The organism is Streptomyces sp. MJM8645, from assembly GCF_001625365.1.
In the GTDB taxonomy this organism is placed as follows: domain Bacteria; phylum Actinomycetota; class Actinomycetes; order Streptomycetales; family Streptomycetaceae; genus Kitasatospora.
Genome location: NZ_LJJF01000002.1, coordinates 1027501 through 1488873, shown reverse-complemented (window position 1 = coordinate 1488873; position 461373 = coordinate 1027501). Strand labels below are relative to the sequence as shown.

The window sequence follows — 461373 nt, the reverse complement described above, 5'->3', positions numbered from 1 at the left end:
GTCATCAACCGCCCCGCCGACCCAACCACCTGGGGAGGCATCCACGCCGCCCAGCAGCAGGCCCACGAGGAACTTGCCCGCTGGCAGAAGGCCAGTGACGACATCGCGGCCAGCCGCGAGAGCGACATGCGCCCGGGCACCGTCGTGCTCGGCCTGGCCGAAGCCCGCGACACGGTGGCGCTCGCCGAACTCGCCCGGGACTTCGCCGAAACGACCGCCCTGCGGGCCCGAATCCTCCTGAGCCACGCGGCCACCGACGGCTACCGCGTCGACTCCAGGGGCGTGGCCATCGCCGATGCCTCCCGCGCGGTCCTGACAACCCTGGTGGACACGGCGACCGACCGCACCAGCGGCTACATCGCGGGCCCGGCCCTGCGCACCTCCTCGGTCGTGCTCGCCCCGCTGCTGGACCGTGCGGCGGCAATCCGCCCGCTGGAGTACGACGGCCAGCACGACCCGGACCAGGCGGTCAGCAGCTGGAGCGCCCGTCTGGACGATGTCCTGCTCGCCCTCGGAAGCCGCCACCATCACACCGGCGACCTGCCCGTGAAGGAGGTCACCGCCTGGATGGAGGCCAACCGCAATCCGCCCGCCATCCTCACAAGTGGCTTGATCGCCCATCAGATCTCCCGGCCGATCGCGGCGGTGTGGCTGGCCCTGGAGCAGCTCGCCCAGGACGACGCCGTCGCCCACGGCCCCGTCGGATGGGCACTGCTCACCAGGTGACCTGGCTGGACCGGCTGGCGGTTCAGGGGCGTGGTGTCCAGCCCGGTGGGGTGAGCTCGGTGTCGGTCAGGATCCGGGCGACAGTGTCGTCCAAGGTGCTGTCCTCTCCGACGACGTGTTCGAGGCCGCCGGACAGGAGGTCCCGTGGCCGGTACCAGCCGGCCATCTGCTCGGCGCCTACCTCGGCGGACAGCGGCCGGGTGGCGTGGCGCCGCACCGTCTCGGCGAAGCTGACGTCCAGGTAGTAGAGGAAGCTGCGCCCGCGGTGGCCGGCCACCAGATCGGTGAGCATCGCGCCGTACCGGCCGGCGTCCAGAATTCCCTCGACGACGACGTGGAAGCCGTTGTCGAGGGCGTGCCGGGCGATCAGGCTGATCAGGGCGATGTTCGCGCCGCCGGCAACGTCCCGCTCGCGCAGCACTTCACGGCGCAGGAGGTCCTGCCCGACGATCGCCAGGCCGCGGCCGTACGCGGAGCGGATCCGGGTGGCGGTGCTCGACTTCCCGGCGCCACTGGGTCCGCGTACCACCATCAGCACCGTACCCGGCGTGCCCGGCCGGGCACCGGCGCCCACTGCGGCGGGCTTCTCCACGCTGCCGTCCATACCGCCGACCGTACCCATGGCCAGAACTGGCAAAGCGCGCAAGGGCTGCAGGCCGGAGATGGTGCCGAAGCGGGTCTGGGGCGGTCGGCCTGGCGGCGGACTCGGTCGTTGGCCGGCACTGCTCCAGGAGGGTGGTTGATGGTGGTGAGGGTCACCCGGGCGGCTGATCTGGCTGCGGACGACGTGGTGGGGCCTGCGGTCCGGGTGGGAGGGTGGCGCGGTTCCGGAGGCGGATACGAGGGGAAGCGATCAGTGTCGCGGGAGAAGCAGCGTCGCAGGAGTGCCCAGCCGGCCGAGGAGCGGTGGGTCAGCTGGACGCAGACCGCGCCGCCGGGTGAGTCGGCCCGGGCGCGGATCATCACCAACTGCGCTATCTGTTCCACGGAGCCTGGGTTCGAGAAGCACGTACGAGGGGCCTTCCTCGCTCCAGTTGGCACGGGCCGACGGCGACTGTCCCTCGCCCGCGGCCTGCGCGGGGCGTACGAGCAGTTGAAGCAGGAGAACCCTGACCGAGGTGAGCGGGCAGTCGCCTTCGTGACGGCGTTCGCCGCTGAGCACGGCCACCAGCCGTCCCGCCTCGATGTCGCCGCCCACTTCGGCTGGTGCGAGCCTCGTCCTGGCCGTGTGGCGGACAAGAGGGTCTGGGCCTTCGCGGTGGAACGGCTGATCATCAACGGGTGGCTGGTCACTGACGGACGGCCGTGGGGGATCAGCGCCGGGCCGGGACCCCAGGTTGAGCCGGGGAGCGCCTGCGAGGGGCTGGTGGGGGATGTTCGTGCGGGCAGTGCGGCCGACGGTGTCCGGGTTCCCCAGCCGGCGGCCCTGTCGGGGGGCACCCGCCCAGGGCTCGTACCCGGTGCAGGGTGGGGCGGTAGGTCCGTGAACGCAGCGGAATGCACGTGCGAGCGGCCGATCTGCACCGGGCCGGGCGGACTGGCCGCGATGCACTTGCACCAAAGGCAGATCCGTGCGGAGCGGACAGCGGACGGCAGGCGGTTTCGCTCGCGGCGCTCGGACTTCCAGATCTCCCGGACCGTGTTCTACCTGGTCGGCCACCTTGAGGGTGATGCACCAGTGCGGCTGAACTTGGGGGAGATGGCCGCGCTGTACGACCGGAGCGAGGCGCTGATGCTGGCGGAGCTGGACTGGTTTGCCGAGCACCGCTTCGTTCACCTGGACGGGCGGGCCGACGGCATCGTCCGGCTGTGGGTGAACCCGGCCGTTGCCGTCTTGAGCTTCCCCCGGTGTGTGGGAGGTGCTGATTAGCTGGTCAGGGCGGGTGTGGGTGGCTCGATGGCCACTGGTTCGGCCGTCGCCTGGTCGGCGTAGTGCTTGGCTTCGTACTCGTCGGGGCTGAGCCAGCCGAGACGCTTCTGGATGCGCCGGGTGTTGTACCACCCGTCGATATAGACGAACAGTGCCAGGTCGGCGTCGGTGCGGGTCGCGAAGGTCGTGCGGCGCACGCACTCGGTCTTCAGCACGCTCCAGAAGTTCTCGGCCAGGGCATTGTCGAACGAGTCGCCGACGGTGCCCATGCTTGCCTCAATTCCTGCCTTGAGCAATCGGGTTGTGAGCTTGATGGATGTGTATTGACAGCCGTGGTCGCTGTGATGGATCAGCTTGCCCGGCTCCACCGGGCGGCCGTGGAGGGCGTACTCCAGTGCCGTGAGAACCAGGTCGGCGTCCGCTCGTTCGGAGGTGTGCCAGCCCACGATCCGGCGGGAGAACGCGTCGCGGATCGTGGCCAGCCACCACGGTCCCTCACCGGTCGGGACCAGCGAGATGTCCGCGACCCACAGCCGGTTGGGTGCGTTCGCGGTGAAGTCGCGCTGGACCAGGTCCGGGGCGAGGTCGGCCGCCGGGTCGCGGCGGGTGAAGGAGCGGGGCCGGCGCGGGCTGACGCCCTGAAGCCCGGCCTCGCGCATCAGACGCTCGACCCTTTTACGGCCGACGTGGGTGCCCTCGCGTCGCAGGACGGCGTGGACGCGCGGGGAACCGTAGGTGGCATCCGAGTCCGAGTGGACGCGGCGGATCTGCTCGGTCAGTTCGGTGTCTTGGCGCCTGCGCTCGCACGGCGCGTGAACGTCGCGGCGCCAGCGGTAGTAGGTGGAGGCGGGGATGTGCAGTTCCCGGAGGACGGGCTCGGCCCCGAAGCGGTCCTGGTGCTCGTCGATGAGCTTCAGTACCGTCGCCGGGTCGGGTCGAGCTCCTGGGCGAAAAAAGCCGAGGCGGCCTTGAGGATCTCGCAGGACCGGCGAAGCTCGGCGTTCTCCTTGCGCAGAGCGGCCAGTTCCTCCTTCTCGACGGTGGTCAGCCGGTCGTCGCGCTCGCCCCGGTCCGCCTCGTCCTGGCGGATCCAGTTGCGCAGAGCCTCGTGATGCACCCCGAGGTCACGGGCCATCTGACGGATCACAGGCTTCGGATCGGCAGCCCGGTACGCGGCAACGGCCCGCTGCCGCAACTCGGGCGGGTACTTCATCGGTGCAGCCATGACAGAGGCTCCCTTCTCACGGCCCATCAGGCCATCTCCGGCAACCTTCCGCACCTCGGGGGAACCTCATCTGCGGCGCCGACCCCCGTATCGCCGCCGCCCGGCACAGCTTCCCCTATTTCACTGTCGAGGACGCCTCCTCGGAGGATCGGGTGTGCGTGCACGAGTACAGCGAGGACCTGTGGGAGGCCATCTACGCCGGCAACTTTGAGGCGTTCACCCGGGAGACGTTCCTCAGTCCGGACTGCCGGGTCTGCTGTTCACCGCGCCTGACCGTGGTGTGATTTGTCGGCTTCCCGCCCGTGGTCAACAGCGCCACGGCGAGGCGACATGTGCGAATGCAACCGCGCAGGCTATGGCGATGTCGGGCCGTTGCTGGGGCCGCAGGTCAGTCATCTTGGCCCCGGGCGGGGACACCGTGCGGCGTGAAAACAATAGGCTGGCGCTGGCGCCTGGCGTGGTGCCCTGGTCATTCGGCCGGGGGCATCCACGTCCGGGCGAGTTCCGCGACCCAGGTGATGGCCGCGTCAGGGGTCGGCGGGGGCGCTCCGACGACGACGACCTCGGTGATGCCGGCTGCGGCGAGTTCTGGAAGATGCTCCGGGTGGCCGTCACTCAGTGCGACAGCGATGGTGAGTTCACCGGGAGTGCGGCCGCGTCGGGCGCACTCGTCGACGAGGACGGCGATGCGTTCGGGGACGTCGGCGACGGGGATGTTGAAGCCGTACCAGCCGTCGCCGAGTGTGGCCGCGCGACGCAGGGCGGTGTTGCTGTTGCCGCCGACCACGACCGGGAGTTGGGCGCCGCGCAGCGGCTTTGGGTTGACCCGGATCGCGTCGAAGCGGGTGAACTCCCCGGTGAAGGAGGCGGGGTCCTTGGCCCAGAGGGTGCGCATCGCGGTGAGGTACTCGTCGGTGCGGCGTCCGCGTCCGGTGAAGGGGACGCCGAGGGCGGTGAACTCCTCGGCTGACCAGCCCGCTCCGATGCCGAGGCTGAACCGTCCGGCGGAAAGCCTGTCGAGGGTGGCGGCCTGCTTGGCGACCACCACCGGGTTGTGCTCGGGCAGCAGGAGCACGCCGGTGGCGAGCTCGATCCGGCTGGTGACTGCCGCGGCGAAGCTCAGGGCGAGCAGCGGGTCCAGCCAGTCCGCGTCCGCGGGCACGGCGATCTGGCCGTCCGCGGAGTAGGGGTAACGGGACGCGGGCGTGTCCACGAGCACCACATGCTCACCGCACCACAGCCTGGCGAAGCCATGCGACTCCGCTGCGGTGGCGACGGCCGCGATCACTTCAGGGCGGGCACCGTTACCGATGCCGAGCGCGTGCAGTCCTACCCGCATTCCCTACCTCCTGAGGCCACCCTAAGCACCAGGCGCGGACGCACGGTGGCATGGCGCGCCACGGGCGTAGGGACAAGGCATGCCGCGTAGGCGAGCAAGGCCACCGCATCTCCCGGGCTGCGCTGCCAGCCTCGGGCGGGGATGCCGTGCGGCGTGAAAACATGTGAGGCTGGTGCCCGGCCGGTCGACTCCGCTTGTCTCTTGGGATCTTGAGCCCGTAGGTCAGTCTGGTGCGGGGGCTGTTGAGGGGCCACGCACTGTTGCCTTCGAGCACGCCGGTCAGATTCTGCTTTCCCCTCGGCCCCTGCGGGCGGGCACCGCCTTGGCGGTTCCGGTTCGAGAGTGGGGAGGCTTCCGGGCAGCGTTTGGCCAGTCAGGAATCCAACGGGGCTGGGTTCACTGGGCTGCGGTTGGGTTGCTCAGGCGGTCACGCCTGGCCCTCGGCTGGGGCAGTTCGGCGTGGCGCACCGCGTTGGAGGCCAGGGCGATGGCCACGCCCAGGCTGGCGAAGATGCCGCAGGCTCCGAATACCGGGGCGGCGTCCCAGGCCCCGATGGCGGCACCGACCAGCGGGTAGCCGAGGGGGGCGATACCGACCATGGTGAGCATGACGACGGAGGTGACCCGGCCGGGACAGGCCGGGTCCGCCGCGGTCTGTATGAGGGCGTTGTTCAGACTGTCGAAGACGCCCGCACACAGTCCGATGACCGCAGCCAGCACCGCGGCGAGCCACAGGGCCGGCACCAGCGCGCGATGGTGGCCGCGCCCGCGCAGCCCACGAGCAGTGTCCCGGCCAGCATCAGGCCGGCACGGGGCAGCCATCCCGCGACAGCAAGCAGTGAGGCGCTGGCCACAGCTGGCCGCAGCTCCTGCACTGAAGCTGCTGGCGATCCAGCCGTAGCCGATCAGATCTGCCGGTCCGGGTCGGAGAAGGTCAGACCGCCGACGGCGCGCAGGCGCCGGGCCGGGGAGGGGACGGGCGTGGTCTCGCCGGGCGGCTGACGGAAGTTCGCGCCCTGCTCCACCGGCAACAGCCGGCGCCCACCGGACTGGGCGGGCACGGGAGCGTCGGTGGCGGGCTCGGAGAAGGCAGGCAGGCCAAGGTTGCGACGGTCAGGGGTCATGATCACAGTCTCGCAGCCCGAACAGAGGCGGGGAACGCCGCCCGGTAGCGCGAGAGCGAGAGAGAGGCGGGTCAGCGCCGTCTGGACGCCCGGCGGGCCCAGATCCGCGGCCTGGACGAGGTCAGCCGGGAGCAGCACCGGTTCCAGGCGATGAAGGCCGAGGCCGCGGTACGCGGCACCGCGGCGGCGACCGCGGCCCGGGAGGAGGCCGTGGGCCGTCCGCGGGTGGCACGGGCGATCGCCCACCTCGCGCAGGCACACGGCATCACGGCGACGGCCGGGTGGAGCCTGGACGATCCGCGCCGGGCGGGCAAGGTGGCGCTGCTGGGCGGGGAGGGCGCGCCGGTCGCGGTCCTCAACCCGCAGCGCTCGCTGACCCGCGGCCAGGCGCACCTGCTGCCGGCCGGGCTGACCGAATGGGCCGGCCCCCACCGGTAGCGAAATCCGCGTACGGGGTGGGGGAGGCTCGATGGGGGTTTGGTGGAGTTCGTCAGGAGGTGTGCACTCGGCGTGACTTGGCGCTCCCGGCGGCGCCGCCGCCCGGGGCTTGGCGGGAGAGCGACAGTGCGGGCAGCAGGGCGAGCGCGAGCAGGGCGACGGCCCAGCCGTAGGTGTCCCGGAAGGCGTCCGCGAGGCCGGGGGCGAGCGCGGCCCGCGCGGCGCCGTCCAGGCCCTGCACGGTGGCCAGTGCGCCGCCGGCTTCCCCGCCGGCAACCGTGGTCGGCAGCCGGTCGGCCATGGCCCCGGTGAGCAGGACGGACATCAGGGCGGTACCGACCGAACCGGAGACCTGCTGGACGATGGTGACCAGGGTGGTGGCGGCCGGGACCTCGGTCGGGGCGACGCTGCGGGTGGCGGCCGCCATGGCCGGCATCAGCGTCATGCCGATGCCGGTCCCCATCACCGCCAGGGCGGCGATCAGGTGAGGGTACGGGGTGTCGGCGGCGACCTGGACGGTGAAGCCGAGGAAGCCGGTGGCGGCCAGGACGGTGCCGGTGACCACGATCCGGCCGGGGGCGAAGCGGTCGGACAGCCGGCCGGAGAACTGCATGGTGATGCCGGTGGCGAGCGCCTGCGGGATGCCGAGCAGGCCAACGTCGGTGGCGCTTTGACCGCGCACCAGCTGGTAGTAGAGCGGGAGCAGCAGCATCGAACCGAAGTAGCCGCAGCCGAACAGGGCGATGGTGGCGGCGGGCCCGGCGAAGGCGCGCCGGGCCAGCAGCCGCAGGTCGATCAGCGGCTCCCCGACGGTCAGCGCCCGGACGACGAAGCCCGCGACCAGGGTCGCGCCGGCCAGGATGGGCAGCAGGCTGCCGGCCGCGGCGAGGTGTCCGTGCCCGGCGCCCAGCCCGTAGATCAGTGCGGCCAGGCCCGGGGAGAGCATCAGCAGGCCGGGCAGGTCCAGCCTGCGGCGGGTGCCGCCGCCGTCGCGGGGCAGCAGCCGGGCGGCGAGGATGAGGGCGAGCGCGCCGAGCGGCAGGTTGACCAGGAAGACCCAGCGCCAGGAGGCCTCGTCGACCAGCCAGCCGCCGAGCACCGGCCCGGCCAGCGGGCCGATCAGGACGGGGATGCCGAGCACGCTCATGGTGCGGCCGGTGCGGGCCGGATCGCAGGCGCGGACCAGGACGGTCATCCCGACCGGCATCACCATGCCTCCGCCCAGGCCCTGAAGGACGCGGAAGGCGATCAGCGAGGGGGCGTCCCAGGCGGCGCCGGCCAGCGCCGAGCCGAGCACGAACAGGGTGAGCGCCATCAGGTACAGGCGGCGGGTGCCGAACCGTCCGATCGCCCAGGCGGTGACCGGCGTGACGGTGGCGAGCGCCAGGGTATAGCCGGTGGTGACCCATTGGATGGTGGCCAGCGGGGCACCGAAGTCCCCGGCGAGGCGGTTGAGGGCGACGTTGACGATCGTGGTGTCGAGGACGGTCATCAGCGAGCCGAGGACCACAACGGCGGCGACGGCCGCAGTGCGCGGGCCGGGTGCGGCCGCAGTGGCCGTGTCGGTGGTTGTCCCGGCCGTGACCGGCTCGGTGGCGGTGCTCATCTTCGTTCCCCCCGGTCGCGGTTCAGACGCCGTACGGGCGGACGGTGCGGGCGTCCCGAAGCGCGTGCGCCCACCAGGTGAGCTGGTCGAGCATGCCCTTGGCGGCGCCGCTCTGGACGGTCGGGTCGACCGGCTCGCCGTCCTCGCCGAAGAGGCCCCAGACGTTGTGGAAGCTGACGGTGTCCCGGACGGTGACGGCGTGCAGTTCGGCGAAGACCAGCCGGAGCTGCTCGACCGCGCGCAGCCCGCCGCCGAGCCCGCCGTAGGAGACGAATCCGACCGGCTTGGCCCGCCACTCGGCGCCGTGCAGGTCGATGGCGTTCTTGAGGGCGGCCGGGAAGCTGTGGTTGTACTCCGGGGTGATCACCACGAAGGCGTCGGCGGCGGCCAGTCGGGGCGAGAGGGCCGCGTGCCGTTCGGCCTGCTCGGCGGTGGGCTCCTCGCCCACGTGAGCCAGCGGGTGCTCGGCCAGGTCGACGACGTCGATGTCGAGGTCCGCGCGCTGCCCGGCGGTGCGGACGAACCAGTCGGCGACGGTGGGCGCGAAGCGGCCCTGCCGGGTGCTGGCGATGATGACGGCGAGGCGGAACGGGGTCTCGGACATGGCTGTCTCCAGGGGTGCGCTGCTGTTCTGTCACCGCCCGTTCGGACGGCACGTCAGGTAAAGTACAACGTGTATGGCAACAAGTACAACGATGACTGCAACTTTTCGAGGCAGCGGCAATGAAGGAGACCCCATGACCAGCCGGCAGGAAACACCGGACCGGCCCCGCCGGGGGCTGGCCGAGAAGCGCCAGGCCATCACCCGGGCCGCCCGCACGATCTTCGGCCGGGACGGCTACACCCGCGCCAGCATCGACGCCATCGCGGCGGAGGCCGGGGTGTCCACCCGCACCATCTACAACCACTTCACCGGCAAGGAGCTGCTCTTCCAGACCGTCGTCCGGGAGAGCGCGGCACAGGTCGCCGACGCCCAGCTGGACATCATCGAGCGCAGGCTCGGAAAGGTCACCGACCTGGAGGCGGACCTCACCGCGTTCGCCCTGGCCTGGGTGACACCGCTGACCGAGTTCGCCGACCACTTCGGGCTGGTACGCCAGATCAACGCCGAGGCCCGGCACCTGCCGAAGGCCGCCCTGGACGCCTGGCAGGAGGCCGGACCGCGACGGGTGTTCACCGCCCTCGGGCAGCGGTTCGGGGAACTGGCCGAGGACGGGTGGCTGGAGACACCGGACCCGGGGCGGGCGGCCGCACACTTCGTGCTGCTGACCGCGACGGAGGTCACCCAGCGTTCGTACTGGGGCGCATACCCGCTGGACCGGGCGGAGACCGAGGAGATCATCGTCGTCGGCGTCCGGGCCTTCCTGCGCGCCTACGCGGCACCCCACCGGTGACACTGCCGCACGCCTCGAACGCGAGGCGCCGCCCCCGGCCACGCCGGGGGCGGCCTGCGGTCCCGGACCTTGGCCACCACTCCCCTGACTTGATCTCTACCGACTTCGGCCCGTCAGGGTGATGTCGGGGTGATGTCGGGGTGTCGAGGGTCAGGCCGGTGCCGGTTATGAATCCGTCGAGGGTGTCGGTTCGGTACCGGAGTCGCTCGAGTCGGTTGCGGACGAGGGCTTCGAGTCGGTTACGGCCGAGGGCTTCCAGTCGGTTACGGCCGCATAGCGATCACCCCTGCCACCGACAGACGTCCCGAGCGACGGCCCAGAACCTAAGGAGGGCGCAGGGCCGTCGAGTTGGAGCCCTGGCGGTCAGCCGGCCCTCGCCGGTTCCCCCGGCTCGCGCACGGTGCCGCGGTAGGGCTAGCCCCAGGACGGATACGCCCGCTGGCCGGACTGTGGCACGAGGGCGACGTACGTAGGCGTCGGCGACATGAAATCCACCCACTTAGCAGGCACGCTACGGCCCGTGCTTCGCCGGCTGAACATCGGGACAGTCCTGGCCGTCCTGGCCACCGCGACTGCGACTGCGACTGCGACTGCGGGAGCCGCCTCGGCGGACACGGTGCACCGAAGCGATCGCGGACGGCTGGTCTCCGTCCAGCAGACGACCACCCTGGCCGCGAAGGAGGATGCCGCCGCGGCACTGGCCGCCGCCGGGTATGACGCGGGTACGGTCCGGTTCGGAGTGGACGCCTACCGGCTGGTGTACCGCACCGTGGACCCCGGTGGTCGGCCGATCACCGCCAGCGGACTGCTGGTGCTGCCCCGCGGCGGCGAACACGAGCTGCGGACGGTGTCATTCACCCACGGCACGGCCAGTCACCGCTCCGATGCCCCGTCCTCCATGGTCAAGGCCGGATTCGTGTCCTCACCCGCCATCACGTACGCGTCCGCCGGGTTCGCCGCCGTCGCCCCGGACTACATCGGCCTGGGCGCCGGCCCGGGACTCCACCCCTGGATGGACGTGCCGTCGGAGACCACCGCCTCCCTGGACATGCTCCGGGCAGCCCGCGCCTTTGTCCCGCGTACGGGCCGGACACTGGGACACGACGTGCTGGTCACCGGGTTTTCCCAGGGCGCCTCGGCGGCGATGGGGCTCGCACGGGCACTCCAGGCCGGCGACGACCCGTGGTTCCGACTCCGAGCCGTCGCACCGGTCAGCGGCGCCTACGACTTCCAGCACGCCGAACTGCCGGCACTGCTCGACGGCACTCTCGACCCGAAATCAAGCGTGCTGTACACGGCATACCTCCTTGTCGCCTGGAACCGGCTGCACCACCTCTACGACTCCCCCGACGAGGTCTTCCAAGCCCCGTACGACAGCACGGTCGAGACACTGTTCGACGGTTCGCACACCGGCCCGCAACTCTTCGCCGGCACACCCGACACCATCGACGCACTGCTCACCCCACACGGCTTCGACATGCTGCGCCGCCCAACCGGCCCGCTGGCCAAAGCACTTCGGGTGGCCGACAGCACCTGCGACTGGGCACCACACGTCCCGGTCCGCCTGTACGCGGCCGACGCGGACGAACAGGCGGCCAACACCAACACCGACCACTGCGAGGCCACACTGCGATCGCACGGCGTGAACACGACGGTCATCGACCTCGGCACCCCCGACTTCGCGGGCTCCAGACACCTCGGCTCCAACATCGCCGGCACGACGGCCATCGTGCACTGGTTCAGCCAACTGCGCTGACAATCCGCTGACCCACCCCCGCCCGCAGGGCAGACCAGCCACCCGCGTGCCGGCCACGACCCCGGGACGCACCCACCGGGAACACCCCACCGTGGAACCCGGGTCAGCCCGACCGCGGTCCGGGACGCCCCCCACCCCCCGTGAACAACCGGCGCCACGACTCGACGACTCGTGGATAAAGCCAGGGGCGCTCCAGCCAGCCCATGACCTGGCATAGTGCGGCGGGCCCGAGGCTGCGGGTGAGGCCGCGGACGCTCTGACGGTCGCCGTCGGTGAGGTGGTAAAGGCCAACACATTCCAGGACGGCGCAGAAGGGGCCGACCTGTGGCAGCGGCCAGATCTCGGTGGACGGCGAGACCACCCCGAACGAATCATCCGGAGAGCCCGAGGCCGAACACCGACGGCCGGCGGCTGGCGGCTGGCGGCGCGTCACGGTGACCGTGACCGGCTTCGGCGAGGAACCCGACACGGTGGTGGTCAGCCGGGACGTCGCAGCCGGGCGCGTCACACTACGCCTGACCGGCGAGCATCTGGAACTCCATCCGGACACACGAACCGCTTCCACCGCGCCCTGGCATGCCGGGACGCGGACGGGACGACACCGGCCCAGATCGACCAGTCAGCGGCCAAGGCGCTGGAACAGCTCCACTGTTGTCGGCCCGGCCCTGGGCAGCGGGGCCGGCGGGGGCGGGGACCAGCAGGGCGCGCAGTTGCTCGGCGGCCTGGGCCTGTTCGGCCGGTTCCAGCCCTTCCAGGAAGTCGGCCAGCCGGGTCTGCCAGGTGTGTTCCTGTCGCTGTGCAAGGGCTGCCCGTTCCTGCGGGGCCACGGCTTCCAGTTCCTGCCCGGTCCGGTCGAGGCGTGCCTGGGCGAGGCGTTCGTCCTCGGTCCGCCCGCGGCCTAGCAGGCGGGCGACCCGTTCCCGGACGGCCGCCCACACGTCCGTTCCGGCGGCCTGGACGATCCCGGCACCCCCGGCCGCAGCCAGCGCGCTCAACGTCTCCGACAGCATTCCCGGCTATCCCCCTGCCCCCCCGGTGGTCGACCGGACGATGCGGTCGGCGGGTCGGGCGCGGTGGTCCCGGTGCCGGACGCCCGAGACCCCGTCGAGCGGGTGGTGCCGCGCGAGCAGCCGACCGGGGCCGTGGCGACGATCACGGCGACGGCACCGAAGGACGCTGGACCGATGCCTTCGAGGCGGCCCGCGGCCTGGCGACCGCCTTCTGCGCGTTGGGGCGGCCTGCACCGTGCCCCAGGCCGGGCGAGTCCAGGGAAAACAGACCGGGAATATGACCTGGACCACATATGTCACGACACATGTGTCGTGTAATGTGTCCGATATGAGCACTTCAGCGAAGAATCCGACCCTCGTCTTCATCCCCTGCCTCTCCGGCGCCCCGTGGAGCGCCGAGCAACTGGCCCCCTACAGCGAGGCACCCAAACGGACGCTGCGCCTACCCGAGGGCGTCGACGACATCGAGCACTACGCCGACCACCTCGAGAGCGCGATCGCGGACCTCGACGACTACGTGCTGGTCGGCGACTCCTTCGGCGCGAACATCGCCCTCGCACTGGCGACCCGCCGCCCGCCGGGCCTGCGCGCCCTCGTCATGTCCGGCGGCTTCGCGGCCAACCCGGTCGACTCGAAGCCGTGGAAGGCCCTGATGCAAGCGATCGGCAGGGCCCGCGGACCGCTCTACCAGCAGCTGACGCTGCGCGCCCACGCCCACCGCCTCACCTCCCCGTACGACGGCGAGGGCCAGACGCCCTGGAGCCAGGCGCGCAGCCGCGAACTGTTCCTCGCCAACACCCCCGCCGCCTCCTTCGGCGCCCGCCTGCGGGCCGTCCTCACCGCCGACTACACCGACGCGCTGGACCGGGTCCAGGTCCCGACCCTGATCCTGACCCCCTCCCACGACGTACTGATCGGCGAGAACGCCTCCAACGTCATGCTCGCGGGCATCCCCGACGCCCGGGAGGTCGTGCTGCCGCGCACCGGCCACATGTTCCGCTTCTCCCACCCGGTCACCTACGCCGCCGCGGTCAACGACTTCCTCGCCACCCTGCCGACCATCCGACAGGACGCCGATGCGTAAGGCCGAACACCTGCGGTTCGCGATCCTGGCGGCCCAGCGCGAAGGCAACCGACTGCTGATCCAGGCCCTCAAACCGCACGGCATCACCCCGTCACAGGCCGAGGTGCTGCGCCTGCTCCAGCAGCACGGCACCTTGAGCCTCAACGGGCTCGGGCAGCTCCTGGTGTGCGAAAGCGGCACCAACCCCAGCCGGCTCGTCGAACGCGTCGTCGCGGCCGGACTGGTCGAACGCCGCACCGACACCGCGGACCGCCGCTACCTCCAGCTCAGCCTCACCCCCGAAGGCGAACGCCTGGCCACCGCCGTCGCCGGGATCGAGGAATCCCTCTACACCGCGATGGACACCGCCTGCCAGGACCTGGACACCGACGCGATGCTCACGTTCCTGCACAACTTCATCGACCCCCTGCCCTCGGGCGAGGCCCTCAACAAACGCCTCACCCTCGGCTGACACCCCGCCCCCACCCGACACCACGGCCCGCACGGGCCCGCACAGGACCGGCCGACCACGCACCGGAAAAGGAACGACCGGCCCGATCACGGCGGCAGCTATATGGTCGGTGACCCACTGTGCACAAAGCGTCGTCGCCGAGCCCGTTGGGGGCGTTAATCTTCCGCGGTACGGCTCCGGCTGGACGAAGTGGCGCCGCCGGCACGCCACCGAGGCCGTGATCACCTGCATCACCGCGGCCGCCGACCCCGGTCGGCAGGCCACCGTCCTCGCCTGGCCCGACGCCAACGGCCGACTGCGCCCGGTCGGGGTGAGCCTGCCGCTACCGTCCGGGCTGCGGTGTGAGCTCGCGCCGCTGCTCGGCCTTCTTGTCGGCACCACCAAGAAGTGGCGGCGCCGCGCAGCCAGCGACTGGACCGCCTACCTCGAAGCACGCGCCGCTGACTGGTCGCGGACCCGCGTCAGGCCCGGCCGCCCCTGCGGCCGGGCCGGGCAGGCACCACCTGGATCCACGGCTGGTGGGTGCCGTCGGTGCTCCAGGTGAACTTCATCCAGTACTGGTGACCAAGGGAATTCTCCAGCATGCCGATGAGCATCGGGTCGGCCCCGTACGCGGCGAGGGATCTGAGGATGTCGTAGTCGACATAAAACTCCGTGTCCCTGTCATTCGCGAGGTGGTCGTTGAGGAACTGGAGCTGTTCGTTGGAGATGTCGCCGATCTTGCTGTCGTTGTCGAAGCGGTGCAGCTGAGGCATGGTTCGGGAGTTTTCCAATCCAGTCGGGTTGAGGTGATTCCGTTCGCCAAGGTTCGTCAGCAATGCTGGCGGCCCCCACCCTGGACCTCTACGAGTCGGAGACTCGCTGCCCGTTCAACCTCTCCACCGCGGCCGTCTCCTCGCGAGGCAGCATGGCGTTGAGTTCTGGACCGAGCCACCTGAACCACTCACGCCACGCCTCCACCGTCCCACAGCCGCTGTCGTCCCGTCAGCGGGCCGCCCCCAGGCGGGCAGGCCTGCAGCCGCGACCAGGCCCGGCCGCCTTTCGAGTCCGCGCCGCCAGACCTGTGTCCATCCCCTCGCCACACCGGCACAGATCGTCTGGTGAGGACCCGCTTCCCGTAGACCGGCGCCCCACTAATGGGGTACTGGCGCATACAGGAAGGGAATTGACTTGTTCCAACTCGCCCGGCCTGGACAGTGTGTTACCAGATGGTGCGGACCCACGAAATCGGCTGGCCCCGTCCCGGAAGAGTCCGGGACGGGGACGGGGACGGGGACGGGGACGGCGGTCAAGACCCGCAGATGCGGCAGGCTGCCGAAGGCCTGTTCGGCGTCACGCTTGTGGGGCCAGTCACGGCAGTGGAGGCGGACACCGGCCTTGGTCCACAGACGCTCCACCAAGTCGCTGTCGTCCGGGTCCGCGCCAGTGGTGTCGACGCCGCGGCAGTGGGCCAGGGCGAGGGTGGTGGTGCGCACGGAGCGCTTGCTGCCACAGAACACCAGGACACTGCAGCTGTCGGCGGTGTGGTGGCGGGCCGGGTCGGCCGTGCGGCGGATGCGGATGTGGTTGCGGATGGGCCCAGTCCGGCACGTCCGCGTCGATCGGTATCGCCGGCAGTTGCCAAGTCGTCTGCGCTCCACGGCTCTTGACCTGACCGGAAATTCGTCGGGGCGGCAGCTGGAGGGGTCTGCCATGACCGTTGAGGAGGAAACGTCATCGAACCGTAATGGTCAGGTGTCGCCCCTCTCATCTTCTCATTCATCCTTAATGTCCATATTCAGAATGTCAGATTCTGGGTCGTTCAGTCATGTTTTCCCGTACGGTGCTTGACTGCAGGTCAGCGGCTAACCAGGTGCCGGCAAATGCTTTGACGTGCCGGTTTTCCGGCCGATAACGTCAACTTGATCTCTTCTTTGCCAGCTCGGGGGTGCTGGTCGCTCCCGGGCGCACCTATCTTTCTGGAGCACCTGTGCGTACCGTTCGCAGACTGGCCTGGCCTCTTGGCGCGGCCCTGGCAATACCCGTGCTGGCCGCCCCGATACCCGCGACAGCCGCCGATGCCGCACCGCCGAGCACCGTGGAGGGCTTCGCCTACCCGGACGCGGCGAAGGTCTATGCCGACCGGAACATCACCCTGAAGTCCGGTGACGGGCACATCGTCCTCGCCGACTGCGCGTCGGGTCCCGGTCTGGTGCACGTGCTCAGCCGAGCGGCCAACCCGAGCGAGGTCTGCTTCCGGATCATCGGGCCGACCGGCTACCTGGCGGTGGAGATCCCGAAGGTCTACGACATCCGGGGCGACGACCACAGTGTCAAGGCCACGCTGAACACCGCAGGCAACGTCACCAGCTTCGACGTCCCCAAGAACGTCTGGACGCCGGTCGGCGAGAGCGTCGGGGAAGCCACCACCCTGCTGGAGCTCACCTCGGTCGACGGACCGGCCGCGCCCGCCGCCTCCGGCGACTTCCCTGCCGTCGGCACGGTGACGTTCGGGCAGTCCGGTCGTGCCGACGCGCGTTCCTGCACGGCGACCCTGGTCGACCGCAACTGGGTGCTCACCGCGGCGGGCTGCTTCGGCGACGATTCTTCCGGTGCCCCCAAGACCGCGAGCACGGCCACCATCGGCGGCCAGAGCGTCGGCATCACCGAACTCGTGGCGCGCGGCGACCGTGACCTGGTGATGGCCCGCCTGGCCAACCCGATCGACGGCGTCACCCCCGTGGCCCTGGCCACCGGTGCCCCGGCGGCCGGGGAGAGCCTGCGCGTGCCCGGCTACGGCCGCACCGCCACCGAGTGGGCGCCCTTCAAGGTCCACACCACCACCCACACCGTCGGCGCCGTGGCCACCACCACTGCCGAAACGGCCCCGGCCGCCGGCCAGGCGCCGGTCTGCCAGGGCGACGCCGGAGCGCCGCTGCTGCGCGAGGCGAACGGCACGGCGGAGATCGCCGCCGTCGCCTCCCTCTCCTGGCAGGGCGGCTGCCTGGGCACCCCCGCCACCGAGACCCGCACCGGAGCCACCTCCACCCGCGTCGACGACGTCGGTGGGTGGGTGAAGGAGCTGCGGTTCCGTACCGCGGACGTGCAGGCCGGTACGCACGTGCAGATCATCGGTTCCGACAACACGCTGTCGGAGTCGATCGCCGACTACAACGTCGGCCGTTGGACCCGTACCTGGACCCCGATGGGCAACAGCCAGCTCCTCAAGGTCGACAGCGTGGCGATCGGGGACACTGTCCACGTCTACGCGGTCGCGGGCGACGGTCACGTCTACGGCCGGGACGGCAAGGTCGGCGGCAGCTGGGGCAAGTGGAGCGAGGTCCCCGGCGGTGCCGCCGATGTCAAGGACATCTCGGCCACCGCCCGCGGCAACCTCGTCGACCTCGTGATCGTCGGCGGCGACGGCTCGCTCTACGCCACCACCGGCGACTACAACGCCGGCACCTGGCGGCCGCAGTGGGACAAGATCGGCGACAACCACCTCAAGGCCGTCACCAGCGCCTTCTACGACAACACCACCTACATCTTCGCCATCAACGAGGACGACAAGGTCTACACACGCTCCGCCGACTACACCGCCGGCCACTGGACCGACTGGGTCGACCTGCCCGGCAGCCTGCCCAATGTGAAGGCCATCAGCGCCAGCACCCACGGCCACACCATCGACCTCGCGATCGCCGGCGCCGATGCGTTCTACAGCACCAGCGGGCACTACGACACCGGCTTCTGGGACCCCCAGTGGACCAAGATCAGTGACAACCGTCTGAAGGCCATCACCAGCACCACCTCCAACGACGTCGTCCACGTCTACGCGGTCAACGAGGACGACAAGGTCTACGGCATCGACGCCGACTACAACGTCGGCCGCTGGACCACCTGGGGCGACGTCCCCGGCGGGGCGGTGGGCGTCACGGCGATCACCGCCACCAGCACCAGCTGACTCCGCCCTCCGTCCCGGTCACGCCGCGCTGTTCCGGCGGGACCGCCGGGCGCGGGACACACCGCACACGACACGACCCACCGCCCTGTCTGCCTCTGCGGGGCGGCGGGTCGTGTCGTGTGCGCGCCGTGCCTCGGCGTGTGGTCGTGAGTGATTTTCAGAGCTGTCGGCGGATCGTCGGCGGTCGTACGGCACTTCGGTGCCCGACAACAGAATGGGATTGCGAATTCCGATGAGGGTGTCATTGACCCCACGGGCCACAAGGTCGCGCCTCGCGGCCGGGCTCGTGGTCGGAGGCCTGCTGACAGGCCTGCTCACCGTCCCCGCTGCGGCGGCGGACATACCGCCGGCGACCGGGCCGAACGCGGACCGGGTCGCGGCGGTAGCCGCTTGGCAGGCCGGCGGGCCCGTCGTGCGCCACGCCGCCGAGACCGCGCTGACCGGCTCCGCCGACGACCTGAAGGCGTTCCTGGCGACCGGTCAGGCCGCAGCGGCCGACCAGGACATGCGGGCGCAGATCGAAACGCTCATCGCGAAGTCCGGCCCCGGACTGCGCGAAGCGGGAACGGCCGCGCTCAAGGGCTCGGCGGCCGATCTGAAAGCCTTCCTCGACGAGGGCGCCCAGAAGAACTTCGATGACGACCAGCGGGTCCGGCTGTCGCAGATCATGGCCACCGGCGGCCCCGGGGTGAAGGACGCCGCCGGCAAGGCGCTGGACGGCACCATCGCCGACGTCAACCGGTTCCTCAACGAGGGTCAGTTCAAGGCCCGCGACGACGACGACCGCGTCCACCTCTCCCAGCTGATGGCCGCTGGCGGCCCCGAGGTGAAGAAGGCCGCCGGCGCCGCGCTGGACGGCTCGATGGACGACGTCCAGCTGTTCCTCCAGTACGGCTACCAGACGGCCGCCGCCCACGACCAGGAGACCCTGACGGTCTCCCAGCTCGCCGACCTGACGAAGAACGCCTCCGACCAGGCCGGGCAGCAGGCCCAGACCGCCCAGGACGCGGCGGGCAAGGCGCTGGACGCCACCAAGCTGGCAAAGGAGGCCTCCGAACGGGCCGCCAACGAGACCAAGGCCGCCCAGGGCTCCGCCGGACAGGCGTCCAACGCCGCCGGCCGCGCCGCGGACGCGGCGACCCGGGCCGCGAACGCCGCCCAGACCGCCTCGAAGGCGGCGAAGGCCGCCAACGAGGCCTCCCGGCAGGCCGCCAACGCCGCGGCCGGTGCCGCGTCGGCCGCGACGAAGGCCGGCAACGCGGCGGCCAGGGCGCTGGCCGCCGCTGCCGGCGCCGCCGGTGACGCTGGCCAGGCGGACACGGCTCGCAACGCCGCCGTCACCGCCCGCAACGCGGCCGTCGACGCCCGCACCGCGGGTGAGGCCAGCGCGTGGGCCGGCCGGGCCGCATCACAGGCCGGACTCGCCGCGCTGGCCGCTGCCGCCTCGGGTGTCAACGCCCAGGCCGCCGCCGACGCCGCCGCAGAGGCCGCCGGCTACTCCGGCGTGGCCAGCGCGGACGCCGCCCGGGCCCGTCAGGCCGCCGCCCGCGCCAGGAGCGCCGCCGCCGAGGCCACCCGCGCGGCGAAGGCCACCGTCGCGATCGCGAACCAGGCCGCCGCCGCAGCCGGCGACGCCCAGCGGGCCGCCAACGACGCAGCCGCGCACGCCGAAGCGGCGGCCACGGCAGCCGAGGAGGCGGCCAAGCACGCCGGCGACGCGTCGAACGCGGCCGACGTCGCGAAGTCGGCCGCCGACTCGGCCGACTCCTACGCCAACTCGGCGGCGAACTCCGCCAAGCAGGCCCACAACGTCACCGGCATCGCCCGCGCCAGCGACCAGGAACGCCTCGACGCCCAGCAGGCCGAGGAGATGGGCAAGGCCGACGAGGCCTCCCGCGCCGCCGACCTCAAGGCGAAGACCGCAGCCTGGGAGTCCGGGAAGGCAACCCAGCTCGCCGCCGACACCGAGCAGCTCATCAAGGACGCCACCGCAGCCGGGGCCGATACGAAGACCGCCGTGCTGAAGGGCCGCCAGGCCGCGCTGCGGCTGCTGGACTCCGCCGGCCCGTGGACGAAGGCCGCCGCCCAGAGCGCGCTGGAGGGCGACGACAACGCCGTCCAGGAATTCCTGAGCAGCGGTCTGACGACCGCCCGCGACTACGACGACCGCACCAGCGTCATGGCGATCGCCAAGTCCCCCGGCAAGCTGGAGAAGCGCCTCGCCGCCGAGACCGCGACCGTCGGAACCTCCGACCAGGTCCGGGCGTTCCTGGCCACCGGCCAGTACCCGGGCAAGGACGACGACGACCGCGTCCGGCTGTCCCAGATCATGGCTGCCGGCGGACCGGGTGTGAAGGAAGCCGCCGGCAAGGCCCTCGACGGCACCATCGACGACGTCCGCGCCTTCCTGGCCACCGGCCAGTACAAGGCCCGCGACGACGACAACCGCGTCCTCGTCAGCCAGGCCCTCGCCAACGGCGGCCCTGAGGTCAAGGCAGCCGCCCAGGCCGTCCTGTCAGGCCCGGCCGACCGCCTGGTGCCGTTCCTGCAGTCGGGCCTGTTCACGGCCCAGCAGCGCGACGCGATGACCGCCACCCACGTGGCCACCGTCGCGTCCTACCTCGCCACCATCGACGGTTCCGTCGCCCAGGCCCGCCAGTACGCCGCCCAGGCCGCCCAGTCCTACGCCGACGCCCGCGGCGCCTCCGACGAGGCGAAGAGGTACGCCAACCAGGCCAGCCAGTCCGCCCAGCAGGCCCAGGGCTTCGCCACCCAGGCCGCCCAGTCCGCCCAGGCCGCCCAGGCCTCGGCGGCGCAGGCCGCCCAGTCCGCCAAGCAGGCCCAGGCATCGGCGGCCACCGCCAACACGGCGGCCCGCAACGCCGGCGTCTCCGCGGCCATGGCCACCGGCTACGCCGCCCAGGCGAGCAAGTACGCGGCCGACGCCAAGACCGCCTCCGACCAGGCGAAGGCCTCCGCCGCCGCCGCTGCCAAGAGCAGGGACGAGGCGAAGACGGCAGCCGACGAGGCCCTGGCCGCCGTCTTCACGAAGCAGCAGGACGAAAGCACCGACGGGAAGCTGCAGAACGCAACCGCCTCCGTCGACGACCAGGGCCGGATCTCCTTCATCGACGCCGTTCCTCAGGGTGATCCGAACACGGAGATCGTCAAGGACAACCTGGACCGCTGCGAAGCGGGTGACATGATGCTGTCGGCCTACGGCCATGTGCTGAAACCCCTGGACACCACGGTCTGGCGCAACGATGCGGCAGGAAAGCCGGTCTGTACCGTCACCCTCACGGTCAAGGCCACCGGCACCACCGACTACATCCTGAAGACCTGCCCCGAACCGAACCTCACGATCGCCGCCTGCCGCGGCAAGTACACCGTCTGGAACACGGTCCTCCTCAACAGCTCCCCGCTGGAGGTCCAGTACCCGCAGACCGTCGATGTGACCTACGCCGAGTACGTCAAGAAGTACCGGCCGACGGTGGACACCGGCAAAATCCTGTACGACATGTTCGTCGACGACTTCGTCAAGTGCTACAACGACCCCGACTTCAACAAGTCCTGCGCCCTCGCCGCAGCCAACGCCGCCCCGTTCATCCCCGTCCTGGCCAAGAGCGTCAAGGCCGTCGTCGCGTTCCGCTACGCGCTCACCACCGGCATCGGTATCGAAGACGCCAAACTCGCCGTTCAGGCCTCACTCGACGGCTACAGCAAGGCGGCCCTCGCCAAGGTGACCGCCACCGCCGACGCCGTCGCCAGATTCCGCAACTCGCTCAAGACCGGAATCGGCACTGACACCGCGCTCGAAGCACTCCGGAGCGACATCAACGTCGACCGAACACTGATTCAACGATTCGAGGCCCTGGCGTCGGCGGTACTCGGAATCTGCAAGCGGAACAGCTTCCCTGCCGGCACCCATGTGCTCATGGCCGACGGCACGAGCCGTCCGATCGACCAGATCCGCACCGGCGACTCGGTGCTGGCGACCGACCCGACCACCGGCACCACCGGGCCGGAGAACGTCGGGGCCGCCTTCTACACCCCCGACGACCATGACTTCACCCAACTCACGGTCACGGGGCCGAACGACGTCACCGGAACCATCACCTCCACCGACCACCATCTGTACTGGTCGGAAGGCAAACAGAGCTGGCTCAACGCCTCCGACCTCGTCGCCGGCGACACCGTCCGGACCACGGACGGACAGGCCGTCCGGATCACCGGCACGCGGCACTGGACGTCCCCGCAGCCCGCGTACAACCTCACCGTCAACGACATCCACACCTACTACGTTCTCGCGGGCGCAGTCCCCGTTCTGGTGCACAATGCGGGCTGCTGGGAGGTGTCTGAGGACGTCCTGGACGAGATCTTCGACGCCCACGGGCCGGCTGTCACCGACGGCGTCGAGTACAACATCAGGCGGTACAACGACGGCGATGTGTCCCACGCGCCGAACGGCATCGGTACGAACCCCAAGGCGCTGGCCGAGTACCTCGCGCTGCCCCGGATCTTCAAGTACAAGGACATCGAAACCGGGAACGAGATCTTCTTCGACGAGGCCAGGCAAATCATCGTGATCAAGACCCGAACCAACATCCACGCCTACAACTACACTACGAAGTCCTGGAAAAGCGCCGTGGGAACGAAGTACATGGAGAAGTAGGCGAAATGAAGACCGAATACATCGACGGAGAATACGTCCTGAAGCTGAACCGGAGTGAGCTGGTGGTCGTCATCTCCGCGATGCTGACCGCGGACAACCTCACCGCGTCGGACGAAGCCCTCTGGGACTACATCGGCCGCACGCGGGAGGACTTCCAGGAGATGACGACGCAAATCGCCGACTTCTGCCGGTCGGTTCCGTATACGCCCGACGGGGATTCCTTGCCCTAGCGGAGGAAACCCGTAAGGACCTGATACCAGAACACTAGTGAGGCCTGGCAGGCGAACCGGCGAAATCGCCGCCGCCTGCCAGGCCTCGCCGTTGCATCCCGGACGGCTGCGAGCCGACATACCCCAGCCGCGGCTCATTCCGAACCCTCCAGCGGCGGCCCGACCCACTGCCAGCCGCCCCGACGCCGACCTCGCCCTGTTCGCCTACATCGACGGCTGGTACAACACCCGCCGTATCCAAAAGCGCCTCGACTGGCTCAGCCCCGACGAGTACGAAGCCAAGCACTACACCGACCAGGCGACCACCGAACCAGTGACCATCCAACCATCCACACCCATCCTGACCAGATAATCACCACCGCCCGCACAGCGGGCGAAGCTCACAGCGCCGCCACACCGGTGGCATGTATGGCTGGAACTCATCTGGGGCGTACGCGCAGCCTGCTCGTAGCGTCGAACCCAGGACAGCCCCGCCACGGGGCTTGATTCATGGGGGAATCATGCACATACGCAAGACCATCGCGGCCGCGGTGATCGCGGGTGCCACCGCGCTTTCGGGCCTGGCTATCGCGCCCGCCGCCCACGCAGATGGCGACTGTGGGGCACCGTGGAACAACGTCGGCTCGCCCGGCAACCTGTACATCAACTCATACCGGACCTACGTTGGTCAGGTTGAGCAGCAGTACCAGCACTGCAGTTCAACCGTCACCAACGTTCGGGCCCACTTCCAGTGGTCCGGCACATTCCAGCAGACCAACGCAGGCGCCACGATTCATGTCTCGGTGTTCTCGCCGTACTACGGGCAGGCAGGCGACCAGTACCTCGACACCAACACCAAGGACGTCTACTCCTGGCCCGGGATCGAAATCCACCACGCCAACCCCGATCGCTGGGAAGCCCAAGCCATCCTGGTTCCGTGCCGTCTGGTCAACTCGGCGGCGGAAAGCACTTACTGGGACTACGGCACCGGATCCCCGTACGGGATCCCCGTGCAAAGCAGCTGCTGACGCTACACCCTGGAACCAGGGCCCGGACAGGCCAAGTCCCGACCATCGTGACCTCGATCTTGCATGAGGGTCCGTCGGCTTGCCGACGGACCCTCTCCGCTCCCCCGGGCTGTGCCTCGACAGCGGGGCAGCTGGCGGCCTGCGCCCGGCTGTGGGAGCGGGCGGGCCCGGACGACCGGGTCAGGGCGTGGGAACGGCGCTGGCGGGCGTTCCCACGGCTGCTGGTGGCCCTGGTCGGCACGGAGGCTGCTGGGGTGCACGGCGCGGTGGCGGACCTGCGCCTCGCCGCCGAGGAGAACCCGGCCACCGCCGACATGCTGGCCGCTGTCCCGGCCGGCGCCGCCCGCATCGAGGACCTCATCCAGCGCGGACCGTCCGCGCCCGTCTGGCACTCACTCGGCGCCCGGGGCGGGCGGGCGTACCGATGGACTGCGCCGTAGGCAGCGGGGCCGGTTGTCATCACAGGGTTGATCACTTTGTTCTGCGCTGACAGAACGAACGAGCGGGGCGGGGCCGGCATCAAGGTGCCCGGCCCGCCCTTACCAATGCTTTGACCTGCGGCGCTATCGCGCTGTGACCGGGCCCCCACGGTATCCGGCCCATACCTTGACGACCCAGTTCCTGGCGGGCAAGGCTGACAGTACCCCCCAGTGGTGCACGGGGCGCCGGGCGGCCTTGTCCCAGTTCGCGTCGGCCGTCGCGTACTTCCCGGTGAGCAGAGCCAACGGGCGGGGGGATCGACTCCACCCATGGCCGGCGCCGTCAACGCGGCGGCTGGCCGACGCGTTCCAGGGAGGTATACAGCGGTTCGGCTACGGTGCTGGCGAGACGGCGGTGGGCCACGTCGGTGGTCTGGCGCGCGGGCAGGTGACCTACCCTCCGGCCATCGGGGAGTGGACTCCACGTCTCGCATTCCCCGGCCGTCCGAGGACTTCCAGCAGCGCCCCGACCTGGCCGTGCCAGCGCGGTGCTCGACGACGACCGCCTCCGTGGGCGGAGCGGACACCATCGGCGCCGTCATCGTGGCCAGCGTCACCGGGGGCACCTTCCCGCGGGCGGAGCGGACACTTCCTGACCTGCGGCGCAGCGAACCTCCACCGCAGACAGAGCGGATGCTGGCGCCACCATGGCGATGGCACTCGACGAGAGCGCCGAACAGCAGATGAGTATCAGCGTCAATGTCAGCGGTGATCGCCATCATGGGGACATGAGCAACCCGAATCTGGCCACCGGCAGGGTCTGGCGGCTCCACCGCGGCGACCTTGAGGTTGCCCAGCTGGCGGTGACCGGCGCCGATTGGCCCTGGATGCACGCCGACGTCGAGACACTTTCCGGCTTTGAAGAGTTCCGTCCACTCTTCGCGGAGCGGGAGCGGGCCATCGACGAAGAGGACTGGGAGCAGCTCGACGAGTGCTACTTCCGGATCCGCAGTGCGCTCACCATGACGTTTCCCGGCGGAAGTCCCGTCGCTGAGTTCATGCTGCACATCCACGACGACGGCACCGCCGGCTGGCGATGGCACGACGAGCCCTTCGGCACGGTGAACCAGTGACGCGCTGGGTTCGCTGCTTCTGGGGTGAGGAGGCCGTCTGCTTCTACTTCGAGCTGGACACCGATGGGCACGTGATCCGGCAAGTCGAGTTGCAGGAGCCCGGAAGCAAGGTGCTGGCCGCCGCGTCGCTGGCCGAGTGGCAAGAAGCCCAAAGTGCCGGTCAGCTGGCTGAATACGAGAGTGTTTACGGTCTGACTGCGGAACTGCCCATCTCCCAGTGGGAGGGGCACGACCCGCAGTGGCTGTTGGCCGATGAGTTCGAGATCGTTTGGTCGACTGCCCGTCGGCAGCTTCAGCGGCGTCAGCGGCGTCAGCGGCGACATCCTTCCTGAGCACCTCCGCTGCTGCGGGCTCTGATCAGGAAACTGCCATCTTCAGTGCGAGACCGGGCGTCAAGCGTCTCGCCATCCTGACAACGCCCTGCTCAAGCGGCATCACCTCTGCCGTGATCGATGAGACACGTCATCAGCACCACCTTCGGGTCTTCCACAACGCCTTGTTACTCCATCAGGAAGTCGCCGGTCAGCCTGTCACCCCGCAGGTCAACGGCCCCGCCCCTGCAAGATCTAATGAGACTGGACAAGAGCTCGCACCGAGTCATCCAGGTGATGGAAGGCCCCTTCGAACTCTCCCGAAGCAAGCAGCTCGGTGATCACGGTCACCATCTCCCGGATGCCGGGATCTCGAACGATCAGCCCGTCCGAGCACCAGAAGCTCCGTCCACCTGCCGCTTCTCCTGTCTCCTCCCATCTCTTCATCAACCGGCTGACCTCGGCGACGGTGAAGATCGTTGCGCTCCAGCGTGAGCCGTCGGGGAGGCGGACCTCGGTATCGACGTTGCAGACCTCGTCGAGTGCCTCATCGGGGTTCGGGAGGAAGGAAGCCTCGAAGCCATCGGTTCGGACGCGGTAGTAGGGGCCGTCCCATCCGGCCTCGGATCGCAGTTCCGTGCTCGTGTTGGTCACTTGGGGAGGGTCCCAGCGCATGACGCCGGGCACAACTGGCTTACGGGCAGCTGATCACACTGGTGACATCTCTGCCGGTGAGCAGGTAGTTTGCGGGAGGACAGAGAGAAGAGTTCGCATGGACTCCCGGATCGCCCGCATCCGACGCAAGCTGGCCAAGGCGCCCTATGCCGCGCTGCGAAGCCATTCCTTCGGTGAAGAGAAGCACGGGTTCCGTCTCGAACCCCCGTTGCCGGACGCGAAGGTCGACGAGTTCGAGGCCGATCACCACATCGAACTGCCTGATCCCTACCGAGGCTTCCTGACCACACTGAACGGGGGCGGAGCATCGCCTTTCTACGGCCTGCTGCCGTTGCCGTCATGTCGGCTGTTCACGATGGACCCGCAAGGTGAGCCCGGCCGCCCTCGGGGGTTCACGTTCGCCGACGGTCCGTCTCACCGAAGTGACCTTTTCCTGCACATCATCGAGGCAGGGTGCACCGACCTGGTGCTTCTCGGTATCACCGGTCCCCTGGCCGGCCGCGTCGTCACCGGAAACGCCGACGGCTTCTGGGGCCCCAACGTCTCATCGGCCACCGACTTCCTGGCCTGGTACGAACGCTGGCTCGACCACATGCTCGACGGCCGAGACAACCGTGACCTGGAACTGACCTCGCCCGCCCTGCGAGCGCCTCTCGACCGGGCCCTGAGGAAGCGCTGCGACCGAGAGGATCTGTCACGCAACCGAGAGTCCGGAGCCATGTCATCCGATTGAGAACGAGCCGGAGTCGCCGGCCGCCCCGCCGGTCCACCTCCGCATGGGCGGAGCGGACCTACTGGCCGATCCGTGGTATCCGGCACAGGCGAGCTGGATTCATGACGAGTGGATTCCTCACCAGGTGGCGAGCCACTGGGCGTTGCCGCAGATCCTCACCGGGCTGGGGCGGCCGTCAGTCGAGCGGCCGTGGAAGTCCGTGGCGCACCAGCTCGCGCAGATCCTCGGCGGCCACCACGGGGTGTTCGGTGAGGCGCTGTCCCCCGCTGCGATGGCCGATCCGCTGAAGGCGCTGCGCGGGCTGGGCGCGGACGGCTGGGCCGAGCAGCGGGAGGAGCCCGTCCGGGCGGTGTTCGGGATCTGTGTATCGCCGGCGGCGCCGGAGCGGCTGCTGCCCGCGGGTGCGGCGGTGGTAACCGGAGTGGTGGTGCCGGCGTGGAAGCCGCTCGGATCGACTGCTGCGGACGGCGCTGTGGAAGCGTGCGCCGTCCCCATGCCCACCCCGAGCGCGGCCACCGAAGCCGTCGCGACGGCCAAGGCTTTGAATTTCGCCTGCACGCGAAGAACACTTCCCGATTCCGGGGCCTCGCGATTCAAGCGATCCCCTGAACGACAGTATCGGGCCCGCCTGCCCGAGGCTGCGATGAAGTGACAAGTGGACAGCGGCGCTCCGCCCACGCTCGCGGTTTCCCTCTCGCCGGCGCGCACGGGACGCAGGCCGGACGCGCTGTCCGGTGCGCATCTCGGGCGCCGCGGCGGCACGTGTCGAAGTGATGGAATATCAGTCGTCCTGGCCGCCCGCCGACCGGCGCCTCTACGCCCCGCCGAGCAGCCAAGTGGCCTGGTATCCATGGGACATGAAAGATTGGAAAGAAGATCGGATCGCTGCGGCCGAGCATGCTGAGAACCCCACGGTGCTGGCCCGGATGCGGACCGGCTGGGCTGTGATCGGCGACACGCAGCACCTTCCCGGGTACTGCCTGCTGCTGTACGCGGGCGCTGCGAACCACCTGACGGATCTGCCCCGGGACGAGCGGTCCCGCTTCCTGCTCGACCTTTCTCTCCTGGGGGAGGCTGTCGAGGCTTCGTGTGGCAGGCGGGACCAGGCCTTCCGTCGGCTGAACTACGAGGTGCTCGGGAACTCGTGGGAGCACCTCCACGGTCACATTCACCCGCGCTACGAGTGGGAGCCGCCGCACCTTCTCCACAGCCCGGTGTGGTGTTACGGAGATGAGCGGACTGCCCCGAAACACCGTTTGGGTCCGCAGCACGAGGAACTGCGTGCGGAGATCGCCCACGCCTTGACGGGCATTCTTTCCGAGGCCTACGAGCAGGCGTAGCCCAAGCAGGCCGAATGGCCGGAGACAAGTCCGCCGCCGAGACTCTGATCCGCACGGTTCGGCCGAGCACTGCCGGCTGAACGCCGACCCATGAGGAGCCGGCACGACTCTGAGACTGGGATCGCCTGACACGGAGTGGGACAACCGGAGGTGTGCAGGTCAGGGCCTCGCCGGCTGACACCGGGGCCGACGAGGTGTAGCGGCGAGTGCGCGAGCACGCCCGTCCCGCCCGGCCGGTAGCCGCGCTGACCGGCGAGGACGGGGAGCTCCTCAACACCTGGTGCGACCGGTTCGGAAAGGCTGCCTGATGACACGCCCACGACCAGCGGCGTCGACCCGGCCCGCACCGCCCTGCGCGCGGCTCGCCCCACCGCCCGCACGAACGGCGACGCCACAGGCTGCGTGCACGGCCAACCTTCTTTTTGTACGAGGGAGTTGGGAGTTGTGAGTGTGCGGTGGAGGCGATCGGGGCATGATCTGACAAATGCATGCCAGGTGTCGGCGGTGTGACCGCCTGGCGCCTCCCCTCCCCGAGGAGTCCTCTTGGCGAACACCTTCCTGCGGCGGCTGTCCTTACCCGCCGCGCTCGCCGTCCTGACCGTGGCGGCTTCGGCCTTCGGCGCCGGCACGGCCCACGCGGCCGAACCGGGCGGCCCGTGCGACCCCCGCGTGGACCGGTACGGGCTGTACGAGGTCTCGACCGCCGTCGTCGACCCGGTGCTCACGCACTGGAAGGGCATCACCATCGCCCCCGGCACCACCGGCTCCATCGAGACCACCGTGACCGAGGTCCAGAACGTCAGCACCACGTTCAACGCCTCGACCGAGATCAACTCGGAGGTGGGCGCGTTCTTCGCCAAGGTCTCCATCAAGGTCGGGTTCTCCGTCCAGAACACCAAGTCCAGCACCAGCACGTGGTCCCAGAAGGTCACGCTGAACTTCTCCCGCCCCGGCGACTACGCGGTGTTCAAGGGCACAAACCGCGTCCAGGGCAAAGCCGACGCGTACGTCTGCCTCCCCCGCTACCCCCCGAGCAGCGACCCCGGCGACGGGTACTGGGCCTACGCCTTCGGCTCCCACCCCACCTACAGCACCTTCGACGCCGAGATCGAGGGCACCGTCTCCTGCGACACGCCGGTCTCCCCCGGCACCGTCCAGGAGCTCGCACGCAACAAGCTCGTCTGCCACTGAGCGCCCCGGGGCCGGCCACACCCCTGGCCGGCCCCGGGCTGCGGCGGCGCGCGTGATCGCGAGGTCGGCCATGCGGTGCAGGACGACGGAACACTCGGAGGCCGGCCGGCGGCTGGAACCCGCCTCCGCCCAGCCCCGTGAATCCGATGGGGCAACTGCCGTTGTGCACGAGCACTGGTGTGCTGCCCGCCAGTACGTAGCAGGCGTGGACGGTTTCGACGGGTGATGTCGTACGCGGGCTGGGAGGTCTTCCCGCCCGCCTGTTGCCCAAGCTCGATGCCCGCCGCCGTCGCCTGCTGCGCCGATCCCATGGCGATCTTCTGACGGTCAGTCATAACGTTTTGGTCGCAAGGGGAACAGGGCGCGCCCTGCTGCCGTCCTATAAGGATGCGGAGCACTCGCGCCGGTTCGATCCTAGGGGGAATCGCTGTGGTGGAATCCTGGTTTGCGGTGGAAGCAGGAGGCCCCGATGCTGTCCTCGACCTGCGCGACTGGCTGGCCGACGAGCCGGCGTTCCGCGGCCGGGTTCGCGTCGCGGCGGCGACGCCCGGTCCGGGCGAGCTCGGGTCCTGGTCCGACACCCTCGTCGTGGCGTTGGGGGCGGGCGGCACGCTCACCACTCTCGCCGCCTCGCTCAAGGTGTACCTGAGCCAGCCCCGCACCAGCAGCATCAAGCTCAAGACCGTGAATCCGGACGGTACCCGCACCGAGGTGACGGCCGAGCACGTCGCGCGTGCCGATGTGGAATCGGTGCTCAAGGCCGCCCTGCACTCCGGCCGGCGGACCGACGACGTCTCGGACTGACCGTGTTCCGGCTTCCCGACGCCTCTCGCTCGTGGGCCGTGCTGATCGGCACCGCGCACTACTCGCACCAGGGCGGGCCTGCGGACGTACCGTCGATCACGAACAACGTGCTGGACTTCCGGGATGTCCTGATCGAAGGACAACCGGGCGCGTTCGCACCCGAGCGCAGCATCACCGTGCTGGACCCGCGACAGCCGAGGGACCTCGGGCTGCCGCTGCTGAACGCGGCGGCAGCCGCCGAGGACGTGCTCCTGGTCTACTACTCCGGCCACGGCCTGATCGGGTCCAAGAAGGGGGAGCTCTACCTCGCACTCACCGAGACCGACCAGAGCATGCCGTCCCTGACGGCCTGCCCGCTCGATGTCATCCGGGAAGCCTTCCAGGCCAGTCCGGCACGCGTGCGGGTACTCATCCTCGACTGCTGCTTCTCCGGCCGCGCGGTCGCGGGCGGGCTGTCCGGGGGCACCCCGCCGGTGGCCGAACAGTTGGAGATCGCCGGCGCGTACACGCTGGTCTCGTCGCCGCCCAACTCGCCCTCCCGCTTCGAGGAGGGCAAACGGCACACCGCCTTCACCGGCGAGTTGCTGCGCGCGCTGCGCAACGGGGTCGACGACGCCGGTCCCGAGGGAGTGTCGCTGGGCGCGCTCTTTCCCCACCTGAGACTCGCGCTGCGCTCGCGGGGGTGGCCGGAACCGGAGCAGTGCGGCACCGACACCGCCGCCAATCTGATCCTCAGCCGCCCGCGGACCAGACGCCCCACTCGGGTGGGCCCGGGCGAAGCCGCCGACAGCCGCCGCGGACCGGTCACGGAAGGCCAAGGGCCGGTCACCGAAAGGCAGCGCTTCCAATCCCTCGTGCAGGCCGGGCGGCGACTCGGCCAGGGCGGCCACGCGCGGTCCGCCGCCTCGGAGCTGGGCAACGTCCTCGACGAGATGACACAGATCCTGGGCTCCGACGATCCGGACACCCTGGCCGGGCGAATCGAGTACGCCCAGTGGCTGGGCGCCGCCGGCCAGGTCCGCGAGGCGCTGGACCTGTCCACGGCGGCGGTGGGCGCGTTGACCCGGGTGCTCGGCGTCGACAACCGGGTGACGCTCGTCGGCCGTGCCCAGCTCGCCCACTGGACCGGGGAGGCCGGGCAGCCGGTGGAGGCGGCGCGCCTCGCCGGCGAGGTGGTCACCGATCTGGTCCGCGCCCTCGGCCCGGACGACCGCGAGACACTACTGGGCCGGGGCCGGCTGGCCCATTGGATAGGGGTCTCCGGCGACACCGGCTCCGCCGCTCGGCTCACCGACCTCCTGGTGACGGACCTGCACCGGGTCTTCGGAGCGGAGGATCGCGACACGCTGGTCGGGCGGATCAACCAAGCCCAGTGGACGGGACGGACCGGCCAGACCCGGCAGGCCGTCCGCCTGCTCGACTCCCTCGTCCCCGACCTCTACTGGCTGCTCGGCGCCGACGACCTGCACACACTGATCGGCCGGGCCCGGCTCGGCCAGTGGACCGGCCTGTCGGGTTCGCCCAAGGGCGCCCGCGGGCTGTTCGCGGCGGTGGTGCCGGACCTGAGCCGGGTCGCCGGGCGGGACGCCCGCGAGACGCTCCTCGCACGCAGCCAGCACGCACACTGGACCGGCGAGGCCGGCGACCCGCGCACGGCGATCGCCCTCTTCCGGCAGCTGCTCGACGACCTGGACTGGATCCTGGGAGAACAGGACGAGGTGGCCCTGGTGAACCGCGCCCGGCTCGCCCACTGGACCGGTGCGGACGGAGACGTCCGCACCGCGCTCCGCATCTTCCACGAGGTGCTGCCGGACCTGCGCCGGACGCTCGGCCCCGACCACCCCGAGGTCCGTGCGAACGAGGCTCTGCTGGCCCGCTGGCGCCGCCGGGCGGACCGGCGGCTCAGGTCGGAGATCCTCTTCGGTCGCGGACACCGGAGCACCGACCGACGCGGTTTCGGGAAGTGGAGCGATGGCTGAACCCGACGACCGGACCGGCATGCCCGACGGGCTGGCGCCGCTCTCCTCCAGGGACCGCCGAGAGCTGGGTGCCTACCGGCTGCTGGGCCGCCTCGGTGCGGGCGGCATGGGGATCGTGTACCTCGCGCGCTCGGCCACGGGCCGGGCCGCGGCGGTCAAAGTCCTGCGCCCGGAACTGCTGAGCGAGCCGGAGGCGCAAGAACGCTTCCGGCGCGAGATCGCCGTGGTGTCACGGATCCCCGAAGACTTCACGGCGCCGCTCCTGGACGCGGAGGCCGACGAGAACGGCGTCTGGATGGCCACGGCCTTCATCCCCGGGCTCTCCCTCCAGCAGAGCGTCAACGCCTTCGGCCCGTTCCCGGCCGACTCGCTGTACGCGCTGTGGTACGGACTCCTCAGGGCCCTGCACTCCGTGCACGAGGCCGGCGTGGTGCACCGGGATCTCAAACCGTCGAACGTCCTGCTCACTGCGCAGGGCCCGCGACTGATCGACTTCGGGGTCTCGATCACGGCCGACTCGACCAGGCAGACATCGACCGGAGTGATCATCGGAACCCCGGGCTACCTGGCCCCGGAACAGGTCACGGGACGGCCCGTGCGGCCCGAGACCGACGTCTTCGCCCTCGGAATCGTGATGGCCTTCGCAGCGACCGGATCGTCGCCCTTCGACGGGGACAACCTCGTCAACGTGATCTACAACGTGCTCCACGGCGAGCCCCGGCTGTCCTCGCTGCCCGCGGACCTCGACGGCTGGGTCCGTACCTGCCTGAGCAAGGACCCCGCCCACCGGCCAACAGCCGAGGGCCTGCTCAGATCGCTCTCCGACCGCCGAATCACCACCGCACAGCGGCAGCTCGCCCGCGGAGACTGGCTACCCGACACCATCTCCCGCGCCACGCTGCGGCGCGCACAGCTCGTCCTCGACCTCGACCGCCCATACCAGCTCTCACCGGACCGGGCCCTGGAACCGCCGCCGAATCTCGCCACGGCCGAGACACTCCTGCGACCCGCTCCAGGAGGGCCGACCGTACGACTCCGACCACTCGGCATGCCGACCGGGGCGGTCCTGCCCGTGCCACCTCGGGACACGACGACCGTGCGCCTCGGCACACGCGGGTACCCGCAGCCCGCACCGCAGCCCGCACCGCGACCCGAGCAGCCGCCCGCGTTGCCGGACCCCCCACCGAACCCCCCACCGATTCCCCCCTCTGCCTACCTGCCCGTATTGCTGCCGCCGCCGCCCGCGGAGCCGCCGGGTGGACCAGGCTCAGCCCCCGAGGTCCTGCTGCGCACCTTCGCCTCCCCCATGGAGGCCGAACTTCCGCCGCCTCCCCGCACCGGCCTGCGCCGCCGCTGGTTCCGCCGCCTGTCTGCCTGGCGCGCCCGAGGATGACCGCCCGTCCCGTCCCGCTCGACATCCCGCTCGACATCCCGGTCGACGTCCCGCTCGACGTCCATGCCGACAGCCCATGAACCGGCACGACCAGGTCTGAGCATGACGAACGCCCCGTACCAGAGCGGTACGGGGCGTCGCGCTGCGAACGTCAGGCGGGGCGGATGTGCTCGGCCTGGGGGCCCTTCTGGCCCTGGGTGACGTCGAAGGTCACCTTCTGGCCCTCCTGGAGCTCACGGAAGCCCTGCGAGTCGATGTTGGAGTAGTGGGCGAAGACGTCCGGGCCGCCGCCGTCCTGCTCGATGAAACCGAAGCCCTTCTCGGCGTTGAACCACTTCACGATGCCGGTGGCCATGTGCTGCTCCCTGGTCGGGGACGGGATACGCGCTGGTGCGTACCCCTGGGGTTGAGGTGATCGCCCTGGTCCTCCGACTGCCGATGCTGCGGTACTTCGGATCCACGACTGCTGACTCAAACGATACCCACGACAGCAAGGATCATGCAGCCGCTCGGCCCGCGAGATCGCCGGGGCAGTGGTGCTACTTCTGCCAGCCGATGGTCTCGGGCAGCGGGCTGTAGAAGATGGTGGCGCCGACGTTGGCGAGGCCCTTCCTGATGCCGTAGGTGGAGGGGCCGCTGTAGAGCGGCAGGAAGGCGTACTGCTGGAGGGCCTTCTGCTCGACCTTGTTGACGGCCGCGATCTGCTGGCCGAGGTCGGCGATCTCGCCGGTGGCGCGGATCTCCTTGTCCAGCTCGGGAGTGCCGGTTCCGGTGATGTTGGAGTCGCGGTCCGAGCAGTAGAAGTCGCACAGGTAGCGCGCGCCGAAGGGGTCCGTCGAGCGGTTGCCGGAGATGAACAGGTCGAAGCGGCGGTCGCTGAGCACCTTGGAGAAGTCGTTCTCGGAGACCTTGTTGACGTTCACCTTCACGCCGACGGCCTTGAGCATCGCGGTGAACGCTCCGGCGGTGGCCTTCTCGATGGGGTCGTCGCCGAGCAGGGTGTAGCCGAGTTCGAGTTGCTTGCCGTCCTTGGCGCGGATGCCGTCGGCTCCGGGCTTCCAGCCGGCCGCGTCCAGGGTCTTCCGCGCCTCCTGCGGGTCGTACTTCAGGACAGCGGCGACGTTGTCCTGGTAGCCCTGTTGGAAGCTGTAGAGCACCGCCGAGCCGGGCAGCGGCTCCGTGTAGTCGAGGCCCTGGAACCGGATCTTCGTTATCTGCGGACGGTCGATGCTCTCCTGCACCGCCTTGCGGACCTGGACGTCGCCGAGGAACGGGGACTTGGCGTTGAGGTACAGCGCGTACTCGAAGGGGCTGCCGCCGCTGCGGATCTCGGCGTCCTTGACCGTCTTCACCTGCTTGAGGTTCTCTGCGGTCCCGACGGGGGCGTAGTCGAGTTCGCCGTTCTTGAAGGCGTTGATCGAGGCGGCGCTCTCCAGGTTGACGTAGACGCGCTTGTCGAGCTTGCCCGGCCGGCCCCACCAGTTGGGGTTGCGCACGAAGGTGATGTTGCCGGAGTGGTCGTCCCAGGTGCCCACGGTGTACGGTCCGGTGCCCCATTCGGGGTGGGCCGTCTTGACGTACGCCTTGTTGAAGTTGTCGACGGTGGCGGCCTGGGGGTGCAGGAAGGTGGTGAACAGCGCGGACCAGGAGGCGTTGACGCCCTTGAAGGCGATGACCGCCTGCTTGTCGTCGGCGCCCCGGGTGACGGAGGTGATGCGGTCGTAGCCGTCGGTGGAGGAGGCCGCGTAGTCCTTGTCCGAGCCGTTGTCGGCCTTCCAGGTGGCCTCGATGGCCCGCCAGTCGATGGGGGTGCCGTCGTTGAAGACGGCCTTGGGGTTGAGGGTGATGACGACCTTCTGGTCGCCGCCCTCGACGGAGACCTTCACGTCGCTGTAGTAGTCCGGGTTGTACTGGACCTCGCCGGTTGGCGAGTAGGTGATGGCGCGGGCATTGTACCAGGCCCAGATCCGCGAGGCGTTCAGGGTGCCGTTGACGTTGAAGGGGTTGCCCTGCTCGTCGAAGGTGCCCGCGGTGGTGTAGGTGCCGCCGTCCCTGATGTTCTCGTACGGCTGGGGGTTGTAGTCGGTGACCGAGGACGCGGCCTTGGCGGCGTTCGTGGCGTTCGTGGCGTTCGGCCCGGAGGATCCGCCGGAGGGTCCGCCGGCGGGGGACGAGGAGGAGCACGCGGTGGCGGCGACCGCGACGGCCGCGGCGAGCGCGAGGGGCAGGGCGAGCTTCCGGCGCATGGGATGTCCTTGGTTGGAATCGGTGAGAAGGGGGCGGGGCGGGGCAGGGCGGGTGTCAGACCGCGTGGCAGGCGTACTGGTGGTCGGAGCCGTCCGGGGCGCCGACGGTCGCCGGCCGCTCGGTGCGGCAGCGGGTCCGTACGCTCTCGTCGGCCTCCCGGTACAGCGGGCAGCGGTCGACGAACACACAGCCCTCCGGCAGCCGGGTGGCACTGGGCTGCTCGCCCGCGAGGACGATGCGCTCGCGGTGGCGCTCGCGCTCCGGGTCGGGCACCGGGATCGCCGACAGCAGGGCCTGGGTGTACGGGTGCCGGGGCCGGGCGAAGATCTCCTCGGTGGCACCGGACTCGACGATGTGTCCGAGGTACATCACCGCGATGCGGTCGGAGACGTAGCGCACCACGGCCAGGTCGTGGGCCACCAGCAGGTACGCCAGGCCCAGTTCGCGCTTCAGCCGGGCGAGCAGGTTGATGATCTCGGCCTGCACGGAGACGTCCAGCGCGGACAGCGGCTCGTCCAGGGCCAGGATCTTCGGCTCGCGGGCCAGGGCCCGGGCGATGCCGACGCGCTGGCGCTGGCCGCCGGACAGGGCGGCGGGGAAGCGGTCGCCCATGGTGCGGTCCAGGCCCACCAGGTCCAGGAGACGGGTGACCCGGGACCGGATGGCCGTCCGGTCGGCACCGGCGGCCTGGAGCGGTTCGGCCAGCAGGTCGAAGACGGTCAGGCGGGGGTCCAGGGCGTCCGTCGGGTCCTGGAGGACGATCTGGACGTCGCGCCGCAGCTCGCGCACCTGGGCCGCCGACCGCAGCGTGGCGACGTCGGTGCCGGCCACTTCGATGCGGCCGCCCTCGGGGGCGCGCAGCCGCAGCACCTCGCGCAGCGTGGTGGTCTTGCCGCTGCCGGACTCCCCCACCAGGCCCAGGGTCTCGCCCGCGCGCAGTTCGAAGCTGACGTGGTTGACCGCGTGCAGGGTTCCCACCCGGCGCTTGAGGAGGGCCCCCTTGGTGACGGGGAAGGTCTTGACCAGGTCCTCCACGCGCAGGACCACCTCGCCCGCGGTCCGCTCTCCGGCGCGGGCCGGCGGCACGGCAGCGGCGCGCCCGGCCGGGTCGAGGGTTCCGTCGGCGATCTCCTGCGCACGGTGGCAGGCGACGTGTCCGACGTGTCCGACGTGTCCGTGCTGCCCGCCCGGTGCGGTCAAGGCCGGTGCGGTCAGGGCCGGTTCGGTCAGGGCCGGTTCGGTGGTCCGGCACACGTCCAGGGCCACCGCGCAGCGGGGCGCGAAGGGGCAGCCGCCGGGCAGGCCGACCAGGGAGGGCGGCTCGCCGCCGACCGGGATCAGGGGCCGTTCGACGCCGCTGTCCACGGTGGGGATGCTGGCCAGCAGCCGGGCGGTGTAGGGCATCGTGGGACGGCGGAAGAGCTCGTCGACGCTCGCGTGCTCGACGATCCGTCCGGCGTACATGACGGCGACGTCGTCGGCGTGGCCCGCCACCACGCCCAGGTCGTGGGTGATCAGGACGAGGCCGGCGCCGGTCTCGCGCTGGGCCAGGCGCAGCACGTCGAGGATCTGCGCCTGGACGGTGACGTCGAGCGCCGTGGTGGGCTCGTCGGCGACGAGGACCGAGGGCTTGTTGGCGATGGCCAGGGCGATGACGACACGTTGGCGCATGCCGCCGGAGAACTCGTGCGGGAACGACTTGGCGCGTTCGCGCGGGTCGGGGATGCCGACCAGGTCGAGCAGTTCCACCGCCTGCTCCCACGCGTCCTTCTTCGACAGTTCCCGGTGCACGCGCAGGGCCTGGGAGAGCAGCCGGCCGACGCTGAAGATGGGCGTGAGCGCGGACATCGGGTCCTGGAAGACCATGCCGATGTCCTTGCCGCGCACCCGGGAGAGGCCCTTGTCGTCCATCGCCGCCAGGTCGCGGCCGCCCAGCAGGATCCGGCCGCCGAGGCGCGCGGTGGGCGGCAGCAGGCCCATGACGGCGAGGGCGGTGGCGGACTTGCCCGAGCCGGACTCGCCGACGATGCCCAGGGTGCGCCCGGGCAGCAGATCGAAGCCGATGCCGCGCACGGCCTCCACCGGTCCGGCCTCGGAGGGGAAGGAGACGCTCAGGTCGCGTACGGACAGGACGGGTGCGGGCTCGGTGGGCCCGGCCGGGGAGCCGGCCACGGGCCCGGTGCGGCGGTCGGGTGCGAGGGTCATCGTCGGCCTCCTGCCGCGGCGGTGGTGGACGTGGGGTCGAGGGCGTCGCGCAGGCCGTCGCCGACGAAGGTCATCGAGACGGTGAGCAGGACGGTCAGCCCGGCGGGGAAGGCGAAGAGCCAGGGGGCGCTGGTGATGGTGCCCGCGCCGTCGGCGAGCATCGTGCCCAGCGACACGTCCGGGGTCTGCACGCCGAAGCCCAGGAAGGACAGCGCGGTCTCGCTGAGCACGGTGGAGACCACGCCCAGGGTGAGGTTGACGATGAGCAGGGAGCCCAGGTTCGGGATGATGTGGCGCACCACGATGCGCAGGGGGCGCACGCCCATGAACTCCGCGGCGCGCACGTAGTCGCGCTCGCGCAGGGACGTCGACACCGACCAGACCACGCGCGCGGTGGACATCCAGCCGAACACCGTCAGCACGAGGATGAGGACCCGCCAGTCGCCCGCCAGCCGGTGCGAGACCAGGGCGAGGATGAGGAAGGAGGGCACGATCAGCAGGAAGTGGACGACGGCGAGGGTGGCCTTCTCCACCCGGCCCCCGAAGTAGGCCGCGCCCGCGCCCACGACCGCGGCGATGGCGACGGTCAGCACGGACACGCTCACCGCGATCACCAGCGAGCGCTGGAGGCCGTGCACGGCGGCGGCGTAGACGTCGTTGCCGCCCTGGTTGGTGCCGAACCAGTGCTCGGCGCCGGGGGCCTGGGTCAGTGCCGAGAAGTCGGCGTCCGCGTAGCCGTACGGGGTGAACAGGTCGCCGAGCGCGCTGAACAGCACGAGCAGCAGGAAGATCACCACGCCGGCGACGGCGATCCGGTTGCGCAGGAAGCGCCGCAGGTAGAGACGGCGCCGGCCCAGGTAGTGCCCGTCGTGCCCGGTGGGCGGCGGATCGGTGGCTCGCGCGGGTGCGGTGGCGAGTACGTCTTCGGAGGTCGCGTCGGGACTCACAGGGGTGCCCATCTCAGCTCACCCGCACTCTCGGGTCGAGGAGAACGGTGGCGATGTCCGCGAGGATCGCGCCGATCGCGGTCAGGGCGGCGGCGAAGGCGGCGGTCGCCACGGTGCCGTGCACGTCGTTCTTGCTGATGGTCTGGATGAAGTACTGGCCCATGCCGTTCCAGCCGAAGATCGTCTCGGTGAGGACCGCGCCGGTGAAGACGGCCGGGATGCTGAAGGCCACGGACTGTGCGGTGGGGATCAGGGCGGTGCGCAGGGCGTGCCGGCGGATCGCCTGGGCCCGGGTGAGCCCGGTGGCCCGGGCGGTGCGCACGAAGTCGGAGCCGATGACGTCCAGCAGCAGGGAGCGCTGGGTGAGGTGGTAGCCCACGTACCCCGTCAGGGTGAGCGTCAGCGTCGGCAGGATCAGGTGCAGCAGCCGGTCACCGGCCGTCGCCCAGAACCCTTCCACGCCGGGCGAGTTCTCCCCCGCGACGTACAGGAAGTGCCAACCGGCCTGCTCGTTCAGCTGGATGGCCAGCAGCACCAGGGCGAGGGCGGCGATGGACACCGGGACGTTGAACAGCGCCATGGAGAGGGCCTGGGCGGCCCGGTCCCTCCAGCCGTACTGGTGCGAGGCGGTGTGGACCGCGAGGGCGACACCGACGACGACCGACAGGACCGTCGCGCCGATCACCAGTTCGGCGCTGACGAGGGAGCGGTAGCCGATCTCCCCGTTCACCTGGACCCCGACCGGGGAGCGGCCCCAGTCGAAGTGCAGGACCACGCTGGTCAGCCAGTCCCACCAGCGGTGGAGCAGCGGCTCGTGCGGGTCGAGGTTGTAGGGGGCCAGGGCCCGGGATATCTGCTCCTCGGTGCGGACCGGGCGCAGTTCCTTGAAGTTCGAGCGCGGGTCGAGGAACCAACTGGCGAGGAAGTACGTGGCGTTGGTGGCCATGGCGATCACCAGGAACCAGCCCGCCGCCCTGCGTGTCACGTACCGGAGCACGGACGGCACCTCCCCACCAGGTGCGGCGGGTGCGCCTGGGGAACGCCGGGTCTGGGGGGGGTACGCATGCCCGTAGAACTTCCTGGGGTGAGAGTCGAGTGCACGATCGTGCAGATGTGAGTCTGTGCACGACTGGTGCGCGACGCCAGTGATCTGGGCATATGGACATGGGAACGAAACACCCCCGCAGCAAAGAGGCGTTGAACCCGCTCCCCCGTTCACATTCGCGGGGGGGTGCCCTCGCGGAGGCGTGTCAGGGGGCGGGCCGGGTACGCAGGGTGCGGTCGGCGAGGGTCGTCAGGACCAGGACGACGCCGACGCCGACCATGATCCAGGCGATGAGGTGCATGCCGGGGTCGGAGACGCGGATGCGGAAGACGATGCCGGTGGTTGCGGAAGCGGCGATCGAGCCGAGGTAGCCGAAGGTGCGCAGCAGGCCGGAGGCGGTGCCGAGTTGTTCGGCGGGGGCGTGGTCGTAGAGGGCGATCTGGTTGCCCGCGCCGGACGTGCCCATGGCGACGCCGAAGACGAGAGTGACCACCACGACCCATCCGATCCAGCCCGAGGCGCTGAGCAGCAGTACGCCGGCGGAGCCGATGAGGCAGGCCAGGGCCGCTGCTACGACCGGTCCGCGCACCCGGTTGCGCCGGGAGACGAGCGAGATCACCAGACCGGACACGAGCGTCATGGGCAACAGGAGCAGTCCGGCTTCGGTCTCGGACAGGCCCCGGACGCTCTGGGCCCACTGAGTGACGCCGTAGAGCACGACGTACGCGCAGAACAGGACCAGGCCGTAGCGAAGATAAGTACTGGTCAGGGCCCGGTTGCCGGCGAGCAGGCGCAAGTCGAGGAACGGGGTCCTGGCCCGCAGCTCCCACAGCACCAGGGCGATCCACAGCACGGCGGAGATCGCCAGCAAGTACCAGCGGGCGTCGGGCAGGGCGAACAGGAACAGCAGCAGCGCGATCATCGCGGCGGCGAACCCGGCGATGCCGATGACATCCAGGCCGGCCGCGACGTCACGGGCGCGTCGGCTGCGGTCCGGTGGGCTGTCCGGTCGGCTGTCGGATGGGCTGTCGGGTCGGCTGTCGGGTCGGCTGTCGGGTGGGACCCAGGCCAATGTCGTGACCAGCGCGACGAGTGCGACCGGAACGTTGATGAAGAACACGGAACGCCAGCCCAGCACGGCCACCAGGACACCGCCCAGGGGCAGCCCGAGGGAGGCGGTCGCGATGCCGGCGATCTGCAGGCCGCCCAGCACTCCGCCCGGCGGCTTGTCCAGACCGGCGTCCTCGGCGCGGCGGCGGATCAGCAGCATGGCCGTCGGATAGGCGCACGAGGTGCCCAACCCGAGCAGTACTCGACTGATCAGGAGGGTCGGAAGGCTGTGGGCGGCGCCGCCCATGAGTCCTCCGACGATGACGAGTCCGATTCCGGCCAGGAACACCCGTCGTGGGCCGAACACCTCGGCGGCCTTGCCTGCGGTGGGCTGGGCGATCGCGCTGGCCAGGTACAGGGCCGTGACCAGGGCGGCGGTCCGCCCGATCGACACGCCGAGTCCGTGGGCGATCGGTACGAGGGCCGTGGCGATCAGCGAGCTGTTGATCGGGTTGAGCGCCGAACCGACGAACAACGGGGTGACGAATCGCCACGAGAACGGACGCCCGGGCGGTATCCCGTTCACCGGCGGGGCGTTGGTCGTCGGCCCGGGGGCAGGCATCAGCATCTCCAGTACGTGGTGGTCGCAGAAGTGCGCGGCCGTCCTCGACCGCCTCACCTTCAACGGCACCATCATGGCGGGGCGGCCGCCGAGGCCGGTCGGTTTGCCGGGACCGGCGTCGCGGTGGTGCAGCTCGGCGTGGATGGCGGCTGCCGGAGGACCGCGCTACCGGGGTCGGTTCGTCGGGCCCGGACCTGGCAGCGGTGTGGTCCACCAGCGGGCCTTGTACAGCTCGGTTCCGGTCAGGGCGAGCGTCCCGTCGGGATGGTGGAAGGTGACGGCGGAGGTGCACCAGGAGCAGGGCCCCGCGTGATCGGGCGTGATGGTGAGCAGGCGACCGGTAGCGGGCTCACTGCCCACGCTCTTGATCCCGCGGGCTGAGTCCTCCGCGCCCAGCCCGACGGCTTCGAAGCGGTCGAGGTGTGAGTCGTAGCGCCACAGGCGGTCGCCGGTGCTGAGCCAGAACGTCCCCGGCGCGGAGCGCACAGGTGCGAGGTCGTGTCCCCCGACTTCCGGAAGGGGGATGCTGCGTTCGGGGGTGAGGGACGGGATGTCGGGCGTGCCACCGACCCGAAGGGCCAGCAGGGTGTCGTCCCCGAGCACCCAGAGCAGGTCCGCGCCCTCGTCCCACTGCACGGCGTGGGCCCCGTCGAGTTCCTGCTCGGTATAGGTGGTGCTGCGAGGCCCCTCCGAGGCCGCGTACAGCCGCACCCATCCGGCGGTGCTGGCGACCACGGCGACGTTGCCGTCCGGTAGGAGCTCCGCGCTGTGGGGGTTGACGGAAGTGCCGAGGTCCGTGGCCCAGATCGGCGTGCCGGTCGCCGTGTCGACCAGGGCTGCCAAGCCGCCCGAGGCGGTGACCAGGAGGGATCCTTCACCGTCGAGCACCACGTCCCTGGCCTCGGTGGGCCTGGCCCAGCTGCGGGCCGGCTCCAGGTCGGCCAGCCGATCGTCGCCGTCAGCGGTCCACGACCACACCACCGGCAACCGGTCGGCCTCGGGTCCGGCCTCGGGTCCGGCCTCCCGCGCCGTCTCGCCGTCCAGGACGAGAACCTGCCGGGACGCCTGATCGACCGCGACGATCAACGCACTGCCCCGAACGCCGGCCGGCCCGGACCCCGGATCGGCCGCATCACCCGACGCATCACCCGGCACGGCTGCCTGCCCGGGCGCCTGGTCAGCCGCGATGACCACCGCACTGCCGCGAGGCTCCCCGCCGCTGCCGTCCACGGCATGCGGGGCGGGGGTCGAACACGCCGTCAGCATCAGGCTGCCCAGGACGGATCCCAGTCTGAGGCCCGCTCCGGCTCTTGCGCACACTGCCACGTCCCCTTTGCGCCATGATTATCGGACTATCTACTCTGCGTCCCGGCGCCCCGGCCCGGCGCCATCCTCGTCGCAGCGTCCGGGTGAACTCGTCCGCACGGGGCCGTGGGAGGGCTCGCCCCTGCGGGCCGGGGAAGCAGCCGCACGCCCCACTCGGCGAGCTCCCGTACCCGTAGTCAGCACCCGCGCCCGCGCGCCGGCGCTGACACCGCGCGCCCGACGTGCCGCCCACTGCTGGAGCCCGCCACCTGGGGAGGGTGGCGGGCTCCTTCGCGTTCGGCTTCCCCGTGCGCGCTCAGGCCCGGCGCAGCACCCGGCGCAGCCAGAGGGCGCCGGCCCCGGCGGCCGCCAGGGCAAGGCCGCCGAAGGCGAGGCCCGCGGTGTGGTCGGCCCCGGTGGAGGCGAGCTGGACGGACGACGGCGCGGCAGGCTGCGCGGCGTCGGCGACGCGGGCCTGCGGGGCGGACGGCGCGGTGGAGGTGGTGGACGGGTCCGCCGGGGCCGGGGCGCTCGGGGAGGACGCGGAGACCGGCACGGCGGCGCCGGCCGGGGCCGAGGACAGCGGGGCCGACGGGGCCGAGGAGGCCGATGGGGCCGAGGAAGAGGACGGGGCCGAGGAGGAGGACGGGCTCGGCCCGGGCGTCTTCGTGGCGGCGGGCAGGACCTGAATCGTCGAGTGGGCAGCGCACTTCGTGGTCCCCCGGAACGGCAGGCCCTCGTTGACGAACACGCACGAGCCGAGCGTGGTGGTGCCCGCCGGAGTCTTCGCGTCGTACGACACCCGCACCCGGGCGACGACCTTGCCACCCGACCGGAGGCCGGAGTCACGGCCCTGGAGGTACACGCCGTAGGGGTCGTCGGGCGCGATTCCGGCCACCTTGTCCAGCGTCCGCCAGGCCCCGTCCGCCGTACGCACCTGCACGGTCGCGGACCGGTCCACGAACAGGACGTTGCCGAGGTTGGTGTAGTCGGACGGCGTGGGGTTGTCGAGGGTGACGTCGAACTCGACCGGCGCGCCGCCCGCGACGGCGGTGGCGGGAACGTGGTCGAGCGAGCTCGTGATCGAGGTGACCTTGATCGTGCTGGTCACCTCGGCCTGCGCCGGCTCGTGGGGGTCGACGACGACGGCGGAATGCAGGGCGATGGACCGGAAGCCGCCGTTGGTGGCGCCGTCGTGGGGCAGGCCCATCGGCGCGCCGATCCGCAGGTCGACCTTGAGGGTCCGCCCGGCCGGGACGGTGAGCCCGAGCACCGTCCCGTCGTACACGACGCCTCCGGAGGTACGGGTCATCCCCAGCGGCACCGACTTCCACGTACCGTCGGCCGGGTCCCTGTAGTCGATGACGATCGCGTCCGGCGGCGTTCCGACGTCGGTGACGGTCCGCAGCTCCAGGTGGTAACCGGTGCTCTCCTGGCCCGAGTTGGTGATGTCCTCGGTGAACTCGACCGGCCCACCGGCGAATCCGACCGAGGCCGGGGCCTGGACGGAGAGCGAGGTGTGCGACGGCTCCCCCGCGAAGGCCACCGGGGCGGCGGCCACGACCGATCCGCAGACTGCGGCTACGCCGAGGGCAGCGGCGACGACGATCGCACGACGGGTACGACGAACATGAACGATGGTGGACACAGTTCTCCCCTGAAACCGTTCTGCGGGCAGGCCGCAGCAGCGCGCTGATGACTGATGGCTGAATGACTGAATGACTGATGGCGAGCGGGCCGCAGCAGATTTGTGTGCGGCCGGGGGGCGACCACGGCCCCGCTTCTCACTGTCATAGACGTGGAGCCCGGCCAGGGGTTGCAGGCGATCGGAAAGAAATTTCTCCCCGTCTCCGGACACCTGCCGACGGCGGACGCCGGGCCGTCAGTCCCAGCGGGCGGATCCCGACAGGCCCCTGACGTATCCTCAAGTTACTATCAGGTATTTTTAAGGGGCCTTTCAGGTGAACATTGCCACTTCTTGAAGGATTACCCGTGCTCCGTCACCCGTCCCGCCACCTCGGCCGCGCCGCCCGCACCACGCTCACCGCCGCTCTCACCCTCGGCACGGCGCTGGCAGCACTGCCCGCCGCCCCCGCCTTCGCCTCCGCCTCCGCCGACACGCAGATACCTGCCCCGGCGGCGCCCGCGGCCACCGACACCCCGCACCTGGACGCCGTCGAGCAGACGCTGCGTCAGGTCTCGCCCGGCCTGGAGGGAACGGTCTGGCAGCGCACCGGCGGCAACAACCTGGACGCCCCCGCCGGTGACCCGGCCGGCTGGCTGCTGCAGACCCCGAACTGCTGGGGCGACCCGAACTGCACCGACCGGACCGGCAGCGAGAAGCTGCTGGCCAAGATGACGGCGAACATCGCCGGCGCGACCCGCACCGTCGACATCTCCACCCTCGCGCCGTTCCCCAACGGCGCGTTCCAGGACGCGATCGTCGCGGGCCTCAAGGCCTCGGTGGCGGCGGGCAACAAGCTGACCGTACGGGTCCTGGTGGGAGCCGCCCCGCTCTACAACATCACCGCGCTGCCGACCAGTTACCGGGACGACCTGCTGGCCCGGCTCGGCCCGGCCGCCGCCGGCGTCACGCTCAACGTCGCCTCGATGACCACCTCGAAGACCGCCCTGTCCTGGAACCACTCCAAGCTGCTGGTGGTGGACGGCCGCAGCGTGATCACCGGCGGCATCAACAACTGGAAGGACGACTACATCGACACCACCCACCCGGTGTCCGACGTCGACCTCGCGTTGACCGGCCCCGCCGCCGCCTCGGCCGGCTCCTACCTCGACACCCTGTGGGGCTGGACCTGCAAGAACACCGGAGTGCTGTCGAGTGCCTGGTTCGCCTCCAGCAACGGCGCGCCCTGCCTGCCGAACCTGGAGAAGGACGCCAACCCCGGCCCGGTGCCGGCCACCGGCAACCTGCCGGTGATCGCGATCGGCGGCCTGGGCGTCGGCATCCGGCACGTGGACCCGGCCTCCACCTACCAGCCGGACCTGCCGGCCGCCGCCGACGCCAAGTGCGGCCTGGTCGCCCTGCACGACAACACCAACGGCGACCGCGACTACGAGACGGTCAACCCCGAGGAGAGCGCGCTCCGGGCCCTGGTGGCCGGCGCCACCAGCCACATCGAGATCTCCCAGCAGGACCTGAACGGCACCTGCCCGCCGCTGCCGCGCTACGACCTGCGCCTCTACGACCTGCTCGCCGCCAAACTCGCCGCCAACGTGAAGGTGCGCATCGTGGTGAGCGACCCGGCCAACCGCGGCACGGTCGGCAGCGGCGGCTACTCGCAGATCAAATCCCTCGCGGAGATCAGCGACGCGCTCCAGGCCCGGCTGGCGGCCCGGACCGGCGACGCGTCCGGCGCGAAGGCCACCATGTGCCGGAACCTCCAGCTCGCCTCCTTCCGCGCGGCGCCGACCGCGAACTGGGCCGACGGCCACCCGTTCGCGCTGCACCACAAGGTCGTCGCGGTCGACGGCTCGGCGTTCTTCGTCGGATCGAAGAACCTCTACCCCGCCTGGCTGCAGGACTTCGGCTACCTGGTGGAGAACCCGAACGCGGCCGCCCAACTCGACGCGAACCTGCTGGCACCCGAGTGGCACTACTCGCAGGCCGCCGCCACGGTCGACTACACCCGCGGCATCTGCCCGAACTGAGCGCGTTCTCCATCCGCCAGGACCTTCCGGGCCCGCCCATGGACTCGCGGGCCTCGGGGCACTGGACGGCCCTGCCGACGTCGTAGCGGGGTGCCCGGTGTCCGTTCTCGGCACCGGGTGGCCGTTCTTGCAGGCAGGCGCCTTCCCACATCGTCTCGGGGCCTCGGTGCTCCAGCTCGGCGATCGGTCGGCGGCCGGCCGCCGGGGGTGGGCGGTGGCGACCGTGTCCTCGGCGGCCATGTCCACGAGGTCCTGCGGTGGGTGGGTGCTGCTCCTCCTGTCGTCCTGGGACGGTACCCGGACTCGCGCGCCGAGGTGCCGTGAGCAGCCGAAGCCTCGACGGGGCTCAGCCCCGGCCGCCGGTCAGATGGGCAGGTTCCAGGTGGGGCCTTCTTCGGTGCCGATCCATACGCGCTGGCCGTCGCCGTCGACCGTGATGCCGAAACCCTCCTGGTGGGGGGCGCCGTGTTGCTGCCAGGCCTGGATGGCGGCCTCGGCCTGATCCCACAGGCGCAGGGGCCCGCGCTGGGTGACGGTCCAGCCGCCGTCGGGGTTCGGCGTGGTGCGGGCGTGGGAGCCGGTGGCGAAGTCCACGAGGATCTGCTGGTCTCCGGCGCCGATGATCTCGGCAGAGGGGGCGGCGAGTTGGGCGACCCACTTGCCGGTCCAGTCACCCAGGATCGCCGGGTCGATCTCGCTGGGCCGTGCGTCGCCGGAGAGCAGGGTGACGGGCTGGCGCGGGGGCCGGTCGTGCGGCCGGGCGACCATGAAGTTGACGTAGCCCGGCAGGAAGCGGCCGCTCGCGCAGCCGGGCCCGGTGACGGTGAGGAGTGCGAGGCCGAAGGCGAAGCTCCACCCGGTGAAGGTGGCGAGGATCCTTCCGCCGGGCCTGACCTGGTGAAGCCACGGGAGGGGGAGGTGGCGGACCGAGCAGGTCGCGATCAGCCGGTCGTACGGTCCGCCGTCGGCGTACCCGGCGAGGCCGTCGCCGATGACGAGGGTAGGAGAGTAGCCCGCGGCTTTGACCGCCTCCGCCGCCCGCGCCCCGATTTCCGGGTCGACTTCGACACTCACGACGTTCTGTTCCCCGAGGCGGTGGGCGCCGAGGGCGGTGGAGTAGCCGGTGCCGGTGCCGATCTCCAGCACACGGTGGCCGGCCTCGACATCGAGCTGCTGCCACATCCCCAGCACGAGGGAGGGGAGGGTGGAGGAGGACGAGGGGGCACCGGCCACCGGCCCCTGGACGTCGGAGGGGCTCAGATGGCCGTCGAGCTGGGTGACCAGCGTCTGGTCGCGGTAGACCCCCTCCAGGCGGCCGGGGTTGTCGCACAGGACTGGAACGTAGGCCGTGGGCGCGCTGGCGGGCACGGGCAGGAAGTACTCGGGGACGAAGGTCTCGCGCGGCACAGCGGCCGCGGCCGCGCGCCAGGCCGGATCGGTGAGGGCGCCGTCGGCGGTGAGCCGGTCGACGAGGGCGGCGCGCAGTTCGGCGGGGGTGCTCACGGGTTGGTGCCTCTCTGGAGTCGGTCGGCCAGGGCCTCGGCGATCAGATCGGTCATCGGCGGCGGGAACCACGCCCACTGACCGTTCGGGTTGCACTCGAAGAAGTTCCAGCACCCGGCGGTGTCGACGGCGAAGTCGAAGGCGCCGAAGACCAGGCCGAAGGCGCCGAGGTAGCGGGCCACGGCAGCGGCGACATCGTCGGGCACCGCGACCTGGGTGTAGGTCAGGAGGTTCTGCCGGCGGCGCCAGTCGAGGTCGGGGCTGTCGATGGCGATCGGGTCATCCCGGTGTACCTCCTTCACGGGCCGCGGCCGTACGGCCGTCAGCACAAGCAGGTTCCCACAGTACGTAGTTGAGAGAATGCTTACCGTAGCGCGCATGCCGTTCGCCAGGGGTTCCGGCCAACTCGCGCGGGCCTGGCCGTGTTGCGCTCAGCGGGCGGGCGCCGGTCGAGGACTCCCGACGAGAACCGGTGCGACGACGCATCGCGCCCCGCGCCGACCTGCTGGACACCCGGGCGGCGGTGACCGGTGCCGAGCACCTGTGGCCGCATCACGCCCTGGGCACCGTCGCCCGGGCGCTGGGCACCGTCGCCGGGCGCTGACCGCCCGCCTCGACGCTGCCGCCCGCGCGTACGAGGGCTGAGCCAGGGACGGGGGCGCCGGGTAGCTCTCCCGGCTGGTGTGACCAGGCGGTGCGCGAGGAAGCCGGGGTGTGGGACGTGACGGAAATGTGTTCGCCAGCGGGGGGTGTCGTTGCTATACGATCACTCGGCCGACCGTCGTGAAGCCGCGGCGGGCCCATCCGTGTTTCAGATCCCGAGGGACCGTTGAAGATCCGTCATTCGCTCGCTGCCGTCCTCCTTGCCGCAGCCGCCGCACCCGTCGCCCTGGGCGCCGCCCCGGCGTTCGCCGACACCGTCCCGGCGGGGCAGGGGCAGACCGACCCGGCCGAGACCAAGGCGGACGAGGAGAACCGGGCAGCGATCGAGAGGCTGCTCGTCTACCCGAACGACTACCTGCTCACGGCTCCGAGCGACTACCTGCGCGAGCACGCGGGCCAGGCCCTCGCCGGCACCCCCGCGGACCGGGCGCGCTTCCTCGCGGTGGAGGCGGACAGGATTCGCCGGGACGACGCGCGGATCGCGATCCTGTGGACCATGAACGCCGCCGGCCCTGCCGTCAAGAAGGCCGCCAACACCGCGTTCGGCTCGAACGACCTCGACGTGTTCCGCGCCTACCTGAACGTCGGCCAGTACACGGCCCGGGCCGAGGACGAGAACCGCGCCAAGGTGCAGCAGCTCCTCGACGACCCGAACAGCGGACCGGGTGTGCGCGAGGGCGCTCAGCAGGCACTGGCGGGAACCGCCGCGGATGTCGAGCGCTTCCTCAACACGGGGCTGAAGACGGCCGCCGAGCACGACGACCGGGTCCTGCTCAGCCAGATCATGTCCCACGGCGGCCCGGCGGTGAAGAAGGCCGCCAACGCCGCGATGTCCGGCACCATCGAGGACGTCCGCGCCTTCCTGAAGACCGGCCAGTACGTCGCCCGGGCGGAGGACGAGAACCGCGCCAAGGTGCAGGACATCCTCGCCGACGCGGGCACCGGCCGCCACGTCCGGGAGGCGGCCGAGAAGGCGCTCGCCGGCAGCGCGGCGGACGTCGAGCACTTCCTGAAGGAGCAGTTGGAGCCGCTGCGGGCGGGCGACGACCGGATCCACGTCTCGCAGCTCATCGCGGCCGGGGGGCCCGAGGTCCGCAAGGCCGGCCTCGCCGCGCTCGACGGCGACATCGCGGACGTCCGGGCCTTCCTGAAGGAGGGCCAGTTCACCGCCCGGGCCAAGGACCAGGCCGCCGCGAAGACCACTGCCGAGACCACTGCCGAGACCGCTACGGAGACCTCGCGGGGCGGCTCCGGCACCACCCAGGCGGTCACCGCCGTGACCCCCGACGCCGCTGTCGCGCCCGTCTCGGCCACCACCGGGACGACGACCACCGGCACGACGACCGCCGCCACCACCACCACGGACGGCCGGAGCACCGCCGGTGGCTCGCTGGCCGCCACCGGCACGACCGCCCCGCTCGGGCAGCTCGGCGCCGCCGCCGGCGCGGCCGTCGTGCTGGGCGCCGGCGCGGTCGTCGCCTCGCGCCGCCGCTCGCAGGCCTGATCACCCTCCTCCGCCGGCCGGCCCGCACCTCACACCGGCCGGCGGAGCGTTTCCCCCACACCCACACCCACCGCCGCAGCCACGCCCACGCCCCCAGCCGGGCCGACGGCGGCTGGTCGCCCCGACCGGGCCGCCGGCGTTGAGGCGCGGCGTGTCCGTGAGGCGGAGCAGCGGCGGTACCGGGGGCGCCGTGATGCCTTTGGTTGCCGGGGAGTTGGCGGCTTGGGCAGGCTCGGGCGCCCAGTGCGCGCCTCGGGACGCTCGTGAACGCGACGGTCCCTGCCGGCTGGCCATCGTCCGGCCGGTGTGGGTACGCCGGTCGGCCTGCCTGCATTGCCGACTCCCGGAGTCCTGCGGTGACTTGCGTTCCGGCGGCAGCCGAGGCCTTCCTCACCGAGGCGAGCCTTCGCGGCACTTCGTCTGTACTCGGCCGCGGCCGTCGGTGGGGACGGTCAGGGGCGGGCTGTGGGGACGGTCGTCTCGGGGCTGCGGCGTTGGGGAAGGGTGATGCCCTGGTCTTGGGCGGTCAGGCCCGGGCGGAGGGTCCATGGCACCTGGTCGGTGCTGGTGAGCCATCCGTTCGCCACGAGACGGTGCACGATGAAGAGGTTCACCTCGCGCAGGTCGGGGCGCGAGCCCAGCCCCTTGCAGAGCTGCCTGAACGACGGACCGTGTCCGTGCTCGGCGCGGAAGGCCACCGTGAACTGCGCGGCCTGCGGCCCGCGGTCCGGGTGCGCGTCCTTCCACCGCTTGTACGCGGTCTGGCTCCTGCCGTCCAGGGAAGGCTGCTGTGACGGTCGGGGCGGGGGCAGCGTGAAGGCCATCGCGACCCGTTCCGGGCCCAGCGCGCACAGGGCGCAGTACTCGACGCTCTCCGCGTGCCGCCGCAGGGCGGGCGTGGCCGCGTCCTTCCACTGCGTCCACGCGGCGGCGTTGAAGTCGAAGCCCGGAGTCGAGGTCGTGCTGGTGCCGGTGTCGGCTTCGGGGTCTGCCGCCTTCTCCTGGGCGGTGGGCGGACGCATGCCCGCGAGGTGGCCCACCTGGGGATCCAGGCGGTAGCGCCCGTCGGCGAGTTCGGCGAGGAAGCCCTTGGCCAGAAGGTCCGGCAGAGCGGCCCGGCAGGCTTCGGGAAGGTCGGGCGGGATCTGTCCGAGGAGCGTGGAGGTGCTGTGTGCGGCGGCGAACAGGGCCGCCAGCCGGGCGGCCGGCGGAAGTTTGCGGACCGGCTTGGCCGACAAGGCCCGTGTGGTCCACCCGGATACGCGCGAGCGCACGGCTTTTCCGAACGGCAGCGGGTGGTCAGTCTCACGGGCCAGATCCGGGACGGTGACCGGCGTCGCAGGTGCGACCGGGTCGCTGCTGAAAATCGTGTCGCCCATCAGCCAGCCCAGGCCGCGGAGGGCATCGACCACTTCGCGGGGATCACCCAGCCGCAGGGCGGACAGGTCAGTACCGGTGAGGTTGCCGGTGCCGCCGCGTGCGGCCCGGATCGCCACCACGACGGCCAGGAGCTGCTGGCCGGGATCCGGCAGTGGCAAGGCGGCCACGTAGCTCAGCAGCGTGCGCGCCGCCGCGCCTTGCTGGGGTGTCAGGAGGAAGGGCAGCGCCTGGGGTTTGCCGGCCGGAACGGCGGTGGCGTTGCTGAAGCTGGGGGTGGATGCAGACTGTGGCACACCTCCCCCAACGCGCCGCACCGGCTGAGGTTACTGCCCGGGTCCCGTCCGGAGCAGCCCGCCGCCCGCCGGGCCGCGCAGACGCCGACATGGTGGGAGCCGGCTGCGGCTGCGGCCGCGGCCGCGGCCGCGGCCGAACGGAAGGGGTCGGCGGTTCCGTGCGCGGACTGCCGAGCCGAGTGCCGCGATCTTCCCGGGACACATGGGAGTCCGTTTCGCCGAAGGCCGCCGAGAGCCGCCCCTGCGGACGTCCAACACCAGCCACCCCAAGCCACCTTGTCCTGTCCGCGGCCAAACCGGGTTGTCCGCCGCCCACCTGGCCTTCGGCCGGGTTCTTGTAGATGGACAATCAAACAGGCTGCACTGTGGAGTCTCCACCGGCGCCAGGGCCGTCAAGGGCTAGTGGTGAGCATGTCGATGCTGATGGCGGCCTTGTAGGCAGCTCGGTCGATGGCGGGTCCGCGAGTTTTGCATCCAGAGATCGCTCGTTCAACGACGCGCTCTTCTGCGCGGACCCGCCATTCGGCCAGGAGCCTCCAAGGAGGTCTCCCGACTGTCGATCGATGGATCAACGGCCCGTCAAGCAAAGGAAACCCGCACCACAAACCCCGTAGCAGCCGTCACTGGGTCTCTGAACAGAAATCACACGAGAAGGAGCATCGAATGATCAAGCGACTCGCAGGAACAGTGGTACCCGTCCTCGCAGCAACAGCACTCCTGACCGCCAGCCCGGCCAGCGCCGCCGGGACCGGCTGGTCGAGCTGTGACCGAGGCCTGTGCGACTACGCCTACGTGGAAGGCGCGATCGGAACGATCACGGACGACAGCGACGACGGAATCGGAGCTGCCCTGGACCTCTATCTTTCCAGCGGCGAACACACCGGCATCTTCATGATCGCTATGGGACCCAAGGCGAAAACCTTCAAGTACCCCATCAAGCAGGCCCGGATCTGCAACTGGAACGGCAGCCTCTCGTCGTGCGGTGCCTGGAAGTACTTCCAATAAGCTCGCCAGCCGCGAGCAGCCGGTCCAGTCGGCGGCGAGAGCGTGGTCAGCCTCGGGGCCGAACCGGCGCCAGATGGAGTTCGCGTGGCGAGATCCCGCCGGGCCGGGGCCCGCAGCCCGATCGGTGATTCGCCCCCGACCGGTTCGTCGCCGGATCAACGCGAACTCGCGGACAGAACACGGATGTTGCGGCACCGGAGCGCGGCTTGCGGCCGGATCCTGGGGGACGAAGGACAGGTGTCCCGCTATGGTCGGCTGGGCACTCAGGATCCGGGGTGCCGGTCATCGACGGAAGCGGGGCTGGAATCGGCATGGTCAGGTCTGTGGTGCGGTTGATCACCGGGGCGCCGGGGGCGGGCAAGTCGACACTTCTGGGCCGGCTGCGGGAACGGCCCGTCACGGTGGTCGACTTCGACGAACTGCCCGACGAGGACGGTCGGTTGCTCGGTATCGACATCACCTCCCCGGACGCGTCCGGGGTCTGGCCCGACTACAACCGCCTGTGGGTACGGATCGCGGGCATGCTCGCGCGAGGAGGCGGGCCCGTCCTGGTGTCCTGCCCCCTCACCCCGGCCGAGTGGGAGGCCGCCGCGGCCGAGGTGCCGGACGCTCCGGAGGTCGTCTGGGCGCGGCTGGACTGCGCGGACCACGACCGCCGCGTCCGTTTGGCCGCCCGCGGCTGGAGCGCGGAGCAGGTCGAGGAAGCCCTCCAGGACGCCGACGAACTGCGCGAACTCGTCCCCACGGCCTTCACCAGCTCCGGCCGTACCCCGGTGGAGGTCGCCGAGGACGTCCTGCGGTGGATCACCGACTCCCCCGACGCCTGACCCGGCGACGGTCGGAACCGACTCCCCTCCCCCGGACGGGTCGACCACGGCGACCGCTGCCGGCGGCCACACGACCGGCGCCGGTGACCCCGTCAGGGGGCCGTCGGGTGTCGGGTTGACGAGATCGTTCGCACTCGGGAGCATGTGTCGCCGCGTGTGTGCGCGGGTGTGTGTAGACCGGATTCGTGGGGTGTGGAGTCATGAAGTTCGTGGTGTCCGGGCGGTGCGTGGGAAGGGTCGGGCTGGCCGTCGGCGCGGTGCTGGTGTCGGCGGCCTGCGCGGCAGGCGGGGGCGATGGGGCGACGGCACGCGGCCCGGCACCCACCGAGGCGGTCGACTCCGTCGGCTCCGTCAGGGCCGTCAGCGCCGTCAGGGCCGCGTTCGGCAAGGCTGTCGGGACCGAGGACCTCACCGGGCTCGGCACTGTGTCCGGCCCGGTAGCCGGGGTCCAGCAGGCCGGTGCGCCCGCGACCGCCCTCTCGATCACGGAGGGCGAGGTCGGCGAGGTGGGTCCGCACGGGACGATCACCTATCCGTCGGTGACCAGTTGCCTGGTCGTCACCGTCTACCTGCGGGACGGCGGCAAGGTCGGCGGCCATGTCAGCCTGTTCCAGGTCCCGGGGAAGTACTACTCGGACGAGGTCCTGCCGGCCATCAGGCGTGCCGTCGGTGGCCGACGGGTGGCGGCCGTCGACGTCAGCGGGGCCGTCGGGGCCTGGAACCCCTCGTACCTTCGGAAGGCCATCGAGCGGTACACCGACGGGTCGGTCCCCGAGCCGACGGGCGACGCGAAGGGGATCGGTGACGTGGTGGCCAAGATCCTGGGCCGACAGGGCAAGGAGGTCACCGTCCGGGACGTGCCGGACGGCGACATCACCAGGTGAGCACCACGTCGACGGCCCGGCTCCGCTCAGAGCGCCAGTTCGACGAGGCCCGCGAGCAAGCCGACGACGATGCCCAGGACCGCCACGGCCGCAAGCCCGATGAAGAGGCCGACCACCAGGGTCATGACCTCCGGGGCCTCACCACGCCGGACTCCGACCAGCAGCCAGCCGGCCGGCACGGCGCCCAGTACGAGGACCGCGCCCGCGCCGGCGCCGTACTTCACGGCGGGCGACGACGACGGCTCGTAGGCCACGCCCCGCACCAGCCGCACCGGGAGCCGGGTGCCGGCCCGGTGCTTGCCGGTCGTGCCGTTCACCACGATCGGGCGGGCGTCGCCCGCGGAGGCGCCGGCCGGCGTGAACCGCCCCTGGCAGTTGGTGCCGTCGCTGTTGCCCTCGCTGTCGGACACCTCGTAACAACGGTCCACCAGCACCACGCCGTCCGGCGGGCCCAGCCCCATGGCCGCTCCCATCCGCTCCGCGCTCAGCCACCAGGCCAGCCACACCGCCCCGGTCAGGAACGCCACCGCCAGCATCCCCGCCACCGCTCGCACCGCCACACCCCACACGCCGCCTCCCCGCGTACGCACCACGACCGCCGCCCCCCGTTGTTGCTGCTGCGCTCGCCGCCCCCGCCACGAAGCCGCGCCCGCCGCGCAGAGCCTGCCCGACCGACCGCCGGGACCGATACGGCCAACCGAGGATGACAGCAAGGAAGTTGGCGTGCAATGCCCCACCCGGGCCCGGCAGCACCCGATGCCGGTGAGCGGCGTGGCGGCGGACGGACGCGCCAGTGCGCACGTGGAGGCGGTGCCGGCGTGGCGGAGGCCGCAGTCCGGTCCGCTCTTCTCCTCAGCTCGGCGCGGGCGCCGCACCGTCGAGGACGAGGTCGATGACCTGGAACCTCACCACCAAACTCGTCTCGGTCCTGCGCGGCCACGCCGACCCGCGGCTGCTGGACGACTACGAAACCGAGCGCCGCGCGGTGGGCCGGATCACCGTGGACCAGGCACTCCTACGCGCCCGCGACCGCGCCCGGGCCCCGATCGAGGACCGCCCGCTGCTCAGCGAGGCGGCAGTGGCCATCGGCTACCGCTACCCCATGCCCGGCGACGGCCCGGCCGCCGCCCACCCGGCGGCCGACGAGCCGGAACGCTGGCACGGCGAGCCCGGCACCCGGCTGCCGCACCTGCCCCTGCCCCTGCCCGGCACGGACCGGCCCCGCTCCACGCTCGACCTGGTCCGCGCCGGCCGCTACCTGGTCCTCGCCGGACCCGAAGGACACCCCTGGATCCGGGCCGCACGCGAGCTGGATCCGCACAACGCCTTCCTCGACACGGCACTCCTGCCCCGCCGGATCGCCCCGGCAACGGAACGGCCCACCGACACCTGCGGCATCGGCGACCACGGCGCCCTGCTGGTCCGTCCCGACCACGTGATCGCCTGGCGCACCGCCCACGCCGCCCCGGACCCCCTCACAGCCCTCGGCGCCGCCACGCGACAGGCGTTGGGTGGCTCTGTCCACGAGAACCGACAGCGCCTGTACACGAGTTCGGGCAGCACTCGAAGCTCTGCAGAAATCGAACAGTTCTGACTTCAGGCAGCACGGGCCCCTGCCGAGAGTTCGGCAGGGGCCCACGGTGCAGAGATCTGTTGACGGCCGGGACCTGCCGTCGACGAGTGGCAGGCCGGCCGACATCAGTTACCGTCTGCCGCCGGTCTGACGGCCCGGCCTCACTTCAGGTGTCGGGTGAAGAACTGGGCCGCGGCGTCCCCGGCGAACTGCGGGACACCGGTGTGCCCGCCCATGTTGGCGTGCAGGGACTTCTCCTTCGAGCCGAAGGCGTCGAACAGGTCCAGGGCCGCCTGCCGGTCGTTCCCTTCGTCGTCCCACTGCAACAGGACATGCAGCGGAATGGTGACCTGCCGGGCCTCCTCGAACATGGAGCGGGGCACGAAACTTCCGGCGAACAGAACGGCGGCCGAGATGCGCGGCTCGACCACCGCCAGCCGGACGCCGATGGAGATCACTCCCCCCGAGTACGCGACCGGGCCGCCGATGTCGGGCAGCGTGAGGAGGGCGTCCAGGGCGGCCTGCCATTCCGGGACCGCCTTGTCGACCAGCGGGAGGACGAGGGCGTCGACGATCTCGTCGCCGACCGGCTCGCCGGCCTCCATCGCCCGGCGCAGGTCAGCGCGGGCCTGCTCCACGGCGGGCCAACGAGGCCGGTCGCCGCTTCCGGGGAGCTCGATGGTGGCCGTGGCGAAGCCATCCGCCGCGGCGTGCCGGGCCCGGGCCACCAGTCGGGGGTACATCCTGCGCAGTCCGAGGGGAGGGTGGCCGAGCAGGATCAGCGGCGCCGGCGCGGATACGGATCCGGGCGTCCACAGGATGCCGGGGATCTCGCCGAGGGTGAACTCACGCTCGAGGACACCGTCGTCGAAACGCTGTTCAGAAGTGAAGTGCATGGTCGTGCCTTTCGGGAGGGCTCAGATACGGCGCTCCCGGACGACCTATCGCCCGACCGTGACCCCGGAGGAGAGCACCCATGTGAATACTGCGTTCACGGGTACCACCTCCTCGTTCTCTCGCACGGCCTCCGAAAACATAGCAGCGGTCACCTCGCCCACCAAACGGGTTTTTGCGGAGCGCTCTACCGGTCGCGCCGAAAGCCGGGCCTCGTCGGACGGCTGAGCTCCACGGCGGCCTGGACGGTGTTCGCCTGGTGCTCTGCCTGGCGGGCGACGGGCAGCCAGAGCGGCTGGAAGCGCTGCTGGTACTGGGCGCACCAGTCCTGGAGGAGGTGGTCGAGTCGGGCGGTGGCCGGTGTGGTGGGTGCCTTGGCCGCCTCGGCGGCGCGGCGGAGCAGCGCGGCCGCGCGGACCGGGATCCGGTGGGCCCACAGTTCGATGCCGGCGAGTCTCGCCTCGGTCATGGGCCTCGGGTGGAGGAGGCGCTGTCCGGCGGCCTGCGGGTCCCATTCGTGGGCCAGTTGCCGCGATGCCGTCAGCGGCGTGCGCGCGGCCCGGAGCAGGGCGGTGTCGTCCAGGTGGGGCAGAACTTCGTCCATCAGGTCGGTGACCAGGCGTCCGCGCTCCCGGACCTGGCCGGCGCAGGCGGTCAGGCGCGCGTAGGGGTCGTCGGCCGGGCGGGTGTCCCCGAGGTGGGCGCTGGCCCAGACCGGCGTCTCGACGATGACCGTCTCGCCGCCGTAGCGCTGGGGGGCGAACCAGGTGGTGGCGCGGACGCCTCCTGTCTCCTGCTGCTGGCCGGGGTGAGGTTGGCCGGTGTCGGGTTGGCCGGCGTGAGGCTGGTCGGCGTGAGGTGGCGCCAGCATTCCGGTGCTGCTTTCCTGCTGGTCGATGTGGTGCGGCGCCATCATGAAGACGCCCGGGCCCGCTTCGCGCAGCCAGAAGGCGTCGTAGGGGCCGGTCTCGACCGGGATCCCGAGTCCGGCGGCGGATTTTGCGAACGGCTCGGCGAGGCCGGCCAGATCGCAGGTCGACTGGAGGAAGGTCCCGCCGACGTCGGCGCTGTGGAGGGAGAACTGGAGGGACGGCCGGAGGTCGTCGATCAGGTCGAGGAGGATCCGGCTCTCGGGCAGTCTCCCGCCGGTCGCCGGCGCCCACTCGGGCTGTTCCTCGGCGGCGGGGCGGAAGTAGTGCTCGAAGTACTCGGGCAGGCTTCGGGTGCCGGCGCCGGCCTCTGCGAGGCGTGCCCCGTCGGGGTCGAGGCAGAGCAGAAAGTTCCAGGTCACCGCCTCGTGCAGAGACGGCTGCGCGAGGACCCGGTGGGCCAGTTCCACGATGCCGGCGCGGCCGGAGAACTCGTCGGCGTGCGCACCCGTCACGATCAGCACGCTGTCGGTGGCGGTGGCGCGGCCGATCGTCAGGAGCACCAGCGGCTGGCCGGCGCGGGAGGTTCCGGCGGTGCGCACGCGGCAGAGTTCCGGGTGCCTGGCGGCCAACAGGTGTGCTGTGTCGGCGAGTTCTTCCAGCGTGGGGTGCCGGTCGTGAAGCAGGATCGCCCTGCCGGCGCTGGTCGACGTATCGGTCAACATCGGTGCCCTCCCTTGTCTGCCCGCCAGTCTCGCGCCAACGGCGGCGGCCTGCACCTCATGGTGCAGGCCGCCGCCCGGTGTGCGCGGTGTTGGCTGGCCGCGGTCCTCAAGGCCCGCCGCCGGCCCCGGTTCGCGTCCGGGTGAGCTGGTCGGTGAGCGGTTACCAGCTTCCCTTGATGAGCGGTTACCAGCTTCCCTTGAGGGGGATCCAGCCGGGGTTGCCGAACTTCGTCGTCACGGCGGCGGTGCTGTTGTCGTTGCTGAGGTAGAACGTCGCGGTGGCCGGGTCGTAGCCGCCGACGCTGTCCTTGCCGGAGCCGTTCCAGTCGCCGACGAGGGGCTTCCAGCCGGGGTTGCCGAACTTCGCGGTCACGGCGGTGGTGCTGTTGTCGTTGCTGAGGTAGAAGGTCTGGGTGTTCGGGTCGTAGGCGCCGATGCTGGTGACGCCGTCGCCGTTCCAGTCGCCGACCAGCGGGGTCCAACCGGGGTTGCCGAACTTCGCCGAGCCCGCAACGGTGCTGTTGTCGTTGCTCTCGTAGAAGGTGGCGGTGGCCGGGTCGTACGCGCCGATGCTGTCCTTGCCGTCCTTGTTCCAGTCGCCGACCAGCGGGATCCAGCCCGGGTTGCCGAACGTCGTGGTCACGGCAACCGTGCTGTTGTCGTTGCTGAGGTAGAACGTCGCGGTGGCCGGGTCGTACGCGCCGACGCTGCTGACACCGTCGCCGTTCCAGTCGCCGACCAACGGGGTCCAACCGGGGTTGCCGAACTTCGCCGAGCCCGCAACGGTGCTGTTGTCGTTGCTCTCGTAGAAGGTGGCGGTGGCCGGGTCGTACGCGCCGATCCGGTCCGAGTACGGCTTGGCGTGGTCGGTGCTCAGGCCCGCGTTGCAGTTGGGCCAGGCGCCGGGGCCCTGGCCGGCGAGGATCTTCTCCCCTACGAGGATCTGCTGCTTCTTGGTAGCGAGATCGGGCCGGGAGGCGTAGGCCAGGCCGCCGTAGGCCTTCCAGGTGGGCAGCGTGATCTGCAGGCCGCCGTAGTTGCCGTTGTTGGTGTTGATGCTCCAGTTTCCGGTGCTCTCGCACTGGGCGACCCTGTCCCAGGTGCCCACCGAGGCGGCTTGGGCCGGTGCCTGGGAGGCGGCGGACAGGACGGCCGCCCCCAGGGCGACAGCGGCGAGCGAGCGGGTGCGACGGGTGTGACCGGTGTGACGGGTGGTCGACTTGTTCTCGGGCATGCTCGACTGACTTCCTTTCGTGTCGGTTGGGGGGCGGACTACCAGCGGCCGGCGATCGGGACGTCGCCGGGGCTGCCGTAGACGAAGCTGGCGGCGGTGGTGCTGTTGTCGTTGCTGAGGTAGAAGGTCTGGGTGCTCGGGTCGTACGCGCCGATGCTGGTGACGCCGTCGTTGTTCCAGTCACCGACCAGCGGGGTCCAGCCCGCGTTGCCGAACTTCACCGAACCCGCGACCGTGCTGTTGTCGTTGCTCTCGTAGAAGGTCTGGGTCGTCGGGTCGTACGCGCCGATGCTGTCCTTGCCGTCCTTGTTCCAGTCGCCGACCAGCGGGATCCAGCCCGGGTTGCCGAACGTCGTGGTCACGGCGGCGGTGCTGTTGTCGTTGCTGAGGTAGAACGTGGCAGTGGCGGGGTCGTACGCGCCGACGCTGGTGACACCGTCACCGTTCCAGTCGCCGACCAGCGGGATCCAACCGGGGTTGCCGAACTTCGCGGTCCCGGCGGCGGTGCTGTTGTCGTTGCTGAGGTAGAACGTCGCGGTGGCCGGGTCGTACGCGCCGACGCTGGCGACGCCGTCACCGTTCCAGTCGCCGACCAACGGGGTCCAGCCCGCGTTGCCGAACTTCGCCGAGCCCAGCGTGGAACCCGTGTTGTCGCCTTCGTAGAAGGTCTGGGTGGACGGGTGGTACACGCCGGCCTTCGTGGCCCGGGTCTGGACGTCGTCGACGATGTTCTTGTAGCGCAGGGCCTTGTACTCGCTGTTGGGGTGCGAGTCGAGGGTGCCGTTGATGGAGGCGCCGGTGACGTGCTTCACCGGGGTGGAGCCGAAGGAGTAGTACGAGAAGGTCGTGTGGGCGGCGTCGTCCCACTTCTCGAAGAGCAGGACGTGGTTGTAGTAGCTGTTGAGGACGTCGCCGGCCTTGAGCTCGCTGCGCGGGATCTCGTAGGTGTAGGAGTCCGCGATGCCCTGGGTGTTGGGGCTGGCGCCCAGGTGCCAGGCCATGGAGACGTAACCCGAGCAGTCCGTACGGTAGTTGCGGCCGCTGGAGTCCGGGTACCAGCCCTCCCAGCTGTAGGCGATCTGCTTGCCCAGCCAGTACTGCGCCCGCTGGATGACCTCACTGCGGGTCACCTTGCCGTCGATCGAGGACGAGGCCGAGACGGCGGCGGCGGTGGCCGTGGCCGTGGCCGCGTGGGCCGCCGTGGTGGTGACGGCGGTCGCAACTATCGCACCGGAAGCGGCGAGGGAGGCCGCGAGGGCGACGTGGGCAAGCCTGGACAGCGTGGACGAAGGCATGGCGGAGCTCCTCTTGCGGGTTACGGGCTGCGGATTGCGGGTTGCGAGTTCGAGACGGCATCGGATGCCGGACAGCGTCGTGCGGGTGCGGCGGCGGCGCAGCGGCCGCGGTGCGGGTTCAGCGGCGGCGCGGGTTCAGCGGCCGGGGGGCGCCGGTGGCTGGTAGCGCCGGCGCATCAGGGGTGAGGCCTGGTGGCCTCGGGCGATCAGGACGTGGGCCCGGCTCAGGGTGTCCTCCGCGACGGCGGGGTCACGGCTGGCGAGGTAGACGAGCAGGTCGACGCGGTCGGCCTCGCTTCGGACGGTGATGTGCTGGAGGCCGTCGTCGGGGCGGGCGTGGGCCCACAGGACGGCGCGGACCTCGGCCGCCTCACCTGCCTTGTCCACCTCGGTCACCTCGGCCGCCTCGCCGGCTGGAACCGGCCCGGCGCTCTGCCTGCGGTGCAGGGCGGCGTAGATGACGTCCATCCGCGGGTCAGCCGCCCCAGCCGAAGCTGGCGTTGACGGCGGTGTCCTGGGCGCTCACCGACAGGACGGCGGGGGCGGCGAGCAGCGCGCCCAGCGAGATGGCGATGGCCGCGGCGGCCTTGGCGATACGGGCCTGGATCACGATCGGTTGTCCTCAACTGTTGCTGACACGAAGGGATTTCTCCGATCGGTGCGTCCCGCGGTCGACGCGCCGTCCGGCTGCCGTCCGGGCTGTCTTCCTGGCTGACTCCCTGGCGGCGATCACTAGCTTTGCCGGTCGGGGGGCGGCTCGGAAGGCCTTGCGGGTGTCGCCAACCGGCCTGTCCGACTCCGGACATACTGTCACGCGCATGACAAAAACTGGATGGCGCGGCCTGCCGTCGAGGCCGGATATCCGACCTTGAGGGCGGTGTCGCCCCATGAAAGGATCATGAAGCTTCGTGTGCTGTCATAGCCACGAGAGCTCACGGATCATCACACAAGGGGGACACCATGTTGCAGGCGCTTGGACTATCGGCCCGAGCCGAGCAGGTCTACCAAGCCCTGCTCGACCACCCCGCCGCCGACGTCGAAGCGATAGCCGGGCGCTGCGCGACCACCGCCACCCAGGTCCACGACTGCCTCGACGAACTCGGCGCCCTCATGCTCGTACGCGCCTCCGCCGACCACCCCGGCCGGATGCGCGCCGTCGACCCGGCCGTCGGCCTCGCCGAGATGCTCGCCCGCCAGGAAGCCGACCTCGCCGCCCGCCAGGCCGCCCTCGCCGCGTCCCGCGCCGCCGTCACCCGCATGGTCGCCGAACGCGCCGAACACCACGCCGCCCACGGCGAACGCCTGCTGGGCATGGACGCCGTCCACCACTGCCTGGAGCAGATGAGCCGCACCACCACCACGGAAGCCCTCAGCAGCCAGCCCGGAAACCAGCGGCCCGAAGACCTCGACTCCTCCCGCCCCGGAGACGCCGGCGCCCTCGCCCGCGGCATCACCATCCGCACCCTCTACCAGGACTCCACCCGCCACCAGCCGCACGTCACCGGGTACGCCCACTGGCTGCTCAGCCAGGGCGGCGAAGTCCGCACCGCCCCCACCATCCCCCAGCGCATCGTCATCGCCGACCGTCGCGAGGCCCTCGTCCCCATCGACCCCGAGGACCACCGCAAGGGCGCACTGCACGTCACCGAACCCGGCATCCTCACCGCCCTGCTCGACCTCTACGAACAGGCCTGGAACACCGCCGTCCCGCTCGGCGCCACCGCCCCCGGCGACCCCACCACCGGACTCACCGCCACCGAACGCGAACTGCTGCGCCTGCTCGGCACCGGCCTCACCGACGACACCGCCGGCCAGCGCCTGGGCATCTCCTCCCGCACCGTCGGCCGCCACATGGCCTCCATCATGGAGCGGCTCAACGCCAGCAGCCGCTTCGAGGCCGGCATCAAGGCCGCCCAGAACGGCTGGCTCTGACCTGCTGGCTCTGACCGGCCCGAAGTACGCCGTGTCAACCCGCAGCTCCCCGATGGATTGTCACAGTCCGGTCCTCGCGATGTCCTGGTGATTGTGACGCCACGCGTGCCACCGAAATGCACTGACCAACCGTCATGGTGGGTGTCCAGCAAGCCAGCACACATCGCCATCGGGGAGCCACCATGTCCGTCCGCCGCCGTCGCCCGCTGCTCGTCACCGCCGTCCTCGCCGTCGGGGCCGGACTCGTCCTGACCGCCTGCGGGCCCGACAACGCCGACCCGGCCGCCGGCCCGAAGGCCTCCCCCACCACCGCGGCCGTCGCACCCGCCCCCACCGGCGCTGCTCCCACCGGCGCTGCTCCCGCAGCGGGGTCACCGACCGCACCGGCCACGGGCGCGGCGTCGCACGCCCCCACGGGCGCACCGCACACCCCGTCCGGCACCAGCCCCTCCACCAGCGCCCGGCCCGGCGGCGGCAACGCCCCCGCCCCCGCCGACGCCACCCCCTGCGACATCGGCAACCTCTCCATCCACGTCACCGCACGCCCCGGAGCACCCAGCCAGCGGGTCATCGAAGTCCACAACACCGGCACCAGCGCCTGCAGCCTCAGCTCCTCCCCCGGCGTCAACCTCGGCAACTCCACCGCCCGCGACCAGAGCAACAACATCCGGCCCGTACTCGCCAGCGGCACCCTGCGCTTCCCCGTCCCCGCAGGCCAGAACGCCTACGTCGTCATCGACCTCAACCCCGGCGGCGCCACCACCGGCACCACCCCCGACATCAACGAGATCAACGTCCTCGCCGACCAGGACGACACCAACATGCCCCTCGCCGCCACCCACAACTTCCCACTCACCCCCGACACCCGCGTCCTCAACCCCCACATGGGCAACTACCGCGCCACCATCGCCGACGCCGTCACCTCTATGGCAGCCGCCGGCAAGTAGCCCTGGCCACACCACCATGGAGGGTGCCCGTCGGTCACGGGCCCGGTCGGTGTTCCGGTGCGACGGTGATCAGCGGATGGAAGTGGGCGAGTTCGGCGGGTTCGTCGACTATCAAATAGCCCCGCCGGAACGGTCAAGCGTCTCGATGCACCACATCGCACCGCGCGACCCAGCGGATCGACCCCAGCGAATCGGCTCAGCGGATCGGGCAGGCAGGCCGGCCCGGGCCGGCGGACAGGCAACCCGGCACACGTCCCGTCAGGGGCGGAGGGCAGGGGCGGAGGGCAGGGAGGGGAATTCGCCCACGTCAGGCCCCGTACCGGTCGGCGAGTGCGCGGGCGGTCGCGGCCAGCCGGGCGCGCAGCTCCGGTGGTTCGAGGACCTCCACGTCGGTGCCCAGTCTCAGGAACTCGTCGTGGGCGTGGCCGAGGGACTCGATGGGCACGGACGCCCTGGTCCAGCCGTCCGCCTCGGCCACCCCCGAATCCGCGACCGCCCGGTCGAACGCGCGGCCGAGCTGCTCGCGGCCCCGGGCGACACCGCTCGGCGACAGTCGCACCGTCGCCTCCCCGGTGTGCAGTCGGGCATGGAAGTCGGCGAGCCCGTCCCGCCAGTGTGCAGCCAGGTCGAAGCTTGCGGGTATCTCGAACTCCTCTTCCAGCTCTCGCAGTTCGAGGATCTGGTCGACCCGGTAGGTACGCGGGGTGGCACCGCCCGCGGCGGCGACCAGATACCAGCGGCCGGCCTTGAGGACCAGTCCGTACGGCTCCAGTCGCCGTTCCACCTCGGTGGGCGCCTTCCACCGCCGGTAGCGGACCCACACCCTGCGCCGGTCCCAGAGCGCGGCCGCGACGGCCGCCAGGTGCGGCGTCTCGTCCACGTCCCCGTACCAGCCGGGCGCATCGAGGTGGAAGCGCTCCTGGATCAGCCCGGCCCGCTCGCGGAGCTCCGCCGGCAGGGCGGCCCGCAGCTTGAGCTGGGCGGCCGCCAGTACCTCGCCCAGGCCCAACTCGGCCGCCGGGCCCGGCAACCCGGCTAGGAACAGGGCCTGCGACTCATCGGCGGTCAGGCCCGTCAGCCGGGTGCGGTACCCGTCGAGCAGCTGGTAGCCGCCGCCGTGACCGGCCTCGCCGAACAGCGGGATCCCGGCGGCGCCGAGCGCTTCGAGGTCCCGGTAGACCGTGCGGACCGACACCTCCAGCTCGTCGGCGAGCTGCTGGGCCGTCATCCTTCCCCGGTTCTGGAGGAGCAGGAGCAGTGAGATCAGTCGGCTGGCGCGCACGACTGTCAGTATCCACTGACAGGAGGTGTCAGTGGACCGGTTCTAGCCTGCGGCCATGATCGATTCCGACTTCCTCCACGGTTCCCGGGGCATGGCCGTCCGCAGACTCACCGGGGTTCCGGCCGGCGGTGACAGCCGGGGGCAGGAGTTCTCCGTGAACGGCGGACACAGCCGGGTGCTCGACCGGGTCGCGGAGCTCAGCCGTGTCCAGTTGCAGGACGCCTCGTGAGCATCGTCGAACTGCGCCAGTACACCCTGCACCCAGGTGCCCGCGACACTCTGATCACCCTCTTCGAGCGGGAGTTCGTGACCGGACAGCAGGCGGTGGGCATCACCGTCGGCGGCCGGTTCCGGGACCTGGACGACCCGGACCGCTTCGTCTGGCTGCGCAGCTTCCCTGACATGGCGTCGCGGGCACGGGCACTGCACGCCTTCTACTACGGGCCGGTCTGGCAGGAGCACCGGGACGCCGCCAACGCGACGATGGTGGACTCGGACGACGTCCTGCTGCTGCGCGGCCCGGGCTTCACCACCCCGGCCGACGCCGGACCGGTCGTCGCGACCATCTGCCACCCCCTGGACCCCGCCGCCTTCGCCGACCACTTCGAGCGGCACCTGCGCCCGGAACTGGCCGCCCGGACCCCGCCGTTGGCGGTTCACCGCACCGAACACGCGGAGAACGACTTCCCCGCCCTGCCCGTACGGGCCGGCGAGGACGTCCTCGTGTGGTTCACCACCGGTGACACCGCCCCCCTGCCGGACCTCTCGACACACCTGCACTCCGCCCCGCAGCAACTGCACCTCTCGCCCGTGCCGCAACACTCCCGCTGAAGCCCGTCGCAGAGGGCCGTGGGTGGGCAGGTCGATGGCTGGCCCGACCTGCTGCTCCACCCGCCGGGAACGGGGTTGTGCGAGGTGGCGACGGCCCGCACCGCGCTGGTGCGGACCGTCGCTCCCCGCTTTCGGGCCTTCGGGCCTTTCAGAGCTTTCGGGCCCTTCGGACCGGTGGCCGGCGGGAACGGAGCAGTCCGGCTGGAGCACTACGAAGCGGCCGGTGGTTCCACCCGGGCGTGCGTCTCCGGCGGCACCGGGAAGCGCCTCAACAACTCCTCCATCCAGGCGGCCGGATGGGTGGCCGTCGCCGCGCCGCCGGGGAGGGCCCGCGCTTGGCGGATGCCCTCGGTCAGCGCCTCGACGGCGGCCTGGGTGGTATACCGGTCGGCAACCCACTGACGGCCCGCCCGCCGCACCTCCTCCTGGCCGGGCAGGTCGAGCAGCTCAAGGGCCTTGTCCGCCAGCCGGTCCGTTTCGAGCTCCGGGATCCGCCACGCGGACGGCGAGTCGAACAGTTCCGCTCCGCCGCCAGCGGCGTAACCGGTCACCAGGCAGCCGCTGGCCATCGCCTCGGCCAGCGGCAATCCGAAGCCCTCGCCCTCGGGCGCTCCCAACGCGATGAACACCGACGTGTCGGACAGGACGCGAGCGACCTCCTCGTGGGGGACCGCGTGGATGTCGTACAGGTCCACACCCTCGGACCGCGGGTCGGCGTGCAGCAGACGGCGGAGCAGCGTGGTTTCGATCGGGCGCTTGCGGGACATCCACGCGATGCGCCGAACCCGCTCGGTCGATGCCGGCCGGAACAACTCGGTGTCAATGACGTTCGGCACCAGGTGCGGTTCGAACTCGGGCAGGGCGCGGCGGAACATGTCGACGCCCGCCTTCGAGATCGTCCACAGAGCCGGCCGGTCCGACCAGCCCGGATACGGGCCGGGGTCGGGGCAGGTCAGGAAGTTGACGTAGTGCCCCTGCGAGTAGATCACCTTGTGGCCGCCGGGCGCCGGGTCGTGCCCCGGGACGACGCTGACCTCGTGCAGCACGAGCACGTCCTCGGGCCCGAGGTCCAAGGTCATGCCGGACAGCGTCGGCACGTCGTCGTCGAACCACGTGTAGCGGAATCCCGGCGTGGGCGTCCAGCGAAACGCCTCGACGCCGACGGCCCGCAGCAGCGCGACCTGCTGGTTCAGCACCCGAATGCCGCCCAGCGGGAACTGGAACTCGAACGACGCGTAGATGACTCGGCCGGTCACCGTACCTCCCGGAGAAACAACGATCGGTGGGACCAGAGCATGGGGGTTACGGGCGTGGGTGGTTGGGCCAGGGAGGCGGCGTCACCCTCCCGGGGCCGTGGAGCAACGTCCGTGCGCAGCGGCTGGCCCTGGCCCGTACTCATACGCTCAGGGTGGCAGCAATGCCCCCGCGTGTCACCGCCCCGACGCGGTCGGGGGACGTCGCACCGCTACCGGGTTGTCGGCCCGATGTTGTTCCCTGATGGGTCTGGAGCGGTGGTTGTAAGTCCTGGTGTGTGAGATATGCGGATGGGGCGGGCTGACCGCCGCGGGACGTGAGCGCCGGCAACTGGCGCCGGCTCCCGGTCCCCGACGGACGCGGCCTGGTCGAATGCGTCGCGGAATGCCCCGGCCATCGCCCGCCATGCGCTCGTTGATCAGTGCCGCGAGCAGCATGGAAAGAGCGCCCCAGACCGAACGGGTCCGGGGCGCTCGGGCGCCGGGCGTCAGCTACTGATCACGGGTAGACGGTCTTCGTGAGGTTCCGAGCGTACCCGCCCCACAGCGCAGTTGCCCCACCAAATGACACTGTCGCCTTCGCGACCACGCTCGGCTCACCCCACGAGAGAATCCCGAGGCGCAGCTCGTTGTCGATGATGTAAACCGCGAACTTGATGTACCTGTTCTCCCCTTCCGGATGACCCTTCAGGGACTTGAGAATGTAGTAGTTCGAGCCGATTTCTGTAACCTGCACCGGGGCATTCCCCGGCATGAGCGAGCACGTCTGGTTCACCTTCAGCACGTCTCCGCACCCACTGAAAGGGAAGTAGTCGGAGAAGTGGGTGACGGCGAGCTGGAAGACTCCGTTCTTGACGGCCCCGCCAGCGGGAGTGTCAGCCAGAGGGAAGATCCCGAACTCGCATCGGTACTGATAGTTCGAGCTGGTGTCGACCTCCGCCGAGCACCGCTCTGAAGCCGGTGACGCAACGGAGGGCGTGGCAGCTGCGGTCAAGCCGAGCACGACCGTGACGAGAAGTGCGAAAAGCCTTAGAGCCAGGCGCTTCACATCATCCCCCTTCAAGTCAGTAAGTCAGTCGATGATTTCGATTGATCCTTGCCGGATAGACCGGTCAGCGAACCATACAACTCTCAACATGGACAGGTCACTTCATATTCAGTCACACATGCAGAATCTTTGAAGAGTTGAAAGTTTGCAGGTCAAGCCATCTTCATGTGAAACCAAAGAATCAGTAACGCCCCATACATCACGATTGTCGACAGATGATTCCGGCCAACATTGAGGCCGCCTGGCACGATCTGCTTCGGCGGGTCAAAATACGACGCCATTCTCCGCATCAACCCCACCGCACCCCGCGGTACGCAGCGCCAACCTGACCAGTCAACGGGCCCCGTCTATCACTCGGGCTCGCCTTCGCACGAACCGTGGGGAATCGCATCTGATGCACGTGCGACCCTCCTCGACCTGTGCGCACAGACGCATCCGGCCGTCCTTCAACGCCTCCTCTGCGTCCGATCGTTCGCGGCCGAGCGTTACTGACCTCGGCTTGTCAGGGTGATGTTGAGGCGTCGAGGGTCAGGCCGGTGCCGGCTATGAAGCCGTCGAGGGTGTCGGGCCGGTATTGGAGGCGCTTGAGCCGGTTGCGGACAATGGCCTCCAGGTGGTCGAGGGCCATGACGGCGAGGTTGGCGAGGCTGCGCTTGACGTGTGCCCAGACCCACTCCACGGGGTTGGGATCGGGCGAGTAGGCGGGAGGCAGGAGGCAGGAGGCAGGAGGCAGGAGGCAGGAGGCAGGAGGCAGGAGGCAGGAACACCGTCAGCCAGGCACGCTCGGCGATCAACTCGCGCATGGCGGAGGAGACGTGAGTGTTCAGGCGATCCCAGACCAGCCCCGCCCTCCCGCCACAGCTGGTACCACTGGTAGGCCGACTTCGGGCTCACCCGCAGTCGTCGCACGACTCCGACGGCTCGGCGATGGCTGGACCACCGAGCGCTGCCGCGCACCGAGGCGCACCGCCACCGGCCCCCGAGGCCTGACCACGACCGTCACCGAGAACGTCATCGCCCTGCGCCGGACGGCCTGAACCCCCGGCCGCCTCCACCCCGCTCGGAGCGTTGCTCGGGCCCGGGGCGGTACGGGGGGCGCAACAGAAAGGGGGAAGGGAGACGGCGGAGGCCCTGTCACCGGGGGCCGTACGCCGTGCAGCGACCGCGGATAATGGCCGTGGCCGCGGGCCGGCGGCGCCGGCGGCCTCGATCGATGGAGAGGCAGAGGACGGATGACCCTGAAGGAAGGCCGGCGCGTCAGGTTGGCCGAGGATCTCGGGATCGGTGAGGCGGTCGCCGGGGAGCCCGGGGCCGTCGTCGGGTTCCTCTCGCTGGGATCCGGGATGGAGGGCACCGTCGAGCGGGTGGACGGGGAACTCCCGGAGAGCCATGAGGTCCGCGAGTACCAGCGGCTCAAAGCGCTGTTCGAGGACTACGGGCACACCATGCCGGTGGCGAGCCGCGAGCGCCTGGAGGCGGAGATCGCCGTGCTGGAGCCGCAGTGGACCGCGCACCGGGAACGGGGGAGCCGGGTGACGGTCCGGGTCCGGCTGGACAACGGCTTCGTCCTCGACGGGGCGGACCAGGACATCCTCACTCCACTGTGAGGGAGGACGTCCCGCAGCGGCGACAGTCCCGGCACTCGACTCCCGGGCCTTCGGCGGGACGGGCGGCCGCCCGGGTGCTCGTACACCACGCCAACTGACAAACGATGGACGGGCGTTGCGAACGGCGCGGTGAACGGCGCGGGCCGCACCGTCCATCGTTTGTCTGTCGGCGCGGCGCATCGTTCATCACGGCGCGGGACACAGCCCGCGCCACCCACCGAAGGCACACGGAATCGAGGGAACCATGCGTACCTCCGCACGCTTCGCGGCGTTGGCTGCGGTAAGCGCCATCGGGCTCGGCACCATCGCCACCGGCACCGCCCAGGCCGCCCCGGCCACCTCCCAGGCCACCGTCCAGGCGGCCCGGAGCACCACGGTCCACCTGCACAACGGAACCGGCTGCTCGCTCTACCGGACCAGCTACGCTCTGGCCCACGGCATCTGGACGCAGGGCCAGGAGCCGCCGCAGATCCTGGGGAACACCGGCGACGCCACCTTCCAGTCGGAGAGCAACGGGTTCCTGACCGGCACCGAGGGCTGGGCGACGTTCAGCACCTACGGCTGCGAGGAAGGCTGGCGCAACAACAACACCGTCCAGCTGCACTGGGCCAACCCCTACGCCGGCTCCAACAGCTACGACGAGAACGGCACCAGCAGCGTCTTCCGCACCACCCGTGAGAGCGGCTCCGGCGACAACGCCGACGTCTACTGGGGCGTGTGGAAGAACTGATCCCGGCCATCGGGCACCGCCAGGGTCGGGCAAGCGCCGCCAGATAGTCCAGGATCTGTCCGGCCACCACCCCCCGGCGCCTGCGTCGGGTGATGCGGCGCCTGTACCGCCGCACCGCTCGCCGCACGCCACCGCATGAAAAGCACGAAAAGCATGAAAAAACGGTGCCCCGCCACTGGGTGCCGAACGGCCCGGGCCGTTCGGCACCCGCCGGCCAGCACCGCCGGGAAGCGGAGGGACCCGGGAACACCTCCACCACGTGCTCACCGCAGTTGCCGCAGCAACCGCCGAGCACCCCACCAGCCCCCTCCGGCCCGGTAATTCGATGGCGCGATGCGCGCCGAACCCCGACCCTGGTCACCGTGCCAGAACCCAAGCATCGGATCCGCGCCCTCCACACGGCCACCACGGTGACCGTGTACCAGGCGTACGCTCCGGAGATCGGCCTGCCCGCCGCACAGGACGGCCACTTCCCGGTTGCCTGGAAGAGGGACCGAATGACGTGGATCAAACCATCGTTCCTGTGGATGATGTACCGCTGCGGCTGGGCGGGCAAAGAGGGCCAGGAGACCGTCCTCGCGATCGAGATCACCCGTGAGGGCTTCGAATGGGCCCTGGCAAACGCCTGCCTGGCCCACTACGAACACGGGCTGCACCCTGACCGCGCCACCTGGAAGCGCCAGCTGAAGCGGGCCCCGGCCCGGGTGCAGTGGGATCCCGAACGCGATCTGCACCTTCAGCCGCTCCCCCACCGTTCCCTTCAACTCGGCCTCGCCGGCGAGGCTGCCGAGCGCTACGCGGAGCAGTGGATCGTCTCGATCGACGACGTCACCGCACTCGCGCACACGATCCAGGCTCAGGTGAGGGACGGTGCTCTGGAGGCCGCCCGGCAGCTCCTTCCCGCCGAGCGCCCCTATCCGATGGACGACGCGCTGCTGAACCACCTGCGCGGCTGAGCCGGTCCCGAGCGCTCGGGGCCGCGGGCTGCTCGTTCCGTCGCCGTCCGCCAGGGCGGCTCACGACGGTCCGAGGCGTGGTGCGCCATCAGGTGACACCGGGGCCGGGGTGGCGTCGCCCGTTTCAGCCGCCGGTGATCAGCCGTCGGCGGCGAGGCGGTTCAGCCACTCCCCCAGCAGATGCTGCTCGGCGCTGCTGAGCTTCGTCTGTTCGGGCAGCGCGGCGCGCAGGGCGCGGGCGGCACCGGCCGGGCCCGGTTCCTTCACGGCCGGCTGCCGGTTGGTGACGGCGGCGACCATGCACTCCCGAAGGGTGGTCAACAGGGCCGGGTCGCGCCGGTCCTGGGGCAGGGACAGCCAGGTGAGCACGGCGCCGCGCGCCGTGGCGTGGATGATCTGGGCTGCGAGTTCCTCGTCGACGCGGAGCCAGCCGCCGGCGGCGAGGCGCCGGATGCGGCCCATCAGGATCTCCATGCCGGCCTTGAAGGCGGCCGAGGTGGTCCCGGTGGGTTCGGTGTACATCAGGGTGTACAGCGCGGGGTTGGCCAGGCCGAACTCGACCGCGACGTCCCAGCCGGCTCTCAGGTCCTCGATCGGGTCCCGGGGGCCGGGGTCGACGTGCTTGGTGGCGAGGAACGCGGCGAAGCCGTGCTCGGCCACGGCGTCGAGCAGCCCGTCCTTGTCGCCGAACAGCCGGTAGATGGCCGGCGGCTGCAGGCCCGCCGCATCGGCGACGGCGCGGGTGGTGACCGCGTCGCGGCCTCCGCGCGTCAGCAGGCCGATGGCGGCCTCGATGACCCGCTGCCTGGTCTGCTCCCGGGCCGGGGACGCGGAGTCGGACCTGACGGCCGTGGCGGACTCGATGGCGGACGCGGTGCCGGTGGCGCCGTCCCGGCCGCGTGAAGGCGATGGCATGAATCAACGATACCGCACCGCTGGTTCCATCGTTATTATCGGTGATACCTTAAAAGTGTTTCCACTGGAACCACCTCGTCGCGACACGGGAGCACATCATGATCATCGTGACCGGAGCCACCGGACAGCTGGGGCGTCAGATCGTCGAGAGGCTGCTGACGCGCGTACCGGCGGCCCGCATCGGCGTCAGCGTCCGCGACCCGCAGAAGGCGCAGAACCTCGCCGACCAAGGGGTACGGGTACGCCAGGGCAGCTTCACCGACGCCGCCGGCCTCGCGCACGCCTTCGAGGGCGCCTCGCAGGTGCTCGTCGTCTCCGTCGACAAGATGGGCGAGGAGTGCGTCAGGCAGCATCGCACCGCGATCGAAGCGGCCGTCACGGCGGGCGCCCGTCGCATCCTCTACACCAGCCAGATGGGGGCCGGCGCGACGTCGCGCTTCCAGGCCTGCCGCGACCACGCCGCCACCGAAGAGGCCCTGCGCACCTGCGGCGTGCCGTTCACCTCGCTGCGCAACGGCTTCCACGCCACCAGCGCGGCACACTTCCTCGGCAACGCGGCACGCTCCGGCCGGCTCGCGCTCCCCGCGGACGGGCCGGTCGCCTGGACCGCGCACGCCGACCTCGCGGACGCGGCCGCCGCCATCCTCGCCGACGAGGGCCGCTTCGACGGCCCCACGCCGCCGCTCACGGGCCGACAGGCACTCACCTTCGACGACGTCGCCGCCCTCGCCACCGAGCTCACCGGCCGCACCGTCACGCGGACCATCGCCCCCGACGACCAGTTCCGCACGCAGCTGACCGGCCAAGGCGTCCCCGCGGAAACCGCCGACCAGCTGCTCGGCATCTTCGCCGCCAGCCGCGCCGGCGAGTTCGCCACCACCGACCCCACCCTGGCCGCCCTGCTCGGCCGCGAGCCCGTCACCCTGCGCACGGTGCTGCGCGAACAGCTGTCCGAAAGCTGATCCACAGCGAGCGGCCGGGTGCCGGATGCCGATGCCCGGTCCCGGGCCGCTCGGCGCGCTCGGCTGGACCAGCCCCAGGAGCACGCCGACGGAGAACGACGGCGTGCTCCCGTGACTGAGATGCTGCCACGCCCGCTGGTGGCCGGGCCCACGACTCCGTGGTGCCTCGCCAACGGGCCGGACGGCCCCGGACGGTGTCCGTGCGGTGTGCTGGCGGACGAGCGTCCTGCTGACCCTGCCGCCCACGGCCGTCAGGCCCGCGGCGCCAGCCCCGCCACCAGGTCTCCCGCCGTCAGCCGCTCCAGTTCCTCGGCCGCGGCGTCCACCGGCCCCGGGTAGAGCCGGTACAGCGCCCCGGACAGCTTCTCCGGCGCCGGCACGTCCCCGTCCACCAGCGCGACGAACGCCCGCCGCCCGTCCGGAAGTGCGGCCGAACCGGCGCCGTCCTCGTCCCGCAGCGCCCGCAGCCGCGCCGCGAACGCCCCGACGCCCTCACCGTCTCGACGCTGCCACCGCCGCACGGCGCCGCCATCGCGACGGCGCACGTGCACCTCGTCGCTGCCCGCCGCCGCCCGGGCGCAGGCGACGTCCCACAGGGTGGCCCGGTTCTCCGGGCCGAAGTGGGCGAGCACGTCCCGGCTGAGCGCGCCGACCTCGGCCTGGTGCCGGTAGACGCTGTGGTAGCCGCCGTCGGCGCCGGTGTTGAGGTCGGTCCAGGTGTACCGTCGCTCCGCCAGGTCGACGATCATCGGCACGGACACCTTGGCCTCCCCGACCAGGTCCAGCCGCTGGCGGACCGTCCTCGGGTGGTAGTGCGTGCCGCCGGACGGCGTCGCGCCGAGGTCCATGAAGCCGGCGAAGGCCTCGGTCAGCTCCTCGAAGGCGACGTCGTTGTAGCTGAAAACGATCACCACGGCGTACCGGGAGCCGCCCGCCGCGAGCCGGGCGAAGTCCAGGTCGACGAACTCCGTCGCGCCGTTCGGCGGCGGCGCGGACACGTAGTCGCCCGAGTGCACGGCGGCCCGGTCGCCGTGCACCAGGTTGGTGTAGTCGCACAGCCCGCTGAACCGCCACTGCTCGTCGTACAGCGCGACCGAGAGATCGAGGTCCACGCGCAGGTGCTCCGGCTGCATCCAGTGCACGAACAGCCGCAGCCGGTCGCCCTGCGGCAGCCGCAGCCGGCTGCCGCGCGGCACGCAGACCAGGGTCTTGGCGGCGGCCCGCTCGGCGAACGGCGCGACCAGGTCGACCAGCCCCTCGTCCAGCAGCGCCAGGTCATAACGTTCTCCGCCGCTGCGCCGCAACAGCTCCGCCTCGATCAACCCGCAGACCGGGGCGCCGAGTTCGGCGGGCACCACGGTGCCGTGGTCCTCCCGGGAGTGCGCGAGCGAGACCGTGCCCCGGGGGAAGTACAGCCGCCGCTCACCCGCGCTGCGGGCCCCACGCAGCCGCCCGTACGCACCGAGCAGCGGCCCGGGGGCGACCCGTTCGAGCGCGGCCCCGACCGTCTCCAGCAGCTCCGGCGGCAGCACGGCACCGGGCGCGACGGTGGCGTGCACCCGCAGCACGTGGTGCAGCCGGCGGACCAGCTCGCCGGGCCGTCCGGCCAGGACCCGCACCGCGCCGACGGCGTCCCCGGCCGCCAGAAGGCTCTCGACCCGCCCGGCAAAGCCGGTGAAGGCGAGCCTGACGCGCTCCCGGCCCGGCTCCCCGCCGGTGACCACCCGCAGCGGCGCGGGCGGCTCGGCGAACTCCCGGCCCACCTCGTGGGTGCGCAGGTCCGTCTCCCGCAGCAGCACGAACGCGGCCGTCACCCCAGGAAAGCGCCGCCGGTGCTCGTACGGGTGCAGCAGTTCGCCCGCGCGCAACCAGGCCGACCGGTGCCGGCGCAGGTCCTCGGCGAGGGCGACGGCGGAGAGGCCCTCCAGGATCTCCAGCAGCCCCTTGCGCAGCGGCCGTGGGAGATTGCGCAGCCGCAGGCGCCGCGCGGTGCCGGGCAGCAGGTCGGGTACGGCGCCGGACCGGGCCCAGAGCAACCGCAGCACATCGGTGGCGGTGTCGATCCGCTCGGCCAGGACGGGCAGGGCGGCCGCGCCTTCGCGCTCCAGCAGAGCGGCGAGCACGGTGGCCTTGGTCTCGCGCAGCGGGATCCGCTCGGGCAGGCGCTGCGCCAGGTCCGCCGGCGCATGGGCGAGCAGCGCGGCGAGGTCGTCCCGGTCCTGCGGGGAGAGCGGGGTGCGACGGGCCAGCAGCCGGTCGAATTCGCCCATCGCAGCGGTGACTTGGTCGGCGCTGATCAGCCGCAGCGGGCGCAGGGCCTGCTGCCCGCCGAACTCCTCGGCCGCCTTGCGCCCGGCCGGGTTGTCCTCGCCGAGGTAGGTGCCGGCGTCCAGCGGGGTGCCGCAGAGCGGGCACCGGGTGCCCCGGCCCGCGGCGAGCAGGCCGTCGTGGCAGGGCGCGCAGAGCAGGTGCGCGCAGGGCGCGAGCGCGCCGATGCCGGCCTCGGCACCGCGCCGACCGCAGTGCGCGCACGGCTGGCGGGGCTGGTTGAGCAGGAACGCCCTGATCTGCCGGGTGTAGAGGACGTGCGCGTGGTCGGGCACGGCGTCCGGGAAGCGGCGAAACAACGGGAGGTGCTCGCGGTCCGCGCCGAGCAGATGGTCGATCTTGGCGAGCAGCCCGTCGCCCAGCTCGGCGAGCCGGACCGGCGCCAACCGGGCCAGGGTGTTGCGCAGTCCGGTGGTCAGCACGTAGCCGCGCCGGACCAGGTCGGCGTCGAGGGCCACCAGCCCCTGGGTGCTCCATGGGTCGGCGGAGGGCAGCAGTTCGCCGGGGGCCGCACAGACGGCGCCGCGCCGGCGGAGCAGGAAAGAACCGAGATCGAGATCGATGGCGACATCGAAGGGAGCCGTGATGGCTCGGGGCATGCGGAGAGATCCCCCCACGGAGGCGGAAAGAAGAAGGGGGCGGAGAGGGGACGCGCTACAGGTGTCGAGGAGGAGTGGAGAAGGAAGCGCGTCGCGGAGCCGCCGACGTGTTCACCGTAGCCGGGCTCTCCCCCGCTGCCCACCGATTATTTTCAGCCGCTCCGGAGCAGGAAGTCGGACCAGTCGTGGGCGGCGTCCGCCAGGTCGCCGGACTCCGCCCAGTCCTGCACCGGGTCCGTCACGCGGCGGAGCTTCTGCTGGGCCTGCGGGTCGCGGAGCACCGGCAGGCTGACGGAGCGGATCGGCTCGTCCTGCGCGACATCGGCGGCAACCAGGGTCGCGGCGCCTACGGCGGCCAGGGCCAGGAACAGCGCGAGACGGGAGCTTCGCATGATCGGTTCCTCCAGTGGGTTGACGGGCCGACACCCAGCGCAGGGACCGATCGGCGGCTCACCCGGCCACAAGGCGCGCACCTGGCCGCGGCGGGCGCGCACAAGGAACAGCGCGCCCCGAGCAGAATCGGTCCGACGGCCCTCGGGCACCGTCCGGGACCACCTCCCGGACGGCGGACCGGACGACGGACCGGACGGCCGGGCACCCCGCTCCCGAGGGAGGGCTGCGGGTGTGCCGGCCTACCGAAGTCGCCCGGTCAGGAGACGCGCTTCAGCTGCCAGGCGTTGTTGTTGAAGCTCGGGTTCGACCAGGCGACGCAGCTGCTGGTGTAGTACGAGCCGGTCTGGACCCAGCCCGCCGGCGGGTAGGTGGTGGAGCAGGCCTGGACCACGGTGCCGACGGGCAGTCCGGTGAGCTGCTTTATCTGCTTGATGTTCGGGCTGAAGCTCTGCGTGCCGCAACTGCTGCTGTAGCCCCAGCTCACGTCGACGAAGCCGGCCGGGGTCAGAACGCTTCCGCACGAGGTCGTGACGTCGCCCGGGGCGGCCTGCGCGGGCGCGGCGGCCAGGGCGAACATCGCCGCGGCGCCGGCGATGGTCATACAGGTGCGAAGACGGATCATGGGTGAGGGCTCCTTCTGATCGCGGGTGGGTGGCCGGTCAGGCCGTGGAGCCATTCCTACGGTTTGATCACCGGCTTCGGATAGCGACTTTCAGGCCTAATGGCCCCCCGGGCAGGACGGCGGCCGGGTACCGGAACGACGGCGAGGCACCCGCCTCTTCGGCAGTGGGCTGCGGGAACGCCACGGCGCCCCGCCCGCTGTGCGGACCTGCGCCGACCTGTGCGGAATGAGTAGCCGTACTCATGCGGTGGTCAGGCCGCATCGGTGAGGCTCGATCCGTCCCCACCACAGGCCTCTTCCGTCCGGAGTGACCCGTCATGCCTGCACCACGCACACCCCCCGCCCGTCGACTCCTGCCCGCTCGGCTGATGCTGGCCGGGGCGTGGCTCTGGGGCGCCGCGCCCTGCTACGTACTGGCTCTGCGCCCCTCTCCGGGCAGCCCGCTGCCGCCCCGGGACCAGTGGGGCGCCGCCGAGGAGGAGACATCCCAGCTCAACGGCCTCGTCGAGGGGTTCACCGGCTTCCTGATCCTCGTCGCGGCCGCGGTGGCGGTCTGGTCGTGGGTCTGTGCGGCACGCCACCTGCGGCGGGGGTCGAAGTACGCGCCGGTGCTCGTCCTCGCCACCGCGCTGGGCAGCGCCCTCCTGGCCGTCGCCGGCACGAGGCGGATCTTCCACGGCCTGCTCGGCGCGCCGGCTCTCGGCGCCCTCGTCCCCCTCCTGGCCCTGAGCGTGGCCGCCCTGCCGGTCACGCGCACGGCCTGGTCGCGGCGCCTCCCCGCCGCGGGCTGAGGCACCACCTCGACCGCCGGGTCCTCGGGCTCACGGCGCTGGGAGAGCCCTTCCGAGGGGGCGTCGGGATTTCTCCTGCGGTATGCGAACTTGTGCGGTCGTATCCGAACTTGATGCGATTTCCTGCCCTTCATCTGTCACACACACCAGTGAATGCGCCCCGAAACCAGGACGTGGACGACCGGTTGTCGCTCTTCTGGGGGTCCTGTCCGGATCGGGCAGATGTCCGCCGACCATGAGAGTGGGGATCAGGTGGGGATGAGAAGGAGAAGGAAGGGTGTCGCGCGGGCCGCGGTGCTCGCCGCCGCGCTGTGCGGGGGCGGGGCGCTGACGGCGCCGGCGGCGTTCTCGCAGACGGAGGACGGGACGGTGACGGTCCGGGTGATCCGGGCCGTGGACTCCTCCGGGGTGTGGACGCCCGCGCTGGAGCCGGGGCTGGCGGGCGTGAAGGTGACGCTCACCGGCGAGGAGCGGGCCCGCGTCGAGGGCACCACCGGGGCCGACGGGACGGTCACGCTGGCGCCGCCGCGGAGCCGGGAGCACGGCGGAACGTACCGGGTGCAGGTGGTGAATCCGAGGCCGGGCGTGCTGTTCCCGGCGTTCGCCTCCCGGCAGGGGCTGGACGGCGCGCCGAACCAGCTGAGCTCCAACGAGGAGTTCGTCGACCTCTCCGGCGGCAAGAACGTCTCGTACACCACCGGGCTGTGGTACCCGGGGGACTACTGCCAGCAGAACGCGCCGCTGGTGACGACCTGCCAGAACACCACCTTGGGAGGCGGCGCGCAGCGCACGCTGGTGTCGTTCCCGTACCGCGCGCGCGGCCAGGACGGCGTGGACGTCAACGTCACGAACCTCGCCACCGATGCGCAGACGGGCACGCTCTACGGCATCGCGTGGAACAAGGCCGACCGGCGGGTGTTCTCCTCGGCGTCGGCCAAGCGCACCACGGACTACGGTCCGGGCGGCGCCGGCGGCATCTACGTGACCGACCCGGCGCAGGGGCGGACCACGCTGTTCACCACCGTCCCGGACGCCGGCGGCACGGCGCACGGGCCGGGGACGGACGACGCGTTCCTCGTCGCGCCGGGCAAGGAGAGCCTCGGCGGGCTGAAGGTGACGAACGACGGCCAGGACCTGTTCGTCGTCAACCTCAACACCCGCACGCTGTACCGCTACGACGCGACCGCGCCGACGGCCGCGCAGCCGAGGGGCGTCTACCCGATCCCGGACCCGGGCTGCGCCTCGGCCGGGGACTGGCGGCCGTTCGGCCTGGGCCTCCAGGACGGCGTCGGCTACCTCGGCGGTGTCTGTTCGGGCGAGTCGACGGGCAAGGCCTCGGACCTGCGGGCGGTCGTGCTGCCCTTCGACCTGGCCACCGGCCGGTTCCGCACGGCCGTGCTGGACCAGCCGTTGGACTACCCGCGCCAGTCGACCGTCGGCTCGGGCCCGTGCGACGGCGCGGGCTGGTTCCCGTGGACGAACACCTACCCGACCACGCAGAACGGCCAGACCTGCGCCGGTTTCCGCGCCCAGCCGGAGCCGGAGCTGGGCGAGGTCGGCTTCGAGACGGACGGCTCGATGCTGCTGGCCTTCCGCGACCGCATGGCCGACCGGGCGACGGGCCAGTCGGGGTCGGGCGCAGCGGTGGGCGAGGTGCTGTCGGGCGGTGACCTGAACAAGGCCTGCCTGAGCGGCGGCACCTACGTGCTGGACGCCAACACCGGCTGCGGGCTCTCGCCCCGGGGCGCCCGCTTCTTCGACACCAGCCGGATGGGCGTCCACCACAACGCGGCCTACGCCGGGATGGCGCTGTCCAAGGTCGAGAACACCATCGGGACCTCCGGGTTCGACCCCAACAGCACGGCCTTCGGCTACGGCACGTCGTTCGTCCAGCGCGACGGCAAGCAGGACCCGGCGTTCGGCCTGCGGCTCAACCCGGCGAACGTGCCCGCGCCGTTCGGCAAGGGCGCCTCGATGGGCGACCTGGAGGTGCTCTGCGACCAGGCGCCGCTGCAGATCGGCAACCGGGTCTGGTACGACACCGAGCACAAGGGCATCCAAAAGCCGGGCCAGCGCCCGGTGGAGGGCGCCACCGTCCACCTGTACGACGGGCCGGGGAAGCTCGTCGGCACGGCGCGGACGACGGCGCGCGGCGAGTACTACTTCGACGACTCGAACGTGGACGGCGGGCTCAAGCCGCACACCAAGTACACGATCCGGCTGGACAACCCCGCCGACTTCGCCCAGGGCGGCCCGCTGTACCAGTGGGTGCCCACCCGGCACGACGTCGGCGACAACCCGTTCATCAACTCCAAGGGCGTCGTCCCGCCGGGCGCAACGTACGCCGAGCGGGAACTGACCACCGGCGGGCCGGGCCAGGACGACCACACCTTCGACTTCGGCTTCCGACCGCAGGAGGGCACGCTGACCCTGGTCAAGCACGACCAGGACGGCAAACCGCTGGCCGGGGCGACGTTCCAGCTGTGGCGCTGGAACGGCGGGCCCAGCTGGCCGCAGACCACCGGCGGGCACAAGGACTCGCCGGTCGGCGATCCCTGCGTCACCGGGGCGGACGGCATCTGCCGGATCGTCGTCGGGCCGGGAACGTACTACTGGGTGGAGGTGAGCCCGCCCGACGGCTACGCGGCGCCGGCCATCGCGGTCTTCGGGCCGCTGGTGCTCACCTGCGAGACCCTGGACGACGGGATCACGGTGACGGTCGTCAACCGGCTGCTCCCGTCGGCCGGTTCGGGCGCGGCCCCGTCGTCGCCGCCGGGTGCGGTCTCGACCCCGGGCCCGTCGCCGGGCCCGTCGTCGTCCTCGGCAGTGGCGGTGGCGGCGGTGGCGTCCCCGCCGCCGTCGCCGAGCGCCGGGCCGTCCTGGCCCGATGAGCGGCCCGGCGGCGCGCTGCCGACCACCGGGGCGGGCAGCGTGCTGCCGCTCGGTGTGACCGGTGCGGCGGCGCTGCTGGGTGCGGGCGGCGTGCTGGTCGTGGTCGCGCGCAGGCGCGGCGCACGGCACGCGTAACGGCACGCGTGGCGGAACCCGGCCGGGCCCGTGGCGAGTTCGACGGCCACGGGCCCGGCCGGGCGGCCCGGACGGCTTCACCCAGGGCAGAACGCCACTCCCTTCCCCCGACGCCCCGGATCCCTAGGCTGGAGGGGTGAGCACTCATGCGCCGAACGAAGCCCGCGTCATCCCCCTGCGCCCGCACACCTCGTCGCCCGGTTCCGGCGGGGCGACCCGCGCCCCGCAGCGGCCGGCGGGAGCGCCACCGGCGCCGGCGCCCGCGCCGAGGGAACCCCTGTGGCGCGACCTCGTCGGCGATGCGATGCGCCGCGAACGGCTCGCCCAGGAAAGGACGTTGAAGGACGTGGCGGAGGCGGCCCGGATCTCGATCCCGTACCTGTCGGAGTTGGAGCGCGGGCGCAAGGAGGCCTCCTCCGAGGTCCTCGCGGCCGCCGCCCGCGCCCTCGGACTCGGCCTCGCCGACCTGCTCTCGCTCGCCCAGGACGAGCTGACCCGACACACCCGGAGCCAGACGGGCCGAGGCCTGGTGGGCCGGAGCGGGGTGGGCCGCAGTCAGGTGGGCCAAAGCCGGTTGGACCGGGGCCGCACGTCGCCCACGGGGCAGTACGACGGGCTCTGCCTCGCCGCCTGACCTGGCCTGACCCGGCCGACGGCCGGTACGACGGTGGTGCACCCCGCCGTACCGGCCACGGCCGCGCGGAGTCAGCCGAACGCGAGCCGTCGGCTCAGCACCTCGTCGGCGAGCCCGTAGGCGACGGCCTCCTCGGCGGTGAACACCTTGTCCCGGTCCATGTCCGCGCGCAGCGTCGCCACGTCGTGCCGGGTGTGCCGGGACAGCACCTCCTCCACCTGCGAGCGGGTGCGGACCATCTCCTTCGCCGCGAGGCTGAGGTCGGACACCGTCCCCTGCCGGCCACCGCTGGCCGGCTGGCCGAGCAGCACCCGCGCGTGCTGGAGCACGAACCGCCGCCCGGGGTCTCCGCCGGCCAGCAGCACCGCCGCCGTCGACGCCGCCTGACCGACGCAGAACGTGGAGATCGGCGCCTGCACGAACGTCATCGTGTCGTAGATCGCCATCAGCGAAGTGAACGATCCACCAGGCGAGTTGAGGTAGATCGAGATCTCGCGTTCCGGGCTCTCCGACTCCAGGTGCAGGAGCTGCGCGATGACCACGTTGGCGACCCCGTCGTCGATCTCGGTGCCGAGGAAGATGATCCGCTCGTTCAGCAGCCGGCTGAAGACGTCGTAGGAGCGCTCGCCCTGCGCGGTCCGCTCGATCACGTAGGGAACCGTGTACGACCCCATGTCACAGCCCCATCCGTCGGCGCGACGCGGCCGGGCGGATGTCGGCGACCGACTCCACCACCCGGTCCACGATCCCGTACTCCCTGGCCTGCTCGGCCGTGAACCAGCGGTCCCGGTCGCCGTCGCGCGCGATCGTCTCCTCGCTCTGCCCGGTGTGCTCGGCGGTGATCCGCTCGATGGCCTTCTTGGTGAACTGGAGGTTCTCCGCCTGGATCTCGATGTCGGAGGCGGTGCCGCCGATGCCCGCCGAGGGCTGGTGCATCATGATCCGCGCGTTCGGCAGCGCGAGCCGCTTGCCGGGCGCCCCCACGGTGACCAGGAACTGGCCCATGCTGGCGGCGAACCCCATCACCAGCGTCGAGACGTCGTTCGGGATGAGCCGCATGGTGTCGTAGATGGCGAGCCCCGCGGTGACCGACCCGCCGGGGCTGTTGACGTAGAGGCCGATGTCGGTGCGCGGGTCCTCCGCCGACAGCAGGAGCAGCTGCGCGCACACCCGGTTGGCCGACACGTCGTCGACCTGGGTGCCGAGGAGGACGATCCGCTGGGCGAGCAGCTGCGCCGCGAGGTGGTCGTCGAAGCGGCTGGGCGGCGTACCGCCCTCCTCCGCGCGGGGCGCGAGCGTGGTGAGGGGAGTCATCCGGTCTCCTTGTCGAGATGCCGAGGTGTCGAGGTGTCGAGGCGTCGAGGTGTCGAGGCGGGCTTGCCCTCGACTCCACTCTTGACCTCGGGAGACCTCCGGATGCGTTTTCTCTGCCCGCCGCAGATTCGCCACGGGCAGACGCGACGGCCCGCACACGGCCGCGTCCCGCTCGGGGCCCTGCTCGGAGCCCAGCCGGAGCCGGGCCCCGAGCGGGGCGGAGGCGGGACGGTCAGACCGGCAGGCCCTGCCAGCCGCCGAAGGTGGTGGGCGTCGTGCCCGCGCGGTAGTAGACGCGGCCGTCCGAACCGATCGCGAACACGTGGAGGACACCGCCGCCGTCGACGAGCGCGGCCGGGTAGTCGAGGACGGTGCCGCCGAGGTCCTGCCAGGCGCCGTAGCCGGAGTTCGGGGCGGTCTGGGCGGTGGTGCTCACGCCGCCGCCGCCGTTGCGCTCGAACAGGACGACCCGTCCGCCGGCGGTGGCCGCCGCCGGCTCGCCCACTCCCCCGTCGCCGCCGAGGGGGGCCGGGGACTGGCTCCACTCGCCGCCGGGCCGGGTCTGGTAGCTGACGAGCATCGCGCCGGTGCCGGCCTCGCGGTAGGCGAGTTCGATGCGGCCGTCCTGGTCGAGCGCGGCCTTGGGCGGGCTGGCCGGCCGGGCTCCGGGGATCGGGCCAGGGCCGCCGAAGGCGCCGTTCGGGGCGCCCTGCCGCCAGCCGAGGACTCCGGTGCGGGTGCTGGCGAACACCTCGATCGCGCCGACGCCGTTGCGGATCGCGGTGACCGGGTCCTGAAGGTCGGTGCCGCCCAGGTCCGTCCACGTGCCCGTCCACACCCCGCCCGGGGTGGTCTGCCGGATGCTGCTGAGGCCGCCCCCGCCGTTCTTGACGAACAGTTCCAGCCGCCCGTCCTGGTTGCCGGCCACCACGGGCACGCCGACCTGGTCCTCGTTGCCGAGCCCGGTGTTGGGGTTGCCGTGGTCGGCCCAGCTGTTCCACCACCAGCCGTTGGGCGTGCCCTGGGGCAGGGAGATGATGTGGTGATCGGTCAGGCGGCGGGCGAAGACCTCCAGCCGGCCGTCGGCGTTGGTGCCGACCGCGATGCCCGACGCCAGTCGCCCGCCCGGATCGGCCATCCGCACCGGACCGCCCCAACTGCCGTCCGCCTGACGCCAGTACGTGTAGAGGGCGCCGGCCCGGACGACGAAGACCTGCGGTCGGCCGTCCTGGTTCAGCCCGGCCCAGGAGGTGCCCCGCGACCAGCGGTAGTACATCCGGGAGTACCAGGCGTCGGAGTAGTTCCCCGAGTGGTCGTGGCTGGCGTACTCGGAGACGAACACGCCCTTGGCGCCGGTCGTCGCCGGGTCGAGGTTCACCGGGGAGTCGCTGATGTTGTAGTCCCGGTAGTTCACCTGGATCAGCGGGCCGCCGTACAGCAGGGCCGCCTGGCCGGCGAACTTCGCGGCGGAGACGTGGTCCGAGTGGTCGCCCGAGTAGCGGCTGTCCGGGAGTTCGTCCTGGGCCCGGAGCACGGTCGGCTGGTAGGTCACCATCAGCTGCCGCAGCACCTCGACGACGTCCGCCGCCGTGTAGGTCGACGGCCCGGACAGCGGGCTGCCGACCGGGACGACCGTGGTGTCGGTGCCGCCGTTCAGCACGTTGGCGAGCCCGGCGTCGTGCAGGTTGAGGAAGATCAGGTGCACCGGCCGGCCCTTGAGGACGTACCGTTCGACCTGCTTGCCCGCGACCGTCCACGCCTCGGCCGTCCAGTGCCCGACCTCGTCGGTCGCCGGGTCGTTGTCGCCGACCCCGGTCATCCGGGAGTAGGCGTTGATGGCGCCCATCTGCCGGTTCCAGGTGCGCAGCGGCTCGCCGGCGGTGTCCCAGCAGGACGTGGCGCACGGGTCGCCGGTCGCGTTGCCCGCGGTGACGAACACCGTGACGGACGGGGTGCCGTTGGCGAGCGCGTTGGACAGGTCCGGGTTCATGAACAGGATGTCGTCGTCCTCGTGCGCGACGACCTGCAGGAACAGCGGCCCGGAGGCTGCGGCCGCGGCCGCCCCCACGGCCGCAGCCGCGCGGGTCGCGGTCCCCTTGGCCAGGACGGGCGCGGCGAGGGCGGTGAGCGCGACGGAGGTGAGGAGTTGCCGTCGTCCGATTGCCATGTGATTCCCCCCAATTCGAGATCGGCATGTGATCACGCCAGGACGAGGTTAGCGCATTGTCGGACAGGCAATGCCGTGGGCCGTATCGAGCAAATCGCCGGGGGGAAAAGTCAATTGACGCACAATCAAGTCACTTCGTTCACTTTCTGCCCATCGGGCGCATTTACGGAAGAGCCCGTTCCTGCACAGGTGGAATCGGACCAGCGGGCGATAAGACGACAAACTGAATCCAGCTCTGTGCGGCCGGGTGGGGGGAGGCCGGTCGCGTGATATGACGGCGTGTCATCAAATCCACGCCGATCGACCTGCGCGACGATGAGCCCGCTTCGGCGCCCCACCTGCGGGGCCGCACCCGGACGGCCCTTCAGGAGATGTGCGGCCGCCGGCTCGGAGCGGCAGTCCGACCACTCGCCGTAGGAGTTCCGTTGTATTTGGACCGCTGGTCATTGGACCGGGCCGGCATCACCGATCACACGTTGCGGGAATCGTACGAGTTCTGCCGGCGGATGCTGATCTCGGTGGACGAGCGGGCCTACTGGGCGGCGAGCTGCTGCGCGCCGCCGGCGGTGCGCCCGCACCTGTGGGCGGCGTACGCGTTCGGCCGGCACGCCGACCAGCTGGTGGACGGGGGTGACCGGCCGGGCCGGGCCGAAGAGTTCGAACGGTGGGCCGAACACCTCACCGCAGCTCTCGAAGGCGGTGGCGACGGTAATGCGGGAGATCCGATCACACGTGCGCTGACGCACACGGTGCACAGCCGGGGCATCCGCGTCGAGGACCTGATGGCCTACGTGGACGGCCTGCGGATGGACCTGTCCCCGGCCCACTACCCGACGTTCGCCGAACTCCGGCCCTATCTGCGGGCCGTGGGCGGCGCCCCGGCCCGGATCCTGCTCCGCGTCTTCGAGGATCCTTCACCCGCCGCCGAGCAGGCGATGACCCGGCTCGGGGAGGCCGCGCAGTTCACCGACATCGTGTGCGACATCGCCGAGGACCTGCGGATGGGCCGGCTGTACCTGCCGCTGGAGGACCTGGAGCGCTTCGGGCTGACCTGCGACGACATCGCCGCGGAGCGCAGCAGTGCCGCGGTGCGCGAGCTGCTGCGCTTCGAGGTCTCGCGGGCACGGGAGCTGTGGGAGGAGGGCCTCGACGTCCTCGACCTGGTGCACCCGGCCAGCCGTGCGGCCTTGCAGGCCGGAGCGGCGTTGCTGCGCGCACCGCTGGACCGGGTCGAGCGTCGCGGCAGCCAGGCGGTGGGCGCCAAGGCCTGGACCGCGGCACCGCGCACCGCGGCGATCCTGGTCCGCAGCCTGCTGCACCCGCCGGTCGGCGCCGCAGTTGCGGTACGCCCGTGAGCGCCCACGAGGTCACACTCCCCACCCAGCCCGCACCCACCCAACCCGTACCCACCCAACCGGCACCCGCGCCGCCGCAGGCGCCGGGCCCCCTGTCGCGTCCTCCCCTCCTGTACCGGCTGGGCGTGTTCTCGGCGCGCCGGCGGGGGCTGGTCTGCGGTGTCTGGCTGCTGGCGGTCGCCGCGTCGATCGGGCTGCTGCCGCACTTCCTGTACTCGCTGCGCGCTCCCGTCGTCCGCGTCGACGGATCGGAGTCGGTGCGGGCGGACAGGCTGGCCGCCAGGGGCTTTCCGCTGCTGGGATCCGAGCAGCTCCTGCTGGTGTTCCACTCCGAGCAGCTCGATGCCACCGATCCCCGTTACGCCGACACGGTCGCGTGGACCGCGGCCGCGCTGCGCCACCAGCACGGCGTCCGGGCCGTGGCCGTGCTCCCGACCGCCGAGCAGGCGGCCGCCTCGCCCCCCGCGGACGATGTCGGCGCGCTGATGGCCGCCCTCTCGCGGCTGCGCCACGATCCTCACAACGCCTACGCCCTGGTCGGGTTGGGTGGCGACGAGAGCAGACGCCAGGAGCGGATCGGCGCCCAGCAGGCCCAGGTGGGGCGGGTGGCGCAGCACTTCAGCGACGGCGCGGTCAGCGCCGCCCTGGTCGGCAGGACGCCGGTCAACGACGACCTGCGCTCCGTCGAACTCGCCGATCTACGCGATGTCGAGGGCGTCGCCGTGATCCTGGCCCTGGTGGTGCTGCTGCTGGGCCTGGGCACGGTGGGCGCGGCCCTGGTCCCGGTGGCGCTGGCCGGCGCCGCCATCGCGCTCACTTTCGGTCTGATCGCCGCGGTGGGGCTGATCGATCCGACGCTGCGTCCCGACACCCTGCTGGTGACCGTGGTGACGGTGGTGGGGCTCGGCATCGGCATCGACTACGCGCTGTTCGTCGTCGTCCGCTTCCAGGAGGAGATCGCCGCCGGCGCCCCACCGGAACAGGCCGCCGGCCGGGCGCTGGCCACCAGCGGCCGGACGGTCTGCTACTCCGGCGCGGTGGTTGCGGCCGCCGCGACGAGCATGCTGCTGCTGCCTTCCCGGGTCTTCCGCGACCTCACCGCCGGGACCTGCACGGTGACGGCCGTGGTCCTGGCCGCGACGCTGACCCTGCTGCCCGCCGGCCTCGCCGGGGCCGTCTCCTGGCTGGGGCGCGGCGCGCTGCCCGGCCGCCGTCCGGCCCGCCAGGACGTCGGCGATGCGGAGGGGCAGCCGTGGGCCCGCTGGGCGCGGCGCCTGATGCGGCGTCCGGTGCCCTACCTGCTGGTCGGCCTCGCCCTGCTCGGCGCTGCCGCGGCCCCGGCCCTGGGCCTGAGCCTGGGCGTCGACTTCGGACGCCACGCACTGGCCGGCACCCCCTCCGGCGCGGCTCTGGCGGTCCTGGAGAGCGACGCGCTCGCCGGAGCGGCGGGCCAGGTGACCGTCCTGGTCCCGCACACCGCCACCGGGCCCGCCCCCCAGCTCCCGGCGCTCCTGGATGCCTTGCGCGCGCAGCCGCAGGCGGCCGTCGTCCAAACCGTCGACAACGGCCGCGACCTCACCATGGTGGTCGTCGTCCCGGCCGTCGCCCCGGACTCTCCGGCGGGCGTCGAACTGGTACGTCGCATCAGGGAGTTGACCGGGCCGCTGCGCCAGTCGGGCACCCCGGTCGCGGTCGGCGGGTTCGGCGCGCTGCTGCTGGACATCACGCGGGAGGTGTCCGCGACGGTGTGGTGGGTGATCGGCTCCGTGCTGGCGCTGTCCCTGTGCTACCTGGTCTTCGCGTTCCGCAGCCTGCTGTTGCCGCTGAAGGCCGTGGCGATGAACCTCCTGGCCACCGGGGCGAGTTACGGCCTGACGGTGGCGGTGTTCCAGCACGGCTGGGCCCAGGGCCTGCTCGGGTTCACCTCGACGGGCCGCGTGCAGGCGTATCTGCCGGTGATCGTCTTCGCCGTCCTGTTCGGACTGTCCATGGACCACGAGGTGTTCCTGGTGCGCCGGATCCGGGAGGAGTACCTGGCCACCGGCGACAACACCCGCGCCGTGGCACTGGGGCTGCAGCGCACCGCGCGCCCGATCACCACCGCCGCGCTGGTGATGGTGCTGCTCTTCGCCGGCCTGCTCGCCGACCGGGCGCTGGAGATCAAGGAGATCGGCTTCGCGCTCGCCGTGGCCGTCGCGCTCGACGCCACCGTCGTCCGCCTGCTGCTGGTGCCCACCGTCATGCGCCTGCTGGGGGAATGGAACTGGTGGCTTCCGGCTCCTCCGATCCGGTTCCGCACCCGCGCGTCGCGCAGGGATGACGGCGTATCCAAGCAGGGCCTGTAAGTATGCGAACGATAATTGCCCCGCACTTCCTCGAACCAGGAGAAAGCATGCGCACCGGTCGATATGTGCTGGCCCTCTCCGCGGCCGCCGTGGCGATCACCGTGGCCGGCCTGACCGCACCGCCCGGCACCTTCGACTCCCACGCCTCGGCGCAGGCCCGCGCCGCGGCTGCCGCCGCCGAGCAGGACCTCGCACTGTCCAACGGCCAGGCCGACGTCCAGCTCACCGGTCGCGCGAACCTGACGCTGGACCAGGCCGGCATCCAGGAGAACCAGAAGGGCGGGGACACCACGGGGCTCGTCGACGACGAAACCCACTGCTCCGGCGCCGGCGGCACCGCGAACCTGATACCCGACGGCGCCCTCACCGGCACCGTCAGCTGCCAGGACGACGTCGTCTTCACCCCCACCGACGAGGCCGGCGCGGACAACGGGACCACCGGCCAGCAGGTGGAGGTGACGCAGATGACCGAGAACCTGGCCACCGGCGAGGTCGACGTGATGCTCGACGGCCAGAAGGTCCCCCTGCTCACCTGCCCCGACCGCTCCTCCGACGTCACCGTCAGCGGCTCGAGCGCGACGACCGACGACGTGGGCTGCGACGTCACGCCCGGCGCCGCCGACACCTTCAACAAGAAGTTCGGGGTGAGCGTCTTCGAACCGGGCGACGAGATCGCCCACGGCACCGGCAGCGCCACCGCGAAGACCACCACCAAGTGATCCGCACTCCCGACCCGGAAAGACCTCCCCCATGGCCGACCAGAGCACGGCCGACGACTCCCCCCGCCACACCGCTCCCGGCCACGACTGCGCCGCGCCACTCTGATCACCGCCGCCTTCACCGCCGCGGCCGTGGTCGCAGCCCTGACCTGGGGACGGCAGACATCGGCCCAGGCGGCGGACGTCCCCATCGCCTACACCTACGACATCGACAACAGCCTCATCTACAAGTTCAACACCAAGGACCGCACCCGGTCGGCGACCCGATCACCACCGCCAAGTACGGCAGGGACATCGCCGTGACCAAGGACGGCAAGTACGCCGTGGTGTTCCTCTCGGTGGACCGCACGGTCGTCCGCTACGACGTGAAGACCGGCAAGCAGGCCGGGGACCCGCTCAAGGTCGGCAAGGTCAGGGGGATGGTGATCAGTCCCGACGACAGCACCCTCTACGCCGCCGGCTTCAGCAACCAGATCACCCGGGTGGACCTCAACGCCTGGACGGTGGGCACCCCGATCGGTGGGCTCGCCAGTACCGGGGACATGCGGCTGGCCATCAGCCCGGACGGCAACCGGCTCTACCTGACCTACACGTTCCACCACCTGATCGAGGCCTTCGACACCAAGACCGGCGCCAAGGTCACGCAGCCCGTCGACCTCAAGGACGAACTCGGCCGACCGGTGGTCAGTCCGGACGGCAAGTACCTCTACGTCCCCATGATCCGCGCGGGCACGGTGCTGGTCCTCGACGCAGCGACCGACCAGCCCGTCGGCAAGCCCATCAGCGCCTGCGACCCGATCGGCTTCCCCAAGAGCGGGGCCATGGCGGGCATCAGCATCCGCTGAGCCCCCCGCCCGCCAACGCGCGCGCGATCGGGAGCGGTGGCCGCCCGGACGACGAGATCGCCCACAGCACCGGCAGCGTTCCTTCTCACGGCCAGGCCCCGCAGGTCGGCCCCGGCTGCCCTCCGGAACGCGCGGCGCCGACCCGACCGTAGGCACGGGCCCCGCCGCGCCTACGGTCAGGGGAACTTCCGCCGGCCGATCGATCTCCCCGAGCGCCCGGCGGCGCCCCGCGGCCGTCAGCCGAGCGAGTCCACCAGTTCGGCGATCGCCGTCAACGGCTGGTGGGCCGCGAGTTCGGCGGCCAGGTCGGCGGCGTTGGCGCGGTAGGCCGGGTCGGCCAGGACCTGGTCGACGGCCTCGCGCAGCTCCGGCTCGCCCGGGCGCCCGGTGCGCAGGTCGACGCCGACACCGCGCCAGGCCACCCGGGCGGCCACCTCGGGCTTGTCCTCGCTGCCGCCCGCGACCACCAGCGGCACCCCGAAGGCCAGCGCGGTGTGGACACCGCCGTAGCCGCCGTTGCTGATCAACACGTCGGCGTGCGGCAGGAGCCGGTCGAACGGCAGGTAGCCGGCGGCCCGCACGTTGTCCGGCAGGCCGCCGAGCGCCTGCGCCAGCAGCTCGGGCCCGTCCGGGCGGACCGTGGCCGCGACCACCAGCAGGTCGGGGCGGTCGGCCAGCGCCCGCACCGCGGGGACCAGCAGCTCGGTCAGGTCGTCATTGGCCAGGGTGCCCTGGGTGACCACCACGACCGATCGGTCGGACGTCAATTCCGGCCACCACTGCGGCAGTTCAGCCTCGACCCGGCTCTGCGGAGCCAGCGCGCCGATGTAGCGCAGCGAGGCCGGCGCGTCACTGCGCGGGTACTCGAACCCCGGGACGGTCAGCTGCAGGTAGTGGTCGGGCCCGGTGACGGCGGCGTTCGCCCGTGGCCCCGGCGGCAGTTCGGCCCCCACCCCGGCGAAGACCTCGGCCGCATACTGCCGCAGCGGCTCGCCGCGCAGCGCCGCCTCGGCGTTCAACTCCCGGTTGCGGGCCAGCCCTTCCGGTCCCGCCTGGGGCGCCAGCGCGAGGCCGAAGGGCGCCGTGTCGACACTCTGCAGCATCGGCGGGGACACCCCGATGCCCACCACGGCCGGCCGCTCCTCGCGCGGATGGGCCAGCGCCAGAGCCACCGCGCCGTGGAAGAAGCAGTCACCGAGCACGACCGTGGCCGGGAACTCCGCCAGCAGCACGCGCAGCGCCCGGTACTGCGCGGGCACCGGGTCGATGAAGATGTTCCGGGCGTCGAAGGCCAACCGCTGTGGCCCGGGCGGCAGTTCGGACCGGCCCGGGAAAGAGTCGTTGATCCGGCGGTCGTCGAAATCCGCCTCCGCCGGCAGGGCGACGAAGCGCGCCCCGGTCTCCTCGGCGGCCCCGGCGAACCGCGCCCCGCCGAGGAAGACCACCTCGTGCCCGCGCGCCACCAGGTCGGCGGTGATCGCCAGCAGCGGCGCGGTGTGCCCGTGCGCGGGCATGGCGGCAGTGATGATCCTGGACATGTGAAGCCCCCCAAATTCGTTCGTCGGCCGGTCCGTGCGCACCCCGTGGTCGTCCCCGCGCACCCGGCCACAGCGCAGGCTAACCCACCACGCCGCGTCCGCCCGACACCGGCGGCGGGGCGGGCGTGGCCGCCCGTCCCGCCGGTTCGTCAGCTCGTCAGTTCATCAGCCGCGGTCGTCAGGAGACCACGTCACCCGGGCAGAGCCGCTGGGTGCCCGGGCGTCCGCGCACGGTGGCGTCCACGCAGCCGCCCGGCAGGCCGTCGTGGACCGTGGTGCCGAAGTTGGCGGTGACGGTCAGCGTGCCGTCGCCGAAGACGGTCCGCTGCACCAGGTGGTCGCCGGTCAGCCAGCGGAAGGAGGTCAGCTGCCGGGTGCCGGCCGCCTGGTGCAGCGGCGCGAAGTACTGCTGCAGGGCGGCCAGTTCCCGCAGGTTCTGCCCGTCGCGCGGGTCCTTGTCGCTGAGCACGAAGTTGAGCGGGGTGTTGTCGAGCATCGCCAGCAGCGCGCGTGTGGTCTTCTGCTCCGGCAGCTTGCCGAAGGGCAGTTCCCAGCGTTCGACGTTGACCAGCGAACCGTGCAGCGCCGTCTCGTACAGCGGCACCCGGTACCGCGGGTCGTACATCGCCTTGAGGGCGGCGGCCACCCGGGCCTGGTGCTCGGGCTTGAAGTCCGTGGTCCGCACCGGCTTGAAGAAGGTGGCGGCGGCCTGTTCCGGGGCGTAGCCGCCCCAGGCGCCGTCGTCCTTGGGGTCCTGCGGCCCGTTGTCGAAGTGCCCGGACTCCATCGCCCACAGCCGCCCGTCCACCGGGGTGCCCGAGCCGTGGTCGAAGGCCAGCACCTGGTTGGCCCAGGAGCCGGCGGACTCCGAGCCCAGGACCAGCGGGGCGGGCCGGCCCGTGGACGCGTCGTACGAGCCGTCCGTCAGGCGCCGCATCCGGGCGAGCCGGTTGGCGCGGTCCTCGTCCATGGTCATCGCGTGGCCGGGGTCGAAGTCCCGGAAGAGCTCGCCCGCCGCGTCCACGTCGAGGAAGTAGCTGTCGGCCCCGTTGGCGACCAGCGAGCGGGTGCGGTCCGCCAGGTAGTGCTGCTGCGACTCGGCCTGCTCGAACGCCTGCGAGCTGAGGTAGCAGCCCTTCTTGTGGAAGCCGGGTTGCGGCGTCCCGTCGGCCCTGATGACGCAGAACCGGGGGTAGACGTCGTCCGGCCAGACGGAGTTGGGGGAGGAATCGTCCGTCTTCTGCTGGCCGTTGGCGAAGGAGTCGTACGGTCCGACCAGATAGCCGGCGGCCTCGGCGGCCTTGACGTCCTCGCTCGTCATCGGGGAGTCGTCGGAGTCGTAGCCGAGCCAGAGCCGGGAGACGCCCAGTTCCTTGAGCCGGTCGAGGTAGGCGGGCCGGCGGGCGCCGCCCCAGGCGTAGGCGTGGAAGGCGCCGAGCAGCTTCGCGGTCTGCGGGTTCTGCTTGATCTTCTCGCTCAGGCTGCCCAACTGCCCGTGCTCCGCAAGCCAGTTGCGGTAGTCCACGGCCGGGGCCACCGGGGAGCCATCGGTGAGGGAGAAGGCCACGGTGTACGCGCCGGTGCCGTTCCCGGCGGCGAACCCGTGCTCGGCCGTGGCCCGCAGCCGGCCGTCCTGGGAGGCGAACGTCAGCGACGTGCCGATGTCGGTGGGGACGATGTAGCTGACGCCGGCCCGGCCGGCGCGGAGCGTGTAGCCCCACATCGGCATGGACAGCTGCGAGCTCAGCTCCTGCTCCTCGCCGACCAGCGCCCCGTCGGAGGAGTTCCAGAACGGGTCGTCGACGGGAAGGGACAGCCCCTCGCCGCGCGGGAGCTGGACCTCGGCGGCGGCCGGATCGGTGGCGGTCACCGGCCACCGCACCGAGGTGTCGCCGCCGCTCCCGGTGGGGGCGGTCCCGGTGAGGGTGACCAGCAACCGGCCGTGATCGGCGCGGACTTCGGCCCGCAGGCCCTTCTCCGGGTACGACCAGGCCGCGCCGCTCGCCGTCCTGACCGGGTCGCTCGCCCTGCCCAGCCCCTGGTCGGCCGGAGCGGACAGCAGGACCACCCGCCCGTCCTCGGTCCGGGCCTCGGCCCGCAGCGTGGCCGCATCGATGGTGGCGGTGCCGCCGCGTACCGGCACGTCGACGCGCCCGTCGTGGACCCGCACCCGCAGCTGCGAGGCGGAGCTGGCGCTGGCGCTCGCCACGGTTCCGGACACCAGCGCGGTGGCCACGGCGAGGACGAGAACGGCGCGCGGAACGTGCCGGCAGGCGGGGCCCGCAAAGGATGACGCATGAGTACCTGTGTGCATGACACAGTGATACGGAGGACTCCTAAGAAGTCCTTAAGAAGCGATCCTTGACCACCGATCATGCTGACGGCACCCGAGCTTGGACGCGCTGCTCCGGCGGTCCGGCAGAGCGCCCGGCGGGCTGAGGGGCGCCGTCAACGCCTCCGCAGATCGAGCGAGACGACGGTCAGCCGACGCAGCTCCTCCGGTGCGTCCGGGTGCCGCCCGTCGGTGATCTCGGAAAGGGTGCCGAACGAACCGGGGTAGACCATGACGGAAAGGCCTTCCTGGGCAAGACACGCGAATATCGCGGACTCCTCCAGAAAGTACTGTGCGGACATTTCTACCCGCCTCTCCAGTTCTGCCTCGGCGAGTTGGCCGGAATACCTGGCGTGAAAGCGCCGCCCGAACGCATCGACGGACTCCCGGAAGTTCCGGTCGGCCCGGCGGTAGTCGGCGAGGCTTCGATGGTGCTTTGCATAGGAATCCCACCGCTGCACTTCGGAGCAGCGCAGGAACGTGAATTCGGTCCGCCCGCGTTCGGCCGCGAACAGGGCCCGGGTGTCGGCGATGAAGCGGTCACCCAGGGCCAGCGCCCGGGAGAGCGCCTCGTCCTCCGAGAGTCCCCGGGTGGACGCCAGGGTGATCCGGTGGATGCTGTCCCCGACCAGCACCGTGCAACGGCGGAACCGCCCGGCTATCCAGCGGAGCATCGCGGCGAGTTTTCCCGGAGCGAAGTTGCCGTTCTCCAGGCTGACGCCGAGGAAACACTGGCCCCGGTCCGCCAGTCCGGCCCGCCGGGCCGGAGGGGAGACCAAGTCAACACTCGCCTTGTAGGAGGTTTTCGGCCGATTCTCGGAAATTCCTGATATGCCGACAGAAGTCTGTTCGTAAGGAGGCACGCGAAAACCCCTCCAGGCTATCGAACGAGCGAGCGATGATCGGTACGGGATCGAAGTTAGATTTCGTCCGATCAACCGTCAAATTGCTTCAACTCGCCCACAGCACAGTGGCCGGCCCCGGAGTGGACCGTGACTCCATCAGCCCGATGGCTTGAGGCCTCACGAGTCCGACGGTGTGTGCTCGCCCGAGTCTGTTCAGTGTTCGGCGGCGCTGCGGAACTGAAGGGCGATCGCCCCGGCCTGGTGAATGTCCGTGATGCCGAGGACCGCGACGGAGCCCACCGTCGAGGCGTCGCCCCAGCGGCACACCACAGCTCCTCTGCCGGTCTGGTGCCCGCACTGCATGGCTCCGCCGAGCGGGCCGGCGTCGACGTCCTGGGGGTCTTCGATCTTCGCGCCCGCGAAGAAGTTGGTCAGGCCCCAGAAGAGGGAGTGCGTGGCGTTTTCCCGGGCGAGCTTGGGATCCCACTGCGTAGTGGAGGCGTTGAAGACGAGGCTCGGCCGGGTGCCGTCCGGCGTGTCCGTATAGAACCATTGACATCCTCAACCGGCCTGAAGGCCGGTGATTCCCTCCACGCTGCGCGTGGAACACGCGGCGTCCGGGTGGGTTCCTGCTTCACCGCGCGGTGCCGGGACGAGTCCTGGTCTTATCTGCGCTCCACAGGCTGAGACCGCAAGTCCTGCGGCCTTGGCTATGTTCCGGGCGGCGTTCACGTCCCTGTCGTGGACGGTCCCGCAGTCCCCGCATGTCCACTCACGGACGTGCAGGAGCTTGGGGCCGTCCTTGATCCCGCAGTGCGAGCAGACCTGAGAGGTCGGCTCGAACCGTCCGATGCGGATGAACTCGCGCCCCGCCCGGCCGGCCTTGTATCCCAGCATGTTCAGGAACGCGGACCATCCGGCGTCGTGCACCGACTTGGCGAGGCGCGTACGCGCGAGTCCCTTGACCGACAGTGTCTCGACCGCGAGCGCTTGGTTCTCGCGCACGAGGGAAGTCGAGAGCTGGTGGTGGAACTCGCGCCGGGCGTCGGCCACGCGGGCATGTGCCCGTGCGACCTTGACCCGCTGCTTGTCGCGGTTGTTGCTGCCCTCGGCCTTGCGGGACAGGGCCTGCTGCGCGCGCTTGAGTTTCTTCTCGGCACGGCGCAGGAACTTCGGTGATTCGATCTTCCGGCCGTCGGACAGGACCGCGAAGTGCGTCAGCCCGAGGTCGACACCCACCGCCCGGCCTGTCTCCGGCAGCAGGTCGGGGCCGGTCTCCACGACGAAGCTCGCGAAGTACCTTCCGGCGGCGTCCTTGATCACGGTCACGGTGGACGGGGTGGACGGCAGCACACGGGACCAGCGGACCGGCACGGGGCCGATCTTCGGCAGGTTCAGCCTGCCGCCCGGTGTGATCGACCATCGGGCGTTCGCGGTGAACCGCACCGCCTGCCGGTTGTCCTTGCGGGACTTGAACCGGGGCGGTCTGATCTTCGGACCCTTGCGGGTGCCCTTGAGGGAGGCGAAGAAGTTTCCGTACGCGGTCTCCAGATCCCGCAGGGACTGTTGCAGCACCACGGCGGACACCTCGCCCAACCAGGCGCGTTCCGGGGTCTTCTTCGCCTCCGTCAGCCGCTTGGACAGCTCGGCGGCCTTCGGAAACGGCAGCCCGGCAGCTCGCGCGTCCTCACGTTCCCGAAGGGCATCGTTGAAGACGACGCGGGCGCACCCGAACGCCTGGGCCAGAGAGGAACGCTGACCAGCCGTCGGGTACAGGCGGAAGCTGTACCGAAGCTGCACAATCGACACAGTACTGCAGTTGGTTTATGGCTGAGCATCAGGAGATCCGTACAGGCAGGCACTGCACATTCGCGCTTCACGCGCACTTGGTTTTCGTGACGAAATTCCGGCACAAGGTGTTCAACGACGCCCATCTTCGACGGGTGGAGGAGATCATGCGGGCGGTCGCCGAAGACTTCGAGTGCGAGATCGTGGAGTTCAACAGTGAGAACAACCACGTCCACCTGCTGGTGAACTTCCCCCCGAAGGTCGCCCTGTCCAAGCTGGTCAACAGCCTCAAGGGCGTCAGCTCACGCCGGATGCACCAGGAGTATCCCGAACTGGTCCGCCACTACTGGCGCGCACAGAAGCTGTGGTCCGGCTCGTACTTCGCGGGGTCGGTCGGCGGAGCACCGATCAGCGTGCTCCGCCAGTACATCGAGCAGCAGAACCCCCCGGCCTAGAACCTGCACGGAGCACACTCCGGCGCTCCGCGCCTACAGGCCAAGGATTCGCCTCACCACCGGGCTAAAGCCCGATGCACTGCGAATAGTCTCGGTAGCGTTCGGGGGTCGCGCCCGGCACCCGGGCCGACAGGCCGACTGCGGCCTCACCGGTGATCAGGTGGTAGCCGGCGACGGTTGCCGGAGCGTCGATGGTGCGCCCGGCCGGGCCTGACCGGGCCGCAGGGCCGTAAGAGGAGTCCGAACCCACCTCTACGACCACTGCGATCACCCCGGCGCCGACGAGGAGGAGAGTCGCCACAATACTGACGCTCCTGCGCTTTCTCCGCACCGCGGCGACGCGGGGCGCCTCTTCGAGGGTGCGGGCGACGGGGTTTCGCCAGGTGCCGGTGAACCGCCAGGCGAGGAGGACAGCGATCAGAGCGGGTATACCCCACGTCCCCATGGACTGTCCGATTTGGTACGCATGCGAATGCGTGTCAACAGCGAGAAGCACGTGGCGCATCGTAGCGGGCCCACTCAGCCTCGGGAGCAGGCGGCTGCCCTCCGCCCGTGGACGGACAAGCAGGCTGTCCACCTGCTCCGGGGGCTCGGACTCCTCACCTCCGAGCGATCCTCGGAGTCCGGTGGTCCTCCGGGCGTCCTGACTCCTCGCCGCCGAGGGTTCCGATCCGTCGGCTCGGCGCGGCACGACGCGGGTTGATCCAACTCCGGAGCACTGACTGGCAGTTGGTGGTTTCGGCGAAATGCTCAGACGGTCCTCAAATCCGACCGGAAGGTCTTGCCCCGCTGCGCTGGATGAGTGACGGTATGTCCCGGCTTCGTTTACAGAACGCAACCTGAGTCGCCCGGATGGCGGCGTGTCGTGGGGGAGATCAGCGTGGCCGAAGACGCCGACTACATCATTCCGCCGCCGTCGGGCCCGGGCGGTGATGGCCCGTCAGGCGCTGGGGCGGCCCGCCCTGCCGGGCCGCCTTCGGCATCCGGCGCGGCGCCGTCGCCGCAGTCGCAACCGCCGTCGCCGCAGCCGCCGGTTCCGCAACACGCGCCGACGGCAGGCCCGGGGAGGCCCCTGCTCACTCGGGTACCGCGCCACTGGCAGCTGATCGTGGCCGCGGTCGTGCCCTGCCTCGTCCTGGCCGGCATCGGGTGGTGGCTCTGGCCGCAGCAGCCGACGAGCCTGCCGCCGCACGTGGCCGCGGGTACGGTCCAAGCGGACCTCGTGAGCCCTGACAGCGTCAGTCGGCTGGCCGGGACGACGCTGGTCGCCGGCCCGCAGTCGGACCGGCCGCACGCCCCGCTCGCCGTGTCGCCGTCGGAATGCGCCGTCGCGGCGGGACCGACGACCCAGTCGGTCTACGGGCAGGCGTGGACCGCGTTCCTGTCGGCGACCTACCAGGACGCAGGGGCCACGGGCGCCTACACCGTGAACCAGGTCATCGGCGTGTTCCCGGACAGCGAGAAGACCGGCGCGGCCTTCCAGGCGCTCACCGACGGCCTCACCAAGTGCCCGTCCTCGACGGTCACCGACCAGGCAGGTCGTACCGCGAAGTGGGCCTACACGGCCCACCCTCCCACCGAGGTCGCCGTGGCGTGGACGGCGGCGCAGGACGGCGCACAGGACGGCGGCGCGCAGTGGGCCTGCCACCACCAGGCGCGGGTGAAGGGCACGAGTCTGGTCCAGGTCGCCGTCTGCCAGGCGGGCGACGGCCAGTCGACCACCGCGAAGCTCGCCGACGAGCTCACCGGGAAGGTGAGCGGATGACCGCGTCCCCGTACGGCCCGGCCGCTCGCCGCCGGCGAACCGTACGGACGACTGTGCGGACGACTGCGCGGACGGCCGTACGAATAGCCGTACGGCGCTTCGTCCTCCTGGCGCTGGCGGCCGTGCTGGTGCCGTTCGTCGGCGCGGGGGCGCCCGCGTTCGCGGCCACCGGCGCTGCGGCCGTCCTGGCCCAGTCGGGCGGAGTCGCTGTCCTGGTCCCGTCCGGGGACGTCAGGGCCGCCTCGGCGCAGCTGGTCCGGGAGATCGAGGACTTCAACCGGCAGGAAGCGGAGATCGCGCAGCAGGCGAAGGCCGTGGTCGCCGAGGCGGAGCAGATCACCAAGGATGCCGCCGCCCTGCGCAACGACACCGCGGCGTTCGAGGCCAAGGCCACTGCCGCAAAGCAGAAGGCCGGCAGCTTCGGGACGCGCGCGGCGGCCCTGGCCTCCAGGATCGACGCCCACAACAACAAGCCGCACACCTTCCAACTGCCCGCGCAGGCCGCCGCGTCCAGCGCGTACGACGCCGAGGCGAGCGAGCTGAGGAGCGAACAGGCGCAGCTCCAGGCCGAGAAGGGCAGTCTGGAGAGCGAGCAGTCCCAGCTCGGGCAGGAGGAGTCCAAGCTCGGTTCCAGGCAGTCCCAGCTCAGCGCCGCCGCCAAGGCCCAGGAGGCGAAGGCCAAGGAGCTCCAGGCCAAGGAGCAGCAGCTCCAGCCCCGGGCGCAGCAGTTGCTCCAGCAGATGGCCCAGGCCACCCAGAGCCTCGCCGACAATCCACCGGACCCGGCGGCGGCGATGGACCAGGGCGGTGACGCGGCCGCCCCTCCGCAGCACCGCGCTCAAGCCCCGTCCCAAAGGCAGAACCAGAGCGAGAACCAGGGTCAGAGCCAGTCCCAGAGCCGGAGGCGGGGGGTCGACACCGTCGACACCTCCGACGCCGCCGGCACCGCCGACAGCCCGTACCAGCAGCCCCGGACCTCCGCCCTGAAGGCCTACGCGAAACAGGCCGGCACCACCGTCGACATGCGCCCGGGCACGGCGTACCTGCTGCCCGAGGCCGTCGGGCAGCTTCCCGCCGCACAGGCGGCGCAGCTCGGCAGCCCGTCCATCGCCTACGACGGGCTGGTCCGCAAGCCCGACGGGAACTACACGGCCCTCCAGGTCCAGATGCCGGGGGCCGCCGCGGCCCCCGCCCTGGAAGTCTTCAAGACCGCCATGAACCGCCGCGGCAAGCTCGTCGCGTACAAGGCCGGCGTGAAGCTCGTCATCGACGAGATCAAGACCGTCCAACCCGCGCCGGAGCCCCCGGACACCGGCCCCGGGAGCCCGTCGCCCTCCCCTTCCGGCAAGGCCGCCTGTCTGACCCAACCCCGGGGCAGGCCGAGCGGCAGCGGATGGATCCTCAACACCGAGCAGTCCGTGCCCAGTCGCAACCGGACCGCGGGCCCGAGCCCCTCCGGCACCCGGGCCCCCGCGCCGGCCACCAGGGCCGGCAAGGCGGAGGCCTGCCTGACGAACCCCCTGGTCAAGGGGGACGAGGCCGCCGGCGACATCACGGGCTGGGAGGACGCGAACGCGCAGTCCCCCGGCGGTGGCCTCGCCCGCTGCCACCTGATCGCCAACGTCCTCGGGGGGAGGGGCAGTCACAAGGAGGACTGGATCAACCTCGTCCCGTGCTACCAGCTCGGGCTGAACATCAAGGGGATCAGCATGAGGATGTTCGAGGCCAGGGTCCAGAAGGAGGTGAACGCGCTGTCCGCGGACGGGAACGCCGCCGTGTACTACGTGGTGACGCCCCTCTACCGGGACGACAGCAGCACCATCCCGTGGGGCGCGAGCATGAGCGCCACGGTCCAGCTGCCCGACGGCACGTCACTGCCCGTCTTCAACGAGCAGACCCTTCTGAACATCCCCGAGAACGGCGGGCCCGGTCTGGGGAACTGAGACCGGGCAACTGGGGACCGAGGAACCGGAACCGGTACGGCTGGGAGGCCGGCATGACCCGCACCACCCCGCCGAGGCCGGACGACATCGTGGCGGCCTTCCCACAACTGGCCCCGCTGGCCCGGACGGCGACCCGGCTGCACCCGCGGCCCGGATCGCCGTCCCCGCGGGAGAGCTCGGTCGGAGGTCCACTGCTGTGGCCCGCCGCCGAGCCGTGGCCGCACTGCGAGGGCACGCACCGGGTGCCGGCCGTGCTGCCGGCGACCTCCCCGGCGGATGTCCGGCTGTTGCGCGGGATCCGGGCGGCCGCCCGGGCCCGGCCACCGGGCGCCCGCTCCTACACCCCGCAGGAGCGCGCCGTGCTGGATCGGGCCGGCGCCGGCCGCCCGTGCCCGCAGGGGCCGGTCGCGATGCTGGCCGTGGCCCAGCTGTACGTCCGCGAGGTGCCCGACCTGCGTCCGCCCGAAGGCGCGGACCTGCTCCAGGTGCTGTGGTGCCCCTTCGACCACCCATTCGACCGCCCCTGGGGGAACATGCCGAGGACCGAGCTGTTCTGGCGATCCGCCACCGCGGTCGGCGAGGTCCTCACCGCGCCTCCGCAGCCGCCCGCGATCCAGTACGAGGACTACCTGCCGCAGCCGTGCCTGGTCTCCCCCGAGCAGGTCACCGAGTACCCGCTGGCGGCGGAGCTCGACCCGGACCTGCGCGCGCAGGTCCGGGCGTGGAGCGCGCGGCGGAAGACCGGCGCGGAGCCGGGCAGTGCCTACGACGGGGCGGAGGACAGGTACTACGACTGGGAGCTGTCCGTCGCCCCCGGTTGGAAGGCCGGCGGCTGGGCGCCCTGGAGCTTCACCGATCCCGCTCCGCAGTACTGCCGCGCCTGTGGCAGCCGGATGGACCCGATGCTGACCATCGCCACGAAGGAGTGGCGCGCGGACGTCCGCAGCTGGATCCCGTACGAGGACCGGGCCGGCGCGACCCAGGCCGGTGCGACCCGGGACGCCGTCCGCCCCGACTCGGCGGCACCGACCATGATCACCGTCGGCGACGGGTACAACCAGCAGATCTACGCGTGCCCGGCCGCCCCGGACCACCCGCACGCCGCACTGCTGCAGTAGCCGACCGGAGCCGCCGCGCTGCGCCCGGGCCGACGCCCCGCGACCCGAACGGAGCATGCCGCGCCCGGAAACTCGGCCGCCCCGCCGCGGGCGACGGGCGGCGGGAAGCGGCCGCGCCGGTGCGTGGACGTCGAGCGGCTGGTGGGGCGGTCGCGGACGCGGATCGGCAGAATCGAGGTGTGGGGGCGGCCCCGGCTGCGCCGCAGGCGGCTACGTGAGAGGACCATGCCATGCCCGACTTCCACCCGAAGCACGATCATCTGATCGTCAAGCCGATCGGGGTTTCGGCCCCGCAGGACCCGGAGACGTGGACGGGCGAGGTGGTGGCGGTGGGGCCCGGCCGGCAGCTGGGGAGCGGCAAGCCGCACCCGGTGGACGTCAAGGTCGGCGAGAAGATCCTCTTCAACAGGCTCTCCGGATCGGAGATCCGGGTGGAGGGCGAGGAGTACGTCGAGCTTCCCGAGGACGAGATCCTCGCGCTCTCCGCTGAGTAGTCCCGACAGCCCCAAGCACCCGAGCACCTGTGCCCCCGAGACCCCCTTGGAGATTCCCGCCATGACCGAGCAGGCACCGGCCCGGATCGGCGTCACCGGATTGGCCGTGATGGGCCGCAACCTGGCCAGGAACTTCGCCCGCCACGGCTACCGGGTGGCCGTGCACAACCGCACGCTGGCGCGGACCACGGCGCTGCTGGAGGAGTTCGGGCACGAGGGTGAGTTCGTGGCCGCCGAGACCACGGAGAAGTTCGTCGCGGCCCTGGAACGCCCCCGCCTGATCGTGATCATGGTCAAGGCCGGGGCGCCGACCGACGCGGTCATCGACGAGCTGGTACCGCTGCTCGACGAGGGCGACGTGGTGGTGGACGGCGGGAACGCGCACTTCCTCGACACCAGGAGGCGGGAGGCGGCCCTGCGCGGACGCGGCCTGCACTTCGTGGGCAGCGGCATCTCCGGCGGTGAGCAGGGCGCCCTGGAGGGGCCGAGCATCATGCCCGGCGGCACCCCGGAGGCCTACCGGGTCCTGGGACCGCTGCTGGAGGACATCGCGGCCAAGGTCGACGGCAAGCCCTGCTGCACCCACGTCGGACCGGACGGCGCCGGCCACTTCGTCAAGATGGTCCACAACGGCATCGAGTACGCCGACATGCAGCTCATCGCCGAGGCGTACGACCTGCTGCGGCACGGAGCCGGACTGCAACCCGACGCGATCGCCGAGGTCTTCCGGGCGTGGAACGGCGGGCGCCTGGAGTCCTACCTGATCGAGATCACCGCCGAGATCCTCGCCCACACCGATGCGGCGACCGGGAAGCCCTTCGTCGACATCGTGCTGGACCAGGCCGAGCAGAAGGGCACCGGCCGCTGGACCGTCCAGAGCGCGCTGGAGCTCGGCGTGCCCGTCAGCGGGATCGCCGAGGCGGTCTTCGCCCGGGCGCTGTCCGGCAGCGTGCCGCTCCGGCAGGCCGGCCGGGGGCTGCCCGGCCCCACCGAGACCTGGCTCGACAGCGCGGCATCGGACCGGTTCGCCGACGACGTCGAGCAGGCGCTGTACGCCTCCAAGATGGTGGCCTACGCCCAGGGCTTCAACCAGATCCAGGCCGGCAGCGCGGAGTACTCCTGGCAGATCGACCCCGGCGAGATGGCCGCGATCTGGCGCGGCGGCTGCATCATCAGGGCCCGGTTCCTGGACCGGATCAGGGACGCGTACGAGGCCGACCGGGAGCGCCCCACCCTGCTGACCGACGCGCACTTCCGGGAGGCGCTCGGCTCCGCGCAGTCGGCCTGGCGACGGGTCGTCTCGGCGGCGGTCGAACTCGGGGTGCCCGCCCCCGGCTTCGCGACCGCGCTCGCCTACTACGACGGCCTGCGGGCGGGGCGCCTCCCGGCCGCACTGGTGCAGGGCCAGCGGGACTTCTTCGGCGCGCACACCTACCGCCGCGTCGACCGGGACGGGACCTTCCACACCCGCTGGGAGCTCGAGGGCCGCCCGGAGGAGCAGCGCTGAGACACCCGGGACACCTGGGACACCGAAGACACCCGCAACCGCCGTGCGGGAGCGACATACGGACAGACCGGCGCCACAGAAGGTGATTCCGCGGTCACCACGGGTAGGAGCGTGGCGCAAACCCCTACCTCCAGGAGACCCGCATGGCCCAGCAGGCCGACCTCATCCTCCACGGCGGCGAGATCGTCACCGTCGCCGAGAGCGCCGAAAGCGCCGAAAGCTCCGAGAGCGCCGAAAGTGACGCCCGGCCCCCCGAGGCCGTGGCCGTCAAGGACGGCACGATCGTCTTCGTCGGCCCCCGGCAGGAGGCGCTGGACCAGTGGAGCGGCCCGCACACCGTCGTACGGGACCTTGAGGGCCGCGCCCTGCTGCCCGGGTTCGTCGACGCGCACGGGCACCTCGGCGGCATCGGCCTCCAGGCCACCATCGCCAACCTGCTGGCCGCACCGGACGGCGACGTCACCGGGCTCGACTCGCTGAAGGACAAGCTGCGCGCCTGGGCCGGGAGCACGGTGGGCGCGGACTCCGAGTGGATCGTCGGGTTCGGCTACGACGACGCGATGCTCGCCGAGGGCCGCCACCCCACCCGCGAGGACCTCGACGAGGTGTCCAGGGACCGCCCGGTGCTCGCCATCCACCAGTCCTTCCACCTCGGCGCGGTGAACAGCCTCGGCCTGAAACGGCTCCGCTACTCGGCCGCCACGCCCGACCCCGAGGGCGGCGTGATCCGGCGGCGCGAACTCGCCGTCCCGCCCGCGCACGGCGAGCCCGACGGGGTCCTGGAGGAGAAGGCGTTCACCCCGGCCTCGGACCTGGCGCTCGCGGGGCTGCCCGAACGGGCACTGCTGATGCTGTTCATCACCGGCGCGGCCACGGCGGCGAGCTTCGGCTTCACCACCGTCCAGGAGGGCGGCACCACCCTCGACAACCTCAAGGCGCTGCGGGACACGGCCGCCGCCGTGCCGTTCGCGGTCGACGTGGTCGCGTACGTGAAGGCCGGCGAGGCGATGTCCTCCGCGCTGGACGACCCGATCGGGGTGAGCGACGAGTACGTGGACGGCGTCCGCGCGGCCGGGGTGAAGCTGGTGCTGGACGGCTCGCCGCAGGGCCGCACGGCGTGGCTCACCGCGCCGTACCTGACGCCGCCGGCCGGGAAGCCCGAGGACTACTGCGGGTACCCGGCGGAGCCGGACGGCACGGTGGTGGACAAGCAGGTCAGCACGGCGGTCGAGCGGGGCTGGCAGGTCCTGGCGCACGTCAACGGCGACGCGGCGATCGACCAGTTCCTCCGGGCGGTCGAGGCGGCCGGGCCGGGCCGGCGCCCGACCGTGGCCATCCACGCGCAGACCGCCCGCGAGGACCAGGTCGAGGCGTTCGCCCGGCTGGGGATCGTGCCGTCCTTCTTCTCCATGCACACCTACTACTGGGGCGACTGGTACCGCGGGACCGTCTTCGGCGAGCAGCGGGCGGCCACCATCTCCCCCGCCCGCTGGGCGCTCGACCGCGGCCTGCGCTACACCTCGCACCACGACGCGCCGGTGGCGCTGCCCGACTCGATCGCCGTGCTGTCCAGCCAGGTGACCCGGCGCACCCGAACCGACGGGGTCGTCCTCGGGCCGGAGCAGCGGGTGTCGGCCCTGGAGGCGGTCCGCGCGATCACCCTCGACGCCGCCCACCAGTACGGCGAGCAGGACCGCAAGGGCAGCATCGAGGTCGGCAAGCTCGCGGACCTGGTGATCCTCAGCGCCAATCCGCTGACGGTCGACCCGGAGGCGATCCGCGACATCGAGGTCGTCGAGACGATCAAGGCGGGAACGACCATCCACCCGCCGGCACCCGCCGCCCGGGCCTCCGCGATCCCGGCCACCGCGCCCACCCCGCAGTGGGGCTGCTGCTGAGCGTCCGGGGCCGGGCCGGGAAGCTCCGAGGTCCCCGGCAGGGTCAGGCTTTGGCGTCGCGGTGGCGGCACCGTACCGAAGCGGCCCAGCGGGGGCTGGGAGCGCCCGCTTACCGCACCACGAGTCGGTGCCGGCGCTGTCGAAGGCGGTGAGCGGGCGGGCGGGCGAGCGGGAAGCTGCCGGTGGATCTGCCGATCGGCGGCGCGCCGCGGACCTAACGTTCGGTGCGGCGCCGGACGCAGCGGGACGGGCGCCACAGGAAACCCTCCCGCTACTTCGTCAACTCCGCTTTCCCCGGAAGGACTTCAAGCCCACCCATGTCCAGACTCCGCTCCCGGGTCGCCGCCCTGGCCGCCCTCGCCACGATCGGGTTCGGCGCCCTCACCACGGGTACCGCCGACGCCGCCCAGGCCGCCGCCCCCACCGCGGCTCCGGCCGCCGTGACCGCCGCGCTGTCCGAGCCCACCCACATCCCGATGAACAGCCTGCTGAACCGCAACCAGGCCTGGTACTCGCCGAACGGCCACATCATGCTGGCCATGCAGGGCGACGGCAACGTCGTCCTGTACCGCGACACCACCCCGATCTGGGTCGCCAAGGGCGCCATCCCCAACGGCAACATCCTGGTCATGCAGGGCGACGGCAACCTCGTCGTGTACTCCGCCGCCAACACCCCGCTGTGGGCCAGCAACACCGGCGGCAACCCCGGCGCCGAACTGGCCGTCTACAACGAGGGTGCGATCGCCGTCCAGCTGAACGGCAAGATCCTGTGGACCAGCGCCCCGGGGACGCCGACCCTGCCCAAGTGCCCGCCGTGGGGCCCGCCCTACCCCGGCCAGATCACCTGGCCGTGGTGCCCGACCTGGCCCTTCCCGAGCTGACCCCCACCCCGGACGGTCACGCGACCGGCCCGTGCCCCCGCCGCCCGAACGGCGGCGGGGGCACGGGCCGGTGCCCAGGAGGTGCTGGGCGACGAGCCCGCCGACCGGGTGGCCGATGATCACGGGCGGGGTGTCGAAGGACCGCACGACGCGCGCGTAGTGATCCATGAGCACGCCGAATGACTTGGAACTCGCGCAGATCGGCGGGGTGGGGGCTTCGACGGTGCCCCTAGTTTCCGCAGGTCAGGTCCTTGGCGGGCAGCCGGCCGGTGGTCAGGTAGCGGTTGACGTCGGCGCTCGCGCAGGACGGGCCGGCCACCACCACACCGTGGCCCTCGCCGCCGGCCACCGTGATCATCCGTGCGCCGTGCAGCGCCCGCCGCATGCCCTGTGCCATGGCCAAGGTCGCCTGCGGGTCCCACTGGTTCTGCACGATCAGCGCGTTGACGTCGTTGTTCACCACGGTGGCCGGCTCGCCGGGCGCCCGCTTCCAGAACGCGCACGGCTGGATGTTGGCGCCCAGGTCGCCGGCCAGCGGGTAGCGGGCCTTGTCCCGGATCGCGTCCCGGCGGTACTGCTCGGGGTCGCGCGGCCAGTCGCGGGTGTCGCCGCAGAAGACGGCCCACACGACGGCGGCCCGGTTGTTCTCCGGGTCGACCGGGTCTACCGGGGCGACCGGGTCGGCGGCCCGCGCGCCCGCGCCCTCGTCGGCGGCCCGGACCGGGGCGGCATCGGACACCGCCGCGCCGGCCACGTCGGCCACGCCGGTCGCCCCGGCCGAAGCGGCCGAAGCGGCCGGCCCGCCCGCGGCTGCGGCCTTGAGCGCGACGATCCAGGGCGTGACGGCCTCGACGCGGACGAACTCGGCGTACCTGGACCGGATGGCGTCGCCGCTGAGCGCCCCGCCCTCCACCGGAACGGGCGTGCGGTCGGCGTGGGCGATCAGGTCCCAGTACGCCTCCCGGACCTCCGCCGCAGTCGCGCCCAACCCGTACGCGGTGTTGCGGGCGGCGGCCCACTCCGTCCACCGGGTGAAGGCGAGTTCGGCCCCCGCCGACCACCCCCGGAACATCCCCCGCCACGCGAGCGCCGGATCGAGCGCGCTGTCGAGCACGAACCGGTCCGCGCGCCGGGGGAACATCTGCGTGTAGACGGCGCCCAGGTAGGTGCCGTACGAGTACCCGAAGTAGGAGATCTTCTGTTCCCCCAGCACCGCCCGGACGACGTCCATGTCCCGGGCCGTGTTGCGGGTGGTGATGTGCGCCAGCGTGTCCCCCGCCTTGGCCCGGCACTTGTCGGCCACCGTCCGGGCCCGGGCCACGTCCTCGCCGAACTTCCCTTCTGCGTAGGGGTGTTGGTAGACCTGCTCGTCGGGCGTCAGGCCGCAGCCGACCGGCGAGCTCTGCCCGACCCCGCGCGGGTCGAAGCCGACCAGGTCGAACCGCTCCCGCACCTGCGCCGACAGCAGCGGCTGCATCTCCACGGGCAGGCCCAGCCCCGGGAAACCCGGGCCACCGGGATTCATCAGCAGCACTCCGTGCCGCTGCTTCGCGCTGCCCGCCTTGATCCGCGATATCGCGAGGTCGATCCTCCGGCCCCCGGGGTTGCCATAGTCCAGAGGCACCTTGACCTTCGCGCACTCGAACCCCGCCGGCCCGCCCGCGTCGCAGCGCTCCCAACGAAGCTTCTGCTGCGCGTACTGCTGGAGCGGGTCCCCGCCCGCCGCGAACGCCGTCACCGGGGTGAGCGCCGCGATCACGGTCGTCACCGCGCCGACCGTCAACAGGGAGATCGTTCGTCCGTCTCGCAGCGCCATGCCCGTCCTCAGTGCAGAATCGGTGTTCTCGGATCGCCTCCAGTCTCCGTTCAGGCGCACTCGTCCCCCGTACGGCGCAGGGATGGGTTCATGATCAGACTTGCGGCGTACACCGACGGTCTGACGTAAGGCCAGAGTCCCACCTCCCCCCGACCGGCGGTCAGGGACGACGGCCTATCGCCCGCCTGCCGGCGCTCGCGCCGCGCACTCCACGGCCCGCAGCCTGCGACGTTCTCTCGCAGGTGTGCCACCGACGAGGTGCCGCGGATCAGCAAGATGTTCGGCGACCGCCGCAGCAGCCAGGCCAGGGTGATCCACCCGTCGCGGCGGTTGCGGATGGTGGTTGTCGATTGTGCGATGTCCTGACGACGCCGCCTCGCCCTGTCGGCGTGCTGCTCGCCCGGGCGTCGGGAATGGTACTGCACGACCCCAGGGAATGCCGTCCACCGCCTGCACCCTCCTACACGGAAGCTCCAGCGTGAGTACCATGCGCAACGTCATCCATTACTAAGGAGTGAACGGTTGTGACCAGCCAACCAGCCAGCACGCTCCGTACGCGGCTCGTCGATCAGGCCGCATCGGATCTGGAAGAGAACCGTCGGCGTCAGCAGGAACTGGCCGAGGAGGTCAGGATGCTGAAGCAGGAGGAAGCCCTCCTGGCCGACATCCTCCAGCTCGCCGAACGGTACGAGGGCCTGTCGGAACCCTCGCCCCTGCCCCAGCAGGCACAGGACGAGCCCGTGCTCACCGGGGCGAAGCGACGCCGGGCGTCCGCTGCGGCCCCCGCCCGCACACCTTCGCCGCGTTCGGCTCGTTCGGCGCGGACGGCGAAGACGGCGAAGACGGCGAAGCCCGCGAAGGCGGGGAACACGGCGCGGACGGTGCAGGCGGGCAAGCCGGCACGGGCCGCCGCGGCGGGGAAGTCGCGGCAACCCCTGCTCGGAGAGCTCCTGTTGTCCCTGCTCAGCGGTCACGACGAACCGCGCCTGGCGAAGGAGCTGCGGGACGAACTGCTGGTGAAGCACCCGGACCGCACCCCCACCCCGCAGGTCGTGCGCAACACCCTGGAGTCGCTCGTGGCCAAGGGGAGCATCCAGCGCCACAAGCAGCAGCGGTCCGTGCTGTACACCCTCGCCGAGTCCGGCCGGCACGCGCTCGCGCTCGCGGCGCAGGAGGGCACTCAACGGCCTTGACCTCAACCGCCCTTGAGCTCCTAGGGTCGTCCGCATGATCTTCACCGAGAGGGAGCGCGAGTACCTGCTCGCCCAGCCACTGGCCCGACTTGCCACCATCGGCCCCGACGGCCGTCCGCAGATCCGCCCGGTGGGCTTCAGGCTCAACGACGACGGGACCATCGACATCGGCGGGCCCGCCATGGCCCGCAGCCAGAAGTACCGCAACGCGCAGGCCCGCCCCGAGGTCTCCGTCCTGGTCGACGACTTGGCTCCGGCCGATGACCCGGTCGCGGGCGGGTGGGGGCGCGGGGTCGAGATCCGGGGCCGGGCCGAGGTGCTGACCGTCGACGTGCCGCCGGTGGCGCCCGACCGCTTCAGCCGGGACATCGTCCGCGTCCACCCCCACAGGGTCATCACCTGGAACCTGGAGGAACGGGGGTCCGCCGCCCGCGACACCGGGTGACGAGGGGGGCGGAGTTCGTCGTGGATGCGGTCCGCGTGGACGGCGAACGTGATGCCCCCGCTCCCGGGCTTCTCCTCGTTCGGCGCTCAGGAACACGTACATGTGTCCACCGGCCTCGCGTATGACAGTCACGTGTCTCGCCCATGCGGTCACGTGACTGCACCGGGACCCCCGCTGGTACCGCAACCCCGGCGCGTTCGACCCCGACCGCTGGGACCCGCAACGGCACCCCGCTCCCCCGCGCGGCGCCTACCTGCCCTTCGCCGCCGGTGTGCACGGCTGCCCCGGCGGCGACTTCGCCCTGGCGGAGCTCACCCTCCTGACGGCGGCGGTCACGGCCGCCTGGCGAGTGGACCCGGTTCCGGGCAGCCGCCCCCGCCCGATGGCGGCGGCCACCCTCGGCCCCGCGCCCCTCACCGCGACCGTGACCGCGCACTCCTGAGCCCACTCCCGAGCCCGCCTCCGAGCCCGCCCCTGAGCGGCCGTCACCCGGGCGTCGGCCGCCCGAGGCGGGCCCTCACGTCACCTCCGCCAGAACAGGTGGTGCGTCACCCCGCTCGGGCTGAGCACCACCTCCAGGTGGAACCGGTCCAGCAGCTCGTCGGGGGACTCCCAGAGCCGTAGCCCGGGGCCGAGCTCCACCGGCGACACCGCCACGTGCAGGGTGTCGACGAGGTCGGCGGCGAGGAACTGCCGGATGGTGCTCACCCCGCCACCGAGCCGGACGTCCTTGCCCTCCGCGGCCTCCCGCGCCCGTGCGAGGACCGTGGCCGGGTCGCCGTCGACGAAGTGGAACGTGGTGTCGGAGAGCGTGAACGACGGACGCTCGTGGTGGGTCATGACGAACACCGGAGTCCGGAACGGGGGTTCGTCACCCCACCAGCCGCGCCACTCGTCGTCCTGCCAGGGCCCGCGCTGGGGCCCGAACTTGTTGCGGCCCATGATCTCGGCACCGATGTTGCGCGCGAAGTCCCGCGTGAAGTAGTCGTCGAGGCCCCGGCTCCCCCCGGGAGCCGTCCGCATGGGCCAGCTCGCCGTGGCCCCGGCCCAGGCGAACAGCTTCTCGGGATGGTCGTGGCCGAACGGCCGCTCGAAGCTCTGGTGCTCACTGGCACCGGCACCGACGCCGTCACTGGAGACGTTGAAGTTCATGACTCTGAGCAGTTGGTCCACGTGTTCCCTCGTCAGGTCTCGTCGTCGCATCACCGTGCGGCGGAGCGCCGCACATCATGACGTCGCAGCGGACCCGGCCGAATCGACATCGGCCCGAAACTTTTTCTCGGGGCCCCGCTCATCACTCGGGGTTGGCGGGGGCGGTGGTGACGGCGACCGCGTTCGCTCCGACGATCACCAGCATGGCGAGCCAGGAGGCCGCGCCGAGGTGCTGGCCGAGCACGACGAGACCGATCAGCGCGGCGAAGACCGGGTTGACGCTCATGAACACGCCGAAGAACTGCGTGGGCACCCGCCGCAACGCCAGCAGATCGGCCAGGAAGGGCACCGCCGAGGACAGCACGCCGGCGGCCAGCGCGCAGGCCAGGGCGGCGGCGGTCGGGGGACGAAGGCACAGCACCACGATGCCGACGGGAAGGTAGAGCACCCCCGAGAGCGCGGCGGCGGCGGCCGAGCCCTCCAGCCCGGGCAGGCGGCGGCCGACGACCCGGTTGAGCAGGATGTAGCCGGCCCAGCACACCGCCGCGAGCAGGGCCAGGGCGATGCCCGGGTAGTCGGTGGAGGGCGAGGGCCGGGCCAGGACGACCACCGCGGCCGCGGCGGCCACCGCACACAGGGCGTCGATGCGCCGGCGCGAGCCGGCCAGGGCCACCGCGAGCGGGCCGAGGAACTCCAGGGTGACGGCCAGCCCGAGCCCGATCCGGTCGATCGCCGTGTAGAGGGACAGGTTCATCACGGCGAACACCATCGCGAGCCCGAGGACCGGACGCCACTGCGCCACCGTGAACGACCGCGGCCGCGGCCTGCCGACCGCCCACAGCACCCCGGCGGCCACCCACTGGCGGACGGCCACCACACCCGCGGGACCGATCACCGGGAAGGCGAGCGCCGCCATCGAGGCTCCGGCCTGGTTGGACAGGCCGGAGCCCAGCATCAGCGCCACCCCGGCCAGGCGCCCGTCGCCCTGGGCGGTGACGCCCTCATGAGAACTCTTCAGCACCATGCCCTCCACAGTGGAGCCCGCGCAGCCATACGCAAAATGCATTCACCGACCCATTGATACGCTCGGCGTATGGATGAGCGACGACAAAGTCCCGCCGATCTGGAACTGAAGCACCTGCGCTGCCTGGTCGCCATCATCGACACCGGCAGCTTCACCGACGCCGGCCCCCAGCTGGGCATCTCCCAGGCCGCCGTCTCCCGCAACCTGCACGCCCTGGAACAGTTCCTCGGGGTGCGGCTGCTGCACCGCACCAGCCGCACGATCGCGCCCACGCCGGCCGGCGTACGGGTCCTCGCCCGCGCCCGCGTCCTGCTCGCCGGCGCCGACGACCTGGTCGCGGAAGCGACCGCCGGCCACGCCCGACTCCACCTCGGCCACGCCTGGTCCGCCTTCGGCCGCCACACCACCGACTTCCAGCGCCGCTGGCACGAGCGCCACCCCGACGTCGAGCTGCGCCTCGTCCGCCACAACTCCCCCACCGGCGGGCTGGCCGAAGGCATGTGCGACCTCGCCGTCGTCCGCGCCCCGCTCGACCTGAAGCCCTGGTCGCACGCCCTGGTCGGCCACGAACACCGCATCGTCGCGCTCGCCTCCGACGACCCGTGGGCCCGCCGGCGCAGCATCCGCCTCGACGAGATCCCCTCCCGCACCCTCGCCATCGACCGCCGAACCGGCACCACCGCCCTGAACCTGTGGCCCGAGGACCAGCGGCCCGCCGTCATCTACACCCACGACATCGACGACTGGCTCGCCGCCATCGCCACCAGCCGCTGCGTCGGCGTCACCCCCCAGGCCACCGCCGCCCAGTACCGCCGCGACGGCATCGTCTACCGCCCCCTGCGCAACGCCGCCCCCGTCCCCGTCCACCTCATCTGGCGCCGCCAGGACCCCCACCCCGCGACCCACGCCGCAGTCGCCCTCGCCATCGACCTCTACCGCGAGAAGCCCGACTCCCCACCGCCCCCGCGAAAGTGACAGCGGCACCCCAGCAGGGCCGCCTCACTCTCCCGGGCACACGAGATCCGCGACAGGGCTACGGCAGGGGGCCGAGGTCGCCTTCGATGACGGTCTCCGTGATCAGGGGGCGCTCCCACAGGGTGAGGAGTTCGTTCGCGAGGGCCATGATCGGGCGCAGGTCGTGGTCGCTCGGGGCCTCGATGGCGGCGGCCGACAGGCCGCGGGGGACGGCGCCGGCGTCGAGCAGGCAGCGCCAGTCCTCCGGGGTCAGCTCCAGGAACTCCAGTCCGGTCAGCCGGGTGACCTCCCGGGGGTCGGCGAGCGCCCCGGGGCCGGCGTAGAGGGTGCGGAGCCGGGGCAACCCGATGACAGGGGTCAGACTGACCGGTTCGCCGCGCCACCCTCCGAGGGTCAGGACCTCCAGGTCGGGGTGGGCCGCCGCCTCGACGCTGTTGGGGACTTCGCCGTGGAGCCTCGCCACCACCGACGTCAGGTCCGGGCTCGGACCGGAGTACCAGCTCCGGTCCGGATCCCGCACCAGGTCGGTGAGGGACTCGGCGAACAGGCAGGCGCCGACGCTCTGCTCGTGGTCGAGCACGATGAGCTGCCCGAGGTGGCCGCCAGGACCGGGGGTCAGGTCGACGACCACCAGGTCCCCGCCGCCCGTGTCGCCGATGACGATCCACCCGGGCGAGCCGACCAGGTCCTGCACGGCGGCGTCGGGCGAGGTGACGCACGCCTCCGTCGCCGCGTGCTCCCAACGGAACGAGGAGCGCGAGCGGTCGGCGATGACGAGCCCGTTCAGGGAGCTCAGCTCGAAGCCGAGCGCGTCGCCGACGCGGTCGGACGCCTCCCAGCACGCCTCGGCGTCCTCGACGTCCTCGTCGTTCTCGTCGTTCTCCGTGTGCTCCCACCACCGCGCGGCGGTCACCCGGTAGAGCACCTTGATCTCCTCGGGCAGCGCCACACCCAGGCGGGCCTCCGCGGCGGCGATCTCCTCCTCGGTGGCGCCGGTCTCGTCGGGCATCCGCTCGCGCAGCGTCCGCTCCAGCAGCTCCAGGTCCACGGAGGGGGCCGGCGCCGCCCCGGGCACCGGCTCGGGCAGGCGCCGCCACGGCTCGGGCACCGCGCCCTCGACCAGGGTGAGCGCGCCGGGGTGGGCGTTGCCGATACCCGGGTCGACGGCCGGGCCGTGGTCGAACAGATGGAGCGCCGCCCTCCCGCTCGCCGGTATCTCCACGGCGAAGGCGACATCACCGGTCCCGGCCTCAATGAGCGCGGCCCGGACGCGTTCGATCGCGTCGTGCTGCTCCTGGTTGTCCGACACCAGCATGGCCCGGCCGGCCTTCGGGTAGCGCATCCTCACCGGCACGCTCCACCCTTGCCGGCCGATCAGCCCCGCCACCTCGCCGCCCGGCGCGGCGAGCGCCTGCGCGTGGTCAGCCCGCAGGAGCCGCAGCAGGGGCTCCCAGGTCGCGAAGTCGTACAACGAGGACGACGAGGACGGCAAGGACGACGACGAGGACAACGAGGGCCTCCAGCAGATCCGGTGATCACGGCAGTGGCGATTATGACGCCCACCACCGACAGTTCGGAGTGTTCCGGGAGGCCGATGCACCTGGGCGCTACCCGTGCTGCCCCAGTCCGTCGCGCAGCAGGTCGAACGCCCGCTCTGCGGCGCGGACGGCCTCCGGGTAGCGGTCGTCGGCGGACGCGCCGTCGGCCAGGCATTCCTGGTTCAGGACCGCCAGTTCCCGCTGCACCACGATCACCTGGGCGGCCACCAGGCGTGCGTCGAGCGGGTCGACGCCCGCTTCCAGCAGTGCCTCGGCCAGTGCGTCGCTTCCGCGCACGGTGTAGCGGATCATCCGCGCCGCCAGGCTCTCGGTAGCGACGATCATGCGGAGGAAGGCCATGACCTCGGGGTCGTCGCACAGACCGGTGTTGGGGTCGCGGCGCGCCAGGGCGTCGAGCATGGCCGCGCGCAGCGCCTCCAGCGGCGGCCGGCCGGCCGGGCGGGCGCGCACCGTCCGGGCCGCTTCGCTCTCGTGGTCGGCGAACCGCTGGAGTACGAGGTCCTCCTTCGTCGGGAAGTAGGCGAAGAGGGTCCGCCGGGAGACCTCCGCCGCCTCCGCGATCTCGGTGATCGAGACCTGGTCGAAGCCCCGGTCGAGGAAGAGGCGGATCGCCGTCGCCGCGATCGTCTCCCGGGTGCGTTCCTTCTTGCGTTCCCGCAGGCCCATCTGCTGATTCATGCACTCAGTCTACCTCGTGGTAGACTGAGTGCAGAATTGCACCCAGTTTCTTCTTTCGGGAGGTCATCGTGCGAACCGAGGTCATCGTGGTGGGGGCGGGCCCGACCGGGCTGATGCTGGCCTACGAGCTGACGCTGGCCGGGGTGCCGGCCGTCGTCGTCGAGAAGCAGCGCACCCCCAGCACCCAGTCCCGGGCGGGCGGGCTCCAGCCGCGCACCGCCGAAGTACTCGACCTGCGCGGGCTGCTGGAGCCGCTGCTCGCGCAGGAGCCGTCCGAGACCACCGGCGGGCACTTCGCCACCCTGCCGGTCGAGCTGGACTGCCGGCCCTGGCGCACCCGGTACCCCCACCCGGTCAACGTTCCGCAGGTCCGGCTGGAGGCCCACCTCGAACGGCTCCTCGGCGAGCAGGGCGTCCCCGTGCTCCGCGGCCACGAGGTGACGGCGGTCACGCAGGACCCGGAGGGGATCACAATCACGTGGCACGCGGACGGCACCCCCGGCGGCGGTGAGGCCTGGGACGGAGGTGAGATCCGCGGCCGCTACCTCGTCGCGTGCGACGGCGGGCACAGCACGGTCCGCCGGCTGCTGGGCGTTCCCTTCCCCGGCCGGGAGCGCCGGATGTCCGCCGTCGCGGCCGACCTCACCCTCGCCTCCCGGTCCGAGACGGTCCCCACCGAGCGCAAGCACTTCAGCCAGTACACCCGCGTGGCCGGCGGCTTCCACGCGATCCTGCACCCCATCGGCCCGGACCTGTACCGGATGCTGTTCGGCAGGCTCTCCGGACAGGGCCCGGACCGCGAGACGCCGGTCTCGGCCGACGAGGTCCGCGAGGCGCTGCACGCCGTGTACGGCCCCGACACCGAACTGGGCGAACTGCGCGCCGCCTCCCGGTTCGGCGACGCCGTGCGCCAGGTCGAGCGCTACCGCGAGGGCCGGGCGTTCTTCGCCGGGGACGCGGCGCACATCCACATGCCGATCGGCGGCCAGGGCGTGAACCTGGGCCTCCAGGACGCGGTCAACCTGGGCTGGAAGCTCGCCGGCACGATCCGCGGCTGGGCGCCCGCCGGCCTGCTCGACAGCTACCACGAGGAGCGGCACCCCGTCGCCGCGCGCGTGCTGCGCCACACCCGGGCCCAGGCCGTGATCATGAATCCCGGCCGGGACGAGGAGCTCGGCACGGTCCGCGAGCTCGTGACCGAGCTGCTGGGTCTGCCCGACACCAACCGGTACGTCTCGGGCATGATGTCCGGCCTGGACCTCCGGTACCCCGGCGTCGGCCCCCGGCTGATCGACCTGGACCTGACCACCGAGGACGGCCCGACCCGGGCGAGCCGGCTGATGTGCTCCGGCCGGGGCCTGCTGCTCTCCCTCGACGGCAGGCGGCGGTCGGTCGGCGACCGGTCCGACCGGGTCGAGCACGTCATGGCGAAGACCGACGAGGACGTGGACAGCGCCGGCGCCCTCCTGGTCCGCCCCGACGGCTACCTCGCCTGGACCGACACCGACGGCACCCCGCTCGACACGGCCCTCGCCCGCTGGTTCGGCTGAGGCCCCGGGCGGTTCGTCGGTACGCCGCGGTCCACGGCGCACCGACGGACCGCCCGTCGCGCTGTCGCCTCCTGCCGCACGGGGCATCCGCCGGTTCCACGGAGGCCTCACGTCGGGAGGAGCGCGGCCGCTCTATCTGGAGCATTCGATCCAGATAGGCTACGGTGAAACCATGGCAAGGACCCGGGAGTTCGACACCGAGGCGGCGGTGAGCCGCGCCATGGAGCTGTTCTGGACGCGCGGCTACGAGGCGACCTCGGTGCGCGACCTGACCCAGCACCTGGGGATCGGGCAGGGGTCCCTGTACGCGGCGTTCGGCGACAAGGCCGGCCTGTACCGGGCCGCGCTGGACCACTACCGCGCCACCCTCGCGGCGGATGCGCTGCGCAGCCTGGAGGAGGGGACGGATGTCCGCTCGGCGATCCGCACGATGTTGATGGAACGGGTCCGCATCGCCGCCGAGCACGGCGGTCGGGGCTGCCTTGCGGTCAATGCCGCCTGCGAGCGCCTACCGGGGGACTCGTCGATCCGGCGCACCGTACGGGACATGCAGGACGTCAGCCGGGACGCGCTCGCGGAGGTGCTGCGGGTCGCGGCGGAACGGGGTGAGATCGCGGCGCGGCACGACCCGCACAGCCTCGCCGCCTTCTTCGTCACCTTCCTCAACGGGCTGCTGGTCTCCTCGAAGATCACACCGGACCCCGAAGCCCTCGAACCCGTCGTGGAGGTCGCGCTCGCCGCCCTCGACTGATTTTTTCATGCCCTCAATCTGTATCGCACGATCCAGATAAGGGTCGAACCCGCATCCGGCGCTCCACCTCTGCTCCATCCCTGCTCCATCGAAACGCTCCCTCTGCTCGATCGAAACGCTCCATCGACACTTCGGAGGACCCGTGCCCATCGCACCCACCCCGAGTACGCCCGCCCTCGGCGGCAGCCGCTGGAACACCTTCCCCGCGGCCGGCACCGCCCTGACCGCCCGTGAGTTCTTCACGGCCACGGAGCCGCTGCTGCAGGGCGTCATCGATGACAACGCCCTCACCGCCGCCGACGGCGAGGTGCTGGAGACCCAGATCCGCGCGACCCTCGCCCTCGGGACCCGGGAGACCTCCCTGCCGCTGGCCGTCGGCCCCGGCAGCGCCCCGGCCGCTCGCGAACTGGGCGCGCAGGCCGAGAAGATCGGCCATGAGCTCGCCTCCTGGGCCGCCGCGGCCCTGGAGCGGCTGCTCGCCGACCGGATCGCGCTGCCCGCCGGCCCGCTGATCGTCCGCAGCCACTGCTACGGCCACCTGCTCACCCATCCTGCGACCGACCTGCTCCTCGGCCGCCGTGGCGGACCCGTCACGATGCAGCTCTACAACGAGTGGCTGCACCAGGTCGTCCTGCTGCGCGACGCCCTGCTGCCCTTCACCAACTGGCAGGACGTCCCGCTGCTGATCACTCCGACCGGGCTGCGGCACATCGAACCGGCCCGGGACGCGTTCCTCACCGAACTCCTGGTCCGCCGGATCCGGCACGCCAGCATCGTGGCCTTCGCCCGCCACGCCGTCACCGGCACCTCCGACACGTCCGGCACCTCCAACCCCTCCGGCCCGGCCGGCTACGGCTTCGAGGCGAGCGGCGGCACCGCCCTGCCAGCCGTCCTCGACCAGCCGCCCCTGACCGCCCCCCGGTACCTGCTGACCTGGCGCCCCGACCCGGCCGCCGACGAAACCGTCACGCACGTCGCCGAGTTGCGGGACTACTACGCCGCACCGCGCACCCTCGTCGAACACCTGCCGCCCGCCACCGCCGCACCGGGGCCGCTCACCGGCCGCATCACCGGCCGCATCACCGGCCGCATCGTCGCCGGGCCGGTCGCCGACGGGGCCCGCACCGCCGCCATCGAGCTCACCCACGACGGCGCCACCGCCCACGTCGACCTCGGCCAGGCCCTGCGCGGCCACCGCTTCGCCCACCGGCCGGACGGCGCCACCAGCGCCGACGCGCTGCCCGCCGACGCACCGGCCACCGACCCGCCCGCCGCCGCGGACGTGTGGACGGCCCTGCGCGCACCGGGGCTGGTGTGGACGGAGGCGGGCGACGCCGTCCTGGACGCCACCGGCCAGGGCGACCTCGTCGTCCTGGCCCTGCTCGGCCGGCTCTACCCGGAAAACGTCACCCTGCACCCCGCCGACCACCCCGTCACCCACCCCACCGACCGCACCACCGACCACCCCGCCGACCGGGCGACCGCCTCCGGCAACAGCCCGAGCCGACTGGTGGCCCGGGTCGACCCGCCGCGGACCAGCTGACACCCGCTCCACCTGGAAGGGGCCGCCCCTCGGTAGCCGACACCCGGCCACCGAGGGGCGGGTACGGGTCAGCCGGCCCGGTAGCGGGTGGCGAGTTCGGGGCTCTGCGCACCGAACGCCGCCAGCTCGGCCCGGAAGACGGCGTCGAGGAGGCTCGCGTCCTCGACACTGGGCGCGCAGACGACTTCGCCGAGTTGCAGGCCGCGCAGGGCCGCGGTGACGACGTCCTCGGCACTCATCCTGGGTACGGCGCTCAGATCGAGGCCCTGGCGCTCGTGGAACTCGGTGGCCACCACCCCCGGACAGACGACCTCGACCTGGACACCGGTGCCTTCGAGCTCGGCCGACAGCGTCTGGCTCATCGCGACCACGTGGGCCAGGGCGCCGGCGTAGACGGCGCGGCGGGGCAGCTGGGAGTGCGGGGCGGGACCGCTGAAGGCGATCATGCCGGCCACGTTGATGATCGCGCCCCGGCCGCGCTCCTGCGAGGACCGTCGCCGTGACCGCGATCGTGGCCCACGCGGGGAGCAGCGGTCCGGCGGGGAGCAGCGGTCCGGCGGGGAGGACTGCGGCGGCGGTGAGGAGGATGCAGGGGAGGTACCAGCGCAGGATGGCGGCGAGGGCTCGCCGTGGCCGGGGCGAGACCCCACCGGTCAGCCGTGTGACCCCGCGGTCACGACGGTCACCACGGGACGGGGCCCTCCTCCTCGAAGAACCCTCCGGTGGGGCCGTCGGGGGCGATGGTGGCCATCCGGACGATGATCTTGGCGCACTGCTCGGCCGACACGGCGCCGCGGGGGTTGAAGTCGGTGGCGGCGGACCCCGGGTGGACGGCGTTGATCCGCATGGTCGGGAAGGCGTTGGCGTACTGGACGGTGATCATGTTGACCGCGCTCTTGGACGAGCAGTAGGCCACCATCGGGAAGGTCGCCTCAAGGCTGGCGGGGTCGCCGCAGCGGGCGAGGGAGCCGCCGCTGCTGCTGACGTTCACGATGACGGGGTGGCCGGCGGCCTCCAGCAGCGGCAGGAAGGCGTGGGTGACGCGGACGAGGCCGAAGACGTTGGTGGCGTAGACGCTCTCCAGGTCGGCGGCGGTGATCTCCGCAGGCGGGTTCCACCTGCCCGAGATGCCGGCGTTGTTGACCAGGACGTCGAGCCCGCCGGCCTCCTCGCGGATCAGCCGCGCGGCGGCCTGGACAGACTCCTCACTGGTGACGTCGAGCTGTACCGCGCGGGCACCGATCCGCTCGGCCGTCTCCCGGCCGCGCCCCAGGTCGCGTGCCCCGAGGTAGACGGTGTGTCCGGCCCCGGCCAGTTGGCGGGCGGCCTCCAGGCCGATCCCGCGGGTGGCTCCGGTGATGAGTGTGGTCGTCATGGCGTGCTGTGAAGGCGTCGGGCCCCTCGTGATCCGGGGCTCCTCGCGCCTTCACCTCCTTTCCGGGTGGGTGGGAAGCGCACGGTCGCGCCGTGCGCGTTCCTACGGTGTGCTCAGGGCTGTGAGCCGTTGTCTGCTCTCCTCGTCGGCGGCGGGCATGACCGCGAGGAACTGGTCGCGTTCCTGGGCGACGGTGAGGACCTGCCAGTCCAGCCGGACCTCGCCGACGACCGGGTGCAGGATCCGCTTGCTCCCGAAGCTCCTGCCGGAGACCCGGTAGGTGGTCCACCAGTGCTGGAAGTCGGAGTCCTCGGCGCTCAGCTCGGCGACCAGTTCGGCGAGCCTGGGGTCGCTGGGGTAGCGGCCGGCGTCCATCCGCAGGTAGGCGACGCACTCGCCCGCCGACAGGTCCCAGTCCGGCAGGCGCTCGCGCGTCCGCGGGTCGAGGAACGTCAGCCACAGGTAGTTGCGGTGCTCCTCGGGGACCGCGGCGAAGTCGAGCAGCAGCTCGGCCGCGAGGTCGTTCCAGGCCAGGATGTCCGTGAACCGGCCCAGGACCACGGCGGGCGTGGTCCGCAGATCGGCCAGTACGGCCAGCACCGCGGCGGGCACGACCTGGTGCCGTGAACGCCGCTGTCGGCGGGCTGGGGCCAGGTCGGCCAGCTGGCGCAGGTAGTCACGCTGGTCGTCGTCCAGCAGCAGGGCGCGGGCCAGCGCGTCCAGGACACTGCCGGACGGTGCGGGCAGCCGGCCCTGTTCGAGGCGGGTGTAGTAGTCCACGCTGATCCCGGCCCGCCCGGCCACCTCCTCCCGGCCCGCCCGGCCACCTCCTCCCGGCGCAGCCCGGCCACCTTGCGGGACCGTTCGTACGCGGGAAGTCCGACCTGTCGGGGCGAGACCTCGGCGCGCCGGGCACGCAGGAACGTGGCGAACTCCCGGCGCTTGTCATTGTTCGTGCTCACACCGGCCACTGTGCCAGGGCGCCGCGCGAGCTGGGAGGACATGTTTTTCCCTGGAAGAACGTGTCCTCCCAGCCTGCACCAGCGGACGGCTCTCGATCTGCCGGACGGTGCTCGTCGACGCCGAACAGAACCGGCAGGCCGCGCGGGCGGCACGGCGGGGCGCAGCGCGGCACTTTGGTGTGCCCGCGGTCTGATCGCAGCTCCGCCCCTCCACCCCTGCCGCCGGAGCGGCCGGGCCGAGGTCGGGCCGGGCCGGGCGTCGAGTCCCGGGAACCGGATGTGCCACGGGCGGCGGTCTGCGGTGTGGCCAGCCGGGTGAACCTTCGCCAATTTGTCCGCATTGCCTCGTTTATCACATTTTTTTAAGAAAAACTGACTGCCGAACAGCCCGGCTTGTCCTTCCCTGCTGCGCGGCGGCCCCGTGCGTCCAGTACTCGCCGACGCCGGCCGTTCGTCCGACAGGCCCTGGGAGCACCGATTCACCAGACACCGGCAACAGACGCGGCCACTGATCCGCCCGACGATGCGTCCGACGATGCGCACGACCCGGCGTACCGAACGGTGCTGCCCGACCGAGGCCGCCTCCGATCGCGGCTGACGCTCCGCCGGCTCTCCCCCGGACCGGTCCGGACGGTGCGGCGCCCCCGGCGCGGGCGGGCGCCACCGGACGGACCGTAGGTCCGACTCCACCGCATCTCCCAGACCCGTGTACCGGCAACTCGGCCGGCCCCCTTCTGTTGCTCCCTCAACGCGCCGCCACACCATCCGCAACCCCCGTTCCGCTTCTCCGGGCGCCGACGCGGCCCCGGCGCAGGATCGAAAGGAATCGTCATGAGGCGCTGTGCGACCACACGCACGGCCCGGGACCGCCGCCGTGCAACCCCATCCGGCGTACGACGGCAGGGCGGGGCGCTGCGCGCCCGGTCCCCGTACGGACCCGAGGCACGCGCGGCAGTGGCCGGACTGCTCGGCATCGTCGCGAGCATCGGGCGACTGGCCCGCAGGACCGCCGTCGCGCTCCTGCCACCACGCGAAGGCTCCGCCGCCGAGGCGCTGCGGGCCTTCCGCGCCGCGCTCGCCGTGCTGGTGGCGGTCGCCGCGACCGTCACCTCGCTCACACTGCCGGCACACGCCGCCCCGGCCACCCCGCGTGCCCCCTCCACCGGGAAGCCGGCGGGCCGGCAGCAGCCGGTGACGTTGGAGAAGACCGGGACCGACCTGGCGACCGGCAGCAGCAGCACCACCACCCAGGGCGACACCGTCCAGTGGGTGGTCTCGGCCACCAACCCGGACGGCGCCCCCGCCAACACCGTGATCACCGACGTGATCCAGGGCGGCCCGGGCAGCACCCCGCAGACCCAGTCCTACGTGCCGAACTCGCTGAAGGTGCCTCCGGGCTTCAGCAGGCAGTGGTCCACCAACGCCGGCACCTCGTTCACGTCGACGGACCAGGGGGCGGCCACCAACGCGATCCGGGCGACCAACCCGGTGTTCGCGTCCCCGGCGACCGGTCAGGTGGTGCAGATCCCGCCGCCGTTCACCCCCATCAACACCGCCACCGGCGGCGACGGCTTCACGCCGATCCTCTATACCGCCACCATCAACGGCATGCCCACGCCCGAGGTGTGGAACATCTACCACCACGGCGCGTCCAGCCAGGCTGCCGTGGTCTGCACGGACCTGCTGACGAACGGTCCCTGCCCCCTGCCGGACGGCACACCGGCGTCCTGGCCCCAGCCGCTCAACTCCGCGGCCGTCGGCGGGACGAGTGGGGACCTCGGCAGCACCCGCACGCCCACCTACGTACAGTCCGGGTCCAAGCTGTACTACGCGGCCGTCAGCCGGGTGACCTTCGCCGAGATCGGCGTCGGCTGCATCGACCTCCAGGCGCAGAAGAGCTGCGGCTTCGTGCCTCTGCAAACCGGCTCCGGCAGTGTCGTCGGCGGTGTGGTGGAAGCGCCGAACGGTCTGATCTACGCCGTGTCCGGCACCGGTGAGATCCTCTGCTACGACCCCACCGCCAACGCGTCCTGCGGGACCTTCTCCATCGGCCTGCCCCCCAACGAGGGCCAGGGCGGCTTCACCGGGGACTACTCGGGCACGATGACGGTCATCAACGGCAAGATCTACGTCAGCGACAACGAACCGGTGCCCAATCCCACGGTGATGTCCTGCTTCGACCCGACGACGAACGCGGCCTGCACCGGCTGGACCACGCCCAAGGTCCTGGTCACTCCGACGGCCGGCGGCGCCGCTCGCGCGGACAACGTCTTCGCCACGTACGACTCCGCAGGCACCGCCATCGGCGTCTGCTCGGTGGTCGGCGGCGTGCTCGCGGAGACCAACCCGCCGGTGGGCACCGTGGTCTGCTTCGACTTCGTCGGAAACCCGATCGCCGCGGCACCGGGCCTACAGACGCTGGTCAGCACCAACGTGGCCTCGGGCGAGAGCAACTTCCAGATCCCGCTGACCATCACCGCCCCCAACGGGCACCTGGACACCGAGTTCCCGTACTGGATCTACCTGGGCAACACGCCGACCCTGAACAGCACCGAGTACTGCTACGACTGGACCACTCAGTCGCCGTGCGGCTCGTTCGGCAACGCGGGCGTCGTCAACGGCCCGCCCAACGTCGACGGCGGCTACACCAGCCCCTACGGGTTCGCCTACGACGGCCAGTGCAAGTACAGCCTCGGCGACGTCGGGTTCCTGTTCTCGATGGACCCGACCACCGGCGCCTCCCCGTGCCTCAAGACCAAGGCGCAGGGCAGCCTCGACCCCAGCGCGTACTACTGCGACGGCAAGACGGGGCACGTGACGTCGTACGGCACGGTGAGCCTCGTCGACATCGATCCCACGACGGTCAACTTCGCGCAGTCGTCGGTGACCGTGAAGGACTCGAACGGCGCGGCCCTGGGCACGTTCCCCTTCGACACCACCACCATGAAAGCCGACATCTCGTCCGTCCCGATCAGCGCCTCACCGATCCAGGTCGTCGCCAACCTCACCCTGATCAGCGGGGCGTCGTTCACTCCGGACAACCAGCCGAAGATGCAGGTGACGTTCGTCGGCGACCCGCCGCAGGTCTGCTACCAGACCAAGGTCAGCGAGGACTGCACCGTCACCTCGGTGAGCGACCAGGCCACAGCGACCACCAACGGCATGGCCCCGGTCACGTCCAACACCGTCACCCTCCAGGTGACTCCCGGGCCGTCCTGCAAGCCTGAGCTGACCGTGCTCAAGGAGGTCTGCACCTCGGTGAACCCGGGTGACTGCGGGCCCGGCGGCAGCGGCCCCTGGGCGAGTCTCACCACGGTCGCACCGGGCGGTACGGCCTACTGGCGCATCACCGTCACCAACCCCGGGACGGTCCCCGTCACGGGCATCACCCTGACGGATGCCGTCACCCCCGCGTGCGCCACAGCGGCAGGAACGTTCAACCTGGCGGCGGGGGCCAACAGACAGGTCTTCTGCAACCTCCCCGACGTCACCGCCCCGACGACGAACGTCGTCACGGCGACCTTCCCGGGGCCCGGCGGCACCCCCATCACCACACCGCCGTCGGAAGCGACCGCCAACGTGCCGTCGCTGGCCATCGTCAAGGAGGTCTGCACCTCGGCAACCGCGGGTGACTGCGGGCCCGGCGGCAACGGCCCCTGGGCCGGCATCACCACCCTCCCGCCCGGCGGCACCGCCTACTGGCGCATCACCGTCACCAACACCGACGGCGTCGACATCAACGGCATCACCCTGACGGATGCCGTGACCCCCGCGTGCGCCACAGCGGCAGGAACGTTCAACCTGGCGGCGGGAGCCAACAGACAGGTCTTCTGCAACCTCCCCAACGTCACCAAGCCCACCACCAACGTCGTCACGGCGACCTTCCCCGGACCCGGCGGCACCCCCATCACCACACCGCCGTCCGAAGCGACCGCCAACGTGCCGTCGCTGGCCATCGTCAAGGAGGTCTGCACCTCGGCAACGGTCGCCAACTGCATCGAGGGTGGTAACGGCCCCTGGGCCGGCGTCACCACCGTTCCGCCCGGCGCCACCGCGTACTGGCGGATCACCGTCACCAACACCGACGGCGTCGACATCTCCGGCATCACCCTGACGGATGCCGTCACCCCGGCGTGCGCCACGGTCGCCGGCATGTTCAACCTCCCGGCAGGGGCGAGCACCCAGGTCTTCTGCAACCTCCCCGGCATCACCACCTCGACGACGAACGTCGTCACGGCGAGCTTCCCCGGCCCCGGCGGCACCCCCATCACCACCCCGCCCGCCGAGGCCACAGTCGACGTTCCGTCGCTGGCGATCGTCAAGGAGGTCTGCACCTCGGCAACCGCGGGTGACTGCGGGCCTGGCGGCAACGGCCCCTGGGCCAGCGTCACCACCGTCGCCCCCGGCGGTACCGCCTACTGGCGGATCACCGTCACCAACACCGGTGCGGTGAAAATCTCCGGCATCACGCTCAACGACGCCGTCACCCCGGCATGCGCCACAGCCGCCGGCACGTTCGATCTGGCGGCGGGAGCGAACAAGCAGATCTTCTGCAACCTCCCCAACGTCACGAAGCCCACTACCAACGTCGTCACGGCCACCTTCCCCGGACCCGGCGGCACACCTCCGATCACCACACCGCCCTCCGAAGCAACCGCCAACGTTCCCTCGCTGGCGATCGTCAAGGAAGTGTGCACCTCGGCAGTCGCCGCCGACTGCGGGCCCGGCGGTAGCGGCCCCTGGGCCGGCGTCACCACGGTTCCGTCCGGTGGCACCGCGTACTGGCGGATCACCGTCACCAACGACGGCCCCAGCGACATCACCGGCATCACCCTGACCGACCCCGTCACCCCGGCGTGCGCCACGGCCGCCGGCACCTTCAACCTGGCGGCAGGAGCGAACAAGCAGATCTTCTGCAACCTCCCCAACGTCACCCAGGCCACCGCCAACGTCGTCACCGCGACCTTCCCCGGACCCGGCGGCACCCCCATCACCACCCCGCCCGCCGAGGCCACCGTCGACGCTCCGTCACTGACGATCCTCAAAGAGGTCTGCACCTCGACCACTGCGGCCGACTGCGCCAGCGGCGGTAGCGGCCCCTGGGCCAAAACGACCATCATCCCGTCCGGTGCCACCGCGTACTGGCGGATCACCGTCACCAACACCGGGACGGTCCCCATCGCGGGCATCACCCTGACCGATGCCGTGACCCCGGCGTGCGTGACGGCCGCCGGAACGTTCAACCTGGCGACGGGGGCGAACAAGCAGGTCTTCTGCGACCTCGCCAACGTCACCACCTCGACCACCAACGTGGTGACAGCCACCTTCCCCGGCCCCGGTGGCCATCCCATCACCACACCACCGTCGGAAGCAACGGCTGACGTTCCGTCGCTGGCGATCGTCAAGGAGGTCTGCACCTCGGCAACCGCCGCCGACTGCGGATCCGGCGGTAGCGGCCCCTGGGCCAGCATCACCACCGTCGCCCCCGGCGGCACCGCGTACTGGCGGATCACCGTCACCAACACCGGTGCGGTCCCGGTCAACGGCATCACCCTGGCCGACCCCGTCACCGCGGGCTGCGTGACGGCGGCCGGCACGTTCAACCTGGCGCCGGGAGCAGACAAACAGATCTTCTGCAACCTCCCCAACGTCACCACCTCGACCACAAACGTAGTGACGGCCACCTTCCCCGGCCCCGGCGGGACCCCCATCACCACGCCGCCCTCCGAGGCAGCAGTTGACGTTCCTTCCCTGACGATCGTCAAGGAGGTCTGTGCCTCCACCACAGCCGCGAACTGTGGGCCCGGCGGCAACGGCCCCTGGGCCGGCATCACCACCCTCCCGCCCGGCGGCACCGCCTACTGGCGCATCACCGTCACCAACACCGACGGCGTCGACATCAACGGCATCACCCTGACCGACACCGTCACCCCGGCATGCGCCACAGCCGCCGGCACCTTCAACCTGACGCCGGGAGCAGACAAACAGATCTACTGCAACCTCCCCAACGTCACCCAGTCCACCACCAACGTCGTCACCGCGACCTTCCCCGGCCCCGGCGGCACACCTCCGATCACCACACCGCCCTCCGAGGCCACGGCCAACGTTCCCTCGCTGACCATCAACAAGGAGGTCTGCACCTCGACAACCGCCGCCGACTGCGGATCCGGCGGCAACGGCCCCTGGGCCAGCATCACCACCGTCGCCCCCGGCGGCACCGCCTACTGGCGCATCACCGTCACCAACACCGACGGCGTCGACATCAACGGCATCACCTTGACCGACACCGTCACCCCGGGTTGCGTTACGGCGGCCGGCACCTTCAACCTGACGGCAGGAACCAGCAAGCAGATCTTCTGCAACCTCCCCAACGTCACCACCTCGACCACCAACGTGGTGACGGCCACCTTCCCGGGGCCGGGCGGCACACCTCCGATCACCACACCGCCGTCGGAAGCAACAGCCAACGTTCCCTCCCTCGCGATCGTCAAGGAGGTCTGCACCTCGGCAACCGCCGCCGACTGCGGATCCGGCGGTAGCGGCCCCTGGGCCGGCGTCACCACCCTCCCGCCCGGCGGCACCGCCTACTGGCGCATCACCGTCACCAACACCGACGGCGTCGACATCAACGACATCACGCTCAACGACGCCGTCACCCCGGCATGCGCCACAGCCGCCGGCACCTTCAACCTGGCGCCGGGAGCGAACAAGCAGATCTTCTGCAACCTCCCCAACGTCACCCAGTCCACCACCAACGTCGTGACGGCCACCTTCCCCGGCCCTGGCGGGACCCCCATCACCACACCGCCGTCGGAAGCAACAGCCAACGTTCCCTCCCTCGCGATCGTCAAGGAGGTGTGCACCTCGACAACCGCCGCCGACTGCGGGCCCGGTGGTAACGGCCCCTGGGCCGGCATCACCACCGTCGCCCCCGGCGGCACCGCCTACTGGCGCATCACCGTCACCAACACCGACGGCGTCGACATCAACGGCATCACCCTGACCGACACCGTCACCCCGGCATGCGCCACAGCCGCCGGCACCTTCAACCTGACGCCGGGAGCGAACAAGCAGATCTTCTGCAACCTCCCCAACGTCACCACCTCGACCACCAACGTCGTCACGGCGACCTTCCCCGGCCCCGGCGGCACCCCCATCACCACACCGCCGTCGGAAGCGACCGCCAACGTTCCGTCGCTGGCCATCGTCAAGGAGGTCTGCACCTCGGCAACCGCCGCCGACTGCGGGCCCGGCGGCAACGGCCCCTGGGCCGGCATCACCACCGTCACACCGGGCGGCACCGCCTACTGGCGCATCACCGTCACCAACACCGACGGCGTCGACATCAACGACATCACGCTCAACGACGCCGTCACCCCGGCATGCGCCACAGCCGCCGGCACCTTCAACCTGGCGCCGGGAGCGAACAAGCAGATCTTCTGCAACCTCCCCAACGTCACCCAGTCCACCACCAACGTCGTGACGGCCACCTTCCCCGGCCCTGGCGGGACCCCCATCACCACACCGCCGTCGGAAGCAACAGCCAACGTTCCCTCCCTCGCGATCGTCAAGGAGGTGTGCACCTCGACAACCGCCGCCGACTGCGGGCCCGGTGGTAACGGCCCCTGGGCCGGCATCACCACCGTCGCCCCCGGCGGCACCGCCTACTGGCGCATCACCGTCACCAACACCGACGGCGTCGACATCAACGGCATCACCTTGACCGACACCGTCACCCCGGGTTGCGTTACGGCGGCCGGCACCTTCAACCTGACGCCGGGAGCGAACAAGCAGATCTTCTGCAACCTCCCCAACGTCACCACCTCGACCACCAACGTCGTCACGGCGACCTTCCCCGGCCCCGGCGGCACCCCCATCACCACACCGCCGTCGGAAGCGACCGCCAACGTTCCGTCGCTGGCCATCGTCAAGGAGGTCTGCACCTCGGCAACCGCCGCCGACTGCGGGCCCGGCGGCAACGGCCCCTGGGCCGGCATCACCACCGTCACACCGGGCGGCACCGCCTACTGGCGCATCACCGTCACCAACACCGACGGCGTCGACATCAACGGCATCACCCTGACCGACGCCGTCACCCCGGCATGCGCCACAGCCGCCGGCACCTTCAACCTCGCAGCAGGAGCGAACAAGCAGATCTTCTGCTCCAGCTCCCACCTGACGGAGTCGACGACGAACACCGTCGCGGCCACGTTCCCCGGTCCCGGTGGGACGCCCATCACCACCCCGCCCTCCGAGGCCACGGCGAACGTTCCCTCGCTGACCATCAACAAGGAGGTCTGCCAGTCCGACGTCCCCGGCAACTGCGCCGAGGGCGGGTCCGGTCCGTGGGGCAAGGAGACGACTCTCCACAAGAACGACGGCAAGGAGGACTGTGACCGCGACAAGTGCAAGGCGTACTGGCGGATCACCGTCACCAACACCGGCACAGTCGACATCAGCGGCATCACACTGAACGACCAGCAGGAGGCCTCCTGCGTCGTCGCTGCGGGGACGTTCAGTCTGGCCTCCGGGCAGGCGAAGATGTTCTTCTGCTCCAGCGTCATCACGGAGGACACGACCAACACCGTGACGGCCTCCTTCCTGCCGCCGAACGCCGCGCCGGGTACCCCGCCGATCACCACTCCCCCGTCCTCCGCGATCGCACGCTGCGCCCCGCCCTGCGACAGGGACAAGTGCAACGAGCACAAGCCCGAGCCGGGTGACGGCCACGGCCACGGCGGTCACGGCGACGGGATGGAGGTCGGCCACGGACCGGAGCCGGCCGGCTACCCGCAGCCGGGTGGCGGCAACGTCTCCGGCCCGAACGGCGGGGTCCTGCCGCACACCGGCGCCGCTGTGGTGCCCTTCACCCTCACGAGCGCGCTCCTGGCGGGCCTCGGCGCCCTGCTGGTCGTGGTCGTCAGGGTTCGGCGGAACCGGAAGGGAGTGAGGAGCGAGTGATCGCAGCCTGACCGGGGTCTGATCGGCCCCGACCGGTGGCCCGGGAACACCCGTTCCCGGGCCACCGCCCTGTCGTGGCGTTGCTGCGTTCGCATAATTGCTGATTGACGATCGGTACGGTGAGCAGCTCATCGCTCTGCTCATGTCTATAAACGGGGGGGGAACAAGGCAATCACTCGACATCCGGCCGTCGAGTGTCGAACCGATTGGAACGAATCCCATGACCTTCTGGGACGACGAGGATGCCCCGAATCCGACAGATGACTCCCCCGCGCCGTCCGATCGGCGGCAATCCGTCCGGACCGGGTCGGCGCACCGGACCCGCAAGCGCGTCCTGCTGGCCGTCACCGTGGCGGCCGTGGTCGTCGGCGGCGGATTCCTGTTCCGTTCGGGGTTCGGACCCGACCACGCCGAACCCCCGTCCGGGTCCAGCGGGGACTCGATCCCGGTCGGCTACCAGCAGGCACCCGCCACGCTGGTGGTCTACGAGGACTACGACTGCGCCGCCTGCCGGAAGTTCGCCGAGCGGTTCGACCCGACACTCCGCCAGCTGGTCGCCGAGAATCGCCTGGTCATCCAATACCACCCGGTGACGACCGACGGCCGCAAGACCTCGGCCCAGGCCGCCAACGCGGCGGCGTGTGCCCAGGACGCGGGAAAGTTCGCCGCCTTCCGCGAGGTGCTCGTCGCGGCCGGCAAGCAGGACCCGGACGCGAAGCAGGGCCTGCGCTCGCTCGCCGACCGGGTGAGCGAGCTGCGGTCCGCGGCATTCGACCGGTGCGTCGACGACGGCACGCACGCGGGCTGGGTGAGCCGCGAGAGCGGCACGTTCGCGAAACAGTTCCACACGGACGCACCGGTGGCCGTGCTCAACGGCGACCGGATCGAAATCGACGGTGACGGAGCTGCCACCAAGCTGTGGAAGACGGTCGAGGACCTCGCGCTGAAGGACCCCGGCTTCCACCCGCCGGTGAGCACCCCGTCGCACCCGCCCGCCTCGACGGGCCCGGCCGCCACCGCCTCGGGCTCGGCGCACGCGGCCCCCTCCGCCTCGGCGTCCGCCTCGCCCAGCAGGGCGAGGACGGCCGAAGCGTCCGGGCGTACGGCGGCGGCTTCCGACGCCAGGGAGTCATCACACGATTCCGACGACTGACGACCAGTCGCCTCGGCCGTTGTCACGCGACGGAACACCCCCGCCCGGTTCAGCGCCGCGCGTCACTCCCGGTCAGGACCGACCTGGCGGCTGAGGGCCACTGCGAAACGGCGGCCCGGAGTAATTCTTCCGGTAGCCGCGGAAGGGCGGAGAGGTATTCCGTCCCCTCCGTGGGCAGAACCCGCAACGAATAATTCGGGTTCAACGTTCAGAAACCAACCAGCGAACGAGGGGAACATGAGCCGGGCAAATCGAAATGGAAAGCTGATTGCACATGAGCGCAGGCGCGCGGAACGCGCGGCACGGGAAATTCTCGCGAAGCGTCGACGCCGTTTCATGGCATTCGGCCTCGTGCCCGCCGTCGTGACCTCTGCGGTGATCACAGGGGTCGTCGTGCAGACGTACCGGTCCCAGGACGACCGGCCCGCCCTGGCGCCCCTCGGAACGGTGGCCGGAGGCAAGGCCATCGAGGTGGGGGCGGAGAAGGCTCCGGCCACCCTGGAGGTCTACGAGGACTTCCGCTGCCCCGCCTGCCAGGCGGCCGAGGCGCGCCTCGGCGAGGTACTGCAGAAGTACGTGCAGTCCGGACGGCTGCGCCTGCAGTACCACCCCCTCGCGGCCATTGACGCCGGCCTTGGCGGGAAGGGTTCGCTGCGAGCGGCCAACGCCGTCGCGTGCGCGCAGGACCTGGCCAAATTCGCCCATTACCATGCCGTCCTCTTCTCCAACCAACCCGAGGAGAAGAACGACAGGTTCGCCGACCGTGCGGAACTCCTTCGGCTCGCCGAAAATGTCCCCGGACTGCGGACACCGGCTTTTGAGCAATGCGTCAACAAGGGAACGCACGAGGCTTGGGTGCGCACTGTCACGGAGGAGTTCCGCGACCACAAATTCCGGGGGACGCCGGCCATGCTGCTCAACGGCAAGCAGCTCGACGGGCGTGCCGGTGGGGCCATGGCCTCGAAGGAGGCGTTCGAGGGCGCGTTGCTCGAAGCCGTCGCCGAGGCCGGCGGGCCCTCACCGTCGCCCTCGGCGTCACTCCCCTCTTCGCCTGCGCAGCCGCCCGAGCATGCGGCCCGTCCGCGTTCGACGCCGAGTTCGGCCCCATCGCCCTGATCCGTACCGGCAGGCCCGCGCCAGGGGGGAGTCGGCGTGTGGCTATGGGTCTGCGTTCTCGGTGTGCGGGGGGTCGGCGGGGCGTTCGGTGGCGGCGGGGGTGAAGAGGCCGGTCGTCTCGGTGATCGCGAGCAGGCGCTCGACCTGGGTGCTGGCCGCGGTGATCGCGAGGGTGCGGCCGGTGCGGTGCGCGGTGCTGCGCAGGCCCAGCAGGAGGTTGAGGCCGGAGCTGTCGCAGAAGGGGACGGCGGACAGGTCGACGTCGAGCCCGGTGCCGCTGGCCCGCAGCGCGCGTCCGAGGGTCTCGTCCAGGCCGCCGACGACGTCGAGATCGATCTCGCCGCGGACTGTCGCACGGACCCGGTCCCCTTCGACGGCGAGCCGGACCAGCAGGCCCTTGGCGACGTGCAGGTCCGCGGGCAGGCTCCCGTCGGCCGGGGGCGGCGGGGGCGGCGCGGGGGGTGGAGGAGTCGGGGTCGGGGCAGCGGGACGCGCCACGGGCGGCTTACCGCGCATGGTCTCTTCTCCTGCCTGTGAGCCATGGGACGACATCTCCAGCGTCTGCCGAATCCCTTCTCACGTCAACCAATACGTGAACGGAAATTCGTCAATGGCAATGCGTGCAATCGGGTTCGGCCATGCGTGCCATCGGCGGCGTGGTCAGCGCAGCAGGACGGCCAGTAGCTCCGCCAGCGTCGGGCCGCTGTCGGCGGGGTGGCGCAGTTGCTTGCCGTCGATGACGCGGTAGACGTTCGAGCGCCCGACCCGGTGGTGGCTGAGATAGCCCGCCGCTTCGAGGTCGGCGATGATCCGCTGGACCGCTCGCTCGGTCAGCAGGCAGCTGGTCGCGATGTCACGCACCCTGATGCCCGGGTCCCGGGCGATCTGCACCAGGACGCGCGCGTGATTGGTCAGGAACGTCCACTGGCGCCCGATGGCCGACTGTTCTTCCACGCCCTCAGGATAGGGCGGTCGCGTTGGCTGAGACATGAGAGGAATTCGCGTGCTCCTTCCCGCTTTTCGTGGTCGCGGCGCGGTCTCGCGCACGGCCTGCATCCGCTCGCCGATCTCCCCCTTGTGGTCCTCCCGGTGGTCCTCCCGCAACAGGACGATGGCATCGTTCGACATTGCTCGTCTCCTCACTCAGAGGCTTCCCCTCCCGACTCCGGCGTGTCCCCCGCTGCCCCTGTGCCAAACACCGCACTCACACACCGCGCTCAAACACCGCGCGCCCCTGCCGAACACCGCTGACCTCCTGCTGCGGCGCCGACGGCCGCTCGCGCGCGGTTTGCCGGGCCGCCCATCGGGCAGCCGCCCCGCCGACACGAGCCGGGGGCCGACGGCCCGGCCGCCCCGCGCCGTTCCCAGGACGGAGACCGCGACATGCCCATCAACCCCGAAACCCCCCAGCCCGAGCCGCCCGCCGACCTCGGACCCGACGCCAAGGACACCACCGACGCCAAGGACGCCGCACTCGACGCCTTCCGCGCCCCGGACCCGGACGGCCCGCTCACCACCGACCAGGGTGTGCGCGTCGACGACACCGACAACTCGCTCATCATCGGCGACCGCGGCCCCACCCTGCTGGAGGACTTCCACCTCCGCGAGAAGCTCACCCACTTCGACCACGAGCGCATCCCCGAACGCGTGGTGCACGCCCGCGGCGCCGGCGCCTACGGCTTCTTCGAACCGTACGAGTCGCTCGCCGGGTTCACCTGCGCCGACTTCCTCCAGGAGGCCGGGCGCCGCACCCCGGTGTTCGTACGTTTCTCGACCGTGCAGGGCCCGCGCGGCTCCGCCGACACCGTACGGGACGTCCGCGGCTTCGCCACCAAGTTCTACACCCGGCACGGGAATTACGACCTGGTGGGCAACAACATGCCGGTGTTCTTCATCCAGGACGCCGTCAAGTTCCCGGACTTCGTCCACGCGGTGAAGCCCGAACCGCAGAACGAGATCCCCACCGGCGCCTCCGCGCACGACACCTTCTGGGACTTCTGCTCGCTCCAGCCCGAGTCCACCCACATGCTGATGTGGGTGATGTCCGACCGGGCGATCCCGCGCAGCTACCGGATGATGCAGGGCTTCGGTGTGCACACCTTCCGCCTGGTGAACCGGGACGGGCGCGGCACGTTCGTCAAGTTCCACTGGCGGCCGCGGCTCGGCGTCTGCTCCCAGGTGTGGGACGAGGCCCAGGTCACCGCCGGGCGGGATCCGGACTTCCACCGCCGGGACCTGTGGGAGGCGATCGCGGCGGGGGACTTCCCCGAATGGGAACTCGGTGTCCAACTGGTCACGGCGAAGGACGAGTTCGCCTTCCCCTTCGATCTGCTGGACCCGACGAAGCTGATCCCGGAGGAACTGGTGCCGGTGCGTCCGGTGGGGCGGATGGTCCTCGACCGCAACCCGCAGAACTTCTTCGCCGAGACCGAGCAGGTGGCCTTCCACACCGCCAACGTGGTGCCCGGGATCGACTTCACCAACGACCCGCTGCTCCAGGGCCGCAACTTCTCCTACCTGGACACCCAGCTGATCCGCCTGGGCGGCCCCAACTTCGGCCAGCTGCCCGTCAACCGCCCGCTGGCCGACGTGCGGACCAACCACCGCGACGGCTACGGCCAGCAGGCCATCCACCCGGGGACGAGTTACGCACCGAACTCGGTGGGCGGCGGCTGCCCGTTCACCATGGGCGGCGGCCACCTGCCGGAGGGGGTGTTCCAGCACTACCAGCAACGGGTCAACGGCAGGGCGATCCGGCGGCGCAGCCCCAGCTTCGCCGACCACTACAGCCAGGCCGCGCTGTTCTGGCGCAGCATGGCGGGCTGGGAGCAGCGGCACATCATCGCCGCGTTCGCGTTCGAGCTCGGCAAGGTGGGCGACGAGGAGGTGCGGCGCCGGATGGTCGGCAACCTGGTGCGCGTGGACCCCGACCTGGCGGCGGAGGTCGCCCGGCGCATCGGCGTGCCCGAACCGCAGCCGTCACCCGGAGACCGGGCGGCAGCGCGGGACGGCGACGAGTCGGCGGGCCCCCGGGTCTCCCCGGCGCTCAGCCTGGAGAACCTGCGCGGCAGCGGCATCCGTACCCGCAAGGTCGCCGTGCTGGCCGCGCCCGGGGTCGACGGCGGCCAGGTGCGGGCCGCGCACGAGCGGCTGGGCGCGCAGGGCGCCGTCGTGGAGACGCTGGCCGCGCACGGCGGTCACGTGGCCGCCCGTGGTGGTGACCCTCTGCCGGTGGACCGCCCGCTGCCCACCACCGCCTCGGCGCTGTACGACGCGGTGGTGGTTCCGGACGGCGCCGGGCCCGCGCTGGCCGCCGATCCGGACGCCGTCCGCTTCCTCGCCGAGGCGCTGCGCCACGGCAAGCCGGCGGCGCTGCTCGGCTCCGGCGTCGACCTGGCCCGGGCTGGCGGTTACGACGCGCCCGGGAGCCTGGCCGGCGTCGCGCTCCACGACCCGAAGGAGCCGGCGGATCCGGCGGATCCGGCCCTGTGGGAGGGCTTCGCCCGGCTGGTCGAGCGGCACCGCTTCCCGGACCGCTGACCCCGCAGCGGCGCCACGTCCGTGCCCGTGCCCGCCGGCGGGGCACGGGCACACGGCGGCCCCGACCGTTCGAGCCGGGGCCGCCGCCAGGGGAGGTGCGGTCAGGGGGGTGCGGTCAGGGGACGTGGACGGTGACGGGGCTCAGCCGGGGGTGATCCGGCCGCGCCAGCCACCCTCCTCCCGGCCCTGGTCCTCGATGAAGTCCTTGAAGCGCCGGAGGTCCCCCTTGACCCTGCGGTCGACCATGCCCAGCATGTCGCCGGTCTTCTCGGCCATCCCCTCCGGCTGGAAGTTGATGGCCAGGTTGATCCGGGTGTGCCGGTCGTCCAGTTCCTGGAAGGTGACGACGCCCTTCTGCCGCACGTCGCCGTCCGTCGTGCGCCAGGCGATCCGCTCGTCGGGCAGCTGGTCGATGATCTCGGTGTCGAACTCGCGGGTGACGCCGCCGATGCTGGTCCGCCAGTGGTTGTGGCGCTCGTCCAGCTGGGTCACCGCGTCGACGCCCTCCATGAAGCGCGGGAACTCCTCGAACTGGGTCCACTGGTTGTACGCGGCGTGCAGCGGCACGTCGACGTCGACCGTCTCCTTCACCATGCTCATCTGGGGCCTCCTCACGTGTGCGGTGGCCGAGCTTTTCCCGGCCGCCCGCGCGCCTGCCCGCTGCGCCGCGCCCTAACCCACCCGCGCGCCGCAGCACCGGCCACCCGGCCTGGCGCCGGCGCTACGGCGTGCGGCGGGCCTGGACCACGGCGCGCCCGGCCAGCGCGCCGCCGTAGACGGTGTAGCCGACGCCGATCAGCCAGGACTGGACGATCAGCACCGTCCCGACCGTCCCGTAGGAGACCGCGTTGGACACCAGCAGCGGCGCGAAGACCAGCCGGGAGAAGAGCCGCAGACCCGCCAGCGCCACCATGGTCGCGACGGCTCCGGGCAGCAGCTGCCTCGGCGGGACGCGTCCGGCGAGCAGCAGGTGCTGGAGCCACCAGAACAACAGGAGGCCGCCGACGGTCGTGACGGCGATGCGGAAGGAGGGCTGGACAGCCGAGTGGTGCCAGGGCATGCCGCTGGAGGCGGCCAGCACGATGTACCCGATCAGCCCGGCCAGGCCCAGGGTCTGGCGCCAGACCGCGTGCCACGGGCCGCGGTCGAGCTCCCACACGCGCTCGTAGACGCCCTGGACGGACGCCATCAACGAGACCCCGAAGACCGCCAGCGCGGCCAGGCCGAAGCCCGTGGTGGTGCTGAGCACCTGGCCCCGGGAGGCGAAGAGCCGGTGGACGGCGTCGGCGCCCGGCCCGCTCAGGCCGAGGCCGTCGGTGATCCACTCGGAGATCCCGCTGCCGCGCGAGGGGAAGGCCGCCGCGATGACGATCAGCAGCGGCACGAGGGTCACGAAGAAGAGCGCCGCGAAGGCCATCGAGCGCTGGAGCAGTTCGATGGTGCGGCCGTGTTCCCAAACGCCGACGACGGCCGCCCGCAGGACCTGCCACCAGCTGCGGGCGATCTCCGTCAACCGGCTGCGGCGGCGCATGCCGCTCAACCCGGGACGCCGCGCGGCGACGGCGACGGCGGGGACGGGGACGGGGACGGCGGGGACGGGGACGGGGACGGCGGGGACGGGGACGGGGACGGCGGGGACGGGGACGGGGACGGCGGGGACGGGGACGGGGACGGCGGGGACGGGGACGGGGACGGCGACGGTCGGTTCACGGCCACTGGATCCTCGCTGTGCTCGACGCCCACGGACGGACCTGCCCCGTCAGGATGCCACCGCGCGGGGCGCGTCCGGCGCTCCGGCGTCGCGACCGGCGCCCGGTGGCGCCGGGTGGCCGCGCACGGACACCGCTCCTCCCGGACGCAGAACACCCGCCCGGCAGGCCGCCGACAGGCCGTCAGCTCGCGGGCAGCCGTAGATCACACCACACCGTCTTGCCCGGCCCCGACGGGTGCCAGCCCCAGCGCAGGGTGAGCCGGCTCAGCAGGAACAGGCCGAGGCCTCCCGGTTCGTCCGGGGGGTGCGGGGGCCGGGGCAGCGGCGGGCGCGGGCTGGCGTCGCTGACCTCGATCCGCAGCCGGCCGGTGGCGCGGACCAGGAGCAGCGTCCCGGGCTCGCCGCCGTGGCGCAGGGCGTTGCCGACGAGTTCGGAGACCAGCAGGACGGCGTCGGCGACCAGCAGCGGGTCGCCGACGTCGGCCAGGAACTCGGTGGTGAAGGCCCGGGCGTCGGCGGCCGCCCCGGGGTGGGCCCGGAGCGGCAGCCGCTGCGCCCACGGCCTCGTGGGGAGCGGGCGTCCGGCGGAAGGCCGTGGTCCGGTCATGCGGTCGCGTCCTTCCCCGGCCCGGTGAGGGGCCCGTGGTCGTCGTGGGATCGGCTCCGGGGGCGTCGCGCCTCAGTGGCCGAACAGGTGGCGGATCCGGCCGCCGCGCGGGGGCTCGACCGGCAGGCCGACGTCCTGGCCGCCCTACTGGGCGGGGCGTTCCTCGGGCGGCGCGGGCTGCTCGCCCCCGTCGGGCGGGAGGGGTCGCTCGGGCGGGTCCGGCCGCACCACCGGCTGGGACCGCTGGTGGGCCGCCCGGTGCGCGGCCGGCCGGACGGGGCGTCGGGTTCGCCGGGACCGCCGGGCCGTCAGCACCATCAGGGCCAGGCCCAGGCAGAAGAGCAGGGCGAGGGCCAGCCCGGCGAGGAAGATGCCCAGACTGTCGAGCGCCGGCAGGCGGATGCCCAGCACCGTCGCCTGGTAGTCGGGCCCGCCGGAGAGGTTGTCCGCGATCAGCAGTCCGGCGAAGGCACCGGCCGCCGCCATCAGCAGGAGTCCTAGCAGCAACATGGGGAGTCCTCTCCGTCGTCCGGTTCCGGTCGCCCCCGCAGGGCCGCGCCTACCCGGGCGGGCCCGCGCCTAACGCCGCGCTTCGCGGGCCCGCTCCCGCTCCCGCTCAAGGCGAGGGGGCTACCGGGCAGGGGGCTACCGGCTCTGGACGGCGATCAGGCAGGTGTCGTCGTCGGTGTCGGCGGGGCTGAGCTCCAGCAGCCGGTCGAGGTAGCGCTCCAGGTCGGGGCCGGGGGCTCCGGCGGCGCGGATCAGCTGGTCGACGGACTCCTCGACCGGACGGTCCCGGCGTTCGACCAGGCCGTCGGTGTAGAGGACCAGGACGTCGCCCGGCGGCAGGTGGGCGGTGTGCTCCTCGTACCGGGCGTCGTCCAGGGCGCCGAGGAGCACGCCGTGCGGCAGCGGCAGCACCTGGGCGCCGTCCGCTCCGACCAGGATCGGGGGCAGGTGCCCGGCCCGCGCCCAGCGCAGTTCGCCGACGGCCGGGTCGATGAGCACGCAGACGGCCGTCGCGGTGATCTGGCCGGGTTCGCGCAGGGCGACGGTGTTGGCCCACTCCAGCATCCGGGCCGGGCCGGCCCCGGTGACGGCGAGGCCGCGCAGCACGTGCCGCAGGGCGACCATGCCGGTGGCCGCGCCGACGCCGTGCCCGGCGACGTCCCCGACGGTGAGCAGCACCCGCTTGTCGGGCAGCAGCAGCACGTCGTACCAGTCGCCGCCGACCCGGTCGTGCTGGGCGGCGGGGCGGTAGCGGACGGCGGCCCGCAGGCCGGCCGGGCCGAGCGGGGGCGGAGCGGCGGGCAGGAGGGCCTGCTGGAGCCGCAGCGCCAGTCGCTCGCTGTCGGCGGTCTCCTGCTCGCTGTCGGCCAGGCGCGCCCGGGTCGCCCCGAGCGCGACCTCCGTACGGTGCTGGGCGGACACGTCGTGGAAGGCACCGCGCACCCCGGTGAGCCGGCCGTGGTCGTCGAGGAGGGGCTCGGCGATCACCCGGGTGTACCGGTGGGTGCCGTCCTGGTGGGCCAGGCGGACGACGGCGGAGGCGGTCCGGTGCCGGCGCTGGACGGTGTCCAGCAGGCGCCGGATCGCGGGCTCGTCGTCGGGGTGGGCGTGCCGGGCGAGCTGGGCCAGCGGGACCGGGTCGGTGTCGGGCGGCAGCCCGTAGATCTCGTGCAGGCCGTCGCTCCAGCGGATCCGGCCGTCGGCCGGGCACTCCTCGAACCCGGCCACCCGGGCCAACCGCTGGGCCTGGCGCAGCAGGGCGCTCTGCTCGGCCTCACCGGCCCGCGCGGTCTCCGTCTGCCAGCCGACCAGCACGCGGCCGCCGACGGGGGCCGCCGCGAGCAGGACGGTGGCGGGAAGCACGAGTCCGCCCTGCTGGAAGACCAGCCGGACCTGCTCGCCGGGCAACGGGACTCCGGTCTCGTGCACCCGGATCAGCCGTTCGAAGAGGCCGCCGGCGCACGCGGCCGGGTAGACCTCCAGGAGCGAGGTGCCCTCCAGCGTGTCCCGGGGGCGGCCCAGTGGATCGCGGAAGTGCGCGTTGGTCCGCAGGAGCGTGAAGTCGGCGACCTCTCCTCGGCGGACGACCGGCTCCAGCAGCAGGGCCGGGGTGGGCAGGCCCTCCAGGAGGGCGGTGTCGTCGCCGGGCGGGACGGGGACGGGGGTGGGGGCCGGGGCGGGGGCGGCGCCGGCTTCGACCAGGAGGGTCGCGCAGAGGTCGGCGAGGGCGTGGAGCCGACGGCGTTGGGGCCCGCCGAGCACGGGGCCGGGTGCGGGGGCGGGGCCGGGTGCGGGCCACAGGACCTCCAGCGCGCCCCGGCGGCGGCCTGCGTCGATCAGCGGGAGGACGGCCCGGGCCGAGCCGACCCCCACCGACGGGCCTGCGGTCTCCAGATCGCCGGGCCACAGCTCCGCGCCGCCGACCACGACGCGCTGGGCCGGGGTGGGGACGCCGGGTGGCACCCGGCTCCAGGCGTCGGCCTCGGCGGCGGGCAACCCGGCGTGCGCAGCGAGGGCGAGCACACCGCCCGGCAGCCGCAGCCACAGCGCGACGGCGTGCGCGCCGAGCGCGTCCGCCGTCTGCTCCAGGACGGCTTCGGCGGCGCCTTGCAGATCGGCGACGGCGGCCAGCGCGGGCGTCACGGGGTCGGCTGTGCCCGCGAGCGGCCCGGGTGGCTGGCCGCGTGCCTGGCCCGACACCCCGGCGATGTCGGCGGCCAGGGCCGCCACGGGCACGGCGGCCTCCCGGGCGAGCCTGGCGAGTCGGGCGGCGGCTTCGGCGGGGAGCAGGCCGAGGCGTTCGGCCAGGATCCCGGTGGCCAGGTCGACGGCGGCGCGGGCGCGAGCGTCGGCTCGCACCCGGGCGGCGGTGCTCTGGAGCCGGCGCACGGTTTCGGCGAGGGCCCGGGCCGTGGTGTCCGAGGGCTCATGCCCGGCGGTCATGGCGTGTCCAGCCAGTGCCGCATCCGGCCGAGCAGGTGTCGGGTGTCGACGGGTTCGCCCGGACGCAGGCGCTGCGGCGGTGCGTCCCCGACCGGGCGGCCGGAGGCGCTGGCCGTCGCCACCTCGGACATCGAGCGGACCTGACCGGTCAGGTTGGAGGCCATCACGTTGACGTTGTCGGAGAGGTCCTTCCACACTCCGGAGATGCCCTTGACGGTGGTCTGGCCGCGCAGGTTGCCGACGGTGCCGACCTCCCGGGCGGCCCTGGTCACCTCGCCGGCGAACGCGGACAGCTGGTCGGCCATGGTGTTGAAGACCGTCGCGATCTCCCCGAGCACGCCGGGCCGCTCGGGCGCGAGCCGGGTGGCGAAGTCCCCGTCGCGCACGGCGGTCAGCCCGGCGCGCAGGTGCCGCAGGGCCTGCTCGGCCGGATCGGCGCCGGGTGCCGGCCGCTCGTCCATCCGTTCCACCGCCCGGGTCCGCCGCACGCCCGGGGTGCCCGACCGGGCGCCCCGACCCCGGGGCGGCGGGCCGCCGCCCTGCTCCCACTGTGCCACCGGAGGGCGAAGGGCGACAGGCAGGACAGGTGTCGGTCCGACGGGCCGGGGCCCGGGGCGGCGGGCCGCGCGTTCACTCCGGTGGCGCGTCCCGCAGCACGAAGACCTCGACGGCCCCGGTCAGTTCGAGCATCCGCAGGACCAACGGGCGGGGGCGGGCCAGTTCGAGCCGGCTGCCCTCGACAACCGCGCGGGCGTGGGCCCGGAGCATCGCGTTGAGCCCCGTGGAGTCGCAGAACTCCAGGCCCGCGCAGTCGAGCACGATGACGGTCAGCGGCGCGGCCAGGGCCGCGTCGAGGGCCGTGTGCAGGGCGCCGACCGAGTCGAGGTCGAGTTCGCCGTCCAGCGCGAGGACGGTGCCGCCGGCCCACGGCCGGGCCCGTGCGGTGAACCCGCCCGGCCCCGGGGCACCCGGCGCCGGGGCACGGCCGGTCGGTGGTCGGCGGGTCATGGTGTCGGCTCCTTCCGTTACCGGCCGGTCGGGCGGTTCACGCCGTACGGTACGCATCCGCTCGGGCGGGTGCGGGGCGCAGCCCGTGGCCGGGGGCGCCGTCCGCGCCGGGGGTGACGGTGCCGCCCGCCGGGTCGGGGGTGCCGTCGAAGGGCAGCCGCTCGATCCGGACGTGGTCGGAAACCTTCGGGGACACGGTCTTCCTCCTTCATCACGCTTCATCACGCTTCGCCCAGGGCGGCCCCCCGCAGCGCGGCTATCCGCTGCGGGGGGCCGGAAACGCCCGGGAGGGAGGGAAATCAGCGCGGCGCCTCGGGTTCAGCGGCTCCCTCGTCGTCCGCTCCACAGTCGTCCGCTCCCTCGGGTTCGGCCGGACCTGCGGGTTCGTCCGCCCAGCCGGGGGCGTCGCGGTCCTCCAACTGCTCGCGCAGGCTGGTGAGGGTGGCGGTGAGCAGGCGGGAGACGTGCATCTGGGAGACGCCGATGCGCTCGGCGATCTGGGACTGGGTCCAGCCGTCCCAGAAGCGCAGTTTGAGCACCGTCTGATCGCGGCACGACAGGCGGGCGAGCAGGGGGCGCACAGCGGTGCGGAAGTCCGCGAGTTCGATGCCGGGGTCGCAGGCCCCCAGGCGGTCGAGCATGGCGCCGCCGCTCTCGTCGAGGTCCTGCTCGCGCGGCGCGTCCAGCGAGTCGGGCCGGTAGACGCGGCCGGCGACCAGGCCCTCGGTGGCCTCCTCGACGGTGATGTGGAGGTCCTCGGCGATCTCGTCGGGGTGCGGGAGGCGGCCGAGTTCCTGCTCCAGCCGGTCGGATCCGCGGGCCACGGTCAGGTACAGCTCCTGCATGCCGCGCGGGACCCGGACCGGCCAGGAGGTGTCGCGGAAGAAGCGCTTGATCTCGCCGGCGATGGTGGGGATGGCGTAGGTGACGAACTCGACGCCGCGCTGCGGGTCGTAGCCGTCGACGGCCTTGATCAGGCCGATCGTGCCGACCTGGAGGATGTCGTCCATGTCCTCGGCGCGGTGGCGGAAGCGGGCGGCGATGAAGCGCACCAGCGGCATGTTGAGTTCGATGATCGTGCCGCGCACGTAGCTGTACGCGTGCGTTTCGCGGGCGAGTGCGGCCAGGCGCTCGAACAGCGCGTCGCTGAGCTCGCGTGCCTCGTACTTGCCCATCGCACGCAGTTGCGCGTCCGTCGGGCGGGGTGGCACGTCGGGCGGCAGGCCGGACGTCGGGGCGGCCGTCCGGTCGGTGGGGCGACCGGTTTCCAGCATGGTGGACACGGTGGCTCTCTCCTGGGGCATCGGGGCGAACGCCCGGCACCGCGAGCGGCTCGCGCCGAACGCGACGGGCTGCTTTCCGGAGGACCTGTGCCCGGCTTCCGTCGGGCGACGGCCCCGGTGGCACCCGGCGAGGGTGCGGACGCGACTGGCTGCGATCCATGGCCGCGTCATGCGTCCTCTACCCGACACACGACTTCCAATTCATGTTTTGGGCGGTTTATTGCCTTATCTACAGATAAACGCGTATGACGATCATGCCGCTGACGAGGACCACGCCGGTGATGACGACCGCCCCGGCGGCCCCGGGCCCGGACACCGAGCCGCCGCCCCAGCCGCACCCCAGTCAGCTCTGACCCCCCGGTTCCCGGAGGGTCAGAGCTGGAGGGCGCCGGGGTCCACCGGGGGCGCGACCTCCAGCCAGACCAGCTTCCCCTCGCCCTCGGGCAGGCAGCCCCAGTCGCGCGCCAGCCGGTTCACCACCCGCAGGCCGTGGCCGCCGGGACGGCCCGGGTCCGCGAACGGGCGCAGCCGCGGCGCGGCCGGGCTGGCGTCCGAGACCTCCACCCGCAGCCGCTCGCCGTCCCAGCCCAGCCGCAGTTCCCGGGGACCGCCGGGCGCGTACAGGCACGCATTGGTGACCAGCTCCGACACCATCAGCAGGACGTCCTCCGCCGCCGCCAGCCGCCCGGCATCCGGCGCGGGCAGCCAATGCCAGGCGAGCAGCGCCGCCCGGCTGAAGTCCCGGGACCGCTGGACCGCGCCCTCACTGCCGGCCAGCACGAGCCGCCTGGTCCGGTCGGAGCCGCCCGGCCGTCGGTCAGAGCCGCCCGGCCCCCGGCCGGAAGCCGTCGCCCTCCGGCCGGAGTCCTTCGGCAACGCTCCTTCCCCGGGGCTCTTCATGCCGGGCTCTCCTCACTCCACGTCGTCGCGGCCGCGCTGCGGCGGGTCTGCGGTCTTCAGAACGACGTCGAGGTCGGGGTGGATGCGCAGCACCGTGTCGGCCTCCGTGATCGCGAACAGCCTCGCCACCACGGGCCTCGGACCGACGAGTTCCAGCCGCAGACCGGCCGCCTCGACGTCCAGGCGTGCGCGCAGCAGCAGGTTCAGCCCGCTGGAGTCGCAGAACCACAGGCCGGTGAGATCGACGACGATCCGTTCCTCGCCCCCGGCCACCGGACGGGAGAGCGCCGCCCACAGCCCGTTCGCGCTGCCGTGGTCCAGTTCGCCGTGGACGGAGACCACCCGCACGCGGCCCTCCCGGCGCACCACGACGCGCAGGCCGCCGACTTGCTGCTCCCCCTCACCCCCGCTGAGCTGCTCGGCCGGCCGTGGCATGGAGGGCTCCCGGTCCGGTCGCGGCGGCGTCCTGTCGTCCCGACCGCCATCCCGCGCGGCGGTTCGGGTCGCGCGTCCGGCCCGGACCGGACGGACCGCCGCCCCGGGCACGGCCACCGCCCCGGGCAACGCCGGGCCCACCACCCGCTCCTCATCCATGCCCCGCGTGTGCCCGCAGCCACGGTGGCTACACGTGTGCCGGCGTTCTCCACCGTCGGGCACGTCGGCCTGTTCCTGACCGCCACGGCGGTGTACGTGGCTGGCCATACGGGAGCCAAGGCCGCGCTGTTCGGCCTCGGCGCGCTGGCCCTGGCCGGGCTGCCGCCGTTCGGCACCGGGCTCGGCAAGACCGTCGCCGAGGAGGTCGCCGGGCGCGAACTCGGTCGGCTACCCGCCGTGTTCGGGCTGGTCTCGGCGCTCACCGGCGGCGCGGCGCCGGCCGTACCCGCAGCGTCGGCTCCCGAGACCTGGTGGACGGCCTCCGGGATCGGGCTGGGCCTGCTCTCCGCCCTGATCGCGGTCGACTTCGCCGTTGCCGTCGCCGTCGCCGTCGTGCGCCGCGACCCCAGGCGCGGCACCGGCGGGCCGTACCGGACGACCGTCCGGCCGCTGCGCCGCCTCCACTCCGGGCTGCTCGGCGACTACGTGGCGCTGCTGGTCGCGCTCACGGCACAGCTGTGAACGCGAGCGTTCCGACCCGTCGACCGTTTCCAGACCCTCGGCCGTTTCCGCCCCGTCGGCCGTTTCCGCCCCGTCGGCCCGGGTAGCCGCGCGACGCCGGACGAAGCCCGGCAGACGCCAGGGAGGCCGCCCGTGCGAGTGAATGGCGCGAGACCGGCCCGGCGGCGCCACCCGACCCGGGTGGTCCTGCCCCGGGCGCGCCCCGTCGTGTCCGACGGGTCCGGAGGCCGCGTGCCGGCCGGGCTGCGGACCGCCGCCGGGTACACCTGGCGACTGCTCCTGCTCGGGGTGGCCGCCTACTTGGCCGTCGCCGTCCTCGGCCGGCTCCAGTTGCCGGTCATCGCCGTGTTCCTGGCGCTGGTCATCACCTCGGTCCTGCGGCCGTTCGTCGACCTGCTGGCACGGGCGCTGCCCCGCTCGGTCGCCGTCCTGCTGGCCCTCGTGTGCGCCATCGTGGTCGTGGCCGGCGTTCTCGCCCTGGTGGGGACGACCGTCGCCGGCGAGTGGGGCCGGCTGGGCACCGAACTGCGCGGCGGCCTCGGGCGGATCGACCACCTGCTCACCGGCGCCCCCTTCCACCTGCGGGCCGGCACCGTCACCGACCTGCGGGCGAAGCTCGGCGAGTTCCTCACCGCCCACCGCTCGGCGCTGCTCAGCACCGCGCTCAGCGGGGCGAGCCGGGTCGTCGAAATGCTCACCGGGCTGGCGCTCGCGGTGTTCTGCTCGGTGTTCTTCCTCCACTCCGGCGACCGGATGTGGTGCTGGGCGCAGCGCCAGCTCCCGGCCCGGTCACGACCTGCCTGGACCCGCGCGGGGCACGCCGCGTGGCACACCTTCGCCGGCTACACCCGGGGCCTGCTGATCGTGGCGGCGACCAACGCGGTGCTGGTCGGCGTCGCGCTGGCCGTCCTGCGGGTGCCCCTCGTGCTGCCACTGATCGTGCTGGAGTTCGTCGCGGCGCTCATCCCGCTGATCGGCTCCCCCATCGCGCTGGCCGTCGCCGCGCTGGTCGCCCTGGCGGCCCGCGGCCCGCTGGTCGCGCTGCTGGTGCTCGGACTGATCGTGGTCATCGGCCAGGTCGAGGGCCATCTGCTGCACCCTCTGGTCATGAGCTGGTCCGTCCGGATCCACCCGGTGGCGATCGCGCTGTCGGTGATCGGCGGCGCCGTACTGGCCGGTGTCCTCGGCGCGGTGGTGGCGGTGCCGGTGGTGTCGGTCGCCTGGGCGGTGATCTGCGAACTCCGCGACCACGACCCACCACCCCGCCCGGGCCCACGAACCCGCCCCCCAGCGGCACACCACGGGCAGCCGCCCCGCCAACCCCCCGAACGCCGCCCCCCACACCGCCCCGCCCCCGGCCGCGGCCCCCGGTGATCGGACTGATCACACCACGACGGCCCGAAGGGTCGAATCCGCGCCGGGATTGCACGCGGGCCGTTCCCTTCCGGTCCGGGCGTCGTTGGGCAGGTGATTGACGTGATCCGGCCCGGACGGTCCGCGCATTGCCAGGTGACCCGCCCAGGGCTCGACCCATTGGCATGACGAGGGAGACTGACGATGAAGCTGAGTGTTCGACGCGGACTGCTGGCGGCGACCGCCACGGTCGGCCTGATCCTGGCGGCGGCCGCGCCGCAGGCCACGGCGGCCGGCCCGCAGCACCCCGCCTCCACCACCAGTACCGAGCAGGCGGGCGGGCAGCGGGTGGCGCCGGGGGATCCGGTCCGCGACGGGAGCCCGGACTCCGCGGTCGACCGGGTCGCCGACTTCTACGGCGCCTACATCGACGCCGTCTCCGACGGCACCGACAACCTGTCGGACGGCCTGCGCGCCCACTACCTCACGGCGGACTTTCAGCAGCGGCTGGCCGCCTGGGAGCAGGCCAACCACGCCGACGGCGTCCTCCGCGCCCAGGACGTGCCCACCCACTGGGAGGTTCGGTACCACGACTCCGGAGCCGGCCACCTGTTCACCACCGTCACGCTCACCTGGGGCACCGGCCCCAACGCCACGCACACCAAGCTGGCCGTGCAGAGCGACCTGAGCACCAAGCTCATCTCGGACATCGAGGACGCCCCGGCCGGATACTGACATCAGTCTGGACCGGATGACGGAGCGGACGGTGGGAACGCGGGCGGCGGACGACATCGTGTGAGAACGAAGCCGCCGATCCGCCTCCCGCCGACTGCCGTCAGTGGTGGGACCGGCCCCGAGCCGGTCCCACCACTGCCATCGCCGCATCGTCCGAGGTACACCCGCGCCGTTCTGCCGCCGGCGAAAAACCGGCCCGACCGGGCTCGACGCTCACTACAGTCCGGTCCCATGACGACGGTTACCACGCGCACGGTCGAGTACCCGGCCGACGGCCTCACGATGATCGGGCACCTCGCGCTCCCGGCCGGTACCGGCCGCCGACCCGCGGTCCTGGTCGGGCCCGAGGGGCCGGGGCTGAACGACTTCCAGCGCCGCCGGGCCGACGCCCTCGCCGAACTCGGCTACGTGGCAATGGCCTTCGACATCAACGGCGGGCGCTGGTTCACCGACCCGCAGGAGATGCTGGCGCGCATCACTCCCCTGCTCGCCGACCCCGACCGGATGCGCGGCATCGGCCACGCGGCGCTCGACGTGCTGCTCGCCGAACCGCGGACCGACCCCGACCGGATCGCCGCCATCGGCTACGGCACCGGCGGCGCGATCGCCCTGGAACTCGGGCGCGACGGCGTCGACCTGCGCGCGATCGGCACGGTCAACGCCCTGACCACGGGCCGACCGGGCGAGGCGGCGCGCATCCGCTGCCCCGTCTGGGCCGGGGTCGGATCGGAGGACCCGATCATGCCGCCCGCGCAACGGGACGCGTTCGCCGCCGAGATGCAGGCCGCGGGCGTCGACTGGCGCCTCGTGGTCTACGGCGGCGCGCTGCACGCCTTCCACCACCCGACGGTCGGCCACGCCGTGCTCCCCGGCGTCGGCCACCACCCCCGGCACGCTCAGCGCGCCTGGCACGACATCGTCGCCCTGCTCGCCGAGTGCCTGCCCGTACCGGAGTGACCCGATCGGCGGACCCGACCTGCCCGGCGAGTCAGGCGAGCCGGGCGAGTCAGACGTCGGCTTCTGCGATCTGACGCACCAGGTGATCGCCCTCGAACCAGCGGCTCAACAGCTGGTGAACCGGGTCCGGACTCCCCGCCTGGTCTCCACGGCCCCAGCCCCAACCGGCTCCCTGGGCGGGCGGCGTGCCGCCGGTCATCGCGGCCAAGCGGATCAGCGCCGTCTCGGTAGCGCCCGCGTCCTCCTTCCCGAGGGCCCACATGAACACCTGCGGATCCGCGGCGGCCGCCAGGACCGGGGAGAGCCCGCAGCCGGCCGAGTACCACAGGGTGTTTCCACGGCGACGCGCGTCCCGGAACTGCTCGGTCCACGTCCTCTCGTTTCTCGTTCGCCTGGCCACGTTGCCCGACCTGCCGATGTACAGCACCGGATGACCGACTGCCCCCGCGTCCACCCAGACATAGATGCCCGATCCGGTCACCTCGTCCGGGCTCTCCGGCCCGATCGCCGCACGTATCGTGCCGATGTCCATGCACCCCTCCCAGGTCTCACGAAGGACGCCGACTGTACTGATCGGCCCCGGCGTACTGACAGCCGGGGCCGACCGACATCCCCTGGCCGACCTGTCCCGCCCACGGCGGCCACCTCGACGGGGCACCGCTGTTGCCGGGCGTCGGCGGTTCGACGGTTCGGGTCAGCCGGTCCGGAGCAGGGTGCGCAGCTCGGCGGTGTCGATGATGTGGGCCCGCGAGGGGAGGACCTTCTGCAGCAGGGCGTCGTGGACTTCGGTGTCCGGGTCGGCGACGCCGTCGGACAGGACGTAGAGCCGGTAGTCGCGGTCGGCCGCGTCAAGGACGGTGGACAGGACGACACCGCTGGTACTGACGCCGGAGACGACCAGGGTGGTGATGCCGCGCTCGCGCAGCTGCTGGTCGAGGTCGGTGGTGGACATGCCGCCGAAGCGGGTCTTGCGCACGACGAGGTCGCCGTCCCGGGGGGCCAGGCGCTCGTGGACGGCCGTGGCAGGGTCCTCGTGGTGCATGACGCGGTGTCGGGCCAGCGGGGCGAAGGACTTGTTGGTGGCCGGGGTCGCGTCCCAGTCGGCCTCGGTGAAGCCGACGCGTACGTAGGCGATGGTGCCGCCGCTGGTGCGGACGTCGGCGATGGCCGCTTCCACGCGGTCGAGCAGGGCTTCCCGGCCTCCGCCCTCGGGCAGAGCGGCCAGGATCGCGGGCTGGCAGTCCAGGACGAGCAGAGCGGTGTGCTCGGGGTCAAGTGCGGGGGCGGTACTCACGCGATTGTTCTCCTTGCTTGGCGGCACCCGGTCGGTACGGGGACACGATTCGGCGGACCGAAAGCCACTCCCCCCACACAACCGATCGGCGATCAGAAGCATCAAAGCGCGCCTCATCCCCGGGGATCAAACAACCCCAGGACCATCAACCCACAACCACCAGTTGTACCTATAGAGTGCCGCCATGGACCTCGACACCGTTCGGACCTTCGTCGCCGCCGCCGACGCGGGGCAGTTCCAGGAGGCCGCCGCCGAGCTGGCCGTCACCCAGCAGGCCGTCTCCAAGCGCATCGCCGCGCTGGAGCGCAACCTCGGCGTGCGGTTGTTCACCCGCACCGCGCGCGGGGCCGAGCTCACCATCGACGGGCAGGCGTTCCTGCCCCACGCGCGCGAGCTGCTGCGCGCCGCCGAGCGCGCGGTCGAGTCCGTGCGCCCGGGCCGGCGTCCGCTGCGCGTCGACGTGATCAACTCGCGCGGCGCGGCGTCGGGCCTGATGCGCGGCTTCCACCGCGCGCATCCCGAGATCGACCTCGACGTGATGATGCTGTTCGAGATCGAGACGGCCGTCACCGCCATCCGCTCCGGTGCGATCGACGCGTCCTTCCGCGCCGTCGTCGCGCCCGGCCGGCCCCTTCCCGAGGACATCGAGTCCGTCCGGGTGATCGACGAACCGCTCCAGCTCCTCACCGGTCCCGCCCACGCCCTGGCGGGTGCCCGGTCGGTGACCGTCGCCCAGCTCGCCGGGCACCGGATCTGGATGCCCGGCATCGTCCCCGGTACCGAGTGGGGCGCCTACTACGACGACCTCGTCGCCGAGTTCGGCCTCACCATCGAGGCGACCGGCCCCAACTTCGGCTCCGACGCGCTCCTCGACACCATCGCCGATACCCCGGCCCTGGCCACCTTCATGGGCGAGCACACCCGCCTCGCCTGGCCCGCCGACCACGGCCTGCGCCGCATCCCGGTGACCAGCCCGACGCCCGTCTACCCCCACTCACTCCTCTGGCACCGCGACAACCCCCACCCGGCCCTGACCATCCTCCGCACCCACCTCGCCGCCACCACGACCGGTCACTACGCCGCCGACACCTGGACACCGGACTGGGTCCTTCCGCGCTGAACGCCACCGCAGTTGGTTCCCGCGTACGGCGTCGGGCGGTGCGGTGGCCGCTCGGGAGCGGGCACCGCACCGCCCGACGGCGGGGGGCTGTGGGCCGTGGGCCGTGGGTCAGCGCACGGTCACGGTGAACACGGGGGAGGCGACGTCTCCGCTGACGATGCGCAGCTCGTTCAGGCCCTTGATGCCGAGCTTCACGCCGAGCGAGTAGGAACCGTTGTGGTTGGTGGGGACGGAGGCCGGCAGGGTGACCCACTTGCCGTGCTGCTTCTGCTGCAGGGTCACCTTGGTGCCCGCCTTGAGGCCGGTGGTGGTGCCGTTGACCCGGAACAGCTGCCAGGCCTGGACGGACGTGACGGACGGCTTGGCGGTGATGCCGGCCTGCGCGGCGGCCTGCTGCGCCGTCGCCTGCTGCGTGGTGGAGGTGGGGTAGGCGGCCGGGGCGGCCGCCATGGCGGCGGTGCCCGCCAGCCCGAGGGAGAGCACGGCGACGGTGGTCACGGCGGCCAGGCGCAGGGAGTTCCGCTTAGGGACGATCACGGGTGCCCCTTTCAAGGGGAGGTGATTGCTCGGCCCGAAGAGCACGGTCGGCGCGATTCGGGCTCTGTCATCTGTAGGGACGCCGCGCTCCACACTTCGGTTGTGAGCGGATCGTCACCGCCTTGTAACAGTCGGCGATGCCTCGGAGTTCCCAACACCCGCGCACACGAGCGGAATTGGCGCATCCTCTTCTGCGAACGCGACGGCCCCCCTCGACGGCCCGCGCGGGCAGCCGGGCAGCCGGGCAGCCGTCCTTGGATGAACAAGTCCGAAGTCAGGCTCTCAGTGACGGTCGCCGAGGCTGGCGACCACGGCGGCCAGTCGGTCCATGGCATGCGCCACACCGAGCCCGTCCATGTAGTCGCGGACGTGCACGATCCGGCCGTTGCGGACCCGGATCACCAGGAGGCCGGGAATGCTGAAGGTCTGGCCGGTTGTGGTCACGGTCCCGGTGACGACCTGCTCGACGGTGATCACCTCGGGGTCGGTGCTCTCGTGCACGGCGACTTCGCGGATCTCCTGCGGTTGCGCCGGGCTGGCGCCCCAGGCCGCCCGGTAGCCCGCGCGGACCTCTTCGCGACCCTGGTAACACGCGGGCATGCCGGGGAAGAGGAACGGGAACTCGTGGACGGCGTCGACGGTGTAAAGATCGGCCAGGTCGTCCGCTGACTTGTCGAGCATCGCCCGCTGGTAGCGGGCCAGGACCTCACGAGGGCCAGGGCTGGCGGGGGTGGTGTCCGGCATGGCGCTTGGGCTCCGTTCGGTCAACGCGGGACTGAGCTCTGTCGATCGATGGGCCGGGAGTTCGGGCGCACGGATGCGACGAAGGCCCCAAGACCCGGTTGTGACACCCGACTTGGAGACCCGCTTGACCGCACTCTACGTGAAGATCGACGCCGAGATCGGAGGAACGCGACGGATGGGACGACCGCCCCGGTCGAGAGTGCCGTCGTCGTGCTGGAGTGCGCGGTGCATGGACACACCGTCCACAGCGAGCAGCCCTACGACAACCGCCAGTGGCCTGATGAACGTCAATGCGAAGGCCACGGCCGCGCCGGCCCGCCCCTACCGACACCGCGCCAGCCAGGTCGCGATCTCGTCCACCACCGCCGGCTCCACGTGCCCCGGTCGCGCGTATTCGGCCGGGGTGGCACGGCCGGTGCCGGGGAGGAAGAGGTGGTTAGCGTCCTGGTGGACCCTGATCGCCACCTCGGGCCGGTCTGCCAGGGCGGCCTGCCAGCGCGTCAGGTCGTCGGCGATGGTGACCTGGTAGTCCCGGCCGCCCTGGAGGATCAGCATCGGGCGGGCGAGTGCGGCCGCCGTGGCCACCGGGTCGTACGCGCGCAGGTCGAGCCAGTAGGCGGCGGAGAGTCCGAACGGCAGCAGCTCCGACGGTGTGTCGGGCTTGAGTTCGGGGCCGGCCACCAGCGCGGCCTGCCGGGCCAGCGCCGCCACCGCGTCGTCGATGCCCGGGCCGGGGGCGAGCGCCGCGAGGTGGCGGGCCACCCGGACGGCCGCCTCGTGCATCGGCTGGGCGTCCGCGGCGAGCAGCACCAGTCCCGCGATCGACGGGTCGGCGGCGGCGATTCGGGGCGCCACCTTGCCGCCCATGCTGTGGCCGAGCAGGTGGATCCGGTCCGCGGCCACCCCGGGCTGTCGCCGGAGCAGTTGGACGGCGGCGAGCGCGGGCGGCAGGTACTCGTCGGCCATGGTGAAGTCCGAGGGCAGGTGGTCCGGGTGCGCGAAGGTGGCCTTGTCGAAGCGCAGCACGGCCACCTGCCGGCTGGCGAGCCCCCAGGCGAGGTCCTTGAGCGGCTTGTTGGGGCCGCTGCTCTCGTCCCGGTCGAACGCGCCGCCGCCGCTGAGCAGTACGACGGCGGGCCACGGTCCGGGGCCGGCGGGCAGGCTCAGCGTGCCGGGTACGGCGAGCGGACCGGTGCCGAGCCGGACTTCCCCTTCGGTGAACCGGGCCTGGTCCGCGTACGGCGGCGACTGCCACTCGGCGCCGTCGTCCTGGGCGAGCCGCAGACCGTGCAGCAGGCCGTCGGCGCCGACCGACGTGACCACGGTGAAGCTGCCGTCCGCGCAGGTCACCGGGATTCGGACGCGCACCGGGTCGGCCTCTCCGGGCTCGCTCACCGGCTCCCCGACCGCCCTGACCCCTCCCCGTCCCGCGGCCTCGGCCGCCCAGGCGAGCCGCAGCGCTTCGGCGGATACGGCAGCGTGCAGGGGCGGTGCGAACAGTTCCACGGTCTCGGCGAAACTCTCCGCGCGCAGTAGCGCGGCGAAGTCCCGTGCCACGTCCAGCGCCCCTGCCCCTGTGTCTGCCCCGGCTCCTGCCCCGACCCCATTTAGTCCCATAATTGAGAAAGGTAGCAGCCATGAGACCATCTGGACATGGACTCCCTGGAACTACTCGCCCATCCCATCCGGCTGCGGATCGTGCATGCGATGGGCGGTGGACGGCTCCTGACCACCGCTCAACTCCGCGCACGCATCCCCGAAGCCTCCAAGGCCACCGTCTACCGGCACATCGACCTGCTCGTCGCCGGCGGGATCCTGGAGGTTGCCGAGGAACGGCGGGTGCGAGGCGCGGTGGAGCGGCACTACCGGCTCCGCCAGGACCGAGCCGTGGTCGGCACCGAGATGGTCCGCTCGCTCACCCCCGAAGACCACCGGCAGGCCTTCGCCACCGCGACGACCGCCCTGCTGGCCGAGTTCAACGCCTACCTCGACCGCGAGGAAGCCGACCCGATGGCCGACCAGGTGGGCTACCGGCAGCACGCACTCTGGCTCAGCCCGGAGGAACTGACCGAGCTGATCGGCGAGCTGCGCGCGGCCATCGTGCCCAGAATGGCCAACCGGCCGAGCCCCGAGCGGGCGCAGCACCTGCTGAGCCCGATCCACTTCCCGGTGGAGGCCCCGCCGGGGTGAACCGAGCCGGGGTAGGCCGAGCCGACGCCCGTGGCGAAAGTGCCGGGGCTGTCCAGCCCGTGCTGTCCGACCGCAATTCGGTAGCGGACCGAGCGGTGCTTCGGGCAGGCTCGCGTGCATGGTCTCGGTGTTGCAGAACGTGGCGATCGACTGTGCGGATGCCTACGGGCTGGCTCGGTTCTGGAGTGAGGTGCTCGGTCATCCGCTGCACCCGGAGGACGGCCCGGGTGATCCGGAGACTGCGGTGATGCTGCCGGCGGGCCAGCTGTTGTACTTCCACCAGGTGCCGGAACCGAAGACGATCAAGAACAGGGTCCACCTGTGCCTGCGTCCGGAGACCACGCGCGAGGAGGAGGTCGAGCGGCTGCTGAACCTCGGGGCCACTCTCGTCGACGACCGCCGGGAACCCGATGGTGCCGGCTGGGCCGTCCTCGCGGACCCTGAGGGCAATGAATTCTGTGTTCTCCGCAGTGCGTCCGACCGCGCGGCGATGTCTTCCTGCGACTCCCCCGCGCAACGGCCGGCTGCCCCGCAGTAGCTGGTCACAGCCGTTCGTTGACGGCCGGGACGACGTGGTGGTCTCCGAGCAGTGACGCGGTTCTCACGTCCGGTTCAGTGCAGCGTGGCGGCGAGCGGTCGGACGGCTTCCAGCACGTGGCGGCGGAGCCACCGGGACGCGGGATCGTCGTCGAGTCGGCGGTGCCAGCGCAGTTCGATGTCGGCCGCCGGCATCTCCAGCGGCACCTTGTACCACCGGAGGGGCACCTGTCGTTCGACGAGGTGCTCCGCCACCACCCGGGGGCCGAGGCAGATGACGTCCCCCTCCAGCGCCATCAGCGCTGCCACCGCGAAGGAGGGGACCACGGCGACGACGTGCCGGGAGCGGCCCAGGCGGTGAAGTGCCTCGTCCAGCGGCCCGTGCGCGAGGCCTCGACGGGACGCGGAGATGTGCGGGTGGGCACACAGGTCGTCCACCGTCAGCCGTGCTGCCTGGCCCAGGGCGGAGTGTGCCGCCACCACGGCGACGAAGTGGTCGGAGAACAGCGTTCGCGCGCGCACGTCCGGAGGGGGCGGGTCGGCGACGCCGATGTCGAGGTCGAGCGAGCCGTCGCGTAGCCGGTCGGGTTCCTTGGAGTCCTGGGCGACGAACCGCAGGCGGACCTCGGGTGCCTCGGCGGCGATCCGGTGCGTGAGGCGGGGTGCGAGCACGGGGCTGAGTCCGTCGTTGACCCGGATGGCGAAGGTGCGCCGCCACGATCGCGGGTCGCTTCCCGCAGCATCCACCCGGAGTTCGGCCGCGGCCTCCAGCAGCGCCTTGACCCTGGCGGCCGACCGCTGGGCGAACGGGGTAGGTACGAGGCCCCGGCCGGCGCGCACCAGGATCTGGTCGTTCATCGCCCGTCGCAGCCGACCCAGGGCCCTGCTGGTGGCCGGAATGGACAGGTGAAGGCGTGTCGCGGCCGCGGACACGCTGCCGGTGTCCATCAACGCGTCGAACACGCGTAAGAGGTTGAGGTCCAACTGGTCAGCCACGGACGCCCCCTTCGTTTGCGTCTGACGCAAACTCCCTGTGCAAAGCATGCATTAGACATCGTGTCAGGGGCGTTCGAAACTGACGTCGTGGCCACCACACCCTCCGTCCCATCCACGAGGAGCTGCGGACATGCCGAACACCAGGCACCCTGAGAACCGGACGCCGTCCCCTAGTGAATCCGCCGAAGCCACCGAATCCGCCGAAATCGCCGAAATCGCCGAAATCGCCGTAGTCGGCTGCGGGCCGGTCGGCATGACGCTCGCGGCCCTGCTGGGCAAGGCCGGGCACTCGGTCGTGGCACTCGAACGCTACCCCGGCCTGTACGGGCTCCCGCGGGCCGCCAGCTTCGACGGCGAGATCATGCGCGCACTGCAAGGACTGGGACTCGTCGACGAACTGGCGCCCACCCTGCGCACACAGGACGCGTACGAGTGGCGCAACGGGGCGGGTGACCTCCTCATCCGACAGGTGTTCCGCACCGTCGGCGCCAGCGGTTGGGCCGACCTCTACAAGTTCCACCAGCCCGACCTGGAGACGGCGCTGCACTCGTTGTGCACCTCGATGCCGAACGTCGACCTCCGTTTCGGCACCACGGTCACCGGCCTGTCCCAAGGCCGTGACCAGGTCACCCTGAACACGTCGGACGGTGCGACCTTCGCGGCGCGCTACGTGATCGGCTGCGACGGCGGGAACAGCTTCGTGCGGAACGCCCTCGGCGTCGAGCAGGACGACCTCGGCTTCTCCGAACCCTGGCTGGTCTGCGACTTCGCCCTGCGGCGCCCTGCGGCCGAGCTGGGGCTGCCGTCGATGCTGCAGATCGGCGATCCCGAGGGACCGACCACCGTCATCACCACCGGTGCCGAACGCCAACGCTTCTGCTTCCTGCTCGACGATGGCGACGACCTCGAGCGGGAACGTGCGGCGGACGGCGTGTGGTCCCGCGTGGGCCGCTACCTGTCCCGCGACGACGCCGACATCGCCCGTACCGCCACCTACACCTTCCAGTCGCTGGTCGCGAGGCGCTGGCGGGACGGCCGGGTCCTGCTCGCAGGGGACGCCGCACACCAGATGCCGCCCTTCCTGGGGCAAGGACTCTGCTCGGGGATACGGGACGCACTCAACATCGCCTTCAAGCTGGATCTCGTGCTGCGCGGAGTCCGGGGCGCCGAGGTGCTCGACACCTACCAGAGCGAGCGGGAGCCGCACGTGCGCGGCGTGACGGCCACGAGCATGGAACTCGGCCGCCAGCACACCCTGCGGGACCCGGTGCTCGCCCGCGAACGCGACCGCACGCTGATGGCCCACCGACGCGCGCTCCGGGAGCCGGACCGGATCCGGCTGCCCGACCTCGGTCCCGGCCTGTTCGCCTCCGGCGGAGGCCGACTGTCGGTCCAGGGCCGGGTGAGCGACGGCCGGCGGACGGGCCTGCTCGACGACATCGTCGGCGGAGGTGGCTTCCGGCTGCTGGTCGCCGAGCAGGCCCTTCCCCTCCTGAACCGGGCCCCGCTGAGCGATTTGGGCGTCACGGTCGTCGGCTTCGGCCCCACCCCCACAGGCCCCACCGCCACAGGAGCCGCTGCCCTAGGAGCTGCCGGAACCGTCGTCGCCGACCCGGACGGCACCCACCGTCGCTGGCTGTCCGACCTCGGCGCCACCGCTGCCGCCGTGCGCCCCGACAACTACGTCTACGCGGCCGGGCCGGACGCGGACGCGGTGGCGAACCAGCTACTGGCCCTCCTCACCCCCGGCACCTGAGCGCGAACCAGCTCAGCCAGACCCCGCCGCCGTGCTCCGCGCCCGGAACCGCGCCCACGCCCACGAGCCCGCGCCCACCAGCAGGGCCGCCCCCAGCGCGTACACCGGCAGCCAACGCGTCGTCGTCGCCGCCAGGCAGACGTCGACGGCCTGGCGGCTCTGCTCCCGCTGCACGTACCCCAACGCGTCACCGGCACGCCCGGCCAGGTCCCCCAGCGCGGCCTGCGTCCGCAGGACCTCGTAGCGGCCGGCCTCGACGCACCCGCTGCGCGTCCCCGGCATGGGGAACAGCCAGTCCCAGCGCTGAAGTGCCGGAGCCAGCGCCAGCGCCACGCACAGCCCCACGACCAGCGAGTACGCCACCAGGCTCCGGCCGTAGGCCGCCCGTCGACCCGGCGCCGGCAGCGGCGCACGGCCGAACGACAGGACCACCGCGAGCAGCGTCACTCCGAGATAGGTGGAGAACCACTGCCATGACCCCTGCGCGAGCGAGAACGCCAGCACCACGCCGAGCGCCGTCCCCAGCACACCGGCATCACCGGCCGGCCGTCCCCCGCCCGCGCCCATGGACACGGGGCCGCGGTCACCTCCAGGGCTGTGCCCACTCACAGGCTCTCCTCGTCCGCCAACGGGGCACCAGCCTCCCGCCACCGCCCACCGCCACGGCTTGTCACCACACCGGTGGGCCCTCGGACGCCACCCGCCCAGCCCAGCCCGGGCCTACGGACGGGTCAGTGCCCTCACCGCTCCCAGTAGTCGACGTCGGGCAGTCGTATCCAGTTGTCGGCGGGGCCGGTGACGGCGCGGGCGTCGGTGGGGCGCAGGCCCGCGAAGGCGCAGGCCTGGGCGACGGCGTGGTGGTGGTAGAGGTAGCCGGTCAGGACCTCGTCAGGGGTGTGGTTCGGGAGGGGGGCGCCGCCGGGGTGGAGGTCCCAGGCTTCGACGGTGCCGTCGCGGACGATGCTGCCCTGGTTGCCGCTCTTGGGGTTGGCGTACAGGCCGTAGCCGACCGTGCCGGCGGTCAGTCGGGCCATCGCGCCCGGGGTGGACGGCGTGTAGCCCCAGGGCTGGGTGACGATGCATCCGCCGGGCACGGTCGTGACACCGGCGATGAGCAGGCCCTCGTCCATGTCGTACTCGTTCGGGTCGTCGAGGAAGTCCTCCATGAACTCCTCGTCCAACGGAGTGGCGTCCAGCCGACGGACCGCTTCGGCGGCGTCGATGGCGGCGATGCAGGCGAGGCCGGTGCCCTCGAAGAAGAAACGGCCCAGGGCCTGGACGAGTTGCCGCCCGCGCCGGACGGTGGCCTGCTCGGTCGCTGTCAGGCCGGCTTGTCCGTCGGGCACGGGGAACAGATCGGGGACCGGCCCGGCCAGGGCGATGCGGCCGGGCGACCAGCCGCCGAGCTGGGGCCGCCACGTGTCGGCACCCGCGGCCACGAGGGCCCGGGCGTTGTCCGGCCGGTTCTCCATGACGGCCTCCCACAGGGCCGTCGTCCCGTTCTCCAGCGCGTCCACGTCCGACACCCGGCGCGTCAGTTCGGCCACCACCTCGGGCGAGCCGAAACCCGCGGCCTGGTGCAGGGGGCGGCGACTCCCGCCCCACGTGTCCGGGTCGGCTCCTGCGTCGAGCCGCGCACGGATGTCGTCGTGGTCCCGCCAGCTGTTCCAGGTCACACCGTCCCAGCCCGTCATCGCGGCCCCCGTTCGTTCGTCGTCAGCGCGGCTCTCCGCGAGCGCCACCCGTCCACACACGATGGCATACCGGTCTGACAGTCGCTGTCCGGTGCCTTCGGTAGCTGCTGGGGCTGTGCCCTCGGTGACCGCCACTCGTCACCGGACAGCGCCGCAGGGCTCTCTCCCGGCTGCCCGACCGTCGTGCTCCGGAACCGCAGGACCGCAGGACTGTGCCGGGAGACCGACGCCTTCCAGATCCCGGCTGACCGGTCGTCGACCAGGGTCAGCGGTACCAGCTGCGGACGGCGGCCGCCGTCTCACGGACGTCCGCGTCCCCGGCGCGGATGCGGGCGGCCAGGTCGGCGGCCTGCTTGGGCTCCGCGGTGACGATGACGCCGGAGGCGCTGAGGTAGGAGGCGGCCACGACGGCGGCGAAGTGCTCGTTGGCGAACTCCAGGGCCGGGACGCGGATCAGCTGGTGCATGAGAGCGGCGGCCCGCTGGTGCACCTCGCCGTACACCGGCACGTCCATGACCTCGTCGAGGTGACGGGCGACCGCGGCGGCGAGGGTGCCGTAGTCGGTGATGTCCGGATCGGCGGGCAGGAACTGGTGGGCGATGTCAAGCAGCCACGCCCGGTCTATCCGGAGGATCACGCGGCATCCGCTGCGGCGCCACGAGTGCTCTGCGGGTAGGGCCCGAACTCGGCCTCGAAGGCCGGCGCCCACGTCGGCGCGAAGTGTGCCGCGGCGGTCAGGAACCGTTCGCGCCGCTCGTCCGCCTCCTCGGCCAACACCTTGCGCGCATAGTCCGTCAGGCTCAGCCCGGCTGCCTCCGCCCGCTGCTCCAGCGCCTCGTGCACGGCGTCGTCCAGTCGCACGTTCAGCTGCTTCATAACGGCGAATCGTAGTTCGGGGTACACCTCGCTACAAGCTTGAGAACGGCGTGTCGGGCAACACGGACCACCCCGGCGGGCTCCGGCACGTCCTGAGCGACCGACTCGGCCGATCGCCAACGGAGCCTCGGCCCGATGCTTTCTCGACCAAGTCGGAGTCTCGGTCGCTTGGGTCGCTTCAGTAGCTGCCCTGCCCAGTCACGTCCTGGAGCTACGGGCTCTCCGCCGGCTCAGGCCTCCAGCGACTGACCCGGATCCGGTGCCACAAAAGGCCGTACGTACCGGGACAACAGGGCAACGACACTGTCCTCGGAGGGCAGCGGCGACCGAAGCGACTCAGCGACTCAGTGCTGGAAGTGTTCAGGCACTGATCGCTCCTGCGGACATAGTCCCAGGTCACAGCAGCGAAGCTGCTCTCCAGGCCCTGCGGCGGAGCTACTGAAGCGACCCAAGCGACCCAAGTTGGGGACTTGCACGAGAACCTGGTCCGGCGACACGCCGGGGGACAGTGCCCGAGAGACTCAGTCGCTTTCAGTCGCTGAGGTTCAGTCGCTGGGAAAAACCCCAGGTCAGGGCAGGTTCACCCACCCCTTCAGCGACCGAAGCGACTCAAGGTCAGGTATATGAAGACATTCCCCTGTGCGTGTGCGCGTTATAGACCCGGGCTACAGTCGCTTCAGTCGCTGTTTGCTGTTAAAACCGGCTTTGACCTGCGAAAATGCCGGAAGACCGAAACCAGCGACTGAACGGGGTCAGTCGCTGGCCCGGGTTTCGGTAGCTGAGTTTCGCCGCCGACTCCGGCAGTTCGCGTTCCCACGTCCTCGCTCGGATAGTCTGTGTGAGCTATCTTCTGGACTTCGGTCGCTTCAGTCGCTGATCCGGCGCCCACCAGTGCCCTGACCTGGCTATTTGCCCTCAGCGACTGAACGAGCGACTCAAGTCCGAGCAGCTACCAACCATGGGGAGAGGGACCAGCGTGACGGCGCCTAAGGCCGTGGGGAGCGACCGAGCGTTTCGCCAGCCGGATGCGCTGGCCGTCGCGCGCTGGTGCGCCGTCCAGGGTTGGCCCGTCCACCCGCTCGCACCAGGCCGCAAGACCCCGCCCGCCAACTGCCAGCCCTGCCAGGAGCCGGCTCACAGTCCCGCCGACTGCCCGTGCCCTGCGGCCGGTCGCTGGTGCCACGGCTTCCACGCGGCCACTCTCGACCAGGACATCCTCACCGCCTGGTGGCGTGTCAACCCGGACTTCGGTACCGGGGTCGCCTGTGGCCCGGCGGGTCTCGTCGTCATCGACGTCGACAGCCACCCCAGCACCGTCCCCGCCCGGGACCGGATCCTGCCCGGAATCCCGATCCACGAGAACGTCAACCTCGACGGCCTTGAGAACGGCTACCACACCCTTGCTCTGCTCGCGGCCCTGCGCCAGGCTCCTGACCCGGCGACCGACACGGAAACCCTGCGCGTGCGCACCCCCTCCGGTGGCCTGCACATCTGGTACCAGGAGGATGCCCCCCGCCGGTTCGCCTGCTCCACCGGCTCCTCCAACGGCCGGGCCCTGGCCTGGCAGGTCGACGTGCGCGCCCACGGCGGCTACATCGTCGCCCCCGGCACCGTGACCACCGCCGGTACCTACACCGCGCTCCCCGGGGCAAGGACCCCCGCGCCCCTGCCCCAGTGGCTCAGCGACGAACTCGTCCGCACCGGCCACCTCAAGGACCAGCCCAGCACCCAGCGCCCCGCCCAGCCGTCCGTCCCCGACCGTGGCCGCGCGGCCGTCGTCGCGGCAGGCGGCGGCAAGCGCGGGGCCGAGCGAGTCCTCGACACCGTCCTCCAGGACGTCACCGACTGTGCCACCACCCCCGAGGGGGCCGGTTTCACCGGCAAACTCAATCGCGCCGCCTACACGATGGGAGGCCTGGTCTCCGCCGGTCACCTGACCCACACCGCCGCCGAGCGGCTCCTGCTGGACGCGGCCCGCACGGCCCGCCCCAGCCAGGACAGGCAAAGCTCCGCCGTCATCCGCTCCGGCCTCGCCGCCGGCGCCCGACAGCCCCTGCACGTCGGGAAGGCACGCGGATGAACGACAGCACCCGCAAGAGGACGGTCTTCGATCCCGTGGCCACGGCCCAGCAGATCCTGGAGTACCCGCCGGTCCCCGGCCCAGCCTCCCCGCCCCCCTGGCACGGCACCCCCGTCCAGGAGAGCCTTCTCGACACCCCGTCCGCCGAACCCGCGCCGGCCCCCGAGCCTGTTCAGGAGACCAAGCAGGCCCAGGCCGGGCCGGAGGCGAGCGCGCACGGCCTCCTGCCCGACTCGCTGTCCGACCGGGGCAACGCCAAGCTCTTCGTCCACCTCTACGGAGGCGACTACCGCCACGTCCCCGGCCTCGGCTGGTACCGCTGGGCGGCGCACCGCTGGCAGCTCGACGAGGACGACACCGTCCTGTGGGCAGCCGGCGAGATGGCCGAGAGCATCGCCACCCACGACCCCCGCGGCGTCTACACCAACACCGATCTGCGTCGGCACCGCCGCCGGGCCCTCTCCACCTCGGGCATGAATGCCATGCTCGCCCAGGCCAAGTCCGCCCCGGGCATGGTCCTCAACGCCGCCCTGCTGGACGCCGACGCCTACGCCCTGTGCACCCCCGGCGGCGTGGTCGACCTGCGCACCGGCGCCATCGTCCCGCCCGACCCGAAGGTCCACCACCACTCCCGCTCCACCACCCTGGCCCCCGCCCGGATGCGGACCCCGCGCTGGGACCGCTTCCTCACCGACACCTTCGGCGACGACAAGGAAGGCCGGCAGACCCGGGACTTCCTCCACCTGCTGCTCGGCTACTCGATCAGCGGCGACGTCGGAGCCCAGGTCATGCCGTTCCTCTACGGCCAGGGCAAGAACGGCAAGAGCGTCCTGCTGGACGTCATGATCCAACTCCTCGGCGACTACGCGGACGCTGCCCCGCCCGGTTTCCTGATGGCCAAGACCTTCGACGGGCACCCCACCGACCTCGCCGAACTCCATGGCCGGCGCATCATCGTCTGCTCCGAGCTCAAGCCCGGCGACCGCTTCGACGAGGCCAGGGTCAAGCTCCTCACCGGCGGCGACAAGATCAAGGCCCGCCGGATGCGCCAGGACTTCTTCTCCTTCGAACCGACCCACAAGCTCTGGCTGCTCGGCAACCACCGCCCCGAGGTCGGCACCGGCGGCTTCGCCTTCTGGCGCCGCATGCGCCTGATCCCGTTCGAACGGGTCGTCCCCGAGGAACGTAAGATCGACAACCTGGCCCACGTCCTCGTCGCCGAGGAGGGCCCCGGCATCCTCGCCTGGCTCATCGACGGAGCCCGCCGCTACTTCGCCGGCGAGAAGGACCTCGCCGGCCCCCAGCGCGTCCAGGTCGCCACCACCGCCTACGCCGAGACCGAGGACCACGTCGGCCGCTTCCTCAAGGAGGCCTGCATCACAGGCGAGGGCATGCGCGCCGAACAGTCCCAGCTCTTCGGCGCGTACACCCGCTGGTGCGGATTCGAAGGCGCCAATCCCGTATCCGGTCGTGCGTTCGCTGCACGAGTTCGCGAGACACTGGGTATGACCTCCCCCAAGGAGATGGTCCTGTCCAACAGTCGCAAGTACTACCCGGGCATCGGCCTGATCACCGACGACACAGAGGAGCAGAACGCGTGAGCGCGCTGATCGACCCGGCCGAGCTCGCCCACGAAACCGATCTCGTCTGGCTTGAGGACACCACCGACCTCGACTACGTGCGCCAGTCCCTGGACCGCCTCACCACCCGCCGCGGCCGCCCCGCCTACCACCGCGACGGCCGCATGGTCGGCTACGCCATCCTCGGCCCCGACGCCAGATCCTCCCGGGCCTCCGGCACCTTCCGCCGCCGCGTCTTCTGGCTCCTGCCGCACGACCGCGACCAGGACCCCGAGGGCCTCTACTCCACCGGCGCCCCCTCCGAGGCCGTCGACCCGCGCACCGTCGCCCCCGGCGTCAAGGGGTACAAGACCGAGCGCTCCGAGGGCGGCCCGGCCTCGCCGGCGATGCTCGAACTGGGGATAACGCTTCCGAAGGCGTGACCGTATCGGCGTGGGTGCACTCGCACCCACGCCGTTTTGATCAGACGGCAGCTGCTGTTGCTCGTCCGGCTCCGGCGGTTACGGCTCGGTGTCCGGGTGGTGCTTCTCCTCGAAGAGGGCCGACTGCCCCGCCAAGAGGCTGTCCAGGAACCGGCCGTGCTGCGGGGGCGTGCGGTCCTGGGGCTCCAGGGCCGGGGTGAGGTCCTGAGGAACCTCGGTCTGCCGGCCTTCGGCCCGCGGCTTTTCGGCCCGCGGCTTTTCGGCTCGCAGCGTTTCGGCCTGCGGCGTTTGGATCCGTAGGGTTTCGCTCTGGAGGACTCGGGCCCGGAGGACTTGGGTCTGCGGGACCTCGACCTGGCGGACCCGGCCGGCGCCCAGGACACCGAGCGCCTCGGCGAGACAGGTCATCGCCTGACCAGTCTCGGCCTCCCTCTCCCCCGGCCTCTCCCCCGTGCTGGTCTCGTCCTCCACCTGGGCGCGGCCGCGCGGCGACGTATGTGCCTTCGCGGTTCTCGCTGCCTTCGCACCGCCTCGGCCAGCCATCGCCGCCCCCGTGCGCGACGCGGCGGACTCCTTCCGAAGCCGGTCGACCTCCGTCTCCAGTGCCGCCAGGCGCATCCGCAGGTCGTCGAGCTCGCTCATGCTCCCCCTCGTTCAGGACCGTCCCCGGCCTCCCACGGCCGTTGACGTGCCGCTTCAGCCTAGCCGGGCGCCCCCGGGCCGCCGCCCCCGGCTATGGACTTGGCCACGGGCACGCCAGTTCGCTCGTCGCCCACGCGTTCGCCTAAGGCGACGGCACGTAGTTCGGACGCTGCCGCAATGCTGCTACTCCGCCTCATGAGCATCGGGAGCGGCCACTGAAACCTTGCGGCCGTCGGCGCCTCACCGGGTTGCGGCTCCGGGCAGTTCGCAGAGGTCGAGCAACTCGTGGAGGCGGTCAGCGGCCAGATTCGGATTGGCTGCGGCTCCTTCCGCGTGCTCCGGGTCGTTCAGCAGGGCCGAGACCAGGTCGAGGGGAAGGCGCGGATTGGCTGCCGCGGCTTGACGGACGCTGGGTTCGGGGTCGGCGAGCAGGTGGACGGGCGGCTGGGCCAGGCCGGCGTCGGAGGCGGCCAGAGCGCGGACGTCCGGGTCGTCGTGGTCGAGCAGGTGGTCCAGGCCGGTGCCGGGTAGACGGGGCAGCGTGAGCAGGTAGGGCCGCTGGCGCGGTGCGGCGATGAAGGCGTCGAGAACGAGTGCGGGCGGTGCCAGCGGGTGGTTGAAGGCCAACAGATGGCGCACGTCCGCGTCGGCGTCCTCGGCCAGACGGTGCACCAGCTCCGCCGACAGCAGGGGGCAGGTCGCGGCGACTCGGCGCAGCTGAGGATCCGCGGACGCGGCGCACGCCTCGTACCAGCTTGTCCCCGGCTCGACGAACATCTCGCCGACAGCACCGACGTTCTCGACGGCGTGGCCGAAGACCCGGTCGATGGCGGCGCGCTGCGGCCAGGTCCGCGGCAGTGGGTGCAGCTGGGCCCGGGCCCGTACGGCGCTGTCCGGGTCCTGGGCCAGTTCCGCCAGGAGTGGCGGGTCCAGGTCGGCTCTGGCGGCCACCTGCTTGCGCACGTCCGGATCGGGGTCGTGGGCGAGGCGGGCGACGATGTCGCCGGGCGTGTGGGGGTTGCGGGCAAGCGACCACAGGTCGCGCCGTTCGGCGAGGCACTGCTCGGCCACGGCGTGGGAGACGGCGTAGCTGATGAGCAGAAGATTCCGGGCGTGGCAGTCGCGTTCCGGCAGCTCCGCTTCCATCGCCGCCGGGTCCAGGATCCGGCGGTGGTCACGGGCGGCCTCCGCGACGGTGGGATCCGGGTCGGCCAGGAGCGCGTCGCGTTGGCCATGAGTCAGCCACAGCCACAGGCCGGCGGCCTGGGCCCGAAGTACGGGGTTCGGGTGGTCGAGCATCCTGCGGTGGAACGATGCACGGATCTGCCCGGAGAACGCCAGCTCCTGCCGGATCTCGTCTGCGCTGAGCAACTGGTCCCGATGGTGTTCGTCGCGGGTGGTCAGCAGGATTTCCAGGACGTCGTCGGGCAACGGCTCGGCCCTGCTCAGGCGCGGGCGCGGACCTGCGGCAAGGCTCGCGCGGACGAAGGCATCGGGGTCGTCGACCAGCCGGCCGCGCTGTTCGGGAGCGGCGTGCCGGTTACGCGCGAAGGCGCGGCGGACCGTCTGCTCGGGGTGTGCGAGCACCGCCTCGACGACCTCTGGGGGAAGGGCACGTTCCTGGCAGAGGGCCGTCCAGGCAACGCGCCCCTGCGGGGCCAGCAGACGCAGCAGAACCTCGGACGGCGCAGCCCGGTTGGCCGCGACGCCTCGCAGCCACGGTTCCGCGAGAAGAGAGGAGGACATCGGGACATCGTGGCAGCGAGTACGGCACCACGTCGACAGGTTTCGCCGAACCTGACGGCCCACCGAACCGCAGCCGCCGACTTTGATCGACCATTGCTGCCTCCTGAATTTTCCGCGGAAAATTCAGGAGGCAGTGAGAGAGCGGGGCCGACCCGTCATCTGGATCGGGCTGCCGCTCCCCCGCTGGCTCAGCTTTCCACCGCTGAATTTTCTGCGGAAAATTCTGTGCCTTCGGACTGGGCGCTGCGGAATCGGCGGCCCGCTGGCGGACCTTCGGTCGTGCTTCGGCCGCAGTGGATCAGGTCGACCGACACAGCCTGGGGGCAGTCGTTCTCGACGGCGCGGGCGAGGCGGGGGCTCGTGGTGATGAGCATCCGGCGGGCCGTCCGGAGTGAGTCACGGGAAGCCGATCAATCCCCCGGGCCGTCCCGGTGTCCTCTCTGAGGCTCCGAATTTTCTGCGGAAAATTCCGAGATGCGGTTCAGCAGTCCGGGCTGTCGAAGCGGCCGGTTTGGCGGAGGAGGAAACGGGATGTCTGTCTCGACCCGGACGGCGCGGTTCAGGACGGATGGTCGTCATCCTGGCAGCGCCCGCCGTCGTCGCCTACCAGAACCAGTGCGGTGGGCGCTCCTGCCCTCGGCGCGGGCCTGCGGGCAATCGCCGGGCAGTGAGCTCAGAGCAGGCGATTTTCCGCAGAAAATTCTCCATGTCCAGGACAGCAGCCAAGGGGCACAAGCTCCTGCCGCTCCTTGCCTCGGCGGCGGATGATCAGCAGAGCAGCTGTGTGTCCTGGCGGCCATCGGTCTGATGGATTCGCACGCTCTCTGCCGTTGGCACAGCACGGCGGCCACGCGCCGTTGGAGTGGGGCCCGGACGGCGTGTGACGTCATCTCGGGGAACCTGTCAGTCCCCCGGTTCGTCCCGGTGTTCTCTTTGAGACCCCGAATTTTCTGCGGAAAATTTCGTGGTGTGGTTCTGTAGTCCGGCTGTCTGGTCCATGGCGGTCTGAAGGGAGCGGCACTCGGCTGGCTGGCGAACGACCCCGAGGGCGAGCCCGAGCAGACCGTGTCGGTCCTTTCCGACGGAGGGTCCCGGTATCGGCTTGCGGTTGTGGTGGGGCTCAGCTGTGTGTGAGGGATCTGTCGAAGCTGCCGGTTCGGTGGCGAGGAAACGGGATGTGTGCTCCGACCTGGACAGGCACGGTTCAGGGTGGATGGTCGTCATCCTGGCAGCGCCCGCCGTCGCGGCCTACCAGAGCCAGTGCGGTGGGCAATCGCCGGGCAGTGAGCTCGGAGTAGGCGATTTTCCGCAGAAAATTCTCCATGCTCAGGACAGTCGTGGGGCAGAAGCTTCTGCCGTCCTTCCCCCGCCGGCGGATGATGGGCAGAGCAGCTGTGTGTCCTGGCTGTCATCGGTCTGGTGGATTCGCACGCTCTCTGCCGTTGGCACAGCACGGCGGACACGCGCCGTTGGAGTGGGGGCCGGACGGCGTGTGACGTCATCTCGGGGAGTCGATCAATCCCCCAGACCGTCCCAGTGTCCTTTTCTGAGGCCCCGAATTTTCTGCGGAAAATTTCGCGACGCGGTTCTGTAGTCCGGCTTCCTGGTCCACCGCGATCCGAAGAGAGCGGCACTAGGCCGGCTGGCGAACGACCCCGAGGGCGATCCTGGGCAGACCTGTCGGTCCTTTCTGGTGGAGCCGTGCCATCGGCCCGCGGTCGTGATGGGCACTCAGCCACGTGTAGGGGAGTCGTTGAGGCGACTGATCCAGCCTGAAGTAGATGGCGCGTCTGTCTCGACCTGGACGGGTATGGCTCGGGATGGACGGTCGTCATTCTGCAGCGACCGTCGGCGTCGTCTACCAGATGGCGCTTCTTCGCTTGGCGCTGGCAGGCAATCGTCGCGCAGCGAGCCTCGGAGGGCGCGTCGCGTCATCAGGGAGAACCCAGCAATTCCCCGGGCCACCCCAGCGCCCTACCTGAGGTCCGCCGAATTTTCTGCGGAAAATTTCGTAGCGCGGTCCACTGCAGTCCGAAGGGACTGGCACCCGGCCGGCTGGCGAACGATCCTGTGGGCTTGCTCGGCCGGACCGTGTGGGGCGGGCCTGCGAGTCGCATCATTGGCCTGCAGCTGTGACGGGGGCTCAGTCGTGTGTGGGGGAGCTGTTGAGGTGACTGATTCAGCATGGAGGAACAGCGCGTCTACCTCGGACTGGATGGGTGTGGCCCACGATGAATGTTCGTCATCGTGGCAGTGTCCATCGGCGTCGCCTACCAGAACCTGTGCGGTGAGCGCTCCTGCGCTTGGCATAAGCAGATGGGTAGTCGTCGCGCAGCGAGCTTTGGACGGCATGGCTGTGTCCGGGGCCAGGGGGTCGCGGCTCGGTGATTTTCCGCAGAAAATTCGGCGGCGGTCGGGCAGGGGCAGAGCCGCTGTTGGTCTTCGCCTCGGTAGCGGATGACTGGGTACGCGTCCTGCCATGGCCCGCGTCGACAGGCTCTACGACTCCGGCGAACCGGCCTACCTGTGCAGGCGCGGCATCCGTCGCACCATCCTGGAGAAGACCTACCAGATCCGTAGCCGAAAGAAGCTCGGCGGCGGCGACGGGGTACGACGAGTTGGCTGTCCGCTACGAGGCAACCGCGTTGATCGCCGCCATATCCGAGTAGCTGCGAAACGCCCCCGCTGCGATCATGTGGCGGTGAACGATGGACTGCCCGACGGCTGGACGATCGAGCGAGTGCGCTCCGCATCAGAGGATCCTGAAGCCGCCTTGCTCACCCTCGAACGACTGGTCGTGGTCGAGGAGCACGGCCGCGCGGACTATGTCTCACTCCGACCCGACGTCATCCTGTCCCTCCACGGCCTGTGCCTCGTGCGAGCGGACGACGACTGGTACATGGGCGAGCTCGACTCCGACGGCTCAGTCATCTGCTGGGTCGCCTACGGTCCGGACCTGGGCGAAGTCATCCAGGGGTTGTGACGTATCAGGCGATCGGCTTGATCACTTTCACAGCGTGCCTCAGTGGGGGAGAGGACCACCCCGACTTGCCGTGATAGGCGCTCCCCCGTAGGAGGCCGCAGGGGAGTCGAAGCCGTCGGCAATTCTTGTGTCGCGAGGGTGGGGGGCCGCTTGCTGGGAACCGGCACACAGCGCTCACGCCAATCGGAGCCCGATCTGTCTAGCAGTCAGCCGACGGATTTTCCGCAGAAAATTCGAGGGCTTCGATGGGGGAGCAGCATCAGCATCCGGACCAGCCGACTGGCAAGCGCACGCTCACGTGCTGCACAGCCACGGCTCGGACCCGGGTTCGGGTTCGGGTTCCGGCTCATCAAGGGGCTTCCGTGCCGCCGATCCATGCCGTCCGGGCTGGCTCTTCCGAGCTTCTCCGTGAAGGCCGGCCATAGTTCTCGACGGACATCCATCGTGCCCACGGCAATGGCAACGAAAGAGGCTGGCAACGGACGATGCCGGGGACGGCCGATCCATGGGCCTTCGTCGAGGGACTCTGAATTTTCCGCGGAAAATCCGATGCGCCATCGGCCAAAGCGATGCTCTGGACATCCACGGCGGCGTCGAGTTCGCCATCTCTACGTCCGCCGGTTGACCTGCTCTACGGCGTCTCTGCCTTCACGATCGAACCAGCAGCTCGTATCCGACCGGACCGATGGCCCCGGAAGTGCTCACCGGGACAGGACCGCCACCTCCCGATCTCGACCGTACGGCTCATACCTCGGAGAGAACCCGGCCAGTGGGGCAGCGGGCCACAGCTGATGCCGGTCGTCGAACGCATTGGGGTCAAGGGCCCCGACATGGTCATCCGCGCACACCCCCGACTGCCGCCGCAACTGTCGTTACCTGTGAAGGCGCCAGTTTCAAGCACAGCATTCCGGAGAAGCAGGAGCAGCGGGCCAACCGTCGGCGACGAGGCAGCTGAGGAGATTGGCCTGCGGGCTTCGACAAGGAGATGTGCAAGCGCCGGAACGAGGTCGAGCGCACGGTCGAAATCGGCTCGGTGTCCTAGATCCGCCTGTGGCCCAGGTCGAGGGTCGGTTCGATTTCAGGACGTGGGCCCGTTCGGTCAGGCCCGTCGCGATGTCGTCCCAACCCGGGCAGTGCAGCCACAGGGCTCTGCGTCGCCTTCCGCATCAGTGCCGGCTCGCCCGGCCGTGGCAGAGGTACGAGCCGGTACGCCAGACTCCGTATCTGCACCGGCAGGCAGCTCCGTCAGCTTGGTGCGGGCACAGCTCCCGCAGCATGGCGAGGATTGCATTCGCGTCGGCGAAGGCCAGCTCCCCGGCGAAGTAGTGCTCGTCATCGCCGTAGCCACTGAAGCGATGCCTCGTGACGGGCTTTCCGACGGCGGCGGCAGCCGTGGCCAGCCTGGCGATGGCGCCGACGGCCGGTATCTCGGTGCTACCACGAACCCTGGCCTACCGTGAGGCGGAGGACCGGAGGGGAAGGGCAGAGGGTGAAGGTCCAACTTGCCAAGCTGCCGCGGCGGGCTGCGGTACGCCTGAGGTCGAGCTGGCTGGCCAGGAGGTGGCGGAGCCGGGGACGGGTTTCCGGCGGAAGGAGAAGCGGGCGCGATGTTCGGCACCTGTCCGGCGTGGGTGTGAGCGCGAGTGGCTTCTTCGAGGCCTCGGGAGCCGACTCCTCAGCGGTCAGAGGCGATTTGCATGCCGCAGGCCACTTCACGTTCAAGGGCCTGAACACAAAAGACATCAGAAGACCCCTAATAAACAAATCCCGATACAGCGCTGTTCTCGGACGACGTGGTGCTGGGCATGTCGACCCGTAGCCTTCCGGTAGCGCCCGAGCCCTTCGATATTTAGTTCGCACACACAAGAGAGGAGGCGGTCGTCCGGATGAGTGGTGCGGACGCGGTGGCCGAGGTGAGTCACGTCGACGGTCGAGACTTCGCAACGTGTCAGGTGATCGACCCGACGAGTCCGGATGTGGGGGAGAGGGCGGGACGCGGCCTGGGGGAGTGGCGGAGCGTCGTCCACCAGAGCCGGGCGCCTCGCGCGGACAGGAGCCCGGTGCGCGGGGATGACTCCCGCTGTCGAGGTGTCACGGGACTCTGTGAGTCGGTGACCGAGTCCTGGAAGCTCATTGACGCCTGGCTGGCGAAGAATGCACCGGCCAGCCTGGCCGAGCTTCGCCCGCCCGCATCGCCCGAAGCCGTCGGGCGCACCGAGGAGCGGCACGAGCTCGGGATCCCCGCTGATCTGCGCGCGTCGCTGCTATGCCATGACGGAGACGACGCCTACATCGCTGTCCTTCCGTGCGGCCCCTGTACTCCACGGAGGGGATCGTCGAGATCCGCACCATGCGGATGAGGATCTGGGGCACCGATGATCCGGACCAGCGGGACGACCCGTGGTGGGGAGCGCCGTGGGTCCCGTTAGCCGGCCGCGACGGCGACGAGCACTTCATCGACGTCGGGCCCGGCCTGTGGCACAACCACCTCGGAAGGGCCGCCCACGACGACTCCGCCCACTTCACCGGCTGGCCGAGCCTTGCCACCTGGCTCCATGCCGTCACCCAGGCGATGCTGCACCACGACGACCGCGACCACGTCGAACCAGTCGGGTCGCCAATTCGCTTTTGTGTCAGGGTAGTTGAACGATAGATCTCGCCGAATGAACGGAACTCGGTTGAACGACAAGCCCTTTGTGAGAGTCCCGCTCGGGCGTCGGGAACCCAACAACTGAACTGGGCGGGCCGGTCTTCGGTGTTGCCCACTACCTGGTTGAAGAGCCCGCGATGCGGTGTGTCATCACATCCCGCACGAGGCCCGCCGTGAAAGCCAGTTGCAGGTGTCTGGTCATCGGACGCGACATGACCGTGGCGAGTGCGGTGCCGGACGCCGGCCGAACTCCGCTGCCTACACGAGAAGTTCGGAGCCTGTCGGCTGGAAGTCGCCTACGAATGGCTCCCGATAGCGGAGGCCTTCGCGAAGCCGTCCACGGTGCCCGGAGGGCAGTGCCGTCAGTGGCGCCGCAGGTGACGTGAGTGGGTCGCTGCCCGGCCGGTCACACCTGGTGCCGTCGGGGCAGTTCGGCGTGCCTGACCGGGGCGGAGGCCAGGGCGAGGGCCGCGCCCAGGCCGGCGACGGCGCCACAGCCGAGGAACACCGGTGCGGCGCCCCAGGTGCCGATGGCGGCGCCGACCAGCGGGTAACACAGGGGCGCGAGACCGACCATGGTGAGCATGACGACGGAGGTGACCCGGCCGAGATAGGCGGGGTCCGCGGCGGCCTGGATGAGGGCGTTGTCCAGGGCGCCGGAGACGCCCAGGCTCAAGCCGACAACTGCGGCCAGCACCGCGGCGGTCCACAAGGTCGGGACCAGTGCCATGGCGGCCGCTCCCGTGCAGCCCACGAGCAGTGTCGCGGCCAACACGAGGCCCGCGCGCGGCAGCCACCCGACGACGGCGAGCAGCGCGGCGCTGACCGCCGCTCCGGCGCCGAAGGAACCGACGATCCACCCGTAGCCGGAAGGCCCCCAGCCGCGTTCGGCGTTGAGCAGCACCATGCCGACGTTGAGGGTGCCGGTGAGGCCGAGTTCGCAGACGGCTCCGGCGGCGACGAGCGGGCCGATGAGGCGGTGGCGGCGGATGTAGCGCAGCCCGTCGAGGAGATCGGTGCGCGCGCTGCCGGGTTGCGGAGCGTCCTCGCCGCGTGTTCCGAGGGGACGTATTCGTACCGTCAGCAGAAGCGGCAGGGAGAGGGCGAAGAGCAGGCCGGCGGTGGCGAAGGCGGCGGCCGCACCGCCGAGGCCCATGGCGAGGCCGCCGATCGGCGGGCCCGCGATCTGGCCGAGGCGCATCGACAGGGACCGCAGACCGGTGACGCGGGCAAGCTGGTCGGGGCCGGTGATCCGCGGCGGGAGGGCCCCGACGGCGGGGATGAACAGCGCGTCCACGGCGCCGAAGACGAGCGCCACCGCGACCAGGACCCACAGGACCGGCGCGGTCAGCGCGATGCCAGCGGCCACCGCGAGGATGAGCAGGCAGCGCAGGGCGTCGCTGCCGAGGATCACCCGACGGGGGTCGGTCCGGTCGGCCAGCACGCCCCCGCCGAGCATGAGCAGCGCCCGCGGGAGCGCCCCGGCGGCCATGACGAGGCCCACCTCGGTCGGGCCGCCTGCCTTCTGGGCGGACCAGCCGAGGGCGACGAAGTACACGCTGTCGCCGACGAGCGAGGCGGTGTACGCGGCGAGCCAGCGCAGCACGTTGCCGTCACGGAAGGCCGGGATGCCGACGCGTTCGGGCGGGGCCGTTTCGGGCGGGGCCGTTTCGGGTGGTGCTGTCTCCGCGGTGGCCATGATGGGCTCCAGCAGGTCGGGACACATCCGTGTCAGGTGCGGGACGGGAAGAGGCGGAAGGGGCACAGAGGAGGAGGCGTCAGGGGCGGAAGGGGAAGCCGTAGAGGTGCACGGACACGTGCTCGCGGTCCTCGGTGTCGCCGGCTGCCTTGGCGGCCTTGCCGCGCTCCCGCCAGCGTCGCCCCAGCGCCACGAGTTCGCCGTTAAGCTCGGCGAGTTCGGCCGGCGTCAGGTCGAGCATCCACTCGGAGCTGAACGCAGAGTCCGTCCATACCTTGCCCCAGGCGGCGCCCTGGTCCAGGTAGGCGCGGTACTGGGAGGCCCGGGTCTCGACGATGCCGCGGGTGACCGCGCCGACTGCGGCGGCTCCCTCGGGCGTGCCCGCGAAGTTCGAGTCCTGAAAACCCCAGCCCTCCTCGGAAGCCACCTGCCACCACCGTTCGCGGCCGTCCGCACTGCGGCCGCTCGCCGCGGTCACGAAACCGTGTTCGGCCAGCTTGCGCAGGTGGTAGCTGACCAGCGACGGGGCCGCGTCGACCTGTTCGGCGAGCTGGGAGGCGGTCGCGGTGCCTGCGGCGTACAGCAGCCGGTAGAGCTGCATCCGTAGCGGGTTCGTGAACGCCTTCAAGCGGGACAGGTCGGTGATCTGGTCGGGCTCGCGCTCGGGTTGCATGTCCCGACCGTAGGTCTGAAGGGAAAATTGCGCAATAAAGTTTTCAGATCTTCGGAGGAGCGATTTCCCAGAGGGGTGATGCCGCCACCGCGTGGCCCGCTTCGGCGGTCGCCAGCCGACCACCCCGTCGGCGCGCGCAGTTCGGCGATCTCACAGTGGAAGCGCCGCGCGACCTGGACTCGGCCGCTCTCGATCCGGCCGGCGCCGACGGCGGGGCGGGGGTGGGTGCCGGGCAACGGCCTGGTCCAGATCGTGCTGCTGGCATCGGCGGTGACGTCCGGGCGTTGGTGCCTGACGCTGTCGGAGATCTCGGAAATCAAGTGTCGGGGCATGATCCGATCGGCCTGATGACAGAGCGTCTCCCCCAGCGCGGGATCTGTCCGTCCGGCGGGACCTCCGGGTGGGATCGCCGAGCCTGTCGCTCAGGGGCAGTTAGCCCCAGCATCTGTCACGAATACTCAGGAAACGGCTCGGAACTGCTGAAAGCGCCGCAGCCGGGATGGCCGGTGATCATACTGGATTGCATGGATGCATAAGACACGCCCGTGCCCCGCCGTGAGATCTACGACGCCAGGAACAAAGAGAGCCTCCCGGGCGCCCTGGTGCGCTCCGAGGGCGAGGCTGCGAGCAAGGACGAACTGGTCAACAGCGTCTACGACGCGCTCGGCACCACCTTCGACTTCTTCCTCACCGCGTACGGCAGGAACTCCCTCGACGGCGAGGGCGGCCCACTTCGGGTGACCGTCCACTACGGTGACAAGTTCGCCAACGTGTTCTGGAAGGGCGGGCGGCTGGTCCTCGGCGACGGCGACGGCGAGGTCATCCAGCTGCGTCCGCGCGACCTCCTCGACGTCGTCGCGGCCAGCGTGAGCGGGCAGATCCTGAACCCGCAGCTCATGTACTTCGGTCAGTCGGGGCGCTCTCCGAGTCCATCAGCGACGTCTTCGCCTCCCTCGTCAAGCAGTACTCGCTCGGCCAGAGCGCCGACCGGGCCGACTGGCTCCTCGGCGCCGGAATGCTCTCCCCTGGTCTCAAGGCCAAGGCGCTGCGCTCGCTGGCCGCACCCGGCACCGCCTACGACGATCCCCGGCTGGGCAAGGACCCCCAGCAGGCCCACATGGGCGGCTACATCGAGACCCAGCAGGACAACGGTGGGGTGCACATCAACTCGGGCATCCCCAACCACGCCTTCTACCTCACGGCCACCGCCATCGGCGGAAACGCCTGGGAGAAGGCCGGCCGGATCTGGTACGACGCCGCGACCGGCGGCAAGCTCGCCGCCGACGCCACGTTCGCCGACTTCGCCAAGCTGACCGCGACCATCGCCGAGGACCTCTACGGCACTGGGACCGAACTGGACGCCGTCAACAACGCCTGGAAGTCGGTCGGCGTCCTCTGACCCCTTCCTCACTAACAGGTCGTCCGGCGGGGCCCACAGCACAGGGCCCCGCTGGCCGAACGCGCAGAGCCGTTCGGTGCCCTCCGTCGCGCCGCTGAGTTTCCCTCGGCCGGGGTCCCCCCGGTGGCTTCGAGAGCGATCGAGTCAGCCCGCAGGGCGGGTGGCGGCGGGCCAGGACCACGGCCCTTGGACGCCCCGCCAGTTGAGGAAGTCCTGCAAGGCCGTCGGCTGCGGCACGGATACGGGGTCGGGTACCGGTGCGGTTGGGGGAGTGGCCGGGGACGGGCCGGTCAGGTCAGCCAGCGCAGCACGGTCCAGGGGCCGGCGGGCAACGGGGAGAAGACGATCGTGGGTACCAGGAGCAGCCCGGCACTCACCCACCAGTAACGCCGGCCCCGTAGGCCGGTCAGGCTGCGGAGCCCGAGGTTGACCAGCCACCACAGCAGGCCGAAGACCGTCCAGACGACGACGCCGGCCACCACCCACACCATCGGGCCGTCGTTCTCGGTGGGTTCGCGCTGCCCGAGCCCGAGCCAGACCAGGGGGTAGTTGAGGAAGAACACCAGCGTGAACATCAGCGGGACCATGGCGGCGAACCCCAGCGTGACGTTGACCAGCACCGGGGCCGCCCACGCCGCCCACAACGCCCGCCTCGTCCGGGCCTCAGGCGCTGCGCAGGGGTGCATGGTGCTTCTCCAATGCCCGGTAGAGCTCGGTCAGTTCGACGCCGTGTTTGCCGCGCGGCCGGGCCCGTGACCGGGCCGTCGTAGCGTCGGGAAGTCGATGGTGGGGGGTGTTGCATTCGTCCTGCGCGCTGGTCAGCCGCGGGCGAGGTCCTCGGGCGCCGACCGGGCGAGGGTGTCGGCCACCGTCGTGCAGGCGAGCCGGGCCACGGAGCGCAGTTCGGCGTCGGGGGTGCCTGCCCGGCTCAGTACGGCCAGCGACTGGGTGACGGCGACGACGAATACGGCGAGTTCGTCGAGCGTCCGGGGGTCGGCCGAGGAGTCCGCCAGTGCTGTGCGCACCCGTTGGCGCTGCGCGTCGAGCAGACGGCGCACCTGCGCGTTGTTCTCCTCCTTCAGCGTCGACGACTGTGCGGCGGACTGGGCGATGAGGCACCCGGCGGGGACCGACGGGTCAGCGATGCGGTCCAGGACGACGCCGAAGAACGCCTCGACCGCGCGCACCGGATCACCGGGGTGCGCCGCGAGCGCCTGCTCGTACTGCGTGCCGTAGATGGACGCGTAGCGGTCGAGGCACTGGCCGAAGAGGGCGTCCTTGTTGCCGAAGGCGCCGTAGAGGGAGCCGCGGCCCAGGCCGGTGGCCGAACCGAGGGCATCGAGTGAGGCGTCGGCGTACCCGCGCTGCCAGAACACCTGCATGGCCTGGTCCAGTGCCGCGCTGATATCGAACTGCTTCCGGCCGGACACGGCGTGCACCTCTCCTGCTTCTCTGCTGTCCCACGTCTCTGTGGCGAGCCTACCCGCATCTTGGACCGATCGGTCAGTTCATCTTTGACTGATCAGTCCAAGATGGCTAGCGTGCAGGCAGGCGGTTCCCGGACCCGAAGGCCTGCCGGCGGCCGGCCGCCAGTCGAACCGGGCGGTTCCCGCCGTCTCGGCGAACCCGTCAACCCTGTGCCTCCGAAGGATGATCATGAGTCTGTCGCCGACCCGCCCGCCCACGCCCGAAGGCCGCGGTTCCGTCTCCCGGGTGCCGAACCTCCCGGCCGGCTTCACCGACACCTTCACCAGCCGCTACGTCGACACCGGCGAACTGCGCCTGCACGCCGTCACCGGCGGCGAAGGGCCTGCGCTGCTGCTAGTCGCCGGCTGGCCCCAGACGTGGTACGCCTGGCGCCTCCTGATGCCGGCGCTGGCACAGGACTTCCAGGTCGTCGCGGTCGACCCGCGCGGCGTCGGACTGTCCGACAAACCCCTGGGCGGGTACGACACCGGCACGCTCGCCCGCGACCTGGTGGTGCTGATGGATGCGCTCGGGCACCGGCGGTTCGCCCTGGTCGGCCACGACGTCGGGATGTGGACCGGTTACGCCCTGGCTGCCGACCACCCCGACCGGCTCGACCGCCTGGCCGTCGCCGAGGCCGCGATCCCGGGGTTGTCCCCCGCACCGCCCCTCCTCGGCAGCCGGGAAGTCAACGACCGCCTCTGGCACTTCGCCTTCAACCGCCTCGCCGACGTCAACGAAAAGTTGGTCAGCGGGCGCGAACACCTCTACTTCGGCCACCAGTTCGCCACGAAGTCCGCGAAGGCACTGCCCGACTACGCCGTCCAGCACTACGTCGACACCCTCGCCGCCGACCCGGAAGCCCTGCGGGCCAGCTTCGAGTTCTACCGCGCACTCGACACGACCATCGCTCAGAACCAGGAGCGCAGGACTCGACGGCTGACCCTGCCCGTCCTGGCGATCGGAGGAGCGGAGAACCTCGGCGCCTCCGTCGGCGAGACGATGGAGCTCGCCGCCGACGACGTGCAGGGCCTCGTCCTCCCCGACTGCGGCCACTATCCGGCCGAGGAGGCCCCACAGGCGATGCTGGCCGCCCTGACCGCGTTCCTGGCCCCGTACCGGGACGGGGAGGGCGCAGAGGACGCCCCCACGGCACGCGTCGGCCCCACCACCCCGGCCTGTGACTGACCCCCGTGCTGGCGGGGGAGAGGCTTCTTTCTGGCCTGCGCGGAGCAGTGATGCCTTTGCCGTTTCTTGATCAGGGCTCACACCGCCGGATATAGCGAACTGCGGTGATCTGTTGAACTGTCAGGAAACGGCAGGGAGGTGTTCCATGCACCAGGGCTGCGTGTGGGCGCACGGCTGTTCGGGGCGGCCGGTGAAGGCGAATGCGTCCCGGTAGCGGTGCCGTCCCTATGCCGCTGCCCGTGCGTCATGCCCTCTCGCGATGGCGGGATTCGGGGCCGGGTCGTCGGGGATATCCGGGGGTTCTCGGAAATCAGGGGCTCAGAGAAACGGACATTGTGCTTCATGACACGCGGGTCGTGTCGGCATCAGGCCTGATCATCTGGAATGCTGTTCCAGTCCGCCGTCACCGGCTTTGATCGGCGGGCATCCGCAGTACCGGGCAAGCGGCCCGGGAAGCCCACGGAGAGAACGGAACATCATGAAGCCATCTGTACTTGTCGTGTCCACTGACCCTCAGGGATCGGCCGTCGTCTGGGCGGAGCGGGTGGGGGACAACCTGCCCTTCGATTTCATGGCGGCGCACGACCAGGCCGATCAGCTGCTCCACCTCAAGAACACCGGTGCCAAGGTCCACGTCATCGCCAACCAGAAGGGCGGCGTCGGCAAGACCACGACCACGGTGAACCTCGCGGCGTGCACCTTCGACGTCCTCGGCGAGAAGGACGAGTACGAGCACATCTTCATCGACACGCCGGGCACCCTGGCCGATGAGGAGATCCTGCGCAGTGCTCTGGAGATAGCGGATGACGTCCTGGTCCCGATGATCACCGAGCCGTTGTGCTTCGACCCGACGGCGCGGACGATCCAGAAGGTCATCGAGCCGATGGACATCCCCTTCCGGGTCGTCATCAACAACTGGGACCCCCGGGACGGCCGCGCCGACCTGGAGGACACCGAGGCGTACATCGCCGCGAAGGGGTGGCCGCGGGCCAAGACGGTCCTGCGGCGTTACAAGATCCACTCCCGGGCGGTGGCCGAGGGAACGGTCGTCACCCAGTACAAGGAGAGCGGCACCGCCTACCGGGCCCGCGAGGACTTCTTCCGGCTGTCCCTCGAGCTCGGATACGGGGGTCGCTGATGGCCGGCCGTCGTGTTTCCTTCGCCTCGATGGCGGCCGACCCGGTCGTCGACGCCCCCGGGGTGGTCAGCAACCAGGAGACTCCGGCCCGGTGGGTCCCCACGGGGCCGGACTCTCCGGCCCGGTGGGTTCCCACCGCCAACTGCCTCCCCAACCCGCGCAACCCGCGCGACGACCTGGGTGACCTGTCGGACCTGGCAAGCATCAAGGACCGCCAGCTGCAGAGCTGCCTCGCCGTCACCCCGGACGCGTACCTCCGGCTCTGGCCGGAGGACGAGGGCCTGCTCGCTGCGGGCCCGCAGGACGTGGTCATCGTCAACGGCAACCGGCGCCGGGCCGCTGCCGCGCTGTACGGGCGCGAGCAGCTGCTCGTCGTCGTCGACGACTCGGTGGCGGACTCCAAGGCGACCCTGCTGCGCGCGGCGCTCGACGAGAACATGGCGCGCAAGGACTTCGACCCGATCGAGGAGGCCAACGCGGTCCTGCTCATCGTGGCGCAGTACGCCACCGCCAAGGAGGCCGCCGAGGCGGAGGGCTGGTCCCAGAGCTGGATCTCGCACCGCAAGAACCTGCTGAAGCTCCACCCCGAGCTGCAGCGGCAGGTGCGGGCCAAGGCGCGGGGCGAGGAGGGCGTCTCCATCAACGTCGCCCGCCGTCTGGGATCGGTCAAGGGCATCGAGGCGATGTCCCTGGCCGAGCAGACGGAGCAGCTGGAGCAGCTGCTCCAGGCCGACGCCGACGCCGTCGCGGCGAAGCGGGCGGCGAAGCTGGGAGCCCGGGCGGCGGCGGCTCAGGCCGACGCCGTCGCGGCGACTCCTCAGCCCGCGCCGCAGCGACCCGTCGCATCCGCGAGTGGGCCTGCGGAGAGCGCGACCGCGACCGCGGCTGTGACTGCGGCTGCGTCCACGGCCACGGTCACGCCGTCGCCGGCGGATCCGTCGCCGGCGGAACCGTCGGCCTCGGCTACCCGGTCGAAGCCCGCCAGTTCCGGCGCGGGTGAGAGCTCTGCTTCGGCTCCGGGCACCGAGTCTGCTTCGAGCACGGAGTCCGCTCCGAGCGCCGAGCGATTTTCCGCGGAAAATTCCGAGCCTCTCCCGATGCCGGAACAGCGAGCCGAGGCCTCCCCGGCCGAGCAGTCGTCGGCCACGTCGTCCGCGGAACTCGGTGATGTCGACTGGCACGACGTCGAGGAACTCGCCGACGCCATCTGCCGCACCCTCTCGGCCGACGAGGCCTACCGCCTCGCCGACGCCCTGGCCAACCGTCTGCTGACGACCAACAGCTGACGCGTCCTCCGGTGCCCGCCCCGTCGTTCGCACGGGGCGGGCACCGGATCGGCTTCCCCCGCCGGTGCCTGCGGGAGGGAGGCGTGGGCTTCTTCGGCCGTCCGAACGGTGCCGCTCACAGTCCGGCTTCGTACGTCCCGGGCGGCACGGGCGTCCTGTCGTACGGGAGATAACACCTCATGCGGTACGACAGCAGGTGCTGTACGAGGTCGCTCGCCAGGAACGGCTCTTCCCACTCCCACTGGGCACCGCCGCGGCAGGCGGTGCAGGAGGCGTCCCGGTGGCTGCGGCACACCGCGCGGCGGGCAACGTGCTGGGTGCGCATCTGGAGTCGCCCGGACAGCCAGATCTCCGTATGGGCTCTCGCCTTCTGCGGCTTGCAGCGCAGCAGAACGCAGACCTCTTCGACGCTGAGCACCCGCAGAGCAACGCCCAGGCGGGCGTGCTGGCTGACCTGTGAGGTCGCCAGGCGGGCAGGAGTTGCTCGGTCAGGCTCGGTTCAAGCCTCTTGATGAGCTGGTAGCTCGCTCTCTTGCTGTCTTCCCCTGCGGGGAGATCGTGGATCAGCCAGATGAGCGGGCTGTGCACCACACTGGTCGCCTTCCGGTTCGCCCGCAGGAGGCGCGCGGCGTCCTTGAAGTCCTGGCAGGACTTCTCATCCTCAAGGCGCTCCAGGAGGTTGCGACGTGCCTCGGCGTACTTTCCGAACGGCCGGTGTCCGTAGTCGACGACCTTGATCTTCGTCTCGGGAGCCGTCACCTGATTTCTCCCAGGAGGCTCCGGCCTTCAGGCCGGGGAGGAATGGGTCCTCGGCCCGGAGCCGTGAAGCGGCGGAGTTCTCTGCGCATCTGTTCTGACCTGTGCTTTCTGCTGTTGTCGGTGGGGGCTGTTAGGTTGCGGCTCATGATGACGACAGCGACGGCCGGTGAGGCCGGGTACGCCCGGTACGCCTACCGGCTCCGTGTGTCGGCCACCGCCCTCGCACTGCTCGAAGCGGAGTGGGGGAAGTGCCGCTGGGTGTGGAACGAATCCGTGGCGATGTCCCGCAAGGTCCACAAGCACAACAAGGCGACCGCCGCGGAGAAGACCACGTGCGGCCCCGCACAGCTCGACAAGATGCTGACCGGGGCGCGGCAGTCGATGAGCTGGCTGCGCGAGGGCGCGTCCGTTCCGCAGCAGCAGACCATCCGCGACTTCGCCAGGTCCCGTGCCAAGGCGCTCAAGGACGTCAAGGCGAAGCTGCCGGTCAAGCAGCGCGCCGGGATGCCCCGGCACAAGAGACTCAAGGACTCCCGGCCGTCGCTGAACTACACGCAGCGCGGGTTCCGGCTCAAGGAGGGCCGGCTGCACCTCGCGGGCGGCATCGTGCTGACGGTGGTGTGGTCGCGTGACCTGCCGTGTGTCCCGTCGAGTGTGCGCGTGTACCAGGACGCGGTCGGGCACTGGTACGCCTCGTTCGTCGTGGCCGCCGAGGTCCGGCCGCTGCCGCAGACCGGTGCGGTCATCGGGATCGACTGGGGCGTGAGGGAGACCGCCACCACCACGTCCGACGCGCATGACCTCCCGCACGCGGAGCACGGCAGGACGGCCGCCCAGCGTCTGGCGAAGTACCAGCGGCAGATGGCGCGCCGCCGGGCCCCGAAGGGGAAGGCGCAGACGAAGGGCTACCGCGAGGCCCGGCGGCAGGCCGCGAAGGTCTCCAGGAAGGTGGCCCGGCAGCGGCAGGACACCGGCCGCAAGTGGGCCAAGCAGGTCGTCCGCGACCACGACGCGATAGCCGTCGAGGACTTCCGGCCGAAGTTCCTCGCCAGGACCACCATGGCCGGGAAGGCCGCCGACGCCGCGATCGGGGCGACCAAGCGCGCCCTGATCGAGATGGGCCGCAAGCACGGCAGGTCCGTGCACCTGGTCGACCCCGCGCACACCACCATGGACTGCGCGCACTGCGGTGCGAGAGCCAAGCACCGTCTTCCGCTTTCCGAGAGAACGTATACGTGCACCGCGTGCGGAGTCTCCTCTCCCAGGGACAAGAACTCCGCCCGGGTGATGCTCGTCCGGGCTGGTCTCGACCCGGCTAGTGCTGATCTTGTAAGCCCTGCCCGTCGCTGACGGCCAGGCGAAGTGAGCTAGGAATCCCCGTCCTTTAGGGCAGGGAGGATGTCAACAGCTTGGCTGCTATCCAGGCCCACTCCGTCAGCATGGGACCGACCATAGCCCACCCCGGTGCTCCCGGAGGAGGCCTCGTTGCGGACTCGGGTGGTGACGGAGAGCGGTTCCGGCCGCCCGAAAGTTCGCGTGGGGAAGGTGATTTGACGCTGCGTCGACTGAGGTGCCCTGCCGCGGTGTGTCGGGTCAGGTCTGTTCGTTCCCGGTCCATGCGCGGAGCTTTTCCGGGTTGCGGACGGCCCAGACGCGGGTGACGTGATCGCCGCTGGTCTCGAACGCGGCGACGGTCACGGTGACGCCGGAGTGCTGGGCGACCAGGCCGGGGCGGCCGTTGACCGTCCGTTCCAGGAGCGTCAGGCCGGGGGCTTTGCCGGCGATGTGGATCAGGTACTGGGCGATGCTCCTGCCGCCTTCGAGCGGGCGCAGGACAGCGCCGACCAGGCCGCCGCCGTCGGCGGTCATCGTGGCGTCGGGGTCGAGGAGGGCGATGAGGGCCTCGATGTCCTTGGACTCCCAGGCGTCCTTGAAGTGCCGTACCAGAACGGCCTGGGCGGCCGGTGAAGCCTGCACGGCCGCCGGAGCCGGTAGAGCCGGTGGAGCTGCCGGAGGCCGTGCGGCGCGGATGCGGCGACGGCCCGAGGATGCCAGCTGCCGGCACGCCGCGGGCGTCCGGTCGACGATCTCGGCGACCTCGGCGAAGGGGTAGCGGAAGACGTCGTGCAGGACGAACGCGACGCGTTCGGCCGGCGTCATCGACTCCAGTACGACGAGGAAGGCCATGCTCACCGACTCGTCCAAGGTGATCCGATCGGCGGGGTCGGCCGGCTCGGACCTGCCGGTGCCCGCCAGCCCGCCGATCCACTCCGAAGGGTCGGGCAGCGGTTCGGGTATCCAGGCACCGACGTAGCGCTCGCGCCGGACCCGCGCCGAGCCGAGCACGTCCAGGCAGACGCGACTGGCCACCGTCGTCAGCCATGCGCCGGGTGACGCGACGGCCACCTGCTGCTCCCGCGACATCGCGTACCAGCGGGTGTAGGTCTCCTGTACGGCGTCCTCGGCCTCGGACAGCGAACCGAGGAGCCGGTAGGCGAGATTGATGAGCTGGCGCCGCTCGCCGACGATCGTGCTCAGGTCCGGCTCGGACCGGTCGTGCGCTGACTCGGATGGGGTGCTCATGGTCGCTCCCTGGTTCTTCGTCGTCCGCTTCTGCTCTCGCCCCTTCGACGAAACCCGGCGCCGGACTGTGAGGTCGGCACCGCACCTCACATTTCACGGGCCTGCGTCGTCGGACTGCCGAGACCCTACCGATCCGCCGCCGCGAGGCAGAAGAGACGGGACCACATCATGGCCGTACAGACGACGACAGCACCGGGCGGAATCACGTTCCTGCGCGTCGCGATCGCCGTGCAGACCTTGGCGATCCTCTTCCAGGCGGTCACCGCCGGACTGCTGTTGTCCTCGGCCCACGGCGAGGTGCTGCACAGCGTCGGAGCGCGCGTGATGTACGGCGCGTCGATGTTGTACATGCTCGCCGCGATCCTGGCATGGCGGCCGGGCGGCGGGTCTCCCCGCCCCATCCTGTACGCGGCGTGCTTCCTCGCACTCGCCTCGGTGCAGGTGGTCCTCGGCGTCGCGCACAAGCCGGCGTTCCACGTCCCCCTGGGCGTCCTGATGTTCAGCCTGAGCGTGCTGGCGCTGCGACAGGCGTTGCCCGGCGCCTCTGGTGCCGACCCGCTGCGACGCACCCCGTGACGCCCGCCGAGTTTCGAGGGCCCTATCCGGCCGTTCTCGCCCACGAGCCATACCTCGCAGCGTCGCGCCCGCCATGCCGTGCCGGTCGACGGGCAGATCCCCGAGCCGTACCGTCAGCGATCCGCTGCCGCCACGACTGGATGATCGGCCGTAGCTGAATGGCTACTACCTGAGGTGAATGATTGCTCGGGAGCAATGGTTCATCCTGAAATCGGCAGATTCGGTGGCGGCTCGTCACGCACGGTTTCTTGGGGGATTCTTGACCGGGAAGTCGAAGCGTGCGCCCGTCGAGTTGGACAATCCGGAAAAGTCATCAAATTTTCACATTTTGCACAATCGATGCTTGTGCATTGCGGAGGTGAGGATGACGATGGACCGAGGGGGACTTCGAAAGAAGGTTGATCATGTCATTCCTCGGACAGTTCCAGTCCTTCGGGCGGTTCCGTGACGACTGGGGCGGCGGTGGTCGCGGTGGCGACTACGGCGGCGACTTCGGTGGCGACGGTGGCGGCTACGGCGGCTACGGCGGCTACGACGACTTCGGCGGCGACTTCGGTGGCGACCGTGGCGGCTACGGCGGCTACGGAGGCGACCGCGGCGGCTACGGAGGCTACGGAGGCCGGTGGTAAGGATCGCTTCCCTGTGAGAGCGGGCCGGGCACGTGTGCCCGGCTTTGCCGTGTCGGCCGGGAGCGACCCCATGCGGCCCCGCGCCGGCAGTGCGTGTGGAGATCTTCCATTCCCGGAGCAGGGTCTCTTTGATCGGGAGTTCCTCTCAATCCGGGAGTGATCTGGGCTCGGGGACGAGCGAGAAGACCGTGAGATGACGAGGAAACACAGGCTTCGGTCGGCTCTGCGACGCTTGCTCACGGTCGCCGAGACCTCCGATGTGGTCGCCGCGGCACCGCCGGTCCCGCTCCAGGCGATCTTCCGGCGGTTCTGGCCTTACACCAAGGGCGGCCGCCGATGGCTGGTGGTGCTGCTGGCCCTGGTCGCGGTGGGCCCGGCGATCGAGGCGATGGAGATCTGGCTGTTCAAGATTGTCATCGACGACATGCTCATTCCGCACCGGCTGGACCTGTTCCTGCCGATCGCCCTCGCCTATGTGGGGCTGACCCTGCTCTCCGGAGTCCTGGGCTTCGCCCGCCGGGTGATCTCCACCTGGGTCAGCGAACGCTTCCTGCTCATCCTGCGGTCGGACGTGTTCCGGCACATCCAGGGCCTGTCACTGGGCTTTTTCGAGCGCCGGCGGCTCGGCGACGTGCTGTCCCGGGTGACCGGCGACGTGGACGCGGTCGAGACCTTCCTGCTCTCCGGCATCGTCAACGCGCTCGGCCAGGTGGCGAGGCTCGGCATCTACGTCGGCCTGCTGCTGGTGCTGCGCTGGGAGCTGACCCTGGTCGCGTTGGTCGCCGCGCCGCTGTTCTTCCTCACCGCCCGCCGCTTCGCCAAGCTGATCCGGGCGGCCTCGCGCGAACGCCGCCAGCGCAGCGGCTCGATCAGCGCGGTCGCCGAGGAGACGCTCGGCAACATCGCGCTCGTCCAGGCGTACAACCGCCAGGGCTGGGAGCACGCCCGATTCCAGCGCGAGAGCGTCGGCCGGTACCACGCGGCGATGGCCTCGACCAGGATCGGAGCGCTCTACGGGCCGGCGGTCGACTTCGTCGAACTGCTCGGCGGCCTGGTGGTCATGGGCCTCGGGGCCTGGGAACTCGTGCACGGCCGGCTCACCTTCGGTGGCCTCATCGTCTTCCTCACCCTGCTGAGCAGGCTCTACGGCCCGATCCAGAGCATGTCCGGACTCGGCAACACCTTCTACGCGGCCTCCGCCGCCGCCGAGCGGATCATCGAACTGCTCGACCAGCGTCCACAGGTGACCGATCCCGTCACCCCCCGGTCGCTCGGTCGCGCCCGGGGAGGCATCGAGTTCGACGACGTCACCTTCCGTTACCCGGAGGTGGAGGCGCCCGCGCTGTCGGGGGTGTCCTTCGAGGTGGCACCGGGGGCGACGCTGGCCCTGGTCGGCGCCAGCGGCGCGGGCAAGTCCACCGTCGCCAAGTTGCTGCTGCGCTTCTACGACCCGGACGACGGCGCGGTACGGCTCGACGGCCTCGACCTGCGAGACCTCGCCCTCACCGACCTGCGCGAGAACGTCGCGGTGGTGCTCCAGGAGACCCTGGTCTTCCACGGCACCGTCCGGGAGAACATCGCCTACGGGCGCCCCGAGGCGAGTGAGGCCGAGATCTTGGCGGCGGCCCGGGCGGCGGACGCCCACGAGTTCATCACCCGGCTCCCGGACGGCTACGACACCCTGGTCGGCCAGCGCGGCCGGCTGCTCTCCGGCGGCCAGCGCCAGCGCCTCGCGATCGCCCGCGCGATGGTCCGGGACGCCCCCGTCCTCATCCTCGACGAGCCCACCACGGCCCTGGACGCGGAGTCGAGCCAACGGATCATGGGCCCGCTGCGCCTGCTCATGGCCGATCGCACGACGATCATCATTTCGCACAACCTGCTGACCGTTCGCGACGCCGACCAGATCGTCCTGCTCGACCAGGGCCGGATCGTCGCCCACGGCACCCACACCGAGCTCCTCCTCCGCAGCTCCGTCTACGCGGGCCTGCACCGGTTGCACCACCCGCCGGGCGAGTCCGTGGAGGCCGTCCCCTGAGTCGTCGCCCGGGCGTACCGATCTCGGCCACGGCCCTGCAGGGCTGTTGGTAGATTCCTGGGGTGAGTGAGCAACTGCCCGGCGGTGGGATCGAGCTGTCGGCCGACGAGGTCGCGGCCCTCGACGACAGGTGGTCGTCGTGCTGGACGCCGGAGGAGGTCGCGCGGCGGTTGGCGGGGGTCGGCACGCCGTGGTGTGTGGCTGCGGGGTGGGCGTTGGACCTCTTCCGGGGCGGGCAGGCGCGTGCGCACGGGGACATCGAGATCGCGATTCCGGCCGCGAGCTTTCCCGAGGTCCGCAGCCGCTTCCCCGGGTACGTCTTCGACGCGGTGGGCAGCGGCCGGATCTGGGAGGACGCCGCACCGGGGGTGCTGGCCGCCACCCATCAGACCTGGCTGCGCGATCCGGCCACCGGTGACTACCTGCTCGATGTGTTCCGCGAACCGCACGACGGCGACGTCTGGATCTGCCGGCGCGATGAGAGGATCCGCTTTCCCTACAGCGAGATCATCCGCCACACGGCAGATGGCATCCCGTACCTGGCGCCCGAGCTGGTCCTGCTGTTCAAGGCCAAGCACCTCCGTCGGAAGGACCAGGCGGACTTCGACACGACCGTCCCGCTGATGACCCCGGCGCAGCGCGAGACCCTGGCCGAGCTGCTCGCCTGCGTCCACCCCGGGCATCCCTGGCTCGCGGACCTGTAGCCCCCGCGCCGGCGGCTCGCAACGGCGGGACGTGGCCCCTGCGGCGGGGCCGGCGCCGCGCGGTGGTCGGCGCGGGGGCTTTCCGGGTCTGCGGGGAACGTCAGCGGACGACGTCGAAGACCTGCTTCTGCAGACCGTTGGGGTAGACCTCGTGCTCGACGAGCGTCAGCTTCTGGGTGTCCTTGTCGGTGGTGCTGAACAGGCGCTTGCCCGCGCCGAGCAGGAGCGGGAAGACGAGCAGGTGGTAGCGGTCGACCAGACCGGCGTCGGAGAGGGCCTGGTTCAGGGTCGCACTGCCGTGCACGATGATCGGGCCGCCCTCGGTCCGCTTCAGTGCGGCAACCTCGTCGAGTGAGCGCAGGATCGTGGTCTCGCCCCAGTTCGACACCAGGTCGTCCTCGGTGAGGGTGGTGGAGACGACGTACTTCGGCATCACCTTGTAGTCGGCGAAGTCCGCCATGTCGGGCCACACCGAGCTGAAGGCCTCGTAGCTGACCCGGCCCAGCAGCATCGCGGTGGCCTCCTGCTGCTCCCGCCCCTTGATCTCGAAGGCCTCGGGAAGGAAGTCGATGTCCTTGAAGGTCCAGCCGGAGTTCCGGTAGCCGGGCTCCCCGCCCGGGCCTTCCACAACGCCGTCGAGCGAGATGAAGGCGGTGCTGATCAGGGTGCGCATCTCTGGTTCCTCGGTGTCTCGGATCTGGATTCTTCCGGGTCTGCCGACCTGGTCGGCATCGGACGCCCTGCTGCCGGCCGCCGATGTGATCAAGGTAGCCGGGCCGGTCGAACCAGGCCACCAGCCGGGGCCGCGGTGCGTTGCCGTCAGCCCCTGGGGAATTCGCCGCCGTCCACGACGAGATTGCTCCCCGTCAGCCAGCCAGCCAATCAGCCGGCCAACTCGCCCGGCCGGACAGGAGGAACAGCGCCGCGTCGGCGATGTCGTCGGGTTGGCCGTCGCGCCCCAGCGGGGGAGTGGTGGTGTCCTGGCCCGGCCCCGCGTCCAGGCGCGCCCACTGCTCGCGCGTCGCTAGGCGCTATAGGGGCGGCCTATGGCGTGCCGGTTCCGTCGTACGCCGTCGCCAGCCGCTCACCCTGCGGCCCCGACGTGCTCAGCGGCCACCCGTGCGTGACTTTTTGACGTTACGTCAGATGTGTTGTGTGGGTTGAGAGTTGGGGAAGTGAGGCGCCGAGGGCGCAACGGCGGCGCGTTCGTCAACTTTTACTTTCCCCCGCCCGCCCCCGCATAGTGACGGCCCGAACCCGAGAGGAGGCCCGTCGTGCCGTACAGCGATGACCGTGCCGAGTGCCAGGTGCAGGCGGAAAACGTGCAGGTGGGGGCTGTGTGCGCCGAGTACGACCGGCGCCTGGAGCAGGCGCGCGCCGAACTGGCCCGTACCCTCGCCGCGCCCGCCGACGGCGCCGGGGCCGTGTACGAGCGGGACGTGGCGGCCGCGCGGTGGGCCGGGGAGGTACGCCGCCTGGAAGGCGCCGGCCACGGGCTGGTGTTCGGCCGCCTCGACACCGCCGACGGCACCGCGCTGCGGATCGGGCGCCTGGGCCTGCACACCGAGACGGACGAACTGCCGCTGCTGGTGGACTGGCGGGCCGAGGCCGCCAGGCCCTTCTACGAGGCCACGCCCGTCCACCCGATGGGCCTGCGGCGCCGGCGCCACCTGCGTCTGGACGGCCGCACCGTCGCCGCCGTCAGCGACGAACTGCTGGACGGCTCCGACCCCACCCGCGAGGACGTGATCGGCGACGGCCCGCTGCTGGAGGCCCTGTCGGCCCGGCGCACCGGACGCATGGGCGCGGCGGTCGCCACCCTCCAGGCCGAGCAGGACGCGATCGTCCGCTCCCGCCACCGGGGGGTGACGGTGGTGCAGGGCGGCCCCGGCACCGGAAAGACGGTGGTGGCCCTGCACCGCGCCGCGTACGTGCTGTACGCCTTCCCGCGTGCCGCCGAACGCGGCGTCCTCGTGCTGGGCCCCAACGCCCGCTTCCTGGACTACATCTGTCAGGTGCTGCCCTCGCTCGGCGAGAACGACGTCGCCCTGGCGACCTGCGCCGACCTCGCCCCCGCCACCCCCGGCCCGGCGGCGCCCGAGGAGCCGCAGACCGCCCGCCTCAAGGGTGACTCCGCTCTCGCCGACGCCCTGGCCGCCGTGGTCCGCGCCCACCAGGCCCCGGCGGCGGACGGCCTGACCATACGGGTCGGCCAGGAGGAGGTGCACCTGCCGCAGTCCGACCTCGCCGTCGCCGCCCGCGCCGCCACCGCCGACGGCCTCGCCCATAACCGCGCCCGCGACCTGTTCAAGGACCTGCTGGCCGACGCCCTCACCCGCGCCCTCGAACGCGACACCGCCGACACCCTCGACCAGCTCGACGCCGAGGTCGCCCAGCTCACCGGCCTCAACCTCGACCGCGTCGCCGCCGCCGACCTGCGCCGGCTCGGTCTCGACGGCTCACGTGCCCACGAGGCCGTGGGTAGCGACGATGCCGCGGGTGCTGGCGGCACCGCGGGAACCGACGGCACCTTCGACGCCGGGGCCGTCCGCGCGGCCCTGCTGGACGACCCGCACCTCGACCGCGTCCTCGACACCCACTGGCCCGCCCTCACCCCGCACGACGCCGTCCGCGCCCTGCTCACCGACCCCGCCGCCCTCGCCGCCCACCTGCCCCACCTCTCCGACGACCAGCGCGCCCGCCTGCTGCGCGCCCCCGACGCCCCGTGGACCGACGCCGACCTTCCGCTGCTGGACGAGGCCGCCGCCCTGCTCGACGGCCCCCCGCAGCGCAGTTGGGGCCACGTCGTCGTCGACGAGGCCCAGGAACTCACCGCGATGCAGTGGCGCGCCGTGCTGCGCCGCTGCCCCACCCGCTCGATGACCGTCGTCGGCGACTTCGCCCAGGCCGGCCCCGCCGCCCAGGCCCGCGACTGGCACGAGGCCCTCCACCCGCACACCGGGAGCCGCTTCGACCTGCACACCCTGACCGTCAGCTACCGCACCACGCAGGAGATCCTCGCCACCACCACCGACCTGCTCGCCCGCATCGCCCCCGGCCAGGCCCACGCCCGCGCCATCCGCCACGGCGAACCCCCGCGCACCCTCACCGCCCCGGCCCACGGCCTCGCCGCCGCCGTCCTGGCCGAACTGCGCGCCCAGACGGCCGCCCACCCCGGCGACCTCCTCGCCGTGGTCTGCGCAGACGCCCGCCTTCCGGAGCTGGAGGCCGCCGGCCTGCCCGGACACGTCCGCCTCGTCCCCGCCTCCGAGGCGCGCGGCCTGGAGTTCGACGCCGTCCTCGTCGTCGACCCCGACCAGATCACCGCCGCCCGCCCGGCCGGCGAACGCGACCTGTACGTCGCCCTCACCCGTGCCACCCGCCGCCTGTGCGTGATCAGGACCGCGGGGTAGGCCGGGCGGGAGCGGGAGCGGGAGCGGGAGCGGGAGCGGGGGCGGGGGCGGGGGCGGGTTCGGCTCGGTAGACGGTGAGGTGCCGGCCGGGGGCGCCGGGTACCCGGGCAGCACCGCCTACCCCGCTCCGGCGCATGCCTCCGCCTCCGCCAGGTACCGCGCCACCGGGCCCAGCGTCAGCATTCCACTGGCGGCGCCGGCATGTTCCGCACGGGCACCGCGCAGGGAAGCCCCGGCGCGTGCGGCGATTCCGGGCTCGCCGAGGCGTACGGCGGCGCGGGCGGTCAGGCACCACATGGCCTCCTGCATGTGGTCACGCGCCGGTTCGGGCACCGCGGCGAGCGCGGTACGGGCCTCCTCGACCCGGTCCTGGGCCAGCAGCACGAGGGGGCGCGCCCAAGCCCGGTACGGGCCCCAGTCGAGGTGCGGGTCGGTGGGCGCGGGCCGGTCGTGCAGCAGGCGCAGCCCGAGGAGCGCGAGCGCGAACAGGCCGCGGTGCAGCCCCGGCATTCCGGCCCGCTGGAGGGCGTTCTCGGCGGCCCGGTAGTGCGCTGCGGCCGTGGCGGCGGTCGGTCCGCCCGGTTCGGTGCTGCGGGAGGCCGTGGCCCGGGCCCGGAACCACCCGGTGAGGACGGGGACGAGGGGCGCCTCGGTGGTGGCGGCGAGCCGCTCGGCGGCCTCGGCGTGCGAGGCCGCGGCGTCGAGGTCGCCGAGGGCCGAGGCGGACTGGAGGCGGACGAGTCGGCCGAGTACGGCGAAGTTCGGCAGCTCGTGCCGGGCGGCCAGATCGAGGATCTCGGCGCCGATCCCGTCGCGTACCGCCGCGAGCCCGGGGCGGGTGAAGGACTGCAGGAACACCCCGTTGAGGGCGAAGACCAGCAGGGCGGGATCGGCCAGGCCCCGCGCCAGCGCCTCCGCCTGTTGTGCCGCCTGCCGCGCGCGGCCCAGCTCGGCCGCGGACAGGTCGGCGCTGCGGCTCTCGACGGCGACCGTGGCCAGGAGGCGGGCCGACAGGTCGGCGGGGCCGTCGGTGCCGTCGGTGCTGCCGGGGCTGCCGGGGCTGCCGGGGCTGCCGGTGCCGCCGGTGCCGCCGGTGCCGAGCGCGGTGAGCGTGCGCTCGGCAGCCGCGACGACCGCGCGGGACTGCTCGGGGTCGTCGGCCCGGCTCCAGATGGCGGGCACGTCGTAGGCGCCGATGATCCGGGCGGTCAGGAAGAGGTCTCCCGTGCGTTCCGCAGCCTGAATGGCGGCGAGGCGGTCGCGCCGCGAGTGGACGAGGGCGTCGCCACCCGCCAGTGCGAGGGTGCGGGCCAGATCCACGGTGGTGCGCGGGCCGAGCCGGACGCCCGGGCCGCTCCACCCGGTACGGGCGCCTTCGAGGGTCGCGGCCCCGTTGAGGATGTCCGTCTCCAGACGCCGGAGTTCGGCGCCAGGGTCGAGTCCGAGTTGATCGACGAGCATCGCGCGGGCGCGGCGGAGGGTGGCCAGCGCGTCGGCCTGGCGGCCCGCGCGGTACAGCGCGCGGGCCAGCAGCCCCCAGGCCGGCTCGCGCCACGGGTGTTCGGCGACGTGGGCGCCCAGTTCGGCGACGAGACCGGCCCCTTCGTCGGAGTCACCGGATTCACCTGAGTCATAGGAGTCACCGGAGTCGAGGAGGAGGCGGGCGCGCAGTTCCACCGCCTCCAGCCGCAGTTCCTCCAGCCGGGTCCGCTCGCGTTGCGCCCATGCGGCGCCGGTCACGTCGGCGTACGCGGGGCCGCGCCAGTCCTTGAGTGCCGCGCTGAGGTCGGCCGCCGTGTCGGGGCTGGTCACTGTGCCGGGGCGGCGCCGGGCGCGGGCCAGGGTGTCCTGGAAGCGGTGGGCGTCCACGTCCTCACGCGGCAGGCGCAGCGCGTAGCCGGGCCCTTCGGTGACGATGACGCGCGGCGCATCGCGGGGCGGCCGGTCGGGTTCGAGGGCGCGGCGCAGCGCGGCGACGAACGTACGCAGAGCGCCCACGGCGCGGGCCGGTGGATCGGTCCACAGGTCGTCGACGAGGGTGTCGGTGGTGACCATCCGCCCCTCGGCGGCGACGAGCCGGGCGAGCACCTCCCGATGGCGGGGGCCGCCCAGGTCGATCGGGCTGCCGTCGTCGCGGAGGGCTCGCACGGCACCGAGCACGTCGATTCGCATGCCCCCATCCTCCGCGCCGGGGGTCGGCTGCGCTTGACCGTACTGATCGGCTGCTGATCGGCGCGTAGCGACCGGCCCGTACTGGTGGCAGGTACTGATCCGTTGCTGATCGCCGTCGCCCAGGCTGGCCCGGTCAGCCCCCGACCGACAAGGATGGCCTTTCATGACGCTCACCATTCCCGGCTTCGACCCCGTCCGCCTGCCCGGTGCGGACGGGGTGGAGCTGGCTGCCGCCGTCGGCGGCAGCGGGAGCCCGGTCGTGCTGTTGCACGGTTTCCCCCAGACCCACCTGATGTGGCGCCACGTTGCCGAGCGGCTCGCCGACGAACACACGGTGATCTGCCCTGACCTGCGGGGCTACGGTGCCAGCGACAAGCCGGCGGCCACCGACCCGGAGGTGTACGCCAAGCGCACCATGGCCGCCGACGTCGTGACCTTGGCGGCCGCCCTCGGCCACGAGCGCTTCGCCCTCGTCGGCCACGACCGGGGCGCCCTGGTCGCCTTCCGGGCGGGGCTGGACCACCCTGAGACCGTCACGCACCTGGGCATCCTCGACGTCGTGCCGACCCTCGACATGTGGAACGTCCTGCACGGCGCTCCGGCGGCGGTCGGCTACCACCTCTTCCTGATGGCGCAGCCGCCGGGCCTGCCGGAGACGATGATCGCCAACAGCGCGGACGCGTTCTTCGGCTCGTTCCTCGACTCCTGGGCCAACGACGCGACCGCCGTTCCCGAGGATGTCCGTGCCGAATACCTGCGGGCGAGCGCGGCGGCGGTGACGTCGATCGTCGCGGACTACCGGGCCTCGGCGGGCATCGACGTCACGCACGACCGAGCGGACCTGGACGCGGGGTCGCAGCTGGCCATGCCCGTGACGGTCGTCCAGCAGGACTGGGGCGCGCAGCTGGGCTACGACGCGGCCGCGGTGTGGAAGGCGTGGGCGCCGGACCTCGACCACCGGCTGACCCGGGCGGGGCACTTCATGGCCGAGGAGGCTCCCGACGAGATCGCGGAGGCGATCCGGGAGCTGCTGGCCCGCTGAACCTCCCCTTCCCGGCTCGCCGACTGACTGACCGACCGACCGGGCCACGGTCGGTCGGTCGGCGAGCCTTGGGCTTTCTCGGTGGTCGGGAACCTCTTCCCGTGTCGGGTACCCGCCCGGGTCGGTGTCAGCTGTGGGTGCCGTCCGCCGGGGGCTCGTCGGTGAGCTCGGCGAGCTCGGCGGCGTAGCGGGCGGCGGCCTCCGCCAGCTTGCGGGTCTTCCGGTCCGGTTTGTCGCCGAGGTGGGCGGCGACCGCGCGGCGGGCGTCTTCGAGGGTGCCGCCGAGGCCGCCGCGCAGCAGTTCGCGGGTGATCACCAGGGAGTTGTCCGCGGCCGTATGCTGCCGGGACATCCGTAGCTGGACCTCGTCCATGCCCTCGCGCGCGAGCACCTCCCGCAGTTCCTCGATCAGCGGGGCCAGCCACTGGGCGCGCAGTGCGTACTCGCCGTGGTCGGCGAAGGTCGCGTGGAGCCCGGCGAGCAGCTGCGCCGGGTACTCCTCCACGGGTCCGGTGAACTGCGGGTAGTCCTTGGCGAATTCGTCCCAGTCGACGTAGAGCCCGGAGATCTGCTCCGGGAGGAGCGGGCAGCGCGACCAGGTCTCGTCGGACTGGGTGAAGACCTGCCGCAGCAGGTCATAGGGCACCCCGTCGGTGCGCGAGAGCAGGATCGCGTCGTAGAGGTCTTTGCCCTGGGGGTGGTCGTCCGAGGCCAGCCAGAGGATCTTCCACGCGAGGGAGAGCTGTGGCGTGGCGGCGAACAACCGGCCCGTGACGCCGGGGAGCTGGTAGGACTCCGGGGGGACGGGCAGGTGTTCGGTGAAGACGAAGTCCAACTGGACGGTCCCGCCGGGGATGCCGGGTGCCGACCACGGCAGGACGAGCCGGCGCCCGGGAATCCGGCTGTACGTCCAGATCTCGTCGCTGACCGCCTGGTCCGCGTGCAGCCGCACCGTACCCGAGCGCCGTTCGGCGTCGGCGGCAAGCTCCTCGAACATGCGGTCCGTGCGCTCGTCCTCCAGCTGCCAATCCGTCGGGCGGACCACGAAGTCCAAGTCCCCCGGCTCCCGCGCCTGCTCGCCGTACCAGGCCCGCAGCAGGACGCTCCCGCGCAGGACCAAGTGCTCGGCCCACTGCGAGCCGGCGACGGCGGACAGCACGGTGTTCAGCGCCTCGCGCCGCGCGGCGAGCCACCGTTGGGCGAGCTGCGGGTCGGTGAAGGCGGGTTCACTGGGCCGCAGGGCCCGGGCGTACCCGGCGAGGGCGGGGTCGAAGACCGGCTGCTGGCTCACCGCCTCGTCGTCGATCGGCCGGACGCTCCTGGGCAGGCCCCGGTCCTCGCGGACGTCCTCCGGCGGTGGCTGCCGGGGAAGCCGGACGCCCTGCCACGGCCCGTATTGCAGTTCCTCCCACGCCACTGGCGACTGGGGCTGGTCCTCGGTCATCGCGGGTCTCCCTCTTGCTCTTGCTCGTGCTTCTGTTCGCGTTCGTGGTTCTGCTCGTGCTCGTGCTCGCTGATCCATCCCTCGTCCAGGGCCTCGGCGCTGTCCACGGCGACGAACTCGCGCTCCACCGACACCACCTCGCGACCGTCGGCGGCAAGGCTCAGGAGCAGCGCGTCCAGGCGGTGGCCCGCGGTGCTCAGGCCGACCAGGCGGCACCGCTGGGTCACGAACCACTCGCGCCGGCCGTCGTCGCGTATTCGGCGGGGGTTGTGCGACAGGTGCGCGCCGTGGCGGACGGCCAGCTCGGCGAGGTCGGCCGTGGGAAGCGGGTCCGGAAGCAGCAGCTTGACGTGGTGTTCGAAGTACCGGCGCTCCCCGTGCGGCACGGCATCCTCGTCCGAGACCGGAACGCCCTCCGCCCACGGCGTGGCCTCGATCTTCGTCCGCAGGACCGTGAACCCGGCCCGAACCAGCCGGCCCGTGGTGCGGGACGTCGCCGCAGTGACCTCGTCCAACGAGCCGTTGGCGCGCAGGGTGAGCATTGGCTGCGAGGGCGCCGCACCGCGCGCCAGCAGGATGTGGGTGAACTTCAGGCCATGACCGTCGGCCCACCCGGCCAGCGCCTCGGCGGCGCCGGGCTCCACGGTCAGGTGCACCTCGAAGTCACCCCGGAGGTCGGGGTGATCTGACTGATCGTCATGGTGTTGGTCAGGACGGATGGCGAGCATGGGAGCATCCTGCCAAGCCCCTATGACAACGCCTCGCGCGCCCGGGTGCGCAGTGAGCTTTCGCTGGACCGGTCGCGGTCCTGTCGTCATACCGGTCGGTGGCGCGCCGCGAGTTCTCGGGCGAGGTCAGCCCCCGAGGCCGTCCACCAGGTCAAGGAGATCGGACAGTTGCAGGACCCGTCCGCCGGAACCCGGTAGCGGGATGTGCAGCGGCTCGGTCCATCGGGAGGGGATCGCGTCCAGTCCGTAACGGGCACCCGCAAGCCCGCCGGTGACCGCGGCGACGGTGTCCGTGTCGCCGCCCAGGTCGACGGCCGCGCGCAGCGCGCCCTCGAAGCTCGTCGTGGTGCGCAGAGCCCAGACCGCTGACCCCAGGCAGGGCCAGACGGCGCCGTTGAACTCGGTTGCCTGGTCCGGGTGCCAGTCGGGATCGAGGACCGTCGCGTATCGCGGGCGGTGATCGGGATGGATGAGCGCCAGAATGTCAGGGAGCGCGCGGAGGGCGTCGTTGTCCTCCAGCGTGACGCGTATGAGTTCGTGGAAGATCGCGGTGCCTTCCCAGGCGGCGCGGTCGCCGTGGGTGAGGGCGGCGATGCGCCGAGCGGCATCCATGGTGGCGGCCTGTCCCGCACGTGCGAAGTGGACCGCGGATGTCGATGCCCGCATCAACGAGCCATTACCTGCTGCCCGCAGGTTGACCTGGAAGTGGATCGCGGCGGCCAGGTCCCAGGGCATGCCGTTGGTGAGGACGTCCTCGGTCTGCAAGCCGATGTCCTTGGGTTCGGATGCCGCCCACCGCTGGAAGCGGCCGAAGATATCCGACAGGTCCAGCCCGCCCCGCTGGACCAGTGACTCCGCCACCAGCACGGCCATCTGCGTGTCGTCCGTGGCCTCGCCCGGATCCCAGCCGCCACCTCCGCACATCTCGGCACCGGCACCGGGGACGGGGAACCGCGCAGAGAACGCTCCTTGGGGACCGAACTCAAAAGGGGCTCCAAGCGCGTCACCCACAGCCGAGCCGACAACCACGCCGGCAGCCCGCTGAATCCGCTTCATTGGTGCAGGCTATCGGTGCGGCCGGTGCGGCCGGTGCGGCCGGTGCGGCCGGTGCCAGGCGTCGGGCAGGCGGGTGGTGACGTTCTGTCGTTCGTGCAGTTGTTGATCCCGGTGAGCCCGTGACTTGATGTCTGTGTCGGTGGGTCAGTTGGTGGCGGGCGAGTTGGTGGTGCTGCGGTCGTCGAGGACGATGTGCGGCTGGTGCAGGCGGTCGGTGCCGGCCTGCTCGTCGGCGGGCCGGGTGCTGTTGATGACGGCGGCGATGCGCTCGTAGCTGGTGACGGCGAGGGCCCACGTTCCGATGCTGGTGCAGCTGCCGTTGCCGCTGCCGACTCCGCTGTAGGCGGTTTCCCGGAGCGCGTTGAGGAGGGCGATGGTGCTGGGGCCGGACAGGATCGTGTCCTCGTTGCCGTCGTTGACCGGCTTCGAGAAGTGGTCGGCGCCCTCGGCCTGGGCGGCCAGGAAGTCCCAGGTCTCGGGGTGGCAGGAGATCGCGACGGTCTTCACGGCTGCGGCCTTGAGAAGGGTGTTGACGTGGTTCTCCCAGAGGAAGGGCTCCGGGATGAGACCGGACACGTCGTCGGCGAGGCCGCTCGGGAGGTCGTCGATCACGGCTTGGTCCGGCGTGACTGCTTCCGTGTTCTCCAGATCGACCTTCGTGTCCTGCTCCGTGGGGCCGGAGGGACGGAGCAGGTCTACGAGTTGGGCGGCGACCTCGGCGGCGACCTCGGTCGCGATCTGGCTGAGCTGGTCCTCGGCGAGGACGTGCGGGGCGGTCGGCGCGTCGTCGGCAGGGGTGGTCTCGGACACGGTTGTCTCCTCGCTGTCGGATTCCGCGGCCTTGCCGGTCACGGAGGGGGAGGTCGGCTCTGTGGCCTGCTGTGCGGCCTGCTCGGATGCCGGGGGCTCGGCGCCGGGGAGTTCGTTGGTACCGGGGGAGTTGCTGCTGGCATCATCGCCGGGCGGGTGAGCGGCTTCCGTCGGCTGGCCCGCGGCCTCGGGGGAGTCGACGGCGGCCAGGGGCGCCTCGGCGGGGCCGTCGTCCAGGGAGGCGCGGCCGCTGCTCTGCCGAGTGCTGAGTTCGTTGCGCAGGTTGCCCAACTGGCGGTGGAGGCTGCGGTTGTCCTGGTGGGCGCGGCTGGTTTCCTGCTGCCCTCTGGCGATCGCCTCGAAGAACTCGTCGCGGTGTTCGCTCAGGCCGGCCGCCAGTGTCGCGGTGAGTTCGGCTCGCAGGCTGTCGGTGTGGTTGCGGATCTCCTCCAGGCCGGCCTGAAGGGCCGTCCCGACTTCTGCGCGTAGCAGTTCGACCTGGTGGGCGGTGCCCCTCGCCATGTCCCCTCCTGATCTCGCGCACCCGTAGGGGTGGCGGCGGGTACAGCGTGGCGGCAAGGGCCCGTGCGCGATGAGCGGATCGGTGGGACTGTCGAGAACGCGTCGATCACCGTCTGAAATCGGATCATCACGCAGATGTGTCACATTGTCGGTTGATAGACCGAATGGAGCGTCATGCTGCTGTTCGTCACGGTGCGGACTCCTTGTCGGAGTTCCGGAGGATGTCGGTGGTCCAGGTCGGCCTGATCGCGTGCCAGCTGTACCGGTAGCCGTTGGTGCCGTGGTGGGGCGTGGTGAGGATGTGGTGGAACTCGCACCATGCGGCGAACTCCCGCCAGGAGCAGCCGGGAAGACCGCGTTGCTCGGGATGGCGGTTGTAGGCGGCTACGGTCCGCCGGATGGTGTCCTCGGGCAGGGGGCCGGCGGTCATGGCGATGGTGACGATGATCTTGGCGAGGTCGTAGCCGAAAGGGGCGAGGGTGAGGGAGTCGAAGTCGATGACGGCGACCGTGGTGTCGGTGATGAGGAAGTTGCGCGGGTTGGCGTCCTTGTAGAAGGCGGCGGGCATGGTGGCGGCCTGCTCCAGCCAGTCGTCGATCGCGCCGGGGGTCAGGAGCGGGGCCGGTACGGTGCCGGTGGCCAGCAGCCGGTGGAGGCGCTCGCGGCGGCTGTCGGCGAAGTCGGCGATGGTGACGTCGTTGTTGGTGTGGTCGTGGCTGGTGAGGTCGGCGCTGGTGTGGGGTGTGTTCAGGCGGGCGGCGTGCAGGTCGTGGGTGTGGGCGGTGGTGTGCTGGTGGCCGAGGAGGTCGGCCAGGGTCAGCAGGTCGTCGGGGGTGCCGTGGTGGCCGTCGAGGTGCTCGAAGTCGATCGCGGTGGGGTGGATGTGGACGACTTGGGGGATGCGTACGTCGGGGTTGGCGCGGGCGATCCAGCGGTGGTGGGCCAGGGAGCGCTGCTGGGTGTGGGGCTCCGTGAACGTCTTGGTGAAGATCCGCATCATCGTGTGTGCTCCTCCTCAAACGTGGCCACACCGGCCCCGCAGGCCCGCGCTGCTACAAGGACGGTACCGGCGCACGGTGGACGTTCACAGGTGGCGTCGGCACGGTATGAACAACTGCGAGTCGCTCATTTGAAGTGTTCTGGGGCCGGCGCTGGGCTGCGGCCGCGCGCCTGAACTCGGCGCTGGGGAAGGGCTATCCGACAGTGGCCAGTCTCCCCAGGTTCATGCCGGCGGTCTTCGCGGCCCGCAGGGCCGTCCTGGCGCAGGCCACACCGCGGCGGGTGGCCGCCTCGCCCCCACCGACGGCGAGCGTTCGTGCACCGAGGCCTGCGCATGTGCGGCAGATGCCGGGGTGGGGGACTGGGTCGTGGCATTGGGTGCACTCGGTGTAGCGGGTTGCTGTGGGTCGTTCGGCGGGTTGGTCGGGTGGCATCTTGTGCTGCAGGCGGTAGCGGAGCACGGCGGTTGCCGAGTGCATCGGGGTGGGCAGGCCCGGTAGCAGGGCTTGGGTGAGGTCGGTGGGTGTGCTGCCGCGTTCGAGCCATTGGGCGACCAGGGGTGCGAGTTCGTGTGCTTCGGCTTCGCCCAGGTGCAGGCGTGGTTCGGGGCGGATGACTCGGAACAGGGTGGCGACCGCGTCGCGGAGTTGTTCGTCCGGCGCGTCGTCTTCGGAGTCCCCCTCCCGCCCTTCCGTCCTCGTCTGCGGCTCGGCGGTGGTGACGGGTTCTCGGGACTGCCGGGAGGGGTGGGTGGGTTCTTTCGCCGGGTTCTTTACCAGGGCGTCAGCGCCGCCGGTGGTCGCTTCACCGGGCGCCGGGCGGGTGGTACCCGGCGGCATCGGCTGTGGGGTGTCGTAGACGTGGGTCTCGGTGATGATCGTGCCGTCGGGCATGCGGATCTTCTCGACCCGGTAGAAGCCCGCCTCGGTCAGCTCCTTGAGCGCCTTGCGGATGGCGCTGCGCCCCTGGGGGCTGGTGTCGGCCATGTGTCGGCCGTCCTCGCGCCAGCCGTCCGGGCGGGAGAGGAGGTCGGCGAGCAGACCGCGAGCGGTGTAGGACAGCCGCCGGTACTGCAGCATGGTGTTGGGCAGCACGGTGAAATCGCGCACGTGGGCGCTACGATGGACACGCATCGGGAGGTTTGGTCTCCTGTTGCCGGACCCCGGAGCGTTGGCGCGCTGCCGGGGTCGCCTATTTGTGGTTAGGGCACGGAACGTAGCACGCACACCGATCGAAGGTCGACACGGTCGGCGAGCGCTCACGTTCACACGTCAGTCGGTCAAGAACGGCCTCTCCCCGATCGCTGATTGGCAGTCAAATTCTCCGAGGCTGCCGACAGAAAGCGATGGCCTGCACCGCGTGGTGCAGGCCATCGCCCACATGCACAACCCCGGCCCGAACCGCATGAACCAACAGGTCAGAGCACACACCGATCTGCCCTCCGGCCTTCTGTAAAAAGCTTCAGGGCCGGTGCGGGCCCGGGGGTTCGGGCGGTCAGGCCCAGGGGGGTTTGCCGGTTCCCTCGGCCCACAGGGCCAGGGCCCGGCGGTCGATGGCGTGGATGCCGACGTTCGCGCAGAACGCGGCGGCGGCCTTGGTGAACGAGCTGGTCGTCACCACGGCCGCCAGGTCGCAGCGGTGGACGTCGCGGTAGGTGCCGTTGACCTTCTGGACGTCCTGGGAGCCGACGGAGGTCCGTGGCCCGTACCGCTTGGCCTGGATGAGGAGCCGCTGTCCGGACGGGGTGGTGGCCAGGACGTCCGCCGCGAGGTCGCCGGCCCCGCCGACCACCGTCACCTTCGTGCACCCGTCCCGCCTGCACAGGTCCGCCAGCGCGTGCTCGAACGCCTTCGGACTCATGGTCAGGAACGGGCCGATGTGCCGCAGCTGCGCCGTGCGCGCAGCCAGCTCCCGCCGTCGGGCCAGTTGCCGCAGGCGCAGCACGACGGCGCACACCACCAGGCCGACGGCCAGCAGCGCGGCGACCAGGAGCAGGTGGTGGGCCAGCCACGTCAGCACGAACGACACCACGGCGACCGCGACCAGCGCCGCGATGCCCAGCGTCAGCGCGTTGTCCCGGGCCTGTTGTGCGCGGCGGGCGGCAGTGGACCGGCGTCGTCGTACGGGCCTACGGGCCACGGCGTTCCCCCCTCGGACCATGGTGTGGACGCGAGCGTAGAAGCAGTCGCCGCCCGGCCGCCGACGGTCCCGGCGAATTCGGACGGCTGCGGGCCTGAGTTGTCCGGATCTCGGTGGCTGGTGGCTGGTGGCCGAACGCCCGGTGTCGGGGTGCGCCCGGCGTGTAGGACTGCCCTGGGGCTACCGGTGGGCTCTCACACGCTGGGCTGGATGCCGAGGTCGGTGAGCAGGCCGCGGATCCGGGTTTCGATCTGGTCGCGGATCGGGCGTACCGCGTCGATGCCTTGGCCGGCCGGGTCGTCCAGCTTCCAGTCGAGGTAGCGCTTGCCGGGGAAGTACGGGCAGGCGTCGCCGCAGCCCATGGTGATCACCACGTCGGAGGCCTGCACGGCCTCGGCGGTGAGGATCTTCGGAACCTCGGCGGAGAGGTCGATGCCGACCTCGGCCATGGCCTCGACCACGGCGGGGTTCACGGTGTCGGCGGGGGCGGAGCCGGCGGAACGGACCTCGACCCGGCTGCCTCCGAGGTGGGTGAGGAAGGCAGCGGCCATCTGGGAGCGTCCGGCGTTGTGGACGCAGACGAAGAGCACGGACGGCTTGGGCTCAGGCACGGGCGGAACCTCCGGGAGTGGCGGGTTGGGGGAAGAGGCGGCGGGCGGCGAGGGCGACGTGGACGAGGCCGATGAGGACGGGCACCTCGATGAGGGGGCCGACGACTCCGGCGAGGGCCTGGCCGCTGGTGGCGCCGAAGGTGGCGATGGCGACGGCGATGGCCAGTTCGAAGTTGTTGCCCGCGGCGGTGAATGCGAGTGTGGTGGCCCGCGGATGGTCCAGGCCCACCGCGCGGCCGAGGAACAGGGAGCCGGTCCACATGAGCGCGAAGTAGACCAGCAGGGGCAGCGCGATCCGGGCGACGTCCCACGGCCGGGAGGTGACGGCCTCGCCCTGGAGGGCGAACAGGATGACGATCGTGAACAGCAGTCCGTACAGGGCGAAGGGGCCGATGCGCGGGAGGAGCGTGCCCTCGTACCAGGTGCGGCCCTTGGCCTTCTCGCCCAGGCGGCGGGTGAGGTAGCCGGCGGCGAGGGGGATGCCGAGGAAGATCAGCACGCTGCGGGCGATCTCCCACACCGACACGTCGAGGGCGGTCTGTTCCAGGCCGAGCCAGCCGGGCAGGACGGACAGGTAGAACCAGCCCAGCGCGCCGAAGGTGACGACCTGGAAGACGGAGTTGAGGGCGACGAGGACGGCGGCGGCCTCCCGGTCGCCGCAGGCCAGATCGTTCCAGATGATCACCATGGCGATGCAGCGGGCGAGGCCGACGATGATCAGCCCGGTGCGGTACTCCGGCAGGTCGGGCAGGAGAAGCCAGGCGAGGGCGAACATCAGCGCCGGGCCGACGATCCAGTTCAGCAGCAGGGAGGGGACGAGGAGGCGGCGGTCGCGGGTGACGGTGTCGAGACGGTCGTAGCGGACCTTGGCGAGCACCGGGTACATCATCACCAGCAGGCCGAGCGCGATCGGCAGCGAGACGCCGGAGACGGTCACCTTCGCCAGTGCACCCCCGAGGCCGGGCACCAGGCGGCCCAGCCCGATGCCGAGGCCCATCGCGGCCAGGATCCACAGGGCGAGGTAGCGGTCCGTGAACGACAGCCGGGCCGCCACCGGAGCGTTCGGCGTGGTCGGTGCGGCTGGTGCGTTCGGCGTGTTCGGTGCGTTTTGGGTGCTCACGAGGCGGTCCCGGCGGGTGCGGGCAGGGGCTCGGCCGCAGGGCGGGTCAGGATGCCGGCGAGGCGGTCGGTCATTTCGGGGACCAGGCGGTAGTACACCCAGGTGCCCCGGCGCTCGCAGTCGATCAGCCCGGCCTGCCGCAGCAGCTTCAGGTGGTGGGAGATCGTCGGCTGGGACAGGTCGAAGGCCGGGGTCAGGTCACACACGCACACCTCGCCCCCGGCCCGGGAGGCGATCATCGACAGCAGCCGCAGCCGCACCGGATCGCCCAGCGCCTTGAACACCCGCGCCAGTTCCACGGCCTGGTCCTCGTCCAGCGGGGCGGTCAGCAGCCCGGGGTAGCATCCGTCCGCGTCGTCGTCCTGGCCGAGCACCCGAAGTTTCTGATTCGACATACGTCTATGTTGACGAACTTCGATCCAAAGCGCAAGGTTGCATTGACAGACATCAATCCAGCCTGTTGGGGAGAACCGCCATGTCCCGCGTCCAGCTCGCCCTGCGCGTCGCCGACCTCGAAGGCTCCATCGCCTTCTACTCCAAGCTCTTCAACGCCGAACCCGCCAAGCGCCGCCCCGGCTACGCCAACTTCGCCATCGCCGAGCCCCCGCTCAAGCTCGTCCTCATCGAAGGCGAGGCCGGCGAAGACACCCGCATCGACCATCTCGGCGTCGAAGTCGCCACCGCCGACGAGGTCACCGCGGCCACCGCCCGCCTCAAGGACTCCGGCCTCGCCACCTTCGAGGAGAACGACACCTCCTGCTGCTACGCCCTCCAGGACAAGGTCTGGGTCACCGGCCCCGGCAAGGAGCCCTGGGAGGTCTACGTCGTCAAGGCCGACGCCGACACCCTCGGCAAGAGCGCCGACGCCGCACCGCAGGGCTGTTGCACCGGTACCGAGGAGGCGGCTGCCGTAGACTGCGCCTGCGGCAGCTGACGACGCATCCGGAGGTCCGTACTCCGGCGGATATGCGTGCGCAACCAGCAGCACTCCCGTTACCACGGCCTCGGGGATTACCGCAGCAGAGCCGACCGGACGGCCGGACCGTTCAGCCGGCGGGGTGGCCGGCGGGGTGGCCGGTGGGGCGGGGGAAGCCGTGGCGGTGGGCGGCGGCGGTGACGGTCAGGGCGGCGGCGAGCAGGGCCAGGGCGGACCAGGGCAACGTGCTCGGGCCGCCGTGGTCGAGGAGGAGGCCGCCCGCGAGCGCGGCGCCGGCGATGCCGAGGTTCCAGCAGGTGACGAGCAGGGACTGGGCGATGTCCCCGGCCGGGCCGGCCGCGTCGGCCACCGCCGTCTGCAGGAGGGTGGCGGCGCCACCGAAGGCGAGACCCCAGACCGCGGCGCTGCCGTAGACGGGCCAGGAGGTGCCGGTGAGCAGGGCGGCGGCGACGGACAGGGCCGCGGCGGAGAGCAGGGCGCAGGCGGCGATCGTCAGGGTGCGCAGGTGGCGGTCGATCAGCGCCCCGGTACCGAGGATGCTCAGCAGGGAGGACAGTCCGAGGACGAGCAGGACGGTGTCGGTCCGGCCGCCGAGCCCCAGGGGTGCGAGCAGCGCCGCGACGTACGTGTAGAGCAGGTTGTGGGCGAGGACGAAGGCCGCCGTGACGGTGAGGACGGCCGCCACCCCCGGGATCCGCAGCACCCGCCGGACGGGGGTGCGGGCGTGGCCGGGCCGCCCCGGGACGGCCGGGAGCGCGACGAGCATCCAGGCGGTGAGTGCCACGGCGACGGCGCTCATCAGTCCGAAGGTGGTGCGCCAGCCCACCAGCGCCGCGACCAGGGTGCCGGCGGGCACGCCCACCGACAGGGCGACCGTCGAGCCGCCCATGGCGACGGCCATCGCCCTCCCGCGCTGCTCCGGCGCGACGATGCTGCGGGCGTACCCGGCCAGCAGGGCCCAGAGCAGGCCTGCGACCAGGCCCGCGGCGAAGCGCGCCGCCATGGTGAGGGGATAGTTCGTCGAGACCGCAGTGACGGCATTGGCCGCGGCGAAGCCGCCGACGGACAGCAGCAGCAGGCGCTTGCGCGGCCAGCCGGCGGTAGCGGCGGTCAGCGGTATGGCGGCCGCGATGGAACCGGCCGCGTAGAACGTGACGGACTGCCCGGCGCCGGACTGGCTGACGCCGAGGTCCGCACTCATCGCGGGCAGCACGCCGGCGGGCAGGGCCTCGGTCATGATGGTGACGAATCCGGCGGTGCTCAGGGCCAGCAGGCTGGGCCAAGGCAGCCGGGTGGCGGGCGGGTTCGAGGGGCTGGGGGAGTGAAGTTCGGGCATGGGCCCGATCGTCTATCCTTGACATTCATGTCAAGGTCCAGCCCGGAACGGCACCGGTCGGGCGTGAGGGTGGTCACATGCGTATCGGCGAACTCGCCCGGCTGACGGACACTCCTCCGCGCCTGCTGCGCTACTACGAGCAGCAGGGTCTGATCACCGCGCACCGCGAGGCGAACGGCTATCGCGCCTACGGCGACTGCCTCGTCGACCGGGTCCTGCAAATCCGCGGACTCCTGGACGCCGGACTGCCCACGCGGATCATCAGGCAGATCCTGCCCTGCCTGGACAGCCCGCGGACGATCCACTTCGCCGACGCCACACCGGAGATGATCGGCACCCTGGAGTCCGAGACGGAGCGGATGACCCGTCGGATCCAGTGCCTGACCCGTAACCGCGATGCCATCCGGGAGTACCTCGCCGAGGTCAAGAGCCGGGCCTGAGGCGTGAGCCCGAGGTGTGCGTCTGAGGTGTGTGCCCGAGGTGTGAGCCGACGTCGGGATGCCTGTCGGCTTGACCTTGCCATTGGTGTGATGGTTGGACCCTTCCGTCATGACCGACTCCGCCATCCGGCACCTCGAATTCGGCGACGGCACACCGCTCGTCATGATCCACGGCTACACCGTCGACCACCGGGTCCTGCTCCCCGTCGAACCCGCCTTCGCCGACCGCCCCGGGTGGCGGCGGCTCTACCTCGACCTCCCCGGCCACGGCACCAGCCCCCGGCTGCCGGGGACGACATCGGCGGCAGCCCTGGCCGACGCCGTCTTCGACTGGATCCACACCGAACTGGGTGAGCAGCCCTTCGCCGTGCTCGGGCAGTCGTTCGGCGGACAGCTGGCCCGGGCGGTGACGGCGAGGTTCGGGGCGCAGGTCCTGGGCTCGGCGCTGCTCGTACCGGTCGTGCACTGGGGCCCCGACCGGACCCTGCCCGGCGTGACCGTGGCCAAGCGCGACGACGAGCTCCTCGACCGGCTCCCGCCCGCCGACCGCGAACTCTTCGGCCTCGTCATGGCCCGTCACACCACGCGCAACTGGAAGCTCTTCGAACAGTACGTCCGGCCGGGATGGCGCGCGCACGACCCGGCGGCCGCCGTAGAACTCGAAGCCGACTTCCTGCTGCCGCACTGGCCCGAACACCGCGCGCCGGAGCACCAGGGCCGGCACCTGCTGGTCACCACCCGGCAGGACGCCCTGGTGGGCTGGCGCGACCAACTCGCCCTGCTCGACCACTACCCCCGGATGGCGGCGACGGTGCTCGACGGCGTCGGCCACAACCCGCAGGTCGAGTGCGCCGAGACCGTCCAGGGCCTCATCGGGGCCTGGCTCGACGAACTGCCCCGACCTGCCCGCCAGTGAGCGGGGCTGCGCTGCGGCCGCACCGGCGTTCCCGCTCGGGGGCGCGATCGCGTTCGAGAAGCCGCGCATGGACGCGTCGCGCGGTGTCAAGTCGCCTCCACCCTTGCCGGGTTCGCGCGGTCGTGGGCCAGGCGGCTTCGGCGCGACACAGGTGCGGCCGCGCTGGTGGACGGCCGGTTCCTGCGCTACCCGGTCGCCACGGTGACCGTCCGCCCGAACTCTGACCTCGTCGCCGGTTCGGCCACCACGGTCACCGCCTGCGAGTGGGGGCCGGCCGCTCCACGACAACCCCGGGGCGGTCGAGGACATCGACGAACCGTAGGGCCGTAGTCATCGTGAATCCGGCTCTGGCACCGTGGGCGTGATGGCTGACGTGGCGTACTCGACGGGGTGGGGGGCCTCCGAAGTCGGGAGCGCCTGCCTTCGAGTCGTCCTCGCCCGTACCGGCGAATCGATCACCGAACAGGCGTCCGACATCCCGTGTTCAGAGCTTCCCCCCGGTGGGTCCCTCACCGAGGCCTTCGCTGTGCGCTGACCGAGGCTTGCCCCCGTCCGGGCAGGCCGGGCACGGGTGTTGGCAGGGTGGGGCGTATCGAGGCGCGGTATCGAGGCTGCCCGGTGCCCTGTCGCACCGGACCTTGGGCGGTCTCATCTCACCGTGAGCGCTCATCGGGGTGGCTGCGAACGTGAGAAGGCCCGACCGGTGCGGTGCTTTCCAGGGGCCTCACTACTCGTCGAAGTTCCGGCCGGTGGGACCTGTTGTCCTCCCCGACCGGAACTTCACGAGTACAGGGCCTCCAAGGCGACGAGTCCCTCGCCCGGCCGCCTCCGCAGCGCCGGAATCGGCGCCCACTCCGCCAGGCCGTACGTCGTGCCGGTGGACTGAGCGGGAGACCGGACGGACCGGCCCTGCCGCGTTGATCAGTTGCAGGTCATGTTGACGGGTGCGTGGTCCGGGTCGTTCCGGTGGCACAGGTGCTGCGGGGCCTTCAGGTCCGTGATGGAACCCTGCCACACGGCGCCCTGCCACAGGGCCTGCGGGGAACCGGAGTTCTCCAGCAGGCGGGGGTAGCGCAGGACCTCCCAGGACGGGTACTTGTCCTTGTTCGTGTCGACGTCGAAGCCGGTGAAGTTCTTGTTCTTGTCGTCGTAGCGATGCGGGTAGATGTGGAACGTCGCGTTGATCCGGCCGAGGTCCGCGTACTGCGAGCCCGGGACGTCCACGAACGAGTTGACCGCCGACACGTCCACCCGGATGCCGCCGTCACCGTAGGGCTCCGCCCAGTACTCGTTCTGCGGGGTCCGGTCGTCCTGGACCACCTTGGCGTGCTCCGTGCGTACCAGAGGCTTGGCATTGCGGCACGTCAGATCCCCGACGCAGGACTGGTCGACGTAGATCCCGACCTGGCCCGTGGCGGTGTCCCAGGCGATGGCCACCTTGGAGCTGGCTTCGGGTTCGGTGCTCCACAGGCGGTGGTTGCCCAGGGAGTGGTTGATCGGGTTGCCGTCGTCGCCGATGTAGCCGCGCACAACGACGACGCCCCGGTCGGGGCCCTTGGGCAGCAGCGTGGCGCTCTCCTTCAGATCGCCCGGGGCCGGGCTGCCCTGGAAGAACTGGGCGTTCGCGCGGGGGATCAGCGGGTTCGCGGTCTCGTTCGGCGACCACCGGATGGGGCCGTGCTCGAACATCTGGGTGACGCCCTCCTGCTGGAGTTCGTCGGTGACGGGGTAGCCGTACACCCCGCCTTCCCAGCCCGCCTGTCCCCAGCGCTGGCCGATGAGGCCCCAGACGGGGTGGACGCCGTTGGAGCGCGTGGGATGCCAGTAGAGCGAGCCGCCCTGGAACACCTGGCGCTTCCCGGCCCTGTCAGGGAGGGAGAGTTCGTCGCTGGTGGGGTAGCCGAGGGAGCCCTTCTCCCAGCCCATGGCGGCCCACTTGTCGCGGATGAGGCCCCAGATGGCGTGGGCGTCGGTGGAGGGGCTCCAGTAGATCGAGCCGCCGTCGAACTCACTGAACCGGCCCACCCCGTCGGGAGCGGTCTGCTCGTTGTCCTTGGGGCAGCCGAGCGTGGTCCGGTACTCCCGGTACTTTTCCAGGATGCGGCCCTGGACCGTCTTGCCACAGATCTGCTCCGGGTCCTGCCCGGCGGCGGAGGCCGTCGCCGGGAGGAGGGTGGAGCCGGCGAGAAGGGCGGTGAGCAGGAGCGAGATCTTCGCTCCCCGTCGGCGGGTTCGTCCGCGGGGCGTTGAGTGTTCGCTGATGATGTCCACCGAATGATTCTCGCGTGCATGTCAACAGGCGGACAGTGTCCGGCGAGCCAAGGAGTGGGCAGGTCTGCGACAGAAGCACACAGGTAGGCCCGGTCGAGAGGTTCGCCGCGAAGGGACACCGGTCACTACTGTTCTCGGTGCTCGAATGTCATGTGAATTGGTCGATCAGGTATTCGATGGAGGATCGTGTGGCGAGGGGACGGCGCGTCTTGTTCGGCGTGCTGGGTGGGGTTCTCGGTGTTCTCGGCGTGGGCGTGGTCGTGTGGCTGACGTTCCGGCCTTCCTGGCCTGACGTGTCCGACCCGGTCGGACGGTGGAGCGGCGGTACGGCGGTGCTCGAGTTCCTCCCGGATGGACGGATCGGGTCCGCGACGGTGCCGGCCTACGTGTGCGACAGCGCGGCGGCCGATCCGGCACAGCCGACGGAACTGGAGGGGAGTTGGAAGAAGTCCTACCTCGACGACGCCGGTCGGGGGGTGTGTGTGACGGCGACCCGTAAGAACGGGGGAGGCAGCTGCACGATCTGGCTGACGGCCATGACCAACGAGAAGGACCTGTGGCTGCTGGCGAGCAAGGGGTTCGTCATGGAGAAGGGCTGAGGTGCCGTGGTGACTTCGAGTGCGGCGGCATGGAGCGAGGGGGAGCTGTGGCTGGTCGATGGACGTACCTGAAGTCCCGGGAGGGTGCCGTCCTGTTGATGGGTGTCCTGCTGATCGCGGGGCTGACGGGGTATCTGAAGGCCAGGTCGGGCGGGCCGGATCCGAAGGACTACGTGGGGCGTTGGGCGTCGCGGGACGAGGTGATCGAGCTGCGGGAGGGGGGCCGGCTCGGCGAGGTGCGGCTCGACGGGTACTTCTGCGCGAAGGATCCCGTCGGGCAGGGTGCGGCGTTGGGGGAGTACCAGGGGAGTTGGCGGGTGGGGAGTGTGGACGACGCGGGGTCGGGGGTCTTCGTGGTGCTGCGGGACTACTACTCCGGGGGTGACTGCGAGATCTATCTGCAGGAGGAGCGAGAGGGGGCGGTGGCCAGCCTGGGCGGTCAGCCGCGGGGGAACACGCAGCGGGTCTTCTCCAGGGCGTAGGGGCGTCGGAGAACGGTTGCACCCATGACCGGGTGGTCGTCCACGACGACCCGGCCGGTTGGGGACATCGACGAACCGGCGGCGATGTCACGGGAGAACCCCATGCCCTGGCGGTGCCCGGGCGGAGAGAAACAGCGGCACACCGCACCGCTCAGTGTGATCATCGTAGTCATGACCGGATCGAAGACCACAGCACGGCAACTGGAGCGAACCGTCGCCTCACTGCGCGGCCTGCTCATCGACCAGGTCGACTACGTCGTGCCGACCGGTGGGCCCGACGGGTTTGAGCCCGAGGAATGGGACCTGCGCCAGGGGCACGAGCCGACCTTCGGCTGCCAGTTCACCACGCACCTCGGCGTGGTGTTCACGCTGATCTGGAACGACAGCTTCGACGGCTATGGCATCGAAGTATTCGACCAGCCGATCGAGACGTTCCCGACCAGGCCCGGCAATTCCGGCTTCCCCGCGCTCATACCGGTCACCGACCACCCCCGCTGGTCCGGCCTGCTCCACCGCGAGATACTCCACACCGAGCTGGCCTGGATCGAATGGGGTTCCGGAGGCGCCACCCCCGTCTGGATCCGGCTCGACTTCGCGCCCGTCCGCCATGACCAGGGCGATCCCCACCGGTCGGACTCGGCCTGGCTCGTCGCAGGACGTTGGGCGCAAGGGCGATTCACCATCCCCGCCGACGATCTGACCGTCATGTTCGACGAATCCGAGGCAGTACGGGCCAATCTCGTACGTCCACGCCCGGCCAGCGTGAATCGGTGACCCGCAGCGCGAACCTGTGTCGTCTCGGCGCCACCTTGCACACCTTCGCGAGAAACATGTGGGCTGTGCCGAACGACTCGGTGGGTTTGATGCCGCTTCGACCGCCCGGAACTGGGCGTTTGCCTACGGAACACCTGGATCGGGCAGTTGAGTGCGCTGCTCGCGAGAACGTAGCCGTGCGGGCCATAGTGGCGATCGATCGGAGCATCGCCACGGGCGGGCCGCGGGTCGGTTTGCTGAAATGGCAACAGGCCTCGCCCTCCGCGGTACGCGCGCAGCATGATCGGCACTGCGTCAGCACTGCATCGGCATCACGCCGCCGAACAGCGGGTCGTCGAATGTCGGTTCGCCGAACCGAACTTGGCGTACGCCGGATCGAGATCCCAGGAGGACACATGTCACCGTCGCGGACCACGGGCCCCACTCACCGGCTGGTCCCGTCGCCCGCCGGCCGGATCCACCTGGTGGAGCAGGGCACCGGGCCGCTGGTCCTGCTGCTGCACGGGTTCCCGGAGTCCTGGTACTCCTGGCGCCACCAGTTGCCGGTGCTGGCCGCTGCCGGATACCGCGCGGTCGCCATCGATGTCCGCGGGTACGGGCGCTCCTCCAGGCCCGAGGAGGTGACCGCGTACCGGATGTTCGACCTGGTCGAGGACAACGTCGCGGTGGTGCACGCCCTGGGCGAACGGTCCGCGGTGATCGTCGGCCACGACTGGGGCTCGACCATCGCCGCCAACTCCGCCCTGATCCGACCGGACGTCTTCCGTGCCGTGGGGCTGCTGAGCGTTCCCTACCTCCCGAGGGGCGGACCGAGGCCCAGCGAAGCCTTCGCGCAACTGGGCGGCGACGAGGAGTTCTACGTCTCCTACTTCCAGGAGCCGGGCCGGGCCGAGGCCGAGATCGAACCGGACGTGCGCGGCTGGCTCGCGGGCTTCTACGCCGCGTTGTCCGCCGACACCATGCCGGCGGCCGGCGCACCCGACCCGCACTTCGTCAGCCGTGGCGGGACACTTCGTGACCGGTTCCCCGCCGGACGGCGGCCCGGCTGGCTCGGCGCGGATGAACTCGACGTCTACGCCGGAGAGTTCGAGCGAACCGGCATGAGCGGGGCGCTGGGCCGCTACCGGAACATGGACCGGGACTGGGAGGACCTCGCCGACTTCGACGGTGCCCCCGTCACCCAGCCGTCCCTGTTCATCGGCGGAAGCCGGGACGCCTCCACCACCTGGCTGGCCGACGCGATCGCGGCCTACCCCGCGACCCTGCCCGGCCTGCTCTCCAGCCACATCCTCGACGGCTGCGGGCACTGGGTCCAGCAGGAACGCCCCACCGAGGTCAACCGGATCCTGACCGACTGGCTCGCCTCCCTCCCCTCCTGAGCGGGGGGAGCAGGGTGCTGCGCGGGCTCGACGGTCGGGTCGAACCCGCGGCCCATCAGCGCCGTGGTGTTCCGGAGCGCCGCGCTCACCAGGCCACGGTTCGGCCGAGGTAGTCGACGTAGTGCAGGCCCGGGCTGCTCCGGAGGGCGTCGAGCGTCCTGACCACGTTCGGGATGCTCTCGTCGATGCCGAGCAGGGCGTCCGAGCCGCCCATGTCGGTGCGCACCCAGCCGGGGGCCATCAGGACCAGGGACCGGGGTTCGCCGCTGTGCCGGGCCGCGTAGCTGCGCATGAACGTGTTGAGCGCGGCCTTGCTGCCGCGGTACACCTCGTGGCCGCCGCGCTCGTTGTTGGCCACGCTGCCCTGGCCCGAGGACATCACCGCGATCGTGCCCGCTGGCTCGACGAGGTCCTGGAGGGCCTCGATGACGCGCAGCGGGCTCAGCGCGTTGGTGACCATGACGCGGACGAACTCCTCGGTGGAGGTCTGCGCCACCGTACCCTCGGGCTGGTTCGTGACGCCGGCGTTCACGAAGAGCAGGTCGAACGTCCGGCCGGCCAGGCGACCGCTCAGCGCCGCGACCTGCTCGGGCTCGGTGATGTCGACGGTCTCGATCTCGACCTGCCCGGCGTGGGCGTCGGCATCGGCGAGCTCGTGCAGCCCGGTCCGGCCCGAGCCGCGCACGGTGGCCACGACCTGCCAGCCGGCCCGCGCCCATTCCTGGGCGAGGGCGAGGCCGAGGCCCCGGGACGCGCCGATCAGGAGCACGCGCCTGCCGGGGGCCGGGGCCGGGGACGGCGCGGAGTGGCTTTCCGAGGTGTTCGTCGACATGACAGCGATTGTGCGAGGCATCACTGCGCCCGGCAAGCCGCCTCCCCGGAAGGGAAGTTGGCAATCCGGGGCCGGGGAGCCTCCCGCTTGTCGCCGTGGCGCCGGCCGGCCTGCGGCTCAGAGGCCGAAGCGGGCTCGGTGGGAGGCGGGGACCAGGTCGGTGTACTCGGGGTGCTTGGTGATCCAGCCGCGGATGAAGGGGCAGTAGGGGAGTACGGCGAGTGCCTGCTCGCGGGCCGTGTCCAGTGCCGCGCGTGCCAGGCGGCCGGCCAGGCCGCGGCCCTCGAAGCGGGGGTCGATCTCGGTGTGGATGAAGGCGATCTCGTCGCCGGAGCGGTGGTACTCGGCGAAGCCGGCGAGTTCGCCGCCGTCCTGGATCTCGAAGCGCGACTTCTCGGTGTTGTCGGTGACGAGCTGGTCCATGGTTCCTCCGCAAGGTGGGGGCGGCCCGGGAGGGCCGGTGGCGGGTGGCGCGACATCGCCACTGTAGTTGAAGAATCAACATTTGTCGTCCGGTCGCCGACGAGGGCCCACGGATACCGGCCGGACCGCCAGGTGACCGTCCGGCAGTCGAACTGTCGGGCGGCAGGTTTGCCCGGCGCGGCTGCCGGGATACCCATGGCGCATGATTCCCGCTGCGGTCAGTGACGTCCTGCCGGAACTCGTCCCGTTCGTGCGGGCGGTCCAGGAACGCAGGCCCGACGACGGGACGTGGTGCGAGGCGTGGACGGTGCGGGACGTCCTCGCCCACCAGACCGGCAACGCCGAGGAACTCGCCCGCGTCCTGCGCGCCTTCCACGCGGGCGAGCCCGTGGAGACCCGCGGCTTCGATCGGGAGGAGCCGTACCGGCGGATGTCCGACGCACAGCTGTGGGAGGCCTTCGCCGCCCGCTGCGCCGAACTGGCCGAGGTCGCCGCGGCCGCGGAGAGCGACCTGCCCCCGGACACCGAGGTGCGGTGGACCGGCCGGACCGTGACGGTGCCGTTCTTCGCCGAGCACCTGCGCGAGGAGCTGATCCTCCACCGGTGGGACCTCACCGGCGACGACCGTACGGCCCGGGAGGCGCTCGCCGAGCCGTGGATGACGTCGCACAGTGTGCGGCTGGTCGGCCGGCCGCTGCTGGCCCGGGGCGTGGCCGGCCTCGACCTCGGGCCCGGGGGGCGCGTCGAGGCCCGCCTGCGCGTCCCCGGGACCGACGACGTCCTGGTGACCGCGGACGCCGGTGGCGCGTCCATCACCCTGGCCCCGCCCGAGGGCCCGGCCACCATCGAGAGCGACGCCGCGGTGCGCGTCCTGCTGTTGTGGGGGCGACGTCCGGCGGACCCGGGCCGCTGGCACAGCACGGCCGTTCCGGAGGAGCTGCGACGGGTGCGTGCTCTGCTGAGCGGCTACTGAGGGGCTACTGGGTGACTACTGAGCGGGTGGCGGGAAGGGGACGCGCGAGGTGTCCGGCTCGGTCCGGGGCGCCGGGGTGACGGACACCCGGGGGAGCGCCTCGGGGTGGTGTTCGCAGATGTGCGTCACCAGGTGCTCGCGGAGCTGGCAGCGGAGGGAGAACGCGTCGTCGGCGTTGGCGGCGGTCGCCAGGAGCCGGACCACGATGGTGGTGGGCGTGGTGTCGACGACCTGTAGGGCGCTGCCCTGGCCGTCCCAGAGGGGGCTGTCGGCGAGGAACGCGTCGAACTCCTTGCGCAGCAGGGGGATCGGGGCCCGGTGGTCGAGGTGGAGGAAGGCGGTGCCGGTGATCCGGCTGGAGCGGCGCGACCAGTTCTCGAACGGGCGGCCTGCGAAGTAGGACATCGGCATCACCAGGCGGCGCTGGTCCCAGGTGGCGATCACCACCGCGGTGAGGGTGATCTCCTCCACGGTGCCCCACTCGCCGGACACCACGACCACGTCGCCGATCCGGACCAGGTCGCCGAAGGCCAGCTGCACCCCGGCGAAGAGGTTGGCCAGCACGCTCTGCGCGGCGATGCCCGCGACCACACCGACCAGGCCCGCCGAGGCGAGCAGACTGGTCCCGATGCCGCGTACGGAGGGGAAGGTCATCAGCATCGCGCCCAGGGCGGCGATCGCGATGATCGCCTGGCAGATCCGGCCGAGCAGACCCGCCTGGGTGCGGGCGCGGCCGGCCGAGGAGGGGTCGCGGCGGTGGACGGCGAGGCGGACGGCGCCTTCGACGACGAGCCCGACCGCCCGGGCGCCGAGCCATCCACCGGAGGCGATCGCCAGCAGGACCAGGACGTGGTGCAGCTGCTCCCGGGTCTCCGGCGAACCACCGACCCACGGCTGGACGGCGAGGGACAGGGAGGTGGCGAGCACGGTGACCAGGGGACGCCGGCAGCTGCGCAGCATCCCCGGCATGACGCTGCCGGGCCGGTGCGGGGCGAATCTGCGGACCAGCCGTTCGGCGGTCCGGTCCAGGACGTAGGTGGTCAGGGCCACCCCCGTACCTGCCAGGAGCAGACGGAACAGGCTCCACCACACGCTCGCTCTCCTCCCGCGACGGCCGCAGCGCGGCGCTGTGGGCCGGCCTTCCCCGGGCCGGCGCTGTGGGCGGGCCTTCCCCGGGTCCGCTTCCCGGACCCCGTTTTCCCGTTCGGCGGGATTCACACCTGCCGGAGGTGAGGTGGGGGTCCGGCAACGGCGATGGGCCGTTCGGGTGAGGGGGATGAGGCGGGGGAGACGGGTGAGGAGGACGGGCCGAGGGTCCGCGTCGAGGGTTCAGGCGGGGTGCATATCGGCCCGGGAACGGGGCAGCCGGGGCTTGAAGGCCCGCCGGCCGGGCGGGCACCGACATGTCAGGAGGAGCGATGCACCGGATCGAGGAGTCCGTCGAGGTGGCGGCGCCGCTCGGCACGGTCTACGAGAGCTGGGTCAGGTGTGAGGAGTTCCCGCAGTTCATGCGGGGTGTGGTCAGGGTCGACCGGTCGGGCCAGGACACCAGCTGGGTGGTCCGTACCGCCGCCGGCCCGCGCGAGTTCAGGGCCGTGACCACGGAGCTGGTGGAGAACGACCGCGTGGCGTGGGACAGCGGCCCTGGCCCGGTGCGGCACCAGGGTGTGGTCACCTTCCACGCCGTGGGCGACGCCGCCACCCGGGTGATGTTCCAGCTGGAGGTCGAACCGCACGGGCTCTGGGAGCACCTCGCGGAGGCCCTCGGGTTCGTCGACCGGCGGGTGATCGACGACCTGACCGACTTCAAGCGTCACGTCGAGGAGGGCGGCGGGCCGGTCGAGGCCACGGTCGACGACACAGTGGCATGAACCTCCGGATCGGGGGCAGCCGAAGCGTACCGACAGCCCGATCCGACAGCCCGATCAGGCAGTCAGACCTGACAGCCAAACCTGACAGCCGGACCCGACAGCCAGACCCGACGACGGAAGGAGACGGTCGTGAGTGATCGCGTCAACATCTGGGAGTTCCGGGACACCGCCGGTCACACGGCGGGCACCGACCTCATCGGCTTCCACGTCGAGGCCACCGACGGAGCGATCGGCAAGATCGACAAGCTGTCCGAGGCCGTCGGCGCCCAGCACCTGGTCGTCGACACCGGTCCGTGGATCCTCGGCAGGCGGGTGCTCCTGCCCGCCGGCACCGTGATCCGGATCGAGATCGGCGAGCAGAAGGTGTACGTCGACCGGTCCAAGGACGACATCAGGAACGGTCCCGGCCTCGACGACGGCGCGGCCGACGTGTCGGCCGACGTCCGCGACCGCTACGGGCTCTACTACGACCCGTTCTACGGCGGTCGGATCTTCTGACGAAAGGGAGCAGCAGTCATGCCGTACGGTTCCACGCAGCTCCAGCCTCAGCCGCAGTCCCAGTCCGTCGGACCCGTCAGTCCGCCCCTGGTGCCGGATCCTCCGCTGCCGCCCGGCGTGCCCGAGCCGCCGCCGGATCCGGTACTCCCGGGCCCCGCTACGCCGTCACCCGCGCCGCCCGGGCCTGAGCCTGAGCCCGGCGTGCCCCGCCCGCCCGAGCCGCCGGACTGAGCAGCCCTGAGCAGTCCGACCGAGGAGTCCCAAGAGGCGGGCCGGAGCGTTACCCCCAGTACCCCGTGTGCACCGCGGCGGCCTCCTCGAAGAGGTGCGGGCCGGACGCCTCCACGGTGCTGCCGCCGGCGGCGAAGACCTGGCGGCACGGCAGGTCGAGCACCGGTTCCTCCGGGTCCACCCCGGCGATGGCGTTCAGCTCCGCCCCGGCGAGCGCGTAGACGACCTTGCGGATTCCGCTCCAGTAGATCGCCCCGGCGCACATCGCGCACGGTTCGGTACTCGTGTACAGGACGGCGTCGACGAGCTGCGTCGGGGCCAGGGTGCGCGAGGCCTCCCGCACCAGATTGGTCTCCGCGTGGGCGGTGACGTCGCGGTCGGTGAGCACCGAGTTCTCGGCCGTGAGCAGGACGTTCCCGGCGGGGTCGGTCAGCAGCGCTCCGAAGGGGTGGTTGCCGTGCGCCCGGGCGTCGGCCGCGATCTCGATGGCCGCGAGCAGGTGCTCGCGGGTGCGGTCGGTCATGACGTGCTCCTCAGGGGATCGGCGGTGGGGCGGGCCCATGGTGTCGCGGTCGGGCGGGGTGGTGGTACCAGGTTGCCCCAGCCGCCCTCCGCCCGCGACCACCCCCGGCGGCGGCCCGGGCCCGCGAGCCGGTGCGGAGCGTGCCGCTGGGACCGGCCCCCGCCCAGGCGGCCGGGCTGTCGTCAGCGGGCGAACTTCTCGACGGCCGCCGGTGTGACGGGGGTGAAGAAGTTGACGAGGTTGCCGTCGGGGTCACGGAACAGGAGCGACCGGTTGCCCCAGGGCATCGTGGTGGGCTCGGTCACGAAGTCGGCGACGAAGCCGGTCAGGTTCCGGTACACGTCGTCCACGTCGGCGACGAGGAATTCGAAGATCACGCTGTTGTTGTCGGCCGGACGGGCGGAGCCGGGCGCGAACAGTGCCACCGTCCGGGTGCTGCCGATCGCGAGGGTCCCGCCGGCGGTCCGCAGTTCGGCGAAGTCCTCGGTGGACCAGTGCGCCCGTACCCCGGTGGCCCGCTCGTAGAAGCCGACGAGGCGTGCGATGTCGCCCGTGATGATCCGGATCGAAACGAAGTCCATGGTGCGCTCTCCTCAGGTCGGTGAAGCCGTTGCACCCCGGACGGTAGAGGAAATAGTGGACAGAATCGGTCCGGTATCAGCGCTAGGCTCGTGGACATGGGCCGACCTACCAGCCGCGTGCTCACCCTCCTGGAACTCCTGCAGTCGGGCGGCATCAGGACAGTGGCCGAACTCGCCGACCGGCTCGGCGTCGACGGGCGTACCGTGCGGCGGTACGTGGACCACCTGGTCGACCTCGACATCCCCGTCGAGGCGGTCCGCGGCCGCTACGGCGGGTACCGGCTCGCCCCCGGGTACCGCCTGCCTCCGCTCATGCTCAACGACGACGAGGCGCTCGCCGTGCTGCTCGGCCTCGTCGTCGGCCGCAGGGCGGGGCTGCTGACGGCGACCGGGACCGCGGGCGGGACTGCGGGCGGGACCGCGACCGGGACCGCGACTGGGACCGCGGGCGGGGCGGCGACCGCGACCGGAACGGCGGGCGAGACGGCGGCGGCCAAGATCCGCCGGGTACTGCCCGAGCGCCTCGCCCGTCGGCTCGACGCCGTCCTGGAATCCCTCGCCTTCACGGCCGAGCCAGGCGAGGCGGCCACCCCGGAGACGGGCGTCCTGCTCGCCGTCGCCGACGCGGTGCGCCACCGCCGCCCGCTCTCGATCAGGTACACCGCCCGGGACGGCCGGCGGAGCGAACGCACGCTGCACCCGTACGGGATCGTCACCCACGCCGGGCGGTGGTACGTCACGGGCACCGATCCCGAGGTCGATCCCGAGATCGGCCAGGACCGGACCTTCCGGCTCGATCGCATCGCGGACGCGAGGCCCCTACCGGGCTCGTTCGAGCCGCCCGCCGGGCTCGATCCGGCCCGGCGCGTCCTGTCCGGGCTCGCCAAGGCCGCGTACCGGTACGAGGTGACCCTGCGGATCCACGGGACGGTCGAGCAGATCCGCGCCCGGCTCCCCGCCAGCGTCGCGAGCATCGAGGAGCCCGTACCGGCGCCCAAGGAAGGAACGGATCCGCACACCGAGCGGTGGCTGCACGTCGAACTGCGGGCGGAGCGGCTCGACTGGCTGCCCCCCGTACTCGCCTCGCTCGACCGGCCGTTCGTCATCGAGCGACCGGACGAACTCCGCGGCCTCGTCATCGCGCTCGCCGACCGGCTCGCCGCCTCCGCCCGCCAGGCCTGCGACCCGGACCGGACCGGACACTGAGGGGTCCCGCCCTGGCCTCACGGAAGCCGATGCGCCCGAGGACCCGCAGAACCTTCCCGGCGCGGGAGCGTTGGCAGTGCACCGGAGGTCCCGGTCAGGTAGGTAGGAGGAAGTCGCCGTGCTCGTAGAACCTGTCCTTGTCACCGGCGCCGGCGGCGGCGTCGGCGGAGTCGGACGCAGGATCCTGGAGCGGTTGCGGGCGCGGAACGTGCCCGTCAGGGCTCTCGTACACCACGACGACGAGCGGGCCTCGGATCTGAGGACGATGGGCGGAGTGGAGGTGCTGGTTGGTGACCTCACCCGTGGTGCGGACGTGGTCGAGGCGCTGGCCGGCTGCCGCCGGGCCTACTTCGGGATGAGCGTGTCGTCCGCCTACCTGGAGGCCGCGGCGACGGTGGCGGCCGCCGCCCGGGAGAGCGCCGGCCTGGAACTGCTGGTCAGCATCTCGCAGATGACCGTCTCGCAGATGGATCTCACCAGCGACGCCGAGTCCCGGCAGCAGCGGCTGCACTACCTCGCCGAACACGTCCTCGACTGGTCCGGGGCGCCGGTCGTCCACGTCCGGCCCACCGTGTTCATGGAGAATCCGCTCTTCACCAAGGTGGCGGCCGCTTCGATCCGGCGGGACGGCACGATCCGCCTTCCCTTCGGCTCGGCCCGGACCTCGCCGGTCGCGGCCGCCGACGTGGCCGAGGTCGTCACCGCACTCCTGCTCGATCCTGCTCCCCGGGCCCGCCGCGTCTACGAGCTGACCGGGGCTCGATCCCGCGACATGACGGCCATCGCGGCCGAGTTCTCCGCCGCCCTGGGCCGCGACGTGACGTACGTCGACGTGCCCTACCAGGAGTGGCTGGAGCACGACCTCAAGAGCCAGGGCCTGCCGGACCACGTGTTCGACCACATCGCCACGATGGCCAGGCTGCACGGCGAGAACCGGTACGACCGGGCGACGAACGACGTCGCCGACCTTCTCGGTCGCCCCCCGCGGGGGTTCGACACCGTGATCAAGGACCTGCTCGCCCGGCAGCCGTAGCCGGCCGGGTGCCGGGGGAGCGGTCGCTCAGAGCCAGCCGCGCTGCGCCGCCTTGAGGCCGGCCTCGAAGCGGCTCGACGCGTCGAGGCGTTCCATCAGCCCGGCCATCTGGCGGCGGACGCTGCGTGCCGACAGGCCCAGGCTCCGGCCGGCGGTCTCGTCGGTGAGGCCGGACGCGAGCAGCCGCAGGAGTTCCTGCTCGGTGGCGCTGAGGCCGGTCCCGGTGTCCTTGCGCCGGTCGGCGCCGAGCGGGACGGCGGCCTGCCAGGTCCGCTCGAAGAGGGCGACCAGGGAGGCGACGATCCCGGGCTCGCGCGTGCACAGGGCGCCGAGCCGGGTGTGGGCCGGGTCGATCGGGACCACGGCGACCTGGCGGTCGAAGATGAGCATCCGGGGCGGCAGCGTCGGGCAGGTGCGGACCAGCCCGCTCTCCTCGGTCATCCAGCGGGCGTAGGCGAGCGTCGCCGGATCGTGCCGCACGCTGTCCTGGTAGAGGGTCAGCAGCGCCACCCCGCGCCGCATGGCCGCCTCGTCCAGCGGCCGGGAGGCGTCCAGGCTGGCCCGGGACTGCGCTCCGCCGGGCATCACGGACAGGCACTCCCCGGTGACCTCCTGGGCGAGGATCTCCAGCTTGGCCTGGATCGCGTCCAGGCCCACCAGGCGCTCGGCGGTCTCGGCCGGGGTGTTCGGCCGCAGGTCGGCGTACTCGGCGATCGCCCGGGCGGCCGCGGCCTTGCCGATCTCCAGCTCCTGTTGGCGGCGCAGTAGTTCCTGCTCCTGGCGGTGCAGGATCAGCTCCAGGCCGAGCGCCGGGCTCACCGGCAGCAGAACCCCGGGTGCCTCCCGGGAGGCGCGGAGCAGCTGTAGATCGGCCAGCCGGTCGAGGGCCTCCCGTACGGCGGGCTCGGGCAGGCCCAGCTGGTCGCACAACTCCCTGACGCCGCCCTGCGGATCGGCGAGCATGGCCCGGTAGACGTCCTCCGAGACACGGTCCAACCCCAGCATGTCCAGCATGCGCGCAGCCCCCCGGTGCGACGTCGAACGTGCCGTGCCGCCGTGCGACACATCGGGATCATCCCAGCCCGGCTTCGACTCCACAAGCAGCCCTGCCCCGGACGGGGCCCGGCCGATTCGCCGTGCTCGCCTCCCGTTCGCGGGGTCAGGCTCTCGGGGGCAGCAGCCGTGACAGTCCGTAGTGGAAGCGGTTGTCGAAGGAGTCCGTGACCATGAGGTGCTCGCCGATCCGGGCGAGGGCGGGGTAGCTGCCGGTGGCGACGAGGTCGTGGAACGAGCCGCGGGGGCTGTCGGAGGGGGTCTGCTGCTCCTGGGTGAGGCCGAGGGTGAAGTAGACGATCGACCAGCACAGGCGGGCGGCGTCCGGCTCGGGGTGTCCGGCGTCCAGCAGGGCGCCGGCGATGGTCTCGGCCACGCGCAGGGTCTTGCCCGTGCCGGCGAACGTGCCGGCGACCAGGCGGCCGCCGTCGCGGTGTGCGAGCAGAGCGTCCCGGTAGCGGGTGGCGACCGTGCGGGCCCGTTCGACCGGTTCGTCGGGCAGGTGGGTGACGTCGACGGAGCCGACGATGTGGTCGGCCATCGTCTCGATGAGTGTCTGCTTCGTCTTCACGTACGAGCTCACCGAGTTGAGGTGGGAGCCGAGGGTCCGGGCGACCCCGCGCAGCGTCAGCTTGTCGAGGCCGTCGGCTTCGAGCGTGGTGAACGCAGCCTCGATCACGTCGTCCAGCGTCCAGCGCATCCTCGTGTCCCGTTCCGTTCCCCGCCACCCACCGGCGACTTCCCGGTCATGCTACAAGCAGCCTGTTCGGTACAAGCAGCCTGTTCAGGGTCCTGTTCAGGCGCCGAACGCAGCCTGGGACACCGCGTCCCACCGCCCCCACTCCTCGATGCGGGAGGCGTACTCGGCCCGGATCACGTCGAGGGGCCCCTTGCCGAAGAAGATCCGCAGGGGCGGCTCGTCGGCGTCGACGACGGTCAGGATCGCCGCGCGGGTGGCGGTCGGCTCGCCGCGCACTCCGGCCGGGCGTTGCATGGCGGCGCGGAAACCGTCGTAGGCGGGCAGGGGTTCGGCGTGGACGGCGGAGGGCCCGGCCCAGTCGGTGGAGTATCCGGCGGGTTCGACCAGGGTGACCTTGATGCCGAAGTCCTTGACCTCCTTGGCGAGGCTGGCGGTGAACCCCTCCAGGCCGAACTTCGAGGCGTGGTAGACGCCCAGGCCCGGCAGGGAGAAGACGCCGGCGATCGAGGAGACCTGGATGATGTGTCCGCCGCCCTGGGCCCGCAGGTGCGGCAACGCGGCCTGCGTGACCCACAGCGGGGCGAGCAGGTTCACGTCGATCTGTGCCCGGGCCTGCTCTTCGCCGATCTCCTCGACCATGCCGAACAGGCCGTAGCCGGCGTTGTTGACGACGACGTCGAGGCGGCCGAAGCGGTCGGCCGCCTGGCGTACGGCGGCGTGGACGGCCGCGCGGTCGGTGACGTCCAGCCGGATCGGCAGCAGGCTGTCGCCGTGGGAGGCGACCAGGTCGTCGAACGCGCCGGGGGTGCGGCTCGTCGCGGCGACGCGGTCGCCCCGTTCCAGGGCGGCCTCGGCCCACTGCCTGCCGAAGCCCTTGGAGGCGCCGGTGATGAACCAGGTCTTCGTCTTCGTGGTCATGCCGTGCTCCTGTGTTCCTCGGTGCCGGCCGGTTCCTGCCGACCGTGCGGGGTGAGCCGGGAGTGCGCGGGGACGGCGGCCAGGCCGTCGACCTCGATGAGCCATTCGGGCCGGCCGAGGGCCTGGACGCCGATGAGCGTGCTCGCCGTGCGGGGCCAGTGGCCGCCGAAGGCCCGCCGGCCGGCCGCGAAGATCGGCTCGACCAGTTCGGGGCGGTGCCCCACGACGTGGACGGTGTTCTTCAGCAGGTCGCGCGGACCGCAGCCGACCGCGGCCAGCGCGGCGGCGACGTTGCGGAACGCCTGTTCGGCCTGGGCCGCGTGATCGCCCTCGCCGACGAGACGGCCCTCGGCGTCCAGGGCGATCTGTCCCGCGATCGCGACGAGGGATCCCGAGCGGACGATCGCGAGATGGTGGTAGAGGCCGCCGATCGGAGGGGCCAGCGCGGGCGGGTCGACATGCTCGATCACGGCCGGGCCCTCTCGTAGGGGGTGTAGTCGGGCAGCGCGAAGCCGTTCGACAGGCGGATCTGGTCGCGCAACAGCAGATCGCCGAGCGGCAGCCGCTCCTGGAGCGCCACCACGCCGCGCCGGAACGCGATGCCGGCCGGGGTCCGCGGCGTCATCGTCCTGCCGTTGCCCTGCCCGAACCGCTGGACGCGGCTGATCCACGGCCGCAGCCGCTCCTCGTACGCCCGCAGCCCGGCGACGACGTCTCCCCGCGCCCGGGCCAACTCACCGGCGAGCACGTAGGCGCCGACGAGTGCGATGGTCGTACCGTGCCCGGACAACGGCGAGGCGCAGAACGCGGCGTCGCCCACGAGGGCGATCCGGCCCGACGCCCAGTGCGGCAGCACCACCTGGCTGCACGCGTCGAAGTAGAAGTCCGCAGTGTCCTCCAGCTGGGCGATCAGCTCGTCGGCGTGCCAGCGCATTCCGGCGGCTCGCGAGCGCACGACGGTCTTCAGCGCGGCGCTGTCGCGAGGGTCGTAGCGGAACGGGGCGGACCGGAAGGAGAGGAGCGCCATCAGCTGCGTGTTGCCGTTCACGGCGCGGGCTCCGATGGTGCGGCCCGGTTCGGAGTACACCTCGGTCCAGTCGCACAGCCCCAGCGTGTTCCGGGCGGTCCAGAACGACAGGTAGTGGCCGAGGTGGCGCAGCCGCGGGCCGCCCATGTCCTCCGGGCCGAACGCCAGGGCGCGCACGCCCGAATGCAGGCCGTCGGCCCCGACCACGACGTCGAAGCGGCGTGGTGCGGACTTCTCGAAGGTGACGTGCACGCCGTCACGCCGGTCGTCGAGTGCGCTGATGCGGTCACCGAAGACGTACTCGGCTGATCCGCTGGTCGCCTCGTGGAGGATCTCCACCAGCGCGCCCCGCAGGATCTCGGTGTCGGTCACCGGCCCGTCCCCGCCGAAGCCGTCCGCCCGCATCGATGCCTGCCGCCGACCGTGCGCATCCACGAACGACAGCCCGTCCGCGCGGGTGCGGGCGGCACGGACCGCCTCGGCCACGCCCGCCCTGGCGATCACGTCGCGTCCGCAGCCACGGATGTCGATCAGCTGCCCGCCGGTGCGGCGGGTTGGTGCGGACTCGACCACCGTGACCTGCGCCCCGTACCGCGCCAGCCAGTAGGCGAGCGACGGGCCCGCGATGCCGGCGCCGGAGACCAGCGCCTTGATTCCGGGCATCGTTTACTACCTCCAGTTTTGGTCACTGACCAACTTCTGTATCCAGTAAAGTTGGTCAGTGACCAAAAATCAACCGCTGCGAGCCGACGGCGGGCGCGGGGGTCTCGCAGGCGGCGCGGCGGGCGGCAGGGCGTCGGGTCCTGAAGCGGCCAGGCCGGTTGCTGACGGGGCTCTCGCCTTCCGGGGCGCGGGCGGTGCCAGCAGGATGGTGGTCACCGGGAGGGCGGCGGGGCAACCGCCGCACAGCCTCCCGAACATCTGATTGTCGATCAGATCTCCTGCCACTCAAGCCGCCTGGGGTGCCGCCATGTCCAAGACCGCCCGCCTGCTCGCCACCGCCGTCGCAGCCGTCGCCCTGTCGGGGATCCTGGCGCCCGCGGCCTCCGCCACCGCCGCGACCACGGCGCCGGCGGGCATCGGCTGGGACGGTCCCACCGTCGTCCCCGCGGTCGTGGCGGGCGGGGCCGCGGACGGCATCGGCTGGGATGGCATCGGCTGGGACGGCATCGGCTGGGACGGCTCCACCGTCGTGCCGCCGGTTGCGGCCGGCCCGTCCGCCAGCGGCATCGGCTGGGACTGATCGCGGTGCTCGCCGTCCGGGCCACCGTCGTGGACATCAGCGGTGCGCCCACCACGACCGCCGAGGCGCGGATCGTCGAGGACATCCTGTGGGCGCACGCCACCCCGGAGCACGGGCTCGAACACATCCGCGCCGTACCGGACCGGGACGGCATCGCCCTGGTGCTCTTCGTCCGCGCGGACGGCCCGGCCACCGCGCACGCCCTCGCCGAGAACCTGCTGGCCCGGGCCCTCACCGCAGCAACGGCCGGCCGGTACGCCGCCGCCGTCCACCCGCACTGACCATCGCTCGCCTACCCATGTCCAAGGGGACCCCCATGCCCAGCACGCCCCGTCCTGCCCGTGCCCTGCGCCGCGTCTGCGTGCTTGCCGCGACCGCCGTGGCCGCCGGTCTTCTCACGGCCTCCCCCGCCTCCGCGGACGGCACCTACTACCCGGACGGCAACAAGGCGCCGACCTCCACCGGCACCCTCGGCACCGGTGTCGGGAACAAGCTCACCGGCGCCCAGATGGTCCAGCGCGCCCGGGACTGGGTCGCCCACGGGGTCACCTACAACGAGGGTCAGTCGTTCTCCGACAGCGCGGTCGGCGGCCCGTACCGCACCGACTGCGGCGGCCTCGTCGACATGGCCTGGCAACTCCCCGGCAGCCCGCCGGTCACGTACCCCGCACCCGGTATCGACGACCCGAAGTACAGCACCAAGCTCGGCAGTTGGTCCCAGCTCCAGCCCGGCGACGCCCTCGCCGTCGCCGGCAAGCACATCAACCTGTTCGCAGGCTGGACCAACCAGGCCGCCGGCGACTTCACGTACATCGCCGAGGACAACAGCAGCGTCCCGACCAAGGAGTACTCGGCCAACACCCACTGGTCCTCCATCGACGGCTACCCCACCTCCTCCTTCGAGCTGCTGCGCTCCAAGAACCTCGCTCCCGCCATCCCCGCCGACTTCAACGTCCTGCTGTGGGGCTTCAATTCGGGCCAGACCGTGTCCGGCACGCTGAACCTCACGGCACACCCGACGCAGAGCGGCATCATCAACTGGCTCGACTACGTGGTCACCGGCCCGAACGGCTACTACAACCGCTTCCGCGCCACCAGCGGCGGCGCCACCAACTACCAAGTCCCCTTCGACACCGCCCCCTTGGCGGCAGGCACGTTCAACATCTCGATGATCGCCAACGAGATCGACGGCCAGGAACACACCTACCAGGGCGGCGTCTTCACCATCGCGCCGCAGGCCCCGAACGCCCGGGGCACCGCCGACTCGACGGTGCTCACCAGCAACGGCACCATCGCCCTGTACCGGGTCGGTGCGGACGGCAACGTGTACGGCACCAACCAGAACACCCCCGGCGGTCCTTTCGTTCCGTGGGCGCAGCTTTCGACGGGTGGCGGGTTCGTCGGCAAGCCGGCCGCGCTCCAGACACCCAGCGGCCTCATGGTGGTCTACGCCCGGACTGCGGCCGGCACCATCCAGGGCACGAACCAGAGCACGCCGGGTGGTCCGTTCGGGTCGTGGGTCACGGTTGCTGATGCGGGTGATCCGACGGGTGTGGCGAGTGACCCGAGTGTGGTGTTCACTCAGTCCGGCACCATCGCGGTCTATGTGACGTCCGTCAGCGGCAATGTCGTCGGTGCCAGTCAGGGCACGCCGGGTGGTCCTTTCTCTCCCTGGCAGCAGCTTTCGACCGGTGGTGGGTTCGTCGGCAAGCCGGCTGCGCTTCAGGTGCCCAACGGCACGATGGTGCTCTACGCCCGTACTACGGCCGGCACCATTCAGGGCAGCAACCAGAGCACGCCGGGTGGTCCGTTCGGGTCGTGGGTCACGGTTGCGGATGCGGGTGATCCGACGGGTGTGGCGAGTGACCCGAGTGTGGTGTTCACTCAGTCCGGCACCATCGCGGTCTATGTGACGTCCGTCAGCGGCAATGTCGTCGGTGCCAGTCAGGGCACGCCGGGTGGTCCTTTCTCTCCCTGGCAGCAGCTTTCGACGGGTGGTGGGTTCGTCGGCAAGCCGGCTGCGCTTCAGGTGCCCAACGGCACGATGGTGCTCTACGCCCGTACTACGGGCGGCACCATCCAGGGCAGCAACCAGAACACCCCGGGCGGACCGTTCGGATCGTGGGTCACGATCGCGGACGCGGGTGACCCCACAGGTGTGGCCAGCGACCCGAGCGTGGTGTTCAGCCAGTTCAACACCATCGCCATCTATGTGACCTCCGCCAACGGCAACGTCGTCGGCAGCAGCCAGGCCACTCCCGGCGGTCCTTTCTCTCCCTGGGGCCAGATCGGCTGATCACACCCCAGCCGCACACCCGCCGCGTGCGCAGGCCGCCACCGTCAGGCCCGAACCCCGAGAGGGTTCGGGCCGACCGGCGCGTGGCGGCCTGCTGCGCACCGACGCGGTCCGGCGACGGTCGCCACCACGGGCTCGACCTGTTCCCCACGCACGTCCGCTGTCTACCTGACGAGTTCGGGGGCGGCGCCCTGCGGTGGCGTGACGCCGGTCAGCTCGCGGGCCCGGTCGGCGAGCGGGGCGGCCAGCTCCGGGTACCAGCCCCGGGCGACGGCCTGGAGCATCTCGGCGATGGCCGCGAGCTCGCCGATGCGGCCGGCCGGGGTGTCCAGGACCGCGGCGAACTCGCGGCGGACCCGAGTGGCAACGGCAGGCACGAACAGGCTGTTGGCGTGAAGCAGGCCGGGGTCGAATCCGAGGGGCACGAGCCCCCAGCGTTCCCAGTCGAGGATGGTCAGAGTGGGACCGGTGAGGTTGCCCCAGTGGAAGTCGCCGTGTCCGGTGACACGCTCGACAACTGCCGGGCCGGGGACGCCGAGGTACTGCGGGAACGCCTTCTGGATCCAGGTGTCCCGGACGGTGGTTCTCGTCCCCTCGGCGGTTGCCAGGTGCTGCGTCGCGGTGTGGAGGGCGTGCCACCAGGTGTCGGGGAGGTTCGGGTCGGAGGCGAGTTCGGGGCGGGTCGAGACGACCGGGTCGGTGATGTGGTCGATCACGTCGGCTCGGTAGCCGTGTTCTCCTTCCGCCCAGTCGAGGACGCCGTGGAGTCGGGGCCGGGGGACGTCGTCCGGGATGAGGGCCTCGGCTCCGATCACGCCCTCCCCCTGCTTTCGGCTGCTGGAGCGGGAGGCGGAGGCGACGCGGAGCCACCGGTCGCCCGCCCGCCGGCCGATGGTGCATCCGGCGAATCCCCACGCGGGGATGCCGGTGCAGTTCAGTTCCAGGAGCCTCGCCGCGGTGGCGTGCGCGGCTTCCATCCGGTTGCGCGTGGACTCATCGGGGGGCGACTGCACGGATCACGCTCCTGAGGTGGTCGGTGTCCAGCGGTGTGGCGATGGCTGCCAGAGCATCGTCCCAGTGCGCGGCGCTGCTGGCGGACAAGAGCGTCACGTCCAGGCCGGGGCAGGACGCCACCGGCAGGAGCGCGGCTGCGGCGGCGGTCAATCCGGGGCGGATGAGATCGATCAGTTCGGGCGTCATCAGGTGGGGCAGCTCGCCCCCGTGCAGCGGGGCGGAGCCGAAGGTGGTGATGCCCGCGTCGCCAGCCTGGCCGAGAGGTCCCGTCCGGCCATCGAGGGCCTGGGTGATCGGATCGGCCATGACCAGGCTGACAGGCAGTTGCAGGCCGACGAGGTGGTGTTCACCGGAACCCGCGGCCTCTCGTGCGAGGCGGACGAGGTCGGGGACGGTGAAGGCGCCCGACTCCAGCCCCGACCAGGTGGCCACCCCGTATCCGCCGATCCGGCCCGCGTGGGCGAGTTCCTCCAGCACCGCGACGGCGTTCCGCAGCGCAGCGTGGAGCTGCGGCCGGTGCTGGCCGGAGCGTTCAGGGTTGTGCACGAAGACGATGTCCGCGTAGCCGAGTTCGGCCAGGGTGTTCTCCGTCTGCCAGCGCACGAAGGTCGGCGCGAGGCTGTGTCCGGCGTGGGGCTGTGCCGCATCGAGGACTCCTGCGGAGATGGCGGCCCGCCCCTGGTCAGCGGCGTGGAAGCCGGTCTTGGTCGCCAATCGGACTCCGGGGTGGTCGCGGAACACCGGGGCGAGGTCGTGGTGGGCTTGGCCGTTCGCGTAGTTGGGTGCGGTGTCCACCCAAGGGGCTCCGGCGGCCAAGGCGGTGCGTGCCGCCTGCTCGACGTTGCGCACCCGGTACGTGCCCAGGCCCAGTGCTGCCGTCACCGGCCCGTCTCCACGACCCGGACGGCCTGGCCGGCGAGGAGCTCCGACAGGAGCGTCGCCGCGTCCGTGACCCGGATCCCGGCGGCGTCCGCGAACTCCCCGACGCCCACCGGCCCTCCGTTCAGGAGGAGGCCCAGGGCCGGTGCCACTGTGTCCTTGAAGTCCCACGCGGTGCCCGCTCCGGCCAGGGTCACCGTTCCCGTCGTCTGGTTGCGGGTCAGGCGTGCACGGGGCGCTGTGAGTACGACCTTCACCCTCCTGGTGATGGTCTCGTCGTCCTCGCTCCGGGGCGTCGGAAGGCCGATGACGAACGGAAGCGAGGGAGCCTGACGGCCCCCGTGCGTGGTGTCCAGCGATTCCGCCCACCGGGCGAGCAACTCCGGGTCGTCGAGTTCGGAGACGACCGCCCGCCGGAGAGCTGAGACGTAGGCCGCCTGGTCGTCCGCCGGCGCGAAGCGCGGCACGTCCAGGCGTAGGGCCGCGTCGGCGCGCAGCAGGTCGACGACCCAGCCGAGGAGGTCGGCTCCGGTGTGGGAGACGAGGCCGAAGGTCAGGTGGAGGGACTCGCTGCCCTGATCGGCGGTGACGGCGTGCCACCACCCGCGGGGGAGGTAGAGCATGTCGCCGGCGGTCAGGACGAGGTCGGCGATCGGTTCGCCGGTCGGCTCGGCGGGCGCCTCGACGTCGCGCCAGGTCGGCGCGGTCCGGGTCGGTCCGTAGAGGCGCCAACGCTTCGCGCCGTCCAACTGGACGACCACGACATCGTGGTCGTCCCAGTGGGTGCCGAAGCCCTCCCTTTTCGTCCATGAGGCGTAGGCGTTGGCCTGGACGGGGGTACCGACAAAGCGTTCGAGGTCCTCGGCGGCGGACCGGATCGGTGGGTGGATCTCGTCGATGGCGTCGAGGACGAGGGAGGCCCCTTCGGCCAGGCGGGCGTGGAGATCGGCGGGTTGGAGCCTGTGCCAGGTGGCCGCGCGCCGGTTGGTGGTGGCGGTCGCGTACCGGTGGGCCGGCAGGGTCTCCCCGTCAGCGGAAAGACGGAGTCGGGGCGGTTCCAGACGGTGGGTGGACAGGATGCTGTTCAGGTCGTCCCAGGACAGCAGGCCTGCGACATCGGCGGGGTCGCCCGGGATCACGAGGTGGGAGCGGTGCAGCGTCCGGGCGAGGAACTGGTCCCCGCCCAGACGCGCCGCCCACGAGGCGGTGTCAGGCATCGTGGGCACTCCGGCTAGTTGTCGTTGCCGTCGGAACGGCCGCCGGAGACGTCGGAGGGCTGTTCGGACCTCGCGCGGGCGGCGGTGATGTTCCGCTTGGCCACCAGCAGGCCGTCCTCGTCGGCCTTCGTCTGCACGGTGATCTCCATGTCTTGACCTTCCTTCCCGATCGTGCTCGCCGGTTCATCCGGCGAGACCTCAGAGAACCGCTGCGAACGCGCTTTGAACAGAGCAGAATTGATGCATCGATGAGGCATCCGTGTGGCAAACCGGCGTCTGGCCTGGCATCTCCTGCAGCGGACGGACTTCCAGCGCGGCAGGAGGTGGGTGATGAGTGCACGGCGCGAGCGACTCATCACGCAACGCGTGAGCGCGGGATTCACGCAGGAGTCCTTGGCGGCCGCGATGGGGGTCGACCGGACGACGGTCGGCCGGTGGGAGCGCGGCGCCGGACTTCCACGCCCGTGGCAGATGGCAAACCTCGCCAGGCTACTGAGGGTTGCTCCGACTGAACTCGCCTTGCTGCTGGCGCCTGCCGAAGTGGCGGTGCCCGCCAGCCATGCGCGGTCGGCGCGAACCGCGTCGCCCTCCGGTGGACCTGCTCGGCATGCCACACCCGCGGAGTGGGACGGGTCTGGCGTCGGCGGAGCCCTGGCCGGCGCGGAAGCCGGCGCCGTGTCCATGGCGCTCATGGACGGCGGCGTCCGGGTCGGCTGCCGGACCGCCGACGGGAGGATCGTCTTCGTGACCATGCCGCGCCAGGCCCTGCTGCGGGGTGTCACCACCGCTGAGGGTGCCACTGCCTCGTCGAGGTTCACGGTGCCGGACGTTCGATCCGTCCTTTCCCCGGATGTCCACCCGGTCGAGAACATGAGATCGCTCCGCAGATCGCTGGTCGAGTGCGACAACGTCCTCGGGCCTCGCGAGGTCGTCGCCACGGCACAGGAACACGTCCGCCTCATCCAGTACCTGCGCCGCGAGGCTTCCGGTCGGGACCGGCACGACCTGCTGCAAGTGCAGGCGGAGTACGCCGAGTTCTGCAGCTGGCTCTACCAGGACAGCGGAGACCACCGCGCCGCCCAGTACTGGGCGGACCGAGCCGTCGACTGGGCGACTGCTTCCAGCGACCAGGACCTCACCGCCTACATCATGGCCCGGAAGTCCCAGCTCGCCGGCGACATGCAGGACTCGATCGAGGCCATCGATCTCGCCGCGTCCGCCCAGCGCCTGGCCGGTCCCGGAAGCCGGCTGAGTGCGATGGGGGCGGTGTACGCGGCGCACGGGCACGCACTGGGGGGCGACGAACGGACGGCCCAGCACACCTTCGACCAAGCGATCTCGCTGCTCGCCGAGCGGCCCGAAGCACCGGTCGGGCGTGGCCGCTGGCTGAACGAAGCGTACGTGGAGGCCCAGCGTGCCCGGTCGTTGGCGCTGTTGGGCCGCCACCGCGAAGCGGTGGCAGGATTCGAACAGGCGATCCGGTCCCTACCCGCGACCTACCGACGCGATCGCGGTGTCTACCTCTCCCGCTCGGCCGTCGCCCAACTGTCCGTCGAGGGCCCCGAACGGGCCGCCGAAACCGCCTGTGCGGCGTTGTCGATCGCCGCGGGCACCGGATCGGCCCGGATTTTCACCGAACTGGCCCGACTCGACGCCCTGTTGCACGGGTGGGGTGGTGTACCAGAGGTCGCCCGGTTCCGGCAGGCACTCGACAGCCTCCTGCTCCATGAAGTGTGATCACCAAAGTCTCTGCCGACCTTGAGAGAACGGACCCCACGATGGCTTCCCGCCCCTTCGTCCTGCTGAGCGTCGCCACCACCATCGACGGCCACATCGACGACGCCTCACCCGAGCGTCTGCTGCTGTCGAACGCCGAGGACTTCGACCGCGTCGACGAGGTCCGTGCCGAGTCGGATGCCATCCTCATCGGCGGCAACACCCTGCGTAGCGACAACCCGCGACTCCTGGTCAACAGCGAAAAGCGCCGGGCCGACCGAATCGCGGCAGGCAAGCCCGAATATCCGCTCAAGGTCACCATCTCCGCCAGCGGCGACCTGAGTCGCGACCTCAAGTTCTGGCACTTCGGCGACAAGAAGGTCGTCTACACGACCGACACCGCCGCACCGAAGCTCCGCGAAGCGCTCGACGGCCTGGCCGACGTCGTGAGCACCGGTCCCACCGTCGACTTCGGTGCCCTGCTCGACGACCTCGCCACCCGCGGCGTCGAACGCCTCATGGTCGAGGGCGGCGGGCAGATCCACACCCAGTTCCTCGCCCAGGGCCTGGCCGACGAGATCCACCTCGCCATCGCCCCGCTGCTCGTCGGCGACGCCACCGCCCCGCGGTTCCTCCACCCGGCGAACTACCCCGGTGGCAGCAACCGGCGGATGACGCTTCTCGGAACCCGGGCGATCGGCGACGTCGTGCTGCTGCGATACGCGCCCAAGGTCGCGTCCAGCTGATCTTCGGAGGGCTACCCGCCCGCTGGCGAGTCTCCTCGCGACGGCAGGCCACCCCTATCGACCTCGGGCGTGCCTCTCGACGGACATGGCAGGCCCGGTAGTCCTCCGGCCGGTGGGCAGCCCACGAGTAGCCGGCCGGGGCGGGGCGGGGCGGCCGCGGGGGCGCGGCCGCCGTGCGCCGGGTCAGTCCTTTCCGACGTCCTTGATCTTCTCGCCGGCCTGCTTCAGGTCGCTCTTGATCTGTTTGCCCCGGCCCTCGGCCTCGACGACCCGGTCGCCGGTGGCCCGTCCGGCGGCTTCCTTGGCCTTGCCGTGGACCTTCTCGGCCGCGTTGTGCAGCTTGTCCTTGGCACTCATCGGATCACTCCTCTCGGTAGTGGGGGCTCGGTCCGCCCCGGACGGCGTCTGCCCGGGATCGGTGGTTCCACACCCGGAACATCCGGAGTCGGCCGTCGGCCGTGAGCCGGTGTGGTGCGGACGGGGCCGGTTGGGCGGGCTCAGCGGAAGGCGGCGACGTTGCGGGCGGCCCAGGCGGCGAAGGGGCGCGGGGCGGTGCCGAGGACCCGCTGGACGTCCGGGCTGACGCGCAGCTCGGCCGGGTTCGGGGAGCCGAGGATGTCCAGGGTGTCCTGGGCGAGCTCCACCGGCATGCCCTGGGCCATGGCGGCGCCGGCCTCGTCGCGGGTGAGGTCGTGGAACCGTACCGGCGAGCCCAGGGCGGTCGCGATGGCCTGCGCCTGCTGGCGCGGGGTGATCACCTCCGGGCCGGTCAGCTCGTACACGCCGCCGTTGTGCCGGTCCTCCAGCAGGCAGGCCGCCGCGACGTCGGCGATGTCCGCCGGGTCGACGATCGGCACCCCGACGTCGCCAAAGGGCGCGGCGACGACCCGCTGCGCGCGGACGGACTCGGCCCACCACAGGGCGTTGGAGGCGAAGCCGCCCGGCCGCAGGATGCTCCAGTCCACGCCGGACCCCCGCAGGACGTCCTCCAGTTCGCGCATCGCGATCCGCGTCGGGCCGAAGGGCCTGGTCGCCACGCCCTGCGAGGAGAGCAGGACGATGCGGCGGACCCCGCCGGCCACGGCCTGGCCGATGAGGTCGGCCGGGTTGGCCCCGGCGGCGTGCAGGTCGCCGGACAGCAGCAGGAAGAGCGCCTTCGCCCCGGCCAGCGCGGGTTCGAGGCCGGCCGGCCCGGCCAGGTCGGCCGCCACGTGGCGGACACCGTCCGGCACCGCCGCCGCGTGCCGCGACACCGCCGTCACCTGCTGGCCCGCCTCGGCCAGCGCCCGTGTCAGCGGCCGGCCCACATTGCCGGTAGCCCCGGTCACCACGATCATGGTCAACTCCTCGTTCGACGTCCGCCGTGGCCGCTGTGGCCTCGGTGGTCCTCACGCTAGGAGCCGGGGCTAACCCTTGGTAAGGACATACCTTGACGTAAGCTCAGGACATGGTGGTAGGTGTGCAGCACAGGCAGGGCGAGGCCGGGAAGCGGTATGAGGTGTTTCACACCGACTGCCCCGCGCGCGACGTGGTCGACCACGTGACCAGCAGGTGGGGCATCTGGGTGTTGATCTCCCTGCAGAGCAACGACCTCCGGTTCTACGAGCTGCGCGAGAGCATCCACGGCATCAGCGAGAAGATGCTCGCCCAGACCCTGCGCGCGCTGGTCCAGGACGGCCTGGTCTGGCGGAAGGTCGAGCCCACGACACCGCCCCAGGTCACCTACGGGCTGACCGAGTTCGGTCAGGACCTCGGCGAGCCGCTGGCCGAGCTGTTCAACCGGATCACCCGAGGGCTGCCGCCGCGCGACGCGGGGTAGCGGCGTGGGACAGCAGCGTGGGGTAGCGGCGCGGGACGGCAGCGCGGGGTGGCAGCCACACCGAGCCGCCCTGCTGGGGGAGTTCCGGATCCTGTACGCGGCCCGTCACGGCCGGCCGGCCGCCGCGACACACTCCCGACCTCCTCCCCGGTGTTGTCGCCCGCGCGCCGTAGGTTCGTCGGATGAAGCGACTGAAGACCACACGACTGGACGCCATAGACCGAGCCCTCTTCGACCGCATCGCCGCCGCGCCGCTGCACGGCACCCGCCCCTGGCTGCGGGCGCTGAGCCGGGCCGCCGACCACGGAGTGCTGTGGATGGGAACCGCCGCCGTCCTCGGCGCGGTCGGCGGACGCCGCGGACGCCGCGGGCGCCGCGCGGCCCTGCGCGGCCTCGGCTCGCTCGCCATCGCCTCGGCCACCGCCAACACCGTCGCCAAGCACGCCACCCGCCGGCCCCGCCCGGTGCTGGACGCCGTCCCGGCCGTGCGTCGGCTGCTGCGCCAGCCCGTCACCACCTCCTTCCCCTCCGGTCACTCCGCGTCCGCGGCCGCCTTCGCCGCCGGTGTGGCGATCGAGTCCCCGCTGCTGGGCGCGGCCGTCGCGCCGGTCGCGGCGGCGGTGGCCCTCTCACGCGTCTACACCGGCGCGCACTACCCGGGCGACGTCCTGGCCGGTGCGGCGCTGGGTACGGCGGCCGCCGCCGCGACCCTGCACTGGTGGCCGCGCTCGTCCGACATGCCGCCGCCCGCCGCCCCGGCCGCCTGCCCGGCCCCGGCCCTGCCGCAGGGGAGGGGGCTGTCGGTGGTGGTCAACTCGGGCTCCGGCAGCGGCTCTCCGCTCGCTCCCGCCGCCGAGGACGTGGCCGGGACGCTGCGCGCCCTGCTGCCCGAGGCGGACGTCCGGGTGTGCGGGCCGCAGGACGACCTGGCGAAGATATTGACGGAGGCCGCCGACCGGGCCGCCAGGGCCGGCGGCGCGCTCGGGGTGTGCGGCGGCGACGGCAGCGTCAACCTGGCCGCGGGGCTGGCCGTCGAGCGCGCGCTGCCGCTGGCGGTCTTCCCCGGCGGCACCCTCAACCACTTCGCCCTCGACCTCGGTGCCACCACCCACGAGGCCACCGCCGAGGCCGTCCAGGCCGGCACCGCCGTCGGCGTGGACCTGGGCCTGGCCGCCGACGACGCCGGCGCCCGGACCTTCGTGAACACCTTCAGCCTCGGCATCTACCCAGAACTCGTCCACCAGCGGGAGAAGTTGGAGAAGCGCATCGGCAAGTGGCCGGCCCTCGCGGTGGCCGTCGCCAAGCTGCTGCCGACCGCCGAACCCGTCACCGTCCACGCCGACGGCCGCCCGCACCGGCTGTGGCTGCTGTTCGCCGGCAACGGGGCGTACGAACCGGCGGGCTTCGCCCCCACCCACCGCGCCGCCCTGGCCGACGGACAGCTCGACGTCCGGGTCGTCGACGGCGGCCGGCCCTTCGCCCGCACCCGCCTGGCCGCCGCCTTCCTGTCCGGCACCCTGGACCGGTCCCGGGTCTACCGGGCCGCCCGGCTGCGCGCCCTGGACCTGGACTCCCTCGGCGACGCCGCCCGCATCGCCGTCGACGGCGAGAGCGTCCCCGCGCGCGGGGCCCTGCGGCTGTCCAAGGCCCCGGCCGGGCTCACCGTGTACCGGCCCGCGACCGCCGCCCCGGCGAGCGAGCTGCACCGTCCGGGCCGGGACGGGCGGTAGCCGCAGGGGGTGTCACCGGGCGCCGGGGGAGGACGGGCCGCGCGGGCCGTCGTCCCCGGCCCCGCCGGGCCGCTCCCCGTCGTGGAAGGAGACCTCGACGTGCTGTTCGGGGCGGCGCTCCTCCTGACGGGCGACGGAGGACAGCACCTTCTCGTCGGCGGCGGTGAGCGGCGGCTGCAGGAGGCTGCGGGGCCACAGTCGACGGGCGAGCACCGCGTTGGCCTCGGCGGCGTACACGGTGATCTGCGCGGCCAGGTAGAGCCAGGAGAGCAGGCCGATCACGGTCGCGAAGAAGCCGTAGACCTGGCCCGCGTGGCGCAGTTCGTGGGTCACCAGGAGCGAACCGAACGCCTGGAGGACGGTGAACAGCGGCCCGGCGACGACGCAGCCGGGCAGCAGGGCCCGGGTCGGGATCTCGCGCGGGGTGAGCACCCGGAAGCAGGCCAGGCACAGGGCGGTGTTCAGCAGCGCCGAGACCAGCAGGCCCCCGACCCGGGCGGGCACCCCGCCCAGGGCGCTGCCGACCAGCGAGGCGGCCGCCGTACCCAGCACCAGGCCGGCGGCCAGGACCGTGAACAGCAGCAGGCCGCGTGCCAGCCGGGGCCAGTAGCCGGGCCGCTGCACCCCGGGCACGTTCCAGACCTCGGCCATGGCGTGCTGGAGGACCTGCGTGATGCCGAGCGCCCCGTACAGCAGGCCGAGCGCGCCGATGGCCAGCGCCAGGCCGCTGCCCTGGAGGGAGTGGACGTTCTGGCGCAGCTGGTCGCCGATGATCGGGAAGTCGGCGAGCGCCGAGTTCAGCACCGACTGCTGGGCCCCGGGGTGGCCGTGCAGGACGAAGCCGAGGACGGTGCTGAGCAGGAGCAGCAGCGGGATCAGGGCGACGAAGCCGTAGTAGGTGATCAGGGCGGACAGCAGCCCGCCCCGGTCGTCCCCGTACTTGCGCACGACGCCGATGACGACGGCGGGCACCCGGCGGTGCTGCTGGAAGCGGTCCACGGCGCGCAGGGCCCGTTCGATCGGGTTCATGCCTGGGCGTCTGCCCCGGCCCGCGCCCGCGACACCCGCCGGTTCCGCCCCCGGGGCGGTGTGGGAGGCGCGCACGCGCGAGCCGCCGCGCAGGGGCTGCGCGGCGGCTCGGGTGCCCCGTCGGCCGGCGACGGGGCTGCACGTACGGCGGGCTACCAGCGGTACCAGCGGCCCCGCCCGCCGGCGGAGGTGGTGCCGCGGGCGAGGAAGCCCAGGAGCCAGACGACGAGGACCGCGAGGGCGACCCACCACAGCACCTTCAGGGCGAAGCCGAAACCGAACAGGAGCAGGGCGAGCAACAGGACCAGGACCAGGGCGAGCACGGGGACCTCCTCGATCAGGGGACGCGTCGATTCGTCCCTCGGCTGCCCCGGTTCGCCGCGGACATGCGCCGGTCGTGGCCGTCCGACCGCTACCGCACCATCACTCCGACCAGGCAGGTGTCGTCGTCGGTGTCGGCGTTGCTGTAGCGCAGCAGGTGGTCCAGGAGCTCTTCGAGGTTGGCCGAGCCGGTGGTCGAGCCGGTGGTTGACCCGGTGGCCGAGCCGGTGGTCGACCCGGTGGTCGACCCGGTGGTCGACCCGGTGGTTGACCCGGTGGCCGAGCCGGTGGTCGACCCGGTGCGGGACTCCTCGGCGAGGGCCGTCAGGCTGGTCAGCGACGCCTGGAGGGATTCGTCGCGGCGCTCGATGAGTCCGTCGGTGTACATCACCAGCGTGTCGCCGGCCTCCAGGACGAGCTCGCCCTGCTCGTAGTCGGCGTGGCCGATCGCGCCGAGGAGGATGCCGCCCAGCTGGGGCAGGATGTCCGCCCGCCCGCCACGCAGCAGGACCGGCGGCGGGTGCCCGGCGCGGGCCCACCGCAACCGGCGGGTCGCGGGTTCGTAGAGGCCGCACACCGCGGTGGCCGTGACGTTGTCGGTCAGGTGGTGGGTGACGCTGTTGAGCCAGCTCAGCAGCTGGGCCGGCCCGGCGCCGGTGGCGGCCAGGCCGCGCAGGGCGTTGCGCAGCGCGACCATGCCGGTGGCGGCCTCGATGCCGTGTCCGGAGACGTCGCCCACGCACAGCAGGACGTCTCCCGAGGGCAGGGCGAGGGTGTCGTACCAGTCCCCGCCGACCAGGTGGTCCTTCTCTGCCGGGCGGTAGCGCACGGCGACGCTCAGATCGTGCAGGTCCAGCGGGCCCCGGGTGGGCGGCATGATGGCGTGCTGGAGCTGGAGGGCGAGGCGGCTGCGCTCGGCCGCCTGCTGCTCGCTCTGCGCGAGCTGGTCGCGGGTGGCGGCGAGTGCGACCTCCGTCCAGTGCTGGGCGGAGATGTCCTGGTAGGCGCCGCGGACGGTGCCGAGCCCGCTGCCGGGGTCGCTGTCGAGCCTGCTGCCGGGGTCGTTGCCGAGCCCGCTGTCGGGATCGCGGACGGGCTCCGCGACGACGCGGATGTGGCGGGTGACGCCGTCCGGCCGCTGGAGGCGGAAGGCGGTGGAGGCCGGGCGCTGGTGGTGCAGGAGGGTGCGCAGGAACCGGTCGATGGCGTGGCGGTCGTCCGGGTGGGCGTGGTCGGGGAGCTGGTCGAGGGCCAGGGGCGCGGCGGTGGGCGGCAGCCCGTGCAGTTCGAACACCGTCTCGTTCCAGGCGATCTGCCGGGTCCGCAGGTTCTCCTCGAAACCGCCGATCCGGCCGAGCCGCTGGGCGTGCTGCAGCAGGCGGGCGACGCGCGGGGTGCCGTCGTCGAGGCGCCAGACGACCGCGAGGTGGCTGCCGTGCCGGCTGATGCTCACCTGTGCCCGGGTGGTCAGCGGTACTCCGTCGACCAGGGCGGCGAGGCGCATGTCCTGGGCGCGGAAGGGTTCCCCGGTGGCGAAGACGTGTTCGACCTTGTCGGCCAGGCCGCCCGGTTCGGCCGCCAGCGGGTACGCCTCCAGCAGGCGGGTGCCGGTGAGTACGCCGGTGGGCCGGCCGGCGAAGTCGACGAAGGCCGGGTTGAGGTGGCGGATCACGAACCGGGGCGGGAACTCGTCGCTGTCCGGCGCCGCCCGCAGGATCATGCACGGGTCGAGCAGGCCGTCCGTGAGCTGCCGCAGTTCGCCGAACTGCGCGTCGGCCGGGTCGCAGGCGGCGGGTTCCTGCCCGCTCCAGGACTCCAGCGTGGTGGCGGCCAGCTCGGCGAGCGCCTCGAACTGGCGTTGGAGCGGCTGGGAGCGTTCGGGCAGTGTGTCGGGCCAGCAGATCTCCAGGACGCCGATGAGCCGCCCGCCGACGCCGGCCGGGACGGCGAGCCGGCCGCCGTGGATCTCGTGCTGGCCGATCGAGGGCAGCGAGGCGCCGGCGAGCGTCGGGTAGCCGACCGCCGCGCGCTCGTCCAGGGCACGGCGGGCCGGGGTCGGCACGCCCGGCGGGACGTGGCGCCAGCGGCGTGCCTCCTCCTCGGGGAAACCGGCGCTGCCCGCCAGTGACAGGGAGAGGTCCGGGTGGGCGGCCCAGATGGCGACGGCGGCCGCGCCGAGCGGTCGCAGCGCGTGCTCCAGCATGGAACGCGCCGCCGCCGCGGCGTCACCGCTCGCGAGCACGTCCGCCTCGGCACTGCGCAGCCGCACGGCCACCGCTTCGGTGGGGGGAACCGAGGCGTCGGCGACGAACTCGCGGGCGAGGGCGGAGATCTCGTCCGCCGCGGCCTGGTTGACCAGGTCGGCGGCGAGCGCCAGGACCGTCACCCCGGCCTGCTCCGCGAGGCTGTCCAGCTGTCCGGCGGCCTCGGTGGGCCCGCACCGCAGGCGCTCCACCAGCACTCCGACGCCCATCTCGACGACGGCGCGGCCCGCCGCCTGGGCCTGGGCCTGTTCCAGTTCCAGCCTGAGCCGCTCCACCGTGGTGGCGAGCCGGTCGACCGCCGCGGACTCGCCTTCGGCGCGGGCCCGGGCCGCTGCCTGCGCCTCCGCAGCGCGCCGCTGCGCCCCGACCCTCGGCGTGTCGGCGGCCGGACCGGTCGGTGAGGCCGCTGCGGGACGGTCCGTGGCGCGCGGCTCCTGCGGACGGTCCGTGGCGCGCGGCTCCTGGGGATGGTGCACGGCTGTCGGCTCCTGAGCTCTGGACTGTCGGGGTGGGTGCGAGGGGACGCGGGGCATGGGGCAGGGCGACTACCGGGTGAGGTGGTCCCTGATCCTGCCGATCACCTCGTCGGCGTCCACCGGCTTGGTGATGTAGTCGCTGGCTCCCGAGGCCAGGCTCTTCTCCCGGTCGCCGATCATCGCCTTGGCGGTGACCGCGATGATCGGCAGCCCCTCGTGCTCGGGCATGGCGCGGATCGCCGCGGTGGCGGTGTAGCCGTCCATCTCGGGCATCATCACGTCCATCAGGATCACGTCGATCCCGGGGTGCGCGCGGAGGGCTTCGAGCGCGGCGAGCCCGTTCTCGGCCTGGAGGACCCGCATGCCGCGCAGCTCCAGGATGCTGGTGATCGCGAAGAGGTTGCGGTCGTCGTCGTCGACCACCAGCGCGGTGCGACCGGAGAGCACCGGGTCGCCTCCGCGGCCCCGGGCGGGGTTCCCGTCCGCGGGGCGCGCCGGGGGCAGGACGCGCCCGGGCCCGTCGGCGCTCATGTGGAGGGCGATGCGTTCGCGCAGCTCGTCGAGGCTGGAGATGAGCTCCAGCGGCCGTTCCCCCTCCCGGCGGACGGCGTGCTCGTCGCCGGTGGTGACGCCCCGGCTGTTGTGGGCCAGCACCGGGACGGTGTGCAGGGCCGGGTCGCGTTCCATCTCCGCCAGGAGCGTGGCCGCCGCGCTGTCCGGCAGGTCGAGCTCCAGGACGACGCAGTGGTACGGGGCGGTGGCGAGCGCAGTGGCGGCCTCCGGGGCGCCGACCGTGGTGACTATCTCGACCCGGCGCTGCGCGCCGGCGGAGCGGGCGAGGTCGGCGACGGCGTTCTCCGCCACCAGGGACAGCAGGCCGTTGGGGCGGCCTTCGACCACGAGCAGGCGCCGCGGCCGGCCGGCGGCGGGAGGCGAGGGGGCCCGCTCCGGCGCCTCGGACGGGCCGGTGCCCCCGGCACCCAGCGCCTTGCGGGCCCCGTCGGCGCCGGTCTCGGCCAGGTCGGGGCGGGTCGCGGGGACGTAGAGGGTGAAGGTGCTGCCCCGGCCCAGGGTGCTCTCCACCGTGATCGCGCCGCCGAGCAGGTAGGCGATCTCGCGGCTGATGGACAGCCCGAGGCCGGTGCCGCCGTACTTGCGGCTGGTGGTGCCGTCGGCCTGCTGGAAGGCGCCGAAGACGCTCTCCACGTGCTGGGGGGCGATGCCGACTCCGGTGTCGCTCACGTGGAAGGCGAGCACCGGGCCGCCGCGCCGGACGGCGTCGGGCAGGTCGGTCTCGTCGGCGGGCTCGATGCGCAGTTCGACCCGGCCCTGCTCGGTGAACTTGACGGCGTTGGACAGCAGATTGCGCAGCACCTGGCGCAACCGGTAGTCGTCGGTGAGGAGTTCGGCGGGGATCTGCTGGACCGTCCGCACCGTGAAGGCGAGGTTCTTCTGGCTGGTCAGCGGGCGGAAGGTGGCTTCGACGTAGTCGAGCAGCGCGCGCAGCGGCACCGCCTCGATGTTGAGGTCCATCTTTCCGGCCTCGACCTTGGACAGGTCGAGGATGTCGTTGATCAACTGGAGCAGGTCGGAGCCCGCGGAGTGGATGATCCCGGCGTACTCGACCTGCTTGGCGGTCAGGTTGCGGGTGGGGTTCTGGGCGAGCAGCTGGGCGAGGATGAGCAGGCTGTTGAGCGGCGTGCGCAGTTCGTGGCTCATGTTGGCCAGGAACTCCGACTTGTACTTCGAGGCGAGGGACAGCTGGTGGGCGCGCTCCTCCAGTTCCTGGCGGGCCTGTTCGATCTCCAGGTTCTTGGTCTCGATGTCGCGGTTCTGTGCCGCCAGCAGGTCGGCCTTCTCCTCCAGCTCGGCGTTGGAGGCCTGCAACTCGTCCCGGCGTGCCTGCAACTCCTGTGAGCGGACCTGGAGTTCGGCGGTGAGCCGCTGGGACTCGCCGAGCAGCTCGTCGGTGCGGGCGTTGGCGATGATGGTGTTGACGTTGACGCCGATGGTCTCCATGAGCTGGTCGAGGAAGTCCAGGTGGACCTGGGTGAACGGCTGGACGGAGGCCAGTTCGATGACGCCGAGGACCTGGTCCTCGACCACGATGGGCAGCACCACCAGGGACAGCGCCCCGGTGCGGCCGAGGCCGGAGGAGGCGGCCAGGTAGTCCGGCGGCAGGGCGTCGACGGTGATGGCGCGCCGGCTGCGCGCGGCCTGGCCGACGAACGACTCGCCGAGGCGGAAGCGGGTGGGGCGCTCGCCGTCGGGGAAGGCGTAGGAGCCGACCAGCTGGAGCACCGTCCCGACGGGGCTGTCCTCGGCGAGGTAGAAGACGCCGCACTGCGCGCCGACGAGGGGGGCGAGTTCGTCCATGACGGACTCGGCGACGACCCCGAGGTCGCGCCGGCCCTGCATCAGGGCCGAGAAGCTGGCGAGGTTGGTCTTGAGCCAGTCCTGCTCCTCGTTGGCGCGGGTGGTCTCGCGCAGCGACCCGACCATGGCGTTGATGTTGTCCTTGAGGTCGGCGACCTCGCCGGAGGCGTCCACGCTGATCGAGCGGGTGAGGTCGCCGGCGGCGACGGCGCTGGTGACCTCGGCGATGGCGCGGACCTGCCGGGTGAGGTTGCCGGCCAGCTCGTTGACGTTCTCGGTGAGGCGCTTCCAGGTGCCGGAGACGCCCTCCACCTCGGCCTGGCCGCCGAGCCGGCCCTCGGTGCCGACCTCCCGGGCGACCCTGGTCACCTCGTCGGCGAAGGAGGACAGCTGGTCGACCATCGTGTTGATGGTCTCCTTCAGTTCCAGGATCTCGCCGCGCGCGGTGACGGTGATCTTCTGCGACAGGTCCCCGCGTGCGACCGCCGTGGCCACCTGGGCGATCGCGCGGACCTGGCCGGTGAGGTTGCCGGCCATGAAGTTCACCGAGTCCGTGAGGTCGCGCCACGTCCCCGAGACGCCCTTCACGTCGGCCTGGCCGCCCAGGATGCCCTCGGTGCCGACCTCCCGCGCCACCCGGGTCACCTCACCGGCGAACGAGGACAACTGGTCGACCATCGTGTTGACGGTGTTCTTCAGCTCCAGGATCTCGCCCCGGGCATCGACGGTGATCTTCTGCGACAGGTCCCCCTTGGCCACCGCGGTGGCGACCTGGGCGATGTCCCGCACCTGGGTGGTGAGATTGCCCGCCATCGCGTTGACCGAGTCGGTCAGGTCCTCCCAGGTGCCCGACACCCCGGGCACCTGGGCCTGGCCGCCGAGCCGGCCCTCGGTGCCGACCTCCCGGGCGACCCTGGTCACCTCCGAGGTGAACCGCGACAGTTGGTCGACCATGCCGTTGAACACCGTGGCGATCTCGCCCAGCAGCCCGTCCGCGTCGCCCGGCAGCTTGGTGCTGAAATCGCCGTCGCGCACCGCCGTCAACCCGGCCAGCAGCAGCCGCAGTTCCGGCTCGCCCACCTGCGCGGCGCCCGCCCCCTCGTCCGGGCGGTGCTGTGAGTCGCGGGACGTGGTCGGGCCAGCCATCGAACGTCGCCTCCGTGGAACGCCGGGCCGACTGGCCCGAATCCGGTCGTGGGCACCCCGAAGGACGGGCCGGGGGACCTGGCCGTCGTTCCAGGTGTTGTACCGCCTTCGGAGGCTACCCCAGCCCGCACACCGCCGGACAACGGTTGCCCCCCGGCCGTGCGCCCCGCCCGTCGCCCGTCGCCCGCCGCCCGCCGCCCGTCGCCCGGACGCGCGTCCGCGCCCCGGACAGGCCGCCGCCCACCTCGGGGCCGTTGCGGGCTTCACGAAACCTCCATGGGGGGCGGCTGCATCGATCCGCCGACACGGGGTACCGGGGGGCAGACCGCGCCGACACGAGAGAGCACGAGAGAGGGAGTCCGATGGCCACGACCACTGGGGAACTGCCCGCCTCCGCCCACCCGTCGACGGGAGGTCCGTCCCGCACGGCCGCTCCTGCCGGAGAGCCCCGGGACCTGCCCTGGCCGGAACTCGCCGACGCCGGAGGGCTTCGGGACCTGCTCCCGCCGGAGCTCGCCGACGCCGGTGACCTGCGGGAGATCGCGCCGGCCGACGCGCGCGAGCTCAACAAGGTGCTGCTGCGCCGGCTCCGCACCCTGGAGGAGGGGACGAAGGAGTACTCGTACGTCCGCGCCACCCTGGTCGAGACGAACCTGTCCCTGGTGAGGTTCGCAGTCCGCCGCTTCAACTCGCACCGCGAGCCGCAGGAGGACCTGCTCCAGGTCGGCGCGGTCGGCCTGATCAAGGCCATCGACCGCTTCGACCCCGACCTCGGCGTCGAGTTCACCACCTTCGCCATACCGACCGTCCTCGGCGAGATCCGGCGCCACTTCCGCGACACCACGTGGGCCGTCCACGTGCCACGGCGCCTCCAGGAACTGCGCATCCTCCTGGCCAAGGCGCAGGAACGCCTGTCGCAGGACTTGGACCGGGCCCCCACGGTCGCCGAACTCGCCGAGCACCTCGCGCTCTCCCCCGAGGAGGTCGTCGAAGGGCTGACCGCCGCGAACGCGCACACCGCCGGCTCCCTGGACCTCGGCGGCAGCAACGACGACGACGCCCCCGGCCCGCTGGGCGACCGGCTCGGCGAGGACGACCGGGACCTCGCCCTCGTCGACGACCTGGTGGCGCTCAAGCCGCTCATCGCCGACCTGCCGGAGCGGCAACGGCTCATCCTGTCCATGCGCTTCTGCGAGGACATGACGCAGTCGCAGATCGGCGCCCGCCTCGGGCTGTCCCAGATGCACGTCTCCCGGCTGCTCAGCCGCGCCCTGCGGCACCTGCGCGACGGTCTGGAGGACGGCTGAGGATGCGTCGCCGCACGAGCCCCGGGCAGGACCAAGCCGGGCGCACACCCCCGTGTTTGGCAGTCCGGCACAACCTCCGTATGGTCGGAAGGCATGGACATGGAGGAGACGACGATGATGCCATTCGACGACGTTCGGGCGGCCGCCGCGCCGGCAGCGTCCCCGCGCCCCGCGGAACTGGTGGTCGAGACCCGTGCCACGGCCTCCGGTGCGGTGGTGTGCGCCCTCGTGGGCGACCTCGACATCGAGACGCTCGCCTCGGCCGCCAACCTGCTCACCAGCGTGATCGCGCAGCGCCGCGGCGCGGTGGTGATCGACCTCGCCGGGGTGGGCTTCTGCGACTCCTCCGGCCTGAACCTCCTGCTCAAGACCCGCCTCGCGGCGGCGGAGGAGGGGCTGGACCTGCACTTGGCCGCCGTGGCGCCCACCGTCATGCGGGTCCTCGAACTGACCGGCGCGCAGGCGGTGTTCTCCATCCACGACTCGGTCGACGAGGCCCTGGCGGCCTGACCGCCCCGACTCGGGCCGCCAGGGCCTCGGCCCGAGGCCGGCCGACCGCCCCGGCCCCGGTTCGACGCCGGCGCGGGGCATAATCCGAGAACTGCCGGGAAACCGACCGTGCGAGACCGCCGTCGATCCGAAAGGGTGTCCTCACATGACGATGAGCCGGGGAACCCTGGACGGTGACCCGCACCAGCCGGGCCCTGCGCTGCCCGTCGGCGGCCAGCGCAGGCGGCTGACCCTGTCCGGCATCCCCAAACCGGTCGCCCACGCCAGGACCTTCACCGCCCGCGCCCTCGACGACTGGTACGCGTCCGCCGCCGGGCCCGGCGCCGGCGAAGGCACCCTCGCGGACGTCGTCCTGCTGGTGGCGGAACTCGTCGCCAACGCCATGCTCCACGGCGACGGCCCGCTGGAACTGGTCCTGGACGTCACCGGGGCCCGCCTGCGGGCCGAGGTCAGCGACCGCAGCCCGACCCTGCCCACCCCGCGCCGCCCGCACAACCCGGCCCTGCCCGGCGGCCACGGCCTGTTCATCGTGGAGCGGACCGCCGACCGGTGGGGCGCCGAACCGCACAGCCACGGGAAGACGATCTGGGCCGAGTTCGACGCCGCGCGGCTGATCCGTAGCTGACCCGCGGCCGACTCGCGGCTGACTCGCGGCTGACCCGTGGCGGCGCCTCGCCGGATCGCACCAGTGCGCCGACTTCGTCATCCGCGCCCGGCCGGGGCCGCCACGCCGACTCCGCTTCAGGGGCCCTTGGGGCGGTGGGTGATTGCATGGCGACACAGCGTGTGTCCCGGCGAGCGTCTCCGCGTTTTTCTCCTGCGGGTGCGGGCGGCCCCGGCAGGAGGAGGAAGCGGATGGCGCAGACCCGGCGGCGGGCCGCCGCCCGCCCGGCGCCCGGCGTGGCCCGCCGGCGTCAAGGCTCGGCGGTGCTGCGGTGGTTGAGCACGACCGACCACAAGGCCATCGGCAACCTGTACCTGACGACGGCGTTCGGGTTCTTCCTGTTCGCCGGGCTGCTGGCGATGCTCATGCGCGCGGAGCTCATGCGGCCGGGACTGCAGGTGGTGAGCAACGAGCAGTACAACCAGTTGTTCACCATCCACGGGACGATCATGATGCTGCTGTTCGCCACACCGACGTTCGCCGGTTTCGCGAACGCCGTGATGCCGCTGCAGATCGGTTCCCCGGACGTGGCGTTCCCCCGGCTGAACGCGTTCACGTACTGGGTGTACCTGTTCGGCGGCCTGATGGTGGTCGGGGGCTTCCTGACCACCGACGGCGCCGCGTCGTTCGGCTGGTTCGCCTACGCCCCGCTGAACGGGCCGCTCCACAGCCCGGGAACGGGCGCCGACCTGTGGGCCGTCGGGCTGATCGTGGCGGGTCTGAGCACGATCCTGGGAGCCGTCAACTTCATCACCACCATCGTCTGCCTGCGGGCACCGGGCATGACGCTGTTCCGGATGCCGGTCTTCACCTGGAACGTGCTGTTCACCTCGATCCTCGCGCTGCTCGCCTTCACCCCGCTGACCGCGGCGCTGTTCGCGCTGGAGGCGGACCGCAAGCTGGGCGCCCACGTCTTCGACCCGGCCAACGGCGGGGCGATGCTGTGGCAGCACCTGTTCTGGTTCTTCGGCCACCCCGAGGTGTACATCGTGGCGCTGCCGTTCTTCGGCATCATCTCCGAGGTCATCCCGGTGTTCAGCCGCAAACCGGTCTTCGGCTACTACGGACTGATCGGTGCCACGATCGCGATCACCGCGCTGTCCGCGGTCGTGTGGGCCCACCACATGTTCGCCACCGGCCAGGTGCTGCTGCCGTTCTTCTCCCTGGCCTCGCTGCTCATCGCGGTGCCGACCGGGGTGAAGTTCTTCAACTGGATCGGCACCCTGTGGAACGGCTCGCTCTCCTTCGAGACGCCCATGCTGTTCGCCCTCGGCTTCCTGGTGACCTTCCTCCTCGGCGGGCTGACCGGCGTCCTGCTGGCCGCGCCCCCGATCGACTTCCACGTCACCGACAGCTACTTCGTGGTCGCCCACCTGCACTACGTCCTCTTCGGGACGGTCGTGTTCGCGATGTTCGCCGGCTTCTACTTCTGGTGGCCCAAGATCACCGGCCGGCTGCTGGACGAACGCCTCGGAAGGATCCACTTCTGGATGCTGCTGCCCGCGTTCCAGATCACCTTCCTCGTGCAGCACTGGCTCGGCGCCCAGGGCATGCCGCGCCGCTACGCCGACTACCTGCCCTCGGACGGCTTCACCACCCTGAACACCGTCTCCTCCGTCGGCGCGTTCCTGCTGGGCGCGTCGACCCTGCCCTTCCTGTACAACGTGTGGCGCACCGCCAGGTACGGAGTCCCGGTCACCGAGGACGACCCGTGGGGCTACGGGCGCTCCCTGGAATGGGCGACCTCCTGCCCGCCGCCGCGCCACAACTTCCACGCCCTGCCCCGCATCCGCTCCGAAGGCCCGGCCTTCGACCTGCACCACCCGGAGTATTCGCGCATGGCGCTCGAAGGCGAGGAGAACGCGCGGTGAAGACCGAGTCCTACCTGTTCGCGGGCGTCGCGCTGTTCTTCGCCGTCGCCGCTTCGATCTACGGCTGGTTCGCCCGGGAGCCGGCCGGCAAGGCGGCGCTGGTCGTGGCCTTCATGATGTCCACGCTGATCGCGTTCTTCTTCCGGACCCAGTACTCCCGCCGCGGCCGCCGGCCGCAGGACCGCACCGACGCCGAGATCGTCACCGGCGTCGGGCCGCTGGAGTTCTTCGCACCGCGCAGCTACTACCCGCTGCTCACCGCCGCGGGCGTCGCGGTCGCCGGGCTGGGGCTGGTGTACGCCTTGTGGCTCTTCCTCATCGGAGCGGGTGTGACGGGCGCCGGCGTCCTGGGCTTCGTCTTTCAGCACGCCCAGCGCGGGCAGTGAGTCCGGCCGGTCGGCGGTCGGTCGTCAGCGGTCGGTCGTTGGGGGTCACCGCTCGGCGCGTCCCGCGTCGGCGGGCGCGAGCGGCTCCGGCTGCGGCTCGTCCATCGCCGTCTCCACGTTGTCCCGGTAGTACCAGGAGCTCAGGGCGGCCCGCAGCCGTGCGCGCCGCGAGGCGCCCTCGCCCGGCGCCGGCAGGGGAAGCGGCGCGTCGCGCAGGGCCAGCGTGTAGCGCAGGCCGGTGGGAAGCGGCCGGTGCTCGCCGTGGAAGGCACCCTCGACGGCCTCGTGCACGAACCCGGTCTCGTCTCCCTCCGCCACCCGCTCCAGGTCCCGCTCCTGCAAGGCCAGGCACAGGCGCCGGGTGATCCAGAAGGCCACCGCCGGCCCGACGAACAGGCCCACCCGCAGGAACCAGTTCAGGCCCTCCACCGGCACGTCCAGTGCCCGGGCGACGACGTCCTGGCCGCCGGCGACCAGCAGCACGACGTAGAAGCACGTCCCGGCGACAGCCAGTGCCGTCCGGGTCTGCCGGTTGCGGGGGCGGTCGCACAGGTGCTGCTCGCCGCTCCCCGGGGTGATCCAGCGCTCGAAGAACGGATAGCCGTACAGGGCGGTGAAGAACAGCAGCGGGAACAGCACGGCCGGAATCAGCGGGTTCCAGGCGACGGTGTGGCCCCACAGCCGCGTCTCGGCCCCGGGCATCAGCCGCAGCGCGCCCTCGATGAACCCCATGTACCAGTCCGGCTGCGCGTCGGTGGAGTCCTGGTCGGGGCGGTAGGGCCCGTACAGCCAGATCGGGTTGACCTGGGCGAGGGCGGCGGCCAGCGCCAGCACCCCGAAGACCATCGCCATCAGGCCCGCCGTCTGGACGCTGAAGTGCGGGAAGAGGGGCTTTCCGACGACGTTGCGGTTGGTGCGTCCGGGCCCGGCCCACTGCGTGTGCTTGAGGTGGAAGACCAGGATCAGGTGCGCGGTGATCAGGCCGAGCAGGAGACCAGGCAGCAGCAGGATGTGCGCGCTGTACAACCGGGGGACGATGTCGTGCCCGGGAAGCTCCCCGCCGAAGAGGAAGAAGCTCAGGTAGGTGCCGACCAGCGGGACCGACAGGATGAAGCCCTGGGCCGTGCGCAGACCGGTGCCGGAGAGCAGGTCGTCGGGCAGCGAATAGCCGGCGAAACCCTCCAGCAGGGCGAGTTGGAACAGCGTCAGTCCCACCAGCCAGTTGACCTCCCTGGGGCGGCGGAACGCGCCGGTGAGGAAGATGCGCAGCAGGTGCGCGCAGATCGCGGCGGTGAACACCAGTGCCGCCCAGTGGTGGATCTGGCGGATCAGCAGGCCGCCGCGCACGTCGAAACTGATCGACAGCGTCGAGGCGTACGCCTGGGACATCCGCACCCCGCGAAGCGGCGGGTACGTTCCGGCGTACACGATCTCGGTCATGGACGGTGTGAAGAAGAACGTCAGGAAGACGCCGGTCAACAGCAGCAGCACGAAGGTGTAGAGCGCCAACTCGCCGAGCAGGAAGGACCAGTGGTCGGGAAAGACCTTCCGGAGCAGGCCCTTGGCCCCGTCGAACAGCGGCAGCCGCCGGTCCAGCGCGACCGCCGTGCTCCGGGCGGCCCGCTCCGCCCGCCGCCCGGCCCGCGCCCTCCACCTCGACAGCCGCACGCCGCTCCTCCCGTCCGCTCCGATCGTGTGTCCCGATAGCCATATCCCGTGGCGGCGGGACGGCCGGACGGGGCTCGCCCACCACTACGGGCTTCACTCGGACGGCCGCGGCTCGGTGCTCCTCCGCCCTCCCAGGTTCCGGCGTCGGCCCGCTGACCTGCGGATTCTCCCCGAGCCCTGGTCTGGAGGCAGCGGGCCGACCCACGGACGGCGGGCGTGAACGGACCCCCGCGCTCCGGTCGGGACGTTCACGAAATGATGGCTGCGGGTAGTCGAGTGGGTGCGAAAGGTCATCAGGTGGGGGGTGCGGCAGGGAGCGACGATGCCGGAACACGAGCAGTTCGGCGTGCGGGCCGAGGCGGACGGGCCGGCGAGCCGGACCGGAAGAGTCCCGCCCCAGGCGAGTCCGGAGGAGGCCCCCGGGGCCGCCCCCGCCTCCGGGGAAGGTCTAGTTCAGGGGGAGGGCCGGGCGCCCGGCCGGCCGGCGCCGCCCGGGGCGGAGAGCGGACCCGTCGATGCCGAGGGCACGGCGGCCTGGCCGGACCTGATGCTGCCGCTGCTGCGCACCCCGACCACCGACCGCCCGCTGGTGACCGGCGAACCCGGCGCGGACGACCCGGGACCGGCCGTGGTGGCCGCCGTCCTGGACCTCGCACTGCTGGTGGGTGAGCTGATGCTGGCCTGCGGCGAGGCCGCCGAGGACGTCGAGGCCGCCATGCTCGCCGTCGCGCAGGCCTACCGGGCCCAGCCCTGCGACCCCCAGGTCACCTTCACCCGGGTGGCGATCTCGTACCAGCCGGGCCCCTCGGAGCCGCCCGTGACGGTCGAGCGGTCCGTGCGCCACCCGGCCGGGGACTACGCGCGGCTGGCCGTGCTCTTCCGGCTGGTCACCGAGATCACGACCGGCGGACTCGTCGTCGACGACGCCCACCACCGGCTGAGGGCCGTGCGCCGGCACTGCCGCCACTACCCCGCGTGGCTCCTGGTCCTGTCCTCCGGCCTGCTGGCCGGCGCCGCGACGCTGCTGGTCGGCGGCCGGGCCGACGCCCGGGCCTGGCTGGTGTTCGTCAGCGCCGTCGCCGCGGCACTGGCCGGCGACCGGCTCTCGGCGCTGGTCGGACGCCACGACCTCCCGGAGTTCTACCGGATCGCGACGGCCGCGACCCCGGCGGCGGCGATCGGCATCCTGCTCTCCTTCAACGGGCTGAACCTGGGCGGATCGGTGGTGATCACCGGAGGGCTGTACACGCTCCTGCCCGGATGGCCCATGGTGGCGGCGGCGCAGGACGGCCTCGCGGGTTTCTACCTCACCGCGGCCGCACGCCTGATGGAAACGCTGTACATGATGGCCGGCGTGGTGGTCGGGGTGATGACCGTGCTCTACATCGGCGTCAACAACGGCGCCGACCTGGCGACCCGGCCCGCCCCGGTCGCCGCGTCGAACCCGCCGCTCCAACTGGTGGCGGCGCTCCTGCTCACCCTGACCTTCGCGGTGCTGCTCAACACCGAGCCGGGCACGCTGCCGGCCGTCCTGCTCAACAGCGGGGTCGGCTGGACGACGTACGGCGTGCTGGTCAACGCCGGCGGCGAGCCCATCATGGCCACCGGCCTCGCCGCCGGGCTGGTGGGCCTGTCCGGCCAGCTCATGGCCCGCTACCGGGGAAGCTCCTCGCTGCCGTACGTCACCGCGGCCCTGGGGCCGCTGCTGCCCGGCTCGTTGCTGTACTTCGGGCTGCTCGCCTTCGTCCGGGGCGAGCCCGAGATCGGGCTCGTCGGCGTCGGGCGCGCCACGGCCACGGCGATGGCGGTGGCGATCGGTGTGAACCTGGGCCGCGAGGTCGCCCGGCTGTTCCTCCCGGCCCCGGGCGTGGTCCCGGCGCCCGGCCGCAGCGCCGGGCGGCACCGCCGCTGAGGGCCGGCCGCCACCGTCGTTGACGGCCGGCCGCCACCGTCGTTGAGGGCGAGCCGCCTCCGCCGCTGAGGGCGGCGGGCGGCGGGCGGCGCCGTGCGGCTGTCGGCGTCGGCACCCACGTGGTGCCGGGGCTGACAGCCGCACGAGCCGGTGAACGGGCGGATCAGGGGTTGGGGCGGGTGGTGCAGAAAGTAGGACGAGTGGATCAGTAGTAGTGACGACGCCCGCCGACGGCGTGCCCGACGGAGCCCGCGATCCACAGGACGAGGCCGATGACGGCCAGGATGATGCCGATGGTCCACAGGATCGAGATCCCGGTGACGAAACCGATGATGAGCAGGATGACGCCGAGGACGATCACGAGGTCCTCCCGTGTGGTGACTGGGACGGTTGTCAGGAGGGGCCGGTCCGGCCGTTCGATGGTGATGCCGGAACCGTCCGGGGGTGGTGGAGCCGTCGTTTCTCCGGCCGCGCCCATGATCCGCGTGTACCGCTCTGCGGGCCGGGCAAACCATCCTGCCCGCAGCGGAATGGGTCGGTTCCCCGCTCGGGCATGCCCGGCCCTTCGCCGAGCGGTCGTCGCCGTCGGCCGTGGCGGGTCAGGACCGGATCCGGTCGAGGACGGCGTCGATGTCGAGGTGGTCGGATTCGGTGTCGGCCGGCACCAGGGCGAAGGAGTCGAGGAGGAAGGCCGTCACGGCGTCCGCGGGGATGCTGATCACGGCCCGGCCGTTCTCGGCGCACAGGGTGACCAGGACCCGGCCCGCCCGCCCGGGCGCGACCGTCACGTCCCCGTGGCCGGCGGGGGCGTGGCGGCCCTCGTCCAGCAGGTCACGCGAGAAGACCCACTGCGCCTCCCCGCCGCCCCCGAGGGGCGGGAAGACCAGGCACACCGCGTACGGCAGCGAGGTGTCGAAGCGCAGTTGCGCCTCGACGGTCACGTCGGGGAACGGGCCTTCGGGCAGCGTGACGGCGGTGGACCAGGAGGTGACGACGGTCATGCGACGGACTCCGTTTCTGGCTGTGGCGCCGGGTTGTCCGCAGCGGCACCGAGCGCCGGCGGCGGCAGCGCTCGGCTACCCTCCCCGGGCCGATTCATGGCCCTGATGCGGAAACCCCGCGTGCGCGGCGTGTTCGCTCATGCACGGACCGTTCCGGCGCGGGCCAGGGCCGGTGTGGCCCGTTCCGGCGCGGTTCCCGGCCCCGGCCCGTCGCCGGGCGCGCCGCCTTGGCCGTTCGCGGGCCCCGGCGCGCGCGGTGCGGTCGGTAGGGCGGTCCGGCCGTCAGTGCTTCGCGTCCTGGCCCTCGCGGGACTGCGTACGGCGGGACCGCGTACGGGCCGCGGACCTGCGGCGGCGTACGCGCCAGACGATGAGGGCGATGACGACCGCCGCGGCGAGCAGGGCGGCGACGACGCCGCCGACCGTGCCCTCGACCTTGGTGTAGGCGGCCCCCGCGAAGTAGCCGAGGAGGGTGAACCCCACGCCCCAGGCGAGGCCGCCGAGGGCGTTGAAGAGGAGGAAACGGCGGTACGGCATGCGGGAGACGCCGGCCAGCGTCGGCACCACGGGGCGGAAGAAGGCGACGAAACGGCCGAAGAAGACGGCGGCCGGCCCCCGCCGGCGGATCAGGTCACGGGCCTTGTCGACCTGCTCCTCATGGCGTCGCAGCATGCGCGTGTCGAGGACCGCCGGGCCGATGCGGCGGCCGATCTCGTACGCGACGGAGTCCCCCAGGACGGCCGCGCCGACCACGGCGAGGACCAGCCAGCCGATGGACACCCTGCCCTGGTGCGCGAGGAAACCGGCGAGGACGGCGGCGCTCTCGCCGGGGATGAGGAAGCTGAAGAAGAGGGCGTCCTCGGCGAAGACGAGGGCGGCGACGACCGCGTACACGACCGGGCCGGACAGGCCGTCCAGCCAGTCGGTGATCGAGTGCATCAGCCACCCCGTTCGGGATCTGCCGCCCCTTGCGCCTCAATGTAACGCGTGCGTCGAGGGCCGGGGGAGCGGCCGATGAGCAGCCTGCCGGACTGCCGGACTGCCCGGACTGCCGGACTGCCGGACTGCCGGGCCGGGCCCACTGCGCGTTCGGTCCGAAGCATCGGCTCGCGCTGAGGAGGCGACCGGCCGTCGGCCGCCGCCCGCGCGCCCGCGCGCCCGCGCGCCCGCGCGCTCGACGCGGTGGGTGCGGTGGGTGCGGTGCTCAGTGTGCGGCGGTTTCCGCCGGGTGGGCGTCGTCCTCGCGCTGCTCCTGGGCGGCCGCTTCGGTGGTGTCGGGTGCGGGGTCCTGTCTGGCGGCCTGGCACGTGCTGCAGGTGAGCCAGTGCGGTGGAGGTTGGTGGGCGTAGCGGTGCGGGGCGAGGGTCATTCCGTCGGTGTCCAGGCCGCACAGGGTGCGGAGGCCGCAGGTGCCCGAGGCTTCCGCGGGGGCGACGTGTACGCGGCGCACCGGGCTCTCCGGGTCCGCCGGGGTGTGGTCGGGGCCGAGGAGCCGCACGTTGGTCGGCATGTCTAGCTCAAGTACGACGACGATGTCCATCTTCTCAACGTCGCTGCTGGGCCGGTCCGCCGCACCCGCTCGGTGGCATCCGGACCAGCCCGGGCCACCCCCGGCGGACGGGCTCCGACCGGCCGCGCGCGCGATGGCAGAGAACCTGAAGGCGTGCCCCGCCCCAGCACGACGCCCGTGATCGGTGGAGACGTGGCGCCGGCGGGCGGTCACCCCAGGTACCGCGACGGGGTGAAACCCGCGCGGGCCGTGACGCCGTACGTGCCGGGGCGCGCTGACGTGCAGTTGCAGGCTCCGGGCGGGGTCGCCCGCCTCTCCCCAGCACGGCGGTCACTGCGTGCGCAGGGCGCGCTCGCACTCCTGGCACCGCTGGTCGGCGAGGGTGGGCGGGTACCAGGGCTCGCCGGGCCGGACCGGCCGGTAGTGCGTGTGTTCCATCGGGCCGGTCTCCAGCCCGCACAGCGTGTACGGCTGCGGGTCCTCGGGCACGTCGGGATCGGCTCCGGCGGCGTGCACCGCGATCACGGCGGGCTCGGCGCCTTCCGCACCGTCCGTGCCTTCCGCACTTTCCGCACCGATGGCCCCGTCGGGCTCCAGCTCGAAGAGCACGATGATCGATGCCATGCACCGAGCCTCGGCCATCGCCGGCGGACCCACATCCGGAGGTGGGCCTTTCGAGGCGAGCACCCTTGCCCGGTTTCCGTGCCCGTCCCCGTCTGGAAGAGCGGCGGGATCGACGACCGCATGGATCGCGCCCGTCAGGGCCTGCTGCCATGCTCGGGTGATCACACCTCGTGTACGGAAGGAGTCCGTCGATGATCGTGCCGCCCGCGCTGGAACGGTGTCCGGGCGGGCTGCGGTGAGGGGCTGGGTGGTCGGGGCCGTCAGCGAGCCGGACGAGCCCGGCGAACCTGGGCGGTTGCTGGTGGTGCTCGTCGACGGTCGGCGGTTGGTGACTCGCGAGTTGTCCGGGCAGGAGCGGGCCGAGCTCGGGTCGCCCGTCGCCGGGCGGCTTCGAAAGCCGCATCCGGGCGTGCCGTCGATGGTGCGCTGGCTGCGCCCGGTGCTGGCCGTCGTCGTCGAGCTGGAAGCCGGTCAGGTGCGCCGCATCGCCTTGCCCGCGGCGGGCGACTGAGTGATTCGCCGCCGCCCTTGAGCACGGGCCGTCACGAACAGCGGTGGTGCGGGCGCCTGCCGCGTTCGGGCGCAGATCGGATACACGATGATGACCGAACAGCGCTGCGCGCCGAGTTTCGGCGAGGCCCCCCTCATCCCGGTCGGCGGCGACAGCCGGCCGGCCTTCCTCACCTGGGCCGAGGCCACCCTGCTCCCGGCGCTGCGCACCGCGCTCCGAGCCGGATCCGGACCTGTCGGCGCCACCGCGGCGGCCGTCGTGGGGTTCACCCGATTGCCCAGCGTCCGTCCGGCCGGCCCCGGGGCGGACCGGGTGCCCGGGGGCGGGCCGCGTCCGGGCGACGTAGGTTGCGGGCATGACCAGTGACGAGACGACGATCCCGGCGGTAGGGGTGCGCCTGCTGGACGAGGTGTTCGACGCGATCGAGGCGGCCAACGGCCGCCCGCAGCCGTGGACCGGTTTCGACCACGGGATCCTGGGGGCCTACCGGTGGGCCGCCGGCGCCCAGGTCGCGGCGCCCCTCACCGCTGCCGCCGCGCTCGGCGCCACCGGGCCGTGCCGGGCGCAGCTCCTGGCCGAGTGCCAGGCCGCCGCCGTCCGTCTGCGCGACACCTCGGCCTTGGCCGCGGCCTCGGGTGGGGGCGACGGCGCGGACGAAGGCGCGAACGCCGCGTACGCCCTGGGCGCCTACCAAGCGCTGGCCTGGCTCTGCGGCCACCACGAAGACCGCCCCTGACCCGGCCGCCCGAAGGGCCGGCACCGACCTGTGGGCCTGCCGACCTGCCCGAATCGCGCACCCGCGGATCCGCGCATAGGGAGACGACACCGTGCTGAAGGACGACAAGTCGCCCGGCGGGGGCAGGGACGAGACGCCCCAGGAACGGGCCGACCGGCTCTGGAGCGAGATGCTCTAGGAGGTCCGGGTGTGCCAGACCGGCGCGCAGATCCTCTTCGGCTTCCTCATCAGCGTGGCCTTCACCCCGCGCTTCGCCGGCCTGCCCGACTTCGACAAGGGCCTCTACGTCGCCACCGTCATCCTCGGCGCCCTCGCCACCGGCACGCTCGTCGCCCCCGTGGCCTTCCACCGCCTCCTCGCCGGCCGCGACATGAAACCCGAACTCATCCACGTCGCCGGCCACTTCATCGCCACCGGCCTCGTCACCCTGGCCCTCACCATCGCCGCCGCCCTGCTGCTCCTGCTGCGCACCGCCACCGGCAACCCGGTCGCTGCGTGGGCCCTCAGCGCAGCCGTCCTGCTCTGGTTCACCACCACCTGGCTTGTTCTGCCCCAGATCGTGCTGCGGCGCACGGCCGCCCGCCGGACGGCTCCTTAGCGCCGGTCCTGCACGCGTCCGGATCCCGTCGTGGCGTCGTGGCCGGAGCGGCCGGAGCGGAGCCAGGACCGGCAGGGCCCGCCAACTGGATCTCCGAGGCCGTACGAACGCGTCGCGACCGACGTTCGGGGTAGACGCCGGGGCAACCCGAGGAGGAGAGGCCATGCCTGCCGGTTCGAGCAAGAAGCAACCACCGGGCCCGCGAGGCCGCCTCCAGAGCGCACCGAATCTGCCAACTGACCTGATGAGAAGGGCTACGCCATGAGCACGCACGACACGGGCACCACCCCCGCGGAGCACGACGCCTCGCGGGACGGCGACGACACCGTACGGGAGCGGTCCGCGGAGGAACGGAACATCGTGGCGCCCACCCCGAAGGACGTCCGCGCCAAGGCCGACGAGCCCGCCGACGCCGACGACGCGCCCACCCCACCCGCAGCCGACACCCAGGCCCCCTGACCGGCGACGGCGTGCTCGGCAGGCGCACCAGGTCGGCTGCCGGTGAACCGGGGCCCGGCGAGCTGCTATCACCCGATTCGCCGAAGTCGCCAAGACCCACGTTGGGTAGTTCGTGATCCCGTACGCTGCTTGCTCACCAGGTGGGGCTGGCATGAGGGGGCGTGGGGATGGCCGGTGGAGAGCGTGGGCGCAGGGCTGCGATCGTCCGGTACTGGCGGGCTGTGGAGTTGTTCAGCCCGCAGAAGGTCGACGGGGTGGATCCGTCGAAGGACGTCTATCCGGTCTGGGACGGCCGACCGCTGCCGTGGGAGCCGGACCACCGGCTCCGCCGGCGCTCGCCGGGCCGCGGGCGATCTTGGCAGCACACGGTGTACGCGGGCGTGTTTGAACTCACCGCACTGCGTGACACGCTGCTCGGCGTGTTCGGCACCGACGGGCCCACCGAGGACTTCGACGGCCGTTTGGGCGGCCAGAGCGCGGTGCTCTGCTTCTCGGTCAACGACCAGGGGCTGCTGCTCAAGGACAGCGTGACGATCTCGTCGTGCGCGTGGGCGGTGGGCCGGGCCCTGCGCCCGGGGCCGGCGGACCCGGCCTGGCTCGACGGCTTCGAGAAGGACTCGGAGCTGTGCGTCTCCACCCTCCTGGAGCTGGGCGACGGTCGGCTCCCGGTGGTGGAACAGCGGCGAGGAGCGGGCGGCGCGCCCTCCGGACCCGGATCGGCGCTCGGTGCGATCGCGGGTGTGGCGGTCGATGTCGTGCTCGGCGCGGCCGTCGGCGGGATCGCCTCGACGGTGGGCACCGTGGCGGGTGCCGCGCTGGGCTCGATCACCCAGGCGGTCGCCGAGACGCTGACCGGATCGGCGGCGGACTCGCTCGCGGACCGGGTCAGCAGCCGGGTGAGCGATCACGTGACCCAGCGGGTGGAGGGAGCCCTCGACGGCGCCCTGCACCCCGCGGGTGGTGCCGATTCCGACGCTCTGCATTCCGGGGACGACGCGGAGGCGGCGGAAGAAGCCCAGGAGTCGGACCCGACGAGCGATCTCCCCGTTCCGTTGGGCCTGAAACCGCTTGAGGTCAGGGACCTCGCGGCCGTCACCCGCTGGGTCGCCGAGCAGCTCGGGATCGCGGAGGCGCTGCGGCCGGACGCCGTGCGGGTGAAGAGCTACACCGTCCGGGAGTCGCAGAGCGCGGAGAGCGACCAGTCCGACTTCCTCAACAGTTTCATCGCCGCGGACCTGGAACAGGTGACTGCGGCGCTCGCGGAGGGCAGGTCGGGACGGGCGCTGGAGGAGTATCTGCGGCCCACCGCAACTATGGACTCCGGCCGCCGGACCGACGTGCGGCAACAGCCGCAGATCCTGCTGGACGGTGTCCGTCCGACAGCCGCCCCGCTCGGCCGGTGGCCCGGCAGGAGTGACCAACCCCTGGTCCTCAGCCAGCAGTTCGCGGTGAACAGCGCGTTGGCAGAGCTGGGTGGCGCCGGGGGCAGCGGCCTCTACGCGGTCAACGGGCCGCCCGGCACGGGCAAGACCACCATGCTCCGGGACCTGATCGCCGCCTTGGTGGTGCAACGTGCTGAGCGGCTGGCGGCGTTGGTCTCTCCGGCGGACGCGTTCGGCAAGGTCCACACCTGGAGTTCCGGCCAGTGGAACCGGAGGCTTCACGGGCTGCGGGAGGAGCTGACGGGCTACGAGATCGTCATCGCGTCCGCCAACAACGGCGCGGTCGAGAACGTGACGACCGAGATCCCGTCCGCATCCGCGGTAGCCGAGGAGTGGTGTGAGGAGGCCGACTACCTCTCAGCGCAGGGCAGGCTGCTGCTGGGCGGCGCGGATGCGTGGGGAGCGGTCGCGGCACCTCTCGGCAATCGCGCGAACCGCTCCCAGTTCGTCAGCCGCTTCTGGTGGGGCAGGGAGATGCAGGAGACGGCCGACCCGCGACGCCCCGGACAGAGCCGCCGACAAGCCGTGTCCACCGGCCGGGGTCTGCGTGATCTCCTGCTCCGGCAGAAGGAGTTGAACGGCGACGCCAGACCTGGCCCGGATCGGAACCCGCTCGGTGGCAGCCGCGTGCCAGGTGCCCCAGGTGCCTCAGATGCCTCAGATGCACCGGACGCGCCGGCCACCGCCGCGCTGGGCGAGCCCTGGCCGCTGGCGGTGCGCCGCTTCACCCAGGCGCGCCAGGCCGTCCAGGAGCTGGCCGCGGCCAGGGAGGCCGCGGCCGCCGCACGCGACAGCCGGGAGCTCCTGGCGCGACAGCTACGGGGTGCCGAAGCCGCTGTGGCAGCGGCCCGGGCGAACAAGGCCCCGACCGAGCGCGCACTGGCCGACGCGCACGCCGCGGCGCAGAGCGCGACTGAACGGCTGGCGGCCACGCAGCAGACCGAGCACCAGGTGTCCACGACGTTGGCCGAGGCCCAGGCCACCGTGGAGCTGCGCCGCGGAGTGTGCCAGTCGCGGCTCGACGACCTGCGCTCGTACGACGCGCGGCAGCGTCCTCGCCGGCTACGCGCCTGGCTCTCCTCAGATGCGGAGGAGAGGTGGCTGCGTGGGCGGGAACCGCTGGTGAGTGCTCTGGCTCAGGCCGAAACAGCATGGGAGGTATCGGAGACCGCGCTCGGCCGACTCGGCGAGCTCCTTGCCGGCGTACGAGCCGCCAGCAAGGAGGCCGCTGCCGCCGAGGCCGCGGCGCAGCGCTCGCGCGCGAGCCGACTGGACAGCCTGCGCCGCGCGGAACAGGCCGTCACCGCTGCCGAGCAGGCAGCCGCCACGGCTCGGACCACCGCCGACATCGCCGCCCGCAAGGTCTCCGATGCGACGCGACGGTGGCGCGCACACGTGCCGGCCGAGGACTGGGCCGAACTCCCCGGAGACCCGCAGGCCGATGGCCGGCGGGAGATGTCCGCCCCCTGGATGGACGAGGAGTTCAGCGCCGCCCGCACCCGAGTGTTCCTCGCCGCGCTGGATCTGCACAGGGCCTTCCTCGCGGCGGAGGCGAAGCGCCTGCTCACCAGCTTTCAGGCGGTGATGGAAGTGGTGGGCGGCGACGCCCCGAAGGACCTGCCGCCGGAAACCGTCCGGGCCGCCTGGCAACTGTTGTTCCTGGTCGTGCCGGTGGTGTCGACGACCTTCGCCTCGCTGGACCGCCTCTTCGCGGGCCTTGGCTCCGAGGCCCTGGGCTGGCTGTTCATCGACGAGGCGGGGCAGGCCACCCCACAGCAGGCGGTCGGCGCACTCTGGCGGGCCCGCCGGGCGGTCGTCGTCGGCGACCCGTTGCAGCTCGAACCTGTCGTGACGGTGCCGTGGACGGCACAGCAGCGGCTTCGCACCCACTACGGAGTGGCGCAGGAGTGGGCGCCCGGTCGCACCTCGGTCCAGCGGGTCGCCGACCGCCTCGCCCGGTGCGGCACCTGGCTCCCGGCCCAACTCCCTGACGGCGAGACGGAGGTGTGGGTGGGGTCACCGCTCCGGGTGCACCGCCGTTGCGACAATCCGATGTTCGAGATCAGCAACCGTATCGCCTACGACGGGTTGATGGTGTTCGGCACGGGTGAGCGAGCGCCCTATCCGATCGCCGACCGCAGCGTCTGGCTGGACGTTGTCGGGGGCGAGTCCGACGGCAAGTGGGTGGCTCAGCAGGGGCTCGTGCTGGGCAGGGTGCTGGATCTCCTCGGGGAGCGGCTGCGCGCGCAGATCGAGCAGGAGGAGTTGGAGTCCGCACTACGAGAGGGCCGGCAGCCGGTGGACCTCAGCACCACGACGGCCGCCGAGGTGCGCGAGCGACTCGGCAAGTCCGTGTTCGTGGTGAGCCCGTTCCGTGAGGTGGTCGCCGAGGCGCGCCGGACGGCCGGAAACCGGCTTCCCGCCAAGCGGGTCGGCACGGTGCACACCACCCAGGGCAAGGAGGCGGACGTGGTCATCCTGCTGCTGGGTACCGTGGCGTCCCAGAACGGAGCCCGCGACTGGGCGGCCGCCAGCCCCAACCTCCTCAACGTCGCAGTGAGCAGGGCCCGGAGGCGACTGCTCGTCATCGGCGACCGGGGACTGTGGGGCCGGCACCGCCACTTCGACGTCCTGGCCGACCACAGGGGCTTGGCCCAGTTCGACGCGTCCGGCTGGCTGAACGGCTGACGGGTTCCGTTGGCTCGCCCACGGGTGATCAACGACAGGGGAGGCGTGACCGCCTCCGTCAGGTGCTTGTGCGGCCGTTGATGTGCGCGGCGACCAGTTCGCTCAGGGGGTGCAGAGCCTCGGGAACCAGCAACGGCAGCAACGGGATCGCCCGCGTCCAACTCCCGTCGGCGAGCAGTTCCCGGAGGAGTCCCTGGGCTGCAGCCCTGTCGGAGTCGGTGCGGTCGGGGCGGCCTCCCGCATGAGCGAGTGCGAGGCAGAGCTGAACAGTGCTGTCCTCGGACTCCTCGACGGACAGGGCTGCGGGCGCCGCCGCCAGGACGTGAGCGGCAGCAGCCAGCGCAGCGGCACGCGCCATCGGTGCCGGTGCTGCGTTCGCGGTGCGCAGGGCGTTGGCGGCATCGCCGTCCAGGGAGCCGAGCAGGGCGAGCTCAGCATGGGGAGCCCGTTCGGGTCGCAGGGAGCGCAGCCACTCCTCCAGCTCACCCGCGGCGCGTCCCGGTGCGGGCGCGCAGCCGAGCCGCCGCAGCAGGGCCAGGAGCATCGTCTCCTCCCGGTCCCAGGTTTGTCGAGGCCTGTTCGTGAACTCCGCGGCGAGCCGGATCGCTTCGCTGAGCTCCGGATCCGGTCGCGTCGGATCGGGGAGTGCGAGCAGCAGTTCTGCCAGCGCCGGAAGTTGGCCGACCGGGCGGCCGGCGCCGATGCGCCGTCGTACCAGTTGGACCGATGGCCCGATCAGTTCAGCGGCACGTTCCGGATCATGCCGTGCCAGGCCGGCGGCGACGAGAACCAGCGTGCGTCGAGCCCTCCTGCCCCGTACGGAAGAAGAAGCCTCGGCGTCTGCCGACTCCTCCATCCGGGCCACCGCCACCGCCGCCTCCGCGTCCCCTGCATGGGCCAGGGCCTGCGCGACGGCTCCTCGCATGGCGAAGTGCGGCGTGCGAGGGATAAGCCGGGCGGCCTCGTGGGCGTACGCAACCGCCTCCGGTGAGCGACCGCCGAGTGAGCACCCCATGGACAGCGCGGCCAAGTGCCGGGCGCGGTCGCCTGGTTCCGTCGAGATGCTGATCAGCTGTTCGGCCTGTCCGAATTCACCGGTCATACCGAGCGCCCGGACCAACTCCTCGGCCGAGCCGGCGCTCAGAGCGATCGGCGCGTCGGGGAGCGAGGAGCGGACAGCGGCCTCCAACTGTTCGCGCCCGAGCTCGAGGTTGCCGCCGTGCACCAGCTGCTCCGCGTACCGGAGCCGGGTGACCGGACCGACGAGGGGCTCGTGGTTCCCGAGCGCCGGGCTTCGGCCCGGGGCGGTGGACGGTGAGGGTTCTTCGTCCGTCCGGACACGACGCCGTGCACTTCGGGTCGGGGGAGCCTGGGCGCGGTTCCGTTTGGCTTTCCGTTCCTTCGTCAGGGCCTTCGCGCTCGCGTCGACCTCCCTCCGGTGGGCCCGTCGCCGCTCCTCCTTCGCCGCGAGATGGGCGGCGTGCTCTGCTGCCACCTGTTCGTCGACTGCTGAGAGAAAGGCCTCCGCCCGCTCCAGTTGGTCGTCGCCGAGAACGCCGGTGCGAACTCCCTGGCTGAGGGCAGTCACCAGCAGCTTGGCGTCCAGGTGAGGTTTAAGACCGGTGCCGGCCGCGGTCTCGGCGCGGACCATACGGTCCATCGTGCCGGAGAACTCGCGTGCCCGGTGGGCCCGGTCGGCTGGGGAGTCCAGCCTGACCAGGGCGGTGTGCAGACGGTCCCGCGCGATCTTGAGCACGTCCCAGGCCTTCGACCGGCGGCCCATGGTCGCCAAGGCCTGGGCCGCGAGCGCGAGAGTATCCACCACGATCAGTCCGTCGGACAGGTCGATGGCCTTGCAGAGGCATTCGATACGGTCCAGGTTCGCGATGTTGCGGGAGCTGGAGGCGCGGGCGATGGTCGCCCAGATGTCCACGGCCATGGCCTGGGCCCGAGGATCGACCTCGCTCAGCTCCTCCGCGTGCTCCTCCAGGGCTTCCACGAAGCGCTCGGGGCCGTCAGCGGAGAGGAGGACCGCTCCTTCGACGAGTGCGTCCATGGCGGCCGCGTCGCTGAGCACCACGGCCCGGAACAGCGCCTTTGCCCCATCCCTCCTGCCGAGTGTGTCCAACGCGCCCGCTGCCTCGGCCACTTCCGCACAGGCGTCCTCGAAGGAGCCACCGGCGCGCGGAGTGAACCGGCCCGCGCGGACCAAGCAGTCGGCCGCCTCTCGCGCGATTGCGGTGGCATCGGGGTGCGAGGCGCGTGCCGCTTCGACGGCAACCTCGGCCAACCGAGCGGCCCGCAGAACGAGTTCCGGCTCCGAGCGGGCCACGGTGCAGGCGCGGGCGACGCTCCCCAACTGCACGAGGAGCACGGGTGCCCGAGGCGGGACCGGTCCGACCCGGCGCTGCACGAGGTCCAGTGCCGCAGCCAGCCGGACGGCGGTCTCGGCTTCCTGCTGTTCAGGATCCGACACCTCGACTGCCTTGAACTCGGATTTGAGAAGACGTAGCTGGTCGAGCATGACCTGAGGTCCCAGCGCGTCCGCGACCCGAAGCTGTCGCAGTGGGTCGAGCAGGACCCGTCCGCGCTCACCCGCAGTGTCCAGCAGCTGCGGATACTCGGTCAGCAGATACGTCGGAGAGCCCTCGGGCCAGCCGGCCTCGCGCCAGTGCGCCGCCCAGGCGTGCAGCCGACGGGTGCAGCGCTCGACGGTGGCCTGGTCCCACTCCCGCCGGATGGCGTGCGGCATGCCGGGGTGGCTCAGCAGGTGGATCTCGGCCGATTCCTCGTTCGAGACGATGCAGCGCTGCTCCCTGCTGTGCAGCAGGCCGTTCACGTCCTCGACGGAGGCCCCGGTCAGTTCCGCGAGGTCGGCCGCTCGCAGCCCGCCCCCGCTGTCCGTGACGGCGAGCAGATCGGTGACGGCCCGGCCCAGGTCGGTTGTGCGCAGCCGCTCCAGGTCCGCGAAGCCAGCCTGTTCGACATCGTGGCTCCAGTCGCCCGCGGTGAGTGGGCGAAGGCACTCGCGCTCGCGCAGCGGATGCCCCTCGGGGACGTCGGCGGGCAGCGGCCCGCTGCGCCGGCTGGAGACGATGATGCGCACGTTCGCCGCAGGAGCGGCCGGGAGAAGTGCGGCAATGCTCGCCACCCCGGTCCCACCAGGCGCTCCAGTCGTCGGCCAGGCGCGGTCCTCGTCCAAGCCGTCCACCACAAGCAGGAGTTGCCGCTTCTGCCTTCGGCTTCGCCCCGCGGCCTTGGTGAGCAGGCGCAGGAACTCCGCCTCGGCGGACGGCTTCCTCCGGGGCTCGGGCACCTGGAGTTGTCGGCGCAGGTCATCGATGAATTCGGTACGGGTGTTCGTCCCGTGCTTCTCGGACAGGACACAGAGCAGGAGGTCGGCGTCCTGCGGTAGCTGCCTCGCGTAGTCGGTGAGCAGAGCCGTCTTTCCTACGGGAAGCTGTGCGTGCCACCACAGGTACGAGGCCGCCTGCGGATCCCGATCACGGACGAAGGCATTCATCGCGGCGTGCTCGCGCTTCCTGCCGCGCTTCTCCGAGTCGGCTCTCCATTCGCGCCGGCCCCTGGTCGTCTCTCCTTGCGCGGCATGGAGAGCGGCTTCCCATTCCTCGCGGGGATGGAGGCGTTGGCTGTCCTGGCCCTCCAATTGTTCGACCAGGTTCCAGAACAGGTCCGTTGCGTGAGGAGCGGACTCGCCGGAGCACCAGAGTCGGAGGGTCGATTCCCGTAGCGCGCCGTTCGAGACGAGTCGTGCAGCACCTCGGCGACTGATGCCGCGAGCCTTGATCAACTCCTGCAGCATCACCCCGAGGTTCCTGCGTGCCGTCCCGGGCGCCGTACTTCTGACCATTTCTGCTCCCGCGTCGGTGAATAAAGGCCCCTGACCAGCGGATATCCCGCCAGGACGTGGATGCGCACCGGGACGCCGTCAGATGCTCGGCTCATCGACCGCGGGCCGCAGGCCTCCGACAGAAGGATCTCCCCATGACTGTGCTTTCCATGCTGACCCAGGATGCAACTGCGGCTGCCGTGCTGGCCGCAGGAGCCGGCCTGCTGTACGGGGTCGTCCTCGCGATCGTGTCCCTCGCCTCGGTCCTGGCCCGGACCCCGGACCGCCGCCGTGATGCCCGTTCCACTCTGGCCATTCTCTCCAGGCGCCGCCAGTCCCGGTGAGCGGGCGCCCGTAGCGCGCGGCGGGCGCCCGCCGCGCGCTACGTCCCGGCGAGGTGCCGACTGCGGTGGGCGGGCAACTCGACAGCAGCAAGACGTCTGCCGCGGAAGCGACACGCAGAGTGACTCCGTATGCGCTCCGAAGCAGTCAATCTCTGAGAAAATCGCTGGCGTACCAGGCGTGGGGCCGCCATCGCGGTGATGTTGGCCCCAGTCGCTGGGGCCGACATCACCGAGATGAGAGGACCTGAGATGCCTGTGGGGAAACGTGGTTGGTTGAGTGAGCTGGTGCTGCTTTGGCTCGCATCGGTTGCAGCGGCACTGACGGTCCAGTTGGTGGACTTCCTCCGAGCCGTTCTCGGAGCAGCTTAGGCTCCGAGAACGGCCCTTCCAGCCGGCTGTAGGGTCCCGCCTCGTTCCCGCGGAGCGGGACCCGGAACGGAGCGCAGCGATCTCCGGTCATCGAGCAGGCTGGGCAGCCGAGAGAATCGGCGGCGCCTCAGTCTATGGCGCGTCTTCTGCCCCTTTCTCGGGGGTGGTGATGTGATGGAGCCCTGTCAGCATCACGGAAGAGGTACCCCCGCGTGCAGCGGGCATGGACCGTCGACGGCAGCGAGCGTTTGCCGGGTCGCTTTCCCCGCGTGTGCGGGGCTGTCCGGTGCCCCGTCGTCCCGGACTGGGATGGCGGGGCAATCCGGTCGATCGAGCTACACGACCCGATCCCGGGTGCTAGCGTCGGGCTCTGCCTGGGAGTCCCAACTCCCTTGCCAGAAAACAGCGATCATATGAAGTGATGGGCAGGGCCTTGCCGCGAACACAGCCTTCGGCCCCGGTCGAGCAGCGCCTCAGCTGGGATCCGCGGCGAGAGCCGTGCATTCCCGTCGTGACTCCCGAAGGCTCCAGCGTTCCGCTCTCCTTGTGCGAACTACTCGACCAGGCCGATAGTTTGACGACGATTGACTGTCCGACCCCGGGCGAGACCGTTGCCGTCATCGAGTTCGTCATGGCCATCTGCTTCGCTTCCGGTACCTGTCCGAGCACGCCCGAGCAGTGGCGGGAGTGGATCCGTGACGAACGCAGCCTCCGCTCCGCAGCCGAGTGGCTGGCCGGTGAGCCGGACGAGCACTGGGACCTGTTCCACCCCGAGACGCCCCTCGGCCAGAACTCCCTTCTGGACCCCTCTTTCGACGAGAGCGGCACGGGGACCGCGCAGTTGGTCATCGAGCGGGCCGGTGACTACAACCAGTTCTTCGACCACCACCACCTCGAGGACGGCGAGTCGCTGCCGGCGGCTGACGCGTTCCGGGCCATGCTCGCCCAGCACGTGTACGGCACGTACGGCAGGGCGAGGATCACCGGCAGGATTCTCGGACCCACCGTCACCAACTTGTCCACCGGGCGGTTGCAGGGACGGATTAGGGTCGTTCCCCTCGGCCGTACGTTCGGCGAGACGTTGCGGCTCAACCTCTATCCGCCCGAGGGAGACCCGGGCCGGCTCAACACCTCCTGGACCAGTGGTTCCGTGAGCCGCCGGAACTTCGCTGTGCGGGCCCGCCCGCGGGTGCCGGAGAGCCCTGCCGACCTGCACAGCGCGCTCGGCCGCTCCGTCCTGTTGCGACCGAAGCGCGATGCGGACGGCACGATCGTCGTCGACCGCGTGTTGATCGGAGCCGGCGAGGTCCTCGAACTGGACCCGGAAAAGCACATGCAGGACGCCGTGTTCAGCCGGACCGCGGGCGGAGAGGTCAAGCCCCTGTGGCCGTCGCCCACGCGCGCGCTCTGGCAGGAGGCGCACGCCCTGTACAGCGCGGTGAAGGACGCGCAGCCCGGTCTCTACGCGCGACTGCGCTCGCTGCCGCACAAGCGGGATTGCCGGGGCGCGCCCTACCACTTGTGGGCTGTCGGTCTCGTCTCCAACAAGACGCTGCCGGTCTCCTGGACGGACGGCTACTTCCCTTACGCCCCAGCGATGGAGGTACAGCTCTACCGTGCGTCCCGGCGGGGCTCGCGCATCGCCGAGTACCTGGCGTGGAGTCTCAAACGGGCGGCGATCCTCGCCTCGGAGAAGGTCCACTCGGTGGCGCGGCCGGCCGACGAGGCCCGGCAGATGTCCCGGTTCGACGCGCGGTGGATGTTCTGGCCCGAGGCTGCCAAGCCCTTCGACCAGTTGCTGGAGGCAGTGATCGATGAGGGGTACGACAACCCGGGAGATCCGGTCGCGCCCCTGCTCCTGGAGTACACGCAGACCCTCACCGACCTGGCCCGTACCCACCTCGTCTACCGCCTCGACACCCTCCCGCCCAACGAGCGGGGCTTCCAGGCCAGGGCGGACGCCCTGAAGCGTTTCGAGGACGACATCAGCCATCCCAAGGCCCCGGCCGAACTCCGGGGGGAGACCGCCCATGACTGAGGACAGTCCCCGCGACGGGTACCCCGTCGAGGACGCCTTCCCGCACGACAGCGCCGCACTGGTTGCCTGGCTCACCACCCTGGTGCGCAACCGCGAGTACGGCACCCTGGCCAACCTGCGCCGGGCCAGGGGCCGGACGAACGCACACATCCGGGCCGGTTGGTACGGCGGGGAGAACCACCGCGACCTGTTCGAGCGGATGGCCTTCCTCTTCGCGCTCTACCACCAGGGCCGTCCGACGCCCGCCTACGGCTACGGGAGTCTCGGTTCGGCGGCGGCGCGCATCGGTGACAGCGTAGGACGGGGCCCGGGCGACCCGGGCGCGCAGCGGCTCGTGGACCGGGTGGTCGTCAGCCGGAGGGTGCCGTGGCGGCACCTTCAGCACACCATCGTCCGGCTCCGGTCCTGTGACCAGCTCCCGCCCTCCTGGACCCGGCTCACCGAGGACCTGATCCTCTGGAACGACCGCAAGGCCCGCATCGCCTACCAGTGGTCGGTCGACTTCCATGCCCCGGTCCACCGGAGCCGGCCGTCCGGCAGTTCGCCGCAGAGCCGGTAGGCCGAGGCCGAGCAGGACCAATAGGCCCGGTATGTCAGACCAGTAGGCCCAGCACGACACGTACACGATCCCGACCGACCATAAGGACGCGACCGCGTGACCGCAGACGCTCGAAGCCCGTTCCTCTCGCTCCACCTCCTGGAGACGCTCGTCGCCGTGCTCCCGGTCAGGGACGAGAACGGTCAACCCAAGTCCCTTGTGTACGGCGGGTTCGAACGGCACATGATCACCAGCCAGGCCCGGCGACGCGCCGAGCGCGTCTACGCCCGCAACCGGGCCAATGCCGGCATCGGCGCCCTCAAGGGCCGGAGCATGGGCACCCGGACAAGGGAGTGGGCACTCCTCGCGGCGGCCGAACTGTCGTCCGGGAACGGCTGGGAGAAGGAGGAGGCCCTGATCACGGCGCGCGCGGTGATCGAGGCGAGCGGCTTGAAGTTCGGCGACCCGGCCAAGAAGACGGTGGCCAATCTGACCAAGGTGTTGGTCTTCGCGCCCGCCGACGCAGGCACCAGGATCGCCCGGCACATCGCCGAGAACGCCGACGAGATCCGGCCGTGGCGCGACAGCTACCTCGCCGGCCAGCAGAAGGCCTCGAAGAAACCCCGCCGTGGTGCGGCGAAGAACGCTGAGGAGCAGGAGAATGACGACGCGCAGGCAGCCACGGAGTCCGGCACCACAGGCCTCCCCCCTCTCCCCAAGAGCACGCGCAACGCCGTTCTGCTCGCCATCGCGCCCCGTGACGCTGTGGACATCGCCCTCTACGGGCGCTTCCTCGCCGAAATCGCCGACTCGCCCAATGTCGACGGGGCGGTGCAGACCGGCCATGCCTTCACCGTGCACGCCGCAGAGCAGATCGAGGACTTCTACGCGGCGGCCGACGACGCGAAGCTCGACCGTAAGCGCAACGCCCTCAGCTTCCTCGACACGGCGGACGACGCGGGCGCGGGCATGACCGGGTACCAGTCGCTGATCTCCGGGACCTTCTACCGGCACGCCGTCCTGGATCGCCGACAGCTTCGCGCCAACCTCCAGCAGGCCGGAATGGAGACGGAGGAAGCGGAGGAAGCGGCGACCGCCGCCGAGGCGGAGTTCGTCAACGCCTTCGTCGAGGCCGTCCCGGAGGCGAAGAAGAACTCCACCGCCTCCACCGGCTCGCTGCCGGCACTCGTGCTCGCCTTCGAGGGCGAGCGCCCGTACAACTACGCTGCCGCCTTCCAGAACCCCGTGGACGAGAACCCCGAGAGCAGCGGCGGCGAGGGCCCGGCCGGCCAGGCGGCGGTCCGCCGTCTGATGCGGCACCACCTCTTCGTCAGCAAGCGCCGCGGCGACCTGCGGTCCGCGCGCGTCCTCACCTACGCACCGGAGATCGCGGACCTCCTGGAGACGGTCGACCCCACCGGGGCCGTGGACGTCGTGGACTCCATCGAGGACCTCACGCCGTGACCGACGCCCCTGCCACGACCGGTCCTACTGCCAGGACCGGCTCCACCGCGACGACCGATGCACCGCAGCACGTTCTGCTCATCAGGTTGGCCGGGCCGCTGCAGTCCTGGGGCATCAAAGGCCGGTTCGCCCAGCGCGACACCCACACCCGGCCCACCAAGTCCGGAGTGATCGGCCTCTGTGCGGCAGCCTTCGGCCTTGACCGGGAGGATCCGCTCGACGAACTCGGGTCCGTCCTCTTCGGTGTTCGCGCCGACCGCCCCGGAACGCCCATGCGGGATTACCACACCGTCGGGGGTGGAAGGTATCCCGTCCGCCCCCGCGACCTCGTGACGGACCACCGCCGGGCCTCGGCCCTGGAAGCGCTCGGGGAGCAGAGAGAGGGCACGACCGCATCCTTCGGCAGCCACGCGCTGGCATCCTGGTACGGCGCACCGAAGCGGATCGCGGCGGACCCCCGTTCCGGGGCGCTGGTCGCAGGTGAGGTGAGCCGCCACGCCATGATCACCGAGCGCTGGTACCTGTCCGACGCGGCCTTCCTCGTCGGCCTCCAGCACTCCGACCGCGCACTCCTCGAACGGATCGCCCACGCACTGGAGCACCCGGAGCGCCTGCTCTGGCTGGGCCGCAAATCCTGCCCGCCCTCGGGTGACCTCTTCGTCGGCATCGCCCCGGGCATTCTGTCGGAGGTCTTCGAAACCCGGGCGTTGCTCCCGGCAGCCGACGACGGGCAGCCGCCGCCGAACGTCAGCCAGACCCGGTGGGCCTGGATCGAGAGCCCGCACCCGCTGCCGGGCGTCGGGCCGGTCCGCGACCAGCCCGAGAGGTTCCTCGCGAGCGGTCCCGTCCACCGGCAGCGCTGGGAGTCCCGGCACCGCATCACCATCTCCCCGCACGCCACCGAATGGGACATCATCCCGTGAACGCCCTGCGCACAACCGAGCCCGTTCCCGCCAACAAGGCGGCCAGATTCGTCGCCACACACACCCTGATCACGTTGGACGCCAGGCACCCATATACCGCCAAGTCGCTGATCGATGCCCAAGACATGCACCGGACCGTCATGAGCGGCTTCCGCGGCTGGGTCGACGACGGAAGCCGGGACGCCCGCGCCCAGATGAAGGTGCTGTCCAGCTGGACCGTCGACCTGAGCACCGCCCGGCTCTCCCTGGTCGTACAGTCCGCCGTCCCCGGCGACTGGAGCGGCCTGCCCCGAGCGGCGCTGGTCGAACCGCCGCACAGTCTGGTGGTGGACCGCACCTTCCGCATCGGGGACCGACTCGACTTCCGCACGGTCGTCAATCCGGTCAGCAGCCGACCGGCCGGGCCGCCGGCTCCCGGAGGCGGCGGAGGTGGAAGGGGTGTACGGGTGCCGCACACCCGCCCGGAACACGTGAAGGCGTGGTTCGCCCGCCGCCTGCAGCCGGTCGGCGAACCGGCGGTGGCCCCGGACGGAGTGGTCCGGCTCGGCGTCGACTCCGACATAGAACGGCTGGCCCTCCGCATCCTGCCGAAGGTCTCCAGCCACGGCCCCCACCGGGGCCTGCTCATCAGCCGGGCCGAGATCCGCGGAACTCTGAGCGTCACGGACCCACAAGCACTCACGGCCGCCCTCGCCCATGGCTTCGGCCATGCCCGCGCCTACAGTTGTGGCCTGATCCTGGTCCGATGACTGCCTGATGGTGCTGACCGGGCCGGTCGTGCTCGGTGTCGGAGCGGACAGTCGTCGTTCTGGCCGCCCCTGGAGGTCAGGTACCTCCGGGGCGGGCAGGGTTCCTGCTGGTCAGCCGGGAGGCAGGTCCGCTCATGGTGGCGGGCCCGCCCACGAGGGCGTGAGCACTGGCTTCCGCGAGGGGTCGAGGGCGACTCGGTCTCGTGGGCGTCTCGGGGTGTGAGCTGCGGTACGTGGCGGTGGCAGTCGCACGCGGTGTGCCGATGCTGTTCAGGTGACGCCACTCGTGGCGGGGTGCCGCGCAGGACGGTAGCCTTCCAAAGTGGTTTCACTTTCAACTATGATGGTGTGGTGACATGCCGGCCGTGAGTGATCCGTTGATCTGCTGATCCGTCAGAGGAGTTCCCGTGAGTGATGTGACCACCGATGTGACCGCTGCCCCGGTGCGGCGGCGGGTGTTCATCGACAAGCAGAGCCCTCAGGCCTACCGGGCGTTGCGGGCGACTGCCGAGGCGGCCGGGGTGGGGGCGGCGGAGGCCGGGTTGGACCGCAGGGTGGTGGAGCTGGTCAATCTGCGGGTGTCCCAGATCAACGGGTGTGCCTACTGCCTCAATGTGCACACCAGGGCCGCTCTTCAGGCCGGCGACACCGCGCAGCGCCTGGGCACGCTGCCGGCGTGGCGCGACACCGAACTGTTCACGCCGCAGGAGCGGGCCGCGCTCGCCCTGGCGGAGGTGACCACCGATCCGTCGGACGCCGTCGCGCAGGAGGCCGCCTACGGTGTCGCCCGCGAGGTCCTGACGGACGACCAGATCTCGGCGGTCATCTGGGTGGCGATCGCCATCAACGCCTTCAACCGCGTGTCGATCCTGAGCAAGCACCCGGTGCGCCCGATCCCGGCGCAGTGACGGTGCCGCGCGGGCTCGCCTCGGTGATCAGGGCGCGGATCGCCGTGGCCACGGGGGCCGGCCGTTCCTGCATGGCGACGTGGCCGACGCCGGGCAGGGTGAGGAGGCGGGCGTCGCGGAAGGCCGCGTAGGCCCGGGGCGCCGTACGGAAGGGGACGAGGGCGTCGTCCCGCCCGTACACGAGCAGGGTGGGGGCGGTGACGCGGCGGGCCAGGTGCCAGGCCGAGGCCTCGCCCCGTCGAAGGGACGCGCGGACCACCGAGCGCACTCCCTCGGCCAGCATGTCCTGCGCGTACGGCAGTTCGGCGCGGCGTCGGCGCTCGCGTGCCTCCACCGACCGTTGCTCGGCGCCGACGAGGGCGGGGTTCGCGTAGATCAGGCGGTAGAGGTCGTCGAGTTGGCGGTCGGGGCTCTGGGCGGCCAGGAGACGGGCGTGCAGTCGCGGCGCGCCCGGCAGGCCCAGCAGGGCCACCCGTAGGGCCGGGGCGGGCGGGAACGTCGGCAGCACGGGCGAGATGAGGGTCAAGGTGGCGACCAGGTCGGGCCGTTGGGCGGCGAGGCGCAGTGCGATCAGGCCGCCGAGCGAGTTGCCGACCAGGTGCACGCGGCGGTGCCCGTTCCGGTCGGGGTGATGGTCGGGGTGACGGCCGAGGCGACGGTCGAGGTCGCGGTCGAGGTGGCGGTCGAGGTGGCCGGCCACGGCTGCGGCCTGGTGTTCGACGGTGACGTCGCCGTCGGGCGGGGGCGCCGACCTTCCGAAGCCCGGGAGGTCGAGGGCCAGGCAGTGCGCCGAGGTCCGCAGCAGGTCGATCAGGTGGGCCCAGTTGTGGGTCCAGCCGCCCAGTCCGTGCAGGAAGACGGCGGTGCCGGCGGCCGGAGCGGGGCTGCGGACGTACTCGGCGGCGAGGGGGTGGTGCATGGAGGTCCGTTTCTTCGGGGTGGGTCCGCACTCTCCTGCCGGCCTGCTCAGCGGCGCAGGGGTGGCCCGGCCGTCTCGGTGCGGGCGAGCCGGTAGTGCTCGACGAGGAGGTCGCCGACCGTCTCCCAGCTGCGCTGCGTCGCCGCGGCACGCCCCGCCCGCCCGAACGCCGCCCGCAGTTCGTCGTTGCGGGCGAGACGTTCGACGGCCTCCCGGAACCCGTCCGCCGCGCCGGGCGGGACGAGGAATCCGGTGTGGCCCGGGCGGACGAGGTCGAGCGGCCCGCCGGCCGCCGGGGCGACGACGGGCAGCCCGCTCGCCATGGCCTCCTGGAGGGTCTGGCCGAAGGTCTCGAACGGCCCCGCGTGGACGAAGGTGTCGAACGAGGCGTAGAGCCGGGCGAGTTCGTGTCCGGACCGGAGCCCCAGGAAGACCGCGTCCGGGAGCACGGTCTCCAGCCGGGCGCGGCACGGGCCGTCGCCGACGACCACCAGCCGAACCCCCGGGATGCGGGACACCTCCGCCAGCCGGTCGACGTGCTTCTCCGGCGCCAGGCGTCCGACGTACCCGACCAGGACGTCGCCGGGGTGGCCGAGGCGCCGGCGCAGGGTCTCGTCACGGTGGCGGGGGTGGAACCGGGTGCAGTCGACGCCGCGCGGCCACAGGTGGACCCGGGGGATGCCGTGCGCCAGCAGGGCGCGCAGCGAAGCCTGCGACGGTGCCAGCGTCCGGGCTGCCAAGGTGTGCACCCGTCGCAGCCGCCACCAGGCCAGCCGGGGTCCGGCCGCGCCCAGCGCCGGCAGGTACGTCCTGGCGTAGGCGGCCAGATCGGTCTGGTAGACCGCCACGGACGGGACCCCTGCCCGGTCGGCCGCCGCGGCGCCGACCGCCCCGAGCGCGAACGGGCTGGCCAGGTGGACCACGTGCGGGCGGTGCCGCTCGATGGCGTCGGCCACCCCGCGCCCCGGGAGCGCGACCCGCACCTCCGGGTAGCCGGGCAGTGGCACCGACGGGACGCGGACCACCTCGTAGCCGTACGCCTGCTCGCGGTGCAGGTCGCGGCGCAGGTCGCCTGCGTGCCGTCGCGCGGCCCGCGCGGCTGGTGCCCGCACGGCGGGTGCCACCACCACCGGGGTGTGGCCCCGGGCGAGGAGGTGTTCGGCGGTCCGGAGGACGCTGTGGGCGACACCGTTGAGCTGCGGGGCGAAGGACTCGGTGACGATCAGGACGCGGAGCCGTTCGCCGCCGGGGGCCGGGCCGTCCGCGGTGCGCGCCGCCGGCCCGGACAGGACTCCGCTCACCGTGCCGCCGCCCCCGCTTCGGGCGCGGCCTGCGGCTCTGGGGCGGTTGGCCGGGTCGGCTCCGGGGCGGTTGGCCGGGCCAGCCCCGGGTCGGTCGGCCGGGCCAGCCCCGGGGCGGTCGGTCGGGTCGGCGGGGCCGACTGCGCCGGGTCGGCGGGGAGGGAGTGGCCGATGGCCCGCAGGTCCCGCAGGATCTCCCGGAAGCAGGCGATCAGGCCCGCCTCGCTGTACGGCACGCCGACCTGGGCGCAGTAGTCGCGCACGATGCGCGAGGCGGGGCGCAGCGCCGCGACCGGCATGGCCGGGAAGAGGTGGTGCTCGATCTGGTAGCCGAGGCCGCCGAAGAGGAAGTGGACGAACCGGCCGGCCCGCAGGTTGCGCGACGGCAGCACCTGCCGGCGGAGGAAGTCGGCACGCTCCGCGTCCGGGCCGGTCATCGGCATGCCCTTGTGGTTGGGCGCGAAGATGCACCCCAGGTACACGCCGAGCACCGCCCCGAACAGCACGGCGAAGGCCAGCGCCTGGAGCGGCGCGAGGACGACGGCCAGCAGGGCCGCCGCCAGGGCGTAGTGCAGCGCGGCGAGCGTGCGTTCCAGGGCCGGGTACCGGACGGTGCCGCGGGTCAGGGTCAGGCAGGTGGCGACGAGCAGCCCGAGTGCCTGGAGGGACAGCAGCGGGAAGAACAGTTCTGCCTGGTACCTGGCCGCGAGCCGCCTCAATCCCCGTGTGCGGCTTGCCTGTTCGGTGGTCCGGGCGAAGAGGAGAGAGTCCGCGGCCGGGTCGTGGCCCTCGCGGTTCGGGTGTGCGTGGTGCCGGTTGTGGTCGCTCACCCACCACCCGTAGCTCATGCCGACCACCAGGTTGCCCAGCACGATGCCCGCCAGGTCGGTCGCCCGCCGGCCGGCGAACACCGCGTGGTGGGCGACGTCGTGCCCGAGCAGCGCCAACTGGCCGATCACAAAAGCGAACAGGGGCGCGAGGCACAGCTGCCACCAGCTCGCGCCGAGCACGACGAACCAGGCCAGGAGCAGTGCCAGGGCGGCGAACAGCGCGGCGCTCCGGCCCGCGTAGTACAGGGGACGCCGGCGCAGCAGACCGGCGTCGGAGACGCGCCGGTGCAGTTCGGCGAAGTCGCCGCGCCGGGTGGTCCCGGTGGGTGGGGTGTCCTGAACGGTCATGCCACCATTCCGGTCTCGGGTCGCTCCGGTCGCTCCGGCCGGCCGTGGCAGCCGCACCGCGAGGCCCCGGGCAGGGTGGCGTCAGCCTTCCGCATCCGGACCGCCGTTGTCGCGGCGCTGCGCCGTGTCGCGGTCGGAGGCGGCCCGATCGGGTGGCGGCCGGCCCGGCTGCTCCGCTGCGCGTCCGATCGCCGATCGCCCGTTCGGTTTTCGCACGGTTCGGTGTAGTTGAGCCGAGCCGGGGGAGGGCGCCCCGGCGAGGAGGATGCGCGCCCGCCCCGGAACGATCATTTCGGGGAGGCGGCCTGCACCGATCAGTCGAATGGGTGATCGGTGCCTGTGGAATCTCCGGGGCCCCCGGTCACTCCTGGCGACCTCATGTGTTGCGGACCGTGACCGGGTGGGTGAGGGTCGCGCTGGGGAATCCGTGCGGCGCCGACGGCTTGCGGCCGCCGCTGACCTGTCAGGAGCAACGGATGTCGCACGTCTCCCGGCGCCGCGCCATGTGCGCGCTGCCGCTCGCCTGTCTCGCCCTCGCCGGCCTGCCCGCCGGAGAAGCCCCGGCCGTCGCGGAACCGGCGGCCTCGGCCCTCGCGGGGCCGGCGGCGCCGGCCGCCACGGCCCAGCCCCGTTACGGCCAGACGCCCGGTTCGTACTCCTACTGGACCATCGCCGGCGACACCGTCCTCACCGACGTCACCTTCCGCAACACGGTGGTGACCACCCCTGGCGACGGCGACGTCTTCTGGTCGAGCCAGTTCAACTTCGACGGGAACCTCTCCTACATCGGCTTCCAGGACAAGCAGCAGAACGACGGCCTGTTCAACTGGTCCACCTGGGCCGACACCGAGCTCCAGTTCGCCGACGGCACCCAGGGCTCGCACTGCTGGAACAGCACCGGCGAGGGCCAGCACCTCCAGTGCGCCAACAGCACCGTCAACCAGGGCCGCCCGGTCACCGGCCACACGTACGCCTTCCAGGTCCGGATCGACCCCGCCACCCACTGGGTGACGGCCACCGTCACCGACGAGACCGCCGGCACCTCCTTCGTCCTCGGCTCGGTCCTGCTTCCCAAGTCGCAGCAGATCAAGCACGACTGGAACAGCTGGGTGGAGTACTTCGACTGGAACAGGCCCGCCTACGCCTGCAACGACAACGCGTACTCCGAGAACCGCTGGGGCCCGATGACCGGCAACGGCGGCACCCTCACCGCCACCAACACCGGCACCTCGACCAGCGGCGCCTGCGACGACATGATCCGCCAGCGGAAGCAGCCCGACGGCACCCTGCTCACCGAACTCGGCCTCGGCCAGTCCGCCCGCTGGCCGCTCCGGTTCGCCAACGGCGCCTGCCTCGACCGCGGCGGCGCCAACGGCGCCATCAGCTACCGCTGCGCCACCACGCCCAACGCCAACCAGCTCTTCGTCTTCGCCCGCGACGGCAGCCTGCACACCGCCCAGGGCAACGAGTGCCTGGCCGCACCCGCGGCCGTCGGCGGCCAGGTGGTGCGCGCCGCCTGCGACGGTTCCGCGGCCCAGCGGTGGAGCTACGACGGTGCCCGCCATGCCGTGGTCAACCCCGCCGGCTGGGCGCTCACCTCCAGCACCGCGGGGCGCAACAGTGACCCGGTGACCGCGCGGCCCGCCGACGGAAGCCCTGAGCAGACCCTCACGGCGGTCGTGCGGACGGATGCCTAGCCTTCCTGTCCCGTGAGGTCGGGGGTTACGCGCAGGTGGCGGCTCACGTCGCCGACCAGGGTGAGGCGGACCCGGCGCTCCGCGAACTGCCACTGGCCGTACCGGAGTTCGAAGCGGTCGTGGTATCGGCCGGCGGCGATGGGCTGCAAGGGGAAGTCGGCCCGGCCGACTTCCCACTCCGGTGCACCGGCCAGGTTCGGTGCCGTCCGGTGCGGTGGAGCCCAGTCCGGTGCGGTGCGGTGCGGTGTGAGGCGCGGCTCGGCCCGAACTACGTCGGATGACGGACGCGGGCGCCCGGGGTCGCCACTAACCTGCTCTGACGCAACGTCATGCACCAGGCGGCGATGGGAGAACCGATGAGTGAGCAGGAAAACCGCAAGAACATCGTCCTCGTCCACGGCGGGTTCGTGGACGGCTCCGGTTGGCAGGGGGTGTATCAGCGGCTGACCGGGGCCGGGTTCCGGGTGAGCATCGTGCAGAACCCGACGCTGTCGCTGGAGGGCGACGTCGCCGCCGTCCACCACGTCCTCGACGGCCTCGACGGATCGGCCGTCCTGGTCGGCCACTCCTACGGCGGCGCCGTGATCACGGAGGCGGGCAACCACCCGAAGGTGACGGGCCTCGTCTACATCGCCGCGTTCGCCCCCGACAAGAGCGAGTCGGTGGGCACCCTGATCGCCGACCCGGCGCCCGGCGCCCCGGTGCCGCCGATCCTGCCGCCCAGGGACGGCTTCCTCTTCCTCGACCGGGACGAGTTCGCCGCCTCGTTCGCCGCCGACGTCCCCGCCGAACTGGCCGCCTTCATGGCCGACTCCCAGGTCCCCTGGGGCGTCGACGCCCTCAACGGTGCCGTCTCCCAGCCCGCCTGGCGCACCAAGCCGAGCTGGTACCTGGTGGCGGCCGACGACCGGATGATCCCGCCGCCCGCCCAGCACGCCATGGCGGAGCGGGCCGGGGCCAGCACCTCCGCGGTGTCCGGCAGCCACGCCGTCTACGTGTCCCGGCCGGACGCGGTGGCCGACTTCATCCGGCAGGCCGCCGACAGCTGACGGCGCGGCCGCCCGATCCGGACCACCCGACGCGCGGGCGGCGAACGGGCCGTCGGCCGCCCGCGCCCGTCCCTGGTTCCGGCCGAGGCCGAGGCCGAGACCGAGGCCGCTGCCGTTACGGTCGTCGCCGTGGGCGGATCTGGATAATCACTGGTCAGGCCGTCTGCGGCGGGCTAGCCTCGCTGCTCGTGACTGACTGGTACAAGATCTACTCTGACGCATGTGCGGTGCCCCCGGGCGGCGATCTGGACGAGCTCACCGCAGAACTGGCGGAGTGTCTGCGGGATCCGGACCCGGAGGTGCGCGACGGCTACCCGTACGTCGTGTTGCGGACCTGGATCGAGCGCGACGTCATCGACGGCGACCGCCGGATCCGCCTGGGCGATGACATGGCGGCCCGCTTCGCCGCCGGTTCGCCGATTCAGGCCCGCACGTTCGCGCCGCTGGTCCTGGACATGATCGTCAGCCGCGGGGACCTCCGCCAGGAATGGCTGGACGCGTTCACCCGCTGGTACCCCGCAGAGAGCGACCTGCGCGGACACGACGCGCAGCTGGGCTGGCTGCACGCCGTGGCGCACGGCGCCGACTTGCTCGGTGCCCTCGGCCGCCACCACGATGTCGAGCCGGTCGAGATGCTGGACCTCGCGACCGCGCGGCTCCTCGCGCCCACCGACTACCTGTACGCCGAACGGGAGGACGACCGGCTCGCCCGCGCGATCGCGCTGACCCTCACCAACCCGAAGCTCACCGCGGACCAGTCCGTCGCCTGGCTCGACGACATCGGCGCCGACTTCCGGGCCGTGGCCCGGGGCACCACTCCGACATACGTGTCCAACGCACTGCGCACCCTGCGGATGCTCTACCTCCTCACCGACCTCGGTGTCCCGCCGCAGCCGGGGCAGCCGCCTCGGCAGGTCCCGCATCGCGACGCGGTCAAGCGGCGGCTCGTCGAAGTGCTGGCGGACGACGCGAAGTCCATCGGCTGACAGCCCCACGCCGCGAGGTGCCCGGGCCGGGCTGATCGGCGGGCTGCTGGCACTGGAGTTGGGGCTGCCGGAAAATTTTTCTTCCGGGACCGATGAGTTCGGGCGGTGGTGGCGGTCATACCTGGGAAAGCAACGACAGCCGACCGGGGAGACCTGAGATGTCCAGCACCGCTACCGCCACCGCCACTGCTACCGCCGCTACCAACGTCACCACCACGGCCACGAAGTCCAGCAAGGCCGTGATCCGGGTGGTCTGGACGCTGCGGATCCTGCTCGCGCTCTTCTTCGCCGTGGCCAGCGCGCTGCCCAAGCTGCTCGCGATCCCCGCCGCCACGACCGTCTTCGACGCCATGGGTGTGGGCCACTGGTTCATGTACCTGACCGGGCTGGTGGAGCTGGCCGGAGCGGTCGGCCTGCTGGTCCGCCGGCTGGCCGGGCCGGCAGCCATGGCGCTGATCGTCTTCCTGGTGTTCGCGTTCGTCACCCAGCTCACCGCGATGCACGGTGAGAACGCCGGGACCCCGTTCATCTTCATGGTGCCGCTGGCCGTCATCGCCTGGAACCGGCGCGCCGAGACCGCCGAGCTGCTCGGCCGCCGGCGCTGACCGGGTGCTTGCGGGGTCTTGGCCGCACTTTGTGCCGGCCGTCGGTGGGAGGATTTGAATATGATCCGGCCGCTGGCGTCAACGCGCTTGGTGTGTCAGGTAGTTGTGGTACGTTCCGTGGCCTAACCACAAATAGGTGACCCCGGCAGCGCGCCAACGCTCCGGGGTCCGGCAACAGGAGCGAACCTCCCGATGCGCGTCCATCGTAGCGCCCACGTGCGCGATTTCACCGTGCTGCCCAACACCATGCTGCAGTACCGGCGGCTGTCCTACACCGCTCGCGGTCTGCTCGCCGACCTCCTCTCCCGCCCGGACGGCTGGCGCGAGGACGGCCGGCACATGGCCGACACCAGCCCCCAGGGGCGCGGCGCCATCCGCAAGGCGCTCAAGGAACTGACCGAGGCGGGCTTCTACCGGGTCGAGAAGATCCGGATGCCCGACGGCACGATCATCACCGAGACCCACGTCTACGACACCCCGCAGCTCACGGCGCTCGCGGTGCTCGCCGCGCCGGGTGCCACCCGTCCGGCGCCCGGTGAAGCGACCACCGGCGGCGCTGACGCCCTGGTAAAGAACCCGGCGAAAGAACCCACCCACCCCTCCCGGCAGTCCCGAGAACCCGTCAGCACCCCGGGGACGGAAAGGCGGGAGGAAGCCGCCGAAGACGACGCGCCGGACGAACAGCTCCGCGACGCGGTCGCCACCCTGTTCCGAGTCATCCGCCCCGAACCACGCCTGCACCTGGGCGAGGCCGAAGCACGTGAACTCGCACCCCTGGTCGCCCGATGGCTCGAACGCGGCAGCACACCCACCGACCTCGCCCAGGCCCTCCTGCCGGGCCTGCCCGCCCCGGTGTACTCAGCGGTCGCGGTGCTCCGCTACCGCCTGGAGCGCAAGATGCCGCCCGGCCGGGCCGCTGTACGGCCCGCAGCGGCCTGCTACGCCGAGTGCGCCCAGTGCCACGACCCTGTCCCTCAACCCGGCATCTGCCGCGCGTGTGCGGGCCTCGTCAGCCGTCCTGCGGGCGACAGCCGCACGACGGGAATCGCCTCCGCAGGAGCAGCGCGGGTCCGGGCCTCGCTCGCTGCCGCCAGAGCCGCCGCATGGGCACCGGCCGCCGTCGCGGCCAGGTGAAACGCCGGCCGGTTCCGGGCGGGGTGGAACCGGTATTCGGGCCGTGCGGGCCGGGCACTCGTCGGGCGACTTCTGGGCTGGCATCCGGGTGAAATGGGGCGGAGTCGCCTGGCGCGAATGGAAGCCGGGTTCGACGCTGCCAGAATGCAATTTCCCTGAAGGCCACCTGCACAGGCGGTGCCGCCGGACAGCTGGAGCAGAACATGCGAATCATTCGACCACGCAACAGCCCGGAAGAAGCGGCCGGTGGAGGTGCAGCGCGTTTTCCGTGGACGCTGATGTACCACTCGGTGGCGTCAACGAGTGAGGATCCCTATCTGATTACCGTCGACCCTGCACGCTTTCGCCGCCAGCTGCGCTGGCTGTCCGCCCGCGGGCTGCGCGGGGTGTCGGTCGGCGCCCTGATGCGCTCGCACCGGGGCGGCAGCGCGGCGGGCATGGTCGGGCTGAGTTTCGACGACGGATACCGCGACTTCGTGGAGGAGGCCATGCCCGCGCTGGCGGAGTACGGGTTCACGGCGACGGTCTACGTGGTGGCCGACCGGCTGGGCGGATACAACGACTGGGACCGGCAGGGCCCGCGCAAGCCGCTGATGACGGCGTGCCAGGTCCACGAGGCCGCCGCCGCCGGGCTGGAGATCGGCTCGCACGGGCTGACGCACCGGCGGCTGGCGGGCCTGGGCGCGCGGGAGCTGGCGGCCCAGGTCGCCGACAGCCGCCGCGTGCTGGAGGACCTCACGGGGCAGGAGGTCGAGGGATTCTGCTACCCCTACGGTTCGCTCGACGCCGCCGCGGTGGAGGCGGTGGCGCAAGCCGGCTACGGGTACGGGTGCGCGGTCAGCCCCGGGGTCCACAGCGGGGTGTACGCGCTTCCCCGCTGCTACGTCGGTGACCGGGACGGGCCGCTGCACCTGGCCGCGAAGCTGGTGCGCGACCGCTGGCGGCGCTGACGGCCGGCGCTGACGGCCGACGCTGACGGCCGACGAGGACCTGCCGGCGACGAAAACCTGCCGGGCACCGCGGAGTGCGGTGCCCGGCAGGTCGGCGGGTGGTGGGTGGTGGGTGGCGGCGGCAGGTCAGTGGGTGGTGGTGGCGGGTTCCAGATGCAGCCAGGACTCGTGCCACAGCAGGGCGCAGCGGCGGTCGCAGCCGGTGGCGAGCGGTTCGCCGCCGCAGCGCAGGCCGTTGAGGATGAACCAGCGGCCCTTGGTGGGGTGCTGCCACCAGGCGAGGGACCGGTGGCGCAGTTCGGTGGCGCTGTGGCGGGTGTCGGCGTGGAGCTCCATGCCCGGCTGGAAGGGGACGCCGTCCAGCCGCCCGTCGGGGTCGAGGGTGGCGCGGATCTCCGGGAGGCTGCGTACGGTCGCCCAGAGGGCGGCGGGCCGGGCGGCGGGGACCGGCGCGGGGGCGGGCTCCAGCCATTCGTCGCGGAACAGCAGGGCGCAGTCCAGTCCGCAGCCCTGGGCCCCGTCGGCGCCGTGGCAGGTGGCGCCGGCCAGGGCGACGGTGCCGGACAGGCGCCGCACCCGGTAGTGGTCGTCGATCATGCGGCGCACGATGCGTTCGACCTGGTAGACGCCGCCGCAGAACGACCACTGGCTGCGGGTGAACCACAGGCCGCGATGGCGGTCCTTGGCATCGAGGGTGGCGCGCACCGTGGCCTCGTCCTTCACCCGGACCCAGTCCCCCTCGGTGAAGCGGGAGGGCCGGCCGGGCGTCGGGACGGCGTCGCGGCGCTCACGCAGGCCTTCGCGGACGATCCGCGCGCGGCGCACGACACCGAGCGGGGGAAGGTCGCGCAGGGGGAGGCTCTTGTACTGGCACCGGTTCGCAGCGGTTCCACAACGCAGCTCCGTGGTACGGGTGAACCATGATTCCTCGACGGCCATCAGTGAAATCCCATCGGGTCGGAGATATCGGCACAGGCTAGCGCACCGTGACTTTTCCGCGCTGGCCCGCAGGACCCTGTCGACACCATGTCGAGAGAAATAGCACTAGACGCATTAAGAGCCTTCTAGAGTGAAAGATCGGCGTCGCCGAGGAATCCCCGTTCATGCTCGTGTAATGTTTCCCTTGTTGCCGCGGTGGAGTGGCTGAGTGGCGAGGCGACGGCTTGCAGGGCCGTTTAGATGGGTTCGATTCCTATCTCCACCTTTTCTTTTCGGTGATTTCGCCCGTATTCCTGGCCTGGGAATTGTCCGGGTTCGCGCCCTGATTCATGCTGAGGGTGCACTCGTCTTCTTCTGCGGCGTGCCAGCTGCCGGGCGCTGGTTGCCGGGCATGTCGGTACCGTCCCCTAGGCTCTCGGCGACTCGAGAGACAGAGAAGGGGACTGCCGTGGAAGACCCGACGGGCATCACAGCGCTGGCCGAGATCCTCCCTGCGGATCCCGGCGCCGACGAGCAGATCGACTGGGCGGCGGCCGAGGCGCGGTGGGGCACGCGGCTTCCGCGGGACTACAAGGCCTTCATGTCGGTGTACGGGGGCGGTTCCTTCAACGAGGTCTGCGTTCTGATGCCGCTCCCCAAGGAGTACATCCAGTGGGACCCTGGCACCTTCGAGGAGGAGACGGAGAACGCCCGCTACACCTGGGAGATGCTGGACGGCCAGGAAGGCCTCGACATCGACCCGGACCACATCCTCGCCTGGGGGGTCACCTCGGGCCCGGACATCCTGTGCTGGCTGACCACCGACCCGGATCCCGACAAGTGGCCCGTCCTGGTCTGCGGCCGCCACACCCCCGACGACTTCACCCTGTTCCCGTGCGGCATGGTCGAGTTCCTCCGCAAGCTGCTCCTCGACGAGTTCGACCCCTACCCGCTCAGCATCGACCTGCGCGGCGCCTCGCCGCGTTATGTGCACTGGTTCGAGCAGCAGCGCCGGTGGAAGGCCGGCCTCGACCCCGTCAGCGGCGAGTTGCGGACGACGACCTTCTGAAACGGTGGCAGCGGGCAGCGGGCAGCGGGCAGCGGGCAGTTCGCGGGCTCCGGAGCGGCCACCGCGCCGAGGATCCATAGGTGCGACCTTCTGGTGGCCGCCGTAGAACCGGCCCTCGATGCCGAACCTGCCAGCGTCGGCGGCTTCCTGGTTCGGCGGCGGGTCAGTCCTCGGCCGGGACCTCGACGGCTGCGCGGATGTCCCGGGCGCGGTCGGCCAGTTCCTGTGGGGAGCTCTCGCCGGTGCTGTCGACGACGATGCCGACCGTGCTGCCGTCCGCCCACACGCAGGTGGTCTCGGACGTGGACGGGTAGGTGAGCACCGCACACTCGAACGCGCCGCCGAGGGGGCCTGTCGGGTAGTCCTGCCGTTCCGTCACCGTGTCGTTGAACACGTCCGAGGCCGCCAGCCGTCCGAAGTACTTGTTCAGTTCCCGCTGGGGCTCCGCGAAGCTCCCGGTCAGTCCGACCAGCAGCAGCGTGGTCTTGGACGATCCGGTCGTGCCGTAACCGCCCACCGTCAGCTCCCGGTACGGGCTCAGCGCCCTGATCCGCTGATGGTAGCCGGAGCGTGCCGTCTGGACCGAACCGTCGTCCGGCAGATGGACCTGGTCCCCGATCCGGTCTGGCAGCGCGATCCGGTGCCGCGGCGGGGCGCCGGCGCCTGTCACGGCGGCCACCACCAGTGCGGTCAGGAGGCCCACGGCCAGCGTGGCCGCCACTACGGCCTTGAGGGACAGCCTGCGGTACCAGGGCAGCGGGGCCACCGGCTCCAGGGTGTTCGCCCAGATGGCCTGGAGGCCCTGGGGCTTCTCGGCGGGCCGGTCGGTCGTCTGGTCGGTGGTCTGGCCGGTTTTCTGGTCGGTCACGTCGTCTCGGTCGTGGGGTTCGTGGAGTTGGTGGAGCAGGGGAGGCCGGTTCGGGTGGTGCGGGGGTGGTCAGGTCCTGGGGGCCGGGTGGAGCCAGTGTGGTCCTGTGGTCCAGCCCAGGAGGCGGCGGCCGGCGTCCGCGTCCGCGGCGCCGCCGCGGGCGGCCTGGCGCAGGCCGGCCAGGGCGGGGGCGAGACGGGCCGCGACGTGGGCGGGGTGGCGGGCGGCCTCCCCGCGCAGTCCGGCGATGACCCGGGCCTGCGCGGCGGGTTCGCACAGGGAGAGGTGGAACACCAGCTGGCGCCACGCGTACGCCGCGTCCTTGATGGTGGACAGCGGCCGCGGGTTGTCGTGGATCCGGGCCGTCGCGTGGCACACGGTGGTGAAGCTGCGCCAGGCCAGGTCGTCCCAGCCCGGCTCGGGGCTGATGCCGACCCGGGTGACCAGGGTGGCCAGGTTGTGGGTGGTGAGGATCTGGGCCTGCTCGATGATCTTCCCGTTGGACGCGACCGACCATCCTCCGGACACCTCGGCGCGCTGCGCGCACAGCTCGGTGAACCCGGGGGAGGAGCGGGGGCGTCGGCCGCGCGCTGGGGCCTTGCCTGCCTTGCCCGCCTTGCCCGCCTTGTATGCCTCGCCCGCCTCGGCGGTTGCGAGGTCGTGGACGGCCGCGTAGTCGATGGCGTAGTAGCGCTCGTACAGCGTGCCGCTGAGCAGTTCCGCGGCGGCCCGGGCCGCCGCCAGGTACTTCGGGGTGAAGGTGCCCGTGAAGATGTCCGCCGCCAGTTCCTCCACGAACGGTGCGTCGAGCTTGGCCTGCCGGGCGAGCACGCCGAGTTCGCGCACCAGCGGGTTCGGCAGGAGCGTGCCGGGGAACGCCTGCACGGCCAGTTCGCCGAGCTGGTGCAGCGCGGTACGCGCGGGTGCGCGGCCGTCCTCGCCGACGCGATGTCCGGCCACCGCCCGTACCCAGGGCAGTTCGTCGACCCGCACCTGCCCGGTGAGGTCGCTCAGGAGCAGCGAGCGGCGGTTGCGGAACGCCCGGTAGTTCGCCGCCATCAGGGTGCGCAGCGTCTCGTCCGGGTAGGACTGGGAAGTGGTCACGGCGACGAGCTGCGGGACCAGTTCGGCCAGGACCTCGGCCGAGGGCACCATGCCGCGTTCCACGAGCGTGTCGAGCGGGGCGCTGAGCGCGGCCTCGACCACCTGCCGGATCGCTGCGGGCACCGGGGTGCCTGCGGGGAGGCGGGTGTTGCCAGTGTGCGCTTCGTGCGCCGAGACGTCGGCGACCAGCGGGGCCACGTCGGCCACGCCCGTCTCCTGGCGCAGCCCGGAGAGGCGGCGCAGCACCAGCTGGGCGAGGTCGTGGTGCGACGGCTGGGCCGCCTGTACGGCCTGGCGGGTGCGCAGTTCGGTGTGCCGGTCGGAGCCCGGCCGGCCGCGCCGGCGCACCATGGATGCCACCGCGTGCCGCAGCAGTCCGAGGTGGCGCGCGTCCAGCGGCCGGCCGGCGGCGGTCTCCGCCAGGGCGCCGCGCAGGATGCCGAGGTTCTCCTTCGGATCGCGGTGCTTGGTGCAGCGGGTGTGGGCCGCGGCGAGTTCGTCGTAGCGGCGGAGCAGCATCGCGCCGCGCTCCAGCCAGGCGCTGTCGGGCGTACGCTCCAGCACCCGGCCGGCCTCGGCGGTCTCCAGCCAGTGGGCCAGCAGTTGGTCGCCGAACGGCTGCCAGACGGTGAGCGCCTCGCGTTGAGCTTCCACGGCGGCGTTCGGCCGCCGGCCCGTGAGGGTCGTGACGGCGTCGCCGACCGTGCGCCGGTGCACCGCCTCGGAGTCCGGCGCGGGCAGCGCGGACGGCCGGGGGGTGAAGCGCAGCCGGTCGGCGAACGGCTCCAGGACGTCGACGAGTTCCAGCGCGCCGGCCGCGTCCCCGGCCCGCACGAGCCACGCCACCGTCAGCAGCGCCGCCTCCTCCGGCACGGCGGTCTCGTAGTGGCCGCTGTCGAGCAGGTCGTACAGCCGGGACAGGCCAGGCTCGGTGAGGCAGTACGCGAAGAGCGCCCCGCGCTCGGCCGCCACCCCGGCCAGGGCCGCAGCCTCGCACTCGTACGGCTGGAGCGGGCCCTCGGCGCTCGCGGCGGACGTGGCGAAGCCGCCCCGTACGACCTCGGGCGTCACCCAGGCGGGCAGTCCGGCCACCGGGGTGCGCGAGCCGATGGTCAGCCGGCCGTCGGCGATGCCGGCGAGCACGGCGTGCCAGCGGGCGACCCGGGCCTCGGCGCTGCGCCGGGTCTCGGTGCTGCGCCGGGTCCCGGCGTTGGTGTGGGAGTCGGCCGGTGAGGTCAGGAACGCCTGGGCCAGGGCCAGTTGGCGCTGCGGGTAGTGCGCGGATGTCCCGGCCCCGGCGGGGCGCTGCTGGTCAGCGTTGTCGTCCATAGCCGACGTGGCAGGTTCCGCCCCTGCGCCCTCCGGGTCCAGAGCCCGGCGCTCTGCTGCTGAGCTACACGTCGATGGGCGCGAGACTATGCGTCCGGTCGGCGGCCGTGCAACGTACTTTCGCTGCCTCCGCCGGGCTCGCGGCGTAGCCTGGCACTTCGGGTGCCTGATGGGGGGAGCCGCCGTGTCGATCGAGTTCGTTCGCCGCCTGGACGGTCTGGTGTACCACTTCCGCGCGGACGGCGTGTTCAACGGCAGGCCGTCGTACAAGCGGCTGGACCTGGACGTGTGGTGCCGGTGGCTGCCGGAGCGGGGCTGGTGCACCGTCGGCGCCGACGGGGTCGCCAACTCCGGGCCGCTGGCGGGGCGGACGGACGACCGGGAGCTGATCCCTCCGCTCGGCCCTTGGCGCAGTTGGAAGGCCGGCAAGTCGTACCTCTACGATCTGCGCCGCGTCGACGATCCGGGTGGTAGCGGTACTGCTGGTGCTGATGGCACTGATGGCACTACTGGCGGTACCGGCGTTACTGCTTGACAGGGTGCGTAATACTGTAACGCGCATCCCAGCAGCTCGGAGCACCACATGCACCCCTTCCTCGACCACCCCGGGCCGCTCGCCTTCGCGCACCGGGGCGGTGACCTCGGCCACCCCGAGAACTCGCTCGCCGCCTTCGCGGCCGCCGTCGCCCTCGGGTACTGCTACCTCGAAACGGACGTGCACGCCACCCGCGACGGCGTACTGGTGGCCTTTCACGACACCCGCCTCGACCGGGTCACCGACCGCACCGGGGCGGTGGCCGAACTGCCCTGGGACACCGTCAGGCAGGCCCGGATCGGCGGCACCGAGCCCGTGCCGCTGCTGGAGGACCTGCTCGACGCGTTCCCCGGGGCCCGCTTCAACGTCGACGTCAAGGCGGCGGCCGCCGTCGGGCCGCTGGTCGAGACGATCCGCCGGACCGGCGCCTGGGACCGGGTCTGCGTCGGCGGCTTCTCCGACAGTCGCCTCGCCGCCGTCCGCGCCGCCGCGGGCCCCCGACTGGCCACCTCGCTCGGCCCGCGCGAGGTGGCCCGGCTGCGGCTGCGTTCGCTGGCCGGGCCGCTGCTGCGGGGGCGCGGGGCGGGGTCCGGGACGCGGTTCGGGGCGCCGTTCGCAGGGGTGTGCGCGCAGGTGCCGGAGCGGCACCGGGGCGTCCGGGTCGTCGACCGGGCCTTCGTACGCGCCGCCCACCGCCTCGGCCTCCAGGTTCACGTCTGGACTGTGGACGATCCCACACGGATCAGGGCTCTCCTCGGCCTCGGTGTGGATGGCATCATGGCCGATCGCATAGACGTCCTGCGGGACGTCCTCGGCGAGCGCGGCTGCTGGAGCGACGGCAGCACCGGCTCCAGCACGGTGATGGGAGCCCCATGACGAGCACCACGGACAACCTGCCGGACCGTCGGCCGGACGATCTTCCGGACGGCCCGCCGGAGCGCGCGGCCGCCGCCGCCGACGACAGCGCCCTGCGCCGGATACGGTTCGGCTGGTACATCAACGACTGGGCCAACGCCGCCTTCTCGGCCACCGTCCTGACGGTCTTCCTCGGGCCGTACCTGACCACCGTCGCCAAGAACGCCGCCGACGCGGCCGGCGACGTGCACCCGCTCGGACTGTCGGTGCGCGCCGGGTCGTTCTTCCCGTACACGGTCTCCTTCTCCGTGCTGCTCTCGGTCGCGGCGATGCTGCTGACCGGTACGGTCGCGGACCGCACCGGGCGGCACAAGGAGCTGATGTGCGGCTTCGCCTACGTCGGCGCGGTCGCCACGATGGGGATGTTCCTCCTCGACGGCGACCGCTACCTGCTCGGCGGCGCACTGCTGGTGGTCGCCAACATCGCGTACGCGGTGTCGGTCGCCCTCTCCTACGCCTACCTCCCCGGCCTGGCCACCCCCGACGAGCGCGACGCGGTCTCCTCCAAGGGCTGGGCCTACGGCTACGCGGGCGGCGGACTGCTGCTGATCGCCAACCTGGCGCTGTTCCAGGGCCACGACGCGCTCGGCCTGTCCTCCGGCACCGCCGTGCGGATCTGCCTGGCCTCGGCCGGCCTGTGGTGGGCGCTGTTCACGATCGTCCCGATGCTGCGGCTGCCCTCCCGGGCGGGCGCGGCCCCCGACCGTATCGTCGCCGTGCCCGACCGACCCGCCCCTGCGCCGGACCGGCCCGCCGCCGGCAGCCTGCGTGAACTCGCCCGCACCCTGCGCGGGATGCGCCAATACCCGCTCACGCTGCTCTACCTGGGCGCCTTCCTCTGCTACAACGACGGCATCCAGACCGTCGTCTCCCAGGCCTCGCTCTACGGCAGCGAGGAACTCGGCATGGACCAGACCACGTTGGTCGCCGCCGTGCTCCTGGTCCAGATCGTGGCGATCGGCGGCGCGCTGCTCCTCGGCCGGATCGCCCGCCGCTACGGCGCCAAGCGGACCGTCCTCGGATCCCTGGTCGGCTGGGTGGCCACCCTCGCCCTCGGGTACCTGATGCCCGCCCACCAGCCCGTCTGGTTCTTCGCCCTGGCCTGCATGATCGGCCTGGTGCTCGGCGGCAGCCAGGCGCTCTCGCGCTCGCTGTTCTCCCACCTCATCCCGGCGGGCCGGGAAGCCGAGTACTTCAGCGTCTACAAGGTCAGTGACCGCGGAACCAGTTGGATGGGCCCGCTGGTCTTCGGCCTCGCCTACCAGATCACCGGCAGCTACCGTTCGGCGATCATCTCGCTGCTGGTCTTCTTCCTCATCGGCTTCGTCCTCCTGCTGAAGGTCCCCGTCCGCCGCGCCATCGAGGCCGTCGGCAACCCCGTCCCCGAACGGCTCTGACGCCCCGGCCGGGGGTGCCTACGGTCGGCTGCCGCTTCCGTCGATGGCGTCGCCGTCGAGGGCTTACGAGCCGGGGAAGAGCCGGCCGAGGTGGTAGTGCAGGACCGCCACCGCGTCGTCCGCCGTCCGCTGGCCGAGGAGGACGCTCAGGCCCAGGCCGGCGGAGACCGCCAGGAGGACGACGGCCTCCTGGCGGGCGTCCATGCACGGATCGGTGTCCCCGGCCTGTCGGGCGGCGGTCAACTGGCCGACCAGGAAGTCCTCCATCTCGTTGGGCGCCGAGAGGAACGACTGGCCGGCGAGCGCGGGGTCGGTGATGGAGAGCACCGCGTACTCGGTGTAGACGAGGTGGAAGGTCCGGCTCTCCTCGTCCGTCGGCACGGACTCCAGCAGGACCGCCTCGACGATGTCGCGCGGTGACGCCGCGGGCCCGGCCGCCCCGGCGCGGTCGCGGACCCGCTCCTGGATCCGTTGCTGGACTCGCTCTTGGATCCGTTCGCCCATCCGTGCGGCCAGGCGGGTGAGCGCCGCGAGCAGCAGCTGCTCCTTGGTGTCGAAGTAGTACTGCACGAGCCGCACCGAGACGCCCGCCTCGATCGCGACGGACCGCATGGTGACGGCGTGCAGCCCGGTGTCCGCCGCCGTGCGCAGCAGGGCGTCGATGATGTGGGCCCGCCGCTCCTCGTGATCCACCAGCTTCGGCATCGGGTTCCCTCCAAACGTTTTTATGGTACAAACATACCATCAAGTGCTGCTGCTTCGTGCATTCCGAGCACCGGGAGGGACCATGACCAGGACCAGCGTCGGACACTTCGTCAGCGAGAAAGCCCGAACGAAGTTCCTTGAGGCCTACGACCGCGCGATGGAGCTGTGGCCCGGCCCCCGTCGGGAACTCGATGTCGAAACCAGCTACGGCACCGTCCACGTCCACCACTACGGACCCGACGGACCCGACGGATCCGAAACCGGCGAACCGATCGTGCTGCTGCACGGCCACGCCGGACACCCGTCCAACTGGTACCCGCAGATCGCCGCCCTGGGCGAACACCACCCCGTCTACGCGATCGACACGCTCGACGACCCCGGCCGCAGCGTCCAACGCGCCGTCGCGGCCGGCTCCGAGGAGAACGCGGCCTGGCTCGGCGAGGTCTTCGCCGGCCTCGGACTCGACCGCATCCACCTGGTCGGCCTCTCCTACGGTGGCTGGCTGACCCTCAACCAGGCCATCCACGCACCCGAACGCCTCGCGTCGATCGCACCGATGGACCCCGGCGGCATCGAGAAGGTCCCCGCCCGGTTCTACGCCCACATGATCGGCGGCCTGTTCGGCATGCTCGCCCCGCGGCCGCTGCGCCCCGCGCTCGGACGCCTGCTCGCCAACCCCGCACTCAGCTCGCCGCCCGAGATGATCGCCCCCCTGATGCTCGGCATGCGCAGCTACAAGCCGAACACCCGCCCCGCCGCCAGGCCGTTCACCGACGAGGAACTGAGCTCCATCCGCCTGCCCACCCTCGTCCTGCTGGGCAAGCGCAGCGCCCTGCTCCGCCCGCGCCACGTCCTCCAGCGGGTCACCGCGCTGATCCCGGGAGTCCGGGCCGAGATCGTGCAACGAGCCGGCCACGGCCTCAACCTGGAACGCCCCGACCTGGTCAACGAACACCTGCTGCAGTTCATCACCTCAACCCGGCAGGAGACCCGGAGCTGACGATCGGCCCCCGCCGCCGGGTTGGTGGGTGACGGCGGGCCGTCGTAGGTGAGGAAGATCCCGCGGGTCCTCTCGTGGGAGCGCGGCAGGGCGTGCCCACGCGGACATGATCAAGCTTCCGGTCTGGCATCGTGAGCAGGATCTCGAACTGGCCGAGCAGTACGTCCGTGCGGCCATCAAGATCGGCGACCATCACGAGGAGCTGTTGTGACCACCGCCTTCCCCTCTCCCTCTCCCTCCCCGTCTCCTGAGTTCGCGGCCCGGCTCGCGGCCGACGCTGAATCCGCAGGCATCACCGGCTTCGTCGCCGCCGCCGTGATCAACCACGGAGGTCGGGTCCTGCTCGTGCGTCGCAACCCCAGCGACTACCTGGGCGGCCTGTGGGAGGTTCCCTCCGGGACGGTCGAAGAGGGGGAGGGGATTCTGGGCGCCCTGCACCGCGAGACCAGCGAGGAGACTGGTCTGACGATCCATCAAGTTATCGGCTACGTCGGCCACTTCGACTACTGGAACAGTCGAGGCGGCAACACTCGCCAGTTCAACTTCGCCGTCACCGTGGAGAAGGCCGAGCCCGTCGTCCTCACCGAGCACGACGCCTACCAGTGGGCCCTACCCGGCGAGTTGCCCGAGGTGAGTGACGCCGTGCGCGAGTTGCTCGCTCGCTGACACGCGCCGCGGAGGTCGCGGAAGGGCTGCCCTCGACTGGGTGGCCCTTCTGCTCGTTTCACGCGGTTGAACAGCGTGTTCGCCGACTCGCCACCCCCGAAATGCGGTGTCGCGTTTCCGCCAGCGCCGGTGTCCCGCTCGCGAGAGAGTCGGCGACGGTTCGTGTTCCTGATCGCGGACCTGTTCGTCTGGCACTTCGCGAAAGGCACAGCGCATGCACGTCGTCCCCGGGCTCAAGGTCCTGTACTTCGGAACTCCGGTGGTGCTGATCAGCTCACTCAACGAGGACGGTACGGCGAACCTCGCGCCGATGTCCTCGGTGTGGTGGCTGGGCCAGTCCTGCATGCTCGGTCTCGGCAACAACGGCCAGACCACCGCGAACCTGCTGCGAGAAGGCGAGTGCGTGCTCAACCTGCCCTCGTCGGCGATGGTCGATGCCGTCGACCGGATCGCGCTCACCACCGGGAAGCCGACCGTGGCGGACTACAAGGTGAAGCAGGGCTACCGGTACGAGCCGGACAAGTTCTCGGTCGCACAGCTGACCGAACAGGCGTCGGACCTGGTCCGAGCCCCCAGGGTCGCGGAATGCCCGGTCCAGCTGGAGTGCAAGGTCGTCTCGGCCCACCCCTTCGGCGGTCCCGAGCCGCACGCCACCGCCTTCGAGGTCGAGGTCCTTCGCGCCCATGTCGAGGAGGACCTCGTCATCCCCGGGACGCACTACGTGGACCCGCTCGGCTGGGACCCGCTGATCATGAAGTTCTGCGAGTTCTTCGGCGGGGGAGACAACGTTCACCCGTCGAGGCTCGCCGAGGGCTGGAACATGCCGCACCAGCTCCAGTCGGCGACCGTCTGAACTGCTCTTTTGTTCGTCCTCCTACCAGAGGGTGGCCGGCCCCGAGAGGACCCAGCCGGCGTCGGTGGGCTTGACCCAGAAGCTCAATGACACCTCGATGATCCGTGCGCGGTAGGTGATCTCGACGTAGAAACCGGTGCCTTCGTGGCCCCAGTGGAAGTCCGCGAGATCGAGTTCGCGGAGCCAGGACAAGTCCTGGTCCCACCCGTCGGCAGCAGGGCTGCCGTTTGTCTCGTCCTTGTCCTCGTCCTTGTCCTCGTCGGCGTTCGTCTCGACCGAGCCGGCCCATAGTGACTTGAGCACATGCCGGACCGAGGTGTGATCGACGAGTTCCACGGCCTCGGGGATCCGCTCGGTTCGGAGCAGACTGAAGTAGCGACAGACGACTGCTTCGACGTCGGCTCTGGCAGGGCGCTCCGTCCAGATCTTCACCGTGGGATCTTAAAGGAGCGTCGGACGGATCTCGCCCTCTGCACGGGAAGTCGGCCAGTCCGACTTCCCGTGCTGCGAAAGCCCCATGCGCCGCCCGCGGTTCTTAGCGTCGCTTCAGCGCGCCGGCCCGATCCCCTCCGGGAGGGCGGCCACCACAAGGGCGACGGCTTCCTCCGGCGTCTCGGTGCGCGCGAGCAACTCGCCGTCGTTCCGCACCCCGTACAGCCCCTCGTCGTACGGGCAGATGACGTACCCGATCCGGGCCTTCCTCCTCCAGAACTCCTCGACACTGGTGGAGAACCAGAGGTTGAAGTGGCTGTTGACCGGCATCAGCTGCCGGAGCACCGGCTGGGCGTACGCCGCCGCCAGCAGCGCGTGGGCACGCGGGTGCCGCTTGTACGGCGGGTTGTGGACGCGGTCGAGCTTGACGAGCCACGTCAACTCGACGGCGCCGAACGGCTCCCGCTCGTGGGCGAGGGCCCAGGGCCTGAACCGGATGAACGAGGCGCGCGCCCGGGTCTCCTCAAGCCCCGCGCCGCCCGTCCACGCCGCCGTCGCCGTGACTACCTTCGCCAGGTCCGAGGTCCACCCACAGGCCAGGGGCGCGCGGTAGCCCTGGAGTCTCACCCGGAAGGTCCGCTGCCCCTCGTCGGGCGGACACACCACCACGCGCCGGCCGCTCCCCGCGTCGACGTACTCCGCGAGTCGACCCCACCGCCCGTCCAACTCGGGCAGGGCGAGCCCGAGTTCCTCGGCGGTACGCCTCAGCGCAGCCTGGAGGGCCCCGTCATCGTCCCAGCCACCCTCGCCAAGCCCCGCCTCGAAGTTCATCACCCCAGTCTGCCCGTATCGATGCCGCTCGGTGGCCGTTTCTTTCCGATCACGACTGCCATGGGCTCGGCGATGACGGACGCCTTCGTGGTAGGTGGGCTACCGACCGCGGCGGTTGTCCTCCCAGTCGTCGAACCAGCGGAGCCAGATGGGCGTGCCGACACCGCGGTGCCACTGGTTGCGAGCGGCTTCCTCCAGCTCCGGGGTCGTCAGACCCTCCTCGTGTTCCAGCCAGTCGATGTACCACTCACCGAAGCCGGCCGGTCGTCCCGCATCCGTCAGCAGCGGGTTGAGACGATCGCAGGTCGGCCGCCCGTCGAACCACATGCTGCCGCGGTCCGAACCGCTGACGATGAGCAGGGTGCTGAAGTTGTGGCCATGGCCCGCCAGAAACACACCGCCCGTGACTCGGTCCCGCTCCGCCGCCTCCACGGCCTCGTTCCGAGCGTCCCGGGCGGCCGCGAAGTCGGCAGGGTCGGCATAATCCTCTTCCCGCACGCACTTCTCCCACACCTCGTCACTCGCCGCCAGTGCGGTGTCGTGATCGGGGAACGGCACGTGCAGCCGCTCCAGTTGGGTGTCCGCGTCCCCTGCCCAGTGCCACCCGTGGGGTCCCTGCCGCAACTCCTTGGGCCACCGTCCGCCCGCACTCACCCGCAGCAGGAACTCCCGGTAGTCCGCCGGAAACGTGATCCCGAACTGCCGCTCCGCCTCCACCACCTGGATTTCGGCCAGCGGCGCAGCCAGCTCAGCCCCCGCCCCGCTCCACGCCCGCTCCTCGCGCACCGCGCGTACCCGCCCCCGGACGTCGTCCCAGTCAATGCTCCGCATGATCGGCCAGGATATGACCTCGGCGCTTCAAGGCCCTGGCGGCAGGGGGGTGCTACTGAGGGTGTGATCCAGGCGGTGAGGGATGCTGTGACCTGAATCAGTACAGATATATAGGGAGGTCACAGGTGACAACCCCGCCGTGGTGGGAAGAACTGATCGGCGTCAGCGAGGCCCTGGCGGATGCCGACCGTGCCGACGTCGAGAGCTGGCAAGGCCCTGCGGCGGACACCGTTGAGGAGGACGAGGACGATGTTCCGCCACTGACACTTCGGCTGGGAACTCTCGGGAGGGTCTTCGGTGAACAGTCGGCCGAGTTCACTCCGGAGCAGAGCCGACGGGTACTGCAACTCTTGGAGAGGATTCAGGCGCAGGGCAGTGATGAGGACAGGACGGCTGTTGTCACCGGGTTCTTCGAGGCACTGCTGAACACCTGGGACGAGGGGTTCGACCTCAGCTCTGTCTGGGCGGACGTGGGCCCGAAGTCCCGTGCCTACTGCCGTGCCTGGAATGACTTCACGGGCGTCGAAACACCTGGCTGGATGCGCTGAGCTTGTCGGGTGGTCATGCTCGGAGCCAGAGCCAGAGCCAGAGCCAGAGCCAGACGGCTGCGACGGTGACGGTGTGGGCTGCCGACCCCCCTGGTGAAGGGGGCCGACAGCCCGTGTCGGGTGGACTGGCCCTACTGGCCGAGGAGTCGGGTCGCGTCCTGGGCGGCGAGGGTGAGGGCCTTGTCGAGGGCTTCGGTGTTACGTCCGCCGGCGTTGGCGATGGGGCCCTTGCCGCCGGCTCCGCCGCCGACGGCGCGGGCGGCCGCGGTGAGGAGTCGGCCGGCCTGAGTGCCGGTGGCGTGGAGGCTGCGGGTGATGGCGGCGGCGAGGAGGGCCTTGCTGTTGTGTTCGGTGCCGAGGATGACGATGGCGTGCCCGCTGCCGAGGAGGTCGGCGGTGTTGGTGGCGAGGGTGCGGAGTTCGTCGGGGCCGAGGCTGGTGACGTTCTCGGTGACGATCCGGCCGCCGGGGACGGTTCGGGCGGAGGCGGCGAGTTGCTGGGCGCGGGTGTGTAGCTCGGCTTCGCGGAGGCGGGCGAGTTCCTGTTGGGCGGTGGTGAGGGCGTCGAGGCGCTTGCGGAGGGCGTCGGGGGCGTCGTGTGGGCGGGTGCCGAGGAGGGTGGAGAGTTCTTCGAGGAGGCGGCGTTCGGTGTCGTGGTAGGTGAGGGCGTCGCGGCCGGTGAGGGCTTCGATGCGGCGCAGGTTGGAGCCGACGGAGGCTTCGCCGAGGATACGGACGGGGCCGGCGTCCGAGCCGTGGGGGACGTGGGTGCCGCCGCAGAGTTCGCGGGAGAAGTCGCCGATGTCGACGATGCGGACGTGGTCGCCATATTTCTCGCCGAACAGGGCGGTGGCGCCGGCGGCCTCGGCTTCGGAGCGGGTGGCGTGCCAGATGCGGACTTCGGGGTCGTCGAGGAGGTGGTCGTTGACGAGGGCCTGGATGGTGGCGAGCTGGGTGGGGTCGACGGCGGAGAAGTGGGCGAAGTCGAAGCGCAGGCGGCCGGCGTCGACGAGGGAGCCGTGCTGGCGGGCGTGGTCGCCGAGGGTGCGGCGGAGCATGGCGTGCAGGACGTGGGTGGCGGAGTGGGAGCGGGCGACGGCGCCGCGGCGCGGGCCGTCGACGAGGGCTTCGGCCTGCTCGCCGGTGCGGATCTCGCCTTCGCGGATGCGGACGGTGTGGATGTGGAAGCCCTCCAGGCCGAGCCTGGTGTCCAGGACGTCGAGGAGCGCACCGTCGGTGGTGCGGATGGTGCCGGTGTCGCCGACCTGGCCGCCGGACTCGGCGTAGAACGGGCTGCGGTCCAGGACCAGTTCGAGCGTGCTGCCCTGGTCGGCGCCGGGTACGACGGTGCCGTCGGCGATGAGGCCGAGGACGGTGGCCTCGGTGTCGAGGCGGTCGTAGCCGGTGAAGTCGGTGCGGCCGTGGCGGGAGGACAGTTCGCGGTAGGCGTCCTGGCGGCGCAGGGCCTCGGCGGTCTTGGCCTTGCCACCGGCCTTGGCGCGCTTTTGCTGTTCGGCGAGCAGGGTGGTGAAGCGGTCCTCGTCGACGGTCAGTCCGGCGTCGCGGGCGGCCTCGATGGTGAGCTCGACGGGGAAGCCGTAGGTGTCGTGCAGTTCGAAGGCGGTCTCCCCGGTGAGGGTGGTGGACCGGCTGTCGCGGCTGCGGGTGACGGCGGCGTTGAGCAGCCGGGTGCCCTGGGTGAGGGCGCGGGTGAAGGACTCCTCCTCGGCGGTGACGACCTGCTCGATGAGGCTGGCCTGGCTGGTGAGTTCGGGCCAGACGTCGCCGAGGTTGGCGATGACGCTGGTGGTGGCGGGGGCGAGGACGGGGTGGTCGATGTCGAGCAGGCGGGCGTGGCGGATCGCGCGGCGCATGAGGCGGCGCAGGACGTAGCCGCGGCCGTCCTTGGCGGGCAGGACGCCGTCCGCGATCAGGTAGGCGATGGAGCGGGCGTGCTCGGTGACGACCTGGAAGGAGACCTTCTCCTCGCCGTCGGAGCCGCTGCCCGGGTAGTCGCGGCCGGCGAGTTCCTGGACAGTGGTGAGGGTGGGCAGCAGGAGGTCGGTGCCGCAGACGTTCTCGGCGTCCTGGAGGATCGCGGCGAGGCGGTCGAGACCGAGGCCGGTGTCGATGCTCTGCCGGGCGAGGTCGCCGAGGATCGGGAAGGTGCCGTTGTCGTCGTCCGCGCCGCGCATGGACTGCATGAAGACGAGGTTCCAGATCTCGACGTACCGTTCGCCGTCGACGGCCGGTCCGCCCTCGCGCCCGAAGGCCGGTCCCCGGTCGTAGTTGACCTCGGAGGAGGGGCCGCAGGGGCCGGGGACGCCCATGTCCCAGAAGTTGTCCGCGCCGAGGCGCTGGATGCGCTCGGCGGGCACGCCCATCCTGCGCCAGAGCTGTTCGGCCTCGTCGTCGTCCTGGTGGACGGTGATCCAGAGCCGGTCCTTCTCCAAGTTGTAGCCCTGGGTGAGGAGTTCCCAGGCGTAGGCGATGGCGTCGGCCTTGAAGTAGTCGCCGAAGGAGAAGTTGCCCATCATCTCGAAGAACGTGGCGTGCCGGTTGGTGCGGCCGACGTTGTCGATGTCGGAGGTGCGGGCGCACTTCTGGATGGTCGTGGCGCGCGGGTACTCCGGCGTGACCTCGCCCAGGAAGTAGGGCTTGAACTGGTTCATGCCGGCGTTGGCCAGCAGCAGCGTCGGGTCGGAGGGGATGAGCGGACTGGACGGGACGTGGCGATGGCCGCGCGAGGTGAAGAAGTCCAGGAAGGTGGAGCGGATCTGCGTCGAGCGCATGGCGGTAGGGCCCTCACGGAAGAGTCGCGGAGAGGTGGGGGGGGGTGATCACACGCCGAGCCGGGCCGAGAACGAGGACTGAGTGGTTCTCAGTTCTCCAGCTCGGCGCAGATAGCTCGCGCCCCCACGGTGTAGACCATGACTCCGGTTCCGGTATCCGTCGCTCTGAGGTGGCGCAGCCGACAACGGACGCAACGGCGCGCTGCGACTGCGCCTCCAACGGTAGCGGCTCCGGGGCGCGTTCGCTCGGAGTTGTCCTTCAGAGCCAAGCCGAGAGCACGGAACGGCGATGGCCCGGGCCGCTGAGCGGGCCGGGCCATCGGTCGAAGCGGAGGATGTGAGATTCGAACTCGTGAGGGGGTGCTCCCGGCACGCTTTCCAATTCTCCCGAACTCCGGCCGCCGGGTTCTGTACCCGTTCTGACCTGCGGCGGATCGAACCGTCGGGCGCCGACCGAACCCGGTCGGATGGGGGCGAATGAGACCAGAACTGAGACCAGAGTCATTACTCAGGCCGCGTTGACTGCACCCTTACCGGTGCAGCGCCAGCACACTGCTCAGGGTGCCCGCGACAGATCCCATCAGGATGAGCAGCCGACGAGGACAGCGCTGCATGGTTAGCCGCGTGCCGCCGATGCGGATATCGAGGAACGGGCGGGACGGGCGAGGGAGAGCCATAAGAACCTCCGAGGTGCGACTGGTTCGGTAGGGTCCAATCACATTCGGTAGGGGCATGAGTGCGTCAGGTCGCAACCGCGCCTTGCGTCACACGGCCGCACATTGCTTGGCTCGCAACCTAGAAGGGGGCACCGGAGGATGACGCACCAGCTTCCGACACGGCGTGGTCTCGCAGAACTCGACGAGCGGCTGTCCGAGCCGGAGCGGCGCTGCGCCCAGCGATTGAGGGATCTGCGTGACCGGACCGGCCTCAGCTCCGAGGAGCTGGCCCACAGGCTGCGTGTGGACAAGACCCGGCTCTCGAAGTTCTTGAACGGCCGTGAGGTCCCGCGTCGAGAGCTTGCGGCACGGCTCCACCAGGTGGTCGCCGAACAAGAGGGCGGTGAGGTCTCGCCTGAGGAAGTCGCCCGGACCCGGAAACTGATGTACGACGCGGTCCGGACCCGGAACCCGCTGCAGGCGCGCGAGTTCGAACTCGCTGACGCGAGGGAGGAGATCGAGCATCAGCGCCTCCGTACCAACCAGCAGCTCGATGTACTCCGCGAGGAGCTTGTGGCAGAACGTCGCAAACGTCAGGCAGTGGAGGATTCCCTCGCGGATCTCAGCGTCCACGCCCGGGACGAAGTACGGGCGCTCACTGAGCAGCGCGATGCTGCTGAGCGCCGTGTTGTGGAGGTCGAGGAAGAGATTCGGAAAGCCGAGGCGCTCCTGCGGTTGCAGGAGCGCGATGTCCGCGCCATGGCGGATCTGTCAAACGCTACCGACGCCGAACTCCTCCTGTGGGATCAGGCAGAGGCAGTCGGCGTGGACGAGCTCTATCAGGTGCTCGTCGACTGGCGTGACTATGACCAGGACGAGCAAGCGGATCAGTTGATGGAGCGGCTCGCGACGAGTAGTGACATCACCTTGCTCTTTGGGCTCTATGAGATGTTCCTCGGCAAGGGGCGCAAGCTCGACGGGCAGCGGATCCTGGCCGCGACGGCTCGATCGCACGACCCAGTCGCCGTTTTCTACTTCACCAGGACCCTGGAACCATCCAAGGGCGAAGAACAGCCGCTCACCGAGTTCCGTGTCACCAGGGCCCAAGCGCCCGTGAGCCTGGTGCATCTGTTGAACCCATCCCCTGCCATGCAATGGGTCCGCGATGTGGTTCCCGCGTTCGTTCTGCATGCTCCGAAGGAGTCACTCCTGCGATTCCACCGTGCCTGCGGCGAGAATGGCGCCGCCGACTTGGGGGAGAGGCTTCGTGAGCATGTCCTGAGAGACTGCCCCGAAGGGTGGAATTCAGGCGATCGCCGTGAGACCGAGCTCTACCAGCTTGCTCGGATAGAGGAGGAGAGGCGTGAGCGTGAGCTCAAGTATCGGCGTAGCTGGCTCGCGCGATTGTTGGAGCGATGATGGTGGCTGGCGCCGCTCTGGACGTTCATGTCCAGTGTTGTGGATGTTGGGTTACTCGCAGGTCGAGGCGGGCTCGGCGAGAGCGGTGCGGAGCAACTTGGCGAGCGAGCACGCTGAAGGCCGCTGCTCGGGGTCGTGGGCGAGGCTGGCCCGTAGGGCTGCCTCGAAGGCAGGGAACGACCAGGGCCGATTCGCGGCGAGGTCGTGTTGGCGGGCGGCGGCTGTATTAGCGAGCGGACGTTCAGGCCGACGCGGGCGCCGTTGCTGGTGTTGGTGCCGGAGCGGTGCAGCAGGCGGCTGTCCATGAGCAGGGCGGACCCGGCCGGCAGGGGCAGTGCGGTCGAGGTGTCGGCGGTGAAGCCGGTCGCCTGGTCGGCACGGCCGCGTTCGGCGCCGTGCTCGGCCTCGGAGGAGAACGGCAGGTAGCCGAAGTGGTGGGAGCCGGGTACCGCGTGCAGGCAGCCGTTGCTCACGGTGGCGTCGCTGATTGCCAGCCAGGCGGAGACCGAGCGGTCGGGGTCCAGTTCGAGGCGGGCATCGATGCCGTCCTGGTGCCAGGGGATCTCGAATGCGCGGCCGGGCCACTTCACCACGAGGAACGTGTTCTCCACCGCGATGTCCTGGCCGATGGCTTCCTGGATGGCGGCCAGCAGCTGCGGGGTTCGCACGGCGGCGCGGGCCCACTCGGTATTCAGGTGCGGGTTGCGGACGATCTCCCGCTGCTGGGAACGGTGTTCGGCGACGAGCTGGGCGGCGCGAGCGCGGGCGGCACTGGGGGTGGACCATTCGACGCCGGTTCGTAGTCCGCGGCGGCCGAGGACGCCGTTGGTCCTGGTCATGCTGGTCACTGGTTCTGATCCCTTCCTGACGGGGTTCCTGCCTAGCGGGCCGGAACGGCGGGGCGGGTGCTGCCGGGGCAGTGCGGGGCTCGTATCGGCGTCCGGCCACGGCGTTCGAGCGCGTTCAAGGCTGCCTGGACCGCTCGTCGCGGCCCGGCGATGATCTGGCGCCTGGTCATCGCCAGGGCCAGGCACTCGACCAGTTCCAGCCCCCGGCCGCTCTCCGCGTCCGTGCCGGCCTGGCGTCGCCGGGGAAGTGCGGTCGAGCCGTCGTAGACCTCGACCAGGGCCCGCCGCAGCCGGACGCTCACGTAGACGGCGACGGTGAGCATCGGCCGGTCGGAATGCCGGACGGCGTTGGTCACCAGCTCGGAGGTGACCGTGTCCAACGCGAACCGGGTGTCCTCGTCGAGCAGGACGCCCCAGCTGGCGACGCGGCTCCTCACCCGACGACGGGCGACGGGCACGGAGACCGGATCTCTGGTCAGGAAGAAGACATGGGAATGCACGACCACGGTGGGGCACCCTTCGGCACTGGCCTGGAGAGCGGTACCGGCCACCTGGGAATGGACGAGCAGGTGGGCGGTGCCGCCGATCGTGAAGCCGAAGCAGCCCTGGTCCGTGGGGCTCTCGCTCGGCCTGACAATGAGTCAACAGGTGTGCGCTCGGCGTGAACACGGTAGAGACACCCCGGATGCTTGAAACCCTTGAAACCCGGCCCGGGGGCGGCGATGGCAGCACGCGAACGGACACCCAACGGCAAGCTCGCCCCGCTGGTAGAGGAATGCCGGTGGGCGAGCAACGGCGAGTTCGCCCGAGCGGTCAACCGGGCCGGAACCGAGGCCGGTTACAAGCTGAGGTACGACGAGTCGGCCGTCTCGCACTGGCTCTCGGGCACCCGTCCCATGGCCAAGTACCAGAAAGTGGTCCTGGAGGCCCTGGCCCGCCGCCTGGGGCGGCCGGTCACCGCATTCGAGGCGGGCTTCGCCGATCGACCTGACGTTCAGGCCCAGTCCGGGGATACGGTGGCGGGACTGATCGACCTCGGGAGCATGGACATGGACCCATCGCGCAGGGGCGTACTCGGGGCGGGCCTGTACTCGGTCGCCCTCACCATTCCAGGCTGGCCGGACCTCATCGGGCGATTCGAGCGGCTGAAGGCCGATCCACACACCCGGATCGGCATGGCAGAGGTCGAGGCCGTGATCGCCATGACCGAACGGATCAGTGAGCTGGACGACCAGTTCGGCGGCCGGACCGCCCGCCCGATGGCCGCCGCGTTCATGGTCAACAACATCGCCCCACACCTCAAGGCCACCGCCGACGACGAGGTCCGCAAGGCGATGCTGTCCGCCGCCGCCGACCACCTCTACCTGACCGGCTACATGGCCGTGGACGAACGCCTCGACCTGCTCGGCCAGGCCTACTACACCAAAGCGCTGGAGCTCGCCCTCGCCGCCGGCGACCACCTCACCTACTGCACCACCCTGCGCGGAATGAGCGTCCAAGCGGTCGAACTCGGCCACGGAGCAACCGCGTTGCGGTACGCGAACGCCGCCGATGCCGCATCACCCGAGGCCGGACCACGGATGCGTGCCTTCCTCGCCGGACAGCAGGCCCACGCCCTCGCCCAGACGCGCGACCGCGCCGGAGCGCTAGCCAAGCTCCACGAAGCCGAAGTCGCCATGGAGCAAGCCGAATCCAAGGCCAAGGCCCACGGCTCCTACGACCCGGCTTCCCTCTCGTACCACGTCGCCCAGGTCAACTACGAGCTCGGCGACCGAGAAGGCGCCACCCGCGCACTCCAGCACTCCGAGAAGGTCCGACCCGCGGTGTACCGCCGGGCCCGTGTCCGTCACCGCGCGATGCTCGCCGAATGGCAGCTCGGAGCCGGCCGACTGGAGGAAGCCGTCCAGAACTGGAACCTCGCCCTGGACGACTTCCCCCACGTCCAGTCCGGCCGAGCCGACGACCGCATCCGCACCATGCTGTCCGCGACCCTGCCACACCGGCGTAACCCTCACGTCCGCGAACTCCTGGAACGCGCCCGACCGATAGCGCCCCGCCAGGCCTGATCCCCGGAGACCTACGGTTGCTGGAGTGCCTCCTGCTCGTCGGAGTGGGTGCTTGGCTCCAGGGCCTGTCCGCGGCCCCTGGGCGAGGATGAGACCAGAACCGAGAGCACGGAACGGCGATGGCCCGGGCCGCTGTGCGGGCCGGGCCGTCGTTTGCCTTGGTGGGGGGTGGGGTCAGGGGGTGGGGCGGAGGGTGGCGGTGGTGGTGCGGGCTAGCCAGACGCCTAGGAGGGCTTGGAGGAGGCTGATCAGGAGGGTGGCGGTGATCATCAGGGAGGCGAGGGGTGGGAGGCCGGCGAGGGCGGCGAGGGTGCGGGCGGTGCCGGCTACGGCTTCGCCGGTGGCGGTGCGCCAGAGGAGGGGGGCGGCCCAGCCGGCGAGGGCGGCTGTGGTGGCGGTGAGGACGGCGGTGCGGGCTCGTTGGCCGCGCAGGGCGGTGGTGGTGCCGAGGGCGAGGCCGCAGAGGAAGGGGAGGTACCAGAGGGACCAGAGGGAGCCGAGGGCTATGACGGTGGTGGCAGTGAGGGTGAGGAGGAGGGGGAGGAGGGTGGGGGAGGGGTGTTGTTGCGTCATGGTGGTCAGGCTCCCGGTCGCAGGGTCCACACCTTGGTGGAGGCGGGTTGGTCGGCGGCCATCAGGAGCGGCGGGTTCCGGCCCTCCCACCAGTACGGGATGAAGTTCCGGTACCAGGGTGAGGCCGGGTTCTCGCTCTGGCCGCCGGGGTAGACGGCCTGCGCGGTGGCGGTGTCCGGGCCCTTCCAGTCGACGACCATGCGCCAGCTCGGGCCGAAGGTGGAGTTCATGCCGCCGTCGGCCGCGTTGACCGTCCAGCGGTCGCCCTCGGCGGGCTTGGGGCCGTAGCCGAGGGCTTCGGCGCCGGTGAGGGAGGGGATCTGCCGGGTGTGGACGCGGTCCCAGGTCCAGGTGTCGGGGTCGTTGCCGAGGTCCTGGGACAGTTCGGAGACGGCCTGGGTGAACGCGGTGCGCATGGCGTCCGTCGCGGTGCGGGTCGGGCCGCCGGGGGAGGTGAAGGCCGGGTTGGTCGGGTCGTGCAGGGTCCAGGCTTCGAGGTTCTCGTCGAGGCTGGGCAGTGCGCTGGAGACCTTGAGGTACAGGCGGTCGCGTTCGACCGGCACCTTGGCGTGGTCCCACCAGGGCTGGAAGGTGGTCTCCAGGTAGTCGTTCCAGAAGGTCCACCAGATCGGCCCGCCGGCGACGCCGGGTTTCATGGTGTGGTCCCAGCGGTTCAGGACGTCGAGGGCGGCCTGTTGGCGGGGGTCGAGCTTCTGGTCGGCCAGGGCGGTCTTCAGGTGCGGCAGGATGACGGTGGCGAGGTAGTCCGTGACGTCGTTCTGCAGGGTGGTGAAGTCCGCGCTGGTCATCGCCTGGTGGCTCTCCAGGTACTGGTAGATCCGGTTGGCCCGGTAGCCGTTGTCGAAGGCGTTGAGCGTGGTGCCGATGTAGTACGGGTAGTCGGCGGAGACGGGGCGCTGGTTGGCCGTCGCGACCACGTGGTTCGGCGGGTTGTGGACCTGCGGGGTGGCGTCGAAGGGGATGGCGCCGACCACGTCGTATTCGCCGGTGCCGGGCATCGGGAACCAGGGGTTGCCGCCCTTGGTGAGGGGGAAGTACCCGGCGGCGACCACGCCGATGTTGCCGCCGCCGTCGGCGTAGGCGAAGTTGAGCGTGGGGGCGTGCCAGTCGGCGAGTGCGGTGCGGAACTCCTGGTAGTCGCGGGCCTTGTTGACGGAGAGCAGGACGGCCAGGTCGGGGGAGGGGATGTTGCCCATCCAGCTGACCGAGGTGGTCTGCCCGGCCCTGGTCAGGACCGGCCCGTGCACGGTGAGGTCCACGGCGAGGTGTTCGGTGTCGCCGCCCCGGACCGGGATGGTGTACTCCACCCGCTGCATCGGGTGCCACGCGTTGTTCCAGAAGTACTGGCCGGGGTGGTCGGGGCTGGTCTGCTCGCTGTAGAAGACCGTCGACTGGTTCTGCCCGTCCGTCAGGGACCAGGAGATGTTGGCGTTGCGGCCGATCAGCACGCCGGGCATGCCGGCCATGCTGGCGCCGGTGACGTCGGTCTCCGGCGAGGACAGCGCGATCTGGTACCAGTACGAGGGCAGGGTCATCGGCAGGTGCGGGTCGCCGGCGAGCATCGCGTTGCCGCCCGCCACGGCCGGGCCGTTCGCCGCCCAGGCGTTGCTGTCCGGGAAGGTGTGGACCTGGGTGGCCGGGAGCGCGCGGATGGTGTCCAGCAGGGCGTGGGCCGCGGTCGCCTCCCCGGCGGGGTCGGGCTTCCCGGTGGGGGCGACGGGCGCGGGGCGGGGCTCCGACCGGTTGGCGGCGGCTTGGCCGTCGGGCCCGGCGGTGTTGACGTTCGCGGGCAGCGGCGCGATGCCGAGGTCGCGGTACGGCCCGACGTCGTACGGCCGCTGGTCGTTGGGCGCGTGGACCGGGAACCAGTCCATGGTGCGCTCCTCGCCGAGGGACTCCCGGAAGATCGCGTAGTCCAGCGGGGTGCTGGTGAAGTCCATGCTCTGGGTGAGGAGTTCCTGGATGACCAGGCTGTCGACCGGCGTCCAGTCGGCCGGGTAGACCCCGGTGAGGGAGAAGATCGCCGGCCACTGCCCGTTGTGGCGCAGCTCGGAGATCCAGGCGTTGATCCCCCGGGTGTAGCTGGTGAGGGCGCGGCCCGCCGGGCTGTCGGGCGCGGTGGCGGCCCACGTGGCTTCGGCGGTGCGCAGGAGTCCCATCTGGAGTTCGAAGCGGTCGGACTCGACGCTCCCGGGCCCGTTGAGTTCCGCCAGGCGTCCGCGGCCGGCGCGCCGCTCCAGGTCGAGCTGGGCGAGCCGGAAGCGGGCGTGCAGGTAGCCCTGGGCCTGGAACAGGTCGGTGTCGGAGGCGGCCTTGACGGCGGGGACGCCGTTGTCGTCGAAGGCGATTGTCACCGGCGCGTTCAGGCCCGCCAGGGTGAGGGTCTCGGTGTGCGGGAGTTCGGCGCCGGCGGCGGAGTCCCACGCCCCGGCCCCGGGGACGAGGGCGGTTCCGAGGGCCGGGATGGGCCCGATGCCCAGCGCGAGCAGCGCGAGGACCAGGGCGGAGACTACGGCTGCCACCGCCGCGTGGGTGGCTGTGCGTATGCGCCGCGGCAAGTTGACTCCAGGGGTGCGAGGTTGGGCGGGTGCGGTGGGGCGAGGGGGGTGATACCGGGGCCGGGGCTCAGGGCGCCGTCAGGACCAGAAGTCGGCCATCGTGCGGTGGATGCCCTCGACGGTGGCCCGGAGCTCGGGGTGTCCGGGGGCCGAGCCGTAGACGGTGCCGATCAGCCACTCGGTGCCGGCCCGCCAGTCGGCCCGCCAGGACGGGTCGATCCGGGCGTCCACCAGGTCCACCCCGGGGAGGTGCTGGAGGCCGTCGAGCACCTCGGCGGGGCCGGGGGCGAGGCCGTCGGCGGGCGGGGAGAGGAAGTACTGGAACGCCACCTTCGGGCAGCCTGCGCCCAGGGCGAGCACCGGCTCGGGCGGGTCGAACGCGCCGAGTGCCAGCCGGAGGGCGAGGACGAGCAGGTCCGTCCCGGCGGAGCGCTTGAGGACGTCCGAGACGTGCCCGCCCAGGCGGCCGTTGACCTCGATCAGCCGCGGCCCGTCGGGGGTGAACTTGATCTCGGTGTGGGTGACGCCCTCGCGGATGCCGAGCGCCCGTAGCGCGCGCTGCTCCAGGGCCACGACCTCGTCGGCCAGGCCGGCGGGGAGCAGGGCCGGGGTGAAGTAGCCGGTCTCCCGGAACGGGGGAGCCAGCGGCAGCTTGCCGGTGACCGCGACGGTGCGGATCTCGCCGTCGCGGATCGCGGACTCGACCGAGACGTAGTCGCCCCAGAACTCCCCCACCACGGTGGGGTCGCTGACCAGGTACTCCTCCAGCACGAACACCGCCGGGCTCGCCGCGCCCTCGGTGAACTCGGCGTACCGGTCGGCCAGTTCGGCGGCGCTGCGGACCAGGCAGGTGTCCACGCTGCCGGCCCCCGAGCGGGGCTTGAGGACGGCGGGCAGCCCGGTCGCGGCGAGGGCCGGGCCGAGGTCGGCGGCGGAGCGGACCGTCCGGCAGGCGGTGGCCTGTACGCCCGCCGCCGCCAGGGCCTCGCGCTGGCGGAACTTGTCGACCAGGACCTCGACGGTGGCCCGGTCGTGGAACGGCAGGCCGCACCGCGCGGCCACGGCGGCCGCCGTCCGGAGCAGGTGGTCACTGAAGGTGATCACTCCGGCGGCGCCGAACTCGGCGGCCCGGTCGCAGAGTTGCTCCTCGGTCAGGCCGGCCGTGTCCACCACGGTGGCCGACTTCGGCAGCTGGGCCAGGTCGGCGGCCACCTTCGGGTCGCCGAGGTCGCCGAGGAAGACCGCCGTGCACAGCCGCCGCCCGGCGGTCAGGACCCCGCGCGCGGTGGCCGAGCCCCGGCCGTAGACGACCAGCAGCACCGGGGGAGAAAGGGACGCCGGGGACGAAGGGGGCGCCGGGTTCGAGCCGCCCATGTCAGCGCTCCTGCGGCTGGTTCGGGCTGAACGCCGCGCGCTCGGCGGCGACGGAGCGGTGCTCCCAGGCCTCCCGGTCGCGCAGGTAGAGCGGCCGGTCGGCGGCGATGGCCCGGGTCTCGGCCGAGCCCGCCGAGAGCCGCCACCGCACCGAGCCGGTGACGGGCGCCGAGCAGACCTCGATGAACGCCTGGCTGGCCCGGCGCAGTTCGCCGAACCAGCGGCCCTCCAGCGCCTCGCGGACCCACAGCTGCTCCTGGTTCAGCTTCTCCCGCAGCAGCTCGGCGGAGAGGGTGGCCGTCTCCAGGTGGCGGCGCGAGCGCAGCAGCAGCCAGGCGGCGGGCATCTCGCGGATCTCCAGCACCTTCGGGCCGTGGCCCAGGTGTTCGAGCCCGCTGTACCGGCCGAGGCCGTGCGCGCCGACCAGGTGGTTGAGGGTGTCGATCAGCTCGGTCAGCGGCAGCCGGCGGCCGTCCACCGCGACCGGACGGCCGGCCTCGAACGCGACCTCGACGGCCTCCGGGGCCTCGGCGGGGCGCAGCGCGCTCCACTGGTAGAGCCGCTCGGGCACGGCGTGGTCCTCGGGGTCGTCGAGGATCCCGGACTCGAACTCCCGGCACCACAGGTTGGAGTCGCCGCTGACCAGCCGCTCGCTCAGCTGCTCCAGGCCGGCTTCCTTGAGCTCGCGCATCTTCTGGTCCCGGTCCACCGGGTCCAGGTCGTACGGGCTGCCGTAGCGCCCGGCGAAGCCGAGCAGTTCGAGGGCGCCGTTGAGCCGGCGCAGGGTGTTCTGGGAGCGGTTGGCGGTGTGCAGCACGGTGGTGGCGCCGAGTTCGCGGGCGGTGTCGACGGCGACCTTGGCGATCAGCGGGCGGCTGAGCGAGGAGCTGACCGGGTGGGTGTCGAGGTAGACGGCGTGCGCGGCGATGGCCGGGCGGACGTAGTCCTCGGCGAACTCCTGCCGGCCGTCGACCAGGTGCAGCCGGATGCCGAGCCGGTCGGCGATCCGCTGCTTGTGCTCGCTGCTCTCGTCCTCGCCGAGGTCGACGCTGACGGCGTGGACGTTGCGGGCGCCGGCCCGGGCCAGGCGGTGCAGCAGGTAGCTGCTGTCCAGCCCGCCGCTGAACAGGGTGACGACGGGGGCCGACGGATCGCGGGCGATCGCGTCGAGCTCGCCGAAGGAACGGACGACCTGGGGAGTCACCGCGATCCCTCCGTTCCCTGCTCGGCCAGGGCGGCGGTGAAGGCCGTCACCGTGGGCTCGTCGTACATCAGGTGCATCGGGACCTCGACGCCGAGCAGCGTCTCCAGCCTGCGGGTGGCGCGGACCACCTTGAAGGAGTCCCCGCCGATCTCGAAGAAGTCGTCGTCCGGGCCGATGGCGGGCAGTCCGAGGACCTCGCACCAGACCGTGGAGACGGTGGCGGCCACGCCGTCGCCGGGCGGTGCTTGCGGTTCGTCGGTGACGGTGGGCAGGACGGCCCCGGCCCGCTCGGTCAGCAGGGCGCGGTCCAGCTTGCCGTTGGCGGTCAGCGGCATCGAGTCGACGGCGGCCAGCGACGCCGGGACCATGTACGAGGGCAGGGCGCCGCGCAGCGTCTCGCGCACGGCGGCGGTGACGCTCGCGGGCTCGGCGCCGGGTGCGAGCACCAGGAAGCCGACCAGCCGGGCGCCGCTGCCGCGGCCGTGGGCCACCACGGCCGCCTGCCGGACCTCGGGCACCCGCAGGGCGGCGGACTCGATCTCGCCCAGTTCGATCCGGTAGCCGCGGATCTTCACCTGGAGGTCGACCCGGCCCAGGAACTCCAGGCCGCCCACCGGGTGGGTACGGACCAGGTCGCCCGAGCGGTAGAGCGGGCCGGGGCCGTCGCCGAGGTGGTCCGGGACGAAGCGCTCCGCGGTGAGCTCGGGCCGGTTGAGGTAGCCGAGGGCGAGGCCCTCGCCGCCGATGTAGAGCTCGCCGGGCTCGCCGTCCGGCACGGGCTTGCCGTCCTCGTCGAGGATCCACAGGGTGGTGTCCTCGATGGCCGGGCCGATGTAGACGGTGTCCAGGCCGGGGTCGCGCGGGGGCACCCAGGCGGTGCAGTAGATGGTGCACTCGCTCGGCCCGTAGAGGTTGGTGAGCGGCGCGGTGGACTGGGCGTGGAAGCGGCGGACCAGCTCGGGCGCGAGCGGCTCGCCGCCGGTGAGGACGCGCCGCAGGCCGTCGAAGCGCTCCTCGGGCCCGCGGGCCAGCAGGAACAGCTCCAGCAGCGAGACCACGCAGTAGAAGATGGTGATGTCGGCCGCGCGGATGGTCTCGGCGAGGTAGTCGGCGTCGCGCTGGCGGCCGGGGGCGGCGATGACGATGGTGGTGCCGGTGATCAGCGGCCAGTACACCTCGATCAGGAACATGTCGAAGCTGCACGCGGTGTGGTGCAGCATCCGGTCGTCCGGGCCGAGTCCGTGGCTGCGCTGGAGCGCCCGCAGGCGGGTGGTCACCGCGCGGTGCGGGATCAGCGAGGCCTTGGGCCGGCCGGTGGAGCCGGAGGTGTAGATGACGACCGCGGGCTGCTCGGCGAGGTCGGCCGCCGGCTCGAACGGGACGGCCGGGCGGGCCGCCGCGCACTCGTCGACGGTGACGATCTCGGTGCCCGTCAACTCGGGGAAGCGGGAGCGCAGTTCGGGGGTGGTGATCAGCAGCCGGGGCGTGCAGTCGGCCAGCATGTCGAGGGTGCGGGCGACCGGGTCGTTGACGTCGAAGGCGACCTGGGCGGCGCCGGCCAGGATCACCCCGGCCACGGCGACCACGAAGTCGGCCGAGCGCTCCAGGTAGACCGCGACCCGCTCGCCCGGGCGCACCCCCCGCTCGCGCAGCAGCGAGGCGACCCGCACGGTGCGGTCCCTGAGCTCGCCCGCGAGCAGGACCCGGTCGCCGTCGACCACGGCGGGCTGCGCCGGATCGGCCTCCCAGCGGGAGAGCAGCAGGGTGTCGAGCCGTCGTTCGCCGTCGTCGAGAATCGTGGCCGTAGAGCTAGCCATGGAGGTTGTGTCCAATCGGTGTGGTCGGTGCAGGGGCGTCCCGGCGGCCGGGGCCGGCCGGGACGCCGGTTGGTTCACTGGTCGGCGTCGGAGCCCGAAGCGTCGGCGTCGGCGTCGGCGTCGGCGGCCAGGGCCGGGCCGATGGCCGCGGTGAGGTCGCGGACCGTGGAGGAGTCGAAGAGCAGCTCGATGTCGAGCGAGCAGCCGAGTTCCGCCTCCAGCCGGGAGACCAGTCGCAGGGCGCGCAGCGAGTCGCCGCCCAGCTCGAAGAAGTCGTCGTCCAAACCGACCTCGGGCAGGGCCAGGACCTCGCGGAACAGCCGGGCCACCAGCGCCTCGTGGTCCGCCGTGCCGCTCGGCCCGCCGCTCGGCGCGGCCTCGTCGGCGAACCCGGCCGGGGTGGGTAGGGCGAGCAGGTCGGTCTTGCCGGCCGGGGTGAGCGGCAGTTCGGCGAGGACGGTGACCGCCTCGGGGACCATGTACGAGGGCAGCGAGCGCCGCAGCCCGGCCTGGACGCCGGGGGCGTCGAGCGCGGCGCCCCGGTCGGCGGGCACCACCCAGGCGACCAGGCGGCCCTCCCGGACGGCGACCGCGGCGGCCGCCACCTCGGGCAGGGCCAGCAGGACCTGCTCGATCTCGCCGGGCTCGATCCGGTAGCCGCGCAGCTTGAGCTGGCGGTCCATCCGGCCGAGCAGTTCGATCCGCCCGTCGGGCAGGCGGCGGGCGTGGTCGCCGGTGCGGTACATCCGGCCGCCCGTGAACGGGTCGGTGACGAACCGCTCGGCCGTCAGCTCGGGCCGCTGCCAGTAGCCCTGGGCGACGCCGTCGCCGCCGATGCACAGCTCGCCGACGCAGCCGACCGGCAGCAGTTCGCCGTCCACGGTGTCCAGCACGTGCAGCACGGTGTTGGCGATCGGGCGGCCGACGGTGACCCGGGTGGTGTCGGCGGTGATCCGCTCGACGCTGGAGTAGACGGTGGTTTCGGTCGGCCCGTACATGTTCCACACCGACTCGCCGCGCTCGGCCAGCGGCGCCGCCAGGTCCGCGGGGAAGGCCTCGCCGCAGCTGTAGAGCCGGGGCCGGCCGGCGCCCTGCCAGTCGGAGTCGAGCAGCGCCCGGTAGCGGGACGGGGTCGCCTGGAGCGCGGTGATGCCGTGCTCGACGCTGTAGCGGTCGAGTTCGCGGCCGCTCAGCCCGAGCGCCTGGCCGCCCACGTGCACCGTCGCGCCAACGGCGAGCGGCACCAGCAGCTCGGCCAGCGAGGTGTCGAAGCTGAGCGTGGTGAGGGCGAGGAAGCGGGTGCCGCCGTCTAGGCCGGGGTGGCGGCGGGCCAGGCTGTCCACCAGGTTCGCCAGCGCCCGGTGGCCGACGGCGACGCCCTTGGGGCGGCCGGTGGAGCCGGAGGTGAACATCAGGTAGGCGAGGCCGTCCGGGGCGGCGCCCGGCAGGTCTGCGGAGGTCTCCTGGAGCGTCAGGTCGGCGGCGGCCAGGTCCAGGGAGGCCAGGTCGACGGCGGCGCCGTCCCAGCCGGCCAGCGCGGGCGCGCCGGTCGCGTCGGTGAGCACCACGGCCGGGGCCGCGTCCGCCAGGACGAGGCCGATCCGCTCCACCGGGTGGGCCGGGTCGAGCGGGACGAACGCGGCCCCGGCCCGGGCGACGGCCAGCATCGCGGTCACCAGGTCGGCGCTGCGGCCCAGGCAGACGCCCACCCGGTCGCCGGCGCGCACGCCGCGCGCGGCCAGCTGCCGGGCCAGGGCGTCGGCCCGCCGGTCGAGCTCGCGGTAGCTGTACCGGGTCTGCTGGTCGACCACCGCCGGGTGGTCCGGGCGGCTGCGGACCGCGTCGTCGATCAGCCCGGACAGCAGGGCCGACGGCTCGGCGCGGTCGATCTCGCTGCCGTTCCAGGTGTCGAGCTGGCGGGCGCGGGCCGCCTCGGGGACGGCCAGCAGCTCGCGGACCGGGCGGCCGGGCCGCGCGGCGATGCGGGTCAGCACCGCGACGACGTGGTCGAGCAGCGCGGCGGTCTCCTCCGGGGTGATCCGCCCGGCGTCCACCACCGCCTGGAGCTGCATCTCGGCGGCGGCCCGCACGACCAGGGTGACCGGGTAGTTGGTCCGGGTCTCGTAGCGGACGTCGCTGACCGTGACGGCGCCGTGGGAGAGCACCGCCTCGGTGCGGTCCGGGTAGTTCTCGACCACCACGACGGTGTCGAACAGCGGCACGCCGGGCGCGGTCTCGGCCCAGCGCTGGATGTCGGTCAGCGGGGTGTGCTGGTGGTCCAGCAGCGGGTGGCGGGTCGTGGCGTGGCGGGCGAGCCACTCGTCGCCGGGCAGCTCCCGGTCGATCCGCACCCGCACCGGGACGGTGTTGATGAACATCCCGAGCATCTGGTCCGCCCGGTCCAGGTCGACGGGGCGGCCCGAGACGGTCACGCCGACCACCACGTCGTCGCGGCCGGAGCAGCGCGCGACCGTCCCCGCCCAGGCGGCCTCGACCAGGCTGCTGAGCGTGGTGGCCTTGCCGGCGGCCAGCCGCCGCAGCGCGGTGACGGTCTCGGCGGGCAGCTCGGCCCGCACCGTGCGGAAGTCGCCGGACGGCTTGGCGCCCGGGCGCACGCCCGGCAGGCTCAGCGTCGCCGGCTCGCGGTAGCCCGCCAGGTAGCCGGTCCAGAACGTGCGGTCGCGCTCGGCCTCCTGACGGCCCAGCCAGGCGATGTACTCGCGGAAGGCGGGCGGCGCGGGCGCCTCGGCGGTGCCACCGGACAGTCCGGCGGTGACCTCGGCCAGCAGCAGCGCGGCGGACCAGCCGTCCAGCAGCAGGTGGTGGTACGTCCACACCACCAGGTGCTCGTCGGGCAGGCGCAGCACCAGCAGCCGCATCAGCGGCGGCCGGGCCAGGTCGAAGCGCTCGCGGGCGCGCTGCTCCAGCTCCTCGGCGACGGCGCGCTCCCGGGCCGGCTCGTCCAGCCCGGACAGGTCGCGGAACTCGATCGGCAGGTCCGCCTTGGGCAGCACCACCTGGTGCGGGGTGCGGATCCGCTCGCGGACGAAGGCCGTGCGCAGCACCGGGTGCCGGGTGATCGCGCGCTGCCAGGCGGTTCCCAGCTCGGCCAGGTCCAGTTCGCCGCGCACCCGGAAGGTGGTCAGCTCGACGTACAGGCCGTGCTCGGGGGAGGTGGTGCTGTGGAAGAGCATCCCCTCCTGGGTCGGCGAGAGCGGGTAGATGTCCTCGATGTCGTTCACTTGGTGTCCTCTCCTGACCGGAACAGGGCGAATACCCGGGCCAGGTCGTCTGCGCTGAGGTCCGCGTCCGAGAACGCCTCGCCCGACCCCTTCGCGGGGGCCGGATCGGGCTCGGTGGGAGCGGTGGGCGGGGCGGGGGTGTCGGACGCCGGTCCGGCGGCGGGCGCGCGGTCCGCGCGCAGCCGGGCGGCAAGCTGTCCGACGGTGGGGTGGGCGAAGAGGTCGCCGGGGGAGACGGTCAGGCCCTGCCGCTGGAGTTCGGCGGTGATCTGGACGATCAGCAGGGAGTCGCCGCCGAGTTCGAAGATGCTGTCCTCGGGGCCGATCCGGGGGACGCCGAGCAGCCGGGACCAGACCGCGGAGATCTGCTCCTCCAGCCCCTCGGGGCCGGTCGCCGGGGCGGCCTGCGGCGCGGAGGGTGCGGCCTGCGATGCGGACGGGACGGGCGCGGCCGGCCCGGTCGCGCGGGGGCTGACCAGCACGTGCGGGAGGTGACGGTTGGCCAGGATCCGGTCGAAGGCCAGCAGGCCCTCCCGGGTCGGGATGCCGCCCTGCGTGTCCGGGCCGGGGGCGTCCAGGCCAGGAGCGCCCGGGCCGGGGGCGGCCGGGGCCGGGCGCAGCACGAAGCCCTCGACGAGCACGGCCGCAGTGCCGTCCGGCCCGGCGACGACCACGTCGACGACCAGCGTGTCGGCCGCCCCGGCGTCACCGGAGCGGCGGTCGACCCGCACCACGGCCTCGGGGCCGAGCGGGCCGAGCACCACCAAGCGGCGGTAGGCGACCGGCAGGTGGCTGCCGGTGCGGGCGGTGACGGCGCCGGTGGCGGTGTCCAGCAGCGCGGGGTGCAGCGGGTGCGCGGCCAGGTCGCCGTGGAACGCCTCGGGCAGGCGCAGCCGCAGCATCGCCTCGCCGCGCCCGTCCTCGCGGACCTCGGTGACGCTCTCCCAGCGCGGCCCGGTGCGCAGGCCGCTGGCGCCGCCGGGCTGCTCCCCGGCGGCGGAGGGCACCGCGACCTGCGGCACCGGGGCGCAGCGGGCCGCGAGGCCGTCGAGGTCCAGGCGCTCGGGGGAGCCGCCCCCGTATGGGGCGATCCGGCCCTGGGCGTGCGGCCTGGACGGTACGGCGCTGGAGCGGACCTCCCACAGGTGCCCGCCGTCGGGCGCCGGACGCAGCCGCAGGGTGACCTCGGGCGGGGCGTCGGCGGGCATCCGCAGCGGGTGGGTGAAGACCGCGTCCAGCTCGACCGGCCCGTCCCCGACCGTCAACCGGTGCCCGGCGACGGCGAGTTCGAGCAGCGCGGTGCCGGGCAGGACCGGGACGTCGCCGATCCGGTGCTCCTCGGCCGGCCAGATGCTCTGCCCGGTGCGGCGCAGCCGCAGCTCCACCGTCCCGTCCGGCTCCGCCCGGCGGGCGTCGAACAGGGCGTGGTCGAGCACCTCGCCGCCGTCGAGCCAGTCGCGCAGGCCGGAGCGCAGCGCCATGCCGGTCTGCGACCAGCGGTCCCAGCCGATCGACACGGCGGCCCGGGTGCCGGCGGCGAAGCTGTCCAGGAAGGCGTTGGCGCCGGTGTAGTCGGCCTGGCCGACCGCGCCGGTGACCGCCAGCACCGAGGAGCAGAGCACCAGCACCGGCCGGTCCACGGCCGTCAGCCGCTCCAGCAGGACGGTGCCGAGCACCTTGGGGGCGAGCACCCGCGCCATCTCCCCGGCGCTGCGCAGCGCGGTGACGCCACCGCCGGGCACCCCGGCGGCGTGGACCACCCCGGCGATCGGGCCGTACGCGGCCCGGACCCGGTCGAGCGCGGCGCCGAGCGCGGCCTCGTCGGTGACGTCCGCCTGGACGAGGCAGAGCCGGGCGCCGTGCGCGGTCAGCCCGGCGAGGGCCTCGGCCAGCTCCGGCGGGCAGCTCGCGGCGGGCGCCGCGCCCTCGGGGCGCAGGCTCAGCCAGCCGGCGCCGTCGGGGACGGCACGGCGGGTGAGCAGGACGAGCGTCCGGCCGGCGTCCTCGGCGAGGTGGCCGGCCACGGCCAGACCGATCCCGCCCAGGCCGCCGGTGACCAGCCACACGCCGGACGGCGCGGCGGGCTGCGGCCCGGCCGGGTCGGTGAGGACGGGCCGCTCCGGGGCCGGCACCAGGTGCGCCCGGCCGCGGACGGCGGTCAGCGGCGCCGCAGCGTGCCCGGCGCGCAGCTGCGCCACCACGGTCTGCGCCGCCAGGGCCAGTTCCTCGGGCTCCCGGGTCGGGCAGTCCAGGTCGAGGGCCTGGACGGTGACGCCGGGCAGCTCCTGCGGCAGCACCCGCACCGCGCCCAGCCCGGCGGCGGCCTGCGGGGTGCGGGCGGGCTGCCCGTGCACCCCGTGGGCGGCGTCGGTGACCAGCAGCATCCGCAGCGGCCGGCCGGGGAACGCCTCGCCCAGGGCCCGGGCCAGCTGGACCGGGACGGTGAGGGCGCGCAGCGCGCCGTCGGCCGCCTCGCCCGGGGTGGCCGAGCGCAGCGGCGGGGTGTCCAGGGCCCAGCAGGAGAGGACGGCGTCCGGTGCGGTGCCGCGCGCGGCCAGGGCGGCGGCCAGCGCGGGGAAGGCGGCGGGGTCGTCGGCGTCGAGCGTGAACGGGGCGTCGGGCGCGGTGGACGCCCCGGCGCGGACCAGGCTGACCTGGGCGCCGGCGGCGGCGAGCTCTCCGGCGACGGCCTCGGCGAGGCCGGACTCGTCGGCGAGCAGGAGCACCGACGACGGGAGCGGCCCGGTGCCGGACGGCGGCAGCGCCTGCGTCCAGGACACGACGTGCAGCCAGTCGTCCACGCCGTCGGAAACCTGCGCGGAGGCGGCGGGGCTTTGGAGGGTGGTGGCGGTGGGCTCGGCGGCGGCGGGCTCGAACCAGTGCCGGGTGGGCTCGAACGGGTAGCCCGGCAGCGAGACGTGCCGGCGCCCGGCGCGCTCGCCGAGGGCGGACCAGTCGACCTCGGCGCCCCGCTCCCACAGCCGGGCCAGCGCGGTGAGCCGGGCCGGCGGCTGGTCCGGGGCGGGCGCGGCGCCGCCGAGAGCGGGCAGCGCGGGGCGCCCGGCGCCCAGGGTCCGTACGGCGAAGCCGCTCAGGCCCCGGCCGGGGCCGAGCTCCAGCAGCGGGCCGTCGCCCGGCAGCGCGGCGAGCGCGTCGGCGAAGCGGACGGTGTGCCGCAGCTGGCGCGCCCAGTACTGCGGCGACGCGGCCTCCTCGGCGGTGAGCTCACGCCCGGTCAGGCCGGAAATGAGCGGCACGGCGGGCGCCTGGACGGGCACGGTGGCGACCAGCCGGGCGAACTCCTCCAGCAGCGGTTCGGCGTCCCGGGAGTGGAAGGCGTGCCGCACGGCCAGCTGCCGGGCGGCCACGCCGCGCGCGGCCAGCCGTTCGGCGAGCCGCGCGACCGCCTCGGGGGCGCCGGCCACCACGCAGCGGTCGGGCGCGTTGACGGCGGCCAGTTCCGGCCCGGCCGGGTCGTCCAGCAGGGCGCGCAGCTCCGGCTCGGGCAGCGGGACGCTGAGCATCGCGCCGGGCGCCATGGTGCCCATCAGCCGGCCGCGTTCGGCCACCAGCCGGGCGGCGCCGGGCAGGTCGAAGACCCCGGCGGCGCAGGCGGCCGCGAATTCGCCGACGCTGTGCCCGGCGAGTGCGACCGGTCGGATGCCGAGCCCCGTCCACCACGCGGTGAGCGCGTACTCCACCGCGAACAGGGCCGGCTGGGCGGTCTCGGTCCGGTCGAACAGGTCCGGGTGGGCCGGGTCGAGCAGCAGCTCGCGCAGCGGCGTCGTGGTCCACGGCCGCAGGGCGTCCAGGCAGCGGTCGAGCGCGGCGCGGAAGAGCGGCTCGGCGCGGTACGGCTCGGCCGCCATGCCGGGGTGGCCGGCCCCCTGCCCGGGGTAGAGGAAGGCGACCTTCTGACCGGTCGCGACGGCCTGGACGGCCTGGGCGGCGGGGGACGCCTCGCCCGAACGACCGGTCAGGACGGCGCGCCGCCACGGGTGCTGGCGCCGCCTGGTCTGGAGGGTGAACGCGGCATCGCCCGCGCCGGGCGCACCGGGGCCGGCCAGCGCCGCGCCGATCCGCTCGGCGGCCCGGTCGAGCGCCCGCTCGCTGCGGGCGGACAGCGGCAGCAGCTCCCACTGCGCCGGTTCGGCGGCGGGCGCGGCGGGCAGCGGCGGCGCGTCCTGGAGGATCAGGTGGGCGTTGGTGCCGCCGATGCCGAAGGAGCTGACGCCCGCGATCCGGGCGCCGTCGCGGCCGGACCACGGCTCGGCCTCGGTCAGCACCCGGAACAGGCCCGGGGCCAGCTCGGGGCTGGGGCTCTCGAAGTGCACGGTCGGCAGCAGCGTGCGGTGCTGGAGCGCGAGCACCGTCTTGATCAGCCCGGCCATCCCGGCGCAGGTGTCCAGGTGGCCGACGTTCGACTTGACCGCGCCGAGCACCCGGCGGGAGTCCGGGGCGTCCGCGAACACCCGGCCCAGCGCGGCGAGTTCGATCCGGTCGCCGAGCGCGGTACCGGTGCCGTGCGCCTCGATGCAGGAGACCTCGCCGGGCGTGACCCCGGCCACGGACTGGGCCGCCGAGACGACCCGGACCTGTCCGTCCAGGCTCGGCGCGGTGAAGCCGACCTTGCGGTTCCCGTCGTTGTTGACCGCCGAGCCGAGCAGCACGGCCCGCACGGTGTCGCCGTCGGCGACCGCGTCGGCCAGCCGCTTCAGCACCACCACGCCGACGCCGCTGCCGAAGACCGTGCCGGTCGCGTCGGCGTCGAAGGGGCGGCAGTGCCCGTCGGCGGAGAGGATGCCGCCCTCGGCGTGCAGGTAGCCGAGCCCCTGGCCGATCCCGGCGGAGACGGCGCCGGCCAGCGCCACGTCGCACTCGCCGCTGAGCAGCGCCTCGGCGGCCAGGTGGACCGCGAGCAGGGCGGAGGAGCAGGCGCTCTGCACGCTCAGGCTCGGGCCGGTCAGGCCCAGCCGGTAGGAGGTCTGGGTGGCGAGGTAGTCCTTGTCCCCGGCGGCCAGCCACTGGACGTCGGCCCGGTCGGCCAGGTGGGCCGCGTTGGGCAGCAGGTGGTGCGTCAGGTAGGAGTTGAAGCCGGCCGAGGCGTAGACGCCCACGCCGCCCTCGACGCCGTCGGTCAGCTGCCCGGCGTCCTCCAGCGCGGTGACCGCGCACTGCAGGAACAGCCGGTGCTGGGGGTCCATCAGCTCGGCGTCGCGGGGCGGGATGCCGAAGTACTCGGCGTCGAACTCCGCGAGGCCCTCCAGCACGCCGCCCGCCCCGACGAACCGGGGGTCGGCCAGCCGTTCGGCGGGGACGCCCAGGGCCGCCAGCTCCTCGGGGCTCCGGAAGGTGACGCTCTCGCGGCCCGCGACCAGGTTGGCCCAGAAGGCCCCGGCGTCGGGAGCTCCGGGGAACCGGCAGGCGAGGCCGGTCACGGCGATCGCGTCCGGCAGGTCCGGCGGTGCGGCGGCCGGGCCCCCGGGGGCGTGGGTGGTCATCGGGCTTTCTCCTCATGGGTGGTGATGCGACGCGGCTCGCGGGGGTCCGGCGGCCGACACCCGGCACGGGGTGCGGGGTGTCGGCCGCCGGCCGTCGGGGTCAGCCGGTCGGGCCGGTGCCGGAGCCGCCTCGGCGGGCGGCGCGGCGCCGTTCGTGGTGCTGCCGGCGGTCGCCGCCGACGGGCTGTGCGGTGTCGGGTGCGGCGGTGTCCGAGGCGGGCTCGGGCGCTGATGCAGCCGGTGCCGCTGGTGCAGTCGGTACCGCCTGCGGCGCCGGGGCGGCGGCCGGACGGTCCAGCAGCTCGGCCAGGTGGCGGATGGTCGGCCGGTCGAACATCTCGACCACCGAGAGCTCCTGCCCGAAGTCCTCGGCGATCCGCCGCTGGACCCGGACCAGGTGGATGGAGTTGGCACCGGCCTCGAAGAAGTTGGTGTCGACGCCGACCTCCGCCCCGTCCATCACCTCCCGCCACAGCTCCGTGAGCCGCTCCATCGCGCCGAGCATGTTCGGCCCGTGCGCCGCCGGTCGCGCCACCGGTGCCGCCGGGGCCGCCGCGAGGGCGGGGGCGACGGGGACGGCGGAGACGACGGCGGGGGCGGGCACCGCGGCGCCCAGCCGGGCGAGCGCCGCCCGGTCGACCTTGCCGTTGGCGGACAGCGGCAGCGCCTCGACCGCCCGCACCCGCTGCGGAACCATGTAGCCGGGCAGCCGCTCGGCGAGCGCGTCGCGCAGCGCGGCCGTCCAGTCGGTGCCGGAGTCGGGCTCGTCGGCGGCCGCGTTCAGCGGCCGGCCGCCGACGAGCGTGTGCAGCGCGCGCTGGCCGTCCTCCAGCCGCAGCGCCTCGCGCAGCGGCTCCGGGAAGACGTCGCCGATCGGGCAGAGCGCCACCGCGCAGTCGGCGGCGCGGTGACGCAGCAGCTGCGCCATCGCCCCGGCCTCCAGCAGGCAGAAACGGTCGGCGAGTTCGCCGTACACCGGGGCGATCGCGGCGGTCCGGGAGACCAGGAAGACGGCGAAGCCGGCCTGGTCGAGCAGCGGCCCGTTGGCCTCGCTGTAGAGCGCCCGGTCCAGGGCCCGGGCCGAGCCCGGTGCGCCGTCGAGGGCGACCAGCGCCGGCCCGGCCGGGTCGACGTAATAGGTGCCGGCCGGCAGGCCCGCCACCTTGCCGGGGGCGACGGCCAGGTAGGTCTGCACCGGGTACAGGCCGCCGGCCGAGCCGTAGGCGTACCGGGGCACGCCGTCCTCGTCCTGGCGGGCGAGCACGGTCAGCAGCGCGTGCAGGTCGGCCAGCCGTACGGGGGCGTCGGCGAAGCCGGTGGCGGCGCCGCGCAGGGCGGCGGCCCGGCGCAGGTCCAGGGTGTCGGTCGGCAGGGCGAAGGGCAGGACCTCGCGGCCCGCCAGGTCGGCGCGGCGGCCGGGCTGGCGCAGGCGCGCCTCCAGCCGGCGGACCCGCTCGGCGTCCAGGGCCGGGGCCACCGCGGGAGCGGGGGCGGCGGGCTGCGGCCGGGCGGCCTCGCGGACCACGAAGGCCGCGAGCCGGGCGCCGAGCCCGTTGCCCTCGACCAGCGCCGCCGCCTCCCGGACGCCGTCCATCCGGACCAGCGCCGACTCGATCTCGCCCAGCTCGATGCGCATGCCGCGCACCTTGACCTGGCAGTCCTCCCGGCCGAGGAACTCCAGCTCGCCGTCGGGCAGCAGCCGGGCGAGGTCGCCGGTGCGGTACAGGCGCTCCCCGGTGACCGGGTGGGTCGGGAACGCCCGGGCGGTGAGCTCGGGCGCGTTGCGGTACCCGACGGCCAGGCCCACGCCGGTGATGAACAGGGCGCCGGCGACGCCGACCGGGCGCGGCCGGAAGGCCTCGTCCAGGACGACCATGCCCTGGTTCCGCATCGGCCGCCCGTACGGGATGCTCGGGCGGCCCGGCTCGACCGCGCCGATCGGGTGCAGCACGGACCAGATCGACGCCTCGGTGGCGCCGCCCAGGCTGATCACCTCGGCCTTGGGCGACAGCGCGCGGACGTGGTCGGGCATGCCGACGGGGATCCAGTCGCCGCTGAGCATGACCAGGCGCAGCGACTCCAGGTCGGCGGCCGGGTTGCCGCCGGCGTACGCGAGCAGCATCTCCATCAGCGCGGGGACGGAGTTCCAGACGGTGACGCCGTGTTCGGCGACCAGCCGGGACCAGCGCGCGGGGTCGCGCTCCTCCCCGGGCCCGACGAGCACCAGCGCGGCGCCGGCGGCGAGGGTGCCGAACAGGTCGTAGACCGAGAGGTCGAAGCCGAGCGAGGAGAGGCCGAGGACGCGGTCGGCGGGGCCGACCCGGAAGCGGTCGTTGACGTCCACCACGGTGTTGAGCGCGCCGCGGTGGTCGATCATCACGCCCTTGGGGTCACCGGTGGAGCCCGAGGTGTAGATGACGTACGCGAGGTCCGCCGGGGTGGTGGGCACCGGGGCCGGCTCGGTGTCGGCCGGGGTGGCCAGCGCCTGGTCGAAGCCCAGCAGGGTGACCCCGGCGGGCACCGCGCCGTCCGCGTCCCAGGACTCCCGGGCGAGCAGCGCGGTGGCGCCGGCGTGTTCGAGCGAGCGGGCGACGCGGGCGGCCGGCAGGCCGGCGTCCAGCGGCAGGTAGGCGCCGCCGGCCCGGATCACGCCGATCGCGGCCGCGACCTGCTCCCAGCCCCGGTCGGCGCGCACGCCGACCAGGTCGCCGGGGCCGACGCCGGCGCCGCGCAGCGCGTGGGCCACGGCGGCGGAGGCGCGCTCCAGCTCGCCGTAGGTCACGGTGCCGGTGGCCGAGACCACGGCGGTCCGCCCGGGGGCGGTGCGCGCCTGGGCGAGGAACGGCTCGTGCAGCAGCCCGTCGGGCCGCGGGCCGTCCGTGGCGTTGAGCGCGCGGTAGGCCTCGGCGTGGGCGGCGGGCAGGGCGGCCAGGTACGGGTCCGTCCAGGCGTCGGGCCGCTCGGCGAGGGCGGTGAGCAGGCCGGTGTAGGCCTCGAACATCGCGTCGAGCAGGCCCTCGGGGAAGAGCTCCTCGACGGCGTCCCAGGTCAGCCGCAGCCGGCCCTCGTCCTCGGAGATCTGGTGGTCCAGCCAGACCTGGGGGGTCTGGGTGATGGTGTGGGCGACCTTGGCGCCGAGTTCCCGCAGGACCCGGCTGCCGCCGACCTCGCCGGCGCCGAGCTCGCTGGTGAAGACGACCGGCATGGCGGCGTCGGCCACCCCGCGCCGGCGGGCCAGGTCGCCGCCGACCCGCACGCCGCTGACCAGCTGGTGGTCCAGGTCCTCCCAGAGCCGGTCCTGGAGCCGGCGGGCCCGGTCGGCGAAGGAGCCGGCCGTGGCGCCGTCCACCTCGAAGAGGCTGAGCGCGGTGAAGTCGCCGACCATGGCAGCCAGGTCGGGGTGCTCGCCGACGCGGTTGAACAGGGTGAGGTTGAGGGTGAAGCGGTCGGCCGCCGCCCAGGTGCCGAGCACGGTGGCGTAGGCGGCCAGGGCGAGCGCCGAGGGCGTGACCCGGCCGGCGGCGGCCCGGCTCTTCAGCCGCTCCCACAGCTCGGCGGGCAGGTGCGCCTCGCGGCGGTGGAACCTGGTCTGCGTCAGCTCCTCGGGGCGCCGCGCCAGCGGCAGCGCGGGGGCGGGCGGCAGGGTCTCCAGGCGGCCGTGCCAGTAGTCGAGGTCGCGCTGCAGCGCGGGGCCCTCGCGGCGGGTCTGCTCGGCCAGCACGTAGTCGCGGAACGAGAGCTCCATCGGGCGCGGGTCGAGCGAGCCCTGGTAGATCGCCAGCAGCTCGCGCAGCAGGATCTGCACGCTGCCGCCGTCGGCGATCAGGGTGTCGATGCTCAGGTGCAGCCGGGCGTCGGTGCCCTCGGTCCGGCTGGCGTGCAGCTCGAACAGCGGCCAGGTGTCGGCGGGCAGCACCTGGTGCGACATCCGGGCGCGGGTCCCGGCGAGGGCGTCGGCCCGCTCGGGCTCCGGCAGCCCGCGCAGGTCCTCGACGGCCAGCTGGTACGCGGGCACCTCGGGCAGGATGCGCTGGGTGCCGTCCTCGGCGAAGACCAGGCGCAGCGCGTCGTGCCGCCGCACCAGGGCCTGCCAGGCGTCCTGGAGGCGCAGCGGGTCGACGTCGGCGACGTCCACTTCGAGGTAGAGGTGGCAGGCGACGTCGCCGCCGACGGCGCCGCTGCGGCCGATCCAGTACGCGCGCTGCACGTCCGTCAGCGGGAAGGGCTCGTGGCGGCGGGCCTGGTCGGGCAGCAGCTCGACCGGTTCGGCGGGTGCCGCGGTGGCCCCGCCGGCGCCCAGCGCGTCCACGGCCCGGGCGAGGGCGGCGACGGTCGGCGAGTCGAACAGGGTGCGCAGCGGCAGCTGGACGTCCAGGTCGCGGCGGATCCCGGCGACCATCCGGGCGGCCAGCAGGGAGTGGCCGCCGAGCTCGAAGAAGTCCTCCTCGGTGCCGACCTCGTCGAGGGTCAGGGCCTCGCGCCAGATCGCGGCGATCCGCTCCTCGGTCGGCGTCGCGGGCGCGGTGCGGTCGCGACCGGCGGCGGGGACGGTCTCGGGGGCGGGCAGCGCCGCGCGGTCGACCTTGCCGTTGCTCGTGAGCGGCAGCGCGTCGAGCGGGATGAACCGGGACGGGATCAGGAAGCCCGGCAACTGCCCGGCCAGGGCGGCCCGCAGCTCGGCCGGGGCGGGCGGCGCGGCCGGGTCCTCGGGCACCAGGTAGGCGGCCAGCGCGGCCCGGGCGGTGCCCAGGCCGTAGGCGGTGACCACGCACTGGCGGATGCCGGGCAGCGCGGTGAGCGCGGCCTCCACCTCGCCGGTCTCGATCCGGAAGCCGCGGATCTTGACCTGGTGGTCGTTGCGGGAGAGGTACTGGAGGCGGCCGTCGGGCAGGGTGCGGACGAGGTCGCCGGTGCGGTACAGCCGGGCGGCGGACTCACGGCTTGCCGTCTCGGGGCCGGTCGCCTCGGGGCCGGTCGTCTCGGGGTCGGCGACGAAGCGTTCGTCGGTGAGCTGGGGCAGCCCGAGGTAGCCGGCCGTCACCCCGGCGCCGCCGATCAGGAGTTCGCCCGGCACGCCGACGGGCACGCGGCGCCCGTACGGGTCGAGGACGCGCACGGTGGTGCCGGCGATCGGGCCGCCGATGGTGACCAGGCCCTCGGCCGGGTCGACCTCGGCGGTGGTGGACCAGACGGTCGTCTCGGTCGGCCCGTACATGTTGCGGATCGGGCCGCCGAGGTGCTCGGCCAGTCGGCGCACCAGCTCGGCGTCGAGGGCCTCGCCGCCGAGCAGCAGCTGCCGCAGGCCGCGCAGGGCCTGCGGGTCGGCCTCGTCGAGCAGGGTGCGGGCCCGCGAGGGGGTGCACTGCAGGTGGGTGACGCCGTGGGCGCGCACCAGCGCCGTCAGCTCGGTGTCGGCCGCGACCGCGAGGGCGGCCGGGGCGGGGGCCGGTGCGGCGGCCGCGGTGCGGCGCAGCTCGGCCAGCCGGGGCAGGGCGGCCAGCGCGACGTCGGTGTCGACGCCGAAGTCGACCAGGCAGCCGATCTCGTCCACGCCGGCGGCGGCCAGTCGGTGCACCAGCGGCAGGCACTCCTCGGCGGTGCCGATCAGCGAGCTGTGGCCCAGGTAGCGGGCGCAGGCGTGGTCGAGCAGGGCCTCCTGGTCCTCCGCGGTGAAGTCGCTGCTGCGCACGTCCATGCCGAGGCTGCGGGCCAGGTTCTCGATCAGGCCGACCGAGCTGCGCAGGTAGTCGCGGAACGGCTGCCAGGCGTGCGCCCGGACGTCGGCGTCGTCGGCGCCGACGTAGCTGTGCAGCATCAGGGTCACGTGCGGGTCGCCCGGGTGGCCGGCCTCGTGCCAGGCCTCCCGGTAGAGGGCGATCTTCTCGGCGAGTTCCTCGACGCTCTGGCCCAGCAGGTGGGTCAGCAGCCGGGCGCCGACCCGGCCGGCCGTGCGGCAGGTCTCGGGGTTGCCCGAGGAGGTGAGCCAGTACGGCAGCTCGGCCTGGACGGGGCGGGGCAGCACCTGGACGTCGACGGTGCGGCCGCCGGGCCCCTCGAAGGGGAGCGGCTCGCCGCGCCACAGCCGGCGCACCTGCTCGATGCCGCTGACGGTGAGCGCCTGGCGGTCCTGGTAGGCGTCCTTGGCGAGGACGAAGTCGTCCGCGTGCCAGCCCGAGGCGAAGGAGAGCCCGACCCGGCCGCCGGACAGGTTGTCGACGACCGACCACTCCTCGGCGACCCGGACGGGGTGGTGCAGCGGCAGCACCACGCTGCCGGCCCGGATCCCGATCCGCTCGGTGGCCTGGGCGATCGCGGCGGCCAGCACCGAGGGGGCCGGGAACGGCCCGCCGAAGGCGTGGAAGTGCCGCTCGGGCAGCCAGACGGCCGAGAAGCCGTTGGTGTCGGCGAAGCGGGCGCCGTCCAGCAGCAGCCGGTACTGGTCGGGGCCGGGTTCGGCGCCGGCGGTGTCGCTGGCGAAGTAGAAGAGGCTGAACTCGGGGACGGCCGGGGCGGCCGGGGCGTCCTGCGAGGCCGCGGCGTTCCGAGTGGAGGGGGCCGGGGCGGGGGCCGCCGCCGTGCCGGGGTCGGGGTTGACCACGACCCGGTGGCCCCGGCTGAGCGTCCAGAGCAGTTCCAGGACGGAGATGTCGAAGGAGACGCTGGTGACGGCCAGCCAGGTGGCGGGCTCCCCGTCGTCCGCCAGCACGCGGTCCATCGCCGCCAGGAAGGCGGTGAGGTTGCGGCGCAGCACGACGACGCCCTTGGGGCGGCCGGTCGAGCCGGAGGTGTGGATGACGTACGCGGGGGCGTCCGGGTCCACGGACACGGATACGGGTGCTGCTGCAGAGGACTCGGTCGGGGCGTCGAGGTCGAGCAGCGGGGCGCCGGCGGGCGCGGCGTCCCGGGTCGCGGCGTGCACCACGACCACGGCGGGCTCGGCGTCCTCGACCACGTGGCGCAGCCGGGCCGCCGGGTAGTCCGGGTCGAGCGGCAGGTAGGCGGCGCCGGCCCGGAGCACGGCGAGCATGGCGGCGGGCAGGTCGGTGCCGCGGCGCAGGCACAGGCCGACCCGGTCGCCGGGGCGCACCCCGGCGGCCTGGAGCCGGGCGACCAACTCGTCGACCCGGGCGTCCAGTCGGGCGAAGGTGAGGGCCAGCTCCGGGCGGCCGCCGGGCAGCACGGCCTCGGCGTCCGGGCGGGTGCGCACGGCCTCGGCGAAGGCCGTCACGACGTCCGGCGCGTCCTCGGGCAGTGCCGGGCCGTCGCCGGCCGAGGCCAGCAGGGCCTGCTCGACGGGGGTGAGCGCGAGCAGGTCGGAGAGCCGCAGGCCGGGGTCGGCGGCGCCGCGGGCCAGCACCCGCTGGAGGGCCTCGGTCAGCGTGCGCACGGTGTCGTCGTCGAACAGGTCGCCGCTGAACTCGCAGACGCCTGCCGTGAGTTCGCCGTCGCGGGCGAGTTCCAGGCTCAGGTCGGTGCGACAGAGGCCGTTGTCCAGCTCGACGAGCTCGACGGTGACGCCGGGCAGGGCGATGTCGGGGGCGGGGACGTTGCGGTAGCCGAACTGCACCTGGTAGAGCGGGGCGTGGCTGAGGTCGCGGTCCGGGCGCAGCTCGCGGACCAGGCGTTCGAAGGGCACCTGGGTGTGGGCCAGCGCGCCGAGCGAGGTCTCCCGCACCCGGTCGAGCAGTTCGCCGAAGGTCGGGTCGCCGGAGAGGTCCGAGCGCAGCACCAGGCTGTTGACGAACATGCCGACGAGTCCGGCGAGTTCGGGCCGGTCGCGGCCCGCGGTGGGCACGCCGACGACGACGTCCTGCTGGCCGGAGTGGCGCATCAGGACGGCCTGCCAGGCGGCCAGCGTGACCATGAACGGGGTGGCCCGGGCCGCCCGGGCCGCGGCCTCCACGGCCTCGGTGGTGGCGGCGTCCAGGGTGAAGTGCACCCGGCCGCCCCGGTGGCTGGGCACGGCCGGCCGGGGCCGGTCGGTGGTCAGCTCCAGGACGTGCGGGGCGCCCTCCAGCCGCTCGCGCCAGTAGCCGAGCGGCTCGGCCAGCGCGGTGTCGGTGAGTTCGCGGCGCTGCCACTGCGCCCAGTCGGCGTACTGCACGGCGAGCGGCTCGGGGGCCGGGCCGCCCTCGCGGAAGGCCCGGTAGCGGGCGCAGAGCTCCTCCACCAGCACCGCGCGGGACCAGGCGTCGCCGACCAGGTGGTGGTTGACCACGACCAGCAGGGCGCGCTCGGGCGCGGAGCGGATCAGCAGGGCGCGCAGCAGCGGGCCGTGCTCCAGGTCGAACGGCAGGGCCGCTTCCCGCTCGGCCAGCGCGCGCTCCTCGGCCTCGCTCCAGCCGGCTTCGCCGTCGGCCGGCTCGGCCACCCGCAGCACCGGGGCGGTGCGCTCCAGCACCCGCTGCACCGGGCCGTCCTGGCCGGCGGCGATGACGGTGCGCAGCGCCTCGTGTCGCTCCACCAGGCCGTCCAGCGCGGCCTCCAGCGCGGCGACGTCCAGCGGGCCGCTCAGGCGCAGGCCCACGTACTCGTTGAACACCCCGAGCCCGGGGGTGAGCTGCTCCAGGAACCAGAGCCGCTCCTGGCCGAAGGACAGCGGCGCCGGCAGCGCCGGGTCGCGCGGGGGCACGGCCGGGGCCGGGGCGGCGGGGCCGGCCGTGCCGGCCGGGGTGGTGCCTGCGCGGCCCCGGGCGCGCGCCTCGAAGGCGGCGCGCTGCTCGGGGGTGAGCCGGGCGAGGCGGTCCTCGCGGCGGCCTGCGGGGTTGGTCACTGGTTCTCCAGGTCGGCGAGGATGCGGTCTTCGATCTCGGTGGCGAGGTCGGCGACGCGGCCGCCCTCGAAGAAGACCCGGGCGGGGACGTCGACCTCGAACTCGGCCCGCAGCCGGGCCGCGATCTGGGCGGCCAGCAGCGAGTGGCCGCCGAGCTCCAGGAAGTCGTCGTCCACCCCGACCCGGTCGAGGCCGAGCAGTTCGGCGTAGATCTCGGCCAGGCGCTCCTCGGTCGGGGTGGCCGGGGCGGTGTACGGCGTGGCGAGCTCGGGGCGGGGCAGGGCCGCCGTCCGGGGGGCCTCGGCGGCCGGGGCGGCGGAGGTGCGCAGCGCGCCGTCCGCGATCGCGGCGCCGGCCCGGGCCACCACGGCCCGTCCGGGCGGGCCCTCCAGCAGGGCGGCGAAGGCGCGGGCGCCCTGCTCGGGGGTGAGCGCACCGGCCAGCATGTCGGCCTGGAAGGCCCGCAGGGCCTCGGGGACCTCGGCCCGGCTGGCCATGCCGACGCCGGCCCACATGTCCCAGTCGACGGCCACCGCGTGGCGCTCGCCGCGCGCGGCCTCGGCCTCCGCGACGGCGGCGAGGTAGGCGTTGGCGGCCGCGTAGTCGGCCTGGCCGTAGGTCGGGATCAGGGTGGCGAGCGAGGAGCAGAGCACCAGCACCTCGGCCTCCCCGGGCCGCAGCGCGGCGAGCAGGTGGCGCAGGCCGGCGGTCTTGGGGGCGAGGACCGTGCGCATGCTGTCGTCGGAGCGCAGCTCGACGGAGCCGCCGCCGGGCACGCCGGCCGCGTGGACGACGCCGTCGATCCGGCCGAAGGCCGCACGGGCCTGCTCCAGCGCCCGGTCCAGCGCTGCGGCGTCGGTGACGTCGGCCTGGACGGCCAGCACCTCGGCGCCGCTCTCGCGCACCGCGGCGAGCGCGGCCTCGTCGGCGGCGCCGCGGCCGAGCAGGACGAGCCGGGCGGCGCCGGCCCGGGCCAGGGCCCGGGCGAGGGTCAGGCCGATCCCGCCGAGGCCGCCGGTGAGCAGCCAGGTGCTGCCGGCCCGCACCCGGGCCGGGGCGGTCGGGACGGGGCGCTCGGCGGGCTCGACGGTGCGGGTGAGCAGGGCGCCCTCGCGCAGGGCGAGCAGCCGGGCCGGGCCGGTGAGCACGGCGCGCACCACCGCGTCGGCGGCGGCCTCGTCGAGCGGGGTGCCGACGGCGAGGTCGACCTGGGTGCAGCGCAGGTTGCGGTACTCCTCGCCGAGCACCTGGACCGGGCCGCTGAGCAGGGCGGCGGCGGGCCGGGGCTGCTCGCCGGGGGCGGCCGGGAAGGCCCCGGCGGTCACGACGCCGAGCCGGACTTCGTTCAGCACGCTCTCGGCGGACATCGCCCGGGCGAGGTGGACCAGGCCGAAGTAGCCGGCGGTCTCGTCCGGCGTCTCGTCCAGGCCCCAGGCGTACAGGACGGCGGTGGGCGTGCGGACCAGGCCGCGCAGGTCGGCCAGCAGCTTCGCGTACTGGGCCGGGTCGGCGGGGTCGAGCTCGTAGACGCCGCGGCGCACCCGGCGGTAGGCCGGGCCGGGCTGGACGGTGGTGACGATCTGGCCGCGCGCCGTCAGCAGCTCGACCAGGGGCTGGGCGGCGCCGGCCCGGTCCAGCAGGACCAGCCAGGTCTGGCGGCGGCCGGCCAGCGGGTCGTCCCCGGCGGTCTCGGCGAGCGGGCGCCAGTTGACGGTCGCGTGGACGGCGTCGAGGTCCGCGGCGGGCAGCGCGGTGGCGGGCGCCCGGCCGGGGACGGCGGGCTCGATCCAGTGCGGGAGCCGCTCGAAGGGGTAGCCGGGCAGGTCGGCGGGGCGGGCGTCGGCGTCGACGGGCTCCCAGTCGACGGCGGCGCCGTGCGCCCACAGGCTGCCGAGCGCGAGGACGGCGCTGCCGGGCTCGTCCTCGGCGCCGCGGCGCCCGCGGGTGGGCAGCGGCGGCAGGGCGAGCCGCGGCCCGGCGCTGCCCTCGGCGGCCGCGCGGGCCAGGTCGGTCAGCACGCTGCCGGGGCCGGTCTCCACCAGCACCATCCGCTCGTCGAGCGCCGCCAGGCGGTTCAACCCGTCGTGGAAGCGCACCGGGGCGAGCATCTGGCGCACCCAGTAGCCGGGGTCGGTGGCCTGCTCCGGGGTGATCCAGTCGCCGGTGAGGTTGGACAGGAACGGCACGGTGGGCTCGTGCAGTGTCACCTTGGCGAGCTCGGCCGCGAACTGCTCGGCGGCGGGCGCGCACAGGGCGCTGTGGAACGCCCGCTCCACCGGCAGGCGCAGGGCGCGCAGGCCCCGCTCGCCCAGCTCGGCGGCGGCCCGCTCGACGGCCTCGGCGGTGCCGGACAGCACCGAGGCGCCCGGTCCGTTGACGGCGGCGAGGTCCAGGCCGTGCGCGGCGGCGAGGTCGGCCGCGGCCGCCTCGTCCAGCGGGACGGCCAGCATCGCGCCGGGCGCGGTCTGCTCCATCAGCCGGCCGCGGGCGGCGACCAGGGCGAGCGCCTCGGGCAGGTCGAGGACGCCGGAGAGCAGCGCCGCGGTGTACTCGCCGAGGCTGTGGCCCAGCAGCGCCGCCGGGCGCACGCCCCAGTGCCGCCACAGCGCGGCCGTGGCGTGGCCGACCGCCAGGACGGCGGGCTGGGTGACGGAGCTGCGGCGCAGCAGGTCGGCGTCGCCGCCGCGCAGCAGCTCGACCAGGTCGAGGCCCAGGTGCGGGCGCAGCAGGTCGGCGGCCTCGTCCAGGGCGGCGCGGAACACCGGGTGCGCCCGGTGCAGGCCCAGGGCCATGCCCGGGTACTGCGCGCCCTGGCCGGGCAGCAGGAAGGCGACGGGGGCGGCGCCCTGCCCGGCGCGGGCCCGGACCGACTCCCGGCGGCCGGCGCCGCGCAGCGCGGCCACGGCGGCGGCGGTGTCGTCGGCGACCACGACGCGGCGCTGGACCAGCTGGCGCCGGCCGGTGCGCAGGGTGCGGGCGACGTCGGCCAGCGGGCGCTCCGGGTGGGCGGCGAGGTCGTCGGCGAGCCGTTCGGCGGCGGCGTCCAGCGCGGCGGCGGTGCGGGCCGACAGCGGCAGGGCGACGGGGACGGCGCCCGGTGCGGCGGCCTCGCGCGGGGCCGGCTCGGGGGCCTGCTCCAGGATCACGTGCGCGTTGGTGCCGCCGATGCCGAAGGCGCTGACGGCGGCCCGGCGCGGGCCGTCGGCGACCGGCCAGTCGGTGAGGCCGGCCGGGACGAAGAACGGGCTGTCGGCGAGGCCGAGTTCGGGGTTGACGGCCTCGGCGTGCAGGCTCGCGGGGATGCGGCCGCCGCGGACCGTCAGGATGGCCTTGATCAGGCCGGTGACGCCGGCGGCGGTGTCCAGGTGGCCGAGGTTGGACTTGACCGAGCCCAGGCCGCACCAGCCGGTGGCGGACCTGTCGTCGGCGTCCTGCTCGGCGCGGAAGGCGGCGGTGAGCGCCTCGACCTCGATCGGGTCGCCGATCGGGGTGCCGGTGCCGTGCGCCTCGACGTAGCCGATGCTGTCCGGGGCGACGCCCGCGACGGACAGCGCCTCGCGGATCACGGCGGTCTGGCCGGCGACCCCGGGGGCGGTGTAACCCGCCTTGTTCGCACCGTCGTTGTTGACGGCCGAGCCGAGGATGACGGCGTGCACCCGGTCGCCGTCGGCGAGCGCGTCGGCGAGGCGCTTGAGCACCACGACGCCCGCGCCGTTGCCGAAGACCGTGCCGGCCGCCTCGGCGCCGAAGGGCCGGCAGTGCCCGTCCGGGGACTCGATGCCGCCGGGCACCGGCAGGTAGCCGGAGCGGTGCGGCACGGTGACGGTGACGCCGCCGGCGAGCGCGAGGTCGCACTCCTCGGACAGCAGGCTCTGCACCGCGAGGTGCACGGCGACCAGCGAGGTCGAGCAGGCGGTCTGCACGCTGACCGCCGGGCCGCGCAGGTTGAGCTTGTACGCGGCGCGGGGGGCCAGCTGGTCGGGCTGGTTGCCCTGGAAGAGCATCGGCACGCCGAGGGAGTCCCGCAGGTCGGTGCGCGGCAGCAGGTTGTGGATCAGGTAGGTGCTCAGCAGCGACCCGGCGTAGACCGCGATCGGCCCGGGCGCCCGGTCGGGGTCGCAGCCGGCGTCCTCCAGCGCCTCCCAGGCGCATTCGAGGAAGATCCGCTGCTGCGGGTCGATGACCGAGGCCTCCAGCGCGTTGTAGCCGAACAGCTGGGAGTCGAAGCCGGCGACGTCCGCCAGCACGCCCTTGGCGGCCACGTACCCGGGTTTGCCGGCCTCGCCGTCCGGCACCCCGGCGGCCCGCAGCTCCTCGGGGCCGAACCGGCTGATCGCCTCGGTGCCGGAGGCCAGCAGCTCCCACAGCGCGTCGACGGAATCGGCTCCGGGGAAGCGGCCCGCGAGGCCGACGACGGCGACCCGGCCGTCGGTCTCGGCCTCGTCGGGAATGACCGGCTGTGCGTTCAAGGTGTTCTCCGTGGGTGAGGTGGGCTCCGCGCGCGGCGGGGCGGGCAGGACCGGGTACGCGGCCGGGGCTCAGACCGCCAGGGGGTTCAGGGCTGCCAGGGGGTTCAGGGCCGCCGGGCGGCTCAGACCGCCATGAGGTAGCGCTGGAAACGGGGCATCAGGAACTCCAGGGCCCGGACCTCGACGGGCGTCAGCTCCGGGTGCCAGACGTCCCAGAGCAGGACGGCGCGCTGCTGGGTGCCCTTGTTCCAGGCCTCGTGGATGAAGCTGTCGTCGAAGAGGATCACCTTGCCCTCCTCCCAGCCCCGCTCGTCGTCGCCGACCTTGATGGCGCAGCCGGGCGGCACGATCAGCGGCAGGTGCGCGGTCAGCAGCAGGTTCACGCCGCCGGTGTGCGGGGTGATGTGCACACCGGGGTTGAGGATGGTGAACATGCCGTCGCGCGGACCGTGCGGGCTCGCCGAGACGGCGGCGTGGGTCTCGGGGCAGCGCTCCAGGACCTCGTCCCGCCAGCTGCCGTTGCGGTACAGCTGGTAGGTGTCCCAGCCCTGCCAGCCGAGCTCCTTGGTGTACAGGTCCTCGTACGGGGCGAAGCGGGCCTGCTCGGCGCGCAGCTCCAGGAACTCGGCCTTGATCCGGTCGTACGCCTCCTCCAGCCGGGCCACCCAGGGCAGTTCGGCGGTGTCGTGCCAGGGCAGGGCGCTGATCCCGGGGAAGAACAGCCGGGTCGGCTCCTGGTCGTCGTGCAGGTACTCCGGGGCCTGCTCGCCGGTGAGGATGCGCAGGCACTCCTCGACCCGCTCCAGCCCCTCGGTGCCGAGGATGCCGTGCAGCTCCGTCATCACGCCCTGAACGTCCATGTCAGTCCCTCCCTGTCGGTGCGGTCCGGGTCGTCGGCCCGGCCGGTGTGTGCTGGTCGGCGGCCGGGCCCTCGGCCCGGTCCCGGGCCTCGCGGCGGGCCTTGGCGCGGGCCCGGACGGCGCTCTGGCGGCGTTCGCCGCGCGGTTCGGCGGTCTCGGCGGCGGCCCGGCCGTCCGGGGCGGCGCCCTCGGTGAGGCCGGCCGCGAACTCGGCGATGGTGGGCCGGCCGAAGATGTCCACCAGCCGGACCGGCCGCTCCAGGCGGCGGGCCAGCTCCAGCTGGAGCCGGGCGGCCAGCAGCGAGTCGCCGCCGGCCTCGAAGAAGTTGGTGTGCCGGCCGACCGGGCCGCCGCCCAGCAGCCGGCGCCAGGCGTCGGCGACGAGCTGCTCGACCCCGGCCAGCGGGGCGGCGTCGGCGGGCCGGGCGGCGGCCCCGGGCAGCGGCAGCCGGGCCCGGTCCCGCTTGTTGGTGCGCGTCCTGGGCAGCGCGTCCAGCAGCAGCACGGTGTCCGGCACGACCGCCGCCGGGAGCCGCTCGGCCAGGTGCGCGCGCAGCTCGGCGCCGGTGACCCCGGGCGCGGCGACCGCGTAGCCGACCAGCCGGCGGGCACCGCCCTGGCCGTGCGCGGCGGCGGCCGCCTCGCGGACCCCCGGGTGCAGCTCCAGCAGTGCCTCGATCTCCTCCAGCTCGATCCGGTTGCCGCGGATCTTCAGCTGGCTGCCGATCCGGCCGACGAACGCCAGCTCGCCGTCCGGGAGGCGGCGGCCCAGGTCCCCCGTGCGGTACAGCCGGCCGCCGGCCTGCCAGGGGTCGGCGACGTACGCCCGGGCGCTCTCCTCGGGCCTGCGGTGGTACGAGCCGGCCAGGAAGTCGCTGCGCAGGTGGATCTCGCCGACCACCCCGACCGGGCAGAGCCGGCCCCGGCGGTCCAGGACCACCGCCTCGCGGCCCGGGATCGGGCTGCCGATCGGCACCCCGGCCGGGAACTCCTCGCCCGGGGCCAGCTCGCGGTGCGTCGCCAGAACGCACTCGGTGGGCCCGTAGAGGTTGTGCAGCCGCGGCCGGTCGGGGCGGTGCGCCCAGGCCGCGGCCAGCGCCACCGGGAGCACCTCGCCGGCCATCAGCACGTGGGCGAGGTCCGGCAGGTGCGAGCCGGTGGCGTCCAGCGCCTCGGTGACCAGCTGGAAGAAGGCCGGGACGGTCTGGATCTGGGTGATCCGCTCGGCCCGCAGCCACCCGGCCACCGCGAGCGGGTCGCGGCGCAGCCCCTGCGGCGGCAGGCAGAGCACCGCGCCCGAGCAGAGCGCGGCGAACACCTCGGTGTACGCGGCGTCGTAGGTGAACGGGGCCCACTGGGCGATCCGGCTGTCCGGCCGGATGCCGAAGTGCTCGCGCTGCCAGTGGGCGAACTGGGCGAGCGCCGCGTGCGGCAGGGCGATGCCCTTGGGTGTGCCGGTGGAGCCGGAGGTGTAGACCAGGCAGAGCGGGTCGCCGGGGCCGGCGGGGGAGGCGGCCGGGGCGGGGCCCGCGGGCTCGTCGGCGGCCGGCACCCGCGGGTCGACGACCTCGACCGGGATCCCGGCGAAGTGCCCGTCACCCTCGCGTAGTTCGGGGTGCAGGGCGAGCGTGCTCTCGGCGGCCAGCAGGCACACCGGTTCGGCGTCGGCCAGCAGCGCGGTCAGGCGGGCGTCAGGGTCGGCCGGGTCGAGTACCGCGAAGGCGGCCCCGGTCTTGGCGACGCCGAGGATCGCGGCGCTCTGCACCGGGCCGGGGGGCAGCAGCACCGAGACGAACCGGCCGGGGGCCGCGCCGCGTTCCAGCAGCCGGGCCGCGATCCGGTCGCTCCAGGCGTCGAGCTGCCGGTAGCCGACCGTCACGCCCTCGGCGCGGATCGCGGGGGCGTCCGGACGGGCCGCGGCCCGGGCCCGGAACAGCTCGGACACCGAGGCGGCGTGCTCGGCGCGCGCCTCGCCCGCGGGGCGGGCCGGGCGGGGGGCGGGCAGAGCGGGGTCGGTGAGCTCGACGGCGTCGAGGGGGGCCTGCGGCGAGGCCAGGGCGGCACGCAGCAGGACGTGGAAGTGCCGGGCGAAACGGTCCGCGAACTGCGGGCCGAAGCGGTCCGTGGCGTACTCCAGGGCGCCGGCGATCCGGTCGGCGCGCTCGTCCAGGGCCAGGGTCAGGTCGTACTTGGCCGCCCCGGTGGGGACCTGGCGCAGCACGCCGGCGGCCGCGCCCAGCCGGACGTCGGCCGGCGGCGCGTCCTGGAACACCAGCGAGGCCTGGACCAGGGTCGGCCGGCCCAGCTCGCGGGGCAGGCCGAGGCCGGCCACCAGCCGGTCGAAGGCGACCAGCGGACGGCCGAGGTCGCCCGCCAGCGCCCGCCCGGTGCGGGCGGCGAGTTCGGCGAAGGACGGCGCCCCGGCCAGGTCCACGCGCACCGGCAGGGTGTTGGCCAACGAGCCGACCAGCGACTCCAGTTCGGGCCGGTCGCGGTTGGCGACGGGCACGCCCACCAGGACGTCGTCGCTGCCCGCGTAGCGGCCCAGCAGCGCCGCGTACACGGCGAGCAGCAGGGTGAAGGGCGTGGTGCGCAGCTGGGCGGCGCCCTCGCGCAGCGCGGCCGTCAGCTCCGGGGCGAGCGCCACCGGCAGGGTCTCGCCGGCTCCCGTCGGCCTGGTCCGGGTCGGTGCGTCGGCGGGCAGGTCGAGCACCCCGGGGTGCCCGTCGAGCCGCTTCAGCCAGTACTCCAGGTGATCCTGACGCAGCGTCAGGCCCGCCTCGTCGGCGCAGTCGGCCGCGTAGCCGGCGAAGTCCAGGTCGAGCGCGGGCGGCGGCTCGGCCAGGCCGAGGCGGGCGGCGTACAGCGCGGCCAGCTCGCGCACGGCCACGCCGATCGACCAGCCGTCGACCGCGAGGTGGTGCGCGGTGCACAGCAGCACCGAGCGCTCGGGGCCGGTGCGCACCAGGGTGAGCCGCAGCGGCGGCTCACCGGCCAGGTCGAAGGGGCGCACGGCCTCCGCCCGGGCCAGCTCGGGCACCTCTTCGGGCGCGGCGTCCAGGACGGTCAGGGCCGGTGCGGCGGGCGGCGCGAGGACCAGCACCGGGCCGTCCTCGCGCAGCTCGCAGCGGGCGGCGAGCACCGGGTGCCGGGCGGTCAGGTCGGCGAGCGCCCCGGTCAGGGCCGCCTCGTCCACCGGGCCGGTCAGGTCGAGCGCGGCGGGCAGGTGGTAGGCCGGCGAGTCGGGGGCCAGGCGGTGCAGCAGCCACAGCTGGCGCTGCTGGTCGGTCATCGGGACGGCGTCCGGGGCCGGCCCCGCCGTCCGGACGGCGGGCGCCGGGGCGGCGGGCCGCACCCGCGCCAGGGCGGCGGGGGTGGGGTCGGTGTAGAAGTCGGCGAGCGAGGGCGCGGCGCCGAAGCGGGCCCGGACCCGGCCGAGCAGCCTGGTCGCGGCGATGGAGTTGCCGCCGGCGGCGAAGAAGTCGTCGGTGGTGCCGACCCGCTCGGGCGGCAGGCCCAGGACCTCCGCCCAGAGCGCGACGGCGGCCTGCTCGGCCTCGGTGACGGGCGCGGCCCGCCGGGCGGCGGTGAGCTCCCCGGCGCGCAGCAGCAGCGCCGGACGGTCCACCTTGCCGCTGGTGTTGAGCGGCAACGCGGGCAGCGGGGCGATCACCCCGGGGACGGCGGCGGCGGGCAGCCGCTCGCGCAGGTGGCGGCGCAGCCGGTCGGGCAGCCCGTCGTCCTCGGTGCGGGCGGTGACGAAGGCGACCAGCCGGGGCCCGGCGGGCTGCCCCCGGTCCACGACCACCGCCGCCTGGCGGACCTCGGGGTGGGCGGCGAGCAGGGACTCCACCTCGCCGACCTCGATGCGGTGGCCGAGGATCTTCACCTGCTGGTCGGCCCGGCCGAGCACGACGATCCGGCCGTCCGGCAGGTGGCGGGCCAGGTCGCCGGTGCGGTAGACGGTGCCGCCGGCCGGGTCGACCGGGTCGGCCACGAAGGCGGCGGCGGTCAGCTCCGGGCGGTTGCGGTACCCGGCGCTCACGCCGGCCCCGCCGATCACCAGCTCGCCGACGGCGCCGCGCGGCACCGGCCGCAGCCGCCGGTCCAGGACGTAGCAGACGGTGCCGGCCACCGGGCGCCCCACCGTGACGCCCTCGCCGGGCAGCACCCGCCCGACGGTGGACCAGATGGTCGTCTCGGTCGGCCCGTACAGGTTCCACAGCCCGGCGCAGCGCGCCAGCAGTCGATCCGCGAGGTCGGCGTCCAGGGCCTCGCCGCCGCACAGCGCCCGCAGCCCGGGCCGGCCCGCCCAGCCGCCGTCCAGCAGACCGCGCCAGAGCGAGGGGGTGGCCTGCATGACGGTGGCGCCGCTGCGCTCCAGCAGCGCGCCCAGCGCCTCGGCGTCGCGGACGCTCTCGCGCGGGGCGACCACGACCCGGCCGCCGGCCAGCAGCGGGGCGAACAGCTCCAGGACGGAGATGTCGAAGGTGATCGAGGTGACGGCGAGCAGGGTGTCGTCGGCGCGCAGGCCCGGTTCGGCGCGGACCACGCTGTGCAGCAGGTTGGCGACGCAGCCGTGCGGCACCGCCACGCCCTTGGGCAGCCCGGTGGAGCCCGAGGTGTACATCAGGTACGCGAGGTCCTCGGGCCCGGCGCCGGGCAGCGGCTCGCCCGCCCCGGAGTCGGAGGCGTCCGGGCCCTCGTCGAGCAGCGCGGCCGGGTCGGCGGCGGGCAGCCCCGTGGCGGGGTCGCCGATCAGCAGGCGGGCGCCGCTGTCGGCGAGCACGTGCTCGGCCCGCGCGGCGGGCATGGCCTCGTCCAGCGGGACGAGGACGGCCCCGGCCCGCCAGATGCCGACGATCAGCGGCACCAGCTGCGCGCCGCGCTCGACGCGCAGGGCCACCCGGTCGCCGGGCGCCACGCCGTGCCGGGCCACCAGCCGGCGGGCGACCCGGTCGGCGGCCGCGTCGGCCGCGGCCCGGCTGAAGGCGTGGCCGGGCGACTCGACGGCCGGTGCGGCGCCGCTCTGCCGGGCGAGTTCGCGCAGCGCCTCGGGCGCGGTGGCCCAGGCGCGCTCGGCGTCGGGCGCCCGGTTGAAGTCGACCAGGACGCGCCGGCGCCGGCCTTCGGAGAGCACCGGAAGCTCGGCCAGCGGCCGGTCCGGGTCGGCCGCGGCGGCCTCCAGCAGGCACAGCAGCGAGTCCGCGAAGTCGGCGGCCGTCTCGGGGGCGAGCAGTGCCGTGCGGTACTCCAGCGTCGCGTCCAGCGCGCCCGAGGGGCGCGGGCGCAGGAAGAACGTCAGGTCGTACTTGGCCGTGCCGCTGTGCGAGGGCGCCGGGGCGGTGGTGACGCCGGGCAGCTCCAGGGTGGTGGTGGGGCCGCTGTGGAAGGAGTACATCAGCTGGAACAGCGGCGTGCGCCCGCCCGCGGCGCGGCCCAGCCGCTCCAGGACCAGGTCGAAGGGGGTGTCGCGGTGGCGCAGGTCGGCCTTCAGGTGCTGGCGGGTGCGGGCCAGGGCCTGCCGGAAGCTCGGCTCGCCGCCGAGGTCGCTGCGGTGGGCGACGAGGTTGAGCAGCGGTCCGACGACGCCGGCGAGGGCGGTGCGGCCGCGGGTCGCCACCGGCATGCCGACCACCAGGTCGTCCTGGCCCGTCCAGCGGGCGGCGGTGGCGCAGAAGGCGGTGAGCAGCACGGTGGACAGGCTGGCCAGTTCGCCCCGGCCGAAGGCGCTGAGCCGGGCGGCCAGTTCGGCGGGGACGGTGAAGTGGTGCAGCGCGCCGGCCGCCGGGTCGCCGCCGGGGCCGACGTCGGACGGCAGGTCGGCGGTGGGCAGTTCGCCGCCCAGCCGGGTCTGCCAGTGGTCGATTCCGCCGGCGTGGCTGGTGTCGCCGCCCTCGCCGGCCTCGGCGCGCTGCCAGGCGGCGAAGTCGCCGAAGTCGGGTCCGCCAGCGGGGAAGGGGGCCGGCGCCTCGCCGCCGAGTTCGGCGGCGTAGCAGGCGGCCAGCGACTCCAGGAAGACGCCGAAGCCCCAGGCGTCGACCACGATGTGGTGGGCGGTGAACAGGAGCAGCGAGCGGCCCCCGCCCAGCAGGAACAGCTGGGTGCGCATCAGCGGGGGCCGGGCCAGGTCGAAGGGCACGGCCACGGCGCGGGCGGTGAGTTCGGCGAGCCGCTCCGCGCGCTCGCCCTCGGGGACGCCGGTCAGGTCGACGGTCTCGACGGCCGGGCGGACCCGGTCGGCGAACAGCTGCCACGGCTCGCCCGCCCCGTCGGCGGCGACGGCGCAGCGCACCACCTCGTGCCGCCGGGCGACGGCGGCCAGCGCCCGTTCCAGGGCGGCCACGTCCAGCGGGCCGCTGACGTGGAAGGCGGCGCTCTCGTTGTGCAGGGCGGTGCCGGGCAGCACCTGCTCGGCCCGCCAGATGGAGCGCTGGGCGTAGGACAGCGGCGCGCGGGCGCGGTCGCCGCGAAGCGGCAGGGAGGTGTCGCGGCTCATCGGCGGCCGCCCTCCGGCGAGGCGTCCGCGCGGCCGGCGGCGACGGCCGCGGCCAGCCCGGCGACGGTCGGGTCGCCGACGTACACCCGCAGCGGCACCTCGACGCCGAAGCGGGTGCGCAGCCCGTCCAGCAGGCGGGCGATGCCCAGCGAGTCCCCGCCGAGCAGGGCGAAGTCGTCGTGCCGGCCGACGGCGGGCACGTGCAGCAGCTCGCGCCACAGCTCGGCGATGCCGGCCTCCAGGCCGTCCAGCGGCTGTTCGCCGGTGCGCCCGGCCAGGGCGGCGGCCGGGCTGGGCAGCGCCCGCCGGTCGGCCTTGCCGCTGAGGGTGCGCGGGATCGCGGCGAGCCGCAGGTACAGGGCGGGGCGGGCGGCGGCGGGCAGGCCCTCGGCGGCGTGCGCGCGCAGGTCCTCGTCGGTGGCGCCGTCGGCGACCAGGTAGGCGCAGAGCACCGGTTCGCCGTCGGTCTCCTCGACCAGGGCGGCGCAGACGTCCGCCACCGCGGGGTGGCGTCGCAGCAGGTCCTCGATCTCGCCGAGTTCGACCCGGGCGCCGTTCACCTTGACCTGCTGGTCGCGGCGGCCCAGGACCTCCAGGGTGCCGTCGGCGCCCAGCCGGCCGAGGTCGCCGGTGCGGTACCGGTCCGGTGCGACGAAGCCGCCGGTCGCGTCGCCCAGGTAGCCGCGCAGCGGGAACGGGGTGCGGATCTCGATCTCGCCGATCGCGTCCACCACCGGGCGTCCGCCGAACAGCACCGCGATCTCGACGCCGGGCATCGGGTGGCCGGCCGGGACGGTCTCGGCCTCGGCGTCCTCGGCGGTGAGCCGGCGGAAGACCTTGGTCATGGTGGTCTCGGACGGCCCGTAGAGGTTGACCAGTTCCTTGTCGCCCCCGAACAGGGCCCGCCACCAGGCGATGTCGGCGGGGCGGACCGGCTCCCCGGCCATCAGCACGCTGCGCAGCCGCGGCAGGGAGTCGGCGGCCAGCCCGGCGGCGCGCAGGGTGCGGAACACGGTGGGCACGCAGTGCAGCAGGTCGACCTGCTGCTCGGTCAGCCAGCGGGCCAGGGCCGCGCCGACGGGGATGGCGCCGGGAGCCGGGAGCACGGCGGTGCCGCCGGCGCACAGCGGGACGAGGGCGTCGCGCAGGAAGGCGTCGAAGCCGGGGGAGGTGAGCATGGAGATCCGGGTGCCCGGGGCGATGCCGAACTCGGCGATCTCCCAGTCCAGGAAGTGCGCGACCGCCTCGAAGCTGCCCCGGATGCCCTTGGGGCGGCCGGTGGTGCCCGAGGTGAAGTAGACGTAGCCGGCGTCGGGGCCGCTGATGCCGGTCCAGTCGTCGGCCGCCCAGGGCAGCGGGGTGATCGACTCGGCGGTGAGCAGCGGCAGTTCGCCCTGTCCGGCGACGGCCAGGTGCTGCCCGCCGGTGGTCGGGCCGTGTCCGGCGGCGGCCAGCGCGGAGCGGCCGGCGGCGTCGGCGAGCACGGTGCCCGGCCGGAGGTCCTCCAGCAGGGCCGTCCAGCGGGCGGCGGGCTGGCGGGTGTCCACCGGGGCGAACGGGCGGCCGGTGGCGGCGCAGGCGAGGATCGCCGCGACCACCGGGACGGGGTCCGCGCAGGCGACCAGGACCGGGCCGGTGCCGGTGGCGAGGCGGTCGCGCAGGCCGGCGGCCAGTCCGGCCAGCTCCTGGTGGCTCCAGACCCGCTCGGCGGTGGCGAGGGCGGGGGCGGCGGCTCGGCGCTCGACCTGGTCGGCCCAGCGGTCGAGGATGCTCGTGTGGCTCACAACTCTCCGTTCATGATCCGGTGGGCCACGACCGTCAGCGGGTCGAGGGAGGGCAGGGCCTCGCTCAGACCGGCGTCCTCGATCGCCCTGGTGACCAGGTGCAGCTCGGTGCAGGCGGCGACGAAGGACCGCACGCCGTAGCGGGGCAGGGTCTCGCGCAGGAAGTCGATGGTGCGGGCCGGGTCCTCGCCGCGCTTGAGGCGGTGGATCTCCCGGTGCAGCGCCTCCTGGTCCGGCGGGCGCAGGGCCACCAGCTGCCGGGCGGCCCGGGCCCCGGCGGCGCCGGAGGTGAGGATGCCGGCCCGGGCGGTGCCGGAGGAGCAGAGCAGCAGGTGCGGTTCGCCGGCCGCGGCCAGTTCCTCGTGCACCACGTCGACCAGTGAGACGCAGCGCGCCGCGAGGTCGGCCGGCAGGTCGCCGAGCACGTGGTGGGCGGTGATGCAGGCGACCACCACGCGTTCCGCGCCGGCGGCCAGCAGGCCGCGCAGCGAGGACTCCACGGCGCGGCGCAGCTCGTCGAGTTCGCCGCTGCCGATGGCCTCGGTGCGGTCCACCACGGCCGGGTCGGACCAGAGCAGCACCCGCGGGGTGTCCTGCTCGGGGTGGAGCCGGCAGGCCCGGTAGACGGTGCGCAGCAGTTCGACGGAGGCCAGCGGCCCCATGCCGCCGACCACCCCGACCAGCGGGTGGCGCGGGCGGGTGCCGGGGCCGGTGATCGGCCCGGCGGCTGTGGCGGTCATCCCAGGCACGGCAGATCGAACTCCTCGACGAAGAGGGCGAAGGTCGCGACGAGCATCAGGTAGTCGGTGTCCAGGTGGGCGTGCACCTGCTGGCCGTCACCGCGCTGACGCTGCGTCAGGGCGGCGATGGTGTCCGGGTTGAAGTAGCCCTGGCGGCGGACGGTGGCGGGGGAGACCAGCTCCTCGAACCAGTCGGCGCCGGTGCTCAGCAGGTGGCTGCTGGTCTGGCCGCGGAAGCCGTACTTCTGCCGGCTGAGCACCTCGCCGGGCACCAGGCCCTCGGCCGCCCGGCGCAGCACCGCCTTCTCCCGGCCGTGGGCGAGCATCAACTCCGGTGGCAGCGTGGTGGCGTGGTCGACCACCGCGTTCGCCAGGAAGGGGAAGCGCAGCTCGACGCCGTTGGCCAGGGCCATCCGGTCGCCGTGGTCGCCGAGCAGGTGGTCGGCGAGCCGCAGGTGGTAGTCGAGGTAGGAGCGCTGGTGCAGCGGGTGGCGCCCGGCCAGCCGCTCGGGGTCGACCAGGCGCTGGTTGGTGACGGAGAACTCGTCCAGCCCGTAGGCCAGGTCCTCGGCGTACAGCTCGCGGCGGAACTCCTGGGCGGGCAGCTGGTCCTGCTCGTAGCCGAGGTCGACGCCCCACATCCGTTCGCGGATCTCGCGTTCCAGCCGGGCGTCCAGGCCGGTGAGCCGGCTGCCGCCGAGCCCGGTGGCGTCGAAGCGGTAGCCGGGGTAGCCGCCGAACAGTTCGTCGGCGCCCTCGCCGCTGAGCGCGCCGACCGTCCCGGCGGCGCGGACGGCCTCGGACAGCGCCAGCGAGCAGACGTTGTACGACTCGCGCACGGGTGCCTCGGCGTGGCGCACCATCGCGGTGATCCGCTCGGCCACCTCGTGCTCGCCGACCGGGACTTCGTGGTGCTCGGTGCCCAGCTTGGCGGCGACCAGCCGCTGGTGCGGGCCCTCGTCGAAGTCGCGGCCGGGGAAGGTGACGGAGAAGCTGGGCCAGGCGTGGCCGGGCCGGGCCCGGGCCATCAGGGCGCCGATCAGGCTGGAGTCGAGGCCGCCGCTGAGGTACATGCCGATCGGCACGTCGGCGAGCAGCCGGCTGCGCACGGCCTCGTCGAGCAGGTCGGCGGTGCGGTGGGCGTACCGCTCCAGCTCCTGGTCCAGGGCCTCGGGGGCCACCGGGTCGAGGTCGGCGGCGAGCGGGAAGTCGAGGTCCCAGTACCGTTCGGTGCGCACGCCGGAGCGGTCGGCGATCAGCCGCTCGCCGGGGCGCAGGGCGCTGATGCCCTCGAACATGGTGCGCGGGCTGACCAGTCCGGGCAGCGTCAGCACCTGGTCGAGGCCGCGCAGGTCGACCCGGGCGCTGACGGCGGGGTGGCGCAGGATCGCCTTGATCTCGGAGGCGAAGATCAGCTGGCCGTCGGCGACGGTGTAGAAGAGCGGGACGATGCCGGCCCGGTCGCGGGCGAGCAGCAGCCGCTGCGCGCCGGCGTCGTGCAGCGCGAAGCCGAACTGGCCGTCCAGGTGGGCCGTCAGGTCCTCGCCGTACTCGCGGTACAGGTGGACCAGCACCTCGGTGTCGCTCTCGGTGCGGAACCGGTGGCCGCGGCGGCTCAGCGCGGTGCGCAGCTCGCGGTGGTTGTAGATCTCGCCGTTGCAGACCGAGACCAGGGTGCCGTCCTCGGTGCGGTGCGGCTGGTTGCCGCCGGCGAGGTCGTTCAGGGCCAGCCGGCGAAAGCCCAGGCACAGGCCGTCCGTGGCGTAGTGGCCGTCGTCGTCGGGGCCGCGGTGCACCAGGCACGCCGTCATCTCCCGGACCACGGCGGCATCGGCCGGGCGACCGCCGCCCAGGACGAATACGCCGGTTATTCCGCACATTCTGTCCGCCCTCTCCCGTCGTGCGTTCGGAACTCGTCGTCGGAACTCGTCGTCGGAACTCGCCGATCGAAATACTCTGGAAATATCCGAAAGAAACCCGGACGAAGAGCACCGTAACAGAGCTCGGTGTTCCGGGAAAGACTCAAGATCCTTATGCGCCAACCGACTATTTCAGGGCACAACTGAGCTGCGGCATCGCCTGGTTGGATCTGCCCAGGGCATGCCGGAATACGGGCTGGACCAACCCGTGAATTACCGCATAAAGTCGTGCGGGAGGCCTGTTCAGGCTTCGCGTAATTGACTGGGAAAGAAAAAGGAGCAGCGATGACCGGTTCGTCCGCCGTACAGCACGACGAGGTGGCCCGATGGACGCCGTGGCACCGGGACGCCGCGCCGAACGGGCGGTCCGGGCCCGTACGCGTCTACTGCCTGCCGCACGCCGGCGGCTCCGCGAGTGCCTATCTGCCGTGGGCCCGGTCCGGCGAGCAGCCGGGCCTGACGATCGTTCCGGTGGAACTGGCGGGCCGGGGCACCCGCCTCGCCGAGCCGCCGTCGGCCGTCATGGACGAGGTGGTCGACGGCCTGCTCGCCCTGCTGGCGAGCCGCCCGGCGGACGAACCGTTCATCCTCTTCGGCCACAGCATGGGCGCCCGGATCGCCTACGAGACGACCCGCCGGCTCGCCGCCGAGGCGCGGCCGCTGCCGCTGTCCCTCGTGGTCTCCGGCGGCCGGGCCCCCGGCACCCCGGACGTCACCCGGCTGCACGGACTCACCGACGACGAGCTCCTGGAGCGCATCGTCGGCCTCGGCGGGACCCCGGCCGAGGTGCTGGAGTTCGCCGACCTGATGCAGATGATCCTGCCGGTGCTCCGGGCCGACGTCACCCTGCTGGGCGAGTACAACGACCGGATCCGGCCGACCGTGCTGCCCTGCCCGGTGCTGGCGCTCGGCGGCGCCGACGACCTGATGGCCGGACCGGAGTGGATCACCGGCTGGCGGGCCACCACGGCGGCCGGCTTCCGCCACCGCATCCTGCCGGGCGACCACTTCTTCCTGCACCAGCAGCGGGCCGAGGTGCTCGCGGAGCTCGCGGCGCAGGCCCGGGCGTGCCTGGACACCGCGGACGGTCCCCAGGAGGGCCGGGCGCCGGGCGCCTGACCCCGGCCGCCCGGTTCCGTACGACGGGGCCGGGCGGCGGGTGGCGGTCCGTCCGGAACGCTCCGGACGGACCGTCATCGCCGGCCCTCGTCGGCCCGTCGCAGGACGGCGGCGACGACCCGGGCGATCTCGTCGATCGGCCCGGCGTCGGCGAGGTCCAGGTGTCGGGCGGCGAGCGGGTGGTTGGCCACCGGCCCGGTGGCGTGGGCCGACCAGACGGCCACCGTGTCCTGCGGCCGGTGGTCGCCGGTCGCGGTGAAGGTGGTCAGCGGCGCGTCGAGCACCCCCGGCGTCCACGCCGCCATCAGCGCGGCGTGGTAGCGGCAGGAGTCGAGGAACACCGCCAGCTCGTCCTCGTCGCGCGGCGCGGCCTCGCGCAGCGCCACGGCCAGCCGGTCGAGCAGCTCCGCGGGCTTGGGCCGCCACTGCTGCGCCAGGACGGCCGCCACCTCGGCGGCGGGCGCGCCCGTCGCCGTCAGCAGCTCGGCCAGCACGGCGGTGTCGGTGACCTCCCCGGCGTCCGGCGGCGCCGGGTGGCTGTCCAGCAGCGCGACCAGGTCGACCTGCTCGCCCTGCTCGCGCAGCAGCACGCCGATCTGGTGCGCGACCAGCCCGCCGAAGGACCAGCCGAGCACCCGGTAGGGGCCGTGCGGCTGGACGGCGCGCATCCGCGCCAGGTACTCCCGGGCCAGGCCGTCCACGTCGGCCGGCCGCTCCCCGCCGCCGACCGGGCCGATGCCCTGGAAGGCGTGGACCGGCTGGTCCGGGTCGAGCCCGCGCAGCAGGCCGATGAAGCCGAGGCCGTCGCCCGTCACCGGGTGGACGCAGAACAGCGGCGCCCGGTCGCCCGTTGCCCGCAGCGCCAGCAGCGGTTCGAAGGGGGCGTCGGCGCGCCCGGGCCGCCGCCCGGTCAGCCGCTGCGCCAGCGCGGCCGGGGTCGGCGCCTCGAACAGCGCCTTCACGGGCAGGTCGACGCCGAACTCCGCGTGGATGCGCTCGACCAGCCGGATCAGCAGCAGCGAGTGGCCGCCGAGCAGGAAGAAGTCGTCCTCCGGGCCGACCGCGGGCACGCCCAGCAGCTCGGCGAAGACCGCGACCAGCGTGCGTTCGGCCGGCGTGCGCGGCTCCCGGGCCCGGCTCTCGACGTGGGTCTGCGGCTCGGGCAGCGCCCGGCGGTCCAGCTTGCCGTTGGCCGTCACCGGGAGCGCGCCGAGCAGCACGTAGGCGGTGGGCACCATGTGGTCGGGCAGGTGGCCGCGCAGGTGGGCGCGCAGCGCGGCGGCCGTGGGCGGTTGCGCGGCGCCGTCCGGCACCACGTACGCGACCAGCCGGGCGGTGCCGGCCCGGTCCTCGCGCACGGTGACGGCGCAGGCCGTGACCGCCGGGTGCTCGCCGAGCCGAGTCTCGATCTCGCCGAGCTCGATCCGGTGGCCGCGCAGCTTCACCTGGCTGTCCACCCGGCCCAGGTACTCCACCACGCCGTCGGGGCGGTGGCGGGCCAGGTCGCCCGTGCGGTACATCCGGGTGCCCGGCGCGCCGTGCGGGTCCGCGACGAAGCGCTCGGCGGTGAGCGCCGAGCGGCCGAGGTAGCCGTACGCGAGCTGCTCGCCGGTCAGGTAGAGCTCACCCGGCACGCCCGGCGGGACGGGGTTCAGGGCGGTGTCCAGCACGTAGCCGCCGGAGTTCCAGACCGGCCGCCCGATCGGCACCGGGTGCGCCTGCTCGTCCGCCGGGCCGCACTCCCAGGCCGTCACCTCCACGGCGGCCTCGGTGGGCCCGTAGAGGTTGTCCAGCCGGACGCCCGGGAGCACCTGCCGGAACCGGCGCACGGTGGCCGCGGGCAGCGCCTCGCCGCTGGCCACCACCAGGCGCAGCCCGGTGCACTCGGCGGCCCGCGGGTGCTGGAGGAAGACGTCCAGCATGGACGGCACGAACTGGGCGACGCTCACGCCCTCGCGCTGGATCAGCTCCGCCAGGTAGGCCGGGTCGCGGTGCCCGTCGGGCTTCGCCAGCACCAGGGTGGCGCCGGTGATCAGCGGCCAGAAGAACTCCCACAGCGAGATGTCGAAGCTGGCCGAGGTCTTCTGCAGCACGCCGTCCCGGGCGCCGAGCCGGTACTCCTCCTGGCCCCAGCGCAGCCGGTTGGCGATGGCGTGGTGCGGGACGAGCACGCCCTTCGGCCGCCCGGTCGAGCCCGAGGTGTAGATCACGTAGGCCGGGTCCCCGGGGCCGGGGGCGGTCGGCGTGACGCCCTCGGGCGCCGGCAGATCCTGCGGCGACAGGCAGGGCACGCCCTCGGCGGGGCGCAGCGCGGCGGCCTGCTCCGGGGCGGCGATCACCGCGGCCGGGCGGGCGTCCGCCAGCATGTACGCGAGCCGGTCGGCCGGGTAGTCCGGGTCCAGCGGCAGGTAGGCGCCGCCGGCGCGGTGGACGGCGCACAGCGCCACCACGAGCTCCACCGAGCGGGGCACGGCCACCGCGACCCGGCTGCCCGGGCGGACACCGACCGCGGCGAGCCGGCGGGCCAGCGCGTCGATCCGGCGGTCCAGCTCGGCCGGGCCGAGCGCCTGGCCCTCGAACACCAGGGCGGGGGTGTCGGACGGCGCGGCGAGACCTGCCGACACGAGGGCGGCCAGCGTGGTCGGGGCCAGCTCCCGCCGCTCGCCGGCGGAGCGCTCCAGCAGCCGCGGCCGCTCGCCCTCGGCGGACAGTTCGAGCCGGGAGATCGGCCGCTCGGGATCGGCCGCGGCCGCGCCGAGCAGCCGCGTCAGGCAGCCGGCGATCGCCTCGACCGTGGCCCGGTCGAACAGGTCGGCGCGGTACTCGACGGCGCCGGTCAGCTCGTCGTCCGGGCCGGCGGGCGTGCCCAGGGTGACGGTGAGGTCGAACTTGGCCGGCGCCGGGCCGGCGGTGACCAGCTCGCTGTCGAGGCCGGGGATCTCCACGGCGGCGCCCGCCTGCTCCATCACCAGGGCGACCTGGAAGAGCGGGTGGCGGCCGGGGGAACGCTCCGGGTTGACCAGCTCGACGATCCGCTCGAACGGCAGGTCCTGGTGGGCGTAGGCGGCGAGGTCGGCGTCCTTGACGCGGCGCAGCAGCTCCCGGAAGCCCGGGTCCCCGTCGGTGTCGGTGCGCAGCACCAGCGTGTTGACGAAGAAGCCGACCAGGTCGTCCAGGGCCTCGTCGGTGCGCCCGGCGATCGGGGTGCCGATCGGGAGGTCGGTGCCCGCGCCGAGGCGGGTGAGCAGCGCCGCCAGACCGGCCTGGACGGCCATGAACAGGCTGGCGCCGTCGGCCCGGGCGAGCTCCGCCAGGGCGCGGTGGTCCGCGCCGCTCAGCCGCAGCGGCACCCGGCCGGCCTGCTGGCCGGTCTCGGCGGTGCGCCGCCGGTCCACCGGCAGCGCGATCTCCTCGGGCAGGCCGGCCAGCGCCCCGCTCCAGTACTGCCACTGCCGGGCGGCGGTGCTGCCCGGGTCCTCGTCGTCCCCGAGCAGCGCGAGCTGCCACTGGGTGTAGTCGGCGTACTGGACGGGCAGGGCGCTCCACTCGGGGGCCCGGCCGGCCGTCCGGGCCTGGTAGGCGGCGCCCAGGTCGCGGGCGAGCGGGCCCATCGACCAGCCGTCGCAGGCGATGTGGTGGACCGTCAGCAGCAGGACGTGCCGCTCGGGGGCGAGGGCGAAGAGGTGGGCGCGCAGCGGCGGCTCCGACGCGAGGTCGAAGGGCTGGGCGGCGGCGGTGCGCAGGGCCTCGGCCAGGCCCTCCTCGGTCACCGTGGCGGTGCCGGAGTGCCGCAGCAGCGGCGGGAGTTGCTCCGGGGCGAGGATCCGCTGCCGGGGGGCCGCGTCCTCGCCACGGGAGAGCGGGAAGACGGTGCGCAGGGCCTCGTGGCGCACGGCGCAGTCGTGCAGCGCGGCGGCGAGGGCGTCCCGGTCCAGGGCGCCGGTCAGGCGCAGGGCCAGCGGGATGTGGTACGCGTCGCTGTGCGGGTCCAGCTGCTGGAGGAACCAGAGCCGGCGCTGGGCGTGCGAGAGCGGGATCCGCTCGGGGCGGGCGGCGGCGGCCAGCGCCGGGCGACATCGCCCGGCGTCCACCGCGCGGGCGAGCCCGGCGGCCGTCGGGCTCTCGAAGACCGCCCGGATGGGCAGTTCGGCCCCCAGCGCGGTGCGCACCCGGCTGACCAGCCGGGTGGCGAGCAGGGAGTGGCCGCCGAGCGCGAAGAAGTCGTCGTCGGGGCCGACCTCGGCCACCCCGAGGACCTCGGCGAGCAGCGCGCACAGCGCGGCCTCGCGGGCGTCCCGGGGGGCCCGCGAGCGGCCGGTGGCGGCCCGCAGCTCGGGCTCGGGCAGAGCGGAACCGTCCAGCTTCCCACTGGAGTTGAGCGGGAGCCGGGCCAGGACGGCGTAGGCCGCCGGGATCATGTAGTCGGGCAGCTGCCCGGCCAGCAGCTCGCGCACCTCGGCGAGGTCGGGGGCGTTCCCGTCCTCGGTCACCAGGTAGGCGGCGAGGTGGCGCTCCTCGGCGCCGGCGCCCCGGGCCAGGACGGCGGCCTGCACGATCGCGGGGTGGCGCAGCAGCACCGCCTCGATCTCGCCGGGCTCGATCCGGAAACCGCGGATCTTGATCTGCCCGTCGGCCCGGCCGAGGTACTCCACCTGGCCGTCGCGGCGCATCCGGGCGAGGTCGCCGGTGCGGTACATCCGGGCGCCGGGCGGGCCGTACGGGTCGGCGGTGAAGCGCTCGGCGGTCAGGGCGGGGCGGCGCAGGTAGCCGCGGGCCAGGTGCGGCCCGGACAGGTAGAGCTCGCCGGGCACGCCGAGCGGGACGGGGCGCAGCAGGTCGTCCAGCAGGTACGCCCGGGTGTTGTCGAGCGGGCGGCCGATGACGGGGGTGCGGCTGTCCGCCAGGGAGCAGGCGAGCGCGTCGACGGTGCACTCGGTCGGGCCGTAGTAGTTGAACACCGCCACGTCCGGCAGGGCGGAGAGCTCGCTCCACAGCGCCGGCCCGACGGCCTCGCCGCCCAGCATCAGCACGGCCGGGCGGTGGTGGCCCTCGGCGAACAGGCCGGCGGCGGTGAGCGCCGGGACGTACGTCGGGGTGAGGTCCAGGAAGTCGAGGCGCTCCCGGCGGACGTAGCCGACCAGGGCCTGCGGGTCGAGCCGGACCTCGTCGCTCAACAGGTGCAGCGGGTGGCCCTCCAGCAGCCAGAACAGCGGCTCCCAGGCGGTGTCGAAAGTGATCGAGGCGACCAGGCCGAGCTGGAGGCGCCGGCCCTGCGGGCCGCCGGACGGGCGGACCATGCGGGTGCGGTGGTGGTGCATCAGGCTGCTGAGGCCGCCGTGCGGGATCACCACGCCCTTGGGCACCCCGGTCGAGCCGGAGGTGTGGATGACGTAGGCCGGGTCGTCCGGGCCGGTGGGGCCGGTGCGGTCGGCGTCCGTCAGGTTCCCGCCGGGGTGGGCGGCGACGGCGGCCCGCGCCCCGGGCTCGTCCAGCACCAGGACGGGCGCGCCGTCCGGCAGCCGGCCGGCGTCGGCGGCCGTGGCGAGCACGCAGACCGGGGCGGCGTCGGCGAGGATGCCGGCCAGCCGCTCGCGCGGCATGGCGGGGCTGACCGGTATGTAGGCGGCGCCCGACTTGAGGACGGCGAGCAGCGCGATCAGCAGGTCGGTGGTGCGCGGCAGCGCCAGGACGACGTAGCGCTCGGGGCCGGCCCCGCGCCGCACGAGCTCCCGGGCGAGCCGGTTGGCCCGCTCGTTGACCTCGGCGAAGGTGAACCGGCCGTCCTCGGCGACGAGGGCCGTGACCTCGCCCTCCAGGGCGGCGCGCTCCTCGAAGGCGCCGTGGTACGTCACGGCGGGGGCCGGCAGGGTGGGCAGGACGGGCAGGGCGGGCCCGTGGGCGCGCTCGAACAGGTCGAGCCGCTCCTCGGCGCCGAGCAGGTCGTACCCGCCGATCCGCTGGTCCGGGTCGGCCGCGGCCGCGGCGAGCAGCCGGCCGAGCCGGGCGGTCAGGGCCTCGGCGCCCTCGCGGGTGAACAGGTCGGTGCTGTACTCGACGAAGCAGCCGAGCCCGGCCGGGGCGCCGTCGGCGTCGTGCACCTCGCGCATGTTGAAGGACAGGTCGAACTTGGCACCGCCCGGGCCCGCCTCGGCGATCTCGCTCTCGATGCCGGGCAGCGCGAGGGAGGCCTCGGGGGTGTTCTGGAAGGCCAGCATCACCTGGAACAGCGGGTGCCAGCCCAGCGAGCGGTGCGGGTTGAGTGCGGTGATCAGCCGCTCGAACGGGAACTCCTGGTGGGCGAAGCCCTGGAGGTCGGTGCGGCGCACCCGCTTGAGCAGCTCGCGGAAGGTCGGGTCTCCGGAGGTGTCCAGGCGCAGGACCAGCGGGTTGACGAAGTAGCCGACCACGTCGTCGTAGCGCTCGTCGGTGCGGCCCGCGATCGGGCTGGCGATCGGGATGTCCGTACCGGCCCCCGACCGGGTCAGCACCGTCGCCAGCGCCGCCTGGAGCACCATGAACATGCTGACCCGGCAGGAGCGGGACAGCGCCAGCAGCTCGCGGTGCAGCTCGGCCGGGAGGTCCCACGGGAAGTACTCGCCCCGGTGCGACATCACGGCCGGGCGGGGGTGGTCGGTGGGCAGCTCCAGGAAGTCCGGCAGGCCCGCCAACGCCTGCCGCCAGTAGGCGAGTTGGCGCCCGCCCTGGCCCTGCGGGTCGTCCAGGTCGCCGAGGTTCGCGTGCTGGCGCACGGCGTACTCGGCGTACGTGCCGGGCAGCGGGGACCAGACGGGCGCCCGGCCCTGGCTGCGGGCCAGGTAGGCGGTGCTCAGGTCGCGGGCCAGCGGGGCCAGCGACCAGCCGTCGCCGGCGATGTGGTGCAGCACCATCAGCACCACGTGCTGCTGCGGGCCGAGCACGAACAGGTGCACCCGCAGCGGGGCCTCGGCCTCCAGGTCGAAGACGTGCCCGGCCCCGGCCTCGATCAGGGCGGGCAGCTCCTCCTCGGTGACGGGCACCACGGTGAGGACCGGCGCCAGCTCGGCCATCGCCAGCACGTGCTGGCGCGGCACGCCGTCGCGCTCGGGGAAGACGGTGCGCAGGGCCGCGTGCCGCTCCACCACGTCGGCGAGGGCGGACCGCAGCGCCTCGTGGTCGACCGGGCCGGTCAGCCGCAGCGCCACCGGGACGTTGTAGGAGGCGTCGCCGCCTTGGAGGCGGTCGTTGAACCAGAGCGCCAACTGTGCGTACGACAGCGGTGTCTCCGCGGGCAGGCTGTGTTCGCCCAGCACGGGGCATCCCTCCAGGTGGAACCGCCCCGCCGGCCGGGTGGGTCGGGCGGGCCGGACGGTGGTTTCCGGTGGCTCTTGGCCGTTGTGGGCCCCGGCCGTGGTGAGTCGCGGCCGTGGTGAGTTACGGGCCGTCGTAGGCCGTCGGGGGCCGCGGCCGTGGTGAGTTCAGGCCGTGGTGGGCCCCGCCGTGGTGATGAGCGGGCCGTGGTGATGTGCAGGCTGCGGTGATTCGCGGACCGTGGTGATTCGCGGGCCGTCGTGGGCCCCGGGGCCGTCGCGGGCCCCGGCCGTGGTGGCTTCCGGGGGTCCTTGTGGGCTCCGGGGCCGTGGGGGGCCCGCCGACGTCCCTCGGCGGGGGGACTACCGGCTACCGCGCTGTGCGGGCGGGAGTCACGCGGTCCAGCGGTAGGTCATGTCCGGCTCGTTCTCCTCGTTGCGGCTGCCGTCGTTGGTGTCCACCACGACGAAGCCGTGCCGCTCGTAGAAGGCGCGCGCCTCGGTGTTCTTCTGGAAGACGTGCAGCGAGAGCTCCTGCGGGCTGGCCGACCTGACGGCCTCCAGCAGCACCGTCCCGATGCCGCGGCGGCGCGCCTCGGGGCGTAGGTAGAGGTGGTCGAGCAGGCTGCCGTCGAGCGAGGCGAAGCCCAGCACGGCCCCGGTCCCGGCGTCCTCGGCCAGCCACACCCGGGTGTCCGGGAGCACGACGTGGGTGATCCAGCTCAGGGTGGCCTCGTCACTGTGCAGACGGGGCAGGTACGGCATGGTCGCGGTGCGGGAGGCCAGGAAGACCTCGGTGACGACACCGGCGTCCTCGGCTACCGCGGCCCGCAGGCGGACGTTCGCGGTGAGCGGTCCGTCGGACTGCATCCACATCTCCTCAGTCAGGTGCGTGAAGGGGTGGTGGTGCCGCGGGTGACGACCGAAGGAGGAATACGTGATCGGCACCCGTCGCACACCGACGCTACGGTCGCGAACTACGGGTGATGGAGCCGAATTTCCCCCCGGATGGGCCGACATAGTGCGTCCCGGCGGCATTGATCTTCGAGCAACCTAACACCTGGTCATGGACAGGGGAACCCCCGAAAGCAGGTTCCTGACAAGTCGATTCTGCGGTTAGATGATCGCGCGGGCCCGGCCCCCGGGGAGCGAGGATTTCGGCGCACCGGGCGGTGACATTCCCCGACTTCCCTTGTACCTTCCCCGACGCCGAACTTCCCCTGGCTTCGCCCGACTTCCTCCGCCCTTCCGACGTCCTTCCCCTGCACTTCCCCTGTGCTTCCCCAGCACTTCCCCCGACATCCCCGACTCCCCGAAAGGAGCGCCCGCGTGGACACCCCTGCCGTCCGAATCAGCGGCGCGGTCAAGACGTTCGGTGCCACCACCGCGGTGGGCGGCCTGGACCTGGAAGTGCCGCCCGGCATGTTCCTGGGCCTGCTCGGGCCCAACGGCGCGGGCAAGTCCACCACCATGCGGATGCTCACCGGGCAGACCCGCGCGGACGCGGGCACCGTGGAGGTGTTCGGGCACCGGATGCCGGAGGACTCCCGCCGCGCCCGCTCCCTGGTCGGCGTCGTCCCGCAGCACGACAACATCGACCCCGAACTGACGGTGCGCCAGAATCTCGACGTGTTCGTCCGGTTCACGGCCCTGCCGCGCGAGCGCTACCGTGAGGCGGTCGACCAGGCGCTGGCCGCCGTCCGGCTGACCGACCGCGCGAACACCCGCGCCGACGCGCTCTCCGGCGGCATGCGCCGACGGGTCCTGCTGGCCCGGGGCATCGTCAACAACCCGCGGCTGCTCCTCATGGACGAGCCCACCGTCGGCCTGGACCCGCAGATCCGGCAGGACCTGTGGGACGTCATCGACGGGATGCGCGAGAGCGGCACCACCGTCGTCATGTCGACCCACTACATCGAAGAGGCGGAACGGCTCGCCGACGAGGTGGCCGTGGTGACCGGCGGCCGGGTGATCGCCCGGGGCACCCCCGCCGAACTGCTGCGCGCGCACGCGGGCGCACAGGCCGCCGAGTACCGGGGCGACGCGGCCCGGCGCGAACTCGTCGAGGCCGAGGCCGCCCGGGCCGGACTGCCCAGCCGGCGGACCGGGCCGGCGGTCTCCGTCCTGCGCGCCGAGACCATCTCCGCGCAGCTGCGCGAGCGTCTCGGCCCGCCGGACGTGCTGCGCCTGACCTCCCTGGAGGACGTGTTCGTCGCACTGACCGGAGAACTGTTCGGCTGAGCCCGGGCCGGCCGCTCTCTCGCCCCCCCTCGTCCCTTGACCTACCGCCCGCCTGCCCGCCCCCACAGAGAGGACACCCGATGACGACGGCGACGCCCATGCCCCGCACCGAGGCCCAGACCGGCCCCGCCCCAGGCCTCCCGCCCGCCCTGTGGCCGACCATGCGGGCGGTGTGGCTGCGCGAACTGCTGCTCTTCCGCCGCTACTGGCCCGCCATCACCTTCGGCTCGCTGATCGAGCCGCTGGTCTACATGACCGGGTTCGGCATCGGCTTCAGCCGGCTGATCGACTCGGTCCAGGGACACCCGTACCCGCAGTTCGTCGGCGTCGGCATGGTGGTCACCTCGGTGCTCTTCGCCTCGGCCTTCGCCGGGATGTTCGAGAGCTTCAACCGCCGCAAGTACCAGAAGATCTACGACGCCGTCCTGTGCCAGCCCGTCGACGTCTGGGAACTGGTCACCGCCGAGGCGTCCTGGATCGCCGTCAAGTCCTCCGTCTACGGCACCGCGCCGCTGCTCGTCTGCCTCGCCATCGGCCTGCCGCCGGGGCCGGAGCTGCTGCTGGTGCCGCTGGTGGCACTGGTCTCCGGCTTCGCCTTCGCCCTGCTCGGCATGTGGGTGTCCTGCCTGGTGCCGGCGATCGACTGGCTGCGGCTCGTGGTGTCCGGCGTGCTCACACCGCTGGTGATGGCCGCGGGCGTGTTCTTCCCGCTGGACGGGCTGCCCGACTGGGTCCAGGGCGTGGCGGCCGTCAACCCGATCTTCCACTGCACGCAGCTGGTGCGTCACGCCGCCTTCGGGACGCTCGGGGCGGGCGACGCCCTGCACGGGGCCGTCCTGGCCGCATTCGCCGTCCTCGCCTGGTTCCTGGCCGTCCGCGGGATGCGCCGCCGACTCATCGACTGAACCGGCCCCGGACCTCCCGGAGCAACACGAAGACCCGCAGACCCGCAACACGTAGACCGTGCAGCACGCAGACCAAGGAGAACCACCCCGATGACAGCCCGCGCCGCGAGCCCGCGCCGTTTCCTGATGTGCCGGCCCAGCCACTTCGGCGTCAGCTACTCCATCAACCCCTGGATGCACCCGGAGAAGCCGGTCGACGGCGCGCTCGCGCTCGCTCAGTGGACCAGGCTGCGCGACCTCTACCGCGAACTCGGCCACACCGTCGAGGAGATCGACCCGCTGCCCGGACTGCCCGATATGGTCTTCGCGGCCAACGGCGCGACCGTGGTCGACGGAAAGGTCCTGGGCGCACGCTTCCGCCACGCCGAGCGCACCGCCGAGGGCCCGGCCTACCTGTCCTGGTTCCGCGAGCGGGGCTGGTCCGAACTGCTGTGGCCCGAGCACATCAACGAGGGCGAGGGCGACTACCTGCTGGCCGGCCGCCGGCTGCTGGCCGGCACGGGCTTCCGCACCGACCCGAGGTCGCACGCCGAGGCCCAGGAGTTCTTCGGCGTCCCGGTGACCAGCCTGACCCTGGTCGACCCGGAGTTCTACCACCTGGACACGGCGCTCGCCGTCCTCTCCGACGACGAGATCATGTACTACCCGGAGGCCTTCACCCCCGGCAGCCGGGCGGTACTGCGCGAACTGTTCCCGGACGCCATCCAGGCGACCGCCGAGGACGCCGCCGTCTTCGGCCTCAACGCGCTCTCCGACGGCCGCCACGTCCTGCTCCCCGAGTCGGCCACCCACCTGATCGGCGAACTGCGCCGACGCGGCTTCGAACCGATCGGCGTGGACCTCACCGAACTCCTCAAGGCGGGCGGCAGCGTCAAGTGCTGCACCCTGGAACTGCGCGGCCACTGACCGCACCGACAAGCCAACCGGTTTTCACCGAGCACGAGAGGACGACGCGGTGACGAACCCCTTCGACGACCCCGACGCCGACTACCTGGTCCTGGTCAACGGCGAGGGCCAGCACTCGCTGTGGCCCGCCTTCGCCACCGTGCCCGAAGGCTGGAAGACGGTGTTCGGCGCAGCGCGCCGCCAGGCCTGCCTCGACCACATCGAGCAGACCTGGCCCGACATCCGCCCCCGAAGCCTGACCCACAGCTGACCCACCACACCACCCCGCCCACCAGCGCAGCCGCCCCGCGCAGTGGCGGGGCGGCTGCGCTGGTGGACTGCCGTCCTGGAACGTGGTCCGGGGCGGTGATCGGCCGCCGCTTGCCTACCGGTATCCGTCCGAAGATCAGAAGGGCGACCAGCCGCTCCAGTTGCCGGAGAGGTTGTTGCGGGAGTTGACCCACTGCCTGCCGTCGGTGCCGATCGCCGAGATGGTGTAGCTGTCGGGGTTGGCCCACGTGCGGATGGCCGGTGTGGTGACCTGGAAGTGTCCCCCCATGCTCTTCCAGTCGCTCAGCCATGTCCCGTTCATCCCGTTCCAGCGGGTCCAGACCGCCCCGTCCGTGCCGATGACGAACACTTCGTCCTGGCCCTGGGGCAGGTGCAGCCATGCCTCGCCGTGGTTGGGGTCGTCCGAGGCACAGTAGAAGTCCCCGCCCCAGACGGAGTGGCAGATGCCGACCGTCGCCGTGCCCGCCTCCGCCGGGGCCGCCGCGAACGCGAGCGATCCCGAGACCGCCGCGGCCACCATCAGTGCCTTGATCCTGCTCCTCATGATCTGTCTCCTTCTCGCCGCCCCCGATGGGCCCGGGTGGTGGCATGCGTGGAACATGACATGGCCATTGGTGCTGTCGGGCGGCTCGGCCTGGGCTGTTCGAGCAATCGGCCGGGACGCGTCCCACGCATCCTCACAACGGCGTCGGGTCCATGACAATCCCAGATTTCTGGGATGTCGATCGACGCTTCCTGCGCTGCACGTTTCGCCGGTGGAGTAGCGCGGGTGGTCGGCGGCCGTCGACCACCCGCGCTCTCGTACTCACCGGGGAGGCGGCGTCGAATGACGTACGCGCTCGGCCGGTGCTACTTGGAGTCGACCCGGCCGAGCGGGTCGGCTTCGGCTGCCAGTGCGTCGCATGCCGTCTGCCAGGCGGGGTTGCCGGGGTGGAGCGCGGTGCGCAGGTAGGCCCAGGTGAGCCGTTGGAGCAGCGCGACCCGTGCGGGGTTCTCGTCCGTGGTCTCGGCGACGTCGTATCCGGAGATCCCGCCGAGTCCGTGCTCCGCGTCGAACAGGGTGAGCAGCGACTTGGGGCCGGGGGAGAGGGTGTACGGATCGGTGTGCCAGTCCGGGCCCCGGACCGTCAGGTGGGCGGAGGCGTCCTTGTCCCCGGCGACCACGAGCGTGGGCGTCGTCATCCGGGAGAAGTCCGGGGTCGAGAGGAAGGGGTAGTTCTCGGCCACCTGCGGGGTGAGGGCGTCGCCGCCCCTGCCGGGTGCGGCCAGGAGGGCGCCCGCCGTGATCCGGGGCTCGGCCAGGTTCACGGTTGTCCCGTCGTCGGGGTCGGTGAGCCGGGCGCCGAGCAGCAGGCTCGCGGTGTGCCCGCCCATCGAGTGTCCGGCGACGGCGACCCTGCCGTGGTCCAGGCGTCCGAGGAGTTGGGGGACGGCGGCCTCGATCGCGTCGAGCCGGTCGAGGATGTGCGTCATGTCCTCGGCCCGGGACCGCCAGTACATGGGCGCCCCGGGGGTGTCGGGGGCGAGGTCCAGCGTCGTCGAGCTGAGGTGGGTGGGCTGGATCACGGCGAAGCCGTGCGCGGCCCAGAAGTTGACGAGGGGGGCGTAGCCGTTCAGCGAGGAGAGGTGGTTCGAGTGGCCCTGGCCGTGGGAGAGGAGGACGACCGGCAGGTCGGTCCCGGTCAGTGGGGCGGAGACCCGCACCTCCAGGTCCACGGCCCGGCCGGGCACCGGCAGGACGACCGGACTGACGGAGAGGACGGGGACGGGGGCGGGCGGGCCGAAGGTGTCGGCCGGGTGCGTCGATTCGCTCATGGTGCGCATGTCCCTTCGGGGGCCTTTCCCGGTCGGGCCTGAGCGGCCGGCGTCGGGCGAGGCGGTCGGGAGCGTCCGGTTTCGGCTATGCTGAAACCGGAACCTTGTTCCACTTACTATACGGAACATTGTTCCGCTTAGTCAACGGCCAACGGCTGTCGGAAGGAGAGCGCGATGTCCACTGCGGGCCAGTCCAGGGAGACCCAGCCAGGGGAGACCCCGCCCGGGGAGTCGCCGGCCAGGGGAAGGCGGGCCGACGCGCAGCGCAACCGGCAGACGCTGCTGGCCGCCGCCGCCGAGGTGTTCGTCTCCTCCGGCGTCGACGCGCCGATCCGCGAGATCGCGGCCAGGGCGGGCGTCGGAACGGGGACGATCTACCGCCACTTCCCGACCCGCGCGGATCTCGTCGTCGCCGTCTACCGCCACCAGGTCGAGGCCTGCGCCGAAGCCGGCCCGGCCCTGCTCGCCGAGGCCGACTCCCCGTTCGCGGCACTTCGCCAATGGGTCGACCTCTTCGTCGACTTCCTGGTCACCAAGCACGGACTCGCCAACGCGCTGCAGTCGGACGGCAGCGGCTTCGACGCGCTGCACGCCTACTTCCTCGACCGCCTGGTGCCCGTCTGCGCACAGCTGCTCGCCGCCGCGGCCGAGGCCGGCGAGATCAGGCCCGGAACGCAGGCCTACGAACTGATGCGCGGCATCGGCAACCTCTGCGCCGGCCGCGACGGCGACCCCCGCTACGACCCCCGCCGCCTGGTCGACCTGCTCCTCCAGGGCCTCCAACAACCGCCGTCATCCTGACGCGCGAGGGCCTTCCGCAACCGCGAGCTCCCCGGCTCAGCCCGTCCTGGCCAGCATGGCGTGGACGGACCTGATCACTACGTCGGGGCGGTCGAGCGGGACGTCGTGCGAGCTGTTGTCGGCCACGACCAGGTCGCGGTCGGGGGCGGCGTGAGCGAACGCCGCCTGCGCGTCGCGCCAGAGCTGGGCATCCTGCGGCGAGGTCTCGAACGGTGTCCTGGTCGAGGCGATGACCGTCGCCGGAAGGTCCTGCGGCCAGGACGCCTGGTGGTACGCACGGTGCATGGCCGCGTAGTCCTGTGCCACGGAGAGCAGTTGGCGGGTCTGGGGAGTGGAGGGCTGGGAGGCGAGAGCGGCGACCTGGTCCTTGTTCGCGGCCACGACCCGGTCGATCTCGCCGTCGGTGTAGAAGTCGGGCAGGCTGGCGTCGATCAGAACCGCACCCCCCACCCACCCGGGGTGGCTGCGCACGAAGTAGGTGGCGATCTCCCCGGCCTCCGAGTGCGAAGCCAGGACCACGTGGCTCGTGGCGCCTGCCGCCGTCAGCACCGCCGCCAGATCCGACACGGCGTCGTCGACCCGCCACGGTCCGGCCACCTCCTCGCTGGCACCCAGACCGGCCCGGTCGTACGTGATGATCTCCGCACCGGTGTCCTTGGCCAGGGCCGGCGCCAGGTCCTTCCAGTAGGACGAGTCCTGCCCGCCGCCGGCATCCAGCACGACCGCGGGCAGACGGCCGGGCGTGACATGGAAGACCAGCCGGTGCCCGTTGTTGACGACCGTCCGGGCGGAGCCGTCGGAACCGTCGGAACCGGCCGCCGAACCGGGCGAGCCGACCGCACCCGGCACGCGGGACGTGCCGCACGCGGCCGCGCTTCCCAGTGCGAGAGCGGCGGTGGCGAGCAGGAGCACTGCCCGCCGACTGCGTGACGTCATGATCCGTCCTCCGATTGCATGATGAAGGCGCGTCAGGACAAGTCACCCGCCACCGACGCCCGACCCTCGCCTCCACGAGACGACCACCAGTCTTCGCCGCCGCCCCGCCCCCGGTCGATGCGACCAACCCCCCGACACCCCCGGGGGCTCCCCCCACCACCCACACCAGGGCGCACCCCCGAGCCGCGTCGAACCCACGACGCCCGCCGCGCCGACCGGTACCAAGGTCGTCAACGGCCCCACCCGCCGACGCTGACCCGCCGGAACAACCCGATGCCCGAGCTCAGCCGGCAGCACAAATCCCCAGCCACAGAGCCTCCTTGCCGATCTCTTGACGTCATCCGCACGCCGTCAAGGCGCTATGCATTGGCCAGGCGACCACGCTCGCCGTTACGTCGGAACCGGGCTTCTCCCGCAGCCGCCCGGGGTTGAGGACGCAAAGTGCCGTCGGGCGCGCGTGGTGCAGAGCTGTCGTTCCTCCGATGGGGCGCAGTGGGCGGGAGCACTGAGTCGCGCCCACCGGGAGCCGGACATGACGCTCGACAGGGACATCGTTACGCTCACACGCCGCATCCAGCGTGAGTCCGGGGACACGATCCCCTTCCGGCAGGCGCGGTTGACAGCCGCGCGCGAGTTGGGCGGGCTGCCCGTCCACACCATGACTGCCGAGGAGCGGATCCCGCTCCGCATCCAGTACACCGCGGAGAGCGAGGCCGCCGAGACACGGCGACGCCTACCGGGTGGTGCTGGGCACTGCCACGCTCGAACTGTGTGACGGGAAGGGCTGATCCGTGCCGTTCCTCACCGACCACCCGGGGTCCGCGCCCGTTCTGGTGGCCGTCGTCCTCGGAGTCCTCCGCTTTACGTTTCCGAAGGATTCTCGCCACCGCCTGGAGCTGTGGAAGGCATTCCTCGAGCACCGACGTCGGCGCTGGCAGGTGACGGAGCGTCGCCGCATCACGGAGCGGTCCGGAAAGCCTGGCCGGCCGGATCACCCTGTTTGAGCGGCACGACGCGGCGGTCACCGATCGCGCCGCGCGGACCTCAGCCGACCAGCATCCCGCCGGGGCCGTTCACCTGACAGGTGAACGGCCCCGGCAGGCCTACACAGTCTGGTTCGGAATGCGCGGGATGGCAGGGGAGGCGTCGGGGAGCCGCTAGCGTCGAGGGCAGGCCGCCCCGGGACGAGAGGGCGGGTGCGTCGATGGATCGGAGCCACCGTGGTCCCCATGACCCTGCAAGAGATCGCCGAGGCTGTCGGGGGCGCTCTGCACGACGTCCCAGATCCGGCCGCGGTGGTGGACCGGCCCGGGGTCATCGACTCGCGGCTGGTGGAGCCGGGGGCGCTGTTCATCGCGCTGCCGGGTGAGCACACGGACGGGCACCGGTTCGCGGAGGCCGCCGTCCGCGCCGGGGCGACGGCAGTGCTCGCCGCTCGGCCGGTGGGGGTGCCGGCGGTCGTGGTGCCGGACGTCCAGGACGCGATGGGCGCGCTGGCCCGCGCGGTGCTGGACCGGCTGAAGGCGCCGACCGTGATCGGGCTGACCGGGTCGGCCGGGAAGACCAGTACGAAGGACCTGCTGGCCCAGGTGCTGGAGACCATGGACACCACGGTGGCCACGCCGCTGTCGTACAACGGCGAGATCGGCCTGCCGCTGACCGTATTCCGGGCGGACGAGAGCACTCGCCTGTTGGTGCTGGAGATGGGCTCGCGGGGCGCCGGGCACATCAAGTACCTGACGGGGATCGTCCCGCCGAAGGTCGGCCTGGTGCTGAACGTCGGCACCGCGCACGTGGGCGAGTTCGGGGGCGGGAAGGAGTCGATCGCGGTCGCCAAGGGAGAGCTCGTCGAGGCCCTGCCCGTCGACGGCCTGGCGGTGCTGAACGCCGACGACCCGTACGTCATGTCGATGGCGTCGCGCACGGTCGCGCCGGTCCTGACGTTCGGGGTGGAGGCCGGGGACGTGCGGGCCGTCGACGTCGAGCTGGACGGCGCCGGGCGGCCGTCGTTCACGCTCACGTGCCGCGGCGAGAGCGCCCCCGTGAATCTCGGGCTGCACGGCGCCCACCACGTGTCCAACGCGACGGCCGCCGCCGCGGTGGCGATCGGCCTGGGCGCGAGCGTGCGGCAGGCAGCCGACGCGTTGACTGGCGCCCGGCAGCTGACGCCGGGCCGGATGGACGTCACCGAGCGGCCGGACGGCGTGACGGTGATCAACGACGCGTTCAACGCGAACCCCGATTCGATGGCCGTCGCCCTTGCCGCGCTCACCGCCATGGCCGGCGGCGGACGCAGGACTGTGGCGGTGCTGGGCGAGATGCGGGAGCTGGGCGAGGAGTCCGAGGCCCACCACACGGAGCTGGGTCGGCTCGTCGCCCGCAGCGGGATCACCGACCTCATCGCGGTCGGCGACTGGGAGGCCCGGCTGGTGCACACCTGGGCGGTGGAGGGCGGCGTCAACGGCACGCTGGTGCCCGACCGCGACGCCGCCCTTGACCTGCTGCTGACCTGCCTCAAGCCCGGAGACGTGGTGCTGGTGAAGGGCTCCCACAGCGTCGGGCTGGAGGACACCGCGATGCGCCTTGCCAAGCCCGACGCCGCACGCTGACTACGCCGCGACGATCGGGGCCTCGGCCAGCCGCAGCAGGACCGCCCTGCCGACGTGACCGGCGGTTCCGGTGCCCATCGTCACCACCAGGTCGCCGGGCCCGGCCAATTCGGCGACCACGTCCGCCGCATCGCGCCCGTCGCTCGCAGTGTGGGCCCGGCCGCCGCAGGCAGCGACCTGCGCGGCCATCGGCGCGGTGCTGATCCCGATGAGCGGGGTCTCGACCGAAGCGTGCACGTCGAGGAGGACGACCTCGTCGGCCGCCGCGAGCCGGCGGCCCATCTCCTCGCCGAGGGCGGCGGTGCGGGTCCAGCCGGTGGGCTCGAACACCGCGATCACCCGGCCCTCGGTGAGCATCCGGGCCGTGGCCAGGTCGGCGGTGATCTCGCTCGGGTGGTGGGCGTAGGAGTCCAGCACCGTCACCCCGGCGTGGTTGCCGGTGGTGGTGAGCCTGCGCTTGATGCCCTGGAAGGCGTTGATGCCGGCCACCAGGTCGGCGGGCTCGGCTCCGAGCGCCCGGCCGGCGGCGAACGCGGCGGCGGCGTTCAGCGCGTTGTGCCGACCGGTGACGGCCAGGGTGAACTCGTGCCACGACCCGTCCGTGTCCTGGACGGTGACGTGGCTGGCCGTCCCGTCCCACAGCACGCGCAGCACCCGCACGTCGGCGTCCTGGGCCTCGCCGACGGTGACGACGCGCGGGCCGGGCGCCGCCCGGAGGCGCTCGGCCAGCAGCCGGGCGCCCGGGTCGTCGGCGGAGACGACGAGCACGGAGCTGTTGCGGGCCAGGCGCTCGAAGACGTCCAGGACGTCGTTCAGGTCGACGTACTGCTCGGGGTGGTCGTCGTCCACGTTCAGGACGACGGCGACCTGCGGGTGGTAGCGGCCGGCGGTGCGGTCGCTCTCGTCCGCCTCGGCGACCAGGAGGCCGCCGAGGCCCTGGTGGGCGTTGGGGCGGCCGACGGGGGTGCCGCCGATGGCGTACGACGGGTCGAGGTGGGCCAGCGCGGCGCTGAGGATGCCGGTGGTCATGGTCTTGCCGTGGGTGCCCGCCACGGCGACCGACTGCTCGGCGGTGGCGATCAGGTGCGCGAGCACGTCCGAGCGGTGAACCACCGGGATGCCGGTGCGGCGGGCGGCGGCGACTTCGGGATTGCTCGGGGTCACCGCGCTGGACCACACGAGAACGGTGGCGTCGGCGGGCAGGTTGCTGGCGGTGTGGCCGATGGCGACGGCGGCACCGGCGTCCTCCAGCTCACGCAGGGCGGTGGTGTCGCTGGTGTCGGAGCCGGAGACCCGGCTGCCGCCTTCCAGCAGCAGGCGGGCGACGGCCGACATGCCGGCGCCGCCGATGCCCACGAAGTGCGGGCGGGTCAGGTCGATGGGGCCGTCGTGGACGGGGACGATCACGTTCCTGGTTTCCATGCTGTGCGCTCCAGTTCGGAGTCCAGCCCGTGATGGGCGATGGGTGGAAGGCGCTACGCGGAGGTGCCGCCGTCCGGCGCCGAGCCGGCGGCCGGGTGAGCACCGATTCGGGCCGAGTCGAGGTCGTCGTGCACGATGACGCCGAGCAGAGCGATCACCACGGCGTTGCCGACCGCCCACAGGGCACCGAGGAAAGCGCCGACCGGATCGCGGTGCTGGCCTCGGTGACGGGACGGGGACTCGTGCACGGCTAACTCCTCACGACAGACGGGGAAATGGGGGCTGGCGCTGACCGGGCGCTTGAATTTCGTGCCCGATGGGGTCATGAGAGCCGAAGGCAGGACCGTGACGGGATGGTGAGCTAAGGTCACTCACGGTTCATTCATCACTCACTGGGGGCGGAGCGGATGGAGACGCAGGCCGACCACGCCGCGGTCGACCAAGCCATGGAGGCGTTCGCCGCCGAAGTCGCCCACTGGCGCGAGGTGCGCGGCCTCTCCAAGCGCGCGCTGGCCGGAAAGATGGGCTTCGACCCCTCGTACGTCAGCCACATGGAGTCCGGCCGCCACAAGCCCACCGAGGAGTTCGGCCGTCTCGCCGACGAGACCCTCAACGCCGGGAAGGCCATCTGGCGACGCTGGCTCGACTACGACGCCGCCCGCTCCCGTAGCCGCACCTCGACCACGCCGCCGCCACCCCGCCGGCCCGAGCAGCCCTACGCATCCGGCTCCGCGCTCGTGGTCGAGCACGATGAAGCCGCGCTCCAATTCGACGGCTCCACCTACCGGTTGACCATGCGCCGACGGCTACGCAACACCGGCACCGAGCCCATCACCCGCTACCTCATCCGCATCGCCGTCGACCGCTACCCCGGCGAACCCGAGCGCTCCAACGCCCACTACCGTGAACACCCACTGACCTGGGACGAACTCGCGCTCACCACCTCGTGCCGGGGCGAGGACATGCGGTGGCAGGCCAAGCACGACCGCGACGCCTTCAAGGAGGTCTGGCTCCTGTTCGACAACGAGCACGGCCGCTTCCCGCTCTACCCGGGCGACGCGACCTGGATCGAGTACGCCTACAGCGTCGGCGCCGACAAGTGGGGCCACTGGTTCCAGCGCGCCGTCCGCCTGCCCACCGAACACCTCGCCGTACGCCTCGACTTCCCCGCCGCCCTCGACCCGGTCGTGTGGGGCACCGAAACCTCCATGACCGCCGAAGCCGTGCCCCTCCGTACCGCCGTCAGCCGCCGCGACGACGGCGAGCGCCGGCACTTCGCCTGGGCGACCGACAACCCACCGCTGCACGCCCGCTTCCGCCTCGAATGGCGCTTCCGCGCCGCCCCCAACAACCAGCAACACACCAAGGAGACCAGGTGATCGAGGTGCGGCCCAGCCAGCAGATGCAGTCCCTCGGTGTAATCCAGCAGGGCACCCCCATCCTCAACCGCCCGGCCGAGCCCTTCGACCTCCCAGTCGAACGCGCTGCCGCCCAGGCCGTGATCGACGAGCTGTTCACCGCTGTAGACCGGATCGGCCGCGTCCACTCCTTCGCCAAGGGCATGGGCCTCGCCGCCCCGCAGATCGGCATTCCCCGCGCCGCCGCCCTCGTCCTGCCCCCGACCACCGGCGCCGACCCGATCATCCTGCTCAACCCCAAGATCACCGCCGTCTCCGACGAGACCGACGAACAGTACGAGGGCTGCCTCAGCTTCTTCGACGTCCGCGGCATGGTCCCCCGCCCCCTCCGCATGGACGTCACCGCCACCACCCTCGACGGCACCATCACCACCGCCACCTACGAGTTCGGCCTCGCCCGCCTCATCGCCCACGAGATCGACCACCTCAACGGCCTCCTCTACACCGACCGCATGCGCCCGAACGTTCACCCGATCCCGGTCGAGGAGTACCGGGGCACGGGCTCGACCTGGGCCTACTGACATCCGGGGCAGGTGGCGCCTGGCGCATGTCACTCCACACAATGTGGCTGGCACGGAACTTGGTTCAGGCCGGTAGATTTGACGTAGCGTCAAACTAGTGCCATGGCGGGCTGATGCAATCGAATGCAGAGGCGCTTGTGGCGGGTGATTGACAACTGCGCGGTCCTTCGCGCCTGAGTGCGATGGTCTGCTCTTAGCGTCGTGGCAGCAGTGAATTTTGAGAGTTAGTGATACGTGCAGTTGATGGAACCATCGAAATCCTGCATGCCTAGTCGCGATGAGCTCTGGCCATCTGTCAGCAGTGAAAACGCATAGAGAGGCATCCCGGACGGGGTTGAGCCCTTGCTCCCTCTGGCCAGGATGCAGCGAACCGCTCTGCCGAAGGCCCCCCGGTTCCATCCCCAATGCCTGTAGGTCAACCCGGATTTCAGACCCCCGCCCATAGGGCAGAGGGGTCTTTTCGTTTCTAGCCAGCCCACCGCGTTCTCGTACGCCCCCGTACCACCTTTGGTGCGGGGGTCTCGTCGTCCCTGGAGGTCTTGATGATCGATAACACCATCGCCTACGGCGCTTGGTTGAGCATCATCTGGATGGTCACCATCTTGCTTTTGGTGCTTCTCATCTCGTTTCTCACCTGGCTTGCCCTGCGCAAGGCGCAGCCGGGGGAAGTTGTCGATGTCCTGGTCGAGGTGCGGCGGATTATCGTTGCACTGGGTACTTTCACGCCCGCCCCAGTCCGACGAGTCGGTCGAGGCCCAGGTGCCAGTCCCGTTGGCCGGCTAATACTCCAGTGTGACTTCGCGATCATGTCGGCCTCCCGCTGATTTCATCGGGTCGGACGGGGTTCTGGCTCAACTTCCGTGGTCTGCGCACGGTGAGTGGCGACGTGCCGGTGCGGTAGGCGTTGGGAAGTTGCCCGGAATTCGTCAGTGGCCGGGTTGTGGTGGCTGACAGTGCGGGACCGTGGATGATCTGGTGCCCCGGTTGGAGGGGTTGCTGTTTCCGTCGGTTGCGGGCGTCAGGGTGCTGTCGGTCGACGTGGACGTCGAGTCGGTGAACGTGCAGGTCGAGTGCTCGGCGGTGGGGCACAGCTGCCCGGGGTGCGGGGACTGGTCGGCCCGGGTGCACAGCTCCTACCTGCGGTTTCCTGTCGACGGTCCGGTCGGGGGCAGACGGGTCCGGTTGAGCTTGCGGGTGAGGCACTTCGTATGCGGCAACCCGTCGTTCGGGCGGCGGACGTTCGCCGGGCAGATCGAAGGGCTGACACGACGCCACGGCCGGTGGACCGAGCAGTTGCGGGCCACACTCGCCTCGGTCGGCCTGGCGGCTTGCCGGGCGGGCCGGTGCCCGGCTGGCCGCCGTGTTCGGGGTGTCGGTGAGCCGGAGCACGGTGCTGCGTCTGGTCGAGGAGCTTCCCGACCCGGTGCCGCCGGCCCCTCGGGTGGTGGGCGTCGACGAGTACGCGACGCGCAAGAGCCGCGCCTACGGGACGGTGCTGGTCGACGCCGAGACCCGCCGGCCGGTGGACCGGCTGCCCGACCGGGAGGCGTCGAGCCTGGCGGCCTGGCCGACGGCGGAGGCCGCGAGCCGGACGGCGGGGAGGTGGTTCACCCAGCGTTCGACGCGGGTTCGCCCGAGGTGGTAGCCGCATTGGCCCAGCCGGGCGGATTTACGTCACCCAGGATGCACTTTCAGACGGGCTGGCACTTCGAAGGTAGGAATGGGCCGGAGCCTTGGAATCGCATGGCAAAGTTTGGGTCATGGCACACGTGAAATGTCACATGGCTCACGGCGCCTGTCTCCGAACGGTTTCTCACATTGTCTGAAGGAGAAGACCATGAACCGCATCACCCGCATCGCGGTGGGCGCCGCCGGTGCCGCCGCCCTGCTCACGGCGCCCGTGCCGGCCTTCGCCGCCGCGACCGGCGCTGACACCGCCACGGTCACGACTTGCAAGTACAGTCTCCAGGCCGGGTTGGCGACCTACGCCTGCGCAGACGTCACCGGCAGCAGCATCGTGATCTACGGGAAGATCAGCCTTGCCGGCCCGCCCGACGGGCCGGTGTCGTGGCAGACCCTGTACACCAATCTGTCGGCCGAGGTGGTCGGCGGCAACTCGCTGGGCTCCGTGAACGGGAGCACCGCGTTCCATTCCACCGCGGTACAGGTGGACGGCTTCACCGCCACCGCCCCGTGCGGTTCGATGGTGCGTGCGACCTTCTCGGTGCAGGGAAGCGGCCCATTGGGCACTCGGCCGGTGGTGGAAGTTCCGGTGGCGTGCTGACGCTTCATCAATGTGAACGCCGAGCGCGGGAGTTGTCAGCATCCTGGGCTCGGCCGCCGCGGCGGCCTGCATGGACCTCGTCCGCCGCAGAGGCCCACATGGATGCCCTGGCTCACGCATCCCCGGGGATGCGTGAGCCAAGGCATCCGGGCTCACGCGCCGGTCAGTACTGGGTGGTGACGGTGACGCCGTTGAAGGCGGTCTTGCCGTAGAGGGTGATGTAGCGGTAGCCGGCCGTGGTGTTGGTGACGGTCACGGTCTGGGTGGTGCCGCTGTTCGTGGAGGAGGCGGCGTAGTCCGTGTTGGAGGCCCAGCGGTCCGGGCTGTAGTAGAGGTAGGCGGTCCCGGTGCCGCCGGTGGTGGAGACGGTCAGCGTGGTGGTGCCGGCCGGCATGTAGATGTACATCTGGTCCGAGCTTCCGGCGTCGGCGGAGCGGCCGGTGCGGAAGCAGTTGTAGTCCAGCTTCCGGGCGTCGGGGTCGGTGCAGGCCGCCGGTGCGGGCGGGGTGGTGACGGTGACGGTCCGGGTCGTGGTGGCCGTCTTGCCGTTGCTGTCGGTGACGGTGAGGGTGACGGTGTAGGTGCCGGCAGCGCGGTAGGACTTCGACGGGGAGGCCGCGGTACCGGTGGTGCCGTCGCCGAAGTTCCAGGCCCAGCCGGTGATGCTGCCCTTGCCGGCGGTCTCGGTGGAGCGGTCGGTCAGTTGGACGTTCAGGTCCCGCACCGTGGCGTCGAAGGCCGCCTTCGGGGTGCCCGCGGTGAGGCAGGTGTCGGTGGCGCAGGTGTCGACCCACCTGGTGAAGTCGGCGTCGTAGGCGGTGCCGATGCCGTTGTAGTACGCGTAGGCGCGGGCGTAGTCGCCGGTGCGGAAGTAGCCGAGCATGGTCTGGGCGACGCCCGGGAAGCGCTCGATCATGTAGCGGGCGGCCAGGTAGCCCCAGTGGTAGGTGCGGACGACGTCGCTGTTCAGGTACGTGCTCTGGAGCAGGGTGCTGAGCGCGTAGGTGTGCTTGGGGGCCAGGGAGACCGCGTTGAGGTCGGTGACGCCGCGGTAGGTGTAGGAGACGTACTCGGCGACGCCCTCGATCCACCACAGGTCGGGGACGCTGGTCTGCTGGTAGAAGTCGCCCTTCATGTCGTAGCGGGCGTCCAGGACGTGGGCGTACTCGTGGTTGAGGTTCCAGATCCGGGCGGTGAAGCCGTTCTCGTTCGGGTGCCGGTACATGAGGGAGACCGGCTGGTTGGCCGGGTCGCTCGGGGTCCCGGTCAGGGTGACCCCGCCGTTGTTGGTGTTCGCCTCGTACATCGCGCCGGCGTAGGTCTGGTAGTCGGCCTGGCTTGCGAAGACCACGAGCTGCACGGACGACTCGTACTGGCCGGGGATGGGGCCGTTGTCGCGGACGAGGCCGTGGAAGTACGCGTCCTCGCCCTTGAGGTCGGCGCAGACGGCGGCGAGTTCGGCCGCGGTGAGGTCCTGGGCCAGGACGGTGAGGGTGGCGTTGCAGGTCTGCCTGATCGGCAGCACGGCCTTGGTCAGCCGCTGCTTCAGGTCGCAGACGCCGTAGTAGGAGCACTGGTCCTTGTCGAAGAAGGCGGCCGTGTTGGCCGTGCCGACCCACAGCGGGGCGGTGGGGCCGGTCATCGACGAACTGTCGAGCAGGGCCTTGGCCAGCGGGCGGATCCTGGACTGGAACGCCGGGTACTTGACGAACCGGGTCAGCTCGATGCCGGCGTTGGAGACCAAGAAGCCGGGGTAGGTTCCGAGCAGGTCGTGGTGGGTGCGGGTGAACGCGTCGAGGGTGTCGACGATGCCCGGGTCCGCGGTCACCGCGTCGACGAAGGACTTGCTCTCGTGCCCCCGGTCCAGCGCGGAGAGGGCGCTGTTGACGTACGTGAGCAGGTTCTTCGAGCTGTCGTACGCGCTGGTGTAGCCGTTCAGCACCTGCCGGTAGGTGGTCAGGTAGCGGCCCTGCTGCCCGGCGCTGTCGGTGAGGATGATGACGTCGTTGGCGACCTGGCCGTTCGCGTCGGTGACGTCCGCGGCGTGCGGGCCGGCCAGGAAGGCGTCGATGCCGCGCGTCACGGCGGCGGTCAGCGTCGCGTCGTAGGGGCCGACGTGCGCGAGGTCCTTGTCCTGCACGTAGTAGCCCGCGCGCAGGTACAGGACGACCTGCCAGGTGGCGGCGGAGTTGTCGCCGGGGTAGGAGGCGGCGGCGCTCTGGAAGGCGTCGGCCATCGTCGCCATCTGGCTCTGGCGGAACAGGGCCGAGGCGTACGGGCTTCCCGCAGTGTAGAACAGCGAGCCGATGCACTGGGGGGTCGAGGCCTTGACGTAGGACACCAGGGCGGCCCCGGTCCTGCCGGCGAAGTCGGCCGGGGTGCACGACTGGGCGGTGCCCGGCCCCGCCGCGAGCGCGTGCGGTGCGGCCTTGGCCAGGCCCTTGTCCGCGCCGGTCTCCGCCGGCGCCGTGCCGGACAGCGGGTTGACCAGCGGCAGTTGCGCGGCCGTGAGCGGGCGGGACTGCGGCGCGCCCGGGCTCTCGGGATCGGCGAACGGACTGCCGGGAACCTCCGACGAGCTGCCGGAAGGCTGGTGCGAGCTAGCAGCGACCGGTGCGGGGGTGACCGGGGTGGGGGCGGCCTGGCTCGGTCCGGCGGATATGCCGAGCAGGACGGTGCCTGCCGCGGCAGATGCGGCCAGCAGCCTGGACATGCGTGAGAGCGGACGCATCGTCTATTCCTTTGTGGGGGAAACGCGAACGGAGCGCCACGGACGTGGGGACGTGGGAGGCATCCGAAGCGTGTGACGCACCGTCTCACAAGATCGGCGGGGCTATCAATAGGGTGTGACATGTCACCTGCCTCGGGTTCACCTCTGCCGAAAACGGCGGCCCTGGCACACCAGGGCCTGGCAGGCGAAGCGGTGCACCCGCAGGGCAACCGTCACGGGCCGCCCGCAGCTGGGCAGATCCGACGGATAGCGCAGGTAGGAGCCGTGGACCCGCTCCGACCACGTCCCGCAGTCCGGGCATGACGCACCCGGAGCAGCCACGCGGGCGGCGATCCGCACCACCGCACCGGACGCTTCGACACCGAAGACCTCCGCCTGGGGCAGCGACGGGAACAGCAACTCGCCGAGCCACGACCACGATTGCGACACTGCCGCCGAATGTCAGCCAGCCAGGTGACTCGGCCGACCAGTTCTGGACGACCTCCAGGCCCCGCCACCGCCCAGGATTCGTCACCCAGTGTCACCGGTCACATAAGCTGGGCCAGACCCTACTTCACCCCGGTGAAAACACTCCCGCTCCACCCTGGCTGACCATGGGCTACGACGTGCACATCACTCGGCGCGAGAACTGGTGGGATGAAGAGGAGCAGGACATCAACGCGGCGGAATGGGAGGCCGTGGTCGCTGACGATCTTGGCCTCGCGATGGCCCCGATGTGGCGGACCGCCGGCCGGATCGCGTCCAAGAACCCGAGCGATGCGGTGATCGCGACGATGTGCCGGGTGGCGAAGGTGCTGAACGCGCGGGTTCAGGGCGACGACGGCGAGTACTACGACGCCTGACTCGTACGGCCACCGAGAGATGATCAAGGGTTGTGTCGACTCTTGAAGATCGTGCGGTGGCCGCGAGCCGTAGCGTAGACCCTGCTCGATGGCGGGCCTTGTTCGACCAGGCCGTGGCTCGGATCGCGGGCGTGTTCGGGCGGGTGGAACCTCGCGCCACCGCCCGCGCCTATCTGCTCGGGTTGCTGTCCGGCACGGAGCGCAAGAACTGCTGGCAGCTCGCGGAGCACGCAGGCCACGCCCGTCCCGGACCGATGCAGCGGCTGCTGCGGACTGCCCGCTGGGATGTGGCCGAGGTGCGCGACGAGGTCCGCCGCTACGTCCTGGACCACCTCGGTACCGGTGACGGGGTTTTGGTCGTGGACGAGACCGGCTTCCTGAAGAAGGGCCGCGGTTCGGCGGGCGTCCAGCGGCAGTACACCGGAACCGCCGGACGCATCGAGAACAGCCAGGTCGGCGTCTTCCTCGCCTACGCCTCCGGCAGGGGACGAGCGTTGATCGACCGTCGGCTCTACCTGCCCGAGCACACCTGGTGCCAGGACGCCGAACGACGCCGCAAGGCCGGAGTGCCCGACGACATCGTCTTCGCGACCAAGCCCCGGCTCGCCCTGCAGATGATCGTGGCGGCGCTGGACGCCGGAGTGAGCACGTCGTGGGTAACCAGCGACGAGGCCTACGGCCAGGACCCCGGCCTGCGGGCCGGACTGGAGGCCCGCGAAGTCGGCTACGTGCTGGCGGTCTCCTGCGCGACCAAGGTGCGGATCAACCAGGGCCGCACCGCGATCCGCGCGGACGAGGCTGCTGATCGCCTGCCCGCCTCAGCCTGGCACCGGCAAAGCGCCGGTCCCGGGGCCAAGGGTCCCCGCTACTACGACTGGGCCTGGGTGCACATCGGTACCGGCGACCACCGTCACCTGCTGATCCGCCGCAACCCCACCACCAGCGAACTCGCCTTCTACCTGTGCTGGTCACCCCAGATCGTCCCGCTGTCCGAACTCGTACGAGTCGCCGGCACCCGCTGGTGCATCGAAGAATGCTTCCAGGCGGCCAAGGGCCAGGTCGGCCTGGACCACTACCAAGTCCGGAACTGGACCGCCTGGCACCGGCACGTCACCCTGGCCATGCTCGCCCTCGCGTTCCTGGCCATCGCCGTTCAGGACGCGCGGCCGACCAGACCTGCGGATCCGAACCGCCCGGCCCGAAGCCGAGAGTTGGTCGACCTGACCATCCCGGAAATCCGCCGCTTGATTGGCGCGCTGTTCAGCCCCGTCATGTCCCTGCGTGCACTCCTGCACTGATCGAACTGGCGCAGAAGCCACCAAGCTTCGGCACGTCGCAGCCACTACCGGCGGCGACTCTCCGTCCCCGCAGGCACGTAGATCGCGAAGTCGCACTGGAGTACTGACCGGTCGGCCTGCGTCACGAGAGGTGACGGATCAGCCGGATGGCGCCGAGCGGCCCATGATGCGGGCTCCTTCCTGCCCAGCTTCGGCCAACAGGGGCGGAGCGTCGTGAGCTGGTCGCTGCGCTGACCGGGGCCGCGGCGGAACGGCTCCGTGGCTGCTGCGCGCTCGGCGGGCAGCAGCTGCGGTGGTCCGGGCGGAGCCACACCACGTTCTCGTCCATTGGTGCTTTCTCCCGGCTCGATCACGACAGGGACGTCGACGGGCGGCCACGAGCGCAGCCCACGTGGCCGCCAGTCGAATGCATCCTTCCCATCGAGGGCCCGCGTGACCACGACCGGTGGCTCCGTCTTGCGCGCCTCGCCCCGGGCCTGTACGGCCACGCACCTCGTCTCGGGTCTGGCCGACTGCGTTGAGATGGTCCGGCGGAGTGACTATCTTCGTGAGGTGAGTGAACGTGTGATGCAAGAGCCCACCCTGATGGTGCTGACCGCCCTCGCGGACGCGCCCCGGCACGGATACGCCATCGCGCAGGAGGTCAAGGTGATGACCGGCGGCCGGGTCGCGCTGCGTACGGGTGCGCTGTACGGGGCCCTGGACCGGCTGCTGGCCGACGGTCTGATCGACATCGACCGCGAGGAGATCGTCGACGGCCGGGCCCGGCGGATCTTCACCCTGTCCCCGGCGGGGCGGGAGCGGCTCGCGGTGGAGGCCGAGCGCCTGGCCGCGGCGGCGAAGGAGGCCACTCGCCGCCTGTCCGTCGCGAAGCCGCCGGCGGCCTCCGCATGATCGAGCGCGTCCTGCGGCTCTATCCCGCCGCCTACCGCCGGGCCCACGGCGGGGAGATCGTCGCGACCTTCCGCGAGATGACCGCGGGCGAGCCGCTGGGCTCGCGGCTGCGGGAAGGCGCGGGTCTGGCGGCGCACGCGGCGAGGATGCGGATGGGGCTGGGCACGGCCGCTCCCGTCGCGAAGGTCCTCGCGCTGGCCTACCCCTTCGCGCTGGCCGCCGCGGCCGCCGCCTGCGGCCTGCACCTGCTCAGCTGGTACGCCGGCGTCGTCTCCTCGCCCGCCCCGCTGGGGGTGCGAATCGGAACCGACCTGTCGGGGGCGTGGGGCGCGCTGCTCGTGTCGTCGCTGGTCGTGGTCGCGGGGTCGGTGGCGGCGCTGGCCGGCCGGTGGCGCCTCGGGGTGCCCTGCACGGTGGCCGGGCTGCTCTCCTTCGCGGCGGCCGCGGTGGTCAGCGGGCGGGCGTTCGGTGACCCGGTGGTCACCCCGGCCGCGATGGTCCTGGCGGCGGCCGTGCTGCTCGCCTGCCCGCAGGACCGGCGGGCGGAGGGCGTCGCGGCGGGGCGGGCGGGCGCGGCCGGTGCCGTGGTCGCGCTCGTGGTCGTGCCCCGGGCGGTCATCGCCTCGCACGGGGTGCCGTGGGTCAGCACCGACTACGGGTGCTGGCCGCTGGTCGTCCTGGCCGCGACCGGTGTCGCGCTGACCTGGTCCAGCGGATCGCGGGGCGGCCGCGAGCTGGCGGCGATGGCCCTGGCCTCCCCGCCGCTGCTCGCCCAGGCCTACACGGTGGCGTGGGGCGAGGCGGCTGTCGTCGCGTGCCTGGCGGCCGCGTTGCCGGCCACCGCGGTGGCCGCCGGGCTCGCCGGCCGCCTGAGGCGAAGCGGTCGCATCCTCCGCTGAACGGCCTGCCGCGGCTACTGAACTCGATGGGGTGATGTCGGAGCTGGTTTCTTCGCAATGGCTGGGGCTCTGGCTCACCTTCCGCCCGGGAACAGGTGCTTCAGGCCGCAAGAGGGCCCAGCCGCAACCAGCGGCTGGGCCCTCTTCGCATCCTCGTTCAGCCTGGCTGCGAGCTGCTTGACGTCGGGTGCGAGGTGCCCGGCCTACGGGTCGGATCGACGTCGGCTGGGATGCGCGGTGCGTCGAGCGGATGGTCGCCGTACGGGTCGGGCGAGCGGGTCAGCTCTTTCCGCCCTCGGCCCAGGTGATGTCCATCTGGTCGATGAAGTAGCGGCCGTCGAAGCAGAGGAAGACCTTGGACGTGGTGTCGTTGTCCGCGATCCAGGTCTTGTTCCACTGCACGACGGTGCCGGCGCCGTCGCGCTTGGGGAAGTAGAGGCCCTCGCGGCGCTCGGGCTGGTTGTAGAAGGCGTGCCCGTTGGGCAGCCGGTACGGCGTCCGGAAGATGGCGTCGTGGCCGCCGATGCGGTCGAAGAGCGCGGCGGGGAAGTTGGTGCGGGCGACGAGCTTCGGCGGGACGTAGTGGACGTCGACCTCCCCGGAGTCCACGTAGCGGGCGGGTTCCCCCGGCAGCCGGTGGAAGGCCCTGCGCACGGCGCCCGCGGTGTCGTAGCTGTCCGTGAAGGTCACGAGACTTCCCTCCCGCCCCTCCTCGTACCAGTCGCCCTGGGAGTACTGGTCGAAGTCGAAGGTCTCGATGCGGGTGCCCGGGGCGAGGAGCTCGCCGGGGACCTCCCGGAAGCTGGTCTCGTCGAAGATCTGCTCGATGGTCCGCTGGCGCTTCTCGAAGCGGCGGGCTGGCACCCGGACCCGTCCTGTTCCCACCGGGAGGTCGGTGGCCTTCGGCGCCGGAGCGGGTGCGGGCTTTGGCGGCGGGACGGGCGCGGGCGCCCAGGCGGTGCAGGACCGGTCCTCGGCCCCGGCGCCCTTCTCCAGGATCAGCGGTCCGCCCGGCCGCTCGGCAGCCGGGTCGGCCAGACCGAGGAGGCAGTTGGAGGAGTCGTGGAGGGCCATCAGCCGACCGGTGTCGCGCTGGACGAAGGCCCGCCACGCCTGCCGCCAGTACGAGGAATCGCTGCTGGTGTCGGGGAACTTGGGCCGCAGGGTGACCGTGGCACCCCGGCTCGACTCCTCGGCGGTCAGGTAGAGGCCGGTGGCGACGTGCCGGATCCGGTGGTTGATCACCCGGAACCGCTCGGCCACCCACTGCTCGCCGTCACCACCGGTCTCCGGCCCGAGCACCACGGCGGTGCCCTCGGGGCTCCCCGCCGGGGCACCCGCCACCAGGCCGGGAATGCGGTGCAGGCGCAACACGAAGGTCTCGGTGGGCCAGTCGACCAGCATCGTGAACAGCCTCTCGGTAGTCGAATATGACATGACGTCACAACATGATCACCTGATCGGGTGGGGATACGCCATGGCGTACGGCACACCGTGGGCGCCGCACCGGGACGCTGTGCTCTGGCACCCGACGAAGGCCACCCGCCGAAGGGCGCCGACGGGTCGGGCCCCGGCAGCTGTCCGGCTGGGACCGGGCTGAACGCGCGCTGCTGGCGCTGGTGGCCGAGCGCCGCATGAGCAACGCAGAGGGTCCCGGAGGGGGGCTGGGCAACTCGATCGCCGCCTGGCCGACGGCCGACGGCCGACGGCCGTGGCCGTGGCGGAACCGGCGGAGGCGCCGCGCCGGGCCGTGGCGGAAGGGGAGTACGTCAAGGTGCGGTAGTCGTCACGGACGGCACACTGCACCGGGTGTCGGCCGCCGTACGCGTTCCCCGCGTACGGCGGCCGGCGGCGTTGCGGAGCGGTCGCGGGTTGCTGGACCTCGGGCGGGGGCGTCGGGCGGGGGCGTCAGGGCGCCGGGCTCTGCGCGCCCTCGACGTCGGTGAGCAGTTTGCGCAGGAGCCCGTCCAGGGTGGCCCGTTCCTCGCCCGAGAGGGCGGAGAGCAGCGCGGTCTCGTTGGCCGCGTGGTCGGTGAAGGCGGCGTCCACGAGGGCGCGTCCGGCCGGGGTGAGGGCGATGCGGACGCTGCGGCGGTCCGCCGGGTCGGTGCGGCGTTCCACCAGGCCCGCCGATTCCAGCCGGTCGATCCGGCTGGTCATGCCGGCCCGCGACATCAGCAGCAGCGTGGCGAGTTCGGAGGGCATCAGTTCGTACGGCGCGCCGGAGCGGCGCAGGGTGGCGAGAACGTCGAACTCGCCGCGCTGGAGGCCGTGTTGCTTGAACACCTCTTCGACGACCCGGCCCGCGAGCAGCGCGAGGCGGCCGAGGCGGCCGACGGTGCCGACCGCTGCCAGGTCGAGGTCCGGGCGCTCCCGGCTCCACTGGTCGAGCATGACGTCCACGTGATCCATAGGGGCATGTTATTCGATGGGAGATAGTTAGACGTAGTACTATCAGCCAGAGAACTATCGGAGCGCTCACTGTAGGGAGAGGCCAATGACGTTGATCGGACCGGAAGCCGTGGTGGTGCGGGGCGACGAAGCCGAGACCGTCGGAATGCTCGGCGGCAAGGGGCGGCTGCTGGCGGACTCCAGCGCCACCGGCGGCGCCCTGAGCACCCTGCGCGTCACGCTGGGGCGCGGCAAGGACGGCGCCACTCCGCACTACCACGGGGGCTCCTCGGAGCTGTTCTTCGTCGTCGACGGCTCGGCCCAGGTGCTGGTCGGGAACGAGGTGGTCACCGCCCGGAGCGGCGACCTCGTGGTGGTGCCGCCCCATCTGCCGCATGCCTTCGCGGCGGCGCCGGACTCCGGGGCGGACCTGCTGATCGTGATCACCCCCGGGGTGGAGCGCTTCGACTACTTCCGCCTGCTGGAGCGGATCCGCGCGGGCGAGGCGACGGTCGAGGAACTGCTCGCCAAGCAGGACCTCTTCGACAACCACTTCCTGGAGTCGCCGAGTTGGCGCGACGCCCGGGAGGAAGCCGCCCGGTCCGAGCCGTAGACCGCCCGGCACCGAGCTCGGCCCGACACCAGGGAAGGAACCCCGTGACCGACACCCGCACCATCACCAACCCGCCCGGCCTGCACGACCCGACGCCGTTCGGCTACAGCCACGCCGCCTCCGCGCCCGGCGAACCGGTGTTCATCGGCGGCCAGTACGCCTCCGACGCCAGCGGTCAGGTCGTGCCCGGCGACTTCGCCGCCCAGGCGGAGCTCGCCCTCGCCAACCTGCGCACCGCGCTCGCCGGGGTCGGCCTCGGCTTCGAGCACGTGGTCCGGCTCGGCTCGTACATCGTCGACCACGACCCGGAGAAGCTGGCCGTCCTCGGCAAGGCCCTGGCCGGGGCCTGGGGCGACCGGCTGCCCGCGCAGACGCTCAGCGGGGTCGCCTCGCTCGCCCTGCCGGGGATGCTCTTCGAGATCGATGCGGTCGCCGTCCGGCCGACGGCGGGGGCAGCGGGCTGACCCACCCACGCGCAGGGGTCCCACCGGTCGGTGGGACCCCTCGCCGTACCGCCGCCGTTCGAGCCGGCGCGGACCGCTCACACAGCCCGGGGGTCGCCGCGCACAGCCGTCGTTCCACGGTGTCGGGGCCGCGGCTTGAGGAACAGCACCCGCAGGAAGGGCCCTCGTCGGTGGCGGCCGTGTCGAGGATCCGGAGCAGGGTCGGATGCCGAGCCAACCGCGGTAGCCCACGCGGGCTCGAGTGCGATCTCGTTCAGGAGTCTCGGAACCTGCGCGCTTCGGCCCGTACGGACAACAAGGGGTGGCGCGGCGCGTCCGCCAGAGGCCATTAGTCCGTTTGACGTAGCATTCCGTTCGACGGACTATTGGGGTCTGCGCGAGAGGATGCTCATGCCGTTCACCCTGGCCCACCCCGCGGCCGTACTGCCGTTGCTGCGGAGGCCCTTCAGCCGGGCCGCGCTGGTCGCCGGAGCCGTCGCACCGGACCTGCCCTACTTCGTCGTCACCACGGGACTGCCCGTCAGCGCGCAGTCCTGGTACGAACCCTTCGTCAACGCCACGACCTCGCACAGCGCTCCGGGCGCCGTCACCGTCGCCCTGCCGTACGCCCTCGCCCTGTGGGCGCTGCTCCGCGCCGGCCATCGCCCGCTGGCGTCCCTGCTGCCGGTGCCGACGCCCGTCACTTCGTCGCGGCGGCTGCGCACTGCCGGCGCGCTGGCGCGGCGAGCCGGGTGGATCGTGCTGTCCGCCCTGATCGGCATCGCCACGCACCTGGTCTGGGACGCCTTCACCCACTTCGACGGCTTCGTGGTCACCCGTACGCCCTGGCTCAACTCCACGCTGGTGGGCAGCCTCACCTGGGCGCGGGCGTTGCAGCACGCGAGCACGATCGGCGGGCTGGCCGCCATCGCGGTGTACGTGTGGCCGAGGCGGGCCCGCCTCCTCGCCGGTGAGGGCCGCACGAAGCCCGGCAGCGCGCTCCGGCGCCCCGTCCTCCTCGCCATGGCCCTGGTCACGGTCGTCGGAGCCGTCGCCCACGCCCGGCGGTGGCTCGCCGGCCCGGAGGCGGCGACGGACGGGCTCCCGCTGGGCGCCGCGATCGAAGGGGTGCTGTCCGACGCGGCGAAGGGCGCGGGCGCCGGCCTGATCGGCAGCCTGGCCCTGTACGTCCTCATGTGGTGGAGTCGGCGCGCCCTCACGGCAACCCGCCTCCGCAGGGTCAGAGTTGACACAGTATGCCTGGGCCTGCAGGGAGAACCCGGGGCCGTTCACCGACAATCGGAACACCAGGCAGAGGCTGATGGCCGGTTCGGCACCCGGCCGACCGGATGAGGGGAACACGTGCGTCCAGATCATGATCAGGATTCGCTGAGCTTCGCGTTGCTCGGCACGCTGCGGGTCCGGCGCGCCGGCACGGACCTGCAGCTCGGCGGCCCGCAGCAGCGGTCGGTGCTGGCCGCCCTGCTGCTGCGCCCGAACGCGGTCGTGACGGTCGACGAGCTGATCGCCGACCTCTGGGGAGACCAGCCGCCCGGTGCGCCCGACACCGTTTTGCGCACCTACGTGTGGCAGCTGCGGAATCTGCTGGAGCCCGTGCGCACGGCGCCCACGGTGCTGATCTCCCGAACGGGCGGCTACCGTCTGGCCGTCGAGCCGGACCGCGTGGATGTGTGGCAGGTCAAGCGCTTGCAGGAGCTGGCCGGGACGTGCGCCGCCGAGCGGCCGCAGGACGCCCGGAACGCACTGGGAGAAGCCCTGGCCCAGTGGCGCGGGGAGCCGCTCGCCGGCCTGCCGGGGCCGCTCATGTGCCGCGAGCGGGAACGGCTTTCGAGGCTGCGCCTCACCCTCCTGGAAGAGCGCCTCGCCCTCGACGTGGCTCTCGACGTAGCCCCTGACGTAGCCCTCGACGTGGCTCTCGACGCTCCCTCCGGCTACCTGCCGGAGCTGGAGCAGCTGGCCGGTGACCACCCGCTCCACGAGCGCCTACAGGAACTGCTCATCCGCGCGCTGCACCGGCAAGGCCGCACGTCCGAGGCGCGTGCGGTCTACGACGCGCTTCGATTACGGCTGGTGGAGCAGCTGGGGATCGAACCGGGGCCCGTGCTCACGGAGTTGTGTCACGATCTCGGTGTGGATGCCACCATTCGATCGAGGACCGGTGCACCCGGTCCGGACTTACGCCCAGACGTACCGTTACCGCCCGAGTCGGCCGACCGCGGGGCCGACAGTGCGGCCGACCGCGAAGACCTGGACCAACTCCCCCCGGTCCTGCCGCAGTTCATCGGACGGCAGGACCACGTCGCCCGGATCGGGCGAGCGCTGACCGGGCAAGCGCCGACCGGACGGACCAGCCCCGCACTGCGACTGGTGACCGTGACCGGGATGGCCGGGGTGGGGAAGACGACCCTCGCGGTGCGAGCCGCCCACACCGTGCGCCCGGACTTCCCGGACGGCCGGCTGTACGCGGATCTGCGCGGCGCCGACCTGGTGCCCGCGAACGCGTCCGACATCCTGGCGGACTTCCTGACAACGCTGGGCGTGCGGGCGGCAGTTGTGCCCAAGGATCTCGAAAGCAGGGCGGCGCTGTTCCGGACCGCCAGCGCGGGACGACGGCTGCTCATCCTCCTGGACAACGCACGCGACGAGGCCCAGATCCAGCCGTTGCTGCCCGGCTCGTCGGACTGCGCGGTCATCGTCACCAGCCGCGCGGTGCTCACCAGTGTGCCGTCGGTTCTGAACGTCGCGCTGGACGTGTTCAGCGAGCCCGAGGCGATCGGCCTGCTCGACTCGGTCATCGGCGCGGCACGCCGGTCCGAACAGGGCCCCCAGGCCAGGATGCTGGTCGATGCCTGCGGCCGGCTCCCGCTGGCCGTACGGATCGCCGCGGCCCGGCTCGCCGCCACCCCGGACCAGCCGATCGCCGAGCTCGTCCGGAGCCTGGCCGACGACCGCGAAGGCATCGACGCGCTCCGCACGGGCGACCTGGCGATCGAGCAGGTCTTCGAGCTCAGCTACCGGCTGCTCCCCCCACCCCTGGCCACGGCGTTCCGGATGCTCTCCTGGGCGGAGCCCGATCTCGGTCTGGCGTCGGCAGCCGCGGTCCTGGGCCTGGCGGAGTACCAGGCGGAGCGGCTCGCGGAGTCGCTGGTGGACCAGGCGCTGCTGGAGTCGATGGGCGCCGGGCGCTACCGCTACCACGACCTGGTGCGCGCCTTCGCCCGCCGGGCGTCGCTGCGGACCGGCGACCACGAACGGGCCGGCGCCCAGCAGCGGCTGCTGACCCATCTGCTCGGCTGCGCCCGCACGGCCTTCACCCTCGCCGTACCCGGCGACCCGGTCGCCGACGTCTTCGGCGAGCCGCTCCAGCAGCCGGCCGCCCGTCCTGGCCGCCCCCCGGCCGCCCCGGCCGCCCCGGCTTCCTTGCGCGCTCAGGTCTCCCCGGTCTTCGCGGCCGCCCCGGTCTTCGCGGATCTGGCGGACGCCCGCCGGTGGGCCCGGACCGAGACACCCGGCGCCGTGGCGCTCGCGGCCGCCGTCGCGACGGACACCCTGCGCGTCCTACCCGACGGCCAGCCCTCGGCGATGACCGACCTGCGCGCGGCCGTCAACCTGTTGATCGCCCTCAGCCCGCTCGGCCTCGGCGCCGTGGGCGGCCGGGCGGAAGACGCCACGCGCACGCTGATCGCCGCCGCCGTCGCGGCCGGCGACCGTTGCGCGGAGGGTCGGTCGCGGTTCCTCCTCGGCACGGTCCTGCTGGCCCGGGCCCGGCTCGGCGAGGCCGGCGCACAGGCCCGGCAGGCCGCCGAAGCCTGCCGGGAGGCGGAGGACCCGGCCGTTCTCCGGCAAGCCCTCAACGACCTGGGCCTCATCGCCCAGGCCGAGGGCCGGCACGAGGAGGCGATCGCCGCCTTCGACGAGGCGGTGGTGCTCGCCCGGCAGCTCGGCCACCGGTCCGGCGAGGTGGCGAGCACCGCGAACGCGGCCCTGTCCCGCATCCGCACCGGTCACGCGGCCACGGCGGTGCAGACCTGTCAGCGGATCCTCGCCGAGCCCGGGGGGACTGCCGACGTCGCGATGACCGCGTACGTGCACTACGTCCTCGGCCTCGCCTACCAGGAGCTGGGCCGACTCGACGACGCCGCGGCGCAGCTGCAGTCCTGTATCTGCTGCGCGGGCGTCACCGGCGATCTCAACCGGGAGTCGGCCGCCCGAAGCCGCCTGGCCGACGTCCTGCGCCTGCTCGGACGGCTAGACGAGGCCGTGCAGCAGGCGGAGCGGGCACTGGACCTCGCAGAAGAAGGTGGGCGACAGCGCGAACGCGCCCTCGCCCACCTGGTGTTGGCCCACGCGATGACCGCCCGGGGCGACCACCACGCCGCCCGGCATCAGGAGGCGAAGGCGCGTCTACTGCTCAGCCGCCTCAGCGCCCCGGAGGCCGCCGACGTGACGTCGATGCTGGCCGCCCTGGCGACCGCCGACCGGACTCCTCACCCCCGGTAGCGGATGACGAGACCGGTCCCGTTCCACGTGATGTGCCCCGAGAGGCAGTGCACGTCGGCCGACCCGCCGCAGGCCTGTGCCGACGGCTCGGTCGGCGAGCCCTGCCGCACGGGGGCCCCCGCGCCCACGGCAACAGCGCCCACCACCGGCGCCAGCACGGCCGTACCGGCAACAGCCGTACGGACAACAATCGTTCGAATCACGGATGACGCTCCCTACGTACCTATGGCAAGACGTCCGAACGCTCGCAGGGGCCGGTAGACATCAGATCAACGCAACCGTCACTCCCGTCACTCCCGTCACTCCCGCACACGCACACGGACACCACACCGCACCGCACCGCACCAACAGGAGGTTGGGAACCATGGCCCAGCAGTTCGGTGACTACCAGAACGAGATCTACTTCGACGGCCTGCGCGGGGTGCTGCCCGCCTTGCCGATGACGTACGCCGGGCTGGAGGCCGGGGCGCAGGCCGCCCTCCCCCCGTCGATCTGGTCGTACGTGGCCGGCGGCGCGGGGGACGAGCACACCCAGCGCGCCAACGTCCGGGCCTTCGAGCGGTGGGGCCTCTACCCCCGGATGATGGTCGGCGCCGCCCGTCGCGACCTGACCGTCGGCCTGTTCGGCCACACCCTGCCCTCGCCGCTGTTCCTGGCGCCGGTCGGTGTGATCGGCCTCTGCGCCCAGGACGGCCACGGAGACCTCGCCGCGGCCAGGGCCGCCGCCCGTACCGGCGTGCCGATGGTGGCCTCCACCCTCACCGTCGACCCGCTGGAGCAGGTCGCGGCCGAGTTCGGTGACACGCCCGGCTTCTTCCAGCTCTACACCCCGACCGACCGCGACCTCGCCGCCAGCCTGGTGCACCGCGCGGAGGCGGCCGGCTTCCAGGGCATCGTGGTCACCCTGGACACCTGGATCACCGGCTGGCGCCCGCGCGACCTCGCGACGTCCAACTTCCCCCAGCTGCGCGGCCACTGCCTGGCGAACTACTTCACCGACCCGGTCTTCCGGGCCCGCCTGGCCAAGGCCCCCGAGGAGGATCCGGGTGCGGCGATCCTGGAGTGGGCCGGTATCTTCGGCAACCCGCTGACCTGGGACGACCTGCCGTGGCTGCGCTCGCTCACCGACCTGCCGATCATCCTCAAGGGCGTCTGTCACCCCGAGGACGTCCGCCGGGCCCGGGACGGCGGCGTCGACGGCCTCTACTGCTCCAACCACGGCGGCCGCCAGGCCAATGGAGGCCTGCCCGCCCTGGACGCGCTGCCCGCCGTGGTCGAGGCGGCGGGCAGTCTGCCGGTGCTCTTCGACTCCGGGGTGCGCAGCGGAGCCGACGTGGTCAAGGCGCTCGCCCTCGGCGCCACCGCGGTCGGCGTGGGCCGCCCGTACGCGTACGGGCTGGCGCTCGGCGGCGAGGACGGCATCGTGCACGTGCTGCGCTCGCTGCTGGCGGAGGCCGACCTGCTCATGGCGGTCGACGGCTACCCGGCCCTGGCCGATCTGACCCGCGAGGCGCTGGTACGCCTCTGAGGCGGCCGGCGCCCGAAATTCACGACACGTATTCGGTGGCGATGCGGTCCGTACTTCCCCGAACTACTTGAACCCGGTCGGAGTGAAAGCGGTCCTGGCCGGATCCCTGCGGTCGGCCTTGACCATCAGGAAGTCATATGGATGACTGACCGTCACTTGACTGTGATCTACGGGTTCGTGGAACAGTCAAGACCTTGAATCAGCCATGTCGCGCACGTAGATCAATCGTTGACTGATCATTGATCAGCGGCCCATAGGTTTTTCTCGTCGGAGGCGATCGGTTCCACCCCGGGCGGACGTCGCCAATGACACGAGAGGTCCCGCGGGGAGTCGTCCCCTGAACCGAAACGGAGTATCCATCTTATGAACACCAACGACTTCGACCAGGTCATAGCCGAGTTGACCCGGATCAAGAAGGAGTACGTCGAGCAGCGTTCGGCCTTCGTCCCTGGAGAGCGCATGGCCGACTTGCTGAAGGGGCTCGGCGCCACCGACGCCGACCTGGCCCAGCTCCAGCGGGTGAGTGACGACCTGCCGGACGATCCCACCCTCCCCTTCCGCCAGTCGAAGAACGGACGCTTCCACTTCGACGTGAAGAACGGGACGGTCGACCGGGGCGAGTTCCAGCCGTTCGCGCTGTCGGCCGACGAGGACTTCGTACGGCATGACTCCGGAAAGAAGCGTGAGTTCGCGGAGGTCGGTGACGACCTCCAGCTGAACCGGGCCTTCCAGGGGCTGCTCCTGTTCAAGGCGTTCATGGTCCAGGACGTGGAGATCGCGCACCGCCCGAAGCTGGACTACGACTACCCCGGATGGGTGTGCACCCTGTTCAACCTGCGGACCGTCACCACGCCCGAACTCGTCGGCGAGCCCGCCCTCGAAGGGGTGCACAGCGACGGCGTGGACCACACCATGACCACCCTGCTCGGCAGTGAGAACATGACCGCCGACAGCGCGATCACCTTCCTCCACGACATGCAGCAGATCAACGCCGTCCGCTGGGACGAGGTCGAACCGGAGCTCGTCGTGGGCCAGTACCAGCACCGCCACTTCCTCGACACCATGCTCGTCGTCGACCACGAGCGGAAGCACAGCCTCTCCCCGGTGGTCGCCGCCGACCCGCAGCAGACCTCCACCAGGGACATGCTCATCTTCTTCACGCGGAAGCCTGCCATGGAGGGTCACATCTCCCACACGCACGACTCCCTCGCCTGCCATTCCGGCCTGCCGATGTCGGTCGAACTGCTTCCCTCGGTGGCGGTCTGATGGCGGCGGACGAGATCACGATCACCGACTTCCTGAACGTCGACATCCGTGCGGGCCGGATCGTCCGCGCCGAGGCGTTCCCGCGCGCCCGCCGACCCGCGTACAAGCTGTGGATCGACTTCGGCGATCTGGGCGTTCGGAAGTCCAGCGCCCAGATCACCGATCTGTACGCGCTCGATGACCTCGAAGGCCGCCTGGTGATGGCCGTGGTGAACCTCCCGCCCCGGCAGGTCGCGGACTTCATGTCCGAGGTCCTCGTCCTCGGGGTGCCGGGCGAGGGCGGCGGCGACGTGGTCCTGATCGCCCCGGACCGGGAGGTCAAGCCGGGAGCGCGGCTGCTCTGACCCGAACCGGCAGGCGACCGGCCGGACTTCACTCTGTGGGGGCCCGGGGGTGAATTCCCCCGGGCCGCCCTCCCCCTGATGGCTGCGGCCGGGGCGGCGTCGGCTACGAAGGGCTGGTCGAGCGGATGCTCCTCGGCGCTTCCGCGCCGTGCGGCTGCGGGAGAGTGAGGAGGTCGCCGTGGTGCTGGTGGAGGAGGCGTTCGTGGTCGGGGCTGAAGTGCTCGCGCCAGCCGCCCACGGGGAGTTCACCGTTCTCGGCACCGACGTTCCGTGGCCCGGGCAGGGTGGCGAGGGCCGCGGCCGGGTCCGGGTGGCCGGTGGCGGCGAGGAGACGGTACAGGGCCTGGTCGCGGGTTTCGGTGGGGCCGGCGAGCTCCTCGTGGGTGAGCACGCAGACGGCCGGGTGGCGCAGCAGCCACTGGCAGCGGCGGGCTTCGCGCATGCCGGGGAAGCCGGGGTCGGTCAGGGCGAGGGTGATCCTGGCGTCCATGGTGGGCAGGGCGCTGACGATGTCGCGGTAGACGAGGTGTTCGGGCATGGAGCCGACGTGGCCGCAGGGTTGGGAGAGCAGGCGGATCTGCTCGACGATGCGGTCACGGACGTCGCGGTGGTGGTAGACGATCGGCGGCCGTGCGGTGGTGTGCCAGGCGCGCAGGAAGCCGGCGTCGGCACGCTCCAGGTCCAGGCTGTTGACGTACCAGCAGCCGCGGCCCGGCAGCAGCCGGGGCAGGTCGGTGTCGGGGACGCGGGTCAGGCGGTCTTCGAGGCCTGGGTCGACGGGTGAGGCGGCGGTGATTGGCTGGCCCAGCCGTGTCCACCACACCCGCCACAGGGCGTTCACCGCCTTCTGGAAGGCGGTCTCCAGTTCTTCCAGGTGGTCGCGCTGCCTGCTCAGCAGGCGTCCGGCCTCGTCCTGTCCGTAGGCGGCCCGGAGCAGCGGGGAGACCTCGCCGGGGCCGGGCCGCTCGTCGCCGTCGTCCTGGAAGCCGCTCATCGTGCCGTAGGGGGTGTAGCCGAGTGCGGAGGTGATGCGGGCGAGCAGGGGTGTGCCGCTGCCGCGCAGCGAGACGACGATCAGCTGGGGCACGGCCATGGGAGGGCTCCCGGAGAAGAGGGGGCGGCGGAGGAGTCGGTGGGCGGGGTGAGGAGGAGGTCCTCGTAGGTGTGGTGGCGGCGGGTCGTGACGCGCTCGTGCAGCAGGTGGGCCGCGCGGGCGTGCTCGCCGGTGTCGATCAGGGCGCGGGCCAGCGTGTCCTGGACGATCTCGCGTTCCACCCGTACGCCGCCGAGCCGCTCGACCTGCCCGCCCAGGCCGGTCAGTCCGCCCAGTCCGGTCAGGAGGTCGACGGCGGCCTGCGGGCGCCCTGCGGTCACGTGCGCGAGGGCCCGGACCACCGGGGCGAGGACTTCGCTGTAGTCGGGGCGCTGGTCGGCGGCGGCCTGGCGGGCCAGGGCCTCCAGGTCGTCGGTGGCGGACTCGACGGCCAGGGCCAGCGCCAGGTTGAAGGTGTGGAAGACCTCCGCCATGCCGCCCGGACCGGCCAGCAGGCCGCGTACGTGGTCGAGGTCGCAGCGGCCGGCCGGCTCCTGCCCGGCGAGCAGCAGACGCCAGTTCGTCGCCGACCGCATCCCCACGTCCGCGCGGCCCAGGACTTCGTCGGCCCGCCGGCGGGCGTCCGCGAAATCCCCGCAGGCCAGGGACTGCAGGGCGGCATGCCAGTTCAGGTGCTTGAACTGCACCGCCAGCGGGTCGACGGCCAGCCACCGGTCGAGGAAGGCGGTGGAGGCGGGGCCGGCTCCCAGTTCCTGCTCGGCGTGCGCGCGGGCGTGCGCGGCGAGTCCGGCGCGCGGATACCGGGCCAAGGTGTGTTCGGCCAGTTCGAAGGCCTCCTCGGTGCGGCCCTGCTCCGCCTGTGTCCACGCAAGCCGGCCCGCCCACGGCCAACTGTCCGCACCGGCCAGGGCGTACTGCCGCTCGACCAGCACGTCACCGTGCGCGCGGTAGGCGGCGTCACCGCAGGCGTGGAAGGCGTCCAGCAGCAACGAGGCCACCTCGTCCCCGGGCCACCGCGCGAAATGCGTCACCAGGTGGTCGGCCGTCAACCGGAACTGCCGGTGGGTGTACAGGAAGACCCCGTACACCAGGCTCGCCGACCGCGCACCGGCGGCCTGCGCGTCCCGGTACGCGACCACCAGTTCCGCCCGCAGCGCCTCGTCGCTCAGGCCTTCGCCGGTCGCCAGCATCAGCAGCGCCCGCGCCACACCCAGCCGAGGGCGCGCGTCGACCCACTCCCGCAGCAGCGGCACCGCGCTCCCGCTCAGCGCCGCCAACTCCCTTACTGCGGCGTCCTCCAGCGACACACCCGCGACCCCGGGACCGCTCACGACATCACCCGCCTCGCACACCGTCGGTCCGGCCGGATCAGTAGGCGGCCCTGAAGACGGCCGTGCAGACGAGCCCGCTGCTCCCGCACTGGTTGCGGGGCAGGCTCAGCGGCAGCCCGACCTGGTTGCCGGCCGCCGTCCCGCTGTCGGAGACGGTGCCCCCGGTGGCCTGGGTGCCGCCGTGGTTCACGCAGGAGTTGTCGAACACGGCGTTGCCCACGCCGACGATGCTGGCGTGGGCGGTGCCGACCGGGACCAGCGCGGCCCCCACGGCCGTACCCAGGACCGCCACCCGCTTGCCCACGGTGCGCGCACCGCTGCCCGCGCCGCCGCTGCCCGCGGCCGGGCGCCCCTCACCCGTCACCATGCTCATCGCACTCCTTCCTGGCACGGCGCCGCCCGGCGAGAGCCGGCGCCCGTGCAGACCACGCCCCGGGCAACCGCTCGGGACCGCAGCCTGGTCAACGACGGAACCACCCTTCGGATGCGCACCGTCGGGCTCAGGCCGGCGCCGGCCCGTTCGTCAGCAGCCAGGGGCCGGGGGCGATTGCGGGGGGTTCGGCGCGCACGCCTGCGCGTGGCCGGTGGGCCGTGCCGGTGTGCGCGCCGCTCCGCCGGGTGTCAGACGGCGGGCTGTTGCTGGGTGACGCAGTGGATGCCGCCGCCGCCGGCGCCGAGGGAGTCGATGTTGAGCTGCTCGACGGTGCGTCCGGGGAAGAGCCGGGCCAGGGTCGCCCGGGCGGCGGCGTCGGCCGTGCTGTCACCGAACTGGGCGGAGATCACGGCGCCGTTGCACGCGTAGTAGTTGGCGTAGGAGGCGACGAAGTTCTGGTTGGTGGAGCGGATCTTGTAGTAGTCCGGGCCCTGGAGTTTGGTCACCGCGGTCGGACCGCCTGCGGCCGTCGTGGCGGCGGACAGGATCTGGTACTGCTCGCGCGCGTCGTTCGCCCACGCGTCGTTGTCGGTCGCCAGCGGCATCTGGACCAGCCCGGCGCCGGGTGCGAGGAAGCGCGAGGTGGCGTCGACGTGGTCGTCGGTGATGTCCTGGTTCCTGATGCCGGTGAACCAGATGACCTTGGACGCGCCGTAGGCCTGGCACATCGCGGCCTCGATCTGCGCCTGGCTCATCCCGGGGTTGCGGTTGTCGTTGACGATGCTGCTGCGGGTGGCCATCAGGGTGCCGGCGCCGTCCTGTTCGATGGCGCCGCCTTCGGCGATCAGACCGGCAGCCGTGAACGGCACCCCGACGTAGGCGGCGATGCGCTGGGCGACCAGCGCGTCGTTGGCGTGGGTCTGCCGGTTTCCCCAGCCGTTGAAGTTGAGGCCGACGGCGTCGAGGGCTCCCGGTCCGTTGGTGCGGAAGACCGGGCCGGTGTCGCGCATCCAGCAGTCGTCGACGGGGATCGTGGTGATCACGGTGACCGACGAGCCGCACAGGGAGCGGGCCTTGGCGGCGCTCGCGGGGTTGGCGCACATGATGACCGGCTCGTACTTGGCGATGGTCTTGGCGATCAGCGCGATGTTCGACTGGACGCCGCTGAGCTGGCTGCGCCAGATCGCGGTGCTGTCGGGCCAGGCCATCCAGGTCCGGGTGTGCCGCGTGCCGTCGATCGGGACGGCGAACGCACCCGCCAGCGCGGTGCCCTCGCTGCGGGAGTCGCGGGAGCTGCGGAGGCCGGCCGCGGCGGCGGTGGAGCCTGCCGCCGACGTCACGGCCAGGCCGGCTGCGGTGAGGCCGGCCGCGGTGAGGAACTGTCGTCTGCCCAGGCCGGGTCTGCCCAGGCCGGACCTGCTCGGGACGTGATCGTTCATCGGGTCCTCCGGTCAACTGCCCGTCTCGGCAACGGGATTGACTCGAAGGTAGAACTAACCAAGCGCTCGGTCAATTATCTGCGCAGGATCGGACGAAGATTCCTGGAGCGGGGGCGTGGCCGGACACGTCCTAGAGTTGCGCCATGGCGACAGGCGAGAAGGAACAGGTTCAGGCGGCCCCCGTGGTACCGCAGGGGCGCACGCGCTCGTCGGCCAAGGGGGAGCAGACCCGGTCGCGGCTCGTCTCCGCCGCCCGGACCCTGCTGGCCGGCGAGAGCGCCGGGCGCTTCACCACGCGCAACGTCGCCGCGCTGTCCGGCGTTTCGCACGGGATGTGCCACTACCACTTCCGCGACCGCACCGACCTGATCGTGGCGGTGATCGAGGACATCCGGCCGGAGTGGATCTCCCCACTGGAGGAAGCGGTGGACGGCCCCGGCGACTTCGCCGAGCGGGCCGAGCGCGTGATCGGCCTGCTGACCCGGGGCGAGAGCCCGGACCTGTCGCACCTGCACGCGGCCCTGCACTGGCACGCCCTCAACGACGAACGCGTCCGGGGGAGTCTGGAGCAGGAGTACCTGCGCTGGCGGTCGTGCTTCGTCCGGCTCTTCCAGGTGCTCGCCGACGAGCGGGGCGGCGGCATCGACCCGCGACCCCTGGGCGAGGCGGTCGCGGCGGCGGTGGACGGCCTCGCGGCCATCCAGTCCCTCGACTCGAACGTGGACGCGGCGACGGTGCTGGGGACGCTGGTGCGCGCGCTCGCCGGAGCACCGTCCGGGACGGCGTAGCACGCCCTGCGCCCCGGCGTCGTCCGCCCGTCGTCCGCCCGCGGGCCGAATGACACCGGGGCCCCGTGGAGTCCGCCGACCCCGCGGGACCCCGGCAGTCCGGAGGGTCCGATAGTCCGGAAGGCCCGGCTACAGGGCCCGGCGGGCGTCCGCGATGGACCGCGGGTCCCAGCCCGGCCTGGGCACGGAGTCGAGCAGCAGCCGGGTGTAGGCGTGCCGGGGGCGGGCGAGGACCTCGGCGGTGGGGCCGGACTCGACGATCCGGCCGTGCCGCATCACGACCACCTCGTCCGTGACGCACCGCACGACGCCCAGGTCGTGGGTGATGAACAGGTAGCCGATGCCGGTCTGTTCGCGGATGTCGGCGAGCAGGTTGAGGATCTGCGCCTGCACCGAGACGTCGAGGGCGGCCACCGCCTCGTCGAGGACGAGGACGGCGGGCTCGACGGCCAGCGCGCGGGCGATGGCGACGCGCTGGCGCTGGCCGCCGGAGAGCTGGCGGGGCAGGGCCTCGGCCTCGCGCTCGCCGAGGCCGACCTGGTCGAGGAGTTCGGCGATCCGGCGGGGGTGGTCCGCGTCGGGGAAGTGCAGCCTGAGCGTTTCGCGCAGCGCGGCGCCGACGCTGGTGCGGGGGTCGAGGGACAGGTACGGGTCCTGGAAGACCATCTGGACCTCGCGGGCGCGGGCCAGCCGGTGGGCCCGGCCGCGCCGGTGCTCGGTGCGGTCCCGGCCGTGCACCAGGACCCGTCCGGTGTCCGCCCGTTCGAGCCCGACGACGATCCGGGCGGTGGTGGTCTTGCCCGACCCGGACTCGCCGACGATGCCCAGCGATCCGCCTTCGGCCAGGGTGAAGGAGACGTTGTCGACCGCCTGGACGTTCCCGTAGGCGCGGTGCAGGCCGACGGCCTCCAGGACGGTCTTCGGCATCGCTGGTTCTCCTCCGGGGCTCGTCGTGACGGGGCCGGTCGTGGCGGGGCTCGTCGTGGCGGGGCCGGGCGTGCTGGGGCCGTCGGCAGTGCTCCTAGGCATCGGCGGTCACCTCCGCGACGCGGTCGCCGTGGTGGCAGGCGGCCCGCCGGGCCGGCTCGTCGGCGAGAGGCAGCAGGGTGGGCGCCCGCTCGGTGCACACCTCGGTCGCGAGCGGGCAGCGGGCGGCGAAGGGGCAGCCCGTCAGGTCCTCGCGCAGGCTCGGTGGCCGGCCGCCGATGGCGGCCAGCCTGCCCCGGGGGGAGTCCAGGCGGGGGGTGGAGGCGAGCAGCGCGGCCGTGTAGGGGTGGCGCGGCCGCTCGAACAGGGCCTCGGCCGGCCCGGTTTCGGCGATCCGCCCCGCGTACATGACGTAGACGCGGTCGCTGATGGCGGCGGCGAGTCCGAGGTCGTGGGTGACGAAGACCAGCGCGGTGCCGAAGCGTTCGCGCAGGTCGCCGAGGAGGGCGACGACCTCGGCCTGGGTGGTGACGTCCAGCGCGGTGGTGGCCTCGTCGGCGAGGATCAGGGCGGGGTCGCCCATCAGCGCCCCCGCGATCATGACGCGTTGCAGCATGCCGCCGGACAGCTGCCCCGGGTACTTGCCGAGCGTGGTCTCCGGGAGCCCGACGGCGGCCAGCATCTCCGCGGCCCGTCCGGCGGCGGCGTCGGCCCCGCCGGGGCCCCGGCGGCTGGTCTCGGTGAGGAAGTCGCCGATGCGCCGGAGCGGGTTGATGGAGGCGCGCGGGTCCTGGAAGACCATGGCCGCGGTGTCGGTGCGCAGGCGGCGCAGCTGTTCCGGGCTCATGGTGAGGACGTCGTCGCCGTTGACCCGCACGATGCCCTCGGTGGTGGCGCCGCGCGGCAGCAGCCCGAGGACGCTGCGGGAGGTGAGGCTCTTGCCGGAGCCGGATTCGCCGACGAGGGCGACGGTCTCGCGGGCGTCGACGGTGAGGTCGACGCCGTCGAGGACGGGCCGGGCCGTGCCGGGCAGGCGCAGCCGCAGGCCCTGGATGTCGAGGACGTTCATCGGTCCCTCCTGGCGACCTGGTCGGCCCAGCGTTCGCCGACGACGTTGAAGGCGACGACGGTCAGCACGATGGCGACGCAGGGCAGGATCGCCGACAGGGGGTAGCCGTGCTGGATGGCGGTCTGGCCGTCGAAGACCATGCGGCCCCAGTCGGGGGTGAGCGCCGGGACGCCGAGTCCGAGGAAGGAGAGGCCGGCGAGGTCGATCAGGGCGTAGCCGAAGTTGATGGTGGACTGGGCGAGGACGACGGGGGCGATGCCGGGGATGATGTGGCGCAGGCAGATCTGGAGCCCGGAATGGCCCTGGACGCGGTAGGCCTCGACGTAGGGGCGGGAGCGTTCGGCGAGGACGAGTGAGCGGCTGAGGCGGCTGACGTAGGGCAGGTAGGCGATGGCGAGGGCGATCACCGGGGCGATCAGCCCCTCTCCGTAGACCGCGACGATCAGGATCGCCAGCAGCATGCCGGGGAAGGCGAAGACCAGTTCGGTGGAGCGGGACAGGACGGAGTCGAGCCAGCCGCCCCGCCAGGCCGCGGTGACGCCGATGGCGACGCCGGCCAGGGTGGAGAAGGCGACCACCCCGAGCGGGCCGAGCAGCGAGGTGCGGGCGCCGAGCATCAGCCGGGACAGGGTGTCGCGGCCGGCGGCGTCGACGCCGAGCAGGTGGTCGCCGGAGGGGCCGGCGAGGGCGTTGCCCAGGTCGACGGCGTTCGGGTCGTACGGGGCGAGCCAGGAGGCGAGCACGGCGACCAGGACGACCACGGCGACGAGGCCGAGGCAGAGGTGGTACAGGGGTGCTCGGGCGGTGCGCAGGCGGGCGAGGCCGGGGCGGCGCAGGACGGTGGTGCTCATGCGGCGGACCTCTTCGGCGCGAGGGTGACCCTGGGGTCGACCAGCGGGTGCAGCAGGTCGACGACGAGGTTGACCGCCATGAACAGCCCCACCATGAGCAGGGAGATGGCCTGCACGGTGGGGAAGTCCTTGGTGGTGGTGGACAGTTCGAGGAGCTGGCCGATGCCGCCGACGCTGAACGCGGACTCGACCAGGACGGTGCACACCAGCAGGGTGGAGACGATCAGGCCTCCCGTGGTCAGGACGGTGCCCAGGGCGTTGCGGAACACGTGCCGGCGGATCACCTCGTGCTCGGCGACGCCCCGGCTGCGGGCCACGGTGACGTGCTCCTGGCCGAGGACCTCCTGCATCGCGGCGCGGGTGACCCGGGCGAGCATGCCGATCAGGTAGAGCGCCAGCGCGACGGCGGGCAGGGCCAGGTGCCAGAGCATCTGGCCGAGTCCGTCGCCGGTGCCGCCGGTCGGGAACCAGCCGAGCTTCACCGCGAACAGGCCCTGCAGCAGGACGGCCGCGACGAAGGACGGGGTGCCGACGGCGACGGTGGTGGCGACCAGGATGGTCGAGTCCACGGCGCCGCCGCGGACGGCCCCGATCCAGCCGAGGAGCACGCCGATGGCGACGACCAGGAGCAGGGCCATGGTGACGAGCAGGAGGGTGGCGGGCAGCCGGTCGGCCAGCAGCCGCGACACGTCGGTGCGGTAGGTGATGGAGCGGCCGAAGTCGCCGTGGACGATCTGGCCGAGCCAGCGCAGGTACTGCAGCAGGAACGGTTCGTCCAGGTGGTACTGGTCGTTGATCGCCTTGAGTGCCTCGGGGGAGGCGGAGCGGCCCGAGAGCAGGAAGCTGGCCGGGTTGCCCGGCGCCAGGTACATCGCGCCGAAGATCACGAAGGAGGCGCCGAGGAGGGTGGCCGCCATCTCGGCCAGCCGTCGTGCGGTGAAGCGCAGGAAACTCACGTGGAAGCCCTCACGTCCTGGGGCGGGGCGGCGGCCGGGAGGACCGGCCGCCGCACGGTGGATCCGGGAGACGTCACTGGGCCGAACCCACGTCGGCCGCCCACGGGTAGTACATGTAGGAGATGGTGGTCGGGGCGCCGGTGATCCTCTTGTTGAGGAACACGGCGGTGGGCCACTCGGCGACCGGGATCCACAGCAGCTGGTCGGACGCGGTCCTCTGGAGCTGCGCTTCGAGGGTGAAGCGCTCCGCCGGGTCGGCGGCGGCGGTCGCCTTGTCGACCAGGTCGTCGTAGGCCTGGTCGCTGTAGCCGGCGAAGTTCTGGTAGGCGCCGGTCTTGAAGTTGGCCAGCAGGTCCAGCGGGTCGGTGATGGAGTCGTAGTACGTCTCCGGGAACAGGTCGATGCCCTCGCGCGCCTTCGCGTCCGTGAACAGCGCGGTGAAGGCGTTGGGCGCGATCGTCTTGAGCTGGACGTCGAGACCGATCCTGGCGCCGGCCGACTGGACGGCGGTGGCCAGCAGTGAGACGTCCTGGCCGATGGAGCTGGTCGCGACCGTGACGGTCTTGCCGGTGGCGCCGGCCTCCTTGACCAGAGCCTTGGCCCGGTCGATGTCCGGGGCGGTCGGGGTGAGCCCCTCGAACGCCTCCTTCTTGACGTCCGGCGGCGCCGCGGCCCAGGCCGCGCGGGAGGTGAGGGAGCCGGTGGCGCTGCCTGCGCCGGCGAGCCCGGTGCGCACGAAGCCGGAGCGGTCGAGGGCCAGCGACAGCGCCTTGCGGACGCGGACGTCGCCGAGCACGCCCTTCATGTTGGTGACGTTGACGTTGACCGTGCTGAGGCCCTCGCCGAAGTAGAGGGTGCCCACGCCGCTCTTGCTCAGGCGGTCGTAGCTCTCGGTCGGGATCAGGTAGCCGCCGTCCGCCTCGCCGCTGATCATGGCGTTGACGCGCGCCGAGGGGTCGGTCAGGAAGCGGAAGTCGACCTTCGCGGACTTGGCCTTGGTGCCCCAGTAGCCGTCGAAGCGCCGCAGCTGGATGGACTGGCCCTTGTTCCAGGAGCCGAGCTGGTAGGGGCCGGTGCAGTCCAGGCTGCCGGAGGTGCCGTAGTCCTTGCCGGCCGCCTCGATGCCGGCCTTGGAGGCGACGACGCCCGCGGCCGTGGCCATGTACTGGTTGAACTGCGAGTCGGGCTGCTTGAGTTTGACGGTGACCTGGAGCGGGCCGCTCTTGGTGACGGTGCTGACGTTCTGGAACTGCTGGGCCCAGGCCGCCGCGTTGTCGGGGTTCATCTGCCGGCCGAGGCTGTACACCACGTCGTCGGCGGTCAGCACGCCGCCGTCGTGGAAGTGCACGTCGGGCCGCAGGTCGTAGACCCAGGTGGTGGGGTCGGGGCTGGTGGTCTTCGCCGCGAGCCCGGGAGCCAGGGTCAGCTGCGGGGTCCACCGCATCAGGCTCTCGCACACGTTGGACAGGATGGTGTTCTGCGGGTAGTCGAACGCCGAGATGTAGTCGAGGGTCGGCGGCTCGGCGTACAGGGCCCAACTGAACGAGTCGAGCTGGCCCTTGGCGGCCGGGGTGTCGGCGGACAGCTTGTACGCCTGGTCGCCGCTGCCTCCGTCACCGGTCTTCGGCGGCCCGGCGCAGGCGGCGACCAGGGCGAAGGCTGCCAGGGCGGCGGCCGGCAGGGCGTAGCGGCGGTGCGGGGATCTGTGCTCCGGGCGCTGGCTTCGTGGCATCGAGGGTTCTTTCTTCCAGGCTCAACGGGGGTCCGGCGGGCGGGGGGCGGGGGCGGCCCTGGCAGCGGGGGTTCGCTGCCCGGGCCGCGGCGACGGGTGGTGGTTGTGCGTGCGGGCGGCTCAGGCGGTGGGCACCTGCTGGGTGATGCAGTGGACACCGCCGCCGCCGTAGGCGATCACCCGGGAGCGGACCCCGACGACCTTGCGGCCGGGCAGGGCGGCCGCGATGGCGGCGAGGGCCCCCTCGTCCTCCGGGACGTCGGCGACCGGGACGACGACGCCGCCGTTGGCGATGTAGAAGTTGAGGTAGCCGACCTCGACGTCGGTGCCGTTGACCTCGACGAAGGCGCTCTGCGGGACTTCGAGGATCTCCAGCCTGCGGCCCCGGGCGTCGGTGGCGGCCGCCAGGACGGCGTGGTTGGCGCGCATGCGCTCGTAGTCGGGGTGCTCGGGGTCGGCGGGCAGCTGGACGATCACCTTGCCGGGGGCGACGAACGCGCAGACGCCGTCCACGTGGCCGTCGGTCTCGGTGTCCAGCAGCCCGCCGTACGGCAGCCAGATGATCGTGCTGACGCCGAGCTTCGCGATCAGCTCGGCCTCGATCTCCTCCTTGCTCATCCCCGGGTTGCGGTTCGGGTTCAGCAGGCACTGCTCGGTGGTGATCAGCGTGCCCTCGCCGTCGACCGTGATCGCCCCGCCTTCGAGGATCATCCGGGAGTCGATGCGCTCGACGCCCAGGCGCTCCAGCAGCCGCCCGGCGATCAGGTCGTCGGTGTCGTACGGGTGGTGCTTGCCGCCCCAGGCGTTGAAGCGGAAGTCCACACCGGCCCGCCGGCCGTCCTCGCCGAGTACGAAGATCGGCCCGGAGTCGCGGAACCACGAGTCGTCGATGGGGAGTTCCACGACCTCGACGCCCTCCCCGCACAGCTCCTGCGCCTCGGCGCCCCGGTCCGGCAGCGCGACCATCGTGACCGGCTCGAACTCGGCGATCGCCCGGGCGACCTGGGCGTACTCCCGCTTGGCCTCCTCGAAGGTCTCCCCCCAGAGGTCCGACCTGGTCGGCCAGGCCATCAGGCACCCGTCGTGGGGGGTCCACTCGGCCGGCATCTGGAACGTCATGACGGATCCTTCTCTCTTGTTCTAATTTTCAGTCAGGATGGGGTCGAGAGTGGCCGACCGAGGTGGTCGGCGGGGGGCTCGGCCGCGCTCAGCCGCGTTCAGCCGGCGGGCGGTACGGCGGGCTGCGACTGGGTGGAGCAGTGGATGCCGCCGCCGCCGCTCGCGATGTTGTCGATGTTGAGCTGGACGACGGTGCGGTCGGGGTACTTGGCCTGGAGGATCGCGTAGGCGACCCCGTCCGCGTAGCCGTCGCCGAACTGCGGGACGAGGACGGCGCCGTTGGCCGTGTAGTAGTTGGTGTAGCTGGACAGGAAGTCCTTGCCCGTTCCCCGGATGGAGTTGCGGTCGGGGCCGGGCAGCTCCGTGATGGTCAGGCGGCGGCCCTGGGCGTCGGTGGCGCTCTGCAGGGCCTGCCTGGTCTGCTGGTAGACCGCGACCCACCGGGGGTCGGTGCCCGGGCCGGGCTGGTCCAGCATGACCTGGCCGGGGGAGATGAAGCGGGCCAGGCAGTCGATGTGGCAGTCGGTGATGTCCTGGCCGGCCAGGCCCGGGACCCAGATGACCTTGTCCAGGCCGAGCGTCGACTTCAGCGCCTGCTCGACCTGGTCCCGGGTCATGCCCGGGTTGCGGTTGGGGTTCACCAGCGAGCTCTCGGTGGCCAGCAGGGTGCCCTGCCCGTCGGTCTCCAGCGAGCCGCCCTCGCCCACGAACGGGGCCTGGACGCGGGCGATCCCGTACTGGGACAGGAGCGTGCCCGCGGCCGCGGCGTCGTTGGCGTACGGCTGGTAGTAGGAGGTGCCGCGCTTGCCCCAGCCGTTGAAGTTGGTGTCGACCCCGGCGATGGCGCCGGGTGCGACGACGAAGGTCGGGCCGAAGTCCCGGATCCACAGGTCGTCGTTCGGGATCTCCAGGACCTCGATGCCGTAGTACGCGCCGGAGCCGCAGTAGTACCGGGCGTCGGCGGCCTGCCCGGGGCGGGCCAGCACCGCGACCGGCTCGTAGCGCGAGAGCTCGTACGCGACGTTCGCGATGTCCCGGCGGACGCCCGACAGCTGGCTGCGCCAGACCGAGGACAGGGCGGGCCAGGCCATGAAGGTGCGGGTGTGCCGGTCGGTCTCCGCGGGCATCCGCAGCGTGGTGCCGGACGGCGTCGTGGCGGCGGCTGCGGCTGTGTCTGGGGCCGTGGCTGTGTCTGCGGCCGCGGCGACCGAGGTGCCGAGGCCGGTGGCGAACGCGGCGCCGAGGGCCGCTGCGGGCAGGGCGGCAGCGCCGAATCTGAGCAGGCTGCGGCGGGTGGGAACGGGCGTGTCCAAGAGGACTCCCTTGGGGGCGGGGAGGTGTGGGGTGACGCACATCTTGGCTGCAACTAAAAATTCAGTCAATACCCGATACGTACGGTATCGCGGTTTTCCTTGCCACACCGGCCTGGCCTGAGCCTGCCGTGAACCTGTCGTGAGCCCCGATCCGAGGTCGCCCGCCTGGCCGCAGGGTCATTGGGCCCTGAAACTTTGATCAGGAATTCCTCCACGAGAGGCCCCGGCCGGGTAGGGTGATCGCTTGTGTCGGATCGTCGAACAGAGATACTCATCGCCGCCACCCGCGTCATCGCGCGGCGTGGCGTGCGCGGGCTGCGCGTGGGCGAACTGGCCGCCGAGGCGGGGGTGTCCACCTCGCTGCTGTACTACCACTTCACCGACCGGGCCGGGCTGCTCCGCAAGACCCTGGAGTTCATCAGCGACCGGGCGGACCGCTACACCGCCGAGGGGGACTCGGCGGGGTACTCGGACGATCCCCGGCGCGATCTCGAACAGGTCCTGCTCCTGGAACTCCAGGACACCCCGGACGTGCGCGAGAACAGCACGGCCTGGGGGGAGTTGAGGGCCAGCGCGGTCTTCGAGCCCGATCTCCGGGAGGAGCTGGCACGGGCCACCCACGCCTGGGTGCACGACGTCGCGGACCTGCTCGGCCGCGCCCGCCCCGAGGCCACGGCGCCGGCCCACACGGCCTCCGCCGAACGCCTCACCGTCCTGATCGAGGGCCTCAGCGCCCGCTGGCTGACCGGCTCGATGCCGCTGGAGCACGCACGACGCCTGCTCCGGGAGGCGATCGAGGTCGAGCTGGAGGCGCTGCCGGCCGTCGTACGGTGCCGCTGCTGACCGACCTTCCACCTGCCCGCAGTTCGCCGGGGACGCCGCGGCCCAGTTCTTCACCCGACACCTGAAGTGAGGCCGGGCCGTCGGACCGGCGGCAGACGGTAGCCGATGTCGGCCGGCCTGCCACTCGTCGACGGCAGGTCCCGGCCGTCTACAGGTCTCTGCACCGTGGGCCCCTGCCGAACTCTCGGCAGGGGCCCGTGCTGCCCGAAGCCAGAACTGTTCGATTTCTGCAGAGCTTCGAGGAGGCCGCACGCCCCGGCGGGTGTCAGTCGAACCGCGAGTTCACCCGACGGCCGGGATGTCGTGGGTGGCGCAGTGGATGCCGCCACCTCCGGCGGCGATGTTGTCGATCTTGACGGGGACGATCTCGCGGTCGGGGAAGTGCTGCTTGAGGATCTGCTGGGCGCGGTCGTCGGCGCGGTCGTCGCCGAACTTCGGGAGGTAGACGCCCTTGGAGCCGACGTAGAAGTTCATGTAGGAGGAGACGAAGGCGTCGCCGCGGCCGGTGATCTTGTCGGGGTCGGGCTGCTGGAGTTCGATGACGTCGAGCTTCTTGCCGCGGGCGTCGACGGCGTCCTTGAAGACGCCGCGGGCCTGGTCGGCGGAGCGGGACCAGACGTCGGCGGGCGAACCGGGGAAGGCCTGGTCGAGCAGGACGACGCCGGGGGCGGCGAAGCGGGTGAGGCAGTCGACGTGGGCGTCGGTGATGTCCTTGCCCTTGACGCCGGCCAGCCAGATCACGGTGGTGACGCCGAGGGCCTTCTTGAGCTCGGCCTCGACCTGGTCGCGGGACATGCCGGGGTTGCGGTTGCCGTTGACGACGGAGCTCTCGGTGACCAGCAGGGTGCCCTGGCCGTCGGTCTCGAAGGAGCCGCCCTCGGCGACCAGCTTCGTCTCGATGCGTTCGACGCCGTACTTTGCCAGGACGGTGCGGGCGATCTTGCCGTCGTTGGCGTGCTGCTGCTTGTTGCCCCAGCCGTTGAAGTTGAAGTCGACGCCCTTGACCTTGCCGCCCTCCTCGACGAACACCGGCAGGGTGTCGCGGGCCCACAGGTCGTCGACGGCGATGGGGACGACCTCGACCGCGGAGCCGCACGCGCTCTGCGCGGCGTCCCTCTGCTCGGGGCGGGCCATCAGGACGACCGGTTCGCGGGCGGCGATGGCCCGCGCCAGGCCGGCGATGTCCTTCCGGACATCGGGGAGCTGGTCGCCCCAGACGTTCTCCGAGGCGGGCCAGGACATCACGGTGCGGACGTGCTTCTCCCATTCGGCGCCGAAGCGGCGTCCGCCGGGCGCCGCCGGGGCCCCAGACGGCTGCGGCGCCCCGGAAGACTGCGGCGCCCCGGACGGCTGCGGGGCCTGCGTGGCGTCCTCGACGGGTTCGTCGAGGTCCGAACAGGCGGTCAGGCCGAGGGCGAGGACGCCCGCGCCGCCGAGGGAGCGCAGGATGGTGCGGCGGGACAGATCAGGGTGGGGCACGGGATTCTCCGGTCATGGGGTAGCGCCGACTGCGAGCTCGCCGTCAACACTTTCATTGACTGAAAAGTCAGTCAAGCGCGAGGATCGGCCCGTCCGCTGATGACGGGCGCCGGAGACCTGCGACGGCCGCCCCACCGGACCCGTGCTCCGGCGGGGCGGCCGTCGAATCATGAGCCGTCAGCCGTCAGCCGTCAGCCGTCAGCCGTCAGCCGTCAGCTGTCAGCTGTCGGAACGGAATGCCCCGTGGACCCGCAGGTCGCCGTTGATCGCCACCTGCCCGTCGTTCGTGTGCACGATCCAGGCGTCTCCGGTGCGGACCGACAGGTGCCCGTTGGCGTTCACCTTGCCGTCGAACCGCGAATCCCCCAGGACGCGCAGGACGCCCTTGGTGGTGAGGTCGCCGGCGACGGTGACCGTGCTGGCGGCGAGCACCTCGCTCTCGGCGTCGAGGCGGCCGTGGACGATCAGCCGGGGCGGGCCGTCCTGCGTCTCCAGCACGTTGTCGACGGTCAGCCCGCCCTGGAGCGTGAGACGTTCCCTGACCTGGGCGCGGTGGGTCAGCAGGTCGTTGAGGTCCGCCTTGCCGGCCGCGACGGTTCCCCACTGGTGGTTTCCGGCGCCCTGGTACACGTTCAGCCCGGCGGGTGGGAACTCGATCCACCCGTCGTCGGCCGTGCGGCCCTGCACCCACTTGGTGTTGATGCCGTTCAGGTCGGCCTTGTCGGCCGCGACGGATCCCCAGTTCTGGCTTCCGTCCTTGCGGATGTTCACCCCGGACTGCGAGAACTCGATCCAGCCCTTGGCGGCGTCGCGGTCGCCCACCCAGGTGGTGTTGATCCCGCTCACCCTGAGCTTGTCCGCCGTGACGGTCCCCAGGTCGCTTCCCCCGCCGTGGCCGACCCTGATCCCGTCGGACGGGAACTCGATCCACCCGGCGTCGCCGCCGCGGCCCCGCACCGACGCGGCGGTCACGACATCCACGTCCGCCCTGGTGGCCGAGACGGTGCCGGCGGAGACGGTGCTGGCCGAGACGCTGTCGGCCGAGACAGCGCTGGCCGAGACAGCGCTGGCCGAGAGGGAGCCGGGCGCGTCGGATGCGTCGCGGACCTGCGCGCCCTGCGGGGTGAAGGTGACCCGCCCCCTCTCCGTGGTGCCCCCGACCCACGGGGTGCGCACCCCGGCCGTCGCGGTCACGGCCTCGAACTCGGGGCTGCGCAGGTGGACGGTGGTGGTGAGGAAGTACCCCGGCAACTGCTGGCCCCGGGACGTGGCCGTCAGGGTGTACGTGGCGTCCCGCTTCGGCTCCGCGCCCGGCAGCGGAGACCACTCCCACGTGGTCGTCCCCTTCCTCGGCTGGACGGGAACCGGCGGGCCGTCCGGCCCCTGGATCTGGTACGTGAGGGTGTCGGGCCCCTCCCACTGCAGGACGACGTCCTTGCCTGCGGCCACCAGGGACGCCTTCGGGCGGAAGTTGCGCGGCACCTTGGGCAGTTGCTTCAGCAGGCTCAGGGTCACGGGGTTGCGCTGCACCCTGGCGCCGTTCGCCGCCCGCTCCGTCACCTGGAGCAGGACCGGCCCCGGTTTGCTGGAGACCGGGAAGCCCTCCAGCGCCAGGACCAGGGACCCGGCCTCCCTGAACAGCGCGCCGGGCCGGGCGGACACGGTGAGGACACCGGCGGTGTCGTCCCAGACGGCGGTCGGCTCCTCCGTCTTCTTCGTCGCGTCGTTCTGCGCGATCCGCGCCTTGATCGACTTCGGGTCGACCGTCAGATGACCTTCCTGCTGGCCGCAGGGCACCCGCACCTCGATGGAGTACCAGATCACCTCGTCCATGGTCGGGTTGGAGACGACGATGTAGATCGCCCCCTCGGACTCCTCGCCCGCCACCGGCACCTGGAGCGGCGCCGGGTCGGTGAGGATGTCGTAGTTCAGAGAAGCCACCACTGCTGAAGACCCCCTGTTGTCTGCTGTGCGGGCTCTCGCCTCCACGGGCGCAGCCCCGGTAGCACAGCACTGTCCCGCCGGACGGCACCCCTGGAACCCCGATTCGACGGGACCGGCGCGAACCGGACCTGCACTGGCCGAAACGGAATCGTGGAGTCCCATCGGCCTCCCGCGCGCCCTCTGCTCGCACCCGTAGTGCCCCTTCACCACGGCCTCACCAGGGCCTGTCCGGTGGTGCGGTGCCCGGCCTCGACGCCGTGTGCGCCGCAGCTCACCGCTCTCTCTGGATTTGACTGAATTTTCAGTCTAGTAAAAGATGCGGGGGCACCCCCGGTCCCAGGACCAGCCCGCCGCAGCGCGGGCCCCGTGCCCCCTGGCGGCCCGTCCACCCCCCCACGGAGGCGGGCCGCCAGGGCCTCCGCCGCGCACGCGTCGGCCGCCGCCCCGACTCCACAGCTTCAGGAAGGACGACCGTGCAGGTCACCACCGATGACACCAGCGCGACCAGCCCGGTTGCGCGCCGCGCTCCTCGCCACCGCTGGCGGTTCGCCGTCGTCCTGGCGATGGTCGTCGCCCTGTGCGGGAGCGGGATCGGGCTGTACCTCAACGAGCGCAACACCCGGGAGCAGACCCGCGAACTGGCGATCCCCTCGGCCCAGGACTGGATCGAACTCGACGTCACCGCCCAGGACGTGGACCCGGCGGCCCAGCAACTGACGCTCTACATCACGCCCGTACCGCACGGCAGGCTCGCCGCCGGCGCCGACGGCCAGGCCTTCAGTCGACCCGTCGAGATCACCGTCACCGGCACACCCAGGACGACCATCCGGGCAGCCGAGGGCGAGAGCGCGGCGCCCCAGCTCGTCCACGTCGGGATGTACGACGGCACCATCACCGACTACCCCTTCGACCGCTACCGCATGGAGGCCGGCTTCACGGCCACCAGCGGCGCCACCCCCGTCCCGGTCGGCCTGGTCCTCACCGACACCGACCCGTTCTTCGTCGTGCGCCCGCAGGCCACGGCCGGGGCCACCGGCGCCGTGGCCCTGGACGCGAAGATCACCCGCTCCCGCAGCACCTTCATCCTCGCCTGGTTCATGATCGCGGCGATGTGGGCCATCGCCCTGGCCGTCCTCGGCGCCGCCGAGGTGCTCTACCGCAAGCGCGAGGGCCTGGTCTGGCCCTCCCTGGGCTGGATGGCGGCCAGCCTGTTCGCCCTGATCGGCATGCGCAACGCCGCCCCCGGCTCACCGCCGATCGGATCGCTGATCGACTACCTCGCGTTCTTCTGGGCTGAAGGAATCATCGCCGCCAGCCTGGCCTGCACCGCCTGGTGCGGCATCCGCACCGAGCACCGGCAGCGCCGCGAACGCGAGGCCGCCGCCGACCAGCCGTGAGGCCCGGCGGCGGCACCCCGTGGGCGGGTGCGGCCGGAGAATGGCCGGAAAGTGCTGCAACTACCTTGCGCAGCAGGATTGTTGGGGGTCCCTGACGCGCCCATGCTGAATTCGCCCGGCCTGTGCCGGGCCGCCGGGTGGCCGGGCGGCTCAGGTACCCCACGCCCCGACGCTCGTGCGCCCCACCCTCACCCCCCACCTCAGGCTTCGCGGGAGAACCCTCATGGGAATGACCTCTGCTCTGCGACGTGCCTCGGTCGTGCTCGCCGGCGGCGTGGCCGCGGTCGGGCTGTTCGCGCCGACCGCCGCGGCCGCGGACACCCCGGTCGTCCTGGCCTGCCAGGCGACTCCGCCGATCGGGTCGGCACAGACCTTCAACCTCAACGCCGGTGTCAACGCCGCCGCGCCCGCCACCGTCGCGGCCGGCAGCCAGTTCACCGTCACCCTGGCCCCCGACGCGCTCACCGTGCCCACCACGGTGGGCGGTTACAGCATCCAGTCGATCAGCAACATCGTGCTCACCGTGCCGGTCCCCGCGAACGCCACGCTGACCGGCGAGTCGCTGACCGGCGGGTCCGGCTACTCGGGCAGCGCGAGCGTCGCGGTGAACAACGGCAACGTCGTGCTCACCGTGAACGGGTCGGTCGGCGGCGGCGGCACCTTCACGCTCCCCGCGCTGACCCTGAACCTGGCCGCCGGGGCCTCCGGCAGCGTCATCAGCACCTCGGTGGCCGGTACGAGCTACGCGGACCCGGGGCTGACCTTCACGGCGACCGTGCCCGTCTCGTTCTTCACCGTCGACGTGCCCACCGCCTGCTACCCCGCCACCGCGCAGGCGCTCAGCACCACGACGGTGAGCTGACCGGGGGCCCGCACCGAAGGCGACCGAGGGAGAACAGCACTGGGGCCGACGCACAGTGTGCGTCGGCCCCAGTGGCAGAAGTAGCGGGGACAGGATTTGAACCTGCGACCTCTGGGTTATGAGCCCAGCGAGCTACCGAGCTGCTCCACCCCGCGTCGGTAGTACCGACTGTACGGCACCGGCCGGCGATCACCTAATCGGTTACCCGGCGGCCGGGTGCGCGCGGCCGGCCGAGATGCGGGTTGCCGTCCCCAACCGAAAGTCAGGCGTAGACGGTGGCCCGGACCCGGTCCACGTCCGTGAGCAGGGTGTCCAGCTGCGAAGGGTCGTTGGCGTAGGCGAGCACGGCTCGGTAGAACGCGCTCTGCATCGCGTCCGGCATCAGGTCGGAGGCGTCGAACCGTACCGCCCGGGCGTCGACCAGCAGTTGGCCCAGGCGACGGGACAGGGCGTCCGGGTAGACGGTGGTGGGCACCTGGCGGTTGGGGCTCAGCGCACCGCCGCGGGCCACCCAGATCTGCTGCGCCTCGGGCGTCGTGAGGTAGGCGACGAGCTGCTGGGCGGCCGGGGTGGCGTGGAACATGCCGAGCAGGTCGCCCGCCACCTCCTCGGTGCCCTTGAACCCTTCGTCGATGGTCGGGAACCGGGCGAAGTCGTAGTCCTCGCCGGCCTTGAGCTGCGGGTCGCCCTGCTGGTAGTAGTCCGTGATGAAGGACGCCGCGTGCTCGAAGTAGCAGCCCGGCTGCCGGCCGAACAGCGAGTTGCCCGAGCCGGCGAAGTCGGTGAGCAGCATGCCGCGGAAGTCACCGCGGACCAGGCCCTTGGCGGCGACCACGTCTCCCCAGGTCTGCCAGGCCCGCTTGATCGCAGGAGAGTTCCAGGCGAGCGCGCCGCTCGCCCACTGGTCGTAGACGTCCGGCCCGGACTGGGCGAGGACGATGTCCTCCAGCCAGTCGGTGCCCGGCCAGCCGGAGGCGGAGCTGGACTCCAGCCCGACACACCACGGGGGGACACCCGCCCCGGCGATCTGCCGGTCCAGGGTGTTCAGCTGGTCCCAGCTGCCGGGTGGCGTCCAGCCGTGCGCGGCAAGGGCCTTGGGGGAGTACCAGATGAGGCTCTTCACCGAGGCCTTGACGAACACGGCGTACTGCTTGCCGTCCACGGCGCCCAACCGCACCCAGCTCGCTCCGTACTGCGCGGCCATGCCCGGCAGGTCGAGCGCACCGTCGAGCGGGGCCAACCGGCCGGCCCGGGCGTACTGCACCAGCTTTCCGGGGCTGGAGAGGACGGCGAGATCGGGCGGCGTCCCGTTGTCGACCCGGTCGGCCAGCACGGTGTCGGAGTCCCGGGAGCCCTGGTAGTCCACCCTGATCCCGGTCCGCTGCTCGAACGGCGCGACCATGGCCAGGAACGAGTCCCGCTCGCTGCCGGTCCAGGTGCCGAGCACATGGACCACAGGTCCCGACCCGCCGCTGCTGCAGGCCGTGGGGCCGAAGAGGGCGACCAGCAGCAGGGCGAGACAGGCCCGGGCCCAGCGGTCTGCCCCGCTCATCGCGCGGCCCGGTACTCGTCGATCCGTGGCCAGAGGCCGCCCAGGCAGAGCACCGCGATGGCGGCGCACAGCACCGGGAGCGCGCGGCCCAGGCCCAGGTCGGAGCGGGCCGCCGATTCGGCATCGGCCAGCCGTTGCCGGTCCAGCTCCGTGAGGCGGGCCAGGTCGGCGTCGAACGCCGCGCCGGCGCCGCCCAGTTGGGCGGCGCCGGGGCCGACAGCCGTGGCCACCATGGTGGGGTCGGCCGCGGCTGCCGTGGCGGGGCCGCGCGTGGCGGCCTGCCGGCGCAGCTCGGCATCGGCCGCGGTGAACTGCTGGAAGTCCTGGAGGGTGTGCAAGGCGGCGTCCCGTTTCGCTGGGGAGGAGTCGGGGCGGAGGTCGGCATCGAACAGGTCGGCGAGGATGCCGTGGAACGCGGGCTGCTGGTTCTCGGCCGCCGCGACCGCTCCCGGCGTGACCGGACGGTCCGCCAGTGGGCCGGTGTAGGTGGCGAAGTCGTCGGAAAGGTCCTGTCCGGGGACGGTCCGGACCACCGCCAGCGCATCGCCGCCTGCCGCTTCGGCGGCGAGCGCGCGAGCCTGCCAGGTGGCGGTCAGCCGGGGCAGCACCTCGTCGGTGGCGGTGCCGAAGGCCCGGTCGGTGTGCAGGGTCGCCACCACCGTCCAGCCGGCCAGCGTGAGCAGCAGGACGGACGCGGTGAGCAGGTACGGGTTGAGCCGCCGGTTGAAGTGGCGGCTCAGAAAGCGCTGCGTACCGACCAGCAGGACCAGGGCGAGCACCGCGGGGGCGAGCACGCCGAGCAGCACGACCGGGGCGAGCCATCCGCTCTGCTGTTGCCGGCCCAGTTCCTGCTGCTCGGCGGCCCGCAGTTGCTGGACCTGGGCGAGGACTCCGTCACCGGGTTTGTGCATCAGGCTTGAGGCGTAGCTCAAGTAGGCGGCGCCGAGGGCACCCTGGCTCTCGGTGGCATGCGCCTGTTCGACCAGGCTGGTGTACTCGACGAGCAGTCCCTCGACGGCCTGCAGTCGCCCGCTCCCGGCCGGCCCGGTCGCGTCGTGCTCGGCGGCCCGGGCCAACGCCTGGTGGGCCGACTTCAGATCGTCCTGGTAACGCTGCCCCGGCCCGCTCAGGCGCACCGTCCCCGAGGCGAAGCTCCCGGCCGCGACCCGGTCCGCGTCGGCGAGCAGGTAGGACAGCTGCGCGATGTCGACAAGGGCCGGGTCGGCGTGGGCTTCGGCGGCGGACACCGCCGTGTGCGCGCCGGCGAGCGCCGCTTCCAACGTCCCCCACAGCGCCGCCGTGCACAGGACCAGCGCGACCACAACCCGGCGCAGCCGGCCCGGAGTGGTGGGTGGCGCGGCGGGCCTGCGGCCGAAGCGGTGCGACCGTGACCCCACGCCGGCAATGGCCGCCATCCGCATCCCGCCCCCCGGCTCGGCCCGTCAGGAGCCCGACGGATCGTCGCCCACCCTAGCCGCGCGACTACGGGGTGGCCACCGGGAAGCGGAATATGACGGAGTATCAGTTTCGACTCCGGCGGCCCGGGTGGCGCACTCTGACGCACCGTCAGCTGGACGGTCACCCCACGCGGCCCCGGTAGGTGTTCTCCAGGCCCGGGTCGGCGGGGTTTCCGGTGAGGTTGGCGGAGAGCAGCTCGACGGTCCCGTCGGGCGCGGTCATGGCCGGGTCGACCTGGGGGATCTGCGAGTAGTCCCGCTGAAGGGGCGCGGCGTCCTTGGGTGTGGGCATGGTGACCTTGAGGCGGCTCAGCCGCTTCGCCCCGTCGCCGATCTGCTGCCGGTCCGCGGCGGTCAGCGCCCGGCCGTCGGTCCGCGCGACCAGGACGGTCACCGGGTTGGCGTCGGGCTTCGTCCCGAAGCGGTCCTGGGCGATCTTCATGGCGGCGGCCGATTCGTAGCTCTTCGGCAGGAAGTCGGCCGTCTGCGTCTGGGTCACCCGGTAGATCAATGTCTGGCTCAGGACGGTCAGGAGCATTCCCAGGACCGCCCATACGGCGATCACCTTCCACGGATTCCTGGTGGAGAATCCGGTCAGGGCGCGGCTCACGATGTCCTCCGGCTGTGGTGCTGTCGCCGGGGATTTCCGGCACGTCTCCAGAGCATCACGGCGTACCGGGCGTTCTCGTCCGAGCGCGGGAGGAGAACGCCGTCAGGACCTGGGCTCGCCACCGGGTCAGGACCAGGACCAGGGGCCTGGTCCGGGATCGGTCCCGGGTGCCGGTTCGGGGCCGGGGGCCGCAGGGAGAATGGACCTCGGACGCCCCCCCGAGGGCCTCCGCAGGAACGGCATACGGCTCACGGCTCACGGACGACGGCACACGGCCGGCCACGGAAAGGACCATCACCAGCATGTCGACGCACCACCGGCCCCTGCCGCTGCCGCAGCTGCAGCCGCCGCAGCCGCCGCCGAGAGCCGATGGCCTGCCCTGGACGGCCAGTGACGCGCTGGTGGCCGTCGGGTCGGCCGCCCTGGACCTCCTCGGCTACTCGATCGGCAGCCCGGACGGAAGCCAGCCGACCGCCCTGACCGCGCTGGTCCTGCTCGTACTGGCGGCCATGCCGCTGCTCACCAGGCGCCGCTACCCGCTGGCGTCACTGACGGGTGTGCTGGTCCTCGGCCTGGCCCTGAACCTGAGCGGGCCGGTGCCGCAACACTTCAACTGCACGCTCTGCATCGCGCTGTTCGCGGTCGCCCGCTCGCGCGGCCTCGTGGTGGCGGTACCGGCCGCCCTCGCGGCGGCCGCCGTACCGCTGCTGGGCCGGGGGCATCCGCTGCCGCCTCCGCTCTCGGGAGTGGCGGCCAACGTGCTCGCCGCGGCGCTGGTCATCGCCGCGGCCGAGGCGCTGAAGCGCTGGCAGCACGAGGTGGAGGTCAGGCGCAGGCTGCTGGCCGACCGTGCGGTGGCGCAGGAACGGCGCCGCATCGCACGGGAGTTGCACGACATCGTCGCCCACCACATCACCACCATGCAGCTGATGGCCGGCGGTGCCAGAGCGAACCTCGGGGGTGACACCGAGGTGGTGCGCGACGCCCTGGTCACGCTGGAGGGCTCCGGGCGGATGGCGCTGCGCGAGATGCGTCAACTGCTCGACGTGCTGCGGGCCGGCGACGAGCCGGACGAGTCGCCGTCCGAGCCGCAGCCCGGAGTCGGGCACCTCGGACGGCTCGTCGAGGAGTCCCGCAGGGCCGGCCTTCCCACCGAGTTCGCCGTCCTGGGGGAGGAGCGCCCGCTGCCGCCGAGCACCGGCCTGGCGGTGTTCCGGATCGTCCAGGAGTCCCTCACCAACACCCGCAAGCACGCCGGCCGGGCCCGGGCGCGGGTCCGGCTGACGTACCACCCGGACCGGATCACCGTCGAGGTGTCCGACAACGGCACCGCCGCGCCGGCCGACACCCTGGTGGGCGCCCTGGCGGGAGCGGGCGGTGCGGCCGGACCGAGGGCGGGCCGCACCGGGTACGGTCTGATCGGCATGCGCGAACGCGTCGCGCTGCAGGGCGGCAGCATGGTGGCCGGCGCCGTGGACGGTGGTGGCTTCCGGGTGATGGCCAGCCTGCCGGTGGCGCCGGCCGACGGAGAGGAACGGCTCGGATGACGGGAACCCCGGAGCGGATCAGGGTGCTGATCGCCGACGACCAGCCGCTGGTACGGCGGGGCCTGGCCCTGATCCTGGCACCCCACCCGGCGTTCGAGGTGGTGGCCGAGGCGGACAACGGCCAGCAGGCGGTCGACCTCGCGCACCGGCATCGGCCCCACGTCGTGGTGATGGACATCCGGATGCCGGTTCTCGACGGCGTCCAGGCCACCGAGCGGCTCACGCGGGAACTACCGGCCTGCCGGGTCCTGGCGCTGAGCACCTTCGACATGGACGAGTACGTGGTCGCCGCCCTGCGCGCCGGCGCCTCCGGGTTCCTGCCCAAGGACGTCTCCCCGGAGGAGCTCTCGGCGGCCGTGCGCACCGTGCACACCGGGGAGGCGGCGGTGGCGCCGCGCCTGCTCACCCGGCTGATCTCCACGTACGTCACCGCGCCCCGCCTGCCGCCGGCACCGGTGCCGTTGCCGGCCTCCAGCCTGGGTGAACTGACGCCCCGCGAGATCGAGGTGTGGTACCTGCTGGCCACCGGCCTGGACAACGCCGAGATCGCGTCGGCGATGGGCATCAGCGTCTCCACGGTCAAGAACTACATCACCAGCATCTTCGCCAAGCTGAGCGTCCGCGACCGCGCCCAGGCAGTGATCGCGGCCTACGAGTCCGGCCTGGTCGAGGCCCGCCCCGCGAACCCGGCGGGCTGAGGCGGACTGATTCCGGCAGCGGTAGGTACTCCACAGACGGCCTCCCGGCCCCCGCCCACGGGAGCCGCGAGGCCGTCCGGTGTCCGGCCCCCGCGCGCGGGAGCCGGTCCGAGGGGTGGAGCGGTCAGCGGCACAGGGCCGCGTCCAGGGCGGCCGCCATGTGCTGCGCGCCGGCCTCGCCCGGGACGGTGGTGACGGTGATGGTGGCGGCGCGGCCGTCGTCGGTGACGCCGCCGCGGGTGCGGTAGCCGGGGGAAGTGCCGCCGTGACCCCAGGCCAGGCCGCCGCAGGAGAGCGGCCTGCTCTGCAGGCCCAGCCCGTAGCGGATCCCCGGGCCCAGGAGTTCGGCGGGGACGGTGGTGCGCATCTCGGCGAGCTGCGCCGGGGGCAGGAGCCGACCGCCGAGGAGCGCGGTGAAGAACGCGTTGAGGTCGGTGTTGGTGGAGACGATCGCCCCGGTCGCCCAGGCCATCGAGGAGTCCATGTCGGTGTAGTCGACCGGGGCCGCGTCCGGCGAGCTGCGGAAGTAGCCGTGGGGGTGGGCCTCGTGGATGGTGGTGTCGCCGGGGGTGGGGAAATAGGTGTGGCGCAGACCGATGCGGTCGATGACGCGTTTGGTGATCTCCTCGCCGACAGGCCGTCCGGTGACCTTCTGGACGAGGAGTCCGGCAACGACGTAGTTGGTGTTGCTGTACTCCCAGCTGGTACCCGCAGGGAAGCTGGCCTTCTGGGCGAGGGCGCCGTCGAGGAGGTCGCGGGGTTCGAAGTAGCGGTACTGGATGGGGGTGAAGTCCGCGAGGGCGGGGGCTTCCATGTAGTCGGGTAGGCCGCTGGTGTGCTGGAGCAGCTGGCGGACGGTGATGTTGCGTCCGTCGATGCCGTCGCCGCGCAGCAGCCCCGGCAGGTAGGTCTCGACGGGCGCGTCGAGGCCGATCTTCCCTTCGGCGACGAGCTGGAGGACGACGACGGCGGTGAAGGTCTTGGTGTTGCTGCCGGCGCGTATCTGCCCGTCGACGGGGACCTTGGCCCCGGTGGCGAGGTCGCCGACGCCGGCGGTGTAGGTGCGGGTGCGGCCGTCGCGGCCCCTGACGGAGGCCAGTGCGGCGGGCAGGCCGTCGTCCTTGACCAGTGCGTTCAGGCTCTGCTGGACGCTGTCCGGCTTGGCGCTGGCGAACGCCGCGGCCGGTGCCAGCACGCCGGCCGCCACGACGCCGGCGGCCACGGCCGCCACCGCGTGCCTGCCGCGGCGGTTTCGGCGGGCCGGGCTGTGCTGTGTGTGCTCGTTCACGGAGGAACTCCTCTGCTGAAGGGGGATTTGCTGGGGTGTGCGGGTTCCGCGCGCCGGGGCGTGCCGAGGCGTGCCGTGGCGCGCGGAAACCCGTTGGTGGTGCCGGTGCGGATTGCGGATTGCGAATGCTCAGGCCGGACCGGGGAGGGCCTGCGGGGTCAGCGGCACAGGGCCGCGTCCACCGTGGCCGTGATGTGCTGATCGGCCTGGTCGCCCGGGATCGCGGTCACCGCGATGCTGGCGGCGCGGCCGTCGTCGGTGACGCCCCCGGTGGTCTTGTAGCCCGGGATGGTCCCGCCGTGGCCCCAGTACTGGCCGCCGCACGACAGCGGACGGCTCATCAGTCCCAGCCCGTAACGGACGCCGGGACTCACCTCGTCGGCGGGGACGGTGGTGCGCATCTGGGCGAGCTGCGCCGGGGGCAGGAGCCGGCCGCCGAGGAGCGCGGTGAAGAACGCGTTGAGGTCGGTGTTGGTGGAGACGACGGCCCCTGCCGCCCAACCCCAGGACGGGTCCAGCTCCGTGTAGTCGCGGAGCGAGCCGTCGGCTTCCCGGTTGTAGCCCTTGGGGTGGGCCTCGCGGATGCCCGTGTCCCCGGGGGTGGGGAAGTAGGTGTGGCGCAGACCGATGCGGTCGACGATGCGCCGGTTGATCTCCTCGCCGAGCGGCCGCCCGGTGACCTTCTGGATGATCAGGCCGGCCAGCAGGTAGTTGGTGTTGCTGTATTCCCAGCTCGTGCCCGGGGCGAAGTGGGCCTTCTGGGCCAGAGCCGCGTCGAGGAGCTCGCGCGGTTCGTAGTACCGGTTCGGGCTGGTGAGGATGGAGTCCTTGTCCACGTACTCGGGCAGGCCGCTGGTGTGCTGGAGCAACTGGCGGACGGTGATGTTGCGTCCGTCGATGCCGTCGCCGCGCAGCAGCCCCGGCAGGTAGGTCTCGACGGGCGCGTCGAGGCCGACCTTTCCCTCGGCGACGAGTTGGAGGACGACGACGGCGGTGAAGGGCTTGGTGTTGCTGCCGATCCGCACCTGACCGTCGACGGGGGGCTTGGCCCCGGTGGCGATGTCGCCGACGCCCGCGGTGTAGGTGCGGGTGCGGCCGTCACGGCCCTTCACGGAGGCCAGCGCGGCGGGCATGCCGTCGTCCTTGACCAGTGCGTTCAGGCCCTGTTGGACGCTGTCCGGCTTGCCGCCCGCGAACGCCGCGGTCGGTGCCAGCGCTCCGACCGTCATCACGCCGGCGGCCACGGCGGTCACGACCGCCACCGCCCGGTGCCGGCCGCCCCGGCGGGAGCGCGGGAGGCGGCTGTGCGGTGCATGCTCGTTCACGAAGGAACCCCTCTGATGAATGGCGCCGGTGATTCCCGGCCTTGATCAAGAGGACCATTCAGGGGCAGGGGAGTTCGTCCGTATCCAGGACGAACCGCACCCGGGAGCTGGCTCCGGGAGCCGCCCCCAGCCAGGACCGTGCTCCCGGCGGTGCTCTTGTCGACCTTCCGGTGGAGCGGCTCTTCGAACGGGGGCGTGTTGTACTGCTGCGGTGGGCGCGGGAGGGCACCTACCGGGTGCTTGGGCCGGGAGGCCGGTGGGGCAGCATGGGTGACGGACACCGCCGGGATCCGAGGCACCTCCGCGCCTGCGCGGGCGCGCAGACCCGGCCGAACGGAAGACATCTTCGTGACCGATACCGCCGCCGCCGTCCTCGCCGAGCAGATCCGGGCCCGTCTCGCCGGGTACGAGCGCCGGTTCAGCGCGCTGTCCGAGCAGTACTTCCAGGACCTGGCTGCCGCCTTCGACGCTCCGTCGTTCAGCCGGTTCACCCCGGACTGCCTGGCCCTGCTGCGGGACCTGTCGCTGCGCGGCGGCAAGCGGATGAGGGTGGCCCTGCTCTTCGAAGCCGCCCGGCTGGTGACTGCCGAGCCCGTGGCGGGGTTGGACGACGCCGCGCTGAGCATCGAACTGCTCCAGACCCACGGGCTGGTCCACGACGACATCATCGACGACAGCCCCACCCGCCGGGGCGGGCCCTCCACCTACTACGCCTACCGGGGGCGGTTCCCCGACCGGCCGCAGACCGCGCTCGGGCTCGCCGTCCTCGCCGGCGACCTCGCACTCGCGCTGTCGCTCCAGGTCCTTCTTGATTCCCGGGCCCCGCTCCCGGTCCGACAGGCCATGGTCGAGGTGCAGACGCGGGCGGCAACGGCCACGTTCGTCGGCCAGATCATCGACCTGGAGCGGGACTTCACCGCGGACCCGGACGAGGAGGTGCTGCACGACGTGGCCGATTACAAGACCGCCCGCTACTCGGTCCTCGCCCCACTCCAGCTGGGACTGCTCGCCGCAGGCGTCCAGCCCGCCCGCCACGACGAGGAACTGCGCCGCTACGCCCGGCTGGTGGGGATCTGCGGGCAGCTGCGCGACGACTACCTGGACCTCTTCGGCGACGCGGGGACGATGGGCAAGCCCACCGGAACGGACATTCGGGAGGGGCGGCGCAACTACACCGTCCGCGCCGTCCTGGCGGCGGCCACCGACTCCGAGCGGACCATGGTGGAGTCCGCACTCGGCGACGGAGCCTGCACCGAGGAGACCATCGCCGCCATCCGCGACCTCGCCCACCGCCACGGCGTCCCGGAGCGGATGCGGGCGGACATGCGGCGCTTCGCGCACGCGGCCGCCACGGAGGCCGCAGCCTGGCGCCCCAGGTGGCGGGAGGAGGCCGTCGCGTTCTTCGAGTACCTGCCGAGGTGGAGCGTCGAGCGAGTCCGGTGAGGCGAGGTGAGGCGGGGTGGGATGAGGTGAGGTGGGCGAGCCGGGAATCCCACCCGTCCCTGACCGGCGGTCAGTTGGCTCCGGGCCCGACCTCGGTGGTGAGGACGAGCTTGCCGCGGGTGCGGCCCGCCTCGCCGCGGGCGTGAGCGGCCCCGGCCTGCTCCAGCGGGAAGGTCCGCTCCACCTCGACGGCGACCTCGCCGGCGTCGATCAGCGCGGCGATCGTCGTCAGCGCGGCGCCGTCCGGCTCGACCAGGAACGGGGTGACCTGCACGCCGGCCGCCTCGGTGGCCGCGGCCAGCTCGGGGGAGACGCCGGCCGGGATGGCGACCAGCAGGCCGCCGGGACGCAGGACCTTCAGGGAGCGGGTGCTGGTCAGGTCGTGGGCGTCGCCCACCAGGTCGATGACGACGTCGATGCCGGCGGTGGCGTCCTCGAAGCGGGTGCTGGTGTAGTCGATCACCTCGTCGGCGCCGAGCTCCTTGAGCCAAGGGTGGCGGGCGGCGCTGGCGGTGGCGATCACGTGGGCGCCCAGGTGGCGGGCGAACTGGACCGCGAAGTGGCCCACCCCGCCGGCGGCCGCGGTGACCAGCACCCGCTGGCCGGCCCGCACCTGGGCGGTGTCGACGACGGCCTGCCAGGCGGTCAGTGCCGCCAGCGGCACGGCGGCGGCGTGCACGTGGTCGAGCGTGGCCGGCTTGCGGGCGAACTGCCGGGCCGGGGCGGTCACGTACTCGGCGTAGGCGTTCGCGGCGCGCGGGAACCACGGCATGCCGTACACCTCGTCACCGGCCTTCAGCGTGGTCACGCCGAAGCCGACCTCCTCGACCACGCCGGACACGTCCCAGCCGAGCGTGAACGGCGGCTCACCCAGCAGGCCGGCCATGCCGGAGCCGTCGCGGGTCTTCCAGTCCACCGGGTTGATCCCGGCCGCGTGCACCCGCACCAGCACCTCCGTCGGCAGCGGCACCGGGCGCGTCACCTCGGCGACCCGCAGCGCCTCCGGCCCGCCGAACGTGTCCTGGACCACCGCGCGCATCGTGTCTGCGGACATGCGTCATCTCCCGAAGCATCAGAGTGTGGAAGGCCGTTCAGCGGCCGTTCCTTGATGCCGGCGACGCTATCCCCGCGGGTATGGTTACCTTCAAGGGCTAGTACTTCCCATCGGGAAGTGTCCTGGTGAGGAGAGTGAGCATGACGACCACCTGCCCCAGCGGCGAGCACTCGCAGCACGACGTCTACGCCGCCCAGTGCCCCTGCCGCATCCTGCTCGACCTGCTCGCCAACAAGTGGGCCGCCCTCGCCATCGGCGCCCTCGAAGACGGTCCCCAGCGGTTCGGTGAACTCCAGCGCCGCCTCCAGGGCGTCAGCCCCAAGGTGCTGACCCAGACCCTGCGCCGCCTGGAGGACTTCGGCATCCTCGACCGCACCGTGTACCCCGTCGTCCCCCTGCACGTCGAGTACTCCCTCACCCGCCTCGGCCAGAGTGCCGCGGTGCCGTTGAACGCGCTTCGCTCCTGGGTCGAGGACAACATCGACCAGGCGTTCCGCCCGGAGCCGGTCGCGGGGTAGCCCGGCATCGGCCACGACCGGCTCGCGCCGCGGAGGGGCCGGCCGGCACGCCGCTGACGGCGGGCTCGCGGTGGGGGCCTGAACTCAGGGCCGGCGCAGGCGGCGGCCCCGCTGGGTCTCCATCGCGCCGCGGGCGACGGCGCGGGCGTGGTCCTCGGCCTCCGGGTCGATGCCGAGCAGCCGGTTGTGGTGCAGGTGCACCAGGCCGGGCAGCTCCGACCCCCGGGGGGTGGCCGCGCGCAGCGCCTCGCCGTAGCGGGCGAGTGCACCGGCCCGGCGCTGCCAGCCGGCCAGCAGCTCGCCGCCGCCGGGCAGGGCGCGCAGGGCCGCCCGGTCGTCGGCGGGGTCGCTCAGCCGCACGGCCGCCGTCCGCAGGTCGCGCAGCTGGGTGTGGACGGCGGATCTGGGATAGGTGGTCAGCAGCCACTCCTCCGCCCGCGCGGCGCCCTCGGCGGTGTCCCCGTGGACGTGCCGGGCCAGGTCGAGCATGTTGAGGGCGCCCAGCAGCCTCGGGTCCAGGTCGAGCCGGCCCGCCTCCAGTGCGTCGAGCTGGGCGAGCACGGCCGCGCTGTCCGCGCCGAAAGCGTCCTCGGCGGCGGTGGTCGCGGCCGGGCCCCCGTAGCGCTCCCACTCGGGCTCGTAGGTGTCGAGCACCAGTCGCCAGGCCAGTCCGGAGCGGCGCAGTTCGGCGAACCAGTCGTGGCAGTTCGGCAGCAGTTGCCGGTTCAGCGCCGTCGGGTCGCCGTGGAAGCGCAGCCTCAGGTGCGGTTCGGGGTCGCGGTAGCGCAGGAAGAACCAGCGGTCCACCTCGGCGGGCAGTGCGGCGAGCAGGCGGGGCAACGCTCCGACGAGCAGTTCGTTCTGACGCCGCGTCGAGCAGTAGACCTTGGCGTAGAGCCACTCGCCGCCGGGCGGCTGGACGCGGAGCGCGGGCGTCGGGCGCACAGCGGGTCGGGGACGGGGACGGGGGCGCGGGATCGGCGCGTCGGCGAGCAGCGGGAAGACCACCTCCGCGGTGTGCGCGCCCGCCGGGCCCGACAGCCAGCCGTACGCGTCCTCGCCCGTCGGTGCCTCGCGCAGGACGGCGTCCGGCCACCGTGCGACGTCCTGGCGCAGCAGTCGGAGGTGCAGCCCGGCGGAGAGGTCGAGTTCCAGGCCGCGATCGGCGACGCAGAGCAGCACGTGGTCCGGTACGCTCCAGCGCTCCCGCCAGCGGTCGAACTCCAGCCGCCACTCCCGCTCCGGCATGGAGGTGTCGGCGAAGAACGGCGCGGACGGCCGCCAGCGGGCCGGGGCGAGCACGGTGCGTCCGTAGCGCACGCGCGGGGTGTACGGCGCCTGCTCCAGCGGGCCCCAGTCCCAGGTGAAGCCGGGCCGGACACCCGACAGGCGCAGCTCGCGCAGGAAGCGCCCCACGTTGCCGACCTGGGCCTGTGGGTTGAGCATGTTCCAGGCCAGCGGGACGATCCGGCGGCCGCTGCTCAGCCGCACCAGCTGGAGGCCGGTGAGGTCGGCTCCCACAGCGAGGTCGTCCAGCGGCACCGTGCCGGGGGCCGTGCGGTCGGCGAAGGCGCCGACCACGATCTGCCGGTCCAGCAGACGGCGGACCTGGTTGAGGTTGGCCGACCGCGACCGGGAGGCCCGCAGGACGAGTTGGGCGGTCTCGATGCTGTCGTCGCCAGTGCCGTCGTCAGTCGCGCTCTCGGCTTCCGCGCAGGCTGCCGCGATCCGCTGCGCGGCGTCCGGCAGCAGGTGGGAGAACCTGCCGATGGTCGCACCGGCGTGGTCCGCGCCGGTCTCCGGGGTCAGCCAGAGTCGGAACCGGCCGCGCGCCAACGCCTCGGCGGAGCCGGCCAGTACCCGGGCGTAGAGCTCCAGCGAGGCGGGCGGGGGCAGGTCGGTGTCGGGGCTGAGGCGCGCGAGCAGGCCGTCGTCGAGGACCACCTCGGATGCACCGGCCATGGCGGCGGCCTGGGCCAGCTCGATCCGCAGCGCGTCCGCGGGCGAGGGCTCGGGCCTGGCGGGCTGCTCGCGCTCGCTGGGCGGCATCAGGTAGCCGGCGGGCGCGCCGAGACCGCGGTCGGGGTCGAGCAGTTCGGTGAGGGGGACCAGCCGGTCGGTGCCGTAGCGTTCGACGAACTCGCCGTGGTACTGGGCCAGGTGGGGCGGCGCGCTGCGGGCGCGGGAGACCCGCCACAGTGCCTCGGCGGCGCGTTCGGCCTCGGCCGCCACCTCGGCGGGCAGCGTCACGTCGGCGTCCAGGGCCAGATCCACCTGGAGCCGGCGGTCGGTCTCGTGCAGGCGTCGCATCCGGCGCAGGACGGACGAGTAGTCGGTGCCGGGCCGGGCCGCGCCCAGTTCCCGATGGACGGCGGCGAGTTCCGCCCGCTCGGGGCCGGCGGGCAGGCGGTCCAGGACGTGCGCCAGCGGGTCGGTGGCAGTGGTCGGCGGGCGCAGGTCGGTGAGCAGGAACTCGCGCTCGACCAGCTGCCCCAGCAGGCCGTTCACACGGTGTTCCGGGGTGCCGGGGAACCGCTCGCACAGCCGACGGCCCAGCTCGGTGAACTGGACGGGCTCCGCCGTCAGTTCCAGTACGGCGCGCACGGCGGGGGTGTGGCGGATGGAGACCTCGATGACGGTCCGGCCGGCCGTGGGATCCGCGGCGTGGCGCTCGGGCACGTAGGGCAGGACGAGACGGTCGCCGCGGACGAAGGTGAGCTCGTTGGCGACGACCCGCAGGGCCGCCAGGGTGTCGGGCCTGGTCTCCAGGCCGGCGAGCAGCGCGCTCAGCCAGCCCATGTCGGGCCGGGCGACGGGACGGTGGGCGGTGCCGAGCCGTGCGCTCGCGTCACCGGGCTCGGGTGCGGGCGTGGCGGCCGTGGCTACTGCGGTCGTGGGTGCGGAGGTCGCCACCCGGACGGCGGCGACGCCGGCGAAGAGCCCGAAGGGTGTGGGCCGCGCGGCCATCCGGAGCTGGTAGCGGCTCAGCGAGAGCACGGCCTTGCGTAGGCGCTTCGGCTCGACGGCGCCTCCCTCCCGCACCTTGTCCACGAGACGTGCCAGCGACGGGCTGGCCAGGGCGACGGCGGCCCGCAGCTCGGGGTCGGCACCGAGTCGGGCGAGCTGCCGGGACAGCTGTTCCGGCTCGTCGGCCGCCGCGGCGGGAAAATCCGCGAAGGTTTCCTCGATGCGGTTCCGAGGAAGTACCGGAGCCCGCAACAATGCGGTGTCCGCGCAGCGGAACAATGGAGTTCCAGCCCCTCGGAAAGGTGCGGTTGCGGGCATGCGAGAGCTCCTTTTTCAAACCCCTGGAAAACCTGGGGAATTTCCCGTCCTGAATACCGCCCCGGGCGGGCCGAAAGCCCGCCCGGGGCGCTCTGCGGCGACGGCTCAGCAGTGGAAGCCGTGGCTGCAGAAGCAGGTGCCCAGCGACGGGTGCTGCACGGCAGCGGCCTCGTCGCCCTGGCTGACGGTCTCCTTCAGGTCCAGGTCGAAGGTGTCGAACTGAAGCTCGGCGTCGGCGAAAACAATGTTCTGCATGATTTTCTCCCTTTCGGAATCAGCCGGTCCGTCCGGCTCGTGAATGACGCTACGAGGCTTTTCGATTTCCGTCAACCGAAGCCCCGTGGGGAATCTTCCGAGATTTGTGGCAAGGTGTCTTCGGGCATGCCGAAACCACGATCCGAAAGAAGGACATGGCATGGAGAATTCCATGATGGAAAACCGGGGGAAAGGCGCCGTCGAGCGGACGGCGGAGGAGGCGGTGGAGTCGGTCGCGCGGCTGCTGCGCGATCCCGACCGGGCGCCCGGAGTCATGGCGGCCCCGGGGAACGCCGATCCGTACCTCGGGGTGAGCCCGTGGTCAGCGGCGTCGCTCGGCGACGGCTACCCGGGCATCGCGCTGCTGTTCGCCCGGCTGGCACGGCAGGACCGGTCCTGGCGTCCGGTGACGCACGCCCAGCTGTCTTCGGCGGTTTCCCTGCTGGGCGGGGGGAGCGCGGCGGACAGCCTCTACCAGGGCGCGCCCGCGCTGGCCTTCGCGGTCCGTACGGCGGTCGCCGGCCCGGGGGACTACGCCGGGCTGCTCGCGGCCCTGGACCGCCGGGTGGCGGAGCGGGTCCACGCGCTGCTGACGCTGGAGCGGGCCCGGCTGGCCACGGGGGAGCGGGGGCCGGCCATGGCCGCGTACGACGTCATCGGCGGTCTGACCGGGCTCGGCCGCTATCTGCTGGCCTGCGGTGACGGCCAACGGCCGCTGTTGGTCGCGGTGTTGGAGTATCTGGTCGAGCTGAGCCGGCCGCTGCGGATCGGTGGCCGCACGGTGCCCGGCTGGTGCGTGCCGGGGCCGCCCTCGCCCGGAGCGGATGCGCGGTTCCCCGACGGTCACCTCAACCTGGGCCTGGCGCACGGCGTTCCGGGGCCGCTGGCCCTGCTGGCGCTCGCCCGCCGCGAGGGAGTCGTGGTGCCGGGGATGGCCGAGGCCGCGCACCGGATGGCCCAGTGGCTGCTGGCACACCGCCGCCACGACGACGAGGGCGCTGGCGGCCCCGACTGGCCGGCCTCCCTCACCCCCGGGCACGAACACCGGCCCGGTGGGGACCGGCCCGGCGGAGTCGACGCCCCCCGGGCCAGGGCCGCCTGGTGCTACGGAACGCCGGGCGTCGCCCGCTCCCTGCAACTGGCCGGGCAGGCGTTCGACGAGCCCGACTGGGAGGCTGCGGCGGTCCGTGCGCTCCACGCCGTGCTGGACCGGCCGCGCGAGCGGCGGGGCCTGCACGACGCCATGCTCTGCCACGGCGCCGCGGGTCTGCTCCAAGTCACCGCCCGGGTGGCCCGGGACAGCGGTGACGCGCGACTGCTGGCCCGGCTCGGACCGCTGGCCGAGGAGGTCATCGCCCACTACGACCCCGAGGCCGCGTTCGCCTTCCCCTGCCCGCCCCCGCCCGGCGCGGTCACACCCGGCGCGGTCACACCTGGCACGGTCACACCTGGCACGGTCACACCTGGCACGGTCACACCTGGCACGGTCACACCCGGCGGGGAGCGGCCGACCTGGGCGCGCGACCGGGCAGGGTTCCTGGAAGGAGCGGCCGGCGTCGCGCTCGCCCTGGTCGACCACCTGGCGGGCGGTGCCGAGGAGGCCGGCGCCCTGCCGTGGGACGCCGCGCTGCTGCTCGCGTAGCGGCCGCCCCGGTGCGGGCGGGTCGGTGCGGTCTGCCGTCGGCGGGCCGCCCGGCCCGCCCGTTCGGAGCGGGTGTCGGGGCGCCTGCCCGAGCTGCGTGCAGGCGGAACCGGTCAGGATCATCGGAGGGTGTCTCGTTCTTCGGGGCACGTGAGATGCTGCCGCCGGTGCGCCGGTCAACCGGCGCGGGCGGTACGGGCGGTGCGGGCGAGTGGCGAACCACCCCGACCCCGGGCAGCACGGACTGCCGCCCGGATCAGGGCAGTTGGCGCACGTCGGGCCGGAGTCTCAGACGTGCACGATGGTGAGGGGAGTGCGGCGGTGACACGTACTATGACCGGGTTTCATCGCCCACCTCCCTCGGTTGCGCGCGGACAGGGCAGCGCCGGGCCCTCGTCGGACCCCTGCTGCCGGGTGGCGACACCCCTCACGTAAGAGCTTCGGCACTGCACGGCGTATCCCCACCCGAGCGGGCGGGAAGCCACTTCGGGTCACCCCTTAAGCCGAGGAGACCTGTCCTGACCCTGGGCGTCTCTCGACGTCGTCGGATCAGTGGCCTGTATCCGTGCAGACGCCTCACCGAACGAGGAGTCGCGTCGACAAGTAGACGCGCCCCCCGACCAGGGTGTCAAGCCGCTCCGACCCCCCGTCAGAACCGCCCGGACCGCCCGTCATCAGCACGTTTCCTCCGCGGCACAAACTGTTCGCCTGCGGCGCGGGCCCCGGTGGCCACTGACCGACAGAGGCCCTGCCGGAGGTGTCTCCGGCAGGGCCTCTGGCCTTCGGCGTGGGTCAGCTCCTGTGGCGGGGGAGCCGGTGGGACTCGACCGGTCGTCCGTCGGCGAGGTGCTCGGTGACGATGCGGCCGGCGACGGCCGGGTCGATCCTTCCGTACCAGACGTCGTCCGGCTGCACGCTGACGACGGGGGCCTGGTTGCAGGGGAACTGGCACCCCGTCTGGGTGACGAGCACGTCGTCGTCGCCGAGGCCGTGCTCGGTCAGCTTCTGTACCAGGGCGCGTAGCCCCTCCTCCGCGCCCTGGGCCGCGCAACGCGGGCCGCGGCACACCAGGACCTGGTGCCGGTGGCCGGGGACGTCCTCCCAGGCCGCGGACGTGAGGCCGGGCTCCTCGCCGGTGATGGCCTTCGTCACCGCGGCCACCGCGGGGACCGCGTCCGGTGAGTCGGCGAGGCGGGTCGCGACGAGGAGTTCGGGACGGTGGCCCGCGCGCTCGCGCCACCAGTGCGCCGCGATCCGCCGTAGCCAGGACTGGCCCGGGCCGGAAGCCGCGAGGCGGACGCCGATCACGACCACGGTCTCGGTGCCCGCGTCGGCCAGCCTGGTCAGCTCGGCCGACAGGGAGGGGTCCGCCTGCTGCAGGAAAGCGATCGAGGCCCGGTGCGACGCCGCGGTCCGGAGGAGTTCGTCACGACGGACGGCTTCCCCGATCGACATGCCGACCAGGAGCGTGGCACTGCGGCGGGCGGGTGCGCCCGGGGCGGGGAGGGTCATGGTGATGTCCCTTCGGGGAGCAGTCCGTTCCACCGGATGTGCGGCCTGTCGTGCCGGGGGTGTCGTTCCACGGTCACGTCGACGCCGTAGACGTGCGCGATCGTGGGCGAGGTGAGCACGTCGGAGCTGGGCCCGTGGGCGACCAGCCGGCCGTCGAGCAGGACGGCGACCTCGTCGCAGTAGGCGGCGGCGAGTTCGAGGTCGTGCAGCGCGGCCACCGTGGTGACGCCCAGCCCGCGCACGGCGCCGAGGAAGCCGAGTTGGTGGCGCAGGTCGAGGTGGTTGGTGGGCTCGTCGAGCAGGAGCACGCCGGGCTCCTGCACCAGCGCCCGCGCGAGCTGGACCCGTTGCCGTTCGCCGCCCGACAGCGTCGGCCAGGCCCGGTCGAGCAGGTGTCCGACGTCGGCCGCGGCAACGGCATCGGCGAACACGGACCGCTCGTGGGCGTCGGCGGCGGAGTCCATCGGCACGGGCCAGCGGCTGCGGTACGGCGTGCGTCCGAGCTCGATGACCTGACGGACCGGCAGCGACAACCGGGTGTCCGCCTGCTGCTCCATGAAGGCCACCCGTCGTGCTCGTCGGCGGGCCGTGAGGGCGTGGAGGTCCTCTCCGTCCAGGAGGACGCGCCCCGCGCTCGGCCGGGTCAGTCCGGCGACCGCGCGCAGCAGGGTGGTCTTCCCGGCGCCGTTGGGCCCGAGTAGGCCCGTGATCCGGCCGGGGGCGAACGCGAGCGAGACCGCGTCCAGCAGCGTGGCTCCGCCGATGCGCACGCGGAGCTCCTCCGCGCGCAGCTCGGCGGGCGGCGTCACGGTCACTGCGGTCCCCCCTCGGCCCGCCCCTGGCGCCACAGCAGCCAGGCGAAGAAGGGCGCTCCGAGTCCGGCCGTGATGACGCCGACGGGGATCTCCCGGTCGGGCAGGACCGAGCGCGCCACGATGTCGCTGCCCACCAGGAGGGACGCACCCACCAGTGCCGACACGGGCAGCAGGAGGGCGTGGCGCGGGCCGCAGACCAGTCGGACCACGTGCGGTACGACCAGGCCGAGGAACCCGATGACGCCGGTGTTGGCGACCAGGCACGCGGTCACCAGCGCGGCGGTGGCGACGAGGAGCCAGCGGGTGCGCTCGACGTGGACGCCGAGGGAGCGGGCGGCGGTCTCGCCGAAGGCGAAGGCGTCCAGGTCGCGGGCCGAGGAGGCCAGGACCGTGACGCCGACCAGCGCGACCGCGGTCAGGAAGACGGCGGTGGGCCAGCGCACGCCGGCGACCGAGCCGAGCGTCCACTCCATGACACCGCGCGCCGCGTTGCGGTCCCCGAGGACCAGCACGACGAACGAGGTGTAGGCCCCGCACATCTGCCCCACCGCGATGCCGGCGAGCACGGTCCGGGTGGTCGGTAGCGACCGGGTGCGGGCGCCGGCCAGTGCCAGGACGACGGCGGCGGCGAGCAGGGCACCGGCGAAGGCCGCCGTCGCCACCGCGCCGGTGCCCACGGCGCCGGTCACGCCGACGCCGAGGACGATCACGGTGACCGCGCCTGCGGCGGCTCCGTCGGAGATCCCGAGCAGGAAGGGATCGGCCAGGTCGTTCCCGGTCAGCGTCTGCAGCACCGCGCCGCAGACCGCGAGGCCTGCGCCGGTGGCAGCCGCTCCCAGAACCCGGGGCAGCCGCAACTGCCAGACGATCTGGTCGTCCAGCAGCGTGACGTGCTGGCCGCCCAGCCCGAGACGGCGCGCCACGACATCGATCACCGTCCGGACCGGCTCGGGTTGCGAGCCCACGGCCAGGCCGAGGAGCACGGTGGTCAGCAGCAGGGCCGCACCGATGGCCAGGGCCGCCGTCGCGCGGCCCGGACCGGAGGGCCGCACGACGGGGCGGGGTTCGGTGGTCATGAACCCGGGTGCAGCTGGCCCAGCCCTGCGGACACCCGGGCGGCACCGTCGGCGAGCCGCACGCCGGGAGTCGACTCCGAGAACGGCACCACCACGAAAGCCTTGCGCTGCACGGCGGTGAGCTTGCTCAGCACCGGGTCGTTCTCCAAGTAGTCGATCTTGGACTGGGCGGTGTCCCAGCCGGCGTCCGCGACCACGATGGCGTCCGGGTCCGCCGCGACGACCTTCTCCCAGCTCACGTTCTGCCAGCCACCGGGCAGGTCCCCGAAGACGTTGCGGGCGCCCACGGCATCGAGCACGAGCTGAGGTCCGCCGTGGCCGGCACCGACGAACGGCGACTTGGTGTCCGAGTCGTACCACAGGACCTTCAGACCCTTGCCCGCGGCCGTCGCCGTGAACTGGGCGAGCTGCTGCTCCTGCTGCTGCTGGATCGCGGCGGCCCGCTCCGTGACACCGAAGACCTTGGCGACGTCGTTCAGTTCACCCCACACCGCCTGCCAGGTCGTCGGCGGCACCTGGCTCTTGTCCGAGCAGCCGAACGGGGACAGGTACGACGGGATGCCCTGGCCGCGCAGCTCGTCCCGGCTGCCCGCGACCTTGTCGGTGAACGCGCTGGAGTAGGAGGCGTACAGGAAGTCGGGACGGGCCGCGAGGAGCTTCTCCTTCGTCGGGTAGTCCTTGGAGAGCACCGGGACGGAGTCGTAGGCCGCCTTCCACTTCTCCGGGACGGAATCGTCGAGGTAGGCGGTACCGGCCATGCGGGACTGCAGGCCGAGGGACAGGGCCACCTCGGTGGCACCCTCGTTGAGCGTCACCAGCCGGGCGGGCGGCGCGCCGACCGTCACGGTCGTCCCGCAGTTGTCCACGCTCACCGGCGCGGCACTTCCGGCCGCCCCGCCGGACGTGGCGGGCGCGGGGGCGCCGGTGCAAGCCCCGAGCGCGCCGGTGAACAGGACGGCCGCGACCACCCGGCCGACACGTATCGGACCTGTGGGACGAACGGAGCATATCGATCGAAACGGATACAGCAGACCGCTGGGCACGTGTTCTCCAAAACCCTCGTGGAACATGTCGCGCCGTGGCCGGTCTCCTGGCTTCCGCATCAACACGCCGCAGCCGACCTTCCCGGACGGCTCTTCCAGCCCGCCCAGTGGCCCTGACCGCTGGAAAAGCCGGTCAGCGAGGGCCGCGGAACTCCGCGGCAACAGTGGCGAGGGCCGCACCGGACTCAGACCGGTTTCCCGTACACCACGGCGATGGCAAGGTATCAGGCGTGGTCAGATCGGTGCTGACCGGCTCAAGGACGCCCACCGGCCACGCGAAGCGCCGGCAGCGGCAGTGTTTTGACGGAGGTGTGTGTTCGGCCTGCCGGCTTTCCAGCGCGCTGTCACGCAGTGGCGGTGGCAGCTTCGGTGGCTCCGCCAGTTGAGGGTGACTGGAGGGAGCAGGCCGAGATCCGGACCGCGAGCTCCTCGTAGTCGACGGGTTCGCCACACAGCCGGCGTACGGAAGCAAGGCCCAGGCTGGCCTGTCCGGTGGCCTCCACGAGAGCACGGGAAGCAACGTAGAAGCGCCACTGGCCGATGTCGAGCGGGTCGTAGTCGGCGTGGGTGAGCGCGGTATGGAGGGCGAAGACGTAGACATCCGCGTTGTAGGACTGCTCTGCGGCGTCACCGTCCTCGGGAGTCCAGGTGCGTCCGCGCAGCCGGGAGAAGCGAATCTCCGACAGCTGACGCTGCCCCCAGGCTTGGAGGTAGGCGCTGGTCTTGACCTCGATCCTGAGCCCGTCAGGCGTCAGGACATCGAAGCTGTCCCATTCCATGTTGCGTGCCACAGCGCCGACGGCGCGGTGGACCAGGAATTCCGCGAGCAGGCCCCGGGTGGTGTTGGTTCGCAAGTCGGGCATCGCGTAGCGCCAGAAGTCCAGCACCGTCCCGGCATCGGTGCCGCGGAAGGCCTCGTTGCCGTCGAGCGGCGCCAGTTCGGCCGGGGTGTGCCAGGCGTTGGGGGCGGCGGAGTCGGAGAGCATTCCCCCAGCCTGACACGGGCGCCGGACGGGGAGGGCGGTATCGGGGGCAGCGCTCAAAGTCCACGGCGCTGTGCCCTCGCGCCCTCCCGGGCTGGAGAGCTGCTGTTTCCGCAGGTCAGAGGCCTGATTGCTGCCTCGAAGTGCCGCGGTTCCTCGGCGGCCGCAAGCGCAGCTGCGGCGAGTCCGCAGGACTCGGTCTGTGCCCGTGTGTTACTGGGTACGGAGGGGATCGACGGGGGAGCGGATCGCGAGTGGCGAGAGGTCGGAGCCGGGGCGTGAGTGGTGACCTGCGGTATGACGATCTGGTGCGGCCGCTGCCGGAGTTGCTGAAGAGGCACGCCGAACGGTCGGCGGAGCGGGTGGCGTTCCACGACTTCTCGCGCGGCGTCAGCTACGCCGAGTTGGAGCGGCGGACCGGGCGGTTGGCCGGGTCGCTCGTGCGGGCGGGGGTCCGGCGCGGCGATCGGGTGGCGCTCTGCCTGGGCAACTGCGTGGAGCTGGTGGAGGGTTGCCTCGCGGTGCTGCGGGCGGGGGCGGTCGGTGTCCTGCTCAACCCCCGCTCCTCCGACGACGAACTCGACTACTACCTGCGGGACAGCGGCGCTTCGGCCATCATCACCGACCCCGCGCATCTCACGCAGCTCCACCGCCTCGGCCCCGCGTACCGCGGCCTGCACACCGTGCTCACCGGGGCGGGTCCGATCCCCTCGAACGCCCCCGACGGCACCGTCCTCTTCGAGGCCGAAGCCGAGGCCGCGACCGGGAGCGGGAGCGGGAGCGACGGGCCCGCGGCCCCCGACGACCTGGGGCTCGACGATCCGGCCTGGCTGCTCTACACCTCCGGGACCACCCACCGCCCCAAGGGCGTGCTCTCCACGCAGCGCAGCGCACTGTGGTCGGTGGCGGCCTGCTATGCGCCGGTCTTCGGGCTCTCCCCCGAGGACCGGCTGCTGTGGCCGCTGCCGCTGTTCCACAGCTTCGGGCACTCCCTCGCGATCCTGGGCACCACGGCCGTCGGCGCGAGCACCGCGATCGCCGGCGAACTGCCGACGTCCGGCGACCTGCTGACGCCCGGCGACCTGTGGCGCACGCTGCGCACCCCGAGCGCAGCCCTCGGCGGGCCGTTCACCGTCCTGGCCGGCGTCCCCACGACGTACCACCGGTTGATGTCCTCGGCGAAGGACACCCCGCTCCCCGCGCCGGGGCCCGGGCTACGGCTCTGCGTCACGGCAGGCGCGCCGTGCCCGCCCGAGCTGCGCGGGGCGGTGGAGGAGACGCTCGGCGCGCCGCTGCTCGACGTCTACGGCAGTACCGAGACGTGCGGCGCGATCGCGGTGGCCCGCCCGAACGGCCCCCGGGTCGACGGGTCCTGCGGACTGCCGGTACCCGGCGTCGAGGTCCGCGTCGTCGATCCGGACAGCGGCGTCGACGTCCTCGCGGGCGGCGAGGGCGAGATCTGGGTCAGCGGTCCGAATCTCATGACGGGCTACCACGACCAGCCGGAAGCGACGGCCGCCGCGCTGCGCGAGGGCTGGTACCGGACCGGGGACCTCGGCCGGCGCGCCGAACACGGCCACCTCGTCCTCACCGGCCGGGTCAGCGAACTGATCATCCGGGGCGGCGAGAACATCCATCCCACGGAGGTCGAGCACGTCCTGCGGGGTTGTCCCGGGGTGCGGGACGCCGTGGTCCTCGGTCTGCCGCACGCCGTCCTCGGCGAGGTCCCGGTCGCCTTCGTGGTGCCCGGCCCGGCGGGCCTGGACCCGCGGCTGGTGCTCGACGTCTGCCGCTCGCAGCTCGCGGAGCACAAGGTCCCCGTCGAGGTCCGCGAGATCGCGGCCGTCCCGCGCACGCCGTCGGGCAAGATCGTCCGCCATGCGGTGCTCAGCGACCCGGCTGCGGCGCCGGCCCCGGCCGGGGGTTCCCTGGCCCGTGGGCTGCTGTCGCTGCCCCGGGAGGAGCAGGAACGCGCGCTGTGCGAGAGGGTGTGCGCCGAGACGGCCCGGGTCCGCGGACGCGCGCCGGCGAGCGGGCCCGACGCGGGCGGTTCGTTCGTGGACCGATCGTTCACGGACGTCTCGTTCGCGGACAGTTCCTTCGCGGACCTCGGGCTGACCTCGCTCGGCGCCATCGAGCTGATCGACCGGCTCGCGGCGTCGACCGGGCTGAGCCTGCCGACGACGCTGGTCTTCGACCACCCCACCCCGGCCGCCGTCGCCCGCCACCTGCACACCGAACTGTTCGCCGCCGAGCCCGCCGAGCCCGCCGAGCCCGCCGTACACACGACCCCCGCACCGCGGACCGCCGAGCCGGAGGAGCCGTACGACCGGGACCCGGTGGTGATCGTCGCCATGGCCTGCCGCTACCCCGGTGGCGTGGAATCCCCCGAAGGGCTCTGGGAGTTGGTGTCGCAGGGCACGGACGCGATCTCGGACCTGCCGACCGACCGCGGCTGGGACCTCGCCGCCCTCTACGACCCCGACCCGGACCGGATCGGCACCTGCTACACCCGCAGCGGCGGATTCCTGCACAGCGCCGCGGAGTTCGACGCGGGCCTGTTCGGCATCTCGCCGCGCGAGGCGCTCGCCATGGACCCGCAGCAGCGGCTGCTGCTGGAGGTCACCTGGGAGGCGTGGGAGCGGGCCGGGATCGACCCGGCGTCCGTCCGGGACAGCGACACGGGCGTCTTCCTCGGGGTGATGTACGGCGATTACGCCTCCCGCTTCACCGAGCACGAACTGGAGGCCCACCTCGCCCTGGGTTCGGCCGGCAGCGTGGCCTCCGGCCGGCTCTCCTACGTGTTCGGCCTGCGCGGGCCCGCGATCACCGTCGACACGGCGTGCTCGTCCTCGCTGGTCGCCGTGCACCAGGCGGCCCAGGCGCTGCGCTCGGGCGCGTGCTCGCTGGCGCTGGCCGGCGGCGTCACGGTGATGGCGACGCCCAACCCGCTGGTCGCGTTCAGCCGCCAGCGCGCCCTCGCGCCCGACGGCCGGTGCAAGTCCTTCTCGGCCACGGCGGACGGCACTGCCTGGGCCGAGGGCGCCGGGGTGCTGCTGCTGGAGAGGCTGTCCGACGCGCGCCGCAACGGACACCCGGTGCTGGCCGTGGTGCGCGGCAGCGCCGTCAACTCCGACGGCGCGTCCAACGGCCTGACCGCTCCCAACGGCCGCGCCCAGCAGCGCCTGATCCAGCTGGCGCTGGCCGACGCCGGGCTGCGCGCGCACGAGGTGGACGCCGTGGAGGCGCACGGGACGGGCACCGCGCTCGGTGATCCCGTCGAGGCGCGGGCGCTGCTCGCCGGCTACGGCCGGGGCCGGGGGCCGGAAGGCCCTCCGCTGTGGTTGGGCAGCGTCAAGTCCAACCTCGGACACACCCAGGCCGCCGCCGGAGTCGCCGGGATCATCAAGATGGCCCAGGCCATGCGGCACGGCGAGTTGCCCAGGACCCTGCACGTGGCAGCCCCCACCCCGCACGTCGACTGGTCGGCGGGCCGGGTCGAGCTGCTGACCGCGGCCCGGCCGTGGCCCGCGCCCGCCGGCCGACCGCGCCGGGCGGGCGTGTCGGCCTTCGGCATCGGCGGCACCAACGCGCACGTGATCATCGAGGAGCCGGCCGCCGCCGACCGCGCCCCGCGGCAGGAACCCGCGCGGCCCCAGGGGCCGGCGATGCCAGCGGCCGTGCCGTGGCTGGTCGGCGGGGCCGACGAGGCGGCCCTGCGGGCCCAGGCGCGGCGGCTGGCCGACCACGTCGCCGCCCGGCCGGGCCTCTCGCCGGCGGACGTGGGCTTCTCGCTGGCGGTGTCGCGGTCGGCGCTCACGCACCGGGCGATGGTGCCGGCTGCGGACCGCGAGCGCATGCTGGCCGGACTCCGGGCGATCGCCGACGGCACGCCCGCCGACGGCACGTCCGGCGCCGGGGCGTTGACGCGTCTGGCCGACCCGCGCACCCGCACCGCCTTCCTGTTCACCGGGCAGGGCGCGCAGCGCACGCGGATGGGCGAGGAGCTACGGGAGGCGTTCCCCGCGTTCGCCGAGGCCTTCGACGAGGTCTGCCACGCACTGGACGGCGAACTCGACCGGCCGCTGCGCACGGTGATCCGCGCCGAGCCGGGCTCGCCGGACGCCCTGCTCGACCGCACGGACTTCACGCAGGCCGCCCTGTTCGCCTACGAGGTGGCGCTCTTCCGGCTGGTGGAGTCCTGGGGCATGCGGGCCGACTTCCTGGCGGGGCACTCCGTGGGCGAGTTGGCGGCCGCGCACGTCGCCGGAGTGCTGGACCTCTCCGACGCCGTGCGGCTGGTCGCGGCGCGCGGGCGACTGATGCGGGCGCTGCCCGACGGCGGGGCGATGGTGGCCCTCGACGCGGCGGAGCACGAGGTCCTGCCCGAACTCGCGGATGTGGCCGACCGCGTGGCGATCGCCGCCGTCAACGGACCGCGCGCGGTGGTGGTCTCCGGCGCGCGGGACGCGGTGCTCGCCGTCGCGGCGCGGTTCGAGGCCCGCGGCCGCCGCAGCACGCGGCTCAAGGTCGGCCACGGCTTCCACTCGCCGCTGGTGGACCCGGTGCTCGACGAGTTCCGCCGCGTCGCCGAGACGCTGGAGTTCCGGCCGCCGCGGATCCCGGTGGTCTCCACCGTGACGGGGTCTCGGGCGGCGCCGGAGGAACTGGGCTCCGCGGACTACTGGGTGCGGCACGCGCGGCTTCCCGTGCGGTTCGCCGAGGCCGTGGAGTGGCTGGGCGCCAACGGCGTCGGGGGCTTCCTGGAACTCGGCCCGCAGCCCGTGCTCACCGCGTATGCGCAGGAGTGCCCGGCCGTCCAGGACGGCGGCCCGGAGTTCCAGGACGGCGGCGGCCCGGTGTTCGCCTTCGCGGCCCGTGACGGCGAGCGGGAGCCGGACACGCTGCTGGCGGCCGTGGCCCGGTTCCACGTGCGCGGCGTCGGCGTCGACTGGCCCGCGGTGTTCGCGGAGCGCGGGCTGCGGCGCGGGCTGTGGCGGGTGGAACTGCCGACCTACGCCTTCCAGCGCCGGAGGTACTGGCTGGACCCACCGCGCCCGGCCGGGGCGGGTCCAGCCAGTACCTTCGGCGAGCATCCGCTGCTCGGCCCGCCGTTCGAGGTGCCAGGCACCGGGCACACGGTGCTCTCCGGCCTGCTGTCGGCGGGCGCCCAGCCGTGGCTCGCCGACCACGTCGTCGGCGGGGTGCCGCTCGTGCCGGGGACGGCGTTCGTCGAGATGGCCGTGCGCGCGGGCGACGCGGCCGGCTGCGGCACGCTGGAGGAGCTCGTGATCCTGCGGCCGCTGGCCCTGCCCGCTGCGGGGGTACGGGTCCAGGTCGTGGTGGGGGCGGTGGACGACTCCGGCCGGCGGTCCGTCGAGATCCACGCGCGACCGGTGGAGGCCGCCGAGGCCGCCGAGCCCGCCGAGCTAGCCTGGACGCCGCACGCCACCGGCCTGCTCGCCCGCACGCCCGAGCCGGGGACGGTACCGGAGGGGCACGGCCTGACGCAGTGGCCGCCGCCCGGCGCCGCGGAGATCGATCCCGCCGGCGCCTACGAAGCCGCGGCGGGGCGCGGTCTGGCCTACGGGCCCGCGTTCCGCGGCGTGCGCGCGCTGTGGCGGCGGGGTGCGGAGGTGTTCGCGGAGGTCCGGTTGCCCGAGCCGTGGACGGCCGAGGCGGACCGGTACGGCATCCACCCCGCGCTCCTGGACGCCGCCGCGCACGCCTCGATGCTCGCCGCGCACGCCCCGGGAACCGGCCCGGGCGGGGGCGCGGACGCGGGCGGGGGCGCGGGTGGCGCCCGGGTGCCGTTCCAGTGGAGCGGCGTGTGCCTGCACGCCGCCGCGGCGTCGACGGTGCGGGTGCGGATCGCGCCGGTCGGCGAGGCAGGCCCCGCCTCGGAAGGCGGCGCGTTCTCGATCACGCTCGCCGACCCGGCGGGCCGCCTGGTGGCCCGCGTCAACTCCCTCTCCACCAGGGAACTTCCGGCCGGACACCGAGACCCCGGGCAGGACATCGCCCAGCGCACCCTGCTGCGCCCCGACTGGGTCCCCGTCGCACTGCCCGGCCGGGCACCGCAGTCGGCGGGCTGGACGGTCCTCGGGCCGGACCAACTGAACCTCGGCGCCTTCGTCCCCCTCGCCGGCCCGTCCTCACCCACGAACGGCCCGACCTCATCCACAGCGGGCGCGGACGCCGCCGCCCCGCCCCGCCACCTGGCGGTCACCGCCGTCGGATCGGAATCGGAAACGGACCGCGACCCGCTGGCCGACGTCCACCTGCTGACCACGCGGGTGCTCAAGGCCCTACAGGACTGGCAGGACGATCCGGCCACCGCGGGCTCGCAGCTCGTGGTGGTGACGCGGAACGCCACCGCACCCACGCCGGACCTGGCGGGAGCCGCGGTCTGGGGGCTGGTGCGTACGGCGCAGTCGGAGCTGCCGGGGTGCGTGGTCCTGATCGACGTGGACGAGGACCCCGCCTCCCTGCGCCTGCTGCCCGCGGCGGCCGCCAGCGGCGAGCCCCAACTCTCCCTGCGCGCCGGGCGGGCGACGGTGCCACGGCTGGTCGGCGTCCCGGCGGCGGTCCACCCGCCTGAGCCCCGGCCGGCCGAGAGTGCCCAGCCCCGCCGCTCCGGAGCCTTCGACCCGGACGGCACGGTGCTGATCACCGGCGGCACCGGAGCACTGGGCGCGGACCTGGCCGGGCACCTGGTCGACGCGTACGGGGTCCGCCACCTGCTGCTGACCGGGCGGCGCGGCCCGCACGCACCGGGCGCCGACGCCCTGCGCGCGAGTCTGGCGGAGCGGGGCGCGCAGGTCAGGATCGTCGCGTGCGACGTGGCCGACCGGGCCCGGCTCGCCGAGCTGATCGAGCAGTGCGACCCCCCGCTGACCGCCGTCGTGCACGCCGCCGGGGTCCTCGACGACGGGGCGCTGGCCGCGCTGTCCCCGGAGCGGCTGGCGGCGGTCCTGCGGCCGAAGGCGGACGCGGCCTGGCACCTGCACGAGTTGACCCGCGACCGGGGCCTGTCGGCCTTCGTCCTGTTCTCCTCGATCTCGGGCGTGCTGGGCCGGGCGGGCCAGGGCAACTACGCCGCGGCGAACTCGTTCCTGGACGCGCTCGCCCAGCACCGGGCCGCGGCCGGCCTGCCCGCCGTCTCGCTGGCGTGGGGCATGTGGGGCCACGACGCGGGCATGGCAGCCCAGTTGACCGAGGGCGCGGGGCACCCGAGGCCCGACGACGTGGTCCGGGCGTTCACCCCCGCCCAAGGACTGACCCTGTTCGACGCGGCACTGCGGACGGGAGCCCCCGTACTCGCGCCGGTCCTGCTCGACCGGGCCGCGCTGCGCACCGCCGCAGGGCAACTACCGGCGCCGCTGCGCGACCTGGCGCGCCACGGTCGGCCCGCCGCCGAGGCGCAGAGCGGCGCGACCGAACCACCGCCGGGCGCCCGGGAGGGCTCGGAGCCCGGGGCGTGGCGCACGCTGCTGGCCGGGCTGCCCGCCGAGGAGCGCGGGGCCGCGCTCACGGAACTGCTGCGCGGCGACGTGGCCGCGGTGCTCGGCTACTCCGGCGCGCAGGACCTGCCCGCCGGCAGGACCCTGGCCGAGCTCGGCTTCGACTCCCTGACGGCCGTCCAGTTCCGCAGCCGACTGAGTACGGCCCTGCGCCTGCGGCTGCCCGCGGCCCTCGTGTTCGAGCACCCGGCGATCGAGGACCTCGCCCGTCACGTACTCGACCTGCTCGACGACCTGCTCGACGACCTGCCCGACAACCTGCTCGACGACCTGCCCGACGGCACACCGCGTGAGCGCCCCGGCCTCCGGCCCGCACCGCCCACCGGCCGTCCCGCGCAGACGCTCGCGGCGCTGTACCGCGCGCTCTGCGAGCAGGGCCGGCCGGCGGCCGCGATGCACCTGGTGGTCGCGGCGTCCTCGGCCGCCGCGACGTTCGGCGCCGACGACGCCGCGGAGCACGCCGTGCCGCCGCTGCGCCGGGCCCGGGGTCGCGCCGGCTCCCCGGTCGTGGTCTTCTTCCCCGACCACCGTCCGCTCCCCGCATTCCCGGGAGGCGGGTTCGCGGCCCTGCACGCCTGCTTCGAGGGCGAGTTGGAGGTCCTGGAGTTCCCGCACCCGGGCATCGGCGCGGGGTGCGCCGTTCCGGCCGACCGGGAGACGCTCGCCCGCCTCCACGCCGAGACGGTGCTGCGGCACGTCGGTAACCGGCCCGTCGTCCTGGTCGGTGCTTCCGCCGGGGGCGCCGTCACGCACGCCGTGACCCGGCGCCTCGAACTCAGGGGATCCGCTCCCCTGGGACAAGTGCTGATCGACACGTATCTCGTCCACCAGGGCAACCACTCCACGGACTGGCTGACCGCCCTGGCCGCCCCACCGGCCCCGTACCTCGCCGCCGCGGACGTGAGCGCGGACGGGTCCACCGGCGACGAGGACGCCGCCGTCGCGGCCATGGGCGCCTACACCGGGCTCTTCCTGGACTGGCGCCCGGAGCCCGTGGACACCCCGACCCTCCTCATCGGCGCCGCGCGGCCGACCCCGCTGATGGCGGCGCGCGCGGACGGCGACTCCTGGCGCACGTCCTGGCCGCTGCCACACGAGCGCGTCGAGGTGCCCGGCAACCACCTCTCCCTGGCACGAGAGGACGCCGCCACCACGGCAGCCGCGATCCGCACCTGGATCGACTCCCTCACCCACCCCGGCACCCCGCCGGAGGCCACCACCCGGTAGAGACAGCCAGCGCCGTCCGCGCGCCGTTCCTTGTCCAACGCCACACGTGCCAGACGAAGCTGGTGGCCGGTCTCCTCCTGCGCCCCGTCCTGCGACCAGGTCCGTGACGGTGACGCCCGTCTGCCGACAGGTCATCAGTGATCCATCAGGGAACTGTCAGAGAACTGTCAGGAACCCGGGGCGCGGCGTTCGGGCCGACCTAGCATCCGAGCATCGTCTCTTCCCCACGGACGATCTTCACCACTCTCAGTGATCGAGGTACTTCGGCATGCGCGGTCTCTCCCGCCGGTCCCACACGCTCGCCCAACGCGCCGTCGCGGGCGTCCTGCTGTCGGGTCTGGCCGTTGCCGGCCTGATGGTCTCGCCGCAGCGGGCCGCCGCAGCCGACTGCGACGGCCAGAGCAGCGTGGGCGGCGGCAACTGCACCACGGCCCTGATCAACTCCATCGGTGCCATGATCGGCGGCTTCCGCAGCGCGGCCCTCCAGGCGCAGGCCGACAACGCCGCGTTCACCCAGGGCATGGCCAGCCAACTGAGTGCCGCGGCTCCCGGCTACAACGTCATGGTGTTCAAGTACGACGGCACCGACCTCTACGACACCATCTGGTTCCGCAACGTGTACGAGGCGAACATGAACGGGGTGCTGGTCGACACCACCGTCAAGCTGCAGCACCACGACTCGCAGGGCGGCCCGGCCGGCTACGACGACTTCCGTATCTGGGTCTTCGCGGGTGACTCGACCTTCACCAACAAGGGCGACGGCGGGTACGGGAACTGGGCCTTCGTCGGCTCCGACTCCGACCGGACCGTGAGCACCACCAGGTCCTGTGTGCTGATTCGCTGCGTCGACAGCAAGCGGATCATCCACTTCCCCGCCCGCGACATCACGGTCCCGGGCGTCCCCAAGAGTGGTGGCACCCCGATCACCGACACCCCGGGCACCCCCGGCATCCCCGCGCACGATGACGGCGATGACAGTGATGACGACGGCAACGGCAACGGCGACGGCAACGACGACGGCGACGGTGGCGACACCAGCACCACCCCGGCCATCCCCGCGCACCAGGGCGGCGGCAAGGGCGGGGGCGGCAAGGGCGGCAGCGGTGGTGGTGCCGGCATCGCCGGGCTGCACCACCCCAAGGTGAAGAACGGTCGGGGGCCGGTGGTCACGGGGTCCTCGATCCTGGCCGGAGCCAGCGGCGCCAAGAACTCCGCCTGGCAGTTCACCGCCCTGGGCAACGGCCGGTACAAGATCACCAGTGCCGTCTCCGGGCTCGCGCTGACCGAGAACACCAAGACCTTCTTCGCCGAGGCCAAGCCGTGGACCGGCGCCGACGCGCAGAAGTGGCAGCTCGTCAGCGCAGGCGGCGGCCAGTACCAGATCCGGATCACCGACCAGGACTGCCTGACCTACGACGAGGACGCCAAGGCGCTCGGCGTCTGGACCTGCAACAACGCCTGGAACCAGCAGTGGAAGCTCCAGTAGCAGTCACCCGCGCACGCTGACCCGACGCACCCCGACCCGGCACCCGCCCGGGTCGGGGTGCGGCCGTATTCGAGGTGCGGTCGTATTCGAAGTGAGGCCGTATCCGAACAGCGCCTGGTGGCCGCCGGTTCCAGCCTCCGACCTCCGATCACGCGGTGGTGTGGCGGGTGATCAGTTCCAGCAGTCGGTGTACGGCCTCGTCCACTCCCGGGCGGTGTACGGCGACCACGGTGGTCTCCAGGTGGGGCGACTCTCCCCGCAGCGGGACATAGGCGACTCCGCGCTCGTGACGGACTGGGCGATACGCGGACAGCCCTACGGCTGCCGGGCGTTCGTCGTCCTGCTGGTGTTCGGCACGGTCTTCGGCCTGGCGGTCGTCGTCGCCGAATCCGTGATCAAGATTGGAGCAGCAGGTCGTTGACCGGTACCTCGACCTGCACCGCGACCGATAGGGGCCCCGATTCTGCGGGCGGCTGCGCGCGAAGGCGCCGGGCTGGCAGGATCGCCCGCATGAGGATTCTCGTGCTGGGCGGTGGCTGGTTCCTGGGCCGGGCGGTCGTGAGTGGCGCGCTGGAACGAGGTTGGGAGGTGACCACGTTCACGCGTGGCCTGTCCGGTATCCCGGTGCCCGGAGCGGTCGCGGTGCACGGCGACCGGGAGCGGCCGGAGGACATGGCGCGATTGGCCGAGCACGGACCGTGGGACGCCGTGATCGACACCTCCGCCTCCGAGCTGTCGCCCCGCACTGTGCTGGGTGGCACCCGGGCCCTGGAGCCGGTCGTCAGCCGGTACGTCTACGTCTCCACGGTGTCCGTCTACGAAGGCTGGCCCATCGAGCCTCTGACCGTGGACTCGCCCGTGCTGGATGCCCCGGCCGACGCCGGACCGGAGTACGGGCAGCTCCCAGAGGGGTGGACAGGCCCAGACACGTACTACGGACGGCAGAAGGCCGGCGCCGAGCGGGCAGTGACCGAAGCATTCGGCCTCACCCGTACGAGTCTGCTCAGGCCGGGCGTCATCCTCGGGCCCGGCGAGTACGTCGGCAGGCTGCCGTGGTGGCTGCGCAGGGCCGAGCGAGGAGGCCGCATCCTCGCGCCGGGCGATCCGGCGAAGTCGATCCAGCCAGTCGATGTGCGGGACGTGGCGGCCTTTGCGCTCGATCAGGCCCAGCGTGTCGGGCACCAGGTTCACAACGTCACCGCGCCGGTGGGCTGCGAGACGATGGGCGGCTTCCTCCAAGCGTGCATGGACGTGACCGGCAGCTCCGGCGAGTTGGCGTGGGTCACCGATGAGGTCCTGCTCCGCAGCGGCCTGCGCCAGTGGACAGAGATCCCGCTCTGGCGGACACACCCAGGCGTGTGGGCCATCGACTCGTCGTCGGCGATCGCGGCCGGCTTCCCCCGCCGGCCGCTGGCGGAAACCGTCGCGGACACGTGGTCCTGGCTCCTCCAGGGCAACATGCCCGTTCCGCATCAGCGGTGGGACGAACACGGGATTGCCCCGGACAAGGAGCGCGCCGTTCTGGAGAGTGCCCGCTAGCCGATCCCCCCGTCGATGGCGAGCCGCACCGCGCCGGGTCCGAGGGTGCGCGGTGCGGCGACCAGCGTAAAGTCGTCGATCTGCTCTGCGAGGTCCCGCGCGACCAAGGCGTCGCGGAAGCTCGGCGAGGCCAGCTCCGCCCGGACCGCGTTCACCCGGCCTACGAGGCCGGCCCCGCGCCACTCCCTCGGCAGACTCAGTACGGGACGCATGGCCTCAGCGGCACCGTCGAGGTCACGCCGCATCAACAGGGCCGTCGCCAGGTCCGCGCCGGCTTGCGGGGCAACCGCGAGCGGTGTGGAGGCCGAGGACTGGGAAGCGATCAGTTCCAGCGACCGCCGGGCGGAGGCCTCCGCGCCGACCCCGTCCCGCAAGAGAAGCAGGGTTGTGCTGTTGCTCATGGCGACGCGTTCCACGCTGAAATCGAACTCACCTGCGATCCCATCGTGGAGATCGTCCACGGCGGGGCCTCGATCGGCCAGGCTTCGATCTATTGCTGCGTGGGCCTCCGCGGTCCGGCCGAGGTGCGCATACGAGCGGGCAGCGATTGCCGCCAGCCTCGCCTGGCCCGTGGCACCGACCCCTTGGAACGAATGGGCCCGCTCGATCTGGCGAACCGCCTGGGCGGGGTTGCCGCCCCAGTAGTACAACAGGGCGAGGTAGCCGTGGGCGTAGGCCTGGAGCGGCCCGTGCTCCGCCACCTGGCCGTACAGGGCAGAGGCACGCATCAGTTCGACTGCGGTCGGCATCGAGCCGAGATCGAACGCGCAGGCACCCAGGAGCGCCGATGCCTGGCCGGCGACGACGTAGAGGCGGCCTCGTTGGGACAACAGCTGCGTACGGTCGAGCATCACGGTGGCAAGGCCGAGCAGTTCCTTGGCCGCCATGAAGATCTGGTGGGGAGGGGTGGTGGTGTTTGCTCGGACCAGGCGTACCAGGTCGTCCTCGAGTTGGTCGAGGCTGAGGTCGGGAAGCAACTGTGAGGCCGCGTCGGCGGCGTGGGCGCGGGCATCTCGTGCGGTCATGGCGAGTTCTCTTTCATCGAGCACTGGAGTGGGTACTGCGCGCAGTACCTGTGCCTGCTCGTCGGTGCAGGGCGCGAAGAGTTCGTCGACGGGCTTGCCGTACATCCGCTCGAGAATTGCGGGTGCCGGGTGGTGAGGCCGGGCGACTTGTCCGGCACGCCACCGCGTGAAGCTCTTGTCCGTCAGAACGACGTTTCTGAAGGCGATATCCCCGGTCCGCTCGTAGAGGAGCGCTGCGACCCGCCTGTACTCGGCCAGGAAGCTCCGGAAATCCATGCGGGCCTCGATGACTAAGGCATCGAACACAGTGTTCATCGCGTCGCGGTCCCTTCGGGGCCGCAGCCCCAGCTGCGAACTACTTCATCCCCTTGCCTACCACCTCTGGACCGGTGGCCACACAGGTGATGCGGAAGTGTCCACGAACTGTCCGCAGCTTGTCCCTGGCCTCACCCGAACGAGGAGCAAGTGTCCCTGCTTCGTGGGTGGTTCTGTCTCCGCACCCCAGTCCATGGTTGATCCCCGTAAGCGAACTGTAACGGGGCGTCAAGACGCTCCTGATGACGGGAGCGATGCACATGGTGGCCGTCGAACAGCCGCGATCTCTCCACCACTGGGAGGCCACGCTGACGGCAGTTCCGGCCGCGGCCTCCACGGCACGCCGAATGGTGGGCTCAGTGCTCAGAGAGTGGGGATGGGAGAACGACCGGGCATCCGACCTGGTCCTCATCGCCTCGGAACTGGTGACAAACGTCGTTCGGCATGCCAGCCGGTCGCGCGGCAGTATCGGTCTGCACCTTCAGGAGACCGGCGGCGACTGCCGGATCGAGGTTCTGGACTGCCGCCCTGACCTGCCGCTGCCGGAAACTCCGGTTGCCCGCGGCGAGTGTGGCCGGGGGCTGCTCCTCGTCCGCGAGCTGGCGGACGACACGGGCGTGGTAACGACCGCCACGACCAAGAACGTGTGGGCAAGGGTCCTTCTTGCCGCTGGCGATACGCCGAGGCGCACTCCGTGAAAACCGCGACCAGACGGGCCATGCGGGCCGTCGGTTGGCAGCGTCGCCGAACGCCGCCTACTCCCCGGTCGGCGCCCACCCAGGACGTCATCCACCACATGTGCGTCCTCGAACTTGCCAACCTGGCCGCCCAGATGGGACCCGTCCTGCCCGTCGTCCAGCCGAGAAGCCTCGCCAACTGCGGACAGCAGACGGCTCGTTGAAGCCGGCACGTACCAACCCCCAAGGAGAGACCGTCGTGAACACCGAACCCGACTCCGGCACCCCGGAGACCCTGCGCGCCGCCATGGTCAAGACGTTGCGTGAGGACGGGACGATCCGCACCGAGCGCGTCGCCGAGGTCATGGCCCGCGTGCCGCGCGAGCACTTCGCCCCCGAGGCGCAGCCCGTCGACGCCTACGACCCGGAGCGGCCCGTGGTGACCAAGCGGGACCGGGACGGGCTCGCGATCAGTTCGGTCTCGGCCGCCAACGTCCAGGCGTTCATGCTGGAACAGGCCGATCCGCGGCCCGGCGAGAACGTCCTGGAGATCGGCTCCGGCGGGATGTTCGCCGCCTATCTCGCCGAGCTCGTCGCCCCCGATGGCGCGGTCACCACCATGGACATCGACCCGGAGGTCACCGGCCGGGCCCGCCGGATGGCCGGGTACGTGCATGTGCGGGTCGTCACCGCCGACGGCGCGTTCGGTGTCCCGGAGCATGGCCCGTTCGACCTGATCGTGGTCACCGTGGGGGCCCCGGACGTGCCGCCGGCGTGGCTGGAGCAACTCGCCCCGGGCGGGCGGATCGTCGTGCCGCTGCGCCTGCGCGGCCTGATGCGTTCAATCGTCCTCGTCCGCGACGGCGACCACCTGGTGAGCACCGGGTACGAGCTGTGCGGGTTCGTGCCGATGCAGGGCGCGGAGGAGAACCGCGAGCGCCTGGTGCTGCTGCACGACGTGCCGGGCGAGGAGGTCGGTCTGCGGCTGGACGACGGCGACCAGGTGGACGTCGACGCCCTGCGCGCGGCGCTGGCCTCGCCCCGGCAGGAGCTGTGGTCGGGGGTGACGGTCGGCGGCGAGGAGCCGATCGACGACCTGGACCTGTGGCTGGCCACCGCGCTGGACGGCCACACCCGGCTCACCGCGACACCGGCCGCGCGGGACAAGGGCATCGTCGCGTCCGCGTCCCCGCTGGGCGTGGCCACGCTGGTGGTCGGCGACACCTTCGCCTACCGCACCGTCCGGCCCGCCGACGAGACCCGGACCCGCTTCGAGCTCGGCGCCTACGGGCACGGCCCGGCCGCCGCCGCTGCCGCCGCCCGCCTCGTCAACGAGATCCGTACCTGGGACCGGGAGCACCGGGGCGGATCCGGGGCCCGTTTCGAGGTCCACCCGGCCGGAACGCCCGACGGCCGGCTGCCCGCGGGCCGCGTGGTCGACAAGACCCACACCCGCATCACGATCTCCTGGCCCGAGAAGGCGTAGCTGCCGCCCGGCCGCCAGGTGACGCACCACCGAACCCCTTCACCAGATCCCCAAGGAGGACGCACATGGACACGCACATGGACATGGACACCGGCTTCGAGCTGGACATCACCATCGTCGCGCAGGGCCCGGTCATCGGTGAGCTGATGAGCAGCACCGACGACGGCTGCGGCAAGACCTGCCAGTCCGCCTGTTCCAACAGCGGCTGCATCGCCTGACCCACTCCCGTACCCGGGCCGGGGCCCCGCACAGCCCCGACCCGGACTCCGTCCTCGCCTCGCTCCTGCACATGCACCACATCCGCGCCGCCGGGATCGACCAGGACAGCGAACGCGCCTGCCACCGTCTCGCCCGCGCCACCGCACTCGCCCGCACCCACCGACACCGAGGACACCACCCCCGATGACCCCCGCCACCGTCGCCGCGCCGTGCGATCCCACCGACGCACACCCCGCCCAGTCCCTCGCGTCCGGCGCCGTCGGCATCACCCTGCTCCACGCCGAACGCGCCGCCCTCCACCACAACCGCTGGAACGCCGTCCACGACTGGCTGACCGGCATCTGCCGCCAAGCCCTCATCGGCTCCGACGACGCCGGCCTGTTCGTCGGCGCACCCGCCCTCGCCTTCACCCTCCACACCGCCGCCGACGGCAGCGAGCGCTACACGAAGACGCTGCGCACCCTGGACGCGGCGGTCGACAGGCTCGTCCACCGCCGCCTGGAACAGGCTCACGCCCGCATCGACTCCGGGAAGTTCACCCGCGCCGCCGAGTACGACCTGCTGTACGGGCTGACCGGCCTCGGCGCCTACCTGCTCAAGCGCGACCCGCGCGGCGACACCCTGCACGACGTCCTCGCCTACCTCGTCCGCCTCACCGAACCGCTGCCCGGCACCGACCTGCCCGGCTGGTGGGTCCGCTACGACCCGGCCGGACGCACCTCCGCCGCCTTCCCCCACGGCCACGGCAACGTCGGCCTCGCCCACGGCATCACCGGACCCCTCGCCCTCCTCGCCCTCGCCAAACGTGCCGGAGCCCTCGTCGAAGGCCACACCGACGCCATCCTGCGCATCCTCCAGTGGCTCGACAACCTGCGGCAGAGCGGCCCGTCCGGGCCCTGGTGGCCGCAATGGGTCACCGCCGACGAACACCGCCTCGGCGCAGTCGTCCAGGCCGGCCCGCCCCGGCCCAGCTGGTGCTACGGCGTCCCCGGCCAGGCCCGCGCCCAGCAACTCGCCGCCATCGCCCTCGGCGACGCCCACCGCAAGCGCGCCGCCGAGCACGCCCTGCTGCGCTGCATCACCGACCCCGCCCAGCTCGCCCAGATCAGCGACGCCGGACTGTGCCACGGAGCCGCCGGCCTCCTGCACACCGTCCACCGCGTCGCCCAGGACGCCACCAGCCCGGGCCAGTTCACCGCCCACGTGCCCGCCCTGCGCGCCCTCCTCCACGCCCAGGCCCCCGCCCGCGAACCCGGGCTGCTCGACGGCACCACCGGAGTCCGCCTCGCACTGCACGCCACCGACCGCGGCGGCGCCCCTGCCACCGGCTGGGACGCCTGCCTCCTCCTGTCCTGACCACCACCGCACTGAGAGGCTGCCCCATGGCTCACCCCACCGCACACCCCCAACTGGAACGGTCGATCCTGGCCGTCCTCACCGGTACCAACGTCGCCGAAGCGGCCACCGGCGCCGGTATCCCCGCCGCCGAACTCGCCGTGGCGGCCGAGACCTACCGCTGCGCCGGGCGCTCCGCCATCGCGGCCCCACCCGACACCTGGGTCCACGTCACCATCCAGCCCACCGACTGGCCCGGTGCCGAGACGCAGATCGCCCTTCGCCTCGCCCCTGCCCTACGCGATGCCGAGACCCGGGGCAGCGTCACCATGTGGTGGTACGTCCGCAAACACCCCTACTGGCGACTGCGACTTCACCCCGGACGGGGCAACAACCCGGCGACGCTACGGATCAGTCTGGCCCTGCTCCTCGACCAACTCCGGGACGAAGGGGCGATCGCCGCCTGGTCGCACGGCAGCTACGAACCCGAGACCGCCGCCCTCGGCGGCCCCCTGGGCGTCGATGCCGCCCACGCCCTCTTCCACACCGACAGCCGCGCCATCCTGCTCGAAGCCCTCCGGACCCACCACGGCCAGCCGGCCGCCCCGCCGATCGGGCGCCGCGAACTGTCCATCCTGATGTGCAGCGCGATGCTGCGCGCCGCCGGCCAGGAATGGACCGAACAAGGTGACGTCTGGGCTCGGGTCGCAGCGATGCGCCCGGGCGCGGCCGAACCGGGTACCGAATCAGCGCCCGCGGTCGCCGACAAGATCGGCGTGCTGCTGGCCGCCGACACGATCGCCATGACCGAACCCGGCCAGGTCCTCGATTTGGTAGCGGACCGCATCCACGCCTTCGCATACGCGGGCAGCGAACTCGCCGACGCCGCACACCACGGAGGACTCACCCGCGGGCTGCGCGCCGTCCTCGCCCACATGGTCGTCTTCCACTGGAACCGCGCCGGAATACCCACGGCAGACCAAGCGGTCCTCGCCCGCGCGGCCCGCAGCCACATCCTCGGCGCCCCCGCGCCCCCCACCCAAGCGAGCCGATGAACCCTGTGCACAGGGCAGGGGTTCGACTATCAAACTCCCATCCCGGGCTGCTGGTTGAGGTCCATCCCGCCCGGGGCGGAGTATTACCCCTGCCGCACGGCAGGTACTTGCCGCGCCCCCGGGCGCAGCGGGAACAGCACCGCCCCTACAAGCCGAACAGAGAAAGGACGCTGACCATGGGAGACGAGAACAAGGGTGGACCGAACGACGGCAAGGGCGGCGGGCACGCCAAGCCCGGCTCGCCGGCCATCGGCCCGAACCCCTCGAAGGACGGCCAGCAGCCGACCCCGGCACCGAAGCACAAGAAGAGTTGACCCCCGAACAGCAGCGGGCCGCATTGGTGGCGTCGCTCACCGACGCCGGTTCCCTGCCCCCCGGATGGGCTCCGGTCGTGGCGGCCGTGCCGCGACACGTGTTCCTCCCCGACACCATCTGGGCGGACGAGGACGGCGGCGACACCGAGTGCAGCCGGACCAGGGAACCCGAGCGGTGGATGCGGCTCGCCTACAGCGACCTGCCGATCGTCACGCAGTGGGACGACGGTGCCGGGGACGGCGACCACCGTACTCCCACGTCGTCGGCATCCATGCCCACCATGGTGGCCGAGATGCTGTCCGATCTGGGCGCGGTCCCCGGGCACCGGGTGCTCGAAATCGGGACGGGCACCGGCTACAACGCGGCGTTGTTGGCGCATCGCCTGGGCGCCGAGATGGTGTCCACCGTCGAGGTGGACGCGCAGGTCACCGCGCAAGCCCGCGCCGCACTTCGCAGTGCCGGCTACACCCCCGAAGTCGTCTGCGGGGACGGCTCGCTCGGGTGGGGAGTACGCGCCCCGTACGACCGGATCATCTCCACCGTGTCACTGCGGGACGTCCCGCCCGCCTGGGTAGCTCAGACCCGGCCGGGCGGGGTGATCGTCAGCCCCGTCTCACCGCTGCTGGGCGGCGGGGCGATCGTGCGGCTCACGGTGGGCGACGACGGGACGGCGAGCGGTCCGTTCACCCGATCGGCGGCATTCATGATGCTGCGCCAGCAGCGCTACCAGGGCACTCCGGTGGACGACTACCTGCCCGGTGAATGGCCGGGCGACTCCGCGCAGTCCTGGACGAGCCTCGACCCCGAAGCCATCGGGGGCGACTGGCTTGCACAGTTCGCCTGCGCCCTCGCCCTGCCGGACGTGTACTACCGGCGCAACGAGTTCGGTGACGGCGGCTGGACGTGGTGGCTGTTCGACACGGCCGTCACGTCTTGGGCAACGGTCGACTCCGTGCCCGGGGAATCCCGGTTCGAGGTCCGCCAGTCCGGGCCCCGGCAACTGTGGGACGAGACGGAGGCCGCCCACACCCAGTGGACGGCCGCCGGAAGCCCCGGCTACGAGCGGTACGGGCTCACGGTGACACCCGCCGGACAGGGGGCTTGGTTGGACAGGCCCGGCAATCCCCTCCCGGGGCACCGCAAGTAGAGCGGTAGCCGCGCTCCTGCTCGCGCAGAGCGGGAATCGGCTCCAGGTCGGGTCAGCAGTTCGGAACGGGGTCGGTCTCACTGGTGATGGCGGTGTCCTTCATGAAGCCGAGCTGGCCGTTGTCGGCGACGGTCATCAGCCAGCGGGTCGGGTGCGGCCCGCCGACCCAGGCCTGGTTGTCCTCCTTGCAGTAGAACCAGCTGGGGTCGGAGTTCATGTAGCCGACGACGGTGTCGGGGTCCGGGTAGATGTGGTTGTTGCCGACCACGCCGTACACGGGGGAGCCGGGCACGTTGTGGCAGTACCACCGGTTGCTCTCCCCGGGCCAGCAGTTGTCGGCCGCCGAGGCGGACGGCGCGGCCACGACGCCCAGGCTGACGGCGAGGACGGTGGCTGCAGCGGCGGCGGTGATCCTGGCGGCACGCACGGTGCTGAACATGTCTCACTCCTGGAGTTGTGCCTGCGAGTCGGCCCGGACCGCAGCATGCCCAGCAGTCCAGACATGTCACACATTCGATACGGGCGATAACGCAAAGTAGCTGATTCTCGGGGGTTCGTGGCCGAACGTCTTCGATCGCACGCACGGACGTCGGGGCGGGTGTTCGCCCCTGCCGCATCACCTGTCGGCGATGTCAGCCGCCGGGCCGGCGGCAAGGCGGGTGGCCTGAGTGAGCTCCGCCGGGCCCCGCGAAGGACTGCCCGGCGGGGGCGGCCGTGCGGAAGCGGCCGCCGGGTAACCGATTAGGTGATCGCCGCCTGGTGCCGTACGGTCGGTACTACCGACGCGGGGTGGAGCAGCTCGGTAGCTCGCTGGGCTCATAACCCAGAGGTCGCAGGTTCAAATCCTGTCCCCGCTACCACGAACGCCGAAGGGGCGGACGCGCACTGCGCGTCCGCCCCTTCGGCGTCCTTCGCCTCGTCGACTCGGCCGCCCGCCGACAACGCCGATCTCCCGGATTCCCACTCGTTCTCGTTCGTGCCGTCGGATCCTCTTTCATGGCGATCCGTCGTGGCTGGAGCGTGATCATGTGATCCTCTTGGACTTCGGTGTGCTGGGAGAGGATCCCTTCGGCGACGCATACCGTCCGTCTGACGCATGAGGCGAGCTGGCGACCTACCCCGAAGCCGCTTACGGGCAAACGATCACACTGGTGACACCCTTGCCGGTGAGCCGGTAGTTTGCGGGAAGACAGAGAGAAGAGTTCGCATGGACTCCCGGATCGCCCGCATCCGACGCAAGCTCGCCAAGGTGCCCTATGCCGCGCTGCGAAGCCGCTCCTTCGGTGAAGAGAAGCACGGGTTCCGCCTCGAACCCCCGCTGCTGGACGCGAAGGTCGCCGAGTTCGAGGCCGATCACCACGTCGGACTGCCTGATCCCTACCGAGGCTTCCTGACCACACTGGGCGGGGGCGGCGCATCGCCTTTCTACGGCCTGCTGCCGTTGCCGTCATGTCGGCTGTTCGCGATGGACCCCCGAGGCGAGCCCGGCCGCCCTCGGGGGTTCACGTTCGCCGGCGACCCGTCTCACAGAAGTGACCTTTTCCTGCACATCATCGAGGCAGGGTGCACCTCACCCGCCCTGCGAGCTCCGGTCGACCGCGTCCTGAGGCAGCACCGGTACCGCGCCGGAAGGGGCCATGCCGCGTAGAACGCCAGCAGCACTTCGATCGCGCCAACGATCATGGAGTCGTCCATGGGTGCGCTACCGCGATGTCCCGCGCGTGTCAGGACCCGCAAACGCTGCCATACGCTGCCTGGAGCGTGATCGACTGATTCCTGGCATCGTCGTCACGGCCGTGAGCGTGTGGTCAGCCCGAGTCCACGGGACCAAGCGACGTTGGCAGCCATGGGAGGCCGAATTCACCTGCCTCTGCTGCGGCGAAGGCTGGGCCCGCGACAAGCTCGAAGAGGTCATCTTCATGCTTCCTCCTCGAGCCGCAGGCGAACTACGAGCACGGGTCGACGATCTGGACGCGGTGTTGCTGCGGCGGACCCACCATGAACCACGGACAGCTTCCGAACTGGCCTGGTGGCACTGCAGGTTCTGATCACGGGACCTTGCGCTTTCGCTTCTGAAGAATGCCGTCTTCAATGAGGTCCTCGCCGTTGACGATCCGGCAGATCCCATCCTGATCAGGCACGCCACCAAATCGCAGCACCACGGAGAACGGCGGCTTCCGACAGGTGCCCCCGCAAGCGACTTCGCCCGCCCGGCCGGAGACGGCGGGGCGGGCGAAGTCGGGCCACGGAGGGCTGGCGTCGGGTCAGCGGCCGATCAGGGACTCGGGGCGAATGGGCAGTTCGCGGACCCGGACGCCGGTGGCGTGGTGCATGGCATTGCTGATCGCCGCCGCCGCTGTTCCCACGATGCCGAGTTCGCCGATCCCCTTGGAGCCCATCGGGTTGAGGTGGGGGTCGGGGCCGTCGATCCAGTGCGCGTCGACCGTGGTGACGTCGGCGTGCGCGGCGACGTGGTAGGCGGCCAGGTCGCGTTCGACGTGCCCGCCGAAGGACGGGTCGGTGGTGCTGTGCTCCAGCAGGGCCATCGACAGGCCCATGATCATCGCGCCGGTCAGCTGGCTCCGCGCGGCCGGCGGGTTGATGACGCGTCCGGCCGCGAACACCCCGAGCAGGCGGCGCACCCGCACCTCGGAGGTGTCCTGATCGACCTGGACCTCGGCGAACTGCGCGCCGAAGGCGTGCCGCGCGAACTCCTGGCCGGTGCTCCCCACCTCCTCGGCGGTGTCGGCGTGTCGGGTCAGCCCGCCGGCGGGCGGCTGCCCGCCGTGCTCGGCCAGCTCCGTGCGCAGCTCCTCGCAGGCCCGGGTGGTCGGCGGTCAGCAGGACGTCGTGAGGCTCCCGGGTGCAGCTGATCCGCAGCGCGCGGGCGCCGGCCCGGGCGGCCTCCGGGGTCTCGGCGACCACCAGTGCGACCGGCTGCCCGTGATGGGCGATCCGCGGGGACTGAAGCACGGCCGGCGTCGGGTCGTCGGTCGGGGCCAGCCGTTCGGCGTTGCGGTGGGTGATCACCGCGAGGACGGCCGGGTCGGCGAGAGCGTCGGCGTCCACCACGCCGCGCGCGAGTGCGGCGGTGACGAGCCAGGTGTAGGCGGTGCCGGCCGGGTGGTGGTCGGCCGCGTAACTGTGCCGAGTCGAGGTAGTTAGCGGACTGCGTCGTGTTCGATGATGAGGGCAGCTGGGCGGCCAGGCGGAAGGGCGATTTCACGTTTGAGTTGATTGCCCGGTCCGAGAGTATCTAGCCGAGATCGCGCTCACGGTCTTCAACGTGGGCGCCCCGAGGACTGCCACTGCTGCTCGGCGGCTAGGGAAGGGGGCCGTTGAGGTTGAGCCGGTGGAGGGCCAGGGCAAGGTGGAGGCGTGTGCGTCCTTGTGGGGTGTCGGGGGCGAATCCGAGAGCAGCGGTCGGCTTGGGTAGGCGCGCCTGGAGTGTGGAGTGGTGCAGATGCAACGCGGTGGCCGCCTGGCGGAGGCTGTCGTGGGCTTCGAGGGCGGCCAGGGTTTCCAGTGCGCCGGTGCCGGCTCTTTCTGCCGCGCGTAGCGCGTGCACATCCTCGATCAACGCGTTGTGCGGGGAGACGTGCTCGGCCACGAGGGCCAGGCCGCCTAGGGCGTCGTAGTTGAGGTGGCGCGGACCGTGGACCTCGGCTGTCAGCCGCAACGCGGTCAGCGCTCCGTGCCATGATCGCGGCAGCCCACTGATTTCCACGGCGGGGCCCAGCCCGGCTCTTGGCCCGTGCTCAGTCCCGATGCTGGGTCCAAGGCTTGCGGTGGGCTCGGTCGTGGCGTCGACGACGATGGCGGCGGTCACGTGTCCGAGGCGAGTGCTCCACCGGTTGATCGTTGGATCATCCGGGTTTCCCAGCAGGGCCGCGACCCTGAATCTCGCTGCGGGAAGGGCGAGTCTGCGCACGGCCTGCGCGCGGGCTGCGGCTGTGGCCTCGGGTGAGAGCAGCACTTCCACGCTGGCCGGGTCGTGTGTGGCGGCCCGGCCGCGGGTTCGGTCCAGGACGATGCCCGCCCCGGCCGCGAGGCGTTCGAGAACGATGGCGTCGGTGGGCAGCGGCACGCCGGTGCGTTCGAGCCAGACCCGGCCTGCGGTCGTACCGCGTAGTGCGGTGCCGGGCCAGGAGGGAACGTGTGCCGCCGGTTCCAGCCGGTGGCCGTCGGGATGGATGCGCACCAGGACGTGCCGGTCGGGATCGGCCAGCCCTGCCGTGCAGCCCGAGAGGATGGCCCCGGCCCTGACGAAGGCATCGAGGCCGGCCCGCTGCTCGACGAGGGTGTCGAAGTAGGCGATGGCGCGCACCGCGTCCCCGGCGGCGGGATCCAGTGCCGAGAGCTGTTGGAGCAGTTCTTCCACCACTGGACCATATCCGCCATATGGCGGATGACATGAGCCATCCGGCGGTGGATCGGGCGGCGACCGGCCAGGACACTGGGGCGGCGAACCGTTGAAGGAAGGACCCGAGTATGTACTCCCGACCACCGTTCGACCCCGAGTTGGCCGCAATCCTGGCCACCTATCCGCAAGAGGTGCGAGAACTCGGCTGGCTCGGGCCGGCCGATATCCCCGCCTACCGAGAGATGAACGCGACGGTGCCCGGCGGGGCCGACGCGGCCGCGCTGCGCCGGGACGGGGCCGTCGAGATCGAGGAACGCACGGTGCCCGGCCCCGCCGGGGCGCCGGAGATCTCGCTGCTCATCATGCGTCCTACCCGCGGCGCAGGCTCACGCCCGTGCATTTACCACACCCACGGTGGCGGCATGATCTCCGGCAACAAGTGGGAGCTCTCCCACGTACTCGCCGAGTGGGTGGATGTCCTCGGCATCGTCGGGATCTCGGTGGAGTACCGGCTGGCTCCCGAGCATCCCCATCCCGCACCCGTCGAGGACTGCTATGCCGGGCTGGCGTGGGTCGCGGCCAACGTCGACGAGTTGTCCATCGACCCCGAACGGCTGATCATCTGGGGCACGAGCGCGGGCGGTGGACTGGCAGCGGCGACGGCGCTGCTGGCTCGGGACCGCGGCGGCCCGGCCCTGGCCCACCAGATGCTGCAGGCGCCGATGCTCGACGACCGCTGCCGGACCCCGTCCAGCCAGGAACTCGACGGCGAGGGATTCTGGGACCGCCGGGCCAACCTGACGGCATGGACCTGCCTGCTCGGGCAGGCCAGGGGCGGGCCCGAGGTCTCGCCCTACGCGGCTCCGGCCCGCGCGGCAGACCTGAGCGGGCTGCCCGCCACCTACATCGACACCGGTCAGGTCGACACCTTCCGGGACGAGTCCATCGACTACGCCGCGCGGCTGTCCCGGTCCGGAGTCCCGGTCGAGTTGCACGTGTGGCCGGGGGCCTGGCATGCCTTCGCCACCGCCGCGCCGCAGGCGGCCATCTCGCAACTCGCCATCGCGGCCAGAACGGCCTATCTCAAGCGCGTCCTGGACTACTGATCCGAAAATGACAGCGGATTGACTCGTCAACAGGCGGGGTGGGCCACCGGTGCAGCGGCGCGGTGGCGTTGCACCGGTTCTCTGCGCGAACTCGGGAGCGAGCCGGACGTGCCCACTTCGTTTTTCGACCACCCCCATGAACCCCGGGGTCCACGCAAGCTGACCCAGCCCCGAATAATGCCGGGTCCGGCGAGAATCGCCTCTCCGGCGTCTCAGCCGAGCTGACGAACCACAGGTCAGCGCACCGCTTCCAAACCATGATCAATGAGACCGTTCCCGCGCGCTCGGGTGCGGCGGGGGCTTCGCCGGTGCGAGGGTGTGCCGGGGTTCAGGTCCGTGTGGTGAGTCGTGCGAGTGCCGTGTCGTACCGTGCCTGGACTTCCGTGTCGGGTGTTGCGCGCAGCAGTGCGGTGAGTGCCCGTACCGCGCCGTCGTCGTAGCCGGCGGACTCCGCCTCCCGCGCGGCGAGGTCGAGTTGGGTGACGCCCTCGGTGTGGTTGCCGAGTCCCAGCAGTGCTTCTCCCTTGATGGTGAGCAGCAGGACGTGGGGGATGTCGGTGGTGTCCGGTTGGTTGCCGAGGGCCAGGGCGTGGGTCGCGGTGGTGAGGGCCTGGTGCCAGTGTCCGGCATCGGTTTGGTGGCGGGCGAGGTGCTGCATCGCCAGCCGTTCCATCCTCTGGTCGCCGGTCTCGCGTGCCAGCTCGACCGCGCGTTCGCAGCTCCTCGCGGCCTGGTCCAGGCCGCCGAGGGAGGCTTGGACCATGGCCAGCACGATCAAGGCGTTGGCCTCGGCGAACGCGTCACCGGCGCGGGCGGCGAGCGCGGAGGCCGCTTCCAGGTGGACGAGTGCTTCCGGGGTGCGCCCTTCCTCGGTCAGGACCCAGCCGAGGACGTTGAGCACCCGGGCCTCGCCGTGTTCGTCGGCGTTGGCGAGCGTGGCTGTGAGGGCGGTCTCCAGGAGCGGTACCCAGCCGTCGCGGACGCGCCACACGATCAGTGGCCACATCGTCATGACGATGCGCCAGGTCCTGTCGTGCAGTGCGGCGGCGTGCGCCGCGGCGACCGCCTGGGTGAGGTTGTTGCGCTCGGCGGCGTACCAGGCCACGGCGGCGGACCGGTCGCCGAACTCCCGCACGGCGGCCGGCGGCAGGAAGTCCGCCGGAAGCGGAAAGCAGTCCTCCGTACCGGGCTCGGCCGCCGCGACGGCGCCGGTGGCGGTGGTGATGTAGTGGTCGAGGACGCGCTTGAGCGTGTCGGGCTGGGCGTCCAGGCCGCGGGCGTAGAGCCGCACGAGGTCGTGCATCGTCCACCGGCCGGGTGCCGTCTCGGTGAGCAGGTGCGCGACGGCCAGGCGCTCCAGGACGCTCTCGGCGGTGGCGGGGTCGGTGCCGGCCAGGGCGGCCGCCGCGTAGCGGTCGACGTGCGTGCCCGGGTGGCGGCCGAGGGCGGCGAACAGGCGGGCGACGTGCGCCGGGAGTTGTCGCAGGGTCAGGCGCAGCGCGGCCCGCACGCCGGTGTCCTCCAGGTCCAGCAAGCTCAGCCGCCGTGTCTCGTCGGACAGTTCGGCAGCCATCGTTCCCAGGGACCAGTCGGGTCGCCCTGCCAGACGGGCTGCTGCCACCCGCAGGGCCAGCGGCAGCCCGCCGCACAGCTCGGCGAGCCGGAGCGCGGCGGCCGGCTCGGCGTGGACCCGTTCGGTGCCGAGGATCCGGGCCAGGAGCATGGTGGCGTCCTGGGGGGCGAGGACGTCCACGGCGACGGGCCGGGCGGTGTCGGTGACGATCAGTCCCGGCAGCCGGTGCCTGCTGGTGACGACGGTGACGCAGCGGTCGCCGCCGGGCAGGAGCGGCCTGACCTGTTCGGAGTCACGCGCGTTGTCGAGGACGACGAGGAGTTGGCGGTCGGCGGCCAGGGAGCGGAAGAGTGCGGCCGCGCCGTTGGCCGACTCCGGTATTCGCTCCTGCGGCACGCCCAGGGCCAGCAGGAACTCGCGCAGGACCTCGACGGCGGCCGGCTCGCCGGTGTCGCTGAAGCCGCGCAGGTCGGCGTAGAGGCGCCCGTCGGTGAGTCCGGCGGGATCGTGGTGGGCCCAGTGCAGGACGAGGGCGGTCTTCCCGACCCCGGCGGGCCCGATGACCAGGCAGACCGGGGCCTCCCCCGCCGTGGCCCGGGTCAGGGCGGCGAGCTCAGAGGCCCGTCCGTGAAAGGCGCGCGGTGCGCGCGGCAGCAGATCGGGCGTGCTCGTGTTCAGGGTGGCCTCCGGTGCGGCGGCGGGCGGCGGGGCGTCCGCCGTGCGGGCGGGGCGGGGCCGGCCCAGGCTCGCGGCCTCCTCCAGCTCCCGGGCGTCGGCCGCCTCCAGGCCCAGGGCCTTCGCCAGGGCCTGGACGGTGCGGCGCTGCGGCCCCCGGGAGCGGCCCTGCTCCAGATAGGACAGGGTACGTACGCTCACCCCCGCGGCGTGCGCCAGGTCTTCCTGGCTGAGCCCCGCCCTGCGGCGCAGACCGAACAGCAGCGTGCCGAAGGAACGGTCTGCCGGTGCGTACGAGGCCATGCTGAAGCTCTTCCCGTGTTCGACGTGGCCCCGCCGAACGCCGAACCTCAACCCGCAAAAGTATGCGGTACGTACTTTTGCGGGCGAAATTGCATGGTTGGCGCCCGCCCGCCCAGGTTGGATCTAGACCTGAGGAAGACGACCCCGGGAGCCAAACCGGGGAGTACTGCCCCTTCGCCGAGCCCTCGTCCCGCCGGGACCTGAAAGGCCCGGTGAGCGGGTAGCCGGTCGCTTCCCCGCTGTCCGTCCCGCGAGAACGCGCTGCCCCGATGCAGCGGCAGGCGCTCTCGCGGGCTCCTCGCCGCGCGCCACCACACCTGCGCGGAAGAGCTTTCAGGGAGTACCACCCGATGTACCTGCATCCGACGTCCACCATGCGCCGAGCCGGAAGGCGGCTGGCGGTGCTGCTGCTGGCCATGGCCGCCGCCTGCGGCCTGGTGAACGGCTTCGCCGCGCCCCACGCTGACGCCAACACCACCCAGCGGTGGACCGACATCGACTGGGACATGACGGGCTACGACTCCGCCGCGCGCCCCAGCTCGGCCGCCGCCAATCAGTCCGGGGAATACCGGCGTGTGGTGGACCGGATGCGCGAAATCGCCGGCCAGCCGATGGCAGGCCTCCCGAAC

Annotated in this window: 377 protein-coding genes, 4 tRNA genes, 10 pseudogenes and 2 riboswitches (2 of these 393 cut by a window edge); of the genes and pseudogenes, 193 read left to right on the top strand and 198 right to left on the bottom strand. The window is 72.2% G+C overall.

The genetic code is table 11. From position 1 onward, the window contains the following. Positions 1-726, top strand: partial view of a hypothetical protein gene (locus A6F73_RS36845; RefSeq protein ID WP_063352659.1) — the 3' portion only. It extends 18 nt beyond the left edge of the window; 726 of the gene's 744 nt are visible here — the last part of the coding sequence; its start codon lies beyond the left edge, outside the window; its stop codon occupies positions 724-726. Between the two features lie 22 nt (positions 727-748). Here the strand turns inward: A6F73_RS36845 and A6F73_RS36840 are convergent, their stop codons facing one another. Continuing rightward, positions 749-1330, bottom strand: coding sequence for a kinase (locus A6F73_RS36840; protein WP_063352658.1), 582 nt, complete (start codon positions 1328-1330; stop codon positions 749-751). Positions 1331-2209: 879 nt separating this feature from the next. On the opposite strand from A6F73_RS36840, the gene A6F73_RS42020 reads away from it, so the two are divergent. Further along, the gene (locus A6F73_RS42020) at positions 2210-2596 is read left to right on the top strand and encodes a hypothetical protein (RefSeq protein WP_159398738.1); all 387 of its coding nucleotides are present in this window, start codon (positions 2210-2212) and stop codon (positions 2594-2596) included. Here A6F73_RS42020 and A6F73_RS42415 read toward each other — a convergent pair. After that, positions 2593-3504, bottom strand: a complete 912-nt coding sequence (locus A6F73_RS42415) for an IS3 family transposase (protein ID WP_244293865.1) — start codon at positions 3502-3504, stop codon at positions 2593-2595. The genes A6F73_RS42020 and A6F73_RS42415 overlap by 4 nt on opposite strands. 5 nt (positions 3505-3509) lie before the next feature. After that, on the bottom strand, positions 3510-3821 hold the full coding sequence (locus A6F73_RS36825) for a transposase (RefSeq protein ID WP_063352655.1): 312 nt from the start codon (positions 3819-3821) through the stop codon (positions 3510-3512). Between the two features lie 158 nt (positions 3822-3979). On the opposite strand from A6F73_RS36825, the gene A6F73_RS44305 reads away from it, so the two are divergent. Continuing rightward, positions 3980-4105 (top strand): hypothetical protein, encoded by a 126-nt coding sequence (locus tag A6F73_RS44305; RefSeq protein WP_279634979.1) that lies wholly within the window; start codon positions 3980-3982, stop codon positions 4103-4105. Positions 4106-4290: 185 nt separating this feature from the next. Here A6F73_RS44305 and A6F73_RS36820 read toward each other — a convergent pair whose 3' ends face one another. From A6F73_RS36820 to A6F73_RS36810, 3 genes and pseudogenes are all read right to left on the bottom strand, one after another. Further along, positions 4291-5160 carry an LLM class F420-dependent oxidoreductase gene (locus tag A6F73_RS36820; protein ID WP_063352654.1) on the bottom strand — a complete coding sequence of 290 codons (870 nt, stop codon included), beginning with the start codon at positions 5158-5160 and terminating at the stop codon, positions 4291-4293. Between the two features lie 419 nt (positions 5161-5579). Beyond that, positions 5580-6063, bottom strand: a pseudogene (locus A6F73_RS36815) (MFS transporter); the annotation flags it as partial. A 2-nt stretch (positions 6064-6065) separates the two neighbouring features. Further along, positions 6066-6284: a hypothetical protein gene (locus A6F73_RS36810; RefSeq protein WP_063352833.1), complete on the bottom strand. Its 219-nt coding sequence runs from the start codon at positions 6282-6284 to the stop codon at positions 6066-6068. A gap of 150 nt (positions 6285-6434) precedes the next feature. On the opposite strand from A6F73_RS36810, the gene A6F73_RS36805 reads away from it, so the two are divergent. Further along, on the top strand, positions 6435-6722 hold the full coding sequence (locus A6F73_RS36805) for a hypothetical protein (RefSeq protein ID WP_063352653.1): 288 nt from the start codon (positions 6435-6437) through the stop codon (positions 6720-6722). 52 nt (positions 6723-6774) lie between these two features. On the opposite strand, the gene A6F73_RS36800 is transcribed toward A6F73_RS36805, so the two are convergent. Beyond that, a complete protein-coding gene (locus A6F73_RS36800) occupies positions 6775-8328 on the bottom strand; it encodes a DHA2 family efflux MFS transporter permease subunit (RefSeq protein WP_063352652.1) in 1554 nt (517 codons plus the stop codon). Positions 8329-8350: 22 nt separating this feature from the next. Further along, positions 8351-8932 carry an NAD(P)H-dependent oxidoreductase gene (locus A6F73_RS36795; RefSeq protein ID WP_063352651.1) on the bottom strand — a complete coding sequence of 194 codons (582 nt, stop codon included), beginning with the start codon at positions 8930-8932 and terminating at the stop codon, positions 8351-8353. Positions 8933-9065: 133 nt separating this feature from the next. On the opposite strand from A6F73_RS36795, the gene A6F73_RS36790 reads away from it, so the two are divergent. The 5 genes from A6F73_RS36790 to A6F73_RS36770 all read left to right on the top strand — a co-directional run bounded on the left by A6F73_RS36790 (position 9066) and on the right by A6F73_RS36770 (position 14023). Beyond that, on the top strand, positions 9066-9722 hold the full coding sequence (locus A6F73_RS36790; RefSeq protein WP_063352650.1) for a TetR/AcrR family transcriptional regulator: 657 nt from the start codon (positions 9066-9068) through the stop codon (positions 9720-9722). Positions 9723-10338: 616 nt separating this feature from the next. Beyond that, positions 10339-11478: a lipase gene (locus A6F73_RS36785; RefSeq protein WP_244293840.1), complete on the top strand. Its 1140-nt coding sequence runs from the start codon at positions 10339-10341 to the stop codon at positions 11476-11478. A gap of 344 nt (positions 11479-11822) precedes the next feature. After that, positions 11823-12380 carry a hypothetical protein gene (locus tag A6F73_RS42015; RefSeq protein WP_159398737.1) on the top strand — a complete coding sequence of 186 codons (558 nt, stop codon included), beginning with the start codon at positions 11823-11825 and terminating at the stop codon, positions 12378-12380. 436 nt (positions 12381-12816) lie between these two features. After that, positions 12817-13572, top strand: coding sequence for an alpha/beta hydrolase (locus A6F73_RS36775; RefSeq protein WP_063352648.1), 756 nt, complete (start codon positions 12817-12819; stop codon positions 13570-13572). Then, the gene (locus A6F73_RS36770; RefSeq protein WP_079136583.1) at positions 13565-14023 is read left to right on the top strand and encodes a winged helix DNA-binding protein; all 459 of its coding nucleotides are present in this window, start codon (positions 13565-13567) and stop codon (positions 14021-14023) included. The genes A6F73_RS36775 and A6F73_RS36770 overlap by 8 nt, the downstream gene beginning before the upstream one ends. A 461-nt stretch (positions 14024-14484) precedes the next feature. Here the strand turns inward: A6F73_RS36770 and A6F73_RS36765 are convergent, their stop codons facing one another. Next, positions 14485-14778, bottom strand: a complete 294-nt coding sequence (locus A6F73_RS36765) for a hypothetical protein (RefSeq protein ID WP_063352647.1) — start codon at positions 14776-14778, stop codon at positions 14485-14487. 1214 nt (positions 14779-15992) lie between these two features. Here A6F73_RS36765 and A6F73_RS36760 point away from each other — a divergent pair. The 7 genes from A6F73_RS36760 (at position 15993) to A6F73_RS36730 (ending at position 25756) form a co-directional block, all read left to right on the top strand. Further along, a complete protein-coding gene (locus A6F73_RS36760) occupies positions 15993-17963 on the top strand; it encodes a trypsin-like serine protease (protein WP_159398736.1) in 1971 nt (656 codons plus the stop codon). Between the two features lie 286 nt (positions 17964-18249). Next, a complete protein-coding gene (locus tag A6F73_RS36755) occupies positions 18250-22635 on the top strand; it encodes a polymorphic toxin-type HINT domain-containing protein (RefSeq protein WP_063352645.1) in 4386 nt (1461 codons plus the stop codon). A 5-nt stretch (positions 22636-22640) separates the two neighbouring features. Beyond that, positions 22641-22865, top strand: coding sequence for a hypothetical protein (locus tag A6F73_RS36750; protein ID WP_063352644.1), 225 nt, complete (start codon positions 22641-22643; stop codon positions 22863-22865). A 500-nt stretch (positions 22866-23365) separates the two neighbouring features. Next, positions 23366-23872 carry a hypothetical protein gene (locus A6F73_RS36745; RefSeq protein ID WP_063352643.1) on the top strand — a complete coding sequence of 169 codons (507 nt, stop codon included), beginning with the start codon at positions 23366-23368 and terminating at the stop codon, positions 23870-23872. Between the two features lie 47 nt (positions 23873-23919). Then, positions 23920-24312 (top strand): hypothetical protein, encoded by a 393-nt coding sequence (locus tag A6F73_RS42010; RefSeq protein WP_159398735.1) that lies wholly within the window; start codon positions 23920-23922, stop codon positions 24310-24312. Between the two features lie 686 nt (positions 24313-24998). Continuing rightward, positions 24999-25424: a hypothetical protein gene (locus A6F73_RS36735; protein ID WP_079136579.1), complete on the top strand. Its 426-nt coding sequence runs from the start codon at positions 24999-25001 to the stop codon at positions 25422-25424. Then, positions 25421-25756 carry a hypothetical protein gene (locus tag A6F73_RS36730; protein WP_063352641.1) on the top strand — a complete coding sequence of 112 codons (336 nt, stop codon included), beginning with the start codon at positions 25421-25423 and terminating at the stop codon, positions 25754-25756. The genes A6F73_RS36735 and A6F73_RS36730 overlap by 4 nt, the downstream gene beginning before the upstream one ends. Positions 25757-25990: 234 nt before the next feature. Here A6F73_RS36730 and A6F73_RS36725 read toward each other — a convergent pair whose 3' ends face one another. Next, on the bottom strand, positions 25991-26410 hold the full coding sequence (locus A6F73_RS36725) for a hypothetical protein (protein ID WP_107453169.1): 420 nt from the start codon (positions 26408-26410) through the stop codon (positions 25991-25993). A gap of 97 nt (positions 26411-26507) precedes the next feature. Between A6F73_RS36725 and A6F73_RS36720 the strand changes: the two genes are divergently transcribed. The 7 genes from A6F73_RS36720 to A6F73_RS44300 all read left to right on the top strand — a co-directional run bounded on the left by A6F73_RS36720 (position 26508) and on the right by A6F73_RS44300 (position 33850). Further along, positions 26508-27143, top strand: a complete 636-nt coding sequence (locus tag A6F73_RS36720) for an SMI1/KNR4 family protein (RefSeq protein ID WP_063352639.1) — start codon at positions 26508-26510, stop codon at positions 27141-27143. Between the two features lie 43 nt (positions 27144-27186). Continuing rightward, a complete protein-coding gene (locus A6F73_RS36715) occupies positions 27187-27795 on the top strand; it encodes an HD domain-containing protein (protein ID WP_063352638.1) in 609 nt (202 codons plus the stop codon). 82 nt (positions 27796-27877) lie between these two features. Next, complete coding sequence (locus A6F73_RS36710; RefSeq protein ID WP_244293839.1) at positions 27878-28483, top strand: HIT domain-containing protein; 606 nt, start codon at positions 27878-27880, stop codon at positions 28481-28483. 543 nt (positions 28484-29026) lie between these two features. Further along, on the top strand, positions 29027-29674 hold the full coding sequence (locus tag A6F73_RS36705; protein WP_063352637.1) for a hypothetical protein: 648 nt from the start codon (positions 29027-29029) through the stop codon (positions 29672-29674). A gap of 450 nt (positions 29675-30124) precedes the next feature. Further along, complete coding sequence (locus A6F73_RS42005; protein WP_079136578.1) at positions 30125-30478, top strand: hypothetical protein; 354 nt, start codon at positions 30125-30127, stop codon at positions 30476-30478. A 38-nt stretch (positions 30479-30516) separates the two neighbouring features. Further along, entirely contained in the window at positions 30517-32457 is a 1941-nt protein-coding gene (locus A6F73_RS36695; protein WP_159398734.1) for a tetratricopeptide repeat protein, read from the top strand. Next, positions 32450-33850: a serine/threonine-protein kinase gene (locus A6F73_RS44300; RefSeq protein ID WP_063352634.1), complete on the top strand. Its 1401-nt coding sequence runs from the start codon at positions 32450-32452 to the stop codon at positions 33848-33850. Before A6F73_RS36695 ends, A6F73_RS44300 begins: the two co-directional genes overlap by 8 nt. A gap of 151 nt (positions 33851-34001) precedes the next feature. Here A6F73_RS44300 and A6F73_RS36685 read toward each other — a convergent pair whose 3' ends face one another. From A6F73_RS36685 to A6F73_RS36650, 8 genes are all read right to left on the bottom strand, one after another. Beyond that, positions 34002-34205 (bottom strand): cold-shock protein, encoded by a 204-nt coding sequence (locus A6F73_RS36685; protein WP_063352633.1) that lies wholly within the window; start codon positions 34203-34205, stop codon positions 34002-34004. A gap of 184 nt (positions 34206-34389) precedes the next feature. Further along, the gene (locus tag A6F73_RS36680) at positions 34390-36096 is read right to left on the bottom strand and encodes an ABC transporter family substrate-binding protein (protein WP_208869259.1); all 1707 of its coding nucleotides are present in this window, start codon (positions 36094-36096) and stop codon (positions 34390-34392) included. A gap of 55 nt (positions 36097-36151) precedes the next feature. Next, positions 36152-38302, bottom strand: a complete 2151-nt coding sequence (locus A6F73_RS36675; protein WP_079136577.1) for an ABC transporter ATP-binding protein — start codon at positions 38300-38302, stop codon at positions 36152-36154. Further along, positions 38299-39261, bottom strand: coding sequence for an ABC transporter permease (locus A6F73_RS36670; protein ID WP_167745915.1), 963 nt, complete (start codon positions 39259-39261; stop codon positions 38299-38301). The genes A6F73_RS36675 and A6F73_RS36670 overlap by 4 nt, the downstream gene beginning before the upstream one ends. Before the next feature lies 1 nt (position 39262). After that, positions 39263-40246, bottom strand: coding sequence for an ABC transporter permease (locus A6F73_RS36665; protein WP_063352825.1), 984 nt, complete (start codon positions 40244-40246; stop codon positions 39263-39265). A gap of 253 nt (positions 40247-40499) precedes the next feature. Continuing rightward, positions 40500-42023 (bottom strand): MFS transporter, encoded by a 1524-nt coding sequence (locus A6F73_RS36660; protein WP_244293864.1) that lies wholly within the window; start codon positions 42021-42023, stop codon positions 40500-40502. A gap of 108 nt (positions 42024-42131) precedes the next feature. After that, on the bottom strand, positions 42132-43052 hold the full coding sequence (locus tag A6F73_RS36655) for a DUF6528 family protein (protein WP_063352632.1): 921 nt from the start codon (positions 43050-43052) through the stop codon (positions 42132-42134). 535 nt (positions 43053-43587) lie between these two features. Then, the gene (locus A6F73_RS36650) at positions 43588-44919 is read right to left on the bottom strand and encodes an LPXTG cell wall anchor domain-containing protein (RefSeq protein ID WP_159398733.1); all 1332 of its coding nucleotides are present in this window, start codon (positions 44917-44919) and stop codon (positions 43588-43590) included. Between the two features lie 344 nt (positions 44920-45263). Between A6F73_RS36650 and A6F73_RS36645 the strand changes: the two genes are divergently transcribed. After that, positions 45264-46940, top strand: coding sequence for a phospholipase (locus A6F73_RS36645; RefSeq protein WP_244293837.1), 1677 nt, complete (start codon positions 45264-45266; stop codon positions 46938-46940). Positions 46941-47303: 363 nt separating this feature from the next. On the opposite strand, the gene tgmC is transcribed toward A6F73_RS36645, so the two are convergent. Further along, complete coding sequence (tgmC, locus tag A6F73_RS36640) at positions 47304-48443, bottom strand: ATP-grasp peptide maturase system methyltransferase (protein ID WP_063352630.1); 1140 nt, start codon at positions 48441-48443, stop codon at positions 47304-47306. Then, positions 48440-48745 (bottom strand): hypothetical protein, encoded by a 306-nt coding sequence (locus tag A6F73_RS36635; protein WP_159398732.1) that lies wholly within the window; start codon positions 48743-48745, stop codon positions 48440-48442. Before A6F73_RS36635 ends, tgmC begins: the two co-directional genes overlap by 4 nt. 170 nt (positions 48746-48915) lie before the next feature. Here A6F73_RS36635 and A6F73_RS44295 point away from each other — a divergent pair, with 170 nt between their 5' ends. Next, the gene (locus tag A6F73_RS44295; protein WP_279634978.1) at positions 48916-49047 is read left to right on the top strand and encodes a hypothetical protein; all 132 of its coding nucleotides are present in this window, start codon (positions 48916-48918) and stop codon (positions 49045-49047) included. A 225-nt stretch (positions 49048-49272) separates the two neighbouring features. Then, a complete protein-coding gene (locus A6F73_RS36630) occupies positions 49273-50610 on the top strand; it encodes an ALF repeat-containing protein (protein ID WP_063352628.1) in 1338 nt (445 codons plus the stop codon). A 452-nt stretch (positions 50611-51062) separates the two neighbouring features. On the opposite strand, the gene A6F73_RS36625 is transcribed toward A6F73_RS36630, so the two are convergent. Further along, complete coding sequence (locus A6F73_RS36625; protein ID WP_244293836.1) at positions 51063-52283, bottom strand: hypothetical protein; 1221 nt, start codon at positions 52281-52283, stop codon at positions 51063-51065. Positions 52284-52946: 663 nt separating this feature from the next. Between A6F73_RS36625 and A6F73_RS36620 the strand changes: the two genes are divergently transcribed. The 3 genes from A6F73_RS36620 to A6F73_RS36610 all read left to right on the top strand — a co-directional run bounded on the left by A6F73_RS36620 (position 52947) and on the right by A6F73_RS36610 (position 54999). Continuing rightward, positions 52947-53288 carry a hypothetical protein gene (locus A6F73_RS36620; RefSeq protein WP_159398731.1) on the top strand — a complete coding sequence of 114 codons (342 nt, stop codon included), beginning with the start codon at positions 52947-52949 and terminating at the stop codon, positions 53286-53288. Positions 53289-53599: 311 nt separating this feature from the next. Beyond that, positions 53600-54115 carry a hypothetical protein gene (locus tag A6F73_RS36615; RefSeq protein WP_208869258.1) on the top strand — a complete coding sequence of 172 codons (516 nt, stop codon included), beginning with the start codon at positions 53600-53602 and terminating at the stop codon, positions 54113-54115. Between the two features lie 200 nt (positions 54116-54315). Then, positions 54316-54999, top strand: coding sequence for a hypothetical protein (locus A6F73_RS36610; protein ID WP_063352626.1), 684 nt, complete (start codon positions 54316-54318; stop codon positions 54997-54999). Positions 55000-55025: 26 nt separating this feature from the next. On the opposite strand, the gene A6F73_RS36605 is transcribed toward A6F73_RS36610, so the two are convergent. Continuing rightward, entirely contained in the window at positions 55026-55544 is a 519-nt protein-coding gene (locus A6F73_RS36605) for a hypothetical protein (protein WP_159398730.1), read from the bottom strand. Between the two features lie 347 nt (positions 55545-55891). On the opposite strand from A6F73_RS36605, the gene A6F73_RS36600 reads away from it, so the two are divergent. Continuing rightward, positions 55892-56593: an FAD-dependent monooxygenase gene (locus tag A6F73_RS36600; protein ID WP_063352624.1), complete on the top strand. Its 702-nt coding sequence runs from the start codon at positions 55892-55894 to the stop codon at positions 56591-56593. Between the two features lie 140 nt (positions 56594-56733). On the opposite strand, the gene A6F73_RS36595 is transcribed toward A6F73_RS36600, so the two are convergent. The 6 genes from A6F73_RS36595 to A6F73_RS44285 form a co-directional block, all read right to left on the bottom strand. Then, entirely contained in the window at positions 56734-57468 is a 735-nt protein-coding gene (locus A6F73_RS36595; RefSeq protein ID WP_063352623.1) for a hypothetical protein, read from the bottom strand. A 185-nt stretch (positions 57469-57653) separates the two neighbouring features. Further along, positions 57654-59060, bottom strand: a complete 1407-nt coding sequence (locus A6F73_RS36590) for a M14 family zinc carboxypeptidase (protein ID WP_063352622.1) — start codon at positions 59058-59060, stop codon at positions 57654-57656. A gap of 184 nt (positions 59061-59244) precedes the next feature. Then, positions 59245-60294, bottom strand: a complete 1050-nt coding sequence (locus A6F73_RS44290) for a transglycosylase family protein (RefSeq protein ID WP_079136575.1) — start codon at positions 60292-60294, stop codon at positions 59245-59247. 38 nt (positions 60295-60332) lie between these two features. Next, positions 60333-61589 carry a hypothetical protein gene (locus tag A6F73_RS42685; RefSeq protein ID WP_063352621.1) on the bottom strand — a complete coding sequence of 419 codons (1257 nt, stop codon included), beginning with the start codon at positions 61587-61589 and terminating at the stop codon, positions 60333-60335. A gap of 135 nt (positions 61590-61724) precedes the next feature. Beyond that, the gene (locus A6F73_RS42000) at positions 61725-62057 is read right to left on the bottom strand and encodes a hypothetical protein (protein ID WP_063352620.1); all 333 of its coding nucleotides are present in this window, start codon (positions 62055-62057) and stop codon (positions 61725-61727) included. Between the two features lie 7 nt (positions 62058-62064). Then, positions 62065-62199, bottom strand: coding sequence for a hypothetical protein (locus tag A6F73_RS44285; protein WP_279634977.1), 135 nt, complete (start codon positions 62197-62199; stop codon positions 62065-62067). A 350-nt stretch (positions 62200-62549) separates the two neighbouring features. On the opposite strand from A6F73_RS44285, the gene A6F73_RS36570 reads away from it, so the two are divergent. Both A6F73_RS36570 and A6F73_RS36565 read left to right on the top strand, forming a co-directional pair. Beyond that, a complete protein-coding gene (locus A6F73_RS36570; protein ID WP_063352619.1) occupies positions 62550-63521 on the top strand; it encodes a LuxR C-terminal-related transcriptional regulator in 972 nt (323 codons plus the stop codon). Positions 63522-63703: 182 nt separating this feature from the next. After that, positions 63704-64468 carry a DUF4232 domain-containing protein gene (locus A6F73_RS36565; RefSeq protein ID WP_063352618.1) on the top strand — a complete coding sequence of 255 codons (765 nt, stop codon included), beginning with the start codon at positions 63704-63706 and terminating at the stop codon, positions 64466-64468. A gap of 307 nt (positions 64469-64775) precedes the next feature. On the opposite strand, the gene A6F73_RS36560 is transcribed toward A6F73_RS36565, so the two are convergent. Next, positions 64776-65750 (bottom strand): WYL domain-containing protein, encoded by a 975-nt coding sequence (locus A6F73_RS36560; RefSeq protein ID WP_063352617.1) that lies wholly within the window; start codon positions 65748-65750, stop codon positions 64776-64778. Positions 65751-65805: 55 nt separating this feature from the next. Between A6F73_RS36560 and A6F73_RS41995 the strand changes: the two genes are divergently transcribed. Both A6F73_RS41995 and A6F73_RS36555 read left to right on the top strand, forming a co-directional pair. Then, complete coding sequence (locus tag A6F73_RS41995) at positions 65806-65979, top strand: hypothetical protein (protein WP_159398729.1); 174 nt, start codon at positions 65806-65808, stop codon at positions 65977-65979. Beyond that, a complete protein-coding gene (locus tag A6F73_RS36555) occupies positions 65976-66581 on the top strand; it encodes an NIPSNAP family protein (protein WP_063352616.1) in 606 nt (201 codons plus the stop codon). Before A6F73_RS41995 ends, A6F73_RS36555 begins: the two co-directional genes overlap by 4 nt. A 209-nt stretch (positions 66582-66790) precedes the next feature. Here A6F73_RS36555 and A6F73_RS36550 read toward each other — a convergent pair whose 3' ends face one another. The 3 genes and pseudogenes from A6F73_RS36550 to A6F73_RS36540 form a co-directional block, all read right to left on the bottom strand. Next, positions 66791-67837, bottom strand: a complete 1047-nt coding sequence (locus A6F73_RS36550) for a glycosyltransferase (protein WP_063352615.1) — start codon at positions 67835-67837, stop codon at positions 66791-66793. Positions 67838-68333: 496 nt separating this feature from the next. Continuing rightward, positions 68334-68882, bottom strand: coding sequence for a hypothetical protein (locus A6F73_RS36545; RefSeq protein ID WP_244293835.1), 549 nt, complete (start codon positions 68880-68882; stop codon positions 68334-68336). Between the two features lie 502 nt (positions 68883-69384). Then, positions 69385-69724: pseudogene (locus A6F73_RS36540) on the bottom strand (transposase); the annotation flags it as partial. Between the two features lie 390 nt (positions 69725-70114). On the opposite strand from A6F73_RS36540, the gene A6F73_RS36535 reads away from it, so the two are divergent. From A6F73_RS36535 to A6F73_RS36525, 3 genes are all read left to right on the top strand, one after another. Continuing rightward, positions 70115-70489: a hypothetical protein gene (locus A6F73_RS36535; protein ID WP_063352612.1), complete on the top strand. Its 375-nt coding sequence runs from the start codon at positions 70115-70117 to the stop codon at positions 70487-70489. A 244-nt stretch (positions 70490-70733) separates the two neighbouring features. Beyond that, positions 70734-71219: a hypothetical protein gene (locus A6F73_RS36530; RefSeq protein WP_063352611.1), complete on the top strand. Its 486-nt coding sequence runs from the start codon at positions 70734-70736 to the stop codon at positions 71217-71219. 362 nt (positions 71220-71581) lie between these two features. Further along, positions 71582-72175 (top strand): DUF4291 domain-containing protein, encoded by a 594-nt coding sequence (locus tag A6F73_RS36525; RefSeq protein WP_063352610.1) that lies wholly within the window; start codon positions 71582-71584, stop codon positions 72173-72175. Between the two features lie 138 nt (positions 72176-72313). On the opposite strand, the gene A6F73_RS36520 is transcribed toward A6F73_RS36525, so the two are convergent. Continuing rightward, positions 72314-73090: a TetR/AcrR family transcriptional regulator gene (locus A6F73_RS36520; protein WP_079136574.1), complete on the bottom strand. Its 777-nt coding sequence runs from the start codon at positions 73088-73090 to the stop codon at positions 72314-72316. 98 nt (positions 73091-73188) lie between these two features. Between A6F73_RS36520 and A6F73_RS36515 the strand changes: the two genes are divergently transcribed. Then, positions 73189-74052 carry an NAD(P)H-binding protein gene (locus A6F73_RS36515; protein ID WP_063352609.1) on the top strand — a complete coding sequence of 288 codons (864 nt, stop codon included), beginning with the start codon at positions 73189-73191 and terminating at the stop codon, positions 74050-74052. Positions 74053-74303: 251 nt separating this feature from the next. Here A6F73_RS36515 and A6F73_RS36510 read toward each other — a convergent pair whose 3' ends face one another. The 3 genes from A6F73_RS36510 to A6F73_RS36500 form a co-directional block, all read right to left on the bottom strand. After that, on the bottom strand, positions 74304-76979 hold the full coding sequence (locus A6F73_RS36510) for an MXAN_6230/SCO0854 family RING domain-containing protein (RefSeq protein ID WP_244293834.1): 2676 nt from the start codon (positions 76977-76979) through the stop codon (positions 74304-74306). Between the two features lie 152 nt (positions 76980-77131). Continuing rightward, positions 77132-77371, bottom strand: coding sequence for a hypothetical protein (locus tag A6F73_RS36505; protein WP_063352608.1), 240 nt, complete (start codon positions 77369-77371; stop codon positions 77132-77134). Between the two features lie 257 nt (positions 77372-77628). Then, on the bottom strand, positions 77629-77994 hold the full coding sequence (locus tag A6F73_RS36500) for a hypothetical protein (protein ID WP_063352607.1): 366 nt from the start codon (positions 77992-77994) through the stop codon (positions 77629-77631). A 317-nt stretch (positions 77995-78311) separates the two neighbouring features. Here A6F73_RS36500 and A6F73_RS36495 point away from each other — a divergent pair, with 317 nt between their 5' ends. The 3 genes from A6F73_RS36495 to A6F73_RS36485 all read left to right on the top strand — a co-directional run bounded on the left by A6F73_RS36495 (position 78312) and on the right by A6F73_RS36485 (position 82446). Next, complete coding sequence (locus tag A6F73_RS36495; protein WP_159398728.1) at positions 78312-78785, top strand: hypothetical protein; 474 nt, start codon at positions 78312-78314, stop codon at positions 78783-78785. Between the two features lie 258 nt (positions 78786-79043). Further along, a complete protein-coding gene (locus A6F73_RS36490; protein ID WP_244293833.1) occupies positions 79044-81812 on the top strand; it encodes a SpaA isopeptide-forming pilin-related protein in 2769 nt (922 codons plus the stop codon). A gap of 136 nt (positions 81813-81948) precedes the next feature. After that, entirely contained in the window at positions 81949-82446 is a 498-nt protein-coding gene (locus tag A6F73_RS36485; protein WP_063352605.1) for a helix-turn-helix transcriptional regulator, read from the top strand. 71 nt (positions 82447-82517) lie between these two features. Here A6F73_RS36485 and A6F73_RS36480 read toward each other — a convergent pair whose 3' ends face one another. The 3 genes from A6F73_RS36480 to A6F73_RS36470 all read right to left on the bottom strand — a co-directional run bounded on the left by A6F73_RS36480 (position 82518) and on the right by A6F73_RS36470 (position 85927). Further along, positions 82518-83120: an ATP-dependent Clp protease proteolytic subunit gene (locus tag A6F73_RS36480; RefSeq protein ID WP_063352604.1), complete on the bottom strand. Its 603-nt coding sequence runs from the start codon at positions 83118-83120 to the stop codon at positions 82518-82520. A gap of 1 nt (position 83121) precedes the next feature. After that, entirely contained in the window at positions 83122-83760 is a 639-nt protein-coding gene (locus A6F73_RS36475; RefSeq protein WP_063352603.1) for an ATP-dependent Clp protease proteolytic subunit, read from the bottom strand. Positions 83761-83992: 232 nt separating this feature from the next. After that, positions 83993-85927, bottom strand: coding sequence for a PIG-L family deacetylase (locus A6F73_RS36470; RefSeq protein WP_063352602.1), 1935 nt, complete (start codon positions 85925-85927; stop codon positions 83993-83995). Between the two features lie 476 nt (positions 85928-86403). On the opposite strand from A6F73_RS36470, the gene A6F73_RS36465 reads away from it, so the two are divergent. The 5 genes from A6F73_RS36465 to A6F73_RS36450 all read left to right on the top strand — a co-directional run bounded on the left by A6F73_RS36465 (position 86404) and on the right by A6F73_RS36450 (position 91191). Continuing rightward, on the top strand, positions 86404-87282 hold the full coding sequence (locus A6F73_RS36465) for a phytoene/squalene synthase family protein (RefSeq protein WP_159398727.1): 879 nt from the start codon (positions 86404-86406) through the stop codon (positions 87280-87282). Next, positions 87279-89627, top strand: a complete 2349-nt coding sequence (locus A6F73_RS36460; protein WP_079136572.1) for an MMPL family transporter — start codon at positions 87279-87281, stop codon at positions 89625-89627. The genes A6F73_RS36465 and A6F73_RS36460 overlap by 4 nt, the downstream gene beginning before the upstream one ends. 47 nt (positions 89628-89674) lie before the next feature. Continuing rightward, on the top strand, positions 89675-90346 hold the full coding sequence (locus A6F73_RS36455; protein ID WP_159398726.1) for a hypothetical protein: 672 nt from the start codon (positions 89675-89677) through the stop codon (positions 90344-90346). Positions 90347-90478: 132 nt separating this feature from the next. Next, on the top strand, positions 90479-90649 hold the full coding sequence (locus A6F73_RS41990; protein WP_159398725.1) for a hypothetical protein: 171 nt from the start codon (positions 90479-90481) through the stop codon (positions 90647-90649). Further along, positions 90646-91191, top strand: a complete 546-nt coding sequence (locus tag A6F73_RS36450) for a hypothetical protein (RefSeq protein ID WP_063352599.1) — start codon at positions 90646-90648, stop codon at positions 91189-91191. The genes A6F73_RS41990 and A6F73_RS36450 overlap by 4 nt, the downstream gene beginning before the upstream one ends. Positions 91192-91427: 236 nt before the next feature. On the opposite strand, the gene A6F73_RS36445 is transcribed toward A6F73_RS36450, so the two are convergent. From A6F73_RS36445 to A6F73_RS36430, 4 genes are all read right to left on the bottom strand, one after another. Next, complete coding sequence (locus A6F73_RS36445) at positions 91428-92729, bottom strand: nucleotide disphospho-sugar-binding domain-containing protein (protein WP_063352598.1); 1302 nt, start codon at positions 92727-92729, stop codon at positions 91428-91430. Between the two features lie 178 nt (positions 92730-92907). Further along, entirely contained in the window at positions 92908-94965 is a 2058-nt protein-coding gene (locus A6F73_RS36440; protein ID WP_063352597.1) for a glycoside hydrolase, read from the bottom strand. Between the two features lie 212 nt (positions 94966-95177). Beyond that, positions 95178-95924: a tRNA-dependent cyclodipeptide synthase gene (locus A6F73_RS36435; RefSeq protein ID WP_159398724.1), complete on the bottom strand. Its 747-nt coding sequence runs from the start codon at positions 95922-95924 to the stop codon at positions 95178-95180. A gap of 543 nt (positions 95925-96467) precedes the next feature. Further along, positions 96468-97706: an RNA-guided endonuclease TnpB family protein gene (locus tag A6F73_RS36430; RefSeq protein WP_063352596.1), complete on the bottom strand. Its 1239-nt coding sequence runs from the start codon at positions 97704-97706 to the stop codon at positions 96468-96470. A 26-nt stretch (positions 97707-97732) separates the two neighbouring features. Here A6F73_RS36430 and tnpA point away from each other — a divergent pair, with 26 nt between their 5' ends. Beyond that, the gene (gene tnpA, locus A6F73_RS36425) at positions 97733-98149 is read left to right on the top strand and encodes an IS200/IS605 family transposase (protein ID WP_063352595.1); all 417 of its coding nucleotides are present in this window, start codon (positions 97733-97735) and stop codon (positions 98147-98149) included. Between the two features lie 64 nt (positions 98150-98213). Here the strand turns inward: tnpA and A6F73_RS36420 are convergent, their stop codons facing one another. After that, positions 98214-98645, bottom strand: coding sequence for a hypothetical protein (locus A6F73_RS36420; RefSeq protein WP_159398723.1), 432 nt, complete (start codon positions 98643-98645; stop codon positions 98214-98216). A 624-nt stretch (positions 98646-99269) separates the two neighbouring features. Between A6F73_RS36420 and A6F73_RS36415 the strand changes: the two genes are divergently transcribed. The 7 genes from A6F73_RS36415 to A6F73_RS36385 all read left to right on the top strand — a co-directional run bounded on the left by A6F73_RS36415 (position 99270) and on the right by A6F73_RS36385 (position 107755). Further along, positions 99270-99914 carry a sensor domain-containing protein gene (locus A6F73_RS36415; RefSeq protein ID WP_159398722.1) on the top strand — a complete coding sequence of 215 codons (645 nt, stop codon included), beginning with the start codon at positions 99270-99272 and terminating at the stop codon, positions 99912-99914. Further along, the gene (locus A6F73_RS36410; RefSeq protein ID WP_107453163.1) at positions 99911-101857 is read left to right on the top strand and encodes a DNA/RNA non-specific endonuclease; all 1947 of its coding nucleotides are present in this window, start codon (positions 99911-99913) and stop codon (positions 101855-101857) included. The genes A6F73_RS36415 and A6F73_RS36410 overlap by 4 nt, the downstream gene beginning before the upstream one ends. A 53-nt stretch (positions 101858-101910) precedes the next feature. Then, positions 101911-102975 (top strand): hypothetical protein, encoded by a 1065-nt coding sequence (locus A6F73_RS36405; protein WP_063352591.1) that lies wholly within the window; start codon positions 101911-101913, stop codon positions 102973-102975. Positions 102976-103205: 230 nt separating this feature from the next. Continuing rightward, positions 103206-103469, top strand: coding sequence for a hypothetical protein (locus A6F73_RS36400; protein ID WP_063352590.1), 264 nt, complete (start codon positions 103206-103208; stop codon positions 103467-103469). A 61-nt stretch (positions 103470-103530) separates the two neighbouring features. Beyond that, complete coding sequence (gndA, locus tag A6F73_RS36395) at positions 103531-104976, top strand: NADP-dependent phosphogluconate dehydrogenase (RefSeq protein ID WP_063352589.1); 1446 nt, start codon at positions 103531-103533, stop codon at positions 104974-104976. Between the two features lie 143 nt (positions 104977-105119). Further along, entirely contained in the window at positions 105120-106874 is a 1755-nt protein-coding gene (locus A6F73_RS36390) for an amidohydrolase (RefSeq protein ID WP_079136568.1), read from the top strand. 317 nt (positions 106875-107191) lie between these two features. Next, a complete protein-coding gene (locus A6F73_RS36385) occupies positions 107192-107755 on the top strand; it encodes a hypothetical protein (RefSeq protein ID WP_063352588.1) in 564 nt (187 codons plus the stop codon). A gap of 229 nt (positions 107756-107984) precedes the next feature. On the opposite strand, the gene A6F73_RS36380 is transcribed toward A6F73_RS36385, so the two are convergent. Then, on the bottom strand, positions 107985-109571 hold the full coding sequence (locus A6F73_RS36380; RefSeq protein WP_063352587.1) for an alpha/beta hydrolase: 1587 nt from the start codon (positions 109569-109571) through the stop codon (positions 107985-107987). Between the two features lie 215 nt (positions 109572-109786). After that, positions 109787-109885: pseudogene (locus A6F73_RS41100) on the bottom strand (oxidoreductase); the annotation flags it as partial. Positions 109886-110095: 210 nt separating this feature from the next. On the opposite strand from A6F73_RS41100, the gene A6F73_RS36375 reads away from it, so the two are divergent. From A6F73_RS36375 to A6F73_RS40060, 3 genes are all read left to right on the top strand, one after another. Next, on the top strand, positions 110096-110764 hold the full coding sequence (locus A6F73_RS36375; protein WP_063352586.1) for a hypothetical protein: 669 nt from the start codon (positions 110096-110098) through the stop codon (positions 110762-110764). A gap of 34 nt (positions 110765-110798) precedes the next feature. Continuing rightward, positions 110799-111209 carry a PPOX class F420-dependent oxidoreductase gene (locus A6F73_RS36370; RefSeq protein ID WP_063352585.1) on the top strand — a complete coding sequence of 137 codons (411 nt, stop codon included), beginning with the start codon at positions 110799-110801 and terminating at the stop codon, positions 111207-111209. A 157-nt stretch (positions 111210-111366) separates the two neighbouring features. After that, complete coding sequence (locus tag A6F73_RS40060; RefSeq protein ID WP_107453162.1) at positions 111367-111651, top strand: cytochrome P450; 285 nt, start codon at positions 111367-111369, stop codon at positions 111649-111651. A gap of 80 nt (positions 111652-111731) precedes the next feature. Here A6F73_RS40060 and A6F73_RS36365 read toward each other — a convergent pair whose 3' ends face one another. Both A6F73_RS36365 and A6F73_RS36360 read right to left on the bottom strand, forming a co-directional pair. After that, complete coding sequence (locus A6F73_RS36365) at positions 111732-112382, bottom strand: dihydrofolate reductase family protein (RefSeq protein ID WP_063352584.1); 651 nt, start codon at positions 112380-112382, stop codon at positions 111732-111734. A gap of 121 nt (positions 112383-112503) precedes the next feature. Further along, positions 112504-113385 carry an EamA family transporter gene (locus tag A6F73_RS36360; RefSeq protein ID WP_063352583.1) on the bottom strand — a complete coding sequence of 294 codons (882 nt, stop codon included), beginning with the start codon at positions 113383-113385 and terminating at the stop codon, positions 112504-112506. 69 nt (positions 113386-113454) lie between these two features. Here A6F73_RS36360 and A6F73_RS36355 point away from each other — a divergent pair, with 69 nt between their 5' ends. Then, positions 113455-114360, top strand: a complete 906-nt coding sequence (locus A6F73_RS36355) for a LysR family transcriptional regulator (protein WP_063352582.1) — start codon at positions 113455-113457, stop codon at positions 114358-114360. A 58-nt stretch (positions 114361-114418) separates the two neighbouring features. Here the strand turns inward: A6F73_RS36355 and A6F73_RS36350 are convergent, their stop codons facing one another. Together A6F73_RS36350 and A6F73_RS36345 are read right to left on the bottom strand one after the other, a co-directional pair. Next, positions 114419-115870 (bottom strand): SMI1/KNR4 family protein, encoded by a 1452-nt coding sequence (locus tag A6F73_RS36350; protein WP_244293832.1) that lies wholly within the window; start codon positions 115868-115870, stop codon positions 114419-114421. A gap of 97 nt (positions 115871-115967) precedes the next feature. Next, on the bottom strand, positions 115968-116597 hold the full coding sequence (locus tag A6F73_RS36345) for a TetR family transcriptional regulator (RefSeq protein ID WP_063352580.1): 630 nt from the start codon (positions 116595-116597) through the stop codon (positions 115968-115970). 68 nt (positions 116598-116665) lie between these two features. On the opposite strand from A6F73_RS36345, the gene A6F73_RS36340 reads away from it, so the two are divergent. From A6F73_RS36340 to A6F73_RS36330, 3 genes are all read left to right on the top strand, one after another. Further along, complete coding sequence (locus A6F73_RS36340; RefSeq protein WP_063352579.1) at positions 116666-118147, top strand: FAD-dependent monooxygenase; 1482 nt, start codon at positions 116666-116668, stop codon at positions 118145-118147. 172 nt (positions 118148-118319) lie between these two features. Beyond that, positions 118320-118898: a TetR/AcrR family transcriptional regulator gene (locus A6F73_RS36335; RefSeq protein ID WP_063352578.1), complete on the top strand. Its 579-nt coding sequence runs from the start codon at positions 118320-118322 to the stop codon at positions 118896-118898. Positions 118899-119040: 142 nt separating this feature from the next. Then, the gene (locus tag A6F73_RS36330; RefSeq protein WP_063352577.1) at positions 119041-120441 is read left to right on the top strand and encodes a hypothetical protein; all 1401 of its coding nucleotides are present in this window, start codon (positions 119041-119043) and stop codon (positions 120439-120441) included. Between the two features lie 68 nt (positions 120442-120509). On the opposite strand, the gene A6F73_RS44280 is transcribed toward A6F73_RS36330, so the two are convergent. The 3 genes from A6F73_RS44280 to A6F73_RS36315 all read right to left on the bottom strand — a co-directional run bounded on the left by A6F73_RS44280 (position 120510) and on the right by A6F73_RS36315 (position 122620). Continuing rightward, on the bottom strand, positions 120510-121091 hold the full coding sequence (locus A6F73_RS44280; protein WP_279634976.1) for an SDR family NAD(P)-dependent oxidoreductase: 582 nt from the start codon (positions 121089-121091) through the stop codon (positions 120510-120512). A 32-nt stretch (positions 121092-121123) separates the two neighbouring features. Continuing rightward, complete coding sequence (locus A6F73_RS36320) at positions 121124-121816, bottom strand: SDR family NAD(P)-dependent oxidoreductase (RefSeq protein WP_063352576.1); 693 nt, start codon at positions 121814-121816, stop codon at positions 121124-121126. A gap of 102 nt (positions 121817-121918) precedes the next feature. Then, a complete protein-coding gene (locus tag A6F73_RS36315) occupies positions 121919-122620 on the bottom strand; it encodes a helix-turn-helix domain-containing protein (RefSeq protein WP_107453161.1) in 702 nt (233 codons plus the stop codon). A 1112-nt stretch (positions 122621-123732) separates the two neighbouring features. On the opposite strand from A6F73_RS36315, the gene A6F73_RS44270 reads away from it, so the two are divergent. The 3 genes from A6F73_RS44270 (at position 123733) to A6F73_RS36300 (ending at position 134008) form a co-directional block, all read left to right on the top strand. Continuing rightward, positions 123733-131739: a hypothetical protein gene (locus tag A6F73_RS44270; RefSeq protein WP_063352575.1), complete on the top strand. Its 8007-nt coding sequence runs from the start codon at positions 123733-123735 to the stop codon at positions 131737-131739. A gap of 220 nt (positions 131740-131959) precedes the next feature. Then, positions 131960-132892, top strand: a complete 933-nt coding sequence (locus A6F73_RS36305) for a thioredoxin domain-containing protein (RefSeq protein ID WP_063352574.1) — start codon at positions 131960-131962, stop codon at positions 132890-132892. Positions 132893-133129: 237 nt separating this feature from the next. Continuing rightward, on the top strand, positions 133130-134008 hold the full coding sequence (locus A6F73_RS36300; protein WP_079136565.1) for a thioredoxin domain-containing protein: 879 nt from the start codon (positions 133130-133132) through the stop codon (positions 134006-134008). Positions 134009-134050: 42 nt separating this feature from the next. On the opposite strand, the gene A6F73_RS36295 is transcribed toward A6F73_RS36300, so the two are convergent. Next, positions 134051-134524: an STAS domain-containing protein gene (locus A6F73_RS36295; RefSeq protein ID WP_063352572.1), complete on the bottom strand. Its 474-nt coding sequence runs from the start codon at positions 134522-134524 to the stop codon at positions 134051-134053. A gap of 144 nt (positions 134525-134668) precedes the next feature. After that, a complete protein-coding gene (locus A6F73_RS36290) occupies positions 134669-134998 on the bottom strand; it encodes a helix-turn-helix domain-containing protein (RefSeq protein ID WP_079136635.1) in 330 nt (109 codons plus the stop codon). Positions 134999-135391: 393 nt separating this feature from the next. On the opposite strand from A6F73_RS36290, the gene A6F73_RS36285 reads away from it, so the two are divergent. After that, on the top strand, positions 135392-137548 hold the full coding sequence (locus tag A6F73_RS36285; RefSeq protein ID WP_063352570.1) for a catalase: 2157 nt from the start codon (positions 135392-135394) through the stop codon (positions 137546-137548). Between the two features lie 141 nt (positions 137549-137689). Here the strand turns inward: A6F73_RS36285 and A6F73_RS36280 are convergent, their stop codons facing one another. The 11 genes and pseudogenes from A6F73_RS36280 to A6F73_RS36235 form a co-directional block, all read right to left on the bottom strand. After that, the gene (locus A6F73_RS36280; RefSeq protein WP_063352569.1) at positions 137690-138148 is read right to left on the bottom strand and encodes an SRPBCC family protein; all 459 of its coding nucleotides are present in this window, start codon (positions 138146-138148) and stop codon (positions 137690-137692) included. Between the two features lie 121 nt (positions 138149-138269). After that, entirely contained in the window at positions 138270-139079 is an 810-nt protein-coding gene (locus A6F73_RS36275; protein ID WP_079136563.1) for a YhjD/YihY/BrkB family envelope integrity protein, read from the bottom strand. A 361-nt stretch (positions 139080-139440) separates the two neighbouring features. Further along, positions 139441-139866: an ATP-binding protein gene (locus A6F73_RS36270; protein ID WP_063352568.1), complete on the bottom strand. Its 426-nt coding sequence runs from the start codon at positions 139864-139866 to the stop codon at positions 139441-139443. 144 nt (positions 139867-140010) lie between these two features. Beyond that, on the bottom strand, positions 140011-140376 hold the full coding sequence (locus tag A6F73_RS42680) for a hypothetical protein (RefSeq protein WP_063352567.1): 366 nt from the start codon (positions 140374-140376) through the stop codon (positions 140011-140013). Between the two features lie 135 nt (positions 140377-140511). Further along, positions 140512-142818: a SpoIIE family protein phosphatase gene (locus A6F73_RS36260; RefSeq protein WP_063352566.1), complete on the bottom strand. Its 2307-nt coding sequence runs from the start codon at positions 142816-142818 to the stop codon at positions 140512-140514. Then, positions 142815-143279, bottom strand: coding sequence for a HAMP domain-containing protein (locus A6F73_RS36255; protein WP_063352565.1), 465 nt, complete (start codon positions 143277-143279; stop codon positions 142815-142817). The genes A6F73_RS36260 and A6F73_RS36255 overlap by 4 nt, the downstream gene beginning before the upstream one ends. Before the next feature lie 169 nt (positions 143280-143448). Further along, positions 143449-143826, bottom strand: coding sequence for an STAS domain-containing protein (locus A6F73_RS36250; protein ID WP_063352564.1), 378 nt, complete (start codon positions 143824-143826; stop codon positions 143449-143451). A 37-nt stretch (positions 143827-143863) separates the two neighbouring features. Next, positions 143864-144004: pseudogene (locus A6F73_RS41085) on the bottom strand (mandelate racemase); the annotation flags it as partial. A gap of 121 nt (positions 144005-144125) precedes the next feature. Then, the gene (locus tag A6F73_RS36245; protein WP_244293862.1) at positions 144126-145100 is read right to left on the bottom strand and encodes a SigB/SigF/SigG family RNA polymerase sigma factor; all 975 of its coding nucleotides are present in this window, start codon (positions 145098-145100) and stop codon (positions 144126-144128) included. Positions 145101-145481: 381 nt separating this feature from the next. Further along, complete coding sequence (locus A6F73_RS36240) at positions 145482-146009, bottom strand: ATP-binding protein (protein WP_079136561.1); 528 nt, start codon at positions 146007-146009, stop codon at positions 145482-145484. A gap of 12 nt (positions 146010-146021) precedes the next feature. Further along, entirely contained in the window at positions 146022-146444 is a 423-nt protein-coding gene (locus A6F73_RS36235; protein ID WP_063352561.1) for an STAS domain-containing protein, read from the bottom strand. Between the two features lie 183 nt (positions 146445-146627). Here A6F73_RS36235 and A6F73_RS42675 point away from each other — a divergent pair, with 183 nt between their 5' ends. The 4 genes from A6F73_RS42675 to A6F73_RS36215 all read left to right on the top strand — a co-directional run bounded on the left by A6F73_RS42675 (position 146628) and on the right by A6F73_RS36215 (position 150170). Next, complete coding sequence (locus A6F73_RS42675; RefSeq protein ID WP_208869257.1) at positions 146628-147125, top strand: hypothetical protein; 498 nt, start codon at positions 146628-146630, stop codon at positions 147123-147125. A 231-nt stretch (positions 147126-147356) separates the two neighbouring features. Continuing rightward, on the top strand, positions 147357-148499 hold the full coding sequence (locus A6F73_RS36225) for an AI-2E family transporter (protein WP_063352559.1): 1143 nt from the start codon (positions 147357-147359) through the stop codon (positions 148497-148499). 183 nt (positions 148500-148682) lie between these two features. Then, entirely contained in the window at positions 148683-149213 is a 531-nt protein-coding gene (locus tag A6F73_RS36220) for a hypothetical protein (protein ID WP_063352558.1), read from the top strand. Positions 149214-149444: 231 nt separating this feature from the next. Further along, positions 149445-150170 carry a dienelactone hydrolase family protein gene (locus A6F73_RS36215; RefSeq protein ID WP_063352557.1) on the top strand — a complete coding sequence of 242 codons (726 nt, stop codon included), beginning with the start codon at positions 149445-149447 and terminating at the stop codon, positions 150168-150170. A 49-nt stretch (positions 150171-150219) separates the two neighbouring features. On the opposite strand, the gene A6F73_RS36210 is transcribed toward A6F73_RS36215, so the two are convergent. Together A6F73_RS36210 and A6F73_RS36205 are read right to left on the bottom strand one after the other, a co-directional pair. After that, positions 150220-150702, bottom strand: a complete 483-nt coding sequence (locus A6F73_RS36210) for a hypothetical protein (protein WP_063352556.1) — start codon at positions 150700-150702, stop codon at positions 150220-150222. A 162-nt stretch (positions 150703-150864) separates the two neighbouring features. After that, positions 150865-151464, bottom strand: coding sequence for a cysteine hydrolase (locus A6F73_RS36205; RefSeq protein ID WP_063352555.1), 600 nt, complete (start codon positions 151462-151464; stop codon positions 150865-150867). A gap of 184 nt (positions 151465-151648) precedes the next feature. Between A6F73_RS36205 and A6F73_RS36200 the strand changes: the two genes are divergently transcribed. After that, on the top strand, positions 151649-152584 hold the full coding sequence (locus tag A6F73_RS36200; RefSeq protein ID WP_063352554.1) for a LysR family transcriptional regulator: 936 nt from the start codon (positions 151649-151651) through the stop codon (positions 152582-152584). A gap of 108 nt (positions 152585-152692) precedes the next feature. Here A6F73_RS36200 and A6F73_RS36195 read toward each other — a convergent pair whose 3' ends face one another. From A6F73_RS36195 to A6F73_RS36185, 3 genes are all read right to left on the bottom strand, one after another. Next, entirely contained in the window at positions 152693-153121 is a 429-nt protein-coding gene (locus tag A6F73_RS36195; protein ID WP_063352553.1) for a hypothetical protein, read from the bottom strand. 282 nt (positions 153122-153403) lie between these two features. After that, the gene (locus A6F73_RS36190) at positions 153404-153865 is read right to left on the bottom strand and encodes a nuclear transport factor 2 family protein (protein ID WP_063352552.1); all 462 of its coding nucleotides are present in this window, start codon (positions 153863-153865) and stop codon (positions 153404-153406) included. A 321-nt stretch (positions 153866-154186) separates the two neighbouring features. Beyond that, complete coding sequence (locus tag A6F73_RS36185) at positions 154187-155422, bottom strand: alpha/beta hydrolase (RefSeq protein WP_244293830.1); 1236 nt, start codon at positions 155420-155422, stop codon at positions 154187-154189. A 96-nt stretch (positions 155423-155518) separates the two neighbouring features. Here A6F73_RS36185 and A6F73_RS36180 point away from each other — a divergent pair, with 96 nt between their 5' ends. Together A6F73_RS36180 and A6F73_RS41985 are read left to right on the top strand one after the other, a co-directional pair. Beyond that, complete coding sequence (locus tag A6F73_RS36180) at positions 155519-156055, top strand: helix-turn-helix domain-containing protein (protein WP_063352550.1); 537 nt, start codon at positions 155519-155521, stop codon at positions 156053-156055. A 118-nt stretch (positions 156056-156173) separates the two neighbouring features. After that, a complete protein-coding gene (locus A6F73_RS41985; protein ID WP_063352549.1) occupies positions 156174-156593 on the top strand; it encodes a VOC family protein in 420 nt (139 codons plus the stop codon). Between the two features lie 74 nt (positions 156594-156667). Here A6F73_RS41985 and A6F73_RS36170 read toward each other — a convergent pair whose 3' ends face one another. Further along, on the bottom strand, positions 156668-157588 hold the full coding sequence (locus A6F73_RS36170) for a LysR family transcriptional regulator (protein ID WP_063352548.1): 921 nt from the start codon (positions 157586-157588) through the stop codon (positions 156668-156670). Between the two features lie 130 nt (positions 157589-157718). Between A6F73_RS36170 and A6F73_RS36165 the strand changes: the two genes are divergently transcribed. Continuing rightward, the gene (locus A6F73_RS36165; protein ID WP_079136558.1) at positions 157719-159344 is read left to right on the top strand and encodes a bifunctional 3-(3-hydroxy-phenyl)propionate/3-hydroxycinnamic acid hydroxylase; all 1626 of its coding nucleotides are present in this window, start codon (positions 157719-157721) and stop codon (positions 159342-159344) included. Between the two features lie 12 nt (positions 159345-159356). Here the strand turns inward: A6F73_RS36165 and A6F73_RS36160 are convergent, their stop codons facing one another. The 4 genes from A6F73_RS36160 to A6F73_RS36145 form a co-directional block, all read right to left on the bottom strand. Continuing rightward, the gene (locus A6F73_RS36160; RefSeq protein WP_063352813.1) at positions 159357-159911 is read right to left on the bottom strand and encodes a hypothetical protein; all 555 of its coding nucleotides are present in this window, start codon (positions 159909-159911) and stop codon (positions 159357-159359) included. A 173-nt stretch (positions 159912-160084) separates the two neighbouring features. Continuing rightward, positions 160085-161038: an ankyrin repeat domain-containing protein gene (locus A6F73_RS36155; protein WP_063352547.1), complete on the bottom strand. Its 954-nt coding sequence runs from the start codon at positions 161036-161038 to the stop codon at positions 160085-160087. Positions 161039-161303: 265 nt separating this feature from the next. Then, the gene (locus A6F73_RS36150; RefSeq protein WP_063352546.1) at positions 161304-161675 is read right to left on the bottom strand and encodes a hypothetical protein; all 372 of its coding nucleotides are present in this window, start codon (positions 161673-161675) and stop codon (positions 161304-161306) included. Next, on the bottom strand, positions 161672-161941 hold the full coding sequence (locus tag A6F73_RS36145; protein ID WP_347878569.1) for a toxin-antitoxin system HicB family antitoxin: 270 nt from the start codon (positions 161939-161941) through the stop codon (positions 161672-161674). Before A6F73_RS36145 ends, A6F73_RS36150 begins: the two co-directional genes overlap by 4 nt. A 967-nt stretch (positions 161942-162908) precedes the next feature. Between A6F73_RS36145 and A6F73_RS36140 the strand changes: the two genes are divergently transcribed. From A6F73_RS36140 to A6F73_RS36130, 3 genes are read left to right on the top strand one after another with little or no spacing between them, the layout of a single operon-like run. After that, positions 162909-163994: a bifunctional DNA primase/polymerase gene (locus A6F73_RS36140; RefSeq protein WP_244293829.1), complete on the top strand. Its 1086-nt coding sequence runs from the start codon at positions 162909-162911 to the stop codon at positions 163992-163994. Further along, positions 163991-165595 (top strand): phage/plasmid primase, P4 family, encoded by a 1605-nt coding sequence (locus A6F73_RS36135; RefSeq protein ID WP_063352544.1) that lies wholly within the window; start codon positions 163991-163993, stop codon positions 165593-165595. The genes A6F73_RS36140 and A6F73_RS36135 overlap by 4 nt, the downstream gene beginning before the upstream one ends. Further along, a complete protein-coding gene (locus A6F73_RS36130) occupies positions 165592-165996 on the top strand; it encodes a DUF6009 family protein (protein ID WP_063352543.1) in 405 nt (134 codons plus the stop codon). Before A6F73_RS36135 ends, A6F73_RS36130 begins: the two co-directional genes overlap by 4 nt. Positions 165997-166074: 78 nt before the next feature. Here the strand turns inward: A6F73_RS36130 and A6F73_RS36125 are convergent, their stop codons facing one another. Further along, complete coding sequence (locus A6F73_RS36125) at positions 166075-166638, bottom strand: hypothetical protein (RefSeq protein ID WP_063352542.1); 564 nt, start codon at positions 166636-166638, stop codon at positions 166075-166077. Between the two features lie 240 nt (positions 166639-166878). After that, entirely contained in the window at positions 166879-168384 is a 1506-nt protein-coding gene (locus A6F73_RS36120) for a hypothetical protein (RefSeq protein WP_063352541.1), read from the bottom strand. Between the two features lie 2479 nt (positions 168385-170863). Here A6F73_RS36120 and A6F73_RS43750 point away from each other — a divergent pair. Both A6F73_RS43750 and A6F73_RS36110 read left to right on the top strand, forming a co-directional pair. Continuing rightward, positions 170864-171367, top strand: coding sequence for a hypothetical protein (locus A6F73_RS43750; RefSeq protein WP_244293828.1), 504 nt, complete (start codon positions 170864-170866; stop codon positions 171365-171367). 2305 nt (positions 171368-173672) lie between these two features. Then, positions 173673-174020: a hypothetical protein gene (locus A6F73_RS36110; RefSeq protein WP_063352540.1), complete on the top strand. Its 348-nt coding sequence runs from the start codon at positions 173673-173675 to the stop codon at positions 174018-174020. A 403-nt stretch (positions 174021-174423) separates the two neighbouring features. Here the strand turns inward: A6F73_RS36110 and A6F73_RS36105 are convergent, their stop codons facing one another. Together A6F73_RS36105 and A6F73_RS36100 are read right to left on the bottom strand one after the other, a co-directional pair. Further along, positions 174424-175716, bottom strand: a complete 1293-nt coding sequence (locus tag A6F73_RS36105; RefSeq protein ID WP_063352810.1) for an MFS transporter — start codon at positions 175714-175716, stop codon at positions 174424-174426. 79 nt (positions 175717-175795) lie between these two features. Beyond that, positions 175796-176389 carry a helix-turn-helix domain-containing protein gene (locus A6F73_RS36100; protein ID WP_063352539.1) on the bottom strand — a complete coding sequence of 198 codons (594 nt, stop codon included), beginning with the start codon at positions 176387-176389 and terminating at the stop codon, positions 175796-175798. A gap of 775 nt (positions 176390-177164) precedes the next feature. Between A6F73_RS36100 and A6F73_RS43745 the strand changes: the two genes are divergently transcribed. Continuing rightward, positions 177165-177788, top strand: a complete 624-nt coding sequence (locus A6F73_RS43745; protein ID WP_079136556.1) for a peptidase M4 family protein — start codon at positions 177165-177167, stop codon at positions 177786-177788. Positions 177789-178078: 290 nt separating this feature from the next. Here the strand turns inward: A6F73_RS43745 and A6F73_RS36090 are convergent, their stop codons facing one another. Beyond that, positions 178079-178474, bottom strand: a complete 396-nt coding sequence (locus A6F73_RS36090) for a hypothetical protein (protein ID WP_063352537.1) — start codon at positions 178472-178474, stop codon at positions 178079-178081. A 132-nt stretch (positions 178475-178606) separates the two neighbouring features. Beyond that, positions 178607-179218: a TetR/AcrR family transcriptional regulator gene (locus tag A6F73_RS36085; protein WP_063352809.1), complete on the bottom strand. Its 612-nt coding sequence runs from the start codon at positions 179216-179218 to the stop codon at positions 178607-178609. A gap of 226 nt (positions 179219-179444) precedes the next feature. Here A6F73_RS36085 and A6F73_RS36080 point away from each other — a divergent pair, with 226 nt between their 5' ends. From A6F73_RS36080 to A6F73_RS36070, 3 genes are all read left to right on the top strand, one after another. Beyond that, on the top strand, positions 179445-180443 hold the full coding sequence (locus tag A6F73_RS36080; RefSeq protein WP_063352536.1) for an alpha/beta hydrolase: 999 nt from the start codon (positions 179445-179447) through the stop codon (positions 180441-180443). Between the two features lie 499 nt (positions 180444-180942). Beyond that, a complete protein-coding gene (locus A6F73_RS43740) occupies positions 180943-181581 on the top strand; it encodes a ParA family protein (protein ID WP_279634975.1) in 639 nt (212 codons plus the stop codon). Next, positions 181581-182867: a ParB N-terminal domain-containing protein gene (locus A6F73_RS36070; RefSeq protein ID WP_159398720.1), complete on the top strand. Its 1287-nt coding sequence runs from the start codon at positions 181581-181583 to the stop codon at positions 182865-182867. Before A6F73_RS43740 ends, A6F73_RS36070 begins: the two co-directional genes overlap by 1 nt. Positions 182868-182982: 115 nt before the next feature. On the opposite strand, the gene A6F73_RS36065 is transcribed toward A6F73_RS36070, so the two are convergent. After that, positions 182983-183285 (bottom strand): hypothetical protein, encoded by a 303-nt coding sequence (locus A6F73_RS36065; RefSeq protein ID WP_063352534.1) that lies wholly within the window; start codon positions 183283-183285, stop codon positions 182983-182985. A 485-nt stretch (positions 183286-183770) separates the two neighbouring features. Here A6F73_RS36065 and A6F73_RS36060 point away from each other — a divergent pair, with 485 nt between their 5' ends. Then, positions 183771-184976, top strand: a complete 1206-nt coding sequence (locus A6F73_RS36060) for an RNA-guided endonuclease TnpB family protein (RefSeq protein ID WP_063352807.1) — start codon at positions 183771-183773, stop codon at positions 184974-184976. A gap of 243 nt (positions 184977-185219) precedes the next feature. On the opposite strand, the gene sigJ is transcribed toward A6F73_RS36060, so the two are convergent. Then, a complete protein-coding gene (sigJ, locus tag A6F73_RS36055) occupies positions 185220-186209 on the bottom strand; it encodes an RNA polymerase sigma factor SigJ (RefSeq protein WP_063352533.1) in 990 nt (329 codons plus the stop codon). Positions 186210-186377: 168 nt separating this feature from the next. On the opposite strand from sigJ, the gene A6F73_RS36050 reads away from it, so the two are divergent. The 4 genes from A6F73_RS36050 (at position 186378) to A6F73_RS36035 (ending at position 190156) form a co-directional block, all read left to right on the top strand. Further along, positions 186378-186785: a hypothetical protein gene (locus A6F73_RS36050; protein ID WP_063352532.1), complete on the top strand. Its 408-nt coding sequence runs from the start codon at positions 186378-186380 to the stop codon at positions 186783-186785. A gap of 404 nt (positions 186786-187189) precedes the next feature. Beyond that, complete coding sequence (locus A6F73_RS36045; protein WP_063352531.1) at positions 187190-187414, top strand: hypothetical protein; 225 nt, start codon at positions 187190-187192, stop codon at positions 187412-187414. 232 nt (positions 187415-187646) lie between these two features. After that, the gene (locus tag A6F73_RS36040) at positions 187647-189452 is read left to right on the top strand and encodes an ABC transporter ATP-binding protein (RefSeq protein WP_244293827.1); all 1806 of its coding nucleotides are present in this window, start codon (positions 187647-187649) and stop codon (positions 189450-189452) included. 62 nt (positions 189453-189514) lie between these two features. Beyond that, positions 189515-190156, top strand: coding sequence for a hypothetical protein (locus tag A6F73_RS36035; RefSeq protein ID WP_063352529.1), 642 nt, complete (start codon positions 189515-189517; stop codon positions 190154-190156). A 100-nt stretch (positions 190157-190256) separates the two neighbouring features. Here A6F73_RS36035 and A6F73_RS36030 read toward each other — a convergent pair whose 3' ends face one another. Next, the gene (locus A6F73_RS36030) at positions 190257-190829 is read right to left on the bottom strand and encodes a dihydrofolate reductase family protein (RefSeq protein ID WP_063352528.1); all 573 of its coding nucleotides are present in this window, start codon (positions 190827-190829) and stop codon (positions 190257-190259) included. 146 nt (positions 190830-190975) lie between these two features. Continuing rightward, positions 190976-191181, bottom strand: a pseudogene (locus A6F73_RS43735) (SDR family oxidoreductase); the annotation flags it as partial. Positions 191182-191493: 312 nt separating this feature from the next. Here A6F73_RS43735 and A6F73_RS36025 point away from each other — a divergent pair. Then, a complete protein-coding gene (locus A6F73_RS36025; protein ID WP_063352806.1) occupies positions 191494-193569 on the top strand; it encodes an ATP-binding domain-containing protein in 2076 nt (691 codons plus the stop codon). 117 nt (positions 193570-193686) lie between these two features. Here the strand turns inward: A6F73_RS36025 and A6F73_RS36020 are convergent, their stop codons facing one another. Continuing rightward, positions 193687-195741, bottom strand: a complete 2055-nt coding sequence (locus A6F73_RS36020; RefSeq protein ID WP_063352527.1) for an AfsR/SARP family transcriptional regulator — start codon at positions 195739-195741, stop codon at positions 193687-193689. Between the two features lie 163 nt (positions 195742-195904). Between A6F73_RS36020 and A6F73_RS36015 the strand changes: the two genes are divergently transcribed. Beyond that, positions 195905-196783, top strand: coding sequence for an alpha/beta hydrolase (locus A6F73_RS36015; protein ID WP_063352526.1), 879 nt, complete (start codon positions 195905-195907; stop codon positions 196781-196783). A 127-nt stretch (positions 196784-196910) separates the two neighbouring features. On the opposite strand, the gene A6F73_RS36010 is transcribed toward A6F73_RS36015, so the two are convergent. The 10 genes from A6F73_RS36010 to A6F73_RS35965 form a co-directional block, all read right to left on the bottom strand. Continuing rightward, entirely contained in the window at positions 196911-198227 is a 1317-nt protein-coding gene (locus A6F73_RS36010; RefSeq protein WP_063352525.1) for a nucleotidyl transferase AbiEii/AbiGii toxin family protein, read from the bottom strand. Then, positions 198224-198883: a hypothetical protein gene (locus A6F73_RS36005; RefSeq protein ID WP_208869254.1), complete on the bottom strand. Its 660-nt coding sequence runs from the start codon at positions 198881-198883 to the stop codon at positions 198224-198226. The genes A6F73_RS36010 and A6F73_RS36005 overlap by 4 nt, the downstream gene beginning before the upstream one ends. Before the next feature lie 198 nt (positions 198884-199081). Then, positions 199082-200011, bottom strand: a complete 930-nt coding sequence (locus tag A6F73_RS36000; RefSeq protein ID WP_063352523.1) for an ADP-ribosylglycohydrolase family protein — start codon at positions 200009-200011, stop codon at positions 199082-199084. 144 nt (positions 200012-200155) lie between these two features. Next, complete coding sequence (locus A6F73_RS35995) at positions 200156-201343, bottom strand: hypothetical protein (protein WP_063352522.1); 1188 nt, start codon at positions 201341-201343, stop codon at positions 200156-200158. Between the two features lie 187 nt (positions 201344-201530). Next, positions 201531-202343 carry a phosphotransferase gene (locus tag A6F73_RS35990; RefSeq protein ID WP_063352521.1) on the bottom strand — a complete coding sequence of 271 codons (813 nt, stop codon included), beginning with the start codon at positions 202341-202343 and terminating at the stop codon, positions 201531-201533. A gap of 193 nt (positions 202344-202536) precedes the next feature. After that, a complete protein-coding gene (locus A6F73_RS35985) occupies positions 202537-203475 on the bottom strand; it encodes a hypothetical protein (protein WP_079136555.1) in 939 nt (312 codons plus the stop codon). 361 nt (positions 203476-203836) lie between these two features. Next, positions 203837-204481 carry a restriction endonuclease gene (locus tag A6F73_RS35980; protein ID WP_244293826.1) on the bottom strand — a complete coding sequence of 215 codons (645 nt, stop codon included), beginning with the start codon at positions 204479-204481 and terminating at the stop codon, positions 203837-203839. Between the two features lie 194 nt (positions 204482-204675). Then, positions 204676-205092, bottom strand: coding sequence for an arsenate reductase ArsC (locus A6F73_RS35975; protein WP_063352518.1), 417 nt, complete (start codon positions 205090-205092; stop codon positions 204676-204678). Then, entirely contained in the window at positions 205085-206146 is a 1062-nt protein-coding gene (arsB, locus tag A6F73_RS35970; RefSeq protein ID WP_063352517.1) for an ACR3 family arsenite efflux transporter, read from the bottom strand. The genes A6F73_RS35975 and arsB overlap by 8 nt, the downstream gene beginning before the upstream one ends. Before the next feature lie 62 nt (positions 206147-206208). Next, on the bottom strand, positions 206209-206607 hold the full coding sequence (locus tag A6F73_RS35965) for a metalloregulator ArsR/SmtB family transcription factor (RefSeq protein ID WP_063352516.1): 399 nt from the start codon (positions 206605-206607) through the stop codon (positions 206209-206211). Between the two features lie 80 nt (positions 206608-206687). On the opposite strand from A6F73_RS35965, the gene A6F73_RS35960 reads away from it, so the two are divergent. Continuing rightward, on the top strand, positions 206688-207146 hold the full coding sequence (locus tag A6F73_RS35960) for an ArsI/CadI family heavy metal resistance metalloenzyme (protein ID WP_063352515.1): 459 nt from the start codon (positions 206688-206690) through the stop codon (positions 207144-207146). A gap of 112 nt (positions 207147-207258) precedes the next feature. Here the strand turns inward: A6F73_RS35960 and A6F73_RS35955 are convergent, their stop codons facing one another. Then, entirely contained in the window at positions 207259-208485 is a 1227-nt protein-coding gene (locus tag A6F73_RS35955; RefSeq protein WP_063352514.1) for an MFS transporter, read from the bottom strand. Between the two features lie 77 nt (positions 208486-208562). Between A6F73_RS35955 and A6F73_RS35950 the strand changes: the two genes are divergently transcribed. Both A6F73_RS35950 and A6F73_RS35945 read left to right on the top strand, forming a co-directional pair. After that, the gene (locus tag A6F73_RS35950; protein WP_063352513.1) at positions 208563-208925 is read left to right on the top strand and encodes a MerR family transcriptional regulator; all 363 of its coding nucleotides are present in this window, start codon (positions 208563-208565) and stop codon (positions 208923-208925) included. Between the two features lie 109 nt (positions 208926-209034). Then, the gene (locus A6F73_RS35945; protein WP_063352512.1) at positions 209035-209841 is read left to right on the top strand and encodes an alpha/beta hydrolase; all 807 of its coding nucleotides are present in this window, start codon (positions 209035-209037) and stop codon (positions 209839-209841) included. A 921-nt stretch (positions 209842-210762) separates the two neighbouring features. On the opposite strand, the gene A6F73_RS41975 is transcribed toward A6F73_RS35945, so the two are convergent. After that, positions 210763-212112: a hypothetical protein gene (locus tag A6F73_RS41975; protein ID WP_159398719.1), complete on the bottom strand. Its 1350-nt coding sequence runs from the start codon at positions 212110-212112 to the stop codon at positions 210763-210765. Positions 212113-212321: 209 nt separating this feature from the next. Here A6F73_RS41975 and A6F73_RS35935 point away from each other — a divergent pair, with 209 nt between their 5' ends. The 4 genes from A6F73_RS35935 (at position 212322) to A6F73_RS35920 (ending at position 215346) form a co-directional block, all read left to right on the top strand. Next, positions 212322-212711 carry a hypothetical protein gene (locus A6F73_RS35935; RefSeq protein WP_159398718.1) on the top strand — a complete coding sequence of 130 codons (390 nt, stop codon included), beginning with the start codon at positions 212322-212324 and terminating at the stop codon, positions 212709-212711. A 47-nt stretch (positions 212712-212758) separates the two neighbouring features. Further along, complete coding sequence (locus A6F73_RS35930; protein WP_063352510.1) at positions 212759-213193, top strand: hypothetical protein; 435 nt, start codon at positions 212759-212761, stop codon at positions 213191-213193. Positions 213194-213364: 171 nt separating this feature from the next. After that, on the top strand, positions 213365-213967 hold the full coding sequence (locus tag A6F73_RS35925; RefSeq protein WP_159398717.1) for a hypothetical protein: 603 nt from the start codon (positions 213365-213367) through the stop codon (positions 213965-213967). 395 nt (positions 213968-214362) lie between these two features. After that, on the top strand, positions 214363-215346 hold the full coding sequence (locus A6F73_RS35920) for an alpha/beta hydrolase (RefSeq protein WP_063352508.1): 984 nt from the start codon (positions 214363-214365) through the stop codon (positions 215344-215346). Between the two features lie 85 nt (positions 215347-215431). Here the strand turns inward: A6F73_RS35920 and A6F73_RS35915 are convergent, their stop codons facing one another. Both A6F73_RS35915 and A6F73_RS35910 read right to left on the bottom strand, forming a co-directional pair. Continuing rightward, a complete protein-coding gene (locus tag A6F73_RS35915; protein ID WP_107453157.1) occupies positions 215432-216178 on the bottom strand; it encodes an SDR family NAD(P)-dependent oxidoreductase in 747 nt (248 codons plus the stop codon). A gap of 117 nt (positions 216179-216295) precedes the next feature. Next, the gene (locus A6F73_RS35910; protein ID WP_063352507.1) at positions 216296-216601 is read right to left on the bottom strand and encodes a GNAT family N-acetyltransferase; all 306 of its coding nucleotides are present in this window, start codon (positions 216599-216601) and stop codon (positions 216296-216298) included. 202 nt (positions 216602-216803) lie between these two features. Here A6F73_RS35910 and A6F73_RS35905 point away from each other — a divergent pair, with 202 nt between their 5' ends. Next, on the top strand, positions 216804-217574 hold the full coding sequence (locus tag A6F73_RS35905) for a maleylpyruvate isomerase N-terminal domain-containing protein (protein ID WP_063352506.1): 771 nt from the start codon (positions 216804-216806) through the stop codon (positions 217572-217574). A gap of 15 nt (positions 217575-217589) precedes the next feature. Here A6F73_RS35905 and A6F73_RS35900 read toward each other — a convergent pair whose 3' ends face one another. Further along, on the bottom strand, positions 217590-218666 hold the full coding sequence (locus A6F73_RS35900; protein ID WP_063352505.1) for a mechanosensitive ion channel domain-containing protein: 1077 nt from the start codon (positions 218664-218666) through the stop codon (positions 217590-217592). A 326-nt stretch (positions 218667-218992) separates the two neighbouring features. On the opposite strand from A6F73_RS35900, the gene A6F73_RS35895 reads away from it, so the two are divergent. Together A6F73_RS35895 and A6F73_RS35890 are read left to right on the top strand one after the other, a co-directional pair. Continuing rightward, on the top strand, positions 218993-219445 hold the full coding sequence (locus tag A6F73_RS35895; RefSeq protein WP_063352504.1) for an SRPBCC family protein: 453 nt from the start codon (positions 218993-218995) through the stop codon (positions 219443-219445). A gap of 129 nt (positions 219446-219574) precedes the next feature. Further along, the gene (locus A6F73_RS35890; RefSeq protein WP_063352503.1) at positions 219575-219943 is read left to right on the top strand and encodes a hypothetical protein; all 369 of its coding nucleotides are present in this window, start codon (positions 219575-219577) and stop codon (positions 219941-219943) included. Positions 219944-220223: 280 nt separating this feature from the next. On the opposite strand, the gene A6F73_RS35885 is transcribed toward A6F73_RS35890, so the two are convergent. Both A6F73_RS35885 and A6F73_RS35880 read right to left on the bottom strand, forming a co-directional pair. Then, positions 220224-220697 carry a nucleoside deaminase gene (locus A6F73_RS35885; RefSeq protein WP_063352502.1) on the bottom strand — a complete coding sequence of 158 codons (474 nt, stop codon included), beginning with the start codon at positions 220695-220697 and terminating at the stop codon, positions 220224-220226. 182 nt (positions 220698-220879) lie between these two features. Next, entirely contained in the window at positions 220880-221278 is a 399-nt protein-coding gene (locus A6F73_RS35880) for a VOC family protein (RefSeq protein WP_063352501.1), read from the bottom strand. A gap of 96 nt (positions 221279-221374) precedes the next feature. Between A6F73_RS35880 and A6F73_RS35875 the strand changes: the two genes are divergently transcribed. Further along, complete coding sequence (locus tag A6F73_RS35875; RefSeq protein WP_063352500.1) at positions 221375-222484, top strand: WYL domain-containing protein; 1110 nt, start codon at positions 221375-221377, stop codon at positions 222482-222484. Between the two features lie 118 nt (positions 222485-222602). Continuing rightward, positions 222603-223517, top strand: coding sequence for an NAD(P)H-binding protein (locus A6F73_RS35870; RefSeq protein ID WP_063352499.1), 915 nt, complete (start codon positions 222603-222605; stop codon positions 223515-223517). Between the two features lie 27 nt (positions 223518-223544). Here A6F73_RS35870 and A6F73_RS35865 read toward each other — a convergent pair whose 3' ends face one another. The 5 genes from A6F73_RS35865 to A6F73_RS35845 form a co-directional block, all read right to left on the bottom strand. Then, positions 223545-224531 carry a LuxR family transcriptional regulator gene (locus A6F73_RS35865; protein ID WP_063352498.1) on the bottom strand — a complete coding sequence of 329 codons (987 nt, stop codon included), beginning with the start codon at positions 224529-224531 and terminating at the stop codon, positions 223545-223547. A 145-nt stretch (positions 224532-224676) separates the two neighbouring features. Further along, positions 224677-225270 carry a TetR/AcrR family transcriptional regulator C-terminal domain-containing protein gene (locus A6F73_RS35860; RefSeq protein ID WP_063352497.1) on the bottom strand — a complete coding sequence of 198 codons (594 nt, stop codon included), beginning with the start codon at positions 225268-225270 and terminating at the stop codon, positions 224677-224679. Between the two features lie 96 nt (positions 225271-225366). Then, positions 225367-226188, bottom strand: a complete 822-nt coding sequence (locus A6F73_RS35855) for an SDR family NAD(P)-dependent oxidoreductase (protein ID WP_063352496.1) — start codon at positions 226186-226188, stop codon at positions 225367-225369. Then, positions 226185-226658: a RidA family protein gene (locus tag A6F73_RS35850; protein WP_063352495.1), complete on the bottom strand. Its 474-nt coding sequence runs from the start codon at positions 226656-226658 to the stop codon at positions 226185-226187. The genes A6F73_RS35855 and A6F73_RS35850 overlap by 4 nt, the downstream gene beginning before the upstream one ends. Continuing rightward, entirely contained in the window at positions 226655-227878 is a 1224-nt protein-coding gene (locus A6F73_RS35845) for an FAD-dependent monooxygenase (RefSeq protein ID WP_063352494.1), read from the bottom strand. Before A6F73_RS35845 ends, A6F73_RS35850 begins: the two co-directional genes overlap by 4 nt. Positions 227879-228185: 307 nt before the next feature. On the opposite strand from A6F73_RS35845, the gene A6F73_RS41970 reads away from it, so the two are divergent. From A6F73_RS41970 to A6F73_RS35830, 3 genes are read left to right on the top strand one after another with little or no spacing between them, the layout of a single operon-like run. Next, positions 228186-228458, top strand: coding sequence for a hypothetical protein (locus tag A6F73_RS41970; RefSeq protein WP_063352493.1), 273 nt, complete (start codon positions 228186-228188; stop codon positions 228456-228458). Between the two features lie 5 nt (positions 228459-228463). After that, a complete protein-coding gene (locus A6F73_RS35835; RefSeq protein WP_063352492.1) occupies positions 228464-228739 on the top strand; it encodes a hypothetical protein in 276 nt (91 codons plus the stop codon). Between the two features lie 35 nt (positions 228740-228774). Further along, positions 228775-230754 (top strand): hypothetical protein, encoded by a 1980-nt coding sequence (locus A6F73_RS35830; RefSeq protein WP_159398716.1) that lies wholly within the window; start codon positions 228775-228777, stop codon positions 230752-230754. 164 nt (positions 230755-230918) lie between these two features. Here A6F73_RS35830 and A6F73_RS35825 read toward each other — a convergent pair whose 3' ends face one another. The 4 genes from A6F73_RS35825 to A6F73_RS44265 are packed head-to-tail and all read right to left on the bottom strand — an operon-like array spanning position 230919 to position 234013. Beyond that, on the bottom strand, positions 230919-231767 hold the full coding sequence (locus A6F73_RS35825; protein WP_063352490.1) for a hypothetical protein: 849 nt from the start codon (positions 231765-231767) through the stop codon (positions 230919-230921). Then, positions 231748-232650: an aldo/keto reductase gene (locus tag A6F73_RS35820; RefSeq protein ID WP_063352489.1), complete on the bottom strand. Its 903-nt coding sequence runs from the start codon at positions 232648-232650 to the stop codon at positions 231748-231750. The genes A6F73_RS35825 and A6F73_RS35820 overlap by 20 nt, the downstream gene beginning before the upstream one ends. Further along, entirely contained in the window at positions 232647-233864 is a 1218-nt protein-coding gene (locus A6F73_RS35815; protein ID WP_063352488.1) for a cupin domain-containing protein, read from the bottom strand. Before A6F73_RS35815 ends, A6F73_RS35820 begins: the two co-directional genes overlap by 4 nt. A gap of 14 nt (positions 233865-233878) precedes the next feature. Continuing rightward, positions 233879-234013, bottom strand: coding sequence for a hypothetical protein (locus tag A6F73_RS44265; RefSeq protein ID WP_279634973.1), 135 nt, complete (start codon positions 234011-234013; stop codon positions 233879-233881). A 181-nt stretch (positions 234014-234194) separates the two neighbouring features. Here A6F73_RS44265 and A6F73_RS40020 point away from each other — a divergent pair, with 181 nt between their 5' ends. Together A6F73_RS40020 and A6F73_RS35805 are read left to right on the top strand one after the other, a co-directional pair. Beyond that, positions 234195-235601, top strand: a complete 1407-nt coding sequence (locus A6F73_RS40020; protein ID WP_159398715.1) for a helix-turn-helix transcriptional regulator — start codon at positions 234195-234197, stop codon at positions 235599-235601. 41 nt (positions 235602-235642) lie between these two features. Further along, positions 235643-236326 carry a dihydrofolate reductase family protein gene (locus A6F73_RS35805; protein ID WP_063352487.1) on the top strand — a complete coding sequence of 228 codons (684 nt, stop codon included), beginning with the start codon at positions 235643-235645 and terminating at the stop codon, positions 236324-236326. 183 nt (positions 236327-236509) lie between these two features. Here the strand turns inward: A6F73_RS35805 and A6F73_RS35800 are convergent, their stop codons facing one another. Together A6F73_RS35800 and A6F73_RS35795 are read right to left on the bottom strand one after the other, a co-directional pair. Further along, positions 236510-236683, bottom strand: a complete 174-nt coding sequence (locus tag A6F73_RS35800) for a CsbD family protein (protein WP_063352486.1) — start codon at positions 236681-236683, stop codon at positions 236510-236512. A 140-nt stretch (positions 236684-236823) separates the two neighbouring features. Then, entirely contained in the window at positions 236824-237663 is an 840-nt protein-coding gene (locus tag A6F73_RS35795; protein ID WP_063352485.1) for an NAD(P)H-binding protein, read from the bottom strand. A 110-nt stretch (positions 237664-237773) separates the two neighbouring features. On the opposite strand from A6F73_RS35795, the gene A6F73_RS35790 reads away from it, so the two are divergent. Together A6F73_RS35790 and A6F73_RS35785 are read left to right on the top strand one after the other, a co-directional pair. Next, positions 237774-238145, top strand: a complete 372-nt coding sequence (locus tag A6F73_RS35790) for a helix-turn-helix domain-containing protein (RefSeq protein WP_063352484.1) — start codon at positions 237774-237776, stop codon at positions 238143-238145. Positions 238146-238327: 182 nt separating this feature from the next. Further along, the gene (locus tag A6F73_RS35785; protein WP_063352483.1) at positions 238328-239875 is read left to right on the top strand and encodes a bifunctional phosphatase PAP2/diacylglycerol kinase family protein; all 1548 of its coding nucleotides are present in this window, start codon (positions 238328-238330) and stop codon (positions 239873-239875) included. A gap of 12 nt (positions 239876-239887) precedes the next feature. Here the strand turns inward: A6F73_RS35785 and A6F73_RS35780 are convergent, their stop codons facing one another. From A6F73_RS35780 to A6F73_RS35765, 4 genes are all read right to left on the bottom strand, one after another. Beyond that, a complete protein-coding gene (locus A6F73_RS35780; RefSeq protein ID WP_063352482.1) occupies positions 239888-240904 on the bottom strand; it encodes a YihY/virulence factor BrkB family protein in 1017 nt (338 codons plus the stop codon). Positions 240905-241056: 152 nt separating this feature from the next. Next, positions 241057-241227 (bottom strand): hypothetical protein, encoded by a 171-nt coding sequence (locus A6F73_RS35775; RefSeq protein WP_063352481.1) that lies wholly within the window; start codon positions 241225-241227, stop codon positions 241057-241059. Positions 241228-241316: 89 nt separating this feature from the next. Further along, positions 241317-243965 (bottom strand): SpoIIE family protein phosphatase, encoded by a 2649-nt coding sequence (locus A6F73_RS35770; protein WP_244293825.1) that lies wholly within the window; start codon positions 243963-243965, stop codon positions 241317-241319. A 69-nt stretch (positions 243966-244034) separates the two neighbouring features. Next, positions 244035-247487, bottom strand: a complete 3453-nt coding sequence (locus tag A6F73_RS35765) for a HAMP domain-containing protein (RefSeq protein WP_063352480.1) — start codon at positions 247485-247487, stop codon at positions 244035-244037. Between the two features lie 362 nt (positions 247488-247849). On the opposite strand from A6F73_RS35765, the gene A6F73_RS35760 reads away from it, so the two are divergent. The 5 genes from A6F73_RS35760 (at position 247850) to A6F73_RS35740 (ending at position 252225) form a co-directional block, all read left to right on the top strand. Continuing rightward, a complete protein-coding gene (locus tag A6F73_RS35760; RefSeq protein ID WP_079136551.1) occupies positions 247850-248794 on the top strand; it encodes an RNA polymerase sigma factor SigF in 945 nt (314 codons plus the stop codon). A 93-nt stretch (positions 248795-248887) separates the two neighbouring features. Then, a complete protein-coding gene (locus A6F73_RS35755; RefSeq protein ID WP_079136550.1) occupies positions 248888-249304 on the top strand; it encodes an STAS domain-containing protein in 417 nt (138 codons plus the stop codon). A 145-nt stretch (positions 249305-249449) separates the two neighbouring features. After that, a complete protein-coding gene (locus A6F73_RS35750) occupies positions 249450-249929 on the top strand; it encodes an ATP-binding protein (RefSeq protein WP_079136549.1) in 480 nt (159 codons plus the stop codon). A 230-nt stretch (positions 249930-250159) separates the two neighbouring features. Next, complete coding sequence (ctaD, locus tag A6F73_RS35745) at positions 250160-251839, top strand: cytochrome c oxidase subunit I (protein ID WP_063352479.1); 1680 nt, start codon at positions 250160-250162, stop codon at positions 251837-251839. After that, positions 251836-252225 (top strand): cytochrome c oxidase subunit 4, encoded by a 390-nt coding sequence (locus A6F73_RS35740; RefSeq protein WP_063352478.1) that lies wholly within the window; start codon positions 251836-251838, stop codon positions 252223-252225. Before ctaD ends, A6F73_RS35740 begins: the two co-directional genes overlap by 4 nt. Before the next feature lie 45 nt (positions 252226-252270). Here A6F73_RS35740 and A6F73_RS35735 read toward each other — a convergent pair whose 3' ends face one another. After that, positions 252271-253893 (bottom strand): ubiquinol-cytochrome c reductase cytochrome b subunit, encoded by a 1623-nt coding sequence (locus A6F73_RS35735; RefSeq protein WP_063352477.1) that lies wholly within the window; start codon positions 253891-253893, stop codon positions 252271-252273. A 547-nt stretch (positions 253894-254440) separates the two neighbouring features. Between A6F73_RS35735 and A6F73_RS35730 the strand changes: the two genes are divergently transcribed. Further along, a complete protein-coding gene (locus tag A6F73_RS35730) occupies positions 254441-255805 on the top strand; it encodes a threonine/serine exporter family protein (RefSeq protein WP_244293824.1) in 1365 nt (454 codons plus the stop codon). Positions 255806-256010: 205 nt separating this feature from the next. Here the strand turns inward: A6F73_RS35730 and A6F73_RS42400 are convergent, their stop codons facing one another. The 5 genes from A6F73_RS42400 to A6F73_RS35710 all read right to left on the bottom strand — a co-directional run bounded on the left by A6F73_RS42400 (position 256011) and on the right by A6F73_RS35710 (position 258940). Then, a complete protein-coding gene (locus A6F73_RS42400; RefSeq protein ID WP_167745913.1) occupies positions 256011-256166 on the bottom strand; it encodes a DUF6131 family protein in 156 nt (51 codons plus the stop codon). Between the two features lie 238 nt (positions 256167-256404). Next, entirely contained in the window at positions 256405-256806 is a 402-nt protein-coding gene (locus A6F73_RS35725) for an SsgA family sporulation/cell division regulator (RefSeq protein ID WP_063352475.1), read from the bottom strand. A 282-nt stretch (positions 256807-257088) separates the two neighbouring features. Next, positions 257089-257745 carry a DedA family protein gene (locus A6F73_RS35720; protein ID WP_063352474.1) on the bottom strand — a complete coding sequence of 219 codons (657 nt, stop codon included), beginning with the start codon at positions 257743-257745 and terminating at the stop codon, positions 257089-257091. A 265-nt stretch (positions 257746-258010) separates the two neighbouring features. Further along, positions 258011-258316 carry a hypothetical protein gene (locus tag A6F73_RS35715; protein ID WP_063352473.1) on the bottom strand — a complete coding sequence of 102 codons (306 nt, stop codon included), beginning with the start codon at positions 258314-258316 and terminating at the stop codon, positions 258011-258013. A 330-nt stretch (positions 258317-258646) separates the two neighbouring features. Continuing rightward, complete coding sequence (locus tag A6F73_RS35710; protein ID WP_063352472.1) at positions 258647-258940, bottom strand: hypothetical protein; 294 nt, start codon at positions 258938-258940, stop codon at positions 258647-258649. 295 nt (positions 258941-259235) lie between these two features. Between A6F73_RS35710 and A6F73_RS35705 the strand changes: the two genes are divergently transcribed. The 6 genes from A6F73_RS35705 to A6F73_RS35680 all read left to right on the top strand — a co-directional run bounded on the left by A6F73_RS35705 (position 259236) and on the right by A6F73_RS35680 (position 265374). After that, entirely contained in the window at positions 259236-259451 is a 216-nt protein-coding gene (locus tag A6F73_RS35705) for a hypothetical protein (protein ID WP_159398714.1), read from the top strand. A gap of 87 nt (positions 259452-259538) precedes the next feature. After that, positions 259539-259817, top strand: a complete 279-nt coding sequence (locus tag A6F73_RS35700) for a hypothetical protein (protein ID WP_063352470.1) — start codon at positions 259539-259541, stop codon at positions 259815-259817. Next, complete coding sequence (locus tag A6F73_RS35695) at positions 259807-260187, top strand: hypothetical protein (protein WP_159398713.1); 381 nt, start codon at positions 259807-259809, stop codon at positions 260185-260187. The genes A6F73_RS35700 and A6F73_RS35695 overlap by 11 nt, the downstream gene beginning before the upstream one ends. A 187-nt stretch (positions 260188-260374) precedes the next feature. Further along, positions 260375-260785 (top strand): DUF6328 family protein, encoded by a 411-nt coding sequence (locus A6F73_RS35690; RefSeq protein WP_244293823.1) that lies wholly within the window; start codon positions 260375-260377, stop codon positions 260783-260785. A gap of 261 nt (positions 260786-261046) precedes the next feature. Then, on the top strand, positions 261047-261244 hold the full coding sequence (locus A6F73_RS35685; RefSeq protein WP_063352468.1) for a hypothetical protein: 198 nt from the start codon (positions 261047-261049) through the stop codon (positions 261242-261244). Positions 261245-261465: 221 nt separating this feature from the next. Beyond that, on the top strand, positions 261466-265374 hold the full coding sequence (locus tag A6F73_RS35680) for an ATP-binding protein (protein ID WP_159398712.1): 3909 nt from the start codon (positions 261466-261468) through the stop codon (positions 265372-265374). Between the two features lie 58 nt (positions 265375-265432). Here A6F73_RS35680 and A6F73_RS35675 read toward each other — a convergent pair whose 3' ends face one another. Next, positions 265433-269200, bottom strand: a complete 3768-nt coding sequence (locus tag A6F73_RS35675) for an ATP-binding protein (RefSeq protein ID WP_063352466.1) — start codon at positions 269198-269200, stop codon at positions 265433-265435. A 179-nt stretch (positions 269201-269379) separates the two neighbouring features. Here A6F73_RS35675 and A6F73_RS35670 point away from each other — a divergent pair, with 179 nt between their 5' ends. The 7 genes from A6F73_RS35670 to A6F73_RS35640 all read left to right on the top strand — a co-directional run bounded on the left by A6F73_RS35670 (position 269380) and on the right by A6F73_RS35640 (position 276557). Continuing rightward, on the top strand, positions 269380-269568 hold the full coding sequence (locus A6F73_RS35670; RefSeq protein WP_063352465.1) for a hypothetical protein: 189 nt from the start codon (positions 269380-269382) through the stop codon (positions 269566-269568). A gap of 790 nt (positions 269569-270358) precedes the next feature. Next, complete coding sequence (locus tag A6F73_RS35665) at positions 270359-271975, top strand: type I-E CRISPR-associated protein Cse1/CasA (RefSeq protein WP_079136548.1); 1617 nt, start codon at positions 270359-270361, stop codon at positions 271973-271975. Further along, positions 271968-272534 (top strand): type I-E CRISPR-associated protein Cse2/CasB, encoded by a 567-nt coding sequence (casB, locus tag A6F73_RS35660; RefSeq protein WP_063352464.1) that lies wholly within the window; start codon positions 271968-271970, stop codon positions 272532-272534. The genes A6F73_RS35665 and casB overlap by 8 nt, the downstream gene beginning before the upstream one ends. Before the next feature lie 96 nt (positions 272535-272630). Beyond that, a complete protein-coding gene (locus tag A6F73_RS35655) occupies positions 272631-273977 on the top strand; it encodes a type I-E CRISPR-associated protein Cas7/Cse4/CasC (RefSeq protein ID WP_063352463.1) in 1347 nt (448 codons plus the stop codon). Positions 273978-274051: 74 nt separating this feature from the next. Continuing rightward, a complete protein-coding gene (gene cas5e, locus A6F73_RS35650) occupies positions 274052-274900 on the top strand; it encodes a type I-E CRISPR-associated protein Cas5/CasD (protein WP_063352798.1) in 849 nt (282 codons plus the stop codon). Further along, complete coding sequence (locus A6F73_RS35645; RefSeq protein WP_244293822.1) at positions 274897-275649, top strand: type I-E CRISPR-associated protein Cas6/Cse3/CasE; 753 nt, start codon at positions 274897-274899, stop codon at positions 275647-275649. Before cas5e ends, A6F73_RS35645 begins: the two co-directional genes overlap by 4 nt. 407 nt (positions 275650-276056) lie before the next feature. After that, positions 276057-276557 (top strand): carboxymuconolactone decarboxylase family protein, encoded by a 501-nt coding sequence (locus A6F73_RS35640; protein WP_107453154.1) that lies wholly within the window; start codon positions 276057-276059, stop codon positions 276555-276557. On the opposite strand, the gene A6F73_RS35635 is transcribed toward A6F73_RS35640, so the two are convergent. The 3 genes from A6F73_RS35635 to A6F73_RS35625 all read right to left on the bottom strand — a co-directional run bounded on the left by A6F73_RS35635 (position 276502) and on the right by A6F73_RS35625 (position 279955). Beyond that, positions 276502-277476: an alpha/beta hydrolase gene (locus tag A6F73_RS35635; RefSeq protein ID WP_063352461.1), complete on the bottom strand. Its 975-nt coding sequence runs from the start codon at positions 277474-277476 to the stop codon at positions 276502-276504. The two genes, A6F73_RS35640 and A6F73_RS35635, sit on opposite strands and share 56 nt — an antisense overlap. 47 nt (positions 277477-277523) lie before the next feature. Then, positions 277524-278702, bottom strand: a complete 1179-nt coding sequence (locus A6F73_RS35630) for a glycosyltransferase family 1 protein (protein WP_079136630.1) — start codon at positions 278700-278702, stop codon at positions 277524-277526. 71 nt (positions 278703-278773) lie between these two features. Further along, a complete protein-coding gene (locus A6F73_RS35625; RefSeq protein ID WP_079136546.1) occupies positions 278774-279955 on the bottom strand; it encodes an acyl-CoA desaturase in 1182 nt (393 codons plus the stop codon). Between the two features lie 476 nt (positions 279956-280431). Here A6F73_RS35625 and A6F73_RS35620 point away from each other — a divergent pair, with 476 nt between their 5' ends. After that, a complete protein-coding gene (locus A6F73_RS35620) occupies positions 280432-281652 on the top strand; it encodes a ricin-type beta-trefoil lectin domain protein (RefSeq protein ID WP_063352460.1) in 1221 nt (406 codons plus the stop codon). Here A6F73_RS35620 and A6F73_RS42395 read toward each other — a convergent pair. Continuing rightward, positions 281649-281801, bottom strand: a complete 153-nt coding sequence (locus A6F73_RS42395) for a hypothetical protein (RefSeq protein ID WP_167745906.1) — start codon at positions 281799-281801, stop codon at positions 281649-281651. The genes A6F73_RS35620 and A6F73_RS42395 overlap by 4 nt on opposite strands. A 207-nt stretch (positions 281802-282008) precedes the next feature. Between A6F73_RS42395 and A6F73_RS35615 the strand changes: the two genes are divergently transcribed. From A6F73_RS35615 to A6F73_RS35595, 5 genes are all read left to right on the top strand, one after another. After that, positions 282009-282701 (top strand): alpha/beta hydrolase, encoded by a 693-nt coding sequence (locus A6F73_RS35615; protein WP_063352459.1) that lies wholly within the window; start codon positions 282009-282011, stop codon positions 282699-282701. A gap of 188 nt (positions 282702-282889) precedes the next feature. Further along, positions 282890-283687: a DUF2785 domain-containing protein gene (locus tag A6F73_RS35610; RefSeq protein WP_063352458.1), complete on the top strand. Its 798-nt coding sequence runs from the start codon at positions 282890-282892 to the stop codon at positions 283685-283687. A gap of 158 nt (positions 283688-283845) precedes the next feature. Next, positions 283846-284292 carry a DoxX family protein gene (locus A6F73_RS35605; RefSeq protein ID WP_063352457.1) on the top strand — a complete coding sequence of 149 codons (447 nt, stop codon included), beginning with the start codon at positions 283846-283848 and terminating at the stop codon, positions 284290-284292. A gap of 192 nt (positions 284293-284484) precedes the next feature. Continuing rightward, on the top strand, positions 284485-285426 hold the full coding sequence (locus tag A6F73_RS35600; protein WP_063352456.1) for a hypothetical protein: 942 nt from the start codon (positions 284485-284487) through the stop codon (positions 285424-285426). A gap of 290 nt (positions 285427-285716) precedes the next feature. Further along, complete coding sequence (locus tag A6F73_RS35595; protein WP_208869253.1) at positions 285717-286376, top strand: polysaccharide deacetylase family protein; 660 nt, start codon at positions 285717-285719, stop codon at positions 286374-286376. 126 nt (positions 286377-286502) lie between these two features. On the opposite strand, the gene A6F73_RS35590 is transcribed toward A6F73_RS35595, so the two are convergent. Continuing rightward, positions 286503-287315, bottom strand: coding sequence for a hypothetical protein (locus A6F73_RS35590; RefSeq protein ID WP_063352455.1), 813 nt, complete (start codon positions 287313-287315; stop codon positions 286503-286505). 194 nt (positions 287316-287509) lie between these two features. On the opposite strand from A6F73_RS35590, the gene A6F73_RS35585 reads away from it, so the two are divergent. Continuing rightward, positions 287510-287580, top strand: a tRNA-Cys gene (locus tag A6F73_RS35585). 183 nt (positions 287581-287763) lie between these two features. Beyond that, positions 287764-288363, top strand: a complete 600-nt coding sequence (locus A6F73_RS35580) for an SMI1/KNR4 family protein (protein WP_079136542.1) — start codon at positions 287764-287766, stop codon at positions 288361-288363. Between the two features lie 163 nt (positions 288364-288526). On the opposite strand, the gene A6F73_RS35575 is transcribed toward A6F73_RS35580, so the two are convergent. From A6F73_RS35575 to A6F73_RS35565, 3 genes are all read right to left on the bottom strand, one after another. After that, positions 288527-289231 carry a hypothetical protein gene (locus A6F73_RS35575; RefSeq protein WP_063352454.1) on the bottom strand — a complete coding sequence of 235 codons (705 nt, stop codon included), beginning with the start codon at positions 289229-289231 and terminating at the stop codon, positions 288527-288529. A 69-nt stretch (positions 289232-289300) separates the two neighbouring features. After that, entirely contained in the window at positions 289301-291664 is a 2364-nt protein-coding gene (locus tag A6F73_RS35570; protein WP_063352453.1) for a hypothetical protein, read from the bottom strand. Between the two features lie 2 nt (positions 291665-291666). Then, positions 291667-291738: transfer RNA gene (locus tag A6F73_RS35565), tRNA-Gln, on the bottom strand. Positions 291739-291848: 110 nt separating this feature from the next. Here A6F73_RS35565 and A6F73_RS35560 point away from each other — a divergent pair. From A6F73_RS35560 to A6F73_RS35550, 3 genes are read left to right on the top strand one after another with little or no spacing between them, the layout of a single operon-like run. Continuing rightward, on the top strand, positions 291849-292199 hold the full coding sequence (locus A6F73_RS35560) for a hypothetical protein (protein ID WP_063352452.1): 351 nt from the start codon (positions 291849-291851) through the stop codon (positions 292197-292199). A 48-nt stretch (positions 292200-292247) separates the two neighbouring features. Further along, positions 292248-293075 carry a glycerophosphodiester phosphodiesterase gene (locus A6F73_RS35555; protein ID WP_063352451.1) on the top strand — a complete coding sequence of 276 codons (828 nt, stop codon included), beginning with the start codon at positions 292248-292250 and terminating at the stop codon, positions 293073-293075. Further along, positions 293072-294511: an MFS transporter gene (locus tag A6F73_RS35550; RefSeq protein WP_079136541.1), complete on the top strand. Its 1440-nt coding sequence runs from the start codon at positions 293072-293074 to the stop codon at positions 294509-294511. The genes A6F73_RS35555 and A6F73_RS35550 overlap by 4 nt, the downstream gene beginning before the upstream one ends. 63 nt (positions 294512-294574) lie before the next feature. On the opposite strand, the gene A6F73_RS35545 is transcribed toward A6F73_RS35550, so the two are convergent. Further along, the gene (locus A6F73_RS35545) at positions 294575-295216 is read right to left on the bottom strand and encodes a TetR/AcrR family transcriptional regulator (RefSeq protein WP_063352450.1); all 642 of its coding nucleotides are present in this window, start codon (positions 295214-295216) and stop codon (positions 294575-294577) included. An 82-nt stretch (positions 295217-295298) separates the two neighbouring features. Here A6F73_RS35545 and A6F73_RS35540 point away from each other — a divergent pair, with 82 nt between their 5' ends. The 3 genes from A6F73_RS35540 (at position 295299) to A6F73_RS35530 (ending at position 297735) form a co-directional block, all read left to right on the top strand. Further along, entirely contained in the window at positions 295299-296216 is a 918-nt protein-coding gene (locus A6F73_RS35540; RefSeq protein ID WP_063352449.1) for an alpha/beta fold hydrolase, read from the top strand. A 207-nt stretch (positions 296217-296423) separates the two neighbouring features. After that, positions 296424-296882 carry an NUDIX domain-containing protein gene (locus A6F73_RS35535; RefSeq protein ID WP_063352448.1) on the top strand — a complete coding sequence of 153 codons (459 nt, stop codon included), beginning with the start codon at positions 296424-296426 and terminating at the stop codon, positions 296880-296882. Between the two features lie 214 nt (positions 296883-297096). Then, positions 297097-297735 (top strand): flavin reductase family protein, encoded by a 639-nt coding sequence (locus tag A6F73_RS35530; RefSeq protein ID WP_063352447.1) that lies wholly within the window; start codon positions 297097-297099, stop codon positions 297733-297735. Positions 297736-297756: 21 nt separating this feature from the next. Here the strand turns inward: A6F73_RS35530 and A6F73_RS35525 are convergent, their stop codons facing one another. The 3 genes from A6F73_RS35525 to A6F73_RS35515 all read right to left on the bottom strand — a co-directional run bounded on the left by A6F73_RS35525 (position 297757) and on the right by A6F73_RS35515 (position 299829). Further along, complete coding sequence (locus A6F73_RS35525) at positions 297757-298167, bottom strand: hypothetical protein (RefSeq protein WP_063352446.1); 411 nt, start codon at positions 298165-298167, stop codon at positions 297757-297759. 114 nt (positions 298168-298281) lie between these two features. After that, the gene (locus A6F73_RS35520) at positions 298282-298998 is read right to left on the bottom strand and encodes a DUF6193 family natural product biosynthesis protein (RefSeq protein WP_159398710.1); all 717 of its coding nucleotides are present in this window, start codon (positions 298996-298998) and stop codon (positions 298282-298284) included. 99 nt (positions 298999-299097) lie between these two features. Next, positions 299098-299829 carry an SMI1/KNR4 family protein gene (locus A6F73_RS35515; RefSeq protein ID WP_063352444.1) on the bottom strand — a complete coding sequence of 244 codons (732 nt, stop codon included), beginning with the start codon at positions 299827-299829 and terminating at the stop codon, positions 299098-299100. Positions 299830-299954: 125 nt separating this feature from the next. On the opposite strand from A6F73_RS35515, the gene A6F73_RS35510 reads away from it, so the two are divergent. Further along, complete coding sequence (locus tag A6F73_RS35510; protein ID WP_063352443.1) at positions 299955-300377, top strand: hypothetical protein; 423 nt, start codon at positions 299955-299957, stop codon at positions 300375-300377. 131 nt (positions 300378-300508) lie between these two features. Here A6F73_RS35510 and alaS read toward each other — a convergent pair whose 3' ends face one another. Continuing rightward, a complete protein-coding gene (alaS, locus tag A6F73_RS35505) occupies positions 300509-303169 on the bottom strand; it encodes an alanine--tRNA ligase (RefSeq protein ID WP_063352442.1) in 2661 nt (886 codons plus the stop codon). 815 nt (positions 303170-303984) lie between these two features. Here alaS and A6F73_RS35500 point away from each other — a divergent pair. After that, entirely contained in the window at positions 303985-305244 is a 1260-nt protein-coding gene (locus tag A6F73_RS35500) for a helix-turn-helix transcriptional regulator (protein WP_063352441.1), read from the top strand. On the opposite strand, the gene A6F73_RS40010 is transcribed toward A6F73_RS35500, so the two are convergent. Beyond that, on the bottom strand, positions 305157-306083 hold the full coding sequence (locus A6F73_RS40010) for a phytanoyl-CoA dioxygenase family protein (protein WP_079136626.1): 927 nt from the start codon (positions 306081-306083) through the stop codon (positions 305157-305159). The two genes, A6F73_RS35500 and A6F73_RS40010, sit on opposite strands and share 88 nt — an antisense overlap. Positions 306084-306124: 41 nt before the next feature. Continuing rightward, positions 306125-306529, bottom strand: a complete 405-nt coding sequence (locus A6F73_RS35485; RefSeq protein WP_079136540.1) for an ATP-binding protein — start codon at positions 306527-306529, stop codon at positions 306125-306127. A gap of 285 nt (positions 306530-306814) precedes the next feature. Here A6F73_RS35485 and A6F73_RS35480 point away from each other — a divergent pair, with 285 nt between their 5' ends. Beyond that, a complete protein-coding gene (locus tag A6F73_RS35480; protein WP_063352437.1) occupies positions 306815-308158 on the top strand; it encodes a hypothetical protein in 1344 nt (447 codons plus the stop codon). 174 nt (positions 308159-308332) lie between these two features. On the opposite strand, the gene A6F73_RS35475 is transcribed toward A6F73_RS35480, so the two are convergent. The 14 genes from A6F73_RS35475 to asnB form a co-directional block, all read right to left on the bottom strand. Further along, positions 308333-308731: a hypothetical protein gene (locus A6F73_RS35475; RefSeq protein ID WP_063352436.1), complete on the bottom strand. Its 399-nt coding sequence runs from the start codon at positions 308729-308731 to the stop codon at positions 308333-308335. 5 nt (positions 308732-308736) lie between these two features. Beyond that, positions 308737-311274, bottom strand: coding sequence for a penicillin acylase family protein (locus tag A6F73_RS35470; RefSeq protein ID WP_159398709.1), 2538 nt, complete (start codon positions 311272-311274; stop codon positions 308737-308739). A 114-nt stretch (positions 311275-311388) separates the two neighbouring features. After that, positions 311389-312684, bottom strand: coding sequence for an ATP-grasp domain-containing protein (locus A6F73_RS35465; protein WP_063352434.1), 1296 nt, complete (start codon positions 312682-312684; stop codon positions 311389-311391). A 1-nt stretch (position 312685) separates the two neighbouring features. Next, positions 312686-313888 (bottom strand): argininosuccinate synthase-related protein, encoded by a 1203-nt coding sequence (locus A6F73_RS35460; protein ID WP_063352433.1) that lies wholly within the window; start codon positions 313886-313888, stop codon positions 312686-312688. Then, positions 313885-315705 (bottom strand): non-ribosomal peptide synthetase, encoded by a 1821-nt coding sequence (locus A6F73_RS35455; protein ID WP_063352432.1) that lies wholly within the window; start codon positions 315703-315705, stop codon positions 313885-313887. The genes A6F73_RS35460 and A6F73_RS35455 overlap by 4 nt, the downstream gene beginning before the upstream one ends. A gap of 74 nt (positions 315706-315779) precedes the next feature. After that, a complete protein-coding gene (locus A6F73_RS35450) occupies positions 315780-318947 on the bottom strand; it encodes a non-ribosomal peptide synthetase (protein WP_063352431.1) in 3168 nt (1055 codons plus the stop codon). After that, positions 318944-324448: a type I polyketide synthase gene (locus A6F73_RS35445; protein WP_063352430.1), complete on the bottom strand. Its 5505-nt coding sequence runs from the start codon at positions 324446-324448 to the stop codon at positions 318944-318946. The genes A6F73_RS35450 and A6F73_RS35445 overlap by 4 nt, the downstream gene beginning before the upstream one ends. Before the next feature lie 100 nt (positions 324449-324548). After that, on the bottom strand, positions 324549-333221 hold the full coding sequence (locus A6F73_RS35440) for a non-ribosomal peptide synthetase (RefSeq protein ID WP_063352429.1): 8673 nt from the start codon (positions 333219-333221) through the stop codon (positions 324549-324551). Next, on the bottom strand, positions 333218-337690 hold the full coding sequence (locus A6F73_RS44260; protein WP_079136539.1) for a type I polyketide synthase: 4473 nt from the start codon (positions 337688-337690) through the stop codon (positions 333218-333220). Before A6F73_RS44260 ends, A6F73_RS35440 begins: the two co-directional genes overlap by 4 nt. A 122-nt stretch (positions 337691-337812) precedes the next feature. Next, positions 337813-338550 carry an aspartyl/asparaginyl beta-hydroxylase domain-containing protein gene (locus A6F73_RS35430; protein ID WP_063352428.1) on the bottom strand — a complete coding sequence of 246 codons (738 nt, stop codon included), beginning with the start codon at positions 338548-338550 and terminating at the stop codon, positions 337813-337815. 1 nt (position 338551) lies between these two features. After that, entirely contained in the window at positions 338552-345049 is a 6498-nt protein-coding gene (locus tag A6F73_RS35425) for a non-ribosomal peptide synthetase (RefSeq protein ID WP_063352427.1), read from the bottom strand. Continuing rightward, complete coding sequence (locus A6F73_RS35420; RefSeq protein WP_063352426.1) at positions 345046-346833, bottom strand: non-ribosomal peptide synthetase; 1788 nt, start codon at positions 346831-346833, stop codon at positions 345046-345048. Before A6F73_RS35420 ends, A6F73_RS35425 begins: the two co-directional genes overlap by 4 nt. After that, positions 346830-347573 (bottom strand): aspartate/glutamate racemase family protein, encoded by a 744-nt coding sequence (locus A6F73_RS35415; protein ID WP_063352425.1) that lies wholly within the window; start codon positions 347571-347573, stop codon positions 346830-346832. The genes A6F73_RS35420 and A6F73_RS35415 overlap by 4 nt, the downstream gene beginning before the upstream one ends. Further along, positions 347570-349453, bottom strand: a complete 1884-nt coding sequence (gene asnB / locus A6F73_RS35410) for an asparagine synthase (glutamine-hydrolyzing) (protein WP_063352424.1) — start codon at positions 349451-349453, stop codon at positions 347570-347572. The genes A6F73_RS35415 and asnB overlap by 4 nt, the downstream gene beginning before the upstream one ends. A 324-nt stretch (positions 349454-349777) precedes the next feature. Between asnB and A6F73_RS35405 the strand changes: the two genes are divergently transcribed. After that, entirely contained in the window at positions 349778-350611 is an 834-nt protein-coding gene (locus A6F73_RS35405; RefSeq protein ID WP_079136538.1) for an alpha/beta fold hydrolase, read from the top strand. A gap of 74 nt (positions 350612-350685) precedes the next feature. Here the strand turns inward: A6F73_RS35405 and A6F73_RS35400 are convergent, their stop codons facing one another. Further along, entirely contained in the window at positions 350686-357900 is a 7215-nt protein-coding gene (locus A6F73_RS35400) for a non-ribosomal peptide synthetase (RefSeq protein WP_063352423.1), read from the bottom strand. 390 nt (positions 357901-358290) lie between these two features. Further along, a complete protein-coding gene (locus tag A6F73_RS35395) occupies positions 358291-358767 on the bottom strand; it encodes a GNAT family N-acetyltransferase (protein WP_063352790.1) in 477 nt (158 codons plus the stop codon). 459 nt (positions 358768-359226) lie between these two features. On the opposite strand from A6F73_RS35395, the gene A6F73_RS35390 reads away from it, so the two are divergent. From A6F73_RS35390 to A6F73_RS35375, 4 genes and pseudogenes are all read left to right on the top strand, one after another. After that, entirely contained in the window at positions 359227-360138 is a 912-nt protein-coding gene (locus tag A6F73_RS35390) for an ABC transporter ATP-binding protein (protein WP_063352422.1), read from the top strand. 80 nt (positions 360139-360218) lie between these two features. Next, positions 360219-361043, top strand: a complete 825-nt coding sequence (locus tag A6F73_RS35385) for an ABC transporter permease (RefSeq protein ID WP_063352421.1) — start codon at positions 360219-360221, stop codon at positions 361041-361043. An 84-nt stretch (positions 361044-361127) separates the two neighbouring features. After that, positions 361128-361949: pseudogene (gene ddaH / locus A6F73_RS35380) on the top strand (dimethylargininase); the annotation flags it as partial. 49 nt (positions 361950-361998) lie between these two features. Next, positions 361999-362199 (top strand): MbtH family protein, encoded by a 201-nt coding sequence (locus A6F73_RS35375; protein WP_063352419.1) that lies wholly within the window; start codon positions 361999-362001, stop codon positions 362197-362199. 135 nt (positions 362200-362334) lie between these two features. Here the strand turns inward: A6F73_RS35375 and A6F73_RS35370 are convergent, their stop codons facing one another. Both A6F73_RS35370 and A6F73_RS35365 read right to left on the bottom strand, forming a co-directional pair. Continuing rightward, complete coding sequence (locus A6F73_RS35370) at positions 362335-362763, bottom strand: hypothetical protein (RefSeq protein ID WP_063352418.1); 429 nt, start codon at positions 362761-362763, stop codon at positions 362335-362337. Positions 362764-363068: 305 nt separating this feature from the next. Beyond that, positions 363069-364034 (bottom strand): chlorophyllase, encoded by a 966-nt coding sequence (locus A6F73_RS35365; protein WP_063352789.1) that lies wholly within the window; start codon positions 364032-364034, stop codon positions 363069-363071. A 174-nt stretch (positions 364035-364208) separates the two neighbouring features. Between A6F73_RS35365 and A6F73_RS35360 the strand changes: the two genes are divergently transcribed. Beyond that, positions 364209-364835, top strand: a complete 627-nt coding sequence (locus tag A6F73_RS35360; protein ID WP_063352417.1) for a TetR/AcrR family transcriptional regulator — start codon at positions 364209-364211, stop codon at positions 364833-364835. A gap of 36 nt (positions 364836-364871) precedes the next feature. On the opposite strand, the gene A6F73_RS35355 is transcribed toward A6F73_RS35360, so the two are convergent. Continuing rightward, the gene (locus tag A6F73_RS35355) at positions 364872-365771 is read right to left on the bottom strand and encodes an alpha/beta hydrolase (protein WP_063352416.1); all 900 of its coding nucleotides are present in this window, start codon (positions 365769-365771) and stop codon (positions 364872-364874) included. A 1220-nt stretch (positions 365772-366991) separates the two neighbouring features. Between A6F73_RS35355 and murF the strand changes: the two genes are divergently transcribed. Continuing rightward, positions 366992-368380, top strand: coding sequence for a UDP-N-acetylmuramoyl-tripeptide--D-alanyl-D-alanine ligase (murF, locus tag A6F73_RS35345; protein WP_063352414.1), 1389 nt, complete (start codon positions 366992-366994; stop codon positions 368378-368380). Here murF and murC read toward each other — a convergent pair whose 3' ends face one another. Continuing rightward, entirely contained in the window at positions 368381-369802 is a 1422-nt protein-coding gene (gene murC, locus A6F73_RS35340) for a UDP-N-acetylmuramate--L-alanine ligase (RefSeq protein ID WP_063352413.1), read from the bottom strand. It abuts the gene before it with no gap. 53 nt (positions 369803-369855) lie between these two features. Then, positions 369856-370050, bottom strand: a complete 195-nt coding sequence (locus A6F73_RS35335; protein WP_063352412.1) for a hypothetical protein — start codon at positions 370048-370050, stop codon at positions 369856-369858. Between the two features lie 159 nt (positions 370051-370209). Here A6F73_RS35335 and A6F73_RS35330 point away from each other — a divergent pair, with 159 nt between their 5' ends. From A6F73_RS35330 to A6F73_RS35310, 6 genes and pseudogenes are all read left to right on the top strand, one after another. Continuing rightward, entirely contained in the window at positions 370210-371181 is a 972-nt protein-coding gene (locus A6F73_RS35330) for a helix-turn-helix transcriptional regulator (protein WP_063352411.1), read from the top strand. Further along, positions 371178-371741, top strand: coding sequence for a peptide deformylase (locus A6F73_RS35325; protein ID WP_063352410.1), 564 nt, complete (start codon positions 371178-371180; stop codon positions 371739-371741). The genes A6F73_RS35330 and A6F73_RS35325 overlap by 4 nt, the downstream gene beginning before the upstream one ends. 542 nt (positions 371742-372283) lie before the next feature. Continuing rightward, a complete protein-coding gene (locus A6F73_RS35320) occupies positions 372284-372565 on the top strand; it encodes a hypothetical protein (protein WP_063352409.1) in 282 nt (93 codons plus the stop codon). Positions 372566-372704: 139 nt separating this feature from the next. Continuing rightward, positions 372705-372893: pseudogene (locus tag A6F73_RS44470) on the top strand (ISL3 family transposase); the annotation flags it as partial. Between the two features lie 223 nt (positions 372894-373116). Next, positions 373117-373386, top strand: coding sequence for a transposase (locus A6F73_RS41055; protein ID WP_159398708.1), 270 nt, complete (start codon positions 373117-373119; stop codon positions 373384-373386). A 192-nt stretch (positions 373387-373578) separates the two neighbouring features. After that, positions 373579-374025: a hypothetical protein gene (locus A6F73_RS35310; RefSeq protein WP_063352408.1), complete on the top strand. Its 447-nt coding sequence runs from the start codon at positions 373579-373581 to the stop codon at positions 374023-374025. A gap of 163 nt (positions 374026-374188) precedes the next feature. Here the strand turns inward: A6F73_RS35310 and A6F73_RS35305 are convergent, their stop codons facing one another. Both A6F73_RS35305 and A6F73_RS43705 read right to left on the bottom strand, forming a co-directional pair. Continuing rightward, on the bottom strand, positions 374189-376738 hold the full coding sequence (locus tag A6F73_RS35305) for a collagenase (RefSeq protein WP_063352407.1): 2550 nt from the start codon (positions 376736-376738) through the stop codon (positions 374189-374191). 198 nt (positions 376739-376936) lie between these two features. Further along, a pseudogene (locus A6F73_RS43705) lies at positions 376937-377056 on the bottom strand (transposase family protein); the annotation flags it as partial. A gap of 293 nt (positions 377057-377349) precedes the next feature. On the opposite strand from A6F73_RS43705, the gene A6F73_RS35295 reads away from it, so the two are divergent. The 4 genes and pseudogenes from A6F73_RS35295 to A6F73_RS35280 all read left to right on the top strand — a co-directional run bounded on the left by A6F73_RS35295 (position 377350) and on the right by A6F73_RS35280 (position 380689). Further along, entirely contained in the window at positions 377350-377598 is a 249-nt protein-coding gene (locus tag A6F73_RS35295; RefSeq protein WP_063352405.1) for a hypothetical protein, read from the top strand. Between the two features lie 113 nt (positions 377599-377711). After that, positions 377712-378977: pseudogene (locus tag A6F73_RS35290) on the top strand (IS701 family transposase). Positions 378978-379463: 486 nt separating this feature from the next. Next, positions 379464-379790 (top strand): PadR family transcriptional regulator, encoded by a 327-nt coding sequence (locus A6F73_RS35285; protein ID WP_208869251.1) that lies wholly within the window; start codon positions 379464-379466, stop codon positions 379788-379790. Further along, complete coding sequence (locus A6F73_RS35280; protein ID WP_063352403.1) at positions 379787-380689, top strand: hypothetical protein; 903 nt, start codon at positions 379787-379789, stop codon at positions 380687-380689. The genes A6F73_RS35285 and A6F73_RS35280 overlap by 4 nt, the downstream gene beginning before the upstream one ends. A 279-nt stretch (positions 380690-380968) precedes the next feature. Here A6F73_RS35280 and A6F73_RS35275 read toward each other — a convergent pair whose 3' ends face one another. Further along, complete coding sequence (locus tag A6F73_RS35275; protein ID WP_063352402.1) at positions 380969-382093, bottom strand: RICIN domain-containing protein; 1125 nt, start codon at positions 382091-382093, stop codon at positions 380969-380971. Between the two features lie 504 nt (positions 382094-382597). After that, complete coding sequence (locus tag A6F73_RS35270; protein ID WP_063352401.1) at positions 382598-383101, bottom strand: MarR family transcriptional regulator; 504 nt, start codon at positions 383099-383101, stop codon at positions 382598-382600. 85 nt (positions 383102-383186) lie between these two features. Between A6F73_RS35270 and A6F73_RS35265 the strand changes: the two genes are divergently transcribed. The 7 genes from A6F73_RS35265 to A6F73_RS35235 all read left to right on the top strand — a co-directional run bounded on the left by A6F73_RS35265 (position 383187) and on the right by A6F73_RS35235 (position 391795). Then, positions 383187-383693 (top strand): cupin domain-containing protein, encoded by a 507-nt coding sequence (locus tag A6F73_RS35265; protein WP_063352400.1) that lies wholly within the window; start codon positions 383187-383189, stop codon positions 383691-383693. 44 nt (positions 383694-383737) lie between these two features. Then, positions 383738-384157 (top strand): RidA family protein, encoded by a 420-nt coding sequence (locus tag A6F73_RS35260; protein ID WP_063352399.1) that lies wholly within the window; start codon positions 383738-383740, stop codon positions 384155-384157. 390 nt (positions 384158-384547) lie between these two features. Next, the gene (locus A6F73_RS35255) at positions 384548-385489 is read left to right on the top strand and encodes a DUF4184 family protein (protein ID WP_063352398.1); all 942 of its coding nucleotides are present in this window, start codon (positions 384548-384550) and stop codon (positions 385487-385489) included. Between the two features lie 9 nt (positions 385490-385498). Further along, entirely contained in the window at positions 385499-388657 is a 3159-nt protein-coding gene (locus tag A6F73_RS35250; protein ID WP_079136534.1) for a BTAD domain-containing putative transcriptional regulator, read from the top strand. Positions 388658-389021: 364 nt separating this feature from the next. After that, positions 389022-390185, top strand: coding sequence for an alpha-hydroxy-acid oxidizing protein (locus A6F73_RS35245; RefSeq protein WP_063352397.1), 1164 nt, complete (start codon positions 389022-389024; stop codon positions 390183-390185). 363 nt (positions 390186-390548) lie between these two features. Then, a complete protein-coding gene (locus tag A6F73_RS35240) occupies positions 390549-391451 on the top strand; it encodes a 2OG-Fe dioxygenase family protein (protein WP_208869250.1) in 903 nt (300 codons plus the stop codon). After that, positions 391451-391795 carry a tRNA-binding protein gene (locus tag A6F73_RS35235; protein ID WP_063352396.1) on the top strand — a complete coding sequence of 115 codons (345 nt, stop codon included), beginning with the start codon at positions 391451-391453 and terminating at the stop codon, positions 391793-391795. Before A6F73_RS35240 ends, A6F73_RS35235 begins: the two co-directional genes overlap by 1 nt. A 103-nt stretch (positions 391796-391898) precedes the next feature. Here A6F73_RS35235 and A6F73_RS35230 read toward each other — a convergent pair whose 3' ends face one another. The 4 genes from A6F73_RS35230 to A6F73_RS35215 all read right to left on the bottom strand — a co-directional run bounded on the left by A6F73_RS35230 (position 391899) and on the right by A6F73_RS35215 (position 395992). After that, positions 391899-392888 carry a hypothetical protein gene (locus A6F73_RS35230; protein ID WP_063352395.1) on the bottom strand — a complete coding sequence of 330 codons (990 nt, stop codon included), beginning with the start codon at positions 392886-392888 and terminating at the stop codon, positions 391899-391901. Further along, on the bottom strand, positions 392870-394180 hold the full coding sequence (locus A6F73_RS35225; protein ID WP_244293821.1) for a hypothetical protein: 1311 nt from the start codon (positions 394178-394180) through the stop codon (positions 392870-392872). Before A6F73_RS35225 ends, A6F73_RS35230 begins: the two co-directional genes overlap by 19 nt. A gap of 37 nt (positions 394181-394217) precedes the next feature. Next, on the bottom strand, positions 394218-394553 hold the full coding sequence (locus A6F73_RS35220) for a chaplin family protein (protein ID WP_244293820.1): 336 nt from the start codon (positions 394551-394553) through the stop codon (positions 394218-394220). Between the two features lie 248 nt (positions 394554-394801). Next, entirely contained in the window at positions 394802-395992 is a 1191-nt protein-coding gene (locus A6F73_RS35215; protein WP_063352393.1) for an agmatine deiminase family protein, read from the bottom strand. 143 nt (positions 395993-396135) lie between these two features. On the opposite strand from A6F73_RS35215, the gene A6F73_RS35210 reads away from it, so the two are divergent. Then, the gene (locus A6F73_RS35210; protein WP_079136533.1) at positions 396136-396780 is read left to right on the top strand and encodes a TetR/AcrR family transcriptional regulator; all 645 of its coding nucleotides are present in this window, start codon (positions 396136-396138) and stop codon (positions 396778-396780) included. Between the two features lie 129 nt (positions 396781-396909). Here the strand turns inward: A6F73_RS35210 and A6F73_RS35205 are convergent, their stop codons facing one another. The 7 genes from A6F73_RS35205 to A6F73_RS35175 all read right to left on the bottom strand — a co-directional run bounded on the left by A6F73_RS35205 (position 396910) and on the right by A6F73_RS35175 (position 404747). Further along, on the bottom strand, positions 396910-397707 hold the full coding sequence (locus A6F73_RS35205) for an ABC transporter ATP-binding protein (protein WP_063352391.1): 798 nt from the start codon (positions 397705-397707) through the stop codon (positions 396910-396912). Between the two features lie 94 nt (positions 397708-397801). After that, positions 397802-398776 (bottom strand): ABC transporter ATP-binding protein, encoded by a 975-nt coding sequence (locus tag A6F73_RS35200; protein ID WP_063352390.1) that lies wholly within the window; start codon positions 398774-398776, stop codon positions 397802-397804. Continuing rightward, entirely contained in the window at positions 398773-399627 is an 855-nt protein-coding gene (locus A6F73_RS35195) for an ABC transporter permease (RefSeq protein WP_063352389.1), read from the bottom strand. The genes A6F73_RS35200 and A6F73_RS35195 overlap by 4 nt, the downstream gene beginning before the upstream one ends. Then, entirely contained in the window at positions 399624-400583 is a 960-nt protein-coding gene (locus tag A6F73_RS35190) for an ABC transporter permease (RefSeq protein ID WP_079136532.1), read from the bottom strand. Before A6F73_RS35190 ends, A6F73_RS35195 begins: the two co-directional genes overlap by 4 nt. Before the next feature lie 73 nt (positions 400584-400656). Continuing rightward, positions 400657-402315: an ABC transporter substrate-binding protein gene (locus A6F73_RS35185; protein ID WP_063352388.1), complete on the bottom strand. Its 1659-nt coding sequence runs from the start codon at positions 402313-402315 to the stop codon at positions 400657-400659. A gap of 120 nt (positions 402316-402435) precedes the next feature. Next, complete coding sequence (locus A6F73_RS35180) at positions 402436-403434, bottom strand: agmatine deiminase family protein (protein WP_244293819.1); 999 nt, start codon at positions 403432-403434, stop codon at positions 402436-402438. Positions 403435-403532: 98 nt separating this feature from the next. Then, positions 403533-404747: an agmatine deiminase family protein gene (locus A6F73_RS35175; protein WP_107453151.1), complete on the bottom strand. Its 1215-nt coding sequence runs from the start codon at positions 404745-404747 to the stop codon at positions 403533-403535. Positions 404748-404993: 246 nt separating this feature from the next. Between A6F73_RS35175 and A6F73_RS35170 the strand changes: the two genes are divergently transcribed. Continuing rightward, positions 404994-405590: a TetR/AcrR family transcriptional regulator gene (locus tag A6F73_RS35170; RefSeq protein WP_063352386.1), complete on the top strand. Its 597-nt coding sequence runs from the start codon at positions 404994-404996 to the stop codon at positions 405588-405590. 282 nt (positions 405591-405872) lie between these two features. Here A6F73_RS35170 and A6F73_RS35165 read toward each other — a convergent pair whose 3' ends face one another. Together A6F73_RS35165 and A6F73_RS35160 are read right to left on the bottom strand one after the other, a co-directional pair. Further along, complete coding sequence (locus A6F73_RS35165) at positions 405873-407069, bottom strand: agmatine deiminase family protein (protein WP_063352385.1); 1197 nt, start codon at positions 407067-407069, stop codon at positions 405873-405875. 219 nt (positions 407070-407288) lie between these two features. Next, positions 407289-409010 carry a hypothetical protein gene (locus A6F73_RS35160; RefSeq protein WP_159398707.1) on the bottom strand — a complete coding sequence of 574 codons (1722 nt, stop codon included), beginning with the start codon at positions 409008-409010 and terminating at the stop codon, positions 407289-407291. 476 nt (positions 409011-409486) lie between these two features. Between A6F73_RS35160 and A6F73_RS35155 the strand changes: the two genes are divergently transcribed. Then, entirely contained in the window at positions 409487-410410 is a 924-nt protein-coding gene (locus tag A6F73_RS35155) for a DUF4436 family protein (RefSeq protein WP_063352383.1), read from the top strand. Positions 410411-410639: 229 nt separating this feature from the next. Further along, the gene (locus tag A6F73_RS35150) at positions 410640-411272 is read left to right on the top strand and encodes a cyclodehydratase (RefSeq protein WP_159398706.1); all 633 of its coding nucleotides are present in this window, start codon (positions 410640-410642) and stop codon (positions 411270-411272) included. A gap of 81 nt (positions 411273-411353) precedes the next feature. On the opposite strand, the gene A6F73_RS35145 is transcribed toward A6F73_RS35150, so the two are convergent. The 4 genes from A6F73_RS35145 to A6F73_RS35130 all read right to left on the bottom strand — a co-directional run bounded on the left by A6F73_RS35145 (position 411354) and on the right by A6F73_RS35130 (position 414891). Beyond that, positions 411354-411427, bottom strand: a tRNA-Met gene (locus A6F73_RS35145). Between the two features lie 107 nt (positions 411428-411534). After that, complete coding sequence (locus tag A6F73_RS35140) at positions 411535-412824, bottom strand: ABC transporter substrate-binding protein (protein WP_063352381.1); 1290 nt, start codon at positions 412822-412824, stop codon at positions 411535-411537. Continuing rightward, on the bottom strand, positions 412821-414239 hold the full coding sequence (locus A6F73_RS35135; RefSeq protein ID WP_159398705.1) for a hypothetical protein: 1419 nt from the start codon (positions 414237-414239) through the stop codon (positions 412821-412823). The genes A6F73_RS35140 and A6F73_RS35135 overlap by 4 nt, the downstream gene beginning before the upstream one ends. Positions 414240-414402: 163 nt before the next feature. After that, positions 414403-414891, bottom strand: a complete 489-nt coding sequence (locus A6F73_RS35130) for an MMPL family transporter (RefSeq protein ID WP_063352379.1) — start codon at positions 414889-414891, stop codon at positions 414403-414405. Positions 414892-415193: 302 nt separating this feature from the next. Between A6F73_RS35130 and A6F73_RS35125 the strand changes: the two genes are divergently transcribed. Next, positions 415194-416438, top strand: a complete 1245-nt coding sequence (locus tag A6F73_RS35125) for a histidine kinase (RefSeq protein WP_063352378.1) — start codon at positions 415194-415196, stop codon at positions 416436-416438. Further along, positions 416435-417136, top strand: a complete 702-nt coding sequence (locus A6F73_RS35120; RefSeq protein ID WP_063352377.1) for a response regulator transcription factor — start codon at positions 416435-416437, stop codon at positions 417134-417136. The genes A6F73_RS35125 and A6F73_RS35120 overlap by 4 nt, the downstream gene beginning before the upstream one ends. Before the next feature lie 124 nt (positions 417137-417260). Here A6F73_RS35120 and A6F73_RS35115 read toward each other — a convergent pair whose 3' ends face one another. Then, entirely contained in the window at positions 417261-418424 is a 1164-nt protein-coding gene (locus A6F73_RS35115; RefSeq protein WP_063352376.1) for a serine hydrolase domain-containing protein, read from the bottom strand. A 158-nt stretch (positions 418425-418582) separates the two neighbouring features. Further along, a complete protein-coding gene (locus A6F73_RS35110) occupies positions 418583-419653 on the bottom strand; it encodes a serine hydrolase domain-containing protein (protein ID WP_079136625.1) in 1071 nt (356 codons plus the stop codon). A 444-nt stretch (positions 419654-420097) separates the two neighbouring features. Between A6F73_RS35110 and A6F73_RS35105 the strand changes: the two genes are divergently transcribed. After that, positions 420098-421192, top strand: coding sequence for a polyprenyl synthetase family protein (locus A6F73_RS35105; protein ID WP_063352374.1), 1095 nt, complete (start codon positions 420098-420100; stop codon positions 421190-421192). 70 nt (positions 421193-421262) lie between these two features. Here A6F73_RS35105 and A6F73_RS35100 read toward each other — a convergent pair whose 3' ends face one another. Then, on the bottom strand, positions 421263-422246 hold the full coding sequence (locus A6F73_RS35100; protein WP_063352373.1) for an NADP-dependent oxidoreductase: 984 nt from the start codon (positions 422244-422246) through the stop codon (positions 421263-421265). Between the two features lie 140 nt (positions 422247-422386). Between A6F73_RS35100 and A6F73_RS35095 the strand changes: the two genes are divergently transcribed. Then, positions 422387-422764, top strand: coding sequence for a helix-turn-helix domain-containing protein (locus tag A6F73_RS35095; RefSeq protein ID WP_063352372.1), 378 nt, complete (start codon positions 422387-422389; stop codon positions 422762-422764). Positions 422765-422848: 84 nt separating this feature from the next. Here A6F73_RS35095 and A6F73_RS35090 read toward each other — a convergent pair whose 3' ends face one another. Then, positions 422849-425983, bottom strand: a complete 3135-nt coding sequence (locus A6F73_RS35090) for a lantibiotic dehydratase (RefSeq protein ID WP_063352371.1) — start codon at positions 425981-425983, stop codon at positions 422849-422851. A gap of 171 nt (positions 425984-426154) precedes the next feature. Continuing rightward, entirely contained in the window at positions 426155-426304 is a 150-nt protein-coding gene (locus tag A6F73_RS41965; RefSeq protein ID WP_159398704.1) for a hypothetical protein, read from the bottom strand. 160 nt (positions 426305-426464) lie between these two features. Between A6F73_RS41965 and A6F73_RS35085 the strand changes: the two genes are divergently transcribed. Continuing rightward, the gene (locus tag A6F73_RS35085; RefSeq protein WP_159398703.1) at positions 426465-427946 is read left to right on the top strand and encodes a lanthionine synthetase C family protein; all 1482 of its coding nucleotides are present in this window, start codon (positions 426465-426467) and stop codon (positions 427944-427946) included. Between the two features lie 417 nt (positions 427947-428363). Then, positions 428364-428541, bottom strand: a riboswitch (M-box (ykoK) riboswitch). Positions 428542-428738: 197 nt separating this feature from the next. Here A6F73_RS35085 and A6F73_RS35080 read toward each other — a convergent pair. The 5 genes from A6F73_RS35080 to A6F73_RS35060 form a co-directional block, all read right to left on the bottom strand. Further along, on the bottom strand, positions 428739-429458 hold the full coding sequence (locus tag A6F73_RS35080) for a (2Fe-2S) ferredoxin domain-containing protein (RefSeq protein WP_079136529.1): 720 nt from the start codon (positions 429456-429458) through the stop codon (positions 428739-428741). Beyond that, entirely contained in the window at positions 429455-430273 is an 819-nt protein-coding gene (locus A6F73_RS35075; RefSeq protein ID WP_079136528.1) for an ABC transporter ATP-binding protein, read from the bottom strand. Before A6F73_RS35075 ends, A6F73_RS35080 begins: the two co-directional genes overlap by 4 nt. Next, positions 430270-431349 carry an iron chelate uptake ABC transporter family permease subunit gene (locus tag A6F73_RS35070; RefSeq protein WP_063352369.1) on the bottom strand — a complete coding sequence of 360 codons (1080 nt, stop codon included), beginning with the start codon at positions 431347-431349 and terminating at the stop codon, positions 430270-430272. The genes A6F73_RS35075 and A6F73_RS35070 overlap by 4 nt, the downstream gene beginning before the upstream one ends. Next, positions 431346-432317, bottom strand: coding sequence for an ABC transporter substrate-binding protein (locus A6F73_RS35065; RefSeq protein ID WP_208869249.1), 972 nt, complete (start codon positions 432315-432317; stop codon positions 431346-431348). Before A6F73_RS35065 ends, A6F73_RS35070 begins: the two co-directional genes overlap by 4 nt. Before the next feature lie 94 nt (positions 432318-432411). After that, positions 432412-432617: riboswitch (cobalamin riboswitch) on the bottom strand. A gap of 119 nt (positions 432618-432736) precedes the next feature. Further along, complete coding sequence (locus A6F73_RS35060) at positions 432737-433378, bottom strand: hypothetical protein (protein ID WP_063352368.1); 642 nt, start codon at positions 433376-433378, stop codon at positions 432737-432739. Between the two features lie 275 nt (positions 433379-433653). On the opposite strand from A6F73_RS35060, the gene A6F73_RS35055 reads away from it, so the two are divergent. The 4 genes from A6F73_RS35055 (at position 433654) to A6F73_RS35040 (ending at position 445150) form a co-directional block, all read left to right on the top strand. Continuing rightward, entirely contained in the window at positions 433654-442125 is an 8472-nt protein-coding gene (locus A6F73_RS35055; protein ID WP_244293818.1) for a type I polyketide synthase, read from the top strand. A gap of 268 nt (positions 442126-442393) precedes the next feature. Then, complete coding sequence (locus A6F73_RS35050) at positions 442394-443611, top strand: RICIN domain-containing protein (protein WP_063352367.1); 1218 nt, start codon at positions 442394-442396, stop codon at positions 443609-443611. A gap of 160 nt (positions 443612-443771) precedes the next feature. Then, positions 443772-444032 (top strand): hypothetical protein, encoded by a 261-nt coding sequence (locus A6F73_RS35045; RefSeq protein ID WP_063352366.1) that lies wholly within the window; start codon positions 443772-443774, stop codon positions 444030-444032. A gap of 89 nt (positions 444033-444121) precedes the next feature. After that, positions 444122-445150, top strand: a complete 1029-nt coding sequence (locus tag A6F73_RS35040; protein WP_208869248.1) for an NAD-dependent epimerase/dehydratase family protein — start codon at positions 444122-444124, stop codon at positions 445148-445150. On the opposite strand, the gene A6F73_RS35035 is transcribed toward A6F73_RS35040, so the two are convergent. After that, positions 445147-446490, bottom strand: a complete 1344-nt coding sequence (locus tag A6F73_RS35035; RefSeq protein ID WP_063352365.1) for a hypothetical protein — start codon at positions 446488-446490, stop codon at positions 445147-445149. The genes A6F73_RS35040 and A6F73_RS35035 overlap by 4 nt on opposite strands. A gap of 260 nt (positions 446491-446750) precedes the next feature. Between A6F73_RS35035 and A6F73_RS35030 the strand changes: the two genes are divergently transcribed. The 8 genes from A6F73_RS35030 to A6F73_RS35010 all read left to right on the top strand — a co-directional run bounded on the left by A6F73_RS35030 (position 446751) and on the right by A6F73_RS35010 (position 452724). Further along, positions 446751-447188, top strand: coding sequence for an ATP-binding protein (locus A6F73_RS35030; protein ID WP_063352778.1), 438 nt, complete (start codon positions 446751-446753; stop codon positions 447186-447188). Between the two features lie 238 nt (positions 447189-447426). After that, positions 447427-448653: a methyltransferase, FxLD system gene (fxlM, locus tag A6F73_RS35025; RefSeq protein ID WP_244293817.1), complete on the top strand. Its 1227-nt coding sequence runs from the start codon at positions 447427-447429 to the stop codon at positions 448651-448653. 65 nt (positions 448654-448718) lie between these two features. Continuing rightward, positions 448719-448871, top strand: coding sequence for an FxLD family lanthipeptide (locus A6F73_RS40005; protein ID WP_079136525.1), 153 nt, complete (start codon positions 448719-448721; stop codon positions 448869-448871). Then, positions 448820-449059, top strand: coding sequence for a lantibiotic dehydratase C-terminal domain-containing protein (locus A6F73_RS44465; RefSeq protein ID WP_347878573.1), 240 nt, complete (start codon positions 448820-448822; stop codon positions 449057-449059). The genes A6F73_RS40005 and A6F73_RS44465 overlap by 52 nt, the downstream gene beginning before the upstream one ends. Next, entirely contained in the window at positions 449056-450228 is a 1173-nt protein-coding gene (locus A6F73_RS35020) for a lanthionine synthetase C family protein (protein WP_063352364.1), read from the top strand. Before A6F73_RS44465 ends, A6F73_RS35020 begins: the two co-directional genes overlap by 4 nt. A 26-nt stretch (positions 450229-450254) precedes the next feature. Beyond that, positions 450255-451262: a thiopeptide-type bacteriocin biosynthesis protein gene (locus A6F73_RS35015; RefSeq protein ID WP_063352363.1), complete on the top strand. Its 1008-nt coding sequence runs from the start codon at positions 450255-450257 to the stop codon at positions 451260-451262. Positions 451263-451438: 176 nt separating this feature from the next. Continuing rightward, positions 451439-451576: a hypothetical protein gene (locus A6F73_RS41960; RefSeq protein ID WP_159398702.1), complete on the top strand. Its 138-nt coding sequence runs from the start codon at positions 451439-451441 to the stop codon at positions 451574-451576. Continuing rightward, positions 451573-452724 (top strand): methyltransferase domain-containing protein, encoded by a 1152-nt coding sequence (locus A6F73_RS35010; RefSeq protein ID WP_079136524.1) that lies wholly within the window; start codon positions 451573-451575, stop codon positions 452722-452724. Before A6F73_RS41960 ends, A6F73_RS35010 begins: the two co-directional genes overlap by 4 nt. Positions 452725-452776: 52 nt before the next feature. Here A6F73_RS35010 and A6F73_RS35005 read toward each other — a convergent pair whose 3' ends face one another. Beyond that, positions 452777-453163 (bottom strand): hypothetical protein, encoded by a 387-nt coding sequence (locus A6F73_RS35005; RefSeq protein ID WP_063352362.1) that lies wholly within the window; start codon positions 453161-453163, stop codon positions 452777-452779. Positions 453164-453507: 344 nt separating this feature from the next. Between A6F73_RS35005 and A6F73_RS35000 the strand changes: the two genes are divergently transcribed. Beyond that, positions 453508-453584 (top strand) — tRNA-Met (locus A6F73_RS35000). 347 nt (positions 453585-453931) lie between these two features. Next, positions 453932-454372: a hypothetical protein gene (locus A6F73_RS34995; RefSeq protein WP_063352361.1), complete on the top strand. Its 441-nt coding sequence runs from the start codon at positions 453932-453934 to the stop codon at positions 454370-454372. Positions 454373-454988: 616 nt separating this feature from the next. Here A6F73_RS34995 and A6F73_RS34990 read toward each other — a convergent pair. After that, positions 454989-455522, bottom strand: a pseudogene (locus A6F73_RS34990) (molybdopterin cofactor-binding domain-containing protein); the annotation flags it as partial. Between the two features lie 524 nt (positions 455523-456046). After that, on the bottom strand, positions 456047-457105 hold the full coding sequence (locus A6F73_RS34985) for a helix-turn-helix domain-containing protein (protein ID WP_063352775.1): 1059 nt from the start codon (positions 457103-457105) through the stop codon (positions 456047-456049). 110 nt (positions 457106-457215) lie between these two features. Here A6F73_RS34985 and A6F73_RS34980 point away from each other — a divergent pair, with 110 nt between their 5' ends. Beyond that, positions 457216-458193: an alpha/beta hydrolase gene (locus A6F73_RS34980; protein ID WP_063352359.1), complete on the top strand. Its 978-nt coding sequence runs from the start codon at positions 457216-457218 to the stop codon at positions 458191-458193. A 328-nt stretch (positions 458194-458521) separates the two neighbouring features. Here the strand turns inward: A6F73_RS34980 and A6F73_RS34975 are convergent, their stop codons facing one another. Continuing rightward, positions 458522-460744, bottom strand: coding sequence for an XRE family transcriptional regulator (locus tag A6F73_RS34975; protein WP_063352358.1), 2223 nt, complete (start codon positions 460742-460744; stop codon positions 458522-458524). Positions 460745-461094: 350 nt separating this feature from the next. Here A6F73_RS34975 and A6F73_RS34970 point away from each other — a divergent pair, with 350 nt between their 5' ends. After that, positions 461095-461373, top strand: partial view of a ribosome-inactivating family protein gene (locus A6F73_RS34970; RefSeq protein WP_159398701.1) — the beginning only. 738 nt of this gene lie beyond the right edge of the window; 279 of the gene's 1017 nt are visible here — the first part of the coding sequence; it begins with the start codon at positions 461095-461097; its stop codon lies off the right edge, out of view.

Excerpts from the sequence above, each read along its gene's own strand:
- A6F73_RS36290 (WP_079136635.1), bottom strand. The coding sequence starts at position 134,998 with ATGTCTCAGCCAACGCGACCGCCCTATCCTGAGGGCGTGGAAGAACAG.
- A6F73_RS36120 (WP_063352541.1), bottom strand. The coding sequence starts at position 168,384 with ATGTCCTCCTCTCTTCTCGCGGAACCGTGGCTGCGAGGCGTCGCGGCC.
- A6F73_RS35285 (WP_208869251.1), top strand. The coding sequence starts at position 379,464 with ATGCAAGAGCCCACCCTGATGGTGCTGACCGCCCTCGCGGACGCGCCC.
- A6F73_RS36125 (WP_063352542.1), bottom strand. The coding sequence starts at position 166,638 with ATGAGCGAGCTCGACGACCTGCGGATGCGCCTGGCGGCACTGGAGACG.
- A6F73_RS36530 (WP_063352611.1), top strand. The coding sequence starts at position 70,734 with ATGCGTACCTCCGCACGCTTCGCGGCGTTGGCTGCGGTAAGCGCCATC.
- A6F73_RS40005 (WP_079136525.1), top strand. The coding sequence starts at position 448,719 with ATGGACACGCACATGGACATGGACACCGGCTTCGAGCTGGACATCACC.
- A6F73_RS35605 (WP_063352457.1), top strand. The coding sequence starts at position 283,846 with ATGTCCAGCACCGCTACCGCCACCGCCACTGCTACCGCCGCTACCAAC.
- A6F73_RS35515 (WP_063352444.1), bottom strand. The coding sequence starts at position 299,829 with ATGCGGAGCATTGACTGGGACGACGTCCGGGGGCGGGTACGCGCGGTG.
- A6F73_RS35600 (WP_063352456.1), top strand. The coding sequence starts at position 284,485 with ATGCGCGTCCATCGTAGCGCCCACGTGCGCGATTTCACCGTGCTGCCC.
- A6F73_RS36515 (WP_063352609.1), top strand. The coding sequence starts at position 73,189 with ATGATCATCGTGACCGGAGCCACCGGACAGCTGGGGCGTCAGATCGTC.
- A6F73_RS36390 (WP_079136568.1), top strand. The coding sequence starts at position 105,120 with ATGGCCCAGCAGGCCGACCTCATCCTCCACGGCGGCGAGATCGTCACC.
- A6F73_RS35620 (WP_063352460.1), top strand. The coding sequence starts at position 280,432 with ATGTCGCACGTCTCCCGGCGCCGCGCCATGTGCGCGCTGCCGCTCGCC.
- A6F73_RS36210 (WP_063352556.1), bottom strand. The coding sequence starts at position 150,702 with ATGGACATCGGCACGATACGTGCGGCGATCGGGCCGGAGAGCCCGGAC.
- A6F73_RS35230 (WP_063352395.1), bottom strand. The coding sequence starts at position 392,888 with ATGGCCGTGCCCCAGCTGATCGTCGTCTCGCTGCGCGGCAGCGGCACA.
- A6F73_RS35455 (WP_063352432.1), bottom strand. The coding sequence starts at position 315,705 with ATGGCTAGCTCTACGGCCACGATTCTCGACGACGGCGAACGACGGCTC.
- A6F73_RS35050 (WP_063352367.1), top strand. The coding sequence starts at position 442,394 with ATGCGCGGTCTCTCCCGCCGGTCCCACACGCTCGCCCAACGCGCCGTC.
- A6F73_RS35665 (WP_079136548.1), top strand. The coding sequence starts at position 270,359 with ATGGGCAGGGCCTTGCCGCGAACACAGCCTTCGGCCCCGGTCGAGCAG.
- A6F73_RS35195 (WP_063352389.1), bottom strand. The coding sequence starts at position 399,627 with ATGAGCACCACCGTCCTGCGCCGCCCCGGCCTCGCCCGCCTGCGCACC.
- A6F73_RS35475 (WP_063352436.1), bottom strand. The coding sequence starts at position 308,731 with ATGACGCAACAACACCCCTCCCCCACCCTCCTCCCCCTCCTCCTCACC.
- A6F73_RS36200 (WP_063352554.1), top strand. The coding sequence starts at position 151,649 with ATGGACCTCGACACCGTTCGGACCTTCGTCGCCGCCGCCGACGCGGGG.
- sigJ (WP_063352533.1), bottom strand. The coding sequence starts at position 186,209 with ATGAGCACCCCATCCGAGTCAGCGCACGACCGGTCCGAGCCGGACCTG.
- asnB (WP_063352424.1), bottom strand. The coding sequence starts at position 349,453 with ATGTGCGGAATAACCGGCGTATTCGTCCTGGGCGGCGGTCGCCCGGCC.
- A6F73_RS36475 (WP_063352603.1), bottom strand. The coding sequence starts at position 83,760 with ATGACTCCCCTCACCACGCTCGCGCCCCGCGCGGAGGAGGGCGGTACG.
- A6F73_RS36080 (WP_063352536.1), top strand. The coding sequence starts at position 179,445 with ATGAGTCTGTCGCCGACCCGCCCGCCCACGCCCGAAGGCCGCGGTTCC.
- A6F73_RS35795 (WP_063352485.1), bottom strand. The coding sequence starts at position 237,663 with ATGATCGTGGTGACCGGGGCTACCGGCAATGTGGGCCGGCCGCTGACA.
- A6F73_RS36470 (WP_063352602.1), bottom strand. The coding sequence starts at position 85,927 with ATGGCAATCGGACGACGGCAACTCCTCACCTCCGTCGCGCTCACCGCC.
- A6F73_RS35425 (WP_063352427.1), bottom strand. The coding sequence starts at position 345,049 with ATGAGCCGCGACACCTCCCTGCCGCTTCGCGGCGACCGCGCCCGCGCG.
- A6F73_RS36270 (WP_063352568.1), bottom strand. The coding sequence starts at position 139,866 with ATGACCGGACCACGGCCTTCCGCCGGACGCCCGCTCCCCACGAGGCCG.
- A6F73_RS36570 (WP_063352619.1), top strand. The coding sequence starts at position 62,550 with ATGTTGCAGGCGCTTGGACTATCGGCCCGAGCCGAGCAGGTCTACCAA.
- A6F73_RS35370 (WP_063352418.1), bottom strand. The coding sequence starts at position 362,763 with ATGAGGAGCAGGATCAAGGCACTGATGGTGGCCGCGGCGGTCTCGGGA.
- A6F73_RS35855 (WP_063352496.1), bottom strand. The coding sequence starts at position 226,188 with ATGACCACGAAGACGAAGACCTGGTTCATCACCGGCGCCTCCAAGGGC.
- A6F73_RS35995 (WP_063352522.1), bottom strand. The coding sequence starts at position 201,343 with ATGGCGAGGGGCACCGCCCACCAGGTCGAACTGCTACGCGCAGAAGTC.
- A6F73_RS42000 (WP_063352620.1), bottom strand. The coding sequence starts at position 62,057 with ATGGACGTCATCTACGCCGCCCTGCACCGCAGGCAGAGCGCCGGGCCG.
- A6F73_RS35805 (WP_063352487.1), top strand. The coding sequence starts at position 235,643 with ATGGCTTCCCGCCCCTTCGTCCTGCTGAGCGTCGCCACCACCATCGAC.
- A6F73_RS40010 (WP_079136626.1), bottom strand. The coding sequence starts at position 306,083 with ATGACCAGGACCAACGGCGTCCTCGGCCGCCGCGGACTACGAACCGGC.
- A6F73_RS35925 (WP_159398717.1), top strand. The coding sequence starts at position 213,365 with ATGACCGGATCGAAGACCACAGCACGGCAACTGGAGCGAACCGTCGCC.
- A6F73_RS35040 (WP_208869248.1), top strand. The coding sequence starts at position 444,122 with ATGAGGATTCTCGTGCTGGGCGGTGGCTGGTTCCTGGGCCGGGCGGTC.
- A6F73_RS35005 (WP_063352362.1), bottom strand. The coding sequence starts at position 453,163 with ATGTTCAGCACCGTGCGTGCCGCCAGGATCACCGCCGCCGCTGCAGCC.
- ctaD (WP_063352479.1), top strand. The coding sequence starts at position 250,160 with ATGGCGCAGACCCGGCGGCGGGCCGCCGCCCGCCCGGCGCCCGGCGTG.
- A6F73_RS35035 (WP_063352365.1), bottom strand. The coding sequence starts at position 446,490 with ATGAACACTGTGTTCGATGCCTTAGTCATCGAGGCCCGCATGGATTTC.
- A6F73_RS36565 (WP_063352618.1), top strand. The coding sequence starts at position 63,704 with ATGTCCGTCCGCCGCCGTCGCCCGCTGCTCGTCACCGCCGTCCTCGCC.
- A6F73_RS35780 (WP_063352482.1), bottom strand. The coding sequence starts at position 240,904 with ATGAACCCGATCGAACGGGCCCTGCGCGCCGTGGACCGCTTCCAGCAG.
- A6F73_RS35915 (WP_107453157.1), bottom strand. The coding sequence starts at position 216,178 with ATGTCGACGAACACCTCGGAAAGCCACTCCGCGCCGTCCCCGGCCCCG.
- A6F73_RS36000 (WP_063352523.1), bottom strand. The coding sequence starts at position 200,011 with ATGAAGCGGATTCAGCGGGCTGCCGGCGTGGTTGTCGGCTCGGCTGTG.
- A6F73_RS41985 (WP_063352549.1), top strand. The coding sequence starts at position 156,174 with ATGGTCTCGGTGTTGCAGAACGTGGCGATCGACTGTGCGGATGCCTAC.
- A6F73_RS35965 (WP_063352516.1), bottom strand. The coding sequence starts at position 206,607 with ATGTCGAATCAGAAACTTCGGGTGCTCGGCCAGGACGACGACGCGGAC.
- A6F73_RS36245 (WP_244293862.1), bottom strand. The coding sequence starts at position 145,100 with ATGCTGGAAACCGGTCGCCCCACCGACCGGACGGCCGCCCCGACGTCC.
- A6F73_RS36720 (WP_063352639.1), top strand. The coding sequence starts at position 26,508 with ATGGACTCCCGGATCGCCCGCATCCGACGCAAGCTGGCCAAGGCGCCC.
- A6F73_RS35080 (WP_079136529.1), bottom strand. The coding sequence starts at position 429,458 with ATGACCCTCCCCGCCCCGGGCGCACCCGCCCGCCGCAGTGCCACGCTC.
- A6F73_RS35720 (WP_063352474.1), bottom strand. The coding sequence starts at position 257,745 with ATGCACTCGATCACCGACTGGCTGGACGGCCTGTCCGGCCCGGTCGTG.
- A6F73_RS35085 (WP_159398703.1), top strand. The coding sequence starts at position 426,465 with ATGGAGAATTCCATGATGGAAAACCGGGGGAAAGGCGCCGTCGAGCGG.
- A6F73_RS35670 (WP_063352465.1), top strand. The coding sequence starts at position 269,380 with ATGACTGTGCTTTCCATGCTGACCCAGGATGCAACTGCGGCTGCCGTG.
- gndA (WP_063352589.1), top strand. The coding sequence starts at position 103,531 with ATGACCGAGCAGGCACCGGCCCGGATCGGCGTCACCGGATTGGCCGTG.
- A6F73_RS36220 (WP_063352558.1), top strand. The coding sequence starts at position 148,683 with ATGAAGCTGAGTGTTCGACGCGGACTGCTGGCGGCGACCGCCACGGTC.
- A6F73_RS36320 (WP_063352576.1), bottom strand. The coding sequence starts at position 121,816 with ATGACGACCACACTCATCACCGGAGCCACCCGCGGGATCGGCCTGGAG.
- A6F73_RS35500 (WP_063352441.1), top strand. The coding sequence starts at position 303,985 with ATGACGCACCAGCTTCCGACACGGCGTGGTCTCGCAGAACTCGACGAG.
- A6F73_RS34980 (WP_063352359.1), top strand. The coding sequence starts at position 457,216 with ATGTACTCCCGACCACCGTTCGACCCCGAGTTGGCCGCAATCCTGGCC.
- A6F73_RS35185 (WP_063352388.1), bottom strand. The coding sequence starts at position 402,315 with ATGCCACGAAGCCAGCGCCCGGAGCACAGATCCCCGCACCGCCGCTAC.
- A6F73_RS41965 (WP_159398704.1), bottom strand. The coding sequence starts at position 426,304 with ATGCAGAACATTGTTTTCGCCGACGCCGAGCTTCAGTTCGACACCTTC.
- A6F73_RS35945 (WP_063352512.1), top strand. The coding sequence starts at position 209,035 with ATGACCGACTCCGCCATCCGGCACCTCGAATTCGGCGACGGCACACCG.
- A6F73_RS35700 (WP_063352470.1), top strand. The coding sequence starts at position 259,539 with ATGATGACCGAACAGCGCTGCGCGCCGAGTTTCGGCGAGGCCCCCCTC.
- A6F73_RS36495 (WP_159398728.1), top strand. The coding sequence starts at position 78,312 with ATGCCTGCACCACGCACACCCCCCGCCCGTCGACTCCTGCCCGCTCGG.
- A6F73_RS35205 (WP_063352391.1), bottom strand. The coding sequence starts at position 397,707 with ATGCCGAAGACCGTCCTGGAGGCCGTCGGCCTGCACCGCGCCTACGGG.
- A6F73_RS35545 (WP_063352450.1), bottom strand. The coding sequence starts at position 295,216 with ATGCCGAAGCTGGTGGATCACGAGGAGCGGCGGGCCCACATCATCGAC.
- A6F73_RS35125 (WP_063352378.1), top strand. The coding sequence starts at position 415,194 with ATGTCGACGCACCACCGGCCCCTGCCGCTGCCGCAGCTGCAGCCGCCG.
- A6F73_RS35430 (WP_063352428.1), bottom strand. The coding sequence starts at position 338,550 with ATGGACGTTCAGGGCGTGATGACGGAGCTGCACGGCATCCTCGGCACC.
- A6F73_RS35895 (WP_063352504.1), top strand. The coding sequence starts at position 218,993 with ATGCACCGGATCGAGGAGTCCGTCGAGGTGGCGGCGCCGCTCGGCACG.
- A6F73_RS35180 (WP_244293819.1), bottom strand. The coding sequence starts at position 403,434 with ATGACGTTCCAGATGCCGGCCGAGTGGACCCCCCACGACGGGTGCCTG.
- A6F73_RS36235 (WP_063352561.1), bottom strand. The coding sequence starts at position 146,444 with ATGCCACGGCCGGCCGAGCAGCTCAGCGGGGGTGAGGGGGAGCAGCAA.
- A6F73_RS36355 (WP_063352582.1), top strand. The coding sequence starts at position 113,455 with ATGGATGAGCGACGACAAAGTCCCGCCGATCTGGAACTGAAGCACCTG.
- A6F73_RS35550 (WP_079136541.1), top strand. The coding sequence starts at position 293,072 with ATGACGAGCACCACGGACAACCTGCCGGACCGTCGGCCGGACGATCTT.
- A6F73_RS36675 (WP_079136577.1), bottom strand. The coding sequence starts at position 38,302 with ATGACCCTCGCACCCGACCGCCGCACCGGGCCCGTGGCCGGCTCCCCG.
- A6F73_RS35360 (WP_063352417.1), top strand. The coding sequence starts at position 364,209 with ATGTCCACTGCGGGCCAGTCCAGGGAGACCCAGCCAGGGGAGACCCCG.
- A6F73_RS35625 (WP_079136546.1), bottom strand. The coding sequence starts at position 279,955 with ATGACCGTTCAGGACACCCCACCCACCGGGACCACCCGGCGCGGCGAC.
- A6F73_RS35540 (WP_063352449.1), top strand. The coding sequence starts at position 295,299 with ATGACCAGGACCAGCGTCGGACACTTCGTCAGCGAGAAAGCCCGAACG.
- A6F73_RS35415 (WP_063352425.1), bottom strand. The coding sequence starts at position 347,573 with ATGACCGCCACAGCCGCCGGGCCGATCACCGGCCCCGGCACCCGCCCG.
- A6F73_RS36400 (WP_063352590.1), top strand. The coding sequence starts at position 103,206 with ATGCCCGACTTCCACCCGAAGCACGATCATCTGATCGTCAAGCCGATC.
- A6F73_RS36765 (WP_063352647.1), bottom strand. The coding sequence starts at position 14,778 with ATGCCTCAGCTGCACCGCTTCGACAACGACAGCAAGATCGGCGACATC.
- A6F73_RS35960 (WP_063352515.1), top strand. The coding sequence starts at position 206,688 with ATGTCCCGCGTCCAGCTCGCCCTGCGCGTCGCCGACCTCGAAGGCTCC.
- A6F73_RS36010 (WP_063352525.1), bottom strand. The coding sequence starts at position 198,227 with ATGACCGAGGACCAGCCCCAGTCGCCAGTGGCGTGGGAGGAACTGCAA.
- A6F73_RS36380 (WP_063352587.1), bottom strand. The coding sequence starts at position 109,571 with ATGGCGCTGCGAGACGGACGAACGATCTCCCTGTTGACGGTCGGCGCG.
- A6F73_RS36680 (WP_208869259.1), bottom strand. The coding sequence starts at position 36,096 with ATGCGCCGGAAGCTCGCCCTGCCCCTCGCGCTCGCCGCGGCCGTCGCG.
- A6F73_RS35240 (WP_208869250.1), top strand. The coding sequence starts at position 390,549 with ATGAACACCAACGACTTCGACCAGGTCATAGCCGAGTTGACCCGGATC.
- A6F73_RS36535 (WP_063352612.1), top strand. The coding sequence starts at position 70,115 with ATGACCCTGAAGGAAGGCCGGCGCGTCAGGTTGGCCGAGGATCTCGGG.
- A6F73_RS35210 (WP_079136533.1), top strand. The coding sequence starts at position 396,136 with ATGGCGACAGGCGAGAAGGAACAGGTTCAGGCGGCCCCCGTGGTACCG.
- A6F73_RS35755 (WP_079136550.1), top strand. The coding sequence starts at position 248,888 with ATGGACATGGAGGAGACGACGATGATGCCATTCGACGACGTTCGGGCG.
- A6F73_RS36155 (WP_063352547.1), bottom strand. The coding sequence starts at position 161,038 with ATGACGGGCTGGGACGGTGTGACCTGGAACAGCTGGCGGGACCACGAC.
- A6F73_RS36620 (WP_159398731.1), top strand. The coding sequence starts at position 52,947 with ATGATCAAGCGACTCGCAGGAACAGTGGTACCCGTCCTCGCAGCAACA.
- A6F73_RS35800 (WP_063352486.1), bottom strand. The coding sequence starts at position 236,683 with ATGAGTGCCAAGGACAAGCTGCACAACGCGGCCGAGAAGGTCCACGGC.
- A6F73_RS35295 (WP_063352405.1), top strand. The coding sequence starts at position 377,350 with ATGGGCTACGACGTGCACATCACTCGGCGCGAGAACTGGTGGGATGAA.
- A6F73_RS35220 (WP_244293820.1), bottom strand. The coding sequence starts at position 394,553 with ATGAGCATGGTGACGGGTGAGGGGCGCCCGGCCGCGGGCAGCGGCGGC.
- A6F73_RS42680 (WP_063352567.1), bottom strand. The coding sequence starts at position 140,376 with ATGTTGCTGCTAGGACTCCTGCTGATGGCGGCGGCCGGTGCCTTCGCC.
- A6F73_RS35950 (WP_063352513.1), top strand. The coding sequence starts at position 208,563 with ATGCGTATCGGCGAACTCGCCCGGCTGACGGACACTCCTCCGCGCCTG.
- A6F73_RS36135 (WP_063352544.1), top strand. The coding sequence starts at position 163,991 with ATGAACGACAGCACCCGCAAGAGGACGGTCTTCGATCCCGTGGCCACG.
- A6F73_RS35480 (WP_063352437.1), top strand. The coding sequence starts at position 306,815 with ATGGCAGCACGCGAACGGACACCCAACGGCAAGCTCGCCCCGCTGGTA.
- A6F73_RS35280 (WP_063352403.1), top strand. The coding sequence starts at position 379,787 with ATGATCGAGCGCGTCCTGCGGCTCTATCCCGCCGCCTACCGCCGGGCC.
- A6F73_RS44290 (WP_079136575.1), bottom strand. The coding sequence starts at position 60,294 with ATGCCCGAGAACAAGTCGACCACCCGTCACACCGGTCACACCCGTCGC.
- A6F73_RS36500 (WP_063352607.1), bottom strand. The coding sequence starts at position 77,994 with ATGATCCGTCTTCGCACCTGTATGACCATCGCCGGCGCCGCGGCGATG.
- A6F73_RS36615 (WP_208869258.1), top strand. The coding sequence starts at position 53,600 with ATGGTCAGGTCTGTGGTGCGGTTGATCACCGGGGCGCCGGGGGCGGGC.
- A6F73_RS36285 (WP_063352570.1), top strand. The coding sequence starts at position 135,392 with ATGCCCATCAACCCCGAAACCCCCCAGCCCGAGCCGCCCGCCGACCTC.
- A6F73_RS35070 (WP_063352369.1), bottom strand. The coding sequence starts at position 431,349 with ATGACCACCGAACCCCGCCCCGTCGTGCGGCCCTCCGGTCCGGGCCGC.
- A6F73_RS36810 (WP_063352833.1), bottom strand. The coding sequence starts at position 6,284 with ATGACCCCTGACCGTCGCAACCTTGGCCTGCCTGCCTTCTCCGAGCCC.
- A6F73_RS36795 (WP_063352651.1), bottom strand. The coding sequence starts at position 8,932 with ATGTCCGAGACCCCGTTCCGCCTCGCCGTCATCATCGCCAGCACCCGG.
- A6F73_RS36445 (WP_063352598.1), bottom strand. The coding sequence starts at position 92,729 with ATGTCCAGGATCATCACTGCCGCCATGCCCGCGCACGGGCACACCGCG.
- A6F73_RS35730 (WP_244293824.1), top strand. The coding sequence starts at position 254,441 with ATGCTGCCGCTGCTGCGCACCCCGACCACCGACCGCCCGCTGGTGACC.
- A6F73_RS36725 (WP_107453169.1), bottom strand. The coding sequence starts at position 26,410 with ATGCGCTGGGACCCTCCCCAAGTGACCAACACGAGCACGGAACTGCGA.
- casB (WP_063352464.1), top strand. The coding sequence starts at position 271,968 with ATGACTGAGGACAGTCCCCGCGACGGGTACCCCGTCGAGGACGCCTTC.
- A6F73_RS35310 (WP_063352408.1), top strand. The coding sequence starts at position 373,579 with ATGAACCGCATCACCCGCATCGCGGTGGGCGCCGCCGGTGCCGCCGCC.
- A6F73_RS36595 (WP_063352623.1), bottom strand. The coding sequence starts at position 57,468 with ATGCACTTCACTTCTGAACAGCGTTTCGACGACGGTGTCCTCGAGCGT.
- A6F73_RS36300 (WP_079136565.1), top strand. The coding sequence starts at position 133,130 with ATGAGCCGGGCAAATCGAAATGGAAAGCTGATTGCACATGAGCGCAGG.
- A6F73_RS36480 (WP_063352604.1), bottom strand. The coding sequence starts at position 83,120 with ATGGGGTCGTACACGGTTCCCTACGTGATCGAGCGGACCGCGCAGGGC.
- A6F73_RS35235 (WP_063352396.1), top strand. The coding sequence starts at position 391,451 with ATGGCGGCGGACGAGATCACGATCACCGACTTCCTGAACGTCGACATC.
- A6F73_RS35885 (WP_063352502.1), bottom strand. The coding sequence starts at position 220,697 with ATGACCGACCGCACCCGCGAGCACCTGCTCGCGGCCATCGAGATCGCG.
- A6F73_RS35520 (WP_159398710.1), bottom strand. The coding sequence starts at position 298,998 with ATGAACTTCGAGGCGGGGCTTGGCGAGGGTGGCTGGGACGATGACGGG.
- A6F73_RS36255 (WP_063352565.1), bottom strand. The coding sequence starts at position 143,279 with ATGGACGAGCGGCCGGCACCCGGCGCCGATCCGGCCGAGCAGGCCCTG.
- A6F73_RS35405 (WP_079136538.1), top strand. The coding sequence starts at position 349,778 with ATGACCGGTTCGTCCGCCGTACAGCACGACGAGGTGGCCCGATGGACG.
- A6F73_RS36745 (WP_063352643.1), top strand. The coding sequence starts at position 23,366 with ATGCACATACGCAAGACCATCGCGGCCGCGGTGATCGCGGGTGCCACC.
- A6F73_RS35910 (WP_063352507.1), bottom strand. The coding sequence starts at position 216,601 with ATGGACCAGCTCGTCACCGACAACACCGAGAAGTCGCGCTTCGAGATC.
- A6F73_RS35905 (WP_063352506.1), top strand. The coding sequence starts at position 216,804 with ATGATTCCCGCTGCGGTCAGTGACGTCCTGCCGGAACTCGTCCCGTTC.
- A6F73_RS36105 (WP_063352810.1), bottom strand. The coding sequence starts at position 175,716 with ATGGCCACCGCGGAGACAGCACCACCCGAAACGGCCCCGCCCGAAACG.
- A6F73_RS36305 (WP_063352574.1), top strand. The coding sequence starts at position 131,960 with ATGACCTTCTGGGACGACGAGGATGCCCCGAATCCGACAGATGACTCC.
- A6F73_RS36840 (WP_063352658.1), bottom strand. The coding sequence starts at position 1,330 with ATGGACGGCAGCGTGGAGAAGCCCGCCGCAGTGGGCGCCGGTGCCCGG.
- A6F73_RS44300 (WP_063352634.1), top strand. The coding sequence starts at position 32,450 with ATGGCTGAACCCGACGACCGGACCGGCATGCCCGACGGGCTGGCGCCG.
- A6F73_RS36275 (WP_079136563.1), bottom strand. The coding sequence starts at position 139,079 with ATGCGCCGCCGCAGCCGGTTGACGGAGATCGCCCGCAGCTGGTGGCAG.
- A6F73_RS34995 (WP_063352361.1), top strand. The coding sequence starts at position 453,932 with ATGGACTCCCGGATCGCCCGCATCCGACGCAAGCTCGCCAAGGTGCCC.
- tnpA (WP_063352595.1), top strand. The coding sequence starts at position 97,733 with ATGGCTGAGCATCAGGAGATCCGTACAGGCAGGCACTGCACATTCGCG.
- A6F73_RS36790 (WP_063352650.1), top strand. The coding sequence starts at position 9,066 with ATGACCAGCCGGCAGGAAACACCGGACCGGCCCCGCCGGGGGCTGGCC.
- A6F73_RS35865 (WP_063352498.1), bottom strand. The coding sequence starts at position 224,531 with ATGCTGGACATGCTGGGGTTGGACCGTGTCTCGGAGGACGTCTACCGG.
- A6F73_RS35725 (WP_063352475.1), bottom strand. The coding sequence starts at position 256,806 with ATGACCGTCGTCACCTCCTGGTCCACCGCCGTCACGCTGCCCGAAGGC.
- A6F73_RS35030 (WP_063352778.1), top strand. The coding sequence starts at position 446,751 with ATGGTGGCCGTCGAACAGCCGCGATCTCTCCACCACTGGGAGGCCACG.
- A6F73_RS36240 (WP_079136561.1), bottom strand. The coding sequence starts at position 146,009 with ATGAAGAGCCCCGGGGAAGGAGCGTTGCCGAAGGACTCCGGCCGGAGG.
- A6F73_RS36600 (WP_063352624.1), top strand. The coding sequence starts at position 55,892 with ATGACCTGGAACCTCACCACCAAACTCGTCTCGGTCCTGCGCGGCCAC.
- A6F73_RS36590 (WP_063352622.1), bottom strand. The coding sequence starts at position 59,060 with ATGTTGACCGATACGTCGACCAGCGCCGGCAGGGCGATCCTGCTTCAC.
- A6F73_RS34975 (WP_063352358.1), bottom strand. The coding sequence starts at position 460,744 with ATGGCCTCGTACGCACCGGCAGACCGTTCCTTCGGCACGCTGCTGTTC.
- A6F73_RS35395 (WP_063352790.1), bottom strand. The coding sequence starts at position 358,767 with ATGCAGTCCGACGGACCGCTCACCGCGAACGTCCGCCTGCGGGCCGCG.
- A6F73_RS36295 (WP_063352572.1), bottom strand. The coding sequence starts at position 134,524 with ATGCGCGGTAAGCCGCCCGTGGCGCGTCCCGCTGCCCCGACCCCGACT.
- A6F73_RS36510 (WP_244293834.1), bottom strand. The coding sequence starts at position 76,979 with ATGCCCCGAGCCATCACGGCTCCCTTCGATGTCGCCATCGATCTCGAT.
- A6F73_RS35635 (WP_063352461.1), bottom strand. The coding sequence starts at position 277,476 with ATGCACCACCCCCTCGCCGCCGAGTACGTCCGCAGCCCCGCTCCGGCC.
- A6F73_RS36260 (WP_063352566.1), bottom strand. The coding sequence starts at position 142,818 with ATGACCGCCGGGCATGAGCCCTCGGACACCACGGCCCGGGCCCTCGCC.
- A6F73_RS35990 (WP_063352521.1), bottom strand. The coding sequence starts at position 202,343 with ATGATGCGGATCTTCACCAAGACGTTCACGGAGCCCCACACCCAGCAG.
- A6F73_RS36685 (WP_063352633.1), bottom strand. The coding sequence starts at position 34,205 with ATGGCCACCGGCATCGTGAAGTGGTTCAACGCCGAGAAGGGCTTCGGT.
- A6F73_RS36385 (WP_063352588.1), top strand. The coding sequence starts at position 107,192 with ATGTCCAGACTCCGCTCCCGGGTCGCCGCCCTGGCCGCCCTCGCCACG.
- A6F73_RS36370 (WP_063352585.1), top strand. The coding sequence starts at position 110,799 with ATGATCTTCACCGAGAGGGAGCGCGAGTACCTGCTCGCCCAGCCACTG.
- A6F73_RS36490 (WP_244293833.1), top strand. The coding sequence starts at position 79,044 with ATGAGAAGGAGAAGGAAGGGTGTCGCGCGGGCCGCGGTGCTCGCCGCC.
- A6F73_RS35060 (WP_063352368.1), bottom strand. The coding sequence starts at position 433,378 with ATGCTCTCCGACTCCGCCGCCCCCAACGCCTGGCACACCCCGGCCGAA.
- A6F73_RS35110 (WP_079136625.1), bottom strand. The coding sequence starts at position 419,653 with ATGACGGTCGGAGCGCTGGCACCGACCGCGGCGTTCGCGGGCGGCAAG.
- A6F73_RS35305 (WP_063352407.1), bottom strand. The coding sequence starts at position 376,738 with ATGTCCAGGCTGCTGGCCGCATCTGCCGCGGCAGGCACCGTCCTGCTC.
- A6F73_RS36030 (WP_063352528.1), bottom strand. The coding sequence starts at position 190,829 with ATGCGCACCCTGATCAGCACCGCCTTCATCTCGCTCGACGGCGTTGTG.
- A6F73_RS36250 (WP_063352564.1), bottom strand. The coding sequence starts at position 143,826 with ATGACCCGCCGACCACCGACCGGCCGTGCCCCGGCGCCGGGTGCCCCG.
- A6F73_RS36090 (WP_063352537.1), bottom strand. The coding sequence starts at position 178,474 with ATGCACCCCTGCGCAGCGCCTGAGGCCCGGACGAGGCGGGCGTTGTGG.
- A6F73_RS35245 (WP_063352397.1), top strand. The coding sequence starts at position 389,022 with ATGGCCCAGCAGTTCGGTGACTACCAGAACGAGATCTACTTCGACGGC.
- A6F73_RS35985 (WP_079136555.1), bottom strand. The coding sequence starts at position 203,475 with ATGCGTGTCCATCGTAGCGCCCACGTGCGCGATTTCACCGTGCTGCCC.
- A6F73_RS35760 (WP_079136551.1), top strand. The coding sequence starts at position 247,850 with ATGGCCACGACCACTGGGGAACTGCCCGCCTCCGCCCACCCGTCGACG.
- A6F73_RS35200 (WP_063352390.1), bottom strand. The coding sequence starts at position 398,776 with ATGAACGTCCTCGACATCCAGGGCCTGCGGCTGCGCCTGCCCGGCACG.
- A6F73_RS36045 (WP_063352531.1), top strand. The coding sequence starts at position 187,190 with ATGTCATTCCTCGGACAGTTCCAGTCCTTCGGGCGGTTCCGTGACGAC.
- A6F73_RS35445 (WP_063352430.1), bottom strand. The coding sequence starts at position 324,448 with ATGACCACCCACGCCCCCGGGGGCCCGGCCGCCGCACCGCCGGACCTG.
- A6F73_RS35020 (WP_063352364.1), top strand. The coding sequence starts at position 449,056 with ATGACCCCCGCCACCGTCGCCGCGCCGTGCGATCCCACCGACGCACAC.
- A6F73_RS35815 (WP_063352488.1), bottom strand. The coding sequence starts at position 233,864 with ATGCCTGACACCGCCTCGTGGGCGGCGCGTCTGGGCGGGGACCAGTTC.
- A6F73_RS35845 (WP_063352494.1), bottom strand. The coding sequence starts at position 227,878 with ATGCCCGGAATCAAGGCGCTGGTCTCCGGCGCCGGCATCGCGGGCCCG.
- A6F73_RS36455 (WP_159398726.1), top strand. The coding sequence starts at position 89,675 with ATGCGCACCGGTCGATATGTGCTGGCCCTCTCCGCGGCCGCCGTGGCG.
- A6F73_RS35785 (WP_063352483.1), top strand. The coding sequence starts at position 238,328 with ATGAAGCGACTGAAGACCACACGACTGGACGCCATAGACCGAGCCCTC.
- A6F73_RS36020 (WP_063352527.1), bottom strand. The coding sequence starts at position 195,741 with ATGCGAATCGACGTGCTCGGTGCCGTGCGAGCCCTCCGCGACGACGGC.
- A6F73_RS35685 (WP_063352468.1), top strand. The coding sequence starts at position 261,047 with ATGAGCACGCACGACACGGGCACCACCCCCGCGGAGCACGACGCCTCG.
- A6F73_RS35095 (WP_063352372.1), top strand. The coding sequence starts at position 422,387 with ATGACGACCACCTGCCCCAGCGGCGAGCACTCGCAGCACGACGTCTAC.
- A6F73_RS41995 (WP_159398729.1), top strand. The coding sequence starts at position 65,806 with ATGATCGATTCCGACTTCCTCCACGGTTCCCGGGGCATGGCCGTCCGC.
- A6F73_RS41960 (WP_159398702.1), top strand. The coding sequence starts at position 451,439 with ATGGGAGACGAGAACAAGGGTGGACCGAACGACGGCAAGGGCGGCGGG.
- A6F73_RS35765 (WP_063352480.1), bottom strand. The coding sequence starts at position 247,487 with ATGGCTGGCCCGACCACGTCCCGCGACTCACAGCACCGCCCGGACGAG.
- A6F73_RS36610 (WP_063352626.1), top strand. The coding sequence starts at position 54,316 with ATGAAGTTCGTGGTGTCCGGGCGGTGCGTGGGAAGGGTCGGGCTGGCC.
- A6F73_RS36165 (WP_079136558.1), top strand. The coding sequence starts at position 157,719 with ATGCCGAACACCAGGCACCCTGAGAACCGGACGCCGTCCCCTAGTGAA.
- A6F73_RS35100 (WP_063352373.1), bottom strand. The coding sequence starts at position 422,246 with ATGTCCGCAGACACGATGCGCGCGGTGGTCCAGGACACGTTCGGCGGG.
- A6F73_RS36735 (WP_079136579.1), top strand. The coding sequence starts at position 24,999 with ATGGCGATGGCACTCGACGAGAGCGCCGAACAGCAGATGAGTATCAGC.
- A6F73_RS35530 (WP_063352447.1), top strand. The coding sequence starts at position 297,097 with ATGCACGTCGTCCCCGGGCTCAAGGTCCTGTACTTCGGAACTCCGGTG.
- A6F73_RS35215 (WP_063352393.1), bottom strand. The coding sequence starts at position 395,992 with ATGAACGATCACGTCCCGAGCAGGTCCGGCCTGGGCAGACCCGGCCTG.
- A6F73_RS35355 (WP_063352416.1), bottom strand. The coding sequence starts at position 365,771 with ATGACGTCACGCAGTCGGCGGGCAGTGCTCCTGCTCGCCACCGCCGCT.
- A6F73_RS35590 (WP_063352455.1), bottom strand. The coding sequence starts at position 287,315 with ATGGCCGTCGAGGAATCATGGTTCACCCGTACCACGGAGCTGCGTTGT.
- A6F73_RS36360 (WP_063352583.1), bottom strand. The coding sequence starts at position 113,385 with ATGGTGCTGAAGAGTTCTCATGAGGGCGTCACCGCCCAGGGCGACGGG.
- A6F73_RS36715 (WP_063352638.1), top strand. The coding sequence starts at position 27,187 with ATGGGCGGAGCGGACCTACTGGCCGATCCGTGGTATCCGGCACAGGCG.
- A6F73_RS35750 (WP_079136549.1), top strand. The coding sequence starts at position 249,450 with ATGACGATGAGCCGGGGAACCCTGGACGGTGACCCGCACCAGCCGGGC.
- A6F73_RS35270 (WP_063352401.1), bottom strand. The coding sequence starts at position 383,101 with ATGGATCACGTGGACGTCATGCTCGACCAGTGGAGCCGGGAGCGCCCG.
- A6F73_RS36805 (WP_063352653.1), top strand. The coding sequence starts at position 6,435 with ATGAAGGCCGAGGCCGCGGTACGCGGCACCGCGGCGGCGACCGCGGCC.
- A6F73_RS36100 (WP_063352539.1), bottom strand. The coding sequence starts at position 176,389 with ATGCAACCCGAGCGCGAGCCCGACCAGATCACCGACCTGTCCCGCTTG.
- A6F73_RS35570 (WP_063352453.1), bottom strand. The coding sequence starts at position 291,664 with ATGGACGACAACGCTGACCAGCAGCGCCCCGCCGGGGCCGGGACATCC.
- A6F73_RS36750 (WP_063352644.1), top strand. The coding sequence starts at position 22,641 with ATGAAGACCGAATACATCGACGGAGAATACGTCCTGAAGCTGAACCGG.
- A6F73_RS35150 (WP_159398706.1), top strand. The coding sequence starts at position 410,640 with ATGACCTCTGCTCTGCGACGTGCCTCGGTCGTGCTCGCCGGCGGCGTG.
- A6F73_RS36190 (WP_063352552.1), bottom strand. The coding sequence starts at position 153,865 with ATGCCGGACACCACCCCCGCCAGCCCTGGCCCTCGTGAGGTCCTGGCC.
- A6F73_RS35880 (WP_063352501.1), bottom strand. The coding sequence starts at position 221,278 with ATGGACTTCGTTTCGATCCGGATCATCACGGGCGACATCGCACGCCTC.
- A6F73_RS35790 (WP_063352484.1), top strand. The coding sequence starts at position 237,774 with ATGGTGGTAGGTGTGCAGCACAGGCAGGGCGAGGCCGGGAAGCGGTAT.
- A6F73_RS35140 (WP_063352381.1), bottom strand. The coding sequence starts at position 412,824 with ATGAGCGGGGCAGACCGCTGGGCCCGGGCCTGTCTCGCCCTGCTGCTG.
- A6F73_RS36160 (WP_063352813.1), bottom strand. The coding sequence starts at position 159,911 with ATGGGCGCGGGCGGGGGACGGCCGGCCGGTGATGCCGGTGTGCTGGGG.
- A6F73_RS42685 (WP_063352621.1), bottom strand. The coding sequence starts at position 61,589 with ATGCCTTCGTCCACGCTGTCCAGGCTTGCCCACGTCGCCCTCGCGGCC.
- A6F73_RS35320 (WP_063352409.1), top strand. The coding sequence starts at position 372,284 with ATGATCGATAACACCATCGCCTACGGCGCTTGGTTGAGCATCATCTGG.
- A6F73_RS36060 (WP_063352807.1), top strand. The coding sequence starts at position 183,771 with ATGATGACGACAGCGACGGCCGGTGAGGCCGGGTACGCCCGGTACGCC.
- A6F73_RS36280 (WP_063352569.1), bottom strand. The coding sequence starts at position 138,148 with ATGAGCATGGTGAAGGAGACGGTCGACGTCGACGTGCCGCTGCACGCC.
- A6F73_RS44265 (WP_279634973.1), bottom strand. The coding sequence starts at position 234,013 with ATGGAGATCACCGTGCAGACGAAGGCCGACGAGGACGGCCTGCTGGTG.
- A6F73_RS35875 (WP_063352500.1), top strand. The coding sequence starts at position 221,375 with ATGGGCCGACCTACCAGCCGCGTGCTCACCCTCCTGGAACTCCTGCAG.
- A6F73_RS36770 (WP_079136583.1), top strand. The coding sequence starts at position 13,565 with ATGCGTAAGGCCGAACACCTGCGGTTCGCGATCCTGGCGGCCCAGCGC.
- A6F73_RS36050 (WP_063352532.1), top strand. The coding sequence starts at position 186,378 with ATGGCCGTACAGACGACGACAGCACCGGGCGGAATCACGTTCCTGCGC.
- A6F73_RS36520 (WP_079136574.1), bottom strand. The coding sequence starts at position 73,090 with ATGCCATCGCCTTCACGCGGCCGGGACGGCGCCACCGGCACCGCGTCC.
- A6F73_RS36070 (WP_159398720.1), top strand. The coding sequence starts at position 181,581 with ATGGCCGGCCGTCGTGTTTCCTTCGCCTCGATGGCGGCCGACCCGGTC.
- A6F73_RS36345 (WP_063352580.1), bottom strand. The coding sequence starts at position 116,597 with ATGAATCAGCAGATGGGCCTGCGGGAACGCAAGAAGGAACGCACCCGG.
- A6F73_RS35710 (WP_063352472.1), bottom strand. The coding sequence starts at position 258,940 with ATGGCATCGATCATCGTGCTCTTCGAGCTGGAGCCCGACGGGGCCATC.
- A6F73_RS40020 (WP_159398715.1), top strand. The coding sequence starts at position 234,195 with ATGAGTGCACGGCGCGAGCGACTCATCACGCAACGCGTGAGCGCGGGA.
- A6F73_RS35830 (WP_159398716.1), top strand. The coding sequence starts at position 228,775 with ATGCCCAGCACGCCCCGTCCTGCCCGTGCCCTGCGCCGCGTCTGCGTG.
- A6F73_RS35695 (WP_159398713.1), top strand. The coding sequence starts at position 259,807 with ATGACCAGTGACGAGACGACGATCCCGGCGGTAGGGGTGCGCCTGCTG.
- A6F73_RS35555 (WP_063352451.1), top strand. The coding sequence starts at position 292,248 with ATGCACCCCTTCCTCGACCACCCCGGGCCGCTCGCCTTCGCGCACCGG.
- A6F73_RS35715 (WP_063352473.1), bottom strand. The coding sequence starts at position 258,316 with ATGCCGACCAACGTGCGGCTCCTCGGCCCCGACCACACCCCGGCGGAC.
- A6F73_RS41970 (WP_063352493.1), top strand. The coding sequence starts at position 228,186 with ATGTCCAAGACCGCCCGCCTGCTCGCCACCGCCGTCGCAGCCGTCGCC.
- A6F73_RS36015 (WP_063352526.1), top strand. The coding sequence starts at position 195,905 with ATGACGCTCACCATTCCCGGCTTCGACCCCGTCCGCCTGCCCGGTGCG.
- A6F73_RS36775 (WP_063352648.1), top strand. The coding sequence starts at position 12,817 with ATGAGCACTTCAGCGAAGAATCCGACCCTCGTCTTCATCCCCTGCCTC.
- A6F73_RS35920 (WP_063352508.1), top strand. The coding sequence starts at position 214,363 with ATGTCACCGTCGCGGACCACGGGCCCCACTCACCGGCTGGTCCCGTCG.
- A6F73_RS35860 (WP_063352497.1), bottom strand. The coding sequence starts at position 225,270 with ATGCGCTGGACGCTGGACGACGTGATCGAGGCTGCGTTCACCACGCTC.
- A6F73_RS35135 (WP_159398705.1), bottom strand. The coding sequence starts at position 414,239 with ATGGCGGCCATTGCCGGCGTGGGGTCACGGTCGCACCGCTTCGGCCGC.
- A6F73_RS35015 (WP_063352363.1), top strand. The coding sequence starts at position 450,255 with ATGGCTCACCCCACCGCACACCCCCAACTGGAACGGTCGATCCTGGCC.
- A6F73_RS36820 (WP_063352654.1), bottom strand. The coding sequence starts at position 5,160 with ATGCGGGTAGGACTGCACGCGCTCGGCATCGGTAACGGTGCCCGCCCT.
- A6F73_RS36335 (WP_063352578.1), top strand. The coding sequence starts at position 118,320 with ATGGCAAGGACCCGGGAGTTCGACACCGAGGCGGCGGTGAGCCGCGCC.
- A6F73_RS35365 (WP_063352789.1), bottom strand. The coding sequence starts at position 364,034 with ATGAGCGAATCGACGCACCCGGCCGACACCTTCGGCCCGCCCGCCCCC.
- alaS (WP_063352442.1), bottom strand. The coding sequence starts at position 303,169 with ATGCGCTCGACGCAGATCCGCTCCACCTTCCTGGACTTCTTCACCTCG.
- A6F73_RS35330 (WP_063352411.1), top strand. The coding sequence starts at position 370,210 with ATGGAGACGCAGGCCGACCACGCCGCGGTCGACCAAGCCATGGAGGCG.
- A6F73_RS43750 (WP_244293828.1), top strand. The coding sequence starts at position 170,864 with ATGGCCCGCGTCGACAGGCTCTACGACTCCGGCGAACCGGCCTACCTG.
- A6F73_RS35265 (WP_063352400.1), top strand. The coding sequence starts at position 383,187 with ATGACGTTGATCGGACCGGAAGCCGTGGTGGTGCGGGGCGACGAAGCC.
- A6F73_RS36505 (WP_063352608.1), bottom strand. The coding sequence starts at position 77,371 with ATGCGAAGCTCCCGTCTCGCGCTGTTCCTGGCCCTGGCCGCCGTAGGC.
- murC (WP_063352413.1), bottom strand. The coding sequence starts at position 369,802 with ATGGAAACCAGGAACGTGATCGTCCCCGTCCACGACGGCCCCATCGAC.
- A6F73_RS35120 (WP_063352377.1), top strand. The coding sequence starts at position 416,435 with ATGACGGGAACCCCGGAGCGGATCAGGGTGCTGATCGCCGACGACCAG.
- A6F73_RS36825 (WP_063352655.1), bottom strand. The coding sequence starts at position 3,821 with ATGGCTGCACCGATGAAGTACCCGCCCGAGTTGCGGCAGCGGGCCGTT.
- A6F73_RS35255 (WP_063352398.1), top strand. The coding sequence starts at position 384,548 with ATGCCGTTCACCCTGGCCCACCCCGCGGCCGTACTGCCGTTGCTGCGG.
- A6F73_RS36670 (WP_167745915.1), bottom strand. The coding sequence starts at position 39,261 with ATGGGCACCCCTGTGAGTCCCGACGCGACCTCCGAAGACGTACTCGCC.
- A6F73_RS35385 (WP_063352421.1), top strand. The coding sequence starts at position 360,219 with ATGACGACGGCGACGCCCATGCCCCGCACCGAGGCCCAGACCGGCCCC.
- A6F73_RS36215 (WP_063352557.1), top strand. The coding sequence starts at position 149,445 with ATGACGACGGTTACCACGCGCACGGTCGAGTACCCGGCCGACGGCCTC.
- A6F73_RS36180 (WP_063352550.1), top strand. The coding sequence starts at position 155,519 with ATGGACTCCCTGGAACTACTCGCCCATCCCATCCGGCTGCGGATCGTG.
- A6F73_RS35465 (WP_063352434.1), bottom strand. The coding sequence starts at position 312,684 with ATGGGCGGCTCGAACCCGGCGCCCCCTTCGTCCCCGGCGTCCCTTTCT.
- A6F73_RS35275 (WP_063352402.1), bottom strand. The coding sequence starts at position 382,093 with ATGCTGGTCGACTGGCCCACCGAGACCTTCGTGTTGCGCCTGCACCGC.
- A6F73_RS36800 (WP_063352652.1), bottom strand. The coding sequence starts at position 8,328 with ATGAGCACCGCCACCGAGCCGGTCACGGCCGGGACAACCACCGACACG.
- A6F73_RS36405 (WP_063352591.1), top strand. The coding sequence starts at position 101,911 with ATGACCCGCACCACCCCGCCGAGGCCGGACGACATCGTGGCGGCCTTC.
- A6F73_RS35615 (WP_063352459.1), top strand. The coding sequence starts at position 282,009 with ATGAGTGAGCAGGAAAACCGCAAGAACATCGTCCTCGTCCACGGCGGG.
- A6F73_RS35955 (WP_063352514.1), bottom strand. The coding sequence starts at position 208,485 with ATGCCCGAACTTCACTCCCCCAGCCCCTCGAACCCGCCCGCCACCCGG.
- A6F73_RS36410 (WP_107453163.1), top strand. The coding sequence starts at position 99,911 with ATGACCGCGTCCCCGTACGGCCCGGCCGCTCGCCGCCGGCGAACCGTA.